Below are 448,212 nucleotides of genomic sequence, written 5' to 3'. Positions count from 1 at the left end.
GGGTTCCGTCATCGGGGGTGACGATGTTTGACTGGAAACGATGGGTTTGGCCGGCGATCCTCTCCACGGTTCTTTTGACCGTCTTGGCGGTTTGGGTCCGGGTTTCCCCGGTCGAAAGCGACCTCGCGGCCAAGGTCGCCCACGCACTCGGCAAGGACCATTGGGCCACGGTCCGCTACAACGCCCGCGATGTCGTTCTTTCCGGCGTCGCGCCGGACGAAGAGGCTCGTGCCGAAACGCTGCGCCAGGTCGCCTCCGCCTATGGCGTGCGAACCGTCGTCGATGAGACCACCCTGGCAGACCTGGCCGATCCGTACCGGTTTTCCGCCACCAAGAACGCCGATGGCATCACCTTGTCCGGGCATTTCCCGCAGCGCGCGGCCCACCTGGCTGTCGTGGATGCCGCGGCGGCGCAGTTTCCCGGCCTGAAGATCACCGATGCGATGACCCTCGCGCGCGGCGCGCCGGAGAGCTACACCGCGCAGGCCGAATTCGCCATGGAGAAACTGGCAGAACTGGCCCACGGCGAGGCCGTGGCGCAAGCCGGCAGCTTTTCGCTGAAGGGGACTGCGGCCGACATCGACGCCTACGAGGCGCTCGTCGGCCTTGGCGCGACGGTGCTGCCCGCCGGCCTGACCGCGGGCGTGATCGCCGTCGAGCCGGCGCCGGTCGAGGGCGATTACGTGCTGTCCGCCATGAAGGATGGCGATGCCGTCTTGCTGGAAGGCTTCGCCCCGACGCCAGCGGCGCGCGATGCCATGGTCGCGACGATGTCCGGGCAGGCGCCGGGCGCGCAGGTCGACAACCGCCTGCGGATTGGCGCCGGGGCGCCGCAGGCCTTTCCGGCCTTTGCCGGACAGGCGCTTCAGGCGCTGGCCCAGCTTCGCCGCGGGCGGATGGTGCTTACCGGCTCAAGCCTGCAGTTCAGCGGCCTCGCAGCCGATGAAGCGACGAAAGCCCGCGCCGAGGCGGCGCTGAAGGCCGCGCCCGACGGCCTCGAGATCGCCTCGTCGGAGATCGTCTTGCCGGAGCCGCCCTGGTCCTGGCAGGCAACGACGGACGGAAACGGTCTCGCGCTCTCCGGCGCCGTGCCGGACGAGGCAGCCGGACAGCGGCTTGCGGCGCGCGCGGCGCGCATGGTCGGGCCGGGCAATGTCCGCGACGCCCAGAAGCCGGGCAAGGGCGCGCCGGACGGCTTCGAAGCTGCGGCCGTCGCGGCCATGCAGGCGCTGGTCCGCATGGCTGCGGGCGAGGTTGCCTTTTCCAGCGGCGCCGTCACGCTGAAAGGGGAAGCCCGGTCCATGACGGAACCGGATGCACTCGCCGCCAGCCTGCGCGCTGCCCTGCCGGAAGGGCTGTCCCTGGCATCGTCCGTCGAGCCGGCTCCCGCGGCGGCGGCCGGACCGCTGCAGGCCGAAGCCTGCCAGCAGGGCTTCGACGCCATCCTCGGCGGCAACCGCATCTATTTCGATACCGGCAGCGCGTCGCTTGACGCCGATTCGCTGGGCATGATCGACCGGCTGGCCGGCGTCGCCATCCGCTGTACCACGTCGGCGATCGAGGTGGCCGGCCATACCGATTCCGACGGGGACGACCAGCAGAACATGGCCTTGTCGGAGGCGCGTGCCGGCGCCGTGGTCGAGGCCCTGGTGCGCGCCGGTGTTCCGGCCTCCCGGATGACGGCGGTCGGATACGGCGAAACGGCGCCCGTCGCGCCCGACGACACGCCGGAAAACAAGGCGCGCAACCGCCGGATCGAGTTCCGGGTCACCGGGCAGCAGGAGGAATGAACCGATGTGGTACCTTGTGTCCGACCTCTGGTTTTTCCTGTTCATCGCCTTGTTTGCAGGCGTGATTACCGGATGGATGACCTGCCGAAAACGCGTGTGAAGGCGAAGAAGGGGAGAAACTGACGGCCATGACGGCATTCATCATCCAGACCGGGCTCCTGCTGCTGATCGCCTTCATCGTCGGCTGCATTCTTGGCAGCCTGCTCAAGCGTGCCTTCGGCACGGCCAACGAAGAGGTGCGGCCGTCGGAGCCCCTCGCCATGGCCACGGCATCCCGCCAGCCGGTCCGCACCGCGCCAGCCGAACCCGTTTCTGCGCCGCCGGCACCTGTTAACACGCTCGCCACGGCTGAAGCAGTGCCGCCTGAAAAGACAGCCGCAGAGCCGGTCATGGCGCCGGCTGCGGCCATCGCTCCTGTCGCGCCGGAAGCGCCTGAGCCGAAACCGGACCGCAAGCGGACAACGGCATCGGCGCCGGCCGCGGCTTCCGCCGGAACCCGGGATGACCTGAAGCGGATCCGCGGCATCGGACGCCAGAACGAGGCGCGGCTGAACGCCGAGGGCATCACGTCCTTCTCCCAGGTCGCCGCCTGGTCTGCTGCAGACCAGCAGGCCTGGGGCGAGCGGCTGGCCTTTCCGGGCCGCATCGAGCGCGAGGACTGGGTCAGCCAGGCCGCCATCCTGGCAAAGGGCGGGGAAACCGGCTTTTCCCGCCGGGTCGACAGGGGCGAGGTGGAAACATCGGGTGGCGGCCAGCCGTCGGCCATCCCGGAAGTAGGAAAGAAGCCGCCGGTCCTCAAGCGCCCGCGCCGCGGCAAGGCCGACGATCTGACGGCCATCTCCGGCATTGGCAAGGCCATCGAGACGAAACTGTTCGATCTCGGCATCTTCCATGTTGACCAGATCGCCGCGTGGAGCGCGGATGAAGCGGCCTGGGTGTCGCAGGCCTTGGGCTTTCCGGGCCGTGCCGCCCGCGAGGACTGGGTCGGGAAGGCCGGCACCCTCGCGGCGGCCGCGTCCGCACGGAAGCCGCGCAAGCGCCCGGCCGTCACCGGGAAGGCGAGGGCACGGAAGAAGGGCGCGTGAGGCAACCGGTCAGCGAGGCGGCCTGTCTCTGGCCGCCCGCGCCTTGCCGCGGTCCACCTGCGCCAGGAACGTGCCGATAATGGCGGGGAGGTCGCCCGTTTCCAGGAATGGCGCATGCCCCTGGCCGGCCACGGTCACCCGTTCCAGGGAGGGCGCATAGCCCGCCATCTCGTCGATCGTGCGCTCCGAAAGCAGCCGTGACAGCTCACCGCGGATCACCATCAGCGGCATTGCCGTCAGCCCGATGAACTGCGGCCAGAGCACGGGCAGCGGCTTGGAGAGATCCAGCCCGGTCAGGGTCTTGAGCAGGTTGGGGTCGTAGTCCGGCACCGGGCGCCCGTTGTCGTCGCGGTAGATGGCCCGCGTGGCGCGTTCGTGGTCGTCGGGTCCGAGCGCGGGAAAGCCGATCTCCATCGTCTGCGCGACGATCGCCTTCGCCTCGTCCCAGCTCGAGGGCTTGGGCGCGCGCTCGAGATAGGTTCGGATCTGCGTCAGGCCTTCGCCCTCGATCACCGGCCCGACATCGTTGAGGATCCCGGCCTTCATGACGCCCGGCCGCATCCCGGCCAGCACATGCATCACCAGTCCGCCACGCGACGTGCCGATGAAGGCGCCATGCTCCACCCCCATGGCGGCCAGGCCGGCGAGCACGTCATCGGCCTCGACCAGGGCGTCATAATGCGTCCAGTCCGGATCGTAGGCCGACTCGCCGCGGCCGCGGAAATCGAACGCGACGACCTGGCGCGGGGTCTTGGGATCGCGCGAAAGCAGCAATGCCAGTGCATGGAAGTCGCGCGCATTGCGCGTCAGTCCCGGCAGGCAGATGGCGGGAAGAGCGCCGGGCATCGCCTCGCCATAGATGCGGGCATGCAGGCGCAACCCGTCTTTCGCGCTGTAGGAGAAGTCGGAAAAGCCGTCTGTGTCAGTCATGCGGGCAAACTTGGACAAAAGGTTCGAATGGTGAGGCCATGAAACCGGCCGGGCGGGTCGCGCTTTTGCTTAGCGCAACAGGCTGGCAAGGTCGACCCGGCTTTGCTGGCGATGGCCGGGTATCATCCGGCCGTCAGGTCCTTCACAACGTCGGCATGGCCGGTCAGGCGCTGCTTGTAGACCTGCAGGTTCTCCATCACGCGCTGCACGTAATTGCGTGTCTCGCCGTAGGGAATGCGCTCGATCCAGTCGACCACGGCGTCGATCGGCTGACCGCGCGGGTCGCCGTAACGTCCGATCCACTCCTGCGCGCGGCGTGGTCCGGCGTTGTAACCGATGAAGGTCAGGACGTAGGAGCCGGAAAACCGGTCCATCTGGCGGGCGAGATAGGCCGAACCCAGCGTCGCGTTGTAGGCCGGATCGCTGGTCAGCCGGTCGCCGGAATAGGCAAGGCCGACCTCGCTTGCCATTTCGCGTGCCGTGCCGGGCATCAGTTGCAGAAGTCCGCGTGCACCCGCATGGGACACGGCACCGGTGTTGAATTCGCTTTCCTGGCGAGCGATGGCGTAGGCGAGCGCCTTGTCGGGCGCCGCAATGGCTGCGTCGGCGGGAATGGCCCCGGTGGGATGCGCGAGACCGCCGACGTCGATGCCCCGGTTCGCCGCGATCTTGCCGACGCGCAGGGCGGTGTAATGATCGCTGCGCGCCTCGGCCATGCCAGCAAGGAGCGCGATTTCCCCGGGGCTGGTCAGGTCGCCGGCCAGGTCCCGGTAGAGCAGGCCGGCGCGCCAGCCGTGGCCGACCTGTTCAAGCCGCCCGATGGCCTGCACGGCAGGCCGGGCGTCGAACCGGGCCCGGTCTTCGTCGCTGGCGGTCGGCGGTTCGATGGGCAACTGGTCCATCCCCAGGCGCGCCGCAGCGAGCTGCCCATAGAAAGTGGTGCCGAAATGCGCGGCCAGCCGATAGTGCGGTTCCGCTTCGCCGGACGCGCCGGCTTCGATCGCTCGGCCAAGCCAGTATTGCGCCCGTGCATTCGAGATCGGCCCGTCGGCAATCTCTGCTATGGTCGCGAAGTGAACGGCCGCCGCCTTGGCATCCTTGAGGAAGGTGAGCGCGATCCAGCCGGCATGGAATTCCGCGTCGGCCACCGTGCCCGGCTTGCCGCCGCGTTGTCCGGCAGCGATCCGGTAGGCCGCGCGATATTTCTTCAGGTCGATGAGTTCACGCGCCAGCGCGCGCCGCTCGACCCACCACTGGTCGAGATCGATCAGTTTGGCGGCATCGGCCGGTGCCTTGGCCATCACCTCGGCCGCTTGCGCAAACTGGCCGGATTTGCGCAGGAAACGTGCCAGTGCATAGCTGTAGCCCGCGCTGCGTTCCGCCTCCGGCACGGCGGCCAGCAGCCGTGCAGCGTCCCGCTGGCCGCGGATGACCGCTGCCCAGGCCTCCTGAAGGGCAGGGCGCCCGCATCGCTCGGCCACGCGTCCGGCCGAGCGAACCCGGTCCTCGTAGAGCATGAATTCCTGGCGGTAGCAGTCGTCGGCCTTGTCGATCAGCGCTCCGAACTCGTTGAGGATCGCCAGTTCATCGGTCGCGTCGAGCTTCGTGTCGCGCCAGAAATCTCCCAGCAGGGCGGTCGCCTTCGCGGTTTCACCGCTGGCCAGCAGTGCGCGCACAAGCAGTGTCACGCCGTCTGTCGTCTCGGGAGCTTGGGCGGAAAACGCGGCAAGGACGGTTGCCGGAGCCGGCGCTTCGCGTGCCAGTGCCCGCTCGTAATGACGGCGAACGGCACCAAGGCCCGGCCATCCCTGCAGGTCCTGCATGGCGGTCTTCAGTTGGATGCTTGACAGGGTCGCGCCGCCGTAAAGGGCCGTCGCCCAGGTGAGAATGCGGCGGTCCAGCGTATCCGCCGGCAGGCTGTCACGGGCCGCGAGCGCGGCATCGACATCGCTCGATGACAGGGCATCGAGGCCGGCACGCAGCGGCGAGACCTCTTCCGGCTGCGCCAGGGTGGCCGGAGGCGTCTCGGGCGTGGCCTTGTCGCGCACCTGCATCGCCGTCGTGACCGCCGCCGACAGCGCCAGCATGCCGGCCAGGGCCGGCAGGAGCACGCGGGTGCTGATCATCTCGGGTCCGCTCCTTCGCGTCAGTCGGGACACCATCGCCGCTCACCGGTCCGGACCGGCTGCCGACGAGGAAAACGCCAGTTTGCCTGCGGCGTGTGAAAACATGGTTAACCATTGGTTGCCCGGGTTTCCGGAAAGGTCACACAACGCCACGAAACCGCTCTTGCCGCACGCGCATGGCAAGACTATGGTGCCGCGCCTGCCGACCCGGCCGGAATTGTCCGGCGGGGGGAGGTTCAACCAAGACTGATTTCCTGGAGTCACCCACCATGTTCAAAGGCTCGTTCCCGGCCCTCGTCACGCCCTTCACTGCCAGTGGCGCCGTGGACGAGAAAGCCTTCGTCGACCTGGTGGAATGGCAGATCGCGGAAGGCTCCAACGGATTGGTGCCCGTCGGCACCACCGGTGAAAGCCCGACGCTGAGCCATGACGAGCACCGCCGCGTGGTCGAGCTCTGTGTCCAGACCGCCGCCGGCCGCGTGCCGGTGATTGCCGGGGCCGGCTCCAACAACACGCGTGAGGCGATCGGCCTCGTCGAGCATGCCGAGGAAGTCGGCGCGTCCGCTGTGCTGGTCGTCACGCCCTATTACAACAAGCCCGGCCAGCAGGGGCTCTACGAGCACTTCGCCGCCGTTGCCCGTGCCACGTCGCTGCCGATCATCATCTACAACATCCCGCCGCGCTCGGTCATCGACATGACGCCGGAAACGATGGGCCGCCTGGCGCATGACTTCAAGAACATCGCCGGCGTGAAGGATGCCACGGGCAAGATCGAACGGGTCACCGAGCAGCGCCTCGCCTGCGGCAAGGACTTCGTCCAGTTGTCCGGCGAGGATGGCACGGCGCTCGGCTTCAATGCCCATGGCGGTGTCGGCTGCATCTCGGTTTCGGCCAATGTCGCACCGCGGCTCTGCGCCGAGTTCCAGGCAGCAACGCTGGCCGGCGAATGGGACAAGGCGCTGGACATGCAGGACCGGCTTATGGCCTTGCACAAGGCCATCTTCACGGAAGCCGGTGTGGCCGGCGCCAAGTACGGCCTCTCGCGGCTTGGCCGCATGGAGAACACCCTGCGCCTGCCCATGATGCCGGTCTCGCAAGCCGGCGCGACGGCCATGGACAAGGCCATGCGCGACCTCGGCCTGTTGAACTGACGGGCTGGCGAACGCATTTAACCGGAATGGCAAAGGTCAAGGCAACAAACGGCAAGGTGATTGCCGAGAACCGCAAGGCACGGTTTTCCTACGCGATCGAGGACACCATCGAGGCCGGTCTCGTGCTGACCGGCACCGAAGTCAAGTCGTTGCGCCTGGGAACCGCCAATATCCAGGAGAGTTATGCCTCCATGGAAAACGGCGAGTTCTGGCTCATCAACTCCTACATCCCGGAATACACCCAGGCCAACCGCTTCAATCATGAGCCGCGGCGCTTGCGCAAGCTGCTCCTGTCGAAGCGGGAGATGGCGCGGCTGGCCAAGGAAACCGACCGCGAAGGCATGACCCTCGTCCCGTTGAAGCTCTATTTCAACGAGCGCGGCCTGGCCAAGCTTCTGCTTGGCATTGCCAAGGGCAAGAAGACCCACGACAAGCGCGAGACCGAGAAGAAACGCGACTGGAATCGCGAAAAGGCGCGTCTGCTCAAGAGCCACGGCTGATCTCTTCACGAGGTGAGGGAACCCGGCGCGCGACGCCGGACCTTCGACCTATGGCGAAGCCGTGTCAAAAGCACTTCCATATCATCATTTATTCATGTATAGAGGTTTCGAGATTTTTCGGAGACCCTGAACATGCTGTCCGGTTTGATGAAGCGCCTCACGTCCGGCGCGTCCGACAACGCCATCGCCCACGATGATTTCCTTGCTGCGTTGAAGGCAAAGACCCACACGCTGGTCGACGTTCGCGAAGTGCGCGAATTCCATTCGGGTGCCATTCCGGGCGCCATCAACGTGCCTCTTTCGGCTTTCGACCCGGCGCGCATCCCTGCCGGCAAGCCGGTCATTCTCTACTGCGCCACCGGCGCCCGCTCCGGCATGGCCTTGCGGGCCCTGCATCAGGCCGGGCGCGAGGACGCCGTGCACTATCGCCCCGGCGTCACGGGATGGCGCCTGCAGGGCGGCAGGCTGGTCTGAACCGATTGACGCGCATCAAGGCGGAACGGGCCTCGGTGCGCATGAATAAGCTGCGGCTGAAGCACGGCGTCGCGGCATCACGGAAGACGTGCAAGCTTTGACGAAGGAGGAAGCGATGGCGCATGTGGTCGTACTCGGAGCCGGCCTTGGCGGCACCATCATGGCCTACGAGATGAAGGATCAGCTCGGGCCGAATGACAAGCTGACGGTGGTCAACAGGGGAGACAAGTACTCCTTCGTGCCTTCCAATCCGTGGGTGGCGGTCGGCTGGCGCAAGCCCGAGGAGATCGAGGTCGATCTCGTCAAGGCCTTTGGCCGGCGTGGCATCGCGCTCGAACCCGGTGGCGCCAAGCGGGTTCATCCGGCCGAGAACCGCATCGAGCTGGAAGATGGCCGCTCGCTGGACTACGACTACCTGATCATTGCCACCGGCCCGGAACTGGCCTTCGACGAGATCGAGGGTTTCGGTCCGCAGAACTTCACCCAGTCGGTCTGCCACGTCGACCATGCCGCTCAGGCGGCCGAGGCCGTGGAGCGGCTGAAGAAGAACCCGCAGCCCGTCGTCGTCGGCGCGGTGCAGGGGGCATCCTGTTTCGGCCCGGCCTACGAGTTCCTGTTCATCCTGGAAACGGCGCTGCGCCGTGCCAAGATCCGTGACAAGGTTCCCATGACCTTCGTCACCTCCGAGCCCTACATCGGCCACCTCGGCCTGGATGGCGTCGGCGACACCAAGGGCCTGCTGGAATCGGCGATGCGCGAAAAGCACATCAAGTGGATCACCAACGCCAAGGTGAAGAAGGTCGAGGACGGCACGATCCACATCGAGGAAGTGGGCGAGGACGGCCAGGTGAAGAAGGAGCAGGCCATGCCCTTCGGCTTCACCATGATGCTGCCGGCCTTCCGCGGCGTCGATGCGGTCAAGGGCATCGAGGGGTTGACCAATCCGCGCGGCTTCATCCTCGTGGACGAACATCAGCAGAACCCGACCTTCAAGAATGTCTTCTCCATCGGCGTCTGCGTCGCCATTCCGCCCATGGGGCCGACCCCGGTTCCCGTCGGCGTACCGAAGACCGGTTTCATGATCGAATCCATGGTCACGGCCACTGCGCACAACATCGGCAACCTCATCAAGGGCGGCAAGCCGGATGCCCGCGGCACGTGGAACGCGGTCTGCCTCGCCGACTTCGGCGACAGTGGCATCGCCTTCGTTGCCCAGCCGCAGCTGCCGCCGCGCAATGTCAACTGGTCGTCGCAGGGCAAGTGGGTCCACGCCGCCAAGATCGGTTTCGAGAAATATTTCCTGCACAAGATCCGGTCCGGGACGTCCGAGCCGTTCTACGAGAAGCTGGCGCTGAAGGCGCTGGGCATCGACAAGCTCAAGGAAGTGCGGATGGACGACTGACGCCGGCAGGGACGTCACCGTCGACCGCAGCAAAGCCGGGCACCATCGTGCCCGGCTTTGTCATGCACGGACGGCCGGATGGTGTGGAGTGAAAAGCGTTTCCGCGGGTTCAGCCGACGAAATCGGCGACATCGCTGAAAACCGCGCGGAACATGCCTTCGGTCAGGCGGCCGGTGTTCGTGTTGTAACGCGAGCAGTGATAGCTGGAGAAGATGGCCGTGCTGCCGATCTGCGTCCGCGCGCCATGGCCGAAGGGATGCGCCGCCACGCGCCCGCCGAGCGCCCTGACGGTGGAATCGTGGGCGATCTTGCCGAGCGTGACGATGGCCTGCAGCTGCTCGAAGCGCCCGATCGTCGCGGTCAGGAACTGTCGGCAGGTGTTGATCTCCGCGCCCACCGGCTTGTTCTCCGGCGGCACGCAGCGCACCGCGTTGGTGATCGCCGCTCCGGTCAGCGTCAGGCTGTCGTCCGGGCGAGCCTCGAAGGTCCCGCGGGCGAAACCGAAATCCTTGAGCGTCGCGTAGAGCAGGTCGCCGGCATAGTCGCCGGTGAACGGCCGCCCGGTCCTGTTGGCGCCGCGCAGGCCCGGCGCCAGGCCGACGATCAGCAGGCGCACATGGGCATCGCCGCGCGGATCGGCAAACGTCCGGACCGGCGCATTGTACCAGCCGGGCTCGCGCTCCCGCCAGCCGGCAATGAAATCGTGCAGGCGCGGGCACAATGCGCAATCCCGCGACGGGTCGGCGCCGCACGCCGGAAGCTGGGTCATGTCAGTAGTCGTCGTCTTCGTAGTCGTCGTCATCCTGGGCGACGGCACGTCGCGGGGCAGGGCGTTCCGAGGGATCGCGCCCGACGTCCGCCTTGAGCGACACCAGGTCCACGAAATGGTCCGCCTGGCGGCGCAGGTCGTCGGAAATCATCGGGGGCTGCGAGGCCATGGTCGAGATGACCGACACCTTGCGGCCCTTGCGCTGCAGCGCATCGACGAGGACGCGGAAATCGCCGTCGCCGGAAAAGATCACGTAGTGGTCGACCGTGTCGGACAGTTCAAGGGCATCGATCGTCAGTTCGATGTCCATGTTGCCCTTGATCTTGCGGCGTCCCGACGAGTCCGTGAATTCCTTGGCCGGCTTTGTGACGACCTTGTAGCCGTTGTAGTCGAGCCAGTCGATCAGCGGGCGGATCGATGAATATTCCTGGTCCTCGACCAGCGCGGTGTAATAATACGCGCGAAGCAGATAGCCTTTTGACTGGAAGTGTGATAACAACTTGCGGTAGTCGATATCGAACCCGAGCGACTTTGACGTCGCGTAGAGATTCGCACCATCGATGAAGAGCGCGATTTTTTCACGGGGATCGAACATATCTGTCACCTCGTTGTGGGAACGCCTGCTCCCGGTGTTCGATCGACCGGGGGCATGCATCGCATTTTCTGTGCACGGGGGGCTTGCGTGCCTTTTGGACCTAGCCGGAGTTCCCGGCCATGCCAAGGAAAATCGCTTTTTTGCCTTATTCTTTCCCGATTTTCCCCCGAAATAGTGTAGTTCAGCGCCCTTGCGTTGCGACCGGCTTTTTTGTAAGGAGCCGCTTTGTCCTTCCCGCATAGACCCGGATTGAAGAGAGAGGCAGTTTATGGCCCGCGTTACCGTTGAAGATTGCATCGACAAGGTTTCCAACCGGTTCGACCTCGTGCTGCTCGCCAGCCATCGCGCCCGCCAGATCTCGCAGGGCGCCGGGATCACCGTCGATCGCGACAACGACAAGAACCCGGTCGTCGCGCTGCGCGAAATTGCCGACGAGATGCTGTCGCCGGGTGACCTGCGCGAGGACCTGATCCATTCGCTGCAGAAGCATGTCGAGGTCGACGAGCCGGAGGCAGAGGCCCCTGCGACGCTCGAAAAGGCCGCCGATTCGCCGGTCGAGACAGAGATGGCCGATACCCCGGACGAACCGGTGACCTTCGACCGCATGTCGGAAGAAGATCTTCTCGCCGGCATTGAAGGCCTCGTCGCCCCGGAGAAAAGCGACGATTTCTGATCGGGCCGGCCGCGCGGCCTTCCGCGCGCCCGCCAATCGGTCTATTGAAGTCATGCGCTGTGCCGAAACCGGTGCGGCGCATGTTTTGTCTGTGAAGTGACGGGGATCCGGTAAGCCCATGATGCGCCAGTACGAGCTTGTGGAACGCGTCCAGCGCTACAAGCCCGAGGTCAATGAAGCCCTGCTCAACAAGGCCTACGTCTACGCCATGCAGAAGCATGGCCACCAGAAGCGTGCATCCGGCGATCCCTATTTTTCCCATCCGCTCGAAGTCGCCGCCATCCTGACGGAGATGAACCTCGATGAATCGACCATCGCGGTGGCGCTGCTGCATGACACGATCGAGGACACGGATGCGACCCGCAAGGAGATCGATGAGCTCTTCGGCGAGAATATCGGCAAGCTGGTCGAAGGGCTGACCAAGCTCAAGAAGCTCGACATGGTGTCGAAGAAGGCAGAGCAGGCGGAAAACCTGCGCAAGCTTCTTCTGGCCATTTCCGACGACGTGCGCGTGCTGCTCGTCAAGCTGGCCGACCGCCTCCACAACATGCGCACGCTCGATCACATGCGCGAGGACAAGCGCCGCCGCATCTCCGAGGAAACGATGGATATCTATGCGCCGCTGGCCGGGCGCATGGGCATGCAGGACATGCGCGAGGAACTGGAGGAACTGTCGTTCCGCCACATCAATCCCGAAGCCTGGCGCATGGTCACCGAGCGGCTCGAAGGCCTGATGAGCCGCAATGCCGGCGTCATCGGAGAGATCGAGCAGCAACTGTCGTCCCTGTTCGAGACCGCGGGCGTCAAGGCCACCGTGAAAAGCCGCCAGAAGAAGCCGTGGTCCATCTTCCGCAAGATGGAATCCAAGGCGCTCTCCTTCGAGCAGCTCTCCGACATCTTCGGCTTCCGCGTCGTCGTCGAGTCGGTGGACGATTGCTACCGTGCGCTCGGCGCCATCCACACCACCTGGTCCATGGTGCCGGGACGGTTCAAGGACTACATCTCGACGCCGAAGAGCAACGACTACCGGTCGATCCACACCACGATCGTCGGTCCGTCGCGCCAGCGCGTGGAACTGCAGATCCGCACCCGCGGCATGAATGCCATCGCCGAATACGGCGTCGCGGCCCACGCCATCTACAAGGACAAGGGCACCGTGGCGCTGACCGATGGCCACGCGATCTCGAAGGATACCAACGCCTATGCATGGCTGAGGCGCACGATCGAGCAGTTGTCGGAAGGCGACAACCCGGAGGAATTCCTCGAGAACACCAAGCTGGAACTCTTCCATGACCAGGTGTTCTGCTTCACGCCGAAGGGGGCGCTGATCGCCCTGCCGCGCGGCGCCACTCCGATCGATTTCGCCTATGCGGTTCATACCGAGGTCGGCGACACCTGCGTCGGTGCCAAGATCAACGGCCGCATCATGCCGCTGATCACCGAGCTCAAGAACGGCGACGAGGTCGAGATCGTCCGGTCCAAGGCGCAGGTGCCGCCCGCTGCCTGGGAATCGGTCGTCGTCACGGGAAAGGCGCGCGCCGCCATCCGCCGCGCCACGCGCGCGGCCATCCGCAAGCAGTATTCCGGCCTTGGCGTGCGCATCCTGGAACGCGCCTTCGAACGTGCCGGCAAGACCTTCTCGCGCGAGGCGCTGAAACCGGTCCTCCACCGTCTCGGCCACAAGGAGATCGACGACGCGCTTGCGGCTGTCGGCCGCGGCGAGACGCCGTCCGGCGATGTCATGCGCGCCGTGTTTCCCGACTACAAGGACGAGCGGGTCACGCCGACCAAGCCGGAAAAGGGATCCGGCTGGTTCAACCTGCGCAACGCGTCGGGCATGGTCTTCCGGATTCCCGGCCAGAAGGATGCCGATGCCAATCCGCGCAACGCCCTGCCGATCCGCGGCGTGCGCGGCGATCTGCCGGTCAACTTCGCGCCCGAAGGCGCAGTGCCGGGCGACCGCATCGTCGGCATCATGACGCCCGGGTCCGGCATCACCATCTATCCCATCCAGTCGCCCGCGCTGACCGCCTTTGACGACCAGCCCGACCGCTGGATCGACATTCGCTGGGACATCGACGAGGCGTCCGGTGAACGCTTTCCCGCCCGCATTTCGGTCAATGCAATCAACGCGCCGGGGTCGCTGGCCGAGATTGCCACGGTCATCGCCGAAGCGGATGCCAACATCCACAAGCTGACCATGGTGGAAACGGCGCCGGACTTCACGGAGATGGTCATCGATCTGGAGGTGTGGGATCTCAAGCACCTGACGCGCCTGATCGCGCGCTTGAACGAGACCGCCAGCGTCGGCCAGGCGAGACGGGTACACGGGTGAGGCGAGCCGCACGGCGGTCGCGGGAAACAGTCTGAAGGAACAGCAGCCATGACCATGACGACCGAAGACGTGCTTGCCATCTTCCGCGAGGCCGGCGCAGTGCTGGAAGGCCATTTCATTCTCACCTCCGGCCTTCGCAGCCCCGTCTTCCTCCAGAAGGCCCGCGTCTTCATGCATGCCGACAAGACCGAGACGCTGTGCAAGGCGCTGGCCGAACGCATTCGCGCCGAGGTCCCCGGCCGCATCGACTACGTCGTCGGCCCGGCGATCGGCGGGCTCATCCCCGCCTACGAGACGTCGCGCCATCTCGGTGTGCCGGCGGTCTGGGTCGAGCGCGAGAACGGCGAATTCCGCCTGCGCCGCTTCGAGATGGAGCAGGGCGCGCGGGTGGTCATCGTCGAGGATATCGTCACGACCGGTCTTTCCATCCGCGAGACCATCGACGCGTTGCGCAAGATCGGCGCCGAGGTGGTGGCAGCGGCCTGCATCATCGACCGCTCCGCGGGCAAGTGCGATGTCGGCGTTCCGCTCGTTGCGCTGGCCGAATATGAAGTGCCGGCCTATCCGGCCGACAGGCTTCCCCCCGAGCTTGCCGCAATTCCGCCCGTAAAGCCGGGTAGCCGGACCCTGTAGTGCTTCCACCGGCCGCCAGCGGCGAAAAGGGGTCGCAGGGCGGCTTTTTCCTTGCCGCTCTTGTTCCTGCCCGCTTATAGACAAGGGGCAGGGGCTGAGCGGGCGGTCAATGCGACAGGCGGGAAGAAAGGCTTAACGGTCGGCACCCTAAGGTCCGGTCGGGATCGGCGAGGATTCGCCAGGGAATGGGATGGAATGCTGTTCAGGCGACGAAAGAAGGCGGATTTTTCCGAACGTCTGCGGACGTTCTTCTGGCCGCGCCGTTCGTTCCTGAGGTCGGCGCAGTATTTCGCCAAGCGCGTGCTGCGCCTGTCGGCGACGCCCCATGCCATTGCCGCCGGCGTGGCCGCAGGCGTCTTCGCCTCCTTCACCCCCTTCATCGGCTTCCATTTCGTCATCGCCGCCGCGCTGGCCTGGCTGATCGCCGGCAACCTCCTGGCATCCGCCCTCGGCACGGCCGTCGGCAACCCGCTGACCTTTCCCTTCATCTGGGCCGCCACCTACAAGCTCGGCCAGGCCATCAGCGATGGCGGGTTCGATAACGTCCACAAGCACATCAACCTGGTGAAGCTGTTCGGCGACCTGGAGTTCTCCCAGCTCTGGCAGCCGGTTCTCAAGCCCATGGTCGTCGGTGCCGTTCCGCTCGGGCTTGCCTTTGCCGCCGGCTTCTACTTCCTGACCCGCTGGGCGGTCGCCACCTTTCGCGAACAGCGCCGCAAGCGCCTGGCCGAGCGTGCCCGCAAGCGCGCCGCGAAGCTGGCCGCGCGCCATGCCAAGGAAAAATCCCCCACGCCGAACAACGCGGCGCTCGGCTGATGATCATCGGCCTGGGATCCGACCTGATCGACATCCGGCGCGTCGAGCGGTCGCTGGAGCGCTTCGGCAGCCGCTTCACCGATCGCATCTTCACCGATGTCGAAAAGGCCAAGTCGGACCGGCGCAAGGAACGCGCTGCCTCCTATGCCAAGCGCTTCGCGGCCAAGGAGGCCTGTTCCAAGGCCCTCGGAACGGGCCTGTCGAACGGCGTGTTCTGGCGCGACATGGGGGTCGTCAACCTGCCTGGCGGCAAGCCGACCATGCACCTCACCAACGGCGCCCTGGCGCGCCTTGAGGCCATGACGCCACCGGGCCACCGGCCGGTCATCCACCTGACGATCACGGACGATTTTCCGCTCGCCCAGGCATTCGTCATCATCGAGGCGCTACCCGAAACCGGGGAGACCTGACCGGGCGCAAGTGACGCAGCCGGCGCGGGGCATTCCCGCCGTTGCGGCCCGAAGCACGAGCGGTTATGAGAGACGCCGAAGCCAAACAGGGAAGTATGAGCGTGGCCGAAAGAACCCAGAAGAAGTCAGGCGGTCTTCTTGAGATCGTCAGCGTAATCGTCCAGGCGCTGATCCTGGCGGTGATCATCCGCTCGCTGCTGTTCCAGCCGTTCTCCATTCCCTCGGGCTCGATGCGTCCGACGTTGCTGGAGGGCGACTACCTCTTCGTCAACAAGTGGTCCTACGGCTATTCGCGTCACTCCTTCCCGTTCTCGCCCGACCTTTTCGAAGGGCGCATCTGGGGCGGACAGCCGGAGCGCGGCGACGTCGTGGTCTTCAAGTTCCCGCCCAATCCGTCGCTGGACTACATCAAGCGGCTGATCGGCCTGCCGGGCGATCACGTGCAGATGAAGGACGGCGTGCTCTACATCAACGGCGAAGCGGTCAAGCGGGAGAAGGTCGGCCAGATCGACAATCCCGACATCACCGAACTCGACCGCCCGGTCGACGTCTACCGCGAGACCCTGCCCAACGGCGTCAGCTACGACACACTCGACATCACGCCCAACGGCGTTTCGGACACGACCCGCGAGTTCATCGTGCCGCCCGGCCATTACTTCATGATGGGCGACAACCGCGACAATTCCAACGACAGCCGTCTCAGCGTCGGCTTCGTACCTTACGAGAACCTCGTCGGCAAGGCGACGGTGATCTTCTTCTCCATGGCTGGCGGTGCCAGCCCGCTGGAGTTCTGGCGTTGGCCGGCGGATCTGCGCACCGGTCGCCTGTTCACCACGATCCATTGATCGCGGGGAGCCTGACTTGAGCCGCGCAAGACGGACCGGTGCGACGCTGGCGGCCGAGATCGGCCGGCTGACGGGGCACGACTTCTCCGATCCGGCGCGGCTGGAACGGGCGGTCACCCATGCCAGTGCGCGCAAGTCCGGCGGTGCCGACTATGAACGCCTCGAGTTCCTCGGCGATCGCGTGCTCGGCCTCGTGGTGGCGGAATTGCTGTTCGGCGAGTTCCCCCATGCCAACGAGGGCGAACTCTCGGTCCGGCTGAACCAGCTTGTCAGCGCTGAAACCTGCGCCGACATCGCCGAGGAAATCGGTCTGCATGATTTCATCATCACCGGCGCCGAGATCAAGTCGCTGGCCGGCCGCAAGCGGCTGAACCTCCGGGCCGACGTGATGGAATCGGTCATCGCGACCATCTACCTCGACGGCGGCCTCGATGCCGCGCGCCCGTTCATCCTGAAACACTGGGCCGGCCGCGCCAGGGCCGCCGGCGCCGGGCGGCGCGATCCCAAGACGGCGCTGCAGGAATGGGCCCACCGCCAGGGCGGCCTCGTTCCGGTCTACGTGGTGGACAGCCGCGAGGGACCGGATCATGATCCCTTGTTTGCCGTATCCGTGACCGTCGGCAAGCGGCCGCCGGAGCAGGGCACGGGACGGTCGAAGCGGGCCGCCGAGCAGGAAGCCGCCACGCGGCTGCTGGTTCGCGAAGGCGAATGGAAGGAGGGCGAATGAGCCCCGAGACGCAACAGCCTGAAGCCGCGGCACCGGACACCCGCTCGGCCTTCGTCGCGCTGATCGGCGCGCCCAATGCCGGCAAGTCCACCTTGCTGAACCGCCTCGTCGGCGCCAAGGTCTCCATCGTCACCCACAAGGTGCAGACCACGCGCGCCCTGATCCGCGGCGTCGCCATCAAGGACCGCAGCCAGCTGGTCTTCGTCGATACGCCCGGCATCTTCAAGCCGCGCCGCCGCCTCGACCGCGCCATGGTGACGACCGCCTGGTCGGGCGCCCGCGATGCTGACATCGTCTGCTTTCTCGTCGATGCCGAACGCGGCCTGAAGGGCGACGCCGCCGTCATCCTTGAAAGCCTGAAGCAGGTGCGCCAGCCCAAGGCGCTGGTTCTCAACAAGATCGACACGGTCAAGCGCGACAGCCTGCTGGCCCTGGCCGCCGCCGCCAACGAATCGGTGGACTTCGACGCCACCTTCATGATCTCCGCGCTCAACGGCTCGGGCTGCGACGACCTGATGGCCTGGCTCGCCGGCAGGGCCGCGCCCGGTCCCTGGTACTACCCGGAAGACCAGATCTCCGACCTGCCCATGCGCCAGCTCGCCGCCGAGATCACGCGCGAGAAGCTTTACCTGCGCCTGCATCAGGAGCTGCCCTATTCGTCCCACGTGGAGACAGAGCGCTGGCAGGAACAGAAGAACGGCTCGGTACGGATCGACCAGGTCATCTACGTCGAGCGCGACAGCCAGAAGAAGATCATCCTTGGCCGCAAGGGCGAGACGATCAAGGCCATCGGCCAGGCGGCCCGCGAGGAACTGGCCGAGATCCTCGAGCAGCCGGTCCACCTGTTCCTGTTCGTCAAGGTGCGCGAGAACTGGGGTGACGACCCGGAACGCTATCGCGAAATGGGCCTCGATTTCCCCGGCTGACACGCGGGCGGGCCGGCAGGGCGCCTTGATCGATGAAAATTAGCACTTTGGTTATGGACTTTGCGGCCTGACCGGAGGATCGTCGCCCGATGGAATGGCGGGACGAAGGCATCATCCTTGGAACGCGCAGGCATGGCGAAACGAGCGTCATCCTGGAGGCGATGACGCTTGGCCACGGCCGCCATCTCGGCCTGGTGCGCGGCGGCCGGTCGCGGACCATGCAGCCGGTTCTCCAGCCCGGCAACCGGGTGGACCTGACCTGGCGCGCGCGCCTCGACGAGCATATGGGCACGTTCCAGGCCGAACCGATGGAGCATCATGCCGCCCGCCTGTTCGGCAGCGCCACCGGTGTCTTCGGCCTGCAGGCCTGTGCCGCACACCTGCGGCTGTTGCCCGAGCGCGACCCGCATCCCCGCCTCTACGAGACGCTCGGCATCCTGCTGGAGCACCTCGACGAGCCGCAGGGGGCGGGCGAACTGTTCATCCGCTTCGAACTGATGGTCCTCGACGAGCTCGGCTTCGGCCTCGATCTCGGCCGCTGCGCGGCCACGGGAGCCACGGAAGGGCTGGCGTGGGTATCGCCGAAGTCGGGCCGGGCGGTCAGCCGCGAGGCGGGCGAACCCTGGGCTGACAAGCTGCTGGCGCTGCCCGGCTTCCTGCTGCGCGGTTCCGGCCAGCGTGCCGATGGCGAGGGGGTCCGAAGGGCGCTCGCCCTGACGGCCTATTTCTTCAACCGCCATGTCTGGGAGCCGCGCGGCATGCGCGAGCCACAGGAACGCGCCGGCCTGGCCCAGGCGCTGCGGCGCCATTTCGAATCCGGGGAGGGGAACGCGGCATGAGCGAGTGGCGTGAACGGCTGGAACAGGCCCGCCGGAGCGGAGAGTTCGGCACCATCCCGATGGCCGACGTCTCGCGGTTTACCGGGCTCGACCTGATGCGACGCATCATCGACGGCACCTATCCGCCGCCCTCCATCGGCGGCGCGCTGAACTTCGCGCTGACCGAAGCAGAAGAGGGGCGGGTCGTTTTCACCGGCTGGCCGACCGAAGCGCATCTGAACCCGATGGGAACGGTGCATGGCGGCTGGGCTGCCACGATCATGGATTCGGCGCTCGCCTGCGCCGTACACACCACCTGTGCGGCCGGCGAGGCATCCACGACGGTCGAGTTCAAGGTCAATCTCGTTCGCCCGGTCCTGCCGGGCATGGGCGAACTGGCCTGCGAGGGAAGGGTGGTCCATCGCGGCCGCAACCTGGCCGTTTCCGAAGCCACGCTGAAAGGACCTGACGGAAGGACGCTCGCCTTCGGCACTGAAACCTGCTCCATCCTGCGCATGCCGGGCTGAGCCTGGTTTCCGATCGAAAGACCACGGGCTTGTATCTCTATCTCGACTTTTCCAACCTGATCGCCGGTCTCGCCGTCATCGGCTTTCTGGCCTGGCTCTTGCGCCGCCACCTGAACGCATTGAAGCAGCGCCTGGCCGATCAGGAAGCGCGGCTCGAGACGGCCGAAAACATCCTCTCCGTGGCGAACCTGCGTCTCAAGGCGCTGGAAGGGCAGACCGGGGCAGCGCAAAAGCCACCCGCGGACGGGGCCGCAACCGCTGCGGCCGAGGCAGCGCCATCATCGACCGAAGCGACGGTGACACCGCCGGCCGACAAGGCTTCCGAGGCGTCTCCGCCCTTGCTTGCGCCCGCAGCTGCCAACAGTCCGGATGACACCGTCGCAGCGGATGCCGGAGACCGCCCTGCCGGCCCGGACCTGCCGCCGCCATTGCCTCCCCGGGCGCCGGTCGACGAACCCGTGCCGGCGGCTGCGCGGGCCGGACCGCAAGCCGAACTGCCCGCACGCTCGCTGGAGGAGACCATTGGCAGCCGCTGGGCCATCTGGGTCGGCGGCCTGGCTTTCGCACTCGGCGGCCTGTTCCTGGTGCGCTATTCGATCGAGGCCGGCCTGTTCGGCCCGCGCATCCGCATGGCGGTCGCGGCGCTGGCCGGCCTGCTTGCCATGGCCGGCGGCGAGATCGTGCGCCGCCGCCAGGACCGTCTTGGCCCGGAAGCGGATCGTCTCGCCCAGACCCCCGCCATTCTCACGGCCGCCGGGGTGCTCATCCTTTTCGGCGTCGCCTACGCGGCGCATGCCGTCTACGGCTGGGTTCCGTCATCCGTCGGCTTCGTCACCATGGGGCTTGTCTCGCTGGTCGCCATCGCGCTGGCCATTCCGCATGGCACCGCCCTGGCCGGTCTCGGTCTCGTCGGCTCGTTCGCCACGCCCTTGCTGGTCGTCGCCACCGAGCCGCGTCCCTATCCCCTGTTCGGCTTTTTCGCGGTCGTTCTCGTCGCCGCAGCCGCCCTGTCCCGGTTGAAGGAGGCCGGTTGGGTTCTGGTTCTCGGCCTCGCCGGCACGGCGTTCTGGCTGGTGCTCGATGCCCGGTTTTCCGCTGCCCCGGTCCCATGGGCCAGCCTGATCGCCCTTGCGGCCATGGTGGGCGCCGTGGCCGCCGTCTGGCTCGCCGCCCGGGATGAACCCGAAAGCCTGGCCGTCGCGATTGCCGGCCGCGTCGGCGTCCCGGTCTTCGCCGCCGCGCTGCTCACCCTTCTGGCCGCGCTCTACGCGCTCGGAAGCATGGGCCTCACCGATGCATCCGTGCGCCATGCAGCCGGGATCACGGCCTTGCTGCTGCTTTTCATGGCGCTCTGGCGTCCTGGCGGCATTCATGGCGCGCCGGCCGGCGCCCTGCTGGTTTCGGGCGTCCTGGCAGGCTGGATGCTCGACCAGGTCGATGCCGTCGGTGTCGTGACCAATGCCCTGGGCGAGGGCGGGGACCGGCTGCTGGCAAGCGGGCCCGCACCGGACGAAACGGCTTACCTCGTCTATGCGTTCGCCCTTGCGGTACCCTTCCTTGCCGCGTGCGTGCTGATGGCCTGGCGCCTGGCGCAGGCGCGCATGACCGCCATGCTCTGGGCATTCTCCGGCGTCCTGCCGTCCCTGGTTGCGCTGGTCCTGGCCGTGGCCAGTTACGCGCGCTGGGACGAGGACTACGCCTACGGACCGGCCGCGCTGGCAATCGCGGCGCTCATCGCGGCCGGGGCCTGGGTTGTCTGGGGCCGGGAAGAGGCCGACCGGCCACTCTATTCCGCCTCCGCCGTTCTTTTTGTCGCGGCATCCCTGCCGCTTGGCCTGGCCGTTCATCTGCTCGCCACGGCGGCCTGGACCGGCATCCTTCTCGCCGCGATCGCCCTGGCTCTGGTGCTCGCATCGGCACGCGACGGCCATCCCGTCTTCGGCTGGATCGCGGCGCTCGGCGCCGCCGTGGTGCTGGTCCGGTTCGCCGTCGATCCGACCGTCGCCGACCCGCAGGCGCTTTCCACGACGCCCGTGCTCAACTGGCTGACGCCCGGCTATTTCCTCCCGGCGATCGCCTTCGCCCTGTCCGCCCGCAGCCTCCGGCGCATGGGCGCGACCACGCCCAGGAACCTCATGGAAGCCTTCGCCCTGACCGCCGCCATGGCCGGGGCCGCCATGCTCATCCGCCACGGCATGAACGATGGTGTCGTCACCTTTGGCGGTCCGGTCACGCTTGGCGAGCAGTCGCTCTATACCCTGCTGGCCTTCGGCGCATCCTTCGCCGTCGTGCGGCTGGACGCCAATGCGCCGAGCCCCGTGCTGCGCTATGGCTCCATGCTGCTCGGTGGCGCCGGGGTGGTGCTCGCCGCGCTGCGCCATCTCGTCTGGCTCAACCCGGTCTGGACCGGCGAGACCGTCGGCACCTGGCCGCTGGTGAACCTGCTGATGCCGGCCTACCTGCTGCCGGGCCTCATGGCGGCAATCGTCGCCTGGCAGGCCATCGGCCGCCGCCCGCTGCCCTATGTGCAACTGATCGCCGGCGTGGCCGGCCTGCTTCTGTTCGCCTGGCTCAATCTCGAGATCCGTCATGTCTGGCAAGGCCCGTCCCTTGCATGGGAGAACCCCACGCGGATCGGCGAGCTTTACACCTACCCGGTTGCCTGGCTGCTCCTGTCCCTGGCCTTCGGCCTGGCGCCGCGGGAGGTCAGGCCTTCGCGAGGACTGGAGTGGGCCTCGCTGGCGCTCGGCGCGGCCGCTGCCGCCTTCGCCTTCACGATCAATCTCTTCGTCGCCAATCCCTATTTCGGCAATGACTGGGTCGGCACCTGGCCGCTGGTCAACTGGCTGGCCTATGGCTTCCTGCTGCCCGGCATCCTGGCCGCGTCAGTCGCGCGCCAGTCGGCCGATCGTCGCCCGGCGCCCTTCGTACAGTCCATGGGCGCCATTTCGGCACTTCTCCTCTTCGCCTGGCTCAACCTGGAAATCCGCCATCTCTGGCAGGGGCCTTACCTCGGCGACTGGAAGGCGACCAGCGACGGCGAGACCTACACCTATTCGGCTGCCTGGCTGGTCGTCGGTCTCGGCCTGCTCGTTGCCGGCCTGCGCCTTGACCGCCAGGTGCTGCGCGCGGCCTCCGGCGTCCTGGTGGTGCTGACCGTCCTGAAGGTCTTCCTCTTCGACATGGCCGAACTGGAGGGCGTGCTGCGCGCGGCGTCCTTCATGGGTCTGGGCGCCTCCCTCATCGGCATCGGCCTGTTCTACCAGCGCGTCCTCGGCCGGATGAAGGCCGTCACTCCGCCGGCTGAAGGGCAGGGCGGCTGACGGGCGCCTCGCTGATCGGCCAGTGCACGACGGCGGCGAAAATGCCGAGCGCCACGCCGAGCCACCAGACGATGTCGTAGGAGCCAGTGGCATCGCGCAGGTAGCCGCCGAGCCAGACGCCCAGGAACGAACCGACCTGGTGCGACAGGAACACGATGCCGCCCAGCATGCCGAGGTGCCGGGTGCCGAAGAAAATCGCGACCAGCGCATTGGTGGGCGGCACGGTGGACAGCCACAAGAGCCCCATCAGGATGGCGAAGACGACGACCATCGTCGGGCTGTGCGGCAGGATCAGGAAGGCGGTCACCAGCGCCGAACGCATCAGGTAGAGGCCGGACAGGAAATGCGGCTTGGAGTGCCGCTGCACGATCATGCCCGAGGCCAGCGACCCGACGATGTTGAACAGGCCGATCAGCGCCATGGCGATCACGGCATAGCGGGCCTCGATGCCGATGTCATTGAGATAGGCCGGAAAATGCGCGGTGATGAACGCCACCTGGAAACCGCAGACGAAGAACCCGGCCACCAGCAGCAGGTAGCTCTTGTGAGCGAAGGCTTCCGCCAGCGCTTCGCGCACCGTCTGCTCGGCTTCCGCCTGGCCGATCGGCGATGTCCGCGCATTGCCCGTCAGCGGAATGGCGAGCACCGGCACCACGAGCATCAGCGCACCCATCCAGATCAGCGCGTCAGACCAGCCGAGCGCCTGGATCATGCCCTGTGACAGCGGCGCGAAGACGAACATGCCGGCCGAACCGGCCGCCGTGCCCATGCCGAACACCAGGCTGCGATGCTCCGCCGGCACGTTGCGGGCGAAGGCTGCCAGCACGATGCCGAAGGACCCCGACGCGATGCCGAGGCCGATCAGCACGCCGCCGCTCAGGTGCAGCAGGGCCGGCGTCGTGGCCACCGACATCAGCACCAGCCCGGCGGCATAGATGATCCCGGACAGGGCCAGGACGCGCCAGGTTCCGAACTTGTCGGCAATCGCACCGAACACCGGCGTCCCCAGGCCCCAGAAGATGTTCTGGATCGCCATCGCGAGACCGAAGGTCGTCCGGTCGAAACCGCGATCCTCCAGCATCGGCAGCAGGAAGAACCCCATGGCCGACCGCGGTCCGAAGGTCAGCAGCGCGATCAAGCAGCCGCTGGCCACCAGCACGTAGGGAAAGGAGCGGGTTGCACCTGTCGGCGCGCTGCGAACGGTCATCGGTCATGGTCTCCGGCTTTGAGCGCCGGAGAATTCCCGATGACGTGGGCAAGGTCAATTGAAAAGCTGTCAGTGTTCGGATCAGCGAAATTGATCCGTCGCACTGGGCTTTATTCCGCCGCGGCCGCCTGCGGTTCGGTCTGGTACAGGTGGACATCGCGTTGCGGGAAGGGAATGGAGAGGCCCGCGGCATCGAACCGTTCCTTCGCCTTGCGCGTCATGTCGCGGCTGGTGGTCCACCAGTCGGCGGTCGCGGTCCAGTAGCGGCAGGTCACCTCCACCGCGCTGTCGCCGAGGTTCGACACGTAGATATAGGGTTCGGGATCCTTCAGCACGCGGGTGTCCCCGGCCATCAGGTCGCGATAGATCTCCATCGCCTTGCCGATGTCGTCGTCGTAGGCAATGCCGATCACCAGGTCGTTACGCCGGGTCGGATTGCGTGAGTAATTCTTCACCGCCTGGCTCCAGAGCTCCGAGTTCGGGGCCAGCAGGAACAGCCCGTCCAGCGTCTTGAACTCGGTGGCAAACAGGCCGATTTCCTGCACCGTTCCGCTCGTGCCTCCGGCTTCGATGAACTCGCCCACCTTGAACGGCCGCAGCACCAGAAGCATGATTCCGGCCGCGACGTTCTGCAGCGTTCCCTGCAGGGCCAGGCCGATGGCGAGGCCGGCAGCGCCAAGCGCGGCGATGATCGAGGCGGTCTGCACGCCGAATTGCGAAAGCACGGTCACGAAGACCAGCGCCAGCACGCCGTAGCGCACGATCTTGGACAGGAATTTCCGCAGCGTTTCGTCGAAGCCGTTCCAGGAGCCCAGCCCGCGATAGGACCAGCGTTCCAGCATGCCGGCAATGACGAAACCGATAATGAGGATCAGCACCGCGCCGATCACCGAGAATGCATACTGCACGACCAGGGCGGAAAGACTGGTCATGGCGCCTTGCACGGCTGCCACCGTGCTGTCGGCTGAAAACTGCATGAATCGCTCCTTGTAGATGCCCGAACATAGTAAATCGGTACGATAACGCGCCGCGTGCCGGACAGTTCCGCGGCTGTCACAATTCAGCCGCAATGCAGGCGCTATCGCGTTTTTGCTGCTTGCGCGGATGAAGGCCGCACGCAGGCGTCCGGCCGCAGCATGCCGGTCCAACAGGCCTTGTACCCCCCAAAGCGTTGTACCCCTTGTGGCATCCATGACAACAGCCCTGCGCCGGGCGACCCTCGCCGATATCGACCAGCTGGTCGCGCTCGAGACCCGTGTGTTCGACGCCGATCGCATATCGAGGCGCTCCTTTCGCCAGTTGATCGAGCGCGACACCGCCGAAACCATCGTTGCCGAAACCGGTGGCCGGATTGACGGCTACGCCATGGTCCTGTTCCGCAAGGGAACGGCGGTCGCGCGGCTCTATTCCATCGCCGTGCTGCCGGAGGCGTCCGGCAGGGGGCTGGGCGCCGAACTGCTCCAGGCCGCCGAGGACGCCGCCTACGAACACGGCCGCATGGTACTGCGCCTGGAGGTGCGTGAGGATAACGCCCACGCCATCGGCCTCTACGAGCGCCGCGGCTACCGCCGCATCGGCCGCTACCTGGATTACTACGCCGACCACACCAATGCGCTGCGCTATGAAAAGCTGCTGCGCGGCGCCAGGGCACATCCGACGCCGGTTCCCTACTACGAGCAGACGGCCGATTTCACCTGCGGCCCCTGCTGCCTGATGATGGCCAAGGCGCATTACCACCAGGGCTTTCAGCCCTCGCCGTTGATGGAGATCCGCCTCTGGCGGGAGGCGACGACCGTCTTCATGCTCTCCGGCCCCGGCGGCTGCGAACCCCACGGCATGGCGGTCACCGCGGCGCTGCACGGGCTGGACCCGGCGGTGATCGTGTCGGAGGAGGGACCGCTCTTCCTGCAGTCGGTCCGGTCGGAAGAAAAGCGCCGGGTGATGGATCTCGCCCAGGCCGATTTCCGCCAGCGCGCGGTGGAGTTGGGCATTCCCGTGTCGGTGCGCGCCTTCACGCTGGATGATATTCGCGCCGCGCTGGCGCAGGGAAAGCTCGTCGCCGTGCTCGTGTCCGGCTTCATGATGTTCGGCAAGAAGGTTCCGCACTGGGTGCTGGCCATCGGCGATGACGGCAGCCATATTTTCGTCCACGACCCATGGGTGGAGGACGAGGCCGGCGAAACGGTTGCCGATGCGGCCAACATCCCCATTCCGCACGCCGTCTTCATGGCCATGGCACAATTCGGCCGGCCGCCGCTGCGCGCCGCCATCATACTGGGAGGAAAACGGGCATGACTTGGGTCATCCTGACCGGCAGGTCGAATGACATCGACCAGGCGCAGACGCCACACAAGGTCATCACCATCCGCGACTACCTCACGCACCCGAACCTGTTTCGCGGTCAGCGCCCGAAGGTGATCAACCTGTCGTCGTCCTACGCCTACCAGAGCCGCGGCTACTATGCCTCGCTGCTGGCATCGTCGCGCGGCCACCGGGTCATCCCGTCGGTTGAGACGATGATCGACCTGTCCGAACCCAAGCTCTACGAGAACGCGCTGCCGGATCTCGAGCAGGCGCTGAACGCATCGCGCAAGGCGTTCGAACCGCTCGAGACGACGAAGATCCGGTTTTTCTTCGGCATCGGTCCGGCCAAGGGCTGGGAACGCTTCGGCCGCCTGCTGTTCGACTGGTTCCGCGCACCCTCCCTGGAAGTCGTGGTCGAGCCGGGTGAGTGGATCCGCATCCGGCGCATCGGCTTCTTCCCGGTCTCGCGTCTCGATACCGGGGAAAAGGCGCGCTTCCTCGCCGCTCTGGAGGCCTACACCGCGCGTGAATGGCGCGACCGGAAATCCCGCACGCCGGCGCGCTATTCCTTCGCCACGCTGATCGATCCGAAGGAGGAACTGCCGCCGTCCTCGGTCTCGACCCTGAAGCACTGGGCGCGCATCGCCGCGCGCATGGGCGTCGAAGTGGAGCCGATCACGAAGAAGGATCTCGCCACGCTCGCCAACTACGACGCGCTTTTCATCCGCGAGACCACGTCCATCTCCAACCATACCTACCGGTTCGCCCGCCGCGCCCAGCAGGAGAACATGCCGGTCATCGACGACCCGCTGTCGATGATCCGCTGCACCAACAAGGTCTACCTGCACGAACTGATGGGCGTGAACGGGGTGCCCGTGCCGCCAACGGTCATCATCGCCGGCACCGGCGATCTTGAAACGGCGGCGGCCGAGCTGGAATTCCCGATGGTGCTGAAGATTCCCGACAGCGCCTTCTCGCGTGGCGTCAAGAAGGTGGCCAACAGCGAGGAACTGAAGACGCTGGCGACCAGGTGGCTGGAGGATTCCGACCTCATCATCGCGCAGAAGTATCTGCCGACGGACTTCGACTGGCGGGTCGGGGTCCTGGGTGGCCAGCCGCTGTTCGTCGTCCAGTACCTGATGGCCAAGAAGCACTGGCAGATCGTCAACCACGAGACCGGCGGGCGCCCGCAGGAAGGCGGCTTCCGGTCCTTCTCCCTGGCGGAAGCCCCGCCCGAGGTCATCGACATCGCCGTGCGCGCGGCCCGTTGCATCGGCGACGGCCTCTACGGTGTCGACCTGAAGGAAACGCCCGACGGCGTCGTCGTCATCGAGGTCAACGACAACCCGAACCTGGAACACGGCGTGGAGGATTCGGCGGAAAAGGAATCCGTCTGGATCAAGCTGACGCAGTGGTTCATCGACCGTCTCGAGCGTCAGGGCCGCTGAGGGGTTCAAGCAATTCCAGCGAAAGTGGGCACCGGTTTCGCGTCCGGGATTGCGTCAGGGAGATTCGATTCCAGCGAAAGTGGGCACCGGTTTCGCGTCCGGGATTGCGTCCGGGAGATTCGATTCCAGCGAAAGTGGGCACCGGTTTCGCGTCCGGGATTGCGTCAGGGAGATTCGATTCCAGCGAAAGTGGGCACCGGTTTCGCGTCCGGGATTGCGTCCGGGAGATTCGATTCCAGCGAAAGTGGGCACCGGTTTCGCGTCCGGGATTGCGTCAGGGAGATTCGATTCCAGCGAAAGTGGGCACCGGTTTCGCGTCCGGAATAGCGGCAGGAAAAACAATTCCAGCGAAAGTGGGCACCGGTTTCGCGTCCGGGATTGCGTCAGGGAAATTCGATTCCAGCGAAAGTGGGCAACGGATTGGCAGCCTTCAGTAGCGGAGAACCAGGATAGGGCAATTCCAGCGGGAGTGGACACCCTTTTCGCCTCCGCGAGTTCCGCGAGTACGGAGGGGCAAGACAGGGCGTCGCAGCGGTTCAATGCCTGGCGGACATGATCCGGCGCATCAGCCTTCTGCCAGGGCGTCCATGTCGAGGGGCAGGACGAACGTCTGGCCCTGGTAGGCCATGTCGCCCAGGCCAATGGCCTCGATGGCGGCAGTCATCCGTCCGTTGCGCTGCAGCAGGCGGTCGGCTGTGCGTACGAGCAGGCGGTTCGGCGTCGCCGTGGTCGAGTTCGCGCGGATGTGGCGGGCGATCGCCATCTCGTCGAGGTCCGGGTTCAGCGCGCAGGCGGTGATGAAGGCGCCGGCCGTGGACCGCGAGATCCCGGCAAAGCAGTGGACGACCAGCGGCCGGGAGCGGTCCCACGTGCGCACGAAGGCAAGCAGGTCCTGCACGTGCTGCTCACCGGGCGGCGTCATGCCATCCATCATCATGTCGATGTCATGCATGGCCAGGAAGAGATGGCGCTCCGCCGGCACCGAGTCGGGCCGCGTGACCGGCGTGCCCTCGTTGATCAGCGTGACGATATGGCTGGCATCGTGCTCGGCGACCGTGTCCTGCAGCCGCGCCAGCGACGTGACGACGATATGCGGCATGGCTGTCCTCCCCTGGATGTCACCGTCTCTCGTTGCGCGCTGCCTCGATCGTCTCGAAACGCGCGATGAATTCCCCTTGTACGACATGGGCGGGCTTCGGGTCGAGTTCGAACTGTGCGGCAAAAAATCCGCGCGGCCGCCCGAAATACTTCACCGCTTCCGTCTCGGAAAAGCCCGCAAGTGCCGTCGCCTCGAAATAGGCCGAAACGATATCGGCGCGCTTGATGGCGGCCTTGAGGGCCTTCGGGATATGCGCAGGCAGGCCGAAGCGAAGGTGGATGGCCGCCTGGAGCCGCTCCTCCACCACCTTGTAGCCGCCGCCCATCACCGCCTTGAACGGCGAGATCATGTCGCCGATCACGTATTCCGGTGCGTCGTGCAGGAGGGCGGCCTGCCTCTGGTCCGGAGTGGCGCCCGGTTTCATGGCGGTGAAGATCTCTTCCACGATGAGGGAATGCTGGGCGACCGAAAAGGCGTGGTCGCCGGCCGTCTGGCCGTTCCAGCGCGCCACGCGCGCCAGGCCGTGCGCGATGTCGGCGATTTCCACGTCCATGGGCGACGGGTCGAGCAGGTCCAGCCTGCGCCCCGACAACATGCGCTGCCACGCCCGTGGCGGCGCGTCCGTCCTGTCAGCCATCCGCTTGCGTATCCTCGTTCGTCGCGGGGAAGCGGTAGGCGACATGGGGCGGCAGTGCAAGCGTGAGCATGGCATCGCCAGCCGTGATCGGCGTTCCGGCGTCCATGGCGGCCTTCACCCGGTCGATCCGTGCCATGGCAAGGCCGGAGCTGCCGTCGACCGAACCGAGCGTGCCCACCGGCTTGCCGCCGGCTTCGATCTCCGTGCCGGAAGCGGGCAGGGGGGCGTCGGCGGAAACGACGAGCAGACGCCGCCGTGCCGTGCCGCGATGCTGCATCCGCGACACCACCTCCTGGCCGACGAAGCAGCCCTTGCGGAAGGATACGCCGCCGTTCTGGTCGAAGCCCGCGTCGTGCGGAAAGGCGTCACCCTCGGCGTAGTCGATGCCGGCTTCCGCGACGCCCTCGGCAATCCGCAGCGCCGTCCATGCGCTCAACGGGTCCTGGCCTTCGGGGCCGCCATAGCGCCGCCAGACCGGGATGCCGGGAAACCGGCTGTCGCGCAGGCCGCCTTCGGGAGATGAATCGTCGTCCCAGGAAACCGTCGCAGCGGCCTCGTCCTGCACGGAAATCTCCACCTTGGCCCGCAGCTTGTAGAGCGTCAGGCGCCGGGCGAGATCGCCCGCCGATGCCGCCAGGCAATCGAGCCGGAACCCGCCGGCGCCATCCCGGGAAATCAGGAAATCGAACAGGATCTTTCCCTGGGGGGTCAGCAGTGCGCCGGGCTTGAGCGTGCCGGCATCCAGCGCCGCGAGCTCCGTCGTGACGAGATTGTTCAGGAAGTGCTCCGCTTCCGCCCCGCCAACCGAGACGAGCGAACGATGGGGAAGGGACACGGCGGGCATGGTCAAACTCCGGCAAGGGACGGACGGCAGGGCAATCGGCAGGCGGGGCGGTGCGCTGCCGTGTCACCATGTATGGAACGCCTGCCGGGCCGGCAAGGCCGCGGGCTCAGTCGCCGGCGACGAAGAACGTCCAGCGGCCCTCCGGCGTGATGCCGACCCGGTAGAAGATGTAGGCGCCGAAATTCTGCATGTCCTCGAAGTCGCCGGCCGTGATCAGCTTGAACAGTTCCACCTTCTGCGGCGGCGTCAGCTTGTCCAGCGGCATGGCGTAGAAATAGGGCCAGACATACATTTCCTGCGCCGTGCCGGCATCGCTGCGCACGAACCCGGCCTCGAGCACTTCTTCCAGGATCGCGAGGATTTCCTCGCCCTGTCCGTCGCCCGAAGCCCCGCGCAGGAACTCGATCGGATCGCCGTCGACGCCACCGAACGACAGCGTCGTCATGCCGTCGCCGGTGCCCAGCAGCGGCCGCAGCTTCTCGACGTCGCCGGTCTTGGCCGCCTCGATGATGAGTTCGCGCATCCGCCGGACCGGCTCGGGCAGGGCGCTGACATCGCGCAGGATTTCCGGCAACGGGATGTCGTTGGCCTGTCCGCCGTCCTTGTCGGGCGTGCCTTCGGCAGGCTGTCCGTCCGGTTGCGGCTCGTTGGAAAGCGTCGGCAGTTCGCTGGGCAGCGGAACCGGCTCGATGACCACCGGCGGCGGCACGGCCTGTTCGCTCTTGCCGCTACCCTCCTGGCTCTGCTCTTCCTTCTTGATTTCGCTCAGGCTCCACGCGGGCGTGGCTGCCCATGCCAGAACGGCGGCGGACAGGACGAGTGACAGGAATCGTGCAGGTCTCGATATCGGCAGCATTCACAGGATCTCCCGCTACCGGGGGAGGTAACGATACAAAACCGCTGGCGTCAATGGCGGCTGAGATTGGGATCGAAAGACCCGTTGAGCGCCTGCTCGCGCATCCGCTCCAGCAGGGCGAGGACCGCCTCTTCGCCGGAGTCGCGGTGCAGTTCTTCCAGCGCGATCACGACGGCGGTTTCGGCGATGATCTCCGGCTCGATCCCGGCCAGGAGACCGGCCGCCCATGCCTCGTCATGGCATTCGGTCGCCGAGATACGCTTCTCCTCGAGGATCATGGCATCGATGTCGTTGGCGGAATGCTGCATGGTGGTGTCCCGGAATGAACCTGGCCGTTTAAGCCTCGGTTAACACTTGTAGCAGGGCCGGCCGCCTTGAAAACCCCGTCCGTGGCGAAAAAGTTAACGGCGCGTGAAAAAACAGGGTTTGGAAAAGGTTTATCCGCCGAATCGCACCACGATTTCGCGGCTGAGCGATTCGCCTTCCTTCATGTAGCGGTCGATGGCCTGCATCGAGGCGTCGGTGCAGGTGGTATGGATCGCCGCGTAGCTGCGGTAGCCGCGGTTGAAGGAGGCGATGTAGCGCTTGCGCCGGTCGCCGTCCGGCGTTTCCACCGCCAGGATGTCTTCCATGCGGTTGCGCCAGGCATTGCCCTTCTCGCCGCACAGGTTGCGCAGGTAATGGAGCGATCCCAGCACCTCCGCCAGCCGGATCATCCTGTCGTCATAGGGGGCGGTCTGCGCGCCGGCCGGCTGGGCGGCGGCGAGAAAAAGCAGGACCAGGAGGGCAGGGCGGGCGCGGTTCATGGCCGGTGTCTTGCACCGGTTTCGTGGCGCTTGCAAGGCGCCGTCGTCATGGCTTGCCCGCGATGGCGCGCGCGACCGCCAGCGTCGAATCGGTCACCGGCAGTTCGTCCATGTCCTTGAGCGACAGCCACTCGGCCGTTTCCGCGTCGTCCCCGGCGACAGGCGCGCCGGCGCCATAGGGGCCGGTGTGCACGTGCAGCCGGTAGGTCACGCCCGCGCCTTCGCTGTCCAGGTCGACGATGCTGTGCACGGTGAGCGGTCCGGCGGTCAGCCCGGTCTCTTCCATCAGTTCGCGCCGCGCCGCGGTCTCCAGCGTTTCCCCGTCCTCCACGCGCCCGCCGGGAAAAGCATAGAAGCCCTTGGCTGGCGCCTGTCCGCGCCGCACCAGCAGGAACCGGCCCTCGTGGTAGAGGGCAACGGAGACGGCCAGGCGGATGGGCAGGTCGGTCATGCCTGTCCTTTAGCCCATGCCGGCCGGGATCGCCACCGCCGCTTGACCCATTGCCCGGCCTGACGCAGGGTCGGTCCATGTGTGGACGATTTGCATTGACGGCCTCGCCGGACGAGGTGGAAGCGGTCTTCGGCCTGGCAGGGCTCGAGGCGTTCCCGCCGCGCTACAACATCGCGCCGACCCAGCCGCTGCTCATCGTCACAGCCGGGCCGGTGCCCGAACCCGGCTCCAACCAGCCGGACCGCGTCGCCATGCTGGCGCGGTGGGGCTTCACCCCGTCCTGGGTGAAGGACCCGCGCGATTTCCCGCTGCTCATCAACGCCCGCTCCGAGACGGCCGCGGAGAAGAATTCCTTCCGCACCGCCATGCGCCACCGCCGCATGCTGGTCCCGGCTTCCGGCTTCTACGAGTGGAAGCGCGACGGCAAGGCCAGGGCCCAGCCTTACTGGGTACGCCCGAAAGGCGGCGGCATCGTCGGTTTCGCCGGCCTCTGGGAAACCTGGGAAGGACAGGAGGGCTCGGCCGTCGATACCGCCTGCATCCTGACCACGCGTGCCAATGCCGCGATCGCGCCGATTCACGACCGGATGCCCGTGGTTATCCGGCCGGAGGATTTTTCCCGCTGGCTCGACTGCCGCAGGCAGGAACCGCGCGACGTCGCCGATCTGTTGCAGCCGGCCGGGCCGGATTTCTTCGAGGCCATCCCCGTCTCCACGAAGGTCAACAAGGTGGCCAACAGCGGACCCGACGTGCAGGAGCCCGTTGACGTGGCGCCCGAACCGGCCGAAAAGCCCGCCGAAGCCGCGAAGCCGGAAAAGAAGGACGGCGGCCAGATGTCCCTGTTCTGACCACCGGAAGCCTTGTCCTTGCCAGTCCTGTTTTCTGCTGCCCTGTCGGGCTTCCTGCTTGCTGCTTCGCTCATCATCGCCATCGGTGCACAGAATGCGTTCATTCTACGCCAGGGCCTGTTGCGTGAGCATGTCTTTTTGCTCTGCCTGCTTTGTTCCATGATCGACGCGCTTCTGATCACCGCCGGCGTTGCGGGGCTGGGCACGTTGATCGCCGGCGCCCCGGCGCTGATCTGGTGGGTCACGCTCGGTGGCGCGGTCTTCCTCTCGGCCTACGCGCTGATCGCCTTTGGCCGCGCGTTTCACCCCGGCGCCCTGCGTGCGGCCCGGGAGTCCGGCGGCAGCCTGAAGCAGGCCGTGCTGACCTGCCTTGCGCTCACGCTCCTCAATCCGCACGTCTACCTCGACACGGTCGTGCTGCTCGGCGCGCTCTCGGCGCGTTATCACGGCACCGCGCGGCTGGCCTACGGGCTGGGCGCGGCCGCCGCGTCCTTCGCCTGGTTCTTCGCCGTCGGCTATGGCGCCAGGCTGCTGCAGCCGGTCTTCGCCCGCCCGTCCGCCTGGCGGGTGCTGGACGTGCTGATCGGTGGCGTCATGGCCATGCTCGCCTTCAATCTCTGCCTCAGGCTCTGACGATAGGCCTACGGGCAGTCGCTGTCGCGAACGAAGCGGGCCTTGACCCAACCGCTCGTCACCCGGTCGCCATCGTAATGGGTGACCGGGCACCAGCGGCTGCCCCAGGGGCGCGACAGCGGGACACAGGTGTCGTCCAGGTGGATGATGCCGTGGGCGCCCGGGCGGAGGCGATCGACGATGCGCGACGAGGCCGACGGCCGCGAGCGCATGTTGAGCGTATCCCAGGAGGCGACATTGACCACGTAGAGGCATCCCGGCCCCGACGTCGCATGGGCGGTCAAGGGCAGGGAAGACAGGGCAAGGGCAAGCAGCAAGCGCTTCATCAGGCACCTCCGATCACGTCGCCCCGCCCGGAAAGGTACCACATGCGGGACGCGGAACAAGCCGGATGGCCCGCCAGGACGTCCCTGCCGGCCTGTCGCGGCCGCTCAGAAGGAGGACTTGCGCGTCCTCGTGCCGGAAATGCGGCCGGCGTAGAGCAGGGCGGCACAGACCGCCCCGGAACCGACCTTGCCATAGCGCGCCGAGAGGCCGGAATCGCCCCAGCGGGCTTTCGAGGCCGGTGCCTTCTTCGCGGTCTTGCGGGTTCTCGTGTGTTTCATGGCGTCACCTTTTTTCGCCTTTCACGATGACCAGTCTATGAACCGGAATGAAACAGCCCGTTAACGGGACGGTTAAGCGAAATTAACGCTTGTCCTGGCCGGCGGGCTTGGACGGGGCGGCCTGGAGCGCGGCGCGAATGGCGGCCGGGCCGATGGCGCCGTAGAAGGCGGTCAGCTGGTCGGCGGGTCGCGGTCGCGGCGCGGGTTCGGTGCTGGTCATGACGTGTCTCCTGCGATGTCATTGGCGATAGCTTCGAACATCTGGTCTTCGATCTGGGCAAATCGGCGGCAAAAGGGCGGCGTTTCGGGGGAGTTTCCGCGCCCGCGTTGCCGCAGGTCTTGCGCTGTTGCCGAAAGGCCACGAGGCCGTCCATTTTCCCGCTTGACCCGGATGGCCGCCTTGGCGATAACCCTCGGCCATGAAAACGGATCTGCGCGCGCGCGCCACTTGCATTTGCGGGATCATTATCAGCTAGCACTGCGCTGGCCGGCCGTTTTCGTCCTCACGACACCCCCTTGAGACAAACGCCCCGGCCATCAGGCGGGACGGCGCATGGCCGTCCGCGAACGGGGAACAGGATCATGGCGGACACCGGCTTTCGCGGCCTTCGCATCACCAACACGCTGACGCGCCTCAAGGAGGACTTCGTCCCGGCCGACCCGGCGAACGTGCGCATGTATGTCTGCGGCCCCACCGTCTACGACTACGCCCACATCGGCAACGCGCGTCCGGCCATCGTCTTCGACGTGCTGTTCCGCCTGCTGCGCCACCTCTATGGTAGCGAACACGTCACCTACGTGCGCAACATCACCGACGTGGACGACAAGATCAACGCCCGCGCCCTGCGCGATTTCGGAACGGAGATCGAGGCGGGCCGGATGACGCTGAACGAGGCGATCCGCCAGGTCACCGAGCGCACCTACCAGCAGTACCACAAGGACGTCGCCGCGCTCGGCTGCCTGCCGCCCACCCGGGAGCCGCGCGCCACCGAGCACATCGCCGGCATGGTCGCCATGATCCAGGACCTGATCGACCGCGGCCACGCCTATGTCGCGGCAGGCCCGGAGGGCCGGGAGGTGCTGTTCGAGACCGGCTCCATGGCCGAATACGGGGAATTGTCGAAGCGCCGGCTGGAAGACCAGCAGGCCGGTGCGCGCATCGACGTGAAGGACCACAAGCGCGCCCCGTCCGATTTCGTGCTGTGGAAGGAATCCTCTGCCACCGAGCCCGGCTGGGAGGGCGCCTTCACCTTCGAGGGCAAGCCGGTTGCCATCCATGGACGCCCGGGCTGGCACATCGAGTGCTCCGTCATGTCGAAGGCCTTCCTCGGCGAAACTTTCGACATCCACGGCGGCGGGCTGGATCTCATCTTCCCGCATCATGAAAACGAGATCGCCCAGTCGCGCTGCGCCCACGGCACGGCCACGATGGCGAAATACTGGATGCACAATGGCTTCCTCCAGGTCGAGGGCCGCAAGATGTCCAAGTCGGAGGGCAATTTCGTCACCATCCACGACCTGCTGGAAACGGAGACCTTCGGCGGCCGCGCGTGGCCGGGCGAAGTGCTGCGCCTTGCCATGCTCATGACCCATTACCGCGAGCCGATCGACTTTTCCGTCCGCCGGCTGGAGGAAGCGGGCAACGTGCTGGCCAAGCTCCAGCGGCGCGTTGGCGAGGCGGACGCCGGCGCCGTGGACGACGTGCTCGACGCCTTGCAGGACGATCTCAACGTGACCGCTGCCCTTGCTGCCATGAATGCCATGGGCGGCAAGCCGCTGGCCGATTCACTGGCCCTTCTCGGCCTGCCCGCCGCGGCGCAGGCCGGCGTCGACGAGGCGGACATCGCCGCCGCTGTGGAAAAGCGCCTCGCCTTCATCCGCGAGAAAAACTGGGCCGAGGCCGACCGCATCCGCGACGACCTGCTGGGGCAGGGCATCCAGCTGAAGGACGGCAAGGACCCGGCCACCGGCGACCGGATCACCACCTGGGAAGTGAAGCGGTGATGGCCGCGCGCCCGAAGTCCCTCTCCGGCGGCTGCCAGTGCGGCGCGGTGCGCTTTCGCGTCACCGGCGATCCCGGCACCGCGTCGGTCTGCCATTGCCGCATGTGCCAGAAGGCCTCCGCCGCGCCCTTCCTCGCGCTGGTCGGCCCCGGCGAGAACCCGGTCGAGTGGACCCGCGGCGCGCCGGCCTGGTTCCGGTCCTCCAGCGCGGCCCGGCGCGGCTTCTGCGCCGCCTGCGGCACTCCGCTCGCCTATGACGCGCCCGACGGGCTGGCCCTGGCCGTGGTCGCCTTCGACGATCCGGACGCCGTGGCGCCGGTCATCGCCTATGGCATCGAGGGCAAGCGGCCTTGGTGTGACGGCGTGCCGGCCCTGCCGCAACGCGACACCATGGACGACATCGGCGCCGCTCCCTTCCTGGAAACGCTTGTCAGCTACCAGCACCCCGATCATGACACGGCTCGCTGGCCCGTGGAGAACGACTGATGGTGACGGAACAACAGAAACAGGCATCGCAGATGCCGAAATGGCTTTTCTACGGACTCATCGCCAAAGGCGTCCTGGTAGTGGTGATCACCGCCGCCGTTCTGTGGTATGCGGGCGTGTTCGGATAAGGGGGCAGGGCACATGACCAGGGAACGCATCCATCTCTTCGACACCACGCTGAGGGACGGCCAGCAGACGCCGGGCGTGGATTTCTCGGTGGAGGACAAGATCGCCATCGCGAAGCTGCTCGACGAGTTCGGCATCGACTACGTGGAAGGCGGCTATCCGGGCGCCAACCCCACCGACACCGCCTTTTTCTCCAGGAAGCGCACCGCCCGTGCGGCGTTCGTCGCCTTCGGCATGACCAAGCGCGCCGGCGTCTCCGCGTCCAACGATCCCGGCCTGACGGCGCTCGTGCAGGCGCAGTCCGATGCCGTCTGCTTCGTGGCCAAGAGCTGGGACTATCACGTGCGCGTGGCGCTGGGCTGCACCAACGAGGAAAACCTCGAGTGCATCGCCGCCTCCGTGGAAGCGACCATTGCCGCCGGCAAGGAGGCCATGGTCGATTGCGAGCACTTCTTCGACGGCTACAAGGCCAACCCCGACTACGCGCTGGCCTGCGCGAAGACCGCCTTCGAGGCCGGCGCACGCTGGATCGTGCTGTGCGACACCAATGGCGGCACCATGCCCGGCGAGGTGCGGTCGATCGTGGAAACGGTGATCGCCGCCGGCGTGCCGGGCGCCCGCCTCGGCATCCATGCCCATGACGACACCGGCCAGGCGGTGGCCAATTCGCTGGCGGCCATCGAGGCCGGCTGCCGCCAGGTGCAGGGCACGCTGAACGGCATCGGCGAGCGCTGCGGCAATGCCAACCTGGTCGCGATCATCCCCACGCTGATGCTGAAGCCCGCCTACGCGGACCGCTTCGAGACCGGCGTCACCGAAGAGGCCCTGACCGGCATCACCCGCCTGTCGCGCAGCTTCGACGAGTTGCTGAACCGCGCGCCGGACCCGCAGCTTCCCTATGTCGGCGCTTCAGCGTTCGCCACCAAGGCGGGCATCCACGCCTCCGCGCTGCTCAAGGAGCCGGAGACCTACGAGCATGTGCCGCCGGACAGCGTCGGCAACACGCGCCGTGTCATGGTGTCCGACCAGGGCGGAAAGTCCAACTTCATCAACGAGTTGAAGCGCCGCGGCATTGCCGTCGCCAAGGACGATCCGCGCCTCGACACGCTGATTTCCATCGTCAAGGAGCGCGAGGCCCAGGGCTATTCCTACGAGGGCGCCGATGCCTCGTTCGAAATGCTGGCGCGGCGCACGCTGGGCGAGGTGCCGCATTTCTTCAAGGTCGACAGCTTCCGCTGCATGGTGGAGCGCCGCTTCGACGCCAACGGCCAGCTCAAGACGGTGTCGGAGGCCATCGTCCGAGTCGAGGTCGATGGCGAGGAAAAGATGTCGGTGGCCGAAGGCCATGGCCCCGTCAACGCGCTGGACATCGCGCTGCGCAAGGATCTCGGCCGCTTCCAGGACGAGATCGGCGATCTCGAACTGGCCGACTACAAGGTGCGCATCCTCAACGGCGGCACCGAGGCGATCACCCGCGTGCTGATCGAATCGACCGATTCGACCGATGCGCGCTGGTGGACGGTCGGCGTCTCGGACAACATCATCGATGCCTCGTTCCAGGCGCTGATGGATTCCATCGTCTACAAGCTGATGAAGAACCGCGAACTTGCCGGCCTGATGGCGGCGGAATAGGCGCGCTCCATCGCCGCCCGGCCCGGAAAAGCCGGCGTGACAGGATGCCAGACATGGGTCGGCAGGCCGCTCAGGGCGGCGCATGCGCCACCGCCAGCGCCAGCCCGTGGCATTCGGCGAGGATGTGATCGACCGGGTGCGCGGCCCGGCCGCGATGGCCCGGAGGACGTCCGGGCCGTAGCGGGCCAGGCGGCAGCGGTCTGACGGTCTTGCCCGGCGCATGTGCCGCCGCGGCCTTCTCCCGCAGTGTCATCGCCCGTTTGAGCCGCCGCGCCTGCGCCGGAAGCGTGTTGAGCGCATGGTGAAGGGCGGCGAGCCGACGCAGAAGCGAACGTCCGTCGGGTTCGTCACCGGCCTGCGCGCCGGCAGCGGCTGCGGGCAGACCCAACACCCCGTTCCAGTCCATGAACAGCACGCGCGGGATGCCGCCCGCCCGCCGTCCTGCGGGGCGTGGCACGAGCTGCCATGGCGGGTCGAACAGGGCAAAGGCCGGGGGCCGGTCGCCGGACCGTGCAGCGAACCGGGAAAAATCCGGCGTCGGCCGCTGCGCTTTTGCTTTCGGTCGCGCCCTCATCCGGGCCGCGACGATGACGATCAGCCGCCGGACGGCGGATTCGGCCGGGCGAAGGATGCGGCGAAAGGCCAGCATGACGGCGCGGCTGGGGAAGGCCGCACCCTCTCCCTTGCGAAGGCCTGTCATGGCCCGCGCGGCGGCGGCGCCGGTCATCGCCCACAGGGCGGCGACGATGGCCAGCAGGGCCGTTCGATTGCGTCGTGTTGCCAATGTCCAGTCCATCCGCCTTCCCGCGAAAGCCATCCGGCATGCTAGGGCAGGGGGATAAGGGCGTGGACAAATGGCGGTCCGGGCGGCACGGGGGTCCGCATCAAGGTCCCTCATGCCAGCCATCAGCTTTTCTCGCTGGTGGCACGGCGCCGGCTGTGCCATGGAGCGGGACGGAGGGCTGAACCATGGCCGAGAATTCAGCGCCGCAGGCGCCGGCGGAAAACCGCGACACGCTGGAAGGCTTCCTGTTCGCGCTGGCCGCCTACCTCATGTGGGGCTTTCTGCCGCTCTACATGAAGGCGCTGGCCCACGTGCCCGCCGCCGAGGTCGTCGCCCATCGTGCGCTCTGGTCGGTGCCGGTCGCCGGCGTGGTCCTGGTGGCGCTGCGGCGCACGGCCGACCTGAAGGCGGCGCTGAAATCCTGGGCCATGATCCGCATGGCCATGCTCACCGCCGGGCTGATCTCCATCAACTGGGGTGTCTATGTCTGGGCCGTGGGCAACGGTCGGACGGTCGAAACGGCGCTCGGCTACTATATCAACCCGCTGTTTTCCGTTCTGCTGGCCGCCACCCTGCTCAAGGAAAGGCTGAGCCGCGCCCAGTGGGTCGCCATCGCCTTTGCCGTCACGGCCGTCGCCATCCTGACCATCGAGAGCGGCGGTCTGCCCTGGGTATCGCTGGCGCTTTGCGTGTCCTGGGGCTTCTACGCGTTTTTCCGCAAGACGCTGCCCATCGGACCCAACCAGGGCTTTCTGCTGGAAGTGCTGATCCTGTCGCCCTTTGCGCTGGCCTATGTCGTCTGGCTGTCGCTGACCGGGGAAAGCCATTTTGGCGGCGACTGGCATGACATGGCGCTGCTGGCCGGCGCCGGCCTCGTCACCGCCGTGCCGCTGATCTCCTATGCCAACGGCGCCAAGCGCCTGCGCCTGTCGACCATCGGCATCATGCAATACATCGCGCCGTCGATGATCTTCATCATCGCGGTCTTCTATTTCCGCGAGCCGTTCGACATGACCCGCCTCGTCGCCTTCGGCTTCATCTGGGCCGCGCTGGTGATCTACAGCTGGTCCATGGCGTCGGATGCGCGCCGCGCGCGCGCGCGCCTGCCGAACGTGGAGCCGGGCCAGAAAACCTGAGCAGAAGCGGGCTTTGCCCGCCGAGGACCCGGCGGCTTCAGCCGCCGTCGGCCCAGCGGGTGCGGTAAAGATCGAAGCGACGGTCGCGCAGGTTGCGCACCGAGCCTTGCGCGCGCGCCCACTGCACGGTCGCCAGGTTGAGATCGGCCACCGTGATCATTTCCACGTTCTCGCTGGCTTCCGCCGCGATGCCGTCGCGCGCGAAGGGAAAGTCGCAGGGCGTGAACACGGCCGACTGGGCATACTGGATGTCGAGGTTGGAGACATTGTCCAGGTTGCCGACCATGCCCGACGTTACCACGTAGCTCTGGTTCTCGATGGCGCGCGCCTGGCAGCAGTAGCGCACCCGCAGGTAGCCGTGCCGCGTGTCGGTGTTGAAGGGCACGAACAGGATGCGCGCGCCCTGGTCGGTCAGCCGCCGCGCGATCTCGGGAAATTCCGAATCGTAGCAGATCATCACCCCGACCGGGCCGCAGTCCGTCTCGATCACGTCCACGCCGTCGCCGCCCTGCACGTTCCATGATTCGCGCTCGTCCGGCGTCGGGTGGATCTTCTCGCGCACGTGCACCGAGCCGTCGCGCAGGAAGACATGGCAGACGTTGCGGATCTCGCCGTCATCGTCGAGCACCGGGTGCGAACCGCCGATGATGTTGATCGCCCGCTGGATGGCCATCCGGCGCATCCGCTCCACCAGCGCCTCCGTGTGCTCCGCCGCCCGGCGGATCGCGGGTTCCGGCGCCAGTTCCTCGGCCTCGACCGAAAGCAGTTGCAGCGAGAAATATTCGGGGAAGACGACGAAATCGGCGCCGTAGTCGGAGGCGACGGTCACGAAATAGTCGACCGCCTTGTAGAACTCCTCCGTGTCCGACAGCGTGCGCGCCAGCATCTGCACCGTGGCCACGCGCACGATTTCGGGGTTGGTACGCGTCACCGGCTGGTTCTCGATGCTCTCGTGCAGGTAGGGATTGCGCCAGACCATGAGCACCGCATGGCCGCCGGACGGCGTGTCGTCGGGATTGTAGTTCCTGAGCGCCATCACCGGCTCGAAGCCGGCGCGCATCTGGAAGCTCATCACCTGGTCGCGGATGTCGCCGGCAATCACCGCGTCGACATAGGCCTGCGGATCGGGGAACTGCCGCCGGCGCCGTGCGAAGCCGGGCAGGCGGCCGCCGAAGGCGATGCCCTTCAGGCCGAGTTCCGTGCACAGCCGCTCGCGTGCCTGGTAGAGGCGCTTGCCGATGCGCAGCCGCCGGTAGTCCGGGTGGACCATCACCTCCATGCCGTAGAGCCAGTCGCCGCCGGCGAAATGCTGGCTGGCATAACCCCCGCCGGTGACCTCCGACCAGCTGTGCTGGCGAAGGATGCGCGATTCGCGCAGGATCAGCGACGCCGCGTAGCCGACGACGACACCCTCGTAGAGTGCGACAAATTGACCATCGGGAAACGCGTTGATGTGGCCGCGGATCATGCCGGGCGTGTAGGAGGTCTCATGCGGGTAGACGCGGCCGCACAGGGCGATGATTCCCTCGATGTCCGCCTTGGTCGCATTGCGGACTTCAAGCGCCGGCCTGCTCGTATCGGTCATGGAAAAAACCCCTCGCCACTTGTGAAAAACCCCGCAGGCCGGAGAATGTTCCCGGCCCCGGTCGCACGGCCCGGCAGAGGGGCGCCTGTCCTACATCCGTTCGATGACGGCCGGTTCGCCCGCGGGCTTCGGCGCCGTCGAAGCCGCCGCCAGGATGGCCGGCACGATCTCCGCCACCTCCGCGATCACCATCGGCTGCACGCGGTTCGCCGTGTGGATGAAGCCCTCGGCCTTCATGTGATCCATCATCTCGATCATCGGGCCCCAGTAACCGCCGATATTGCCGAAAACCATGGGTTTGGTGTGATGTCCGAGCTGCGCCCAGGTCATCATCTCGACGATTTCCTCCACCGTGCCAATGCCGCCGGGCATGGCCACGAAGGCGTCGGAACGCTGGAAAAGCGCATGTTTGCGCTCGTGCATCGTCTCGGTGACGATGAGTTCGTCGAGGTTGTTGCCGGCCGCTTCCGGCGCTTCCTTGCGCATCAGGAACCGCGGGATGATCCCGCTCACCTTGCCGCCGCCGGCGATCGCGCCCTCGGCGACCGCGCCCATGATGCCGCGCGTGCCGCCGCCGTAGACCAGCCGCAGGCCGGCGGCCGCGATGGCCTGGCCAAGCTGAAATCCGGCCTCGCGATAGATTTCCCTGGCTCCGTCGGAGGAACCGCAATAAACGCAAATCGAAGAGATCTTGGTCATGGCCTGTTTTTGTCTGTCACCGCGCGGGTGGTCAAGAGCGGGAGGTGTGCAGCGCACCGTGTTTCTTGAGACATGGCGCGATTGGGTCTAAAAGAACGCGATTGACAAGCTTAAAGGTGATTGGGGCATGATTCCGGTCAAGGTCGCACAGTGGGCAGGTGTGGCGGTGGTGGTCATAGGGACCGCGGCCGTCGCATATGTGTCCGGATACAGCCCGTTCAGCGGGCCAGGGAAGACCGGCGGCGAGGCCGGCGCTCCGGCCGTGCCGTCGGCGGACAGGACGCAACCGGCCGGGAAAGCCGCCACGGATACCGCCACGGATACCGCCCCGGCGACCGGCAGCGACACGGCCGCGCCGGCCGTTGCGTCGAAGACCGGAGAGCCGGCCACGGCGGACGTGGTCGCACCCTCCTTCGGCATTCTGAGGGTCGAGCCGGACGGATCGCTCGTGGTGGCCGGATCGGCCGGCTCGGAAGCCGGCGTGGAACTGATTTCCGGAACGCGCAAGCTGGGCGAGACGAAGGCCGGCCGGGAAGGCGATTTCGCCATTGTTCTCGACCAGCCGCTGAAGCCCGGCGATTACCAGCTCGTGCTGCGCTCCACCGAGCGTGACGGCCGTGCCGCGACGTCGGTCGAAACCGCCGTTGTCGCCGTGCCGGAAACGAAGGACGGCCAGGTACTGGCCCTCGTCGAGCAGCCCGGCAAGCCAAGCCGCCTGATCACCACCCCGTCCGCGCCCGCCGAAGACGGCAAGCCCGCCGAGAAGGCCGCTGGAGACGCGACGCCCGCCGCCGCGGACACGCCGGCGCCCGCCACCGATGAGACCAGGGCGCCTGCCGAGATCGCGACGGCGGACGGGACTGCACCTGCCGCGTCGGCGACGGACGGCAAGGACCAGGCCGCCCCGGCTGCAGGAACCGCCGTGGACGCCAGCGCGGCCGTGGAGCCCGCGACGAAGGCGGCAGAGGCCGATGGCGCCACCATGGCCGCCGCGGACAAGCAGGAACAGGCACCGGCCGCCGGCACGGACGAACCCGCCGCCGCCGAAGGGAAACCGGAGGACAAGCCGGTCGAGACCGCCATGGTCGACCCGAAGGACGCTGCCGCTCCGGCCGCGGCCGGGCCGCAAAAGGCGCCCGCCGAAACCGCTGCCAAGGCGGTCGAAAAGCTCCTTGTGGTCGTCGAGGCGGTCGAGATCGAGGGCCGCAACGTCTTCGTCGCCGGTTTGGCCACGGGCGGCAAGCGCGTGCGGGTCTACGCCAACGACATCCTGCTCGGCGATGCCATCGTCTCCGACGGCGGCCGTTTCCTCGTCGAGGCGACGCGGGACCTGCCCGTCGGCGATTACATCATCCGCGCCGATCTTCTCGACGTGAATAACGCCGATGTCGTTGCGCGCGCCGCGGTGCCGTTCCAGCGCCAGGCGGGCGAATCGGTTGCCGCCGTGGCTCCCGCAGCCGGGCAGGGCGACGTGCCGGCGCAGACGCCCGTCGCGCAATCCGCGCCCGGAACACCCGCGCCCGCGCAGTCCGGCGAGGGCCAGGACCAGGCGCCCGGAACGGCAATGGTTGAGGGCGACAAGCCGGCGTTCGCCGGCGAAGCCCCGGCAACGGCCGTGGACACAGGGACCGCCATGGCCTCCGACGGCGGCGACGCCACCATGCCGCCCGCCGTGTCGGAGGCCGTCGCCACCACTGCGCCCGCCCTGGAGGCGACGCAGGGGTCGGTCATCATCCGCCGCGGCGATACGCTCTGGCAGATCTCGCGGCGCGTCTACGGCCGTGGCGTCCGCTTCTCCACCATCTACCTTGCCAACCAGGAACAGATTTCCGATCCGAACCGCATCTGGCCCGGTCAGGTCTTCCGCGTCCCCGGCGAGACGCCGGAAGGCGAGGCGGCCGACATGAGCACGGTGGAATCGCCGCCCGCGGCCGAGGCGGCGTCCGAACCGGCGCGCCAGATCGACTGACAGCTCCTCTCCTCACGAAGGGAATTTCCGCGACCCCCTTGCGCAAGCCATGATCATCGTTTATCGCCGATGAACGATGAAGAAAGCTGATCGCGCCGCCGTCCTGGATGTTCCCGCCCTCTCGACCGAGGGCGATGACGCCATGGCCCGCCGCCTCGCGGCGCTTGCGCATCCCGCCCGCCTGCGCATCCTGAGGCGTCTGGCCTGCGCCGATGCCTGCTGCTGCAAGGATGTGGTCGCCACCACCGGCCTCGCCCAGTCCACCGTTTCTCAGCATCTCAAGGTGCTGGTGGAGGCGGGCTTCGTGGCCTATGAGCCGGATGCCCAGCGCTCGCGCTATTCGCTCGACCGCCGCGCGCTGGCCATGGTCCGGCAGGATGTCGATCTGCTTCTGGCCGGCTGCAGTGCCGGTTCCACCTGTTCCTGAAAAGGATTGTTTCGTCTTGGCAAAGACCGTTTCCGCCGACTCCGGCTCCACCGTCGATACCATCCGCAACCTGTGGCCCTACATGTGGCCCTCGGGCCGGCCGGACCTGAAGATGCGCGTCGTCTGGGCGGCGCTCTTCCTCGTGGTCGCCAAGCTGGTCCTCATCCTTGTGCCCTATTTCTTCAAGTGGGCGACCGATGCGCTGAACGGCCAGGGCAATGATCTCCCGGCCGCCATGCCGGCCTTCCTGCTGGCGCCGGTGGCGCTGGTGCTCGCCTACAACATCGCCCGTGTCGGCCAGCAGGGCTTCAACCAGTTGCGCGACGCGCTGTTTGCCCGCGTCAGCCAGTATGCCGTGCGCCAGCTCGCCCACCGCACCTTCGTGCACATGCACAAGCTGTCGCTGCGTTTCCATCTGGAGCGGCGCACAGGCGGCCTGTCGCGCATCATCGAGCGCGGCACCAAGGGCATCGAGACGATCGTCCGCTTCACCATCCTGAACACCGCGCCCACCATCATCGAGTTCGGCCTGACAGCGGTCATCTTCGCGGTCACCTACGGCTGGCAGTATGTCGCCATCGTCGCCCTCACGGTGGCGGTCTACACCTGGTTCACGGTCAAGGCCTCCGACTGGCGCATCCAGATCCGCCGCGAGATGAACGATTCCGACACCGACGCCAACACCAAGGCGATCGACTCGCTCCTGAACTACGAGACCGTCAAGTATTTCAACAACGAGGCCATGGAGGCCGAGCGTTTCGACCGCTCCATGGCCCGCTACGAGAAGGCGGCGACGCAGACCTGGACCTCGCTCGGCTGGCTCAACTTCGGCCAGGGCGTTATCTTCGGCATCGGCATGGCCGTGGCCATGGTTCTCTCCGCGATGGAGGTGCAGGCCGGCACCCAGACGCTGGGCGATTTCGTCTTCATCAACGCCATGCTGATCCAGCTCGCCATCCCGCTGAACTTCATCGGCTTCATCTACCGGGAAATCCGCCAGGGCCTGACCGACATCGAGCAGATGTTCGACCTGCTCGACGTCCGGGCCGAGGTAACCGACAAGCCGGGCGCCGTGCCGCTGGCCGTCGATGCGGGGACCATCCGCTTCGACGATGTCCATTTTTCCTATGACAAGGAACGCGACATCCTGAAGGGCATTTCCTTCGAGGTGCCGGCCGGCGAGACCGTGGCCATCGTCGGCCCGTCGGGCGCCGGCAAGTCCACCATTTCGCGCCTCCTGTTCCGCTTCTACGACGTCAAGTCGGGCGCCATCATGATCGATGGCCAGGACGTGCGCGAGGTCACGCAGGAAAGCCTGCGCGCCTCCATCGGCATGGTGCCGCAGGACACGGTGCTCTTCAACGACACCATTGCCTACAACATCCGCTACGGCTGCCCGGACGCCGGCGAGGAAGAGGTGCGCCGGGCCGCCGAACTCGCGCAGATATCGGGCTTCATCGAGAAGCTGCCGGAGGGCTACAAGGCCATGGTCGGCGAACGCGGGCTGAAGCTGTCCGGCGGCGAGAAGCAGCGCGTCGCCATCGCCCGCACCATCCTCAAGGCGCCGCCCATCCTCATCCTCGACGAGGCGACCTCGGCGCTCGATACCCATACCGAGCAGGAAATCCAGTCGGCGCTCGACCTCGTTTCGCGCGGCCGCACCACGCTGGTCATCGCCCACCGCCTGTCGACCGTCATCGGCGCCGATTCCATCATCGTGCTGCGTGACGGCCTGATCGCGGAACAGGGCACCCACCGCGAACTGCTGGCCAGAAAGGGCCTCTACGCCGACATGTGGGACCGCCAGCGCGAGGCGACCGAGGCCGAGGAACGCCTGCGCCGCGCCCGCGAGGAAGACGACATGGGCGTCGTCGTCCGCGTCCGCCCGGCCGAGGTGTGAGGGCAGGGCGGCGTCATTGCCCGCAATGACGACCATGTGCGGCCAGGATGCGGCGCCTTCCTTCTCCCCTCGTGGGAGATGGTGGATCGCAGCGCAGCGCCGAGACGGATGAGGGGCCTTGAGGACGACCGCATATCGTCTCCCTGCTCGGGCGCCTGCGGTCGTCGGATAGCCGCCGCGGCTTGTGATCGCCAAAGGTCACACCCACATTGCCGTTTGCCCCCGCGCGGCCGCATCGTGTATGGGTTGCGGGCAAAGACAAGCTGAAAGACCGAAAGCCCCCATGAGCCTCGCCGACACCATTTCCAGGACCTTCGTTCCCATCCGCCGGGAGGGCTGGCCCTTCATCGCCGGCTTCTTCGTGGTCGCGCTGGTCCTCGGCGCCTTGTGGGAGCCGCTGTTCTGGATCGGCCTGGCGCTGACCTGCTGGTGCGCCTATTTCTTCCGCGACCCCGACCGCGTGGTGCCGCAGGACGACGACCTGGTGATCTCGCCGGCCGACGGCGTGGTCTCGGCGGTCGGCCAGGCGGTGCCGCCGCCGGAACTCGGCCTTGGCGACGCGCCGCGCCTGCGCGTGTCGGTGTTCATGAACGTCTTTTCCGTCCACGTGAACCGCGCGCCGGTGCGCGGCCGCATCACCACCGTGCGCCACAGGCACGGCCAGTTCCTCAATGCCGAACTGGACAAGGCCAGCGAGCTGAACGAGCGCAACGGCCTGGTGATCGACGGCCCCCATGGCGCCATCGCCGCCGTCCAGGTGGCCGGCCTCGTGGCGCGGCGCATTCTCTGCTGGGCAGGCGAGGGTGAGGACATCCGCGCCGGCGAGCGCTTCGGCCTGATCCGCTTCGGCAGCCGCGTCGACGTCTACCTGCCGGAGGGCTATACCCTGCGCGTGGCGCTGGGCCAGACGGCCATTGCCGGCGAATCCGTGCTGGCCGAGTTCAACGCCGCCCGGCCGGCCGCCATGACGCGGACCGATTGACGTGCCCATGGACGCCTTCCCGCCTTTCGACCCCAATGGCGCCCCCGAGGAAGACAACGGCGCCGATGCCCGCGGTCCGCGCCTGCGCGAGATCCCGCTGCGCATGGTCTGGCCGAACCTCATCACCACGCTGGCCATCTGCGCCGGGCTGACCGGCGTCCGCTTCGCCATCGAGGGCGAGTTCCAGAAATCGGTCATGCTGGTTCTGCTGGCCGCCTTCCTCGACGGCATCGACGGGCGCATCGCGCGCATGCTCAAGGCGTCGTCGAAATTCGGCATGCAGATGGATTCGCTGGCCGACATCGTCAATTTCGGCGTCGTGCCGGCCCTCGTCATCTGGCTCTATTTCCTTGGCCTCGCGCCGCAGGTCGGCTGGATCGCCGCGCTGATCTACGCGATCGCCTGCGCATTGCGCCTGGCCCGCTTCAACGTCATGTCGGAAAATCCCGGCCGCGCCAAATGGCAGGGCGAGTATTTCGTCGGCGTGCCCGCCCCGGCGGGCGCGCTTCTCGTGCTGCTGCCGGTCTACCTCGGCCTTGCCGGCTTCGAGCCCGGCAAGGCGTCGGCCTATTTCTTCTCCGCCTACACGGTCTGCATCGCCTTCCTGCTCGTTTCGCGCCTGCCCGTCTGGTCCGGCAAGGCGCTGGGCCTGAAGGTGCCGCGCACCGCCGTCATCCCGATCATCCTTCTCGTGGCGCTGGCCATCATGCTGCTGGCGGCTTTCACCTTCGAGATGCTGATCCTTGTCGCCATCGCCTACCTGGTGGCCCTGCCGGTCTCCGCCATGGCCTATCGCCGGCGCGAGAAGCGCGAACTGGCGGCAGCGCACGACAGGAATGCCACACCGTCCGCGCCCTGATCCGCGGGGCCGGGGCCTCCATCAGGCGCCGTCCTTCGGCTTCTCGTCAAGACCGAGTTTCTCGAGCGCGATGGCGCGCGCGCCGGCATAGTCGGTCTTGCCCGACCCCAGCACGGGTATGTCGCCCACCTTGACGATGTCGTTGGGCACCATCAGGTCGGCGGCCCCGGCATGGCGGCCAAACTCGCGCAGTTTCTCCGCGTCGGCCTGGGTCGCCGTCGTCACCAGCACGATACGCTCGCCCTTGCGCTTGTCCGGCACGGAAACGGCGGCATGGCGCTCCTCCGGCCAGAGCGATTGAACCAGCATTTCCACCGCGCCGAGCGACACCATCTCGCCGGCGATCTTGGCAAACCGCTTGGCGCGCCCCTTCACGGCGACGAAGCCGTCGCGGTCGATGGCCACGATATCGCCGCTGTCGTGCCAGCCGTCGGCGAGCGGCTGCAATTCCCCCGGCCGCTTCGCGGTCAGGTAGCCCTGCATCAGGTTCGGCCCCTTCAGCCACAGCCGTCCGCCGACGGGAATGCCGTCCACCGGTTCCAGCCGCGCCTCGATGCCGGGCAGCAGGCGCCCCACGGTGGAAAGCCGGCCGTGCGTGTGCGAATTGACCGCCACCACGGGCGCGGCTTCGGTCATGCCGAACCCTTCCAGCACCTGCGCGCCGAAGCGCTCGCGCCAGACCCGCTCGGTTTCCGGCTTCACCGCTTCGGCGCCGGCCACGACCATGCGCAGCGAGGCGAAATCGCTGTCGCGGGCCGTGCGTGCATAGCCGTTCAGGAAGGTGTCTGTGCCGAACATGATGGTCGGCTTCACCTTGGCCACGGCCTGCGGGATGAGCTTGTAATGCAGCGGCGAGGGATAGAGGAAGAGATCGACGCCGCCCAGCATGGGCAGGATCGTACCGCCGGTCAGGCCGAAGGAATGGAAGACGGGCAGCACGTTGAACAGCCGGTCGGCGGGCGAGAAGTCGATCCGCGCGGCGATCTGGGCGACGTTGGCGAGGATGTTGCGATGGGACAGCACCACGCCCTTCGGCGTGCCCTCCGAGCCCGAGGTGAACAGGATGACGGCCGGGTCATCGGCCTGCGCCCGGACCGGCGGACGCGCCCAGCACACCGCGCCGAGAAGCTTCTCCGGCCAGGTGATGCTGTCGCGGATGTCTTCGAGCCAGGCGATCTGCGCGCCGGCCGCATGGATCGCCTCGACCACCGCGCCAAGGTCGGCCTTCTCGACGAAGGCTTTCGAACTGATCACCGTGCCGATGCCGGCCGCGCGGATGGCCGAGGCCACGTTGGCCGGACCGGCGGTGTAATTGATCATCGCCGCCGGGCGCCCCGTGCCCTGGATGGCGAAGAAGGCGACGGCCACGCCATTGGCGTTCGGCAGCATGAGGCCGACCGGCTTGCCCGGTTTCGCAAGCCGGATAAAGCGGCGCGCCAGCACGCGCGCGCCGACCATGACGCGCTTGCGGGTGAGCGACCCTGTCAGCGGATCGGAGAGCGCCTGGCCGTTCGGCCCGAACCGCCGCACGGCCGCGACCATGCTGTCATAAAGCGTGGAACTGGTGGCGGCATTGGCCACGAAGCGGGCATCGGCAATGCGGTCGAAAAAGGCATTGGTCGCCGTCGTCGTGCCGAGCGGCCCGCGTGCCATGAGCTGCTCCATGGTCATCGGCGGCAGCGCGTGGATTGCCAGCGGCTGCAGGCGATGGCGGGGCGCCTGCTCCGCGGCGATGAGGGACGAGGGCAGGTGGCGCGCCCCGTCGATAACGACCGGCACCACCGAGGCGCCGGAGCGAAGCGCGATCCGGGCCACCGCCCGGTACAGCCGCAGCGTCTTGCGGTCGGGCTCGATGGCCGGCGGCAGGTAGACCGCCAGGCGTCCATTGCCCTTCAGGTGCCGCACCAGCCGCCGCGACACGAAGACATGCTCGGCCTTGAAGACGATGGTGCGGGCCAGCGCCCGGTAGGGCTCCATCCAGCCGGCCTGCGCGGTATCCTGGTCGAGAATGTGCAGCGTGTCGTCCGGCAGCGTGGCCAGCATGATGGCCGGATCGATGCGTGACTGGTGCAGGACGGCATAGACCACCGGGGCCGGTGCACCCGTCGCCACCGCGAGCCGGCTGTCGTCGAGACGCCAGATCAGCTTGAACGGCATGACCCAGAACGCCTGCGCCAGCGAGCCGGTCCCGCCAAGCCATTGGACGAGAACGGCGATTGCATAGGCAACCACGGCAATGGCTAGGACCATCCCGGCAAGGGCCATGCGCTTCTCCTCCGCTCGCATCGGACAGGGTCATCGGTCCGACCGGTCCTGAACCGGGAGCGTAACGCAGGATCAGCCAAGGTCAATTGGCACGATGGGCTGGCAGCGGTCCGGTCAGTCCGGACGATGGTAGTCCAGGAAGCGGCCCTGCGGTACGTCGAACAGCTTGCCGGTGACCGTCAGGGCCGGGTCGCCGAGAGGAACGATGGCCCGCGCCACGCCGTCGGGCGAGGGCAGCGTATCGGGATCCTCGCCCGGCATTGCCTGCGCGCGCATCGCGGTGCGCGTGGCGCCGGGGTTCACGCTGTTGACCCTGAGCGCCATGTTTTCGGTCTCGTGCGCCCAGGACCGCGCCAGCGCCTCCACGGCCGCCTTGGAGGCGGCATAGGGGCCCCAGAAGGCCCGGCAGCTGTGCGCCGCGCCGGACGACAGGATGATTGCGCGGCCGGCGTCGGAAAGGCGCAGCAGCGGGTCCGTGGAGCGAATCAGCCGCCATGTCGCCGTCACGTTGATTGCCATTACCTTGTCGAACACCCTGGTCTCGACGTGGCCGATGGGCGAAATGCTGCCGAGCACGCCGGCATTGGCCGCCAGGATATCCAGCTTGCCCCAGCGCTCGAAGATCGTGCCGCCGAGCCGGTCGATCGCCGGGTAGTCGGTCACGTCGAGCGGCACCAGCGTTGCCGAGCCGCCGCCCGCCCGGATCTCGTCGTCCAGTTCCTCCAGCCCGCCCTGGGTCCGGGCGACCGCGATGACATGCGCGCCGGCAGCAGCGAAGTGCTTTGCCAGGAAATAGCCGATGCCGCGGGAAGCACCGGTGACGAGGGCCAGCCGGCCGGAAAGGTCGGGAAGATCGGTCATGGAAACGCTTGTCAGTTGTTGGCGGCCAGGACGGAGAGCTGGCGCACGTTGTCGGAGCCTTCGTGGTCGGTCAGGCGCGTGGGATAGTCGGTGGTGAAGCAGGCATCGCAGAACTGCGGCGCCTCGCCGTTGCGTGCTGCTTCCCCGACCGCGCGGTACAGGCCGTCGATGGTCAGGAAGCCGAGCGAATCGACGCGGATGAAGTTGGCCATCTCGGCAATCGACATGCGCGACGCCAGCAGCTTGGCCGTTTCCGGCGTGTCGACGCCGTAGAAACAGGAGGCCCGGGTGGGCGGCGAGGCGATGCGCATGTGCACCTCCTTGGCGCCCGCATCGCGGACCATCTGCACGATCTTCTGGCTCGTGGTGCCGCGCACGATGGAATCGTCGACGAGCACGACGCGCTTGCCCTCGATCATGCTGCGGTTGGGATTGTGCTTCAGCTTGACGCCCATGTGGCGGATCGAATCGGTCGGCTGGATGAAGGTCCGCCCGACGTAGTGGTTGCGGATGATGCCGAGTTCGAACGGCAGGCCCGCTTCCTGGGCATAGCCGATGGCCGCCGGGACGCCGGAATCGGGCACCGGCACCACCAGGTCGGCCTCCACCGGGTTCTCGCGCGCCAGTTCCACGCCGATATGCTTGCGCACGCCATAGACGTTGCGGCCCTCGACCGAGGAATCCGGCCGCGCGAAATAGACATATTCGAAGATGCAGAAGCGCGACGAGGCGGTCTCGAACGGGAAATGGCTCTCGATGCCCTTGTCGGTGACGACGACCATCTCGCCGGGCTTGACGTCGCGCACGTAGCGCGCGCCGATGATATCCAGCGCGCAGGTCTCCGAGGCCAGGATATAGGCGCCGTCGAGGTCGCCGAGCACCAGCGGGCGGATGCCGAGCGGATCCCGGCAGCCGACCATCTTCTTGTTGGAGATGGCCACCAGCGCGAACGCGCCTTCGAGCCGCCGCACGGCATCGATGAACTTGTTGTTGAAACCCTTCTCCTGGCTCATGGCGACGAGGTGGAGAATGGTCTCGGTATCCGAGGTCGAGGTGAAGATGGCACCCTGTTTCTGGAGCTGCCGCTGCACCGTCATGGCATTGGTGATGTTGCCGTTGTGCGCCACGGCGAACCCGCCCTCGGCGAGTTCCGCGAAAAGCGGCTGCACGTTGCGCAGGCCGGCCCCGCCCGTCGTCGAGTAGCGGACATGGCCGATCGCGCGGTGGCCGCGCAGCCGGTCGATGACCGCCTGCTTGGTGAACGTGTCGCCGACCAGGCCGATATGCCGCTCGACATGGAACTGCGAGCCGTCGAAGGAGACGATGCCGGCCGCTTCCTGGCCGCGATGCTGCAGGGCATGCAGGCCGAGCGTCACGATCGCGGCGGCATCCTGCCGGCCGTAGATGCCGAAGACGCCGCATTCGTCGCGAAAGGCATCGGCTTCGTTGTCGAACGGGGCGTCGGAAACCGGGTTGTGATCCGCGTCTGCCATGATCTGCGGCCTTTCTGCCAGTGAAAATACGTCGGAGCCCGCCGGGTCATGCCGCTGGCAGGGCTCTGTCGTGGCTGTGCAACGCCGGCCGGTCAGGTGTTGTCCTGTCCGTCCGCGGGTGCTTCGTCAGTGCCCGATCCGGGCGACAGCCGCTTGAGGATCGAGTTCTCCGGATCGTCCGGCAGCAGCGACTGGATCTTGCCGCCAACGGCTTCCAGCATCGGCCTGGACTTGGCGTTGGCCACCCAGGCCGGCGGGTTGTTGGCGACCAGCCAGTTGAAGAACATCAGGCCGACGGCCACCACGAGAACGCCGCGCGCCGCACCGTAGACGAAGCCCAGCGTCCGGTCGAGCGGACCGACGCGGCTGTCGATGATGAAATCGGCGATCTTCATGGTGATGACCGTGACGATGATCAGCGCGATGAAGAAGACGATCGCTGCCGCGCCGGCCATGGCGATCTTTTCATTGCTGATATAGGGCCGCAGGAAGGGCGTGACGAGCGGAAAGAAGAAATAGGCCGCTGCGCCGGCCGCCACCCACGAGGCGATGGACAGCACCTCGCGGGAAAAACCGCGGACCATCGCCAGGATCGCCGAAACCAGAGTGAACGCGATCAGCACGCCGTCGAGAATGGTGATGGGCATGTGCTTTCAGACCCTTGTGCCAGCGCGACCGCGCCTCAATCCCTTTCACGTCCGTCCGTTGGCCTGCGCATCTCCGGCGATCCGCGCCACCAGTTCGACCAGCGTCTTCGGCTGGAACGCGCTCATCGAGGACGGCATCCCAGCGTCTTCGCCACCGGACGGCATGACGGACTGGCCGAACCCCAGCTTCTCGGCTTCCTTGAGCCTTTGTGCTGCATGGCCAACCGGTCTGACTGCCCCGGACAGACTGATTTCGCCGAAATAGACGCTATTGGCGGGAAGGGCAAGACCGACAAGCGACGAAACCAGTGCCGCGGCCACGGCAAGATCGGCCGCGGGCTCGGAAATCCGGTAGCCGCCGGCAACATTCAGGTAGACGTCGTGCTGCGAGAAGCGCACCCCGCAATGGGCCTCGAGGACGGCGAGCACCATCGACAGGCGCGAGGAGTCCCAGCCGACGACGGCGCGCCGCGGCGTGCCGAGCGGGGAGGGCGCCACCAGGGCCTGAATCTCGACGAGCACCGGGCGCGTGCCCTCGATCCCGGCGAACACCGCCGCCCCGGGGGAACTGGCGGAGCGTTCGCCGAGGAACAGCTCCGACGGGTTGGCCACTTCCGACAGGCCGCGGTCGCCCATGGAGAAGACGCCGATCTCGTCGGTCGCGCCGAACCGGTTCTTCACCGTGCGCAGGATGCGGTGCTGGTGCCCGCCTTCGCCCTCGAAATAGAGCACGCCGTCGACCATGTGCTCGACGACACGCGGGCCCGCGATCTGGCCTTCCTTGGTGACGTGACCGACGAGCACGACCGCCGCGCCGGTGGACTTGGCATAGCGGATCATCGCCTGTGCCGAGGCCCGCACCTGGGTGACGGTGCCGGGCGCCGATTCGGCCAGGTCCGTCCACAGCGTCTGCACCGAATCGAGGATCACGAAATCCGGCCGGGGGCCCTGTTCGAGCGTTGCCAGGATGTCCTCGACATTGGTTTCGGCCGCCAGTTCCACCGCCGAATCCGCCGCGCCGAGGCGCTGCGCCCTCAGGCGCACCTGCGCCACCGCTTCCTCGCCGGAGACATAGATGACGCGGTTGTTCCGCCGTGCCAGCGCGGCTGCCGCCTGCATCAGCAGCGTGGACTTGCCGATCCCCGGGTCGCCGCCGACCAGCAGGGCCGACCCGCGCACGAAGCCGCCGCCGGTCACCCGGTCGAGCTCCGCGATGCCGGTGGCAATGCGCGGCGCATCCTCGATTTCGCCGGAAAGCGTCGTCAGCGCCACCGGCTTGCCCTTGCGCACCGAGCGCAGGGCCTGCGGCCCGCCGCCCACGCCGCCGCCCTGGCTGCCTTCCTCGATCAGCGTGTTCCACTCGCCGCAGCCGTCGCATTTCCCGCCCCAGCGGGGATGCACCGTGCCGCAGGCCGTGCAGACGAACTGTGTCTTGACCCGTGCCATGCGCCGTCCAGATGTTCCACTTATGTTCCATCTGCCAGATCGGCCGTCAGGCGTCAACCGCGACGCGGCGGTCTTCACGGGAAAACGCAGGCCCGGCCCGGCCGTGAAGCCGGACCGGACCTGCCGGCACCGGTCGGGAGGCTAGTTGGAAATGCGGATCACCTCGGGCGCGACGCGCTTGATCTCCTCGGCGATGATTTTCGCCGCCTGCGTGTTGCCTTCGGCAAGGCTGCCGCCATAGGCGTAGTGGTCCCACCTGGTCACGGTGTCCCAGCCGGTGCCGGTGTTCCGGCCGAAGCTGATCAGGATCTTGCGCTTCTGGTTGATGACCGCCGGGTCCATCCACAGGGCCTCGAAGTCAGACCAGGTCCGCGGGGTGGTCGCGGAAACGTCGTTCGAGGCGGAGGTGAGCGGCTGCATGGTCGCATCGGTCCAGAACGCGATGACCGGCACGACGCTGACATAGGCCACGTCGCCGCTGGCTGGCGGTTCCTCGCCAAGCTGCCGGATGGCGGTGCTGGCGGGGATGTTGAAGAACTCCCGGGATTCCGCGGAATCGACCTTGTACCAGTCGGCCCGGATGCCTTCGTTGAGGCATGGCTCGGCAAGTTCAGGCCCGTCGCCGCCGCCTGCCGCCCGCTGCGAACCGAGATAATGGGCCAGCTCGGTGTTCTGGGTGACGCTGTTCAGTCTCGTGCTCGGGTTCGGATTGAGGTCGATGAAATCGGGCCGTGCGAGGAAGGCGGGATAGAACTTGGGGTCGCGCGTGGTCGGCACGAGGTAGTTGGTGTAGTAGTTGTAGTAGAGGCTGGGTCTGTACCACCAGTACTGCACCCGTTGCGTGTCCCATGTATCGCGGTAGAAGATCGGGCGTACGCGGACCTTCACCGTTTCGTCCCCGGGCGGCAGGCCGATGGCATCGCGCAGGTCCGTGTTGAACGTGCCCGCGCTTTTTGTGACGCCGTCCAGGGTGTTCTGCATGGATCCCGTCGCGTCGATGCACATGACGATGTCGATGACGAAGTACCGCTTGTCGGTATCCAGCTTCGTCTTCCCCTCGACCTTGAAGTCGAAACTCGTCTTGTTGAGGATGAGCGCAAAGGTCGCCGGGTTCGAAAAGGAGACCTGGGCCGATGCTGTCTTGGTGGCCGCATCATACGTCAGCGTCAGGTCTTCCTCGTTCAGCGTGAAGTCGGAATTGCCGTACATCACCTGCGAGAAGTTCGCGGAATAGTCCTGAATGAAGGCCGCCTTCAGGAAGGGCATCATGAAGAACACCGGCGTGCGGCCACTCATGGCCTTCGCCTTGGCGGACACGGCCAGCAGCGCGCCATCGAGCGACGCCTGCATCATCCCCTTGATCCGCGACTGGTCGGCGGTTTCAAGCGTGATGGCCACGGACAGCGCCAGGACCGGCATGATCACCGCCGCGGCCGGACCGATGCTTCCCTTCCGGCTTTCACGGAAACGGCGCCACATGCCAACTAAATCAAAAGTACCTAATATAGACACCGATACCCCCATAGATTGCACACGTGGCAATCGATAGCAGCGGCGGTCTAAGAAATGGTCGCGCGGGTTGCTAAAGCTTGTTTCAAACTCTCAGCGTGTGCCGCCGCGGAGGTGACACATCGCCCGAATTCCGTGATCAGCCGCCGACATGCCGGCGGTGGTAGCGCGCGCCGAGACTGGTGAGCAGCTCGTAGCCGATGGTGCCCGCCGCCCGCGCCGCGTCATCCAGCGGGATCGTTCCGCCGAACAGCTCGATCCATTCGGCGCCCGCGATCCCGGCATCGGGAACATCGGTGATGTCGAACAGCGTCAGGTCCATGGTCACCCGCCCGACCACGGGAACGCGGTGACCGGCGAGCGCGCCGTGAAAACCGCCCGCGACGCTGCCGCGCAGCGGCACGCCGGCACCCGATCCGGCGCGGTGATAGCCGTCGGCATAGCCGGCGCCGCAGACCGCCACCAGGCTGTCGCGCTCCAGCGCCTGCGCCGCGCCGTAGGAGACGGGCTCGCCCGCGCGCACGCGGCGCACCTGCAGGATGCGCGCCTCCGCCCTGACGACCGCGCGCATCGGGTTTGCCATGCCGCTGGCCGCTTCGCCGCCATAAAGGGCGATACCCGGCCGGGTCAGCTCGAAATGGTAATCGGAGCCGAGAAAAACGCCGGCCGAGTTGGCCAGGCTTGATTCGATGTCTCCGAAAGCGCTGCGAACCCGTTGAAAGGTGTCCAGTTGCTGCCGGTTGAGCGGATGGTCGCGCTGGTCGGCGCAGGCCAGGTGGCTCATCAGCAGGATGGGCGTGACGAGATGATCGCGCGCATTGCGGTCGGCGAAGGCCAGCGCTTCGGCTTCCGACAGGCCAAGCCGGTTCATGCCCGTGTCGACATGGATGGCGCAGGGCCGGCGGGATCCGCGCGCCTTCCAGTAGCCCGCCCAGAGATCAATCTGGTCCAGCGAATTGAGGATCGGCACCGCGCCGGCCTCGGCCACCACGGCCGCGCTCTCCTCGTCGAAGATCCCCGACAGCACGAACACCTGGGCGCCCGGCAGCACGCGCTTCAGGCGCACCGCCTCTTCGGGCACGGCCACGAAGAAGGTCTCGCATCCGGCCCCGGCCAGCGCTGTGCCGGCCTGCTCCAGCCCCGTGCCATAGGCATCCGCCTTGACGACGGCGGCGGCATTGGCCTGGCCGGACCACTCGGCGAGCAGCCGGTAGTTCCATGCCAGCGCGTCGAGATCGACGGTCAGGCGGGCCGTGGCGATGCGCGGATCGGCGGACGGCAGGCTCACTCGAAGCGCTCCGGCAGCCGGTCCTCCTCGGCCAGGTCGGAGAAGCGCGTGAACTGGCCCTCGAAGGCGAGTTCGACGGTGCCCGTCGGGCCGTGGCGCTGCTTGGCGATGATCATTTCCGCCTTGCCCTTCACGCGCTCGAATTTCTCCAGCCAGGTGGCATGTTCCGCCGTGCCTTCCTCCGGCTCGCGGTTCTGCATGTAGTATTCGTCGCGGTAGACGAAGAGCACCACGTCGGCGTCCTGCTCGATGGAGCCCGATTCGCGCAGGTCCGCCAGCTGCGGGCGCTTGTCGTCGCGCGCTTCCACCTGGCGCGACAGCTGCGACAGCGCAATGATCGGAACGTTGAGTTCCTTGGCCAGCGCCTTCAGCCCCGTGGTGATCTCGGTGATCTCCTGCACGCGGTTCTGACTCGATTTCGACGAGCCCTGCATCAGCTGGACGTAGTCGATCACGATGACGTCGAGCCCCCGCTGGCGCTTCAGCCGCCGCGCCCGCGCCGTCAGCTGGGCGATCGAGATGCCGCCCGTCTGGTCGATGTAGAGCGGCACCCGCTGCAGCATTTCCGAGCAGGCCACCAGCTTCTCGAAATCCGTCTCGGTGATCTCGCCGCGGCGGATCTTGGACGACGAGATTTCCGTCTGTTCGGAGATGATACGCGTGGCGAGCTGCTCGGCCGACATTTCCAGGCTGAAGAAGCCGACCACGCCGCCGCGCTCCGCCTTGACCGACCCGTCGGCCTGTTCGGCCGGTTCGTAGGCCGCCGCCACGTTGAAGGCGATGTTGGTGGCCAGCGACGTCTTGCCCATGGCAGGACGCCCGGCCAGGATGATGAGGTCGGAGGGCTGCAGGCCGCCGAGCCGCCGGTCGATGTCGCGGAAGCCGGTCGAGATGCCCGACAGGTGGCCCTCGCGCTGGTAGGCCGCCCCGGCCATGTCGACGGCCGTCTTGACCGCGTCGGTGAAGCTCTGGAAACCGCCATCGTAGCGCCCGGTCTCGGCCAGTTCGAACAGCCGCCGCTCGGCATCCTCGATCTGCTCCTGCGGCGCCATGTCCACCGGCGCGTCGAAGGCGATGTTGACCATGTCCTCGCCGATGGTGATCAGCGCGCGCCGGGTCGCCAGGTCGTAGATTGCCCGGCCGTAGTCCTCGGCGTTGATGATCGTCACGGCCTCGGCCGCCAGCCGCGCCAGGTAGTGGGCGACGGTCATGTCGCCGACGCGCTCCTCCGCCGGCAGGAAGGTCTTGAGCGTCACCGGGTTGGCGGACTTGCCCATGCGGATCAGTTCGCCGGCGGTCTCGAAGATCTTGCGGTGCAGCGCCTCGTAGAAATGCACCGGCTTGAGGAAGTCGGAGACCCGGTAGAACGCGTCGTTGTTGACCAGGATGGCGCCGAGCAGCGCCTGTTCGGCCTCGATGTTGTTGGGAGCCTCGCGGTAGAGCGCGTTGTCCTTGCTGTCGAGTTTGCGTGCCGCCTCGGCCATTGGTCCTGCCTCGTCTTTCCACCCTGCCAGGGTCCCGGTTTAGACGTCCTGTCAGCCCGCGCAAGCCGCATCCGGCGGCTTTCGCTTCCCGGGCGGCTTACCCACGTTACTCACAGGCTGGGGATAACTATTCGCCCCCCGGCCGCCCCGCCGCCTTGACAGGTCGCGGGGCCGAATCGGGCCGTTCATTATCGGCCATGGCAGGCGAAAGAAAAGCGCCCGGCCGCGGGGACCGGGCGCTTTCGCGGTCTGTCTGCCAGGGGCAGGATCAGGCGTTGTCTTCGCCTTCCTCGGCCGAAGCCTCGCCTTCCTCGTAGCCTTCTTCCTCGTCGCCGGTGAAGAACTCGTCCGGACGGGCGGCGTCGTTGATGTCCTCGCCGTAGATGGCCTCGGCGGAGGTGAGGTCCTCACCGCGGGCCTGGCGCTCGGCCTCGTCGGTCGAACGGGCGACGTTGAGCGTCACCGTGACCTCGACTTCCGGGTGCAGGGCGATGACGACGTCGCTGAGGCCGATCGCCTTGATCGGCTGGTTCAGGTTGACCATGTTGCGGCCGACCGCGAAGCCTTCGCCGGCCAGGATCTCGGCGACGTCGCGCGCGGCGACCGAACCGTAGAGCTGGCCCGTCTCACCGGCGGCGCGAACCACGATGAACGACTTGCCGTCGAGGCCTTCGGCGATCGTGGAGGCTTCCGCCTTGCGTTCGTTGTTGCGGGCTTCCAGCTGGGCGCGCTCGGCCTCGAAACGGGCCTTGTTGGCGGCGTTGGCGCGCAGCGCCTTGCCCTGCGGCAGCAGGAAGTTGCGGGCAAAGCCGTCCTTGACCTTCACGGTGTCGCCCATGTGGCCGAGCTTCGCGATGCGTTCGAGCAGGATGACGTCCATTGGTGTTTCCTTTCGTTGGATCCGGAGTGTTCAGGGAAGGGGTGGTGGACCGCCGGCATCCGAAATGCCTGCCGGGCGGCGCGTGTCGGTCAGCCCTGCCATCGCGAAGATCAGCAGGACGGGAATGAAGAACAGGGCGGCGAGATAGGCCGCGCCCAGCGCGGCGGGCCGCCACGGCTTGCCCATCGAGCGCTCGTGCAGCATGGCGAACCCGGCCATCATGAAGCCGGCCGCCATGGCGCCCGAGACCGCCGAGCCGATATGGCCGAGGCCGCCGCTCGCCAGCGTCAGCAGCATCGCCACCGCGAAGACGGGCAGTGCGGCGCGCGGCATGCGCAGCGCCATCGGCCAGGCGTCATGGGGGCGTTTCAGCTGTCCCGCACGGTTGGCAAGCGCCAGCGCGGTGTAGAGGTTGGCGACCAGCACGCACATCCACACGAAGGGCAGTTGCGCCGGCAGAAGCGCGGTCATCATCGCCGCAAGCTCGCTCATCTGGTCGCTGGTCAGCTGCATCTGCGGATCGGCCTGCTGCATCGCTTCCATCAGGCGGGCAGTCAGCTCGGTTCCGAAAGCATCGCCGTAGCCGTGGATGATGCCGGTGACGATGAACCCGGCGGCAATCGCCAGGCCGGTGTAGAAAAGGATGTCGGCGAGCGGAAACCACACCAGCTTGCCGGCCGGTCCGCCGACTTCCTCGGCCGGGCGGGCGAGGTTGGCCAGTTGCGCCGCCAGAACGGAGGGAACGACGATGATCGCGGCGACGACCGCCGCGCCGATCAGACCGGCCATGGCGCCAACGACGACGACCGTCGTCAGCGCGGCGGCAAGGCCGGAAATGGCGCCGAAGCCGAGCGCGGCCAGCATCAGCGGCAGGGGAGAGAGCATGAACAGGAACGCCATGCCGCCGCTCATCGCTGCCGAGAGCGCCGCGGTTGCAAGGCCGGCCAGGATGCCGGCGCCAATGGCGATGGTCTGTCTGTTCATTCGCTTGCTGTCCTGCTTGTTCAAGCAGTTAGGGGACGCGGTCCCCAACCCGGGTTTGTCGTGGCGTCCGCGTGCCGTTCACGCGGGGCCTTCTGGTCTGGTGCTGCGGGGCCGGCAACCGGGGTCGCCGGCCCTGCGAATGCGGTCTGCTTACTTCACCACGTAGGGCAGCAGGCCCAAGAAGCGGGCGCGCTTGATCGCACGGGCGAGTTCGCGCTGCTTCTTCTGGCTGACGGCCGTGATGCGGGACGGCACGATCTTGCCGCGCTCGGAAATGTAGCGCTGCAGGAGCTTGATGTCCTTGTAGTCGATCTTCGGCGCATTGGCACCGGAGAACGGGCAGGTCTTGCGGCGACGGTGGAACGGACGCCGGGTCGGGATCTGGTTGATGTCGACCATGATCGGTTCTCCTTAGTTGTCGCGGCGCGGGCCGCGGTCGCCACGGTCACCGCGATCGCCACGGTCACCACGATCGCCACGGTCACCACGATCGCCGCGCGGACCGCGATCGCCACGGTCACCACGCGGACCGCGCTCGTCGCGGCGGGTCATCATGGCCGACGGGCCGTCTTCGTGTTCTTCGACGCGCACGGTCATGTAACGCAGCACGTCTTCCGACAGGCGCTGCATGCGCTCGATCTCGTTGATCGCCTCGGCCGGGGCCTCGATGTTGATCAGCGTGTAGTAGGCCTTGCGGTTCTTGTTGATCCGGTAGGCCAGGGACTTCAGTCCCCAGTTCTCGATCCTGCCGAAGGACCCGCCAGCCTGCTCGACGATACCCTTGTACTGTTCGACAAGGGCGTCGACCTGCTGCTGCGAGAGGTCCTGACGGGCAAGGAACACATGTTCGTAAAGAGCCATTTGTCTCTGCCTTTCTTCCGTTTCCGTCTGCCGTCCATGGCGGCTAAGCCTCTGCGACTTTCCGGGAAATCCGCATGTGGCGGAGAAGAAAGGCGCGTGCGTGCGGTCGAGAGCGGAGACGGGAAGGGAGGCCGAAGACCGTTTGGCTTCTGCTTTGCCCCGTCAAAAGGACAAAACCCTCCGTTCAACCCCCGGCCATGACCGGCAGAACGGGGCGCTTATACAGCATTTCGCCCGATGCGCAAGCCCGGCCGCGGACAGCGCCGCGTCAATTGTTTTCCGGATCGGTTTCCGCGTGCCAGGCAAGCCGTGCCGAGGCCACCGTCGCGGCCGTGGCGCCGATGGCGAACAGGCCGCCGATGACGAGCGTCGTGGTCTGCCCGAGATGAAGCAGCCCGCCGACCGCCCAGGCTGAAAGCGCTGCCGCCGCGTAGGCCTCCGTGGCGATGAACAGCGTCATGCCGACCACGCCCATGATGACTGCCGCGTTGACGACGCGGCGTTGCGGGAGAATGCCGGAAAGCGGGAATGCAGCCGTTTCGGGCATGGCTGCCGGCCCTGTGTCACGCATGCGCATGCGTTCATGTCCCCTGCCGCTGCCGGGAATGGAGCGGAGCGGGGCAAGCTCAGCGCCCCGATCGTGGCGGATTTGCGGCTGCCGGAACGCACCGCGGAACGGCCGTCCCGGAGCGCCGTGAACCGGCGCAATCGCAACCCGCCGCTTGACTTTCGCCGCACTCCTGCGCAACGAGGGCACTTGATCGAGCCGCGCAATCAAGAGATCAGGGAGCGACAACATCATGGCGATCGCCTTCATGTTTCCGGGCCAGGGCAGCCAGTCGGTGGGCATGGGCAAGGACCTGGCCGACGCTTTTCCGGAGGCGCGTGCCGTCTTCGACGAGGTCGACGAGGCGCTCGGCGAGAAGCTCTCGTCTGTCATGTGGGACGGGCCGGAAGAGACGCTGACGCTGACGGCCAATGCCCAGCCGGCGCTGATGGCGGTTTCCATGGCCGTCATGCGGGTCATGGAAGCCCGCGGTTTCTCGCTGAAGGACAAGGCGGCCTGCGTCGCCGGCCATTCGTTGGGCGAATATTCCGCGCTCTGTGCCGCCGGCATGTTTACCCTGGCCGATACCGCGCGGCTGCTGCGCATTCGCGGCAATGCCATGCAGGCGGCCGTTCCGGCCGGCGAGGGCGCCATGGCCGCCATCATCGGCCTGGAAGAGCCGGATGTCGCCGCCGTGTGTGACGAGGCGTCCGCCGCCGGCCCGTGCCAGATCGCCAATGACAATGGCGGCGGCCAGATCGTGATCTCCGGCGCCAAGGCCGCGGTCGAGAAGGCCGCCGGACTGGCCTCGGAGAAGGGGGCCAAGCGCGCCATCATGCTGCCGGTCTCCGCGCCGTTCCATTCCGCCATGATGACGCCTGCCGCCGACGCCATGCGCGAGGCGCTGGCCACGGTCGCCAAGGCGGCGCCGGTCGTTCCGGTCATCGCCAATGTCACCGTGTCGCCGCTGACCGATCCCGACGAGATCGCCGCCCGCCTCGTCGAACAGGTCACCGGCCGCGTGCGCTGGCGCGAGACCGTCCAGTGGTTCGCCGCCAACGGCATCGACACCGCCTACGAGATCGGCTCCGGCAAGGTCCTGACCGGCCTGGCGCGCCGCATCGACAAGTCCGTGTCCGGCATCGCCGTCAACACGCCCGCCGACATCGACACCGCGCTCGCCGCGCTGGCGTGATCGCCGCCCGCGACGCCCGCAACCCGAAAGGAAGACATCATGATCGACCTGACCGGCCGCAAGGCCCTCGTGACCGGCGCCACCGGTGGCATCGGCGAATCGATCGCCCGCCAGCTTCATGCCCTCGGCGCCACCGTCGGCCTTCATGGCACGCGTGTGGAGAAGCTGGACAGCCTCGCCGCCGATCTCGGCGACCGGGTCGTCGTGCTGCCGGCCAACCTGTCCGACCGTGATGCCGTCAAGGCGCTGGGCCAGAAGGCCGAGGCCGAGCTGGAAGGCGTCGACATCCTTGTCAACAACGCCGGCATCACCCGCGACGGGCTGTTCGTGCGCATGTCCGATGCCGACTGGGACGCGGTGCTGGAGGTCAACCTGACGGCGGTCTTCCGGCTGACCCGCGAGCTGACGCACCCGATGATGCGCCGCCGCTTCGGCCGCATCGTCAACATCACCTCCGTCGTCGGCGTGACCGGCAATCCCGGCCAGGCCAATTACTGCGCCTCCAAGGCCGGCATGATCGGCTTTTCCAAGTCGCTGGCCCAGGAGATTGCCAGCCGCAACGTCACCGTCAACTGCGTTGCGCCGGGGTTCATCGAATCCGACATGACCGAAAAGCTGAACGACAAGCAGAAGGACGCCATCATGGGCGCCATCCCGATGAAGCGCATGGGCAAGGGCGACGAGATCGCCTCGGCGGTCGCCTGGCTGGCCTCCGACGGCGCCGGCTACGTCACCGGCCAGACGATTCACGTCAATGGCGGCATGGCGATGATCTGAAACCGGCAAATTTGGCGGCAAGGGGGCAGGGCAAGCCCCGAAGAATTGGGTATTTCCCTCTGGTCCGCCATCTTTCAGCTTGATTACCGGCAGGCCTGCCGTTAACGAAGGCGCACCTTTTTTTAAACCAAGTCGAGGGTTCCGACATGAGCGATATCGCAGACCGCGTCAAGAAAATCGTCGTTGAGCATCTGGGCGTTGACGCCGACAAGGTCAACGAAGGCGCGTCCTTCATTGATGACCTGGGCGCTGACAGCCTGGACACCGTTGAGCTGGTCATGGCCTTCGAGGAAGAGTTCGGCGTGGAAATCCCGGACGATGCCGCCGAGACGATCCTGACCGTCGGCGACGCAGTCAAGTACATCGAGAAGGCCTCGGCCTGATCGCCAGTCGGGCGGCCCTTTCCGGCCGCCCCCGTGGCGCCTGTTTCCAGTCCCAGCGCTGAACCATTGGAGGGTCTCGCATGCGGCGAGTCGTTGTCACCGGTATCGGCCTGCTTTCGCCTTTCGGCGTCGGCGCGGAGCATACGTGGAAGCAGGTTCTTGCCGGGAAATCCGCGTGCCGCAAGGTCGATACGTTCCAGACCGACGACCTGGCATGCAAGATCGCCCACGTGATTCCGCGCGGCGATGGCTCCGGCAACACCTTCAATCCCGATGCGGTGCTCGAACCGAAAGAGCAGCGCAAGGTCGGGACCTTCATTCTCTATGGTATCGCGGCGGCGGAAGAGGCGATTGCCGACTCCGGCTGGAAGGCCGCGAGCTATGACGACCAGTGCGCCACCGGCGTCCTGATCGGCTCGGGCATCGGCGGTGTCGATGGCATTTCCGAAAGCACGCTGATCCTCGATGACCGGGGTCCGCGGCGCATTTCGCCCTTCTTCATTCCCGGCAACATCATCAACATGATCTCGGGACAGGTCTCGATCCGCCACGGCTTCAAGGGGCCGAATCACGCGGTCGTCACGGCCTGCTCCACGGGGGCCCACGCCATCGGCGATGCGGCCCGCCTGATCATGCTCGGCGATGCCGACGTCATGGTGGCCGGCGGAGCGGAAGCGCCCGTCACGCGCCTGTCGCTGGCTGGCTTTGCCGCCTGCAAGGCGCTGTCGACCAAGCGCAACGACGATCCCGAACACGCGTCGCGGCCCTATGATGCCGATCGCGATGGCTTCGTCATGGGCGAGGGGGCCGGCGTCGTGGTGCTCGAGGAACTCGAACACGCCAGGGCCCGTGGCGCCAAGATCTACGGCGAAGTGGTTGGCTATGGCCTGACCGGCGACGCCTATCACATCACCGCGCCCTCCGAGGACGGCGACGGCGCCTTCCGTTGCATGCAGGCGGCGCTGAAGCGGGCCGGCATCGCGCCCGCCGACATCGACTACATCAATGCCCACGGCACCTCGACCATGGCCGACGTGATCGAGCTGGCGGCGGTCGAGCGGGTGCTCGGCAATGCCGCGTCGAAGGTTTCGATGTCCTCCACCAAGTCCTCGATCGGCCACCTGCTCGGTGCCGCCGGTGCGGCCGAGGCGATCTTCTCGCTGCTCGCCATCCGCGACAACGTGGCCCCGCCGACGATCAACCTCGACACGCCTTCCGTCGAAACGGCGATCGACCTGGTGCCCAACAAGGCCCGCGAACGCCAGATCGACGTGGCGCTCTCCAATTCCTTCGGCTTTGGCGGCACCAACGCGTCGCTCGTCTTCCGCCGCTATGACGGCTGAGGCGAAATCCGCCATTTTGCCATATTGGCTGCCGAAGACTCCGCATTGCGCGAAACAGACACAGGCATGATGGCTGGAAACCGATGAACGACACGCCACAAAACCGCTTTGGCCGCAATGGCAGTGGCTCCGGCGGGCCGATTGTGCCCAAGTCGCCGAGCCAGGCCTTCCGTCCCGAACAGGGCACGCCGCCGCCGCGCCGGTCGCGCGCGGCACGCAACCAGTTCGTGGTCTTTCTCAACTTTGCCCTGTCCACCGTCATCCTGGTGGTGATCGCCGTGGGCATCGCCCTCTGGTTCGGCCGCCAGGAATTCTTCGCGCCGGGACCGTCGGCTACCGCGACCACTTTCTCGGTCCCCAAGGCCGCCGGGACCAGCCAGATCGCGGCGCTGCTGGCGCGGCGCAACCTGATTTCCGACGAGCGCATCTTCTCGCTCGGCGTCCGCGCCTTCGGCAATGACGGCAAGCTGAAGACCGGCGAATACGAGATCAAGGCCGGCGCCTCCATGAAGGACATCATGGAACTGCTGAAAAGCGGCCGCTCGATCCTCTATTCGCTGACCGTCCCGGAAGGCTGGACCGTCGACCAGGTCATGAAACGCATCGCGGGCAACGAGGTCCTCTCGGGCGACATGCCGGCGGAGATGCCGCCGGAAGGCAGCCTGATCGCCGATACGCAGAAGTTCGAGCGCGGCACGTCGCGCACCGAACTGGTCGATCGCATGCGCAAGGCCCAGGAACAGCTCGTCGAGCGCATCTGGAATCGCCGCGAACCCGACCTTCCGGTCAAGGACATCAACGAATTCGTCACCCTCGCGTCGATCGTCGAGAAGGAAACCGGCGTCGCCGACGAGCGTCCCCGGGTGGCCGCGGTTTTCATCAACCGCCTGCGCAAGGGCATGCGCCTCCAGTCCGACCCGACGATCATCTACGGCCTGTTCGGCGGTGAGGGCAAGCCGGCCGACCGCCCGATCTACCGGTCCGACATCGACAAGCCGACGCCCTACAACACCTATGTCATCGATGGCCTTCCGCCCGGTCCGATCGCCATTCCCGGCCGCGCCGCGCTGGAAGCGGTGGCCAACCCGTCGCAGACCAGCGACCTCTATTTCGTCGCCGACGGAACCGGGGGGCACGTGTTCTCCGAAACGCTGGACGAGCACAACGACAACGTCCGGCGCTGGCGTGAACTGAAGAAGAAAGAGGAAGCCGAGGCGGACAAGGCCGCAACGGAGGCCGTTCAGGGCGGGCAGGAACAGCCGGCCCAGTAAGGCAATGCGGCACGGCAGGCCGCGGGGGCCGGAGCGCAGCGCGGATACCGTGCCGGCGCTGGCGCCCGGGCCGCGAGAGGAAGGCGGGAGGGCCATATGGCATTGCAGAGCATGACGGGGTTCGCCCGGGCCGACGGGGAGACGCCGGCGGCGTCTTTCGCCTGGGAGCTGAAGTCGGTCAACGGCAAGGGTCTCGAAACGAGGCTGCGCCTGCCCGGCGGCATGGAGCGGCTGGAACAGCCGGTCCGCGCGGCCATCCAGCGCCGGTTCACCCGTGGCAACGTCAACGCCAACCTGTCCCTGGCGCGCAGCGGCGGCACGGTCACCCCGGTCGTCAACGAGGTCTTCCTGCACGAGGTCGCCCGCCTGGCGAAGGAGTTGAGCGAGCAGCAGGGCTTCCGCCCCGCCTCCGCCGATGGCCTGCTTGCGCTGCGCGGCGTGCTCGAACCGGCCGAGGTGGCCGAAACGCCGGAAGACCGCCAGGCGCTCGATGATGCCGTGCTGGCCGGCCTCGAGGCTGCGCTCGACGACCTGGCCGCCATGCGCCTGCAGGAGGGCAGGGCGCTGTCCACCTTCCTGCTGCTCCAGATCGACGAGATCGAGGTCCTGACCCTGCGCGCCGAGGCCGATCCCTCGCGCGAGCCGGGCGAGATCGCCCGGCGGCTCGCCCAGCAGGTCGACCTGCTGATGTCGTCCGGCAAGGGCTTCGATGCCGAAAGGCTTCATGCCGAGGCCGCGCTCCTGGCCGCCAAGGCGGATATCCGCGAGGAACTCGACCGGCTGAAGACGCATGTCGAATCGGCCCGGCAACTGGTCCTGTCCGGCGGCCGCGTCGGCCGGAAGCTCGACTTCCTGGCGCAGGAATTCAATCGCGAAGCCAACACGCTGTGTTCGAAGTCGAACGCCGCCACGGTCACGGCCATCGGCCTGCAGATGAAGGTGGCGGTCGATCAGCTGCGCGAGCAGGTCCAGAACATCGAGTAAGGAGATGGCCATGACCCAGTCATTCAATCCCTCTGCCCGTCTCCCGTCCGCCGCCATCAGGCGCCGCGGTCTCATGCTGGTCCTCTCCTCGCCGTCGGGCGCGGGCAAGTCGACGATCGCCCGCAACCTGCTGGAGAACGACAAGCTGCTGGAACTGTCGGTCTCGGTCACGACGCGCTCGCGCCGCCCCTCCGAGATCGATGGCGTTCACTATCACTTTGCCACGCAGCGCGATTTCGAGCGCATGCGGGACACCGATGCGCTGCTCGAATGGGCCGAGGTGCATGGCAATTTCTACGGCACGCCGCGCGAGGCCGCCGAAGGCGCCCTGGCCGACGGCCGCGACATGCTGTTCGACATCGACTGGCAGGGTGCCCAGCAGATGAAGGAAAAGATGCACGCCGATATTGTGTCCATCTTCATCCTGCCGCCGTCGATGGCCGAACTGAAGGCCCGCCTGAAGCGGCGCGCCGAGGACAGCGAGGATGTGATCGCGCGGCGGCTCGCCAATGCCCGCGCGGAGATCGAGCACTGGCGCGAATACGACTACGTCGTGGTCAACGACGATCTCGACCGGGCCTTTGCGGCCGTGCGGTCGATCGTTGCCGCGGAACGGCTGCGCCGCGACCGCCGACCCGGGCTGTTCGACTTCGTCAGCAATCTCCTGGAAGAGCAGCCGGTCTGAGGCCGCTGCCGACCGGCCGCCTTGCGGCTCAGATCAGGTTCGCCAGCCGGACGAAATCGGACACGTCGAGCGTTTCCGCCCGGCGGGTCGCGTCGATGCCCGCCCGTTCCAGCAGGGCTTCCCCGCCCAGCGATTTCAGGCTCTGGCGCAGCATCTTGCGGCGCTGCCCGAAGGCCGCCTGCGTGACCCGCTCCAGCTTGCCGAGCGCGCAGGGTTCCGGTGCCGGACGCGGCACCAGGTGAACGACGGCCGAACTGACCTTCGGCGGCGGCGAGAAGGCCTGCGGCGGAAGCTCGAAGGCGATCTGCGCTTCGGCCCGCCAGCCCGCCAGCACCGCCAGCCGCCCGAATGCGGGCGTTCCGGGGCGGGCCACGATGCGTTGCGCCACTTCCTTCTGGAACATCAGGGTGAGCGACCGGTAGAAGGGCGGCCAAGGCTCGGCTGTCAGCCAACCGGTCAGCAGTTCCGTGCCGATGTTGTAGGGCAGGTTGGCGACGATGCGCACGTCGTCGTGCCCGGCCGCCAGGGCGGCGAAATCGGTTTCCAGCGCATCGCCTGAAACGACGGTCAGCCGGCCGGGATAATGCGCCTCGATCTCGGCCAGCGCCGGCAGGCAGCGCTCGTCGCGTTCGACGGCGATCACGCGGGCCGCGCCGGCATGCAGCAGCGCCCGCGTCAGGCCGCCCGGGCCCGGGCCGACCTCGATCACGGTTGCCCTTTCCAGCGGTCCGGCAATCCGCGCGATCTTGCCGGTGATGTTCAGGTCGAGCAGGAAGTTCTGGCCAAGCGACTTCTTGGCCGCAAGGCCGTGAGCGGCGATGACAGCCCTGAGCGGCGGCAATCCGTCCATGCTGAGGCGCTCGCCGCCGCTGGTCACGCCGACGGTCCCTGCTGCGCTGCCATCTCCGCGGCCATCCGCAGCGCGGCGATGAAACTGTCGGGCCGGGCAAGGCCCTTGCCGGCAATGTCGAAGGCCGTGCCGTGGTCGGGAGAGGTGCGGATGAAGGGCAGGCCGAGCGTCACGTTCACCGCGTCGTCGAAGCCGAGCGCCTTGGCCGGGATCAGTGCCTGGTCATGGTACATGCACACGGCCACATCGTAGTTGGCGCGCGCGCGCTCGTGGAACATCGTGTCGGCGGGCAGGGGTCCGGCGATGTCGAGCCCTTCGGCGCGCAGGCGGTCGAGAACAGGACCGATGACCTCGATTTCCTCGCGCCCCATGCTGCCGCCTTCGCCCGCATGCGGGTTGAGCCCGGCGACGGCGAGGCGCGGACGCGCCAGCCCGAAACGCGACTGCAGGTCCCGCGCGGTGATCCGCAGGGTGTCTTCCAGCAGGTCCGGCGTCAGGGCGGCGGGCACGTCCGACAGCGCAATGTGGATTGTCACCGGCACGCTGCGCAGCTTCGGCCCCGCGAGCATCATCACCGGCCGCACCGGCTGGCCGGTCGCCTGCTCGGCGAGGCTTGCCAGGTATTCCGTGTGGCCGGGAAAGGAAAATCCCGCCTCGTAGAGCGGTTTCTTGGCGATCGGCAGCGTCACCACGCCCGCCGCCTTGCCGGCCGTCGTGTCCTGCACGGCCCGGTCGATCGCACCGACGATCATGGAGGCATGCGCCGGGTCGGGGCAGCCGGCCTGCACCGGTGCCGCGGATCGGATCTCGATGACCGGCAGGGCCGAGGAGAAAGTGGCGGGTGCCTCTTCGGGGCCGCCGATGACCTTGACCGGCAGCGTGAACCCGCACTGGCGCGCCCGCGAACCGAGCGCCGCGCTGTCGCCGATCAGGTAGAAGGCCGGAAGCGCATGGTCCTGCCGGCCGAGCCAGGCCCGCGCCGCGATCTCGAGGCCGATACCCGCCGGGTCGCCACCGGAAACAGCAAGCGGTTTCAAGGTGTTATCGCTTGACGATCCGGGACCTGCCACGCAGTTCCTTCATGTACTTGTCGTTGAGCGCCTTGGCCTGTTCGCCCATGTCGCCCTCGTTGGTGAAGACCATCTGCGCCACGCGGTCATCCGAAACGAGCTTCGCCTTGCAGATGGCGATGAACTCCGCGCCGCGGTCCGTCGTGCGCACTTTCGTCGCCTGGCCTTCCTTGATCGGCTTGATCAGCGGCGCCCAGTCCGGCGGCAGTTCCGGCTCCAGCACGCGGCCGAGATCGCGGATGGTCACATCCAGCAGGCCCTTGGCCTGGTCGTGGGTCTTGTCGCATCCGCTGAAACGGGCGCGCATGTTTTCCGCTTCGCGGACGCGGGAGTTGAGCTTGGCCTTGCGCTCCGCCGAGGGCACTACGAAGATCACCTGCTGGAGGATGTATTCGGTCGCCGTCGGCTTGTCGCCGCCCTGCTTGAGCATGCGCTGCACGACATCCTGTTCGCTCATCTTGGCGTCGTGCTGGAACCGGGCGCGCAGCAGCGACTGCCAGCCCATCTGCACGCGGATGAATTCCTTGAAGTGGGCGGTGGTCACGCCGGAGCGGTTCAGGATGCTGGAGAGCTGCTTCACGCTCAGCTTGTTGCGCTGCGCGAAACTCGCGAAATTCTCGTCGATGGCCGATTTCGGGATGTTGACGTTGAGACGCTGCATTTCCACCGTGCGCAGCGCCTGTTCCACCATCTCGTTCTCGGCCTGCTCCCTGAGGTTGCCCTTGCGCCGCTGCAGCTTCAGGAAGGCCGTACGCCGGGCGATGTCATAACTGGTGACCGGCAGGTTGTTGACCACGTAGCGGATTTCGGACGCCTGCGCCTGCGAGACGACCGGCAGGCCGGCGCCGGGAGTGAAGGCGAGGGCTGTTGCGATCGCGCTGGCCGCCAGGAGGGTCTTCATGCGGAAGGTCATTCTGGCTCCGTTCAATTCGCGTTTGATCATGATCGGCTTCGGGTGCCTATATTATGCGGCAAAAGCATGACGTCAAACGGCCGTCAGTTGCCGTTCAGCGCCTGCGAGGACCCGAAATCCCCGAGCGTCCGGAAGGCGATCCGGAACCCGAACGAGCGGGTCGGCTCGGCCGTCGCAACCGCCGGGTTCTTCGATTCGGTGAAATTCAGGCCGAAGGTGAAGCACTCGTCGTCGTACAGGAAACCGATGCGTTTGCCGGAAACAACATCGTATTGAAGATTGTACGTCAGGCCGCCATAGACCCGCCAGAACTCGGCCAGTTTGACGCTCACGTCGCCCGCCACTTCCTCGCGCCGTCCCGGGAAGGAATAGGTCGGCTGCGGCGCGATGTTCGAGTAGCGAAGCGAGATCGAGCCATAGTTCTTGATGAGCGCGGCACGGGCCTCGAACCGCCGCAGGGCGAAGCTGTCCTTGTCGAAACGGCCCGAGACCGAGGCCGCGAACCCGTCCGGGCTGGCCACGCCGAACGAGCCGACATAGTCCGAGCGCGCCGACTGCAGGCCCGAATCCGCGCCGACGGCGACGAAGTCCGGCTGCGCGTATGGGTTCTCGCCGGCCAGGTGGAAGGACTGACCGAACAGGCCGTTCGCCGTCCAGCCGTTGGCGAAGCTGCCCGAATAGCGCATGCCGAGGTTGGCGCGCGTTCCGCCCTCGATCCGGTCCCAGCCGGCGAACTTGTCGCGCTCGAACAGGTTGGCGGCGTCGAAGACGAGCGCCTGCGAATCCTCGTTGGGAAGGCCGAGCGCCGTCTGGTAGGGCGCGTTCGGCCGCACGAAGATCTGTGCCATTGGCTCGAAGACATGCGTCGCCGAGGTGGTGGAGAACAGGATCGGCCAGCGCAGTTCCATGCCGGCGGTCGCCATGTAGCGGAACCAGGCATTGCGCGTGTTGACCGCGATGCCGTTGTTCACGCCCATGTCGCCGATCGCGTCGCGCGTCGCCTGGTTGTAGTTGGTGAAGATGCCGTCGCCGCGCAGGCCGAGCAGCGGCGTGATGACCAGGCCGTTGTCGGTGATGATGTTGCGCTTCCACTCCAGGTCGGCCGACAGCCGCTGGCTGGTCCCGGCCAGGCCCGGGATGGTGGTGATGCCGCCGACCCCGATATTGCTGATGATCTGGTCTTCGCGCAGGTTGTTGCCGGTATGGGTGACGTCGCGGTAGATGCTCTGGGCATTCATGTCGAGCGACAGCTGCCCGCCGGCCACCGGCTCGTCGAACGTCTTGGAATAGTCGAAGGAGGGCAGGGCCCAGGCCTGGCGCTCGTCGCGCGCGCGGGCGTCACCCTTCAGCGTGTTCTCCTGCACCTGGAAGCGCATGAACCGCAGGTCGAGATAGTTCCGGTCGTTGAGCCCGGTCAGGTAGACTTCCGAACGGTGGACGCCGCCATCGAAACCGCCGATCCCGTAGATGCGCGAGAAGTTCTTGTCGGATTGGTAGAGCAGGTCCCAGCCGAAGATCCAGCGTGAATTGAGCTCGAACTTGCCCTTGGTGCCCACCATGTAGCGGGTCTTGGCGGCCTGGCTGACGAAGTCGCTCTTGAACGCCGTCGGGTTTCTCTGGCTGATCCCGGCCGCCTTGAGGGTGAACTGGCCCGTGTTGAAGCGCTTGCGGAACTCCACTTCCCCCAGGAAGCCCTGGCGGGTGTAGTAGGTCGGCGTCAGCAGCAGGTCGTAGGTCGGGTCGAGCGCGATGTTGAAGGGTGTGCCGACACCCCAGCCGAGCGCCGTGGAATTGCTGATGCGCGGGAACAGGAAGCCGGTCTTCTGCTTCACCGTAGGATCGGCCATGGAATAGGTCGGCAGGTAGGCGATCGGCAGTCCGAGGAACTCGAACCGGGCATCGGTGAAGCGGACGACCTTTTCCTGGCCGTCCCAGACGATCCGCCGTGCCTTGATCTGCCAGACGGGAGCCCGGCCCGGATCCTCCTTGCAGGGCTCGCAGGCCGTGTAGACGCCGTTGTTGAAGGTCGTGACGTTGCCGCCCTCGCGGGTGGCGCTCTCGGCGGCAAACCGCGTGTTGTCGGTCGTCTCGACGCGCAGCGCGTTGACGAAACCGTTGCCGAGGTCGTCGGTGATGTCGATTTCGTCGGCATAGATGCGGTTGCCGTCGCGCTCGATGATCTCGACATTGCCCGACGCCATGACGCGCCGCGTGGCCTGGTTGTAGGTGACCTTCTCGGCGACCACCTTGTAGCCGTCGTAGTCGATCTGGACATTGCCCCTGGCGGTCACCGTGCCATTGTCGTTGTCGTAGATGAGCGTGTCGGCTTCCATCAGCATCTGCGCGTCCGGATTGCTGGACACGGCGCCGAACTGGTCAAGGGTCTGGGCGAATGCAGCCGGTGCGCCACCGGGCAGAAGCGGGGCGGAAAGCGCGAGAAGACTGACTCCGGCAAGCCGGGCAGCAAGCAGCGAGGTCCGACCTATCCCCCGACGTGGCACCACGTTATCCGTCCTCCCGGTGAAGAAGAAAGCTGATCCCGATGAAAGCGGCAATCACGACCGGCGTCCATGCTGCAATGACGGGTGGCACGAATCCGGAGCTTCCAAACGCCTTGACCAAAACCGAAGCGACATAAAGCAGAAAACCGGCCGCTATGCCACCCACGACCATTGCGCCGGATTGTCCGAAGCGGACAAAGCGCAACGACACCGTCGCCGCGATGAGCGTCATCGCCACGAGCAGTGCAGGAAGAGCAATAAGGGAATGGAATTGCATGCGCAACGGGTAGGCCGGATATCCGAAGGCCCTTGAAACTTCAATTTTTTCAGGAAGTGAGAAAAAGGGCACAGAATCCGGTTCGGCAAGTTTTTGCTGCACCAGTTCCGGGCGCAGGTTGGTCGCCACGCGAGCATCCTTGACGGCCTTGGGCTCGACCCCGAGACGGGTTTCCCGGACATTCTGGAGCTCCCAGTAGCCCTCGTGAAGCGTGGCCTTTTCGGCATCCTGGCGGCTGACGATCTCGCCGGCCGTGTCGAGATGGATGAAGACCGGGCTGGAGAGCACCAGTCCGCCCTGCAGCACCGCCTTCGCGCCGATGATGGTTTCGCCCTCGTCGGTCTTCTGGCGCAGCCAGGGCACCTGCGAGGCGATCGACGCGTTGGAACTGTTGGCCCGCCAGTCGGCCTCCATTGCCTGTGCCTTCTCGAAACCGATGGCCGAGAGCGGGTTGAGCACCGCCACCGCCAGCGCGCCGAACAGGAGCGCGCCGAGGCAGGCCGGCGCCAGGAACTGCCAGGCCGAGACGCCGGACGCGCGCGCCACCACCAGCTCGTAGCGGCGGTTCAGCGAGATCAGCGTCGCCATGCCCGAGAACAGGGCGATGAAGGGCACGATCTGCTGCATCAGGAAGGGAATGCGCATGGCCGAGATGAACAGCGCGCCCTGCATGGAATATTTCGGCAGGTTGGACGTCCTCGACGAGAATTCCGTGAAGTCGATCAGGAAGGCCAGCGCGAAGATGCCGACGAAGAACCACGCGGTGATCACCGCGTAGCGGCGCAGGAAATAGCGTCCGAGGGTCCAGCCGGGATGGGGGATCACGTCGTCGCCTCCTGCAGGCCTAGCCAGGCGCGCAGGCGCAGCGGCAGCAGGCCGATCGTCCGGCGGCGCACGGTCTCGGCCAGGGTCTGCAGCTTTTCCTCCTGGTGGGCGGGCAGGCCAAGGGTCCGCGACGTGGCGAAGAGCCAGCCGGACAGGGCGATCGTCGCCAGCGGAACCACGTAGAGCATGTAGCCGAACAGCGGGATCTGGTCGGCCTTGCCGAAGCTGAAATAGCCCATCCAGCGGACGAACAGGACCGTCGCGATGGTCGAGACCATCGGGTGCAGCCGCGCCTCGCGGTGCGACCGGGCATTGCCCGCGATCGCAAGCGCGATGAGCGCAAAGGCCAGCGGATTGAGCCAGGTGGTCAGCCGTGCCTGGATTTCCGCGAAGAACATGCCCGGGACCGACTTGAGATACGGGTCGTCGGGATCCGGGTCGAGGAGGTAGGTCAGCGACCGGTCCTTCGGCCACAGCCGGACCTCGCCCGCCGCCGGCGCGAATTCCGCCAGGTCGAAGACGTAGGAATTGTAGCGGATGATCGAGACCGGCTCGCCGGGCCGGTTGCGATGCACTTCGCCGTCCTTCATCGACAGGAAGTTGGCGCCGTCCTTTTCGCCGAGCACCGCCGTCTTGGCATAGTAGATCAGGTCGACGTCCTTGGTCCGCGAGTCGGCCACGATGACCGAGCCGAGCGTTCCGTCCGGCCGCCGCTCGCCGATCTGCATGAACAGGCCGTCGTCGATGCGGCGGAAGGCGCCTTCCTGCAGCAGCGTGCTGATCAGACCGGCGCGGGCCTCCGAGATCAGTTCGCGCACCGTCTGCCGGGTCACCGGCGCCAGCACGTTGTGGACGAGGAACGTCGCGACGCAGGCCGTCGCCGCCAGCACGATCACCGGTTTGGCGAGCGTCATGCGCGACGCGCCGGCCGCGTTGATCACCACCAGTTCCGAATCGGTGTTCATCGTCGTCAGCGTGTGCGCGACCCCGATCGCCACCGCGATCGGCAGCACTTCCGGCACCACGTTCGGCAGGATCAGCGTCGCCAGTTGCAGGAACGCGAAGGCGGACTGTCCCGAATCGGTCACGAGGTTGATGCGGTTGAGAACCTGGACCGTCCAGGCGATCGCGAGCGTCGACAGCGTTGCCGCGAGGAAAACGACCGTCATCCGGCGCAACAGGTATCGTTCTAGGATCGTCAACGTCATCCTGCGTTCCAAGTTTGACGGCGCATCTGGCCTTCCACGGCCAAAACCTGTCCCCTGCAGCCCCTTCGCCTGACAGCCTTAATGCGCCAAGCTTGGCTAAAAAAGGGCCAACAAACGCGGTTAACGAATTGTTGCACGCGGTTCCAGCCTTGCCAATCGCGCCAAAACGCACAACATCAGGCCCTTGTTTTCCAGATTCCCGAAAAAACCGGAGTAGTCATGTCCGCTCGCCCATCCATCAAGTTCGAAAAAATGTCGGTTCCGGACAAGGGAGCCGTGATCCTGCTCGCCGGCGATGACATGGAGATGTCGGACCCGGCGCTCGCCTGCGATCCTGACGGTGTAGCGGCGCGCGCCGCCGGTGACGCCGAGTTCAAGGGCAAGCTGGCCGCGACGCTGGAGATTCTGGCGCCGTCCGGCCCGGGCTTCTCCCGCCTCGCGCTGGTCGGCATCGGCAAGGCCGACGACCGCAAGGCCGATGCCTGGTCGCGCATCGGCGGGGCCGCCATGGGCGCGGCCGGCAAGGCGAAGGACATCGCGGTGATCGCCGATGCCGCCGACGGCCCGCTCAACGGCGAATCCATCGCTGAACTGGCCATGGGCATGGTCCTGCGCGCCTATGTCTTCGACAAGTACAAGACCAGGGGCGACAAGAAGGACAAGGCGGCCAAGGTCACCATTCACTGCGCCGACCCCGCCGCGGCGAAGAAGGCCTGGAAAGAGGCCGAGGCGCTGGCCGATGGCATGATGCTTGCCCGCGATCTCGTCAACGAACCGGCCAACATTCTCGGGCCGGAGGAATTCGCCGCCAGGGCGAAGGAACTCGAGGCGCTGGGCGTCGAGGTGGAAATCCACACCGAGAAGGAAATGCAGAAGCTCGGCATGGGCGCGCTGCTCGGCGTCGCCCAGGGGTCCGTGCGCCCGCCGCGCCTGGCCGTCATGCAGTGGAAAGGCGGCAAGGCCAAGGACAAGCCGGTCGCCTTCATCGGCAAGGGCGTCGTGTTCGACACCGGCGGCATTTCCATCAAGCCCGCCGCCGGCATGGAAGACATGAAGGGCGACATGGGCGGCGCGGCCGCCGTCACCGGCCTGATGCATGCGCTGGCCGCCCGCAAGGCGAAGGTCAACGCCATCGGCGTCATCGGCCTGGTCGAGAACATGCCCGACGGCAACGCCCAGCGCCCGGGCGACATCGTCACTTCCATGTCGGGCCAGACCATCGAGGTGCTGAACACCGACGCGGAAGGCCGCCTGGTGCTCTGCGACGCGCTGCACTACGTCAATGACCGCTTCAAGCCGGTCTTCATGATCAACCTGGCCACGCTGACCGGCGCCATCATCGTTGCGCTCGGCCACCACCATGCCGGCCTGTTCTCCAACAACGACGAACTGGCCGGACGGCTCCACGGGGCAGGGCAGGACACGGCGGAAAAGGTCTGGCGCATGCCGCTGGCCCCCGAATACGACAAGCTGATCGATTCCAAGAACGCCGACATGAAGAACATTGGCGGCCGCTGGGCCGGTTCCATCACCGCCGCGCAGTTCCTGCAGCGCTTCGTCGGCGAAACGCCCTGGGCGCATCTCGATGTCGCGGGCACGGCGATGGGCTCGCCGTCGAGCGAGATCTCCAAGGGCTGGGCGTCGGGCTTCGGCGTGCGGCTTCTCGACCGGCTGGTCCGCGACCACTACGAGAAGTGACCGGCCTCAGGGATCTTTCGGGACGTCGGGAAAGGCCGCCTGCGGCTTCGACCTGACGTCCCGGATATCCTTCGACAGGTCGTCCACCTGTTCGCTGAGCGTGCGTTCCACCGTCACGGGCTTCTTCGGCTCGAAGCGGGGGACCCGCGTCTTCAGCATGGCATCGGGATCCGGCGCGATGGGCCGGATGGTCGTGCAGGTCACCCCCTGGCTTCCCTGCTGCACGCATTGCGCAAGGGCAGGGGCTGCGGGCAGCATCAGCAGGAGGGTCAGGGCGGCAAACGTTTTCATGCATCCAGATATCGTGTGAAAAAACGGCGCCTGCAAGGCGGCGGCCCGCCGCAGGCCGTTGCAAGCGGGCGCCTGCCGGCCCCATATAGCACCCATGGCCGAGGTTCTCTTCTACCACCTGACCGAATCGACCCTGGAGGAAGCGCTGCCGGCGCTGCTCGAGCGCTCGATCCAGCGCGGCTGGAAGGTCGTCGTCCAGACCGGCACAGAGGAGCGCCGCGACGGCCTCGACCAGCACCTGTGGACCTTCACGGACGAGAGCTTCCTGGCGCACGCCACGGACAGGGCGGAGCACGCGGCGGAAAACCCCGTCGTCCTGACCACGGAAACCGCCAATCCGAACGGCGCGACGATCCGCTTCATCGTCGATGGCGCCACGCCGCCGGACCTGTCGGCCTACGAGCGCGGCGTCTTCATGTTCGACGGTCACGACACCGGCCAGCTCGACCACGCGCGCGCCCAGTGGAAGGCACAGAAGGCAGCCGGCCACGACCTGACCTACTGGCAGCAGACGCCCGAACGGCGCTGGGTGAAAAAGGCATGACCGACGAGACCCCCGACGATTTCCGCGCCCGCCGCGAGGCGATGAAGGCGCGCATCGACCCGCTGGACCGCGATGCTGGCGGCACCGTGTCCGACCGCAAGGCGTTTTTCGACCAGGTCTACGCCATGGCCGACGGCGACGAGGCGGCCGTGCCATGGGCCGACCTGAAGCCGAAGGACAAGCTGACGGAATGGCTGGCTGCCCATCCGGGCGAGGGCCGCAGCGCCATCGACATCGCCTGCGGGCTTGGCGACAATGCCGAGGCGCTGGCTGCCGCCGGCTATGCCACCACGGCCTTCGACCTGTCGCAGAAGGCGGTGGACTGGGCCCGCCGCCGCTTTCCCGCCTCGCCGGTCACCTATTTGACCGCCAATCTCATCGAACCGCCGCAGGGCTGGGCCGGCGCCTTCGATGTGGTCCACGAGTGCTACACCATCCAGTCCGTGCCGCCTGCCATGCACGGCGAATTTTCGCGGGCGGTCGCCGGCCTGGTGAAGCCGGGCGGATGCCTGCTGGTCTACAGCCGCCTGCGCCCGGAAGGCTCGCAGCACCAGGGCCCGCCATGGCCGCTGATGCCCTCCGAGACGGATGTCTTTGCCGCCTTCGGGCTTGAGCCGGAAAGCCGCGAGCGGTTCGAGATCGAACGTCCGGACCGGTCGATCGCGCATGAATTTGCCGTCTGGCGCAAGCCGGCCTGACCGGCGAGGAAAGGCACCGGCCATGATCCGCATCCTGTCCCTGCTTCTGCTGCTTGCCGGCCTCGCCGCCGCCGTCGGCTATCCCTGGGCAGTGGAAAACTTCTCCGGCAACGAACTCGGCACCATCCGCGTCTACGATCGCGACAACGGTTTCAAGGCAGCCCGCGTCATCATCTCGCCGGTCGATGCGCCGGTACGCGTGCTGGTCGACCTGACCGCCATGCCGCAGCGCGTCCTGCCGTCGGATCGCGCCATCCTCGACCTGACCATTGCCGGCGTCGACGGATCGAAGCGCACCGAGCGGCTGGAATTCGCTCCCACCCAGGCCAATCGCGAGGATGCGAGCCTGTCGTCCGACCAGGTCTACCGCGCCTCCGCCGGCATGATCGAGCCGCGCATCACCGGCGAATACACCTTCACCTTCGCGCCGGTGGGCGACCCGACGGTCGAGATGAAGGCGCTCGACCTCGTGCTCCGGGGCAATGCGCTGGCCTGGGACCGCCGCATCCAGCCGGCCGGCTTCATCGCCATGGCGCTCGGCTTCATCGGCTTCGTGCTGACCTTCCGGTCGCGAACGCCGGCGCCCAGGGAGCCCCAGCGCCGCCGCTGGGGGAGGGACTAGCATTTTGCAGGCAGGCGGGAGCCTGCCGCGGCACAAATGCGGAGGAGAAGTCATCTTGCAGGCAGGCGGGAGCCCGCCGCGGCACAAATGAGGAAGAGAAGTCATTTTGCAGGCAGGCGGGAGCCTGCCGCGGCACAAATGCGGAAGAGAAGTCGTTTTGCAGGCAGGCGGGAGCCTGCCGCAGCACAAATGCGGAAGAGAAGTCGTTTTGCAGGCAGGCGGGAGCCTGCCGCGGCACAAATGCGGACGAGAAGTCGTTTTGCAGGCAGGCGGGAGCCTGCCGCGGCACAAATGCGGAGGAGAAGTCATTTTGCAGGCAGGCGGGAGCCTGCCGCGAAGGAACCTGCGGCCGGCCAATCCTGTCGATGCCCGGTCGCGGCCGCCGTCAGAACGGCATCGGGTAGCGCCGGTGGATCGCCGCGATGGCTTCCAGCACGTCCGCGCCGAGGGTCACGTCCTTCGCGCCGATGTTGGTCTTCAACTGCTCCATCGAGGTGGCGCCGATGATGACCGACGTCATGAACGGACGGGTCAGGCACCAGGCGAGCGCCATCTGCGCCGGGTCGAGGCCGCTGTCGCGGGCAAGCCTGACATAGGCTTCCATGGCCGGAACCGCGTGCTCCTGCCAGCGCCCGCCGAGGTTTTCCGTGATCGAGCGGCGTGAGCCGGCCGGCACCGCCCCGTCCAGGTATTTTCCGCTCAGGATGCCGGCCGCCAGCGGCGAATAGGCCAGCAGGCCGACGTCCTCGTGGTGCGAAAGCTCCGCCCAGTCGGTGTCGAACAGCCGGCACATCAGGTTGTATTCGTTCTGCACCGAGGCCACGCGGGCGCCGCCGCTGCGCTCCGCGATCTCCAGCATCTTCGCCACGCCCCAGACCGAATCGTTCGACACGCCGAGTGCCCTGAGCTTGCCTTCCTTCACCATGTCGCCCGCCGTCGCGACGGTTTCCTCCAGGTCGGCCAGCGCCTGCGCCCGGTCCTGCTGCCACGGACTGAAGGTCCAGTTCTGGCGGAAATGGTAGGAGCCGCGATTGGGCCAGTGGATCTGGTAGAGGTCGATGTGGTCGGTGCCGAGGCGTTTCAGGCTCTTCTCGACCGCCTCGCGCAGGGTCTTCGCATTGGCCGGCTCGCCGTCGCGCACCGTCCTGTTGCCCTTGCCGACGATCTTTGTGGCGAGGACGATGTCGTCGCGCCTGCCGCGCGCCTTCAGCCACGAGCCGATGATCTCCTCCGTCCGCCCTGCCGTCTCGGCCCGCAAGGGATTGGTCGGGTACATCTCGGCGGTATCGAAGAAATTGATGCCCTGCTCGACGGCATGGTCCATTTGCGCATGGGCCTCGGCCTCGGTGTTCTGCTCGCCCCAGGTCATGGTGCCGAGACAGATTTCGGAGACGGCGATGCCGGTCCGGCCAAGCGAATTCATTTTCATGGGAAAAGTCCTGGATGGGATTCTGGAGTGGGATCGCAGCCAGACATAATCCATGACGGCGCCATGTCCAGCCTTGAACGGCTCAACCGGCCGGCGGCGTCCCGCGCCATTCGGCGATCGAGCGGGCGATCTCCTCGCGCAGGAACGTGGTGAACGCCCGCAGCTTGGCCGGCGCCGTCCGTCCCTTCGGCGTGATCAGCCAGTAGCCGGCCCCGGTTTCCACCCGTTCCGGGAAGGGCTGAACGATCTGCCCGCGGACGATGGCGTCGCTCGCCAGCGTCTCCCATGCCATGTAGACGCCCTGGCCGGTCATCGCCATGTCGAGGCACAGCGATCCGTCCGAAAGGGCAGGGCCGTCCGGCAGCGTCACGTCGTCCATGCCGTGACAGGCCAGCCACTCCGCCCAGCCGAGCAGGTTGTCGTCCTCGCGGATGACCGGGAACCGCAACAGGTCGGCGCGCGAGCGGACCTGGTCTGCGATGCGCGCGCTGCACACCGGGAAGACCCGTTGCTCCAGCAGTTTCTCCGCATTCACGCCTGGCCACGGGCCGCGCCCGACGCGGATGCACAGGTCGATGTCGGAATGCCCCGGGTCGACCAGGCCGACCTCGGGCTGGATGCGCACCTTGATGCCCGGATGGCGCCGGTAGAAGCGCTTCAGCCGCCACACCAGCCAGCGGCTGGCGAAGATGGGCGCCACCGAAACGACCAGCGTCTGGTCGCGGCCCGGATCGGCCAGCCGCACGGCGGTCGCCAGGTCGTTCATGCCGCGCGTCAGCCATTCCGCCACCTCTTCGCCCACCGGTGTCAGGCTGAGGCCCCGCGCGGACCGCTGGAACAGCGGCCGGCCCAGCATGTCCTCGGTGCGCTGGATCTGCTGGCTTACGGCCCCGGGCGTGACGCCGAGTTCGTCGGCCGCCGCCTTCAGCGAGCCGAGGCGGGCCGTGGCCTCGACCGCCCTGAGGCCGGTCAGGTGAACGCGGTTGAGTTCCCGCACTTTAGAAAACCTGAATCATGGGCAGCACTTGTGGATCGCGTTGGACACGGTCCCAGTCTATGCAACATCCATGAAAAAGGAAATCATCATGATCTGGATCAGGAAACTGCTGGCCGCCGGGCCGGACCCCGTCGATCAAGAAAATCTGTACCGCCGCGACCCGCTGGCCCATCCGGCCTTCCTGCACATGGATGCGCGGGGCCGCGCCGACCTGCCGATCGACCGGCGCCGCATCGCGCCGGAATAGCGGGGTCAGAGATCGTCGAAGCGGCCGCCACGGCCCTTGCCGGCGGAGAACCGCGCCGCCCCGCCCACGCCGTCGCGCGTGAACGTCTCGAGGCTCTTCCATTCATTGGCGAGCGCCGCCGCCGGGTCCTTGCCCCATTGCGTCAGCGCGCTCATTCGGTCGGCCCGCATGGTCGATTGCGGAAAGCGGGCCAGCGTTCCGGCCAGTTCCAGCGCCGCCTGCAGCGCGGCGCCGTCGGGCGCCACGGCGGTGGCGAGGCCCATCGCGAGGCACTCGTCCGCCTTGACCTCGCGACCGGTCAGGATCAGGTCCATCGCGCGGCCCTGGCCGACGATGCGCGGCAGGCGCACCGTACCGCCGTCGATCAGCGGCACGCCCCAGCGCCGGCAGTAGACGCCCATGTAGGCCGAGGCCTCCATCACCCGCAGGTCGCACCAGAGCGCCAGTTCCATGCCGCCGGCCACGGCCGCGCCGGAAATGGCGGCGATGACCGGCTTGGAGAGCAGCAGCCGGGTCGGCCCCATCGGGCCGGGGCGCGGGGAGCTTGCGGGGTTGTCCCAGTCGTCGCCGATGGCATGGCGCGCGAACCAGCCGTCGTCCATGCCGGCCGCGGCGGCTTTCAGGTCGAACCCGGCGCAGAAGGCGCCGGGAACGCCGGTGAGGATCGCCACGCGCTGGCTGCCATCGGCCTCGAAAGCGAGAAAGGCCTCGTAGAGCGCCGTGGCCATGGCCGGGTTGACCGCGTTGCGGGCGTCCGGCCGGTCGATGGTGACGATCGTCACGGCATCGCGTGTTTCGCTGCGGATCGTCATCCCGCCATCGCGTCCTCGTATTCGGCCGACATCTCCAGCCAGCTTTCCTCGGCCTGCGCCAGCCGGGCAGTGAGGTCCGCCCGTTCCTTGCCGAGGTCGCCGGCCTTCTTCGGGTTCTTGTCGTAGAGCGCGGGATCCGCCAGCTCCGTTTCGATGGCCTGGATGCGCTTGCCGAGCTTGTCCATCAGGCTCTCGGCGTCCTTGATCTTTTTCGACAGGGGCTTCAGCAACTCGCGCTTCTGCGCCGCCTCGCGCCGCTGGTCGGCCTTGGAGACCGGGGCAGGGCCGTCATCCTTCGGCTTCTTCGCGTCGGCCGCCGCCCTGGCCGCGCCGGTGATGAACTGGCGGTAGTCGTCGAGGTCGCCGTCGTAGGGGCTGACCCCGCCGTCGTGCACGAGCCACAGCCGGTCGGCGGTGGCCTCGACCAGGTGCCGGTCGTGCGAGATCACGATGACCGCGCCGGGGAAGTCGTTCAGCGCCTCGATCAGCGCCTGGCGGCTGTCGATGTCCAGGTGGTTGGTCGGTTCGTCGAGGATCAGCAGGTTCGGCCCGTCGAACGCGGCAAGCCCCATCAGCAGGCGCGCCTTTTCGCCGCCGGAGAGGTTCCTGGCCGGCGTGTCCATCTTCTCCGTCGCCAGCCCCATCTGCGCCACGCGGGCGCGCACCCGCGCCTCCGGCTCCTTTGGCATCAGCGCGCGCACGTGGTCCACCGCGCTTTCCTCCGGCCGCAGGTCGTCCATCTGGTGCTGGGCGAAGAAGGCCACCTTGAGATTGGGCGACAGCGTCAGCATGCCCGTCTCCGGCTTGAGCCGCCCGGCGATCAGCTTGGCGAAGGTCGACTTGCCGTTGCCGTTGGCGCCGAGCAGGGCGATGCGGTCGTCGGCATCGATGCGCAGCGAAAGCCGCTTCAGCACGGGCTGGCCGGGCACGTAGCCGACCGAGCCGCCCTCCAGCGCGATCGCCGGCGACGCGGCCCGCTTTTCCGGCTCCGGGAACCGGATCGGCGCGACGTGGTCGTTGATGGCGGCGGCGATGGGCGCCATGCGCTCCAGCGCCTTCAGCCGGCTTTGCGCCTGGCGCGCCTTGGAGGCCTTGGCGCGGAAACGCTCGACGAAGCTTTCCATGTGCTTGCGCTTGGCTTCCTGCTTCTCGCGCATCTTTTCCGCCAGCACCGCCTTTTCGGCGCGCTGCCGCTCGAACTGGTCGTAGCCGCCGCGCCAGAAGGTCAGCTTCTGCTGGTCCAGGTGCACGATGGAATTGACCGCCCGGTTGAGCAGGTCGCGGTCGTGGGAAATCAGCAGCACCGTGTGCGGATAGCGCGACAGGTAGCTTTCCAGCCACAGCGTGCCTTCCAGGTCGAGGTAGTTCGTCGGTTCGTCGAGCAGCAGCAGGTCCGGTTCGGCAAACAGCACGGCTGCCAGCGCCACGCGCATCCGCCAGCCGCCCGAAAAGCTCTTCGCCGGGCGCTTCTGCGCTTCCGCGTCGAAGCCCAGGCCCGACAGGATGGAGGCCGCGCGGGCCTCCGCCGAGTGGGCCTGGATGTCCGCCAGCCGCATCTGGATCTCCGCGATGCGGTGCGGATCCGTCGCCGTCTCCGCTTCCGCAAGCAGGGCCATGCGCTCGGTGTCGGCCTTCAGCACGATCTCGATCAGCGGCTCGTCCGTGCCCGGCGCCTCCTGTGCCACCTGGCCGATCTTCATGTTCTTCGGCAGGTGGATCGACCCGGTTTCGGGGGAAAGGTCGCCCGTGATGGCGCGGAACAGCGTCGTCTTGCCCGTGCCGTTGCGCCCGACGAGCCCGGCCTTCGCGCCCTCGGGCAGCGACAGCGTGGCATGGTCGATCAGCAGGCGGCCTGCAATGCGAAGCGAAAGGTCTGAAATCGTCAGCATGGCCCGCTTTTGGCTGAAGCTGCAAGCGGGCGCAAGGGGTCAGGCGAAGCGCCGGCCCTCCGGGGCGCGGTGAAAATAGATCAGGTCCAGTTCCGGCGGCGCCTTGCCGAGAACCGACAGGATCATGTGCGCCTGGCCGCGATGATGCGTCTGGTGATTGAAGAAATGGCTGAGCGCCGGGGCAAGCCGCTGGCTGACCGTGCGCAGGTCCGTCATCGTCGTGTAGGTGAACCGCCCGGCGACGGCCGCATCGTCCAGCCCCTCGGCGAAGGCGAGGATGCGCCGGTCCTCCGCCTCGCGCGCCGCCCGCAGGCTGGCATAGTCCTCGTGCAGGATGGCGTCGAGCGACGGCGGGTTCGTGCCTTCGCCGGTAAACCGCTTCATCCAGACCCGGTCGCCGACCAGGATATGGTTCAGCGTGCCCATCATCGACTTGAAGAAGGCGCCGCAATCGTGGCGCCAGGCCCTGTCGTCCAGTTCGCCCGCCGCATCGTAGAGGCGCCCGTTCGCCCACGCGTTGTAATGGGCGAACATCTGGAAATTTTGCCTGGCATCCACTTTATTTCTCCCCGCGGCCCCGCGATAGTCGCGGCACAATAACACCTCGTGAGGGATAGCAAAGTGACCATTCAGCTTTACGATCTTGTCGGCGCCGACGCCGCCCGCCCGTTCAGCCCCCATTGCTGGAAGACCGCCATGTCGCTGGCCCACAAGGGCCTTGATTTCACCCGCGTGCCGACGCGCTTTCCCGAGGTCCGGCAGATCGAAGGCGGCGCCTCGAAGACCGTCCCCGTGATCAACGACGGCGGCAGGATCGTTTCCGACAGCTTCGCCATCGCCGAGTATCTCGAGGACACCTACCCGGACCGCCCGTCGCTGTTCGGCGGGGAGGGCGGCCGCGCCACGACGCGCTTCGTGGAAAGCTGGACGCAATGGGTCGTCCACCCGCAACTCGTCCGCGTCGCCATCATGGATATCCACGACTGTCTGTCGCCGGAAGACCAGGCCTGGTTCCGCGCCGACCGTGAGGGCAAGTTCGGCAAGCCGCTGGAAGACATCCGCATGACCGGCGAGGAAGCCCAGGCCGCCTTTTCCAAGTCGCTCGATCCGCTGCGCGCCACGCTGAAGAAACAGCCGTTCCTCGGCGGGGAAGGACCGCTCTTCGCCGATTACATCGTATTCGGCGCCTTCCAGTGGGCCCGCGTCGTCTCGGCGCACGAATTCCTGCCGGCCGGCGATCCGGTGGCCGACTGGTTCGCCCGCTGCCTCGACCTTCATGGCGGGCTCGGCGCGAAGGTTCCCGCCTGCGGCTGAATGCGGCGGCGCGCGGCGTCTTTCGTTTTTCATCCAGACGCGCTATAGCGCCCGCGAACCGGCGCTGCGGGCCGTGCCCCGCGGCGCCGCGCCATTTCACGAGAACCAAGGGATCCGAGGACCATCATGGCCATTGAACGCACTTTTTCGATGATCAAGCCCGACGCCACCAAGCGCAACCTGACCGGTGCCATCACCAAGATGCTGGAAGACGCGGGCCTTCGCGTCGTTGCCTCCAAGCGCGTGTGGATGAGCCGCCGCCAGGCCGAGCAGTTCTACGCCGTTCACAAGGAGCGTCCCTTCTTCGGTGAACTGACCGAGTTCATGTCCTCCGGCCCGACCATCGTCCAGGTGCTGGAAGGCGAGAACGCCATCGCGAAGAACCGCGAAGTCATGGGCGCCACCAACCCGGCCGATGCCGCCGAGGGGACCATCCGCAAGGCCTTCGCCCAGTCCATCGGCGAGAACTCCGTGCATGGCTCCGACGCCCCGGAAACGGCGGCCGAGGAAATCGCCTTCTGGTTCGGCGGCAACGAGATCGTCGGCTGAATCAACGGCTGAGCCTGCCACTGCAGGCCATTGAAAGGAATCGGGAAAAAGCCGGGCCGCAAGCCCGGCTTTTTTTCGTCTCGGCTGCGGCCTTCCGCCGCGTTACCAAGTTTTCACTGATTTATGACATGATTGTTTTCAATAACGACCGGCAACAACAGCAACCGGCAGGCAGGCGTGTTCGATTACAGGGATTATACGGCCCGCGAGATCCTCGCTGACGGCATCATCCACGGGGTGGCGATTGCAGCCAGCCTTGCCGCGGGTGGCGCGGTCCTGGCCCTGGCCGCTGTCTATCTCGAGCCCGGCATCCGTCTGGCGCTCAGCGTCTACGCGGTCACGCTGGTGGCCATGTTCTCCTTCTCCATGGCCTACAACATCATTCCGCATCCGTCCCTCAAGCCCTTGCTGCGCCGCTTCGACCAGGCGGCCATCTTCCTCAAGATCGCCGGAACCTACACCCCGCTGACGATTCTCATCGGCTCGGTCTTCTCGCATGCCATGCTGGCCGTCATCTGGAGCGGGGCGCTGGTCGGCGTCGGGCTGAAGATCTTCGGCCGCATGCACCGCGACCGCTACACCATCCCGCTTTACCTGGCCCTCGGCTGGGCCAGCGTGGCGCTGGTCTGGCCGATGATGGAAACCCTGCCGACGGTCGACGCCGTGCTGATCATCACCGGCGGCCTGCTCTACACGGTGGGCCTCGGCTTCCATGTCTGGCATTCGCTGGCCTACCAGAACGTCATCTGGCACAGCTTCGTCCTGGCCGCGGCGGCCTGCCACTTCACGGCGGTCTCGCACGCTTCCTTCACGCTCGGCCTGGCTGCCTGAGTTTTCAAGCACTTCCAGCGAAAGCGGACGCCGGCTACGCGTCCGGAAGTGCCAATGATCACGAGCCTTCCCAGCGCTTCAGCGCCGCGTCGTCCGCGTCCTTGGCCTCCACCCAGTGCCCGGTCGTGCCGTCGGCCAGGTGTTCCTTCTTCCAGAACGGCGCCCGCGTCTTCAGGTAGTCCATCAGGAAGGACGCGGCCTCGAAGGCGGCCTGCCGGTGCGAGGACGCCGCGACGACGAGCACGATCTGCCCGCCGGGCGCGATCGTGCCGAAACGGTGAATGGCGGTCAGCCCCGTCAGCGGCCAGCGCTCGATGGCCTGGCCCGCGATGCGTGTGATCTCGGCTTCCGCCATGCCTGGATAATGTTCCAGTTCCAGCGCGGACAGGCGGCCGGCCTCGTCGCGGCACAGGCCGGTGAAGGTGACGACCGCGCCGACATCGCCGCGGCCCTCCGTCAGCCGGGCGATTTCCGCCTGGACATCGAAATCCTCGCGCTGGATGCGCACCAGCGGCGTCACCGGCGCGGCCATGTCAGCCACCGGTCATCGGCGGGAAGAGGGCGATCTCGAACGGCGTGCCGATCTTCTCCGAGTGATGGACGTGTTCCATGTCGAGAGCCACGCGGATGGCATCGGAATGCTCCAGCGCCGCCTCGTATTCCGGGCCGCGCGTCTTCAGCCAGGCCAGCAGGTCGCGGACCGTCAGCACGCCGTCCGGCAGGCTGACCTCTTCGCTTTCCTTGCCGATGCGCTCGCGAACCCAGGCGAAATAGACAAGTCTCATGGTCGGCTCTCCTCCGCTCGCGCCAGGCTCACTCGCCCATGACGTGCTTCAGCCCGGCGCGGAAATAGTCATAGCCGGTATAAAGCGTCACGAGGGCGGAAATCCACAGCAGCACGAGGCCGGTTTCGGTGGTGTAGGGCAGCACCTTGTCGCCGGCCGGGCCCGCCAGCAGGAAGCCGATGGCGAGCAGCTGGATCGTCGTCTTCCACTTGGCCAGCGTCGTCACCGGCACCGAGACCTTCAGGTCGGCCAGGTATTCGCGCAGGCCGGAAACGAGGATCTCGCGGCACAGGATGATGATCGCCGCCCAAAGCGACCAGCCGGCGATGGTCCGCTCCGTGTCGGCGGCCAGCAGCAGCAGGCAGGTGGCGACGAGCAGCTTGTCGGCGATCGGGTCCAGCATGCGCCCGATGTTGGACGTCTGCTGCCAGGCCCGCGCCAGGTAGCCGTCAAAGAAATCGGTGATCGAGGCGGCCGCGAAAATGCCGAGCGCCACCCAGCGCGCGACGTCGCTCGATTGCAGCCGGCCCTCGGCGAAAAAGCACAGGCCGATCGCCGGAACGGCGAGGATGCGGCCGTAGGTCAGGATATTGGGAAGATTGAACGCGCGCGAGGCCATGCAGAGCAGAATCCAGTCATGAACTGTCACTGTCAAACCAGATGGAGGGCACGCCGGTCAACCGCGTTTGCGACAGCGGGGGCAACCCTCGGCGTCAAATCAGCCTTTTTCGTGAAAATGGTCGTAGATGACCTGCGCCGTCTGCTCTGAAATGCCCTCGACGGTCATCAGGTCTTCCAGTCCGGCGCGCGATACCGCCTTCGCCGTGCCGAAGTGGTGCAGCAGGGCCCTTTTGCGCGCCGGCCCGATCCCGGCGATCTCGTCGAGCGGGTTCTTCACCATCTCCTTCTTGCGCCGTGCCCGGTGCGAGCCGATGGCGAAGCGGTGCGCCTCGTCGCGCAGCCGCTGCACGAAGTAGAGCACCGGGTCGCGCGGCGGCAGCGAGAAGTCGGGCTTGCCCTCCACGTGGAAGCGCTCCCGCCCCGCGTCGCGGTCGGCACCCTTGGCGACGCCGATCGCCGTGACGGCCTGGGCGACGCCCAGCTCGTCGAGAATGGCGCGTACGGCGCTCATCTGGCCCTTGCCGCCGTCGATCAGGATGAGGTCCGGCCAGGCGGGGAAGGGCGTGTCCTCGTCCTCGCTGCCGGCGGTTATCTCCGCCTCGGCGGCGCGGTCGGGAATCCCGTGTTCCTTGACGAGCCGGGAGAACCGCCGGCGCATCACCTCGCGCATCATGCCGAAGTCGTCGCCCGGCGTCAGTTCCTCGTCCTTGATGTTGAACTTGCGGTACTGGTTCTTCACGAAGCCTTCCGGCCCCGCCACGATCATGCCGCCGACGGCGTTCGTGCCCATGATGTGCGAATTGTCGTAGACCTCGATGCGCCGCGGTACGCGCGGCAGGGCAAAGGTCTCGGCCAGTCCCTTGAGCAGGCGCGCCTGCGACGAGGTTTCGGCCAGTCGCCGGCCCAGCGCCTCGCGCGCGTTCTGAGCCGCGTGGTCGACCAGGTCCTTCTTCTCGCCCCGCTGCGGCACGCTCACCTGCACCCGGTGCTCCGCCTTGGCGCTCAGCGCGGCGGCCAGCAGCTCCTGTTCCTCGATGTCGTGCGACAGCAGGACCAGCCGCGGCACCGGCTTGTCGTCGTAGAACTGCGCCAGGAAGGCCCCCAGCACTTCGCCCGCCTCGAGCGCCACGTCGGCCTTCGGGAAATAGGCGCGGTTGCCCCAGTTCTGGCCGGTGCGGAAGAAGAACACCTCCACGCAGGTCTGGCCGCCTTCCTGGTGCACGGCGAAGATGTCGGCCTCCTCGGTGGACTGGGTGTTGATGCCCTGGTGGCTTTGCACGTGCGACAGCGCCGACAGCCGGTCGCGGTAGATGGCGGCGCGCTCGAAATCGAGATCCGCCGATGCGTGCTGCATCGCCTCGGCCAGTTGCGCCTTCACCGCCTGCGACTTGCCCGACAGGAACGCCTTGGCCTCGGCCACCAGCATGGCGTAGTCCGCCTCGCCGATCTCGCCCGTGCACGGTCCCGCGCAACGCTTGATCTGGTACAGCAGGCAGGGCCGCGTGCGGCTGTCGAAAACCGAGTCGGAGCATGTCCGCAGCAGGAAGGCCCGCTGCAGCGCGTTGATCGTCCGCCCCACGGCGCCGGCCGAGGCGAAGGGGCCGAAATAGTCCGCCTCGCGCGAGCGCGCGCCGCGGTGCTTGAAGATTCCGGGCGAGGGGTGGTTGCGCGTCAGCACGATGTAGGGAAACGACTTGTCGTCGCGCATCAGGACGTTGAAGCGAGGCCGCAACCGCTTGATGAGGTTGGCCTCCAGCAGCAGCGCTTCGGTTTCCGTGCGGGTGACGATGAATTCCATCGTCGCGGTCTCGCGGATCATCCGCGTGATGCGGTTGGAATGGCCGCGCCCCTGGGCGTAGTTGGTGACGCGCTTCTTCAGGCTGCGCGCCTTGCCGACGTAGAGCACGTCGCCGCCGGCGTTCATCATGCGATAGACGCCGGGCCGGTTGGGCAGGTGCCTGACGTAGAGCTGGATCGCCTCCGCGCCGGTCGCGCCGGCGAGATCGATCCCCGTATCCGCCCACTCGATCGCCGTCGGCAGCGCCGCGGCCCCGGCCGTCTCGTCGCCGGGCTCGTCGGTGTCGTCGTCGAGGTCGGGATCGAAGCCGGCCATGTCCGGCCCGGCGGGCGATCCGTTGCGTCCGCCCGTCATTCCTCGATTCCCGCCACGTCGGGCGTCTCCCAGGCCAGGTGCTGTCCGCCGTCGAGCGCCACGATCTGGCCGGTGAACGAGGGCGTCTGCCACATCCAGCGCACCGTGGCGCCGAATTCCTCCAGCCCTGGTCCCCGCTGCAGAATCAGCCCTTCCACCTGCCGGTCGAAATCGGCCTGGGTCTGCCGCTCGTTGGGCAGGGTCGGCCCCGGGCCGATGGCATTGACGCGGATGCGCGGCGCCAGCGCCTGCGCCATGGTGCGCGTCGCCGTCCACAGCGCCGATTTCGACAGCGTGTAGGAATAGAAGCGCGGCGTCAGCGAAAGAACCCGCTGGTCGATCATGTTGACGATCAGCCCGCTGGCAGTCGCGGGAAGCTGGCCGGCCATGGCGCGGGCGAGCAGCGACGGCGCCTTCAGGTGAACCGCGAAATGCCGCTCGAACTGCTCCAGGTCGAAATCGGTGACGCAGTCGTCCTCGAAGACCGAGGCGTTGTTGACCAGCAGCGTGACCGGGCCGAGCGCCGCGGCGGCCGCATCGATCAGCCCGGTCGTGGCCGCCGCATCCGCGAGATCGGCGCCCACGGCCTGCGCGGTGCCGCCATCGGCACGGATGGAGGCGACCAGCGCCTCGGCGGCGTCGGGAGACCTGTTGTAGTGAACCGCCACGGCGAAGCCATGCGCCGCCAGGTCGCGCGCGATCGCCGCGCCGATGCGTTTCGCACCGCCCGTGACCAGGGCCGTTCCGTTTTCCTGCCTGTCCTGCGTCATTTCATTTCACGAAGATGGACCATGTATAGGCAGCATAGGCCAGGACCATCGCCGCGCCTATGGCCTTGCCGGCGTGCAGGCGGGCGAAGGCAAGCGTCGCCAGGATGACCGTCGTGCCCGCCATCACCCAGCCGTCGACGGCGATGATTCGCTGCGGCACGTCCACCGGCACGATCATGGCGGTGATGCCCATGATGCAGAGGATGTTGAACAGGTTGGAGCCGACGACATTGCCGATGGCGACCGCCGAGGAGCGGCGCAGCGTCGCCGTCAGCGTGGTCGCCAGCTCCGGCAGCGACGTGCCGACGGCCACGACCGTCAGGCCGATCGCCTCGTCGGAAACGCCGAAGGCGCTGGCGATGTCGCTCGCGCCCATGACCGTGAGCTGCGCGCCGATCGGAAGGCCGATCAGGCCGCCGAGGATCGACAGGCCGATGCGGTACTTGTCATGCGGCGCCTCGCCGATCTCCTCGTGGTAATCTTCCGGTGCCTCGTGGCGCGCGCGTGCCATGTGGATCTGCCAGCCGATGTACGCGATCAGGAAGGCGAACAGGATCGCGCCCTCCAGCCGTCCGACCACGCCGTTCGCCAGCATGAAGAGGAAGACAGCGGTCGCGGCCAGCATCGCCGTCATGTTGCGCCGCAGGCCGGGTTCGGTGGCGGCCAGCGGCGCGATCAGGGCGGGAATGCCCACGACGAGCAGCACGTTGGCGATGTTCGAACCGACGACATTGCCGATGGCAATGCCGGGCGAGCCGCCGAGCGCCGCCTGCGTGGAGATGAACAGTTCCGGCGCCGAGGTGCCGAAGGCGACGACGGTCAGCCCGATGACAAGCGGGGAAATGCCGAGATTCTCAGCCAAGCCGACGGCACCCCGCACGAGATAGTCACCGGCGAACACCAGCAGGATGAGGCCTGCTGCAAGAATGAAAAAGCTGAGAATCATGAAGCATCCGTCGGAAGGGCGTCTTGCCCGGCCTATATAGGCGTCGGGGCTGGGGGCTCCAACCCCGGCCCTCGATTTGTCTGCCTGTGGCCCCGGGGACACATCCTTTTTTTGCCGCATTGCAGACGGGAAATCTCCTTTTTCCCGATGTTGTTCCGTCAAATTCCGGGCCGAGATTGCGGCTGTTCGCGCCGCGGAATTCGAGCGCTTCTTTCCTTGCGTGCAGGAAATTCCGTGGTGGGTGCTGGAACACGGCCGCCAGCGTTGCGTTGTCACGGCGGCAAAGGAGAAAATGAAAATGACCTACACGAATTCCACCGCACGCATTGCCATCCTGGCCGCTGGCCTGTTTATCGGTGCTGCGGCGACTCCCGCGCTCGCGGCCGATGTCATCACCGAAGCCCCGCCCGCGCCGCCGGCCGCTCCCATGGAAGAGCCCCCGGTTGGTTGGGATGGTGCCTACGCCGGTATCACCGGCTCCTTCACCAGTGGCCTTGCCCATCATTCGCAGCCCTTCGCCAACCGTCACGTGATCGACGGTTTCAACGGCGGCGCCTTTGCCGGATACAACTTCCAGCAGGGCAACATGGTCTACGGTCTTGAAGCCGATATCAGCGGCGGCGGCATCGACGGCAACAATGCCGGTCGTGGCCTCGAGACCAGCGTCGATGGCTCGCTGCGTGCCCGCGCCGGTGTTGCGCTCGGCGACCGCACGCTGCTCTACGGCACCGGCGGTCTCGTCGTCGGCAAGCTGCGCGCGGCCGAAGGCGGCGTGCTCGATACCAAGACGGGCATCGGCTGGACGGCCGGCGCCGGCGTCGACGTGAAGCTGACGGACAACATGTTCGCCCGCACCGAGTATCGCTACATCGACTACGGCAGCAAGAACTTCACGACCGGTTCGGGCACCAACAGCGTTGATGTCAACGAGAACCGCTTCATCGTCGGTATCGGCATGAAGTTCTGATCCGGTCGAGAGACACGGATTGAAACAGGCCGGGACGCATGGCGCGTCCCGGCCTTTTTCGTGTCTGGAGAGCCGGGTCCGCTCAGCCCTTCGGCAGCAGGGCGGCGATGTCCGGGTGCTTCTCGTCGAATTTCTTCGCCCAGCGCACCAGCTTGCTGCGGCCCCGTTCCCATTTCCCCTCGAAACGCAGGCTCGCGTAGCCGAGCGCGGCGCGCAGCGCCAGGTGTCCGCCGTTCAGCTTGCCCGTCAGCCGGGGCAGGTTGTCGTTGAAATGGTCCAGCGCCCGCGTCGCCTTGCTCCACTGCTTGTCGAGCCACGGCTGGTGCACCAGGTCCTCCGGCCGGAAGCGGCGCTCGTAGACATGGGCGAGCAGCGCGTCCATCAGCCCGTCGGCCAGTGCTTCGGTCACTTCCGCGTCCGTCCGCTTGGCGGCATTGGTCGGGAAGACGCTGTTGCGCCGCTCGCGGTTGATGAACTGCAGGATGACCGCGCTGTCGTAGACCGCCCGTCCGTCATCGGTCAGCAGCACCGGGATCTTGCCGAGCGGGTTGTTGCCGATCAGCACCTCGGGCTCGGCATTCGTGTCGACGCTGACCGCCTCGAGGTCGTAGCCGGCAAGCGCGGCCGCCATGCGGACCTTGGCGGAATAGGGCGATGCCCCGGAATAGAGCAGTTTCGGCATGCTTGGTCCCTCGTATGGATTGGGTGGCGTTGTTGTCAGTTTCGGCCGCTTTGCTTTTGCGGCATCAGCCGCCGGGGCGCACGGCAGCCGGATCGGTCCACCTGCGGGCAGGCGACGAAATCGAGCGACGTCGAGAGGCAGATCCGCACTTCGCGGATGAACTGGCCGTCGCAATCCACCGCGATCTCGTCGGCATCCAGGCCGCGATTGCTGCGGATGAAGGCGTTCTCCACTTCCTTCGGGCTGGTGCTGCCGCCGCCGAGCCCCGGCGGAACGCGCACCCGCTCGCGGGCCTTGCGGGTGAGGTCGAAATAGCCGCGCTGCGTCAGCCCGCTGCAGGTGCCGTGCTTGCGCCATTCATGGGCGGCCAGGCCGTCGGTCGGGAACAGGTCGCGGACCGAGGAGAGCACGTCGCGCGGCACCCAGTCGGGTTCCGACGAACGGCAATCGGCCGGATATCCCCGCTCTTTCTGCGGCCAGAGGCCGTGCACCACGAAGCCGGCCGGCCCGTTGCGGCCGCATTGGCGCCGGTCGGCCCTGTCTCCCTGCGCCTTGCAGTAGGACGGCGACCAGGACAGCGCCAGGACGTAGAAATCGAAGTCGCCGGCCGCGGCGCCGTCCGCTGACCGGTCGCGGGTCGAGCGAAGGTTCGCGTCCGTTTGCACCGGGTCGACCGACGACGATCCGCTGTCCTCGCAGCCGGCAGCGAGGCCGGCCGCCAGCAGCAGGGCAAGGGTGGAGAGAAGCGGGCGCATGGCCGGTATCAGCGGACCACCCGGCACCAGGCGTTGTAGACCTTCCAGCGGTCGAACCCGGCCACGCAGAACTGGACGCCGTCACCGAAGGCGCCTGCGAACCCCATGCCATCCTCGATCATGTACCAGACCGAGCGGTGCCGCCCGTCCGACAGGTGGGCGCGGGCCTTGCAGTACCGCCGCGAGATCACCGTCGCGTTGCGTTTCGAGGCCTGCACGTGGCGCCGCTGGTGCACCCGGTCGAACGACACGATGTCGACGTCGGGCAGGTGCGGCACGTGGCGCACCTGGTAGGCGAACTTGGCCGAGATCACGTCCAGCACCCGGGCATCGTCGCAGCGGGCATCGTGGCCGACCTGGTCGAAGGCCGCGGCCGGAGCGGCGAATGCGGCGGCAAGCAGTGCCGCGCTGAGGAGCTTCTTGGCCGTCCGGAGCATGAGGTGCCTCTTGAAATGAAGAATCCGCTGGAGTCGCCAATAGTTTGGAATCCTGCGCCGGGCGGGTCAAGCTGCAGTTGCGCAGGACGGCCTTTCCCGTTGCCGCACGCAAGCCGCTCAGGCGGTCTCGCCGGCAAGCACCTCGATCCCGGTCCGCGCGACGCCGTCTTCCGCCATCCGGGCACCGATCACCGGCAGCAGGACCGCCATCTCGCGCTCCAGCGTATAGGGCGGGTTGACGACGATCATGCCGGTGCCGTCCAGCCGCTGGTCGGGCGAGGGCGGGCGGATGGCCAGCGTGATATCGAGGATTTTCGGGATGCCGGTGGCTTTCAGGGCGGCCCGGAAGGCGGCCACCGCCTTGCGGTCCTTGACCGGGTACCACAGCGCAAACGTGCCGCCCGGCCATCGCCGGTGTCCCGTGACCAGCGCGTCGGCAAGCCGGGAAAACTCGCCTTCCTTCTCGAAGGGCGGGTCGATGAGCACCAGGCCGCGCTTTTCTTTGGGCGGCAACTGGGCGCCCGGTGCCAGCCAGCCGTCGAGTTCGATCACCCGCACCTGGTAGTCGCCGGCGAAGCGGGCCCGCAACGCCTCGGCATCGCGCGGGTGCAGTTCGATGGCCGTCAGCCGGTCCTGCTTGCGCAGCAGCGAGCGGACAAGGAGCGGCGAGCCGGGGTAGCGGCGGATCCCGCCGTCCGGGTTCACCGCGCGGACCGCCGCGAGCAGCGGCTCCAGCAGGTCTTTTGCGTCGGCCGGCAGGTCGGCGTCGAGGATGCGCCCGATCCCGCCCTGCCATTCGCCGGTCTTCTGCGCCTCCTCGCTGGCAAGGTCGTAGAGCCCGGTGCCCGCGTGCGTGTCGATGACCCGGAACGCCTTGTCCTTGCCCTTCAGGTATTCGACGATCCGCGCCAGCACCGCGTGCTTGAGCACGTCGGCGAAATTGCCCGCGTGGTAGATGTGACGGTAGTTCATGGCCGCTTCGAACCCGTTCTGGTGATGCATCCATCACCGCTTTTCATGCATCCTCGCCTACACTGCCAGGCCGCTTTCGGCTAGGGTGGCGGCATGAACAAGCACGCCCCCATCCGCATCGGCCATTCGGCCTGCCCGCACGATTGTCCCTCGACCTGCGCCCTCGACGTCGAGATCGGCGCCGACGGCCGCATCGGCCGCGTCCATGGCGCCAAAGATAACAGCTATACCGCCGGCGTCATCTGCGCCAAGGTTGCCCGCTACGCCGAGCGCATTCACCACCCCGACCGCCTGCTGACACCGCTGGTGCGCACCGGTGCCAAGGGCGGCGGCGGCTGGAAGGAGGCAAGCTGGGAGGCCGCGCTCGACCTCGTCGCGGAACGGCTGGCCGAGGTGACGCGGCGCGACGGCTCCGAGGCGGTCTGGCCCTATTTCTATGCCGGGACCATGGGCCTGGTGCAGCGCGACGGCATCCATCGCCTGCGCCACGCGATGAAATGGTCCGGCCAGTTCGATTCCATCTGCACCAATCCCGCCTGGACCGGTTTCGTCGCCGGCACCGGCGCCCTGCGCGGCCCCGACCCGCGGGAAATGGCCAGGTCCGATTGCGTCGTCATCTGGGGCACCAATGCCGTGTCCACCCAGGTCAACGTGATGACCCACGCCGTGAAGGCCCGCAAGGAGCGCGGCGCCAAGATCGTCGTCATCGACGTCTACGACACGCCGACGATGAAGCAGGCCGACATGGGGCTCGTGCTGAAGCCGGGAAGCGATGCGGCGCTCGCCTGCGCCGCCATGCACGTGGCTTTCCGCGATGGCTACGCCGATCGCGATTTCCTCAACGAATTCAGCGACGATCCGGCCGGCCTTGAATCACATCTTGAAAGCCGGACGCCCCAATGGGCTGCCGCCATCACCGGGCTTTCGGTGGACGAGATCGAGGCTTTCGCCCGGCTGGTCGGCACCACGAAACGCAGCTTCTTCCGCCTCGGCTACGGCTTTACCCGTTCACGCAACGGCGCCGTGTCGATGCATGCCGCCGCCTCGCTGGCCACTGTGCTGGGAAGCTGGCGGCACGAGGGCGGCGGCGCCTTCCACTCCAACTCGGATATTTTCCGCCTCGACACCGGAGAGATCCGTGGCACGAAACTGATGGATCCGAAGATCCGCCACCTCGACCAGTCGAAGATCGGCCGTGTGCTGACCGGCGAGGCCGACAGCCTGAACGGCGGACCGCCGGTCACGGCCCTGTTCGTCCAGAACACCAACCCGGCCAACGTGGCGCCCGAGCAGCGCAAGGTGATCGCCGGGTTGAAGCGGGACGATCTTTTCGTCTGCGTGCATGAGCAGTTCATGACAGACACGGCGAAACTCGCCGACGTCGTGCTGCCGGCCACCATGTTCATGGAACATGACGACATCTATCGCGGCGGCGGCAACCAGCACATCGTGCCGGGGCCGAAACTCGTCGACCCGCCGGACGGCCCGCGCTCCAACCATTTCGTCATCAACGAACTGGCCAGGCGCCTGGGCGTCGCCGACCGGCCGGGCTTTGGCCGCACCGAGCGCGAACTGATGACGGCCATGCTGGAAAAGCGCGGCCTCGGCACCTACGAGGACCTGTGTGAGCGGCGCTGGGCGGACATGCAGCCCTCCTTCGAGGAGAGCCACTTCCTGCAGGGCTTTGCCTTTCCCGGCGGCAAGTTCCGCTTCCGGCCGGACTGGACCGGGACCGTCGCTCCGAACAAGCCGCCGAAGTCCGTCGGTCTGCTCGGCCCCCACGACCGCTTGCCGTCGCTGCCGGACTATCTCCCGGTCGTCGAACAGGCCGACGCGGATCATCCCTTCCGCCTGGCCACGTCGCCGGCGCGCCAGTTCCTCAACTCCAGCTTCACCGAGACGCCGGGCTCCAGCCAGCGCGAGGGGCGGCCGGGGCTGATGATCCATCCCGACGACGCGGCCGACCTGGGCGTGGGCGAGGGCGCCCGCGTCGAGATCGGCAATGCGCGCGGCGAGGTGGTGCTCCACGCCGTTCTCTCCGATGGGGTCAGGCGCGGCGTGGTGATCGCCGAGGGCATCTGGCCGAATTCCGCCCATGAGCGCGGCGAGGGCATCAACGTGCTCACCGGTGCGGACTCCGTCGCCCCCTACGGCGGTGCCGCCTTCCACGACACCAAGGTCTGGGTGCGCGGACTCGACACGCAAGCCGGGCCGGAACCCCGGCAATGACGCGGATACTCGTTCCGTCGCGGGGCCTGGAAAGCTGGCAGGCCCTGCTGGCGGATCCCCAACGGCACTGGCGTGAAGGCTATTCCGCGATGGCCGTCGCCCGCTCATGGGAGGCCGCGCGCGGACTGCCCCCGGAAATCGCCGGCCTGTTCGAACCCGGTGTGGAACTGCTGCTGGCCATTCCGGAACACACCGTTCGCCTGCCCGGAGCCGGGCGGGCGAGCCAGTGCGATGTATTTGCCCTGCTGCGCAACGGGAATGAAAGCGTCGCCATGGCGGTCGAGGCCAAGGTCAGCGAACCCTTTGGCCCGACCGTCGGGGAATGGCTGGCGGAAGGCGGATCGAACCGCGCGGAACGCCTGGCCGGTCTCCGAGCCCTGCTGGGAGCGGACGCCGAACCCGATCCATCCCTGCGCTACCAGTTGTTCCACCGTACGGCTGCGGCGGTCATCGAAGCCCGGCGCTTCGCTGCTCCCCATGCCTGCATAGTCGTCCAGTCGTTCTCCGCGAACAACGCGTGGCTGGCGGATTTCCAGGCCTTCGCCCGGTTCCTGGGCCTGTCCCTCGCGCCCGGCGAGGCCGGGACCGTCGTCCTGCCGGACGGCATGAAACTGTCGCTCGCCTGGGTCCGGGGTGCCCCGGCCTATCCCTGAACCGGTTCGGAAACGAACGAGTTTGCGCCTGGCCCCGGGGATGGCCGTCTGTCACGCAGCTACGCGCGCGCCTGGATGACGTTGGAGGCGTGCGGAAACGTCATGGCTCCGCCGTTGAGGCAATCGCCAAGCCCGGCGAGAAACGCCTCGATGGCGCGTTCGACGCGGTCATCCGCCAGGCCGGAAAGCTTGTCGCCGGTATGCATTCCTCCCATCGCGCCGGCAGCGAATGCTCGCGCATCCGGATGGTGGAGGGTCAGCGTGACAGGCTCGATGTCGATGTCCTCAAATCCGGCCTCCTCGAAGAGCGCGCGGATCATCTCGCCGTCCGGCAGGCCGCAAATGGCACGCACGGCCGCACCTGCGCTTGCGCCGACGTGGTTTTCAAGCGCGTTGGCTTGCGCCCGCAGCATGGGATTGTCGTCGAGTCCCCGCTGCACGCAGCAGGCGACACGGCCACCCGGCCTGAGAACCCGATGCAGCTCGCGCAGGGCCATGGGGCGGTCCGGAAAAAACTGTAGCGCCTGCTGGCAGAAGGCCAGGTCGAAGCAATCGCTATCGAAAGGCAGGCTTGCCGCATCCGCCTGGACCCACTCGGCATCAAGGCCGGATTCGCGCGCGAGGCCCCGCGCCACATCCAGCATCTCTGCGCTGTGATCGGCCCCGGTGAGCCGACCGGGAGACGCGACGGACCGGGCAACGAGCCGCGTCACGACACCGGTTCCGCAGGCAAGATCGAGGATATGCTCGCCGGGCAAGGGCCGGGCCCTGCGGATCATTTCATTGGCCCAGGGTTCGAAAATGACGGGAACGAGGACAGACTGGTAGCGATCGGCAAAGGTCGCTGTGTTTCCGCTGGGTGTTTGCATGACTTGCCTCCCCTCAAAGCGAAAATACGGGAGTGGTTGCCCCGGTATGCGACGTCCGATCAGATCATAGCATGTTTGTCCGAAAACCGCCTCGGACGATGTGGAATTCGCCCGTCATGGCCGTAGCTGTCATGGGCTGACGCCCGGCTCCGCCGGCCGCCGGCCGGGCCCTCAGCCCGCCGCGTTTGCCTGGCCACGGAAAATGGCGCGGCCGTTGCCCGCCATGCGCACGTCGCCGCGCGCCACCATCGCCAGCGCTTCCGGGTAGGTGGCATGTTCGGCTTCCAGCACGCGGGCCGCCAGCGTGTCTTCCGTGTCGCCGGTCTTCACCGGCACGGCGGCCTGGGCGATGATCGGCCCCTCGTCCATGTCGGGGGTGACGAAATGCACGGTGCAGCCGTGCACCCGGACACCGGCGTCCAGAGCGCGGTTGTGCGTGTCCAGCCCCTTGAACAGCGGCAGCAGGGCGGGGTGGATATTGATCATCCGTCCCTGCCAGGACCGCACGAACCCCGGCGTCAGCAGCCGCATGTAGCCGGCCAGCGCCACGATCTCGATGCCGGCCTCGCGCAGGGCCGCGTCGATGGCCGCGTCATGGGCCTCGCGGCTGCCATGGTCGCGGTAGGAGATGACCCTGGTCGCGATACCGGCCTTGCGCGCCGTTTCCAGCCCCTTGGCATCGGCCTTGTTGGAGATGACGAGCGCGATCTCCGCGGGGAAGGAAGGATCCATCGCCGCCTGGATCAGCGCCGTCATGTTGGACCCGCGCCCGGAAATGAGCACGGCGGTGCGTTTGCGCGGCTGGGACGTCACAGGTCGAGCGTTCCCGAATAGGTCACCCCGTGTTCGCGCCGCGGCACGATCCGTCCGATGATTTCCACGTGTTCGCCCTCGCGCTGGAGCACGGCGATTGCCTGCGCGGCCTGGTCCGCTTCGACCACGGCCACCATGCCGATGCCGCAGTTGAAGGTGCGCAGCATCTCCCGTTCCGCGACGCCGCCCTGTTCCGCCAGCCAGGAGAAGACGGCCGGAACCTCGAAGGCTTCCAGGTCGATCTCGGCCGCGTAGTGGTCCGGCAGCACGCGCGGGATGTTCTCGGTGAAGCCGCCGCCGGTGATATGCGCCAGCGCCTTGATGGCGCCGACCTCGCGGATCGTCGCCAGCAGCGGCTTGACGTAGATGCGCGTCGGTTCCAGCAGCGCCTCGCCGAGCGTCCTGCCGTCCTCGAAGGGCGCCGGGTCGGACCAGGAAAGGCCGCTCTTCTCGACGATCTTGCGCACCAGCGAATAGCCGTTGGAGTGAACGCCGGAGGAGGCGAGACCGAGGATGACGTCGCCTTCCATGATGTGGCCGGAGGGCAGCAGCGACCCGCGCTCGGCCGCGCCCACGGCGAAACCGGCGAGGTCGTAGTCGCCGCCGGCATACATGCCCGGCATTTCCGCCGTCTCGCCGCCGATCAGCGCGCAGCCCGCCTGCCGGCAGCCCTCGGCAATGCCCGCCACGATGGCCGCGCCCTGGTCGGGGTCGAGCTTGCCGGTGGCGAAATAGTCGAGGAAGAACAGCGGCTCGGCGCCCTGGACAACGAGGTCGTTGACGCACATGGCGACGAGGTCGATGCCCACCGTATCGTGCTTGTCCGCGTCGATGGCGATCTTCAGCTTGGTGCCCACGCCGTCGTTGGCGGCCACCAGGACCGGGTCGGAAAAGCCCGCCGCCTTCAGGTCGAACAGGCCGCCGAACCCGCCGATCTCGCCATCGGCCCCCGGGCGCCGGGTCGACCGCACCATCGGCTTGATCTTGTCCACAAGGCTGTTGCCGGCGTCGATGTCGACACCTGCGTCGGCATAGGAAAGGCCGTTCTTCGTCTCGCTCATGGCGTCTTCCAGGGTTTGTCGGGCATATCGGGTGCTCATGACACGAACAGCGCCCGCCCGCAAGAACGCCGCGATGCCGCCGCACAGCTTTGGCCGCTCCGGCGCGCCGCGCGATTGGGCTTGCCAGCACGGTTGCGCACGCCCAAATAGGAGGTCTGAACGTTCCGCAGGTGCCGATTGACGATACCCAACATCATAACGCTGGTGCGTTTCCTGATGGTGCCGGTCATCATCAACGCCATGCTGGACGGGCAAATGGTCCTTGCCCTGGTCGGCTTCGTCCTGGCCGGCATATCCGATGGCGTCGACGGCTTCATCGCCCGCCAGTTCAACCAGCGCTCGGAGCTTGGCGCCTACCTTGATCCGCTTGCCGACAAGCTGCTGCTCGTCAGCGTCTTCGTCGTCCTCGGCTACCTCGCCGAACTGCCCAACTGGCTCGTCATCGCCATCGTCAGCCGCGACGCCATGATCGTCGGCGCGGTCATGCTGTCGGCGGTCATGGGCAACCCGGTCAAGATGCATCCGCTCTTCGTCTCCAAGGCCAACACCGTTGCCCAGATCGTGCTGGCCGCGGCCGTGCTCGGCGAACTGGCCATCGCCCCGGGGCCGGCGTGGATCCGCGCCGGCCTGATAACGCTGACCGCGGTCTTGACCGGCGCTTCCGCCGCGGCCTATCTGTTCACCTGGCTCAAACACATGGGCGGTTATGGCGCGCGCGAAGACGAAACCTGACATGGACGCCGAGGATGCGGCCGCTGCCCGGGCGGGAGCGGCCCTGCGCCGGCAGGTCGTCTTCTGGCTGGTCTTCGCCGTCGTGTTCCTGGGCTTTCTCTACGTGTTCCGCTCCATCCTGCTGCCTTTCGTGGCGGGCATGGCGCTGGCCTATTTCCTCGATCCGGTGGCCGACCGGCTGGAGCGCATGGGCCTGTCGCGGCTCGCGTCCACCATCGTCATCCTGATCGGCTTCGTCGTCGCCTTCCTGCTGGCGCTGATGATCGTCGTGCCGGTGCTCGCCACACAGCTCGCCGGCTTCATCGAGCGCCTGCCGCAACTGGTTTCCAGCCTGCAGAACCTGCTTGGCAGTTTCGACGCGCAATGGCTCAAACGCGTTCTCGGCACCGACCCGCAGGGCATCCGCGACGGGGTCAACACGCTGCTCACGCAGGGCGCCGGTTTCCTCTCCACCCTGGCCCAGTCGATCTGGAGTTCCGGCAAGGCGCTGGTCGACATCGCCGGCCTGTTCGTCGTCACCCCGGTCGTCGCCTTCTACATGCTGCTCGACTGGGACCACATGGTGGCCCGCGTCGACAGCTGGGTGCCGCGCGACCACGTCGAGGCGGTGCGCGAGATCGCGCGCGACATCAACAATGCCATCGCCGGCTTCATCCGCGGGCAGGGCACGGTCTGCCTGGTGCTCGGCGTCTTCTACGCGATCGGCCTCACCCTGGTAGGCCTCAACTTCGGCCTGCTGATCGGCCTCGTCGCCGGCCTGATCTCCTTCATTCCCTACATTGGCTCTCTGGTCGGCCTGGCCGTCTCGCTCGGCGTGGCCACGGTGCAGTTCTGGCCGGACTGGCTGTGGATTGCCGCCGTGGCGGTCGTCTTCTTTTCCGGCCAGTTCCTCGAAGGCAACATCCTGCAGCCCAAGCTGGTCGGCAACCGGGTCGGCCTGCACCCGGTCTGGCTGATGTTTGCCCTGTTCGCCTTCGGCATGCTGTTCGGCTTCGTCGGCCTGCTGATCGCGGTTCCCGCGGCCGCAGCCGTCGGCGTGCTGGCCCGCTTCGGCCTGAAGTCCTATCTCTCCAGCCCGGTCTACCGCGGCCACGGGCATGCGCCCGCCGATGACGGCGAAGGCCCGGCCACGTGATGTCGCCCCCCGGGACGGAAACGCCGCGGCAATTGCCGCTCGACCTGGCGCAGGAACCCGGCCGCTCGCGCGATGAACTGGTGGTGACGCCGGCCAATGCCCAGGCCGTGGCCCTGGTCGACAACTGGCCGGACTGGCCGTCGCCCGTCGTGGTGCTGGCCGGGCCCGCAGGCGCCGGCAAGAGCCATCTCGCCGCCATCTGGACCGAACTGTCCGGCGCCGCCGCCCTCGATGCCTCTGACCTGGATGCGCCGGCCCGCCGGGCGGCCATCGCGGCCGGCGCCGCGCTGGTCGATGACGCCGACCGGCCCGGGCTGGACGAAACCGGCCTGTTCCATCTCATCAACGAGGTGCGCGCATCCGGCGCCAGGCTTCTGCTGACGGCGCGGCGTTTTCCCGGCGCCTGGTCGGTGACCCTGCCGGACCTGGCCTCGCGCTTGCGCGCGGCGACCACCGTCGAGATCGCCGAGCCGGACGAAATGCTGCTCGCCGGCGTCATCACCAAGCTGTTCGCCGACCGCCAGCTGATGGTCGAGCCGGGCGTCGTCAGCTATCTCGTCCGCCGGATCGAACGCTCGCTCGACGCGGCGGCCACGGTCGTCGAGGCCATCGACCAGGCATCGCTGGAACGCGGCAGCCGCATCACCCGGCGCCTTGCCGGCCAGGTCGTCGAGCAGATGGACCGGCGCCAGGGAAGCCTGGATCTGTAAAGCCCGGTCAGCACGCCGCGGGCATCCGCCAACCTCATGCCGCGATTTGACCTCGCGGTCCGTTTCGGGAAACCTTGGGCAGGAAAAGGCTGGGGAGGGCACGCCATGACAGGCCGGGCAGGGCGACTGGTGCAAAGGGTTTTCGTTGCAGGTCTCCTGGCGTTGGCGCCGGTGGCCTCGGCCTTCGGCAGTGAACGGCTTTGTGCGCGGCCGGAGCTGGAATGGTCTGTCTGGCTGCGGGATGTCGAACAGCGAAACCCGGGCCTGCGCCATCGCGATCTGGCGGGACCGGAGCGCGACGAGGTCCTGCGCGCCTATTCCTGCCTCGAGGCCGGCGGCACGTGCCCGCCGGACACCGTCTGGGTTCTCCATTGCGCCGGAAACGGCAAGGTGCTTCTGGCCTTCGTGAAGGACGGCTGCGTCACCATGGCGGAAGACATGGCCGTCGAGGACTACATGACCCTGATCCAGGGCGGAGATCCCTGTTGAAGTGGTCGCGACCGCGGCTTTCCGGCGGGAATCACCGCCATGGCAGCGGCTCGCGCCACGGTTCCGTGCGCTCGGCCGGTTCGCGGGCGCCAACAATGCGTCATCACCGCCGGGAAAGCGGTTGCGTCCGCGCTGAAGGGCGTGTATCGGCTACCCGCATGTCCGGAGCGTAGCGCAGCCTGGTAGCGCATCTGGTTTGGGATCGCCCTCGCTCATCTCCGTTTTCCTTTCTCTGTCAATACCTTGTCACCTGCCACGCGCGCCGCGGTGGCACTTTCCGTGGCATTCATTGCAGCGAGCAGATCATCGCCGGTCACGTGGGCATAGCGGCCGGTCGTGGCGATGTCCTGGTGGCCGAGCAGATGCTGGACGGCCTTCAGGTTGCCGACTTGGCGCGCCAGTCGGGTGGCCGCCGTGTGCCGGAAGTCGTGGAAGCGGAAGTCCTCGATCCCGGCTTTGACGCAGGTCCGCTTGTGGGTGATCTTCAGACCCTCGCGACTGATCCGCACGCGGGCGCCACGCGGCGCTTTGTCAGCGCGCTTGCTCTCGTAGCTGAACACGGGCCCGGTGAAGTCGCGCAGCGGCCGCAACAGGTCGAGGATGCCATCCGACATCGGGATCCGGCGTGTCCGGTCGCCCTTGCCGGTGACCGTGATCCGTCGACCGGTCCAGTCGACGTCCTGCCAGCGCATGTCCAGGATCTCCTGCATGCGGCAACCGCTGAGCAACGCGAAGCGCATCACCGGGTGATAATCGGGTCTGAGCGCCGCGAAGTAGCGGGCCTCTTCCTCGGTCGTCAGTTCGCGGATCCGCTCCTGCGCTTCCCGGAGCGCGTGCCGGCGCCAGTCGATCGTCTGCGTGCTGGCTCCCCACACATCTCTGGCGCGGCGCACGATGGCGCGCAGCGGCTCGATCACCGACCGGTTGACGGTCGCGTTCGACACGCCGTCGGCGCGGCGCAGCGCCACCAGACGGGCGACGGTGGCATTGTCGATCGCGGTGACCAGCGTCCGTTCGCCGAGCTGACGCTGCAGCCAGCCGAGCCAGCGCCAGGCGTCGTCGTCGTTCTTCAGGAACTGGCCGACCTCCGACCAGTAGAGGGTCGCGGCCGCGGCGAATGTCAGCGGCCGGCCGGCGTCGAACGTCCCGGCCTTGACCCGCTCGCGGATCGCCCGCTCGGCGGCTTGCGCTTCGCGCTTGCCGGTTTCTCCCGTCGGGCCGTGAAATCGATGGCCACGATGGCGGAAGTCGTAACTGTAGACGATTTGCCCTTTGCGGCGGTAGACAGACATCGTTTCTCCTCCACGAAAGCCTGCAGGTCGGCAGGGTCATACCGGCGTATCGTGCGGCCTCCGGCGCCAATGTCAACGAAAGCGATCGGAAGCATGCGCAGGTGCTTGACCGAAACTGCAAGCTCGCGGGCCGCCTGCTCAGGGGTCAGGAGTGGCATGACATTGCCTCCATCGTTCGGACTTCGTATGCGTCGCGTGCCTGCTGTCCCCACTGGTCAGCGGCGGCGTTCATCATTCCGGGGAAGCTCCGGCTGCGAAGGCGGGCACGCTCGGGGCCGGGTGGCATGCGGTGCACCCGGTTCCAGCGCTTCCACTCGTCGGACCCGCGTTCGGGTTCCGGCAGGACGTTCGTCGGTACCAGCGGCGCGAGATCGCGCAGATACCAGCCAGTGGCCTTGTAGGCCGGCTCGCCAAACCAGAACGGTTGCACCATGGCAGGGGCGGGTAGGTCAGCCGGCATCTGGTCGCGGGCAAGGTCGTTCATCTCGGGGTTCTCGATCGCAATGCAATCAATCGGCGCCTGCCAGCACGCGGTGAAAATCGACACGCCAAGCTCGAACTCCTGACGCATGTCGTCCCAGCTGCGACCGGCCGGAAGCTGTTTCGGCGGCGTCCACTTGCCGGGTCCGCTCATCCAGCGGCGGCCGGAACGGCAAAGGCGGGTGCAGGGCGGGTGCATGACCGCCAACAGATTCCAGCCATCCTCCAGGATGCCGTCGCGGATGTCGCAGATGATGTGCTGGTTCGAACGGTCCTCGGCTGGGAGGATATCGCAGGACCACACATCATGACCGCGCGCGGCAAAGGCGCGTCGGGCAATGCCGGACGTCTCGCAGCCGATCAGGATGCGGGCCATGCCGTCATCCTCCGCACGCCATGGCAACAGCCATGAAAATCAGGCCGCAGACAAAAATGGTCGCCACCAGGTTGCCGAAGGTCGGCTGACGAGGGGCGCTGAGCAGGTTGCGGAGCGCGGTCATGCGTTGCCTCCCGCCAACGCGTGAACCAGCAACAGCAGGGCGGCGGACCAGGCAATGACAGCGATCGCCAGCAAGACCGGCCGCGACGTGCCTGCTGTTGCCCTTGCAAGCGCAGCCCGGCGGGTGGCGTTAACGCCTTCGAAGGTGCCAAGCCGCGTCATACCCTGTGCTCCCTCACCGCATAGAGGATGCGCTCGACATCGGCTTCAGACAGTGAAAGGGCAGCGGCGATTTCGGTAGTGTCGAATCGGCGTGTTTGCCAAAGCGCAACCGCTGCGACTGCTTTCACGGTGGGAACCTGTCTTGTCGGCAGCGTTTGGACGGACGCGCTCATGGCCGCAGCTCGCCGACCCGCCGGATCGATGCGCGCCGCGCCATCTCGACAGCACGAGGGCCGAGGCGAGTGACGGCAGCTTCCGGCCAGCCGCGCTGGGCCAGTGTCTCCGCGTTCACGTTTTCACCGGCAAAAGCCATCTCCCGCATGTCGTCAGCGAGACGGCGAACGAGCGCATCACGGCAAGGCGCGCGGACGATGCCTGCGGGTTTCGGTCTTTCCTGGAACTGGATCATTTGCTTCTCCCGGGTTTGGCAGGAGAAGGTAGCGATATACGCTACTTTCTGCAATTAGAAATGTAGCGAAATAAGAAACATATATATGAAGCAGACTCGGATGCTCTTGCGGTCAACTATCGTGGCTTGCTCCAATCGATTGGAGCGGCCCACTCTATCACGGTATCTTCTATGGTGGAAAACAGTGGGTTCAGGCTCTCAAGATTGTGAAACCCAGCCGTCGAGCCCGGGCGAATCCGTTTCACTAATATCTCTCCAGTCGCTAATTTCACGACGGCTCGCCGATTTAGCATCTCATCGGCTGGTAGGTGTCGCGAGTAGAAAATGAGGTCTCCTGGTTCATATGCCGGGAACATTGAGTCGCCAACGACCTCAACCGCTACAGTTGATGGAACTGATTGAGCTGGTGCTTCTACCTGCTCACCGTTGTTGCCATCTTCTGTGGCCTCGACTACCGCCCCAGCTCCAACTCTTCCGACGATTGGGACGACTCGCTCCCTTGGAGCGTCAAATCCTGTAATCGTGGAAATGGCGATCAACTCGTCTCCGGATATTGCACGAGTGCCTTTCAACATCTTGTTCACTGCGGCGCGATCAATAGATCGACCAAGCATTACAGTGAGCAGGCGAGAGAGCTCTGCCTGTTTCACCCCGGACGTTTCCATCACCTGTCGTAGCCATTCTGACAACATGATTGATCGATAGCGGGTCTTTCTAGCTGCGTCTTTTTCTCATTTCGCTACAAATGAGCTTGCCGATGTTTCGAAAATCGCTACATTGTGATGCATGGAACCAGCACGAACCATTATTGAGATGCTCGGAGGGCCGACAAAAGTGGCGCGCATAGCGCGCGTTCACAGAACGCGAGTGTCGAATTGGTGTCGACCGAAGCAGTCCGGGGGCACCGGCGGCTCGATACCGATGAAGCACATCCCAACCCTTTTGATGGCCGCAAAAGAGATGGGCGTAGCTCTTTCGGCTGATGACTTCCTTCCAAATGTTGAGGCAGCCGAATGAAGCCCTTCGACGATAGCGCTGATCGGTTGATACTGGCGGCGCTCGGCAGCGGTGTTTTCCTTGGTGAACCCTCTGGTCGAGTCTTTCGTGTTGTCGACAAGGCTATTCTTGATGGGGGCCGCCGGGTCTCGATTGAACTCGTCGAGGTGGCGCTATGCGAAATTTCCCGCAGTTTCGACATTGTTGTTCCGAATCCCGCATCTGAAGGGGCAAGAGACGCGGTTCCAGCAGCAGTTGCAGCGGACCTGAAAAGGGACCGGGCCGCTGCTGTCGTCGGGGCGGGCGGGGACGGGCCTCATCCAACGTCTCTCGCCCGTCCCGTTCTTTCTGTCGAATATGCATGTGCTCGGCTGCCGCAACCCTTTGTGGTCTTGGCGCGATGGGTCGCTTTGTATGACGGCATAGCCGGGTCTGACGACCTGTCTTTGCACCTTTTGCACGAGCGGGCTGTGAACATTGGCTTACGCCAGCTGGCGCGAGCCTGTGCGGATTTTGCCAAGAGCAAAGGGTGACGCTATGCGGCTGTTCATCGTCTTCGATGCTTTGTTTTCGCTCGGCGGTGCCGCTGCAGCATGTCTCATGATCTGGATGATCATCTCCTCGGTCCGTGCGGCGGGATGGCGTGCGCCACGCGTGATCCTGGAGGCTGGGTTGCTCGTCGTTCTGTTAGCTTATGCGGCAGCGGCCTGTCTGGCGCGGGCCGCCACCTTCCTTGATGCAGCGGTGTCGCTGTGATGTTTCCCTACGTTTCATTCATGACGGCCGGGGCCATGCTGGAGCGCATGGCGGCCGATCGTATTGCGGCGGATGCTGTAGAGGGGCGAGTTCCGTTCCGTCGCAGGTGTGCAAATAGATTCAAGATTCCCTTTCTTTCATCACGAACCGGATCACCGGTAGCCGCCGGTGAATTCCTGGATGCGCTCTCTGACAAGAGCGATGAAAGCACGGGGGAATTCGTAGATGTCCGAAAAGTCTTCGGAGAACTCAGAAATGTCTGATGCGGCCTACGCGGCGGAACGCATCCGCCAGGTGACACCACGCGAACACCGGTCCGTTCAGGACTGGATACGGGTCACGGCGCGACGGCTCGGCTGGGGTGTCACACGAACGAAATCCATTTGGTACGGCGAAGCGCGCAGGATCGATGCGCGCGAGATGCGGGAGCTGGAGCATGCAATCGAGAAATCCGCGCTGCGAGAGGCGAGGAGAGCACGGGACGACCTCGCAGAGCGCGTCGAACGGCTGGAGGCGATTATTGCCGCTTACATGGCGGCTGGCCGTGGCGAAGACAATCGCCGATCGGGCCGGGAGGCTGGCCGACTGGATCGCTCCTGAGATGTACGGGGGTGAGTGATGCGCGGCGAACCGTTCTCCGAAGCCGAGATCGACAGGCTGGCAAGGCTCTGGGCCAGCGGTGAAGGCATTGCCAAGCTGTGCGCGGCCAGTGGCCGGAAGCACGGCACGATTTCCAGGATGATTTCGCGGCGCCGGGACAAGTTCCCAAAGCGCTCTAACTCCGTCACGCCTCGCAAGGAAAAGCCGGCGCATCCAAAGTGGCACGAGCAGGCGACGATCCGCCGTGCTGCCGATCTGTGGGGTGGCGGCGCGACCGCTGCCGAGATCGCCAAGACGCTTGGCCTGTCCCGTCAGGCCGTGACGGCCATCGCCGTTCGCAATCGCGACAAGTTCCCTGCCAGACAGTCGAACGCTGCCGTGATCGCCAAGCGGCGCCGGGATGTCGAGGTGGCAGAGTTCGGTGGCACAGAGGCTGCATCGCACGTTCCGCAAATGCCGGACAACGCGGAGCCGACAGGGTTCCTGGATGCTGTCGATCGGGATCGGTGCCTGTTTTCCTGCGATCCTGTCGGGACCGCGTCCGGCTCGTCGATGCGGGTCTGTGGCGCGCCACGGGCGGGTGACGAGCAGTTCACTCGCTATTGCCGGTTCCATGTGCGGCTGTCGCGAGGCATCGGGACGCTCTCGGAGCGCCGGGCCGACCAGGTGCTGAAGCGCGAGGCCGGCCGGTTCGCGGAGGCGGCTGAATGACTGGGCAACCGCTATCCGCCATGGCCCTTGCATTGGGGCCGCAAACGGCAGCATCCATTCGCGCGGCGGCAAAGAGGCGAGGCGACGATCCGCGCGCACTTGCGGCGGCGCTGCTGACCGTCATCGCCAGCGAACCTGTGCTTCTGGACAATCTCCTCGACGGTGAAGCCGTGGCCGACCTGGCCGAACCGGCTGTCGCCTGGATGGGCTTGTCGCTGACGCCGATGCAGGCGGCCGGGCTTTACGTGATCGCGACGACGAACGACGGCCATCCTGTGCGTATCTCAGGCGCGGCGATTGCGCGACAGGTCGGCGCCGACGTCCATCACGCCAGCGGCGTGTTCACGGCATTGATCCGCGAAGGGCTGATCGAATGCGTCGAGGTTGGCTGCAAGCGCGGCGCGGCTGGGCTTTACCGGCTGACTGATTTTGGCAAGTGGGCGGCGTCTGCGCTGACGGGTGACATCGTGGCGGCCATGGTCGCGGGGAGGGCTGCATGAACGCTGTCACCGGACCGGGGCAGGTCGATGCGTCCGACCTCGTTGCGACGATCGAGCGGGCCCGTGCGCTCTTCGACGACGGCGACCTGATAGCGGCGAAGCTGATCGCCGGGGTCGCATATGACCAGGCGAAGACGGCGGCGCAATATGCCGAGCGGTTTGGAGCTGCTGAAATGCTGGTCCGCAAGGCGCACCAGCTGCAGGGCGATGCACTGCTGATCGAGACCCGCGCGAAGATCCGGCTTGCCGATGAATATGACGCGGCGCAAGCCGATGGGAAGGCATCGAAGGGCCGGCCGAAAAATCTTCCCGAAGGGAAGACTTTTACGGTCGAAGAGGCGGGCCTGACACACAAGGAAATCCACGAGGCGCGCAAGCTTCGGGATGCCGAGCGCAAGACGCCGGGTATCGCCGAACGTGCGATCGCGGCGCGGCTTGCCCAGGGTCTGGAGCCGACGAAGGCGAACCTGCGCGCGGCTGTCGGGACGTCGACGGCGACAGCGCAGGAACGCGGGCATAACCTCTATGAGACGCCACGCGAGGCCGTCCTGACGCTGCTGGCGCTGGAGCGGTTCGACCGGGCTGTTCTTGAACCGGCCTGTGGCCGTGGCGCGATCTCCGGCATCCTGGAGGCGGCAGGCCACGAGGTCGATCTGTGGGATCTGGTCGACCGGTCAACGGCGACAAGGGATGGCGAAGTGCAGCGGGTCTGCGACTTCCTGACCGCTTACCCGCTCGACGGCACGCCGGACCAGATCATCACCAATCCGCCATACGGCGCCGACATGAACGCGTTCATCGCGCGGGCGCTGCGCGTCCACAAGCCGCGCAAGATGGCCCTGCTGTTGAACCTGAACGTGCTGGCCGGGTTCGAGGATCCGGCCCGCAATTTCTACATGGATGAATGGAAGCCGCGGCGGGTCATCGTCTTCCCGCGGCGCCTGCCAATGATGCACCGCGACGGCTGGGACGGTCCGATCGCCAACAGCCGCATGAACACGGCCTGGTTCGTCTGGGAGGCGACGGGCGACGACGAGAAGCCATACGGCGACACGACGACCGTCGATCGCGTCGACTGGAAGGATTTCGAGGACTGGGAGCCGGCCGGAGGATGGCGATGACGCGCGATTACTCTCCGGCCATGCTTCGGTTCTTCCTGCAGGCACGGGCGTTTCTGCGCGCGGACCTTGCCGGTGTTCCGATCCGAAAAGCACGCGGACAGATCGCGGGAGAAACGGCCCGCGTTGCCAGGGTCAAGCGCCGTCAGGTCGAGGCGGCCATGTCGGGCCGGTCTGTGCCTGCAGGCGAACACGCGCGGATCTGGCGCGCGCTCGGCCACGACGTCGCGGAGGACGGAGGGCCGAGCAATGGCTGACTTGGTCGCCGAGGTCGATTTCGTCAAGTTCTCGCGGATGGTGCTGGCGGCGCTTGGCGACACGTCGCTGCGCGATGCCGCGGCCCGCTCCTCCGGTCTGAACGCCGGGATGCTGAGCCGGGCGACCAACGGCAAGCGGCTGTCGGTCTCCTCTTACCTGGCGATCTGCAAGGCGCTCGGAATCGGGCCGTTCGAAGCCTTCTACATGCGGCCAGGCCAACCGGAAAAGCCAGCCGGGAAGGTCGGCGACATTGTCGAGAGATTGAAGCGGAATCAGGCTGTTACAGCGTGTGTTGCCCGTGAAACGGCGGGGGATGCGGGATGAATGAGATGAACGAATGGGTGCGCCTTTTCCTCGAAGCGGAGACGCATCCGGAACGGGCAGGGGTGCTTGTTGCTGCTCCGGTTGCGGTGCTGATGAAATACTGCAGCGCCTTCGGGCATGCCTGCGAGAAAACAGGGTTTTCGCCAGGCGTCGAGTACCTGAACGCCATCCGGACCATGCTGGGACGGCGGCGTCATCGCGGGATGGTGCCTTGCACGGAATACGAGGCAGCGAACACGACCCTCCTGGGGTTTGTCGAGCAGGGGGTGCGTGACGATGGCTGAACTTGCTCTTCGATCGGCGATCGTTCCGATCCGCGATTCCGAGAAGGGACTGGTGCGGATCCGTGGCCATGTCTGCCGGGGGATCGGCGTCACGGAGCACCAGTTGGACGACGAGGTCGCAACGGCCGAGGCGGAACGTCGCTGGCGGCTGGAGGAGTGGGAACAGCGCGGCCCGCGACCGGACCAGGTGATCCGGAGCGGCTTTCGCTTGTCGCATGAAAATTCCGGCCTGCTGATCACGCCGGGCAAGTTGCTCCTGCCGGACATGGCTGCCGTCAAGGCTTGCCTGCGCGCGATCTTCGACCGGGTGCCTGCGGACCTGTTCGAGGGGCCGGCAGAGCACGTGCGGCGTCTTGGTCCGCTTGTCCTGCAGGCGCATCGCTCGGCAGGCGTCTGGCGCGGTAACGCGGCGGCGCTGGATCGCCTTGACGCTTCGATCGACGAGGCGGCATGGCGGGCCGGTCTGGCAAAGCTGAAGGCGGCCAAACCGTGCGAGGCGTGGCGCGAGTATGGCGTGACGGGATGGGGCGACAGCCGCGCGGACCAGGCCGCCACAGATGACCACCTGGAGGCGGCAGAATGAGCCATGCAGCGACCGACTGGGCGATCCAGCAACGCGGCCTGAAGCCGGCCACGAAGCTCGTCCTGTGGCACCTCTGCGACCGATACCATCCGGACCATGGCTGCTTTCCCAGCCAGGACACTCTGGCGCACGATTGCGAGATGTCGCGGTCCTCTTTGAACGAGCAACTGTTGAAGCTGGAAGAGGTGGGACTGATCCGGCGCGAGCAGCGCCGTGACGAACGGACGAACCGCGCCAAGTCGACGATTTACCGCTTCAAGTTCGAGAGCGGTTTTGCTGATGACCCGTGTCCAGAATCCGGACACGGCTCCGTGTCCGGAAATGACCCGGAGCCGTGTCCGGAAAATGCCGAAAGCCGAGTCCAGAATCTGGACACTAACCCTGTAAGGGAACCAGTAATAGAACCAGTAACAGAGAGAGAGGCGCGCGAAAGCGCTGACGAGGACGGGGAAACCGAAAACAGGCGGAAGCTTGAGGCACGGGTCAAGCGCTTGGAGCAGGGCAAGGACGGCAAAGTCTGGCCCGGATCGGTCGGATCCTCGACCGAATGGGCTGTCCGCCAGTTCGCTGCTCTGAGCGAAACCGACAGGCTTGTCGCCGAAGAACGCCGGGACGCCTACCTGGCTGAGTGCAAGCGCCAGAAGTGCCGACCAGTGGCTGTCGGTGTCTACCTCCGGGATCGCAAGTTCGAAGCCGTCGAGGTCGAGGCTAAGCCGGTGACAGGCATGCCGGAGGACTACGCTCCAGCCTTCGGCCCTGTCTGGTCGGCATGGCGGACGGCAGCGCTCGTCGAAGGTGGCAAGGAAAGCTGGATAGCAGCGCTCGATCGCAAGGCACGTGTCCGCAGCGGGCACAAGTTCGGAGATATCTGGTTTGCTCTCAAGCCGACGATGGAACCGGTCACCGAGGGGTCGCCGAAGTGGCAGGCGTGGCAGCGCTTGTTCGAGGCGCGTGGCTGGACGTGGATCCCGCCGCTCGGGAACCAGTCGGTGGCGTATTTCCCGAAGATGGACGGGGCCGATCCTCCGGCCGCTGAGCGGGCACTGGTGGCATTTGTGGCGGAAGTCGAGAAGGCAAAGGCGGAACATGGAGGCGGCGGCGATGGCGAAGAACGGGCGGTGCAGGAGCGTGGACATGCAGGCTCTGACTGAGGAGCAGGAGGCACGACTTGCCGCGACCAGGATCCGCCAGCAGATGGGGATGCTGGCCGAGGTTCGCATGAAACAGGCGGCACGCAAGGATCGTCCTGGGTTCGAGGAGCTGGCGCGCTGGTTCATCGGGCGCGTTCCTTCTGGCAGGGAAGTCGAATCGCGTGACAGCATGAAGGCGGCGAAGATCGAGGCGTGGCTTCCCGTCGAATGCAGACGGACGCCACCGAAGCGGGGTCAGGGGGTCAAGCTTGTGGAAAAGGCATTCTGGCCAGGATACGTTTTCGTTAGGCTGGTTCCTGGTGCTGAGGCGTGGGCAGGTGCCATTCTCGCAGGCGAACTCGTCGGATGGATCAGCCAGGGCGTCGTTCCCACTGCCATCCCGACTGATGAGATCGCGGTTCTGCAACGCTGTGAAAAGTCAGGCGATTTCGAACGCGAGGCAAAGCTTATCGGAATCCCGATGCCAGGTGATACCGTCGAGATCAGTGCTGGATGGCTGGCTGGCTCGCATGGCGTGGTGAAGCGGTTCAACGACGCCAAACAGCAGGTTTCGCTGCTGGTGGACATGCTAGGCGGCAAGGTGTCGGCGACCATCAGCCTTGACGACATCATCGTTAGCAGGTAGCGATTCTGGCCGGGACGACTCAGGCGCGCTGATGCCACGACGTGGAAGTTCACCCTTGAGCCCCGGCCGACACTGGCAAGCCAGCAAGTCGGCCTCTTTGATCCTCCTATGCCATGACGACGAGAGCGATGAAGCTGAAGGCAATGCCTCCTGCACAGCGCATCCTGCCTGCGTCACGCCTTGACCATGTGCCTGGCGATGACAGGGCACGAGAGGCGCGGCGCCGCATCATGTCGCCATGGCGTGCCTGGTATTCGACCGAGCGGTGGCAGCGGCTCAGGGACCTGGTGTTCGCTCGTGATGGCTACGTCTGCCAGCAGACCGGAACGCTGTGCTCTGGAACCGGGAACGACTGGAACGCTCCGGTGGCTGACCACAAGATCCGCCACGATGGTGATCCGGACCTGTTCTGGGATCTCGACAACCTCCAGACCGTGACGAAGCGCTGGCACGACACGACAAAGCAGCGCATCGAGCGCGCGGAGCGCGACGGCAGGGGGGGGTGAAATCTCTGGGGCTGCCTTGCTCCCTGACCCGTTCCCCCCCCATTCAGGGATTTTTTTTCATGATGGCCGGAAAATCGGACGACAACGCATCCGTTCGGGATGGCGTCGACCTGTTCGGCGCACCGATCAGCCAGATCCGGGAGCGGTGGGGTCGACCCTCGTTCCGAAAGGACAAGGAAAACCAGCGCCTTGTGGCGTTGCTTCGTGCGAAGGGCTGGAGCCACAAGCGGATCGCCGGATATATCGGCTGCTCTGAACCGACGCTTCGGAAAAATTTCTTTCGCGAGCTGCAGGCCGGCGCCGACATGATCGAGGCCGACCTGCTCCAGGTGCTCTACACGAAGGCGCGGGCCGGCAACGTCGGCGCGGTCAACAAGCTGCTCGATCACCTCGAGCTGAACCCGGCCTTCGGCGGCGACGATCGCAAGAAGCTGGACGAGGAAGACAAGCCTGAGCGGCTGGGCAAGAAGGCGCTGCTCGAGCGCGAAGCGCAGGAACCGCCGTCTGGCTGGTCCGACACGCTGAACTGACGCGATGGACCTGTCCTGTCCCGACTGGTTCGAAATGCTCAAGCGCGGCGAAGCGCCGATCCCGGCGCTCGACCTGGACGAGGCCGAGGCCGCCAGGGCAATCCGGGTGTTCAACAAGCTGCACCTGCCTGACGTGCCAGGCCAGCCGACGATGGCCGAGGCGGCCGGGGATTGGAACCGCGACTTCGTCGCTGCGATCTTCGGGTCCGTCATCGTTGCTGACAACAAGATCACCGGCCGCACGATCCGGAAGTTCTTCGAGCTGGTGCCGAAGAAAAACGCCAAGACCACGAAGGGCGCGGCCATCATGCTGACCGCGCTCTTGCTCAACAGGCGGCCTCGGGCGGAATTCCTGCTGGTCGGACCGACGCAGGAAACGGCAGACATCTCATTTTCCCAGATCGTCGGCATGATCGAGGCTGACGAAGAGGGCTACCTGCAGAAGCGGTTCGCGGTGAAGGATCACCAGAAAACGATCGTCGATCGGGTCAACAAGGCAAGGCTGAAGATCAAGTCGTTCGACAACAAAGTGATGACCGGATCGAAGCCGGTCGGCGTGCTGATCGACGAGCTGCACGAGCTGGGGAAATTCTCTTACGCCTCGAAAGTCATGGCGCAGATCCGCGGCGGCATCATCGCCAACCCGGAAGGGTTCATCGTCATGATCACGACGCAGTCTGACGAGCCACCGGCCGGCGTGTTCAAGTCCGAGCTCGACTATGCGCGGCAGATTCGCGACGGGGAGGCAGGCGGCGACCTCCTGCCGATCCTCTACGAGTTCCCGATCGAGATGCAGGCCGACGAGGCAAAGCCGTGGCGCGATCCGGAGAACTGGCCGATCGTGCTGCCGAACCTCGGTCGGTCGATCACGATTGACATCCTGAAGAGCGAATTTGCCGAGGCCGACAAGAAGGGCATCGAGGAACTGTCGATCTGGGCCTCGCAGCATCTGAACATCCAGATCGGTGTCGCGCTGAACCGCGGCGGATGGGCTGGCGCCAGGTACTGGCAGGGCGCGGTCGACCCGGAACCGGCGACACTCGAAAGCCTGCTGGAGCGCTGCGAGGTGATCACGGCCGGCATTGACGGCGGCGGCCTCGATGACCTGCTCGGGCTTTGCCTGTGCGGCCGCGACCGGACCACGAAGGACTGGCTGTTCTGGTTCAAGGCATGGGCCCAGCCGATCGTTCTCGACCGGCGCAAGGATATTGCCGACCGGCTGTCGTCGCTGTCCGAGGCTGGCGAACTGACGATCTGCGATTACCCGACGCAGGACGTCGAGGAGATAGCGGATATCATCAACACGGTGCACGAGGCCGGGCTGTTTCCGGAAAAGTATGGCATCGGCCTCGACGCGGTGGGTGTCGCGGCGATCACCGACGCGATCGCGGCGCTGGGCGTCGACCCGGACCTGATGGTGGCGGTTAGCCAGGGCTACAAGCTGAACGGCGCGATCAAGGGGTTCGAGCGCAAGCTTATGGACGGAACCGCCTGGCACGGCGGCCAGCAACTGATGGCCTGGTGTGTCGGCAACGCCAAGACGGAACTGCGCGGCTCCGCGACCCTGATCACCAAACAGGTCAGCGGATCCGCCAAGATCGACCCGCTAATGGCGGGATTTAACGCCTTCCAGCTGATGGCGCGCAACCCGACGTCGACGTCGATCACGATCCCGGAGGATTATTCGATATGCGCCTGATGTCTTTGCCATTCGGCCGGCCGTCCGGAAATCTCGACGCCGGTTCGTCGCGCAACCCGAACGACGACTTCTGGTATTCCCGCCTGTCGTCCGCGACCGCGGCCGGCGTTGCGGTCACCTCTGAAACGACGCTGAAACTGCCGGTCGCCTGGGACTGCCTGAACGTCCTGTCCGATACTGCCGCGGCGCTGCCGTTCCATGCGTTCGAACGCTCGTCCGGTGCCGTTCGCAAGAGGCTTGACGATCATCCTATCCAGGTGCTTTTCCGCGACGATTTCGAGACGCGCAAACAGCAGCTCTGGGATCTTGCGGCAGACGGAAACTGGTTTGCGATCCCGACCGACCTTGAACGCGGCTGGCCGACCCGCCTGGAGTGGATCCCGCCCTCCGAGGTCACCGTCGAGCGCGTCCCGAACGGCATCACGCGCTACAAGATCCACGATCCGGGCGGATCCCAGCGGGTGCTCCTGGAAGGCGAGATATGGCACATCAAGCGGCCGCCTCTGCAATCGCGCGGCCTGATCGGGACGTCGCCAATCTCGGCCGGCGCTGAGGCGATTGCCGCGGCCCTGGCAGTCCAGGATTACGGCGCGCGGTTCTTCGCTAACGACTGCACGCCTCCCTTCGTCATCGAGCATCCGACCCATTTTTCCGATAAGTCGAGCCGTGAAAACTTCCTGTCGGCGCTCAAGCGCTGGTGGGGAGGATCCAAGCGCCATTCTCCCGGCATCCTCGAATATGGAATGAAGCTGTCAAAGGTCGGCGCCTCGAACGAGGAGGCGCAATTCCTGGAGACCAGGAAGGAACTGGCGCTGGAGATCGCGCGGATCTGGCGGATGCCTCCGCACAAGGTCGGCCTGATGGACAAAGCGACGTTCTCCAACATCGAGCAGCAGGCGCTGGAATTCGTGATCGACACGATGCTGCCGTGGCTGACGATGATCGAGCGCTGGTACAAGCGCAACCTGCTCAACGACCGGCTGAACCGGAACGTCCAGGTCGAACACAACGTCGGCGGGCTCCTGCGCGGCGACATCAAGGCGCGTTACGAGGCATATGCCCAGGCGCGGCAGTGGGGCTGGCTGTCGGCAAACGATGTCCGCAGCCTCGAAAACATGAACCCGATTGACGGCGGGGATCTCTACCTGACGCCGATGAACATGCTGCCGGCCGGGACGACGCAGTCACCGGCCTCGGCCGAGATCCTGGGCTCTGACGGTTCCGTCCTGTCCCGTCTCTACGGGTCGCACTGGGCCCGTGCCGAGGCGCGGCCTTCGTTTCAGAACGTCATCAACATCGAGGATTATCGCGATGCCGCATAAGTCACCTCGCGTTGCCGCTGCGCTGATGGCCAGCGCCTGGGCGATTGATCCGGTCAAGGTTCGTCCGTTGCGGGCGCTGGCCATGCGTGCGCTTGCCGGTGAAGAGATCAGCGACCAGGACCGCGTGGCAAACCGCGTCGGCCAGGGCCGGTCGGCATCGCCTGCCAAGCCGCAAGGCTCCGTCGCCATCGTTCCGATCGTCGGGACGATTGTCCACCGCGTCGAGCAGGCCGATGATATTTCCGGGCCAGGTGGCGTGTCTGCGGCGCGGCTGCGCTCGCAGATCCGCCAGCTTGCCAATGACGACAGCGTCGGGTCGATCCTGCTCGACATCGAGAGCCCGGGCGGCTCTGTCGACGGCATCGCAGAACTCGGTCAGGAGATCCGGGCGGCCTCGATGATCAAGCCGGTCGTCGCCTCTGCCAATGCCTATGCAGCCTCGGCCGCCTACTGGATCGCCAGCCAGGCAGGCGAGGTCGTCATCACGCCATCCGGTGAACTGGGATCCATCGGTGTCTATTCGCTGCACGAAGATGACAGCCAGCTCCTGGAAACCATGGGCGTCAAGATCTCCGTGATCCGTGCCGGCGCTCACAAGATCGAGGCGAACCCGTTCGAGCCGCTGAGCAAAGAGGCGCGCAGCGACATGCAGGCGACCGTCGATCGCTACTACGAGGAATTCACCGCGGCCGTCGCCCGTGGCCGTGGCCTGTCCGCATCTACCGTTCGCAAGGAACCATGGGGGCAGGGGCGCATGGTCGGCGCAAAGCGCGCGGTCGAGGTCGGCCTTGCCGACCGGGTCGAGACGATCGAGGAGACGGTTGCCAGGCTTGCCAACGGCAAGGGCGTCATCCGCCAGTCGCGCAACAAGGCCGACATGACCCGGCTGAAACTCGGTTTCGCCTGACATCAACAAACAGGCAATCAATGCACCGACGCGGCCCACTGGGACCGGGCAGCGCCGAAACGTGCCATCGATGCGGTCCCGCAACATGGAGACGAGAGCATATGGATAAGCTCGAACAGCTCCGCCAGAAGCTCGCGGACCTCAAAACCGATGGCCGTAAGCTGGTGAAACTGGCGGAAGACGAAAACCGTGACCTGACGGACGCCGAGGTCGCCAAGGCAGAGGACATCAGCGCCAGGATCGCGGAGACCGACACCGCAATCAAGGCGGAAGAGAAGCGCCGGGAACTGGCCCGCAGCTTCTCTGGCGATATCCAGGGCCAGTCGGCCCGTCCGGCTGCCCAGCCGGTCAACCGTGCCGAGGAAGACATGGGCGGGTTCCGCAACGCGGCAGAGTTTGCCCGTTCGGTGCAGGTTGCCTGCCGTCCCGGTGGTTCGGTCGACAATCGCCTGTCCCAGCTTTATCGGCCCGGTGCAGCGCCGTCCAACTTCCACCAGGAAAGCGGCGGCACGTCCGGCGAGGGATACCTGGTGCCACCGGCCATGCGTCAGTCGATCTGGTCGATCGTCATGGGCCAGGCCGACCTGCTGGCGCTGACCAATCCGGAACCGACCGCAAGCCGGCAGGTCTCACGGGTGATGGACGAGACCACGCCGTGGGGCTCCTCCGGCATCCAGGCAAACTGGCGCGCCGAGGGTTCCCAGATGTCGCCTTCGAAGCTGGCCCTGAAGGGCGGCAACGTCGAACTGCACGAGCTTTATGCGTTCGTGACGGCGACGGAGGAACTGCTCGAAGATGCTCCGCTCCTGCAGAGCCGCATCGAGCAGGGTGCGGCCCGTGCCATCAGCTGGACGGCGTCCGACGCGGTCATGTGGGGTAATGGTGTCGGCAAGCCGCTCGGCTTCATGGAAGCGGCCAGCCTGGTCACGGTCGCCAAGGAAAGCGGCCAGTCGGCCGATACGATCGTGGCGGCCAACGTCCTGAAGATGCTGGCGCGTCTCCTGATGACGCCAGGCGCTCGCCCGATGTGGATCATCAACAGCCAGGCAATCCCGCAGCTCGCGACGATGACCATCGGGAACCAGCCGATGTTCATTCCGCAGGGCGGAATCACCGACCAGCTGCGCGCCACGCTGCTCGGCTATCCGATCCTGTTCACCGAGCACGCCAAGGCGCTCGGCGACCTGGGCGACATCGCGCTGGCCGACATGCAGGGATACGGGGCCTATACCCGCTCGGCGGATCCGGCCTTCGCATCCTCGATGCACCTGTTCTTCGACTACGGCGTCCAGGCGTTCCGCTGGATGTTCCGGGTCGGCGGCGCGCCGTATCTCTCGGCGGCCGTTTCCGGTGCCAAGAGCGGGTCGGATACGAAGTCGCACTTCGTCTCGCTTGCCGCTCGCGCGTAAGCGCCGGCCGCTGACGGGGCCTTGATCCTCCTGCCGGGCGCCAGCGCCCGGCAACCCTTCCTTTCACCTCGGAGACAAACCGATGAATGCAAACCTCATCCCGTCCGATCGCGCGGCAATCGTCGGCGCGATCGATCCCGACGTTACCGCGGCCGGCACGGTCACCACCGGCTGGATCGCTGCCAAGGACTTCCTGACCTTCATGGCCATCATCATGGCAGGAACGCTCGGGACGTCTGCCACGCTCGACGCCAAGATCGAGCAGGCAACCGACAGCTCCGGAACCGGCGCCAAGGATGTGTCCGGCAAGGCGATCACCCAGCTCACCCAGGCCGGGACCGATTCCGACAAACAGGCCATCATCAACCTGCGCGCGGACGAGCTCGACGTCGCCAACGACTTCACCCACTTCCGCCTCTCCCTGACGGTCGCCACCGCGTCGTCGGATGCCGGCGCCATCGTGCTCGGGCTCGACCCGGCCTATGGAACCGCATCGGACAACGACGCGGCTACCGTCGACGAGATCGTGGCCTGATGAACCCGGTCGGGTTCATCGTCAAGGTCCAGCCTTCGCAAGCGGCTCTGTCGCTTGCGGAGGTGAAGGGCTTCCTGCATCACGACTTTGTCGATGATGACGACCAGCTGACCGCCGAGATCGGTTCGGCCCAGGCGAAGATCGAGGCTTACCTGAAGCGGAAGCTGATCACGCAAACCCTGACCCTCGTTTCCGATTGCTTCGGTGCCGTGGCCCTGTTGCCGGCCGGTCCGGTCCAGTCCGTCTCGGAGGTCCGATACAAGGATTCCACCGGCAGTCTTGTCACGCTCTCGTCGAGCCTGTGGCAGGCGTCGACGCAGATCGAGCCGGCGCGGCTGATGCCGGCCTATGGCCAGACGTGGCCGACGCTCGGATCCTACCCGGAGGCCGTCGAGGTCGACGTGGTCGTCGGTTATGGCGACGAGCCTTCCGATGTTCCCGCTGATATTCGCTATGCACTGCGCCTGGCCGTTGCGACGGCCTTCGAGAAGGCGCTGGAAAACGACGAGTCCACTGGCGCCCAGCTTGAAAAGCGGCTGCGCGACATGCTGGCCCACCGGATTCTGCACATCTGATGCCTGGTAAATCCCTGATCGAGCGGATCCGCTTCGAACGTCCTGTCTCGGCCAGCGATGGCCAGGGCGGACGCAAGGATGGCTGGGAGACCGTGATCACCTGCCGCGCGCAATACACCCGACTGCGCGGCAGCGAAATGGTTCTGGCCGATCGCCTCGAAGGGATCCAGGCAACCGTCATCCGGGTTCGCAGCGCTGCGCAAACCCGTGCAGTCACCACGGACTGGCGCATCGTCGACGACCGGACCGGGGAGACGTTCAACATCCGGTCGTCGATCGAGACGGACGACCGGATCTATATCGACTTTGCCGCGGAGAGCGGCGTTGCCACCTAGGAGTTTGAACAATGCCACTATCCGCAGAAATCCTCGTCCGCCTGAAGGCGACACAGACCGGCGCGAACGACTTCGGCGCCGACAGCTTTTCGCCGACCATGGAAAAGCTCTTGCAGTTGACCGATGGAACGACCGCGAATAAGGCGGACATCCTGTGGATAGACCAGCGCACGGTCAGCGCCTCCAGCAATGACGACATCGACCTGGCAGGCGCCCTGTCGGACGCCTTCGGAGCGACCGTGGCCGGTGCGGAGCTGGTGGCGCTGTTTATCATCAACGGCCCGCGGACGGGGGCTGCCAACACCACCGACCTGACGATCGGCGGCGGCTCGGCACCGCTGACCGGGTTCCTGGGCGGCACGTCACCGACCATCGGCCCTCTGAAGCCCGGCGCCTTCCTGATGCTGGCTGCCGGTGACGCGGCGGGCCTCGGTGCGATCACGGCCACCACGGCCGACACGCTCCGGGTCGCCAACGGCTCCGGCGCTTCGGCGACCTACCAGATCGCCGTGGTGGCGCGCACTGCCTGATGGTCCAGGGCCTGAAATCGCTTGAGCGGAAGCTGACGCGCACGATTCCGCATCGCGTCCGCCAGGCGACCAGGGATGCCATGGAAAAGGGGGCGGGCGAGATCGTCGCCATGGCGCGGTCTCTCGTTCCCGTCCTGAAGGAACCGGACAGACGTCGTGTGGCCGGTGCGCTTCGCGACAGCATCGGCTGGACCTGGGGCGATGCGCCGAAGGGTTCGATCACGATCGCGTCGAGCCGACCGATCGGCAACGGGGAACGGATCACGATCTTCGCCGGAACCCGCGACAAGTCCCTCGGGGTGGCTGATGCCTTCTATGCAAGGTGGGTCGAGTTCGGGACGCAGGACATGGCCGCGCATCCGTTCTTCTTTCCATCCTACCGCTTCCTGAAGCGGCGGGTGAAGGGTCGGATAACCCGCGCGATAAAAAAAGCGATCCGCGAGGGTGCGAAATGACAAGCCCGGCAAACGAGGTGCAGGCGCTGATCTTCGAGCGGCTGACGGCTTACCCGGCCGTGACGGCGATCGTCGGCGACCGGGTCTATGACCGCGTGCCGAACGAGCGCAAGTTTCCTTACATCTCGTTTTCGGCCTCTGTCGGAACGCCGGACGATGCGGAGTGCATCGACGGCCTGTCGCATGTCCTGCAGATCGACTGCTGGTCGCGCTACGGCGGCGGCTTCCGCGAGGTGAACCAGATGAATGATGCCGTCTACAGGGCGCTGCACGATTACGAAGGCGTGATCGACGTCAACGCGCTGGTGCAGATGCGGGTTACGCTGGTCCGCTCGGTGCGGGATCCGGACGGCCTGACGTCGCATGGCATCGTCCAGGTGGAAAGCATCGTCGAGGTGAACTGATGGCGTGGGTGATCTTCACCAAACCGTTCGACTACGACTTCCGGCCAGAGCGTGCTGCCTGCCAGCATTTCGACCCGGCCGAGGAACCTGTTGCCGTCCCGGCGCGCGTGGCAACGGCCGCCGTCGAGGATGGGTCGGCGCGGCGGGCGAAGGCTCCGACCGCTTCGGAAAAACGTGCCCTGAAGGGACGTCCGCGGGCCTGACCCGCTTCAACCTGGCCAGTCATGGCCTCCTGGACATGGAGAATGGATAAATGGCGCGCGCAACGACAATGAAATACGAGGAGCTTGTCGTCGAGGTCGAGTTCGACCCGAGCGGCGCTTCGGGAACCTACACCGCCATCTGCGGCATCATGGATGCAACGGTCACGCGGACCTCGAACCTCGATTCGGCCGAGGTTCCGGACTGCGACGACGAGAGCCTGCCGCTGTCCATCGAGAAGGAAGTCCGCAGCCAGGAGGTATCGATTTCCGGCAATGGCCTGTGGGCGCTGCAGAGCCACGAGAACATGATGGATTGGTGGTATGGCGGTTCGACGCTTTCGGTGCGCGTGCGCAATGCCAAGGCGAACACGGACGGCTCGAGCGGTGACACCACGATCGAGACCGGTGACGCGCTCCTTGCCCAGCTGAACAGCGCCAGGACGAAGGGCCAGCGGGTGACGGCCGAGATCGACATCCAGTTCTCCGGCACGCCGACGCGGACGGTCAAGTCCTGATGCCGATGATCTGGGCAGGCGGGGAGCACGAATTCACGCTTCGGCTTGGCGAACTGCGGGCCTTGCAGGCCAGCTGCGATGCCGGGCCTTATTTCGTGCTCCAGCGCCTGTCGTCCGGCCGCTGGCTCGTCGAGGACGTGATCGAACCGATCCGGCTCGGCCTGCTCGGCGCCGGCATGGATCGGGCCGAGGTCAATCGCCTGGTCGAACGCCACGTCGAAGGCAAGCCGCTCTTGCAGTCGGCAATGACGGCGCAGGCCATCCTGACAGCCGCCCTGATCGGCGAAGAGGACGATCCGGTCGGAGACGAGCCGGGGGAGCCCGAAGCGGGGGAGCCGACCAACTTCCCCGCGGAAAATGGAAATGGTCCGGATTCTACGGATCCGGCGCCCTGATGGGCTTCACGCCTCGGCAGGTCGACGAGATGCCTGTCTGGGAGTTCATGGCCTGCCGCGACGGTTACGCTGAAATGCACGGTTTGAAGAACAAGGCGGCTCCAGAGCCGTCCGGCGCGCTGCTTTCGCAGTTGGGGATTGACGATGGCAACTGACATCGAGCGCCTGGTCGTCCGACTCGAGGCGACACAGACGAAGTTCGAAAAACAGATGTCGGCGGCTGCCAGAACAGCAGACCGGCGTGCGCGCCAGATCGAGACGCGGTTCTCGCGGATGAACCGGGAGCTCTCGGCCGGAGCGTCAATGGCCGCTGTAAAACTAGCTGGCGCATTCGGCGGCGCTCTGACACTTCGCGCTGCCCAAGGTCTTATTGATGCTTCGACGCGGGTCAATAATGCGCTGAAGGTGGCGGGCCTCAGCGGCGATCAGCTGACGAAAGTTTATGATAGCCTTTTCGCCAGCGCGCAGAAGAATGCCGCGCCGATCGAGGCTCTGGTGGAGCTCTATTCGCGCGCGTCTCTCGTCCAGAAGGAACTCAACGTCTCCACCGAGGAGCTGCTCGGGTTCACGGACAAGGTGGCCGTGGCGCTGCGCGTGTCCGGTAAGTCGGCTGCAGAATCCAGTGGCGCTCTTTTGCAGCTGTCGCAGGCGCTCGGCAGTGGCATCGTCAGGGCCGAAGAGTTCAATTCGATCCTGGAAGGCGCGCTTCCGATTGCCCAGGCTGCCGCGGCGGGGATCAAGGAAGCCGGTGGATCGGTCGCCAAGCTCCGGTCGCTTGTCGTCGACGGCAAGGTGTCGTCGGAGGCGTTTTTCAAGGCGTTCGAAGCTGGTTCGGTCATCCTCGACCAGAAGGTCGCCAACGCCGAACAGACGATCTCCCAGCGGTTCGTCCGCCTAGCGAATGTGCTGATCGCGACGGCTGGCAAGTTCAACGAGCTGACCAATGCTTCGGCGAACTTTGGTGCTGCGCTGGACTGGCTCACGAACAAGATCGGAGAGTTCCGCCTCCCAGGCTGGATCAGTGATCTTATCGATGCCCTCAGAATAATGGAAAAACTGCTCGGAGATCTCGGAAACGCGTCCTTTTTTGAAAACCTCAACAAGGCGCTTGGCTATACCGACGCGAACGGCAACCTGCTCAGCGGCCAGCTGCAGGATTCGCAGAACGAGGCAGCGCGGCTGGAGCGGGAGGTCCAGACGCTGCAGGCCGCGATCGAGAAGAACACCAAGCTCGGGTTCGACAACTCCGGCGCGATCGCGCGCCTCGACGAGGTATCGCAGCGCCTGGCCCAGGTGCGCGCCGAGATGGAAGGGCTGACCGGGGCCGAGACGGCGAACATCTCGATCATCAGCGATGGCGGCAGCCAGATGGGCGGACCGCCGCGGCGAGGTGGCAAGCGCCATGCGGCGCCTGTCAAACAGATATCGATCAACGATTTCCCGGTCACGTCCTCAAAGAAGGGGCGGGGATCGAAGAGCAAGCGCGAAAACCCTTACCAGCGCGAGGTGATGCAGATCCAGCAGCGGACCGCGGCCATCCAGGCCGAGATGGCTGCCCAGGCTGCGCTGAACCCGCTGGTGGAAGATTACGGCTTCGCGATCGACAAGGCGCGTGCTGCCTTCGACCTGGAAGCGGCAGCCAAGAAGGCCGGGATCCCGCTCACCGACGAGATGAAGGCGAAGATCGAAACGCTGGCGACCGCTTACGCCACGGCGACATCGGAAGCCGAGCGCATGGCCGAGGGTCAGGACAAGCTGCGCAAGTCCGTCGAGGACATGAAGGCGCTTGGCAAGGACATCCTCGGCGGGTTCATCACCGATCTACGCCAGGGCAAGAGTGCGACCGAGGCGCTGAACAATGCGCTCGACAAGCTGGCGAACAAGCTGCTGAACGACGTTCTCGATGCCATCTTCCAGGTCAAGGGGGCCAGTGGCGGGTTCGGCGGAATCCTGGCTGGCCTGCTGGGCGGCGGGTTTTCGCCGACGACCACGGCCGGCTCGTTCTTCTCCAATCCATCCGGCTGGGCCGGTGGCGGCTTCACGGGACCGGGCGGGAAAAACGAACCGGCCGGCGTCGTCCACAAGGGGGAGTTTGTTTTCGACCAGCGGGCGACCCGCAAGGCCGGCGTGAAAAACCTCGAACGCATGCAGGCGTCCCTGCAGCGCGGCTTTGCCTCGGGCGGGTTTACCGGTGGCGCGCGCTCTGGCGGGTCGGCGATGGGCGGAACCGTCGTCAACCTGATCGACCAGCGCCGCAATGCGCCTGCGGTCGAGCAGAAGCGCAGCCAGGGGCCGAACGGAACCGAGATCATCATGCTGACCGTCAAGGACGGGATGGGGTCCGGAAGCTTCGATCCTGAACTGAAGGGGCGATATGGCGCCAAGCCGGTGAAGGTGCGCCGATGACCTCGATCCTGTGGCCATCCTCCCTGCCGTGCGGGTTCGTCAACGGCGGCGGCACGGAAACCAGGCTGGCGCCGAAGCATTCCTTTGAACCGGAGGTCGGGAGCCCGATCACCAGGCGGAAGGGAACGCTCCGGCAGTTCAGCCAGGACGTCGAGATGGTGATGACCAGGCTGCAGCTGGAGACGTTCGAGGCGTTCTACATGAACACGCTGAAAGACGGGACGCTGCCGTTCTACATGACGCATCCGCGGCTCCGGACGCAGGTCAAGTGCCTGATCGTCGGTGATGAGGGCTACGCCATCAACCGGTTCGGCTCAAAGGTTCGCGTGGCCTTCAGCTTGCGGATCACCCGATGACCCGTTCCGTCCCGGCATCGACCAGGCTTGAACTGGAGCGCGAGGCATCCGGCGAAGCGCTCTTGCTGTTCGTCGACATCACGCATCCGGAGCTTGGCAACGAGACCATTCGCCTCGTCTCCGATGGCGTCGATTATGAACTCGACGGCAATCTCTACACGCGCGGCGGGTTCGACCTGCAGCTCCTGACCGACAGCGACCAGCCGCCGTCTGCCAAGTTCACGTTCTCGAACGTGGACCGCTCGGCGACGAACATGCTGGCCGACGTGGATGGCCCGGCCGAGGTCAGGATGCGGGCGATCTCGACGGAATATTTCAACACGCGCGAGGATCCGCGGGTCGTGCTTGACGGCGTGACAGTCGTCGCTGCCTATGACGCGCAGCGCCTCTACCTGACCGACATCACGATGGACGACGTCGCGTGCGCCGGCACGCTGCGCGGTTATGACTATCGACAGGAAAGCTGGCCGTCGAAGATCGCAACGGAAGCGCTATGTCCCGGCCTCTTCGTGATCTGAGCGGCTACGTCGGGCTGCCGTTCAAGGCGGATGGCCTCGACCGGCGCGGCCTGCACTGCTGGGGGCTGGTCCGCCTCGTGCTTAAAGAGCAATGCGGAATCGACCTACCGGCCTATGGCGACGTGTCGGCGGCCGATCTCCTGGCCGTCTCCAGGCGCATGGAAGCCGGGCAGGTGGCAGAGGACTGGCGCCAGGTCTACCAGCCGCGCGCCTTCGACGTGGTGCTGATGCGCGCCCACGGCCGGCCGGCGACAGTTCATTGCGGCATCATGGCCGACCATTCGACCCTCCTGCATGTCGAGGAGGCGACCGACAGCGTCCTGGTGCCGCTGCAGCATCCGATGATCCGGCATCGCCTGGCCGGGTTCTTTCGTCACGGGTCTTTTTCATGAACGCGCAACCGGTTCTCGCAGCATGGCGTCCGCCGTTCGCTTCCGGATCTGTCGAGCAGTTCCGGTTCGACGCATCCGACACGATCGGCGCCATGGTCGATGGCTGCACGGCGTTGAAGCCGTGGGCCTTCCGGCAGAACGGCCGGGTGATGCTTCACGGCCGCGACGGCCGCGCGCACGAGATCGCGCGGGAGCACTGGGACCGCGTCCGCCTGCGCGAAGGGCAGACGATCACGCTGCACGTCAACCTGCAGGGCGGCGGCGGGCAGAACAGTGATAAGTCGGGCCTCGGGACCGCTGTCGCCATCATCGCGTTCGTCGCGGCGACGATTGTCACCGGTGGCGCTGCAGCGCCGCTGCTGGGCTCGTTTTTCGCAGCGGGCCAGCTTGGCGCGCAGCTCCTGGCAACCGGCATCCTGCTCGCAGGCTCGCTTGCGGCGGCAGCGCTGACCGGTCCGCCTGTCCAGTCCGACAAGAACAAGGCCGAGCCGGAAGCCAGCGCCGCATCGGTCGACGGCAACGTCCTGTCCCGCGGTGCCTTCATTCCGCGCGTGATCGGCACGCGGTTGATCTATCCGCCGTTCATGTGCCAGCCGCTCGTCTACCGCGATGGCGACGACGAATGGGTCGAGGCGATCGTGGGGCTGGCCGGTCCGCACCAGCTCGACGACATCCGCTTTGGCGACACGCCGATCGATGGGGCGTCAAATATCCAGTATGAAATCCGCGAGGGCTGGGATGACGACCTGCCGGTCTCTCTGATCACGCGATATGCAAAGGTCGAGACGCCACAGGCCGAGATGCGGGCCCATGATCTCGACGAGAATTCCGAGAGCGGCAAGAAGCTGGCCGACCAGGTCGATCCGTCTGCAAGCCTGCCGCAATGGATCCGCTTCCGCGCGATCGAGTGCGACGAGGTCCGGTTCGAGATGTCGCTGCCGTCCGGCCTGTGGAACCAGGCAAACGCAAACCAGGTGCAGGGCGTGGCGTTGCGCGTCCGGATCCGCGCGCAGGGCGACACGGACTGGATCAACCTGCCGGAACTTCACCTGGCGAACAACAAGCCGAAAGAGGTCCGCCAGACGCTCGTTCTGAAATGGGCCGACGAGGCGTTGCCGCGGCGCAACCCTGCGAAAAAGGCGGGATGGGTCGCGGCCTACAACAGCGTGCCGGCGCCGGATAACGGCCTGACAGACGGCTGGGACGCCGACGCGATGTTCTCCGGCTCGACGGCCGGATCGAGCTCCTACCGCTACGGGTTCGCGGGTGATGGCCTGACCGACGTGCGCCGGGTCAGCCTGTCCCAGTCCGAGGCGATCATCTACCTCGACAGCGGCACGATTGCGCCGGGCCCGGTCGAGATCGAGGTCAAGCGGTCAATGACCTACTCGTTCACGAACGCCGAGATGGCGGATTATCAGTTGGCCGGTGGCGCAACGGTCTATGACCCGTTCGGTTACGTCATCACGTCCGGAGAGGCCGAGGTATTCCGCGCCATCTCAGGTGTCTCAGACCAGCTTTACATCCTGCGCCAGTCGGCCATCCGCAACGATCATCCGATCAACGGCGGGCAACAGGGATCGCGGCTGGCGCTGATCGCGATCCGCGCGAAGAACAGGGCGCTCGGCAAGATCTCGGTGCAGGCGTCCGGCTACGTGCGGGACTGGACCGGGACGGCCTGGAGCAACTGGACGACGACCAGTAACCCGGCGCCGCATTATCGCGACGTGCTGACCGGGCGCGAGAGCGGTGACGCCATGCCGGAGAGCCTGATCGATGACGACAAGCTGGTCGCCTGGCGCACGCAATGCGTTTCCGGTGGCTATACGTGCGACATGGTCTGCGAAGGGGCCGGCGTCTCGGAGGTCATAAACTTCCTTGCCTCATGCGGCTATGCGCGGCCGTGGGCATCTGAAAAGTATGGCGTCATTCGTGACTATGACCGATCGGCCGAGAGCCCGGTCCAGATTTTCGGGCCGCGCAACGCGAACAGCTTGTCGATGTCGAAGGCATTCGCGCGGCTTCCGGATGCCTTCCGGGTCAAGTATCGCAACGCCGATGACGACGATCGCGAGGCCGAGATCATCGTCTACAGGCCGGACAAGGGCCAAGTGGCCGATCCGCGGTTCGAAGAGGTCAATTACGTCGGGATCACGGCTGAGGCTCCTGCGATCGCACGGGCCGAATTTGACCTGAACCAAGCAAAATACCGCTCGGCCTTCTGGTCCTGGAACTCACCGGCGGAGGCATTGGTCTGCCAGCGTGGCGACCTGGTCGGCCTGAACCATTGGGTGATTCAGCGTCAGCAGGCGAGCGCGCGCATTGCCGGGCTGGAGTTCGATGGAACGGATCTTGTCGCCGTCATCCTTGATGCGCCTGTGCAGTGCTGGAACGAGCCCGACTTTACCGAAGTTGCCGACGTGACGCTGGTCGCGGACGTGATCGATGTCGGCCGGCAGACCGGCATCGCCATCCGCCAGTCGGACGGATCGCTAGTGACGAAAGCGCTTGCCGGCTCGTCCGGATCCCGGTCCGTGCTGGAGTTCACGACGGCCTTCACGCCGGACAACGACAGCGACGGGTTCCCGAAGATCCGCGATGGCAACCTCGTGACGATCGGCGACCTCGGCAGCGAATACCGGCGCCTGATCGTCATCGGCATCCAGCCAAAGGACGGCATGGCGTTCTCGATAACGGCGGCAGCCGAAGCGCCGCAGCTCTGGGCAGCATAACCAACAGGTGACATCAGATGACGGCAGACGGGCGCATCAGCTCGTCCGGTTCTGGCAGCAATGGCGGCCCGACTGGGAGCGAACTTTTGACAGACGCGGACGAGGAGGTCGTTTCCCTCAACGACCGATCGGCGACCGCGTTGACGTCTGTCGCCGGCACGGCGAACGCGATCACCGCGAGCTTCACGCCGACCGCGGTAAGCATCGCCACCGGCCGGATGTTCAAGTTCATTGCCGCGGCGACCAATACCGGCGCCGTCACGCTGGCGCTCAACGGCGGGTCTGCTGTCGCGGTGGTCGCCGATGACGGGGATCCGCTCGTCGCTGGGCAGATCGTCTCCGGCCGGCTTTACACCGTGATGTTCGACGGCACGAGCTTTCGCCTTGAAAACACCGGGACCGTCGCGTTCGCACCGAACTACCAGGCGTTCACGGCATCGGGAACCTGGACAAAGCCGACCAATGCGCCGGACGACGCGCTGGTGATGATCGAGATCTGGGGCGGCGGCGGTGGCGGCGGCACGCGGGGCAGCACGAGTTCGCCTGGTGGTGGCGGCGGCGGCGGTTATCTCCGGCTGATGATGCGCGCGGCGTCCCTGTCGGCCACCGAGACGGTCACGGTTGGCGCAGGCGGTGCTGCCGGCAGTTCCGGCTCAGCCTCGTCCTTCGGTAGTCACGGGACGGCCTGGGGCGGCGCGGCTGGTCAGAACACGACTGGCGTCGAGCCAGGTGGTGGTGGCGCCGGCGGATCTCCGATTGGTCTGGGCGAAGCGGGTGGGGCAACGACAACTGGGGTCGGCGGCATTGCGGCCGGCCGGGACGGCGGCGACGGCGGCGATGCCGGATCCTCCTCGGCAGGCAGCCCAGGTTCGACAGGCATTGCGGACGGTGGCGCAGGCGGTGGCGGTGGTGGGCCAAGCGGGTACGCAGGCGGAAACGGTGGCGCGGCGGTTAACGGCGGTGGCGGCGGCGGTGGTTACGGTCCGGCTTCTGGCGGATCGGGCGGTGCCTCGACGCATGGCGGTGCAGGTGGCGATTCCGGAGCGGACGGCACCGCTCCTGCAGGTGGCGGCGGGGCCACTGCTGCAGGCGCGCGTGGCGAGGTTCGGATCATGGTGATCGGGTGACGGGATGATTGAAGCAGATATCACAATCACAAACAATGCGGACTGGTCGATACCGCTGATCTTCACGGACGAAGCGACTGGTGCTTCCTACGATTTCACTGGTGACACTTTTAAGATGCACGTGAGGGCGTCGGCATCCTCCCCGGTGACATCTCTTGCATTGACAACTGCAAATGGTGGTGTGGCTTCGACCGACCTTTCCGCGGGCAAGATCACGCTTGAGATCGGGAAGGGAGACCTCGATCCGGGGAGCTACGTTTATGACCTGATCCGCGTGACGGGTTCGGCCGAGGAATATCTTGTTGGCGGCGCTTTAACGGTCAGCGATGGAGTAACGACATGACATCGCCGTATGAGATCAAGCTGCGAGCCTCGGAAATCTTCCATGTCAAACGGCAACCTGGAACCATTCGTGTTGCAACTGGCGGGTTCGGTTTACGCGGCCTTGCTGGTGCAGACGGCGCCGACTCCGGAATGCTCAAGACGACGGAAACGACTGCGTGGATAGAAGCGCATGGAGTTCCGAAATCCGTGACGCTCGACAACGATGATCGCGTCGAAAAGTTTATCTCGACCGATGGAAAGACATACAGTTACGCACGAAATAGACCGGCATTGATCGGTCTTGGCGATCGTGATTTCGATGTCATCATCTATGGCGGCACTCAATCCGCCATGATGGCGGCGAGAAAGGTCAAGGCTGCGGGTGGCCGGGTTGCCATGATCGATCCGTGGCCGCGCCTCGGTGGCGCGGTTATCTCCGGTGGTCTGATCGTAACGGACTTTCCTTCGCCATCAAGCACTTGGTACATCATGCAGGGCCAGACCCGTCAATTCTATCAGAATATCATCTCTCGCTACGATGACCCTGATGGAACGCGCACTGGCATTGATGCAAGCAGCCAGATGCTCAGAATTTTTGATCCAAGGGCCTACCAGGAGGAATTCAACGACTGGATTGCCGACATTGATCTGGTCGTTTCAAGCAGTCCGATCTTCGCGCCTTCTGATTTGCGGAAAAGCAAAGATGGTAGGATCCAGTCAATAAGGACGGTGGCGGGTTGGCTGAACGCAACGGCATTTCTTGACGCCAGTTACGAGGGCGACTTGATCCGGGCTGCTGAGGCGCCGTTTAGCATCGGTCGGGAGAGCCAGGGCACTTATGGTGAACCATTTGCTGGCTACAAGCCATATGGTGACGGTGCCTATCTTCTGGCCGGTTTCGAGACAACGCCGGATGGCTCGCTTGTCCAGAATGAGGCCCAGATGGTGGCGCTGGGCCTTGACCCTTCGTCAGATGCCGGAGTGGCTGACACGCGCGTCCAGACGCTGTCGGTCCGGCTTGTGATCACCGACGACGCTGGATCCACGCCATTTACGGCACCTGATGGATACGACAAGGCAAATTACTTTGTTGTCGGGGAGGGGCTGGCCCTGGCTGAAGCTGCCAGCGCAGGAGCAGCTGATACCTTGCTTGAGGCGGTAGCAAACCAAGGCACGGTCTACTTGCTTGACGGGGCGGACGCGCGGCAGACCAACAATGGTTCGTCGTTCATAGTTTCGTTTGAACGAGCGCAGGCCGGGACCGATTACGCAAATGGGAACTGGACAGTTCGGCGCAGGATCGTCGAAGAACAAATCGCATGGCAGCGAGGCCTGCTCTACTATCTTGCCAATGACATCACTGATCACTTCCCAAGTATGTCGGCACTCAAAACCAACGCAGCAGCCTTCGGCTATGCGCCGAACCTCTATCTCGACAGTGCCAATGGGCCATCATTCCCAGACTGGGCATATATCAGGGAATGTTTGAGGCTGGATGGCGCCTATGTGTGCCACCAGGCGGACATGTACGAAAGCAGCTCGAGCAACATCCCGACCGGTTTTGAGACTTGGCACTCATCGTCTGGCCGAACAACCACGAAATCAAGCCGCATCGCCAGATGGTCCTATTTCCTCGATGCTCATGCCTGTCGGATTTTTGGTGTAAGTGCAGGCGGCTCACCGGAGACGTTCAACTATTTTTTTGAGGGGCCAACACCTGTTCCGCATGACACAGACGTTTATGACATCCCCTATAGCTCACTTCGAACTGGTCGCGGATCAGGTTTTTCCGAAGGCGGCGAACTGGCTACCCATGTCCCAAATCTCCTCGCCAGCGTCTGTATTTCGTGCAGCCATGTCTTCTGGATGAGCGTCCGGATGGAACCAGCCTGGTCGATGATCGGCGAGGCGGCAGGTTATGCACTGGTGCAGATGATGGATGGTACTTCGTCCGAGGACGTTGACGTCTCTATTCTCCAGGCAGCTCTGAACAAGGAGGGCTTCCGCCTATGAGTGTCGATCTCATCACCGTTGATCAGAATTCAAATGACCTCGCGCGTCCTGGAATTTTACGCGGCGACATTGCTGCCATCGCGGCTGACCCAAACGTATGGGCTTACTGGCCGGCGCGTAGCCAGTTCATCAATAATGGACTGGATTTTGCTTGGAGAGATGCGAAACAGGGTAGCCGCGCCTTTCATCTTCGTCCTTCCGTCTATGGGTATCAGCCATCTGTGCAGACAGATGGAGTGACTGGGATGCCATACTTGCGCTTTGGTCAGGGTAGCAATCCGGGCGCAGCCGGGGGCTCGCTCAGCGACAGCTACAATGGTGCGCTCCAGACCAGAAATGATGCGCTTGTGTTTCCGATGCAGGATCCGACGACGACAGTCGGTATCTTCAGGCCATACGCCATTGTATGCCGCGTTCGCATACCCGCAACGGCCGACGACGGAGGGGATTATCCAGGTGCTGTTGCTGGTTGTGCATGCCGTCATGACGATACGCCTGGTGTGAACCAGAATGACTGGGCAGGAATTCGCGTAGGTTTTGGCGGCTCGTCGCAAAGCTATGTTTCCTATGCTTGGCGCGGAGATGTCGGCTACTGCACACTTGCTGACAACCGGGTCAATGGTGAGTGGCAGACGGTAACTGGGATTTTTGACCCTGATGCCGGTGTTGCGAAGTTGCGGATCACAAGCGGTTCCGGAATAGCAACGGAAGTCGACAGCGACACGATCGTCCAGAAACATGCAACACGGACTGGCCATACCCAGCTAAGGGTCGGTGCCGCAGGTGATCTAGGCGAGGCCATCCACCGCACATTGATCGGCGACATTGGATCGCTGGCAATCATCCATGCGGCATGCGCTTCCGGTTCCGGCCTGACGACGCTTCAGAACATTGAAGACCTGTTCGGCGACGACCTTCTGAACTGATCAATTCATTCGAAAGGACATTCCATGACCGACCGCAATTCTGCGCGGGCGAATGCTGCCGCGCGTGCTGATCCGTTCTTCGTCTACCGTCCACTGCTAGATCTCATCGGCAAATCCGAAGGGACGGACAGGGGCGACGGCTACAACGAAACGCTTGCCTACGGCGCCTTTACCGGCGGGAACGTGAACCTGGTCGGAATGACGCTTTCGCAGGTCGACGCGCTTCAGACGAAGATGCTCAGCCATCCGGACAATAAGTGGAAGTCGTCGGCTGTCGGCCGCTACCAGATCGTCAGGACGACGCTCCGCGCGATCCGCAAGACGCTGGGGCTGGGTGGGAACCTGTTGTTCGATCGAAAGATGCAGGACCGCATGGCCTGCTATCTCCTCGGCGTCCGCGGCGTCGACAAGTGGCTGGCTGGCCGGCTGAGCACTGAAACGCTGCTGGACAACCTGGCGTCGGAGTGGGCCAGCCTGCCGATGCCGAACGGCAAAGGGAAATACGGCGGCCAGCATGCTGCTGTTTCCGTGGCCGAGGTCGCCGCTGCACTTGACCAAGTTCGCAAGCGCCATCTTGGCCAAGCGCCAGCGCGGGAAGTAGTGCCGCCGGAAGTCGAGAAGGAGGTCAAGAAGAAAACCGGGTTCATGGGATGGCTGACGGGCGTCTTTGGCTTCGGCGGAACTGGCGCGGCGGTGATCGGTGGAATGGACTGGCAGACCGTGGCCGTGATCGCCGGAGCCGCTGTCGCGCTTTTGGTGATCATCGTGATTCTACGCAAGCAGATTGCAGGCGCGGTGCGCGAGATCGGCGATGCCGTGGAGGGCGGATAATGAAAAAGGTCAACGTCAATCGCGGCCTCTTGAGCTTTCATTGTCCGGGATGCGGATGGGATCACGATTTGAATATCAGTCCTGAACGCCCTCGTCCGCGTTGGGAATTCAATGGAGACCTTGAGAAGCCAACACTTAAGCCATCGATCAACGCAACGGTGGAATACCCAGCTCATCGCGGCGGACTCCAGCGGTGTCATTCCTTCGTAACGGACGGACGGATCCAGTTCCTGGCTGACTGCACGCACGATCTGGCCGGTTTCACGGTCGATCTTCCCCGCTGGACAAGTGGTTCGGAATGAGCGTCATCGATCTCATCCCGGGCGTCTCGACGCTCAAGCTCGTCGGCGTTGGCATCGGTGCGGCGGCCATTGGCGGCGCGGCCGTCATGGCTTGGGCCGTCTTCAGCTACGGGCCAGACCAATACACTGCCGGCGGACGTGAGAAGGCGGCCGAGCTCGACGCAGCAACCATCAACGCAGCAAAGGATCTCGCCAATGCAGCCGAAGCAAATCGCCTTGCTCGTCGCGTGTGCCTGGACACTGGCGGCGTGTTCGACTTCGCAGCAGGTCAGTGCCAGCGCTGACCGGCAGCGCGACACCGCTCGCCGCATTGTCGGCACTTCGCTGATCGGTGCACGCGGCGCAACCGCGGGCGACCAGGAGAAGATCGACGATACTGCCGCTGGCCTTTGTGGGGCAGGGGTCTGGACGCCCTCCGAGTGCAAGAGGCACGGGAGGCAGTGATGCACAACACGTTGGTCGCCGCGGCCGGGACGGTTGGCGTCTGGCTGATCGATCACCTTCAGCGTATGGGGCATTTGCCGTTCTGGCTGGCCCTGCTGGTTGCCGCGTTCCTGGCCTACAAGTCCGGCCGCGCCGTTCATCGGATCGTTATTCGCGGTGACCCCTGATGAAGCATGAAAATATCTGGCGCTGGACGCGCTTCGTTGTCGGGGTGCTCATGTTCGCGGCGCTCATGGCGATCCACGTCCTCGTGAAGGAGCTCCACATTGTCATCCTTTCCGCGCCATTCGGCCTGATGGGTTTCGACGCGCCGGACCTGCTGCGGCAGTTCACCGGGCAGGGGGGCAAGAAATGAGGCGGCGCTTGACCTACGGCTTCCTGACCTACCTCGCAGCAGCTGCAGCGATGACGGCGGTCGATGCTTGGCATGATTTCGCCGAAAAGCGGGAGCGCGCCCGCCAGGCTACGGCCATGATTTACGCGCCGGTGTCGCAGGTCCGTTGGCAGATTGAAACCGGACGATTGCTGATCGTGGTGGCCGTCTCTCGCAAGCTCGAGCCATGCTCGGTTCCGAGAGGTGCGCCTGTGACGCTCGTCGGCCGATGGTCCGAGGATCGCTCGACGCGGTTCAAGAGCTACCCGGCATTCACGCCGGACGGAGACATGGTGGAGGGAGCACCGCTTGTGTTGCGGGGCGAGGAGTTCTTGGTCGGTCCGTTCGTCATCGAGGACAAGCCGGAAACGCTGCGGAAGATCGAGTCTGTATCAGTGCGCTTCCCTTGCGAGTTTGCCAGCGGAATCACCCGGACGGCGACGATCGGACCGCTTTTGAAGCCTTGAGCCGAATCTGCCGGCGAGTTAGAAAACAAGCATCACGGCATCCATCGCCCCGGAGGCCGTGAAGGGCAGAGAATACCCCATATTCATTCCTCTTGTCCGCGAGCCCGCTGCCGAAAGGTAGCGGGCTTTTGCTGTTGATTTTGCTCTCACGACGCTGGTCATATTTGCGATTCGTACCGCCTTGTGCAAATACACGCTCCTCCACATCGAAAGGGACTGACGGCACAGGAGGGGGAAGCATGAATGATGATTATGCGAAACAGGATCAGGCAATTCTGGAGCGCAAGCCGCTCCCTGCAGAATTGGTCTTTGATCCCTTCAGAGAGCATTTTGTCTCTCAGAACCGTCGGAACGATTTTCTCAAAAGCCTCGAACAGCGCACCGCGGACGACTGGGAATAACTGCTGCGCAGCATCGCTGGCTTGATGGGAATCGATCCAACGGCTATCGAATTTGGCAATCACAGCCGCACCGCCCCCGGTAGGCTGTGACGGACCGGAGCAGCGCACACACAACGCTCCGGACCACCCGAGCCCGCTGCCGTAAGGCGGCGGGCTTTTTTCGTTCTCAGGCTGATTTACGCGAAAAAGCCGCCTACAGCGATGTAGGCGGCCAGCCAATCTCAAATAGAACGGGTTACTTCTCAGGCAAACCGCTTAGGCCTACCGGCCAGCGACTCTCTTGCCTCCCGATGCGTCTGCCTCGTGACGCGCTCGCAGTATGTTCTCTCTGAGGGAGTCATATCCCTTACAAGCGAGGAGTCGCAGTCCTTCGTCTCGCGTGAAACATTCGTGCGGGAAGCCGAAAAGCTCGCAACAATTGCTTGAAAAATCTGAACCATAATGTTCCTCCAAACGCGCGAGTGTGTCGTTTCCAAGGCGAATCTGCTTGTCTGTACCTTCGCGAGAGGCAATCGCGCTCATACCAATAACAGACCCACCTTTACGGTGGATGAACGACCTCAGATCAGCCATGGTTCCGCCCATGGTGATCACGTCATCCACTATGACATATGGGGTAGCACTGTCAATTTGCCCGTAAAAAGATGCTCTATGGGCCAGGCGAAACCAACCACCTTGGCGGTCACGGGAGACCGTTTTATCCTGGAAAACCCGCTCTTCAACAGGCCAGTCGAGTTCATGTCCGATCCAGTTGGCATAAGAAATGGCAAGCGCATTGTTGGTTTCGGCAATGTCAGCCGACGGGGCGATGACGATGGGTGTCTTTCCGCATCTTATTGCTAGGCCTCGAAGCGAATCCACCACCTCTTCTTTGGCGAGATCATCAATGATCCTCATGGCGGAATCCACGTCGCGTTCGCCTTTTGCCGCTTGGTACAGGGGATGATCCCAAAGGCCAGAATAATCTGACCCATCCGGCGATCTCCAAATTCCGTTCACAAATACATCCGGAAAATCTTCCGGCCACGGCATACGTGTCATATAGCGAATCTTCACAACAGCAATCACGCTTCGATATTAGATTCTTACCAATTTGTCATCTTTCGGCTATTTGAGGTTGAATATCGTCCCCGTGGCGACAGCAGCACCCCACAGTCCCTGGCACCGCACTTCGCGCATTTGAGCCGCAGGGCCAGCCGGCGCACCGTCAAGCCCGGCCCGTAGACGCCGGCGAGATCTCCAGCATCAAACCTTCTATTCCCCCGGCACGCGTTGCACCAAGCTATGACATCGATGCGCATGTCGGCCAGCTCGGCCAGCGTGTTCGTCTGTTCCATCCCGGCAGGATAGAGCCGGCCAGGGAGGGGTGGATAAGGATGCATTGCCCCGGTACATTTTCATGCAGTTTGTGGTGAACCTAGATTGGACCTGGCATGGATAATCTGTCTGACGATGGCTTTAAGAATATGATTTCGAAAGATGAATTCGGCCGCCGCGTCTATCGTGCCATGATCGCAAAGGGATGGCGCCAGTCGGAATTGGCTCGACAATCTAGGCTTACAAGAGACTCGATTTCTCAATACGTCCGTGGAAAATCTTTCCCGACGCGTTACAGCCTGGATTGCTTGGCTCGTGCACTTGAAGTCCCAGCACACGAACTGATTCCAGATCCGCAGCTGCCCGCCTCTGCTCAGGCTGATGGCACATTCGAGTATCGGTTGCTGCCGGACACAAACACGGCTTTTGTGAAATTGTCTATGAAACTGCCGGCGGCGTCCGCTTTAAAGATCGCGCAGATTGTCGCTGATGCGAACTGTAGAGAGAAACCGTGATTGTCCACTCCAACAGATCGATATTCAGGTGAGGGGAGCGTCGTCAGGACGCCAATGAAATCAATGGGCCATCCAAGGTCGGTGAGGGCTGTCATCTGTTTGAAATGATTGCCATCTGCCACGCCGGCAGGGGGCATCATGAGCCATCTGAAATGCACACTGCGGTGTTTTGAGTAGTCGATCGCGCTGCGGGATTGAGCTGGGCACACGCAAAAACCTCCGCGCCGAATAGTGATCAGTCTCGGAAACGTGAACAAACGAGAAGCGGTCAGAGAACAAACAGGAATTAATCAGCGCTGACCGGACAGGCTCGGATCTACAGAAGGGGTTTTTGCGGGTGTCCAGCTTGTGCTTTTTTTTTCTCCAGGAAACTTATACCGCCCCGTGTTGCATCCTTGGATAGTCGCTGCTCCGGCACCGTTGTCCGGCGCTGGAGCATATTTTGTCACTGGGTTCGAATCGCCACGCTAGTGGCTCCGACCACCTGCGAGCTAGTGTTGCGAAAATAGATATGCGCACGGTTGGATGCCGGGTTATCGTACACGCTACCGTTGCCTTGGGCCAGGACCACGAAATAGTATGTCTCACCAGCGATTGCTGTGAACGATGTACTTGCCTCGAATGCGGTTTGACAGACGCCGCTGGAGTTCGCGCGACAGATTGAAAGAGTAGCCGGCATGCCGGGATCAGTTCCCCCAATGGCCTGTCCTGTCACGCTGGCCGTTATTGTTTGCGTGGCACCTATGTTGACCGCGGCCACCGAGGCGGCTGCTTGGCCGGATGCGCCGGGGATCGAGATGTAGCCGGTGTTCCCGACCGTTGCTGCGATAGCCACCATGTCTGCAATTGGCGTCGAAGAAGCCGTGTATTGGAAAGTATTCACTCCGTAAATCGTAGAGGCTGGCAATGCGTTCGCACAGTCAAAGACAAGCGGAATGTTGCTCGACGCGGCCGCCGTGGGTGAAAGGGCGAAATAGAAGCCTTGGGATCCACCGGCCGCAATTCCCACAGGTGTATTGGCCTTACCGATAGGAGCATTCGCTGAATCCGTCGTCTGATAGAAAAAACTCGTCCCAGATATGGGCGTAGGCAACCCGATGCTGCAGCTACTAGCCGCGTTTTCAGAGCTGTTGACGATTGTGGCAAATGCGGTAACAGGCGTTCCGCTCTGCGTCGCGCGGGCAGTTGGCAGAACCGCCGCCAAAATAGATGCAGAGCGAAGTGCGCCACTATACCATGTGACGTTAAGGTTAAAGGTCCCAGTGGTGCTGCCATAGCCATCAACTGCAATATAATATGTTCCGGCAGTTAGCGGTCTTTCGATCAAAGACGCAAAATCAGTGCCGCCATCATCATTTATTCCAAGCGCAGCCAAGAAGCCAACAGATGGCCCGGAGAACAAACCTATATAAGTATCAAGTGAAGACCCATTCGTATCGATATGAACAATGCTGGTTTCTTGCAGGGTGAACGAATACCAAACAGTATTATTTGGCGCGCTAAGGCGCGGTTCGTTTGTTTCGCTGGTTGCAGCAACATTCGTCTGGCCAGTCACCGAAAATGGAAAATCGACTATAGGCATCGCACTGAAAAAATTGTCGTTCGATGGCGCAGGAATACAATTTCCGCCGCCAAGTGCATTGCAAGCAGCGAGCACGTCGATCCGCGGTTTGGTTGTACCGGCGGATGTGATTGGTACCCCCGTTGATTTTATTGCATCTTCAATTTCCCATATGGCCTTTGACGGGAAAATCGAGCGCAAGGCTGCGAACGCCCCGGCCACGTGCGGCGCGGCCATAGATGTGCCATTGTATTCTAAATAGCGCGAAGTATCGGTTTCTGATGAGCCATACGCAGAAGACCGTATATTGGATCCTGGAGCGACGACGTCAATCAAATCACCCCAGTTGGAAAAGCTGGACCGGGTGTTTGCTGTGTCGAGCGACGAGGCCACGGAGACGGCAGTCGAAATACATGCCGGTGAGTTGACCGCGTTGTCGAGGCCTTCGTTCCCCGCTGCGACCACTACAGCGGTACCTTCGGAAGCCAGGGTGGTAATAATGGGTTCAAGTAGATCCGTTTGGTCGCATGGCGCCGAATATGCGCCGCTACCTAGATTCAGAGTAATCGCGTCGATATTGTACGTCGAGCGTATAGAAAAGATATGGTCAATGCCCCGGACGATATCGGACCAAAAGGCCAAGACACAGGGATTGGCGGCGGGATCACAAGCGGGTGACGTGGCACCTGTATTGTCGAACTTGCTGAAAACGTTGATAGCAACGATGTTGGCCTCGTAGGCGACTCCATGCAGCGGTTCGCCTGTTTGGCGGTTGGTATTATTTCCGGCAGCTATGCCGGCAACATGGGTACCGTGGCCGCAGCCGGAAGCAAAACTTTCCGAACAGTCACTACCGGAATCCGTGGCTGTGGAAATTTCTACCCCACCAGGACAGCGAGAAGTCGCATTGCTTTCCGCAACGTTTGAATTATAGCACGCCTCGGAAACAACACGCGACGGGGTGATGAACTCATGGCTCTTCTTTACGCCCGTATCGATAATGGCCACTGCGCGCCCAGCGCCTGTGCCGCCGGCGATCCAGACCGTAGGCATGTTGATCTGTGTCGTGCTTTCGTCGAGCGTTGGCTGGAAAGTGATATCCGGGTAAATCCGTGTGACGCGTACATTTGCCGCGACACGGTCGATTTCGTCTGCCGTTAGGTTGATTACAAACAATTGACTGAAATCCATTCGCCTTACGCCATAGGCAATGGAAAGCGGTCCGCTGACTACCGCTTGCGATGATCCAAATGTCTCTAAGAGGACGAGATCCTGTAGGGCATGGTTGCGGGCGATATATTGCCTATCATCTTCCGGCGAGCCGGCACCGGCCGGGGCGCCGATAGAGGAGTTGTCATACTGGATGATGACTCGAAAACGACCACCTGGATTGTTTGTCATCATCCGGGCAAGCTCTGTCGGCTTGGCGATTTTGTCAAAGGTTTGTGCAGCCAGCGGCATGCTGACGCTTTGTTCAGCGATCACAGCGACTTCACTTAGGCAGATAATTGAAACCGCACACGCAAGTGATACAGCTCCATTCAACACAAAATATCTCATGAACAGCCGAACCCATCCCATGCAAAAGCCCTCCGTTATTGCGGAAAGTTGCTGAAGACTGCAGCGATTTGTCAACATTCATTTCTAGTGCGGCTGCCCTGTCATGACCTCTGAATGGCCTCGAGAGCTTCAAATTCCACTTGTAGAATGAACATTGTCTGGCGTCCAATTGCTTGGATACCGCCGCAACCGAATAGCTCCGCGCTACGATTTGAGACACCGCGTCCCTTGTGAGATCGTCGACTCGATACGCTTTGCTCACCGCGGTCTCCTTGCCTAAAAAGTAGAAAGAAGGTGTCTAAGTTGTCTAGGGGCTATGCAAATCGCCAATTTTTATGACAATGGGAAGCATGACATCGCTGCGAGTTGAAGTCGCTTCTAAATCGGTGAGCTGTGGGGATTATATGCATCTGAAATGTTATCAAGATTCGCGCCAGGTCATCTCGGCAAATGAACATTTAGAGTTATGTGATGCTCCGTGCCTTTTGTCGCTCTGCCTTCGTTCCCAGATCGCGTAGGCTTCAATTAGATCGAAGTATTCGCCGTTCAACCGCGGCTTCCCAAATTCAGCGGAACTTCCGTTCATGTCCACAATAGTTGCCATATGCAGAAATTTTGATACTAATATCTCGAAATGAAGAAGCCCTAAAAAAATAGAGAAATATAGGAATAAACCCAATGTCGATAAAGTATCGTGATGATATCGATGGTTTGCGCGCGCTAGCCGTGTCAAGTGTTATTATTTTTCATGTGGATCCATCTTGGTTGCCGGGCGGATTTATTGGTGTTGATATATTTTTTGTGATTTCAGGGTTTCTCATTACAAGAATTATGCTTTCGGAAATGGAGGCGGGGAGGTTTTCTTTTTCTGATTTCTATGCACGTCGCATCCGCCGAATCATCCCTATTTTAAGCGTCGTGATTCTTTTTACTTTGATATTGTTTCAGTTTATTTTCACGCCTAAAGATCTGTATGATCTTGGCTGGAGCGCACTCGCATCACAATTCTTTGTAGCAAATTTTTACTTTGCATTTTTTTCGGATACTTCATATTTTGCTGATAATGCTCATTCAGAGGCGCTAATTCATTTATGGTCGCTTGGTGTCGAAGAGCAATTTTACCTTCTTTGGCCGGTCTGTCTGTTTTTTCTGTATAAGCGCGTTAGTACTACGACCTTAATCGCCTTTGTATTTATGGCAACGGTGGCTTCTTTTGTTGGCGGAGATATGCTCTATGCTGTCGATCCAGACATTGCTTACTACATGCTGCCATCGAGAGTATGTCAATTCGGTTCTGGGATATTAGTAGCAATTGTTGTTTCAAAGGGGCTGTTGAATAAATTAATGAGTTCGCGCGCGGCTGGAAATGGACTGGTTCTATTGGGTATAGCTTTGATCCTCTGGTCATTCTGGTGGCTAACCTCAGCAACTCCGTACCCGGGCTGGAGAGCTGCTCCGCCGACAATCGGCGCGGCATTTATCATTCTTGGTGGCATCAGCAGACCTTTGGCGTCCCGCATTTTCACACTGGTGCCGGTGGTCTATCTGGGCCGTATTTCATATTCTGCATACCTATGGCACTGGCCGATAATTGTGCTATTCCTTTATCTAGAAGGCGCGATGTCACTTTTGGCAAAAACATTGGCCATTGTCATGACGCTCTGCTTGTCGGCAATCAGTTACTCGCTGATCGAGCAGCCATTTAGGCGCCGTCCGTATGGCTATTGGAAATCGCTAACTCGAATGTTCGGTGTCCCTTCAATTGCCGTAATGCTGCTTTGCGCTCCACTATTAATTACAAATGGATTGGGCGTATATGCATTGTCCGCCTCTTTCAAAGAGGCCGTTGACGGACTGTCAATTGGTATGAAGCCCAATTACCAGGCAAATTATGTTTGTCAAAAACCGCTTCTGACAGCCGCTGACCTTGATGATCCGCGTTGTATTACGGGCGACCAAAACGTTGAACCAACTGCAATGCTATGGGGTGACTCAAAAGCCGCGCAGTATGCGGGGCTCATCGGCGAAATTGGAAAGGCAATAGGGATTTCGATCCGAAACTTGGAGCACTCGGCCTGTCCGCCCGTCTTTTCAAACCCTGAACGATTTACCTCGGGACGCTATGCCCGAACATGCAAAGCGTCCGGTACAATAGCTATGCATAAAGTGCTGGAAGCTGAGCGCGTAGTTATCTCAGCATCCTGGCGCTCGTATTTATCTACAGGCGGCGATGCATTTGAAATAGCGCTGCGAGAGACATTAGATACACTTAAGCGGAGCGATATTAAGGTCGCTGTCCTGGGAGATGTGCCCCCGTTATTGAAATATGATCGAGAATGTTATGTCATTAGACTTAAGACGCCCCTCGCAAATTGTTCCGAGAGAGCGCGCGTAGCGGGGCGGCCGGACCGAGTTTACAATGATCGCATTAAAGCAATTGCAGAAAAGGCAGGAGCACTATACATAGATTTCAACGATTTGCTGTGTGATAATCAATATTGCCACGGAGAGCGCGGCGGGCGGCCGCTGTATTATGATGCTGGTCATTTGAGTATCAATGGTTCGGTTCTGGTAGGAAAAGAAGTGGTCGCTAATAAGGATAAGTATGCGAGTTTCCTACAGTGGCTTAAAGATTGACTTGGAGAAGAAATCATCGTCTTTTTTCTTGTCGTCGGCCTCAAACGAGAGCGTTTCCGGTGAATGCTCGGAGCCTCAACCTCGGATTGGTGAAGTTTCGAGTTTCTCGGCGGTCATCACTGTAACGGCTTAGGTGTGTCACTGGGATTATGCAGCGCAACCGGTACTTTGTCTCCGTTCGCCGAAATGGAGCGCTCCCAGATGCAGTCTCGGTGGGACGAGAGGTTCTAGACCATGATCAGCTTGACGGTTTGGTGTAGATACTGATTTCATGAGTGCTTCCGGGACGTTGTTGCCGATCGCGACATCTGACTATTGTTCATTGTGTTCTCTGTGTCACGCCTCCAAATTTTCCGCTGCAATCGCAAGGTTCGTGGATCATTGCATGGTCAAGCATTTTGTGTGCGGCAGTCCGTTGAACAAATTGTTGAAGGTGTTGTCTACGAATCCAAGCTGAGACAATCTTAGCGTGACGTCGCGCCTGGTAGGGCCACGGGTCCATGTCGCGGGAGATGAAGTTTGTGATCCGGTCGACGAGAAATATTTTCGGATTACCGATCTCGCTGCAGATCTGTTCCAGCTTCGCTGACTACACAATAACATCGGTGGGACTTTTGGTGGGACTTTTGTTCTTTGCGGTGGAACTCAGGTACGTTTGTTCCCTTGCGGTTCTCTTTTGGCTCTGGTAAAGACCGCCGCAAGTGATTGATTTTCAAGGCTCGGAGCGTAGCGCAGCCTGGTAGCGCATCTGGTTTGGGACCAGAGGGTCGCAGGTTCGAATCCTGCCGCTCCGACCATCCTTTCCCTGAAATCGGTCGAAAACCCGCCGCGCCGGGCCATGTTGCGGCACAAAGGGTATTTACCGGGCGAACACCTCCCGTATATAGCGTAGGCGGACATGGAAGCGCCGCCGCCCCGGTTGCAGAAGGGCCCGGACTTCCGGCAACGCCAAGATCGAAGAGTGCGGGGACACGACATGAGCGCGCGAATTTACAGCCCGGCCAAGACCGCCATGCAGTCGGGCAAGGGCAAGACCGGCCGCTGGCTGCTGGAATTCGAGCCGGAGGAACCGCGCAAGATCGACCCGCTGATGGGCTACACCACTTCGTCGGACATGAAGAGCCAGATCCGGCTTTTCTTTGACACGAAGGAAGAGGCGGTGGCCTATGCCGAGCGCAATGGCCTGGCCTATTCCGTGCAGGATCCGAAGCAGGCCAAGCGCCGCCAGATTTCCTATTCCGACAACTTCCGCTACGACCGGAAGACGCCCTGGACGCACTGAGCTTGACGCCAAGGCGTCAGCCGGCCCCTTAGCTCAGCTGGATAGAGCACCGGCCTTCTAAGCCGATGGTCGCAGGTTCGAATCCTGCAGGGGTCGCCATTTTTGATATTAATTCAATAAAATCAATGGCTTGAAAGGGTTTTTCCCGATTTGGGTTCAGTTGGAGGATTTTTGCCTCGATCCCTTCCTCTGCCTTGGCCGCCTGCGTAAGCTGGACCTGATCGATTTGATAGCTTGCGCCAGAAACAAGGGGCGATCGTGAGTTTTGGTTTCCTGAATGCCGACGAACCCAGGTTGTTCGAAGCGGATCTCTATATCGCGGCCATGGGCCGGTCCGGCAGCACCTGGCTTGCGAACCTTTTCACGGTTCCGCCGACCCATTGGCTGATGATCGAGCCCTGGTTCGCCAACGGTGTCTTTGCCAGGTTCATCCACGAGAAGGCAGCCGATTTCGGAATATCGGTGGACAAGGAATTCTGGATGATCCCGCGTCCGCAGTTGAACCACGACTCGGTTGTCGAGCGATACCGGAATTTCCTGGCACCCGAACTGGCAAAGCTGAGCAGGTGGGGTGCCAAGGAAGTGCGCGGCGATTTCCATCAGCCGACGATCGATACCATCAATCCGAAGCATATCATCATTCTTGTCCGCAACATGCGGGATGTGGTCCTGAGCTTGCTGGAGAAGTGGCACATGCAGGGACGCCCGGAGGAACGGGGCAAGGACTGGATCGAGGGTTATTGCATTGCCTCGGCCAACAGTCTCCTGGATGTGCACGCGAAATACGCCGTCGCTGGTTCGGACAAGTGCCGTGTCGTGAAATACGAGACCCTGCGTGACAGCTCATCCGGAGAACTCCGGTCTCTGGAAGAGTGGCTCGATTGGCCCATGTCCGGCGACCCGTTTTCCTACCTCGACAAGTTCGGACGCGGGTATGAGATCGAGCGCCATTCCGGCAACGGGGAATACGAGCGGGAAATCGATGAAGGTGAGTACCAGGCATTCGTCGCGCAGGTGGTAGAGAAGACATCCGCTTACCAGCGGACATTCGGATACTAGATCCGGGCGAAGCCTTGCGATGAAGCCTGTCGTTTTGATGCCGGACCGGATACCCCCGAGGCTCAGGTCCCGCATCATCGCCTGGCTGCGTTTCGTCGCGATCTTCTGCCTGGTCTTTGTCCCCGTCTATGTCGGCGGCGGCTGGCTGGCCGCGGCGTCGGGACGCGCGTTCGACCTCGTCCTGCCCGGCGAAACCGCCATCCCGCTCGTTCCCTGGATGGTCTGGCCTTACCTGTCGCTTTACCCGCTGTTCCTGCTGCCGCTCTTCCATCTCGGCCCGCGCGACATGGCGGTGCTGACCCGCCAGTCCGTGGCGGTGCTCGCGGTGGCGGCACTGGCTTTCGTGCTCCTGCCCGGCCGGCTGGCATATGCCGACAATCCTGTCGAAGGCCTGTCCGGCACGGTCATCGCGCTGATCCGCGCCGCCGACACGCCGCACAACACCGTGCCCTCGCTGCACGTGGCCTTTGCCTGGCTGATCCTTCTGGCCTGCCTGTCCCGCGCCGGGCCGCACCTTGCCTGGCTCTACCGCGCCTGGATGGCGCTGATGGCGGTCTCCGCGCTGCTGGTCCACCAGCACCACATTCTCGATATCGTCGCCGGGGGAGGGCTTGCGCTGGCCGCGCGCGGGCTCATGCCGATGCCGGCCGCCGCCGCCGCCGCCCGATGACCCAGCCGCCGGCAAGACCGATCAGCAGGCCGCCGGCCGCTCCGCCCGCACCGGTCCACATCACGCTCTTCTCGATGGCATTGAGCACCGGGTTGTCAAGGAAGTTTGTTCCCATGTGGATGGCCGCGATCTTCCAATCGTTGCCGTCCTTGATCGAGACCGCCGTCCAGCGTCCCTTCATGTCGAAACTGCGCCCGTCCGCCAGCTCGTAGCGCTCCAGCGTTGATCCCTTCGTCAGCGCGAACGTGCCGGTGTAGACGGTCGAATAGTCATCGGCCTCCGCGGAAAAACGGATTTCCTTCATGCGCAGGAAGTCGCGCGTGTAGAGGCCCTCGAAAAAGGATTTCACGTCGTTGAAATCGGTGAACGCATCCTGCGTGATGACGGTCGCCATGAAGGGGTCGTGCAGGATCGCCCGCGCGGTCGCGTAGTCGCGGTTGTTGACCACCGCCACCGCCTTCTCCTTGAGCGCCCGCAAGGCATCGTGGTCGTCGGGCGTACCGGTCGTCTGGGCCATGGCGAATGCCGGCCAGAGGGCCATGAAGGCTGTGATGGTGGCGCGGCGCAGCATTGGCGTAACTCCTCTCAAGGGATATCGGGCGAGGGGGCGGGATGTTCGGGCAGGGGGCGCGGACCGGGACCGGGCGGGGCCTTGCGCGCGCCCCGGAACAGGCCGAGGTAGATCGGCCAGAACGAGGGCGCCGGATCGCCGGCCCGCACCAGGCGCGGCAGGTGGATCCATGGCACGCCGGGCTGGCGGTGATGCGCCAGGTGCAGGTTGTAGTTCAGGAACAGCGCCTGCGTGACCGGCCAGAAGCGCAGGTTCCAGGCGCCCTCGAGCACGTCGCGCGGACTGCCGGCATGGTCGGTATACTGCACCGAGGACCAGTTGATGCCGAAAGCCCAGTAGCAGGCGAGCCAGGAAACAGGGGACAGGTCCAGCAGCCAGAACAGCCCGGCCTGGACGGCCAGCGTGAACACGCCTTCCAGCCAGACGCGGCCGATCGGTGCCCGGCCGATATCGGCAACGAAGGGCTCGAACCCCCACCATCGCGCGGGCCCCTGCCGGAAGGCTTTCGACCGGAACGCCCGGGGCCAGGCGAGGTAGACCAGACCCGCCAGCGGGATGATGACCCAGTAGAATCCGGTCAGCAGGCAATAGATCCAGTAGGTCTTCAGCAGCCAGGACTGGCCGGGAAGGTAGCAGTCGTAGAGTTCCTCGTCGGTGCGATTGCGCCGGTGATGACCCAGATGGCTGATCCGCTGGATCGAGAAGATGGTCGGAAAGAAGGCGGCGAACAGCGGGCCGGCGGCCTCGTTGATGCGGCGATCCGGGTGGAAGCCCCCGTGCACCGCCTCGTGATGCAGCGCGAAGACGGTGTTGTTGGTGAAGGAAAAGCCGATCGCGCATGCGGCCGTGATCCACCACGCCGGCGCATGCGCTGCCAGCCACAACAGCGCCAGGTTGGCCAGGATCGCGGCCGCGGCAATGGCGAGGTTGGCCCGCGCCGGGATCGGGTAGGCCGCGACGCTCATGCCGTCTCCCCGGAAGACCGCGGCCAGACGGCAAAGGGCGCGACACGGCGCCCGGCCGGCAGGAGGGCGCCGCCGCGCAGGCGCGCGCCTGGCCCCAGGCCCGATTCGCCCCCCATGATGGCGTCCGCTTCCACCACGGGCGCGGCCACGACCACCTGCCATCGCCCGGCGTCGTCGCGCAGGGCCATGTGACCGGCGATCCTGGCCTGCGCGCCGAGCAGGGCGCCGCGGCCGACCCGGACGAGGTGGCGGTCGGTGATGACGACGCCGGGGCCGACCAGCGCGAAGGGGCTCACCGATCCGCCCCAGAGCCGGATCCACAGCGGGTAAAGCCCGGGGACCAGCCGCAATGCTTCATCGAGCACCGGCAGGCGGTTGAAGATCATCTGCAATTGCGTCATCGCCCACCAGGCACGGTAACCGCGCTCGCCCATGCCGAACGTGCCCTCCGGCCGGCCGAGCGCGGCGATGACCAGCCGCCCGGCCAGCGGCGGCGAGAGGTAGAGCCAGGCGATGAAACAGCCGGTCCGGCCCACCCGGCTTTCCGCCAGGAGGCCGGCCACGGCCAGCCCGGCCAGGATCAGACCCAGCGGCAGGAAGTTCAGCGCCAGCGAAAAGCCGTCCGGCTTTTCCGGCCTGGCCTCAGCCCGCCCGGCGGTCATAGCCCACCATGGTCTTCGAAAGCCCGTCCAGTTCCGCCGTCGCGTCGAAGACGCCGAAGGTCACCGGCATGATCTGGCGGTTGAACAGGCTCTCCTGGAACGCTCGGTCATGCCTGAGCGCCAGCACGGCGCGGATCATCTCCTCTTCGCGATCCTGCAGTTCCGGCATGTCGCGCACCAGTTGCCGGATCACCTTGATGCCGGACCCGCCGCGCGTCGGCGTCACCACGCCGGTCAGCATGCGGGTGAAGATGGCCGCGTTCAGCCGCCGCCGCGCCGCCGATTGCGATCCGATGCACAGGTCCACCAGCATGCCGTCGATCTGCACGTGGCGGGCCTCGTCCTTCATGTGCTGGATATGCACCTCGCAAAAGCCGGGATCGAGGTCGCCCAGCGTCTCCGTCTGCCGGCTTTTCATCATGTCCTTCGCCAGCGCCATGGAGGATTCCTCGATCGCCATCACGTACCACAGCGAGAAGGCGAGGCGGCTGGCCAGCAGGCCGGCCACGCCGAACAGCGTCCGCGTTGCCAGCGGCAGGACGGAGAACAGGCGGTCCCGGCCTTCCGGGTAGAGATCCGGCCGGCAGGCGCGGTTGAGCGCCGCGAAATTGCGGTAGTGCAGGCCTTCCTCTGCGATCATGGTGCGGATGGCCGTCACCAGGTCGCCGTCCCCCCGCACCGCCGGGTGCCGGGTCAGCGGTTCCAGCAGCCGGTCGACGAGGTCCGCCTCCAGCATCATGATGTATTCGTTGAGCCGGCAGGCGAACAACTGGTTGTAACGCAGCCGGTGTTCGAAATGCAGCGAGGCGTAGACCGGGGTGAAATAGAGCTGCGTGTAGTGCTCCGGCACGAACGGCCGCCGCACGTCCACCGCCGGCGACAGGCTTTCGGGCGTGCGGCGTTCCGGGTCGGCGGCCAGCCGGTTGATCGTTTCGGGTGGAAGCCAGCGTTTCATGGCGCCTTGGCCTCCCTTGAAACGGGAGTCAGTCCGCTGTGGCCGTGGCGCAGGAAGGACGCGGCGACATAGCAGGCCGAGGGCAGGATCGCGGTCGCTGCGACCATGGCCGCTCCGGCCAGAAAGGCCGTGCCCCAGCCGCCGCCGGCCAGCAGCATCGGTTCGGCGAGCTTGAGGCCGGCGCCGTAGATCAGGCCGAACAGGCCGAAGAACCAGATCACGTAGTCGCCGGCGATCGCCCAGGCCGACGCACTTTCGGCCGCCGGCTGGTTGTAGACTTCCAGCACGCCGTGGCGGATGGCGAGCGCGTCGTAGATCCAGTTGACGGCCAGCAGTACCGCGCCGGCTGCAAGCCCCGTCTGCCATGCGGCCGCCGGGTCGGCACCGGCAAGGGGCGAACCGGCCAGCGGCAGCACGATCAGCGCCGTCGCAGAGCCGAAGACGAAACCGTGCTGCGGCCGGAACCGTCCGAGCTTCAGCCGCGCGTTGAAGGCCCACATGCCGAGCACGTTGGTGCCGATGCCCGGCACGAGATAGGCATGGATGACGGGCACGCCCACTGCCAGCGCCGCCAGCGGCGCGTTGCCGCCGTAGTGGCGCCACCACAGCCAGGCCGCCAGCGGGGTGAGCAGGGCCGGACCGAGATACTGGTAGAGCGAGAAGAACCGTCTCATGGTGCCCGATGCCCGAAATGGCCGAACACCATGCCGTGTTTCTTGAACACCTCGCGCCGGAAGACCGGCGTGAACTGCCAGAAGGCCTTCATGCGCCGTAGCGTGCGCATGTTGGTCTTCATGTCGGAAAAGCGCCACAGCATGGAGGGAATGCGGTTGAATTCCTTGCGCGCCTCGTAGCAGGCCTCGGTCAGCGCGTCGGGGCTCATCTGGCGCGGCACGAAGGCCGCGGCATTGAACCGGTATTGCGGGTGCAGCCACCAGTGCCCGTCGTAGAGCAGCCGCCCCTCCCGCTTCAGCCGGTCGTAGAGCGGGGTGTTGGGATAGGGCATCAGGATGTTGAAGGCGGCGAAGGTGAAGCGGTTCTCCAGCGCGAAATCCATCGTCGCGCGCACGCTGTCCAGCGTGTCGTGGTCATAGCCCAGCGTGAAGGCCGCCCAGGTCTGGAAGCCATGGTCCCGCAGCACCCGGATCTGCGTCTCGTAGGTGTCGAACTTGCCGATGTTCGGCGCCTTGCGCGCTTCGCGGATGCTGGCCCGCGTGATCGATTCGAACCCCATGATGTGGCCGAGGCAGCCCGACCGCGCCATCAGGTCCATCAGTTCCCGGTCGCCGGTCACGTCGAGCGAGGCCTGGCTGACCCAGTTGATCCGCATCGGGATCAGCGCGTGGCACAATTCCTTGAGCGCATTTCGGTCCGAGGCGATGTTGTCGTCGACAAAGAAGACCAGCTTGCGCTTCTGACTCTCGATCTCCTGCAGCGTCTCGTCGATGCGGCGGATGAAGTGCTGGCGGTCGAAATAGCGTGTCACCGCGCAGAAATCGCAGACGAAGCGGCAGCCGCGCGTGAACTGCATCAGGCTCACCGGCAGGTAGCCCTTGCCCTCGTAGATGTCGCGCCTGGTCATCACGCCGGTCTGCGGCAGGCCGGGCGGCCCCTGGTAGCGCGGCTTGAGCGCGCCGCGCCGCGCATCCTCGATGACCGTGGCCCAGACCTGCTCGGCGTCGCCGATGAAGATCGAATCGGCATGGGCGGCGCATTCGTCCGGCACGAAGGTCGGCTGGAAGCCGCCAAGGATCACCGGCACGCCGCGCCGGCGGTATTCCGCCGCGATCTCGTAGGAGCGCCGCGCCGTGTAGGTTTCCACCGTGATGGCCACCAGGTCGGTGGCCTCGTGATAGGGGATCGGCTCGCAGCGGTCGTCGTACATCACCACGTCGACGTCGCCCGGCGTCAGTGCCGCCAGGACCCCGAGGTTGAGCGGCTCCATGCGCGCCTCGTCCACGTAGAGGCTGTGTTCGGGCCGCCCGATGGTCGGCTTGATGAGCGTCAGCCTCATGCGGTCGCCTCCTTGCCGCGCGGCCGGGCCGGGCTTGCCGGCGCCTCGGCCAGTCCGCGGGCCTGCTTGCGGGCGATTTCGCGCCGCGAGATGAGATTGGCCAGCAGCATCAGGCCGATGCGCCGGGGATGACGCCAGGACCGCGCCCCGCGCGCCGCCCGCGACAGGACCGAGCGCCAGGCATAGAAGCGCCGCCGCGCCGTCATCGGCCCGTCGCGCAGTTCCGCTGTCGTCATGTTCTTCGGCAGGAAGATCGCATCGCCGTAGGCATAGGCCGGGTCGATCCACCAGTCCGGGCGCAGCAGGCCGCCCTCGGCTTTCAACCGGTCGTACAGCCCGGTCCCGGGCATGGGCGTCAGCGGGTTGAAGTTGGCGATCGCCATGCCGGTGCGCCGGGCGAAATCGGCCGCCTCGCCAAAGGCCTCCGGCCGGTCGTGGTCGTAGCCGAAGACGAAGGTGCCGTAGATCATGATGCCGCGCCGGGTCAGCCGCGCGATCACGTCCTCGTAGGAGCCGGCGACCCTGTTCCAGTTCTTGCGCATCTGCTTCAGGTTGGCCGGGTCGAGCGATTCGAAACCGATCAGCACCAGCGCGCAGCCGGCCGCCGCCATCCGGTCCATCAGGTCGTCGTCGCGTGCCATGTCGATGGTGATCTGGCACGACCACATCCGCTTCAGCGGCGACAGCGCGTCCATCAGTTCCAGGAACCGGTCGCGCCGCCAGTAGAGATTGTCGTCGACGAAGAAGATCATCCGGTGCGCGGGCAGGGCGGCGATCTCGGCGGCGATCTCGCCGGCCGGGCGCATCATCCGTGCCGTGCCGTAGAAGGCATGGATGGAACAGAAATCGCAGGCGAACCGGCAGCCGCGCCCGGCCTGCACCAGTTCGACCGGGGCATAGCGGCGCTGGCCGAAGATCGAGCGGTCGAGCGCGAAGGCGCGATCCGGCGACAGCCCCATGCCGCCATCGTAGCGCGGTTTCAGCCGGCCCGCGGCGGCATCCTGCAGAACCGTCTCCCACACGCCTTCCGCGTCGCCGGTGACCACAGCGTCGGCATGGGCCAGCGCCTCGTCCGGCACCATGGACGGGTGGTGCCCGCCGACCACCACCGGCACGCCGCGCGCCCGGTAATGATCGGCGATCTGCCAGGCCCGCCGGGCCGTGAAGGTTTCCACGGTGATCGCCACGAGGTCGGTCTCCACCGGCACGAAGTCCTCCACCCGCTCGTCGATCATCGTCGTCGCGATTTCCGCCGGCGTGAGAGCCCGCAGGATGGCGAACACCAGCGGCGTCATGGCGTCGCCGGACCGGCCCTGTCCCATGCGCGGACGCACGAAGGTGATGTGGCGGATCGTCATAGCAGCGCCGCCTCCGGCTGCGCCGGCCGTCCGTCGAGGGCGGGGGCGGGCTGGTCCGGCCAGTGAACGGTATGCAGCACCGTGCGATAGGCGATCGCGCGGCGCCTGCGCTTCAGCGCGTCGGCCATCGGGTTGGCCGCAGCCAGCCCGATGAAGCCGCTGTCGAAGCCACGATCCCCGGCCTGGCCGAGCGCCGCGTCCACCAGCGCCAGGAACAGGTCACAATGCCCCTCGGCGACCGCGCAATGGCTGAGCGCCACCTGGTTGAGGCGCGATCCCGCGGGCGGCAGGCCCGGCAGGCCGGTGACCGGGGCCGCCAGGTTCCACAGCGGCCGGAGCATGGAAAGCCCTCGCGGATAGCCGCGAAGCACGGTCTGGCGCCGCGATGACTGGTCCCAGGCGGCGATGCAGCCGGTCAGCCGGGCGCCATCTCCGGCGACCAGGAAATGCTCCGCTTTCAGCCCGTGGTCTGAAAGCGAGGCGAGCGCCGAGGCGCTCCATGCGGGGGCGAACTGGAACCGGGCGTTTTCGCGGTTCAGCAGCGCCGCGATGGCCGGCAGGTCGGCGGCGCTGGCCTGGCGGATGGCCGCGAGCGGGCGTTGCCGCCGGGCGCGCAGGACGAAGGTCACGTAGTCGCCCGCCGGCCTGTAGGCGGGAAGTCCGGCAAGCCCGCGGGTCAGAAGCCGCAGCGCTGCCGTGTTGTCCGCCGCGATCGAGGTCAGCGCGAAGGGCAGGTCACCGGGCTGCTCGCCAAGCCGGCGCACCGCCTCGAAACCGTCGCGGAGGATGCGGACGCGGTGGCGGAAGCCGGGCGCCACCCGCAGCGCGCCGAGATAGGGCAGGGCGGCAGGCGCACCGTTGACGAAGGCGGTCCGGACGCTGCGCTCGCAAAGGCCGACCAGCCGGCCGCTGGCAACCTCCTCGCCGAGCACCATCACGTGATGCGAGGACAGGCCGAAATCGCCGGCCAGCGGGTCCGGCGCCCGTTCCAGCGTCAGTGCGAAACCGCCGCCCATCGGCGTGGCCCCAAGCAGCGCGTTGATCGCCCCGGCGTCGGCCTCGCCGGCCGCCCGCGACCGGTAGCGCGGCGAGGGTGCCGCGCTCAGGCCGCCTGAAGGAACTGGCCCTGCCATGCCGGGTCTCCCAGTGGAAAACGGTCGCGCTTGTCGAGTTCGCTCCTGTGCATGGCGTTGATCGGCAGGAAGGCCCGCAGCATCATCGAATCCGCCCGGTTCACCGGGTCGACGAGGCGCCGGGCGATCGAGGGCCAGGAATAGAAATGCCGCCGCGCGTCCAGGCAGCCGCGCCGGATGTCGTCGGGCGCCGCGCCGTCCGGACGGAACGGCAGGTCGTTGTAGCGATAGGCGGGGTCCAGCCACCAGGCCTCGTGCAGCAGCCGGCCTTCCGTTTCCAGCCGCTTGTAGAGCGGCGTGCCGGGAAACGGCGTCAGGTGGTTGAAGGCGGCGATGTAGAAACGGTGCTCGATGGCGAACTCGGCGGCTTCCAGGAACATCTCCGGCCGGTAGGCGCCGTAGCCGAAGACGAAGGTGCCGTAGACGCGGATGCCATGCCGGCGAAGGTTGGCCAGCGCCACGGAAAATCCGCCCTTCATCGTGTTGAAGGTCTTGCGCATCGAGCGCAGCACGCCGGCGTCCAGGCTCTCGAAGCCGATCAGCACGCCCACGCAGCCGGCCTTCTTAAGCCGCGCCAGGAAGGCCTCGTCATGGGCGGCATTGATGCTCATCTGCGTCACCCAGCGCAGGTTCAGCGGCGCGATGGCGTCGGCCAGTTGCCCGGCGAAGTCCATGTCGGCGGCGAAATTGTCGTCGACGAAGAAGTGGAACCGCGCCGACCGGTCGCTTGGATCGAGGTCGGCGAGAATGTCGCCGATCGGACGGTGGCGGGCCGTGCGCTCGAAAAAGGTCTGGATGGCGCAGAATTCGCAGGGGAAGCGGCAGCCGCGCGACGTTTCCACCAGCCGCACCGGCAGGTAGCGCTTGCCGGTAAACAGCCGCCGGTCATAGCGGATCAGGCCCATGTCGGGCTGGGCGTCGGACCGGTAGAACTTCTGCAGCCGGCCGTGGCGTGCATCGTCGATCACCTGCGGCCAGGTCAGCTCCGCCTCGCCGGTCACCACCGCCTCGGCGTGACAGGCCACCTCGTCGGGTGCCAGCGTGGCATGGAACCCGCCCATGACCACCGCCACCCCGCGGCGGCGGAACTCGCTGGCGATCTGGTAGGCGCGGCGCGCGGTGTAGGTTTCCACCGGGATGGCGACAAGATCGGTCGGCCGGTCGTAATCGATGGCTTCCATCCGGTCGTCGTAGAAGGCGGTCTCCACGTCGCCGGGCGTCACCCCGGCCAGCAGCGCGATCGGCAGGGGCTCCATCTGCCAGGAGCGCATGTAGTTGGTGCCCGGTTTGCGCCCGATGGAGGGATGGACGAAGGTGATCCGCATCATGCCGCCTCCGCCAGGTGCGGCCAGTCGCAGGTGTAATGCGTGTGCAGGTGGTGCGCGTAGAACCGGTAGCCGAGGTTGGCGATCAGCGCGAGCGGCATCTGCGAGCGGGCGCGAAGCACCCGCCGGCCGACCGCTGTCCAGGAATAGACCTGCCGCCACGCCGCCTCGTGGCCGGTCTCCAGTTCCCGCACGCTCATGCCTTTCGGCTGGAACACGGCGTGCTGCCCGTCGTAGAGTTCCCAGTTGCGCGTCAGGATGCGCCCCTCCTGCTCGAAGCGCCGGTAGAGCGGCGTGCCGGGGAAGGGTGTCAGCATGGAGAAACGCGGCAGGTCGATGCCCGTGTCGAGCACGAAATCCGCCGTCTCGCGGAAGGTGGCGGTCGTGTCGTTGTCATTGCCGAAGACGAAACAGCCCTGGATGGAAATCCCGAGCCGGTGAAGGTCGTCGATCAGCGCGGCATAGAGGTCCGGCGTGTTGAACCCCTTGCGAACGGATTTCAGTCCGTCCGGGGAAATGGATTCGAAGCCGATCAGCAGGCCGGTGCAGCCGCTGCGCGCCATCAGGTCCATCAGGTCCGGGTCGCGGCCGATGAGCGAGGTGGCCAGCCCGAACCAGCGCACGTTGAGCGGGATCAGCGCGGTGAAGAGTTCCCGCGCATAGGTCTTGTCGGACACCAGGTTGAGGTCGATGAAGAGGATGCGGCGGCTGCCGACGCGGCGGATGTCCTCCACCACGTGATCCACCGGCTTCTGGAACTGCCTGCGGCCCCAGGCCGCCGGCGAGACGCAGAAGTCGCACCCGTGCGCGCAGGCCCGCGTCGCCTCGAACACTGCCTGCGTCAGGAACTTGCGCCGGTCGAACAGGTCGCGGCGGGCGAAGGGCAGGTTGGCAAGCCGGAAATCGGGCGCCTGGTCGTAGCGCGGTTTCATCCGCCCGGCCGCGAAGTCCCGCAGCAGTTGCGGCCAGGTTTCCTCGGCATAGCCCGTCACGATCGCGTCGGCATGGCCCTGCGCTTCCTCCGGCATCAGCGTGACATGCGGCCCGCCGAGGACCACGGTCAGGCCACGGGCGCGAAGGCGGGCGGAAAGCGCGTAGGCGCGCGGCGCCGACCCGGTGATCACCGTCATGCCAACGATATCGGCATCGAGGTCCTCGGGCACGTCGCCGATGCCCTCGTCGATCATCACGAAGTCGGGATCCAGCTCCGGCGGCACGAGCGCCGCCAGCGTCGTCAGCGTCAGCGGCTGATAGCGCAGCGACTTGCCGAATATCCCGCCCCGGTGCCGGTAGAGCGGACCTTTGGGCGAGACCAGGGCGATTTTCATCGGGCCACCATGCGTGAGGTCATGCGGGATGGTACGGGCACCGGCCGGACCCGGCAAGCGCGCATCCGGCCTCGCGGGCCGCTCGGGCCAAAACAGGTGTGGATTGTCAGGTCGCGGCAGGCCGCAGCAGCGCCGGCTTGATGTCGCCGAGACGCTGGCCCGCGGCGATCCGGTCCGCGGTCTCGCGAGCCCGCGCGCCGCGATCGCTGACGAGCGCGAGCGGGCCGAGCTGGCCCAGCCGGCGGGCATGGGCATATTGCGGATTGGCCAGCAGCCCGGCCTCCACCGATGCCGCAAGCCGGGCATCGGCCGGACCGTCGATGCGCAGGGCATAGTGCGGACGAGGCATGGTCCGGGCAATCAGGACCGCGCCGACCGGCAGCGTGTCCAGCACCTGCGCGACGAAAGCCTCGTCCAGCTTCTCGCCGACCATGTCGCTGACCATGCCGGCACGGCCGATGAAGGCCAGACGTTCCCGCATTCCGGCCTTGGCGACGCAGCGGACCCGGTCGCCGATGTCGTAGCGGTAGAGCCCGCCGGCTGTCGTCAGGAGGACGTCGTAGGCGTCGCCCTCGCGCAATCCCCCGGCAAGGTGCAGGTCGCCTGCGGAATCGCGGAATTCCAGAACCGTGCTGGTGAGCGCCGGCACCGCGCCCGGACCGTCGCCGAAGGGCAGCGTGATGGCGGCTTCCGTCGCCATCAGGCCCTTGGGCTGGATCGTGGCCTGCGGGCACAGGGCGGCAAGCCGGCGCGCGAAGGCCGATGACGCCCCGTCGGCCCAGCACGAGATCACGGCAAGCTTCGGCCACAGCGCCACCGGATCGGCCGTGCTGCCGGAAAGCGCGGCCTCCAGCCGCCGCCGCGCCGGCGGCGAAAGCGCCGCCGCCAGGGGTTCCGCATGGGCCGGGATCGCCTCGATCAGGTCGAGAAGGAAGGTCGGGCTCCATACCGAAACGAAGGAAAGATAAGCAGTTTCTAATAGTTGGCGGAGCGTCTTCAGCCGCCACGTCTCCACGTCCGGGATCAGCCCGGTCTCCGGCGAAACGGCGAGCAGGCTGGCGAACGCCGGGGCGAGATCGGCGCCGAGATAGGCCGCGTCGCTCTCCAGCCCGACCGGGATGCCGCCCGGCGTGCGTTCGGGCACCCGCGTCGCCGGGCTGATCGCGGCATAGATCCGGCCGCCCGTCGCTGCAGGGTGGCGGGCCGCAAGGTCATGCAGCCAGGGCAGGACCGCGGCGCGAAAGCCGGCCAGCGCCGGTTCGGTGTAGGGAACCAGCTTGCCGCCGGAGGCCGTGCCGCCGGTCCGCTCGAAGGCGATGACGGGATCGGACACGAGGCGGTTATCCGCGCCGCCGGCCATGGCGTCGATGTCGGCGCGCAGGTCCTCGTACCCGCAGACCGGCACGGCCTTGCGATAGGCGTCGATGCGGTCGATGCCGGCAAACCCGTGCCGGCGCCCGAACATGCTGCCGGCATTGCGGGCCAGGATTTCCGCAAGCAGCGCCTGCTGGGCTTCTGCCGGAGCGTCGAGCGCTGCGTCAAGGCGCCGGGCAGGGGCCGCGGCGGCGGCGGTCAGGATGGCCCAGCCGCGCATGGCCTCATGCCTTTCAGGAACTGGCGCTGCGTCAGCGGTTTCATGTTGGAGGCGTCCAGCGCGCACAGGCAGACCAGTTCGTCGCCCCGCGCATAGCCCGGATTGCGCGCGATGAAGAAGCGCACATCCGGCCGCGCCAGTTCGCGGGCCGACAGGTGCGCCCATTCCGGCGCCAGGCGGCCGCGCGATTGCGGGTAGGACAGCACCCCGCGCCCGGCGTCATAGGCATCCCCGAACAGGCGCCTTGCCGCCATGTCGCGAATGGCGTCGAGGTCGGGGCAGGCCCGCCCGCGCCAGTCCGGCGTGAAGGCCAGACCGAAGGCATCGAGGTAGCGATAGGTGCGATAGCCCTTGGAAATCAGCAGCCAGTAGAGCGGAACGTCCGGTGCTTCCGCCCGGATCCGTCCCGTTTCGCGCAGCCAGGCGAAGGCGAAGGTCTGCGATCCCCAGTGCGGCCGGTCGATGATCGTGTCGCCTGAAAAGACGATGCGCACCGGCTGCCCCTTCCAGTCCATGGCGTGAACGGCGATCGTCGAGAACCCGGCCAGCCCGCCGGCACCGTCCTCCACCAGGATCACCCGGTCCTTGGCGGCCAGGTCGGCGCAGAACCGCTCGAATGGCGCGTCGTCGTAGTAACGGGCGAACAGCGCGTGCATGGCCCGCCGTTTCTCCTCGTCCAGCGCCCGCACGGGGCATGTCTCGGCCTTCAGCTGCAATCGGGGTCCCTGCCGGTTTGAACGAGTCATGGCACGCCATCGACCTTAGCAGATCGCGGCCGCCGTGCGGGTGTCCAAAAACATCGCCGGCAATGGCTGGACCGGCGCGTCGAGGCCTGTCTTTTCTGTTGCTTTCCGGGTCCCTGCCGTGACATCGGCGGCGGACCGCGCTAGAGGGAGGCCGCTGCTGGCGGACCGGTGCCAGGGCCACGCACGAGAGGCATTTCATGAAAGCCATCGCCGACCGCCTGCACAGGATCACGCTCGGATTGTGCCTGGCGCTGTTCGCGGTCATGTTCGTCGGCCAGATCGTCATCGTTCTTCTGCGCTACGTTATGGGCATCGGCTTCCTGGAGTTGCAGGATGCCGTCATCTATGCCTTTGCCTGCCTTGTCGTGCTGACGATCCCGCTTGCCATGCGCCTCGACCGCCATGTCCGGGTCGATGTGCTGCGCGAATACCAGTCGCCGCGCGCACGCTGGCTCACCGACAAGGCCGGGCATCTCCTGTTCACCCTGCCGGTCTTCGGGCTGATCGCCGTCGATGCCTGGCCGCTGGTCGCCTCGTCCTGGGCCATCCGCGAGGGATCGCTGGAAACCGGCGGCCTGCCGGGGCTCTTCCTGGTCAAGTCGGCCGTGCTGGTCATGTGCGGCCTGGTGCTGATCGTCGCCCTGGCCGACCTGGCCGCGGGGAGGGACGATGACGCAGGTTGAGATCGAGACCGTCTGGGTCGTCATTCTCGGGATTTCGCTGCTCGCCGGCATTCTCTCCGGTCTGCCGGTGATCTTCGTCATCGCCGGCGTGCCGACGGTCATCGGCTTCATCGCCCACGCCTTCGGTCATTTCGACCTGTCCTATTTCCAGGCCGTGCCGCAACGCATCTTCGGCGTCATGGAAAACCGGCTGCTGATCGCCGTGCCGCTCTTCGTCATGATGGGCGTGCTGCTCGAACGTTCGCGCCAGGCCGAGCGCATGCTCGACAACATCAACCGGCTTTTCGGCGGCAGCCGCACGGCGCTGGCGCTCTCCGTGCTCTTCGTCTCCACGCTGATCGCCGCCTCCACCGGCATCATCGGCGCCACCATCGTGGCGCTGGGCACGATCAGCCTGCCGAGCCTGCTGCGCTCGGGCGTCGACGACCGCACCGCCAGCGGCCTCATCTGCGCCAGCGGGACGCTTGGCCAGATCATTCCGCCGTCCATCGTGCTGATCCTGCTCGGCGACCAGGTCTCCAACGCCTATATCGAGGCCCAGCAGATCGTCGGCAACTTCGCCCCCGATTCGGTCACCATCGGCGACCTCTTTGCCGGCGCCCTGCTGCCGGGCCTGCTTCTCGTCGGTCTCTATGCCGCCTATGCCGTGTTCCGCCTGCGCGGGTCGGCGCCGGTCGAGGGCGTCGAGCGGCCGGTGGACCGGGCGGAAATGATGGAAGCGCTGCGCGGCATCCTGCCGAGCCTGCTGCTGATCTTCGCCGTGCTGGGGTCCATCCTGTTCGGCATCGCCACGCCGACCGAGGCCGCCGGCGTTGGCGTCGCCGGCACGATCCTGATTGCCGCCGCCCAGGTCTCGCCGGCCATGGGCCGCACGGCCGCAGCCACCGGCGTGCTCGCCATCGCGCTCGTCGCGGCCAGCATCGCCGGCCTGCTGAAGGTCGATTTCTCCACCGGGCACCTGGCGCTGACCGCCCGCACGATGACCACCGTGAGCCTGCTCGCCATTCTCGGGGCGGCCCTGTTGTGGCACGCGGGAGCGCTGGTTCGCACCCGGGTTCTCGTCCCTGCCGTCACCGAGACCCTGCTGGTCTCGGGCATGATCTTCGGCATCATCATCGCCGCCAGCATCCTGTCGCTGGTCTTCCGCGGCTTCCGTGGCGACGAACTGGTGGCCGACCTGCTCAACAGCGTTCCGGGCGGCCCTTACGGCATGCTGGCGGCCACCATGCTGGTCATCTTCCTGCTCGGTTTCATCCTGGAGTTCGTCGAGATCATCTTCATCGTCGTGCCGATCGTCGGGCCGGTGATCCTGCAGGCCGACATCAGCCCGGTCTGGTTCGCCATCCTGATCGCCCTGAACCTGCAGACGTCCTTCCTCACGCCGCCCTTCGGTTTCGCGCTCTTCTACTTCCGTTCGGTCGCCCCGCCGCATATCCGCACCGTGACGATCTACCGCGCCATAATTCCGTTTGTCATCATACAGTTGATCGCCATACTGTGTCTCGCGCTGGTCCCGGCGCTGGCAACCTGGCTGCCGGATCTGCTTTTCTGATTCATCCCGCCTCGAAGCGGGTCCCTGTTCCAAGAAGGAGGAACCGATGAAACGCCGCGAATTTCTGAAGACCGCCGCGATCGCCGCGCCGGTCGCAACGCTGGCCGCCCCGGCCATCGCCCAGGGCAAGATCGAGTGGAAGATGCCGACCTCGTTCCCGGCCAAGGCGCCGGGCGTCGGCACCAATGCCACGACCTTTGCCAGGCGCGTCGCCGACATGTCGGACGGCCAGCTGACGCTGAAGGTCTTTTCCGGCGGCGAACTGGTGCCGCCCTTCGGCGTCGAGGACGCCGTGCAGCAGGGGACGGCCGAGATCGGCCATTCGACGCCCTATTATGCCGCCTCGAAGAACACCGCGCTGCATTTCTTCTCCGCCGTGCCCTTCGGACTGACGGCGGTGGAGACCACCGCTTGGCTGCGCCACGGCGGCGGCCAGGACCTGTGGAACGAGATCTACGCCGAGCGCGGCCTCGTTCCGCTCTACTGCGGCAATTCCGGTATCCAGGCGGCCGGCTGGTTCAAGAACCCGGTTACAAAGGTCGAGGACCTCTCCGGTCTCAACATGCGCATCGCCGGTCTCGGCGGCGAAGCCATGCGCAAGGTCGGCGTCAATGCCGTGCTCCTGCCGCCGCCGGAAATCTTCTCCGCCTTCCAGTCCGGCGCCATCGACGCGGCTGAATGGGTCGGCCCCATGCTCGACCAGGCCTTCGGTCTCCAGAAGGTGGCCAAGTACTGCTACGTGCCCGCCTTCCACGAGCCGTCCGCCGGCCTCGAGATCGTCGTCAACAAGGAGGCCTGGGACGGTCTGCCCAGGCATCTCCAGGCCATCATCACCAACGCCGCCGATGCTGCCAACACCGAGACGCTCGCCCAGTTCGACTACTTCAACGCGCTGGCCATGAAGCAGCTCGAAGACGGCGGCGTGGAATTCGCCTCCTTCCCGGATGATGTCGTGGCCGCGCTGCGCAAGGCCTCCGACGAGGTCATGACCGAGAATGCCGACGCCAACCCGGCCTTCAAAAAGGTCATGGACAGCTACAACGCCTTCCTCGACCTGGCCCGTCCCTATGGCATGAAGGTCAAGGCGCCGGTCTTCTCCCAGCGCATGTGACCCGTCGGGGCAGGGCACTCACGCACTGACTCGAAATCTTGGAAACCCCGCGCAGGCCCTTGTCCGCGCGGGGTTTTTCATGGGCGCCAAAGCTTCGCGTGCCGGAAGGATGTAAAACGCTCTCCGCGCCCGTGCCGGCATGGCCGGCAAGGCCTTTGCGCGGCTCATCGCCGTCCGTCTGACAAGGACGGGCCGCAGGGCAGCCGGGAAAAGCCCGAGGTCGGAAACGGGACGATCGTGCCGAACGGATCGGGGTCCCGCACATGGACTCCATGCGATGACGCGCAGGCCCCGTCCGGCCCCGTGCCGGCCGCACGAGAAGCCGGCCATGGGTCGCGATCGCGCGAAGCGGGCGAATTGTGGTTCGGCGACAATCTTTTCCGGGTTTATAACCATTGTTGCTCTTGCGTCCGGCACACCGCTGGGCTAACCCTCGCCGCGTTGCAACAACCGTCGCGGCAACACCCGGTCTGCCTCCAGGCGCTCCATCGCGCCCGTGCTTCACGAGAGGCATGATCCACGGATCGCCGCCGGCAAGAAAGCAAGGTCATGAACGATCTCCTGAGCTCATACCTGCCGATCATCATCTTCCTGGGACTCTGTCTTGTCATTGGTCTGGCGCTGATGCTGGCGCCTTTCATCCTGGCCTACAAGAATCCGGATCCGGCGAAGCTTTCGGCCTATGAATGCGGCTTCGATGCCTTTGACGATGCGCGCATGAAGTTCGATGTGCGTTTCTACCTGGTCTCCATCCTTTTCATCATCTTCGATCTCGAGGTGGCCTTTCTCTTCCCCTGGGCCGTATCCTTCGGTGCCATCGGCTGGTTCGGCTTCTGGTCGATGATGGTGTTCCTGGGCATCCTGACCATCGGCTTTGTCTATGAATGGAAAAAGGGAGCGCTGGAATGGGACTGACCGATAGCAAGACCACGCTCATCGCGCCCCAGCCGAAGGGAATCATCGACCCCAATACCGGCAAGCCGATCGGGGCGGACGACGCCTTTTTTGGCGGCATCAACGAGGAACTGTCCGACAAGGGCTTCATCGTCACCTCGACCGATGCCCTGGTGACCTGGGCGCGCACCGGCTCGCTGATGTGGATGACCTTCGGCCTCGCCTGCTGCGCGGTGGAGCTGATGCAGGTCTCCATGCCGCGCTATGACGTCGAGCGCTTCGGTACGGCGCCGCGCGCCAGCCCTCGCCAGTCCGACGTGATGATCGTCGCCGGCACGCTGACCAACAAGATGGCGCCGGCCATGCGCAAGGTCTATGACCAGATGCCCGAGCCGCGCTACGTCATCTCCATGGGCTCCTGCGCCAATGGCGGCGGCTACTACCACTATTCCTATTCGGTGGTTCGCGGGTGCGACCGGGTCGTGCCGGTCGATATCTACGTGCCGGGCTGTCCGCCCACCGCCGAGGCGCTTCTCTACGGCATCCTGTTGCTGCAGAAGAAGATCCGCCGCACAGGTACCATCGAACGCTGAGAGGACGGATCCGGCCATGAACGAAGAGGCTCTGAAGGATCTAGCGGCCTATATCACCGAGAAGCTGGACGGCCAGATCACCGATGCGACCGTCGCCTATGGCGAGCTGACGCTCGAGGCGGAGGCCGGCGACATCGTCAACGTGCTGACCTTCCTGCGCGACGACGTGCAGTGCCAGTTCGTCTCCTTCATCGATGTCTGCGGCGCCGACTATCCGTCGCGTGCCCGCCGCTTCGACGTCGTCTACCACCTCCTGTCGCCGCGCCAGAACATGCGCGTGCGCATCAAGGTGCAGGCCGACGAGGACATGACGGTTCCTTCCATCGCCGGCATCTTCCCGGGCGCGGAGTGGTTCGAGCGCGAGACCTACGACATGTACGGCGTGCTCTTCGCCGGCCATCCGGACCTGCGCCGCATCCTGACCGATTACGGCTTCGAGGGGCATCCGCTGCGCAAGGACTTCCCGCTGACCGGCTATTGGGAAGTGCGCTACGATGACGAGGTCAAGCGCGTGGTCTACGAGCCTGTGGAACTGAAGCAGGAATTCCGCAATTTCGATTTCCTGTCGCCCTGGGAAGGCACCGACTACGTGCTGCCCGGCGACGAGAAGGCGAAGGGGTGAGGGCGGTCAGATGACGGAACACAACGTCCGCAATTTCAACATCAACTTCGGCCCGCAGCATCCGGCGGCCCACGGCGTGCTGCGCCTCGTCCTGGAACTGGACGGCGAGGTGGTTGAGCGCGCCGATCCGCATATCGGCCTGCTGCACCGCGGCACCGAGAAGCTGATGGAGTACAAGACCTATCTCCAGGCCGTGCCCTATCTCGACCGCCTCGACTACGTGGCGCCGATGAACCAGGAGCATGCCTTCGCGCTGGCCGTGGAGCGGCTGGTGGGGGTCGAGATCCCGAAGCGCGGCCAGCTGATCCGCGTGCTCTACGCCGAGATCGGCCGCATCCTCAACCACCTCATGAACGTGACGACGCAGGCGCTCGACGTCGGCGCGCTCACGCCGCCGCTCTGGGGCTTCGAGGAACGCGAGAAGCTGATGGTCTTCTACGAGCGCGCCTCCGGCTCGCGCATGCACGCGGCCTATTTCCGGCCGGGCGGCGTCCACCAGGACATCCCCGACCAGCTTGTCGAGGATATCGGCAAATGGTGCGACCCGTTCATGCAGACGCTGCAGGACCTGCATGGCCTGCTGACCGAGAACCGCATCTTCAAGCAGCGCAACGTCGATATCGGCGTGGTCACGCTTGAGCAGGCCTGGGAGCGCGGCTTCTCCGGCGTCATGGTGCGCGGTTCGGGCGCGGCCTGGGACCTGCGCCGCTCGCAGCCCTACGAGTGCTACGATGAACTCGATTTCGAGATTCCCGTCGGCAAGCACGGCGACTGCTACGACCGCTACCTGATCCGCATGGAGGAAATGGCGCAGTCGGTGAAGATCATGCGCCAGTGCGTCGACCGCCTGCTGGGCGCCGAGCGCAAAGGGCCCGTGTCGGCCACCGACGGCAAGATCGTGCCGCCCAAGCGCGGCGAGATGAAGCGGTCGATGGAAGCGCTCATTCACCACTTCAAGCTCTACACCGAGGGCTACAAGGTTCCCGAGGGCGAGGTCTACGCCGCCGTCGAGGCGCCGAAGGGCGAGTTCGGCGTCTATCTCGTCTCCGATGGCACCAACCGGCCCTATCGCGTGCACCTGCGCGCGCCCGGCTTCGCCCATCTGGCGGCCATGGATTTCATCGGCACCAAGCACCTGCTGAGCGACATCCCCGCCCTGATCGGTTCCTTTGACATCGTGTTTGGAGAGGTGGATCGCTGATGTCTGTCCGTCGTCTCGCCGAGGATCACGTCCAGCCCGATAGCTTCGCCTTCAACAAGGCGATGGCGGTCGAGGTGAAGAAGTGGCTCAAGAAATATCCCAAGGGCCGCGAGCAGTCGGCGGTCATTCCGCTGCTCATGCTGGCGCAGGAGCAGGAAGGCTGGGTTTCCAAGGCCGCCATCGAGCATGTCTCCGGCATGCTCGACATGCCCAAGATCCGCGTTCTGGAAGTGGCGACCTTCTACACCCAGTTCCAGCTCAACCCGGTCGGCACAAGGGCCCACATCCAGGTCTGCGGCACCACGCCCTGCATGTTGCGCGGTTCCGAGGAACTCATCAGCGTCTGCAAGAGCAAGATCCATCCCGAGCCCCTCCACACCAATGCCGACGGCTCGCTGTCGTGGGAAGAGGTGGAATGCCAGGGGGCCTGCGTGAACGCGCCGATGGTCGTGATCTTCAAGGATACCTATGAGGACCTGACGCCGGAACGCCTGGAAGAGATCATCGATGCCTTCGAGGCCGGCAAGGGCGACACGATCGAGCCCGGGCCGCAAAACGGCCGCGTCTATTCCGCCGCCATCACCGGCGCCACGACGCTGACCGACGAGGACGCCATCGTCCGCAAGAAGCGCGTCTCGATCTCCAAGGCCAGGCCAAATGGTGGCGACCCGGAAATCGCGCCCTCCAAGGCGGCGAAGCCGAAGACCGATGCGCCGGAGACCGGCGACGCCGTGAACAGCCCGTCGCCGGCGAAGGCGTCGGCGAAATCCGAAGGCGCCACGTCGGCCGAACCGGCGCCGAAGGCCGCGGCCAGCGGCGCGGCGACGCGCGGTGTGACGGAAGCCAGGGATGCCGCGGGCGGTGGCAAGCGCAAGGCCGGCAAGGCCCGCGCAGCATCGACCGCGGGCGACGCGGAGTCGGACGGCACGGATGTCAATGCCACGGTGAAGCTTGCCCGCTCGGCCAAGTCGGTGACGCCGAAGGCAAAGCCGAAGTCCACGGTCGATGAGGGCAACCCGACGATGGCGCTCGCGGCCACGGCGTCCGGCCGTGCCAGGGGCAAGGCCGCGAAGGCAGACGACGAAAAGCCGTCGCTCGATGACAAGAACCGCCCGGCGGCGATCGCGAAGCCGGCTGCGCCGGACGATCTGAAGATGATCTCGGGCGTCGGTCCGAAGATCGAGGGCATCCTCAACGAACTCGGCATCTTCACCTTCGCCCAGGTCGCCTCCTGGAAGAAGGCCGAACGCGAGTGGGTCGACGGCTACCTGCGCTTCAAGGGACGCATCGACCGCGACGACTGGGTCAGGCAGGCCAAGGCGCTGGCCAAGGGTGGCCGCGACGAATACGTCCGCGTCTTCGGCAAAGAGCCGCGGTAAGGGAGAGATGACATGCTGACCGACAAGGATCGCATCTTTACCAACATCTACGGCCAGTTCGACCGGTCGCTGAAGGGCGCCATGATGCGCGGCCACTGGGATGGTACCGCCGACATCGTCGCCAAGGGCCGCGACTGGATCGTCAACGAGATGAAGGCCTCGGGCCTGCGCGGCCGCGGCGGCGCCGGCTTCCCGACCGGCCTGAAGTGGTCCTTCATGCCCAAGGAAGAAGGCCCGCGCCCGCACTATCTCGTCGTCAATGCCGACGAATCGGAGCCGGGCACCTGCAAGGACCGCGAGATCCTGCGCCATGACCCGCACACGCTGGTCGAGGGCTGCCTGATCGCCGGCTTCGCCATGGGCGCGCATACCGCCTACATCTATGTCCGCGGCGAGTTCATGCGCGAGCGCGAGGCGCTGCAGCGCGCCATCGACGAATGCTACGAAGCCGGCCTTCTCGGCAAGAACAACAAATGCGGATGGGACATGGACGTCTTCGTCCACCACGGCGCCGGCGCCTACATCTGCGGCGAGGAAACCGCGCTGCTGGAAAGCCTGGAAGGCAAGAAGGGCCAGCCGCGCCTGAAGCCGCCGTTCCCGGCCAACGTTGGCCTCTATGGCTGCCCGACCACCGTCAACAACGTGGAATCGATCGCCGTCGCGCCGACCATCCTGCGCCGTGGCGCCGGCTGGTTCTCCTCCTTCGGCCGCGAGAACAACAAGGGCACCAAGCTGTTCTGCGTCTCCGGCCACGTCAACACGCCGGCGACCTTCGAGGAAGCCATGTCGGTTCCCTTCAAGGACCTGATCGACAAGCATTGCGGCGGCATTCGCGGCGGCTGGGACAACCTGCTGGCCGTCATCCCGGGCGGATCGTCGGTCCCGCTGGTTCCGGCCGAGCAGATCATCGATGCGCCGATGGATTTCGACGGCCTGCGCGAACTGCGCTCCGGCCTCGGCACGGCGGCGGTGATCGTCATGGACAAGTCCACCGACATCGTGAAAGCGATCGCGCGCCTGTCCTACTTCTACAAGCACGAGAGCTGCGGCCAGTGCACGCCGTGCCGCGAGGGCACCGGCTGGATGTGGCGCGTCATGGAGCGCCTGGTGCGCGGCGAGGCGCACAAGCGCGAGATCGACATGCTGCTCGACGTCACCAAGCAGGTGGAAGGCCACACGATCTGCGCGCTCGGCGATGCCGCGGCCTGGCCGATCCAGGGCCTGGTGCGCCATTTCCGTCCGGAGATCGAGCGGCGCATCGACGAGTTCTCGCGTAACAGCCACCGTGCCGAGCCGGTGATGGTGGCTGCGGAGTAAAAAAGACGTCGCGCCGGAAAATGGCGCGAAGAGGAAACGTGAGGCGAGGGCCAACAGGGAAAGGATCCGATCCATGACATGTTACCCGATGCCGAGTGAAAACCACGCCGGATGGAATCCGGCCGAGACGATGATGAAGACGATGACCGAAGCCATGCGGACCGGACAGTCCATGTCGCCGATGTCGCCCGCCATGCTCATGGCCGGGCCGGCCTTCGGCCTTGGCCTGGCTGCGCAGGGCTGGGGCACCATGCTCGGTCTGATGCAGGGCGTTGCCGCGTCTGCGGGCCGTCTGCCCTCTGTCGATGCCCCGTTCAAGGCGCCCATGCTGTTCTGGAACGAGGACGACGAGGATTCGCAGGCGTTCGGCATGGCGATGGCCACGCCGATGACCTTCCTTGCTGCGGCGACCAAGACGGTCTATGCCGACATGGAACACACCGCCCGCGATGTCCTCGAGGTTGGCGAGCACGTTGCGTCCGATGTGGCCGGTGAGGCCGGTTCGGTTGCCCGGGCGATGGAGACGGTCGGCGGCGGCGCCTCCGCGGCCCTCTCGGCGGCCGGCGGCGAAGCGCAGTCCTCCGTGGACGAACTGATGCCCGAGGACTTCGCCCAGCCCGACGCCATGGAGAAGCCCGCTCAGCCCGACGATCTCAAGATGATCGCCGGCGTCGGGCCGAAGCTCGAGGAAAAGCTCAACGGCCTGGGGGTCTGGACGTTCGCGCAGATCGCCGCCTGGACGCCCGAGGAAGTGGCCTGGGTCGACGACTACCTGGCGTTCAAGGGCCGCATCGCCCGCGACGGCTGGATCGGTCAGGCCGCGGCGCTGGCGCGTGGCGGCCGCGACGAGTACGTGGAAGTGTTCGGCAAGGAGCCGAAATAGGAACAGGGTCGGCCGGGCGGTTCCGCCGCCCGGTTCACCCGGATCAGGGCGGCCGTCTGGTCGCGAAAACGTGGAATTGAAGATGGCTAAGATCAAGGTTGACGGCAAGGAGATCGAGGTTCCGGACCACTTCACGCTGTTGCAGGCGTGCGAGGAGGCCGGTGCCGAGGTTCCGCGGTTCTGCTTCCATGAGCGACTGTCGATCGCCGGCAATTGCCGCATGTGCCTGGTCGAGGTGAAGGGCGGACCGCCCAAGCCGGCGGCCTCCTGCGCCATGGGCGTGCGCGACCTGCGCCCCGGTCCCAACGGCGAACCGCCGGAAGTCTTCACCACCACGCCGATGGTCAAGAAGGCCCGCGAAGGCGTGATGGAATTCCTGCTGATCAACCATCCGCTGGACTGCCCGATCTGCGACCAGGGCGGCGAATGCGACCTGCAGGACCAGGCCATGGCCTTCGGTGTCGACGCGTCGCGCTACACCGAGAACAAGCGCGCCGTCGAGGACAAGTACATCGGCCCGCTGGTCAAGACGATCATGACGCGCTGCATCCACTGCACGCGCTGCGTCCGCTTCACCACCGAAGTGGCCGGCATTTCCGAGCTCGGCCTGATCGGCCGCGGCGAGGATGCCGAGATCACCACCTACCTCGAGCAGGCCATGACGTCGGAGCTGCAGGGCAACGTCATCGACCTGTGCCCGGTCGGCGCGCTGACCTCGCGCCCCTATGCCTTCCAGGCCCGTCCCTGGGAGCTCACGAAGACGGAATCCATCGACGTGATGGATGCCGTCGGGTCCGCCATCCGCGTGGATACGCGCGGCCGCGAGGTGATGCGCATCATGCCGCGCGTCAACGAGCAGGTGAACGAGGAATGGATTTCCGACAAGTCGCGCTTCGTCTGGGACGGGTTGCGTACCCAGCGCCTCGACCGCCCCTATGTGAAGCGTGACGGCCGCCTCCAGGCCGCGACCTGGGGCGAGGCCTTCGCCGCCATCCGCGACGCCGTTTCCGGGACCACCGGCGACAAGATCGGTGCCGTGGCCGGCGATCTCGCCGCCGTTGAGGAAATGTTCGCGCTCAAGCAGCTCCTGGAATCGCTCGGCTCCACCAGCATCGACTGCCGCCAGGACGGCGCGCCGCACGATCCGTTGCTGGGCCGCGAGACCTACCTCTTCAACCCGACCATCGAGGGCATCGAGGATGCCGATGCCCTGCTGATCGTCGGCGCCAATCCGCGCTTCGAGGCATCGGTGCTCAATGCCCGTATCCGCAAGCGCTGGCGCATGGACAATTTCCCCGTCGCCGTGATCGGCGACATGGGCGACCTGCGCTACGACTACGAGATGCTCGGTGCGGGTACCGACACCCTGAAGGAACTGGCTGACGGCGAGGGCAGGTTCTTCAACGTCCTGAAGAAGGCCAAGCGCCCGATGATCCTCGTCGGGCAGGGTGCGCTTGCCCGTGCCGATGGTGCGGCCGTGCTGGCCCACGCGGCGAAGCTGGCCGTGGCCTGCGGCGCGGTCACCGGCGAGTGGAACGGCTTCGCCATGCTCCACACGGCCGCGTCCCGCGTTGGCGGTCTCGACATCGGTTTCGTGCCGGGCGAGGGCGGCAAGGATCTTGCCGGCATGCTCGGCGGCGCGATGGACGTGCTGTTCCTGCTCGGCGCCGACGAGTTCGACCTGACGCAGGCCGGCGGCGCGTTCACCGTCTACATCGGCACCCATGGCGATGCCGGGGCGCATGCCGCCGACGTCATCCTGCCGGGAGCTGCCTACACGGAAAAGTCCGGCACCTACGTCAACACCGAGGGCCGCGTGCAGATGACGGCCCGCGCCGGCTTCGCGCCGGGCGATGCCAAGGAAGACTGGGCGATCATGCGTGCCCTTTCCGACGTGCTCGGCAAGAAGCTGCCCTACGATTCGCTCAGCCAGTTGCGCAAGGCGCTCTACGAGGCGCACCCGCACCTGGCCGCGCTCGACACCATCGCCGAGACCGGCACCGCCGGAATCGAGGCGCTGGCGAAGAAGGGCGGACGCCTCAACAAGGCGCCGTTCCAGTCGGCGGTTTCCGATTTCTACCTGACCAACCCGGTCGCGCGCGCCTCCGCCGTCATGGCGGAATGTTCCGCGCTTGCCCGCAACGGTTACCAGCAGGCCGCAGAGTAAGGGGACGGCAAGACGATGGAGCTTTTCTTCGACACCTATGTCTGGCCGGCGCTTTTGATCGTCATCCAGTCGCTGGCCCTGCTGGTCATCCTGCTGATCTACGTGGCCTACATCATCTATGCCGACCGCAAGATCTGGGCCGCGGTCCAGGCGCGGCGCGGTCCCAACGTGGTCGGCCCCTGGGGTCTTCTGCAGTCTTTCGCGGACATGCTGAAGTTCATCGTCAAGGAACCGGTGATCCCGTCGGGTGCCAACAAGAGCGTTTTCCTGCTCGCCCCGCTCGTGTCCGCCGTGCTGGCGCTGGCCGCCTGGGCGGTCATCCCCGTCGCCGACGGCTGGGTCGTCGCTTCCATCAACGTGGGCATCCTTTACGTGTTCGCCATTTCCTCGCTCGAGGTCTACGGCGTCATCATGGGTGGCTGGGCGTCGAACTCGAAATATCCCTTCCTCGGCGCGCTGCGCTCGGCGGCGCAGATGGTGTCCTACGAGGTGTCCATCGGCTTCGTGATCGTCACCGTGCTGCTCTGCGTCGGCTCGCTGAACCTGTCCGACATCGTCCTGTCGCAGGGCGACGGCCTCGGCACGCGCCTCGGCCTGCCGAATTCCTTCCTCGACTGGCACTGGCTCGGCCTGTTCCCGATGTTCGTCATCTTCTTCATCTCGGCGCTGGCCGAGACGAACCGTCCGCCCTTCGACCTGGTCGAGGCGGAGTCGGAACTGGTGGCCGGCCACATGGTGGAATATTCCTCCGGCCCGTACATGCTCTTCATGCTGAGCGAATACGTCGCCATCTGCCTCATGTCGGCCCTGGCCACGGTGCTCTTCCTCGGCGGCTGGTTGCCGCCCATCGCGGTCGCACCCTTCACCTGGGTGCCGGGCGTGGTCTGGTTCGTGCTCAAGGCCAGCGCGGTGTTCTTCATGATCTCGCTCGTCAAGGCCTTCGTGCCGCGTTACCGCTACGACCAGCTGATGCGCCTGGGCTGGAAGGTGTTCCTGCCGATCTCGATCTTCATGGTCGTCGCCACGGCCTTCGTGCTCAAGCTGACCGGCTGGAGCGCCTGAGATGATGACCCCGGCCGCCATCGGAGCGCTGATCGGACTGCTGCTCGCCGCCGTTGACTGGCTGCTGCTGCGCAGTCTCGCCGGCCGGGTTGACCTGGACGAAACCAAGACGGCGCTGAAGACGGTCGGGCTGGTGCAATTCGTGGCCCTGCCGCTGATCGGCTGGTTCGTCGCACCCTATGTGATTGGAGAATGACAATGACTGGTCTGGCACAGGCGGCCAAGTCGCTGCTGCTCAAGGAGTTCATCGACGCGACGATCCTGTCGATGCGCTACTTCTTCAAGCCGAAGTTCACCGTCAACTATCCCAACGAGAAGGGGCCGGTGAGCCCGCGCTTCCGGGGCGAGCATGCGCTGCGCCGCTATCCCAACGGCGAGGAGCGCTGCATCGCCTGCAAGCTGTGCGAGGCGATCTGCCCGGCCCAGGCGATCACCATCGAGGCCGGCCCGCGCCGCAATGATGGCACCCGCCGCACCGTGCGCTACGACATCGACATGGTGAAGTGCATCTACTGCGGCTTCTGCCAGGAGGCCTGCCCGGTGGACGCCATCGTCGAGGGGCCGAATTTCGAGTTCGCCACCGAGACGCGCGAGGAACTGTACTACAACAAGGACAAGCTGCTGGCCAACGGCGACCGCTGGGAACGCGAGATCGCCCGCAACATGGCCATCGACGCGCCGTATCGCTGAGGCGGCCGGCGGGGGGAAGCGGGGCACGGCCCCGGAAAAAGTTTTGAACCGGAGCGCCAAGGCGGTTTTGCAACTGCGAAAAACGCTCTAAAGGACAGCGGACGCATGGCCCGGCGGGGACTCGCTACGGGCCTGTCCATCGAAGCGGAACCGTCAGGGAACCGCGACACAGGCAAGGATCGGGGGCAGTCATGCTCACAGGATTGGCGGCGGCGTTTTTCTACCTTTTCGCCCTCATCGCGGTCGCGTCGGCGGTGATGGTCATCGCGGCGCGCAACCCGGTGCATTCCGTTCTCTTTCTCATTCTGACCTTCTTCAACGCGGCCGCGCTCTTCCTGCTGACCGGCGCCGAGTTCCTCGCCATGATCCTCCTCGTGGTCTACGTCGGCGCGGTGGCGGTGCTCTTCCTCTTCGTCGTGATGATGCTCGACGTCGATTTCGCCGAATTGAAGGCAGGCGCGCTGCAGTATGCGCCGATCGGCGCCCTGGTCGGCATCATCCTCGTCGCCGAGCTGGCGGTCGTCCTCGGCGGTTACGCGCTGTCGCCGAACGTGGCGGCCTCGGTCGCCGAACCGATGCGCGATCTCGCCGAACGGCACAACACCGCCCAGCTGGGCGACATTCTTTACACCGACTACGTCTACGCCTTCCAGATCGCCGGCCTCGTCCTGCTGGTCGCCATGATCGGCGCCATCGTCCTGACGCTGCGCCACAAGGAAGGCGTCAAGCGCCAGGTCATTGCCGATCAGGTGGCCCGCGATCATCGCACGGCCATCGAGGTCCGCAAGGTCGAGTCGGGCAAGGGCATCTGAGAGAGGTCACAATCATGGAAATCGGTATCGGCCACTATCTGACCCTGTCAGCCATCCTTTTCACCATCGGCGTGTTCGGCATCTTCCTGAACCGCAAGAACATCATCGTCATCCTGATGTCGGTGGAACTGATCCTTCTCTCGGTGAACCTGAACTTCGTGGCCTTCTCGGCCGCGCTCAACGACCTGGTCGGCCAGGTGTTTGCCCTGTTCGTGCTCACCGTCGCCGCCGCAGAAGCCGCTATCGGCCTTGCAATTCTCGTCGTCTTCTTCCGCAACCGCGGTTCGATCTCGGTCGAAGACGTCAACATGATGAAGGGTTAAGGGAAACGCCGCCATGTATCACGCGATTGTCTTCCTCCCGCTCATCGGCTTCCTGATCGCCGGCCTGTTCGGCCGTTCGATCGGCGCAAAGGCGTCGGAGTACATCACCTCCGGCCTGCTGGTCGTGTCCGCCGTCCTGTCCTGGGTCGCCTTCTTCACCGTGGCGCTCGCCCATGGCGGCGAAGGCCACGGCACGCAGGCGATGATCATCCCGGTCCTCACCTTCATCCAGTCCGGCGACCTGGCCGTCGACTGGGCCCTGCGGATCGACACGCTGACCGCCGTCATGCTGGTCGTCGTCAACACCGTCTCGGCGCTGGTGCACATCTACTCGATCGGCTACATGCACCACGATCCGGACCGGCCGCGCTTCTTCGCCTACCTGTCGCTGTTCACCTTCGCCATGCTGATGCTGGTGACGTCCGACAACCTGGTCCAGATGTTCTTCGGCTGGGAAGGCGTGGGCCTGGCGTCCTACCTGCTCATCGGCTTCTGGTACAAGAAGCCGTCGGCCAATGCCGCCGCCATGAAGGCCTTCATCGTCAACCGCGTCGGCGACTTCGGCTTCGCGCTCGGCATCTTCGGCGTCTTCGTCCTGTTCGGCTCGGTCACCTTCGAGACCATCTTCGCCAATGCCGCCACCTATCTGCCGGCCGAGGGCGGGGAGGGCGGCGGTGCCGTTCTGTCCTTCCTGGGTCACGCGCTGGACCGGCAGGGCGCCATCACGATCGTCTGCCTGCTGCTCTTCATGGGCGCCATGGGCAAGTCGGCGCAGTTCCTGCTGCACACCTGGCTGCCGGACGCCATGGAGGGCCCGACGCCGGTCTCCGCGCTCATCCACGCCGCCACCATGGTCACCGCCGGCGTCTTCATGGTCGCGCGCCTGTCGCCGCTGTTCGAACTGTCGCACACCGCGCTCGTCGTCGTCACGGTGATCGGCTCGATCACCGCCTTTTTCGCCGCCACGGTGGGCCTCGTCCAGAACGACATCAAGCGCGTCATCGCCTATTCGACCTGCTCGCAGCTCGGCTACATGTTCGCCGCGCTCGGCGTCGGCGCCTACGGCGCGGCGATCTTCCACCTCTTCACGCACGCCTTCTTCAAGGCGCTGCTCTTCCTGGGCGCCGGCTCGGTTATCCACGCCGTGTCCGACGAGCAGGACATGCGCCGCATGGGCGGTCTGCGCAAGCTGATCCCGACCACCTACTGGATGATGATCGTCGGCACGATCGCCCTGACCGGTCTCGGCATCCCCGGCACCTTCATCGGCACCGCCGGCTTCTTCTCCAAGGATATCATCATCGAGAGCGTCTTCGCCTCGGGCAGCCCGGTGTCGGCTTTCTCCTTCACCATGCTGGCCGTCGCAGCGCTGTTCACCAGCTTCTATTCCTGGCGCCTGATCTTCATGACCTTCCACGGCAAGCCGCGCGCCACCGCGGATGTCATGCACCACGTGCATGAAAGCCCGCCGGTCATGCTGGTGCCGCTCTTCGTGCTGGCCGCGGGAGCCCTTTTCGCCGGCGTTCTCTTCGAGGGCTACTTCTACGGCCACGAATATCTCGCCTTCTGGAAGGGCGCGCTGTTCACCGGGCCGGAGAACGAACTGCTCAACGAGTTCCACCACGTGCCGCTGCTGGTCAAGCTGTCACCCTTCGTCGCCATGGTGGCGGGCTTCCTGATCGCCTGGTGGTTCTACATCTCCAACCCGGAAATGCCCCGTCAGGTGGCGCAGCGTCATCACGGCCTGTACCAGTTCCTGCTCAACAAGTGGTATTTCGACGAACTCTACGACTTCATCTTCGTCCGCCCGGCCATGTGGCTCGGCCGCTTCCTGTGGAAGAAGGGCGATGGTGCGGTCATTGACGGGCTCGGCCCGGATGGCGTCGCCGCGCGCGTCGTCGATGTCACCAACCGCGTCGTCAAGTTGCAGAGCGGTTACCTTTATCACTATGCCTTCGCGATGCTCATCGGTGTCGCCGCGCTGGTTACCTGGATGATGCTCGGGAGCGCCTTCTGATGTCTGATTGGCCCATCCTTTCGCTGGTCACCTTTCTGCCGCTCGTCGGCGCGTTCCTGATCCTCCTCATCAAGGACGAGGGATACGGCCGCCGCAACATCCGCAATGTGGCGCTGCTGACGACCGTCTTCACCTTCATCTTCTCGCTCTTCATCTGGGCCGGCTTCGACAATTCCTATCGCGGCTTCCAGATGGTCGAGGAAGTGGCCTGGCTGGGCGGCGGCATCTCCTACCGCATGGGCGTCGACGGCATTTCCATGCTCTTCGTCATCCTGACGACCTTCCTGATGCCGCTGTGCATTCTGGCGTCCTGGGAAGCCGTGGAAAAGCGCGTCAAGGAATACATGATCGCCTTCCTGGTGCTCGAGACGCTGATGATCGGCGTCTTCTGCGCCCTCGACCTGGTGCTTTTCTACGTCTTCTTCGAGGCGGGCCTCATCCCGATGTTCATCATCATCGGCGTGTGGGGCGGCAAGCGCCGCGTCTATGCCTCGTTCAAGTTCTTCCTCTACACGCTGCTCGGCTCCGTGCTGATGCTGCTGGCCATCATGGCCATGTACTGGGAAGCCGGCACCACCTCCATTCCCGAACTGCTGGCCTATGATTTCCCGCCGCAGATGCAGACATGGCTGTGGCTGGCCTTCTTCGCCTCCTTCGCGGTGAAGATGCCGATGTGGCCGGTCCACACCTGGCTGCCGGATGCGCACGTCGAGGCGCCGACGGCCGGTTCGGTCATCCTGGCGGGCATCCTGCTGAAGATGGGCGGCTACGGTTTCCTGCGGTTCTCGCTGCCCATGTTCCCGGCCGCTTCCGAGCAGTTCCAGGCGCTGGTCTTCACCCTGTCGGTGGTCGCGATCATCTACACCTCGCTGGTCGCCCTGCGCCAGGAAGACATCAAGAAGCTGATTGCCTATTCCTCCGTCGCCCACATGGGCTATGTGACCATGGGCATCTTCGCGATGAACACCCAGGGCATCCAGGGCTCGATCTTCCAGATGATCAGCCACGGCTTCGTGTCGGGCGCGCTCTTCCTCTGCGTCGGCGTCGTTTATGACCGCATGCACACCCGCGAGATTGCGGCCTATGGCGGCCTCGTCAACAACATGCCGAAATATGCCGTGGTCTTCATGATCTTCACCATGGCCAACGTCGGCCTGCCCGGCACCTCGGGCTTCATCGGCGAGTTCCTCACCCTGCTCGGTGTCTTCCAGGTCAACACCTGGGTCGCGTTCTTCGCCACCTTCGGTGTCATCCTGTCGGCGGCCTACGCGCTCTGGCTCTACCGCCGGGTGATCTTCGGCAAGCTCGACAAGGAAGCGCTGAAGGGGATGCTGGATCTTTCCGTGCGCGAGAAGGTGATCATCTACCCGCTGGTCGCCCTCACCATATTCTTCGGCGTCTATCCGGCCCCGATCTTCGACGTGACCAACGTGTCGGTCAACGCGCTCATCAACGACGTCACCGCTTCGCTCGACCCGGTGGTGACCACGGCCGCGATCGGCCGGTAATCAAGGCGGGAACAGGGACATGATGACGGCAGATCTCGCAACCAGCCTATCGCTCGCCGCACCGGAGCTCATCGTCGCGGTCGGCGCCATCGTCCTGCTGATGCTGGGCGTGTTTTCCGGACCGAAGGCCAGTTCCACCATCACTGGCCTGGCCGTGGCGATCCTGATCGGCGCCCTGGCCTGGATGGTCTTCTTCGTCGACGACGGCAAGGCGTTCAACGGCGCCTTTACCTCCGATCCGTTTGCCCGCCTGATGAAGCTGCTGGCGCTGATCGGTTCCGTTGTCACGCTGGTCATGTCGGTCGGTTTTGCGAAGGCGGAGAAGTTCGACAAGTTCGAATTCCCGGTCCTCGTCATGCTGTCGACGCTCGGCATGATGCTGATGATCTCGGCCGACGACACCCTGTCCCTCTACCTCGGCCTGGAACTGCAATCGCTCGCGCTCTACGTCGTTGCCGCCTTCAACCGCGATTCCGTCCGGTCGACCGAAGCCGGCCTGAAGTATTTCGTCCTCGGCGCGCTGTCGTCCGGCATGCTGCTCTATGGCATCTCGCTGGTCTACGGCTTCACCGGCCATACCGGCTTCGTCGCCATTGCCGACACCATCGCTAACGGCGACCGCAATCTCGGCCTGATCTTCGGCCTCGTCTTCATCCTCGCCGGCCTGGCGTTCAAGATCTCGGCCGTGCCGTTCCACATGTGGACGCCGGACGTCTACGAAGGCGCGCCGACCCCGGTGACGGCCTTCTTTGCGGCCGCGCCCAAGATGGCGGCCATGGCGCTTGTCGTGCGCGTCGTGTCCGAAGCCTTCGCCCCGATGCACAGCGACTGGCAGCAGGTCATCGTCTTCATCTCGATTGCCTCCATGGTGCTGGGTGCCTTCGGCGCCATCGGCCAGCGCAACATCAAGCGCCTGATGGCCTATTCCTCCATCGGCCACATGGGCTATGCGCTCGTCGGCCTGGCGGCCGGCACGCTGGCCGGCGTCCAGGGCGTGGTGATCTACATGATCATCTATCTCGCCATGACGCTCGGCACCTTTGCATTCATCCTCGCCATGCGGCGCAAGGAAGGCAATGTCGAGCAGATCGACGACCTGGCCGGCCTGTCCTCCACCAACCCGGTGATGGCCACCATCCTGACCATCCTGATGTTCTCGCTGGCCGGCATTCCGCCGCTGGCAGGCTTCTGGGCCAAGTGGTCGGTCTTCCTGGCGGCCATGGAAGCCAACCTCTTCGCGCTCGCCGTGATCGGCGTCCTGGCCTCCGTCGTCGGCGCCTATTACTATCTGCGCATCATCAAGATCATGTGGTTCGACGAACCGGCCGGCGGCCTGCAGCCGGTTGCCGGCGAACTCGGCCTGGTGCTCGGCCTCTCCGGCCTCTTCACGCTGCTCTACATCGTCGTCGCCGGGCCCATCGGCGCCGTGGCGCAGACCGCCGCGCGGACCTTCTTCTAGCCGGTGCCGTGTCGGCGTGACGCAGATCCCCAGGTCTGACCTGCCGTCTGGCACCCGCCACCTGGCGCTGGGGGATGTCGGCTCGACCAATGCCGAGGCGCTCGCGCTGGCCCGCACTGGCGAGCGGGGGCCGCTCTGGGTCACAGCGCAGCGTCAGCTTCAGGGCAGGGGGCGCCGCGGACGTGCCTGGATCTCCGAGCCGGGCAACCTCTACGCCTCGCTGCTGCTGTGCGACCCGGCGCCGCTTGACCGCCTTGCCACGCTGCCGCTCGTGGCGGCTCTCGCCGTGTACAAGGCGCTCAGGCCGCTTTTCTCCCGCACGCCCCAGGCGCTCGCCATCAAGTGGCCGAACGACATCCTCGTCGACGGCGCGAAGGTCAACGGCATCCTGCTGGAAAGCGAGACGGTGCCGAACGGCCCCCTGTCCGTCGTCATCGGCTGCGGGATAAACTGCGCCCATCATCCCGTAGGCACGCCCTATCCGGCCACCAGCCTGAAGGCATGCGGCCTGGAGGTCCGGCCCGCGGATCTCTTTCCCGCGCTCGCCAACGCCATGGCCGGGGAACTGGCGCGCTGGGACCGCGGACGCGGGTTTGCCGCCATCCGCGAGGACTGGCTTCTGGCCGCTCGCGGCCGGGGCGAACCGGTGCGGGTCAACCTGGCTGACGGCGTTCTGGAAGGGCGGTTTGCCGATCTTGACGCGGACGGCTATCTTCTGATCGAAACGGCTGACAGGCGGATCGTTCCGGTGTCTGCCGGTGATCTCTTCTTCACATCCTAGCGGGAAGTTCCATTTCAGGACGAAAGCGTAGCATGGCAAAAAACCAGGACAATGAACTCGTGTTCGCGCCTCTCGGCGGTGTTGGCGAGATCGGCATGAACTTCGCGCTCTACGGCTTCGGTCCGGCCGCGAAGCGCGAGTGGATCATCGTTGATTGCGGCGTGACCTTCCCGGGACCGGACCTGCCTGGCGTCGATCTCGTCCTGCCGGACACGACGTTCATCGAGAGCGAGGTCAGGAACCTGCGCGGCATGATCATCACCCATGCCCACGAGGATCACTACGGCGCCATCCTCGACATCTGGCCGAAGCTCGGCTGCCCGGTCTGGATGTCGCCCTTTACCGCCGGCCTGCTGGAGGCCAAGCGCCAGAGCGAGTACCAGCGCATCGACGTTCCGGTGAACATCTTCAGGGCCGGCGACGTTTTCGATGTCGGCCCCTTCCGCATCGAGCCGGTTCCGGTCACCCATTCCATTCCCGAGCCCTATTCGCTGGCCATCACCTCGCCGGCCGGCACGGTGATCCACACCGGCGACTGGAAGTTCGATGCCGAACCGGCCATCGGGCCGCTGACCGACGAGGACCGGCTCGGGCAACTGGGCGATGCCGGCGTGCTCGCCATGATCTGCGATTCCACCAATGCCATGCGCGAAGGCGAAAGCCCGACGGAACGCGAGGTCTGCGAGAGCCTGGAAAAGCTGATCGAGAAGCAGCCGGGCCGCGTTGTCATCACCACCTTTTCCTCCAACGTCGGGCGGATCCGCTCCATTGCGGAAGCTGCGCGTGATGCCGGCCGCCAGGTTCTGGTCATGGGCCGCTCGATGAAACGCGTCATCGACGTGGCGACCGACCTCGGCTACCTCGACGGCCTGCCGGATTTCCTCGCCGAGGAGGATTTCCAGCACATTCCGCGCGACAACGTGGTTATCCTTTGCACCGGCAGCCAGGGGGAACCGCGTGCCGCGCTGTCAAAGCTCGCCCGCGAGGAAATGCGCAACGTGCATCTCGCGGCCGGCGACACGGTCATCTATTCCTCGCGCACGATTCCGGGCAACGAGAAGGCCATTCTGGAAACCAAGAACCGGCTGGTCGAACTGGGCGTGAAGCTGATCGAGGACGACGATGCGCTCGTTCACGTTTCCGGCCACCCGCGGCGCGGCGAACTGCGCAAGATGTACGGGCTGGTGCGCCCGCAGATCGCGGTTCCGGTTCATGGCGAGGCGCAGCACCTGGTGGCCCACGCGTCGCTGGCATCCACGCAGGGCGTGCCGGAAGTGGCCTCCGTGCGCAACGGCGATCTGCTGCGCCTCTGGCCGGGCAATGCCACGATCATCGGCGAGGTTCACCACGGCCGCACCTTCAAGGATGGCCATCTCTACGGCGACGACGAGGCCGTCGGCGTCCGCGACCGGCGCAAGCTTTCCTACGCCGGCCACGTCTGCCTGAACGTCATCCTCGACAACAAGTACGACCTGCTTGCCGATCCCGACATCGAGGCCGTCGGCCTGCCGGAGACCGACGGGCGCGGCGAATACCTGGAGGACATCCTGCTCGAAGCCGCGGCGGGTGCGATCGAGAGCATACCGCGCGGCAAGCGCAAGGATCTCGACCTCGTCGCCGAAAGCGCGCGCAAGGCGATCCGCTCCGAGGCCAATTCGGTCTGGGGCAAGAAGCCGATTGTCACGGTTTTCGTGACACGCGTCTGACGCCCGGCCATCGGTGCCGCTGCGCCGTCAGGCCCACTTTACAGCCGGCGCGGGCGCGCCTATGTCCGTGCCGTGCTTGAGCCTTTCAGCAGGAGATCCCCATGCTCGGACGCCTGAACCATGTCGCCATCGCCGTTCCGGACCTGGCCGCCGCCACCGCGACCTATCGCGATACGCTGGGAGGCCGGGTGAGCGAGGCGCAGGCCTTGCCGGAGCACGGCGTCACGGTCGTCTTCGTCGACCTCGGCAACACCAAGGTCGAGCTTCTGGAACCGCTCGGCGAGGCGTCGCCGATCGCCGCTTTCCTGGCCAAGAACCCGTCCGGCGGCATGCACCATGTCTGCTATGAGGTCGACGACATCCGCGCGGCCCGCGACCACCTGAAAGGGCAGGGCGCCCGCGTGCTGGGTGACGGCGAACCGAAGACCGGCGCCCATGGCAAGCCGGTGCTGTTCCTGCATCCGAAGGACTTTCACGGGACGCTGGTGGAACTCGAACAGGTCTGATTGCCGCGGCAGGTTCGGCCCGCGCCGATTTGCCCCTTTGCCTTTTTCGCGGCTGTGGACCATATGGCAGCCAGCAGGTGCAGTTCGGGCGGGAACGGATACGGGTTTCCCGTCCGGAATTGTGCTTGAAGCGATCGGGCAGTGCGGCGTTTCGCCGAAGGCGGCAAGGCCCTGTGGCAATGGAAGACAACGGTCCCGCGCGGACGAGGCCCATCATACGGAGACGCGCATGCTCACCACCATCATCTCTTATGCCGCGTTGTACTTCGTGCTGTGGTGGCTTTGCCTGTTCATCGTCCTTCCGTTCAGCCTGCGGACACAGGAAGAGGAAGGCGAGGTCACGCTCGGCACGGTCTCCAGTGCGCCGACGGGCCGCCATATGCGGAGAGCGTTCCTGCGCGCCACCCTCCTGACCGCCATCCTGTTCGCGATCTACCTCGGCATCACCAAGGGCCTCGGCTACACGATCGACGACGTTCCACGCATCGTCCCGAACTACGTCTACGGCAACGGCTGAGGAGAGGCCGCCGGACGATGGGTCGCCGGCGGTTGGCGGCCTTGTCCGACGCGTTTGCTTTATGCGGAAGCAGGCTGCGGCGGCGAAGCGCTGCGGGGCCGCCAGGGAGTGATAAATCGCTTGGGACGCCGATGGCGCAAAAAAAAAGCAAGGCCCGAAGCCTTGCTGACGAGTTGCGCGTTGATCCATTATCCGACTGAACGGCGGCTGCGATTACCGCGCCAGGATCACATCCTCCCAAGACTTTGACCGCGAAGTGAGATCCGGCTTGTGGTTTCCGGTCCCTGTTTGTGGAGCAGACCATAGACGCATGCGTGGCGGTTTGTCACGCCCTTTTTGCTGCATTTTCAATCAAATGCATGCTGCGGTGCAACAATATTCGGCGGGTTGCCCTTGGCCATCGGTCGGCTTTCCAATCTGCCATGAAATGGCTATGAAGCGCTGACAGATTCCGCCGGGTCGGTGCAACGCCGATTCCTGCTGTTCGGACCGCAGCCATTCAGGACCTTTCCATGCGTCTCTCCCGTTTCTTCCTGCCAATCCTGAAAGAAAATCCGCGTGAAGCGGAAATCGTGTCGCACCGGCTCATGCTGCGTGCGGGCATGATCCGCCAGCAGTCGGCCGGCATCTTTTCGCTGCTGCCTCTCGGGCTGAAGGTGTTGGGCAAGGTCAACACCATCATTCGCGAGGAGCAGAACCGGGCAGGGGCGGTCGAGATCCTGATGCCGACCATCCAGTCGGCCGACCTGTGGCGCGAAAGCGGCCGCTACGACGACTATGGCAAGGAAATGCTGCGCATCAAGGACCGCCACGAGCGCGACATGCTCTATGGTCCGACGAACGAGGAGATGGTCACCGACATCTTCCGCTCCTACGTCCGCTCCTACAAGGACCTGCCGCTCAATCTCTACCATATCCAGTGGAAGTTCCGTGACGAGGTCCGTCCGCGCTTTGGCGTCATGCGCGGCCGCGAGTTCCTGATGAAGGACGCCTATTCCTTCGACCTGGACTACGAGGGCGCACGGGCGGCCTACAACCGCATGTTCGTGGCCTACCTGCGCACCTTCGAGCGCATGGGCATGAAGGCCATCCCGATGCGCGCCGACACCGGCCCCATCGGCGGCGACCTGAGCCACGAGTTCATCATTCTGGCAGAGACCGGCGAGTCGGAGGTGTTCTGCCATGCCGACTTCATGTCCATGTCGGCGCCCGGCGCCGATGTTGATTTCACCAACGATGCCGAGATCGCCGGCATCGTCGATCAGTGGACCACGCCCTACGCGGCCACCGACGAGATGCACGACGAGGCTGCGTGGGATGCGCTGCCGGAAAGCGCCCGGATGAACGCGCGCGGCATCGAGGTCGGCCACATCTTCCACTTCGGCACGAAATACTCCGAGCCGATGGGCGCGAAGGTCACCGGCCCGGACGGCAAGGAACATCCCGTCTCCATGGGCTCCTACGGCATCGGTCCGACGCGCGTCGTCGCGGCGATCATCGAGGCCAGCCACGACGAGAACGGCATCATCTGGCCGGACGCGGTTGCGCCGTTCAATCTCTCCGTCATCAACATGAAGCCCGGCAACGAGGCCTGCGACGCGGCGAGCGAGAAGCTCTACGGCGAGTTGACCGCTGCCGGGCTCGACGTCCTCTACGACGACACCGATCGCAGCGCGGGCCAGAAATTCGCCACCCACGACCTGATCGGCATTCCCGTCCAGCTGATCGCCGGCCCGCGGGGCGTGGCCGCGGGCGAGGTGGAGGTGAAGAACCGCCGCACCGGTGAACGCGAAATGATGACGATCGACGCGGCCATCGCCCGCTTCGGCGGCGCCGCATGACCACGGACGCGGCCTCCGCAAACGTGACGGCGCCGTCGGGCGCCGGTCCGTTCTCGGCCTTCGAACGCATGGTGGCCCTGCGTTACCTGCGGTCGCGGCGCAAGGAGACAATCGTCTCCGTCATCGCGCTGATCTCCTTCATCGGGATCATGCTGGGCGTCGCCACGCTCATCATCGTCATGGCCGTGATGAACGGGTTTCGAGTCGAGCTCCTCGACCGGATCCTGGGCGTCAACGGCCACGTCATCGTGCAGCCGATCGACAGCCCGATGACCGATTACGAGGCCGTGGCGAAGCGGATCTCGGCAGTTCAGGGCGTTCGCGCCGCGCTGCCGCTGGTCGAGGGCCAGGCCCTGGCGTCCGGCCGCATCGGTGCCGGCACCGGCGCCCTGGTCCGCGGTGTCAGCGATGCCGACATTCCGAAGATCCAGATGCTGTCCGGCAACGTCAAGCAGGGCTCTCTCGACGGGTTCGAGGCCAGCGGCGGTGTCGCGATCGGCGCGCGCATGGCCGACAATCTCGGGCTTGCCCTCGGCGACATGCTGACGCTGGTCTCGCCGGACGGCGACGTCACGCCGATGGGCACCACGCCCCGCGTGAAGGCCTACCCGGTCACGGCGATTTTCGAGATCGGCATGTCGGACTACGATTCCTCCATCGTCTACATGCCGCTGTCCGAGGCCCAGCTCTATTTCAACATGGATGGCCGCGTGCAGTCGGTCGAGGTGTTTCTCGACAACCCGGATGATGTCGATGCCCTCCGGCCCGCGATTGAGACGGCCGCCGCCCGTCCCGTTTTCCTGTCCGACTGGCGCCAGCGCAACCAGGCCTTCTTCTCGGCCCTCCAGGTCGAGCGCAACGTCATGTTCATGATCCTGACGCTGATCGTGCTCGTGGCCGCGCTGAACATCATTTCCGGCCTCATCATGCTGGTGAAGGACAAGGGCCACGACATCGCCATCCTGCGCACCATGGGCGCGACGTCGGGGTCGATCCTGCGCATCTTCCTGATGACCGGCTCGGCCATCGGCCTGACCGGCACCCTGGGCGGCCTGCTGCTGGGCCTCCTGGTCTGCTGGAACATCGAATCCATCCGCGAATTCTTCTCCTGGCTGTCGGGCACCACGATCTTCGACCCGAACCTCTATTTCCTCAGCCAGCTGCCCGCCAAGATCGATGCCGGCGAAACCGTTTCGGTTCTGGTGATGGCCATGGTCCTGTCCTTCATCGCCACCATCATCCCGGCCTGGCGCGCGGCGCGCATCGATCCGGTCGATGCCCTGAGGTACGAGTGATGACGGCGGTCCTTGAACTGAAATCGGTCAGCCGCCACTACGAGCAGGGCGGCAAGCGGCTGGACATCCTGGCCGATTGCGATTTCCAGCTCCGCTCTGGCGAGATGGTGGCGCTGGTCGCCCCGTCCGGCGCAGGCAAATCCACCCTCCTGCACACCGCCGGCCTTCTGGAGCGCCCCGATGGCGGCGATGTCCATGTCAACGGCCGTGCCTGCGGGCGTCTGGGTGATGACCAGCGCACCGCCATCCGCCGCAACGACATTGGCTTCGTCTACCAGTTCCATCACCTTCTGCCGGAGTTCACGGCGCTCGAGAACGTCATGATGCCGCAGATGGTTCATGGTCTTGCGCGCGCCGATGCCGCCGAGCGCAGCCGCCAGCTGCTCGACTACATGAAGGTCGGCCATCGCGTCGATCACCGGCCGTCCGAGCTCTCCGGCGGCGAGCAGCAGCGCGTCGCCATCGCCCGCGCCGTGGCCAATGCACCGCTGGTCCTTCTGGCCGACGAGCCGACCGGCAATCTCGACCCGGTGACGTCCGCCTACGTTTTCGACGCCCTGGAAGCACTGGTGCGCAACTCCGGCCTGGCGACGATGATCGCCACCCACAACCATGACCTCGCCGCGCGCATGGACCGCCGCGTCACGCTGAAGGGCGGCAAGGTCGTACCGCTCTGAGGCCGGCGCCGGCCCGCGCCGCGGCAGGCCCGCATCGGGCGGCCGCTGCCCGATAGCGGCCGGTTCCGGGCTTTCCTAACCCTTCCTTAACCATCCGCTGTGGGAAACGGGAATAAACGTTCCCGTTCCGTTTCGCGTCTTGACGGGAGAACAAAACAGGAATAAAAGAACAAACAACGAACAAGAGGGAGTAAATGCCATGTCTGACCTGATTTATGACGTTGCCTCGCTGGTTTCCGTTTCCATGTTCATCGTCGCGTCCGCCATGTGGATTGGCGCCCTGTAAGGCGTTTGTATCGCGTACCCCGCCCGGCGCGATTCCAGCGAAAGCGGACAACGGTTTGGTGTCCGGAAACGCGGAGAACGCCGAAGGTGGGGAAACTTTTTCCTGCTGACCCGAAACCCGGCTTGTGGCGCTGGACAGGACGGGTCCGGATGCCGACACTGGAGACATTCAGATCGGGATTCGAAAGCAGGGAGAGCTGTCATGGCAGGGCCGGGCGACAGCGGTCGGATGTTCATTCACTTGCGCGTCCATTCGCAATATTCCCTGCTCGAAGGGGCCTTGCCCCTCGGCAAGGTGATCGGCCACGCACTCAAGGACGAGGCGCCGGCCATCGCCATTGCCGACACCAACAATCTCTTCGGCGCCCTGGAGTTTTCCCAGAAGGCGTCGAAGGACGGCATCCAGCCGATCATCGGTTGCCAGCTGGCGGTGGATTTTGCCGACAAGGCCGACGAGACGGGTCGCGGGCAGGGGCGCAAGCCGGAGAACCTGCCGTCGCTTGTCTTCATCGCGGCCAGCGTCGACGGCTATGCCAATCTGGTGCGCCTGGTGTCGCGTGCCTACCTGGCCACCGGCGATGGCGAGCCGGTCCATGTCACGCCGGCCTGGATCGAGGAATTGTCCGAGGGCGTCATCTGCCTGACCGGGGGGCCCGACGGCCCGGTTGGCCGCGAACTGAAGGCCGGTCATGCCGGCCTGGCCGAGGCCAGGCTTCTGGCGCTCAGGCAGTGGTTCGGCGACCGGCTCTACGTCGAATTGCAGCGTTGCGGCCAGTGGGACCGCGCGCTGGAGGCGGCCACGGTTCGCCTTGCCTATGACCACGGGCTGCCGCTGGTGGCCACCAACGAGGCCTTCTTTCCCGCCCGCGAGGATTACGACGCGCACGACGCCCTGATCGCCATCGCCGAGAGCACGGTGATCGCGGTGGACGAGCGCCGCAAGCTGACGCCGGACAACTACCTGCGCAGCCAGGCCGAGATGATCGCGCTGTTCGAGGATCTGCCCGAGGCCATCGACAACACCGTCGAGATTGCCAGGCGCTGCCATGCCTTCGCCCAGACCCGGGCGCCGATCCTGCCGCGCTTCACCGGCGGCGACCTGGCCGATGCCGATGCCGTCGTGGCGGCCGAGGCGGCCGAACTGCGCCGACAGGCGGTCGAAGGCCTGGCCGGGCGCCTGGAAGCGCAGGGCCTGTCCGCCGGCTATACCCGCGAGGACTACGAGAAGCGCCTCGACTACGAACTGGGCATCATCGAGCGGATGAAGTTCCCCGGCTACTTCCTCATCGTGTCTGACTTCATCAAGTGGGCCAAGGCGCACGACATCCCGGTCGGACCGGGCCGCGGTTCCGGCGCCGGCTCGCTGGTCGCCTGGGCGCTGACCATCACCGACATCGACCCGCTGCGCTTCTCCCTGCTCTTCGAGCGCTTCCTCAACCCGGAACGCGTGTCGATGCCCGACTTCGACATCGATTTCTGCCAGGAACGTCGCGACGAGGTCATCCACTACGTCCAGGACAAGTACGGCCGCGACCAGGTTGCCCAGATCATCACCTTCGGGTCGCTTCAGGCCCGCGCCGTGCTGCGCGACGTCGGGCGCGTGCTTCAGATGCCCTATGGCCAGGTGGACCGGCTGACCAAGCTGGTGCCCTCAAACCCGGCCAATCCGGTTCCGCTGGCAAAGGCGGTGGCGGACGAACCGCGCTTCGCCGAGGAGATCGAGAAAGAGCCGATCGTCGGCACGCTGATTGATATCGCCAAGAAGCTGGAAGGTCTCTACCGGCACGCCTCCACCCATGCCGCCGGCATCGTCATCGGCGACCGGCCGCTGTCGGAACTGGTGCCCATGTACCGCGATCCGCGTTCCGACATGCCGGTCACCCAGTTCAACATGAAATGGGTGGAGCAGGCCGGCCTGGTGAAGTTCGACTTCCTCGGCCTGAAGACGCTCACCGTCATCGAGACGGCGGTGAAATTCGTCCGCCGGCGCGGCGTCGATCTCGACATGTCGAAGATCCCGCTCGACGACGCGCCCACCTACGAGATGCTGGCACGCGGCGAGACGGTCGGCATCTTCCAGGTGGAATCGGCGGGCATGCGCAAGGCGCTGATCGGCATGAAGCCCGACTGCATCGAGGACATCATCGCGCTCGTGGCGCTCTATCGCCCGGGTCCGATGGAGAACATCCCCACCTACAACGCGCGCAAGCACGGGCAGGAGGAGATCGCCTCCATCCACCCCAAGATCGACCACCTGGTGAAGGAGACGCAGGGCGTCATCGTCTACCAGGAGCAGGTGATGCAGATCGCGCAGGAGCTCTCCGGCTACTCGCTCGGCGAAGCCGACCTGCTGCGCCGCGCCATGGGCAAGAAGATTCGCGCCGAGATGGACAAGCAGCGCGTCCGTTTCGTCGAGGGCGCCGTCGAGGGCGGCGTGTCGAAGAACCAGGCCGATTTCATCTTTGATCTCCTGGCCAAGTTCGCCGACTACGGCTTCAACAAGTCCCATGCCGCGGCCTATGCGGTCGTGTCCTACCAGACCGCCTGGCTCAAGGCGCATTACCCGGTCGAGTTCCTCGCCGCCTCCATGTCGCTCGACATGAACAACACCGACAAGCTCAACGATTTCCGCCAGGATGCCCTGCGCCTCGGCATCGAGGTCGTGCCGCCGTCGGTGATGACGTCGCACCATCTCTTCGAAGTGGGCGACAACCGAATCTATTATTCGCTGTCCGCCATCAAGGGGGTCGGCGAGGCGGCGGTGCGGCACATCGAGGCGAAGCGCGCCGAAAAGCCCTTTGCCTCGCTGGAGGATTTCTGCGAGCGGATCGATCCGCGCATCGTCGGCAAGCGGGTGCTGGAAAGCCTCATCTCGGCCGGCGCGCTCGATTGCTTCTCCCACCCGCGCGAGAACATGATGGCCGGCCTCGACCGGATGATGGGGCTGGGCGCGCGCGCGGCGGAAAACGCGGCATCCGGCCAGCACGACATGTTCTCCGGCGGCGGTGGCGCCGTGGCCGAAACCCTGCGGCTTCCGGCCGGCGAGCCGTGGAGTTCGGCGGAAAAGCTGCACCGCGAGTTTCAGGCCGTCGGCTTCTATCTGTCGGCCCACCCGCTTGACGAACACGCCGAGACCCTCAAGCGCATGCGCGTGCAGAACTGGGCCGATTTCTCCGCCGCCGTGAAGCGCGGCGCCAGCGCCGGGCGCCTGGCCGGAACCATCGTCTCGAAGCAGGAACGGCGCATCCAGAACGGCGCCTCGCGCATGGGCATCGTCATGCTTACCGACGCGACCGGACAGTACGAGGCGGTGCTCTATTCCGAGGATCTGCTGAAATATCGCGACCTGCTCGAGCCGGGCAATTCCGTGGTCATCACGGTGGCCGCCCGCGACAACCCGGAGGGTGTGCGCGTCCGCATCCAGACGGTGCAACTGCTCGACAACGAGAAGACGGAAGCCTCGCTGAAGGCCCTGCGGATCTTCGTCCGCGACGCGTCGCCCCTGCAGTCGATCGCCTCGCAGCTCGTGTCCGGGCAGGGCGAAGGGCAGGTCAGCCTGATCGTCATCAAGCCCGATGGCGGTGGCGAAGTCGAGGTCGGCCTCCCGGGATCCTTCGATCTGAAGGAACGCCTGCCCAACGCGCTGCGCGCCATTCCGGGTGTCATCGAGGTGGAAATGGTCTGACGAGGGCGGGCGGCGCATGCGCCCGTTTGCCGCGTTGATCCGTTCCGGCCGCACCCCACATCGCGTCGGATCAACGGGAGCCTGTCCATGCGAATTCTGACTGCCCTTCTGGCACTGCTTTTCTCTGCCGTTGCAACCTTCGCCGCCGAGAAGATCACCCCGCGCCAGGCCTATGAGGCCATCGGCAAGGGCAGCCTCGTCCTTGTCGATATCCGCACGCCGGGGGAGTGGGCCGAGACAGGCATCCCCGAACAGGCGACGCCCATCGACATGACGGCCGGCGATTTCGTGCCAAGGCTGAAGGCCCTGCTGGCGGGCAATCCCGGCAAGGCGGTCGGCTTCATCTGTCGCACCGGCAACCGCTCGAACTACCTCGCCGGCGTCCTGGAAAAGGCGGGGCTGACCGGCGTGGTCGACGTGACGGGAGGCGTCGCGGGCAATGCCCGGGTGAGGGGCTGGATGGCCGAGGGCCTGCCGATGAAGACCTGGTGCGAGAACTGCTGACCTTGTGTCAGGCCAAGCGGCAGCGGGTCGCGATACGCTCAGCCACCGCAGCGCCCAGGCCCGTGGACCGGTGTCCACGGTCACCGGAATTCCCCTAATCCTGGTCCCGCTGCGGCTTGCCTCGGCTGCCCTTGCCGAAGGTGTAGCCGGTTTCCACCGCCTTGCCGCCGAATTTTGCCCGCAGGACATCCATGGCGCCCTCCGCCTTGGCCCGCTTCGCGGCACCCGTGTCGACGAGATCGGCGGGATCGGCCCGGTCCGGTGAGCCGAGGTCCGCCACGCCGATGCCGATGAGCCGGAAGCGGGTGCCGTCCACTTCCTTTTTCAGAAGATCGAGACCGGTGGCGAAGATGCGGTCGGCAAGGCGGGTCGGATCCGCCAGCTGCCGGTTGCGCGTCCGCGCCCGGAAATCCGCCGTCTTGAGCTTCAGCACGACGGTACGCCCGGCAAGCGAGCCGGCCTTGAGGCGCGCGGAGACCTTCTCCGAAAGGGCGCGCAACACGGGCGCGAGATCGTCAAGCCGCGACAGGTCCTCGTTGAAGGTCGTCTCGGCGGAAATGCTCTTCATGTCGTGGTGCGGGTCCACCTTGCGGCTGTCGACGCCGCGGGCAAGCGACCACAGCCGCTCGCCCATGGCATGATAGCGTGCCATGAGATCGCCCTTGTCCATGGTCTGCAACTGGCCGATGCGGGTGATCCCGTCGGCCCGCAGCCTTTCCTCCAGCGCCTTGCCGACACCCCAGATCATCCCCACCGGCTTGTCGGCCAGGAACGTCGTGGCCTCTTCCTCGCCGATGACGGAAAAGCCGCGCGGCTTCTGCAGGTCCGAGGCCAGCTTGGCCAGGTACTTGCAGTAGGAGAGGCCGACCGAGACGGTGAGGTTCATCTCGGTTTCGATGGAACGGACGAACCGGCCGAGCACGATGGCCGGCGGGGCTCCGTGCAGCCGTTCCGTTCCGGTCAGGTCGAGAAAGGCCTCGTCGATCGAGACCGGTTCGACGAGCGGCGTCAGAGCGCGCATGCGCTCGCGGATCTCCTTGCCGACACGGGCGTATTTCTCCATGTCGGGCTTGATCACCACCGCGTCCGGGCAGGCCTCCAGCGCCTTGAACATCGGCATGGCCGACTTCACGCCGCGGATGCGCGCGATGTAGCAGGCGGTTGAAACGACTCCTCTTTTGCCGCCGCCGATGATGACAGGGCGGTCGCGGACCTCGGGCCTGTCGCGCTTCTCCACCGAGGCATAGAATGCATCGCAGTCGATATGCGCGATGGCCAGCCGGTAGAGTTCCTTGTGGCGCAGCAGGCGCGGGCTGCCGCAGGCCTCGCAACGCCGTCCCGGACCGCGCTGGAGGCGCAGGCAATCGCGGCAGAAACCGGCTTCCGGATCGTTGACAACCATCATGGCTCATGAGAACGTAAACAGAACAAAGGCAATCATATATCGTTGCCCTGTATCCGGGCAAGCATGGGGAGGGCTTCTCGATGACACTCGATATCCATCCTCTTTGTCCCGATCGCTGGGATGATCTTGCGACACTTTTCGGGCCGCAGGGGGCCTGCTTCGGCTGCTGGTGCACCTATTTCCGGCTTCCGCCGAAAGAGCGAAACGCCATGAATCACGAGCAGAGGCGTGATCACATGTTTCAGCGTGTGAAAAAGGGGCCGGCTCCGGGTCTCCTCGGCTATCTGGACGGCGAACCGGTAGCCTGGATGCAGGTGGGGCCGCGCGCCGACGTCCCGCAGTGGAACAATGCGAATCGTGTCTGCGCGCCGTTGCCCGATGCCCCGGCAGAGGACAGGACAGTCTGGGCCGTCTCCTGCTTCTTCTTCAAGTCGTCAGTCCGCGGACAGGGCTTCTCGCATGCCATGGTTCGTGCGGCGATCGCGCATGCCCGCGCGGGCGGCGCGCGATGTCTTGAGGCCTGTCCGATGGACCGGGCAAAACAGGCGCGGTCGCCCGGGTTGTTCGTCGGGTCCACGGGCGTCTTCCTCAAGGCCGGTTTTATCGAGGTCGCACGCCGAAAGCCGGGCCGTCCACTCCTCCGCCTGGCCCTGTGAAACCGGTTTGCCCCGGCTCAAACTGCCAGTGCCGCCGCCAGCTTCGCCGATGCATCTGCCCAGTCGCGCGTTTCCACGACGCCTGGCGGAAGCGGCGGCAGCAACCGCCGCATGCCTTCGTGCGCCATGAGATGGAACAGGCCGGCGCGCGGAAAATGCTTCTGCACCGATGCGTGGTTGTGGGGAATGTCATCGACGAAGGCGACCGGTGCGGTCCGCTCGCCGGCGAGCAGGGCCACGGCCGGTCCTTTCGCCTTTTCCGTCGTCACCAGCGGAAACGGGATGCCGAGACGGTCGAGCAGGGTCCGCCGGCGTTCGCGGTGTGCGTGCGGCATGGCCGTCAGCATCACGATTTCGGCCAGCCCGGAAAGCCGGTCCAGCGCAGCGCTCACGCCCGCGGCCGGCGTCTGCCAGTCTTCCTGCGCAGCGAAGAAGTCATCCAGCAGGCCGGAGACCGTGTCAGCCGCGGCGGCGGTCCCCGTGGCCGTCTCCACGACATTGCCGTGCAGGCGGAAGCTTTCCGACTGGAAGCCGTAGCCGCGGTGGTCGAGGTAGCGGGTGAAGGGCGCGAGGAACTCCAGCACGACTTCGTCCACGTCAAGCACCAGCAACGGCCGTGTGTCCATCGAGAGCGCCGCGATCTGGCGCACCGTCTCCGGATCGTCGCTCATGTCGATGCCTCGTAGCGGCTGTCGCCGCCCGGCAGCGCCTGCTGCGCCGCGCCGACGGTTTCCGGCCGGATGCCCCGGGCCTCGCAGAATGCCATCAGCGTGGGCTCGTGCGCCAGGATGAAGCCGAGCACGCCGGCCAGGAAACCGGGCTCGGCGGCCGCGGCCCGGATCTGCGACGCCTCGATGCCGGAAATGGCGAGGAAGCGCGGAAGCAGGCGGTCGTCGCCGGCAACGAAACCGAGCGCCGCGATCGCCATGTCCTGGGCTTCTTCCGGTGAAAGCGTTCGTGCCATGATGGTCTGGTTCCCGTTCGTTCCGCTTGGCCAGCCCGCGCGTGTTTCACCGTGCCGGTTTGCCTTTCGTAAATCAAATTGGATTAGGATGAGATGAAGTCACGGACTGAAACCGCTGTTCATCCACAGCGAAAACACGGTCCGAACGGCTGCGGAGCAGGGGAGTGGCATGGCGAAAAAGGTCATGATCGTCGAAGACAACGAGCTGAACATGAAGCTCTTCCGTGACCTCATCGAGGCCAGCGGCTACGAAACGATCCAGACCCGCAACGGTCTGGAAGCGCTGGACCTTGCCCGCGCGGGCCGCCCCGATCTCATCCTCATGGACATCCAGTTGCCCGAGGTCTCGGGCCTCGAAGTCACGAAATGGCTCAAGCAGGACGACGATCTGCACGTCATTCCCGTCATCGCCGTCACCGCATTCGCCATGAAGGGAGACGAGGAACGCATCCGCCAGGGCGGGTGCGAAGCCTACATTTCAAAGCCGATCTCGGTTCCGAAGTTCATCGAGACGATCAAGTCCTATCTCGGGGACGCCTGATGGCGTTCGTCCGTGACCTGCTGGCAACCGGAAAGTCTTCATGACCGCGCGCATCCTCGTCGTTGATGACATTCCCGCCAACGTGCGGCTGCTGGAAGCGCGTCTCCTGGCCGAATATTTCGAGGTCTTCACCGCCGCCAATGGCGAGGAGGCTCTGGCCCTCGTGGAGGCCGAACGGATCGACGTCATCCTGCTCGACATCATGATGCCCGGGATCGACGGCTTCGAGGTCTGCCGCCGTCTCAAGGCCGATCCGCAGACGGCGCAGATTCCGGTCGTCATGGTCACCGCGCTGGACCAGCCGGCCGACCGGGTGAAGGGGCTGCAATGCGGCGCCGACGATTTCCTGACCAAGCCGGTCAACGACCTGCAGCTCATCACCCGCGTCAAGAGCCTCGTCCGGCTGAAGTCGCTGTCAGACGAACTGCGTCTGCGGGCAGCGACCACGCGCGACATCGGCATCGATGAACTGCTCAACAGTCGCATCGCCGCCGAAGACGCGCGCCGGCCCGAGTTCCTGCTCATCGACGAGCGCGCCTCGTCGGCAGCCCGCCTCCAGGCCGTCCTGGGCGACATGGGCAACGTCACCCACGCCAGCGACCCGCAGTCCGGCTTTTTCGACGCGGTCAACAAGCCTTTTGACGTGATCGTCATCTCCACCCTGTTTTCGGATTTCGATCCGCTGCGGCTGTGTTCGCACCTGCGTTCCGTCGATCACACGCGTTTCACGCCGATCATCCTCGTGGCCGAGGCCGACCAGGACGAAATGGTCACGCGGGGCCTCGAGATCGGCATCAACGACTATGTGACGCGGCCCGTCGAGCCGCAGGAATTCAAGGCCCGGCTGAAGACCCAGATCCGCCGCAAGCGCTACAACGACGGTCTTCGCGCGTCGATCACGCAGACGATCGAGATGGCGGTGACCGATCCGCTGACCGGCATGCACAACCGCCGCTACCTGGACACGCACCTGGAGCGCCTGTTCGAACGTGCCCGCAATCGCGGCCGCCCGCTGTCGATCATGATGACGGACCTCGACCGCTTCAAGCTGGTCAACGACACCTATGGCCATGATGCAGGCGATGCCGTGATCCGCGAGTTCGCGCGCCGCATCCGGCGGCATGTGCGCGGCGCCGATCTCGCCTGCCGCTACGGCGGCGAGGAGTTCGCCATCATCATGCCCGATACGCCCGCCGACATCGCCCACAAGGTCGCCGAGCGCCTCCGGTCGCAGATCGAGGCCACCGCCTTCGAGATCGGCAACGGGCGCGAAATCGACGTCACCGTGTCGATCGGCGTCGCCTCGCTCCGGGGCAGCGACGAAGACCCCGCCCAGATCATGAAAAGGGCGGATGAGGCGCTGTACGAGGCCAAGAATACCGGCCGCAACCGCGTGGTTGCCCACGCTTCCTCGGAAGCCGCTTAAACAGTTGAAAAGATGAAGAAACGGCTTGTTCGGGCGGGATCAAGGTCTCCGGCCGGACGATGGCTGGCCTTTTACCTTTAACCATCCTGTGAGTCAGCATTGCCGCAACGTTAAGAAATGGTTGATTTTTCCATAGGATTGCAACATCCTGCCCTCGATTAATCGCGTTACGAGTTGTGGGTAGGTCTGATCCAAAACCGTGGGGCGATATGTTTACCCCATGAAGCTCAGGTCCGCCGCATCTCCTGGGTCCGTGGGGTGGGCCGACCGGGCTGGCGATCAGTGGCCTCCTCGTACCGCTGCCAGATTCCGGTCGGCCCCCATTCTCCTTGAAAATCAAGATGTTGAATGAAGGACTTCGCGTCCTCCGGCGCGAGTTTGCCGGTGCCGCGAGCGCAAACAAAAACGCCGCCTGGCGAGGGCGGCGTTTTTAGGAATGTCTGGCTGGAAACCGGATTACTTGATCTTGGTTTCCTTGAAGTCGACGTGCTTCTTCGCAATCGGGTCGTATTTGCGCTTCGTCATCTTGTCCGTCATCGTGCGGCTGTTCTTCTTCGTGACGTAGAAGAAGCCCGTGTCGGCGGTCGACAGAAGCTTGATCTTGATCGTGGTAGCCTTGGCCATGGTCTTTTCCGTTCTTGCTTGTTCGGGAACACCGCATGCCCAGGGGCACGGGGACCCGGCGCGGCAATCGTTCGTGCGCGACACATACGGATCGGCGCGGGAAAGTCAAGCCCGCAGGCGTGAACTCCGCACGATCAGGCCGGTTTTCGTGGCCGGAAAAGCTGGCGCGCCAGCACCAGCACCACGTAGGCGGCAAAGAAAATGGCCAGCACGTGGGCGAACCCGTCCGGCCCTGCGACTTCCATGCCGGCGCCGATCGCCGCCGGTCCCAGCAGCATGCCCAGCGCGTAGCAGAAGACGAAGGCCGCGTTGGCCGCGACCAGCTGGCGGCCCGTCAGCATGGAGCCCAGATGCGCCAGGCCGACGGTGTAAAGGCCTGCGACCACGCCGCCCCAGACGAACAGCATGCCGGCGGTCAGATACCAGTCGTGGGCAACATGCGGCAGCGCGATCATGCCGGCGAGCCCGATGACCGCGCAGACAAGCAGGATGACCCGGCGGTCGCGGACGCGGTCGCTGAGAAGGCCGAGGGGGATCTGCAGGACCACGTTCCCGAGCCCGATCATGGTCAGCAGAAGGGCGGCACTCGATTCGCCGTAGCCGATGCGCAGCCCGTAGACGGGGAAGAGGGCAAAGCCGCCCGTCTCGACGGCGCCGAACACGAAGACGGCGAAGGTTGCCGTTGGCACCAGCACGATGTAGCGCCAGAAATCGGCCCCCGTGGACAGTCCGCCTTCCTCGGCGAGGTCCGGGGCGTCGCGCGTGGCAAAGAGCACGGGCACGGCGGCCAGCGCGATCAGGCACAGCGTGAAGCCGAATGGCAGGAACCCGCCGGATCCCAGTTGCGCGAAAATCCACGGCCCGGCGGCAAAGCCGAGCGACAGCACCGTGGCATAGAGCCCGAGCACGAAACCGCGCCGCGCCGGTGGTGCGCAATGGTTGATCCAGGATTCCGACAGGATGAACAGCACCGTGATCGCGAAATGCAGGAGCGCGCGCAGGACGAACCAGCCGGAGAACGATTCGACGAAGTAGAAGCCGCTGAACGACAACCCGCCGACCGCGAGCATGGCGAGCACGACCGGGACCATGCCGAAGCGGATGGCGAGAGGTGTCGCGAAGGGCGCGGCCGCCAGCGAGGCGACGCCGGCGACGGCCGTGTTCAGGCCGATCATGCCGGCCGAAAAGCCGCGTGCCTCCAGAACGAAGGAGAGCAGCGGCATGCCAAGACCGATGGCGATGCCGACGACGGAGATCGAGGCCACGGCCGCGATCAGCCCTCGCCACTGCACATCGTCCGGCCCAAGATCATGCGTGAAGTCGGGCTGCATGTGGGTCGTTTCCGCCGTTTCAGGGGCAGGGCCCGGGTCTAGAGAACATCCCGCCGGAACTGGCCGTGGATCATGCGGTAGAAGGGCACCGGTCCACCGGGAGCAAGCTCCGGGTCCGCGTTCAGCCGCTTGCCGAGTTCCTCGAGCACGGTGCGGGTGATGATCGGGATGTCGGCCTTCACGGCGTCGGCGAAATCGAGCCACATCAGCTCTTCCAGTTCCTGCGTCGGGCCGCCTTCCGGCAGTTCCAGCGCGGCACTGTCCCGCCAGACGGCGAAGAAGCGCGTATCGAAGCGGCGCACGCGCCCGGGCGGGGTGATGGCGCGGGCGACGAGACGGAGCCCTTCCAGCGACGGGGCCACGCCATGGGCGCAGAACCCCTGCCAGTCGGCGGCCTTCGTCGTATAATTCTGCCTGTGGCCGATCAGGATCCCGGCTTCCTCGTAGGTTTCGCGCACGGCCGACATGGCGATGGCCCGGGCGCGCGTCGGGGTGAACCGGGCGCGCGTGCTGGCGAAGAGCTTGTCGGCTTCCGGGCTCGGCAGATCGCCGGCAACAGGCACGCGGGCATCGGCCGGGTCGGTCCGGCCGCCCGGGAAGACGAACTTGCCGGGCATGAAGGCGTGCTTGTGATGCCGCTTGCCGAGCAGCACTTTCGGCTTGCTTCCCGAGCGGTCGAGCAGCAGCAGCGTGGCCGCGTCACGCGGACGCAGCGGACCTTTTCCAAGCGCGAAGTCCTTGTTTTCCGCCTTGTCGATCTGCGCGCGTGTCAGTCCGTCCATGTCTGTTCAGTCCTGTTCGGGATGGATGTCGAGCTTGTCGTCTTCGCCACCGAAACCATGCATGTAGAGCGCCCATTGCAGGCCGATGACGGCCCCCTTGACGGGCTGCAGGATGGCGATCGACATCAGCACGGTCAGGGGCACCCAGATCGCCAGGTGCTGCCAGTTGGTCAGCGAATAGATCCGCTCCACGCCCATGAAGGCGCCGACGACGATATGGCCGACGATGAAGATGACGAGGTAGGCGGGCAGGTCGTCGGCCCGGTGGTGGTGGATTTCCTCGCCGCAATGGGCGCACGCATCCACCGTCTTCGTGAAGCCCTTGAAAAGCTTGCCTTCGCCGCAGTTCGGGCAGCGGCAGCGCCAGCCGCGCCACATCGCCTGTCCCAGGTCCCGGGCCGGCCGCCCGGTGTGCGCTTCGCCGCCGAAATGCCGGATGTCATGCGTCATCGTCTTCTTCCCTTGCCACCGGAGCGGCCCTTGGCGACTCCCGGCCGCTTGCGCGACCCTGCCTTGGCCTTGTGAAAGGAACGTGTCATTCCCGGCAGCGGCCGCGCGTCACTGGCCATTTCCATCAGGATGGAGCCAGCCATCGGCGCGATTTCCACCAGTTCGACCTCGACCTTGTCTCCCAGCCGCCAGCCTTCGCCGCTCGAACCGCCGATCACGGCATGCGCAGCCTCGTCGTAATGATAGTACTCTTGCCCCAAAGTCGAGATGGGAATGAAGCCATCGGCGCCGAATTGCGGCAGTTGCACGAAAAGCCCGGCCTTGGTCACGCCGGTGATGCGCCCGTCGAACACCTGGCCGACCTGGTCGGCGAGATGCGAGGCGATCAGCCGGTCGACCGTCTCCCGTTCGGCCGCCATGGCGCGCCGCTCCGTTCCCGAGATCAGTGCCGAGGTGTCATCGAGGCGCGCTTCCTCGTCGGGCGTCAGCCCGTCAGCCCCGAGTTTCAGCGCCCGGATCAGCGCGCGATGCACGATCAGGTCGGCATAGCGGCGGATCGGCGAGGTAAAATGCGCATAGCGCTGCAGGTTGAGGCCGAAATGGCCGATGTTGGCCGGCGAATACACCGCCTGGCTCTGGCTGCGCAGCACCACCTCGTTGACCAGCGCCTCGTTTTCCGTGTCGTCCACGGCCGAGAGGATGGTGTTGAACTGGGCCGGCCGCAACTGCGCGCCGCGCGCCAGCGACAGGCCGACGGTGCGCAGGAATTCGCGCAGCGCTTCCTGTTTGGCCAGCGACGGCATGTCGTGCACGCGGTAAACCAGCGCCTGGCTTTTGGTCTCCAGCGTCTCGGCGGCCGAGACATTGGCCTGGATCATGAATTCCTCGACCAGCTTGTGCGCGTCGAGGCGGTCGGGAACCGTGACGCGGTCCACCGTTCCGTCGTCCTTGAGCAGGATCTTGCGCTCCGGCAGGTCCAGTTCCAGCGGCTCGCGGTTGGCCCGGCCCTTGGAAAGCACGCGGTAGGCGTCCCACAACGGCTTCAGCACCGTGTCCAGGATCGGACCGGTCTTCTCGTCCGGCGCGCCGTCGATGGCGGCCTGGGCCTGGGTGTAGGCGAGCCGGGCCGACGAGCGCATCATGATGCGGTGAAACGAATGGCGCAGCTTCCGGCCCTTTGCCGAAAAGACCATGCGAACCGCCAGTGCCGGCCGGTCCACGTTCTCCTTCAGCGAGCACAGGTCGTTGGAGATGCGTTCCGGCAGCATCGGCACGACCCGGTCGGGGAAGTAGACGGAATTGCCGCGCTTCAGCGCCTCCCGGTCCAGCGCCGATCCGGAGCGCACGTAGGCCGCGACATCGGCGATGGCGACGGTGACGATCTGGCCGCCGGCGTTCTCCGGGTCCGGGTCGGCCTCGGCATGGATGGCGTCGTCGTGATCCTTGGCGTCGGCCGGGTCGATGGTCACCAGGTCGAGATCGCGCCAGTCCTCGCGTCCCGCCATCGTGGCCGGCTCCGCCGCCTCCGCTTCCGCCAGAACTTCGGGCGGGAACACGTGGGGAATTTCATGGGCATGGATGGCGATCATCGAGATCGCCTTTTCGGAGGTCACCGAGCCGATGACGGCCGTCACCTTGCCGCGCCCGAGGCCGTGGCGCGGGCTTCGCCCGGGCTGAACCTCGACGAGGTCGCCGGGCTTCGCGTCGCCGCGGTCTTCGGTCTCGATCACCAGTTCGGCCTGCTTGCGGTCAACCGGTTCGATCCGCAGGCCGCCGTCGGCCGTCTCGCGCAGCACGCCCAGCACCGCGTCGCGCCGCTTGTCGAGCACTTTCATGACGCGCGCCGAATAGGCCGGCCCGTCGTCGCGGTCGGAAGCAAATGTCTTGGCCAGCACCCGGTCGCCGACGCCCGGCTGGCGCCCCGGCGCATTGCGGCTGGTCCGGACCGAAACCACGGGGGCAGGGCTGTCGGCCTCGTCCCATTCCATGGGACGGGCCAGCAGGCCGCCGTCGCTGTCGCGTCCGAAGATGTCCAGAACGGTCACGTGGGGCAGGGAGCCCGGCCGCGACAGCCGCTTGCGCCGTTTCTCGATCAGCCCTTCGTCCTGCAGGTCGCGCAACATCTGCTTCAGTTCGACGCGCGCATCGCCCTTCAGGTTGAACGCCTTGGCGAGTTCCCGCTTGCCGGCCGCATCCGGGTTCTCCGCGATGTAGCGAAGGATCTCTTCGCGGGAGGGCATGTGGTCGTTGCGCGCCGGACGGTCGCCCCGCGATTTGCCGGTGCCGGGAAGCCGGCGCGCCATCAGGCGGACGTCTTCGCGGCGGGCTTGGACCTGGACGCCGTCTTCTTCGTGGTCGTTTTCTTTGCAGCGGTCTTGCGCCCGCCGGCCGCCTTTTTGGCGCCGCTCGACTTGCCCGCCTTTTCGGCGATCAGCGCCAGCGCCTCGTCCATCGTCACCGACTGCGGATCCTTGTCCTTCGGCAGGGTTGCGTTCACCTTGCCCCAGTTCACATAGGGTCCGTAGCGTCCGTCGCGAACGGTCACGGGTCCGCCGTCGGGATGGTCGCCCAGTTCCTTGAGCGCCGCCGGCTTGCCGCGGCCGCGCCCGCCCTTGGCGGCCTTCTCCGCCAGCACGGAGACCGCCCGGTTCAGCCCGATGGAAAACACGTCCTCGATGCTCTCCAGGTTGGCATAGGTGCCGTCGTGCAGAACGAACGGACCGTAGCGGCCGAGACCGGCGGAAATCATCTTGCCGGATTCCGGATGTGCGCCGACGTCGCGCGGCAGGTTGATCAGCGCCAGCGCTTTCTCATGGTCCATGTCGGCCGGCTGCCAGCCCTTCGGCAGGCTGGACCGCTTGGCGTCCTTGCCGTCGCCGCGCTGGACATAGGGGCCGAAGCGGCCCGAGCGCAGGGTGATTTCCTCTCCGGTGTAGGGGTCGTTGCCGAGCACCTTGTTGCCGTCTTCCAGTCCTGCCCCGTCGCCGCCGCCTTCGCCCGTCTCGCCGAGCTGCCGCGTGAAGCCGCACTCCGGATAGTTCGAGCAGCCGACGAAGGCACCGTACTTGCCGAGCTTCAGCGAAAGCTGGCCGGTGCCGCACTTCGGACAGATGCGCGGGTCCGAGCCGTCCTCGCGGGCCGGGAAGGCCAGCGGGGCCAGTTCCTCGTTGAGCGCTTCCAGCACGTCGGAAACGCGCAATTCCTTGGTCTCGTCCACGGCGGCAGTGAAATCGCGCCAGAAATCGCGCAGCACATCGCGCCAGGCGAGCTTGCCGTCGGAGATCTCGTCGAGCTTTTCCTCCAGATCCGCCGTGAAATCGTATTCCACGTAGCGGCGGAAGAAGTTTTCGAGGAAGGCGGTGACAACCCGTCCCTTGGAACCGGGGATGAGCCGGCGCTTGTCGATCGTCACGTAGTCGCGGTCCTGCAGGGTCTGCAGCGTCGCGGCATAGGTGGAAGGGCGGCCGATGCCGAGCTCTTCCATCTTCTTGATCAGCGAGGCTTCCGAATAGCGCGGCGGCGGCTCCGTCGAATGTTCGGTCACGTCAATGGACTCGCGGTTGACCGTCTCGCCGGACCTGATCTCCGGCAGGCGGCCTTCCTCCTCGTCCTGCGAATCCTCGTCGCGGCTTTCGGTGTAGGCCGCCAGGAAGCCGTCGAAGCGGACCACCTGGCCGTTGGCGCGCAGCTCGGCCGTCTTGCCACCGCCCGAAGCGATGATCTCCACGGTCGTGCGCTCCAGTTCGGCGGCATTCATCTGGCTGGCGATCGCCCGCTTCCAGATCATCTCGTAGAGCCGGAACTGGTCATTGTCGAGGAACGAGCGCACCGAGGCCGGCGTCCGCGAGAAGTCCGTCGGCCGGATGGCCTCGTGGGCCTCCTGCGCGTTCTTTGCCTTGGTGGAATAATGGCGCGGCTTCTCCGGCAGGTACTTGGCGCCGAATTCCTTGCCGATGGTCTCGCGTGCCGCCGCGATCGCCTCAGGCGCCATCTGCACGCCGTCGGTACGCATGTAGGTGATGAGACCGGCCGTTTCGCCGCCGATGTCGATGCCCTCGTAGAGCCGCTGTGCGACCTGCATGGTGCGGGTCGCGCCGAAGCCGATGCGCGACGAGGCCGCCTGCTGCAGGGTCGACGTCGTGAAGGGCGGCGCAGGGTTGCGCTTGGCGGGCTTCGCCTCGACCGAGGCCACCTTGAAGGACGAGCCGTCCAGGACCTTGCGGATCGCCTCGGCCTGCTCGGCGCTGGTGATGTCGAGCTTCTGCGCCTTCTGGCCGTCGAAGGTCATCAGGCGTGCGGCAAACGAATCGCCACGCGGCGTCAGGAAGGTGCCGGCAACCAGCCAGTAGGCCTCGCGGACGAAGCGCTCGATTTCCGCCTCGCGGTCGCAGACCAGGCGCAGCGCCACCGATTGCACGCGTCCGGCCGAGCGGGCGCCGGGCAGCTTGCGCCAGAGAACCGGCGACAGCGTGAAACCGACCAGGTAGTCGAGCGCGCGCCGGGCCAGGTAGGCTTCGACCAGCGGCGCGTCGATCTCGCGCGGATTGGCCATCGCTTCCAGCACGGCGTTCTTGGTGATCGCGTTGAACACCACGCGGCGAACCGGCTTGTCCTTGATCGCCTTCTTCTGCTTCAGGACTTCCAGCACGTGCCACGAGATCGCTTCGCCCTCGCGATCCGGGTCGGTTGCCAGGAACAGCGAATCTGCTTCCTTGACCGCCTTGGAGATCTCGGTGAGCCGCTTGGAGGACGCGCCGTCCACCTGCCAGGACATGGAGAAGTCCTCGTCCGGGCGCACCGAACCGTCCTTGGGCGGAAGGTCCCGCACATGGCCGAAGGAAGCCAGAACCTTGTAGTTCTTGCCCAGATACTTGTTGATCGTTTTCGCCTTGGCCGGCGATTCGACAATCACGACGTCCATGAAAATCCCGGAAAACTGCTGTTGGCCGCGTTCGAAGTCCTGCCTTGTGGCAGGTTGGAACTGCGTCGTCAAATGGCTGCGCATTTCGTCGAGGTCAAGCCCGATGGCCGAACAAAGCGTTTGGCACCTGCCTGTCGATGCAACTTTTAGATTAATTCAATCGGGGTTGAAAATATCAAAGGTTGCATTATCATTTCTCTCGCGCCAGGCAGGTGGCGCGGGCGGAAAACAACGCAGCACGGCGGCCTCACGGTCGATCCCGGAAGGATAATGAATGCATGTCTCAGCACCTTCACGACCGGTCCGACACGCTCGACTACGTCCAGGCCATGCTCGGCCAGATGCGGCTGATGGCACAGGCGGAGCGTTGCGACATGCTCGGCTACCTCATCGAGATGGCCTACATCGAATGTTCCGACATCATCCGGGGCAAGCGGCCGCGGCGTCTCGAGGTCGGCGACGACCGGGAGCGGCCGGCCGCCCGGTCTGCATAAAGCAAGTCCAGCGAAAGTGGACACCGGTTTCGCGTCCGGACTTGTGGGAGGGAAAAGCAAGTCCAGCGAAAGTGGACACCGGTTTCGCGTCCGGACTTGTGGGAGGGAAAAGCAAGTCCAGCGAAAGTGGACACCGGTTTCGCGTCCGGACTTGCGGGAGGAAAGAGCAAGTCCAGCGAAAGTGGACACCGGTTTCGCGTCCGGACTTGCGGGAGGAAAGAGCAAGTCCAGCGAAAGTGGACACCGGTTTCGCGTCCGGACTTGCGGGAGGAAAGAGCAAGTCCAGCGAAAGTGGACACTGGTTTCGCACCGGAACAAGGAGAGAGCATCGCGGCGCCTCGACGAGGTTCGGTATGGCTCCGGACGGGGACAGGGTGAGGGTCCGGCGGCGTGTCTTGCGGCCAGCCGGACCATCAAAGGATGATCGAAACCTGGTTGCCGGCATGGCGTTCCAGCCGGCCCGCCAGGTCGAGTTCGAGAAGCACAAGCTGCACCTCGGCGGGTTTCAGCCCGGTGTGGCGGATGACCTCGTCCACGTGGACGGGTGTGGGGCCCAAAGCCTGGATGACGCGGGTTCGCCCGTCGTCTCCAGGTGGCGGCGCCGGCATCAGGTCTTCCTGTTCTTCCAGCGTGTCGGGAGGGGCGAAGAGGTCGCGCTGGCCGCCGGCCATGGGCGCCAGGTGGGCCAGGATGTCCTCGGCGTCGGTCACCAGCACGGCGCCATCCTTGAGCAGCCCGTTCGATCCGCCTGCGCGCGGGTCGAGCGGCGAACCAGGGACGGCGAAGACCACGCGCCCCATCTCGCCGGCCAGTCGGGCGGAGATCAGCGAACCGGAGCGCTTGGCCGCTTCCACGACGACAAGGCCCATGGCAAGGCCGGCGATCAGCCGGTTGCGGCGCGGGAAGTCCTGCGCCCGGGGCTGCCAGTCGAAGGGCATTTCCGACACGACCGCGCCGCCGCTGGCCGCGATGGCCTCCATCAGCGGGATGTTTTCCGGCGGGTAGGGATGCGCGAGGCCCCCGGCGAGAACGGCTACCGTCCCGCCGTCGAGCGCGCCTTCGTGGGCCGCCGTGTCGATCCCGCGCGCCAGGCCCGAGATCACGGCCTGGCCCTTCATCGACAGGTCGCGGGCCAGGACGCGCGCCATCTTGACGCCGGAAAGCGAGGCATTGCGCGCACCGACGATGGCGATGGCGGGAAGCCGGAAGACCGCCGGATCGCCGCGCAGGCTGATCAGCGGCGGTGGCGCTGGCATGGTCTTCATCATGGCCGGGTAGGAGGCTTCGCCAATGGCCGCGAAGGTCACGCCCGCCTTCTGCGCCGCCTCGATCTCCCGTTCGATTTCCGTTTCATGCGGGATGCGCGGCAGCCGCTTGGCGCCGCCTTGCGCGGCCAGGCCGGGCAGGGCCTCCAGCGCGGCGCTGGCCGATCCGTAGCGGTTGATCAGGTCGCGGAACGTGGCCGGCCCGACATTCTCCGTGCGGATCAGCCGCAGCCATTGCAGGCGTTGGCGGTCGCTCAGGCGCAATGGCGAGGCCCGGCTGTCCATCAGCCCTTCGAACCGATTTTCGATTCCGTGCCAGCGAGAAGCCGGGAGATGTTCTGGCGATGCTTGAAGTAGACGATCGCGCTCATGATCGCGAACAGCACGGCCGGCCCGGTCTGGCCGAGCAGCCACAGCGCGACCGGCACGACGACGGCGGCCGTCAGCGCGGCAAGCGAGGAATAGCGGAACAGGAAGGCCATGCCGAGCCAGGTGGCCGCGAAGACCAGCAGGCCCTGCCAGCTTGCCCCGAGCAGGACGCCGAGATAGGTGGCCACGCCCTTGCCGCCCTTGAATTTCAGCCAGACGGGGTAGAGATGGCCGAGGAAGGCGCCGAAGCCGGCCAACAGCCCGAATTCCTGCCCGAACCGCGAGGCCACCAGGACCGGCACCGTGCCCTTGAGCGCGTCGGCCAGCAGCGTCAGCGCGGCGAGCTTCTTGTTGCCGGTGCGCAGCACGTTCGTCGCGCCGATATTGCCCGACCCGATGGAGCGGACGTCGCCAAGGCCGGCCATGCGCGTCAGGATCAGTCCGAACGGGATCGACCCGCTCAGGTAGCCGAGCGCCAGCGCAAGCAGCAGCCCTGCGCCATTTGCCTGGATGTCGAATGGCCCGATCATGTCCGTCCCTTCCGGTGCGGCTTCAGGGGCCGCAGCCTATTCTTGTTTGAAAACCGTCTTTCCTGCAACCATTGTTTGCAGGACCCGTCCCTGCATGCGCGCCCCCTCGAAGCAGGTGTTCTTCGATTTGGAGCGCAGATCCGCCTCGCGCACAAGCCATGGCTCGTCAAGATCGACGATGGCGAGGTCGGCCGCCGCGCCGGGCCGGAGGCTGCCCGCTTCCAGCTTGAAAAGCTTCGCCGGGGCGGTCGACAGCACCTCGATGATTCGCAGCAGCGGCAGGTCGCCGTTGTGGTGGTGACGCAGCATGGCCGCCAGCATCGTTTCCAGGCCGACGGCGCCGATTTCGGCGTCCGCGAAGGGCAGGCGCTTGGTGTCCACGTCCTGCGGGTCGTGGGATGAGACGACCACGTCGATCGTGCCGTCCCGCACCGCCTCGATCATCGACCGCCGGTCGTCTTCGTCGCGCAGTGGCGGCGAGAGCCGGAAGAACGTCCGGTACTCGCCGATGTCGTTCTCGTTGAGCGACAGGTGGTTGACCGAGACCCCGGCCGTGACGTTCACGCCCTCGGTCTTGGCCAGGCGCACGGCGTCGGCCGACAGGCTGGTCGATATCTTGGCCGCATGGTAGGCTCCGCCGGTCAGGCGGGCCAGCATCAGGTCGCGTGCCAGCGGGATCAGCTCGGCCTCGCGCGGAATGCCCGGCAGCCCGAGCCAGGAAGCGAACAGGCCCTCGTTCATGACGCCGGCCGAGGCGAGATCCTTGTCCTGCGTCTCGTGCAGGATGACGGCGCCGAAATCGCGCGCGTAGGTCAGCGCCCGGCGCATCACCAGCGACGAGGCCAGCGTGTGGCGCCCCTCCGTGAAGGCCACCGCGCCGGCTTCGCTGAGCAGGCCGATCTCGGTCATTTCCTTGCCGGCCAGGCCCTTGGTCACGGCCGCGGCGGGATGGACATGGACGCTGGCCGTGTCGCGCGCCGTCCGCAGCACGAATTCCACCAGCGCGACGTCGTCGATCACCGGGTCGGTGTCCGGCATGGTGACGATGGAGGTGATGCCGCCGGCCGCCGCGGCCTGGCTGGCCGAGGCGATCGTCTCGCGGTGTTCGCCGCCCGGTTCGCCGACGAAGACCCGGCCATCGACGAGGCCCGGGATCACCGTCTTGCCAGCGCAATCGATCACGGACGCGCCCTCGGGCACGCCCTGGTTCAGCGCCTCGGGTCCGGCCGCAGCGATACGCCCGTCGCGGATGATGACGGTTCCGGTGGCATCCATCCCGCGTGACGGGTCCACGATCCGGGCGCCGGAAAGAACGGTTGCGCTGGTCATCGGCCCGCCTCCGGGTTCTTGCGCGGATCGAGCAGCGCTTCCAGCACGCCCATGCGCACCGCCACGCCCATTTCCACCTGTTCCTGGATCATGCTCTGCGGCCCGTCGGCGACTTCCGAGGCGATTTCCACGCCCCGGTTCATCGGGCCCGGGTGCATGACGAGCGCGTCGGGCTTCGCCAGTTTCAGCTTGGCCGCGTCAAGGCCGAAATAGCGGAAGTACTCGCGCACCGACGGCACCGAGGCGCCGGCCATGCGCTCGCGCTGCAGCCGCAGCATCATCACGACATCGGCGTCCTTCAGCCCGTCCGCCATCGAGTGGAACGGCGTCACCCCCATCTTTCCGATCCCGGACGGCAGAAGCGTCGAGGGCGCCACGACCCGCACGTGCGCGCCCATGGCGTTGAGCAGGATGATGTTGGAGCGGGCCACGCGGGAATGCAGCACGTCGCCGCAGATCGCCACGGTCAGCCCGCCGATGGTGCCCTTGGCACGGCGGATCGTCAGCGCGTCGAGCAAGGCCTGGGTGGGATGCTCATGCGCGCCGTCGCCGGCATTGACCACCGCGCAGCCGACCTTCTGGGCCAGAAGCGCGACGGCGCCGGCAGATGCGTGCCGCACCACCAGCGCGTCCGGCCGCATGGCGTTCAGCGTCATCGCCGTGTCGATCAGCGTCTCGCCCTTCTTCACCGACGAGGACGCGACCGACATGTTCATCACGTCGGCGCCGAGCCGCTTGCCGGCCAGTTCGAAGGACGATTGCGTCCGGGTCGAAGCCTCGAAGAAGAGGTTGATCTGCGTGCGCCCGCGCAGCACCGACGATTTCTTGTCGGTCTGGCGCGACAGCGCCACCGCCCGCTCGGCGCGGTTCAGCAGCAGGTCGATGTCGAACGGCGTCAGCCCGGCAATGCCGAGCAGGTGCCGGTGCGGATAAACGGGGAAGTCAGGATCGTGGGTCATCTTGAAAGGGTGCTATAGGGCCGCCATCGCCCGGTCGCAAGCGCCGCGTGCCGGTCCGGACCGGTTACCAACGCCTTTTTGCCGGTCCGCGCCCGGCAGCGGGTCGCAATGCTTCCACTTCCTGTCTCAAACAGGTGATTGACCGGGCGCCGCCTTGGCCATGGTGTGGGCAACAGGCTGCAGCAACGGGAAGAGACGACGCGAATGACCATACTCGACTGGCATGCCGGGCGCAGCGACCTTTCCGATATCGCGTTGCTCGACCGGGCGCCGGAAAGCGAAGGCATCGACCTGAAGGCCGTGCGCCTCTACCGGCAGGGCCGGGTGCGCGCCGAGATGGCGCGCCGCGGCATCGATGCCGTCATCCTGTCCGACCCGGTCAACATCCGCTACGCCACCGGCACGCGCAACATGCAGATTTTCAGCCAGCGCAACGGGCCGGCCCGCTACCTGCTGCTGACGGCGGACCGTTCGATCCTGTTTGAGTTCACCGGCTGCGAACACCTCGCTGACGGCTACGAGACCGTGGACGAGGTGCGCCCCGCGCGCACGGCCAGCTTCGTTGCCGCCGGACCGGATATCGCCGCCCGCGAACGCGCCTGGGCCCATGAAATGGCCGGCCTGGTCACGCAGCTCTGCGGACGCGGCGCGACGCTCGGCATGGAGCGCATGAACGCCGGGACGGCCATCGCGCTTGGCGACAGCGGGCTGCGCATCGTCGATGCCCAGGAGCCGGTCGAAATGGCCCGCGCCATCAAGTCCGCCGAGGAGATGAAATGCGTCAACGCCTCGCTGCGCGCCACGGAGATCGCCGTCGGCAAGCTCCGCGAGGCCATCCGCCCCGGTCTTACCGAGACGCAATTGTGGTCCGTGCTGCACAAGTCGGTCATCGAGCAGAACGGCGATTACTGCGAGACCCGGCTTCTCAACGCCGGCCAGCGGACCAACCCGTGGTTTCAGGAAACGGCGCACCATGTCATCGGCGAGAACGAGCTGATCGCGCTCGACACCGACGTCGTCGGCTGCCATGGCTACTATTCCGACTTCTCGCGCACCTTCCATTCCGGCCCGGGCCGGCCCACCGCCGAGCAGCGCGAGCTTTACCGCGTGGCCTACGAGCAGGTGCATCACAACATGGCCATCCTCAAGCCGGGCCTGACCTTTCGCGACTACGCCTACCGTGCCTGGGACATTCCGGAGAAATATCACGCCAACCGCTACTACCTCTCAGCCCACGGCTGTGGCATGACCGGCGAATACCCCTATCTCTATCACCGCGGCGACTTCCCCGATGCCGGCTATGACGGCGTCATCGAGCCCGGCATGACGCTGTGCGTGGAAAGCTATGTCGGCGCGGCCGGCGGAACCCAGGGCGTGAAGCTGGAGCAGCAGGTTCTGGTCACGCAGACCGGCATCGAACTGCTGTCGCGCTTTCCCTTCGAGGAAGACCTGCTGGCCGGCTGACCGTCGGGGCCGCGATCCGGCCCGCGAATTTCTCCCCGCCGCGGCCCGCCACCTGTCGCCCGGCGCGCCCAGTCTGTTTATAAGACGGGGGAAGGATTCGCGCAGTCCGCGGTCCAGCAGGGCAGAAACAGGGAGGCCGGTCGTGGCCACGCATGAGGTGCTGAACCAGACGCCGCCGTTCACGGGGGGCAATGCCTGGCGGTCCGATCCGCTCCTGGTCCAGATCACCGAGTCCTTCCCGGACGAGGTCCGCCGCGACCTCGACCAGCTTGGCCGTTTCGTGCTCACCGGCGAGGCGCAGGAGACCGCGCGCCTGGCCAACGATTACCCGCCGGTGTTGAAGACCCATGACCGCCAGGGCCATCGCGTCGACCAGGTCGACTATCACCCGGCCTACCATGCGCTGATGCGCCGTTCGGTCGGCGCCGGCCTGCACTCGTCGATCTGGGAGAACACGCCGTCTGAAAAGGGCATCCGCCACCAGGCGCGTGCCGCGCGCTTCTACCTCATCGGCCAGCTCGAATCGGGGCACCTGTGCCCGCTGACGATGACGAGCGCCTCGCTGGCGCCGCTGATGGCGAGCCCCAACCTGTTTCGCGAATGGGCGCCGCGCATCACATCGCGCAAGTATGACCACACCGCCAGGCCGCCGGCGGCCAAGGCCGGGCTCACGCTTGGCATGGGCATGACCGAGAAGCAGGGCGGCACCGACGTTCGCGCCAATACCACCCGCGCCGAACCTGCCGGCAAGGATCTCTACCGGCTGACGGGCCACAAGTGGTTCATGTCCGCGCCCATGTCTGATGCCTTCCTGGTGCTGGCCCAGGCGCCGGAGGGGCTGACCTGTTTCCTCGCTCCGCGCGTGCTTGCCGACGGCTCGATGAACGGCTTCCGCTTCCAGCGACTGAAGGACAAGCTCGGCAACCGTTCCAACGGCTCGGCCGAGGTGGAGTTCGAGGGTGCCGTCGCCCAGGCCGTCGGCGCGCCGGGCGAGGGGCTTCGCACCATCATGGACATGGTCACGCTCACCCGTCTCGACTGTGCGCTGGGGTCGTCCGCGCTCATGCGCGCCGCGCTCGCCGAAGCCGTGCACCACGCGCGCCATCGCAAGGTCTTTGGCACCGCGCTGGCCGATCAGCCGCTGATGGCCCGTGTCCTGGCCGACCTGGCGCTGGACGTGGCGGCGGCCGTCGCCCTGTCCATGCGGCTGGCCCGCGCCTTCGACCTTGCGGCGCAGGACGAGCGCGAGGCCGCCTTTGCCCGCGCCATGACCCCCGTCGTCAAGTACTGGGTCTGCAAGATCGCCCCGCCGGTCATCTACGAGGCCATGGAGTGCCTTGGCGGCAACGGCTACGTCGAGGACTGGAACCTGGCCCGCTACTATCGCGAGGCCCCGGTCAATGCGATCTGGGAAGGCTCCGGCAACGTCATGGCGCTGGACGTGCTGCGCGTGCTGAAGCGCGGCCCGGCACTCTTCGAACGGGTGATTTCCGGGCTGGAGGCCGACCTCGGCGCCGCCGGGCGGGGAACGATCGACGTCCTGCGCGCTGCCATGCAGGTGGCGGCCACGGACGAGGGATCGGCCCGCATCCTCACCGAGCAGCTCGCGCTGGCCGCCGCCGCCGCGGAACTGCGGCGCATCGGGGCCGGACGGGTCGCAGATGCCTTCATCGATACCCGCCTCGGCGGCCAGTGGCGCGCCACCTACGGCATGCTCGATGCCCGCCACGACGCGTCCGTCGTCATCGATTCGCTCTATCCCGGCTCCGATTGATCATCCCGCCAGGGATCCGGCGACGGCCAGCACCGCCGGGATCGAAAAGAACGAGACCGCCGTCTGCATGGTCACGGTCGCCGCATAGAGCGGCGCGTCGCCGCCGAGCTGCTTGGCCAGCAGGTAGCCGTTCATCGCCGTCGGCACGCTGCCGCAAAGCGCCAGCCACATCAGGCTTTGTCCCTCGACACCGATCAGCACGCCGGTGCCGACCAGCAGGGCCGGGTAGGCGACCAGCTTGATGGCGACCGGGATCCATAGCGCCGGCCGCGCGCTGAACATGTCGCTCGGCCTGAGACCGGCGCCGATGGCGATGAGGCCCATGCCGAGCGCTGCCCGGGCGACGAGGTCGAGTGTGACGTCCAGCGGCCCGTACAGGCCGCCCGGGATGAAGCGGGCGAGCAGCCCCGCGGTCGCCGACAGGACCAGCGGATTGGTGGCCATGCGCCGGCCGATCGTGCCCCAGTCCGCCGACGAATCGCCGAACCGCGTGACCACCAGCACGCTGACGAGATTGATCGGAATGACGATGGCGGCCATCGACAGGGCCACGACGGCAACACCTTCCGGCGGAAAGAGCTTCTGCGCGATGGCGAGCGCCATGAACCCGTTCCAGCGCAGCGCCGTCTGGTAGACGGTCGAGAATTCGCCGCGATCGATCAGGCCGGACGAGCGGAAGACCGGCCACAGCGCCAGCACGGCGACCATGGCGATGGTCAGCGCGGCGACGAGGGAGAAGATCAGCGGTCCGAGCGCCAGCCGCGAGAAATCGGCCTTCAGGATCGAGGCAAACAGCAGGGCAGGGTAGAGAAACCAGAAGCCGATCTGCTCCAGCCCGGTCCAAGCCTCCTGGTCGATCAACGGAGACCGGCGCAGCAGGTTTCCGGCAATGATGAGCAGGAAGATGGGCAAAAGGCTTTCGAATGTGGCGATCATGATGCCGTTATGTCTGCCTTTGGAAGGGGCGGCAATCGTCTTTTTCCACCGGCTGCCGCCGCGCCGTTAACCTTAACGAATGGTTTCCATTGCGCGTTAACCTTCAGGCGTTCACTGTCGAGGCGATCAAGGGAGCCCCCATGCCGCGCCTGTTCGCCATCGCCACCTGTTTCTTCTGGATGACGTTCTACGTCCTCTCCGCCATGTCGATCCTCGGCGTGGGGCAGGGCGCGATGATGGTGCCTTTCGTTCCGGCGGACGCGGGCCTGGCGCTTGGCCGGTTCGGAACCTTCGGTTTCGCGGTCGCCACCGGCGCCGTCGCGGCCGGCTTCCTCTGGGCCTTTGCCGCGCTGCTTCTGGAAGACGATGCCGAGCGCGACGAATCGGGGACCGTTCTCCAGGTCGCCTATGCCGGCGCCATCCTGCTGGCCGCCAGCAGCCTGCTGGTCTTTGCCGGCATCAGTGCCGGAGCGCTGGTCCAGGCCGCCGTGCTGCAGATCGCGGCCCTGTCGGCCTGCCTCTTTGCCGCCGAAGCCGAGAAGGCGCGCCTCGCGGCGCGGCAGGCCAGGACGGAAAACCAGGTGATCCAGCGTATGGCGCTCGACGCCGCCCACTATTCGGTCCTGCCCCATCTTGGCGGGCGGGGACAGCCAGGGGAGCGGCCATCCTGATGCGCTATATCCTCATCCTCTGGGCCGCCCCGATCGGTCTTTTCGGCGTCTGGTACTTCCTGTCGCTCAACGACATGAACTTCGGCACGATCTTCCTCTCGCGTGCGCTGCATGACGCCGTGTTCGAGCTTTACGGCGAGATGCTCGGCGTTGCGCCGGACAAGATCCCGCTGCTGATTCTGGAGGCCCTGGCCTTCGATTCGCTGTTTATCGCGGCGCTCTATGCCTATCGTCGCCGCAAGCTGATCCGTGCCTGGTGGGTTGACCGCAAGGCCCGCGCCATGCTCGCCGCTGCCGCCGCGTCCATGGCCGAGACGCAGGCCGCCGGGGAACGCCCTGCGGCGACGCTTCACCCGGCCGAGTGATCGCCTGACAAGGCGTGGAGGCGGTCCAGCGCGCCTTGCAGGATGAAGGCCGCCGCCGCCGAATCGATGCGCGTTTCCCGCTTCTTCCGCGACACGTCCATTTCCAGCAATGCCCGTTCCGCCGCCACGGTCGACAGCCGCTCGTCCCAGTAGACGAAAGGCATCTCGGTCAGCTGTTCCATGTTGCGCACGAAGGCCCGCGTCGCCTGGACGCGCGGACCGTTGCTGCCGTCCATGTTGACCGGCAGGCCGATGACGAAGGCCTGCACGGCGTCGCGTTGCGCCGCGGCGAGCAGCTTTTCCGCGTCGATCTTGAATTTCTTGCGCTCGATGACCGGACGCGGGTTGGCGAAGGCGAGCGACCGGTCGGAAACGGCAAGGCCGATGGTCTTGGTACCGAGGTCGAGGCCGGCGACGGTGGCGCCCTGCGGCAGGCTTTCGGCGAGTTCCTCGATGGTCATGACCGTCATCGCACCGGCTCCGCATTGATTTCACATGACGTGGTTCTATTCTCCCGTGAAATCAAAAGCGAGGAGGTTCCCTATGAAACTCACCTGGTACGGCCATTCTGCCTTCCGCGTCGAATTTGGCGACGCGAGGATTCTCCTGGACCCGTTCCTGTCCGGCAACCCGTCCTGGGGCAAGGGATGGGAAGGTCCGGCCGAGGGCGTCACTCATGTTCTGCTGACCCATGGCCATGACGACCACCTGCTCGACGCGGTGGAGATCTGCAAGGCAACGGGCGCGCAGCTTGTCGCCAATTTCGAGATCGCCATGTACCTGGCCGCCAAGGGCGTTGCCCAGGAGAAGCTCAACCCCGGCAACCAGGGCGGCACGGTCGATTGCGGCGGCTTCACCACCACCTTCGTCCATGCCCAGCATTCCTCGTCCACCCAGACCGGCGGCGGCGATAATGTCTATCTCGGCAATCCGCTCGGCCTCGTGCTGCACGCGCCGGGCGAGAAGACGCTCTATCACATGGGCGACACCGACATCTTCTCCGACATGGCGCTGATCAACGAGTTGCATCAGCCCGATATCGGCCTCGTGCCGGTGGGCGACCGCTTCACCATGGGCGGCGCGGTGGCGGCACTGGCCTGCCAGCGCTATTTCAAGTTCTCCACCGTCATTCCCTGCCACTACGGCACCTTCCCGATCATCGAGCCCGATGCCTCGAAGTTCACCGCCGGGATGGACGGCTCGGGCGTGGACGTCCTCATCCCGGCGATCGGCGAGGCCGTCGACCTCTGAGCCGGCGGCTTTGCCGCGCAGCGGCCATTGATTGTTGCGCCGGACCGGCCGTGGCTTTATAGCCGGGGGTGAGACGCCCGGGCGATGTCGTCGCCCGGGCATTATCCTGTTGTTACTCACGCGCCGGAGCATTCGCATGTCCGTCGATCTCGACACCGTCAAGCGCGTCGCGCGCCTGGCCCGTATTGCCGTCACCGAGGAAGACGTCTCGGCCCTGACCGGCAAGCTCAATTCCATTCTCGGCTTCGTGGAACACCTCGACGAGGTCGATGTCTCCGGCGTCGAGCCGATGACGTCGGTAATCCCGATGGAGATGAAGAAGCGCATCGACGAGGTGACCGATGGCGGCAAGGCTGCCGACATCGTCGCCAACGCCCCGGCAACCGAGGACAATTTCTTCCTCGTGCCGAAAGTCGTCGAATAATCCAACTGCTGCGCGGAACCCTCCGATCATGACCGAACTGACCGCACTGACCATTGCCGAAGCCCGCGAGCAGTTGAAGGCAAAGGCCTTCACCGCCGTGGAACTGACCGAAGCATACCTGGCCGCCATCGACCAGGCCAACCCGGTCATCAATGCCTATGTCGCCGTGACCCATGACCGGGCGCGCCAGATGGCCACCGCCTCCGACGCACGCCTGGCGAAGAACGAGGGCGGCGCGCTGGAGGGTATCCCGCTTGGGATCAAGGACCTCTACGCCACCGAGGGCGTGCATACGCAGGCCTGCAGCCACATCCTCGACGGCTTCCGCCCGCGCTACGAATCGACGGTCACCGCGAACCTCTGGGCCGATGGCGCCGTCATGCTCGGCAAGCTGAACATGGACGAATTCGCCATGGGCTCGTCCAACGAGACCAGCTTCTACGGCCCGGTGAAGAATCCCTGGCGGGCAACCGGTTCCAACGCCGATCTGGTGCCGGGCGGCTCGTCGGGCGGTTCGGCGGCTGCCGTCGCTGCCTGGCTTTGCGCCGGTGCGACCGCCTCCGACACCGGCGGCTCCATCCGCCAGCCGGCTGCCTTCACCGGCACCGTTGGCATCAAGCCCACCTATGGCCGCTGCTCGCGCTGGGGCATGGTCGCCTTCGCCTCGTCGCTCGACCAGGCCGGCCCGATCGCCCGCGACGTGCGCGACGCTGCCATCCTGCTCAAGTCGATGGCCTCGGTCGACGCGAAGGACACCACCTCCGTCGACCTGCCGGTGCCGGATTACGAGGCCGCGCTCGGCCGTTCGGTCAGGGGCATGAAGATCGGCATTCCGAAGGAATACCGCGTCGAGGGCATGCCGGAGGAAATCGAAAAGCTCTGGCAGCAGGGCATCGACTGGCTGCGCGAGGCCGGCGCCGAGATCGTCGAGATCACGCTGCCGCATACCAAATACGCCCTGCCGGCCTATTACATCGTGGCGCCGGCCGAGGCCTCCTCGAACCTCGCCCGTTACGACGGCGTCCGCTACGGCCTGCGCGAACAGGGCAAGGATATCGTCGACATGTACGAGAGGACCCGCGCCGCGGGCTTCGGCGACGAGGTCAAGCGCCGCATCATGGTCGGCACCTACGTGCTTTCGGCCGGGTATTACGACGCCTACTATCTCAAGGCGCAGAAGGTCCGCACGCTGATCAAGAAGGATTTCGAGGACGTCTTCGCGGCCGGCGTCGACGCCATCCTGACGCCGGCGACGCCGTCGGCGGCCTTCGGCATCGCGGACCAGGAACTGGCCTCCGACCCGGTCAAGATGTACCTGAACGACGTCTTCACCGTTACCGTCAACATGGCCGGCCTGCCGGGCATCGCCGTGCCGGCCGGTCTCGACGCCAAGGGCCTGCCGCTCGGCCTTCAGCTCATCGGCAAGCCCTTCGACGAGGAAACCCTGTTCGCCACTGCCCACGTGATCGAGCAGGCCGCCGGCCGTTTCTCGCCTGCGAAATGGTGGTGAAAGCCGCGTCCGGCGACGATCTGCGCCGGGCGCTCGACGCGCTGGCGGACGCCGGCCACGGGATGGGGCCGCAATGGCATGCGGCCCACGACATCGCCCAGGCGCACGAGGGCGAAGCCGCTTTCGACTGGCTGCACGCGCTTTGTCACCGCATCGAGGGCGATGCCTGGAATGCCGGCTACTGGTACCGCCGCGCGGACCGTGCGGCCTGGGATGGCCCGTTCGAGGACGAGGCGGACGCACTGCGCGCCTCGGCGCTGTGACCGCCGTCGCTTGCGCCTTTTCTGGCGCCGGCGTTTCCTGCCGGGTGCAAACAGCTGGGGGAAGGCGCATGCACGGGAAAACACTTGCAACGGGCCTGGTGGCCGTGGCGGCCGGCATCCTGCCGGCGCGCGCGGACGGACCGGACTGGCGCGCGATCATGGCCGGCATCGACGGCATCATCGTCTATTGCGATTCCAGCACCAAACAGGCCTATGCCCAGCACATATGCGACGGCATGGCAGCGGTGGTCGAGGCCGGTTTCAAGGAAACCGGCCTGCCGGTCGTCCGCAACGGCCTCGTCCATACCGGCGTAGCGCATGATGGCAAGGTACCGGCGGAAATCGTGACTGCGCCGCTGAAGTCGGCCGAGGGCATCAGCCGGCCGATGCTCATGGCCGTGGTGATCAAGGGCACCGACGACCGCACGCCGGCCATCTACACCCGGGTCCATGTCGCGATCCCGTTTCGCGCGGCCGTCGAGGCAGGGGCTTCCGGCCCTGGCAAGGCCGGCGACCTGATGGTCGCTGAACGGGCGATCGCCGGCAACGGTCCGAAAAAGCAACTGCCGCCCGCCATCGTTGCCGCGCTCGGCAAGCAGCTCGACGCGCTGATGGCAGACATGCGCGAAGGCATTGCGAAGCCCTGAAACGCCGCCCGGGCCGCAAGCGGCCTAGCGCTGCGGCTTCTTCCGTTCGCCCGTCAGCATGTCGCGCTTGGTGCCGAACCCGTCGATGGTCTGGACCCGGAACCCGGCCGCCTGGAGATTGCGCCGCACGAAGCCGGCCGCAGTATAGGTGGCGAACGTGCCGCCGGGCACGGTCTTGTCGTGCACCGCCTGCATCAGCGCCTCGTTCCACATCTCCGGGTTCTTGGCGGGCGAAAATCCGTCGAGATACCAGGCGTTTGCCCGCCCGGGCCAGCCGGCCACCGTTTCGCGCGCATCCCCGATCACGATCATCAGCTGCGTTTGACGGTCGAGCCGGATCGGCCGTTCCTCGCCATGCGGCGGCCAGTCCGACGGCAGCACCGACAGCATGCGTTCCGAAAGCTCCGACAGGTGCGGCCAGCGCTTAAGGGCCCGGGTGATCTGGTCCGGCGACAGCGGATAGGCCTCGAACGAGGTGAACGACAGTTGCGCGGCGAAAGGGCGGGTCGCGCGCCAGCGGCTCCAGGTTTCCAGGAAGTTCAGGCCGGTCCCGAATCCGAGCTCCGCGATCGAGAAATAGGGCGCCGTCGCCCAGGCTTCCGGCAGGCGGTTGCCTTTCAGGAACACGTGCCGCGTTTCGCCCGGGCCATCGGACCGCGAGCAGAACGGGTCATCGAACAGCACGGAAATCGGCTGTCCGTCCGCGTCCCAGGTCAGTGGATGGATTTCATGGCTCTTGCGCCCGAAAGGCGGTTCCGCCAATTGCAATTCCCCGCACAAGCGTTCAAACAACCCGAACCATGCCGGATTCCTTGTCAAAAAGCGATATCCCATCTCGTGCGCCGCTCGTGATCGTCGGCGCCGGGATCGTCGGCCTCTGGTGTGCGCTCAAGGCCGCGCGCAGGGGCCTGCACCCGCTGGTTCTCGATGCCGGCGAGCCGGGGCGCGGCGGCTCGAACGGCCATCTCGGGGCGCTGATGCCGCACCAGCCGGTCAACTGGTCACCGAAGAAACAGGCGCAACTCGATGGCCTGCTGTCGCTGGAACGCGAAATCGCAGAACTGGAAGCGAAAACCGGCCTGTCCTGCGGCTACCGGCGCACCGGCCGGATCGTCCCCTTGACGAGCGCGGCCCAGCGCGACCGCAATGCCCTGTGGGCGGCCGAGGCTGGCCGGGTCTGGCCGCGCGCCGGGGCAGGCGGTCCGGACTGGTCCTGGCGCGTCGTGGACAGGAACCCGGCGCCGGGCTGGATCGGCGATGACGCCGGTCCGTTCGGCTTTTCCGTCGAAACCTTCACCGCCCGTCTTGCGCCGCGCCGCCTTGTCCATGCCGTGCAGAGCGCGCTGGCCGGCAGGGCGGATCTCGCCGCCCGCTGCCCGGCGTCCGGCGTGGAGCAGGACGGGACCGTCTTGCTCGCCAACGGCGGACGCGTGCGGGCCGGCACGGTCATCGTGGCCGCCGGCTGGCAGAGCTTCGGCCTCGTTGCTGGCTTGCCGGATGCGCCCAGTGGGGCGGGCGTGAAGGGCCAGTCGGCTCTCCTGCGCCCGGTCCTGCCCGTCGATCCCGCCCTGCCGGTGCTCTACGACGAGGGCGTCTATGCCATTGCCCATGATGACGGGCTGGTCGCGGTCGGGTCGACGTCGGAGAAGCAATGGAGCGATGCCAGGGAAACCGACGGGCGGCTGGAACAGGTCATCGCCAGGGCACGGAACCTCTCGCCCGCCCTCGTGCACGCCCCGGTCGTGGAACGCTGGGCCGGCATCCGCCCGAAGGGGCCGTCGGCAAGCCCCGTCGTTCAGCGGCTGGGAGCGGGTCCGGTGATCCTGGCGACCGGCGGGTTCAAGATTACCTTTGCCGTTGCCCACGCCATGGCGGACGCTGCATTGGGGCTGGCATGGCCCGGTCCCGCGACGGCCGCAAGGCCCGGTTGACGCCGTGTTACCAGCTTCCGGTGTTTTTCATGCTCTTCCAGGGTTCCTTCGGCTCCAGGGGGCCGTTTTCCTGGATGAGTTCGATGGAAATGCCGTCTGGCGACTTGATGAAGGCCATGTATCCGTCGCGCGGCGGCCGGTTGATGGTCACGCCCTTGTCCATCAGGTCCTGGCAGGTGGCATAGATGTCATCGACCGAGTAGGCGAGATGGCCGAAGTTGCGTCCGCCGGTATAGGTCTCGGTCGAACCCTCTTCGCCCGGCCAGTTGTAGGTCAGCTCGATTTCCGGGGCGCGCGTCTCGCGCGCCGACGTCTCGTCCTTCGGCGCGGCGAGGAAGATCAGGGTGAAACGGCCGGCGTCATTGTCGACCCGGCGGGTCTCGACGAGGCCGAACTTGTTGCAGAAGAAATCGAGCGATTCCTCCACGTTGGTGACGCGGATCATCGTGTGCCGGAAGCGCATGGGCAGGTCTCCTTGCAGTGGGGAAGGTGAGCCCGGGCGGGCTCTTCGGATCGGTGCCCAGCATATGGCGCGATGCCCGCCTTCCTCAAGGGCCATGGGCCGCGCGCAGCTTGCCGGTGGGTAATCCCGGTTATTTGCCGGACGGGGTCTTGCCTTGTCTCCGAGACCCGATGTTATGATTCCACTTAGAATCAGTTTGTATTATTTGTTGAAAGGTGCGGCCAGATGGGGGAAAAGACCTCCGAGACTGACCGGAGTTTGGATGTTGAGACGGGCTCCGTCGGCGATGCGGGGCTGGAAGAAATCGCCGGCACGATCAAGTGGTTCGACGTTGCGAAGGGGTACGGTTTCATCGTGCCCGACCGCGCCATTCTGGGTGATGTTCTCCTTCACGTGACATGCCTTCGCCGGGACGGTTTCCAGACCGCGCTGGAGGGCGCGCGCGTGCTGGTCCTGGTCAAGCCGGGCGAGCGCGGCCTGCAGGCGTTCAAGGTGCTGTCGATGGACAATTCCACGGCGGTCCATCCGCTCGAAGCACCGGCACCGCGCACGCATGTCTCCGTCATCCCGGAAAGCGGGCTGGAACGTGCGCTCGTCAAATGGTTCAACCGCACCAAGGGCTTCGGTTTCCTCACCCGCGGGGAAGGAACGGAAGACATCTTCGTGCACATGGAAACCCTGCGCCGGTTCGGCATTGCCGAACTCAGGCCCGGACAGGTCGTCCTGGTCCGGTTCGGTCGTGGCGACAAGGGGCTCATGGCGGCAGAGATTCATCCCGATCTTGGCACACCCATCATTCCCAACTGATCCCCGCAAACGGGCGAGATCCGGCTGGCTGGCGGTTCTGCTGGCCGCCTTGGCGCTATGCATGCTGGCGCCGTCGGCGCCAGCGCGGGCGGATTCGCCGACCGGTACCGCCGAAGGGCAGGGCCAGGTCCTCGAGGTTCATCCCGTCCCCCTGACGGTCACGACCGAAAAGGGCAGCTTCTCCTTTCACATCGAAGTGGCCGACGAGCCGGGCGAGCGCAGCACCGGCCTGATGTTCCGCACCGCCATGCCGGACGACCACGGCATGCTCTTCGTCTTCCAGGACAACATCCGCGCCGCGTTCTGGATGATGAACACCATCCTTCCGCTCGACATCATCTACATCCGCGAGGATGGCACGGTCGATTCGATCCGCCGCGGCGTGCCGTTCTCGCTCGACGCCCTCCGCTCGAACGGGCTCGTCCGCTACGTGCTTGAACTCAACGCCGGAATGGCCCAAAAGGCCGGTATCCGGCCGGGCGTGAAGGTGGTTCATCCGCTCATCCCGGCCGACTGACACGCCGGATCGGGGTCTGCATGCAGCATTTCAGCCATGACGGGTATGATTTCGCCTTCATCGACGAGGGCGAGGGCGATCCGGTCCTGCTCATTCACGGGTTCGGGTCGTCGCATTCGGTCAACTGGGTCACCCCCGGCTGGGTCCAGACCCTCAACCAGGCCGGCTACCGGGCCATCGCCATCGACAATCGCGGCCACGGCCGGTCGGAAAAGATCTACGATCCCGAAGCCTACACGCCGCAGGCCATGGCCGGGGATGCCGCAGCACTTCTCGATCACCTCGGCATCCCGCGGGCCCATGTCATGGGGTATTCGATGGGCGCACGTATCACCGCCTTCATGGCGCTGCTCTTCCCGGACAAGGTCGCGTCGGTCATCCTCGGCGGTCTCGGATACGGCATGGTCGAGGGAGTCGGCGACTGGGATCCCATCGCCGAGGCGCTGCTTGCAGACGACCCGGACGCCATCACCCATCCGCGCGGCAAGCTGTTCCGCACTTTCGCCGACCAGACGAAGAGCGACCGCAAGGCGCTGGCGGCCTGCATTTCCCGTTCGCGCGACCTGCTGAGCGAGGACGACGTCGCCCGCATCGCCGTTCCGGCACTGGTCGCCGTCGGCACGGTCGATGACATCGCCGGTTCGCCGCAGAAGCTTGCCGCCCTGATGCCGAAGGGCGAGGCCTTTGACATCGAGCGGCGCGATCACATGCTCTCGGTCGGCGACCGCACCTTCAAGAAGCGGGCGCTGCAATTCCTGTCGGAGCATCCGCTTTGAAGCATGCGCGAAAGACGGTTTTCACCGGCGCCGAGGGCAATCGCCTGACCGGCGAGATCTGGGGCAGCGGCGGCCATCCGGTCCTTCTGCTGCACGGTGGCGGGCAGACCCGCCATGCCTGGTCGCGAACGGCCGCCCGCCTTGTCGAGAACGGGATGCACGCCGTCGCCGTCGACTTGCGCGGCCATGGCGACAGCGAGTGGGTTGCCTCCGGCCACTACCGCTTCGCCGACTATGGCCGCGACGCAGAGGCGCTGGTCGAGCAGTTGACCGACATGTTCGGGGAAGCGCCCTCTGGCGTGGGCGCCTCGCTCGGCGGGCTTTCGTTCCTCGCCTCCGAGATCAACATCCGGCCCCGCCTGACCTCCCTGGTGCTGGTCGATATCGTGCCGCGCATGAACCGCTCGGGCGTCTCGCACATCCTTGGCTTCATGCAGGCCCGCCTGGCCGACGGGTTCGGGTCGCTGGAAGAAGCCGCCGACGCCATTGCCTCCTACCTGCCGCACCGCAAGCGGCCGCGTTCGCTGGATGGCCTGCGCAAGAACCTGCGCCTTTGCGACGACGGCCGCTACCGCTGGCACTGGGATCCCGCGTTCTCAACCGGGGAATACAACATCGACCGCGGTGCGGAAGCCCACATGATCGCGCTCGAATCCAACCTCGACCGGCTCGATCTGCCGGTCCTGCTGGTCCGCGGCATGCAGTCGGAGCTCGTCGACGAGGAGACCGCGCGGGCCACCGTCGCCGCCATGCCTCGGGGCGAATATGCCGATGTCGGCGGGGCCGGGCACATGGTCGCCGGCGACCGCAACGATGTCTTCTGCGACGCGATCGTCGATTTCCTCCGCCGCGTCGAGGCCGTCTGACGTTGCCCGCTACCGGCCCTTGAAAACGGGCCTGCGCTTTTCGCGGAAGGCCGCGCGTCCCTCCGCGTAATCCGCACTGTCGAACGTGATCGCCCCGAGTTTCTGTGCCAGCGCGGCGTCGGAATCGGCCTTGCTGGCCGCCGCGTGGATTGCCGCCTTGGACGCGCGAACCGACAGCGGCGCGTTGTCCGCGATCGTTTCGGCCATGGCGGTCGTGCGCGCCTGCAATGCCGGCCGGTCTGCCTCGATCTCCAGCAGGAAGCCGGCCGCCAGCGCCTGCGCGGCGGTGATGCGGGCCGCCGAGAACGTCAGCCATTTCGCCATCTGCGTTCCGGCCGCCGTCACGATGTCGATCATGGCGTCCTGCGGATAGGCCAGGCCAAGCCGCGCTGCCGGAACGGCGAACACCGCGTCCGGCGTGGCTACCCGCAGGTCGCAGGCCGCAGCCAGCCCGAAGCCGCCGCCGAAGCAGATGCCCGAAATCGCCGAGATCACCGGGAAGGGGGCATGGCGAAGCGACGCGAAGGCATCGGAGTTGGCCATCTCGTAGGCACGCGCGGTTTCGGCGTCCCGTCGGACCGCTTCGAACTCGCCGATATCGGCGCCTGCGGAAAAATCGGCGCCGTCGCCGGAAAGGATCATCACGCGCACGCCGTCATCGCCGGCGCAACGGTTGACGTGATCGGCGAGCGCACGCCACATGGCATGCGTGACGGCGTTCTTCCGTTCAGGCCGCCGGATGGTGATCCGGGCGATGCCGTCATGGAATTCCGCGTCCAGTCCATCGGTGATTTCGGCCATGCCATTCCCCGGTTAAATGCTGTTTCACCGGCTTGTGTAAAGAATGCGGTTTGAATGCAAGCCGTTCTGACCTATTTTCCGTGTCTCGAACAACGACGAGGGTACCGTCATGGCCGTCCAGTCCGCCAAGAGCGCCGGCAATCTGAAGCCGGTCGATCCGATCTGGTCTGAAGTGCGTCGCGAAGCCCGGGAGGCTGTCGCCAACGACCCACTGCTGGCAGCCTTCCTGTATTCGACGGTCCTCAACCACGAATCCCTCGAGGATGCCGTCGTTCACCGGGTCGCCGAACGGCTCGACCACCCCGACCTTGGCGCCGATCTCATCCGCCAGACCTTCGGCGTGATGATGCGCGAGGACCAGGCCTTCTCCGAAAGCCTGCGGGTCGATCTCCAGGCGGTCTACGATCGCGATCCGGCCTGCACGCGCTACATCCAGCCGGTGCTCTACTTCAAGGGCTTCCACGCTATCCAGACCCACCGGCTCGCCCACTGGCTCTGGAAGAACGGCCGCGAGGATTTCGCGCTTTACCTGCAGAGCCGCTCGTCGGCCGTCTTCCAGACCGACATCAACCCGGCGACGCGAATCGGCAAGGGCATCTTTCTCGACCACGCGACCGGCCTTGTCGTCGGGGCGACTGCGGTCATCGAAGACGATGTCTCCATCCTGCAGGGCGTGACGCTCGGCGGGACCGGCAAGGAAGACGGCGACCGCCATCCCAAGATCCGCCACGGCGTCCTGATCGGCGCCGGCGCCAAGATTCTCGGCAATATCGAGATCGGTGCGGGGGCCAAGGTCGCGTCCGGCTCCGTGGTGCTCAACCCCGTTCCGCCGTGCAAGACCGTGGCCGGCGTTCCGGCCCGGATCGTCGGCGAAAGCGGTTGCGCGGAACCCTCGCGTGACATGGACCAGCGGATCGCCTTCGAGGATCGCTGATCCGCGGGGAAAGGCGAAGGGCAGGGTTTACACCCGGCCCGCAGCCATGCCAGAAGCCGGGGGCCGGCGAGGGGTGTCCCCGCAAGGCCAAAATCAGTCAATTGCCAGATGGAGCAGGATACCTTGAAACCCGACGAGTTGCGCAAGCTGGATGCCTATTTCAAGAAAACCTTCATGAACCAGGCCCTGCAGATCAAGGCGCGTCCTCGCAAGAGCGATTCCTGCGAGCTTTACCTGGGTGAGGAATTCCTCGGCATCATCGACCGGATCGAGGAAGAGGGCGAAGTCTCCTACAACCTCGCCATGGCCATCCTGGATATCGACCTGGAGTGATGCCCGGGCTCATTTCTCGGTGACGAGCAGCTTGTTGGCAAGCGACACCACGCCCGCGTCCAGCCGGCGCCAGTCGGCCAGCAGGTCGCGGGAGAAGCGGTAGGTCAGCGACAGGTGGTCGCCGACGTGGATGTCGCGCTCGCATGCGGCCATGGATTGCCTGGCCGCTTCCCCAGCCAGGCAGCGCGCCGCGAACGGGGGCTCCCCCTTGCGCGATCCCAGCACCAGCAGTTCATCCAGATAGCCGGTCTTTTCCTTGAAACCGTGCATCGTCAGCCCCCCCGGGCCGGCGATGCCGGGTTCGATGATCAGGTCGCGGTAGATCGGCTCCACGCGCCCGGACATGTCGCGCGACATGATCTGTTCCTGGAAGGTCAGGAAGACGATGTTGTGCCGGCCGCTGGCATTGTTGAAATCGTCGGCATGGACGCGCTTGTAGCCCGTCATGTCCGGCCAGCGGACGTAGAGTTCCAGCTTGTCCTGCGCGCCATCGGCACGCTGCCGCTCGTAGCGGATCATGTTCGACGGAACGTGGAAGACGTTGTTGCCGGTCACGATTTCCCGGATCGTCGTGTCCTCGGTGTTCCCGGCCATGGCGATCATGCCGCTGAAATGACGGCCGGCCAGCAGGATCAGGCCAGCGACCACCGCGAGTCCGGCAAACACCATGAAAACCCGCGTCATGAACCGTGCGTCCAGTTGCTTGACGATGAGATCCTGGTCGGCGGTGACGGACATGGACAAAACTCTGTGCCGGCATGAAACACGGTCCGCTGGCACGCATCTTGCGGCACGCGGAGAATGTCTTAGTCTTCGTGCAACATGGTAAACGGTCCGTAAAGATGAGTAGCGTCCAGTTGATTTTGTTCGCCTATTTGACCGGCCTGACGGTTACGGGCTGTGTCGCGGCCACAGCCGAGGCGCTCGTTTCGCGGCCGGTGACCTTCCTGCCGCCCTTCGTTTCCACCGCGCGCCTCCTGCGTTCCATGGTCTTCACGGCCTTTGCCGGCCCGGCCATGATGCTCAACGACGCCATGGACGCCCGCCGCGACGCGGCGATTTCCCGTTCGGCGCTTGCAGGTGTCTTCGTTGTCGTGAATGTATGGGTCGTCGCCCTGGGCGTGGTCTCGCTGGCACTGCTGTCGGCGGTTTTCGACGGGGCGGCGTGAGGAAGGCGCCCGAATCGGGACCCGGATTGAAACAAGGAGAAAAGCATGCCTGTCTATGCGCTCGACGAGCGGCGCCCGGTGTTCGAGGACGAGGCCAGCGTCTGGATCGCCCCCGATGCCCACGTCATTGCCGATATCCGTCTCGGGCGCGATGTCGGGATCTGGTTCGGCGCGGTCCTGCGCGGCGACAACGAGCCGATCACGCTGGGTGACGGCACCAATGTCCAGGAACACACGGTGATGCACACCGATATCGGCTATCCGCTGACGGTCGGAAAGGGCTGCACGATCGGCCACCGCGCCATGCTGCACGGCTGCACCATCGGCGACAATTCATTGATCGGCATGGGGGCCATCGTCCTCAACGGCGCCCGGATCGGCAACAACTGCCTCGTCGGCGCCGGCGCGCTCGTGACCGAAGGCAAGGAGTTCCCGGACAACAGCCTGATCGTCGGATCGCCGGCCAAGGTCGTGCGCGCGCTCGATGAACAGGCGATCGGCATGCTCCGGATGTCGGCCATGCACTATGTGGAAAAGCAGCGAAAATACGCCGCCGGCCTGAAGGCGCTCTAGGGGCTGCGCCAATCCGCCGCCCAAAAAGGGAGGAGCCGGCCTCGGGGATCGAAGGCCGGCTCCGTTAACCCGGTCAGGGGGACGGGGAGTTGGGGACTTGACCGGGTATCTTTGTCAGCGCCGGATCGAGCCGACGGTGCGCGTCCTGCTGTCGTTGATCGACACCCAGACGCCGGAGTTGCGTGCCGATTGACGCTTGATGAAGCGGTAGTCGGTGTCTTCCCAGGACAGGACGCGCGGTTCCAGGTTGTCGAGGATGAAGTCGCCGAGGTCCGTCGCCAGCGTCAGCACGGCGTGGCCGTCGCCATTGGGCTGGAGCACCACGGTGACCAGCAGCGCCGAGGCGGGAACGCCGGCCTTCATCAGCAGCAACCGCTTTTCCAGCGCGTAGTCCTCGCAATCGCCTTCGCGGGTCGGATAGGACCAGTATTCCTCGCGGCCCCACATCTCCATGTCGGTTCGCGGCTTCACCATGACGTTCACGGTGTCGTTGATGCTGACGACTTCCTTCCACATGGCGCGCGTCAGTTTCAGCCTGTCGCCATCCGAGATCTGGTGGCACTCCGACGGATAGGTCTGGCAGAACTCGTAATGTCCGATTGGCTGCGATGTGACCGGCCCGATGCGCATGGCCGAGTTGGCCTCGGCAACACCGGCGCTCCCGGCGATCAATGTAGTTGCCACAAGAAATCCAGTGATATTCTTTTTCATTGTTTGTCTCCCCGTGTGGAGAGAACATTGGCACAAGCAAATTTATTTGAAGCAAAGTCTGATGTATCGAATTGAGTAAAACAATTTGATCATTGTAGTATAGTTTTACATTAGTTTTATTTGTATTTGATTTGAAATGGATTTGAATTAGAAGAAAATTCGCTGAAACTTCGCTTCAAAAGATGGTCTTATGAGAAAGGCGGCGTTAACCACGCCAGGGGCTCGCCCGCGAGGGCGGCCCGGTTCGAATACAATGCGGGGAGGCCGGTGGCAGCAGGCAGCACCCGCCCGTCAGCCCTCGGTCAAGTCTGCCGCCGCAGCATCGCACATGGAGAAGGGGAACAAACGAAAAGCGCGCCCGGAGGGGCGCGCCTGGTTCGGTCGGATCGGTGATGTCCTGGTCCCGGGCCCGTGGCCTGGAAAGCAGATGGAACCGCCCGCGTGGATCAGAAGGTGTCGGCCAGCGTCCCTTCACGCTGGACGACCGCGAACTCGATGGCGACGCCTTCGTCGAAGTGGCGCACGACCTGTCCGCGCATGGTGCCAAGCGTCACCTGCGTGCCGAGCGCGGGTTTGACCTCCAGCTCGATGGCCGCGCCGGACAGCGACAGGTCGATGATCCGGCATTGGTACTGGCGCCCGTCATCCAGCTTGAGAACGGAAATGGGATTGCGCGGCGCCACGCGTTCGTGGCGGCGGTCTTCCGGCAGGTCCAGTTCGTGCTTGTTGGCAAGCCAGGTGAGCTGGGCCGCAAGCTTGTCCTTCTTGCGCTCCGAAGCAATGATGGTAACCGCAAACCCGTCCTGCAGCGTTCGCGTGATAACGCCTTCGACACGGCCGATGTGGTCGAGGTAGGCGATACATTTCTCGCCCGGTTCGCCGTGGACATCCGTCCGGAACGCAACGCTGCCCGGCGACATGTCGACGACCTGGCAGGGATGTTCCTCGCGGTCCTCCAGCATGAACCGGCCGTAGACCTTGACCTTGACACGCTGAAAGGTTCGCCTCTCGGGCCTGTCCGGCATTGGCTGGGGGGCAGGCATGCTCATGTGCGTCGTGTGCCTCGTCTGCTCGTGACCAGAGTCGATCTGGCCTTAACCATACGGGCAAAGGTGTTAACAAGGCGTAAGCTGGCGTCCGTAACAAATCCTTTTACGCGAAAATTGCATCCGGTACGTCCTTTGCACGAATCCGCACCGGAAGCGGTGCCGGATCCGGTGCCGGTTCGGCGCGTTCAGGTCTCCGTCTGGCCGGACAGCCCGCCTTCCAGAACCATGAGATGGCGCACGCGACGCCCTTTGGGCGCCTCGTCCTGGTACAGCACGTCGACATTTTCGGGCATGAGCGAGGGAACCGCCACTTCGGGGCGGTTTTTCAGGAAGACGGGCTCACGGTCGGGATCGACCACGCGAAGCGCATTCAGCCGGCATTCGGTGATCGGGTCGACGCTGAGCCAGAAGGGCTTGTCGAGTGCCACCGCGGCGCCGAGAGCACGCGCACCGTCGTGTTTGCCTGACAGCGGCAGCAGGACCAGTTCCATCGCGACCAGGCGGCCGCCGCGGCTGCGGGCCTCGAGGCTGAGCACCACGACGCACTGGTCGCGGAAAGCATTGCCGGAAAGCCGGTTGACGATGCGCCGGTCGCGCTCGTGCCAGAGCGAGGCGAAGTCGAATCCCTTCAGTTCGCGGCCGAACAGGGCGCACAACCGCGTCCCGGCCAGGCGGAACACGGCCCGGCCGTTCCCGTCTTCTTCCAGGATGAAGGTGTCGCCGAGCAGCGAGCGGATGTCCGACGGCTCGATTTCGTTGCGCATCGGGGCAGGGCGGCCGTCCCTGAGCCTGTTCCAATATTGGAAAAGATCGATTGTCTTCTGGTCTTTCATGGCTCTTGTCCCGCGATCTGTCAGCACTTGTGTCATCGACGAACAGAATCGGTGTTCCCCGACAGGATTCATGGCTGACGGGGCATGACGCGTGCCAGTGTGGAGATGTTCCCGCAGGCAGTTATCAACGGGGCCGTCGCGTTAAGGTTAACAAAGCCTTTCCGTTGCGCCGATGGCCGGTCTGTGGCATAGCAAGACCAACGACGAAGCAATTGGTATTGCAGCTCTTTCGTTGTTGACAGCCAGTTTCTTACGGGGAGAGCAGGGGCTCGACCAGGCCGTTCGGAGAAATTCCGGGCGGCCTCTTTTTTTAACGAATTGGCCTCTGTAGGGTGGCGCGCCGTACGCGCGGCAAGGCCCTGCCGAACCCGTTTGACGTGCCCGCTCGCGCGGCGATAAAACCACCGGCGTACAGGTGCGGCCGCGCCTCCGTTTCACCACGTTCCCCCGCGAAAGTGTGCCTTCCATGCAGCAGCCGGTGCCAGAAGAAGACAGCCCCGAAACGGAGCCCGACCGCCGTGAGCCGGTCTTCAATATCGCCGGGCCTGCGCTGGCGATGATCCTGGCCTGCATCCTGGTCCAGGTCGTCCGTGACTTCGTGCTGACGCCGGAGCAGGACTACGAACTGGTGTTGCGCACCGCGTTCATTCCCCTGCGCTACACCGGCGGCTACACGCTCGATGCCTTTGCCTTCCTCTCGCCGCTGACCTATTCGCTCCTGCACGGCAGCTGGCTGCATCTCGGCGTCAACATGGTCTGGCTGGCCGCCTTCGGCTCCCCGCTGGCAGCGCGGGTCGGCTGGCTCCGCTTCCTCCTGTTCTGGGCGATCACCGCGCTCGGCGCCGTCGGCCTGCATTTCGCGCTCTACCCCGGCGAGGCCATTCCCCTGGTCGGCGCGTCCGGCGCCATTTCCGGCATGATGGCCGCCGCCGCGCGCTACGGCTTCGCCGTCGGGCACCGCAGCGGCATCCGCGCCTTCGAGGGCCCGATTCTGTCGCTGGGCCAGATGGTGGCGTCGCGCCTCGTCCTGTCCTTCCTCGGCATCTGGTTCATTGCCAACCTGGTCACGGGCATCGCCTCCGAAACCACCAATCCGATCGCCTGGCAGGCGCATATCGGCGGTTTTCTGGCCGGTTTTCTCGTTCTGCCCTGGATCGATCCGCGCCGCCGCCGCTGATCCTTCATTCGCGGCCCTTGCCAAATTGTCGCTGGCATAACACCATGTTGGCATGATGGGTGGGTCATGAAGCATGACTGCAGCGCGAGAGGAGAAGAACCATGACCGTCAAGGCGATTCTCGATGAAAAGGGCAGGGACGTGGAAACGATCTCGGCCACTGAGACCCTCGGCAACGCCGCCAATCTGCTGGCAGACAGGAAGATCGGCGCCGTAGTGGTCGTGTCGGAAGCCGGCAAGATCCAGGGGATCCTGTCGGAGCGGGACATCGTGCGGGCGGTGGCCCGTCGCAAGGGCGACTGCCTCGGTGACGCTGTGTCCACGGTCATGACGGCCAAGGTGAAGACATGCACCGAGGCAAACACGGTCAATGACGTCATGGAGATCATGACCGCCGGCCGCTTTCGACATCTGCCCGTTGCCGAGAACGGCAAGCTGATCGGCATCATTTCCATCGGCGACGTCGTCAAGAAGCGGATCGAGGATGTGGTGCGCGAGGCCGACGAGATCCGCAATTACATCGCCGCGGGGTAAAGCAATTTCAGGGAAAGTTGCAGACTTTCCCGCCCGCGAAATTGCGGCAGGACAATCCCGGTTTCAGGGAAAGTTGCAGACTTTCCCGCCCGCGAAATTGCCGTTGGCCAAGACCAGGTTGGGCGAAAGTGACGCCTGGTTTCGTGTTCGGAATTGTCGGGGGAGTAATGCCAGAAATCGCCGGATCGCCAACGGCATAAAAAAAGTTCCCGGCGCAAGCGCCGGGACAGTGGGAGGGATCCAAAAATTCCGTTGGCGATCAGGCCGTCGCGTCCTCCAGCTTCTTCAGCCGCATCAGCATGTCGTGATTGCGGCAGTAGCCAGGCGCTTCGTCCGGTGTTCCGCTGCCCTTGAGCCACTCTTCGCACGCATCGCCTTCACTGCACGAGAGGCAGCGGTTGGCGGCGCGCCGGTGGACTTCGGCAGCGTGCGGGAGACCGGCCATGCGGTCGTCAAGACCAAGCTTGCAGACCATGCCTTCGAAAAGATCACCATGACGCAGGATCCTGGTAAATATCCCCTTCAGGCTCATGTGACGGTCTCCCATCGCCGTTGACACGATCAATCTGCCAGAATCGCGGGCACCCGCCTTGACCTGGATCAACAGTTGCAAAACCGCGCGGGAGAGCAAAAACCTTGCATGGCCGGACGCTTTGCTCTACCCGGAAGGCAACCTCCGGCGGGTCCATTTCGCCCGCTTCCATCCTCGCTGGACAGCCTGAAACGCCATGACACTCATCGACACCCGTACGCCCGAACCCAAACGTTTGATCCCCGGCGCCACCGGCGACTGGGAAGTGATCATCGGCATGGAGGTGCATGCCCAGGTGGTCAGCCAGTCGAAGCTGTTTTCGGGTGCGTCCACGGCCTTCGGCGGGGCGCCCAATGACCATGTTTCGCTGGTCGACGCCGCCATGCCCGGCATGCTTCCTGTCATCAACGCCGAGTGCGTCCGCCAGGCGGTGCGCACCGGGCTCGGCCTCAAGGCGCAGATCAACCTGAAGTCGGTCTTCGACCGGAAGAACTATTTCTACCCGGACCTGCCGCAGGGCTACCAGATCTCCCAGTTCAAGCAGCCGATCGTGGGCGAGGGGATCGTCACCGTCGCCGTCGGCCCGGACAAGCAGGGCAATTTCGAATCCATCGAGGTCGGCGTCGAGCGCCTGCACCTTGAGCAGGACGCCGGCAAGTCGATGCACGACCAGCATCCGACCATGTCCTACGTTGATCTGAACCGCTCCGGCGTGGCGCTGATGGAAATCGTCTCCAAGCCGGACATGCGCTCCTCCGACGAGGCCAAGGCCTACCTGACGAAGCTGCGCTCCATCCTGCGCTACCTCGGCACCTGCGACGGCAACATGGACGAGGGCTCCATGCGCGCCGATGTCAACGTCTCGGTGCGCCGCCCGGGAGAGCCGTTCGGCACGCGCTGCGAGATCAAGAACGTCAACTCCATCCGCTTCGTCGGCCAGGCCATCGAATACGAGGCCCGTCGCCAGATCGCGATCCTGGAAGACGGCGGCTCGATCGACCAGGAGACACGCCTGTTCGATCCGGGCAAGGGCGAAACCCGCTCCATGCGCTCGAAGGAAGAGGCGCATGACTACCGCTACTTCCCCGATCCGGACCTCCTGCCGCTGGAGTTCACCCAGGCTTTCGTGGATGAACTCGCCGCGGACCTCCCGGAACTCCCCGATGAGAAAAAGGCCCGGTTCATGGCCATGGGCCTGTCGGAATACGACGCGTCCATTCTGGTCTCGGAACGCGCGATCGCCGACTATTTCGAGAAAGTGGCCGATGGCCGCGACGGAAAGGCGGCGGCCAACTGGGTGATCAACGATCTCCTCGGCGCGCTCAACAAGGCCGGCAAGGGCATTGACGAGACCCCGGTCTCGCCGGCCCAGCTCGGCGCCGTGATCGACCTGATCAAGGACGGCACGATTTCCGGCAAGATCGCCAAGGACCTGTTCGAGATCGTCTGGAACGAGGGCGGCGACCCGAAGGCCATCGTCGAGGACCGCGGCATGAAGCAGGTCACCGACACTGGCGCCATCGAGACCGCCGTCGACGAGGTGATCGCTGCCAATCCGGACAAGGTCGAGCAGGTCAAGGCCAAGCCGACCATGGCCGGCTGGTTCGTCGGCCAGGTGATGAAGGCCACCGGCGGCAAGGCCAATCCCCAGGCCGTCCAGGCGCTCGTCAAGGCCAAGCTCGGGATCGAGGAGTGAGCCGCGCCTTCACGGTCCGTCCGACGGAAGCCGGCGACATCGACGCCCTGATGACGCTGGTCAAGGCCAGTTGGGCGCGCACCTACGACCCGATCATCGGCGAGGCGGAGCGCAACCGGATTTCCGGCGCCAAGCACGTGCGCTCGCTGTTCGAATCCGAATATGCGAGCCCGGACGCCTTCGGGTTCGTCGCCAGCGATGCCGAAGGCCGGATCGTCGCCCAGGCTGCGGGCGAATGGCGGCAGGGCGGCGCTGCCTTCATCGACCGCATCCACGTCGAACCGGACTGGAAGGGCTCGGGCGTTGCAATGGCGCTCGTCGAGGCGGTCGCCGCTCTGGCCGACAAGCGCCGCGCGCCGGTGGAACTGACCGTCCTGCGCGGCAATGACCGCGCCATCGCCTTCTATCGCAAGGCGGGCTTCGAGCAGATCGAGGAAGCGCCCGGCCTGGGCACGACACCGGCTGATCTGATGCGAAGGCCGGCAGGCCTTGCCTGATCGTACTTGACGTCTGGCGTGCAAAAGAGCCATCGTGCCCCTGTGTGCGATGCACGCACAGCAGGAAGCAGGTAGCTTGAGGCATTAGCATCCATGTGGATCAGGACCGTCGACCGCGACGATTTGGAGAATATCCGCGATCTCCTCGTAAGAACCTGGCACGCCACCTACGACAGCATCTACGGTGAGGATCGCGTCAACGCGATCAACGAGGACTGGCATTCGCTCAAGGCGCTCCAGAAACGCATGACGAAACCCTATTCGGAATTCGTCATCGCCGATGACGGAACCGAAATCCTTGGTGTTGCCTATGCATCCATGGGCGACGAGCGGGTCGCCTACCTCCATCAGCTCTACGTCAATCCGCACGCGCAGGGACGGGGGGCCGGCAAGGCCCTGCTGATCGAGATGGAAAGCGCTTTTCCGATGGCCGCCAGGATGCGCCTGGAAGTGGAAGAGGCCAATGAAAAGGCCATTTCCTTCTACGAGAACAATGGCTATCGTCAGGTCGACCGGACAGAGAATTGCGGCAGCCGCGATTCCGGCATTCCGGCGCTTATTCTTGAAAAGCAGATAGGCTGATTGTGTGCTCGGCCTTCCTGGTTTTCAGGCGGTAATCCAACGCATGCAGCTATGGGGGTCATGCCATGCGACAGTTCCTCAAGATCGCTATTCCCGTCTTCATTCTCGGCTTCGTGGCGGGAAATGCCTTCTGGTATCTCTTCTCGCCTCTCTGGATCGACCGTGTCGTCTCCGAGGGCTTGCCGCCTGAACTGATGACTTCCCGGGTGGCAAGCGGGCAGTTTCACGATGCTGACGCCGCGCACCGCGGAAAGGGGATGGCGCAGATCCTGCGTACGGCCGGCGGCGCCCACTTGTTGCGCCTGTCGGATTTCGAGGTGACCAACGGCCCGGACCTGGAAATGTGGCTGGTCAAGGAAGCCGATCCGAAAAGCTCGGCGGACGTCAAGGCGAGCCAGTGGGTTTCGCTGGGCGCTCTCAAGGGCAATATCGGGGACCAGAACTATGTCATCCCGGACGATGTGGACGTGTCGGCCTATGGCTCGGCCGTCGTCTGGTGCCGGCAGTTCGGGGTGCTGTTCTCGTCCGCGCCCCTGAGCCCGGCGCAGTGACGGTCGCCGGTCTCGTCATCCGTCCCGCCGTCCGCGCCGACGTACCGGCCATTGTGGCCCTGTTCGCCGGCGACACGCTCGGCGGCCATGGCGATACGACCGATTCGCAAGCGCTGCCAGGCTACCTTGCCGCCTTCGACCGGATCGAGGCCAGTCCGTGCGACAAGCTCTACGTGGCGGAACTCGGCGGCCGGGTCGTGGGAACCTTCCAGACGACGCTGACGACCACGATGACGGGCCGTGGCCGCCCCTTGCTGACCGTCGAGGCGGTGCAGACGGACGCCGCCATGCGGGGCAGGGGGATCGGCGCGGCGATGATGCGCCATGCGGTGGGCGACGGCCGCCGGGCCGGAGCCCGGCTGGTCCAGCTGATGAGCAACAAGGCGCGAGGTGACGCCCACCGGTTCTACGAACGGCTGGGCTTTGCCCGCAGCCACGAGGGCTTCAAGCTGAAACTGTGACCGCGCGGGCGTTTTTGCTGTCTGAACCTGCATTGGCCCCTTGTCTTCCCGCTGCAGGGGCTTCATAACGCGGTGCAATACCGGATGCGCCGGTTGCCGCGCATCCCTCCCGCTCGACGAGGTCCGGCATGCTGAAGTTTCTCACCAACATCTTTACCTGGTGGAATGGCGCCACGCTGAACACCAGGTTCTTCACCTGGCGCAACGGCACCAAGGTGGGCGAGGACCAGTTCGGCAACGTCTACTACGAGGGGACGAAGGATTCCGAGGGCCGCACCCGTCGCTGGGTGATCTACAACGGCTACGCCGAGGCGTCCGCGATCCCGCCCGGCTGGCACGGCTGGATGCATCATCGCGTCGATACCCCGCCGACGAAGGAAAACTATGTCCGTCGCGACTGGGAAAAGGAACATCACGCCAACCTGACGGGAACTCCGGGCGCCTACCGGCCGGATGGCTCCATCCTGACGGCGGCCAGCCGTCCCAAGGTCACCGGCGACTACGACGCCTGGACGCCGGGATCCTGATTTTTCCCGCCAGGCCTGTTCGCGCCACATTTCTTGGTTAACGGCTTCTTGACGGTCGCATGACTACAATGGCGCGCCGTCGAAAACGCTACGTCACAGTCAGGAACCGGTTGCCGGCCATGAAGTTCAGGGTTTCTTCCATTTTCTTCCTGTCGGCCCTGGCCGCCGCCACCTCCGGTGCGACCCTTCCGGCCGGCGCGGCCGGCGAACGCGTGACCAATCCGGTGGCCGAGTTCACCGGTCTCGACAAGATCACCGGCCGCATCATCAATTTCGACGTCTACATTGACGAGACAGTGCAATTCGGGGCCCTGCTGGTCACGCCGCGGGTCTGCTACTCGCGCCCGAATAGCGACGAACCGAAGACCGACAGCTTCGTCGAGGTTGACGAGATGACGCTGGATCGCAAGGTCCGCCGCATCTTCACCGGCTGGATGTTCGCCGAAAGTCCCGGTCTCAACGCTGTGGAGCACGCCGTCTACGACGTCTGGCTGAAGGGCTGCAAGGAACAGTCCGACGTTCCGCCGCCCAAGGACAGCTGAAACGCGGGGCTCCAGGCCCGAAGCCAATGTTTGCGCTGGTAGCGACGGCGCTTTCCACCGCTTGAACCGATCATCTGGCCTGGCGCCAGGGCGACGCGAGCCGGTTCACCTGCCATGCACGTTGTGACGATACGCTCGCCGTGTGACGTGAGGCCGGGGATTTTCGGTGGGTCCTCTATGGTTTGATTGCTGGCCGCGCCCGGCCGGTCCGGTCATGTCCCGATCGGCGCTGGTCATCCCGGTGCCGATGGATCATCATGAATGATCAGATCTGAGGATTGGGAACGTGCCGTCTGTTGCTGTGCGCCTCGCTGAAACCGAACAAGACGTCGAAGCTGTTCGTGCGCTTTGCCGGGCTTTTGTGGATTGGCAACTGAAAGAATTCCCCGGCATGAGGGAAAAAATACTGGCCTATTTCGAGCCGGTCAGCTTTGCGCGCACGCTTGCTGACTTGCCGGAGATTCATGCCCGGCCCAAAGGGGCGATATTGCTTGCAAGCCTTGATGGACGCCCTGTTGGATGCGTGATGTACCTTGAAATGCAGCCGGGCGTTGCCGAGGTAAAACGCCTTTTCGTCGAGGAGAGCGGCCGGGGCCATGGCATCGGGCGAATACTCCTTGCCGGGATGCTCGAGCAGATGCGAACGGATGGCTACAACGAGGCCTGCCTCGACTCTGCCGAGTTCCTCACTCATGCCAAGCAGCTTTACGATCGCATGGGCTTTGTCGACATCGCCCGCGCGCCGGACGATCCAGGACACGCGTATTTCATGAGGTATGCCCTCTAGGCGGATCATGGTGCAATCGTCGGCCTTGCCGCCGCCGCTGTGGGGATGATCCTGAACTGTCATGCAAGATGACGCCGGCGAGGGATAGCCCTGGCCGAGCCGTTGGACGACGGGCATGGGCAATGGGCGCGGCCTGCGGGCAGCGCAAGGCACGCCGTGCCAGCGATGATAGGGTCAGCGTGTGTCGTTCGGGCCTTGATCGGTGGTGCGCTCGCCGGGCACGTTGAAGTCCGCGTCCGCCGAGATCGCTTCCGACAGCATCCTCTCGTAGGCCCGCCGCGGCACGTCGATAGCGCCGAACCGCTTCAGGTGCTCGGTGGTGAACTGCGTGTCCAGCAGCAGGAAACCCTGCTGCTTCAGCCGCTCGACGAGGTGCCAGAGACAGACCTTGGACGCGTCGCGCTCGCGCGCGAACATGCTCTCGCCGAAGAAGGCCGCGCCCAGCGATACGCCGTAGAGCCCGCCGACGAGACGGCCGTCTCGCCAGGCTTCCACGGTGTGGCAGTAGCCACGGCGAAACAGCGTGCCGTAGGCCTCGCGGATCGTCCGGTTGATCCAGGTTGAGGGCCTGTCGCCGGTCGCTTCCGCGCAGCCGTCGATGACGCCTTCGAAATCACTGTCATAGGCGATCTCGAACCGGTGCTGCCGGATGACTTTTTTCAGGCTCTTGGGCACGTGGAACGCGTCGAGAGGGATGACGCCACGCACCTCCGGCCGGACCCAGAACACTTCCTCGTCCTCGGCGTCCTCCGCCATCGGGAAGACACCGGTGGCGTAGGCCCGCAGCAGCAGGTCGGCCGGAATTGCCTGGCCGGGCGCGATCGGCCGGGTCATGCCGTCACGGGCGCACCGGCCGCGCTGTCAGGCCTCGGCTGTCTTGGTCGCCAGATATTTCTCGAGCCAGTGAATGTCATAATCACCATTGGCGATGTCGCGGTTCGACACCAGGTCCTGGAACAGCGGCAGCGTGCTGTTGATCCCGTCCACCACGAACTCGTCGAGCGCGCGGCGCAGGCGCATCATGCATTCCACGCGGTTGCGGCCATGGACGATCAGCTTGCCGATCAGGCTGTCGTAGTAGGGCGGGATCTTGTAGCCCGAGTAGACGCCTGAATCGACGCGCACGCCGAGACCGCCCGGGGTGTGGAAATGGGTGATCACGCCGGGCGAGGGGGTGAAGGTGAGCGGGTCTTCCGCGTTGATGCGGCACTCGATGGCATGGCCGGAGAAGCGGATCTCGTCCTGCGTCACGGAAAGCCCGCCGCCCGAGGCCACGCGGATCTGCTCGTGCACCAGGTCGATGCCGGTGATCGCTTCCGTCACCGGGTGCTCCACCTGCAGGCGGGTGTTCATCTCGATGAAGTAGAATTCGCCGTTCTCGTAGAGGAACTCGATCGTGCCGGCACCGGAATAGCCCAGTTCCGCGATCGCGTTGGCGCAGATCGAGCCGATCCGTTCGCGCGCTTCCTCGTTCAGGGCCGGCGAGTTCGCCTCTTCCCAGACCTTCTGGTGGCGTCGCTGCAGCGAACAGTCACGCTCGCCCAGGTGAACGCCCTTGCCCATCCCGTCGCCGACGACCTGGACCTCGATGTGCCGGGGCTTCTCGAGGTATTTCTCGATGTAGACGGCGTCATCGCCGAACGCCGCACCCGCTTCCGACTGGGCGGTCTGCAGTGCGACCAGCAGGTCCTCTTCCGAGCGCGCCACCTTCATGCCGCGGCCGCCGCCGCCGGCGGATGCCTTGATGATGACCGGATAGCCGATCTCTCCCGCAATGCGCTTGGCGTCGGCTTCCTCGGTCACCGCGCCGTCGGATCCGGGGACCACCGGGATGCCGAGCCGCTTGGCGGTCCTCTTGGCCTCGATCTTGTCGCCCATCACCCGGATGTGCTCGGCCTTCGGTCCGATGAAGGTGATGTTGTGCGCTTCCAGGATGTCGGCGAACTTCGCGTTCTCCGACAGGAACCCGTAGCCCGGGTGGATCGCGTCGGCACCGGTGATCTCGCAGGCCGCGACGATCTGGTGGATGTTGAGATAGGAATCGCGCGATGGCGGCGGGCCGATGCACACGCTTTCGTCGGCGAGGCGCACGTGCATCGCGTCGGCATCCGCCGTGGAATGGACGGCAACGGTCGAAATGCCCAGTTCCTTGGCGGCGCGCAGGACGCGCAGGGCGATTTCGCCGCGATTGGCAATGAGGATCTTGTTGAACATGGCCGCTTACTCGATGACGACGAGCGGCTCGCCGTATTCCACCGGCTGGGAATCCTCCACCAGGATGGCGGTGATCGTGCCGGCGCGCGGCGAGGGAATCTGGTTCATTGTCTTCATGGCTTCCACGATCAGCAGGGTCTGGCCCTGCTTGACCTGCTGGCCGACCTCGATGAAGGCCTTGGCGCCTGGCGCCGGGGCCATGTAGACGGTGCCGACCATGGGGGAGGGCACGGCATTCTTGTTGTCCGCCGCCGGCTTTTCGGCCGCCGCCGGCGCTGCGGCCGGTTGCGCCGCCGGAGCGGCTGCCTGCATCGGCATCGGCGCGTAGGCCTGGGCCGGAGCCGACATGAGCTGGCGCGACACGCGGACCCGCAATTCACCCTGCTCGACCTCGATCTCCGACAGGTTGGTGTCGTTCAGGATCTCTGCGAGATCGCGGATGAGCTTCTGGTCGATGCCGGGATTTTTCGAAGACATGCACATTTGTCCTTGTTGAAACTGTCAGCGGGCGATACCGCGCCGGTGTCCGTCGATCCGCTATCGGTCCGGGACGCCAGGCTGCGCGGACGCCTTTTTGACAAACCGCGCGTCTCTATAAAGCGGATAGGCGCTCGCGAAAAGACCGCAAGCGCCAAGTTTCGTTCTCCACAGGGGATTGGCCGCCGGTCCTGCCCGGAAATGTCAGCACTGGGTGCTGTTGCAGGTCCGCAGGTTTTGCACCTTGGCTTCCAGAACCTCCTGGCCAAGCGCGCCGAAAACGACCTCGTCGCCCACGACATAGGTCGGCGTGCCGGTGATCGAAAGCTTGTTGGCGAGTTCGTAGGTCTTGCGGAACGTCTTGGCGATCTCCGGATCCTTCATCGCCTCGCGCAGCTTGCCCTCGTCGACACCAAGGCCCGTGGCGATCTCGATCGCCTTGGCCTCGTTGGCACGGCCGGACGAGCCGAGCAGCTTCTGGTGGAACTCGGCGTACTTCTCGGGCGCGATCGCGATCAGCGCCTGCGACACGATATGCGCCTTGTGCGAATCCTCGCCGAGGATGGGGAATTCCTTCATCACGAAGCGGATGTCCTTGTCGGCTTCCACCATCGACTGCATGTCCGAGAGCGCCCGCTTGCAGTAGCCGCAGTTGTAGTCGAAGAACTCGACGATGGTGACCGAACCCTTTGGATTGCCGACGAGCCCGTCATGCTTGGAATCGAACAGGTCGGCGCTGGCCGCGCCGATCACGGCGCGCTGCTGGTCGCGCTGTTCGGCCGCCTGCTTCGTCTCCAGCGCCTGCTGCGCTTCCACCAGCACCTCCGGGTTCTTGAGCAGGTACTCGCGCACGATGGTTTCGATCTGCGCCCGGTTGGCGTCGGAAATCGTCATCTCCTCGGCCGTCGCGCTCACCGGCAGGAGCGCCGAAAGCCCGAGGCTGGCAGCGGCGGCCAGGGTGATCATCTTGCGGGAAAGCTTGGTCGCGAACATTCTGTGGTCCTTGTCTGGTGTGGCCGGTCATCCCGGCAAGGGGTGTTATTTCTTCTTGTTGGGATGCGTGTCGATGATGTCCTGCGCCCGTTGCCAGGCCGGCGATCCGCGTTTCAGCTTCTGCTGTGCCCGGGCGGCGAACACGCGGGCGTCCTGCAGGTTGCCGGCGTGGTAATTGCCTTCCGCCGAGGCCAGTTCCGCCTCGCCGATGTCGCCGAGAACGCCGTAAGCCTGCGCCAGGAAACGATAGGCGCCGGCATTGTCCGGATCGGCGGTCAGCCCCTTGCGGATCTGGTCGATCGCCTGGCGCATCGCGTCCTTGCGGCCGGTGGCGATCAGGGCCTGCCCCTGCGCGATCATGAGCAGCGAGGAGCCGCCCGCCAGGCGCGCCGCACGTCCGTAGGCATTGGCGGCTTCCGCCGGCCGGTTGGCCTTCATGAAGGAATCGCCGAGCAGTTCCTGGAAGAAGGCATAGTGCGGCCGCTTCTTCACAAGCGCCTCGGCGCGCTTCACTGCCTCGCGCGGGTTGCCGTTCAGATAGGTGTTGAGCGCCGCGCCGTAATCGCCCGCAATGGCGGTATGCAGCGAGCGGCCGATGCGGGCCACCGCGCCCGGTCCCTCGGTGTAGGCGGCGATCTTCACGCGCGCCAGGTCGTGACGCTCCTGCAGGTCCGCCGGGTCTTCCCGGTTCCAGAACTTGCTCTTTTTCGCCAGGTCTTCCAGCAGCGCGATGCGGTCGCGTGGCATCGGGTGGCTGACCAGGTAGGGGTCCATCCGCGATCCTGTCAGCGCGAGAGCGCTGGCGAACCGTTCGAAGGTCTTGATCATGCCCTTCGCCGACTGCCCGGTCGCATTGAGATATTGCAGGGCGGAGCGGTCGGCGGTGATCTCTTCGCCGCGCTGGTAGGCCAGCAGGCCGCGCTTGGCCGCTTCCCCGGATCCGAGCGCGATGCCGGAACCGGCGCCGGCAAGGCCGCGGCTGTTGGTGGCGGCACCGGCCGCCATGGCGCCGATGCCGAGCAGCGATCCGACGACGGCCAGCGTCTGCGCCCGTTCGAGCTGCTGGCGCAGCCGCTCCTGGTGCCCGCCGGCGATATGGCCCGCCTCGTGGGCGATGACGCCGATGATCTCGTTCGGCGTCTCGGCTGTCATCAGCGCGCCGGTGTTGATGAACAGGCGCCTGCCGGCGACGAAGGCGTTGAAGCTGCGGTCGTTGACGAGAACGATCTCGACGCCCTTCTTCGACAGGCCGGCGGCCTTCAGGATGGGCCGCGCATAGTCACGCACCAGGGACTCGATCTCGGCATCCCGGACGACGGGCACGTTGCCGCGCGCCAGTACGGGTACGACGGCCTGCAGGGACGCTATGGCACCGGCCGCCAGGACGGCCACGCCCTTGCTCATCAGTCTGCGCAGCGGTGCTCTGTTGAAAAGTGCTTTGGTCATGACATCGCCATTGCTACAGGACCGGCCCTCCGCTGAAAACCCGCAAGCAGTTACAATCATGAACTTGTGAACGCCACATCAATCGGGCATTTGTGCGGCCGAACAGGATGGCGCGATGTCGCGCGGCCCCGGATGCGGGCAAGAGGCCAGGTGGGAGTACCGGAGCATGACCCTTCACGTTTCGCGGCGAAGCGCGGTGGAACCCTTTCACGCCATGGATGTCCTGGCCGAGGCCAACCGCATGAAGGCGGCCGGCCAGCCGGTCATCTCCATGGCGGTCGGCCAGCCCGGTGATCCGGCGCCACGGGCCGTGCGCGAGGCGGCGATCCGTGCCCTGGCCGACGGCCGCATCGGCTACACCGACGCCCTCGGGCTGAAGAGCCTGCGCGAGGCGATCGCCGGCCACTACGCGGACCACTACGGTGTAGACGTTTCGCCCTCGCGGATCGCCGTGACGACCGGATCGTCGGCGGCTTTCAACCTGGCCTTCCTGGCCATGTTCGACCCCGGCGACCGCGTTGCGATCACCGCGCCGGGCTATCCCGCCTATCGCAATATCCTCAAGGCGCTCGGGCTGGAGGTCGTCGAGATCCCGCTTGATGCCGACGGCTACCTGAAGGCCGGGCAGGTCGCGGCGGCCCATGCCGCGGCGCCGCTTGCCGGTGTGCTCTTCGCCAGCCCGGCCAATCCCACCGGTGCGGTCATCCCCGACGCGGAACTCGCGGCCATCGCCGACCTGGCCCGCGAACGCTCGATCACGCTGATTTCCGACGAGATCTATCACCGGCTGAACTTCAGCGGTCACGACACCACGGCGCTGGCGCTCGACAACGACATCACGATCATCAATTCCTTCTCGAAATACTACTGCATGACCGGCTGGCGGATCGGCTGGATGGTCCTGCCCGAAGCCCTGGTCCGGCCCATCGAGCGGATCGGGCAGAGCCTCTACATTTCGGCTCCCGAACTGTCGCAGATCGCGGCCGTGGAAGCCTTCAACGCCACGGCGGACCTCGAGCAGGTCAAGGCGCGCTACGGTGAAAGCCGGACCCTGCTGATGGACGCCTTGCCGCGCCTTGGCCTTCCGCTCGCAGCGCCGATGGACGGCGCCTTCTACGCCTATTGCGACGTCAGCCGTTACACCAACGATTCCATGGCCTTTGCCCGCTCGATGCTGTCGGAAGCCCTGGTCGCGGCCACGCCGGGCCTGGACTTCGATCCCGTCGAGGGCAGCCACACGATGCGTTTTTCCTACGCTGGAACCCCGGACGACATGGCCGAGGCGCTCCGAAGGCTGGAGCGCTGGCTGCCCGGCCGGTAGCGCCTGGGCATTCCGGCAACGTGAAAGCAGAACATGAAAAAGCCCGGCCAACGCCGGGCTTTTTCAATAATTTAGTCCATTCAACAAGGCTCAGAAAAAGCCCTTGCGCTGCCACCAGCCACCCTTGCGCGGCTTGGCTTCGCTGCTGTCCGGGGTTGCCGAGGTGACCACCGGTTCCGAGGCAACGGGCGCCGTCCGGGCTGACCGGTCGTTGCCGGCGTCCTCCTCGGAGGCATCCTCGGCCACCGAAGCGTCCGCGGTTTCGGCTTCGGCCGCGCCATCGGCCGGCACCTCGGCTGTCGCCGCCGCGGGAGCTTCCTGCGGTTCGGCTTCGGCAGCCGCAGCCGCCTCTTGCGGTGTGTCGCTCACCGCTTCGGCGGCATCGGCGCTGGCCTCGGTTTCCGGCTCCGGCTTGGCTTCCGGCTCCGGCTTGGCTTCCGGCTCGGCCTTCTTGCGTGTGCGGCGCTTCGGCTTCGGCTTTTCTTCCGCCACCGCCTCGGCTGCTTCGGCACCGTCTGCCACGGCCTCCTCGGTCTTGGCCTTCTTGGCGCGGCTGCGGCGCTTGGGCTTGGCCGGCGCTTCCTCGGCCTTGGCTTCTTCGTCCGCCAGGTCCTTGGCTGCCTGTTCGGCCGCGACCGGCTCGTCGGCTGTCACCGCCGCACCTTCGATCGCCTCGGCTGCCGCGGTATCGGCATCCGAACCGCTTTCCGCAGCCGCTTCGCCAGCAACGGCATCCGGCTCCGGCTCGGAGGTCGCGGCGACCGCGTCGCCTTCGGCTGTCTCGTCGGACGATGCCTGGCCCTCGTCGCCGGTCTTGCGATTGCGGCGGCCGCCACGCTTGCCGCGGCGGCGCTTCTTGCGCTCGCCACCATCGTCCTGCAGTTCGGCGCCTTCGTCCTCGTCGCCTTCGGCTTCCGATTCCGCGTCGCCGGCGTCATCGTCGTCCTCGGCCGATGCATCCGCGGCCTGGCCTTCGCCGTCACGGTCGCGGCCACCCCTGCGCCGCCGGCGCCGGCGCTTCTTCTTCCGGTTGCCGTCGTCGTCGCTCTGGCGTGATTCCTGCGTCTCAGGTGTTTCGGCGGTTTCGTCACCTTCGCTCTCGGCCAGCGCCTCGTCGATGGCGTTTTCCTCGGCAAGATCCGGCGCCATCGTCGGCGTCGTTGCCGTCGGCACGCCCTCGGCGGCCGAGCCGCGGTCGATTTCCACCAGCTTGGTGCCGACCGTGTCGTCGCCTTCGACGGTGATCGTCAGGCCGAAACGGGATTCCAGGTCGAGCAGGTTGGCCCGCTTCTGGTTCAGCACGTAGAGCGCTGTCGAGATCGGCGTGCGAACGGTGATGTTGTTGCGCGAATCCTTGGTCAGGTATTCCTCGATGGCGCGCAGCACGTAGAGCGCGACGGAGGATTCGGAGCGCACGTGGCCGGTACCGCCGCAATGCGGGCAGACCTGCATCGTGCTCTCCAGCACGGACGCACGAATGCGCTGGCGCGACATTTCCAGCAGGCCGAAGGGCGAAATGCGTCCGACCTGGATGCGTGCGCGATCGTTGCGCAGGCAGTCCTTCAGCCGCTTTTCAACCGAACGGTTGTTGCGCTTCTCCTCCATGTCGATGAAGTCGATGACGATCAGCCCGGCCATGTCGCGCAGGCGCAACTGGCGGGCCACTTCCTCGGCCGCTTCCAGGTTGGTCTGCAGCGCCGTGTCCTCGATCGAATGCTCCTTGGTCGACCGGCCGGAGTTGACGTCGATCGCGACCAGGGCCTCGGTCTGGTTGATGATCAGGTAGCCCCCGGACTTGAGCGTCACCTGCGGCTGCAGCATCCGGTCGAGCTGCGCCTCGACGCCGTAGCGCACGTACATCGGCGTGTGGTCGCGGTAGGGCTGGACCACCTTGGCATGGCTCGGCATGAGCATGCGCATGAAGTCCTTGGCCTCGCGGTAGCCCGAATCGCCGGCGACGAGAATCTCGTCGATGTCCTTGTTGTAGAGGTCGCGAACCGATCGCTTGATCAGGCTGCCTTCCTCGTAGACGAGGGCAGGGGCCGTCGACTGGAGCGTCAGGCTGCGCACCTGCTCCCACATCCGCATCAGGTATTCGTAGTCGCGCTTGATCTCGGGCTTGGTCCGGTTGGCACCCGCAGTGCGCAGGATGACGCCCATGCCTTCCGGCACCTCGAGATCCTTGACGATGTCCTTGAGCCGCTTGCGGTCGGTCAGGTTGGTGATCTTGCGCGAAATGCCGCCGCCGCGCGCCGTGTTCGGCATCAGCACCGAGTAGCGGCCGGCCAGCGAGAGATAGGTGGTCAGCGCGGCGCCCTTGTTGCCGCGCTCTTCCTTGACGACCTGCACGAGCAGGATCTGCCGGCGCTTGATGACTTCCTGGATCTTGTAATTGCGCCGCGAGGTGCGCCGCCGCGAGGCGGCCTCGTCGATCGCGTCCTCGGCGCCGACCATCTCGACGCCGGCATCCTCGCCGTCTCCATTGGCATCGTCGTCGCCATCGGCGTCATCGTCCTGGTCCGCGTCGTCGGCCTGCACGTCTTCGGCCCGCGCCTCGTCGCCAGCGCTCTCGTCGTTCGCCGCGTCATCGGGAACGGCAACCTCGTCGCCGAACTGCGGCGCGGAAAGCTCGACGTCTTCCGACACCACGTTGGCATCGGCATTGGCCGCGAGTGCCGCCACCTGGGCCGGATCGTCCTCGGCCGTCTCGCCTTCGTCCTTGTGCACGTCGGAGGCGCGCGCCTTGGCCACCTTGTCGGAGCCGCGTCCGCGCCGGCGCCGGTTCCGGCCGCCGCGGTTGTTGCGTGAGGCCTGCTCCTCGTCGTCGTCCTCGTCCTCGCGCCGGGCCGCCTCTGCCTCGTCGCGCAGCAGCGCCTGGCGGTCGGCGACCGGGATCTGGTAGTAGTCGGGATGGATTTCGGAGAAGGCCAGGAAGCCGTGACGGTTGCCGCCGTATTCGACGAAGGCCGCCTGCAGGGAGGGCTCGACCCGCGTCACGCGCGCCAGGTAGATATTCCCCTTGAGCTGTTTCTTGTCCTGTGATTCGAAATCGAATTCTTCGATACGATTACCGCGGGTGACAACCACCCGCGTTTCCTCCGGGTGGGAGGAGTCGATAAGCATCTTGTTGGCCATGGAAAGTCCCTGGGACAGACGATGTCCAGGCCGGCGATCGCTGCGGATCCGCCGTGCTGGAAGGAGGTCTGCCTGATTTGTTGATTGCCGTCATGTCCAGGGCGGGCGACGCGAGCGATCCCCTCTCCGCGGCTTGATAAGCGCGGAAACGCAGGGGGCTTTGAAATCGTGCGTCTGTTGCCATCACCTTGTCATTTCGGTCCATTACTGTTTGGGCAGCGACGAAAGCCGTGCCCGTCCTTGCTCTTGAAACATCGGCACGGGTTGAGCCGCCCCGGCCGTTTTCCTCACACGAAAGGATGCCCGCCAATCGGGACCCTTGAAGAAATTCTTTGCGGAGCATGACCAGGGGCCTTTGTGCCATGGCGGTCTCGCCAGACAGACCCGGACCGGTTGTCTTGATCTCGGGGCGCTGCCTTTGCGTCGCCATCTTCCCGGACTACTCCAACCCCGCTTTTATGTGTTGATGCGGTCTGTGGCAACCCTTCACATTTCACAGGGTCTTGCCATTGCCGGGGCAAGGCTTGATTAACCATATCGCGTTAGCTTTCCTTAACGAATTCGGACGGCAAGGGACGTCGGGCAGGGCAGGGGTTCATGGAATGGCAATGGCGGACATGATTCGGCGCCTCGCGATGCTGGCGGTCACCGGTGTCCTGCTGCTGGTCTCGGCCGGTGGCATGGCCCTGGCATCCGGCCAGCCGCTCCTCGCCTACGGCTATTCCATGGTCGGCGACAAGGCGCATGTCCGGGTGATGATGAAATTCGACCAGGCCGTGGAGCCACGCTGGTCGCTGATGCGCCAGCCGCACCGCCTGGTGATGGACCTGCCCGAAACGCGGTTCCGTTTCGCCGATGGCGCGACGACCCCGGCGGGCTTCGTCAGCGCGGTGCGCTACGGCGACCTCGGCGAAGGCCGCGCGCGCGTCATCCTGGCCTTCGAAGGGCCGTTCAAGGTCGAGCGTTTCGAGACCACGAACAACGCCGACGATGGAAGCTGGCAGCTGATTGCCGATATTGCCGCCGCCACCCCGGCCGAATTCGATGCCGCGCTTGCCGCGCAGCCTGCGCTGAGCCTGCCCGCACGCTCGACGGCGAAGGAGGACCGGCTGGCGGCGAACCAGGACCATCGCGACCGCAAGTTTACCGTCGTCATCGATCCCGGGCATGGCGGCATCGACGGCGGCGCCCAGGGACTGCATGGAACCCAGGAAAAGACGATCACGCTCGCCTTCGGCCTCGAACTGCGCAAGAAACTGCAGGAAACCGGGCGTTTCAACGTCGTCATGACCCGTGACAGCGACCAGTTCCTGCGTCTCGACGAGCGGGTTCAGATCGGCCGCCAGAGCGAGGCCGACCTCTTCATTTCCATCCACGCCGACACGATACGCTACCACTACATCCGCGGCGCGACCGTCTACACCCTGTCGGAAAAGGCCTCCGACGACATCGCCGCCGATGTCGCCGAGAGCGAGAACCTCTCTGATTCCATCGCCGGCATCGAGTTGCCGGAGGAAAGCACGGAAGTGGCCGACATCCTGATGGACCTGGTGCGCCGGGAGACCCAGACCTTTTCCGTCCGCTTTGCCCGCACGCTGGTCGGCGAACTGTCCGAGCAGGTCGAACTGATCAAGAACCCCCATCGCTACGCCGGCTTCCGCGTGCTGACCGCGCAGGACATGCCCTCGGTGCTGGTCGAGATCGGCTATCTCTCCAACAGCAAGGACGAAAAGCTGATGCGCGACCCGGCCTGGCGCGAGAAGGCCGCGCAGAGCATCGTTTCGGCGGTGACGCTGTTCGCCAAGGCGCGCGGCGGGGAGGGCGGCTGATGGCCCCTTGTCCCGCGATTCGCGCCAGCCGCGCTGTTGCCTTTCTGACGCCCCCGCTGGGAAAAGGTCTTGATTTCCGGTATGCTGCGCTGCAAATGCCGGGCCGCCGTATTTTGCCCACATCCGCAAGGCAAGGGGAACGGACAGGCGACTGGCCGGCTGTTTCGGTCACGAAGCCCGGCCTCTCAGGCCATGAAGCCCGGCCGTTACGGCCATGACGCAAGGATCCCGGAACAAGACATGCTCAGGCTGATTGGATATTTCTTCGGCATTGGTATCGCGATGGCGCTCCTCGTGGCCGCCGGCGTCGCGGTCTATGTCGGAAACCTCGTGAAGGACCTTCCCGATTACGAGGTGCTCGCCAAGTACGAGCCGCCGGTCACCACCCGTGTCCATGCCTCGAACGGCGTGCTGATGGCCGAGTATGCCCGCGAGCGCCGCCTGTTCCTGCCCATCAAGGCCGTTCCCGACCGCGTCAAGGCGGCCTTCCTGTCGGCCGAGGACAAGAACTTCTATTCCCATCCGGGCATCGACATCTACGGTCTCGGCCGCGCGGTGATCACCAACCTGCGCAACATCGGCTCGGGCGCCCGCCCGGTCGGCGCCTCGACGATCACCCAGCAGGTCGCCAAGAACTTCCTGCTTTCGTCCAAGCAGACCTATGACCGCAAGGTCCGCGAGGCGATTCTCGCGCTGCGAATCGAGCAGGCGTTCTCCAAGGACCGCATCCTCGAGCTGTACCTCAACGAGATCTTCTTCGGCTTCGGCGCCTATGGTGTTGCCGGCGCGGCGCTGACCTATTTCGACAAGTCGGTCAACGAGCTGGAGATCCAGGAGGCCGCCTATCTGGCCGCGCTGCCCAAGGGCCCCAACAACTACCATCCGTTCCGTCATACCGAGCGCGCGCTGGAGCGCCGCAACTGGGTGATCGGCCAGATGCGCGAGAACGGCTACATCAGCGCCGAGGAAGCCGCCGAGGCCATCGCCAAGCCGCTTGGCGTCAAGCCGCGCCGCTCCGGCACCTACATGTTCGCCGGCGAGTATTTCACCGAGGAAGTGCGCCGCGAGATCATCGACCGCTACGGCGTCGATGCGCTCTACGAAGGTGGCCTGTCGGTGCGCACGACCATCGACCCGGCGATGCAGGTCATCGCCCGCAAGGCACTTCAGAACGGCCTTGAGAAATACGACATGCTGCGCGGCTATCGTGGTCCGGCCAGCAAGATCGACATTTCCGGTGACTGGGGCGTCGCGCTCTCCAAGGTGGAGGGCCTCTATGACGTGCCCGAATGGCATGTCGCGGTTGTCCTGGCCGCCGGTGACGACGGCCTCGACATCGGCCTGCAGCCCGAGAAGGAAGTGTCGGGCGAGATCGCGCCGGACCGGACCCGCGGCTTCGTTCCGCTCGCCGACATGAAATGGGCCATGCGCCACAAGAAGGACGGCAAGACGCTCAAGGCCAACACGCCGGCCGACGTGCTCCAGCCCGGCGACGTGGTCTTCGTGGAGAAGGACACGGAAAAGGAAGGGGCCTACAAGCTGCGCCAGCCGCCGGAGATCGAGGGCGGCATGGTGGCGATGGATCCCCATACCGGCCGCGTCCTCGCCATGGTCGGCGGCTTCTCCTTTGCCGAATCACAGTTCAACCGAGCCACCCAGGCGATGCGTCAGCCCGGTTCCTCCTTCAAGCCGATCGTCTACGCCGCCGCGCTGGACAACGGCTACACCCCGGCCTCCGTGGTGATGGACGGCCCGATATCGATCAAGTCCGGCAACGACGTGTGGGAGCCGAAAAACTACGGCGGCGGCTTTGCCGGCCCGTCGACCCTGCGCCTCGGCATCGAAAAGTCGCGCAACCTGATGACCGTGCGCCTGGCAAAGGACATGGGCATGAACCTGGTCGCAGAATATGCCGAACGTTTCGGTGTCTACGACCACATGTTGAAATATCTTCCCATGGCTCTGGGATCGGGCGAGACGAGTGTCATGCGCATGGTTTCCGCCTACGCGATCATGGCCAACGGCGGCAAGCAGATCAAGCCGTCGCTCATCGACCGCATCCAGGACCGTTACGGAAAGACCGTCTACAAGCACGATGAGCGCCTGTGCGAGGGCTGCACGGCATCGAGCTGGGTCAACCAGCCGGAGCCGGACCTGATCGACAACCGCGAACAGGTCCTCGACCCGATGACGGCCTACCAGATCACCTCCATGATGGAAGGCGTGGTCCAGCGCGGCACCGCCGTCACCGTGTCCAAGCTCGGCCGCCCGGTGGCCGGCAAGACCGGCACCACCAACGACGAGAAGGATGCCTGGTTCATCGGCTTCACGCCCGACCTGGTCGTCGGGCTCTACATGGGCTTCGACACGCCGCGGCCGATGGGCCATGGCTCGACCGGTGGCGGCCTCGCCGCGCCTGTGTTCCTCGATTTCATGCAGCAGGTGCTCAAGGACAAGCCGGTGGTCGATTTCCCCGTACCGGAAGGCATGAACCTCATCGCCATCGACCGCAAGACCGGCATGCGTGCCAGCGGCGAGGGCCCGGGCGTCATCATGGAAGCCTTCAAGCCCGGCACCGGTCCGGCCGACAGCTATTCGGTCATCGGCATGGAGAACATCGGTATCCAGGAACGTGCGAAGACGATTTCGCCGCAGGCGAGCCGTGCCATTTCCGGCGGTGCCGGCGGCCTCTACTGACGCACCGCGGGACGATCGCGGGAAAGGCGGCCGGCCGGCCGCCTTTTTCCTTTACAGGCGCGATGGTCATTCCTATGGTCCGCGCCGATTTCAACCCGAAAGATCATGGAACGGATAAGACATGCGTGCGGAAACGCAGAACCTCGTCGATGAACTCAAGCAGGCCATAAGCCTGCTGAGGAGGCATCTTTGACTGGGATCAGGCTGTAAAACGTCTGGGATATCTCAATTCCCTCTCCGAGGATCCCGACCTGTGGAACGATCCGCAGGAAGCCCAGAAGCTGATGCGTGAGCGCCAGGGTCTCGAGGACAACATCGAGGCCATCAAGCGGCTGCAGCAATCGCTGGAAGACAATGTCGAACTCATCGCCATGGGCGAGGAGGAGGGCGATACCGACGTCGTGCGCGATGCCGAGGCCTCCCTGCGCGCCATGGAGGAAGAAGTGGCCCAGCGCCGCGTCGAGACGCTGCTCTCCGGCGAGATGGACAGCGCGGATACCTATCTCGAAGTCCACGCCGGGGCAGGCGGCACCGAGAGCCAGGACTGGGCGCAGATGCTCATGCGCATGTACACCCGCTGGGCCGAGCGCAAGGGCTTCAAGGTCGAGGTGCAGGATATCGCCTACGGTGAAGAGGCCGGCATCAAGGGCGCCACGCTGCTCGTCAAGGGACACAACGCCCATGGCTGGCTGAAGACCGAATCGGGTGTTCATCGCCTGGTCCGTATCTCGCCCTACGACAGCAACGCGCGCCGCCACACCTCTTTTTCGTCCATCGGCGTCTATCCGGTCATCGACGACAACATCGAGATCGACATCCAGGACAAGGACATCCGGATCGACACCTACCGCTCGTCCGGCGCCGGCGGCCAGCACGTCAACACGACCGACTCGGCCGTCCGCATCACTCACCTGCCTACCGGCATCGTGGTGACCTCGTCGGAGAAGTCGCAGCACCAGAACCGGGCCAATGCCATGAAGGCCCTGCGCGCGCGGCTCTATGACCTGGAAATGAAGAAGCGCGAGGAAGCGGCCCAGTCGGCCTTCGATTCCAAGACCGATATCGGCTGGGGCCACCAGATCCGCTCCTACGTCCTGCAGCCGTATCAGCTCGTCAAGGACCTGCGCACGGGCGTGGAGAGCACCAGCCCGGACGACGTGCTGAACGGCGATCTCGACGACTTCATGGAAGCGGCCCTGGCCTCCAGGATCGAGGGCAGTGACGGACAGGCGGTCGAGGACATCGCCTGACGGGCCCGCACGGATCCACGGTAAAGCGAAAGGGCGGCCCCGGGCCGCCCTTTTTGCATCTGTCCGCGGAAATCCATCCAGCTCGGCCGGGGACTTGTCAGAGTGCCCCGGAGATCGTCTTCCCGGCGGCCAGGTAGCGCACCGGGTTGAGCGGATGGCCGTCCTTGCGCACCTCGTAGTGCAGGTGAGGGCCGGTGGAACGGCCGGAACTGCCCGATTTGCCGAGGATCGTGCCGCGGCGCACCTTGTCGCCCTTGGACACCAGGATCTTCTTCATGTGGCCGTAGCGGGTGATGTAACCGCCGGAGTGGCGCACCTCGACCATGCGGCCATAGCCTCCGGCCCAGCCGGCCCGGACCACCACGCCATCGCCGGTGCAGCGGATTGGCGTTCCGAGCGGCGCGCGGAAATCGAGGCCGGCATGCAGCGCCTTGGTCCCGAGGATCGGATCGCGGCGGTAGCCGAAACGCGACGACACCTTCTTGCCGGGAACCGGGTTGGCCAGCGGGTAGACCCGCACCTTGGCCTTAAGCTTGTCCAGCCGGTCGAGTGCTCCGTCCAGTTCGTCCACGTGGGCTTCGAAGGCCGTGGCCTTGCTGACGGGCAGCAGCGGACCGCCGACGCCCTCGCGGCCGTAGCCTTCGTCGACGCCTTTCAGCCCGGCCTTGTCCAGCGCGTCGGCGATCGTGTCGCCGGCCTGGTTCGCCTTCGCCGTCAGGTTGCTGACACGCGAGATCTGTTCGCTTTCGATGGCCCTGAGCGACCGGTTGATGTCCACGAACAGCCGGTCGGCCCGGTCCGCGGCGCTCTCGCTGCTCGCGACCGTGGCGGGCTCGAGGATCGATGCCGCCGCCCAGCGGGCCTTGACCCCGTCCGACAGGCTGAGCCGGCCGGTCTTGCCATCCGTCGTTGTCGCCGCCTCGGCCTGTTTCTCACCCGGGCGCTGGGCCGGAGCGGGGACCGAACCGGTCGACAGTCCATCGAGCTTCGCGCGATCGAGCAGGGGGCCGAGCCGGCCGTGGCGCGACGCCAGCGATTCCTGCCGCTGGATCAGTTCCGCCACCTTGTTTTCCATCAGCTGCTGGTCGAGCAATTGCCGGCTGGTGATCCGGTCCACCTGCGTGCGCAACTGGGAAATCCGGTCTTCGTAGCTCTGCTGCAGGCGTGCCTGTTGGGCAATGGCGCCGTTCAGCAGGTCATCGCGGAAGACCAGGTAGGCCGTCGCCACCAGGTAGCCCAGCGAGACGGCGGCGACCAGCGAACCCAGCGTCGCGGCAAGCCAGGGGCGTATGGTGAAATGGCGGACCTCGTTTCCTCGCGCGATGATGACCGTGTGCGGCTCCTTGCGTTTGCCGAAAACGGGATTCTGGCGATTGTCTGTGGTCACGGCTGTCCATCCGTTCTTCACTGCATCCGAAGCGGAGGCATTAAAGCGCCATTAGGGTTAACAAAGCGTTGGCGACTAGCCGGAAGTGGAAGCAAGCGCTTGATAAAACAGGGGTGTCAGCCCCGCTTCGGCGCGTGCCAGGACATTGAAGGGCGGCTTGACGTCGCCGCGGAAATTGGCGCGCACCAGGGCCTGGAACCGGCGTGCCGGATCGTGTCCGTCGCGGGCGCAGAAAAAGCGGAACCATTTGGCCCCGATGCCGACGTGACCTTTCTCGTCGGTGTAGATCACCTGCAGGATGTCGGCGGTTTCCGTGTCGCCGGCCTCGCGCAGTTTCTCCTGCAGGGAAGGCGTGACGTCGAGGCCGCGTGCCTCCAGAACGAGGGGAACGATCGCCAGCCGGGCATGCAGGTCGTTGCGGGTCTGGTGCGCCGCCTGCCAGAGGCCGTCATGGGCAGGCAGGTCGCCGTAGGCTGCACCGAGCGAGGCGAGGCGTGCCCGCAACAGGTCGAAATGCTTGGCTTCCTCGAACGCGACGCGCATCCAGCCGTCGAAAAAGGACCGCGGCACCGGTTCGCTGGTGAACCGTGCCACGATGTCGAGCGCCAGGTCGATGGCATTGAGCTCGATATGCGCGAGCGCGTGCATCAGCGCGATCCGTCCGCGCTGGCTGGTCAGGGACCGCTTCTTCACCAGTTTCGGGGCCACGAGGTCCGGCTTGTCCGGCCGCCCCGGGCGGTCGGGGATGGCCGGGTCCCGCGGGCTGCGCAGGGAAAGGCCGCGCTGCATCCAGCGCTGGTGCACGGCCCGCGTCACCGCCACCTTCTCGTCGAGATCGCTGGCCGCGAGCGCGGCGATGCAGCCGCCGCGCAGGCTTTCCCAAGCTGCCGGCATGGCCGTCAGGCCGACTTCGCAGCCTCGAGCACCTCGTCGGCGTGCCCCGGCACTTTCACCTTGCGCCAGATGCGCAGGATCTTGCCGTCCGGACCGATCAGGAAGGTGGACCGTTCGACGCCCATGTACTTCCGGCCGTACATGCTCTTTTCGACCCAGACGCCATAGGCTTCCAGCGCCGTCTTGTCCTCGTCGGACACCAGGTCGACGGTCAGTTCGTGCTTCACCTTGAACTTGTCGTGTTTCTTCACGCTGTCCGGCGACATGCCGATGACCAGCGTGCCGGCCGCCTCGAAGGCGTCCTTGAGCCGGGTGAAATCGATCGCCTCTGCCGTGCAGCCGCTGGTGTCGTCCTTGGGGTAGAAGAACAGCACCACCTTCTTGCCGCGCAGGTCGGAGAGGGTCATCGTCTTGCCGCCATCCGCCGGCAACTCGAAATCCGGTGCTGCCTGCCCGATGTCGATTTCAGCCATATCCTTGCCCTTCTTGTGTCTTACCAAGCGACAGAACGGTTATAGTATCCTTCAGGGATTCGTCTACGGGGCAATAGGGCATGAACGAGGAAGCGGGGGGTAACCCCGGTCAGCACGCACGTGTTCACTTCCGGCGAAGTGACATGCCACGGCTGGATTCGCTGCCATCGTCCCATGCGCCGTCCGGCCGCGGGCGCCTGCGATTCGTCCGCTGGGCCGTCTCCGGCGTTGCCATCGCCTTCAGCCTTTGCCTGGTGCTCTTCGCTGCAGCCTGGGTTGCCATCAATGCCGGCGTCGGGTCGCAGCGCATATCCAGCGAGGCCGAGGCGGCCATCCGGCAGCTTTACGGCGACCCTGTCACCGTGTCGCTGGGCCGGACGCGTCTGTCCATGGCCAGCGGGCTCAACCTTGCCTTCGAGGTCGGCGACGTCGATATCCGCCGCGTGGCGGACGGCTCGCCGGTATCCTCCGCCCGGTCCATCAAGATCGGCATCGGCACGCTTGCCCTGCTGCATGGCGAGTTCCACGTCACCAGCCTGCGGATCAACGGTGCAAAGGCGCAAGGCGAGGCGATCCAGGCCGATGACCAGCCTGACGAGGATCCTTTCGCGGCGGTCCGTGGAGCGAACGGGCTGATCGATCCCGATCGCGTCCTGGCCTTCGTCTTCGATTCGGCCCGCGATGCCTTCGCCCGCCTTGATACGACCGGGACGCGCCGCATCGCGCTCGTCGACACCTCCATCAGCCTCAACGGCATGCGGATTGCCATCGACAAGGCCGAACTGCATCGCAGGGCAGGGGCCGATTTCACCGCCGACGGTGCCATCACCGTGGCCGGTACCCCCGTCACGTTCACGGCCGAGGGCAGCGAGAGCAGCGACGGCGCGATCAGCCGGCTGAGCGGGAAGCTGGAAACCGGAGCCATCGATCTCGTGCCGGACGGCGGAGGCCCCTCGCTGAGCCTGCCGCGGCTCTCGCTCGACATCGACGGCTCCGAGGAAGCGCGTGGCAAGGGGCAGAAGATGCGCCTGCACCTCGCGGCGCCGGATCTGGTCGCGGCCATCGAGCAGCCGGGCGATCTGAAGGGGAGGTTCGAGGTGACGGCCGACCTGGCCGCCGGCAGCGGCAAGATCGACCTGCCGACGGGCTTCCTGCTGGTCAACCGCACGCGCATTCCGTTTTCCGGCGCCCTGGGGCCGAAACCGGTGGAAACGCCGGGCGAAGAGGCGGCGTGGCGTTACGAGCTGGTCGCCAACGATGTCTTCCTCGCGCCGCTGGACAGCCCCGAACCGGGTTTGCGTGTCGGCGCCCGGATCGCCGGCACGGTGCGGCCCTCGAGCCGCGCCATCGAGGCGCAGTCGCTGGACATCCGTACCGCCGGCGGCGAGGTGCTCGGGTCCGCCACGGTGGTCTTCGACGATGACAAGGCGCCGGCGGTCTTCCTCGCCATCCGCTCCGAGCGCATTCCCGTCTCCCATGCCAAGCAGCTGTGGCCCTGGCTGTCCGCGCCCAACCCGCGCCGCTGGGTCATGGACAATCTCTTCGACGGCATGCTGGAGAACACCGAGCTTGAACTGTCCGCAGGTCCGGGCCGCCTCACCGATGGCATCCCCTTCGACCAGGACGAGATCCATGGCCATTTCGAGGTGTCCGGCACGCGGTTCGACGTGGCCGGCGAGATTCCCCCTGTGCGCGACGCAACCGGTTCGATCGACTTCGCCGGCAACGATGTGACCATCCGGCTCGCCGAAGGCACCGGCTTCATGGACAACGGCCGCATGGTGAAGGGCAGCAATGCCGTCCTCACCTTCAAGGATACCCACATCAATCCGGTGATCGGCCGGCTGAAGATCGACATCGAGGGCAATGCGCCGTCGATCATCGAGCTGGCCTCGCGCGAGCCCATCGAGGCCGGCAAGCGCCTCGGCTTCTCCCCTGACAAGCTGTCGGGCCAGGTGAAGGGCACGGTCGAGGCCGATATTCCGGTCGACAAGGAAACCGACGTCGCGACGCTGGACTGGAAAGTTGATCTCGGCTTCGAGGACCTGTCGATCGACCATGAGTTCGACGGTCAGAAGCTGACCGGGGCGACCGGTACTGCCGTCATCGATCCCAAGGAGGCGCGCATCGAGGCCAGGGGCAAGCTGAACGGGATCGATTCGACGCTGACGCTGGTGGAGCCGCTGGCCGCCGGCGGCGAAACCAGTGTCGATGTGGCGATGGTACTGGACGACAAGGCACGCGCCGGTCTCGCTCCCGGTCTGTCGGGGATGGTCTCCGGTCCCGTCGCGGTCAAGGTGTCCGGTCCGAACGAGCGCCGCGTCATCGAGGCCAGTCTCGACAAGGCGGTCCTGTCCATCCCGTGGATGGGCTGGTCCAAGGGCAAGGGCGTGCCGGCGACGGCCCGGTTCGTGGTGGAGACGAAGGGCAGCCAGACCCGCGTCCGCGACCTCCAGATCGAGGGCAAGACCTTTGCGGTGAAAGGCGACGTGGACCTGTCGGGCGGCGACCTGGTGACGGCCCGCCTCAGCCGCGTGAAACTGAACCGCGACGACGATTTCAGCGTCCGGATCAGCCGCAAGAACAAGGCCCTGCAGATCGCCGTCGAAGGCAGCTCGATGGACGCCCGCGCGCTCGTGGAATCGCTGCGGGAGGATGCCGGCTCGTCGCCGGATGGCGGCGGCGGAACGCCGATCTCCGTCTCCGCGCGGCTGGACCGCGTGATCGGTTTTTCCGACGAGGTCTACAGCAACCTGCGCCTGACCTATTCCGGCAAGGGGGCCGACTCCGCCTCCGCGTCGCTGACGGCCGTGGCAAGGTCCGGGTCGGCCCTCGAGATCCGCCACGACGGCGGGCCGAGCCGGTCGCTGGACATCCGGACCGGCGACGCCGGCGCGATCCTCCGCTTCCTCGATATCTACGACAAGATGGAGGGCGGCCGGCTGGGAGTGACCCTGGAAGGAACCGGCAACGGCCCGCTGTCGGGCCGGGTCGATGCGCGCGATTTCTGGCTCGTCAACGAACCGCGCCTGGCCTCGCTGGTGTCTACGCCGGCGCCGGGCAGCAACGGGCGCAGCCTGTCGGACGCCGTGCGGCGCGACATCGACACGTCCCGCGTCAAGTTCGACCGCGGCTTCGCGGTGATCACCAAGGGCAAGGACGCGCTTTCGATGAAGGGCGGCATCCTGCGCGGTCCGCTCATCGGCACCACGTTCCAGGGCACGCTCTACGATGCCAGGGGGCGCATGTCCGTCACCGGCACGTTCATGCCGGCCTACGGGCTCAACAAGATTTTCGGGGAAATCCCGGTGCTGGGCTATGTCCTGGGCAACGGCCGCGACCGCGGCCTGATCGGGATCACCTACAAGCTGTCCGGCAATGCAAAATCGCCGAAGCTTCAGGTCAACCCGATCTCGGCCATCGCGCCGGGCATCTTCCGCTCGATCTTCGAGTTCAAGTAGGCGCCTCCGCCGTCAGACCGGCCGGATCAGCGCGTGCTTCTTCTTGCCCAGCGAAAGCTTGATGACGCCGTCGGCGTTGACGTCGTCCATCGACAGCGCCGCACGATCGTCCGAAACCGGCCGGTCGTTGACCTTGACCGCACCGCCCTTCACGTGGCGGCGCATTTCGCCGTTCGAAGCCGCCAGTCCCGCTGCCACGAAGGCGGCCAGTACGCCCATGCCGCCGGAAATCTCGCCGGCGGCGATCTCCACCGTCGGCAGGTCGGCGCCCAGTGCACCTTCCTCGAAGGTCTTGCGCGCGGTTTCGGCGGCGTCGTCGGCGGCCTGCCGGCCGTGCAGCAAGGCGGTCACCTCGGTGGCAAGGATCTTCTTCGCCTCGTTGATCTCGGATCCGCCAAGCGCGGCAAGGCGCGCAACCTCGGCAAGCGGCATCGTCGTGTAGAGCTTGAGGAAGCGTTCCACGTCCGCATCCTCGGTGTTGCGCCAGTACTGCCAGAACTCGTAGGGGCTCAGCATGTCGCCGTTGAGCCAGACCGCGCCATTGGCCGTCTTGCCCATCTTGGCGCCCGATGATGTCGTCAGCAGCGGCGAGGTGAGGGCGTAGAGCTGCGGCGTGCCCATCCGGTGGCCGAGGTCGATGCCGTTGACGATATTGCCCCACTGGTCCGAACCGCCCATCTGCAGGCGGCAGCCCTCGCGCTTGTTCAGTTCGACGAAGTCGTAGGCCTGGAGGATCATGTAGTTGAATTCCAGGAAGGACAGCGACTGCTCGCGGTCGAGGCGCAGCTTGACGGAATCGAAGGAAAGCATGCGGTTGACCGAGAAATGCCGGCCGACGTCGCGCAGGAACTCGACGTAGTTGATGCCCATCAGCCAGTCGGCATTGTTGACCATCAGCGCCTTGCCGCTATCGAAATCGAGATATTGCGCGAAGGACTGCTTGATGCCTTCCAGGTTGGCGTCGATGTCCTCGGGCGTCAGCAGCTTGCGCGCCTCGTCCTTGAACGAGGGATCGCCGATCATCGAGGTGCCGCCGCCCATCAGCGCGATCGGCCGGTGGCCGGTCTGCTGCATCCAGTGCAGCATCATGATCTGGATCAGCGAGCCCGCATGGAGGCTCTTCGCCGTCGCGTCGAAGCCGATATAGGCCGTCACCGTTTCCTTGGAAAACAGGTCGTCGAGACCCTGGTCGTCGGAGGTCTGGTGAATGAACCCGCGCTCGCTCAGGGTGCGCAGGAAATCGGACTTGAAGGCGGACATCGGCTTGTTTCCGGATTTAGCTGTGGTGATGGGCCGCGCCGGGTGGCGCGCCGACCCGCGCGGCTTTAACACTATCCCGGCGGGATTCACAAGAACGGGCGGCTTCCATGGCGCTGACGCGTGCAATCGGACTGATGAGCGGCACCTCGATGGACGGCATCGACCTCGCCTGTGTCGAGACGGACGGCGAGGCCGCCGTCGAGATCGGTCCCTCCGCCTTCGTGCCTTATGAAGCTGCCTTCCGCCGCCGTATCGAGGCATCGCTGGGCACCGCGAAGGCGATCCGGCAGCGCGGCGAACGCCCGGGCGACCTCGCCGGCCTGGAGGCGGAGATCACCCGGCGCCACGGCGAGGCGGTGAACGGCTTTCTCGCCGCCCATGGATGGTGTGCTGCGGACATCGGCTGCATCGGCTTTCATGGCCAGACCGTGCTGCATCGCCCGCAGGAGGGACTGACCGTGCAACTGGGCGATGGTGCCGCGCTGGCGAGGGCGACCGGCATCGCGACGGTCTTCGACATGCGCGCCAACGACATGGCCAATGGCGGGCAGGGCGCGCCGCTGGTGCCGGCCTATCACGCGGCGCTGGCGCGTGCCCTGGCGCCGGGCCGGGCCGGCTTCCCGGTCATGGTGGTCAATGTCGGCGGCATTTCGAACGTTACCTGGGTGCCCAGGAAGGGCGCGCCCGTGGCCTTCGATTCCGGGCCCGGCAACACGCTGATCGACCAGTGGGTGCAGGCCGCCGCCGGGATACCCTATGACGACGGTGGCGCCATCGCCTCGGAAGGCGCGGTAATCCGGGCCGCGCTGGCCCGCTACATGGAGGCGCCGTTCTTCGAGCGGGCGGGCGCGAAGTCCCTCGACCGCAACGATTTCACGCTGGACCCTCTCGGCGCGGCGGAACTTGCCGATGGCGCCCGCACGCTGGCGGCCGTCACGGCAGCGGCCATTGCCCATGCGGCACGCAACGTGCCCGAAAGGCCGCGGACCTGGGTGCTGTGCGGCGGTGGACGGAAGAATGCGGTCATCCGCGCGGAACTGGAGGCGCTTGTCGTGCCGGATGGCGAAACCGTGCTGCTGGCCGAGGACCTCGGCTGGAACGGCGATTCCATGGAGGCCGAGGCCTGGGCCTATCTCGCCGTCCGGGCCATGAAGGACCTGCCGCTTACCTGGCCGACGACCACCGGCTGCCGCGAGCCGGTCAGCGGGGGGATCCTGGTCCGCCCGGTTGCCACGTGAAAGAGGCCTGGATGTCGCGCACCTTCCGTGAATAGGCGAACAGGAAGGAAGCGGCCTTTCCATCAGCACCCCGGCCATCGCGCTCACCGACGGATCCTTCCGGCGTGAAGCCGGCTCTTTCGAGCATGGCTTCCAGGCGTGGAACGGTCATCGCCGCGTAAAGCCGTCCGAGATCGTCGACGAGATCCGCCTCGAGAGCCTTGAAACTGCAGAAAAGAACTCCGCCGGGCACCAGCGCCCTGTTGATCCGCTTCATGATGTTGCCCAGCGCATCGCCGGGCACGTGAAGCAGCGAGGCGGATGCCCAGATGCCGTCGTAGGCGGCGGCATCGGCAAGGTCTTCGAACCGCATCACGCGCACCGGGCGTCCCGTACGCTTCTCCGCTTCCCGTGCGAGTCCGGCCGAGCCGTCGATGAGGCTCACGTCGAAGCCGCGCCGGATCATGTCCAGTGCGAGGTGACCTGCGCCACAGCCGAGGTCCAGCACGCGCGCGCCGGGCGCAAGCAGGGCGCAGAACCGGTCAAGGTCCCGCAGCCACGCCGGCCCCGGCCGCGAGAATTCCGCGTATTCGGCGGCATGCGCATCGTAGTAGGCGAGCGTGTCCGGCTTTCGCCCGGGGCTCATCGGCGCGTCAGCGCAGGCGCTTCGGCTTCGGCGCCGACAGTTCGCCGCGCAGGCGCGCTTCCAGGTAGTCCGAGCAGTGCTCGATCAGCTCGTCTTCCCGGTTGGTGAAGAAGTGGTTGGCGCCTTCCATCGTGTTCTGCGTGATGGTGATGCCCTTTTGCTGGTGCAGTTTTTCCACCAGCCCCTGGACATCCTTGGGCGGAGCCACCTTGTCGGCGTCGCCATGGATGATGAGGCCTGAAGACGGGCACGGAGCCAGGAAGGAGAAGTCGTAGATGTTGGGCTGCGGCGCGATCGAGATGAAACCCTCGATTTCCGGCCGGCGCATGAGAAGCTGCATGCCGATCCAGGCGCCGAAGGAATAGCCGGCGATCCAGCAGGATTTGGAATCGGGATGCAGCGACTGCACCCAGTCCAGCGCGGCTGCCGCGTCCGACAGTTCGCCGGCGCCATGGTCGAATTCACCCTGGCTGCGCCCGATGCCGCGGAAATTGAACCGGAGCGTGGTGAAACCGCGCTTCTGGAACATGTAGAACAGGTCGTAGACGATCTTGTTGTTCATCGTGCCGCCGAACTGCGGATGCGGATGCAGCACCATGGCGATCGGGGCGTTCTTTTCCTTGGACGGCTGGTAACGGCCTTCAAGGCGTCCGGCGGGACCTGCGAAAATGACCTCGGGCATGAACGGTCCTTCTTGTCTGGAGGCGGTCCGGGTCGGCGCGAAAGGCGAAGGCATCCGCGGCTTGACGGGGACTGGCGCTCTCCCTAGAAACGCGTTTAGAATGGTTCTAAGAGGTGGCGCGTGCCGCCCCTGGCGGACGGCTTGATAGGACAGTCGGGCCTTCTGTTTCAAGAAAATAACGACGCGGCCGGTGTTTGACGCGTCCTGGGATCGATCCGCGACATGGCCAAGGCGACTGCCTATCTCGACTACAATGCCAGTGCGCCGCTCTTGATGAGCGCGCGCCGGGCGATGGAGTCGGCCATGGATTGCGATGCCAATCCGTCCTCCGTTCATCGCGCCGGCAAGGCGGCCCGCCGCCTGGTCGAGGACGCGCGCCGGCAGGTCGCGGACCTGGTCGGGGCGTCGGCCGAACACGTCGTTTTCACTTCCGGCGCCACCGAGGCCGCGACCACGCTGCTGACGCCGCATTGGCACATGGGCCGGGCGCCGATGACCTGTTCCCACCTCTACGTGCTGGCCAGCGATCATCCCTGCCTCCTGTCCGGCGGCCGCTTCCCCGAAGGCAAGGTCACGCGCCTGCCCGTCACCACCGATGGTCTCGCCGACCTGGACGCCATGCGCCGCGCGCTGGAGGAGCACGACACCGAGACCGGCCTGCCGCTGGTGGCCCTCCATGCCGCCAACAACGAGACCGGCGTGCTGCAGCCGCTGGATGCCATCCGCGCGCTCGTCGTTGACGCGGGCGGGCTTCTCGTGGTCGATGCCGTCCAGGCTGCAGGGCGCGTTTCCATCGATATTGCAAACGGTTACGCCGATTTCGTGATTCTTTCTGCGCACAAGCTCGGCGGCCCGCGCGGCGTCGGGGCCTGTGTCGCCCGTGCCGGCCTCGTCATGCCCGAACCGCTCGTTCGCGGCGGCGGCCAGGAACGCGGCCATCGCGCCGGCACGGAAAACGTCGCCGGCATTGCCGGTTTCGGCGCCGCGGCTGAAGACGCCCGCGCCGGCCTTTCCTCCATGGCGGACGTGGCGGCCCTGCGCGACGGCTTCGAGGCGCAGATCGCTGCCATTCTGCCCGCCGTGGTGATCCACGGGCAGGGCGCGCCGCGTATCGCCAACACGAGCTTCGTGTCGCTGCCCGGGCTGAAGGCCGAGACCGCGCAGATTGCGCTTGACCTGGAAGGGCTGCAGGTGTCGGCCGGCTCCGCCTGTTCGTCGGGCAAGGTCGGACCGAGCCATGTCCTGGAGGCGATGGGCGCGGATGCCGGTCTGGGCGCGTTGCGCGTGTCGATCGGCCGGGCGACCACGCGCGACGAACTGGAGCGCCTGGTCGAAACGCTGAAGGTTCTGCTCGCACGGCGAAAGGCCGCGTGAGCAAAAAAACACGGTCCGAGGGCTGTGAAATGCCGCCTGGCAGGTGGAAAAGCAGGTTTTTACCGCTTTCATTTCTGCACCGGGCGACTAGATAAGGGGGACTGATCCGCTCGCCGGATCAGGCCATATGACGTCGACAACTGCCGGACCTTGAATCCGGCAAGGATGGAGAACGCCAATGCCTGCTGTGCAGGAGACGATTGAGCAGGTCCGCAAGATCGATGTGGACCAGTACAAGTACGGTTTCGAGACGCTGATCGAGATGGACAAGGCCCCGCCCGGGCTGTCCGAGGACATCATCCGTCTCATTTCCCACAAGAAGGACGAGCCGGACTGGATGCTGCAGTGGCGCCTCGATGCGTTCCGCCGCTGGCAGACCATGACCGAGCCCACCTGGGCGCGCGTCCACTATCCCGAGATCGATTTCCAGGCGCTCAGCTACTATGCCGCGCCCAAGGCCCAGTCCGGGCCGAAATCCCTCGACGAGGTCGATCCGGAACTCCTCGCGACCTACGAGAAGCTCGGCATCCCGCTCAAGGAGCAGGAAATCCTGGCCGGCGTGCGCAAGCCCGGCGAGAAGAGCGAACTCGACGAGATCGGCGACAACGTCTATTCCTCCGGCCGCGTCGCCGTGGACGCCGTCTTCGACAGCGTTTCGGTCGTCACCACCTTCAAGAAGGAACTGGCCAAGGCCGGCGTCATCTTCTGCTCGATTTCGGAGGCCATCCGCGAGCATCCGGAACTGGTACAGAAGTACCTCGGCTCTGTCGTCCCGCAGTCCGACAACTTCTACGCCACGCTGAATTCCGCCGTCTTCACCGACGGATCCTTCGTCTACGTGCCGAAGGGCGTGCGCTGCCCGATGGAACTGTCCACCTATTTCCGCATCAACGAGAAGAACACCGGCCAGTTCGAGCGCACGCTGATCATCGCCGACGAGGGCGCCTACGTCTCCTACCTGGAAGGCTGCACGGCGCCGCAGCGCGACGAGAACCAGCTGCACGCCGCCGTGGTCGAACTGGTGGCCCTCGAGGATGCCGAGATCAAGTATTCCACCGTCCAGAACTGGTATCCCGGCGACAAGGACGGCAAGGGTGGCATCTACAACTTCGTCACCAAGCGCGGTGACTGCCGCGGCGCCAATTCCAAGATCTCCTGGACCCAGGTGGAAACCGGCTCCGCGATCACCTGGAAATACCCGTCCTGCATCCTGCGCGGCGACAATTCGCGCGGCGAGTTCTATTCCATCGCCGTGTCGAACGGGCACCAGCAGATCGACAGCGGCACCAAGATGCTGCACCTGGGCAAGAACACGACCAGCCGCATCATCTCCAAGGGCATCTCGGCCGGCAATTCCAACAACACCTACCGTGGCCAGGTGTCGGTGCATCGCAAGGCGGAGAACGCCCGCAACTTCACCCAGTGCGACAGCCTGCTGATCGGCAACGACTGCGGTGCGCACACCGTGCCCTACATCGAGGCCAAGAACGCTTCGGCCAAGCTGGAGCACGAGGCCACCACGTCCAAGATTTCCGAGGATCAGCTCTTCTACGTCATGCAGCGCGGCATTCCGGAAGAGGAAGCCATCGCGCTCATCGTCAACGGCTTCGTCAAGGAAGTCATCCAGGAACTGCCGATGGAATTCGCGGTCGAGGCGCAAAAGCTCATCGGCATCAGCCTCGAAGGGAGCGTGGGATGAGCCGGAAGCTCAGGAAAACGGCCCTTGCCCTTCTGGCGGCCGCGGTCCTTCTGCCGGCGCCTGCGCTGGCCGGCGGCACCGAGTGGCTCGATGGCTACGCCGAGGTGCCGCAGGCCATGTGGCCTGAAGGCCCGTCGGATGACCCGGTGATGCGCCTGGGAAGCCTGCTGCGCGCCGGCTGGGACGAGGAAGGCCGTCCCGCGGTGTCGATGGCGGCAGAGCGCGATGGCAACCGCGTCCTGGTGGAGATCACCAAGACCGGCTACGCCGACGATTCCGTCGATGGCGAGCGCCATCGCGCGATCGAGCAGAACGACGGAAACGGCTGGGATATCACGGCTCTTGGCGTCCAGTACCGCTGCCATCGTGGCGCCCATGCCGGCCAGTGGTCGTCCAGCCTGTGCCCGTGATGGCGCGTGGAGCCGGGGAGAAACGCGATGGCAGATGGAACAGCAATCGCCTGGTATGCCGCGGTTTGCGGCCTGCTTTCGGCCCTTTCGCCGAGTTTCGGCAGCTTCGCGGTGCGCCTTGGACTGGGAGCCGTGGTCGGCGTCATCGCGGCATCGGTCCTGCCGCTCCTCAAGGCGATGATGGGATACTGACGTGATCGCCGCGGCACGAATGCCCGCGACGGGACAAGCCATGATGCGATCGGCCGCCTGAAGGCCCGCACACAGAACAAACGGCGCGGCATCGCCGCGAACCTGAAACAGACAGGCCGCAGGACGGCCGCACGAATTGACGGAACGACGAAATGCTTGAGATCAAGAACCTGCATGCGCGCATCGCCGAGGACGGCACGGAAATCATCAGGGGCCTCGACCTGACGGTAAAGGACGGCGAGGTTGCCGCCATCATGGGGCCGAACGGCTCCGGCAAGTCCACGCTGTCCTATGTCATCGCTGGCCGCGAGGACTACGAGGTGACCGAGGGCGATATTCTCTGGAACGGCGAGAGCGTGCTGGAGATGGACCCGGCCGAACGCGCCGCCGCCGGCGTTTTCCTGGCCTTCCAGTACCCGATGGAAATACCGGGCGTCGCCACCATGGAATTCCTCAAGACCGCGCTCAACGCCCAGCGCAAGGCCCGCGGCGAGGAACCGCTGAAGATCCCGGACCTGATGAAGCGGGTCAAGGAAGCCGCCGGCTCGCTGGAAATGGACATGGCCATGCTCAAGCGCCCGCTCAATGTCGGCTTTTCCGGCGGCGAGAAGAAGCGCGCCGAAATCCTGCAGATGAAGCTGCTGGAACCGAAGCTCTGCGTACTCGACGAGACCGATTCCGGCCTCGACATCGACGCGCTGAAGATCGTCGCCGATGGCGTCAACGCGCTGCGGTCGCCCGAACGCGCCTTCCTGGTCATCACCCACTACCAGCGCCTGCTCGACCACATCGTGCCGGACACCGTTCACGTGCTCTACAAGGGCCGCATCATCAAGTCTGGCGGTCCGGACCTGGCGCTGCACCTGGAAGAGAACGGCTACGCCGACGTGATCGGCGAAGCGGCGTGAGGCGCGGATCATGAACATCCAGACCCCTCCCAAGCCGACGCCGGCTGAACAAGCGCTCATCGACGGCTACGGCGAACGGTTCTCGCGCCTGGCCGGCAACCCGGACGTCGTCCAGGCCCGTGACCTCGCCTTCGACCGGTTCCGCCAGTCCGGCCTGCCGACCCGGCGGGTCGAAGCCTGGCACTACACTGACCTGCGCCGCCTTCTGTCCGACGTTCCGGCCTATAACCAGGAAGCCATGGCCGAGCCGGTTGGCGAACTGCTGGAGCATTCCGCCATCGCCATCGCGGCCAATGGCCAGGCGCTTCAGGCCGATGACAACATCGACGGCGTCACCTGGCGCCCGCTGACGGAACTGCTGGCCGACGGGTCGCTGGCCTCGTCGCTGGCCCCGCGTGATGCAGACGACATGATCGGCGCGCTCAACGCGTCCTTCGTCTCGGGCGGTTGGGCGCTCGACATCGAGGCCGGTGCCGAGATCGACGTGCCGCTGGAAATCCAGAACGTGCATGGCGGCGGCCAGGTCCACACGCGCTTTCCCGTCACCGTTGGCGCGGGCGCGAAGGCCGTGATCGTGGAACGCCAGACGGGGCAGGGCGCTGCATTCGTGACCTCGCTCGCCGACGTCACACTGGACGAGGACGCGACCGTCGACTGGATCGTTCTGCAGGAACAGCCCGACACGGTTTCCTACCTCTCCAGCTTCTCCGCCACGCTCGGCCGGAACGCCCGGCTGCGTCTGTTCGTCATGAATGCCGGCGGCAGGCTGGTGCGCGAGGAAGTGGTGGTCGCGGTCCAGGGCGAAGGTGCCGACTTCCAGTTGCGCACCGTCAACCTGCTGGCCGGCGAGGGCCACACGGACCTGACCATGGTTCTCGACCACACGGTCCCCTCGACCACCTCGACCGAGGTGGTTCGCAACGTCGTGACCGGGAAGGCCAAGGGCGTGTTCCAGGGCCGCATCAACGTGCACCAGGTGGCCCAGAAGACAGACGCCCGCATGGCCTGCAACACGCTGCTCATGTCGGACGACGCGGATTTCTCGGCCAAGCCGGAACTGGAGATCTTCGCCGACGACGTCGCCTGCGGCCACGGCGCCACGGTCGCCGAGATCAACCACGATCACCTGTTCTACCTGATGGCCCGCGGCATTTCCGAGAAGGAAGCCCGGCGCCTGCTGGTCAAGGCGTTCGTCGCAGAAGTGATCGAGGAACTGGACGACGAGGCGCTGGTAGAGGCGCTGGAGGCGAGGCTCGATGGCTGGTTCGCCGACAATGGCTAGGGTCCGCACCCGGATGGCCGTCCTTCGGGAACGTTGCGAAACGGCAACGATGGCCGTTCGCCCGGTCCGCTATGGTCCGGGCCGCGCGGCCGCCGGCCGTGCAATCGCAAACGCAAGACATGCCGGAGCAAGCAATGGCTGAAACGCTGATACGCGGCGCCTATGACGTCGACGCGATACGCCGCGATTTCCCGATCCTGTCGCGCGAGGTTCACGGCAAGCCGCTCGTCTACCTCGACAACGGCGCATCGGCGCAGAAGCCGCAGGCGGTGATCGACGCGGTGACCCATGCCTATTCGCACGAATACGCCAACGTCCACCGTGGCCTGCATTTCCTGTCCAATGCCGCGACGGATGCCTACGAGGCAGCGCGCGAGAAGGCCCGTGCCTTCCTGAATGCCGGGTCGGTGGACGAGATCGTCTTCACCAAGTCGGCCACGGAGTCGATCAACACCGTGGCCTATGGCCATGCGCTCGCCAACCTGGGCGAGGGCGACGAGATCGTGATCTCCATCATGGAGCATCACTCCAACATCGTGCCCTGGCATTTCGTGCGCGAACGCAACGGCGCGAAACTCGTCTGGGCGCCGGTGGACGAGGAAGGCGCCTTCGATATGGAAGGCTTCAAGGCCTGCCTCACCGAGCGCACGAAACTGGTCGCCATCACCCACATGTCGAACGTGCTCGGCACCGTCACGCCGGTCAAGGAGATCTGCCGCATCGCGCACGAACGGGGCATCCCCGTGCTCGTCGATGGCAGCCAGGGGGCGGTGCACCTGCCGGTCGACGTGCAGGACATCGGCTGCGACTGGTATGTCTTCACCGGCCACAAGGTCTACGGGCCTTCGGGCATCGGCGTGCTGTACGGCCGCAAGGACCGGCTGGAAGCCATGCGTCCCTTCATGGGCGGCGGCGAGATGATCGAGGAAGTGACCGAGGACAAGGTCACCTACAACCATCCGCCGCACCGGTTCGAGGCCGGTACGCCGCCGATCGTCCAGGCCATCGGCCTTGGCGCCGCGCTCGACTACATGCAGGCGCTTGGCCGCGAGAACATTGCAGCCCATGAAGCTGCCCTGCGGGACTATGCTCACGAGCGCCTGTCGCGCATCAATTCGCTGCGCATTTTCGGCGAGGCGCCGGACAAGGGGGCGATCGTCTCCTTCGAGATGGAGGGCATCCATGCCCACGACGTCTCGATGGTCATCGACCGGTCCGGCGTGGCGGTGCGTGCGGGCACCCATTGTGCCCAGCCGCTGCTCAAGCGCTTCGGCGTGACCTCCACCTGCCGCGCCTCCTTTGGTCTCTACAACACCTTTGCCGAGGTTGACGCCCTGGCCGAGGCGTTGGAAAAGGCCCGCAACTTCTTTGGATGATTGCCATGACCGATGAAGCCAACAACATCGACACCACCGCCGCCGACGACGGCCTGCATGCCTCCTCGGCCATTCCTGCCGATGAGCTTGCCCGGTTGAGCGACGACATCGTTTCCGCGCTGAAGACGGTCTACGACCCGGAGATCCCGGCCGATATCTACGAGCTTGGCCTGATCTACCGCATCGACATCGAGGACGACCGCTCGGTCATGATCCTGATGACGCTGACGGCGCCGGGATGCCCGGTAGCCGGGGAGATGCCGGGCTGGGTGCAGAACGCGGTCAGCGCCGTGGAAGGCGTGTCCCATGTCGACGTGACCATGACCTTCGACCCGCCCTGGACACCCGACCGGATGTCGGAAGAAGCCCAGGTGGCGGTCGGCTGGTACTGACCCGGTGGCCGGGGCAGCCCTTGCACCGCGCTGCCCCTTGCCCCATCTTCTTCACAGGAATCACCGCCGAAAACCCGTTGCACGGACCTTGAACCCGTGTCGAATGGAGGAAAAATGGCCCGATTTGAAGTCATGTCCCTGACCGATGCCGCCGCCGCGCGCGTTCGCGAGATCGTGGAAGCGCACGAAGGCGTCGAGGGAATCCGCGTAGGCATCAAGAAAGGCGGCTGTGCCGGGATGGAATACACCATCGACCCGGTGAAGGAGCCGAACCCGAAGGACGATCTCGTCGAGAATGCGGGTGCCCGCGTCTGGGTCGATCCCGCCGCCACGCTCTATCTCATCGGAACCGAGATGGATTTCGAGGTCACGACGCTGCGTTCCGGCTTTGTCTTCAACAATCCGAACCAGTCCTCGGCCTGCGGCTGCGGCGAATCGGTGGAACTGAAGCCCGCCGACCTGAAGGCGCTGGCCGAGGCGCGCGGCACCGCCTGACGCTGCGGGAAACCGGCCTTGCATCTGAAAAGCAAAAGGGCCCGCGAGGGCCCTTTTTCGTGATTGCCGCAGTGCCTGCCGTCCGGTGTCAGCGCACCGCGATCTTCATGAAGGCCGGCATGTCGTCGCCGAAGCCGACCGGCGTCGGCTCGTTGTCCTGGTCGTTGTTGCGGCGCCGGCGCGACCGGTCTTCGCCCCGCTTCTCGGCGGCCGGCTTGCGGGTCTCGCGTTTTTCAGGCGCCGCGGGTGCCGGCTGTGCCTCGGCTTCCTCGGCCGCCGTGCTCTCGGCAGACCGCGGGCGCCGCTCGCCGCGTTCGCGTTTCTCGCCGCCCTTGTCCGGGCGGCGGCCGCTGCGGCCGCGTCCACGTGACGTGTCCGGCGCGCTGTCGTCCTCGGTCAGCGTCGAGAGATCGCCGTCCAGCCATTCCAGTTCGCGGCCGATCATCTTCTCGATCGCATCGAGATATTTCCGGTCCGGCTTCGCGACGAGCGAGAACGCCTTGCCGGACCGCCCGGCGCGACCCGTCCGGCCGATGCGGTGGACGTAGTCTTCCGAGTGGATCGGCAGGTTGAAGTTGAAGACATGGCTGACATCGGGGATATCGAGGCCGCGGGCCGCCACGTCGGAGGCCACCAGAAGCTTCAGCTTGCCGTCGCGGAAGCCCTGCAGCATGGCCATGCGGGCGCGCTGGTCCATGTCGCCGTGCAGGGCGCCGGCATCGAAGTCGTGCTTGACCAGCGAGCGGAACAGTTCAGATACGTCGCGCTTGCGGTTGCAGAAGATGATGGCGTTCTTCAGTTCGCCGGTCGCTTCCTCGGCCAGGATGATCTCGCGCAGGCGTGCCCGGCGATCCCAGTCCTTCGAACCGCACTTGACCAGCCGCTGCGTGACCGTCTCGGCCGTCGACGAGGCCTTGGCCACCTCGACGCGAACCGGCGTGTGCAGGAACTGCTCGGTCAGGCGCGTGATCTCCGGCGGCATGGTCGCCGAGAAGAACAGCGTCTGCCGCGTGAACGGGATCAGCTTGCAGATGCGCTCGATGTCGGGAATGAAGCCCATGTCGAGCATGCGGTCCGCCTCGTCGATGACGAGAATCTCGACGCCGTTGAGCAGCAGCTTGCCGCGCTCGAAATGGTCGAGCATGCGTCCGGGCGTGGCGATCAGCACGTCGGCGCCGCGTTCCAGCTTGCGGTCCTGCTCGTCGAAGGACACGCCGCCGATCAGCAGCGCGACGTTCAGGCGGTGGTTCTTGCCGTACTTGACGAAATTCTCTTCCACCTGCGCGGCCAGTTCGCGGGTCGGCTCCAGGATCAGCGTCCGCGGCATGCGGGCCCGGGCGCGTCCCTTTTCCAGCCGCGTCAGCATCGGCAGCACGAAGGAGGCGGTCTTGCCGGTGCCTGTCTGGGCGATGCCGAGAACGTCCTTGCCGGCCAGCGCGTGGGGGATGGCGCCGGCCTGGATCGGTGTCGGCACCGTGTAGCCGGCATCGGTGACAGCGGAAAGGACCTTCGGCGACAGGCCGAGGTCGGCAAATGTCACGTCAGGGGCTTGGTTGTTTTCGTCAGATGACACGTGGTTTGGATCTCTGCTTCAGAGTAGGGCGCGACCGTGCGCCAAGGTTCGCGGATGTCTTATCCGTCGACTCCGCTTCGCCCTACGGGCCATGCACGCGAAAGTCAACCTTTTCCCGCCATTTCGGCCGCTCTATGCGGCAATATGGTCAATATCGGAACTGTTCGGCGAGGATGCGCTCGTCCCACCCGTGCTCCGGGTCGAACAGCAGCGTGGCGCTGACCGAGCGTGACTCCCGGATCGTCACCTTGACCACCGACTTGACTTCCGAGTGGTCCGCCACCGCGTTGACCGGCCGTTTCTTCGGTTCCAGGATGTCGAAGACGACGGTGACGTGGTTGGGCAGCAGCGCGCCGCGCCAACGCCGCGGACGGAACGGGCTGACCGGCGTCAGGGCCAGCAGCGGCGCGTCCAGCGGAATGATCGGGCCGTGGGCCGAGAGGTTGTAGGCAGTCGAACCGGCGGGCGTCGCCACCATCACGCCGTCGCAGATCAGTTCCTCCAGCCGCACCTTGTCGTCTACCGTGATGCGGATCTTCGCGGCCTGGTAGGACTGGCGCAGCAGCGAGACCTCGTTGAGCGCATTGGCATTGTGGACTTCGCCGTCGCTGTCCTCGGCCACCATGCGAAGCGGCCGGATGGTCTCGCCGATGGCCGCCGCGATGCGTTCGCGCAGTCCGGTCTCCCGGTAGTCGTTCATCAGGAAGCCGATCGTACCCCGGTTCATGCCGTAGATGCGCCGGCCGCTGTCCATGGTCGCATGCAGGGTCTGCAGCATGAAGCCGTCGCCCCCGAGCGCCACGATCACGTCGGCCCGTTCCGGGTCTTCCTGCCCGTACAGGGCGGCAAGCCGCTGCGCGGCTTCCTGTGCCTCGGGCGTATCCGCCGCGACGAAGGCAAGGGAGAGCTGGTCGGCCGGCGTGTCGAGCAAGGCGGCATTCCTCAAGGATCATTCGGGAGAAGTGGCCTATCACGGTCGAACGGCAAGGCCAAGGCGCTCCTGCAGGTCATCGTGGTCGGGCCGCCGGCGCAGTGCGCGTGCCCAGGCGCCCGAACAGGAGCCAGAGGCAGAAGGCGCTCTCCATGACAAGGGGAACCACATAGGCCGCCTCGAAGGCTGGAAGGGCAGCCGGTGCGAAGAAGCGCAGCAGGCTTCCCGCCAGGTAGACGGCGCCGGCGGCGGCGATGCCGAGACCCAGCCAGCGCGGGAGAAAGCCGCAACGGACGATGAGCGCGCCGGTCAGGAAACAGTTGATCGCGAAGAACACCAGGCCAAGGTCATAGCCATGCCGGTGCAGGTCGAGAAGCAGCAACGCCCGGGGTGCCGCAGCCTCGTCCGCGCCGGTGCCGCTCGCCAGCAGCCAGGCGCCCTGCAGGAACAGAAGGCCCGCGGCAATGATTGCCGTCTGGATCAGCCGGAACACCAGCGCCGCCAGCGCCAGGCCCGCGGAAACGGGGCGGAAGAGGAGGAAGAGCAGGATCGCCAGCGCCGCGTCCGAGACCGCCATCAGCAGGTCCGCCGCGATGGACAGGCGAAACGATGGCCCGGCGCCGCGGATCGCCGCCACGGTCCCGGACGGATCGTCGAAATCGATCAGCGGTCCGCGGAACACCGCCTCCGCGCTGACACCGGCAAGGATGATCGCCAGGTAGAAAAGGCCGGCCGGGCGCGCGAGCACGGACCGGGAAAGGGCGGATGGGACGTCCGTCATTGTCTGCGCCTCCGGGCACCGGAAAGGAAGGCCGGAAGCCCGGCACGGGTCGTCGATCTTGGCGGCGCCGGCACGCAATGGCAAGGTGAGGGGCGGAATTGAACCTGCCGGAAGGAGAGGGCGGCACCATGACGTCTCGCGATCACGTGCTGGAAATGATCCCCATCGGCCATGTCGTCGGCGGCCGCCTGGAGCCGGAGAAGGATCACTGGGGTGACGTCGAGGCCCGGATCGTGGTGCGCGACGACCTGTTCGGACCGGACGCGCTGGCCGGACTGGATCAGCTTTCGCATGTCGAAATCGTCTTCCACTTCCATCGCCACGCCGATGAACCGGTCGAGCGTGGCGCCCGCCATCCGCGCAATCGCGCCGACTGGCCCGAGGTCGGCATCTTCGCCCAACGTGGCCGCATGCGGGTCAACCGGATCGGCGTCAGCATCTGCGAACTGATCGGCGTGGATGGCATGGCGCTGCGCGTGCGCGGCCTCGATGCCGTCGATGGCACCCCGGTGCTCGACATCAAGCCCTGGTGGACGGGCTACGCGCCGCGGGGCGAGGTCCGCGAGCCGGACTGGGCCCGCGAGATCATGCGGAACTACTGGTAGACCCGGCCCGCGCGTCAGCGCGTCAGGTTCTGCTGAGCGGCAGGGAGACCACGGCCCGCAGCCCCTTTGGCTCGCGGTTCTCGAGCTTCAGCGTGCCGCCGTGGGCCAGCACGATCGACCGCGCGATGGAGAGGCCGAGCCCGGCGCCGCCGGTTTCGCTGCTGCGGCTGTCTTCGCCGCGTACGAAGGGTTCGAACATGCTTTCGAGCCGCTCGGGCGGAATCCCCGGTCCGTCGTCGGCGATGGCGATGATGGCCTGTCCACCGTCGCGTCGTACCGTTATGGCGGCGCTCTTGCCGTACCGGATGGCATTGTCGATCAGGTTCGAAAAGGCGCGACCCAGTGCCACGGGCTTGCCGTTGACGACAGCGCCATCTTCGCCGTTGAAGGATGCGCCGCGGTCTTCTGACAACCGGCGCAGCAGGGCGGCCAGGTCCAGCGGCTGCATGCTTTCCACGTCCTGCGTGCCCTTGGCGTAGGCGATCAGTCCCTCGGCCATCACCGTCATCTCGTCCAGCGTCCGGATGATCGGCGTCGCCTCGTCCTCGTCGAGCATTTCGGCGCGGATCCGCAGGCTGGTGATCGGCGTGCGCAGGTCGTGGCCGACGGCAGCCAGCATGCGCATCCGTTCGGCGTCGAAGCCGGCGATGCGCGCCTGCATGTCGTTGAAGGCGGACGCCGCGGCGCGCATTTCGCGCACGCCCGTTTCCGGCACCCGCACGGAGCGGTCGCCGCGCCCGGCGGCCCGGGCGGCATCGGCCAGGGCGCCCAGCGGCCGCGTGAGGTGGCGCACGAAAAGCAGGCCCACCCCCAGCACCGACACCAGCGACACGAGCAGGATGAGCAGCAGGGCGCCAGGCCGCGCCTCGTCGCGCAGGTGCCGGGGTGCGAACGACATCAGGTTCAGCCAGGCTTGCGCCCCCTGTCTTTCCGAAGCTGTCTTGAGCGCCACCGACACGGCGATCGTGTCGGCGTTGTCGGCGCGCGGTCCGTGCCGCTCCTGCTCGCGGAACCGGAACCAGGAAGACCGGTCGACGACGGCCACCGCGACGGTCCGCCCGGGCAGGGCCTCGGAAATGCGCTGCGCCAGGTCGCGCGAGCGGCTGTTGGAGGCCGTCGTCTCGACCATGGGCCGCTCGGTGATGCGAATGCGCGAGAACCGGTTCGAGGCATCGCGCTCGATGGCGTGCCAGGCGGAGGGATTGACGGCCTCCAGCGCCGGAATGAGCGAGGTGATGCGTTCGATCTCGCGGGCCTCGCGCGCCTGCTCGTCGAGCCGCTGGCGTTGCGACGACAACAGGAACCCCGCCACCATGTTGGCCGCGATGAGCGCGGCGGCCAGCAGGATGGCGAACCGCCAGGTCAGGCTGTCGGGCAGCAGGCGGGCCATGGTGTCAGACCTCCTCGACGTCGGCGGCCAGCATGTAGCCGCCGCCCCATTCCGTCACCAGCAGGCGAGGGGCCTTCGCATCCACCTCGAGCTTGCGCCGCAGCCGGCTGATGGTGTTGTCAACGGCCCGGTCGTAGGCCTTCGCTCCCCGTCCCGCCGTCAGGTCCAGCAGCCGGGCACGGCTCAGCACGGTGCGGGGATGGTCGAGAAAGACGCCGAGCAGCCGGCTTTCGCCCGATGTCAGCTCCACCGCGCGGCCGTCGTCGTGGCGCAGGCCGTGTCCGGCCGGATAATGCACCCACGGTCCGAAACGCCGTTCGCCCGATGCCACCGAGGGCTCCGGGGGCGGCACGCGGCGCAGTACCGCGCGGATGCGCGCCAGCAGTTCGCGCGGGTTGAACGGCTTGACGATATAGTCGTCGGCGCCGAGTTCCAGGCCGACAATCCGGTCCGCCTCGTCGGCCATGGCGGTCAGCAGGATGACCGGCGGTCCGCCGCGCCCCGACAGCCAGCGGCACAGGCTCAGCCCGTCTTCGCCCGGCATCATGATGTCGAGCACGACGAGGCTGATCGCTGCTTCCTCCACCGCCTGGCGTGCCTCGGCGGCGTTCGCGGCCAGCCGTGTCCGCAGGCCCTGCTTGCGCAGGTACTGGCCCAGCGGCTCGCGGATGTCGCGGGCATCGTCAACGATCAGGATCTGCGGCTCGGCAATGGTCGTCACGGGTCTGGCTCCGGTGGTGTCCTGTCCGCCATGTGGTGGGCCGGACGGGCGATGTCCTGCTTTTAGAGCCTATCGGCGGACCGGTCGCACGAAAAGATTGTCGCAATTTGTATCAGGCCTCTTTCCCGCGACAGACGGCGACAAACTCGCCCCTCCGCTGACAAACCTTTTCACCGGCAAGTCCCTAGCTTGGTCTCAAGGGACAACGCACCGGCCATTCGGCCAGACCCTTCTGACACGAGGAAAGGAAATACCATGAACCGTTCCACTCTTCTCTCCGCCGCCCTGATCGCAGCCACCATCACCGGCGTCGGCACCATCGCCACCTATGCCCAGAGCAACGCCCCGCAGGCGGGCCAGGAAGAAATGCAGAAGCCTGGCATGATGCGCACCGGATGGTTCGGTGGCGGCCGTGACAGGGATGGCGAAGACGGCGAACGTGGCTGGGGCCGCCACGGCGGCGAAGGCCGTCACTGGGGCAAGCGCCATGGCGGCCGTCACGGCATGATGGGCGGACCGCGCGGCGAAATGTTCCGCACGATCCTCACCGAGGTCGACGCCGACAAGGACGGCGCGATCACCCAGGCCGAGGTCGATGCCTTCCGCCAGGCCAAGGTGGCCGGCGCGGATGCCAACAGTGACGGCGGCCTGAGCATCGACGAGTTCGACACGGTCTATCGCGAGCTCACCCGGTCCAACATGGTCCGTGCCTTCCAGCGCCTCGACACCGACGGCGACGGCACGATCACCAAGGCGGAAATGGACAACCGCTTCGGCAACATCGTCAAGTTCATGGACCGAAACGACGATGGCAAGCTGAGCAAGGAGGATCGTGGCGGTCGCCGCTGATCCTTGACGGCCGGTCGGACGGGCAGGCGCCGGGGCCTGTCCGTCCGGCCACTTTCCCAAACACGCACCCGCCTCGCGCGGGCCCAGGAGCATCCCATGCAATCCCGTCTATCGCCCTACTGGCTCTGGGCCGTCCTGTCCGTTCTGCCGGCCTCTTGGATCTGGCAGTCCATGACCTCCACCAATCCGAAAATCCTTCACATCCTCGTCCACCCGACCGGCGAGTTTGCCGCGCGTCTTCTGATCGTCACGCTGATGATCACGCCGCTGACCATGCTGTTCAAGGGCACCGGTTTCGCCCGCTGGCTGCGAAAGAACCGACGCTACTTCGGCGTTGCCGCCTTCGGCTATGCCGCGCTCCATGCCGTCTACTACCTTGCCGACAAGGCCGCGCTGGATACCGTCATCGCCGAACTGCCGCGCCTCTACATCTGGACCGGCTGGATCGCTTTCGCCATTTTCATTCCGCTGGCCGTCACCTCGTCGGACTACTTCGTCCGCCTGATGGGGACGCGCTGGAAATCCCTGCAACGCTGGACCTATGCCGCCGCCATCCTCACGCTCGTCCACTGGGCGAGCCTGCACGACTGGGGCAGCCCTGCCGCGGCCATCGTTCACTTCGCGCCGCTCGCCGCGCTGGAAGGCTATCGCGTCTGGTACTGGATGCGCCGCCGGGCCGGGCGGCACGCCCTGGCCTGACCGGGCCGGCTCAGCCGGTGAACACCGCCTTGTACTGGTCGCGCAACAGGTTCTTCTGCACCTTGCCCATCGTGTTGCGCGGCAGTTCATCGGCCAGGAAGATGCGCTTGGGCTGCTTGAAACGGGCAAGCCCGGGCGCAATCGCTTCCATCAGTGCGGCCTCGTCCGGTGCCGCGCCCGCCTTTGGCACGACCACCGCGATCACCCCTTCGCCGAAATCGGGGTGCGGCACGCCGATGACCGCGCTTTCGTTGACGCCGGGTGCCTCGTCCAGCGCCAGCTCGATTTCCTTGGGGTAGATGTTGTAGCCGCCGGAGATGATCAGGTCCTTGGCCCGCCCGACGATCGAGACATAGCCGTCCGCGTCGATTACGCCGAGGTCGCCGGTGATGAAGTACCCGTCGGCGCGGAACTCTTCCGCCGTCTTTTCCGGCATGTTCCAGTAGCCCTTGAAGACGTTGCGGCCCTTGACCTCCAGCACGCCGATCTCGCCCGTCTCCAGCACCTTGCCCGTCTCCGCATCCGCGACGCGCAGGTCCACGCCGGGAAGCGGAAAGCCGACCGTGCCGGCGCGCCGCTCCCCGTCGTAGGGATTGGACGTGTTCATGTTGGTTTCCGTCATCCCGTAGCGTTCCAGGATGCGATGACCGGTGCGGGATTCGAAATCCGCGTGCGTCTCGGCCAGGAGCGGGGCGGACCCGGAGATGAACAGGCGCATGTGCGCCACCGCCTCGCGCGTCAGCCGGGCGTCGCCGAGGAGGCGCGTGTAGAAGGTCGGTACGCCCATCATGCTTGTGGCCCGTGGCATGGCGGCGAACATCAGGTCGAGATCCGGGCCTGGCAGGAAGATCATCGAGCCGCCGGCCAGCAGGATCACGTTCGTCGCCACGAACAGGCCGTGCGTGTGGAAGATCGGCAACGCGTGCAGCAGCACGTCGCTTTCCGTGAAGCGCCAGTAGTCGACGAGCGATTCCGCGTTGGACAGCAGGTTGTCCTGCGTCAGCATCGCGCCCTTGGACCGGCCCGTCGTCCCCGATGTGTAGAGGAAGGCGGCCAGGTCGCCGGCGCTGCGATCCGCAGGCTCGAAACGGTCTGCCTGGTCTGCCGCCAGGTCCGCGAAACTGCCCGTGCCGGCGGCGTCGAGCGTCATCAACCGGGCGCCAGCGTCCCGCGCGACCGGGTCGAGGCTGTCGGACGACGCGGGGTCGCAGACGAGGAGACGGGCCTGCGCGTCGCCGACGAAATAGGCCACCTCGCTCGCCGTGTAGGCCGTGTTGAGCGGCAGGAAGATGGCGCCCGCCATCACGCAGGCCGCGTAGACCGCCAGCGCTTCGGGCGACTTCTTCACCTGCACCGCCACGCGGTCGCCCACGCCGACACCGCAGGCCCTGAGCGCATGGGCGAAGCGCGCGGTTGTCGCCAAGAAGTCGCGATAGGCGATCTCGCGGCCGTCCGGCAGGATCAGGAAGGGCTTGGCGCTGGTTTCGTGAGGCGCGAAGAGGCGGTCATAGAGCAGGTTCGGCATGGATGTTCCGGTTGGCTGAAAGGTCAGGTGTGGCGGATGATCGGGTCGATCGGTGTGCGGGGAAAGGCGACGGCCTCCTCCACCGCGCGGGCGACCTGCAGCAGGCGGGCCTCGCCGCGCGGCGGTCCGATGAGCTGGATGCCGACGGGCATGCCCGAAGCCGTGAACCCGGCCGGCAGCACGATTGCCGGCAGGCCGGTCGTAGTCGCGAGGAAGGAGAAGCGCAGCCAGTCGACATAGTCGGCCACCGGCTCGCCGTCGACCGACGGCGGAAATTCCTCTTCCACCATGCCGGGCTCCAGTCCAGTCACCGGGATGGCAAGCACGTCGTGGCCCTGCAGGAAGATCCGCATGGCCTGGTAGAGCACCGACCGCTGGCGCATTGCGGCATAGATCCGGTCCGTGGTGAGCGACCGCCCGAAATCGGTGTTTTCACGCAGCGTCTGCTTGAAATGCGCCTGTACGTCGGCCGGCAGGAAGGCATTGACCGAACCGTAGTGGATGCCGCGCAGCGTCACGTAGGTCTCGTGGAGGCCGGGCAGATCGGGACAGGCATCCTCGACCACGTGGCCGGCCGCCGCCACCTGGTCCATCGCGCCGCACAGCACCGCGCGGATTTCCCGCTCCACCGGCGCGAAACCGCCCTGGTCGTCGGAGAAGGCGATGCGCACCGTGCCGCCGGCGCGTGCGACCGCCGCCTGGAACGGCTCGCGCGGAGCTTCCAGTGTGGTCGGCATCTCCGGGATGAACCCGGCCATGGCGTCGAGGAAAAGGGCGAGATCACGGACGTCGCGCGCCATCGGCCCGGAAATGCCCTCGATGGCAAAGGCTGTTGCCGCGGGGCCGCCACCGCAGCGCCCGGGCGATGGCCGCAGGCCCACCACGCCGCAATAGCCTGCCGGTGTGCGCAGCGACCCGGCCAGGTCCGAGCCCTGCGCCAGCCAGCATTCGCCCGTCGCCAGCGAAACCGCTGCGCCACCCGACGAGCCGCCGGCATTCTTGCGCGTATCCCACGGATTGCGGGTGAAGCCGAAGACGTCGTTGAACGTGTTGGCCCCGGCGCCGAATTCCGGCGTGTTGGTCTTGCCGATGACCAGTCCGCCGCGCCGCTCGACCATCTCCACCAGCGGATCGTTCTGGTCCGGCACGGAATCCTTCAACGCGACATTGCCATAGGTGGTCCGCACACCGGAAACCATGGTGAGGTCCTTGATGGTGATCGGCAGGCCGGCCAGCCATCCCGGTTCGTCGCCGTTTCTCGCCTCGTCCTCGGCAAGGCGGCCGATGGCGCGGCGCGCGCGCTCCTCGCAGACGGTCACGGTCGCGTTGACTGCCGGCTCCACCTGCGCGATCCGGTCGAGCGCGGCGTCGAGCAGGTCGCCCGGCGCCAGTTCCCGGGTCTTCAGCAGCTTCACGGCTTCCCGCGCGGGCAGTGCGCAGAGGTCTGGGCCGGTATAGTCCGGTTGCGGACGGGTCATCGATGGACCTCCCTGGTTTCAGGCGGGGTCACCACGATCGACGCGCAACGGAACGGGGCCGGAACAGCCGCTGGACCATGATCGGACGCCTCCTCCCTGCGCGCGAACGGGAACCGGCGGTCATCTTGCCCGCCGAGGGTCCTGCAGTGCAAGCAGGCTTTTCCCGGTTGCAGCGCTTGGCGTCCGCCGCAGGTCGGTTCAGGGCCGGCCGGAGGGAACCAGCAGCAGGTCGCCGGACCGGCGCACCGTGGTCCCGGCGGTGCCGGCCAGCGTGTCGGCGACGTCGGTCATCACCGTCCGCGCCATTGCATCGTCAAGCGATTCGCCATCGGGCAGCGTCAGCCCGAAGGGAAGCTGACGGCTGGACTGGCGCGTCAGCGAGGCAGCAAGAAGCGGCTTGGGATCGGCCGTCGCGTCCGCGATGGCGACGTCGGTGTGCCAGAACCGCAGCACCAGGACCATGCCGTCAGCCATGGCGCGGGTGAAGACCGCCACCGGCGGATTGCCGCGGTGGGTGAGGGGCAGGGGCGTGATTGCCGCCGCCGACGCCTTGGCCGGCAGAACGGAATCGACGAGGTTGCCGGCCGGACCGCCGGTTGCCGCGCCCCATCCGCTGGCCGACAGCGCCTTCGCGATCGCGGCCGGCGCGAGATCGGTCTGCAGCGAAAGCGCTTCGCCGTAGTCGCCATCGAGGAGGATGCGCCTCGCCGCCGCCTGGGCCGCGGGATCGGCCAGCCAGGCCGGCTCGGGAACCGGCCGGACGGTCTCGGTGCGGGCGTAGGCGGCGATGGCCGCGGTGAAATCCTTGCGCAGATGCAGGGGATAGGCGATCGCCACGGCGGCGAGGACGGCAAGACCGGCCGTGCGCGACACGCCGGCAAGCGAGCGCCCGTGCAGCAGCAGGCCCATGAGGAACACCATCGATCCGCCGAACAGCAGGCCGGCGGCGACGTCGCTCGGCCAGTGCGCGCGGAGATAGAGCCTGGAAAAGCCGATCAGCCCGATGGTCAGCGCCGCGGCGAGGTAGATGCGGAAACGGGTTCGCAGCGCGAAGCCGTGGGCCAGGATGAGCACCGTGATGCCGATGATCGTGGCCGACAGCGTTGCGTGACCGCTCGGAAAGCTCCAGCTCTCCGCGCCGTCGTAAAGCGCAATGGGACGGCTGCGCTGGATGATCGTCTTGATGGTCGGCACGAAGACCAGGGCGCTGACGAAGGCGACCGTCACGGCACCGGCCAGCCGCCAGCGCCGCTTCCAGGCGATTGCCGCCACCATGGCCACCGCAACCGGGGTCAGCACGCTGGCATCGCCAAGCATCGTCACCGAGATCATCACGCGATCGAAAAGCGGGGTCCGCAGCGTCTGCAGGTAGCCGCTGATGGCCGCATCCGAGCGCACGAAGGCCGGGTCGAACAGCATCTGGGCCGCGACCAGGGCGAAGCCGACGAGGCCGGCCGCGGCCACGGTGCCGAGCAGGAAGGGGACGAGGACGCCGTCGTCGTTGGACACCAGCCGGCGCAGCAGGACGGCACCCGGCACCCGGCTCGTTTCCAGCCGTTTCAGGATGGCGAGCCGCAGCCGGTCGAGGTGCGGCAGCAGCCAGAAGAAGGCGAATTTCGTCGCGTACCAGACAAGCCCGGTAGCGAGCAGCAGGATCAGCAGCAGTTCGAGCAGGCGCGGATTTGCCGTCGCGGTCACGTCGACGGCACGGCCAAGACCCATGCCCGGCAGCAGGTGTGCGGCCGACCAGACAAGCGCGGAGATGACATTGATGGCGGTGAAGCGGACCGGGCTCATGCCCACGATCCCGGCGATGCCGGGGACGACCGCCTTCACGCCCGGAATGAACCGCCCGATGAACACGCTCTTGCCGCCGTGGCGGTGAAAGAACGATTCGCCGCGATCGAGCAGCACGGTGTAGCGGCTGAAGGGCCAGACCTGGCGTACGTGCTCCTTGTAGACATGGCCGATCCAGTAGGAGGCGGCATCGCCGACGACGGCGCCCAGGGTGGCCGCTGCATAGAGGGGCCAGAACGAAAGCTTGCCGAGACCGACGAGCGTTCCGGCCCCGACAAGCACGACCGTCGACGGCACGAAGAGGCCGACGATGAAGAGCGCTTCACCCGCCGAGATCAGGAAGATGATCGCGATGGCGGCCGTGGGATGATCGCCGATGTAGCTGACGATGAGATGGAAGTAATGTGTCAGCACGTGACGTCTCCGGGCACCCGGCGGCTGGCGCCGCCGGATCTGGGTTGGTTTCCGGGCCGGCCGGTTCCCGCGAAGGTGGTGCAGGGTGCGGCCGCCTCCCGCAGGCTGCCAATAGACGGATCGGCCGGGCCGTTGCAAGAAAAAGCCGACCGGACCCGGTCAATACGGAACGTGACGATCAGGCGCTTGCCGGTCTGGTACTGCCTTTCAGGTGCAGCATTGCAAGCCCGGTCAGGAGGAGGGTGGCCCCGCTGGCCACCGTGCGCAGCACGTTCCAGGATTGCCAGCGCGCGGAATAGGCCTGCCACAGGGCGGCGGCTTCCTGCCCGTCCTGCGGAACGGGCATTGCCCCGAGCGTCTCGTTCATCGGCACGTTGATGGTTGCCGTTGGCAAGAAGGCACCGAGCACGTACACCGCCGCGCCCGCCGCGAGGAACAGCGAGGACCGTCTGCGGTCCAGCACGAAGGCCATGAGCGCCGTGACGAGCATGATGACCGGCGTCAGGAAGAAGGCCGGGAAGAACACGGCATTGCGCACCGAGGCGTTCATGGCCTGCATGGCCGCGATCGCGACCTTCGGATCGGCGGCATCGAGCCCCCACATGGTCGAGCAGACCCACGCGTAGAAGAATCCGAAGATGGCGCCGCTGGCGAGCAGCGATCCGAAGGCCGAAAGGGAAAGAAGGCGCCGCATCATGCCGCTCCCCGGACCCGGGACGAAACGCCGTCCCGCTTCCTGCCTTCCAGCCAGGACCGGCCGGCCTGCACGAGGATGGTCACGACCGCAGCCTGCGCGCAGAGGACCGCCGGCCAGATGAGGTGGAACTGGCCATCGAGATATTTCTGGGGGCCAAACGAAACCAGCGCGAGCAGGGTGGCCAGCAGGCTGAGGCGCCGCCCGGCTGTCGATTCGAGGGAGCCAAGCACGATGGCAGCGCCGGCCACGGCGATGACGGCGCCGACGAAGGGCGCGATTCCGAACAGCGGAGTCGCGAACGGCGGGTGAGGGGGCACGGCGGCGAACAGGGCGCCGAGCATGGTGACATGCAGCACGATGAGAACGAGCAACGCGGCGGTAACGGTCCGTTCGTGGTTTGCCATGGTCATCTCCTTTGGCGTAATTGTGATTACGGTTGCTATTTTCCGTAACCATGATTACGGTTTCTGTCAACACGGAACGGGGAAGCCATGCGCGACAAAACCAGGTCACGGCGGCAGGAAGAAATCGAGAAGGCGGCCTACGAGGTGCTGGAGGAAAAGGGCTATTCCGGCACGTCCATGCTGGGCGTGGCGCGCCGTGCCCGGGCATCGAACGAGACGCTCTACAACTGGTATGGCGACAAGCAGGGCCTGTTCAAGGCGCTGGTGATGCGCAATGCCGACGAGGTCCGCTCGCTGCTGGAACTGGAACTGGCCTCCGGGCAGGCGCCTTTGAAGACCCTGGAACGCCTGGGCCCGAAGCTGCTGTCCCTGCTGCTTGGCAACCGGGCCGTTGCGCTCAACCGCGCTGCTGCGGCCGATCCGAGCGGGGAACTGGGCGAAACGATCTCGACGGCCGGTCGCGAGACCGTGATGCCGCTGATCCAACGCGTGCTCGAGGATGCACGCGAGCGCGGTCAGCTTGCCTTCGGGGACCCCGGTGAAACGGCCGCGCTCTTTCTCGACCTGCTGGTCGGCGACCTCCAGATCCGCCGGGTGATTGGTCGCCTTCCCGAACCGTCCGCGGAATACTGCCAGCAGAGGGCCGGGCAGGCGCTGGCGCGCTTTGCCCGGCTCCTGGCCTGATCGGGTTTCCGGGGTCCGGAAGGCCGCAGGCTCAGGCCGCTGGGCGGATCGGCACCGCGAACAGGCCCCAGCGCAGCGAATGGATGCGTGCGCCACGAACCAGCACGATGGCCGCGAGGCCCAGCAGCAGCAGTTCGGCCGCAGGCCCCGTCCACCAGATCCCCCGTTCGCCGGCCATGGCGGCCAGAACGAAGGTCATCGGCACCGCGAACAGGTAGGGCTTGGCCAGTTGCAGGATCGCCGCGCGGCCGGCATCGCCGGTGGCCTGGAAATGCGCCGCGATCATCATCTGCGGACCGACCAGCAGGAACAGCGCGACCATCGCCGGCATGATGCTGGCGACCTTGGCGACGACCTGCGGGTCTGCGACGAAGGCGCGGCCGACGGCGGGCGCGAAGGCGATGAGGACGGCCTCGACACATGCGCAGAACGCCAGCGCCGTCACGACGGCGAAGCCGAGGCTCTTCTCCACCCGCGGCGCCAGGCCGGCACCGTGGTTGTTGCCGGTGATCGCCTGCATCGCCTGCGACAGTCCGAGCAGCGGCAGGAAGGCGAGCGTCATGATGCGCGTGACGATGCCGTAGGCGGCGGCCGAGACGGCATAGTCCGCGCTGGCGGTCATCTGAAGGGCCGCGAGCATGGCCGAGGAGCCCAGCGAAATGCCGATGAAGCCGAGGCTCTGCGGCGCCCCGAGCGCCAGCATGCGCGACCAGTGGCGCCGCGTGACCTGGCGCGCGATCATGCCCGGCGTGAGCGGTGCGCGCCCGCTCGCCCGGTAGGCCATCACGATGACGAGCGCGAGCGCCTGCGCCGCGACCGTGCCATACGCCGATCCCGCGACCCCGAGCTGCAGGACGGCGATCATCAGCCAGTTGAAGCCGATGTTGGCGACCGAGACCAGCAGGCTCATGGCGGCCATGGTTCCGGCCCTGCCTTCGTTGCGCAGTGCATCGGAATTGACCGACAGCACGAACATCAGCGGCGACGACAGCACCAGGATGCGGATGTAGACCGTCGCGTCGGCGGCAAGACCGGCATTGCCGCCGGCCGCCATCAGAACCGCGGCAGGGCCGCAAAGCAGGTAGAGCGCGATGAGCACGCCGCTGACCGCCAGGGCCAGCCAGTGGGCACTGGCATAGACGGTTTGCGCATCCTCCAAGTTCCCCGCGCCGAGCATGCGGGCGAGCAGGCTCGACATGCCGCTGGCCACGACCGTGGCGAAGGCCACGATCATCATGAACAGCGGAAACATCAGCGTGACGGCGGCAAGCGCGCTCTCGCCGACGTAATGGCCGAGGAACAGGGCATCGGTGACGGTCAGGAGCCCGTTCACCGTCATCATGAAGACGATGGGCAGGGCGGTTCGGGCATAGATGGCGGGCATCGGGCCGCCAAGGTAGATGTTTCGGGATGGAACGGACATGGTTCTGCATTCCTCATGTGCGTTCTCGGCTTGTGGGATGGGCCCGCGTTGCCATCCGCGCGAGACGCGGAGTGAATGACAGAGAAACGATCTCGGCAGAACTTGACCATGACGCGAGGCGTCTGCGGGGGCGGGCGTCTGCAGCCGGGACTGCGCATACGGGCCTTGGCGGCCAAAGTCAATGGACACGGGTTGCCCGCCGGCGCCGTGTTTTGAACCGCAAGGCCTGCGCCCTGTACCCCGCCGCGGCGCGAAGGCGGCACGTCAGCGCGGCGTTGCAGTCGAACGAAGCCGCCGCCGCAACACCGCCAGCCCGGCCATCGCGATGGCGGCGAAGCCCGCACCGGCAAGGAAGGTCGCCTCCGGTCCGGCCACGTCCCACAGCCCGCCCGCGACGAGGCTGGCGACCAGGGCGGCAAGCCCGAGCCCGAGGTTGAAGACGCCGAAGGCCGTACCGCGCAATTCCCGCGGTGCGACGTCGGCGACGAAGGCCGACAGGATCCCCTGCGTCAGCCCCATGTGCAGCCCCCAGAGTGTCACGCCGATGCCGACGCCCACCAGATCGCGCGACAGCGCCAGCACGAGATCGGCAACGATGAGAAGCACCAGCCCCCATCCGAGCAGGGCGAAGCGGCCGGCGCGATCCGACAGGATGCCCGCCGGATAGGCCGACAGGGCGTAGGCGATGTTCATCACCACCATGACAACCGGCACGAGCGCGATCGCCAGTCCGGCCGCCTGCGCGCGCAGGATGAGGAAGGCCTCGCTGAAGCGGGCCAGAGAGAACACCAGCGCGATGGCGACGAGCCACCAGTAGGTGGACCCCAGCGACCGCATCTCGTCGCGCCGGAACGGCCAGCGCGACGGGCGCGGCGGTGCGCTCCGCGCCGGCTCGCGGACCGCGATGATCAGCACCGTCACGGCGAGCAGCGCCGGGATCACCGCCACCCAGAAAACGGCGCGGAAATTGTCCGCCGTCCACCACATCAGCACCATGGCCAGCAGCGGCCCCAGGAAGGCGCCCACCGTGTCGAGCGATTGCCGCAGCCCGTAGGCGGCACCGCGCATGTCCGGTGGCGCGATGTCGGCAACGAGCGCGTCGCGCGGGGCGCCGCGAATTCCCTTGCCGACCCGGTCGATGAAGCGCGCTGCGACCAGCCAGTCCAGCGTCATGGCCAGCGGGAACACCGGCTTGGTCAGCGCCGCCAGTCCGTAGCCCAGAACCGCAAGCGGCTTGCGCCGGGCGAACCAGTCGCTGATCGCGCCGGAAAAGACCTTGGTGATGGACGCGGTCGCTTCTGCCACGCCCTCGATCATGCCGACCGCCAGCGTTGACGTGCCGAGCACCGAGACCATGAAGACCGGCAGCAGGGCGTGGATCATCTCCGACGAGACGTCCATCAGCAGCGAGACGAAGCCGAGCGCCCAGATCCCGGCGGGAAGAGCCCGGCTCCTCGGCGGGCGATGATCGGATGCGCTCACGGGCAGGGTCTCCGGCCGGGCAGAAGGACGTCGCACGACCGGTAGGCCAGCGCGCCCGCCATGTCAAAGCCCGATAAAGCGCGCGGCCCGTTCCGGGTGACCGAACGCCCGGCGATTACGCCTGGCGATCGCCTTCCGGCGTTTCCCGCACCACGTGGATGGTCCGCGTCGGATAGGCGAACTGCACGCCGGTATCGCGCGCGAGATCGACGATGTCGCCGGTCAGGGCCGAGCGGGCGGCCACGAGATCCTCGTAGGCGGGCACCCGGAAGAAACAGCGGCACTCGACCTCGATCGCCGACGCCGAGAAATCCTTGAGCCCAACGTAGCAGTCCACGGGATCGATCTGCGGCTGGCGCAGGACGAGGTCGCGCAGCGCCTGGACGAACGTGTCGAGCCGCTCGCGCGGCGTGTCGTAGGTCAGGCTGATCGACAGGTCCACCCGCCGCCGCCGCCGCAGGCCCCAGTTGACGATGATCTGGTCGGAGAGCTGCGAGTTGGGGATGATCATGATCGTGTCGTCCAGCCGCTTCAGCCGTGTCGAGCGCAGGCCGACGGCTTCCACCGTGGCCAGATGGCCATGGGCCTCGATCAGGTCGCCGCGCTTGAAGGGATGGTCGGTCATCAGCAGGATGCCGCCGATCATGTTCGAGACCGTGTCCCGCGACGCGAAGGCCACGGCGATGCCGCCCACGCCCAGTCCGGCCAGGACGCCTTCGTAAGGCAGGTCCGCGGTGTCGGCCAGCAGCATCAGGCCGATCGCCAGGATGATCAGTTTCATGATCCCCACCGCCAGCGAGGTCACGATCTCGTCGGCGTAGCTCGTCGTCGCGAGCGCCCTGCGTTCGAAGATGGCCCCGACGGCGCCCGTGATCAGGTAGGCCATCCACGTCCCGCCGATGATCGCCCCGGCCGACGCGACCTGGTAGAGGAAGCGGAGATCGGTCTCGAGGATGCCGATACGGTCGATCCCGGCCGCCAGTGCCAGGCTGGCGACCGTCAGGCCGACGGCATGGACCAGGCTCGACTGTCCCGCCGTGAGCTGGGTTTCGCCGTTCTGGCGGCCGTGCAACTGCCAGTCGGTGAACCGGCTCGCCACGATGCCGGCGCCAGTGGCGATCAGCGCCAGCAGCACCAGCGCGATCCACTGCCAGTTTTCGAGCAGCAGGGCGCGGTGCAGCAGGGCCGGAGATGCCTCGCGCACGCGCTCGCGCAACACGAAGAAATGCGTCAGCGGCGGCTGTGGCGCCAGCCCCGGCGCGGGCGGCAGGTTCTGCATTGCCACGTAGAGGGATGGCAGGCGGCGCAGCGTCTCCGCGCTGAAGGCCCAGCGGTCGGGCTGGTCATCTGTCGATGGCTGCCGGGCGATGACGATGTTGCCCAGCGGATGCGTGTAGTGGACATAGGGCGTCGTCTGCCGGGGATTGTTGGGGATCTCCTGGTAGAAGACATAGCCGGCACGGTCGATGACCTGCTTCAGGTAGTCGGCAAGCACCGGTCCCTCGGCCGCGTGCAGACGCTTGGGAAGAAACGACAGGTCGAGGGTGGACAGGGCCTCGGCACGGCCGGGGCCGTCCCAGTCGTGAACGCCCGAGATGAAGCGTTGCATGACACCGCGGGGCGAATGCCGCGCCGCTTCCTTGGCGGCCGCGAAGCTTGGCCGCCCGAGCGCGGCCAGGAACCGGTCCCTGACCGCCGTCAGCCGCGTTTCGTCCTCTACCAGGAGCCGCCAGATTCCGTTTTCCTGGCGCACGAAGCGCAGGGTGTAGGACACGTCGGTGCCCTCCGGCGAGATCTGGAACCCGGCCTGGTCGCCGGCGGGCCGCGGCGGCGCATCGTAGAGCCGGAAGGTCGACAGTTCGATGATCTCCAGCAGAAGCGTGCGCCGGCGGTTATGGCCCCGGGTGTCGTCATTCTCGCCTTCGAAGGCCAGGAAGGATTGCGCGAACCGCAGCGCCTCGATCTTGCCGCCCACGAGATACTCGTTGAAGGCCGCGATCAGCGTCTTGAGCGTTTCGCGCGGGTTGTCCGCAGCATCCAGGTGGCGCGGCCTCGCCTGGCCGCCAGCCCTGCGCCCGTTCCAGTATTCCCCGGAATCGAAGCGGCCGGTAAACGTCTGCCCGTCGCCGGACAGGGCAAAGACGAACTGCCCGCTCGCGTCGTCGACGATCCATCTGCCCCGGAGCAGGTCGCCTTCCACCCGTCCTTCGATACGGCCGCCGCCCGGTTCGTAGGTGCCGGTCACCGTGTCGCCGTCCTGTTTCAGCATGACGACGGCGGCGCCTTCGCGCCAGAACGTCTCCCAGGTGCCGGCCCAGTTGCCCGCGTCGGCTGCCCGGGCACTGAATGCCAGGAGAAGCGGGAGAAGGAAACACAGGACGCCACCGGCCACGCGCCCGACGTCAGGGGCAGCAGGGCGTCGCCGCCGACCGTAATTCCCCCGGATGCTCCCTGCCGTGTTCGACGCCATCGCCAAACGCAACCCCCTGACTCCAACAACGATTTCGAAAAAAGCAAAATTCGATGCGAATGGACAGGAAAATCGGCATGGTTTCACCGGTTTCCGGAGGCCTGGCGCGTGTCACGCACCCGGGGCGCAAGGCCAGCGACACCCCGCGGTTAGCCCTGGAAGTGAACCGGCGCGGTTCAAAAAGGTGCCCGGCCTATACTTGTTTTGGCCGCCCATGAATCCGAGTAAAAAGTGTCGAAATAAAAGCAGAATGATGACCGCTGAAATTGTGAGAAATGAATACTTGGCGATTGGTTGCAAGTGTCATATAATAAACTTATTAGTGCATAATCGAAGCGTGCAACCAACGGATTGGAAGTCGGCCATGATCAGAGATATCTTGTTGAAATTGCTTGGTTCACGGGGTCCCGCAGAAGAGATGAATGTCCGTTTGTCTCGCCGTGGTTTCGTGCTTGGCGGGATGGCGGTGGCGGGTGCCGTTTGCGTCCCGTCCGCGTTCGACCGTGCTTATGCGGCCGTGGGTGGCCAGGACGGTGCGGCGAAGAAGCCCGCCGCTGGCGATGACGACGTTCTGCTGGCCCAGCGCCGTGATGGAAGGCGCCGCCGCGATGACGATGAGTTCGAAGGTGACGGCCGTGGCCGGGGCCGCCGCGATTTCGATCTGCAGGACGACGGGGACGACGAGGATTTCGATTTCCGCCGTGATCGTCGCTTCAGGCGTGAGCGTCTGGCGCGCCGCTGCCGCCGGGATCGCCGCTTCCGCCGCGAGAACAGGCGTCTCTGCCGCCGCGTCACGGAGCGCTTCGGCCGTGGTGAATGCGTCCAGATCGGTCCGCTGACCATTTGCGAATAAGGCTCTTCGGAGATGCGCGGCAGATGGTGCCGCGCGGACTCCGGTGGCTGCGGGATCGGAAACCGCCAGGGCCGGCGTCCTGGCGGTTTTCCTGTCAGAGGGCCACGATACCGGCTCGCTTGATCTCCTTGAGAACCACGTTCGTCTGGGCGCTGCGCACCGCCGGCAGCCGGAACAGGAAATCGTCGAGGAACCGGTTGTAGGCATCGATATCCGCACAGGCGACCCGCAGGTGATAGTCGGCCTCGCCCGTGGTCGCGTGGCATTCCTGGATTTCACGCCGCGCGGAAACCGCCTGGATGAAGGCACCGATCTCGTCTGGGTCGTGGCGCGACAGTTGCACATGCACGATCGCGTGGAACGAGAGGCCGACGCGTCTCGGCTGGATAACCGCGCCGTACCGTTCAATGACGCCGGCCTCTTCCAGCGCGCGCACCCGGCGCCAGCAGGCAGACGACGACATGCCGACCTTTTCGGCGAGTTCTGCATTGGTGAGACGGCTATCCTGCTGCAGGAGCATCAGTAGCCGCTTGTCCCGGTTGTCCAGTTCCATGCGGAAGACTGGACCATAGTTTTGGAAAAAATGAAATCCTGTTTCATGACGCGTTGCTTGCAGGCACTTTCTGGCACCGATTTCCGCTCTACTTGTGAGACGGTCTGTCGGAAAACCGAAAGGACCGGCAATCATGCTCCAGCATCGCGACCGGATCGGCGATTATCGCCTTGAAGACCGCTACGAGAAGACGGAGGGCCGCGTCTTTCTGACCGGCACGCAGGCACTCGCAAGGATCATGTTCGACCAGGCGCGCCGGGACCGCGCGGCCGGCCTCGATACGGCCGGCTTCATTTCCGGCTATCGCGGCTCGCCGCTGGGCGGGCTGGACCTGGAACTGTGGCGCAGCCGCAAGCGCCTCGAGCAGGACCGCATCCGGTTCATGCCCGCGGTCAACGAGGACCTCGGCGCCACCGCGGTGCTGGGCGCGCAGCAGGCGTCGCTCGATCCGGCCTGCGAGGTCGAGGGCGTCTTCTCCATGTGGTATGGCAAGGGCCCCGGGGTGGACCGCTCCGGTGATGCCCTGCGCCACGGCAATGCCTACGGGTCGGCGCCGAAGGGCGGCGTTCTCGTCGTCGCCGGCGATGATCATGGTTGTGTCTCGTCCTCTATGCCGCATCAGTCCGACGTCGCCTTCATGACCTGGTTCATGCCCACCCTGAACCCGGCCTCGGTGGCGGAATATCTCGCCTTCGGCGAATACGGCTTCGCCCTGTCGCGCTTTTCCGGCACGTGGGTTGGCTTCAAGGCCATCTCCGAAACCGTGGAGTCGGGCCGCTCGGTCGACCTTCCGGCAGACCGCCGCTTCGTGCTCCCGCCATTCGATTTGCCACCCGGCGGCCTCCACGTGCGCAATGGCGACCTCCCCAGCGTCGAGATCGAGACGCGGATCGGCCACAAGCTGCGGGCCGTCGAGGCCTTCGTCGAGGCCAATCCGATCGATCGTCACGTCTACGAGGTCGCCGACGCGCAGTTCGGCATCGTCACCACGGGCAAGGGTCATCTGGACCTGATGGAGGCTTTGCGCCTTCTCGGGCTTGGCGAGGCGAAGTGCCGACAACTCGGGATCGATATCTACAAGGTCGGCATGGTCTGGCCGTTGGCCCGGCGCGATGCACTCGATTTCGTGCGCGGCAAGCGCGAGGTCCTCGTCGTGGAGGAAAAGCGCGGGATCATCGAGAGCCAGTTCAAGGAGTATTTCTATGACTGGCCGGGCGACAAGCCGGAGAAAATGGTTGGCAAGCACGATGCGGCGGTCACCCGCGACCTCGTGCCCTGGACAGGGGAACTGACCCCGCTGTCCCTGGTGCCCATCGTTGCCGGGCGGCTCGACCGGTTTTTCCCCGGCGAGAACCTGCCTGAGAAGGCGCGCCGGCTTGCCGATCCGTCGCCAATCGTGGTCAACACGCCGGGGGCGACACGGACGCCCTATTTCTGTTCCGGTTGCCCGCACAACACCTCCACCCGCCTGCCGGAAGGCAGCCGCGCGGCGTCGGGCATCGGCTGCCACGTCATGGCGAGCTGGATGGACCGCAGCACCGACGGCTTTGCCCAGATGGGTGGCGAGGGCGTGCCGCTGGCCGTTCGCGGCCTGTTCAACGGCGGCAGGCACATGTTCCAGAACCTGGGCGAGGGGACCTGGTACCACTCCGGCTCGCTGGCCATCCGCCAGGCCGTCGCGGCAAGCGCCAACATCACCTACAAGATCCTCTACAACGACGCCGTCGCCATGACGGGCGGCCAGCCGGTGGACGGCCCGGTCAGCGTCGCCGGCATTGCCCAGACCTGCCGGGCGGAGGGCGTCGAGCGCATCGCCGTCGTCTCCGATGCCATAGGGAAGTTCCGGCACGCGGATTTTCCCGCCGGCACCACGTTTCACGATCGCGCCGATCTCGACCCGCTGCAGCGCGACCTGCGCCAGGTGAAGGGCGTCAGCGTGCTGATCTACGAACAGACCTGCGCCACCGAGAAGCGCCGCCGGCGCAAGCGCGGCACGCTGGAGGATCCGAAACGCTTCGCCTGGATCAATCCGCTCGTCTGCGAGGGTTGCGGCGACTGTTCGGTGGAAAGCAACTGCCTGTCGGTCGAGCCGCGCCAGACCGCCTTCGGGCGCAAGCGGAAGATCAACCTGTCCACCTGCAACAAGGATTTCTCCTGCCTGAACGGTTTCTGCCCGAGTTTCGTGACCGTGGAAGGCGCCGAACGCGCCGTCCGCGAAGACGGCAGGTTAGATGCCCTTGCGATGGCCGCCGGCCTTGCCATGCCCGACAGCGATCCGCTCGCCGATCCCTACGACCTGCTGGTGGCGGGCGTCGGCGGCACCGGGGTCGTCACTGTCGGCCAGCTCATCACCATGGCCGCGCATCTGGAGGGGCTGGGCGCCTCCGTGCTCGATTTCACCGGCTTTGCCCAGAAGTTCGGGACCGTTCTCAGCTATATCCGCCTTTCCGCCGATCCGACCGACCTTCACCAGGTGCGGACCGGGCAGGGGGCCGCGGACGCGGTGATCGCCTGCGACATCGTCGTCGCCTCCGCGCCCAAGGCGTCGCTGCACTACCGGGAAGGCAGCCGGGTCGCGCTCAACACCGCCGAGATGCCGACCGGCGACATCGTCCTGCGCCGCGACGCGGACCTTCGCGTCGGAGCGCGCGAAGCCGCCATTCGCGATGCCGTCGGTGCGGCCAACGTCGCCACGCTGGATGCCAATCGCATCGCCGAGACGCTGCTCGGCGACCAGGTCTTCGCCAACATCATCATGCTGGGCCATGCCTGGCAGGGCGGCCTGGTGCCGGTCGGACTCGCGGCGCTGGACCGGGCCATCGAGCTCAACGGCGTGCAGGTCGACAAGAACCGCCGGGCTTTCTCCATCGGACGGCTGATGGCCGCTGCGCCGGACAGGCTGGCGCCTTTCCTCGGCGAGGAGGAAGATGACACGCCGGACCTGGAGGCGCTGATCCGGGAGCGGTCCGGATTTCTCCGGGGCTACCAGGATGAGGCCTATGCTGCGCGCTATCGCGGCCGCATCGAGGCTTTCCGCGACGCCTTGCCGCCGTCCTTGCGCGAGGAACTGGCCGGAACGGCCGCCCGTGCCCTGTTCAAGCTCATGGCCTACAAGGACGAATACGAGGTCGCGCGGCTCCATACCGGGATGGGCTTCGACGACGAACTGGCCCGGACCTTCACCGGCGACTTCAAGGTCCGCTACCATCTCGCGCCGCCGCTTCTGCCACTCGGCAAGGATGCCCGCGGGCGGCCGCGCAAGCGCGCCTTCGGGCCCTGGATCCGTCCGGCTTTCAGGCTGCTCGCGCGCCTCAGGGGCCTGCGCGGAACCTGGGCCGATCCCTTCGGCTATACCGCCGAGCGCCGCCTCAACAGGAGCCTCGTCGGCTGGTACGGAACCGTGATGGACCGCGTGGCAGAACAGGCGGGCAGGGCCGGGCCTGCCGACCTTCAGGCCATCCTGGCCGCACCGCTCGACATGCGCGGCTTCGGCCCCGTCTGGGAAGCCGCCGTCCGCCGCGAGAAGGCACGCGCGGAGGACCTGCTAGGCAGCATCGCCGGGCATTGATGGCGTCGGGACATGACCGCTCTCCGCCGTCTGCGCCTGCCGGTGCACGAGGCCGAGGTCGGCCAGGATGGCGAACACGGCCGGCGAGACGAACAGCGCCAGCAGCGTCGCGCCGGTCAGGCCGAAGGCGAGACTGGCCACGATCGGGCGGAGCAGTTGCGCCTGCGTTGATTGCTCGAACAGCAGCGGCATCAGCCCGGCAATGGTCGTCAGCGACGTCAGGAAAATGGCGCGGAAGCGGTCGCGAACCGCCCGTGCGCCGGCTTCCCGGATGTCCTCGCCATCCTCGGCATGCGCCTTGATGAACTCGATCAGCAGGATGGAATCGTTGACGACGACGCCGACCAGCGTCGCCAGCCCGACGAGGCTCGGCATCGAAAGCTGCATGCCCAGCGCCATGTGCCCCCAGACGACGCCGATCACCGCCAGCGGGATGGCGGCCAGCACCGCCACCGGCTGCACGAAGCTGCGGAACTGGAAAGCCAGGATCAGGTAGACGCCGACGAGGCCGACGAGCAGGTTGCGGGCGAGCGACGCGCCGGTCTGTGCCGTGTCGCGTTCCTCGCCGACCACCACGACGCGCACGTCCGGCCGCGTTTCGGCGAGGCCGGGCAGGAAATCGGCCTTCATCGCGGCCATCAGCTCGCGCGCATTGGCGACGGCCGGGTTGATCGATCCGGTCACCGAGACCGTTCGCTCGCCGTTGACGCGGTTGATGCCGGCGAACCCGCGCCGCTCGGCGATGTCGGCGACGGCGGACAGGGGAACCAGCGTCCCGTTGGTTCCCGCCACCCGGATGCGCCCGATATCGGTCGCGTCCGAGCGGTCGGGCGCGTTGAGCCGCGCCACGATGTTGACCTTGCCGAGGCTGTCCTGGATCGACAGGCCGGTGTCGCCATGGAAAGCCGCGCGCAACTGCGTCGCCACGCCCTGCGCCGTCACGCCCAGCGCCGTGGCGGCCGCCGGCAGCAGCGTGATGACATACTCGCGCTTGCCGGGCCTCAGGTCGGCCGTGACGTCGCGCACGCCGGCAAAGCCGCGGAAGAACTGCCGCAGCTCCTGCGCCGTCTGTTCGAGATCCTGGAGATCCGGCCCCTGGAGGCGGATGTCGATCGGCTTGCCGCCGACGCCGCGTTCGCGGTCGGTGAAGCGCAGTGCCGCCATGTCGGGCATCGGCCCGGTCAGCTGTTTCCACCGGTCGAGGATGGCGGTCACTTCCGTCGTGCGCGTGCCGGCCGGCAGCAGCGCTGCCGAGACGGTCGCCACGTGCGCGCCGGTTTCGGGAACGTCGGTGTTGGAACCGTAGGAAACCGTGAGCGTACGCACCAGCGCCTGCCCCTCCGGCTGCTTCGGGGTTTCCTCCGCATCGAGCGTTTTCAGCGCATCGACGATCCGCTCGACGCGCGCCTGCGTCAGCGCGAGCGGCGCGCCCGGCGCCAGCAGCAGCCGCGCCTCGACCGTGTCGCTCTCCAGCGTCGGAAAGCTCTGGAACTTGAGGAAGCCGCCGGAAAGGGGCGCGACCGAGAGCAGGATCAGGAACAGGGCGAGACCGAGCGTCAGGTAGCGAAAGCGCAGCGCCAGCCGGGCGAGCGGCACGATTGCCCGGTCGCGCACGGCCTCGAACCCTGCCGTCACCGCCCGGCTGATCCGCCCGGGCGTGGTGTCGCCGCGCAGCGAATGGTGCAGGTGGTGCGGGAGCACGAGGAAGGCCTCGAAAAGGCTGATGATCAGCGTGATGACGAGGACAATGGGCAGGAACTTCAGCACCGCGCCGATGTTGCCCGCCAGGAACCCCAGCGGCCCCACCACCATGGCGGTGGTCAGGAACGAGGCGAAAACCCCCGGCGCCACCTGCTTCGCGCCGTTCACCGCGGCTTCCATCGCGCCTTCGCCGGCCTGGCGCCGCCGGACGATGTTTTCCGAAATCACGATGGAATCGTCCATCAGCAGGCCGATGGCGACCAGCAGCGCGACCATGGTGATCATGTTGATCGTCAGCCCCATCAGCTGCATCACGAAAATGGTCCCGAGGAAGGAGACCGGCAGCCCGAGCGCGACCCAGAAGGAAAAGCGGAATCCAAAGAAGAGCCACATGACCAGCAGCACGAGCAGCAGGCCCTGGACACCATTGGTGCCGATGATCCGCAGCCGTTCGCGGATATTCGAGGTGCTGTCCTGGGCGATCGTCAGGTCGACGCCCCGCGGCAGGCCCGCCTCGGCCTTTGCGAGTTCCGTCTTCAGCGCCGCCATGACGCGCAGCGCATCCTCGCTGGCCGTTTTGGTGACGTTGATGAGTGCAGCTCGCTTGCCGTTGACCAGCGTTGCGATCGACGGATCGGAGAACCGTTCGCGAATGGTCGCGACCTCGCCCAGCAGAACCTCTCCGCCGAGCGCCGAACCGGTCACGGGAACGGTTGCGAACTCGGCCGGCGTCCGCCGTTCGCCGGAAAAGCGGATCAGGGCGTCGCCCCGCTCGCCCTCGATCGTGCCGGCGGGAAGGTCGAGGCTGCTGCGGCCGAGCGCCTTGCCGACGTCGTCGATGGTCAGGCCGTGGCGTTCGAGGTTGCCCGCGTCGATCCCGATGGCGATTTCGCGGTCCGAGAACCCGGCGACCGTGGCCTGGGAGATGCCGCGATTGCGCTTGAAGCCCTCCGCCAGGCGGTCGGCCAGCGCCAGCAGGACCGCCGGATCCTCTGGTCCCGATACGGCGATCGTGGCCACCGCCGATACGCGCTCGACGATCCGGGTCACCGGCGCCTCGGCCTTTTCCGGCAATCCCGTCACCGTTTCGACGGCCGCCTTCACGTCATCGGCGAACCGGCCCATGTCCGCGCCTTCGGTGATCTCGGCGGTCACGACCGCCAGGTTGTCACGGGCAAGGCACTGCAGCTCGTCCAGGTTTTCGACCGCCCGCAGCGGATCTTCCACCACCATGCAGATGCCCCGCTCCACGTCCGCCGTCGACGCGCCGGGATAGGCGATGCGCACCTCCACGACGGAAGCGGGAATGACCGGGAAGGTGTCGCGCTGAAGCAGGGGCAGGGCGACCAGGCCCAGCCCCATCAGCGCGAGCATGAGGATGTTGGCGGCCGTCGGGTGCCGCGCGAAAAGCGCGATCATGGACGCCCCTCCGAACCGCCGGCAATGGCCGCGACATGGGCCTTCACTGCGTCGTCCTCGACCGGCCGGACCGCCATGCCGGGCACGACGATGGCCGGATCGGTGACGACGATGCGGTCACCCGCCGAAAGACCGTCGGAAACGATGGCGATGTCCTCGATGGTAAAGGCCGGTTCGATGTCCTTCGCGGCAAGCGTGTTCTGGGCGGTCACGACAAGGACCTTGCCGTCCTGGATAGCCTGCGCCGGAATGACGAAACTTGTCATTGCCGGCGCCGACAGCTCGACCTCGACGAACATGTTGCGGCGCAGCGGCGGCCGGATCCCCGGTTGCGCCTTGCCCTGGGGATCGTCGATGCGCACGACGATCTGCGCGCTCTGCGTCCGGGCATCCATGGATTCGGCAACCCGTGCCACCTCGGCCTTCCATTCCGCCACGTGGCCCGGCACCGGCAGGCGGACCAACGCGTTGAGCTGCATGGCCGAGCCGCCTTCGCTCATCGACCGGATGATCGGTCCCATCCGGCCGATCGGGAACTGCGCCGCGATTTCGGCGGCCTCCGTTCCGTCGCCGGCCAGCAGCGTGGCGCCGCGCGTGACGACCTGGCCGATCTCTGCGCTCACCGTACCGATACGGAGGTCGTAGGGCGCCTTGATGGTCGTGAAGTCCAGGTTGCGCTCGGCAATGGCGCGCTGCGCGGTCAGGACGCTGCGTTCCGCCTTGTTGAGCGCCAGCTGGTTCTCGATTTCGGTGGTCTTGGCCCGCGCGGAAAGGACGGCGCGCCGGGCCTGGTCCAGCGCCGCCTTGGTCGCCACGCCCTGGTCGCGCAACGCCGTCTGCCGGTCCAGGTCGGCCTGGCTCAGGTCCAGGTCGGAGCGGCTGATGCCGAGGCTGGCATTCAGCGTCTCGTCCTTCACGTCGAGCGCGGCCAGTTGCGCGTCGGTCTGGGCCAGCGACAGCCGCAGGTCCGTGTCATCGATCTTCAGCAGGAGCGTGCCGGCGGGCGCCATGTTGCCATTGGCCAGAAGCGGAGATGTTTCCGTCACTTCGCCGTCGATCCGGGCGATGGCGCGCCATTCGCGGGCCGGCATCACCGTGCCGTAGCCGGTCACGCGCGGAAGCACGGTCTGCGGTTCCAGCGTGATCACCCGGACCGGCGTTGCCGGCTGTTCCTTTTCCTTGCCGGCCGGTGCCTGGGCAAGCGCGCCGGAAAAGACGATGGCCAGGATCCCGAGCCCCGCCGGAACGAGAACCGCGAGAAGGCGCAGAAGGACGGTCGAAAGCTGTTTCATTCGGGCGGTTCCGGTTGGTTTCAGCGCAGAGTACGGGCACCGGGATTTTTTGAGAACGGGGCGCGGCCAGAAAATTCAAGAAAGCGAATATTTCCAACGAAATCAGGCGTGGCGGAAGGCAGGATTTGGGGGTCTTGGGCACACCCGGGGATTGAAGTCAGCTCATGATTCGGCTCGCGAAACGGAAAAAAATCTTTGCATGGAGCAATCTGCGCGAAAGCGCTTCGTCTTTTTGCATTGCAAGTTGAACCGTTGCAAGAACTTGCAATGCGGCGGTGCAAGCCCGTTTGCGACACGCTCACCGGCAATGTATTGCGGGCATGACTATATTATGCGGAATAAAAAAATAAATAACGATCTGATGTTTGGAAATCAAAATTCGTATTGATTGGCCTTCCTTGTATCGATTGAAGCTTTGCAAAGTATAATATAATTTCGCCTGTCGGCCTATTTTGCAATGCAAAATCGATGCCATGGCGGATTCCGGTGCCGTCTTATAGTGCTGGACTGGACGTTTGTTCTCTCGCATGCTTCGATCAGGCCAGCACAAATTCAGGCCATGGAACAGGATATGTCGTGGTTTGGATAGTTTGAGCGTGCGTCATGTGGCTGCATGTGTGGCTGCCAATGGGAACAAAAGGAGGAACCATGTCAAAAGGATCCGATCAGCAACTTATTGACCGTATCGCGCAGGAAGCGCGCCTGGGCCGTGTGTCCCGGCGTGAGTTCATGTCCTGGACGATGGCTGCCGGCTTGACCGCGTCGACGGCGAGCGGGCTCTGGACAACGAAGGCGCATGCCGAGACGCCGAAGCGCGGCGGGACGTTCCGCTGGGGCGTTCACGACGGCAACACGTCCGATACCCACGATCCTGGCACCTATGTTACGCGCCAGATGATTTTCCTTGCGCATCAGTATCGTAGCTATCTGACGATGATCAATCCGGACAACTCGCTCGGACCGGATCTCGCCACCGAGTGGAGCGCCAGCCCGGACGCCACCGAGTGGACCTTCAAGCTGCACGAGAAGGCGACCTTCGGGAAGAGCGGCAACAATGTGAAGGCCAAGGACGTGGTTGCCTCGCTCAACCATCACCGCGGCGAGAAGACGACCTCGGCCGCCAAGGCGCTGCTGACCGACGTGACCGACGTCAAGGCCGACGGCGACTACACCGTCGTCATCTCGCTGGCGCGCGGCATCGCAGATCTGCCCTGGCTGATGACCGACTACCACCTGGCCATCTGCCCGGCCAATGACGACGGCACGATCGACTGGAAGTCCGGCGACGGCTGCGGCCCCTACAAGATCGACAGCGGCCAGTTCGGTGTCAGCTGGGCACTGAGCCGCAACGACGGCTGGCACGGCGAGGGCGCCTATTTCGACAAGGTCGAGATGATCGTCCTCAACGACCCGAACGCCCGCCAGACCGCGCTCGTCACCGGCGACGTCGACTGTATCTCGCTGGTCGAGCTGAAGACGCTCAGCCTGCTGGAGCGCAACCCGAACATCAAGGTCGACAACGTGCCGTCCGGCGCGGCCATCACCATGCCGATGTTCTGCGACACCGCGCCCTTCGACAACGTCGACGTGCGCACCGCGCTCAAGCTGGCCATGGACCGCGACGAGATCGTCGAGAAGATCGCCTTCGGTGCGGCCACCAAGGGCAACGACTTCCACCTGTCGCCGGTCCAGCCGTACTGGCCCGATGACATCCCGCAGCACGAGTACGACCCGGACAAGGCCAAGTCGCTCCTCAAGAAGGCGGGCGCGGAAAACCTCTCCGTCAGCCTTTCGACCGCCGACAGCGTCTTCTCCGGCGCGGTGGACATGTGCGTCCTCTATGCCGAGCAGGCCAAGAAGGCTGGCATCAACATCAAGGTCGTGCGCGAGCCGAACGACGGGTACTACTCCGATGTCTGGCTGAAGAAGCCCTTCACGGCCGTCTCCTGGGGCGCCCGTCCGACGCCGGACGTCATGTTCACGCTGGCCTACAGCAAGGACGCCGCCTGGAACGAGAGCCACTGGAAGAACCCGAAGTTCAACGAGTTGCTTCTCCAGGCCAAGTCCGAGCTCGACGACGCCAAGCGTGCCGAGATGTACCGCGAGATGTGCCTGCTGATGCACGACGATGGCGGGACGATCATCCCGTTCTTCAACAACTTCGTCTATGCACGCCGCTCCAACGTCATGCACGGCGAGAGTGTCGCCGCCAGCTGGGCCTGCGACGGCGCCCGTGCGCCGAGCCGCTGGTGGTTCAATTCCTGATGCTGATCGCGGGGGCCGACAGGCCCCCGCGGATTTGCCGAACAGCCCTGGCCGTGCACCCGGCCGGGGCCTCCCGCAGGTGCCGGCTGGTCTTCATGCCGCCAGCGCTGAAAAATGGGCAGCGTCCAAGCCGCCCGAACAACAAAGGGACACTCGGTCATGGGGGACATCGTTTCATTGGTAACCAAGCGTCTGGCACTTGGCCTGCTGACGCTCTTCGTGGTTTCCATCCTCATATTCTTTGCCGTCGAACTGCTGCCGGGCGATATCGCCGAAGCCGTGCTCGGTCAGAGCGCGACCCCGGAAACGGTCGCGGCGCTGCGCGAGCAGATGGGGCTCAACCAGCCCGCCGTCATTCGCTACCTGCACTGGCTCGCCGGCGCCGTGACGGGTGACTTCGGCACCTCGCTGGTTTCCGGCGAACGGGTCAGCGCGGCCATTGGCCCGCGTTTCCTGAACACGCTCTTCCTGGCCACCTACGCGGCGGTCATCGCGGTTCCCTTCGCCATCATCCTCGGTGTCATCGTCGCCCTGTGGCGCAACACGGCCTTCGACCGTGTCGCCAACGTGCTGACGCTGACCTCCATCTCGTCGCCGGAATTCTTCCTCGGCTACGTCCTCATCCTCTACCTCGCCGTGCGCACGAACGCCTTTCCGGCCATCGCCAGCCTGCAGCCAGGGATGAGTTTCATCGAGATCCTGCACCGGACGTTCCTGCCGGCGCTGACACTGGTTCTCGTGGTCACGGCGCACATGATGCGCATGACACGGGCCGCGATCATCAACCTCCTGTCCTCGCCATACATCGAAATGGCACGCCTCAAGGGGGCGCCGGCCTGGAAGGTCATCACGCACCATGCGCTGCCGAACGCCTGGGCACCGATCATCAACGTCGTGGCGCTGAACCTGGCCTACCTCATAACCGGCGTCGTGCTGGTCGAGGTCGTCTTCGTCTACCCCGGCGTCGGGCAGCTGCTCGTCGATGCGGTCTCCAAGCGTGACTTCCCGGTCGTCCAGGCCTGCTGCCTGATCTTCGCTGCGACCTTCATCCTGTTGAACCTTCTGGCCGATGTCGGGGCGATCCTGACCAATCCGCGCCTCAGGCATCCGAAGTAAGGGGGCAGCCATGAGTGTCTTTGTCGTCGGCTATTACAGCCTCCTCATCGCCGCCTCGTGCCTGGCGGCCTACTACAAGCGCCGCGAGCCGTTCCTGATCATTTTCGGACTGACGCTGATTTCCATCATCGTTGGCATCATTGGCGGGATCGGGGCGCTCAAGGCCATCACCACGGTCGTGGCGCTGCTCGCGCTGGCAGCCGGGATGTCCTACGCGTTCAAGGAATTCCTGGTCACCATCACCCCGGAACGCTGGGCCAAGGAGTTGCGCACCGCGCCGCTGACCGCCAGCTTCGGCATGTTTGTCATCTTCATCTATGCGATCGCCGGCATCTTCGCGCCGGTCATCGCGCCGCACGGCGAAGCCGAGGTCATTGCCTCGTCCTTCGCGCCGCCGGACCAGAACATGCTGCTCGGGGCCGACCAGCTCGGTCGCGACATGTTCAGCCGCATCATCTACGGTGCGCGCAACTCCGTCGGTCTCGCGCTCGTCGCCACAGCCCTGGCCTTCTTCATGGGCGCGCTCGCCGGCCTCCTGGCGGCCACCCGTGGCGGCTGGTTCGACCAGGTGATGGGCCGTGCCGCCGACATTGTCATGTCGGTTCCCTCGCTGATTTTCGCGCTGCTGATGCTGTCGATCTTCGGCACCAACCTGATCGTCATCGTCATCGTCGTCGGCGTGATCTACTCGCCGCGCGTCTTCCGCCTCACCCGGGCGGTTGCCGGCAACGTCGTCGTCATGGACTATATCGAGGCGGCAAAGCTTCGCGGCGAGGGCAACTGGTACCTGATCCGCAAGGAGATCCTGCCGAATTCCACCGCACCGCTGATTGCCGAGTTCGGCCTGGAGTTCTGCTTCGTCTTCCTGCTGATCGCCGGCCTGTCCTTCCTCGGTCTCGGCATCCAGCCACCGACCGCCGACTGGGGCTCCATGGTGCGCGAGAATGCCACCCTGATCTCGTTCGGCGAGATCACGCCGCTCATCCCGGCCGCGGCCATCGCGCTTCTCACCGTCGCGGTGAACTTCGTGGTCGACTGGATGCTCTACCGCTCCTCCGGCTTGAAGGAATGATCCCATGGCAACCAACAAGAAAAAAGACGTCCTTCTCAAGATCCAGGATCTTCGCATCGAGGCCTATGCGGACGAGAAATGGTTCGAGATCGTCCACGGCGTGGACCTCACGCTCCATCGCGGCGAGGTTCTCGGCCTGATCGGCGAGTCCGGCGCCGGCAAGTCCACCATCGGGCTTGCCGCCATGGGCTTTGCCCGCGATGGCTGCCGGATTTCCGGCGGCTCCATCGAGTTCGACGGCATGGAACTGACGACGACGCCGCAATCGGCGCTCCGCGCGCTGCGCGGGTCGCGCATTGCCTACGTTGCACAGTCGGCCGCGGCGTCGTTCAACCCGGCGCACAAGATCATCGACCAGCACACCGAGGCGCCGCTGCACTATCGCATCCAGAAGCGCGTGGAAGCGCAGGAGGATGCGATGGAGCTCTACGAGCGCCTTCGCCTGCCGAACCCGCAGGAGATCGGTTTCCGCTACCCGCACCAGGTGTCGGGCGGCCAGCTCCAGCGTGCCATGACCGCCATGGCCATGGCCTGCCGACCGGACCTGATCATTTTCGACGAGCCGACGACGGCGCTCGACGTCACCACCCAGATCGAGGTGCTGGCGGCGATCCGCGATATCGTCGACCAGTTCAACACGGCCGCCATCTACATCACCCACGACCTGGCGGTCGTCGCCCAGATGGCCGACACGATCAAGGTGCTGCTGAAGGGCGAGGAAGTCGAGGAAGCGCCGACCGCGCAGATGCTGGAAAACCCGAAGGAGGACTACACCAAGAGCCTCTGGGCGGTTCGCAGCTTCCAGCGTGACCAGAAACCGCGCCCGACCGACCCGAATGTCAAGCCGGTCGTCTCGGTCAAGAACGTCGACGCCGCCTATGGCGACACCAAGGTGCTCGACGACGTGTCCTTCGATATTTACGAGGGCATGACGGTCGCGGTCGTGGGCGAATCCGGGTCCGGCAAGTCCACGACGGCACGCTGCATCACCGGCCTTCTGCCACCCCTGAAGGGCGAGATCCTGTTCAAGGGCGAGAAGCTTCCGCCGAGCTACAAGGACCGCTCCAAGGACCAGTTGCGCCAGTGCCAGATGATCTACCAGATGGCGGATACGGCGTTGAACCCCAAGGTGCGGATCAGCGAGATCATCGGCCGGCCGGCCCAGTTCTACATGGGCTTGCAGGGCGGCGAGCTGAAAAGCCGGGTCGACGAGCTTCTCGACCTGATCGAGCTGGAGCCGTCGAAATACTACAACCGCTACCCGACCGAACTGTCGGGCGGCCAGAAGCAGCGCATCGGCATAGCCCGGGCCCTGGCGGCCGAGCCGTCCTTCATCATCTGCGACGAGGTGACCAGCGCGCTCGACCAGCTCGTGGCCGAGGGCATCCTGAAGCTGCTCGACAAGCTCCAGCGGGAACTGAACCTGTCCTACATGTTCATCACGCACGACCTGGCGACCGTCCGTTCGATTGCCGATGAGGTCGTCGTCATGCAGCACGGCAAGGTCGTGGAGCAGGGGCCCAAGGACGTCATGTTCACACCGCCGCACCATCCCTACACCGACCTCCTGTTGTCTTCAGTGCCGGAAATGGATCCGAACTGGCTTTCCACGCTGCTGGAAGAGCGCGGCGTCGACAACATCGGCGAAGCAGCCGAAATCTGACGGCGGGATTGGCAAAAGAGACGGGGGGCGGCGCGCACAGGCGGGCCGCCCTTTTTGCATGGCCGGGCCCCGCAATTCGCTTCTTGCTGGCCGCGAAAACAAGGGCAGGCGCAGCAGCCCGCACCCGTTGGACAACGGCAGATCCGGTGCCACATCCGGAACTGCGTGAAGATTGGGTGCCAGCGCCTTGGGGCGACTCGCGAATCCGCGGATGCGCCAAATCACGTCGGGTCGGGGGAGTGGTCAGCCGAAAGGCTGCCGATATCCGCAGGACGCGGCCGGCGCGGCGACGAATCGCGCGCCAAAATCGTCGTGTCATGACCATGCCATGGCAGGGGAAAGAACCTGTCGGGGAAGGCCATGCCGATCGATTGGCTTTCGTGGACCACGAAAACGCGAACGAACGTCGCTACCCTTTCCCGCAAATGGCGGAAAGTGCCGGGAAGGTCGGATGTGTCTGTTGAATGAACGGCCGATGCCAGCTGGAGCTGCGCCGCGCGGCTACGCAGCGCGCCCCGCTGAACGCATCACGTCATGGACATGCCGGTCAGAACCATCGTGGCGATGATCGCCACGTAAATACCGGCCAGGGCATGCCATGTCGCTGCGCGTGTGCTGATTTCACGGATCCACTGGTCCCGGTTCATGACTGCACCTGTTCGGCTCAAGGAGTTTCGCGCCCGGGTGCTGTTGCATCCGGACGCCGCTTGTTGTCCTCATATGGCATGTCCGATTGTGCATTGCGATACCAAATGCGTCATCGCATGTTCAATTTGTGCCGCCGATAAGACAGAATTGGTGATGATCCTGTTTTCCCGGGCTCAAGGCGATGCTGCGGGGGCCATTTTCGCCACGCGCCGGTGCAGGAATTGCGACCTTAGGCCATCCGGGGTCTTGTTAGTTACAAAAATGACTGTCACATACGCAACCAATGAGACGGCGGCCTGAGCCGCTGCGGACAGCAACGTAGATGAGGGATGAAACGATGGCAAAAGCCTTCGCGTCGCAAGGCGACATGACCGAAAAGAAGATCAGCTTCACCGAGGTGGGCAAGGGGCTCTGGGCCTTCACCGCCGAGGGTGATCCCAATTCCGGCGTCATCATCGGCGACGACAGCGTCATGATCGTCGAGGCGCAGGCCACGCCGCGCCTGGCCAACAAGGTGATCGAGAAGGTGCGGGAAGTCACCGACAAGCCGATCACCCATGTCGTCCTGACCCATTACCACGCCGTGCGCGTGCTCGGCGCCTCCGCCTTCGGGGCGCAGCAGGTCATCATGTCCGACACCGCCCGCGCCATGGTCGTCGAACGCGGCCAGGAGGACTGGGACAGCGAGTTCCAGCGTTTTCCGCGTCTTTTCGAGGGCCACGAGTCGATCCCCGGCCTGACCTGGCCGACCACGACCTTCTCCGATTCCATGACCGTCTACCTCGGCAATCGCCGCGTCGACATCATGCACCTGGGCCGTGCCCACACCGCCGGAGATGCCGTGATCCACGTGCCGGACGAGAACGTCATGTTCACCGGCGACATCGTCGAATATCACTCGGCCTGCTATTGCGGCGACGGTCATTTCGGCGACTGGGGTGACACGCTCGACGCCATCAAGTGGTTCGACGTCGATGCGATCGCGCCGGGGCGCGGCGATGCGCTGGTTGGCAGCGACATGGTCAACGCCGCGATCGAGAAGACCCGCGATTTCGTTGAAAGCACCTACCGTCCGGCGGCCCGCGTGGCTGCGCGCGGCGGGTCGCTGAAGGACGCCTGGGACGCGGTCCGTGCCGAGTGCGATCCGAAGTTCGCCGATTACGCGATCTACGAACACTGCCTGCCGTTCAATGTCGCCCGTGCCTACGACGAGGCGCGCGGCATCGATACGCCGCGCATCTGGACGGCAGAACGCGACATGGAGATGTGGGAGCAGTTGCAGGGGTGATGCCCCTGTTTCCCGTCATCTCGGGCATCGTCGGCCTGGCGGCCATCATCGTTTTCATGTCCGCCATCCGCCATTCCTACGCCGTCGAGGCGCGGTCCGATCCGCGAAAGGCCGGGCGGCGTTTCGGCTACACCAACATCTGGGCCGTGGCCCTGAATATCGGTGTCGCCGGCGATGAGGAAACCCAATCGCTGCGCCGGGCCGTCCTGGTCCGGCTGGGCGCTGTGGCCGCGCTGTTCGCGGTCCTGATCCTTGGCTTGGTTGTGATGCCGGACGCGGCCTGATCCGCCGCCGGCGCGGGAGGAAGAAATGAGCAGGATTTTCGAGACACCGCTTTACCCCTACAAGCGCTCCGCCGACCAGGATGCGCCGGCGCCCGTGCGCCATCCGGTCGTGGTCGTCGGGGCTGGGCCGATCGGGCTCGCCGCCGCCATCGACCTGGCCCAGCACAACGTGCCGGTCGTCGTCCTCGACGAGAACGACAAGGTGTCCTGGGGATCGCGCGCCATCTGCTTCGCCAAGCGCCCGCTGGAAATCCTCGATCGCCTTGGCTGCGGCCAGCCCATGGTGGAGAAGGGCGTGACCTGGAACACCGGCAAGGTGTTTTTCGACGAACGCCAGGTCTACGCCTTCGATCTTCTGCCGGAGGACGGCCACAAGCGTCCCGCCTTCATCAATCTTCAGCAGTACCACTTCGAGAAATACCTCGTTGACCGCGTCTTCGAACTTCAGGCCGAGGGAAAGGCGATCGAGATTCGTGGCGGCTCGAAGGTCGCCGGCGTCGAGACCCGCGACGACGGTGTGCGCCTCACGGTCGAGACGCCGGACGGTCCCTATACCGTGGACGCCGACTGGCTGATCGCCTGCGATGGCGCCGGATCCCCGATCCGCGCCATGATGGGCCTGGATTTCGTCGGCCGCGTCTTCGAGGACAATTTCCTCATCGCCGACGTCATCATGGAGGCGGAATTTCCCACCGAGCGCTGGTTCTGGTTCGACCCGCCGTTCAATCGCGGCCAGTCCGCTCTTCTCCACAAGCAGCCCGACGGTGTCTGGCGCATTGATCTCCAGCTTGGCTGGGACATCGACAAGGAAAAGGAAAAGAAGCCGGAAAACGTCATCCCGCGCCTCAAGGCCATGCTGGGCGAGGACGCGAAGTTCGAACTGGAATGGGTGTCGATCTACACCTTCCAGTGCCGCCGCATGGAGAAGTTCCGCCACGGCCACGTGATCTTCGCCGGTGACGCCGCCCACCAGGTGTCGCCCTTCGGCGCGCGTGGCGCCAATTCCGGCCTGCAGGACACCGACAACCTGGTCTGGAAGCTGAAACTGGTCATGGACGGCATGGCGCCCGAAAGCCTGCTTGACAGCTACGACGTCGAGCGCATTCACGGTGCCGACGAGAACATCCTCAATTCGTCGCGTTCGACCGATTTCATCACGCCGAAATCCGAGATCAGCACCATCTTCCGCAATGCCGTCCTGGACCTCTCCGAGCGGTATGACTTCGCCAGGCCGCTGGTCAATTCCGGCCGCCTGTCGGTGCCCTGCACCTACGACGGGTCGCCGCTGAACGGGCCCGATTGCGACACGATGCCGAAGCGCACCCGGCCCGGAGCGCCGGCGGTGGATGCCCCGCTTGGCGATGGCACCTGGCTGATTGACCGGCTTGGCGATGAGTTCCAGGTCGTGACGATCGACGCCGATGCCCCGGATTCGCTCTGCGAGGCCGGTATTTGCGCCACCCGTCTGCCGCTCTCGGCCAGCGACAGCCCGGCGCTGCGCGATCGCTATCTCGGCGATGCGCCGTCCGCGGTGTATCTCATGCGCCCGGACCAGCATGTCGCTGCCCGCTGGGAAAACTTCGACGAGGCGGCCGTGCGCGCCGCGATCAACACCGCCACCGGCCGCGCCTGAGGGAGACAGCGAGATGAGCGAACTGGTCACCACCGCCAACATTGCCCGCCCGGACGATTTCTATGCCCGGCTGCTGGCAGCGCACGAGGGCCTCACGAAGGCCGAAAGCGACGCGTTCAATGCGCGCCTGATCCTGATCCTGGCCAACCAGGTCGGCGACATGGCCGTGCTCGAGCAGGCGCTCCAGGCCGCAGCGGATTCCGACGGGCCCGCCTGACGCAGACATTGTCCGGACATCGCCGATTGACAGGGAGTTGACCCCATGAACATCCAGACATCACGCAAGTACATCCAGCAGGACCATGCCGGTGCCATCACGCCGGGCTACATGCCGGGTTTTGGCAACGATTTCGAGACCGAGGCGCTGCCGGGCGCCCTTCCGCAGGGCATGAACAGCCCGCAGAAATGCTCCTACGGCCTTTACGCTGAACAGCTTTCCGGCACGGCCTTCACCGCGCCGAGCCACCAGAACGAGCGCACCTGGTGCTACCGCATCCGCCCGTCGGTCAAGCATTCGGCGCGCTACCGCAAGATCGACGTGCCCTACTGGAAGACCGCGCCGCACGTGGCCGATGACGTGATCTCGCTTGGCCAGTATCGCTGGAGCCCGGTGCCGCACGCCGACGAGCCGCTCACCTGGATCACCGGCATGCGCACCATGACCACAGCCGGCGACGTGAACACGCAGGTCGGCATGGCCAGCCACGTCTACCTCGTCACCGAATCGATGGAAGACGACTACTTCTATTCCGCCGATAGCGAACTGCTGGTCGTGCCGCAGGCCGGCCGCCTGCGTTTCTTCACCGAACTGGGCATCATCGACCTGCAACCGCAGGAAATCGCGGTCATTCCGCGCGGTCTTGTCTATCGCGTCGAGGTGCTGGAAGGCCCGGCGCGCGGCTTCGTCTGCGAGAACTACGGCCAGAAATTCGAACTGCCGGGCAGGGGGCCGATCGGTGCCAACTGCTTGGCCAACCCGCGCGACTTCAAGGCGCCGGTTGCAGCCTTCGAGGACCGCGAGGTGCCCTCCACGCTGACGATCAAGTGGTGCGGCCAGTTCCACGTCACCGAGATCGCCCAGTCGCCGCTCGATGTCGTTGCCTGGCACGGCAATTACGCGCCGGTGAAATACGACCTGACGGCCTATTGCCCGGTTGGCGCCATCCTGTTCGATCACCCGGACCCGTCGATCTTCACGGTGCTGACGGCGCCTTCCGGCCAGCCGGGCACGGCCAACATCGATTTCGTGCTCTTCCGCGAGCGCTGGATGGTGGCCGAGAACACGTTCCGCCCGCCCTGGTACCACAAGAACGTGATGTCCGAGATGATGGGCAACATCTACGGCATCTACGACGCCAAGCCCGAGGGCTTCGTTCCGGGCGGCATGAGCCTGCACAACATGATGCTGCCGCACGGGCCGGACAAGCAGGCGTTCGAAGGCGCATCGAACGCCGATCTGAAAGCCGAGAAGCTGGACAACACTATGTCCTTCATGTTCGAAACCCGGTTCCCGCAGCACCTGACGGAGTTCGCCGCCAGGGAGGCGCCGCTGCAGGACAACTACATCGACTGCTGGGCGGACCTCGTGAAGCACTATGACGGAACGCCGCAAGGCAAGTGAACGCACTGGAGACGCAACCATGACCGGACTGAAGCGATCCTGGGTGGAGAGCGCAAACGCGCCCGAGACCGGATTCCCGCTCAACAACCTGCCGTACGGCGTCTTTTCCACGGACGGCGGAAAGCCGCGCTGTGGGGTCGCCATCGGCGACTGCATCCTCGACGTTGCCGCACTGGAAGCGGCCGGCAAGCTGAACTACGAGGGCGCGCTCGAAACCGGCGCCTGGAACGGCATCATGGCCATGGGGCCGGTGACCTGGGAAAAGCTGCGCGCCGACCTGACCGCCATGCTGGCGGAAGGCTCGCGGGCCCGCGCCGACGTGGAGCCGCACCTGGTGCCCATGGCGGATGCCACGATGCACATGCCGTTCACGGTCAGCGAGTACACCGATTTCTATGCTGGCCGGAACCATGCCTTCAACGTCGGCGTCATGTTCCGCGGGCCGGAGAACGCCCTGCCGCCGAACTGGCTGCACATCCCGATCGGCTACAACGGCCGCGCCTCGTCGGTCGTCGTGTCCGGTACGCCGGTCACGCGCCCGAACGGCCAGTTGAAGGCGCCGAACGAGGAGGTGCCGCGCTTCGGCCCGTCCCGCCGCTTCGACCTCGAACTGGAAATGGGCGCCATTGTCGGCCAGCCCTCCAACGGGCCGATTTCCGTGTCGCAGGCCTTCGAGAACATCTTCGGCTATGTCCTTTTGAACGACTGGTCGGCCCGCGATATCCAGGCGTGGGAATACCAGCCGCTGGGCCCGTTCCAGGCCAAGGCGACGGCCACCTCGATCAGCCCATGGATCGTCACCTCCGCCGCGCTGGCACCCTTCCGTGTCTCGACGCCGGAGCGGGAAAAGCCGCTTCTGCCCTATCTCGCGGAGCCGGGTCCGATGCTTTACGACATTGACCTCGAATTCGCGCTGACGCCCGAGGGCGGCGAGGAAACGGTGCTTTCGCGGACCAATTACCGCGAGATGTATTATTCCTCCGCGCAGCAGCTGGCGCATCACACCACGTCCGGCTGCCCGATGCGCGTCGGCGACCTGCTCGGTTCCGGCACGATCTCCGGGCCGGACAAGGAAACGCGCGGATCGCTCCTGGAACTGTCCTGGGGTGGCAAGGAACCGGTCGGGATCAAGGGCGGGACACGCAGTTTCATCGAGGACGGCGACACCGTGACCCTGCGCGGCCATGCCCAGGGCGACGGTTACCGCATCGGCTTCGGCGAATGCGCCGGCACGATCCTGCCCGCGCGCCCCGTCGCCTGACCGGCCGCCGGGCGGCCAGCATGACCCTGGACGGCGGTTCTTCGGAACCGCCGTTTTTTGTTGCGCATGCCGGGATCCGCCTTGATGGTTACAAAAACAACAGTTACGAACGCAACTATAAACCGGAAGGCGCCGGACGCCGCGCTTCCGTTGTTAAACCAGGGAGATTGCCGATGACTGCCGCACCGAAGCTCGACCGCATCCATCACGTGGCCTACCGCTGCAAGGATGCCAAGGAGACAGTGAACTGGTACGTGAACAACCTGAACATGGATTTCGTGCTCGCCATCGCCGAGGACCATGTGCCGTCCACCCATGAGCCCGATCCCTACATGCACGTGTTTCTGGATGCCGGCGGCGGCAACGTGCTGGCCTTCTTCGAACTGCCGACCAAGCCGGACATGGGCCGCGATGAGAACACGCCGGCCTGGGTGCAGCACATCGCCTTCAAGGTGAAGGACCGCGACGCCCTGATCGCCTTCAAGGAACAGCTCGAGAAGAACGGCATCGACGTGCTCGGCGTCACCGACCACTCGATCTTCCATTCCATCTATTTCTTCGACCCGAACGGTCACCGCGTCGAACTGGCCTGCGACGACCCGGAAGAGGAAGCGATGAAGACGAAGCTGGACCAGGTGAAATGGGACATGCTGGAGGAATGGGCGAAGACGAAAAAGGCGCCCAAGCATGCCGACTGGCTGCACGCAAAGGAACTCAGCAACGTCTGAGCGACCGGCGGCTTGCCCGGATAAAGAAAGGGCGCGCCGCGATGGCGCGCCATTTCATTTGCGAGGCTACTGGGGCAGGGCGGTCTGGAACACCGCCTGCGGGGTCGTGATGATGACCCGCGCCGTCGATTCCAGCACGCTGCCGACGCCGACGCCGAGTGACAGCAGGCTGTCGCCGAGCCGGTTGCGGTCAGGCTGGAACTTCTCGCCGCCGCGCAACCGCGCGCCCAGCATGGTGACGAGCTGCGGGTTCTGGGCGAACTTGGTGTGGTTGATGCCGCTGCTGCCGGCCTCGGTCAGGTCGACGACCACCACGCCCAGTTCCGCGATCTCCTTGTCATTGGCATAGGCGCCGAGCCGCGGCTTGTTGCCGGCCAGCACCTGGCTGACCTGCAGCGCCCGGTCGTCGCGCGACAGCAGCACGAAGAACGGCGTCTTCGGCTTGCCGTAGCGCTGCATCTGCGCCTTGAACACGTCGGCGGAAATGTCCGGCGATGCCAGGATCACGTCGCCGAGCCGGCCGCCCAGCGTCGGGTCATTGGCGATTTTCAACTGGCGCAGCGCTTCCATCGTCACCCAGGTTCCCATCGAATGGGCGATGATGTCGATGCGCCGCGGCCGGGCCTTCTCGGCCAGGCGCAGGGTTTCCTCCAGAGCGTCGCGCGCCGCCGTGGCGCTGTCGCGGTCGTAGATGTAGTCCAGCGCACGCCCGCGCGACGCCCAGCTGAACAGGATCGCGGTCCCCTGGAAACCGGTATCGTGAACGATCTGCGTGATCCGGAACAGCGCGTCGGCAAACGTGTTGCGATAGCCGTGCACGAAGACCAGCACGTCGTCCTTGCCGCCGGCGGCGGCCGCCTTTTCGAAGGCATCGGCGCTGCTGACCGGGCGAATCGCCGTCGCCACGAAGTGCTTCGCCGGGTCCGGCAGGCCGCGGCTGACACGTTCGGTTTCGCCGGTCTGGTGATCCGGTGGCACTGAGACCGTGATTTCCGCGAAATTGAGGCCTGGGTGGCGCTCGCCCGAGAAGAGGATGTCTGGGTCGGGGTCCGCTGCCCGGGTGGTCGCGACGAGAATGCGGTGCTGCGTGGCCCCCTGCGGAATGCCCGCCGCCATGGCTTGCGGCGACGTGATTCGCCGCACGGCAACATCGCTCGCGCATCCGGCAAGCGGGATGAGCAAGGCAACGAGGGCCAGCAGGGTCAGGCGCACACGGGCGCTATGGGGCATCATGTCCGGGGTTCTCGCAACGTTGTCGCAACCTATCGCCATCGCCGCTGCAATGCAAAGTGGCAGTCATCACAACTGCGTCAGACGTGGTGCGTGCAGGCGATGGCGTTGCATTCCGGAGACAGCGGCAGCCTGTCAGCGCCGCCAGAAGGCCGGTGTGAACAGGATCAGCACCGCCAGGATCTCCAGCCGGCCGAGCAGCATGCCGATGGCCATGATGTACTTGGCGACGTCTGACAGAGGCGCGAAATTGCCGGTCGGGCCGATCACGCTGCCAAGCCCTGGGCCGACATTGGTGATCGCCGACAGGGCACCGGTCACCGCCGTCTCGAAGTCGAGGCCGGTCGCCGAGAGGAGAACGATCAGGACTCCCCAGATGACGAAGAAGGCGGCGACGAACAGCACGACCGCCCGTTGCGTCTGCTCGTCCACCGGCCGCTGGCCGTATTTGACCGGCAGGATGATCGAGGGATAGACCAGCCGCTTCAGGCCGTTCGAGAACACCTGGAAGAGGATGTAGAAGCGGTAGGCCTTGATGCCGCCGGTGGTCGATCCGGAACAGCCGCCCAGGAACATGGCCACGAAGATGGTCGCCACCGTGTACGGCCCCCAGGCGCCGTAGTCGGTCGAGGCATAGCCCGTCGTCGTGATGATCGACACGAAGTTGAAGGTCGAATGCGTCAGGGCGAAGAAGAAGGGAATGCGGTCGGTGACCGTGATCCAGATGGCATTCGTCACCGAGAACAGGACGATCAGCCCGAGGTAGACGCGGATCTGTGGATCGAGGAAGACATCCCGCCGTCCACGCAGCGCAAACAGGATCAGCACGGCGAAGGGCAGGCCGCCGATGGTCATGAAGATCGTGCCCGTCCAGATCACCCCCGGCGAGGTGTAGAACCCCATGGAGGCATCGTGCGTGGAGAATCCGCCGGTCGCCATGGTCGTCATGGCATGGTTGACCGCATCGAAGAGTTCCATGCCGGCCAACGCGTAGGCGACCGCGCAGACGAGCGTGAGCAGCGCATAGATCGAGATGATCGAGACCGCGTAGGTGGAAAACCGCGCGAACGGCTTGTCGTCGGTATCCGACGATTCGATGCGGAAGAAGGACACGCCGCCGATCTTCAGGAAGGGCAGCAGGAAGACACCGAGCGCGATCACGCCGAGTCCGCCGATCCACTGCAGGATGGACCGCCACAAAAGCAGGCCGGGCGGCATGTCGTCGAGCCCCTTCAGCACCGTCGCTCCCGTCGCGGTGATGGCCGAGACCGTCTCGAACACCGTGTCGGCAAGCCGCAGGTCCAGCGATGACGCAAAGAACGGGAACGCGCCGGCCACCGCCATGGAGAGCCACAGCAGGTTGACGAGCAGGAAGCCGAAGCGCGTGTTGATCGTCGGCGTCGGCGCACGGGTCGCCATCGCGGCGGCGGCCGAGAGGCCGGCCAGGAAGAAGGACGACAGCGCGAACACCTTCCAGTCGGAATTGTTGAAATAGAGATCCACAGCCGCAGGGATCAGCATGGCGACCGACATGTACAGCGCAAAGATGGACGCGACGAAAACTGCCGCTCGGACCGTACCTGCGTTCAAACCGTCTTCCTGCCACTGGGCGGCGCCTTGCTTCGCCGCCGTCCTCGCTCCATAAGGGCGGTCAATGGAAATGCCCGCGACCGCTGGCTGCCTGCATAGCGCAACTGCGGCCTCCGGTCACCGGGCATCGCCGATTCTCAAGCGGTTTTGCCGGTTTTCCGGCCGCCGTCTCCCGAAAGGCGGATTGATATGAGCGGTTTCGTGCAGGAGGTGAGGGCTGCGGCCAAGGCGCTCAGGGCGATGTTCGAGCCGACCCCGCTGCAGCGAAACGACTACCTGTCGCAGAAGTACCATGCCGGGATCTGGCTGAAGCGCGAGGACCTGACGCCCGTGCGCTCCTACAAGCTGCGCGGTGCCTACAACTTCATGCGCAAGTCCGTCGCCCGCGGCGGCGAGCGGATTTTCGTCTGCGCATCCGCCGGCAACCACGCCCAGGGCTTCGCCTACACCTGCCGTCACTTCGGGCGCAAGGGCGTGGTCTTCATGCCGGTCACGACCCCGCAGCAGAAGATCGACAAGACCCGCGCCTTTGGCGGCAGGCATGTCGAGATCCGGCTCGTCGGCGATATCTTCGATGCCTGCTACAAGGCGGCGATCGCCTATGCGGAGGCCGAGGGGGGCGAACTGGTCCCGCCCTTCGACCATCCCGACATCATCGAGGGCCAGGCGACCGTGGCGCTGGAGATCCTCGACCAGTTGCCGGAAGGTGTGGCCGCCGACCTGTGCATCCTGCCTGTCGGTGGCGGCGGGCTGGCTTCCGGCGTCATGCGTTACTGGGGCGAGGGCGGCCATCCGCCGCGTTTCCGCCTGTGCGAACCGGCAGGCGCGCCGAGCCTGAAGAAGAGCCTGGAAACCGGTCGCCGCGTGAAGCTCGATCACGTGGATAATTTCGTCGATGGCGCCGCCGTCGCCGAGATCGGACGCGAGCCGTTCCGCCACCTCAAGGCCTTCCCGGCCGACGACGTCCGCCTGATCCCGGAAAACCGCCTGTGCTCGACCATCCTCGACATGCTGAATGTCGAGGGCATCGTGCTGGAGCCGGCCGGCGCGCTGTCGGTCGATGCGCTGAAAGACATCCCGCCTGCCGATCTGCGCGGAAAGACGGTGATCTGCGTCACCTCGGGCGGCAACTTCGACTTCGAGCGTCTGCCGGACGTCAAGGAGCGCTCGCTGCGCTTCGAGGGACTGAAGAAATACTTCATCTTCCGCTTTCCGCAGCGGCCCGGCGCCCTGCGTGATTTCCTCGAACTGCTCGGACCCGAGGACGATATCGTCCGCTTCGAGTATCTGAAGAAATCGGCGCGGAATTTCGGCACGGTGGTGATCGGCATCGAGACGAAGAACCCGCGCAATTTTCCCCGCCTGACGAAGCGTTTCGACAAGGAGGGGTGGGGCTACCAGGACATCACCGAAAACGAGATTCTCTCGAACCTGATTATCTGACCGGGACGCACGCCATGTTTCAGAAGATCGCCATCGCGATCGGCATTTCCATTGCCGTCTATTTTTCCATTGCCGTTGCGCTGGTGCTCAGCGAGGCTCCGCCGCCCGGTGGCAGCGACACCGAGGAGGGCGGGTCGCTGGATTTCGCGAGCGCGATGACCGCCGACTATTCGGACATGCCGGACGTCACCCTGTTCAAGGCCCGCGACGGGACCGACCTGGCCTACAGGCGCTATGACTCCGTCAATCCGGACGCGCCCTACCTCATTCTCGTCCATGGCTCCGGCTGGAACTCCATGCAATGGCACCCGCTCGCGAAATGGCTGGCCGGCGAGGGGCTGGCGACCGTCATTGCGCCCGACATGCGCGGCCATGGCGTCAACCCGCCGCCGCGTGGCGATGTCGGCTACATCGGTCAGCTTGAAGACGACATGGCGGACCTGATCACCTTGATCAAGCAGCCCGGCGACGCCCACAAGGTGATCCTCGGCGGTCATTCGTCCGGCGGCGGCTTCGTCGTCCGCTTCGCCGGCGGCAAGCATGGCGACCGGGTCGACGGCTACGTGCTGATGGCACCCTTCCTGAAATACGACGCGCCGACCATGCGTCCCAATTCCGGCGGCTGGGCGCGCCCGGCCACGCGCCGCATCATCGGCCTCGTCATGCTCAACAGGATCAACTTTCCGGCCCTCAACCATCTGCCGGTGGTCTCGTTCGACATGCCGAAGGCAGTCCTGGACGGACCCTACGGCAAGCTGGCGACCACCGAGTACACCTACCGCATGAATGTCAGCTTCGCTCCGCGCGACGATTACCAGGCGGACCTCGCGGCCATGACGAAGCCGTTGCTCGTCGTCGCCGGCGACAGGGACGAGGCATTCAAGGCGGACCAGTTCGAACCGGTCATCTCGGCCCGGACGAAATCGGGCACCTATGCCGTGCTGCCCGGCATCACCCACCTCGGCGTCGTCACGGGGGAAGAGGTGCGCCCCGTGCTGAAGGACTGGCTGGCGGCGAATTTCCCGGCGTCAAAGGCGGATTGATCCGGATCGTGGCGGAACAGCGCGGACCATGACAGATTGACCCGATGATTGACGATGTCCTGATCGCCCTTGGCGGCGTCGGCCTTTTCCTGCTCGGAATCCGCATGCTGACCGGCGGATTGCGCGGCCTCGCCGGCGGCATGCTCCGCCGCCTGCTGGCGCGGTTCACGACCAACGCCACCACGGGCGCGGCCACCGGTGCTGTGCTGACCGCCATCATCCAGTCGTCCAGCGCGACGACGGTGACCGCAGTCGGCCTGGTTGGCGCCGGGTTCCTGACGTTTCCGCAGGCGCTCGGCATCGTGCTCGGGGCAAACATCGGGACGACTGCCACGGGCTGGATCATCGCCGCCATCGGTTTCAAGCTCGAGCTTGGCCTCATCGCCATGCCGCTGCTGGTCATCGGCGTGGTCGCTACCATGTTTGCGCCTGGCCGCTGGCGTCAGGCCGGCGAGGCGCTGGCCGGCTTCTCGCTGCTCTTCATCGGCGTCGACACCATGCAGCGCGGCATGGCCGGCTTCGAAGGGCTCTTCACGCTGGACAGCCTGTCCTCCGGCACGATTGCCGGCCGTCTCGAACTGGTGGCGCTTGGCGTGGCCATCACGCTCGTCACGCATTCCTCCTCGGCCGGGGTCGCCACGGCGCTGACGGCCCTCGCGGTCGGCACCATTTCCCTGCCGCAGGCGGCGGCCATGGTGATCGGCATGAATGTCGGCACGACGTTCGATGCCGTGCTGGCAACGCTGGGCGGCTCGGCGGCCGTCCGCCGGACCGGCGTCGCCCACATGGTCTTCAATCTCGGCACGGGGATCCTGGCATTCTTCCTGCTCGACCTCTTCTCGGCGGTCGCTGCCCCCCGTATCCACGGGCCCGGCGACGAGCAGTTCGCACTCGTCGCCTTCCATACCGTTTTCAACGTCCTGGGTGTTCTGCTGGTGCTTCCGTTTGCCGGCGCCTTCGCGCGCTTCATGGAGGCGCTCGTGCCGGATCGCGCGCCCAGCCTGACCGGCATGCTGGACAAGCGCCTCCTGACCGATGCGCCCGCAGCCTGCGACGCGGCCACGGCCTGTGCCCGCGCGGTCTCGGCCGAACTGGAGCACCATGTTCGTGCCGCGTTGACGGGACTGGCGCGGCATCGCGTTCCTGACCAGGACCTGGAGCGCATCCGGCAGGCGCTCGAGACACTGACCGATTTCGTCGCCGGCATTCCGCCGACCCCGTCGCCCTCGCGTGTTCGCGACCGGATTTCCGCCCTGCTGCACGTGCTCGACCACCTGCACCGGCTGCTGCGCCGCTGCGAAAACGACGAGCGCCTGTCCATCCTGCCGCACGACCGCCGGCTGAGGCGGCTGGGCAGGGTGCTCGCGGCCCTGATTTCCGGGACAGGGGACCTCGACGATACGGCGCGCGCCGCCCGCTACGCCCGCATGGAAGCCCTCATCCGCCGCCAGGAGGAAGCCTTCCGCATGGATGTCATCAGCCATGCCTCCCCGGTCCCCGCCACCATGCACGAGATCGCGATGCGGCTGGATGCGATGCGCTGGCTGCACCGCACGGCTGCCCACCTCTCGCGCATCCATTTTCACATGGTCGTGGCGGCGGATGTTCCCGCCCGGCAGGGGGAAGGCGAACCGGCGCCGGCCGCCGTCGCGGGGTAGAACGCCCCTGTTCGGGTATCCGTTCGCCGGTCACTTGCCTTGGCTCCTGTTTTGGTGCCAAAGCTGAGGCGCCTGTGCGGGCGGAGGAGAGACCCCGCGCAGCAGGAGGAGGGGATCACCATGGCCGGCATCGCCGCGCTTGCACTGGCCTATGTGCTGTCGCAATTCTACCGCTCGTTCCTGGCGGTTCTGACACCGGCGCTCGCCGCCGATCTGGGTGCGACCAAGGCCGATCTTTCGGAAGCCTCGGGCGCCTGGTTCATTGCCTTTGCGCTCATGCAGTTCTTCGTCGGCGTTTCGCTCGACCGGTTCGGACCGCGGCTGACGGCCGCGCTCATGCTCGGGCTGGCCGGTGCCGGCGGTGCTTTCCTGTTTGCCCTGGCGACGGCGCCATGGATGGTCACCATCGCCATGATCCTGATCGGCATCGGCTGCGCGCCGGTTCTCATGGCCTCCTACTTCATCTTCGCCCGGGTCTACCCGCCGGCCCGTTTTGCCATGTATGCCTCCTGGATGGTGGCTTTCGGATCGGCGGGCAATGTCATCGGCGCCACGCCGCTGGCTGCCGCGGCCGAAGCCTTCGGATGGCGCCCGGTCATGACCGGACTGGCCGTTGTGACCCTTCTGGTCGCCGGCCTGCTGCTGGTCGTGCTTCGCGATCCGCCGAAGCTCGACCATGGCGCAGGGTCGTCCGGCTTTGGCGGATTCGTTGAACTGCTCCGCCTGCCGGTTCTCTGGCCCATCATCCCGCTGGTGACGATCAACTATGCCGCGACGGCGGGCATTCGTGGCCTGTGGGCCGGGCCCTACCTGGCGGAAGTGCATGGCGCCGACGCGATCGCCATCGGCAATGTCACGCTTGCCATGGCCCTGGCCATGGTTGCCGGCAGTTTCCTCTACGGTCCGCTGGACCGGATCTTCGGGACGCGAAAATGGGTCGCGGTCGGCGGCAACGCGATCACGCTGGCGGCCGTCGCCTGGATGGCGCTTGCCCCCGCGGCCGGGCTCTCCGTTGTCACCGTCGCGCTCATCGTGATCGGCGTCGCCGGCATGGGCTACGGCCTGCTCATGGCCCATACCCGCGCCTTCTTCCCGAATCACCTGACTGGGCGCGGCGTGACGCTGATGAACTTCTTCTCCATCGGCGGTGTCGGGCTGATGCAGTTCCTGACCGGCTGGGTGGTGACCGCAGCCGCCGTGCCGGGCGAGCCGGCAGCCGCCTACGGCGCACTCTGGCAGTTCTACGCGCTCATGCTCGGCGCGGGTCTGGTGATCTACCTGTTCTCACGCGATGCGCGGCCGGAAAAGGGCTGACGGTCAGAGGTCCAGGCTCCGGATCCAGGCAACTGTCTTTTCCGCCAGGCCCTCGGTTCGCTCCGGTGACAGGATATCGCCCGCGATCACGTGCTGGGATGCATTCGGGCTGTCCGCCACCTCCACGACCGCGTGCGGCCCGCCCCATTTCGCCGCCTTTTGCGCCGTCACGGCCTCGTCGACGACCGGGTCGCCTGGCGCATAGAGAAACAGCGCGGGCGTCTTCACCGTTTCCGGGAACACGCCGTCTGCCAGCCGCACCGCCGCTGCCATCGGCATAAGGGCGCGGGTGGGATAGCGCGTCGTCCAGTATTTCGCATGCTCGGCATTCGCCGGCTCGAAACTGCGCTCGGGGCCGACGATCAGGTCGGCAAGCTGCTGCCCCCACGGCTGGTCGAGGAGGAAGGACCCCGCCGCCTTGAGCCGGTAGTTTGGCGAGATCAGCACGAGGGCGTTCATCTCCCGGGCCAGGTCGGGTTGTCCGGCGGCCCAGGTCGCAAGCGAGCCGCCCGTCGACGTCGCGATCACCACGACCTTCTCGCCGATCGCCTTGCCGACGGCCAGCGCCTCGGCCATGTCGTTCAGCCAGTCGTTGACCGTGGCCCGGGCCAGTGCCTCGCCGTTCTGGCCATGTCCGGTCAGCCGGGTGAAGAACAGGTTCGCGCCAAGCTCGCGGGCAACGATGTCGGGCAGCGGACGGGTTTCCTGCAGCGTGGCGGAATAGCCGTGCACGTAGACGATGGCGAGCGGCGTCTTGGCCTTGGAGCGCGGGAAGGCCCAGATGATCTGCTTCTGCGTGCCCTCGGTGATCCCCGTGACATTGGCCTCTTCCCGGGCGACATAGCCCTCGGGGTCGGCGGCAATCGCCGCGCGGTCGATGGTGATCGTCGTGTCGACGGGCGTCCTGGGCCCGACGATGTAAAGGACGGCGGCCACGACCACCAGGAAAACCAGTGTCCACATGATCTTGCGCACCATTGCCTGCCTCCCCTTCGGTGCTGATGCTTAGCGCGACATCCCGGCGTGCACAATCTGCCGCAGCGTCATCCGGCAAATCCGTTTCCGTGCCGATAGCGTATTTCGGGAGTGTCAGAACCTAAACCGCCCATGCCCCAGGCCCGGCTCCCGCTTTCGACCGTGCTCGCCTACGGCCTGCCGGCCATGCCCGCCGCCGCGCTGACATTGCCGCTCTATGTGGTCGTGCCGACCTTCTACAGCGAGACGCTGGGTCTGCCGCTGGCGGCCGTCGGCGCGGTGCTGATCGCCGTGCGCCTGTTCGATGCCCTGAACGACCCGGCTTTCGGCTGGATCGGCGACCGCCTGCAGAGCGGGTTCGGCCGCCGCCGGCTCATGGTCGCCCTGTCGCTCCCGGTCACGGCCTTCGCAGCCTGGAAACTCTTTGCCCCGCCACCCGATGCAGGGCTTGGATATCTTGCCCTCTGGATGGCATTGCTGACCGGGGCATTTTCAGCGCTGCTGCTGGCCTGGTCCGCCTGGGGCGCGGAACTGGCCGGCGACTACCGCGAGCGAAGCCGCATCACCGGCTGGCGCGAATCCTTCACGGTGCTCGGCACGCTGGCGGCCATCGCCATCCCCTTCGTGGTCGCCGGCGCCCAGGATCGCGCCGGTCTCGCTGTCCTGGGCGCCGCCGTTGCCGCGGGCCTGCTGGCATTCGGTGGCGTGGCAGTGCTGGCGGTCCCCGAACCGCGAAACCACTCCGTCACCCGCCTGACGTTGAAGGCAAGCCTGCGGGCCATGGCCGGGAACCGGCCGTTCCTGCGCCTCATCGCGGCCTATTTCGCCAACGGGCTGGCCAATGGCATCCCCGCGACGCTCTTTCTCTATTTCGTCTCGGCGCGACTCGGCGAGCCGGATTTGCGCGGCCCACTGCTGTTTCTCTATTTTCTTTGCGGCCTGGGCGGTGTGCCGGCGGCAACGGCGCTGGCCGCCCGCATCGGCAAGCACCGGGCCTGGTCCCTGGCCATGCTGCTGGCCTGCGTCGTCTTCTCCGCCGTGCCGCTGATCGGGGCGGGGGATGTCGCGGCCTTCGCGGCGGTCTGCGTCCTGACGGGCTTCGTGCTCGGTTTCGACCTCTCGCTGCCGCCGTCCATCCAGGCCGACGTGATCGACGCCGATACGGCGGTTTCCGGCGAGCAGAGGTCCGGGATCTATTTCGCGGCATGGAGCCTTGCCACCAAGCTGTCGCTGGCCGCCGGTGTCGGCATCGCCTTTCCGCTTCTCGCGCTTGCCGGGTTCGATCCGCAGGCTGGCGCCGGCAATGCGCCCGGTGCGATGCTCGCCCTGGCCGTGCTCTATGCCTGGGTGCCGGTCGCCCTGAAACTGGTCGCCATCGCGCTGATGTGGTCATTTCCCTTTGACGAGACGGCGCAACGCGCGGCCCGCACGGCCATCGAGACGCGGCAGGCCTGAGCCCGCTCAGTCGCGCAGCGGCCGCTTGTTCCAGCCCATGGCGCGGCTCATCACCGGGAAATAGAGGCTCCAGGGCAGCAGGTTCACCGCCTTCAGCAACAGCGCGAAGCGGCGCGGGAAGGCGACCTCGAACCCGCCGCTGTCGAGCCCGGAGACGACCCGCTGCGCGGCGTCGTCCGCCGTCATCAGGAACGGCATGGGAAAGCGGTTCTGCTCGGTCAGCGGCGTGTCGACGAAGCCCGGGTTGAAGACCTGCAGCCGGATGTTCATCTTGTCGAAGTCGAATTTCAGCGACTGCGCCAGGTAGTTCACGGCAGCCTTGGACCCCCCGTAGGCCGACGCGAGTGGCAGGCCGCCATAGGACGAAACCGAGCCGACGATGCCGATGTGACCGCCGCCATGCGCGCGCATGGCCCGAGCCGCCGGCAGGAGGCCGTTGAGCACACCGAACAGGTTGATCTCGTAGGTCTTGCGGAAATTGTCCGGATCGGGATTTTCGCCGCGCACCGGCCAGTAATTGCCGGCGACGAAGAGCGCCAGGGCGATCCGCCCATGTGCGTCCTCGAGCGCGGCGGCGAGCGCCTGCATCGACGCTTCATCCGTCACGTCGCATGCCGCTGGCGTGATGGTGCCGGGCAGGGCGGTCGCCTCGGCCTCGAGCGTTGCCAGCTTGTCGGTGCTGCGCGCGGTCGCCACGACGTGCCAGCCCCTGGCCGCCAGTTTCAGGGCCACGTCGCGGCCGATGCCGGTCGAAGCGCCCGTGATCCACGCGATGCCGTCTTCCGGCCGGGCTCGATACAGGGGCATGGCGGGCTCCAGTTGTCATTCGCTCTGCCGGATACTACGCGAAAAGACGCCCGCCGGTTTCCCGGCGGGCGTGCGATGCGTGATGCGATGGACGTTTAGGCCCAGAGTATGTCGGAGAGGCGCTGGCCCAGCGATCCGGTCAGCCGCAGCGGTCCGTCGGTGACCGCCATCCCGATGCAGGGGGTGAACTTTTCGGCCACCGGACGATGATCCACGGTCTCGTCGTTGACCGAGATGTCGCCGCGCCCGTAGTGCCCGGTGTCATCGTTGAACGCGCCATCCAGCACCAGCGACAGTTCCATGCCCTCGTGCGTGTGCTTCGGGATCGCGCGGCCCGGCTTGATCCAGAAGAGTTCGACCTCGCATCCGTCGATCTCGCCAAGTTCGAAATCGCGGAACCCGGGCATCCTGGTCTTCCACGGGATCTCGTCCTCGCTCATGCCGATGAAATCGGCGATGGCGCGGGGGAGGAGCCCCTTGGCCGGGGTGCGGTCCGGCAGCCGGATCTGCGGCGCTGGCGCCTCGAAAATCCGCTCCAGGCAGGCATCCGCCCCGACCAGCATCTTCGGCTCGATCCGGTCCAGCGCATCGCCGGCCAGGGTTTCGAGACTGGCCACCATGCCGCGGTTGGCGGTCGAGAGCTCGAGATGGGCATCCACGAGCACGCGCGCCGGCTCGGGCAGAAGCCCGGCCACGTACCGCGCCAGCAGCGCGTCGATCCGTTCCTGTGTTTCCGTGTTCTTCAATCGTCTGTCCTCTGGCCGCAACGGCACCAGTGCTGCAGCATACATGGTATTTGCATGAGTTACGCCGTCCTGTGCAATCCGGATCACCGGCAAAACACGACCGTGTTTTTCGCCTCCTGCAGTCAAAAACTGCGGGAGACGGCCGGCGGGCGGAAAAACCGCGCTTGCATGCTGCGTCCCGGGTCCATACCCTCGCCACAACATCGAACATACGGGAATATCATGACTGCGTCTGTCCTTGAGTGCATTGGCAACACGCCGCTCATTCGCCTGAAAAAGGCATCGGAAGAAACCGGCTGCGAGATCTATGGCAAGGCCGAGTTCATGAACCCCGGCCAGTCGGTCAAGGACCGGGCCGGGCTGTTCATCATTCGCGACGCCGAGCGCCGCGGCCTGCTGGAACCGGGCGGGATCGTTGTCGAGGGCACGGCAGGAAACACCGGCATCGGCCTGACCGTGGTGGCCAAGGCGCTTGGCTACCGCACCGTCATCGTGATTCCCGAAACCCAGAGCCAGGAAAAGAAGGACGCTCTGCGCGTTCTGGGCGCGGAACTGATCGAGGTTCCGGCGGTACCCTACCGCAATCCGAACAACTACGTGAAGGTTTCCGGCCGCCTGGCCGAACAGCTTGCCGCGTCCAGCCCGCATGGCGCCGTCTGGGCCAACCAGTTCGACAACGTTGCCAACCGCGAGGGGCATGTCGCCACCACCGCCGAGGAGATCTGGGCGCAGACGGGCGGCAAGGTCGACGGCTTCGTTGCCGCCGTGGGAACGGGCGGGACGCTCGCCGGAACGGCCATCGGCCTGAAGGCGAAGAACGCGGACATCAAGATCGCGCTTGCCGATCCGCTCGGCGCCGCGCTCTACAGCTACTACACGACCGGCGAGATGAAGTCGGAAGGCTCCTCGATCACCGAGGGCATCGGCCAGGGCCGGATCACCGCCAACCTCGACGGTTTCACGCCGGATTTCGCCTACCAGGTGCCCGACGCCGAGGCCCTGCCGATCGTCTTCGACCTGGTCCAGCAGGAGGGCCTCTGCCTCGGCGGCTCGTCCGGCATCAACATCGCCGGCGCCATCCGCCTTGCCCGCGAACTCGGCCCCGGCCACACCATCGTGACGGTCCTCTGCGACTATGGCACCCGCTACCAGTCCAAGCTGTTCAACCCGGAATTCCTGCGCTCCAAGGACTTGCCATTCCCGGCCTGGATGGAAGGCACGAGCACCATCGCGGTGCCCTACGAGGACGTCGAGGCATGAGCGCCACAGAATGCCTGTTCCGCGACGACGCCTACCTGTCGACCGCCGAGGGCCGGGTCGTGGCGATCAATGATCGCGGCGGCATCATCCTCGACCGCACCGTCTTCTACGCGACCTCCGGCGGCCAGCCGGGCGACACCGGCCGGTTCGAGCGGGCCGACGGCAGCATGATCGCGGTCGCGGCCACCGTGACCGGCGAGACCAAGGAAGAGATCATCCACGTCCCGGCCAACGACCAGCCGGTGCCGGAGATCGGCGAGACGCTGGTGCTCCATGTGGACTGGGAACGGCGCTACAGGCTGATGCGCATGCACACTGCCTGCCACCTGCTCACCGTCGTCTGTCCCTATCCGATCACCGGCGCATCGGTCGGCGAGGAAGAGAGCCGGGTCGATTTCGACATTCCCGACGCCTCCTTTTCCAAGGAAGAGGTGAGCGAGCGCCTGATGGACCTCGTGAACGGGAAGCATCCCGTCTTCACGCGCCTCATCACCGAGGACGACCTTGCTGCCAATCCGGGCCTTGTGAAGTCGAAGAATGTCCGCCCGCCGTCCGGTTCGGGCACCATTCGCCTGGTCTGCATCGGCGAGGATGGCCAGGTGGACAGCCAGCCCTGCGGCGGCACTCATGTTTCGACCACCGAGGAAGTGGGCGCCATCCACATCGGCAAGATCGAGAAGAAGGGGCGGGAGAACCGCCGCTTCCGGATCCGCTTCGGTGACCTGCCGGGGGCATAGCCATGAAGCTGAACGGCTCCTGTCACTGCGGCGCGGTACGCTATTCCTGCGACAGCACGACGCCGGTTCCCTATCAGCGCTGCTACTGCTCCATATGCCGCAAGACCCAGGGCGGTGGCGGCTATGCCATCAACCTGAAGGGCGATGCCGCGACGCTGGAGGTGACCGGCCGCGACGCCATATCGATCTACCACGCGCGCATAGACAGCGGGGAAAGCCCGGCCGAGCGGCACTTCTGCAGCCGCTGCGGCTCCGGCCTCTGGCTCTACGACCCGCGCTGGCCCGACCTGGTCCATCCCTTTGCGTCCGCCGTCGACACGCCTCTGCCCGCACCTGCCGAAACGACGCACATCATGCTGGAATTCAAGCCGGATTGGGTGGAAGATCCGGGACCGGATGCAACCCGTTGCCATGATGGATACCCCGACGAATCCATCGAGCAATGGCACGTGCGAACAGGAAACAGGACGGATTGAGCGAGATGAGCAGCGACGAGACCCCCGTGATCGTGACCGCCGACTGGCTGGAGGAGCGCCTGGGCAAGCCGGGCCTGTCCATCATCGACGGCTCCTGGTACCTGCCCACGCAGGACCGCGATGCGAAGGCCGAATATGCCGCCGGCCACATCCCGGGTGCCGTCTTCTTCGACCATGACCTCGTGGTCGATCCCGGCAATGCGCTGCCGCACGCCTTGCCGTCGCCGCTGGAATTCGAGCGTCACGCCAGTTCCATGGGAATCACGTCCCATGACACGATCGTCGTCTATGACGGTCCGGGCTTCTTTTCCGCGCCGCGCGTCTGGTGGCTCTTCCGGACCTTCGGCGCGAAAGACGTACACGTGCTGGAAGGCGGACTGGACGGCTGGAAGCGGGAAGGCCGCCCGCTGACGGCGGATCCCACCCATTGCGCCGGCGCCTATTTCAAGCCGGATTTCGACAGGGCGGCGGTCGTCACCCTCGACGAGATGCGCCGGATCGTCGACACGGGCGGCGCCCAGGTCGCCGATGCGCGGCCGAGCGGACGCTTTGCCGGTAGCGAACCCGAGCCGAGGCCGGGCGTCCGCTCCGGCCACATGCCAGGGGCCTTCAACGTGCCGGCGCTGGAACTGTCCCGGGAAGGCAGGCTGCTGCCGCCGGAAGACCTCCAGGCCCGGTTCGAGGCGTCGGGCATCGACCTGGCGAAACCCGTCGTCACCTCTTGTGGTTCCGGCGTGACCGCGGCGGTGCTGATCCTCGCGCTGGAGCAGATCGGCCACCGCGACCATCGTCTCTATGATGGCTCGTGGACCGAATGGGGCGGCCACGACCAGACTCCGGTGGAAACCGGACCCTGAAAGCCATGGCGACGCTGGAGACCCGCGTCACCCATCTGGAAATGAGCGGCCGGCCGCCGCGCGTGCCGATGCCACTGGGGTGTCGTCTTACCCTGATGCGGGCGCCGGACATCCCGCTGGCCTACTATCGCTGGCTCTACGAACAGGTCGGTCGTCCGCATCACTGGAAGATGCGGCGCAACCTGCACGACGCCGACCTTGCCGCGCAGATCCATGCCGAAACCACCGATATTTCGGTGCTCTACTGCGAAGGGGCGCCGGCCGGCTTCTTCGAACTGGACCGGGCACGCCTGCCAGATGCGGTCGAAATCGTCTATTTCGGCCTGCTGCCGGATTTCCAGGGCAGGGGCCTTGCCCGCTTCTTCCTCTCCGAAGCGATCCAGGCCGCCTTCGCCCATGATCCGCGCAGGATCACGCTCCAGACCAACACGCTGGACAGCCCCCGTGCCCTGGTCCTTTACCAGAAGGCCGGCTTTCGCCCCGTGTCCTGGTCGATGGATCGCGTCGAGGCCTGGGAAGCGCCGGACGAGTGAACGGAAATCGGTCCTGCTGAACGGCGCATTCATCGCCAATTCAGCAAGGATTTGTCATTCTCGCGGTAACGGAACTATTGGAAGGAACATCGTCACCATGAACCGTCGCGCGCTTTTCACCATGGCGTCCGGTGCGCTGGCCGCTGCAATGCTGCCGGCCGCCGCCCTTGCACAGCCCCAGTTGTCCGCGCCGACAGCGGACACGATCGAGCGCAAGCTGGAAGCCGCGCCCCAACGCCACATGCGGCCCGAACGGCGCATCACGGTCGAGGAACTGAAGCGCCGGCCCGAGATCCGCCGCGACTATGCGCCCTCGATTGACATCCAGGCGATCAACTTCGCCTTCGGGTCCGCCGAGATCCCGTACCGCGAGTTCGACAAGGTCGAGCAGATCGCCATCGCCATGCGCAACATCCTGCGCCGCCGGGACGAGATCTTCCTGATCGAGGGCCACACCGACGCCGTCGGATCGCGCGCCTCCAACCAGGTTCTCTCGGAACGCCGCGCTCTCTCGCTTGCCCGGGTGCTCAACCGCGAGTTCGGCATTCCGTGGGATGCCATGGAAACGGTCGGCTATGGCGAGGACTATCTGCTGGTGCCGGTGCCCTACGAGGAATGGCGCAACCGCCGGGTGACGCTGCGCCGGATCACCGACGTCATTCGCCGCTGAGACCGGCGGCCGCGAAACGACGAAGGCCCGCCGGAATCCGGCGGGCCTTCTTTCTGTCCGGCCCGGAGCCGATGCAACCGTGTCGATCGGCGCCGACCTGTCGGGGCGGGCGGCCGGACGGGAGGAGCCGTCAGGCGACCTTCAGGGCCTGTGCCGGTTCGGCCATCTCGTAGCCCAGGGCGTCCGCGACGGCCGCGTTGGTGATCCGTCCACGATGCACGTTGAGCCCGTTGCGCAGGTGCGGATTGTCGGTCAGCGCCTTCAACCCCTTGTCGGCCAGTTGCAGGCCATAGTGCAGGGTGGCGTTGTTGAGCGCATGGGCCGACGTGACCGGGACGGCGCCCGGCATGTTGGCGACGCAATAGTGGATGATGCCGTCAACCGCGTAGGTCGGCTCGGCATGGGTCGTGGCCTTGCTCGTCTCGAAGCAGCCGCCCTGGTCGATGGCGACATCCACGAGCACCGCGCCCTGCTTCATGCCGGACAGCATTTCGCGCGACACCAGCTTGGGCGCCGCCGCGCCGGGAATGAGCACCGCGCCGATCACGCAATCGGCGGAGAAGCATTCCTCTTCCAGCGCCTCGACGGTCGAGTAGCGGGTGTGAATGCGCCCGTTGAAGATATCGTCGAGCTGGCGCAGGCGCGGGATCGACCGGTCGATGATGGTCACGTCGGCGCCGAGGCCGACCGCCATCTTCGCGGCATTCAGGCCGACCACGCCGCCACCGATCACGGCGACCTTGCCCGGCAGAACGCCGGGAACGCCGCCGAGCAGCACGCCGCGGCCGCCATCGGCCTTCTGCAGTGCCGTCGCGCCGGCCTGGATGGCCAGACGGCCGGCCACTTCCGACATCGGTGCGAGCAGCGGCAGCCCGCCGCGATCGTCCGTCACCGTTTCATAGGCGACGGCGGTCACGCCGCTTTCGACCAGGCCACGGGTCTGGTCCGGGTCCGGCGCGAGGTGAAGGTAGGTATAGAGGATCTGGCCTTCGCGAAGCTGCACCCATTCCGATGGCTGCGGCTCCTTGACCTTGACGATCATGTCGGCCTTGGCGAACACCTCTTCGGCGGTCTTCACGATGGTCGCGCCAGCCGCGCGATAGGCATGGTCGTCGGCACCGATCCCGGCGCCGGCGCCTGTTTCGACGATCACATCGTGACCGTGGGCGACGTATTCACGAACGGACCCGGGCGTCAGGCCGACGCGGTATTCGTGGTTCTTGATTTCCTTGGGGCAACCGACACGCATGGCGTTCTCCTCGACGGCGAATTCACATGCAACTCATTGTGTTGGAAAAAACGCGGAATGGGCTTGCGTTGTTCCATGGCTCCGCTTGAAAGTTTGGCGGAAATTTGCGCAAATCAGGGAAGTTAAGGCAAGAGGTTTGCGTCCATGAATCTGGACAAGATCGATATCGCCATTTTGACGGCCTTGCAGGCGGAGGGGCGCATCTCCAATGCCGCGCTCGCCGAGCGGGTCGGCCTGTCCCAGTCGGCCTGTTCGCGCCGGCTGGACGCGCTCGAAAAATCCGGCGCCATCCGCGGCTATCACGCCCGCCTGCACAACAAGGTCTTGGGCTTCGGCCTGACGGCCATCGTTCATATTTCCCTGTCGGGACAGTTCGAGAAGACGCTCAACGACTTCGAGGCGGCCATTCGCCGCGTGCCCAACGTGATGGCCTGCTTTCTCGTTGCCGGCGAATATGACTACATCCTGCGGATCGCCGCCCGCGATCTCCAGGATTACGAGCGCATCCATCGCGACTGGCTGACCGCCTTGCCCCATGTCACCAAGATCAACTCCACCTTCGCGCTGCGCGAAGTGGTGGACCGGACCGGCAGCGGCATCGATCCGCACCTGCTCTGAACGGGCCTTGCCGGTGCCTCAGGCGCGGTAGACCACCTGGCGCACGTCGATGTATTCACTGCGGAAACCCGCTTCGCAGTAATACAGGTAGAATTCCCAGAGCCGGCGGAACCGCGTGTCGAAACCGAGCGGCGCAATCCGGTCCCAGGCGCCGTGAAACCGCCGCCGCCACTCCGCCAGAGTGCGGGCATAGTCCTGCGGAAAGATGCGCTCGCGCAGGTAGCTGAGGCCCGCAGCCTTGCCCTGCCGCATCAGTTCTGAGGGAGAGGGCAGCATGCCGCCAGGAAAGACGTACCGCTGGATGAAATCCGGCCGCTTCCGGTAGAGCGGAAAGGCGTCGTCGTTGATGGTGATGATCTGCAAGCCGGCCGTTCCGCCGGGCCGCAGCACCTCCCGGACCTTGTTGAAGAACACCGGCCAGTATTCCTCGCCCACGGCCTCGAACATCTCGATGGAGGCGACCCGGTCGTAACGGCCGGCCTCGTCCCGGTAATCCTGGAAGCGGATCTCCACCTGCTCGGCAAGGCCCGCCTCGTGAATCCGCCGCGCGGCGAAATCGTGCTGCTCCCGGCTGATCGTCAGGGCCGTCACGCGGGCGCCCGCCTTGCCGGCTTGCTCGGCGAACCCGCCCCAGCCGCAGCCGATTTCCAGCACGTGGTCGCCCGGCCTGATGCCGGTGTCCTCGATCAGCGCGTGGTACTTGGCACGCTGGGCGGAGGCGAGGTCATTGGCCCCGGTCGCATAGAGCGCCGAGGAATAGGTCATCGTCTCGTCGAGCCATTCCCGGTAGAAGGCGTTGCCGAGATCGTAATGGGCCGCGATGTTGCGCCGCGAACCGGTGCGGGAATTGCGATTGAACCAGTGTCGCAGGCGCTGCAGCGCCGTCACGATCGCCGAGCCGCCCGCCAGCTTCTCGCTTTCTTCCGTATTGACGATGAAGAGTTCCAGGAAGGTGGTGACGTCCGGGCTGTCCCAGTCGCCGGCCATGTAGCTCTCGGCCACGCCGATGGTTCCGCCGGTGATGGCGCGCATCGGCAGATTCCAGTTGTGCAGCACCACCTGCGCGTCCGGTCCGGCACCATTGCCGCCGACAAGGACGGCACGGCCGTCGGGCATGCGGATCGCCAGCGTGCCGCTGGGCAGGTTGACCAGCGTCTTGAGCACCGCCCTGATCCGCCCTGGCAGGCCACGGGCCGCCGCTGCCACGTCCGCCGGACTGGTCAGCGGGACCGCCCCGTCAAACACATCCTCGACCGTATGCTCGTGACCCATCTGTCTCTCCCTGCCCGTGAAGTCCCCACCCGAACAAAGCTCATGAATTCTAACGCGTCATTCGCCGGCTTCAAGCCCGGGGCGGTCCCGCCACGGGGCGGCCGCGTCGGGTGGCGGCGGGCTGCGATGGAAACGGGCGCCCTTGAGCCACAGCTTCAGCGCCTCCCAATGGATGCCGCCGATGACCTTCAGCGTCATGAAGGGCTGCCGCAACAGGAGCCGGGCGAGCGCCGGCGTCGTCAGCGCCTGCGCTGCGCCGCTGAAGGTCGCCGCGAGTACCGGGCTGCCGTTTTCCGTCTCGTGGATACGGAGCCGGACCGCGCGGCCCGGTGGCAGCACGCGGAAATGGTAGCGCGCGTCCATCGAGATGAAGGGCGAGACGTGAAACAGCTTGTCCCGGCTCTGGCGCAGGCCGGCCGGCGACAGCTCGCCCGGCGCCACCGGGGCGACATAGGTGTGCTGTTCGCCGAACGTGTTGCTGACCGCGTAGATGACGGCCAGCAGTCGGCCGTCGGCCGCGTGGCAGTACCAGGTCGAGATCGGGTTGAACACGTAGCCGAACAGCCGCGGATAGGTCAGCAGGATGATGCGGTCCGCCCGTTCGGTGAGACCGGCCTGCAACAGCAGCGTATCCGCCTGGCTGCGCAGCGTCGGGAAGCCATCGGCGAGATGGTCGCGGGCGTGGAAGGAGATCGGCGCGGCGCGGTCCACGCCGAACAGCGGCGACAGTCGGCCCGCCTCGTCGAGCCGATCGATGTCGAGCGCGACGCAGAAGACCGAGTAGGTGAAGCGGTGGCCGAACGGCTTGAGCCGGTGATGCATGACCTGTCCGGGATAGAGCGTCGCCGCCGCCGCGGGCGGCGGGCCGTTGTCCCCGAGATTGTTGACGCGCGCGCTGGCCATGGCCGGATCCGTCCTCATTCCGCCGCGATGAGCTCTTCGCCCGCCGGCAGTGCCGGTTCGCGCCAGGGGATCACCCCGCCGAGCATTTCGGCAGCCGCCAGGCCGGATTTCAGCCCGTCCTCGTGGAAGCCGTAGCCCGTCCAGGCGCCGGCGAACCAGGTGTCGCGCGCGCCCTGCAGGCCGGTCAGCGCCTTCTGCGCCGCCAGGGCCCCGGCATCGAACTGCGGATGCGCATAGTTGAATTCCCCGAACACCGTGCCGGGCCGCGGCTCGCGCGGCGGGTTGAGCGAGACGAACAGCGGCTTCGACGGATCGATCGCCTGCAGCTTGTTCATCCAGTAGGTGACGGCCACGTCGGCGCTGCCGTCGTCACGGCTGTCGCGCAGGTAGTTCCATGCAGCCCATGCCTGCCGCCGGCGCGGCATCAGGCTCTCGTCCCGGTGCAGCACGACGCGGTTGTCGCGGTAGCGGATGGCCGACAGGATGCCGTCTTCGGCAGGCGAGGGGTCGCCCAGCATGGCCAGCGCCTGGTCGCTGTGGGCGGCGATGACGACGGCGTCGTGCCGCGTGGTGCCCGACCGGGTGGTCACCGACACGCCGTCACGGTCGCGCAGGATGTCGACCACCGCCTCGTTCAGGCGGACGCGGCCGGCCAGCGGCGCCAGCAGCTTGTCGAGGTAGGTGCGCGCGCCGCCCTTGACGGTCCGCCACACCGGGCGTTCGAAATCGATCAGCCGGTGGTTCTCGAAGAAGGTGACGAATGTCTCGGCCGGGAAGTCGAGCATCTGGACGCGCGGCGTCGACCAGATCGCCGCCGCCATGGGGACGAGGTAGTCGTCGATGAAGCGTTGCGAGAAATCGCGCAGCCGCAGGTAATTGCCGATGCTGATGCCGGCCAGCAGCCCGGCGGCCCGGTCTTCGCGGCACTGCCGGTTGAACCGCAGGATCTCGCGCAGCATCCACAGGAAGGGCACCGACACGACGTTGCGCCGCTGGGCGAAGACCTGGGTCAGCGACGAGCCGCACCATTCCAGCCGGCCATTGTCCAGCGAAAGGGCAAAACCCATGTCGCTTTCCACGGTCGCCACGTCGAGGTGGCGGAAAAGGGCGGTCAGATCGGGGTAGTTCAGCTCGTTGTAGACGATGAAGCCCGTGTCCACGCTGATCGGCGTGCCGTCGTAGTCGATGTCGACGGTCGCAGTATGCCCGCCCGCCCTGGCCTCTGACTCGTAGAGCGTCACGTCGGCCGTGTCGCGCAGCGCCCAGGCCGCCGATGCCCCGGAAATCCCGGAACCGATGACCGCGATGCGCTTCCTGCGCGCCGGAACGAAGTCTTTTTCGTGGATGGTCATGCTTCTCCCCGCATGGTCTTGTAGGCTTCTAGCGCGCTGTCCCGTGCCTGCTGGTGGTCGACCAGTGGCTCCGGATAAGTCTTGCCGAGCGTCACCCCGGCCTTGTCGAGAACGGATTTGCTGGCCTGCCATGGCTTGTGGATCCGGTCGGCGGGCATGTCTTTCAGCGCCGGCACGAAGCGGCGCACGTAATTGCCCTCGGTATCGAATTTCTCGCCCTGCAGGATCGGGTTGAAGATGCGGAAATAGGGGGCGGCATCGGCGCCGGACCCCGCCACCCACTGCCAGCTCGCCGCGTTGTTTGCCGGGTCGGCGTCCACCAGCGTATCCCAGAACCATGCCTCGCCATGGTGCCAGTGCACGCGCAGGTGCTTGATGAGGAAGGACGCGGCGGCCATGCGGACCCGGTTGTGCATCCAGCCGGTTTCCCAGAGCTGGCGCATGCCGGCATCGACGATCGGGTAGCCGGTTTCGCCCTTCTGCCATTTTTCCAGCCGGTCGCCGATCGGCCCCCAGGGAAAGGCGTCGAAATCGCTGTTGAAGTTCTTCGTCGCCAGGTCGGGATTGTGGAACAGCAGGTGGTAGCTGAATTCGCGCCAGCCCACTTCCTTCCTGAAATGCTCGATGTCCTTCTCGCGGGCGTCGATGGTTTCGCGGTCGGCAATGGCCTGGAAAATCTGCGCCGGCGAGATCTCGCCATGCGCCAGGTAAGGCGACAGCCGCGACGTGCTCTCGATGTCCGGCCGGTCGCGTTCGTCGCGGTAGCCATCGATGGCGCCGTCGAGGAAGGCCTCGAGCAGCCGGTGCGCCTCGGCTTCGCCCGGTGTCCAGGCCTCGCGCAGACCGCCGGCCCAGTCCGGCCGGGTCGGCAGCAGGCGCCAGTCATCCAGCGCCTCGCTCGTCACCGGCCCGTCGTAGGCGCGCAGGGAACGCGGTGCCGGGGGCGGGGCCTGCAGCGTGAAATCGGCGGAAAAGGCCCGCCAGAACGGCGAATAGACTTTGTAGTAGCCGCCCGACCCGGTCTTGAGCTGCCAAGGCTCGTGCAGCAGCGCACCGGAAAAGCTCTCCGCGTGCAGGTCGCGATCCTTCAGCGCGGCCTTGATGTCCGTATCGGCCTCCATGCCGGCCGGGTCGTAGCGGCGGTTCCAGAGCACCATGTCGGCGCCCGTCTCCTCGATCAGCGATTCCATGATGTCGCGCTGCCGGCCGGACCGCAGAACCAGGTTTGCGCCAAGGCTTTCGAGGGATTTCGACAATGCCGCGATCGAATGATGCAGCCACCAGAGCCAGGCTGCGCCCGGTGCGCGGAACCTCGGGCCGCCCGTTTCGCGCACGAAGACGGGAATGACGGGTTTGCCGCTGCCGGCGGCGGCGGTCAGCGCGGCGTTCCCGGCCACGCGCAGGTCGTGGCGGAAAAGAACGAGGACGGGCTTGGCAGGGTCGGTATCGTGCTTGAACGTCATGAAGTCCGGTTGTGTTGATGAACCGGACGAGGGCCCGGCCGGCATTGACTGTCAGAACCTCGGTACGTGGCGAATCGCATTGTGGTTTCATCGATTTGGAAAAAATTCCGCCCATTCGTGAATTTGCGGCGGCCGGGCGGCTGCGATGGTCGCTGCGGCACCGTGACAACCCGCTCTCGCCTGTCCGGCATGGCGCTGAAACCTTTGCCGCCCAGGCGCATTGGTTTGGCAGCAGAGGAGACATGACATGCTTGCCGAGACGTTTTTCCTGGTCGCCATTTCCTGCACGCCTGACGGGCTGCTTTGCCGCGAGATCAAGCCGTCGGAAGCCGTCTTCGCATCGATGAAGGCCTGCGAGGCAGCGACGGTCGAACTGAAGAAGGCGTCAGGAGCGGAGCATCCCAGCCTCAGGACCGGTTGCGTCTCCGCCAGCGATGCGCGCCAGCGCGGACAGAAATGGGCGGTCACCCGGACCGGCCATCTCGTCGAGGACTTTCGCCGCGCCCCGGCCGCAACCCCCGTTTCCACCTCTGCGGAAGCGGCTGGCCCTGCGGCCATCGACCGGTCCGTGACGGCGTCGATCAGCGAGGCAGCGCAGCCGTCCCCCGCGGCCAGCACGTCACCCGATGAAGACTTGGCAAGACCCGTTCGGGTATCCGGCAACTTCGAGACCGCGGGCGACGGCCGCCGGATCGAGCGTTGGGACACCGTCGAGAACGGTCGCGTCGTGGTGCATATTCGAACCGCCGATTGAAGCCGGCGCCTGACCGGCAGGCGGTTACTTGATGAGTGCGACCGTCGGCCGGAAGTGCGGATGCTCTGCCGTCTGCAGCCATTCGAAAACGATCATTTCCGTTGTCACCGTATCGGCGCCATGGCGTTCCATGCGCCGCAACGCGGCATCCCTGTTGGTCGGGTCACGCGAGCCGGTCGCGTCTCCGGCGACCGCTACCGTCCGCCCGGCGCCGAGCAGGCCAAGTACGGTCTGCTGCACGCAGACATGGGCCTCGCAGCCGGTCACGATGATCGTCGCGTCGGCAGGAAGACGGTCCAGGAAACCCGGCTCGCGGCAGACGTCGAACGACTGTTTGTCCACGACCGGGTCGCCATCGACCGGCACCGCGCTGACGGTGTGACCCAGCCCCTTGGCATTCTGCTCCGTGAACAGGCGCGGGATGCCCAGGATGCGCGCCGCATCGACCAGTCGGCGCGCGTTGCGCAGGACGCCGTCGCTGTCGTGGATGGCCGGCATGAGGCGGGCCTGGAAATCGATGACGAGAAGGAGCGAACGGTTCGGATCAATGGTCGGCATGGACGGATCCCTTCGAAAGCTGGTCGATGCGGTCGTTGACATAGGCTTCCATCCGCGCGGCGGCCGAAGCGCCGAACATGCGGATGCGCCCGGTGTGAAGCAGCAGGAGCAGGCCGGCGGCATGGGCAAAGCAATCGACCATCAGCAGGTTGGCCTGGTCCCCCGTCGCGCCCATCTCGATGGCGGCATCGCCGATTGGCCGCAACGCAGCCGCCAGCGACGCATTCAGCTTGACGTCGCGGTCATGGCCGAGCCCCGCCGGTTTCATGCCGCCCCGCAGCAGGTAGAACCCGAGGTCCAGGTCGCGCGGGTGCTCGGCGTAAAACCGGAAGAAGGCCAGCGCCGAGGCCTTCAGCTTCTGCCGGGGAGCACTGGTTTCGGCGACCGCGGCCTCGACCGCGGCGCCCAGTGAGGCAAGCGAGGCGTGCAGGACCTCCGCGTAGAGATCCTCCTTCGATTCGAAATGGAAGTAGAGGGCTGCCGGCGTGTAGCCCGACCGGACCGCGATCGCCCGGAGGCTGGCGCCGTCCAGCCCCTCTTCGGCAAACACGTCGCGCGCGGCCTCCAGGATCATCGCGCGCTTGCCCTCGCTGACCGCTTCACGCTTCGATTGCCGCCGTGCCGTCATGCTGCCCGGCCCCTCCTTGACAGGAATTGAACACTGTTAAAAAATCTTACACTGTTCGAATGATCTGGCGCAAGGAGCCGATGCCATGATGATGTCCGCAGCCGACTACCGTGAATCGCTCAGGGCCTATTCCCCGCGTGTCTTCGTCAACGGGCAGGCCGTGGAAAGCGTTGCCGACGAGCCGCTGCTGGCCCCGGGCATCGCGGCCGTGGGCGTCACCTACGACTTTGCGCTGGAGGAAAGGCATCGCCCTTTGATGACCGCCCGGCAGGGCTCGTCGGGCAAGACCGTCAATCGCATGCTTCATATCAACGAGACCTCGCAGGACCTGTTGACGAAGCTCGAAGCCGTCCGGCTTGTCTGCAAGGCGTCCGGCTGTGCCCAGCGCTACCTGACCCATGACGCGCTGAACGGCATTTTCCAGGCCACCGCGCGCACCGATGCCAGCCACGGCACCGATTATGCCCAGCGCTTTCTCGCCTACCTGCACGACGTCCAGGACCGCGACCTGACCCTCGGGGTGGCGATGACCGACGCCAAGGGCGACCGTTCGAAACGGCCCGGCATGCAGGCCAATCCGGATGTCTACGTGCACATCAAGGAACGCCGGAAGGACGGCATCGTCATTCGCGGGACCAAGGCGATCGTGACCGGCGCACCCTACATGCACGAGTTCCTCGTCATGCCATGCCGCACGCACACGCCGGAGGACAGCGATTTCGCGGTCTGCTGCGCGGTTCCCTGCGACGCCCCGGGCGTGACCATCATTTCACGCCAGGCAGGCCAGCCGGGGCAGGCGTCGGCGAAGTTTTCCCGCAAGTATGGCCAGGCCGTCGCCATGGTCGTCTTCGATGACGTCTTCGTGCCGCACGACCGGGTCTTCCTGGCTGGCGAAGCCGGGGAGGGCGGGTTCCTGACCACGTCCTACGCGACCCACCATCGCCATTCCTGCATCGGCGCGCGCGCCGGGTTCGGTGATCTGCTGATCGGCGCCGGCGCCCTGATGATCGAGGCCAACGGCCTGGACGCCGACCGGCATGGCCACATCCGCGACGCCATGGTCGAACTCATCACCATCACCGAGAGCTTCTATGCCTGCGGCGTGGCCGCGTCCGTCTACGCGGCGAAGGATCCGGCAGGTTCGGTCATGCCCGACGCGGTCTTTTCCAACATCGGCAAGTTGCTGCTGGCCACCAAGATCTACGACATGCAGCGTGTTGCGCATTATGTCTCCGGCGGCCTGATCGTCGCCTTGCCCGGGCCGGACGAGGATCACAACCCGGAGACGAGGGCCTCGATCGCAGCCGTCATGGGCGGCCGGCCCGACATTCCGGCCGACCAGCGGGCCGAGGTGGCCCGTTTCATCGAGGACCTGACGATCTCCCACGAGGCGGGCTGGTACTCGGTGATTTCACTGCACGGCGGCGGGTCGCCGGAGGCAATGAAGCGCGAGATCTGGCGCAATTATCCCGTCATGGAAAAGGCCGAACTGGTGGAGAACCTGTTGGACCGGGGCCTCCTTGCCGATGGCAGCCGGACCACCAGCCAGCCCGAGCGATGCTGCACGACCGGCTGCACGGTCCCTGAACCGGTCGCGTCCGAACCGGTGGCCGTGAAATAGGCACGGTTGTCGATAGGTCCCGCCGCCAAACGGCCCATGCAAATCGCAGTAGATCGGGAAAGATGTCGATGTGTCGATCCGTGCATAGATATCGCAATGGATGCATATGTCTTGCTTTTACAAGAATTCATGGGCAGATTCTGATGGGCGAATCGCCCGTGTGATCGGATTCCGGCATGCAGAAGAATGAACACAGCCCATCCCATTCGGCTCCGGACCGGCGCAAGGCCCTTTGGAATGCCCTGGCGGAGATCGATGGCGCCGAAGATCTTGGCGGGGCATGCCAGGCGCTGGCCCGGTTCTCGAAGAGCGCGGGTGCGCAGCTTCTTCTCGTCAAGATCGCCGATCTCGTCCGTCCCGACAAATCCGTCCGCCCGTGGTCCGATTTCACCGACGACGTGCGCGTCCAGGGGCAGCTCCTGCAAACGGTTGGCGGCTGCGTTTTCCACCGTGAATCGCTGGCCCGGATGCGCCCCTACCTGTTCAGCGAGATCTTGCGGAAGGATTATGCCTCGCTGACCGAGCGCCGGTTCTTCGTCGAGGTCGAGAAGCTGGGCTACGCCGATATCTTCGCGATTCCGGTCGTCGTCGGCCGCGGCATGGCACTTGTTCTCATCGGCTTGGAGAACAGGATGAGCGCCGGCGAAGGGCAGGGGATGGTCGACGCCTTCACCCACCTGATCGCGTCCGTCCTGTCGAAGTTCCCCGAAGTCGGCAAACTGTTCCGCGAGCGCCGCCTGACCGAAATGGAAGCCAACATCGTCCTCCTGCGTGCCCGCGGTCAATCGCCCGCGTCGATCAAGGACGAGACCGGCCTGTCCGAACTCGGCCAGGGCATGCTGATCGAGCGCGCCTGCGGCAAGCTCGGTGCCAGGAACCATTTCGAACTGGTGCGCCTGGCCACGCTGGCCGGCGAACTCGATGCGAAGCGGTTCGAGACCGAAGGTTCCGAAGCATCATCATGACGAGCAGGATGTGTGAGGCCATATGGCGCTACCAGAAGATCAGTCTGGCGCTAAGGCAGGAGTTTGCCGGCGAGCAGAATGAATCCGTCATTCGCACGCTCGACCGAGAGCTCAGCAGCGCGCATGAGCGCATCGAGACGCTGCAGCCCGCCGATGACGCCGAGAGCTATGTCCAGATCCGATTTTTCCTGGAAACCGCGGGGCAGTTGCTGGGGCCGTCAGCCGAGCTGGACATCGCGGCGCGCCTGATCAACGAGCGCCTGATGGCGACCTCCCTCGAGCGGTTGAGCGAGCGGGTATCGCTGATCGACAGCGAATTCCGCTACGTGAAGACCTCTTTCGGAAACCGGGAATTCTACCAGGTGACCGACGAGGGGATCATCGGCCGTCACGTCGCCGAGGTCATCGGCCAGCAGCGCTTCGAAGGCCGCGCCCGGCATTTCTTCGAACGGGCCTTTTCGGGCCAGTCGAGCGAGTATTTTCACCTGCTCGAACAGCCGGAGGGAACCCGGATCATGCGCTGCGCCATGGAACCGCTGCGTAGCGAGGGGGCCGGAGCCGTGGTTACCATGCAGGACGTGACCGACGCGGCCTTCGATATCGCGCGCATGCCTATGGTCGGCCTCGCGACGCCGGCCCGGTCTTGACGGTTTCTCGCCGGAACCGGATTTGTCGACCCGTTCCTGTCGTTCCTGAGGCCGAGCCTCGCGCTTTCCGTGCGCCTATCCGGTCTTGATTTGCAGGGAAATAAGGAAACAATCGTTCGTGGGCCGTGCTTCCGGCAGTGCAGGGGATTTGCAACCGATGACTGATGCGTTCAATCCAGGTGACTATTGGGAGGCGCGCCATGCCGAATTGCAGGGCGACCATCGCAACGTGGGCAATCGCGGACTGACGTCGGAGCAGAACCTGAACCTGATCGCGTCCAAGGCCGCGCTCGTTTGCCATCGATTGGGCGCCCTGGGACTGAAGGCGGGGGCAAGCGTTCTGGATGCAGGATGCGGTTCCGGCACATTCACGTCAATGCTCGCCCCGATTGGATTCCAGCTTTTCGGCTGCGATATCTCGCCGACCGCAATCGACGCGGCAAGAGAGCTTGGCATTGGAGAATTCAACGTTTCCAGCCTCGCGAAGGTCGGCTTCGACAGAACATTCGACGCGGTGCTATGTCTCGATGTACTTTTCCACGTGGTCGACGACGCCCAATGGCACGCATCCGTCACCGGGCTTTATCACGCGACACGGCCTGGCGGATATTTCTTCGTGGTTGAGCATTTTCCGAAGCCGGGCTCGAAGCAGGCGACCCATTGCCGTTGGCGTTCGCTCGATGACTACGAGGGAGCCCTGAAAGGCGCCAACTGGATCGAGGTGTTGGGGTACCAGTACCCGCAACAACGGGTGCCGAAGACGCTGATGATCGTGCAGCGTCCGGAAGGGGCGTAAAGCGACACCCACCTGAAAGAGGCGGCAAGGGTGCTACCCGCCCGTTCCGGGAAAGGGAACTCACGTACTCCCGCCGAGATAGCGCTCCATGTGCTGCAGCCCGCGGCGCATGTGCTCGTCGATTTCCTGCAGCATCCGGTCGAGGTTGTCTCCGAGCGCCAGCGCCAGGTAGCGTTCATGGGCATCGTGGATGGGCGCCGTCCGGCCGTGTGCCCTCTGGTGGATGGCGAGATAGAACTGCATCCGGCCGGCGATCCGCTTCCAGCTTTCCAGCAGCAGGTGATGCCCGCACGCTTCGTAGACCAGCGAATGGAAGCGGATTTCCGCTTCGCTCGAAGCGACATGGTCCTTGAGGCCGAGCGTGTCGAGAAGGCGCTTGTGGCGCGCCTCGAGGTCACGTGAGAAGGCCTCGTCGCGCCGGTCCCAGATCTCCCGGAATGCCAGCGTTTCCAGCGCGGTCCGCAGCGAGTAGATTTCCCGGACGTCCTTGGACGTCAGCTTGAGGACGTGGCTCCCCTTGTAGGGAACGGTCACGATCAGGCCTTCCGAGGCAAGCTGCCCCATGGCTTCGCGCAGCGGTCCGCGGCTGATCCCGAACCGCGCCGCCAGGTCCATTTCCGTGATCTGGCTGCCGGCCTCGATATCGCCGCAGATGATGCTGTGGCGCAGCCGTCCGGCAACCTGGTTGCCGAAGGTCTCGCGCCGGATGGGCGTGTCGGGCGTCCGTGTGCTTTCTGCGGTCTTGCTCATCGGTTCCTGTCGCCGTCCGTCGCGGCCCTATCGCATGACCCATTGCTGGTAGATTTCGCTCACCTCGGCCGTCACCGGTCCTGGCTGGCCCGTCCCGATGGTGCGCCCGTCGATCCGCACCACCGGCGAGGCGCCGCCAAGCGTGCCGGTAACGAAGGACTCGTCCGCCGCATACGCCTCGGCGAGGGTGAAGTCCTTTTCAAGCGCGATGCCGCCGCTCGCTCGCCAGCTGTCGATCACGGCCTTCTGGGTCAGGCCCTTGAAGGAATAGCTGCCGGTCGAGGTCCACAGTTCGCGCCCGCGCACGATGAAGAAATTGGTCGAATTGCAGCTCGCGACGAAGCCGCGCGGATCGAGCATCAACGCCTCGTCCGCGCCCGCGTTGATGGCCTGGATCAGCGCCTGGATCAGGTTGAGGCGGCTGTGCGAATTGAGCCGGAGATCGAAGACGTCCGGCCCGCTGGTGCGGAACGTGGAGGTGAAGAGGGAAAGCCCCTTCGCCTTGGATTCCGGCCTTGGCGTCTTGTACTCCGCCACGATAACCAGCGTCGCCTGGCCGATCACGAACCGCGGGTCCTGGTTGGGCGTGCTTTTCATGCCGCGCGACACCATCAGGCGGATGTGGACGCCGTCCTCCATCCCGTTGGCATCCAGCGTCTGCCGGAGCGCGGCCCTGATCTCGTCGCGGCTGCGCCCGATGGTGAGCGCGATCGATCCCGCGCCCTCGAAAAGCCGGTCGAGGTGGGCCTCGAGCTGGATGAGCCGGCCCTGTTTCAGGCGCAGGCCTTCCCAGACGCCGTCACCCAGGACGAAGCCGCTGTCGAAGATCGAAACGACCGCCTTGTTGCGCGCGACGAGGTCGCCGTTGACGTAGACGAGGACGTTCTCGTTGCGGGGGTCGGTGACGTAGCCTTGGGCGCTCTGGTTATTGTTCATGGGGTATCGTCTTTGTCAGAATTGAAACCGCTTGTGCTCGGCGAGAAACTGCTGCGTCAGCGGTCGTTTCGGGTGTTTGAGAACCTCTTCGGCCGTTCCCGTCTCGTAAATGCCGTTCTCGCCGAGAAACACGACACGCGTCGAGACATGGTAGGCAAAGCCGATTTCATGCGTCACGAGAAGCATGGTGCGGCCTTCGTTGGCCAGTTGCTCGATGACGCCCAGCACTTCGCCCACCAGCGCCGGGTCCAGCGCCGAAGTCGGCTCGTCGAACAGCAGGATGTCGGGGTCCATGGCCAGTGCCCGGGCGATCGCCACCCGCTGCTTCTGGCCGCCGGAGAGGCGCGAGGGATAGGTGTCGGCCTTGTCTTCGAGCCCGACGCGCCTGAGTTCGGTGAGCGCGCGTTGCCGCGCTTCGCCTGCCGGCATGCCGCGCACCGTGGTGAGCCCCTCGGCGACATTGCCCGCCGTCGTCATGTGGGGAAACAGGTTGAAGTGCTGGAAGACCATGCCGACTCGCTGGCGCAGGTCGCGAAGCTGCCGCTCGGGATAGCGCGCGCGTCCGCTGCGCGAAGGCTCGCCGACGGTCGCTCCCTGGATCTCCATCTGCCCCGCGTCGGGGATCTCCAGCAGGTTGATGCAGCGCAGGAGCGTGCTCTTGCCGGACCCCGAGGCGCCGAGGATGGAAATCCGGTCGCCGGGATAGACGTCGAGATCAACGCCGGAGAAGACCGTGTTGCCGTCGAACGACTTGCCGAGGCCGCTGAGCCGCAGGATGGGACCGGCCATGTCAGTCGCTCCGCGCAAGGTGGCGTTCGACCGCGTAGGTCAGGCGCACGATCGGGTAGAGAATGATGAGGAAGATGGCGGCGACCACCGTGTAGACCTCCAGCGGGTTGAAATTGAGGGAGGCGACGAGCTTGCCCTGTTGCAGCAGTTCGACATAGGCGACCACCGAGGCCAGGGTCGACATCTTGAAGATCTCCACGCCCCGGTTGGTCAGCGCCGGGATGATCCTGCGGATCGCCTGCGGCAGGATGATCCGGCGAAGCGCCTGCAGACCGGACATGCCGATCGCCTTGGCTGCCTCCCACTGGCCCGGTTCGATGGACTGGATGCCGCCACGATAGATTTCCGCCGAGTAGGCGGCGGAGTTCAATGAAATGCCGAGGATGGCCGCCATGAAGGGGCTGATCTCGATCGGCGCCAGGATCGGCAGCGCGTAGTAGAACCAGAGGATCTGGACGAGCACCGGCGTGTTGCGGAAGAACTCAACGAAGAGCGTCGACAGCCAGCGCACCGGCCGGTTCTGCGACCGCCGGCCGAGCGCGATGACGAGGCCGAGGCTCATCCCCAGCACCAGGCAGACCACGAACAGCTTCAGGGTGCCGGCGACGCCGATGGCGAGCGCCCACCAGTTCACGAAGACGTCGTGGAAGTTCCAGTTGTAGGTCATGTCGTGAACTCACCCGTCCGCGCGAACCGCCGTTCCAGGCGTGCCGCGAGGAAACTGACGAAGGAGATCGTGACGAAATACATCAGGGCCACGACGGTGAAGACCTCCAGAGGCCGGAATGTCTTCTGTGCCAGTTCGTTGGCCTGGAACAGCAGGTCGGCGTAGGAAACCGTGGCGACCAGCGTCGTGGTCTTCATCAGTTCGATCGAGCGCTCCATCATCGACGGGAACATGCGCTTGACCGCTTGCGGCAGGACGATGCGCCGCATGCATTGGCTGTGGCTCATGCCGATTGCCTTGGCCGCTTCCCACTGGCCCTTCTCGATGGAAACGATCCCGGCGCGGAAGATCTCGGCGAAGAAGGCGCCGCTCTGGATCGTGAAGGTCAGCGCGGCGGCGAGGAAAGGCGTCATCTCCACCGCCAGCACGATGGGCAGGCCGAAATAGAACCAGAACAGCTGGACGAGCGGCGGTGTCGTCCGGAAGACCTCGATGACGACGCCGGCCGGCATGCTCAGCCAGCGCCTGTGGGACAGTCTCGCCAGTGCCAGCAGAAGCCCGACGACCAGGCCGCCCGAAAGCGCCGTTGCCGTCAGGATCAGCGTGTTGCGAAAGCCGGCCAGGAGAAAGCCGCCTTGCGCCAGCACCGGCGAGAAATCCCACTCGTACATCGGATGGCCGGCTCCTCAGAGCAGTTCCTTGATGATCGGCGGCGCCGCCTTGGGGTCGAGGCCGAAACCGGTCAGGAATTCCTCGTACCAGGCCTGGATCTTGCCCGACTGGTAATAGTCCTTGAGCTGCCCGTCGACGAAGGCGACGAACTCGGCGTCGCCCTTGCGGACGGCGGCGCTGGTGGGGTTCGACTTGACGGGCGAGGGGACGACGATCTTGCCGCTGCCGAGCTTCTGGCGCGCGGCGATCAGCGGCGGGTGGAACAGGCAGACCGCATCGACCCGTCCGGACTGGAAGGCCGCGATCGCCTCGGTATTGCCGGGGAAGCGCTGGATGTCGGCCTTGGAGACATTCTCCGTGAGGAACTTGTCCATGCTGGTGGCCTGCGGCACCGAAATCCTGATCTCCGGCTTGTTGAGGTCTTCCCAGGCGGAAACGCTGAGGTCGTCCTTCGCCAGCACGGCGAGCGAATAATAGAGCAGCGGCGACTCCGGGAAGTCGGCGGCCTTCTTGCGCTCCTCGGTCGCGTCGAGCACGAACATGATGTCGATCTTGTTGCTCTGCAGCGCTGCCACGGCCGTGCCCCAGGTCACTTCGACCGGCTCGAACTTGACGCCGAGGGCTTCCGCCATCGCCTTGCCGGCGGAAACGCCGACGCCGGACGTCCATTCGCCGGTCGCCGGATCCTTCGAATACCACGGCGGCGCCTGGGTCACGCCGACGCGCAGCGAGCCGCGTTCCTTCACGGCCTCCAGGGTTCCGGCGGCAAGGGCCGGCATGACGCTCGAGACGAGGGCGCTGGTCAGGGTGATCCCTGCGAGCATTGTAAAGCTTCTGCGGTTGATGGTCATTTCATGCTCCTTTGACGGTTGGAACCGGCCGATGGCGCTGGACATCGAATTAGGAACGCCAAGATTGTCGATTGTCAACAATCAATCTTTCGTCACGGAAAGGGACACGCGCGGACGGCGCCGGGAAGGCGCAGCGAAGGGCAGGCCGGTGCTCGCGGCGTCTCGTCAGGGCGAAGGGCAGGCGCCCCGGGAGACCCGCCATGGCATCCGTCTGACCTGGCGTTGGTCCGAAGCACGCAGGTGCCGGGTCGCGAAGTCCAGCAGGCGCGCGACATTATGCCGAACTGAAAGCCGCCGTTTCGCGCTACAATGCCCGCCGAGGCACCGCAGCGTATCGACGGATCCAGGGCGATCGGATCCGGAGCCAAGTGCCAAGGCCAGTCTTTCCGGGAACATGACCCATGTCGAAGACACGAACGCAGAAACCCGCCGAAACGCGAGCGCTGGTTCCGGTGAAGCCGGCGGCCTTGCCGGCCGCCGTTCCGCCGGCCCGTAAGACACCGCCGCCGGACGACCATCCGCACCAGAATCTGGATCGGGCATTCCGCGCGGCCGTCGCGCTCATGACCGGTGGCATCGCGCCCCATGCCTTTCTTGGAGCCCTGAACGACTGGACCCTGCATCTTGGTGGGTCGCCGGGGCGGCAACTGGAACTCGCCGAGCGGGCGCAGAGGGATTTCTTCAAGCTGATCGCCCAGGCAACGGATGCCGCGGCGGAAGGCGCTCCGGCCTTCAAGCCGAAACCCTATGACCATCGCTTTCACCATCCAGGATGGCAGAAGGCGCCATTCAATATCATGCAGCAGGGTTTCCTCGCCGTCGAGGACTGGTGGGACTTTGCCACTGATCACCTGCGCGGCTTGCGCCCGGAGGACGCGGACCGGACCCGCTTCATGGCGCGCCAGATGCTCGATGTCCTGTCGCCGTCGAACTTTCCCGCGCTCAATCCCGAGATCATCGAGGAGACCGTCAAGACCGGCGGCCGCAACCTGCAATCCGGCGCCGAGCACTTCCTCCACGACATCATGAACATCCTCACCCGTGTTCACGAACCCGTGCCCGAGGGCTATCGCCTTGGCGAGGACCTGGCCTGTACGCCGGGCGAGGTCGTCTTTCGCAACGACCTTTTCGAACTGATCCAGTACCGGCCGCAAACGGAACAGGTGCAGGCCGAGCCCGTCCTGATCGTCCCGGCCTGGATCATGAAGTACTATATCCTCGATCTGTCGCCCCACAATTCGATGGTGAAACACCTCGTCGGGCAAGGCTTCACGGTTTTCATGATCTCCTGGTGCAATCCGCGCGCCGACCAGGCCGATCTCTCGCTCGAAGACTATCGCGAGAAGGGCGTGATGGCGGCCTTGGATGCCGTGAACGCGATCGTTCCCGGCGTGCCGGTGCACGCCGTCGGCTATTGCCTGGGCGGAACCATCCTCGCGATCGCGGCCGCGACCATGGCCCGCGACAAGGACAAACGCCTGGCGTCGATCACGCTGATGGCCGCCCAGGTCGATTTCGCAGAGGCGGGCGAACTGCTGCTGTTCGTCGACGAGAGCCAGGTGTCCTTCCTCGAGGACATGATGTGGGAACGGGGATACCTCGACCGGCCCCAGATGGCCCGCACCTTCTCCACCATCCGTGCCGAGGACCTGATCTATTCCCGGGCCGTCCGGCGCTATTTCCTCGGCCAGGAGGATGTCCCCACCGACATGGGTGTCTGGGTCAAGGACACGACCCGGATGCCGGCCCGGATGCATTCGCAATACCTGCGCGGCCTGTTCCTGGAGAACCGGCTGACGGCGGGCCGGTTCGCGGTCAATGGGCGGGTCATCGCGCTCAAGGACATTTCCGCGCCCATGTTCGTCGTGGCAACGGAGTCCGACCACATCGCGCCGTGGAAGTCCGTCTACAAGGTCCAACTGTTCACCGACAATGATCTCACCTTCGTGCTCACCAGCGGCGGGCACAACAGCGGCATCGTCAACGAACCGGCGAAGGCGCGCGGCCACCACCGCATCGCGCAACGGCCGGCCGGTGGCCACTATGCCGGTCCGGATGCCTGGTTGGCCGCCAACGCGCCACGTCCGGGGTCCTGGTGGCCGGAATGGATGGGATGGCTTGCAGGTGTAAGCAGCGGCATGGCGCCGGCGCCGCGGATCGGCGCGCCGGAAAAGGGCCTGGCGCCCCTGATGGCCGCGCCCGGCAGCTACGTTCACCAGGACTAGCCAGCGCGCGCCCGCGCGAACGTCACGGATCATCCGCGCGTTCCGCCGGCAATCGCGCAGCCACGACGGCGGGTGCCGCAAGGATCGATGCAGAGAGCATTCCGGGCCGGGAAGGCGGATGCCGGGCAACGCGCTTCGATCCGGCATTCCCGCGATACATTCGAATAATTATGTATATACATTCTTGAATATGTTGCTATCCTGCTTGCGAGGAGGACAGCATCATGACCGCAAATCCCAGACCTTTCTGGTCACCCCTGAGTGCAGGCATCGCCTTGGGCCTCGCACTTCTCCTGACATTCGTGATCACCGGCAACGGACTTGGCGCGTCGGGTTTCGTCACCCGCCTCGCGGCCCAGGTGTCGGCATGGATCGCGCCGACGGCCACCGCCCAGAACGCCTATTTCGGACCCTTCATCCAGGCCGGCGCCCCCTTGGCCTCGTGGATCACCTGGGAAGTGATCGGCGTCGTGATCGGCGCTTTCCTGGGAAGCCGAAGCGCCGGGCGCATCAGCGTCAAGGTCGAGCGCGGCCGTGAGGTCACGCGCACCCAGCGGTTCGCCTATGCCTTCGGCGGCGGCCTGCTCGTCGGCTTCGGCAGCCGCCTGGCCCGCGGCTGCACCAGCGGCCTCGGCCTGTCCGGCGGCGCGACGCTGGCGGTTGCCGGTTTCGTGTTCCTGATCGGCTTTTTCGCGGCGGGCTTTCTCGTCTCGATGATGTTCCGGAGGATTTGGCAATGACAATTCCCTTCTATGACTACGGCATTCCCGGCGGCCTGCTGACCGGCCTGCTGTTCGGCTTCGCGCTGGAAGCGGCCGGGTTCGGGAGCCCGCGCAAGCTGACCGGACAGTTCACCCTCAAGGACTTTTCGGTCTTCAAGGTGATGTTCACGGCCGTGCTGGTCGCCGCCATCGGCCTCTATCTCTTGCGCCTTGCCGGCCTGATGACCGCGCAGTCGGTCTTCGTTCCGACCCTCTATTTCTGGGCGATCCTCGCCGGCGGCCTGCTGATCGGCGCCGGTTTCGCCGTGGGTGGCTACTGCCCGGGAACGTCCCTCGTGGGCCTGGCCTCCGGCCGGATCGACGCGCTTGTCTTCGTGGCCGGCATGGTCGCCGGCGTCATCGTCTTTGCCCAGTTGTTCGGCCCCTTGACCGACTTCTATTTCGCCGCGCAGGGCCCTGAAGGCCAGCGGCTGACCGATCTGCTGGGAATGCCGGAATGGCTGATCCTGGCGGTTCTCGTCGTCGTCGCAGCCGGCGGTTTCGCTCTTGGTTCGCGGCTCGAGAAAGCGCGCGGCGGCCCCTTCACGGCGGAGGAGGTCTGCGCACCCGAAGAGCCCGATGGCCGCGCCGGCTACGCGTCGCAACCAGCAGAATGAAATTCCAATGAAGCAGCGAGGAGTAATGCTCATGAAGCAGAAGTCGAAGAAAAGCCTGTTGAAGGCGGTCATGGTCCCGGTAGCGGCGCTCGCGGTGGGCGCGGCGCTCGGCGGCCAGGCCAGCGCGCAGGGCAAGAACCCGTGTGCGCCTGCCGTCGCCCGGCCGGCCAATCCCTGTGCCCCGGCGCAGGCCAAGCCGGCCAACCCCTGCGCGCCCGCGGCGGCGGCAAAGACGGCCGATGCGCCTGCGGCAGCCATGCCGAAGGGGCCCTATGACACGACGACCAAGTACCAGCAGGCGGTTTACGGCAACGAGATGCCGAACATCGTCAAGAACTACCTGCGGGCCACGCCCTACATCGGGACCGGCGGCCTGATTGACCCGTCGAGCCTGGGGCTGTTGAAGACGCTGGGCTTCAAGACCATCGTCAACCTGAACACGGCGGACGAAGGGGCCAACGAGGAGGCCGTGCTCGCCAAGGCGGCCGGCCTGGCCTACATCAACATGGCCGTGCCCACCAAGGCGCCGACCGCCGAGCAGATCGCCCAATTTGCAGCGATCGTGGAGAACCCGGAGAACTACCCCGTTCTCGTCCATTGCGAATCGGCCAATCGCGTCGGCGCCACCTGGGCTCTCTACCGCGCATCCAAGGGCGTGCCGGCGGAAGTCGCCGTCGAGGAAGGCCGCGCCGTCGGCCTGAAGACCAGCCGTGAGGCGGCTGTCCGCGAACAGCTCGGCCTGCAGCCGCTCTAAGGCGCGCACATGCATGAACGTCGGGGAGGCCGGCCTGCCATGGCCGGCCTTCCGTTCTCTTGCTGGGCCGGCGCTCCAGCCGGCGGGAGGAAAAGTCCATGCCCGGAACTGCCGTTCACAAGCGGGACGAAGCTGCCTTGCCGTTTCGCGTCCTGCCTGAACCGGACCTGTCGGACCTGCCGGTCGAGCAGCTCGAACGCATGCACGAGGCCGCAGCGACAGTCCTGCAGTGCAGCAACGACCTGGCGGAGGCGGGAAAGAGCATCGTTGGCGAGGTTCTCCGCGGGCAGGGCGATTTCCTGACGTGGAAACGCTATCCCGACGGCGACGTGTTCGACGAGCCGAACCACAGCCAGTACTTTTACCACGCCCACGAACCGGGCGAGATGATCGACGGCGAGAACGGGCACTTCCACCTGTTCATGCGCCCCTTTGCCATCGCGCCGGAACTGCGGCCGGTCCCCTTGCCGGGCGGGTCGGACGGCAAGGATCCCGCGGATCGCTTCGTCCATATCGGGGCGATCAGCGTTGACGCCTTCAGCCGGCCGCTGCGGTTGTTCACGACCAATGTCTGGGTGACCAGCGAAACCCTGTTTGCCGCGCAGGATATCATCCCGCTTCTCGACCGGTTCGCCATCGAAGTCGCGCATCCCGATCCGCTGGTCAACCGGTGGATCACGGCCATGGTCGCCTTCTACCGGCCGCAGTTCGAAGGCTTGTTGCGCCTCCGCGATGAGGTGTTGGCCGAGTGGGCGGCGCGCCGGCCGCTGGGCGAGGTGATCGAGGACCGTCGCTTGCAGAACGCCAGCGAAATCGGCGTCGACATTGCGCGCCAGATCGGGCGCATCGAATCGCTCCTGGGCATCTGATGCCGGTCTGAATGGGGTGCGCCGGCCGTATTCGTCGGCGAAGATTCGTCGTGCCGTGCAGTCGTCAAGCAACGCCGTGCATGCCGGGCACAGCGAGTCTGCAAGGATGTCGGGCTTTTGAAAAAGTTGGCTCCCCGGGCCGGATTCGAACCAGCGACCAACCGGTTAACAGCCGGTTGCTCTACCACTGAGCTACCGGGGAAGGCCTGCTCGCGTCGAGTGCGGTGCCTATAGCAAACCGAATTCGGTTTTGCCAAGGCGGAAAATCAAAAAAAACATGCGGCCGCGTTTTGCGATGTTCCCATTGGTGCCTAAATCCGGGTGATAGGCTGCAATCGGCCAGGAAAGGACCATGCGGATCGATGGACGGCAAGAACGAACCGAACGGGAGCGACAGCGCGGAGCCGCAGCGAAAGCGTCCGCGAATGGACCTCTTCGGGCGCAGCTATCACCTGCCGCATTCGCCGGCGCTTCGCCGGTCGCTGGGCGTTTCCCTGGTCGGCCTCGGTTTCCTGGGTTTTCTCCCCGTTCTCGGCTTCTGGATGATCCCGCTCGGTCTCCTCGTCCTGAGCCATGATTCGCCGCGTATCCGCCGCATGCGGCGGCAGGCCGCGGTGAAATGGGCGAGGCGCGGCGAACGGAAGCGGCCGACCCCGCCGCGCTGAGATCCGGCGCGCGGCCCCCAGTCCCGACTGTCGGTCATTTGCAACAGGGGCCGGCCAATCGCGTCAAATCCGCCGGTCCCTGTGCATTGGGTCGATTTCCCTCTTGCGAGCGACGGCGCGACGGTCTATTCGAACCGCAGCCGGGCTCATGAAAATGGCCCGTCTAAAGCGCGGTTGCGCCCTGCGGGGCGTTGCTGACGGTGGCCTCGTGGCGGAGTGGTTACGCAGAGGACTGCAAATCCTTGCACCCCGGTTCGATTCCGGGCGAGGCCTCCAACGCGCTTTGCTTTCTCCGGCCGGTTTTCCGGCCGCTGTTTTGAGGCCGGGTTCCGGTCGGGCAGGTCCTGTCGGCGCGGCGCAGCGCTTACCCGCAAATGCGTGGGGACGGTGGATATCGGCCCGGGCGACCCGGTAATCGCAAGCAGACGGGCTGATGACATGACTTCGGATTTCTCGCTCCTTCGGCGCCACATGGTTGACAGCCAGCTGCGCACGACCAGCGTCACGGCACTGGACGTGCTCGAGGCGTTTCTCACGGTGCCGCGCGAGGCCTTCGTTCCCTTGCGCAAGCGCGCGGTCGCCTACATTGACGAGGATATCGCGGTGGCCCAGGGGCGCTTCCTCATGGAGCCGTCGCCCTTTGCGCGGCTCGTCCAGCTGGCCGCCGTGAAGCCGGAAGACGTCGTGCTCGATGTCGGCTGCGCCACCGGCTATTCCGCCGCGATCCTGTCGCGCCTGGCTTCCTCGGTCATCGCGGTCGAGTCGGACGCCGATCTCGCGGCCCAGGCCACCGAGTCGCTCGTCGATCTCGGTTATGACAACGTCGTCGTGCTGAACCAGGCGCTGGAACGCGGCTGCCCGGAAGAGGCGCCCTACGACGTCATCGTCATCGAGGGCGCGGTGGACGAAGTGCCGCAGGCGTTGACGGCGCAATTGCGCGACGGCGGACGCCTTGTTGCCGTCGAAGGCGTCGGAAATGCCGGAATTGCCAAGATTTTCGTCAAGGATGGCGATGTCGTCTCGGCGCGGCGCGCCTTCAATTGCAGCATTCGTCCGCTGCCCGGTTTCGAGGCCGAGGCGCAATTTCAGTTTTGACATTGCGGTGCAAATGCGCTTGCCTTGCGGGGCTTGGGCGCACCGTCACCCGGTGGGGGCCGGGACTGGGGATTCGAAGAAGCACTGTCCATTGACTGAAAGGTGAAGTTGTGACGCGTTTGTCCGGCACATTGAAGGCAGTCCTGACTGTCCTGCCTCTCGTCGCAATGCCTGTGTCATCGGCATTCGCGGAAAGCATCATCGGTGCCTTGCAGAAGGCCTATTCCAACAATTCGCAGCTCAACTCGGATCGCGCCGGCGTGCGCATCCAGGACGAGGGCGTGGCCATCGCCAAGTCGGGCTACCGCCCGGTCGTCAACGCGGTCGGCTCCATCGACTACAGTTCGACCGGACTCAGCACTGGCGGCAGTACGGGAACCCGCCTGTCGACCGGCACGTTCGGGATCACGATCTCGCAGACGCTTTTCGACGGCTTCCAGACACGCAACTCGGTGAACGCCGCCGATGCCCGCGTGCTGGCGGCGCGGGAGAACCTGCGCAATTCCGGCCAGAACGTCTTCTTCGATGCAGCGTCCGCCTACATGGACGTGATCCGCGACCGCCAGATCGCCGTCCTGCGCCAGCGCAACCTCGAATTCCTGCAGGAGCAGGTGCGTGCGGCCCGGTCGCGCTTCGACGTGGGCGAGGGCACCCGCACCGACGTCGCCCAGGCCGAGGCACGGCGCTCCGGCGCCCTGGCGCAGCTCTCTGCGGCCAAGGCGGCGGCCAGCGCCAGCGAGGCGACCTACCGCCAGATCATCGGCGAGGATCCGGGCAAGCTGTCGCCGGCCCAGCCGCTGGACCGGCTGCTCCCCGCCTCGCTCGATTCGGTCCTGGTCCGTGCCGAGACCAACCATCCCGCGATCCAGGCGAACAAGTACCTGGCGGATGCCGCTGCCTACGTCGTCAAGGCCAATGAGGGCGCCTTCCTGCCGCAGGTCTCCGCCGATGCGAGCTACGGCAACAACTATCGGCACAGCATCACTGGCGGCACGCACAGCTACCAGACCTACGATTCCGGCAGCATCGGCCTCACGGTTCGCGTGCCGATCTACCAGGGCGGCCGCGCGTCGGCCAGCGTTCGCCAGTCGAAGGAACAGCTCGGCCAGGCGCAGATCAACATCGACGTGGTCCGCGACCTCATCCGCCGCAATGCCACCGCCGCCTGGCACCAGTACATGGCCGCGAAGACGGCCATGGTCGCCAACCGTGACCTCGTCAACGCCGCTCGTCTCGCCCTCAACGGCGTCATCGAGGAACGCAATGTCGGTCAGCGCACCACGCTGGACGTGCTGAACGCGCAGAACGATGTCATCACCGCGCAGCTCACCCTGCTGCAGGCGGAACGCGATCTCGTCGTCGCCAGCTATGCCATCCTGTCGTCGACCGGCGACCTGAGCGTGCGCAAGCTCAATCTCCGCGTGGCCGAGTACAAGCCCGAGGAGCATTACGAGGCCGTCAAGGACAAGTGGTACGGTCTGCGCACGCCGGATGGCCGCTGAGCCGCCGGCCGGACCCGATACCCGGTAAAAGCCGCCGCGAGGCGGCTTTTTCGTTTGTCCCGCCGGCCTTGCGTCGCCGGATCGAAAACCTGTTGGCAATTCGAACCGTCGCCGCGGCAGGGATTCTCATTCGCCGGTCCGTGGTCTAGGCTTGACCATGATTCGAAGCCGGATCGGCATCCGGCGGGGCAATGTATCCAGGACAAGGCGGCACATGGCCATGGCACAGGCAGGCAGCGCGCAACGGGAACCCTCGATGGAGGAAATTCTCGCATCCATCCGCAAGATCATCGAGGAAACGGAACATCCGCGCGATGAGCCAGCGGCTGCGCCGGCGGCGAAGGCCGAGGCACCGGCACCGGCACCGGCGGCAAAGCCGGAAGCTGCGGCGCCGGAACCGCTGGTCCGGGTCGAGGCTCCGGAGCCGGCGGCCGTGACGGCCAGGCCCGAACCCCAGGCCGCCGCTGAAGACAGGATGGAGACAACCGACGTGCCGCGTGAGCCTGACATCAAGGCGTTTCGCGACGCCATCGCCGATATCGAGACCAGGGCGGATGTGCCCACCGCCGCGCCGGATGCCAAGCCGGAGGCGAAGCCCGCACATCGCGCCGAGGACCTTTCGGTCGGGCTGACGCTCGCCGAGGTTCAGCGCCGCCTGGCCCGCGAGGCGGAAGCCGAGGCCGGCAAGCCCGTCGGCATGGCGGCGGAATTGGAGGCGGAACTGGAGGCGGCGCCGTTCGCGGACGACCAGCCGGAACCGGCGGAGCAGGCGCCCGAGGCGGAGGCGGAAGCTTCGCCTGCCGTGGCGCAGGACGAGGCGGTCGAGCCTGCACCGGACATGGCAGATGCACATACAGCGAACGATGGAATGCACCAGATGCGCCCAGCCCTCATGTCGCCCGAGGTCGGGCGCCAGGTCGCCGGAACCTTCGGCGAACTGAAAGAGGCCTTCCTGGCCTCGCGCCAGAAAAGCTTCGATGAAATGGCGCAGGAAATGCTGCGTCCCATGCTGCAGGACTGGCTCGACAACAACCTCCCTGTCCTGGTCGAGAAACTCGTCCGCGAGGAAATCGAGCGCATCGCGCGCGGCTGACGCTTTTCCTCTGCCGTGATACCGGGTTGGCGCTGCGGCCATGGCTGCGGCGCGCCCCGCTCCGGGCGGCAGGCAGGAGTCCCGTTCCGCACGGGCCGGTCATCCGGATTGAAAGACGTCGACCGTGGGGGCATAGTTCCTGTCCGTGACCAACGGAGGAAAAGCCATGCGCCTGATGTCCGTTCCATTCGTCCTTGCCGCCTTGACCTTTGCCGCACCCGCGTCGGCCATGAGCCTCAGTTTTTCCTGGGGACCGACGGCCAAGTGCTTTGACAGCAAGTCGCCGCCGATGACGCTCTCCGGGGTGCCCAAGGGCACCGTGAAGCTGCGCTTTCGCATGGTCGATCTCAACAAGCCGGATTATCCGCATGGCGGGGGAACGGTCCGCTGGTCCTCCGGCGCGCGCGGATCGCTGCCCTATGGCGCCTTCCGGTACAAGGGACCCTGTCCGCCGAGCCCGCATGTCTACCGCTTCACCGTCGAGGCCCTCGATGGCTCCGGCAAGGCCCTTGCAAAAGCGCAGGCCAAGCGCCGCTTCCCGTGATGGATTCGGCCCATACGGGTCCGTGCGACACCGCTGCGGTTGACTTGGCGCGGGCGTTCGGATTTACCACCCGTCACGTTCCTACAAAGTTCCGGCGGTTTATCCATGCTTGACAAGACCTATGACGCGGCGGCCATCGAGCCCCGGATCGCGACGAAATGGGATGACGCGGACGCTTTCCGCGCCGGTGCGGGGGCCAAGCCCGGCGCCGAGAGTTTCTGCATCGTTATCCCGCCGCCCAACGTCACCGGCTCGCTGCACATGGGCCATGCGCTCAACAACACGCTGCAGGATATCCTGGTGCGCTTCGAACGCATGCGCGGCAAGGACGTGCTCTGGCAGCCGGGCATGGACCATGCCGGCATCGCCACCCAGATGGTGGTCGAGCGCCAGCTCGCCGATCGCCAGGAGCCGCACCGCCGCGACATGGGCCGAGAAGCCTTCGTCGATCGCGTCTGGCAGTGGAAGAACGAATCCGGCGGCATGATCTTCAACCAGCTGAAGCGCCTGGGAGCCTCCTGCGACTGGGGCCGCGAACGCTTCACCATGGACGACGGCCTGTCCCGCGCGGTTCTCGAAGTGTTTGTGACGCTTTACAAGCAAGAGCTGATTTACAAGGACAAGCGCCTTGTGAACTGGGATCCGAAACTTCTGACCGCCATTTCGGACCTGGAAGTCGAGCAGGTTGAAACGCAGGGTCACCTCTGGCACTTCCGCTATCCGCTCGCCGACGGCGCAACCTACGAGCATCCTTACAATCTCGACGACGAGGGGAACCGCACCGCGTGGAAACCGTCGGATGGCGATCCGGCCGGTTACGAGACCCGCGACTACCTCGTCGTGGCGACGACGCGCCCGGAGACCATGCTGGGCGACACCGGCGTCGCGGTCCATCCGGACGACCCGCGCTACAAGGACCTTGTCGGCAAGCACGTGGTGCTGCCGCTGGTTGGCCGGCGCATCCCGATCGTGGCCGACGAGTACCCGGATCCGGAGGCCGGGACCGGCGCGGTGAAGATGACGCCCGCGCACGACTTCAACGACTTCGAGGTCGGCAAGCGCCATCACCTGCCAGCCATCAACATCATGACGGTCGATGGCCGCCTGACGCTGAAGGAGAACGATGATTTCCTTCACGGGCTGAAGCACGAAGGCAAGCTTCTGCAAACGCTGGAGGATCTCGACGGCCTCGACCGCTTCGAGGCGCGCCGGCTGGTCGTCGCCAAGATGGAGGAACTGGGCCTGCTGGACGCGATCGAGCCGCACACGCACATGGTTCCCCATGGCGATCGTGGCGGCGTGCCGATCGAGCCCTACCTGACCGACCAGTGGTACGTGAATGCCGCCGAACTGGCCAAGCCGGCCATCGCCTCGGTGCGCGAGGGCCGTACCAACTTCGTGCCGAAGAACTGGGAAAAGACCTACTTCGAGTGGATGGAAAACATCCAGCCCTGGTGCATTTCGCGCCAGCTCTGGTGGGGCCACCAGATCCCGGCCTGGTACGGGCCGGACGGACAGGTCTTCGTCGAGAAGGACGAGGAAACCGCGCTCGAGGCGGCCATCCAGCACTACATCTCCCACGAAGGGCCCTGGAAGGCCTGGGTCGAGGAAAAGCTGGAGAACTTCAAGCCGGGCGAGATCCTCGAACGCGACGAGGATGTGCTCGACACCTGGTTCTCCTCCGCCCTGTGGCCGTTCTCCACGCTCGGCTGGCCGGACAAGACGCCTGAACTGAAGAAGTACTACCAGACCGACGTGCTGGTGACCGGCTTCGACATCATTTTCTTCTGGGTCGCCCGGATGATGATGATGGGTCTTCACTTCATGCACGAGGAGCCGTTCCACACGGTCTACGTTCACGCGCTCGTCCGCGACAAGAACGGCGCCAAGATGTCCAAGTCCAAGGGCAACGTCATCGACCCGCTCGAACTCATCGACGAGTATGGCGCCGACGCCCTGCGGTTCACCCTCGCCATCATGGCGGCGCAGGGCAGGGACGTGAAGCTGGACCCGGCCCGCATCGCCGGCTACCGCAATTTCGGCACCAAGCTGTGGAACGCCACCCGCTTCGCCGAGATGAACGGTGTCCGTCGCGACCCCGGTTTCGCTCCGGAAACGGCGGCCGACCCGGTCAATCGCTGGATCCTCTCCGAACTCACCCGCACGGCGACTGCCGTGACCGAGGCAATCGGCGCCTACAAGTTCAACGAGGCGGCCGGCGCGGCCTATCGTTTCGTCTGGAACCAGGTCTGCGACTGGTACCTGGAACTGCTGAAGCCGGTCTTCAACGGCGACGACGAGGAGGCCAAGGCCGAGGCCCGCGCCTGCGCGGCCCACGTGCTGGACGAGACCTACAAGCTGCTGCATCCCTTCATGCCCTTCATCACCGAGGAGCTTTGGGATCACACGGCCGACCGCGACACGATGCTGTGCCACGCCGACTGGGCGGCGCCGTCCTTCGAGGACGCCGAGGCGGCCGCCGACATCAACTGGCTGATCGATCTCGTCTCCGGCATCCGCTCCGTGCGTGCCGAGATGAACGTGCCGGCCGGCGCCATGGCGCCGCTGGTGGTCACCGGCGCCAACGAGGTGACCGTGGCGCGCCTGAACCACCACGACGCCGCCATCAGGCGGCTGGCGCGGATTGACAGCATCGCCACGGCGGCCGAGGCGCCGAAGGGATCGGCGCAGATCGTCGTGGGCGAGGCGACCGTCTGCCTGCCGCTCGGCGACCTGATCGACCTGAAAGCGGAAGCGGCCCGCCTGGAAAAGGCGCATGCCAAGGCCGCGGCCGAGGCCGAGAAGATCGGCCGGAAACTGGCCAACGAGAAGTTCGTCGCCAATGCCAAGCCCGAGGTCGTTGAGGCCGAGCGCGAGAAGCTGGCCGAGGCCGAAGATGCTGCCGCGCGCCTGTTGACCGCGCTCCAGCGGGTTCGCGAAGCCGGCTGATCCCGGCGGGGCCGCCGCATGGGCGGTGCCTGGCGAACAATATGAAAAAGGCCGGGCGTTGCGCGCCCGGCCTTTTCTTTCCCCGGCGTTGGCCTGCGTCAGTTCGCTGCCGGTGCCGCGTCGGACGAGGTGTCCGTGCCATTAGCCTTGCGCTGGTCGGGATGCATCGTCTTGCCGAGAATATGGTCGTCGTGCCCGATGACATGGTGCGTGGACCCGACGATCAGCGGATCCGGTGCGTGCACGACATGGCGGTCCTTGTTCGGATAGGGCAGGCTGTAGAGGAAGTGGCGCATGCAGTTCAGCCGCGCCCGCTTCTTGCAGTTCGACTTGATGATCGTCCACGGCGCATCGGCGGTGTCCGTGTAGAAGAACATCGCCTCCTTCGCCTCGGTGTAATCGTCCCACTTGTCGAGTGACGCCTTGTCCACCGGCGAAAGCTTCCACTGCTTCAGCGGGTCGGTCTCGCGGGCCTTGAACCGCCGGTACTGCTCGTCCTGCGTGACGGAGAACCAGTACTTGTAGAGCAGGATGCCCGACCGGGTGAGCATTTTCTCCACCTCCGGCGCCTCGCGCATGAATTCCAGGTATTCCGTCGGCGTGCAAAAGCCCATGACACGCTCGACCCCGGCGCGGTTGTACCAGGAGCGGTCGAACAGCACCATTTCGCCATTGGCCGGCAGATGCTGGATGTAGCGCTGGAAGAACCATTGCGTCTTTTCCCGCTCGGTCGGCTTTGACAGCGCCACCACGGTGGCCGCGCGCGGATTGAGATGCTCCATGAAACGCTTGATCGTGCCGCCCTTGCCGGCCGCGTCGCGCCCCTCGAACAGCATCACCACCTTCTGCCCGGTTTCCTCGATCCAGCGCTGCGCCTTCAGCAGTTCCACCTGCAGCGCGGCCTTTTCCTTTTCGTAGGCCATGCGCTTCATCTTCGACTTGTAGGGATAGACCCCTTGCTCGAAAAGCTTCGCGATGGCCTGCGGATCGTGGCGCATCTGCGTCAGGTGGTGGTCGGATCCGGCCTTGGCTTTTCCGTCCGGAACTGCGCCCGCATCCATCGCGCCCGCCACCTCCGAAATGATCGCACCTTCGACGCCCGTCGTGGTTCCTTCTGCCGTCTCGGCAGAAATCTTGTCTCCGCTCATCCACTGCCCTCCGTAAGTTGCTTGAATACAAGTCATGGTAGTTCAGCCGGCTGTCTTTGTCCTTGATGCGTGTCAAACCGCGGGCCGAAGTTTTTGCCCCAACCTTGTAATCCGGCGGCAGGGCGGCCACATAACGGCCTTGTCCCGCGATGCGCGCGTGGCAGCGATCAGGGAGTGTTGGCGAATGCATGGAGCGGACTGGCTCTGGCCGGGCTTTCTCGGATTCGTGCTCGCCATCCTGATGTTCGACCTGCTCGTGGTTCATCGCCGCGCCGAAGCCCTGACCATTCGCAATGCCCTGGCAACCTGGGCTGTCTACGTGTCGCTGGCGCTGGTGTTCGCGCTCGGATTGTTCGTCTTTGCCGGCGCGGAGGAAGGGGCCGAGTTCATGACCGGCTACCTGGTCGAACAGGCGCTGTCGATGGACAACATCTTCGTCATCGCCATGATCTTCGCCCACTTCAAGGTGCCGCCGGAGGCCCAGCACCGGGTGCTTTTCTACGGAATTCTCGGCGCGATCGTCATGCGCCTCTCGCTCATCGTGCCCGGCGTTCACCTGGTCCAGCAGTTCCACGTCATCGGCTATGCGCTCGGCGGGGTTCTCGTCTGGTCCGGCTGGAAGATGCTGCGCCACGACGATGCCGGGGTCGATCCGGGTGAGACACGGGTGGTCCGCTTCCTCATGCGCTCCGGGCGCTGCGCCGAGGGCTATCGCGGCAACCGGTTCCTCGTCCGCGAGAACAGGCGCTGGTGGATGACGCCGCTGTTCGTCGTGCTCGCGGCGGTCGAGGTGACCGACCTCGTCTTCGCCGTCGATTCCATCCCCGCGGTCCTGGCCATCTCCGACGACCCGTTCATCGTTTTCTCGTCCAACGTCTTCGCCATCATGGGCCTGCGCGTGCTGTACTTCGTGCTTGCCGGCATGATGCGCGAATTCGAATACCTTCAGACCGGGCTTTCGCTCGTTCTCGTCTTCATCGGCCTGAAGATGCTGTTGGCCGGCTTCTTCGAGATCCCGTCCGTTGTCGCCCTCGGCGTGACGGCACTGCTGATCGGCGGGTCGGTGCTGGCCTCGATGGTTGCACGCGCGGAGAATCCGCGCCCGCCGGGCCGGTACTGACCCGGAGATTCCCGTTCATGTTGCCCATTCGCAACAGATCATAAACGCCCCATCGTGTACAAGCTGATAGGGACACTGACTGCCCAAGTCCCGCCACAAAACGGGAGCACCCCCGATGCAGTCAGATGAACGGCCCGCGTGGAACGGGCCATCGAGGCAGGCGACGGCGATGGGCTGGCGCTGCCGGAAACAGCAGGGCCAGAACGTGCAGAGCACAGTACCGTACCGGAGCAGACAGGTGTCGAGCGCATTTCTGGCGCTCGGTTTCATCCTTCTTCTGCCAGTCTCGCAAGCCGCGGCCTTCGACCCGGGCAAGGGCCAGACCAGCGACGACCCCTGGGCAGCGTTCCGCCTCGGCTTCGATGCCTACCGCAGCGGCGACAAGAAGGAGGCCGTCGAGGCCTACCGCTACGCCGCCGACAAGGGCCATGCCGGCGCCCAGTGGAAGCTCGCGCGCATGTATGCCGACGGTGACGGCGTCAACCGCAACGAATACGAGGCCTTCAAGATCTTCCGCAAGATCGTTCGTCTCGGCGCCGAGCCCGGCAGTCCGAACGAGAGCTACGTGTCGGACGCGCTGGTGGCGCTCGCCGGTTATGTCCGGCGCGGCATCCCCAAGTCGCCGGTCCATTCCGATCCGCGTCTGGCGCGGGATCTCTACCTCCAGGCCGCCTCCATGTTCGGCAATCCCGAAGCCCAGTTCGAAATGGGCCAGATGCTGCTGGAGGGCGACGGGGGCCGGGCCAACCGCAAGCAGGCCGCACGCTGGTTCAGCCTGTCGGCCCGCAAGGGTCACTACAAGGCGGAGGCCATGCTCGGCGACCTTCTTGTCCAGGACGGCAAGATGGTTCGCGGCCTTGCCATGCTGACCGCCGCGCTCGAACGCGCCCAGCCTGGCGACCGCGACTGGATCCGCGCCCGCCAGGAAGAAGCCTTCGGCCTTGCCGCCGAAAGCGATCGCAGGACGGCCATGGTCCTCGCGGACCAGTATCTCAGCGAAGGCTACAAATAAGGCGCCGGGAACAGGACCGGTCGGCGGGCCTCTGTCCCGGCATCAGCTGCCCGGGTGAACCGCTGCCTTGCCCGTCCAGCGGGCCGGCTCGCACAGGGCGCCGCGGTCGGACGCCCCGGTCGCTGGCATGGACATGGCCGCCACTTTTCGGGCGGGGAGTTGCCCCGGCAACAGGATCCTGGCCTGCGGGCAGTCGCCGATCCGCTTCCACGAGGTGTTGTTCAGCACGAGAACGCAGCGCGCCTGGAAGCTCTTGCCGTTGGTGTGGATGCAGGCCTCCTGGTTCAGGCTGTATTCCGCGCCATTGGCGCGGCACTTGCACCCGTCACGGGCCAATGCACCGCCAGGCACAATCATTGCCATCGCAAGGGCTGGTACAAGCAATCTCCACATTTTTTCAGGATATCACGAAACAGTGCTGCCTGCGAGGCACGTCAGGAGCCAGCGCCCGCTTGCCCTGAAACACTCGTCAAGGACCGGACTGGCCGGTCCCGCAAGTCGGACTGGCTGTCGCCTCAGACGGCGAGATTGATGACCGCCGGCACGTGATCGGACGGCTTTTCCCAACTGCGGACATGCTTCTCCACGTCGGCTGACTGCAAGCGGCCTGCCGCTTCCGGCGACAGCATGAGGTGGTCGATCCGGATGCCGTTGTTCTTCTGCCATGCGCCGCCCTGGTAGTCCCAGAAGGTATAGACGCCGTCGGCATCGCTGACCGCGCGGATGGCGTCGGTGAAACCGAGGTTCTCCAGTCGCCGGAAGGCCTGGCGGCTTTCCGGGCGGAACAGCGCGTCCCCCTCCCAGGCCTTGGGGTCGTGGCAGTCCCCGGGTTCGGGAATCACGTTGTAGTCGCCGGCGAGCACGTAGGGTTCCTCCAGTGCCAGCCGGGCGAGGGCATGGGCTTCCAGCCGCTCCATCCAGGAAAGCTTGTAGGGGAATTTCTCGCTGTCCACGGGGTTGCCGTTCGGCAGGTAGAGCGACGCGACACGCACCACGCCGCTATCCGTCGACCACACGCCTTCGATGAAACGGGCCTGCTCGTCGCTGTCGTCGCCGGGCAGGCCACGGGTCACCTCGTCGGGCGACGTCCGGGACAGGAGCGCCACGCCGTTGAATCCCTTTTGCCCATGGGTTTCAACATGATAGCCGAGCGATTCGATCTCCAGCCGCGGGAAATTCTCGTCAACGGACTTGATCTCCTGCAGGCAGGCGATGTCCGGCGCGCTGTCCTTCAGCCAGGTGAGCAGGTTGTCGATGCGCGCCTTGACGCCATTGATGTTCCAGGTGGCGATTTTCATGTCGGACTACGCAAAGCAAGTGTTTCAAGAAAAAATGGATGGTTCCTTTTGCCGCTCTGCATGATCCTGCAGTTGGATTGCGGCCGGTGGGGACCGGCTGCACTTAACAACAACGGAGGGGTCAACACAATGAGTGAAGCTGCCGCGTCCGCGGACATGAAGCAATTGCTTCGGGATCCGGATTATACGCCACCCGTCATCCATGCCGTGCCGCTGGGTATTCAGCACGTGCTGGCCATGTTCGCTTCCAACGTCACGCCGGCAATCATCGTCGCGGGTGCCGCCGGCTTCGGTTTCGGGTCCAATTCTCCCGACTTTCCGAACCTGATCTACATGATCCAGATGTCGATGCTCTTCGCAGGCATCGCGACGCTGTTCCAGACCATCGGCATGGGACCGGTCGGGGCCCGCCTTCCGATCGTGCAGGGAACGAGCTTCGCTTTTCTTCCCATCATGATTCCGGCTGTGGCTGGGCAGGGTGTGGCCGGGCTGGGCGGTCTGATGACCGGTGTCCTGATCGGCGGCATGTTCCACTTCTGCCTCGGGTTCATCATCGGCCGCATCCGGTTTGCGTTGCCGCCGCTCGTGACCGGCCTGATCGTGCTGATGATCGGACTGGCTCTTGTGCGGGTCGGGATTCAGTATGCCGCCGGCGGTGTTCCGCTGATCGGCAAGCCGGCCTATGGCACGATGGCCTATTGGGGCCCGGCGCTCGTGGTGGTCGTGGTGACCCTGGCCATCAAGTTCTTTACCAGGGGTTTCCTCTCCATCGCCGCCGTTCTTCTCGGCCTGATCGCCGGTTACGTCGTGGCGCTGCTGATGGGCCAGGTCAGCTTCGAGAATGTCGGCCGCGCCGCCGCCTTCGCGCTGCCTGAACCTTTCAAGTGGGGCTTCGAGTTCAACTCCGCCATCATCATCGGCATGTGCTTCATGGCAATCGTTTCAGCCATCGAGACCGTGGGCGACACGTCCGGCATCTGCAAGGGCGGCGCGAATCGTGAGGCAACGGACAAGGAGATCTCCGGGGCGACCTTCGCTGACGGTCTCGGTACCGCGGTCGCCGGCATTTTCGGTGGGCTGCCGAACACGTCCTTCTCGCAGAACGTCGGCCTGATCTCCATCACCGGCGTGATGAGCCGTCATGTCGTGACCTACGGCGCGATCTTCCTGATCATCTGCGGCCTCGTACCCAAGGTCGGAGCAATCGTGTCCACCGTGCCGATCCATGTGCTCGGCGGCGGCGTCATCGTGATGTTCGGCATGGTCGCGGCGGCCGGCATCAACATGCTGTCCGAAGTGACCTGGAACCGGCGCAACATGGTGATCTTCGCCGTGGCATTGTCCGTCGGTCTTGGCCTTCAGTTGGAACCCGGAGCCCTGCAGCATCTCCCCAAGACTCTTCAGATCCTGCTGACATCGGGTCTTCTGCCTTCGGCCCTCATCGCCGTCGTGCTGAACCTGCTGCTGCCCGAGGAACTGGACTGACAGAAGGCTCCTTTCAGAGCCTGTGATAAAAAAAAAGTCCGCGGCAGGTCACCTGCCGCGGCCTTTTCCATGCAATGGGTATCGTCAGATCGAGAAGCTGGTACCGCAGCCGCAGCTCGCCACCGCGTTCGGATTGTCGATCCGGAAGGCCTGGCCCATCAGTTCATCGACGAAGTCCACGGTCGAGCCGCCCATGTAGACAAGCGACAACTCGTCGATGAGAACCTTCGCGCCGGCCTTCTCGAAGACCACGTCGTCGTCGTTCTGCATGTCGGTCAGGTCGATCAGGTAGGAAAAGCCGGAACATCCGCCGCCTTCCACCGCGATCCGCAACCCGATCTTTCCCGGTTCCTTTTCCAGGACCTTCCGGATACGGCGTGCCGCCGCGTCCGTAACGTCCACGCCCTTCATGGTGCTTGCCGCGTCGTGACCCATCGTGTCGAACCTTGCAATTGCTTTGTCATCATAGGTAAGAAGCCGGTGCGGAGCCGTCAACCGCGGCAGTCAGGCGGCTTCGCTCAACGAGCGGCACAACTGACGGGACAACCATGAGCCTCGGCGACATCGGATACGGCTACCGGCCGCGCGCATCCTATGCCTGCGACCCCGCCCGGACGCGTGGACGGCTGATTCCGGAGCCGGAGAGCCCGACGCGCACGCCCTTCCAGCGCGACCGCGACCGGATCATCCATTCCAATGCCTTCCGCCGGCTGAAGCACAAGACGCAGGTCTTCGTCGCCCACGAGGGCGACCACTTCCGCACGCGCCTGACCCACACGATCGAGGTGTCGCAGATCGCCCGTGCGATCGCCCGGTCGCTGATGGTCGACGAGGATCTCGCGGAGGCCGTGGCCCTTGTCCACGATTTCGGCCACACGCCCTTCGGCCACACGGGCGAGGATGCGCTGGACGAAAAAATGGCAGGCTACGGCGGCTTTGATCACAATGCCCAGTCGCTGCGCATCGTCACGCGGCTGGAACGGCGCTACGCGGCGTTCGACGGGCTGAACCTCACCTGGGAATCGCTGGAAGGTCTGGTCAAGCACAACGGTCCGCTCACCGATGCCGAGGGAAACGGCATCAAGGGCCCGGTCCCGCACGACATCCTGGATTTCGACGCGGACTTCCCGCTGGGCCTGGCGCAACATGCCTCCCTGGAAGCGCAGGCGGCAGCCATCGCCGACGACATCGCCTACAACACCCACGATATCGACGATGGCACCCGGGCCGGCCTTTTCACGCTAGAAGACCTCGAGGCCGAGGTGCCTTTCGTGGCCACTACGCTGGAGACGGTTCGCAAGGCCTGGCCCGGCCTGGACCGGGTTCGCACCGGTCACGAGTTCATGCGACGCCAGATCACCGCCATGGTGGAAGACGTGATCGTGACAGCGCAGGAGCGGCTGCAGCAGGTCTCGCCGGCCGGGCCGGACGACGTGCGCAATGCCGGCATGACGATCGCCGGTTTTTCCGACGCCATGCGCGAGACCGACCGCCAGCTCAAGCGCTTCCTCTTCGCGCGCATGTACCGCCATCCCGACGTCGTCCGTTGGCGCCGGGATGCCGACCGGGTGGTGCGTGAACTGTTCGACGCCTACATGGCCGATCCGGCCGCCATGACCGGGCACTGGGCCGCCGAGACGCCGGCCGACGAGACCGGCCGCGCGCGCCATGTCGCCGACTTCCTGTCCGGGATGACCGATACCTACGCGTTGAAGGAATATGAACGGCTGTTTGACCGCAAGGTGGAGATGGGGTAGGGCGAAGCCCGGTTTCCATGGGCCGCCTGGCCCGGCCTGTCATCCGTACGGACTGTATCCATGAACATCTTCGCCGAGTTCACTGCGCGAATTCTCGCCATTGTCGAAAACCTGGGACTGGAGACGAAGGAGGGCGCACGGCCCGACCTGTCGCGCATCGCGGTGGAGCCGCCGCGCGACGCCTCCCACGGCGACCTGGCGTGCAACGTTGCCATGGTCCTGGCCAAGCAGGTTGGCCGCAACCCGCGCGACCTGGCCCAGGCCATTGCCGATGCGCTGGCCGCCGACGGCGATGTCGCCAGCGCCGAGGTCGCCGGCCCCGGCTTCATCAACCTGCGCCTTTCCGATGCCTTCTGGCAGAACCTGCTGAAGGGAATGCTTGCCGCCGGTCCGGCGTTCGGCCGCTCGTCGGTGGGGCAGGGCCACAAGGTCAACGTCGAGTACGTGTCGGCCAATCCGACGGGCCCCATGCACGTCGGTCACTGCCGCGGCGCAGTGGTCGGCGATGCCCTGGCCAATCTGCTGGCCTTCGCCGGCTTCGACGTCACCAAGGAATATTACATCAACGATGCCGGCGTGCAGATCGACGTGCTCGGCCGGTCGGTGCTGCTGCGCTACCGCGAGGCCCTGGGCGAGGACATCGGCGAGATTCCCGCCGGTCTCTATCCCGGCGACTACCTGAAGCCCGTCGGCGAGGCGCTGAAGGCCGAGCATGGCGATGCCCTGCTGTCGATGTCGGCGGACGACGCGCTGGCCATCGCCAAGGACAAGTCCGTTGCCATGATGATGGACGTCATCCGCGGAGATCTCGCGGCGCTGAACGTCACCCACGAGGTCTTCTTCTCCGAGCGCCAGCTTCACGCCGAAAATGCGCAGCTGATCCGCTCGGCGATCAACGACCTGACCATGAAGGGCCATGTCTATCGCGGCAAGCTGCCGCCCCCCAAGGGGCAGAAGCCCGAGGACTGGGAAGACCGTGAGCAAACGCTGTTCCGCTCCACCGATGTCGGCGATGACATCGACCGCCCGCTGATGAAATCGGACGGCGCCTACACCTATTTCGCCGCCGACGTCGCCTACATGCTCGACAAGTACCGCCGCGGCTTCGAGAAGCTCATCTTTGTGCTCGGTGCCGACCATGGCGGCTACGTCAAGCGCATGGAGGCGCTGGCGCGTGCCATTTCCGGCGGCGAGATCGAGCTGACGATCGTGCTGACGCAACTGGTCAAGCTCTATCGCGACGGCGAGCCCGTGCGCATGTCCAAGCGGGCCGGCGAGTTCGTGACCCTGCGCGACGTGGTCGACGAGGTCGGCCGCGATCCCGTGCGTTTCATGATGCTCTACCGCAAGGCGGATGCGCCGCTCGACTTCGATTTCGCCAAGGTCACCGAGCAGTCCAAGGACAACCCGGTCTTCTACGTGCAATATGCCTCGGCCCGTTGCCATTCGGTCTTCCGCCAGGCCGCCGAGCAGTTCGGCGACACGATTGCCCGCCGGGAAGGGCTGGAGGACGGTGCCGCCCAGCTGACCGACGAAGGCGAGATCGCGCTCATCCGCAAGCTGGCCGAATGGCCGCGCCTGGTGGAAGCGGCCGCTGCCGCGCTGGAACCGCATCGCGTCGCCTTCTACCTCTATGAACTAGCCAGCGCCCTGCATGCCCACTGGAACAGGGGGACGGACAACCCCGGCTTACGCTTTATTAAGGTTAACGATCCAGAATTGACACGCGCCAGGCTAGGGCTGGTGCAGGCAGTGCTGGACGTTCTTCAGGCTGGACTTGGTCTGGTCGGTGCCGATGCACCGGAGGAAATGCGCTAATTTAGGTTTAGACTGCCTGTCACCTTTTGCCCACAATGGGCTGGTAACGCCGATAATTTGGCGCTCGGCGGCGCCCGGTTGGTAAGGTGTACGGGACAAGACATGGCAAACACCAAATCCGCGAAGCTGGATCTCGATCTCGGTCTGTCGCCAGACGATCCGCTATCGAAGCTCGCCAATATCTTCGACGTTTCGGACAATCCATGGCCGGCTGAGCAGGCGGACATGCCGTCAATCGACATGGAGCAGGAACTGCTGCCCATGACGTCTGAAGGGCAGGCGGAGCAGCCCGGACCGGTCGAGCAGGCGGGATCGTCATGGATCGGTTGGTCCCTGCCGGGTTCGCAGACCGAGGCCGAGCCGGCGCCGGTGACCGGCCTGGACGCGGGCCAGGATCAGACTGCCGCGTTCGAACCGGCCGCGGAAGCCGAACAGCCGCAGGCGGCCGCCGACGAACTCCTCACGGATTTCGAATTCGATGTGCCCGCCGAAACCGTCGAGACCGCGCCTGCGGTGCAGCAGCAGGCCGAACCGGCCGTCGGCGCCGATGACGACGAACCGGTCGCTGCGCTCGACGATATTTTTTCCGACCTCGACTGGTCGCGGGAAGCTGCTGCCGTGGAGGCGCCCGCCGAGCCGGTGAGCGCCTGGGACGCCGTTCCGGACCATGACGAGCCCGCCGGAAGCGCCGTCGAGGCCGAGGCTGCCTACGAGCCGGAGCTGCCGCAGCCGGAAACTGTGGCTCCGTTCGAACCGGCGGAGACCGTCGAACCGGAAGCCGTGGCGACAGCCGACGGCGACGCCGGGCCGGTGGAAGACAGCGCGCCTGCGGCCGTGGATATGCCCTTCGTTTTCGAGCCCGCTGGTGAGACGGTCACAGAGCCGGATCCCGCCGAGGCCATGGCGGAAGACCAGCAGTGGAGCGAGTCCACGGTCGCACCCGTGGACGACAGCGCTTCCTGGCCATCCGGTGCCGGCGAATGGAATGATGCCGCCGATGCCGAGCCCGAACAGCCCGGCGAGGCGGCGCCCGCCTTCCAGGAACAGCCCGGGTTCGCTACGTACCAGAAAGCCGGCTGGCAGCCGGAAGAGACAGTCGCCGACCATGAGGCCGAGACGGGTTTCGATGAGGAAGCCGCGGTAGAACATCCGGATATTGTCGAGCCGGTTGCGAGCGCGCCGGAGGCGGCAGATGCTGGAATGTCCTTTGCCGACAACAGCTTCGAGGATGAACTTGAAGCGCTTCTGGCCGGTGGGCCGGCCGAAGTGCAGCCTCAGCCGCCGGTGGACGCGGCAGAGCCGGCATACGACCGGATTGACGACACTCCTGCGCACGAGGAGCACGGTGCCGCGCCGTCGGCCCGCGAAGAAATGCAACCCCGGTTCGCCTACAGCAATTTCCGCGAAATCCGTCCGCAGGCCGTTGAGCCCCAGCCGGAGAGGGCGCCCGTCGAGGACGAGCCTGTCGCCCGTGCATGGAGCCAGGAGCCTTCCCCTGAGGATGCGCCGGCAACGGCGGCGGACCACGCCGGGTCGATCGATCTCGACGACGGCCAGGCACCCGCCGATGGGTACGGCATGCCGGACATCGCGTTCGACGAGGTGGCATTCACGCAACCCGCCGAGGCTCTGCCGGACGCTTTCGCGCAGGCGGATGTGACCGAGGAACCGGCTGCGGAGACCGCCGACACCGGCGATTTCCTCGATCTCGACGTGGAGAGCGCCTTTGAACAGGCGCTGTTTGCGGCTTCCAAGGAAAGCGGCGCGGACCAAGTGCCGGAAATCCCGGCGTCCATCGAGGAAGCCCCGCTGCGGTCCTTCTCCGAAACCGGACCGGAAGAGGAACTGCCGGAATTCGATGAATCCGCCTTTCTGGACCAGAGTTTCGTCGACGAGGACTTCGGCCTTGCCGACCAGTCCATGACGCCGGTTGAAGAGCCGTCGATGGCAAACCAGTCGACCGAGGTCGAGTTCGATCTCGATCCGGCCCTCATCGCGGGCCTGGAAGCTGCCGCCCTTGATGATGGCGGCCATGCGGAAACGGACACCGGGGCGATGGCCCCGGACACTACGCCCGGGCAGCCGTCTCGGGGCGGCGGGGCCATGGCGGCCGCGGCAGCGGCCGGTGCGGTCGGCGGTTTCGTCTCGCGGTTCGGGTTCGGACGCAAGGACAAGGCGCCGGAGCCGGCCGCAGACATGCCGGAAATCAACACTGTGGACGTGCCCGAGGCCGGTATCGTTGTCGCCGACGATCTCGATCTGCCGGAGATGGATTTCGGCGGGGACGATACCATGCAGGCGGCCGACGCCGGCCTGAACGATCTCCTCGGTGATGATTTCCAGACGGAAGTCGCGACCCAGGCCGCGCCGGCCGATCAGAGCATCGACTTCGAGAGCTATTTTGAACGTGAATTGCAGGACGCCGGCATTTCCTTTGACCGTCCGGCCCCCGGCCAGCCATCCGCACAGGGCGCGCCCCAGGCCCCCCGGCAGGTGCCAAGCGATTCCTATGCCATGACCGACGCCTACGCCGAGGAAACAAGCCTTGGCGCCGGAGCCCCGGCCTATGACGAGGAACTCGAGCGCGACCTCGCGTTCGACCAGCTGGGCAACTTCGGCGAAGACGAGCAGGAGGCGCCGCGGTCTAAGCGCGGCCTTCTGATCGCCGGGATCGTCGCCGGGATCGCGCTCATCGGCGGCATCGGCGCCTTCGCGCTCTCGGGTGGTGGCGGCAGCGGGCCGGCCCGCGAGATCGTTCGCGCCGATCCCGAGCCGGTCAAGGTGAAGCCGGAAAACCCCGGCGGGACCAAGGTGCCGAACCAGGAACGCGTGGTCTACGAGGAAGTGGCCGGCAAGCCCGTCGATGGCGCGCCGCAGCAGGAAACGCTCGTCAGCAAGTCCGAGACGCCCATGGACGTGAAGAGCAAGCCGGTGCGCGTCGTTGCGCCCGGACCCGGCCAGGATGCCGCGTCCGTCGAGACCGCCGCTCCCGCGCCGGCCGCCACGGGCAAGGCGGAGGATCGCATCAGCCCGGCCGAGACCGCCGAGGAGCCGGGTCCGTCCAAGGAACTGGCCGCCGTGGCGCCGCGCCGCGTTCGCACATACGTCGTCAAGCCGGACGGAACGCTGGTGGCCAAGGAAGCACCGGAAGCGGCGCCCGCACAGGCCGAGACGCCTGCTGCGGCCGAACCGGCACCGGCGGCTGAAACCGCGCCGCAGACGGGCGAAGCAGGCAGTAACGCCGGCGTGGCGGCTTCCGTCCCGGTTCCCGCACCGCGTCCCGAGATCATCGAGACCGCGGTCGAGGAAGCGCCCCGGGCCAGCGCGCCGGAGCGCACCGCCGCAGCCGCGGACAACGGCTTGACCGCGCGCCAGGTGCGCACGACGACGATCCATCGCGACCAGGCGGCCCCGCCGGTCGTTCCGAACCGTCCGGCCGATCAGCCGGTCAACATCGTCGGTACCACCCGCCGAGATGGCCAGCAGCAGGCCAATGCGGAGCCGGCGGCGCCGGCAGCAACCGCCACGGCCAATCCGGCGGCGTGGGTGCAGATCGCGTCGCAGCCCTCGCGCGAGCAGGCCCAGACGTCCTACCGCAACCTCTCGCAGCGCTACTCGGGCATCATCGGCGGACGCGGGGTCAACATCGTGCCGGCCGACATTCCGGGACGGGGGACCTTCTACCGCGTCAACATTCCCGCGGGCAGCTTCACGGAAGCCGCCAATCTCTGCCGCCAGATCAAGGCCGCCGGCGGCGATTGCCTGGCCAAGCGCTAGGCGGGGAAAACGGGTGAACAATCGGAAGAGGGGCCGCCCGCGCGGCCCCTTTGCTTGTGGGGAACCCTTGCGCCGGAAGGCTTCCGCCGTGTCATTGACATTGATTCGTGCCAGAATCAGGCCATGAGCGAATCAAAGGCGATGATTGTCGGCATGGCCGGCCTGGAACTGACGGCGGAAGAACAGCGCTTCTTTCGCGGCGAGCAGCCATGGGGATATATCCTCTTTGCACGCAATGTGGCCAGCGCGGCGCAGCTCCTCGAGCTGACCGGGGCGCTGCGCGACATTGCCGGTCGTGACGTGCCAGTTTTCATCGACCAGGAGGGCGGCCGGGTCCAGCGCATAAGGCCGCCGCTCGCACCCGATTATCCGCCCGGCGCCGCGCTCGGCGCGCTCTATGCAGCCGACCGGGATGCCGGCCTGCGGGCCGCGTGGGTGATGTCGCGGCTCCACGCCTTTGATCTGAAGCGCTTCGGCATCAATGCCGACTGCCTGCCCGTGCTGGACGTGCCGGTGGAGGGTGCGCATGACGTCATCGGCAACCGGGCCTATGGCAAGGACCCCGTGACGGTGGCCGAGATGGGACGCGCGGCGGCAGACGGGCTTCGCGCCGGCGGCGTCATGCCCGTCATCAAGCACATTCCCGGGCACGGCCGCGCCTTTGCCGACAGCCATTTGGAACTGCCCGTCGTCGATGTCCCGGCAGATGCGCTTCGCGCCCACGATTTCCCGCCCTTCAAGGCGCTGGCTGATATCCCGATGGCGATGACCGCCCATGTTGTCTATTCCGCGCTGGACCCCGCCAATCCGGCAACGACGTCTGCCCGGGTGATCGCCGATATCATTCGCGGGGAGATGGCTTATGACGGCCTGCTGATGAGCGATGACGTGTCGATGAAGGCCCTTGCCGGCTCCTTCGGGGACAAGACCCGCGCCATCTTCGAGGCCGGCTGCGACGTCGTGCTTCACTGCAACGGACTGATGGAGGAAATGCGCGCGGTCGCCGCGGCGACGCCGCTGCTGGCGGGCAGGTCGCTCGCGCGGGCCGGCCTGGCCACGGCGGACCTGGGACGCGATGACGGGGCAGGCGAGGCGGCTTTGCGGGCCGAGTTCGCCACCTGGTTCGCGGCCGTTGCATGAGGACCCGGTCGCGATGAAGGCCAGCACGCGGGAAAAACAGCCGGCAACGCCGATGGACCAGCTCTGGAGCGAACGCGAGGAGCGTCCGGCCGGTCCCGAACTGGTGATCGACGTCGACGGCTTCGAGGGCCCGCTCGATCTGCTGCTGCACCTGGCGCGAAACCAGAAGGTGGACCTGGCGAAGATCTCCGTCCTGGCCCTGGCCGAGCAATATCTCGACTTCATCGCCAAGGCCCGTGCGTTGAAGCTGGAACTGGCCGCCGACTACCTGGTCATGGCGGCCTGGCTGGCGTTCCTGAAATCGAAACTGCTCATTCCCAAGCCGCCGCGCGGCGACGAGCAGTCCGGCGAGGAAATGGCGGCCATGCTTCAGTTCCGCCTCAAGCGCCTAGAGGCCATGCGCGATGCGGCCGCGCGCCTGATCAACCGCAATCGCCTTGGCCGCGACGTCTTTTCGCGCGGCTGTCCGGAAGTGGTCATCGTTGATCGCAAGAGCGAGTTTTCCGCCTCGCTCTACGACCTGCTGACAGCCTACGCGGCCCAGCGCCAGCGTCAGGCCATTTCCCGGGTGCAGATCGCCCGGCGCGCGGTCTGGTCGCTCAAGGACGCCCGTGCCGTGCTGGAGCGCCTGGTCGGCACCGTCGGCGAATGGACGGCGCTGGACGCCTTCCTGATCGATTTCTTGACGACACCGGAGGAACGGACGACCGCCATCGCCAGCACCTTCGTGGCCAGCCTGGAAATGGTGCGCGAGGGGGCCCTGGAGATCCGCCAGGAAAAGGCCTTCGCGCCGATCTACCTGAAACCGCGCACGGCACCGCGCCGGCCCGCAACCGCACCGGCCGCCCATGGCTGACGGGGACCGGGTGCCGATCGCGGACAATGATGCCTTGGCGCATGAGACAGGGGCCGATGCATCGGCGCCGCTCGACGAGCGCGCCATGGCCGAGGTCTCGCGCATGGCCGAGGCGCTCGTCTTTGCCTCCGCCCAGCCCGTGACCGAGAAACTGCTGGCCGAGCGCCTGCCGCAGGGCACGCCGGTTCGCGCCGTGATGGAAAAACTGCGCGCCGATTATGCCGCGCGGGGCGTCAACCTTGTCCGCGTCGAGGATGCCTGGGCGTTCCGCACCGCCGATGACCTGTCCTTCCTGATGAGCCGCGAGGCCGTCGACCAGAAGAAGCTTTCCCGCGCGGCGCTGGAGGTGCTGGCCATCATCGCCTATCACCAGCCGGTCACCCGCGCCGAGATGGAAGAGATCCGCGGCGTCGAAACCTCCAAGGGGACGCTGGATACGCTGATGGAAACCGGCTGGGTACGGCTTCGCGGGCGCCGGCGCACGCCGGGCCGTCCGGTGACCTATGGCACGACCCCCTCCTTCCTCGATCATTTCGGGCTGGAGGAACTGCGCGACCTGCCGGGAATGGACGAGTTGAAGGGGGCCGGCCTTCTGTCCTCGCGCATGCCGTCCAACTTCTCCATGCCGACGCCGCTGTCTTCCCCGGACGAACTGACTGAGGACGAGGATCCCCTGACCGACATCGATCTGGAGGAACTTGGATTGTTGACACCGCGGCCAGAGGATGATTGACCCCATTGGCCGCTGCGGCTGAACAGCGGTTCGAACGGGTGACGGGTTTTCATGGCATCGGTGCAGAAGACGATCGGGCGCGTACCGGCAGGCGTATCCTTCGCCGCCGAACTGGCGTTCGAGTCCATCCACCATGCCTATGGCGGCAAGCCGACCCTTCAGGGCCTCTCGCTGGTGGCCGAGGCCGGCAAGGTCACCTGCCTGCTCGGTCCCTCCGGGTCGGGCAAGACGACGCTGCTGCGGATCGCCGCCGGCATCGAGGCGCAGTCGGCCGGCACCATAAGGCTCAATGGCCGTGAAATTGCCGGTCCCGACGTGTTTCTGCCGCCGGAGGACCGCTCCATCGGCCTCGTCTTCCAGGATTTCGCGCTCTTTCCGCACCTGACGATCTTGCGCAACGTGATGTTCGGGCTGACCGCGCTATCGCTCGCCGAGGCCCGCTCGGAGGCGATGATTGCCCTGTCGCGCGTAGGCCTCCAGCATTATGCCGATGCCTATCCCCATGTCCTCTCGGGCGGTGAGCAGCAGCGGGTGGCCCTGGCCCGCGCCATCGCGCCGCGCCCCGCCGTGCTGCTGATGGACGAACCGTTCTCCGGTCTCGATTCGCGCCTGAAGGATTCCATCCGGTCCGAAACCCTGTCGATCCTGCGGCAAAGCCGCACAACCGCCATTGTTGTGACCCACGATGCGGAAGAGGCGATGCGCATGGGCGACCGGATAGCTCTTCTGAAGGACGGGAAGCTGGTCCAGGCAGGATCCGGTGACGATCTGTATCACAAGCCGGTCAACCTGTTTGCTGCCGGGTTCTTTTCCGAGTTGAACCTCTTCGACGCGACGGTTGCAGGCGCCGGTGTCGAGACGCCACTCGGCCGCTTTTCCGCCGGGAACCTGCCGGAGGGCGCGAAGGCCACGGTCGCCATCCGTCTCGCCGGGATCGAGGTGGACGAGGCCGGGGCGGTCGAGGCGCGGGTTCTGTCGCGGCGATTTCTGGGAATTGCGGAAATGGTTGATTTGGCGGTACCCGGCGCGGAAATGCCTGTTCGCGCGCGCTTCCGGCACGGGTCGCTGGAGCCCGGCCGGCGCGACATTCGCGTCTCCGTGAGAAAAAGCGACATACTTGTATTTGAAACCGGCGGCGAAACCGCTTAAGTCACATCTGAGAACGCACACACGAGGTTTGTTATGGGTAGCTTTTCAATCTGGCACTGGATCATCGTTCTGGTGGTCGTGCTTCTGCTCTTCGGCCGTGGCAAGATCCCCGAGCTGATGGGCGATGTCGCAAAGGGCATCAAGAGCTTCAAGAAGGGAATGGCGGACGACGAGACGTCCGACCAGTCCAAGACCGTCGAGCACCGCAAGGAAGAAGTGGTCTCCGACAGCAAGGAAAAGTCCGCCAACTCCTGATCCCGGGCACCGGGACGGAGGAACGCGCCGCGCCTTCCCGGGTGCGGCGCCGTGGCGTGTCTGACGAGGCTCGACTGTAATGCTTGATGTTGGCTGGCCTGAACTGCTGGTAATCGCGATCGTGCTGATCGTGGTCGTCGGCCCCAAGGATTTGCCGAAAATGCTTCGCACCTTCGGGCGGACGACGTCGAAGCTGCGGGCGATGGCGGGCGATTTCAGACGCCAGTTCGACGACGCCCTGCGCGAAGCCGAACTCGACGATCTCAAGTCGCTGGCCGATACCGCGCGGTCGATGAACCCGACCAACGAGATCCGCAAGTCTCTCAATCCGCTCAACAAGATCGGTGACGAGATCAAGGGCAGCCTTGACGATGCCACCAAGCCGCGTTCGAACGAACCGGTCAAGGGAACGGCCAAGGCCGAGCCGTCCACCCATCCGGCCGAGCCCGCCAAGACCGGCGCGACGGCCGTTCCGGGCGAGGGCACGCTGGAAACCACCCCGTCCGCCAAGACCGAGGGCGACGGCGAGAAGACAGGAAAAGGCGCGTGAGCAAGCAGGACGAAGTGGATATCGAGGCCTCGTCGGCGCCGCTGATCGAGCACCTCATCGAACTCCGTCAGCGCCTGATGTGGGCGGTGGGCGGCTTTTTCATCGCCTTCCTGTTCTGCTTCTTCTGGGCCAAGGACCTGTTCAATTTCCTCGTCCTGCCGTTCAAGTGGGCGGTCATCTGGGCCGGGATGGACCACCGCAAGGTGGCGCTGATCTACACCGCGCCGCAGGAATTCTTCTTCACCCAGATCAAGATCGCCATGTTCGGCGGCCTGATCCTCGCCTTTCCCGTGATCGCCGCGCAGGTCTACAAGTTCATCGCGCCGGGGCTGTACCGCAACGAGCGCAAGGCATTCCTGCCGTTCCTGGTGGCTTCTCCGCTGCTGTTCCTGCTCGGCGCGACGCTGGTCTACACCTTCTTCATGCCGATGGTGATGTGGTTCTTCCTGGCCATGGAACAGACGGGCGGGGAAGGGCAGGTCGACATTTCGCTCCTGCCGAAGGTGTCCGAGTATCTCGGACTGATCATGACGCTGATCTTCGCCTTCGGCCTCGTCTTCCAGCTTCCCGTGGTGACCACGCTGCTGGCGCGGGCTGGCCTGGCGACCTCCGACGGTCTTCGCGAGAAGCGCAAGTACGCCATCGTCTTTGCCTTCATCACGGCCGCCATTCTGACGCCCCCCGATCCGGTCAGCCAGATCGGTCTTGCGCTGCCGACCATCCTTCTCTACGAGATTTCCATCTACACCGCGCGTCTGGTGGAGCGCGAGCGCGCAGAACGCGAGCAGGACGACGAGGACGAGGACGAGACACCCGATCCCGAACCGCAACCGCCGGAAGGCGGATCGTCTTCCGATGAGGCGGATCTCGAGGAGCAGGGTCGCGGCTCCATGCCGTGACCGTCCGGGCGGGCTTGTCCCGCCCCGGTGGTCCTGTCGTGCCCGGTTCTCGCCTCTGTCGCGCGACTCGCGTATGAAGCGCGCTGCAATGACAAGTCCGGAACGTTCCCATGCTCGATATCAAGTGGATCCGCGAAAATCCTGAAGCACTGGATCAGGCGCTGGCGCGTCGCGGCGCCGAGCCGCAGGCCGCGGCCCTGATCGCCCTCGACGAAGACCGTCGCGCCCACATTTCCCGCCTGCAGGCCTTGCAGGAACGACGCAATGCCGCGTCCAGGGAAATCGGCAAGGCCATGGGCCAGAAGGACCTCGAGACCGCGGAGAAGCTCAAGGCCGAGGTCGCCGCCATCAAAGCCGAGCTCCAGTCCGGCGAAACCGTCGAGCGTGAGCTCAACGCCCGTTTCAACGATGCGCTCGCGCGCCTGCCCAACGTCCCGCTCGACGACGTCCCTGATGGCGCCGACGAGAGCGGCAACGTCGAGGTCCGCAAGGTCGGCCGCCGTCCCGAATTCGCCTTCCAGCCGAAGGAGCATTTCGAGCTCGGCGAGGCCTTGGGCCTGATGGATTTCGAGGCCGCCGCCAAGCTCTCCGGCGCCCGCTTCACCGTGCTGAAGGGCGCGCTCGCCCGCCTGGAACGCGCGCTTGGCCAGTTCATGCTCGATGTCCAGACTTCCGAGCACGGCTATATGGAGGTCAATCCGCCGCTGCTGGTCAGGGACGAGACCTTTTTCGGAACCGGGCAATTGCCGAAGTTCGAGGAGGATCTGTTCTTCACCCCGCACGGCAATGCCCGCCTGGGCCTGATCCCGACGGCCGAGGTGCCGCTGACGAATCTCGTTGCCGGCGACATCCTCGAGGCCGAGAGGCTGCCCTTCCGCTTTACCGCGCTGACGCCCTGCTTCCGGTCCGAGGCCGGGTCTGCGGGCCGCGACACCCGCGGCATGTTGCGCCAGCACCAGTTCAACAAGGTCGAGATGGTTTCGATCACCGACGCCGACACGTCGATCGACGAGCATGAACGCATGACCGGTTGCGCCGAGGACATCCTGAAGCGCCTCGACCTGCCGTTCCGCACCGTCGTGCTGTGCACCGGCGACATGGGCTTTGGCGCCCGGAAGACCTATGACATCGAGGTCTGGTTGCCGGGCCAGGACGCTTACCGCGAGATCTCGTCCTGTTCCGTCTGCGGCGATTTCCAGGCACGGCGCATGAATGCGCGCTACCGCGCCGCCGGCGAGAAGCAGACCCGGTTCGTCCACACCCTCAACGGCTCGGGCATCGCGGTCGGCCGCGCCCTGATCGCCGTCATGGAAAACTACCAGAACGAGGACGGCTCGATTACCGTGCCGGACGCGCTGCGTCCCTACATGGGCGGGCTGGAGACCATTACCCGCGGCTGAGCCGGCCGCGGGCCAACACGAAGGAGAAGGCATGCGCATCCTGCTGACCAACGACGATGGCATTCACGACGAGGGGATTGCCGTTCTGGAGCGGATCGCGCGGCAATTGTCCGACGACGTCTGGGTCGTGGCGCCCGAGACCGACCAGTCCGGCCTGGCCCACTCGCTGACGCTGTCGCACCCCTTGCGCCTGCGCAAGCTCGATGACCGCCACTTCGCCGTGCGCGGCACACCGACCGACTGCGTCATCATGGCCGTGCGCCACATCATGCCGGAACCGCCGGATCTCGTGCTGTCGGGCGTCAACTCCGGCACCAACATCGCCGACGACGTCACCTATTCGGGCACGGTCGCCGGCGCCATGGAGGGCACGCTGGTCGGCATCCGCTCCATCGCCCTGAGCCAGGGCTACAATTTTTCCGACGAGGGCCGCGTCGTTCCCTACGAGGTCGCCGAGACCCACGCCGTGGACGTCCTCAAGCGCTGCCTTTCCGCCGAACTGCCCGAGGGCGTGCTGCTCAACGTGAACTTCCCCAATTGCCGGCCGGACGAGGTGGTCGGGGTCAAGGTCACCGGCCAGGGCCGCATCGTGCACGGGGTCGGCATCGAGGAGCGCCGCGACGGGCGCAACTTCCCCTATTTCTGGATCCGCTTCGGCCGCAAGCAGTTCGATGCCGTCGAAGGCACCGACATCGCGGCGCTGCGCGACAATCACATCTCGGTCACGCCGCTCAAGCTCGACCTGACCGCGCGCGAAGCCCAGGAAGCCCTGCGGAGAGCCTTCTGATGCAATCGTCTGCCCGCGGGTCGGAGGCGGAAGCTTTCGCGGCATTCGTTCTGCGGATGCGCGCCGCCGGCATTGATGACAACCGCCTGTTCGCGGCATTCGAGGCGACCCCCCGGCGCATCTTCATCCCCTCCGAGCACCAGCAGGCGGCCTTCGGCGCACGCTCATGCCCGATCGGCTGTGGCGAGAGCGTCGAGGGCCTCGACCTCCAGGGCCGCGTCCTCGCCTCGCTCGATCTCCAGCCCGGCCAGAGGGTGCTGGAGATCGGCACCGGGTCAGGCTTCACCGCCGCGGTGATGAGCCGGATCGCGTCCCGCGTCACCACGGTCGAGCGGTTCCGCACACTGGCCGCCGAGGCCGCCGAGCGCTACCGGACGCTCGGTCTCCTCAACGTGCTGCAGCGGCATGGCGATGCCGAGAAGGCGATCGACGGCGAGGGGCCTTTCGACCGCATCGTCGTGTGGCCGGCCTTCGATGCCATGCCGCGCGGATACGTCGACCTGCTGTCGTCCGGCGGCATCATGATTGCCCCGATCGGACCGGCCGACGACCGCCAGGTTCTTGCCCGCCTGACCAAGGTCGGCAGCCGCTTCGAACGCAGCGATATCGGCATCGTCCGCTTCCAGCCGATCGTCCGCGGTATCGCCGCCACCCTCTGAAACGCTTGCGCTGCCACGAAAACAGGCAGACGTCCGCCCCCGCTTAACCCGACAGTAACATTAACGCGCTTTAATCATGGCGTGCGAGTTATCGAGTTATGGCGGGTTCAGATCATGCAAGGCAGCACAATCAAGGCATATGCACGGGTCCTTTCACGGGGCGCAGCCCTCGTGATCGTCGGCGGGCTTGCGGCTGGCTGCAGTTCGGATGCCTCGCGCTTCGCCGACGGGCTCTACACCTCGGCCGTGCCTGTGGGCGCCCGGCAGCAGCCGGCAGCGTCGCAGCCCTATCCGGGTGACCTCGACAAGACCGCGACAGGGTCCGTCGCGAGCGATCCCGCCCGGCTCATTCCCGGCGGACGGGTGGTGCCGAACGCCACGGTCGGCAATGCGCCGGTTTACCGGCAGTCACCGACGAGCGCCTATCCGGCGCAGCCGCAGGCGGCCTACCGCGCGGCGCAGCCTTACCCGGGCGATGCGCGGGTCGCGTCGGCGCCCTCGGCAGCCCGCCAGGCCGTGCGGCCGCCCGTCGAACAGCCCGCTGTCCAGCGCCAGGCGCTCGCCGCACCCGCGCCGGCCGTCGATCGCCGCGCAACCGGTTCGACGAGCAAGGTTGGCGCCCCGGTCAATGTGACGCCGGTTGAACCCCGCGCGGCAGCGGCACCGCAACCGCTCCCGGTTTCGAAGCCGGCGCCGGCATCTGCCTCCGAGCCGGCCGGCAACGGCTGGACCGCGTCGGGCGGCACCCGCGTCACCCTTCGGGAAGGCGAAACGATCTACAATCTCTCCAAGCGGTTCGGCGTGCCGGCCAAGGAGATCCTGCGGGTCAACGGTATTTCCAACCCGCGCGACGTGGCGTCCGGTCAGTCGATCGTCATTCCGACCTACGTCTATTCGTCGAATGCGCCGACCTCGGCACCCGATGCCAATCCGCAGACGATCGCCGCGAAATCCTCGCGCGGGACGAAGTTCGACGTCCCGTCCGACCGCGTGCCGGTTCCAAGCGACGCCCCGCGCCAGCAGGTCGCCATGGTGCGCGAAGAGCCGAAGCCGCGTCCGCAGCGCCAGCAGGTGGAAGCGGCGACCAGCCCGGCGCCGAGGAAGGTGGCGGCCGAAGCGCCGTCTGCCGACGGGCGCTATACCGTCGTCGCCGGCGATTCGCTCTATGCCATCGCCCGCCGCCACGGTGTCACGGTCGCGGCGCTCAAATCGGCCAACGGGCTGAGCAACGGCAATCTCCGGATCGGCCAGAAACTGGCCATCCCGGCCGGCGGTGAGCCTGTTCAGACGGCCAGCACGGCCAAGCCGAATGTCGATCCCATCATCACCGGCGGGGCAGGGCCGTCGGCAAAGTCCGGCAAGGAACTGCCGACCTACACGCCGCCGAAGCACAAGGACGAGGCGGTGATCCGCCAGGCCGAGAAAGTGGCGGCCGTTGCGCCGGAAACCACCGGCATCGGCAAGCTCCGCTGGCCCGTGCGCGGCCGGGTCATCTCGGCCTTCGGCGCCAACTCAGGCGGCAAGGCCAATGACGGCATCGACATCGCCGTGCCGGCCGGCACCCCGGTCAAGGCGGCCGAGAACGGCGTCGTGATCTACTCCGGCAGCGGCCTGAAGGAATTCGGCAACACCGTCCTCGTGCGTCATGACGATGGCCTGGTGTCGGTCTATGGACACAACAGCGAACTGCTGGTCTCCCGCGGCGACAAGGTCCGCCGTGGCCAGGAGATCGCGCGGGCCGGCAATTCCGGTTCCGCCGGCCAGCCGAAACTGCATTTCGAGATCCGCAAGAATTCCAACCCCGTCAACCCGGTCAAGTACCTGGAGTAACCGGCGCCACGCCACCGGAATGCCCGGTCCGGCGAGGCGGGCCGGCTTTCACATCGCGAAACGGCAACAGAACAGCGAAATGGAGCGCACAGGCGGCCGTCCCGGTCCCGGTCGCTTCAGGCGGACGGGCTGGCCTCCAGCAGCAATCCGCGCATGGCAGTGCCCCGCCGGCCCCCGGCGGGGTATTGTCGTTCATGGGCCCGGATCTACGAAAGCCGCTGGCCGAGGCGCCCCGCCAGGTCCTGGATGAACTGCCAGGCGACGCGGCCCGACCGCCCGCCGCGCGTGACCGCCCATTCGAGCGCTTCGGCGCGCAGCGTGTCGTCGTCCACCGCGAGGCCGAAATGGGCCGCGTAGCCGTTGATCATCTCCAGGTAATCGTCCTGCGAGCACTTGTGGAAACCGAGCCACAGCCCGAAGCGGTCCGACAGCGAGACCTTTTCCTCCACGGCTTCGCCGGGATTGATGGCCGTCGAACGCTCGTTGTCGATCATGTCGCGCGGCAGCAGGTGGCGCCGGTTGGAGGTGGCATAGAAGATGATGTTGTCCGGCCGGCCTTCGACGCCGCCTTCCAGCGCGGCTTTCAGCGACTTGTAGGACGTGTCGTCGTGGTCGAAGGACAGGTCGTCGCAGAACAGGATGAAGCGGGCATCGGCCGCCTTGAGCAGCGACATCAGGCGCGGCAGAGTGTCGATGTCCTCGCGGTGGATTTCCACCAGCTTGAGCGCTGTCCGGTCGCCGGCCCCCGGGGAGAGGGCCGTCGCCGCGTGGGCGGCCTTGACCAGCGACGACTTGCCCATGCCCCTGGCGCCCCACAGCAGCACGTTGTTGGCCGGCAGGCCGTCGGCGAAGCGCTCGGTGTTGGCGACGAGGATGTCGCGCACGCGGTCGACACCCTTGATCAGCGAAATGTCGATCCGGTTGACGCGCGCGACCGGCTGCAGGGTCGCGGTTTCCGCCTCCCAGACGAAGCAGTCCGCGGCGTCGAAATCGGGAGCCGGCACAGGGCGCGGTTTCAGGCTTTCCACGGCGTCGGCAAGCCGGTCGAGGCGGGCGGCGATCTCGTCGAGTGAAATGCGGTTCATGGGTCCTCCTGCGTGCACAAGTGGACTAGCACGCTCCATTGGCATGGAAAAGCGCTTGTCGTCGTGCTCCCACAGTTGCAAAGGTGCCCTGAACCACTATATTCCGCGCCAGTTTGACACGCGGGATTCGACCCGCTTTCCCTCGTTTCTTGCAGGAGTTCGCAGATGTTCGTCACCCCGGCATTCGCCCAGTCCGCCGCGCCCGCCGGTGGCGCTGACATATTCATGAGCATCCTGCCGTTCATACTCATCTTCGTTATCATGTACTTCCTCATCATCCGGCCGCAGCGCCAGCAGATGAAGAAGCGCGACCAGATGCTTGCGGCGGTTCGTCGCGGTGACACGGTCATCACCAGCGGCGGCATCATCGGCAAGGTGACCAAGGCCGACGAGACGGAACTGGATGTCGAGATCGCCCAGGGCGTGAAGGTCCGGATCCTGCGCGCCATGATCGCCGACGTCCGCGTCAAGGGCGAACCGGTCGCCAACCAGAACCAGAAAGCCTGATACGCTTCGCCCCGGCGCACTGTGCCGGGGCGATTGCCGTTGGCCGGAAACGGACTGATCCATGCTCTATTTTTCGCGTTGGAAAACGATTCTCATCTGGCTGTCGGTGATTGCCGGCCTGCTGTTCGCGGCCCCCAACCTGGTCTCCCAGTCCACGCTCGACGCGCTGCCGGACTGGCTGCCCAAGCAGAAGATGACCCTGGGTCTCGATCTGCAGGGCGGATCGCACATCCTGCTGAAGATCGACCGCAACGACATCGTCAAGGACCGCCTGGCGGCAACCCGCGACGAGGTGCGCAAGCTGCTGCGCGACGAGAGCATCGGCTACACCGGGCTGACCGGCTCGGGCAAGACGGTCCAGGTGCGCATCCGTGACGCCAAGCAGGTCACGCTGGCCAAGGAAACCCTGAATTCCCTGCTGCAGCCTGTCTCGACCGGCCTTTTCGGCGGCGGCTCCGTGCAGGAAGTGACCATGGAAGAGCCCGAACCGGGCCTCCTCCGCTTCACCCTGACCGATGCCGGCCTCGACTACCGCACCTCGGCGGCGCTGTCGCAGTCGATCGAGGTCGTCAGCCGCCGCGTCAACGAGCTCGGCACGACCGAGCCGGTGATCCAGCGCCAGGGAAATGACCGCATTCTCGTGCAGGTCCCGGGCCTCGACGATCCCCAGCGCCTGAAGGACATTCTCGGCCAGACCGCCAAGCTGACGTTCCAGATGGTGGACCAGTCCGTGCCCGTACAGGAGGCCATCCAGGGCCGTCCGCCGGCCGGCACGACGGTCATGTATTCCAACGACGATCCGCCGGTGCCTTACCTGATCGAGGACCGGGTCATCGTTTCCGGCGAGAACCTCGTCGATGCGCAGCCGACCTTCGACCAGCGCACCTCCGAGCCGGTCGTTTCCTTCCGTTTCGACACCAAGGGTGCCCAGCGCTTCGGCCAGGCGACGCAGCAGAACGTCGGGCGGCTCTTCGCCATCATCCTCGACGGCCATGTCATCTCCGCGCCGGTGATCCGCGAACCCATCCTCGGCGGTTCGGGACAGATTTCCGGGTCCTTTACCGCGCAGTCGGCCAATGACCTGGCGGTGCTCCTGCGTGCCGGCGCGCTGCCGGCCACGCTGACCATCATCGAGGAAAGGACCGTCGGTCCGGGCCTTGGCGCCGACTCCGTCGCCGCCGGCCAGATCGCGGCCATGATCGGGTCCGTCCTCGTGCTCGTCTTCATGGTGCTCGCCTACGGCCTGCTCGGCGTGATCGCCGACATCGCGCTGATTGCCAACGTCGCCATGATCGTCGCGCTGCTGTCGGTGCTCGGCGCCACGCTGACGCTGCCCGGCATCGCCGGCATCGTGCTGACCGTCGGCATGGCGGTCGACTCCAACGTGCTGATCTACGAGCGCATCCGCGAGGAGCGCCGCAACGGCCGGTCCGTCATCCAGGCCATCGACGCGGGCTTTTCCCGCGCCCTGGCGACGATCGTGGATGCCAACGTGACCACGCTCATCGCGGCCGTCATCCTGTTCTACCTCGGGACCGGCCCGGTCCGTGGCTTCGCCGTCACCCTGGCCATCGGTATCCTGACGACGGTCTTCACCGCCTTCACCTTCACCCGCTGGCTGGTCGCCGAATACGTCCGCCGGCGCCGGCCGAAGGAGCTGCCCGGCGCGATCCTGCACCTCATTCCGGCGCAGACGAAGATCCCCTTCATGTGGCTGCGCCGCATGACCTTCACCCTGTCGGCCCTGGCGGCCATCGGGTCGCTCGCCCTGTTCATGACCGTCAACATGAACTACGGCATCGACTTCAAGGGCGGCTCGCTCATCGAGATCAAGGCCAAGCACGATGTCGCCGATGTGGCCGATATCCGCGGGCGGCTGAGCGAACTCAATCTGGGCGACGTCCAGGTGCAGGAATTCGGCGATCCCTCCGAGGTGCTGATCCGCGTCGAGGCGCAGGGCGGCGGCGAGAACGCCGAGCAGAGTGTCATTTCCAAGGTACGAAGCGAACTGGAGGCGGACTACGATTTCCGCCGCGTCGAGGTCGTCGGGCCGACGGTGTCCGGCGAGCTGGCACGGGCGGGAACCATCGGCGTCCTGGCGTCGCTGGCCGCGATCCTGTTCTACATCTGGATCCGTTTCGAATGGCAGTTTGCCGTCGGCGCCATCCTCGCCACGATGCACGACGTGATCATGACCATCGGTTTCTTCGTCATCACCGGCATCGAGTTCAACCTGTCGTCCATTGCGGCCATCCTGACCATCGTCGGCTATTCGCTGAACGACACGGTGGTCGTCTACGACCGTGTCCGCGAGAACCTCAGGCGATACCGCAAGATGCCCTTGCCGCAATTGCTCGACATGAGCATGAACGACACGCTGTCGCGAACGGTGATGACATCGCTTACCACGCTGCTTGCGCTGCTGGCGCTCTACTACTTCGGTGGCGAGGTCATCCAGTCGTTCACGGCCGCCATGATCTTCGGCGTCGTCGTCGGCACCTATTCCTCCATCTTCATCGCTGCGCCGCTGCTGATCCTGTTCAGCCTGCGCTCCAGCAAGGCGGCGAAGGGCCGGGAAGAGGAAGGCGACAGCACCGACGTGGAACCCGCCAAGGGATAGGCCAATGGGATCCGGCATCCAGATGCGCCAGGCCCATTTCCCGGGCCGTGCCGCCATCGAGGCCTATGGCAACGGCGGCTTCCGCTTTGCCGACATGTCGCATCGCGGTTCGCTGATGTGCCTGCCGTCGGGCATCTATGGCTGGGAGCCGGGCGATCCGCTCGACCCGACGGCCGACGATCTCGCCCGCGTCTTCGATGAGGCCGGCGAGATCGAGATTCTGCTGGCCGGCATGGGCCCCGATCTCAAGCGCATGCGGCCCGACGTCGCCGCGCGGTTGCGCGAGGCAAACATCATCGCCGACGCCATGAGCACCGGCGCGGCGGTCCGCACCTACAATGTGCTGGTCGCCGAGGACCGCGCCGTCGCGGCGTTTTTCATCGCTGTCTGATGCCGGACGCCGCGCCCCCGATGGACGCCGGCGCCATGCTCGCGTCCCTTCGCTCCGGGGATCCGGACCGCTACCTGTCGGTCCTCTACGCGCCGGCCGACCGGCGCGACGCGCTCACCGCCCTTTATGCCTTCAACATGGAGGTCGCGCGCATTCGCGACGCCATCCGCGAGCCGCTGGCCGGCGAAATCCGGCTGCAATGGTGGCGTGACGCGCTGGCAACGCCCGCCGCCGGCGCCGACGCCGGGCACCCGGTGGCCGCCGCCTTTGCCCGCGTGATCGACGACTTCGACCTGCCGCGGGCCTCGCTCGAGGCCTATTTCGAGGCCCGCCTGTTCGATCTCTACGACGATCCGATGCCGTCGCTGAACGATCTCGAGGGCTATTGCGGCGAGACCGCCGGCGCGATCCTCCAGATGGCCGCGACCATTCTGGACCGCCCGGCCGTCGATGGAACCGGAACGCCGGCCGGCCACGCTGCCTGCGCCCAGGCCATGACCGGGCAGATCCGCCTGATGCCGCTGCACCGGGCGCGCGGCCAGTGCTACGTGCCGGCCGAACTGCTGGCCGCCTGCGGCCTCGACCGCGAGGCTTACCTCGGCGACCCGGATCCGAAGCGGGCCGGCGCACTGGTCGCCGCGCTCGCTGCCAAGGTGCGCGAACATCTGCGGATGTGGCAGGAGACATCCGGGCAGGTCGCGCCGTCGTTGCGGCCGGCCTATCTCGTCATGGCGCCGGTGCCGTCCTACCTCGCGGTCATCGAGAGGACGGGAGCCGACTGCCTGGAACGCACGCCGGAGATTTCCGCGATTCGCCGCTACTGGCGCTTCCTTCGCGCTGCAATGGGCTGATCCCGGTCAAAAAGAATGCCGGCCTGCCGCTGCGTCACGAATTGACCCGGTGCTGTCGGCTCGGCACACTCCGCCCGATCCGTGGACCGCGGCAGGGAGGACAACGCCATGAACACGATCGTGCTGGTCGCGATGATCGTGATCGGGCTCAGCCTCGTGCTCCTGGCACTGAAACTGTCCGGGTCCGGCAAGCCGCGCTCTCTTTCGGGGCCGGGGGAAGCCCTGGAATTTCTGCGCGGCGATTACCCCGAGGTCGGCGACGGGCCGGTGGTGATGGCTGCTGACGGATCCTCGGCCGTCCTGCTGCTGCCCGGTGGGCTGGTCGGGATCGTGCGCGTCATGGGGCGCCACGTCGCCACCCGCCTGGTCGATCGCTCAGGGATCGCATCGGTTTCGCGAACCGGCCCGGCGGTGGTAAGTATGGCCTTCGCGGAATTCGGCTGGAGCGCCATGACCGTCCGCTTCGCCGACGAGGAAACCGCGGACCGCCTGGTCGCACACCTGGGCGGAAACGGCAAAGGGAGGAGATGACCATGGAAAACTATGCCTTTCCCAAGGTCACGGAACTGGCAATTCCCTTTTTCATTGCCGCCATCCTCCTGGAACTGTTCCTCGTTTCCACGCGTCGCGCGAAGGGCAGCTTCAATACCGCCGACACCATGACGAGCCTGGCGATGGGCGTCGGCAATGTCGTTGCCGGCCTGCTGCTCGGTTTCATCTCCTTCACGATCCTGATGTGGGTCTGGCAGTATCGCTTCTTCGACCAGGGCCTGGTCTGGTGGGCCTTCGTGGTGGCCTTCATCGTCGATGACCTGCGCTACTACTGGTATCACCGCATCGCGCATCGGGTCCGCTGGGTCTGGGCGGAACACGTCAATCACCACTCCAGCCAGCACTACAACCTCTCCACCGCGCTCCGCCAGAGCTGGACCGGCCAGTTCACCGGCATGGTCATCCTGCAGACGCCGCTCGTCCTGCTCGGCTTTCATCCCGCGCTCATCGCCTTCGTCTACGGTTTCAACCTTCTCTGGCAGTTCTGGATCCACACGGAGACGATCGGCAAGATGTGGCGGCCGATCGAGCTCGTCTTCAACACGCCGTCGCATCATCGGGTGCATCACGCGACGAACCCGCGCTATCTCGATTCGAACTATGCCGGCACCCTGATCATCTGGGATCGCCTGTTCGGCACTTTCGTCGAGGAAGTGCCGGAAGACCCGCCGCGCTACGGCATCGTCAAGAACCTGGCGACCTGGAACCCGGTCAAGGTGGCCTTCCATGAATGGGTCGCCATGGCGCGCGATGCCCTGTTCACGCGCGGCCTCACGCTGCGCCAGCGGCTCGGCTACCTGTTCATGCCGCCCGGCTGGAGCCACGACGGCTCGCGACAGGGGTCCGCCGAGATCAAGGCCGATTACGTCCGCCGCAACCCTGCCGAGGCGGGCAAGCCCGGTCTGCCGGGCCTGGATGGCAGACCGGTTGGGAGCTAGAGCAATTCCAGCGAAAGTGGGAACCGGTTTCGCGTCCGGAATTGCGGCTGGGGAAAACCAATTCCAGCGAAAGTCGGAACCGGTTTCGCGGCCTTCAATTGCGGCTGGGGAAAACCAATTCCAGCGAAAGTGGGAACCGGTTTCGCGGCCTTCAATTGCGGCTGGGGAAAACCAATTCCAGCGAAAGTGGGAACGGGTTTCGCGGCCTTCAATTGCGGCCGGGGAAAACCAATTCCGGCGAAAGTGGGAACCGGTTTCGCGGCCTTCGATTGTATGAAGAAACGGGACAGCGCATTCGGCCGTTCAATGAAACGCGCCCGCATGCCGGCTCGCCGGCGGTGCTTGGCAGCACTCGCTAAGGAATGCTGCTAAATCCCTGTAATCATTGTTTAATTTGTTGAGTTCACGCTTGACCGATGCGCTATTGCATGGCGCAATCGCGCTGTCAACAACAGCCATGGAGAGACCCATGAAGGTCAGCGACGCATTTCGGAAACAGCTGGAAGGTTATGGCCTCACGACGGCCCAGATTGCCTATCGCATGCCGGACCATCGCTCGCTTCTGCAGGAATATATCTGGCAGGACTATGACCTGTTTCCCGATTTCCCGGTGCTGAAGAAATTCCTGGCCTTCTGGGAGGAAAAGATCGAGGGGCCGCTTCACTCGGTCACCGTGGCCCATGCCCGTCTCATCCGGCCCGCCGAACTGCGCGCCGTCGACCACGAGTTCCGGCTGCACTGAACCGGCCGGAGGCGCGCCGCGTCAGGCCGGTTTGCCGAGATCCTTGAACAGGGCCTGGCGCTTTTCTCCGCGCGCCTTGATCGCCTCCATCAGGTCTTCGGCGCGCAACATGCCGCCGTTCCAGGTGGCGATGTAGTCCAGTCCGTCGGCCACGGAATGATCGCGCGCATAGGCGAGGTTGCGCTTGATGCCGGCCATGGCGAGCGGCGACCGGGCCGCCATGGCCTGCGCCATGTCCCGCGCCACGGAAACAACGCTGTCGCGGTCCGCCGCGACCTGCGAGACCAGGCCCATGGCGCGGGCTTCCGCCGCATCGAAGCGGCGCCCGGTCAACGCGAGCTCCGCCGCCAGCGCCGGCGCAATGAGTTTCGGCAGGCGCTGCAGGGTGCCGACGTCGGCCGCCATGCCGATGTTGATTTCCTCGATGGCGAAAAAGGCATCCGCCGATGCGAGCCGGATGTCGCAGGCCGTGATCATGTCGATCGCGCCGCCGATGCAGGCGCCGTGGATGGCGGCAATGACGGGGAAGGGCGCCCGTTCGATGGCGGTGAAACTGTCCTGCAGCTTCAGGATCAGCCCGCGCAACGCATGGGCGGCCCGTCCGGGCTCGCTCTGCAGCAGGGCGGCGATGGAGTTGAACGTCGCGAGATCCATGCCGCCCGAGAAATGCCGGCCTTCGCCGGTGAGGATGGCCGCGCGGACGCTGCCGTCGGCGGCAAGGTCGTCCATGATCCTTGGCAGGTCCTCCCAGAAGTCGGGCGACATGGCATTGGCCACGTCGGGCCGGTTCATGGCGATCTCCGCCACCGGGCCGTCGCGCCTTACGGTGAAGAATGTGCCGACCGATTCGCTCATGATGCTCTCCTTGCCCAAACCGGCTGGAGTTTTGGCCATGGCGTCCGCGCTGTAAAGCGCCCCGTCAGCCTTCCGGATCCGGGATACTCATCCCGTCCGGCGCCGGTTCGATGTCCTGAACGATCGTGTTCTGCGGGCTCACGGTCCGGATCCGCCAGGGAAAGCCGGTCTCGGCGTCAATCCAGTACTCGACGTGGAGCGGTGTCCCGCTCATTTCAAGAACGTAGTCGAGGCTGAACCGGTGCACGGGCTTGCCGTCCAGTTCCGCCTCGTAATCGCAAGCGATGTTCGTCGCCGCTTCCGCCTGCAGCCGCAAGGTCTCCATAGCCTTGTCCTGGTCTTCCTTGGAGGTCTCGCTGAGCAGCTTCCAGGTCTCGCCCTTGTCCGCCGTGGTGTAGAACTTGCCGCCGATCCAGAGCGACATGGGCGTTCCCGCTTCGTCCATCACGAGACCGCGGTTGTCCGGCGTGCTCAGCGTCTTGCTGCGCATGGTGATCTCGCCCATGGTCGTTTCCACGTGCTGCAGCATGGGCACGGGATGGCGGACGTCGAGCATCGCGGAGCGGGCGTCCGAAGCGCAGTCGCGGGCCTCGGATGAGGTTGCGAAGAACGCGGCGGCGCCGGCCAGGGCGATCAGGGGCAGAAACCGGGACATGACGGGATTTCCTCCAAGGTCTGAACAGCATGGACCCGGAGAATGGCACGGCTGCGGGGCGGCGGCATACCCCGGATGGCGTATTACTCTGCCGCCGCGGCCTCGCCGGGAATGCCCAGCCACAGGCGCAGGTCGTCGATGGCCCGCGCCGTCAGCGCCCGCTTCTTGGCCAGCGCCTTTTCCTTGCCGCGCAGGCGCTTGACGCCCTCCGGCTTCCGGATGGCACCGGGCTCGAGCGGCGGGAAGAGGCCGAAGTTGATGTTCATCGGCTGGAACGACCGCCGGCCGGGCTCTTCGTCGGAAACGATGTGGCCGCCGGTGATGTGGCCGAGCAGGGCGCCGAAGGCGGTTGTCGGCGGCGGTGGTGCCAGGGTCGTGCCAAGCCTGGCAGCCGCCGCGAACCGGCCGGCCAGCAGGCCCATTGCCGCCGACTCCACGTAGCCCTCGCAGCCCGTCACCTGGCCGGCGAAGCGCAGCCCGGGGCGCGAGCGCAATTGCAGCGTCCCGTCGAGAAGAACGGGGGAATTGATGTAGGTGTTGCGGTGCAATCCGCCGAGACGGGCGAACTGTGCCTCTTCCAGGCCCGGGATCATGCGGAAGATGCGCACCTGTTCCGCATACTTCAGCTTCGTCTGGAAGCCGACCATGTTGTAGAGCGTGCCAAGCGCGTTGTCCTGGCGCAATTGCACCACGGCATAGGCCTTTTCGTCCGGCTTGTGCTGGTTGGTCAGCCCCATCGGCTTCATCGGGCCGTGCCGGAGCGTTTCGCGGCCGCGCTCCGCCATCACCTCGATGGGCAGGCAGCCGTCGAAATAGGGCACGCCCTCCCATTCCCGGAACTCCGTCTTCTCGCCGGCCAGAAGCGCGTCGACGAAGGCGTTGTACTGCGCCTCGTCCATCGGGCAGTTGATGTAGTCCTTGCCGGTGCCGCCGGGGCCGACCTTGTCATAGCGCGACTGGAACCACGCCACGTCGAGATCGACGGTCTCGAAGTGCACGATGGGCGCAATCGCGTCGAAAAAGGACAGCGAGCTCTCGCCGGTTGCCTCGGCGATGGCCGCTGCCAGGTCCGGCGCCGTCAGCGGTCCCGTGGCGATGATCGTCTGGTCCCAGTCCGCCGGGGGCAGGCCGCCGATCTCCTCGCGCACGATGGTCACCAGCGGATGCGATTCGAGCTTCGCCGTCACCGCCTGCGCGAACCCGTCGCGATCGACGGCAAGTGCCGATCCGGCCGGCACCTGGTTGGCGTCGCCGCAGGCCATGACAAGCGAATCCGCCAGCCGCATCTCGGCGTGCAGCAGGCCCACCGCATTGGCCTGCGCATCGTCGGAGCGGAACGAGTTGGAACAGACGAGTTCTGCCAGATGGTCCGTCTTGTGCGCATCGGTTCCGCGCACGCCGCGCATCTCGTGCAGGATGACCGGCACGCCGGCATTGGCTGCCTGCCAGGCCGCTTCCGAGCCGGCAAGTCCGCCTCCGATGATGTGAATGGGCTTCATGGCCTTCTCCCTCGCTCGAGTGGGGCCGCAGATAGGGCTTTTCGCGCCGCCGATCAATCCGTCGGTTCGCGGATGTGGACGACTTCGAACCATTCGCAGCGCGGGCATTGTCATATTCGCCGTGGTCGCAATAATGGGACCGATGATTCACCTGCGCACGCTCCCCGTCCTTCTCCTGCTGCCGCTTGCCGGCGCCTGCACGTCTGTCTCGTCGCGGTATTCAGCGACGCTCGGCACCGTTTCGGCTTCGCACATGACGGTCTGCCACGGCTACAACTGCCATTTCAGAACACCGCTCGCCCTTTCCCCGGACAACATGAACGCCATCGCGCAGATCATGGCCGAGGGAACAGGCGGTGCAGCGGCGGAGCGCGAGGCGCTGCGCAAGGCGATCGGCTATTTCGAGGACCGCGCCGGCGACGTTATCGGCGTGCGCGACCGGGCGCAATCACTGCTGAACGAAGGCGGCACCATCGGCCAGATGGACTGCATCGATGAATCGACCAACACGCGCAGCTTCATGCTGCTGCTGCAGAAGCAGGGCCTGCTGAAATACCATGCCGTGCAGGGCAACGTCTCGCGCGGCTTCTTCCTCGACGCCCGATATCCCCATTCGACGGCCGTCCTGAAGGAAAAGGGCAGCGGCCGCCTGTGGGCCGTCGACAGCTGGTACGAGCCGATGGGCGGAAAACCCGATGTGCTGCCGCTCTCCAAGTGGCAGGCGCGCGGCGTTGCAGGCAAGCGCTGAACGCGGCGTCCGGTTTCAGGTTGACAGGGAAAGACCGTGGAGGATCGTGCGCGCGGAACGCTGCCGCGACGTCATGTCTGCCGGTGTGCAGGAAATTCTCCCGAACGGGCATGAAAAAACACCCGCCGGGGGAGGAGGTCCGGCGGGTGTCTTTTGGTCAGGTTCGCGATTGGGAGGAGGATATCACGAACCCTGTTTCGACAGGACTGGGAGGAGGATGCCCTGCCGAAATTCCTGTATTCGGTCTTAGCGAGCCTGGCGGGCGATGAACGGAATGTCGGCGCGGGCAATGCCCAGGTCGTTCAGTTCGCGGGTGGAGAGCCGGCTCAGCTCGTTGATCGTCTCGCGCTCACGGCGCCAGTTGCGGTAATTGCGGATCAGGTTCATTTCTCTAACCTTCGTCTTTCGGTGTCTCGTCTGGTCTGTCCGACCGTTGAGTTGAAGATAGGCGCGCCCGGCCGGAATGTGGAGTGCCAAATGTGCAAGGCAGCCATGCATATTGTGCATTGCACACAAGTTAACAGATTGAAAACGCTGCGTAATGATTAGGAAATTCGCAAATGCAGCATGAAAACGCCAGGCAGTCGCACCGAAGTGCCCTAATCGATTGAACTGTTTCGCTGTCGGTGGCCGTCCGGTGGCGCACGGCGTAGCTGTCTTGGGCTCGCCGGGGCTGCCGGAAGGGCTCTCGTCATGCATCTGCGCGGTCTCGCGCCCGGGGAGGCGGCAACGGCGGGCCGCAAGCCTCGAAAAAACCCTGTTTTGACGCCATTTTCCCTTTGAACCCGGTGGGTGCGGTGATATAGAACGCGCGCTTCGGACTGGTGGAGACGCCGGTGGGGGCGGGTGTGGTGAAATTGGTAGACACGCCAGATTTAGGTTCTGGTGCCGCAAGGCGTGGGGGTTCAAGTCCCTCCACCCGCACCAGGCAGGCCACCCGGCTTGAGGACAGATGAGAGGCGCCCCGGGATGCGGAAGGGTTTCCCGGAACGTCGACACAAAGAACAAAAGGTTTTGTGATGCAGGTTACCGAAACGCTCAATGAAGGGCTCAAGCGCGAGATCAAGGTCGTCGTGCCGGCCGCCGACATGGAAGCGCGTCTCGCGGAGCGTCTCGAGGATGCCCGCTCGAAGGTGCGCATCAACGGTTTCCGTCCGGGCAAGGTCCCGACGGCCCATCTGCGCAAGATGTACGGCAAGTCGATCATGGCCGAGATCGTCAACGAGATCCTGTCGGACTCCTCGCGGTCCGTTCTGCAGGAGCGCGGCGAGAAGGCCGCCATGCAGCCGGAAGTCGAGATGACCGAGGACGAGTCCGAGGCCGGTGAGATCCTCGACGGCAAGGCCGATTTCGAGTTCAAGCTCAGCTACGAGATCATCCCGCCGATCGAGGTCCAGGACGCGTCCGGCATCGCGGTGACCCGCCAGGTCGTCGATATTTCCGACGAGGAAGTCGACGAGCAGGTCCGCCAGATCGCCGAGTCGGCACGCGAGTACGAGACCAAGAAGGGCAAGGCCGCCGATGGCGACCGCGTCACCATCGATTACGTCGGCAAGCTCGACGGCGAGCCGTTTGACGGCGGGTCCGACACCGATGCCAACCTGGTGCTCGGCTCGGGCCGCTTCATCCCGGGTTTCGAGGAGCAGCTCGTCGGCGCCAAGGCCGGTGACGAGAAGACCATTACCGTGACCTTCCCCGAGGACTACCAGGCCGCCAACCTGGCCGGCAAGGAGACCACCTTCGACATCACCGTCAAGGAAGTGGCCGCCCCGGGCGAACTGGAAATCAACGACGACCTCGCCCAGAAGCTGGGCCTGGAAAACGCCGACAAGCTGCGCGAGATCGTCCGCCAGCAGATCGAGAGCCAGTACGGCCAGGCCACCCGCCAGAAGGTGAAGCGCCAGCTGCTCGATGCGCTTGACGAGGCCTACAAGTTCGAGGCGCCGTCGCGCCTGGTCGATGCCGAGTTCCGCAACATCTGGGGAACGGTCGAGGCCGACCTCCAGCGCGCCGGCAAGACCTTTGCCGACGAGGACACGACTGAGGAAGAGGCCCGCGAGGAATACCAGCGCCTGGCCGAGCGCCGCGTCCGCCTGGGCCTGGTTCTGTCGCAGATCGGCGAGGAAGCCGGCGTCCAGGTGGCCGAGGAAGAGGTGCAGCGCGCCATCTACGAGCAGGTCCGCCAGTATCCCGGCCAGGAACAGCAGGTCATCGACTACTTCCGCCAGAACCCGGAAGCGGTGAACGCCATTCGCGCCCCGCTGTTCGAGGAAAAGGTCGTCGACCACCTCCTGACGCAGGTCAACGTCACCGACGAGACCGTGTCCAAGGAAGTGCTTCTGGCTGACGACGAGGACGAGGCCGCCGAGGCCAAGCCGGCCAAGAAGAAGGCCCCGGCCAAGAAAAAGGCCGCCGCCAAGAAGAAGGCGGACGAAGCCGACGCCGAGTAAGGCGAACGTCCCGTTCCAGGAAACCGAAAGGCCGCCGGTGTCGCACCGGCGGCCTTTTTCATGCGCCTGTCAGCCGTTTAGTGGCGCCAGCTTGAATCCGTGCGGTCCAGCACGGTCTTCAGGTAGTCGAAATGCGCGTCGGCCATGCCGTCGAACGCCTTCCAGCTTTCTGCCGTCCGGGCGGCGATCTCCTCGCTCATGACATTGAGCGGCTGGCCGCTGGCATAGGCCGTCAGCAGCGTCTCCGCGGCCCGCTCGAAGAAGTAGAGCAGTTCGAAGGCCATGGGCACGCTGTCGGCGGCGACGGTCACACCGTGATTGCCCATCATCATCACCTGGTGATTGCCGAAGGCGCGGGCGAGGCGCATGCCTTCCTCCGCATCGTCGGCCATGCCGCCGAACGCGAGATCGACGGCGGTGATGCCATGGAACCGCGCCGTGTTCTGGTCGACCGGTTTCATCTCCGGGTCCTTCAGGCAGGCAAGGGCGGTCGCGTGCTTCGGGTGGCAATGCAGCAGCACGCGCGCCGAGGGAACGGCCCGGTGGGTCGAGCCATGCACCGTCCAGGCGGTGACGTCCGGCGCATCGTCGCGTGTCATCGTCTCGGTGTCGTCGGCGTTGAGAAGCTGCAGGTCGCTGGCCCGGATCGCGCCGAAGTGGCGCCATTTCGGGTTCATCAGGAAGCTCTTGCCATCGCGCGAGACCGCCGCGCTGAAATGATTGCCGACCGATTCGTGCCAGTTGAAATGCACCGCCAGCCGGAACGCCGCCGCCAGGTCGATCCGGGTCTGGTGCAGGTATTCCTCGTCGATGACGTCAGGACCGCTTCCGCTCATCCGAACCGCCCTTTCGAAACCAGGCTGCGGTAGGTCGAGCGCATTTCCTCGCGGTCGCTGTAGGTGCCGCGCAGGTAGCGCGCGCCGCTTTCGGCGACATAGGCCGCGCGGCCATGGACGATGCGGTGATTGTCGAAGACGATGCATTCGCCGGCATTGAGGCGGAAGCGCATGACGTATTTCTCGCCCTGCAGCCACCGGCCGAAGCGGCAGAAGGCCGGGTAGTAGGCGTCGAGATCGGCTTGCGGCAGGTCGAACACGTCGGCCATGTGCTGGCTGATCGTCAGGCCCGAAACGGCGCCGTGCTTGTCGAGTTCGATGACCCGCTGCCGCGACCGCATGTCGTAATCGTCATGCTCGCAGTAGAACGGGATTTCGGTTTCGCTGAGCAGCCGGAAGTCCTCCGGGTAGGCATCGCGGAAATCGTTGGCCGCGGCCACGCCGTCGAGGAACAGGCTGTCGCCGCCGGCCACGCTGTTGGCCCGGCAATGCAGGAACTGGACGCCGGGAGCCATCTCCTCGGCCGGCGTATCGGTGTGCAGTTCCAGGGCCTTGGCGGTATAAGCCAGGTTGGTCGGCTTGATGTGGGTACGCACGTCGAAATAGTCGCCGAAGAACGTCGGGCGCACCTGTCCGATCAGGCGCACCGTTTCGGTCAGGCCCTCGTCGCTGTCCGGCATGTCGGTCACCAGCGCGACGCCGTCGACGAGCAGAGCCTCGATCCATGCCGCGACGAGGGCCTTGTCCGCCTTCAGGTCCGGCTGCCGGAAACGGGCCATCCTGGCATAGTGGTCGCTGTACCAGGCTTTGCGCGGCAGGTCTGCCGGGTCCGCGCGCCGTTCGCCGCGGCCATAGGGCGCAAGCCAGTCCAGCGCATAGGTGGAGGCGTGGTTTTCGCCGGCCCAGGCAATGTGCAGTGCGCCATCGGCGACATAAGCTTGGGATGGTCGCGGCGGTGCCTGCAGGTGAAAGATGTCGAACACCCGCTCGCGGGTTGCCCGGTCAAACGAGCTCGGGCAGTTGTCGCGTAGCCAATGGTAGTTGAAATAGGCCCGAACGCCGTCCGAAAGCGGGATTTCAAGCCCGTTTTCGAGCAGGCGAAGGTCGTCTGTCACCAATGCATCCATATGGTCCCCCATTCGATTGTCCGCCGGCATCCGGTTGGCCGGCTGTTTCGAAGCGGATCCAATCAAAATTCCTTGCCATGGTGAATTCCGGAAAGAATTATGGAGACATAAGCCGGGGTTATGTCATGTCCGAACGCCTTCCGCCGCTCAAGCTTCTCGCCGCCTTCGACGCCGTGTCGCGCGGGCGCGGCTTTCGCGCGGCCGCCGAGGAACTGAACGTCACCCAGCCCGCGATCAGCCAGTCGATCCGCAAGCTCGAGGACCATCTTGGCGCAGCGCTGTTCGACCGGGCGACGCGGCCCTTGGCGCTGACGGCGGCCGGCATCGCCCTGCAGGCCGCCTGCGACGAGGCCTTCGGACGTCTGCGCGAGGCGGCGGCCGAGATCCGCGAACTCGGCAAGGGCGGCGGCGCGGTCACCGTCGCCTGTTCCGTCGGTGTCGCCACCTACTGGCTGATGCCGCGTCTGGCGGGGTTTTACGAACGGCAGCCGGGCATCGCCGTCAACGTGCTGACGACGCCGCAGGGGGCCCCGCCATTGCGCCGCGGCATGGACATGGCCATTCGCTATGGCCGCGGCGACTGGGGCGGCGGGGAGGGCGAAAAGCTGTTCGACGAGACCGTCCGCCCGGTCTGCCATCCCGACCTGGCCGGCCGCATCGCGGCAGGACGGCAGGCCTTCGAGGCGGTCACGCTGCTGCACGTGGAAGCGGAGGACGACAGCTGGTTGACATGGTCGGGATACCAGAAGCGCGCCGGCCTGCCCGCCCTGCGCAATCCGGGCCGGCATTTCACCAATTACGTCCAGTCGACCCAGGCCGCGCTCCAGGCCCAGGGCGTGATGCTGGGCTGGAAATCGATCACCGGCGACCTGGAAAACGAAGGGCGGCTGGTTGCACTGGCAATGCCGCAGGTCGATCCCGGCAGGGGCTTCTACCTCGTGCAGGCGCCGTCGTCCCGCGACAAGCCTGCCGTCGGCCTGCTTGCCGGCCACCTAGCGGACAACACCGCCTAGGGCGGTCTGCCCGGGCGTGGGCAGGCGCGCCGCAGGCTTCGGGTTGATCGCGATCATCCTGTACCTGGATTTGAATGGCTGGTTCGTCGCCATCAACGGAATCACCAACCCGGAGCAGGGCGGCGCACTGCGCCTGACCCTTTTTGTCCTGGTCGGCTTGAGTTCGGTCCTTGCCCTCTGGCTGCGGGCGAAGGCCGGCCGCGACTGAACGGATGGAACAGGGACGCGGCAAAGGCGGGCGCGGCTTAGAACAGTTGCAGCGCCTTCATGCTGGCATGACCGTCCTTGCCGATGATGATGTGATCGTGCACCGTGATGCCAAGCGGCGCGGCGCTCTGGGCGATCGTGCGGGTCATGTCGATATCGGCCCGCGATGGCGTCGGGTCTCCCGACGGGTGGTTATGGACCAGGATGATGGCCGTGGCCGCCAGTTCCAGCGCCCGGTGGATGACCTCGCGCGTGTAGACCGGCGTGTGATCGACCGTGCCCGTCTGCTGCACCTCGTCGGCGATCAGCACGTTCTTCTTGTCGAGAAACAGGATGCGGAACTGCTCGCGCGTCTCGTGCGCCATGGCCGCGTTGCAATAGTCGATGACCGTGGACCACGACGCCATGACCTGCTTTTTCCGGATTTCGGACTTCAGCGACCGACGCCTGATGGCCGCAACGAGCTTGAGTTCCGTCGCCACGGTCGCGCCCACGCCGCTGACCTCCTGCAATAGCGGAACCGGCGCGCCAAGCACCCCGCCGATCGACCCGAAGCGGGCGATCAGCGCCTTGGCGACGGGCTTGGTGTCGCGGCGCGGAATCAGCCGGTAGAGCAGCAGTTCCAGCAGTTCGTAATCGGCAAGGGCGTCGTCGCCGGCCTCGGCGAATTTCTGGCGCAGCCGGTCGCGGTGGCCGTGCCAGTGCGGCTTGGGGTCCGCGGGTGTGTCCTTGCGGGGAAACGAGGGGGGAATCGCGGCGGATTCGGCAAACATGCCGCGCTCGTCGGGTTCGTCGGCCATCGGTGTCACTGTGCCCGGATGCCGTCACGAGGGAAACGCGAACCGGCCCAAGCCCCACACCTTCAAGGCTAGCGCAAGGCAGGGTCCGGCGAAAGGGAGACGGCAGCCGCCGACGGCGAATTCCCCCGAATTGAGGGCGCGTGCGCCGGCCGATCAGGCGGCAGGCAGGCCGGGCCGGTCGAGCCCGGCGGGCGACAGCGTGAAGATCTCGCAGCCATCGGCGGTCACGCCCACCGTGTGCTCGTACTGCGCCGAAAGCGACCGGTCACGGGTGACCGCGGTCCAGCCGTCGGAGAGAACCTTCACGTGCGGCCGGCCGAGATTGATCATCGGCTCGACGGTGAAGATCATGCCTTCGCGCATTTCCACGCCGTCGGACGGCGTGCCGTAATGGAGGATGTTCGGCGCGTCGTGGAACAGCCGGCCGACACCGTGGCCGCAGAAATCGCGGACCACCGAGCAGCGCTCGGCTTCCGCATAGGCCTGGATGGCGGCGCCGATGATGCCGGTCTTGGCGCCGGGCCGGATGGCCGCGATGCCCCGCATCATCGATTCGTAGGTCACCTCCATCAGCCGTTCGGCCGCGCGTTTCACCTGTCCGACCGGGTACATGCGGCTGGAATCGCCGTGCCAGCCATCGAGGATGTAGGTGACGTCGATGTTGACGATGTCGCCGTCCCGGAGCGGCTTGTCGTTGGGAATGCCGTGGCAGACGACGTGATTGATGGAGGTGCAGCACGACTTGGTGTAGCCGCGGTAATTCAGCGTCGCGGGTATGGCCCCGTGGTCGGCGCCGAATTCGTAGACGAAGCGATCGATTTCCTCGGTCTGGACACCGGGCTTGACCATGTCCGCCAGTTCATCGAGGCAGCGCGCGGTCAGTTGGCAGGCCTTGCGCATGCCTTCGAAATCCTCGGCCCCGTAAAGCCGGATCTGGCCGGTGTTTTTCAGCGGAGCCGTTGCCGCATCGACATAGGTGACCATCGTTCGTTTCCTCGCGCCGGCATCACAGGTCGCGCGTCCGCGCTGCCATTGTTCGTGTGATGCCTGTCAAATGGCATCATTCGCCGGGCCATTCAAGCCATGCGCGGCCGGGCCGCGTCATTCCGCCATTCGCGCGGGCTCGATCGCAAGCAGCCCGGTCGCCGTGATGTCCGTTTCCGTCAGGTCGCAGCCGAGCGCATAGGCCTCGACGCCCGCGGCGCTCGCGGCTTCGAAGGCGGCTGCGTAGGCCGGGTCGAGATCGCCGCAGAGGCGAAAGCGGCTGCAGTCGCCACGCTGGATGAGATAGACCATCACGGCCTTGTGCCCCTCCGCCACCATGGCCGCAAGTTGGCCCAGGTGCTTCGTGCCGCGCGCCGTCACCGTGTCGGGGAACTCGGCGAGGCCGGGTACGCGCATCAGGTGGACGTTCTTCACCTCGACATAGGCGAGGCCGCGGTCCGGATCCTCCAGCAGGATGTCGATGCGCGAATTCGCGCCGTAGCGCTGTTCCCGCTTCAGCGTCTGCCAGCCGGCGAGATCCGGCAGGAGGCCGGAGAGGATCGCCTCCTCGACCAGCCGGTTCGGCAGGCCGGTATTGATGCCGACCATGGCGCCGTCCGCCTCCACCATCTCCAGCGTGTGCGCGTATTTCCGTTTCGGATTGTCGGAGCGCGACAGCCAGACCCGCATGCCGGGATCGCTCAGCCCCATCATTGACCCGGTATTGGGAACCGAGACGGTGGTCACATCACCATTGTCGAGCGTGACGTCGGCGAGAAACCGCTTGTAGCGGCGGATCAGCGTGGCGGGGATCAGGGGGCTTGGAAATCTCATGCCCGCTGCTTGCCTGATCCGCGCGGACCGTTCAAGCAGGGAGAAGGCATGTGCCGGGGGAAATCCCGGTTTTCCTGCCGTTCAACGAATGATCTGGCAGCGGAAGACCTGGAGACGTCCGGAAACTGGCGGGCTTGTTCGCCGCCGGGCTATTCGTCCTCGGTCCGGCTCTCATTGGGATCGGCGCGCGGTTGCTCCTCGGTGATCGGCTTGGACGGATTGGGCTTTTTCGGCTTCCGGGTCTCGTCGTCTTCGCCAGGGGCAGGCTGTTCGGCGGTAATGGGCTTGGATGTATTGGTCATGAGGTCTCCTGTGGGCATCACTCGCAACCTTTCGGCAGAGCGCCGGACCGCCACGATCAGGAAAGCCCTGAACCGGGCCCGGACGCACTGCGCTGCTATGACTGTCTCGTCCAATCATCTCCGTGCTGTTTTGTTCCCGCCCGCTGGCATGGACACGTCAACCGCCATCCATGTGTCGCGGCCTCACGAGAAGCCGCGTCTTCCGGCCATACTGGAATTTCGGTGAGACTTTGGAATACGCCTGCTTCCCGAAGGCTCGTCTTTGATCTTGAATGACGGGGACAGGAGCGCCGGCCTGGATCGAGGACGCTGCCGCATGAGAACCTTGCGACGGACCGCGGCCGAAAGGGACTCGCGCTCCGAGCGAGAACGACACGTGAGCTGTCAGATCGACGGCGGTGAAAGGACAGGGAAAAGGTATGGCCACGATCGCAAGAATTGATCTGCGGATGATCGACCTCACGCCGAAAGTGAAGAGAACCGACGCTATCCAGTCGTTCGTGAGCCAGGAAACGCCGATCGTCACGATCACGGACAGCGATGGGGCTGTTGGAACGGGCTACAGCTACACGATCGGCACGGGCGGGCCGTCCGTCATGGCCCTGCTGGAAAAGACGCTTGCGCCCGCGCTGATCGGCCGGGATCCGGACTGTATTGACGGCATCTGGAAAGATCTTCTCTTTTCGACCCATGCCACCGCGGTAGGGGCCATCACGTCGCTGGCGATCGCGGCAATAGATATCGCGCTGTGGGATCTGCGGTGCCGCAAGCATGGTCTGCCCCTCTGGAAAGCCGCCGGCGGCACACGCAACCGCATTCCCCTCTATTCGACGGAAGGCGGCTGGCTGCACCTGGAAACCCCGGCTCTGGTCGACGATGCGCTTGCCATGAAAGAGGCCGGGTTCAAGGGGTCCAAGATCAAGATTGGCCGCCCTCATCTGAGCGAGGACGCTGCCCGGCTCTCGGCCGTCCGCGCAGCCGCCGGGGATGAATACGAAATCCTGACGGACGGCAATCAGGGCTTTACCCTGTCGGAGGCCATTCGCCGCGCGGGAATGCTCCAAGAGGTGGGCGTCGGCTGGTTCGAGGAACCCTTGCCGGCGGATGACATCGCGGCGCATGTCGAGTTGTCGCGCCGCACGTCGGTACCGATCGCCGTCGGCGAAAGCATGTATTCCCTGAGCCAATTCAAGGATTATCTCCAGGCCGGTGCCGCCAGTATCGTCCAGGTGGATGTCGCGCGGATCGGGGGCATCACCCCCTGGCTCAAGACGGCCCATCTCGCGGAAGCGTTCAACGTCATGGTCTGTCCGCATTTCCTGATGGAATTGCACCTGCCGCTTGTCTGCGCCGTGCCGAATGCGCGCTGGCTGGAATACATACCCCAGTTGGACAGCGTGACATCGCAACAAATGCGCATGGAGGATGGATTCGGGATTCCTTCGGACGACCCGGGACTCGGAATTGCATGGGATTGGGATGCAATCCGGGCGCAGGAACTGTTCAGGTCGACTGTCACATCCCGATGACAGCAACCGGTCAGCCAGTTTCCCTGGCCCGGTGGAACGCTTCGTGGCGGGGCAGGGGGCGCCGTTCATCCCGCAAGCTTCGAACGGCATGAACGCAGCGCGCGAGGCGATGACATCCGGTCACCGTGGGCGGCGCTTGGCGCATGGCGTTGTCTCTCACCTTTCGCCGCGCCGGGAACAAGTGGGCGCAAGAACGGGTTGTGGTTCAAAGCCGACCAACCCGCCAGACAAAAGTGAGGCCCACCATGCCGAAGATCAACGACACCCGTATTCTCATCATGGCAACCGATGGCTTCGAGCAATCCGAACTGCTCGTGCCGCTGGAGCAATTGAAGAAGCTGGGAGCGGATGTCCACGTCGCGACACCCGGTGGAGCCACGATCAAGGGCTGGAACGATCACGACTGGGGACAGTCCGTGGAAGCGGACCTTTCGCTGGAGAATGCACAGGTCGAGGATTACGACGCGCTGGTGATCCCTGGCGGCCAGATGAATCCGGATATCCTTCGCACCGACGAAAAGGCGGTGTCACTGGTCCAGGAGTTCTGCAAGGCAGGCAAGACCATTGGCGCGATCTGTCATGGCCCGTGGCTGCTGGTCGAGGCCGGTATCGTCGACGGCCGCCGTGTGACGTCCTATCATTCCATCGCGACGGACCTGAAGAATGCAGGGGCCAAATGGCAGGACGAGGAGGTTGTCGCCGACAACGCCATCGTGACCAGCCGGTCGCCCGGCGACCTTCCCGCCTTTGTTGACAAGGTTGTCGAGGAGATCGAGGAAGACCGCCACCGGCGCGCTGCCTGACAGAGACCCCATGAAGGTGACCATCCGGCTGAATGCCGGTGGTCGCGCGGCAAGGGTGGCCGACAAGCGCGATGTCGCGCCGGCTCGACAAGTCGGTTTCCAGCTCTGATGGCTCACGGAAGGGAACGAGGTGGCGGCAAAGGGTGGTTCAAGACTGGTCATTTACGCCGCGCTGACCGGCAATGCGCTGATTGCCGCGACGAAATTCGCCGCCGCCCTTTACACCGGCAGTTCGGCGATGCTCAGCGAAGGGGTTCACTCCGTCGTCGATACGGGCAACCAGCTCCTGATGCTCCATGGGCTGCGCAAGGCCGAAAGGCCGCCGGACGAGGCGCATCCGCTCGGCTACGGCAGGGAAGTCTACTTCTGGAGCTTCATTGTTGCACTCCTGGTGTTTGCCGTTGGCGCCGGCGTGTCGCTTTACCAGGGCATCGAGCACATCCGTCACCCGGTTCCGGCGCAGAACATCACGGTCAACTATGTCGTGATCGGTCTTTCGATGATCTTCGAAGGCGTGGCCTGGGTCTTTGCACTGCGGCACTTCCAGCGCGAGAAGGGGCGGCTCGGTTACCTGGCCGCGGTTCGGCGCAGCAAGGACCCGACGGTCTTCACAGTGCTCTTCGAGGATAGCGCAGCACTTCTGGGTCTGCTGGTGGCCTTCGTCGCCATATCGGCAGCGCACTATTTCGACATGCCGGTTCTCGACGGGATCGGGTCGCTCGGCATCGGTCTGATCCTGGCGGTCACGGCCATGTTTCTTGCCATCGAATGCAAGGGCCTCTTGCTGGGTGAACCGGCGCTGCCCGCCGTTCGCGACCGCATCAGGAAAACGGCAGAAGCGGACCGCGACGTGATTGCCGTTGTCGATGTCCTGACGGTTCAACTGGGTCCGCATGATGTGGTGGCGGCCATCGACGTCGCGTTCCGTGACGACATGACCACGCCCGATATCGAAACCTGCGTGAAGCGCATCGAGACTGCCATCCGCGGCAATGCGGAAGAGGTCTCCTCCGTCTTTATCCGGCCGAGATCGCCTTGACGGAATTCCGTTCCGGGTCGCGCTGATTATCAGGGGCGCCGTTCGTTGACGATGCGGCTCCTGGCCTCGCTGCGCCCTCAAGGACGGGTGATCTTCATGATCGATTGTTGGAGCAAATCATGGGAACCCGTGTCCCAGGAGGTGCGGGCGGCTGTTACGGGAAGCCGAAAATGTCGCCCATGTTCTCGATGATTGCCACCAGCAGCACGACGCCCGCGAACAGCAGCGCCAGCCACCAGAAGTACTGGAAGACGATCGCGGCGACCCCGAGGCTGGTTCCGTAGACCGGGTATCGCCAGTTTTCCCGCAGAATGCCGGAGATGACCGAAAGCACGACCGCGACCACGCCGAGGATGGGTGCCGCGATCGCGACATGGTTCCACAAGGAAGGCGCCACTGCTTCGGGCGCCGGGTTGGGCAGTCCGAAGAAGGAACGCCACGCCGAGCGCCTGATCTCGCCCGCGATCTCGCCAATCTGGGAGGCGACGGAGGGCTTCGGTTCAAATGCCGGCCCCGCGATCTGGGCGAACACCAGGACCAGTGCGATCGCGCCGGTCACAACGGCCCAGAAGCCCCATTGCCGGAGAAATCGCGACGAACCGTCTGGAGTATTCCTGCTTTTTGCCGTCATGCGCAAAGAACTCCGATGAAAGTCCCGATTTGAACAGCGATGTCTTTAGCTTTTCATAACGCGATGGGTGATGAGGCCGGCCCCGCGCGCATGAGCATTGCCGGCAATCGCCGGCGTCCGCCGGGCGCGCAACGGGCGCCAGGTCAAACGGGAACAGGCGAGCCGCATCCTGGCAGGTCAGGGTCGCGCCTCGGCGTGCGCCAATCGGTCCCTTGTCGGGCATGCTGCTTGTGCATGAGGTGCCGCCGCATGCAGCATGCGTACGCGATCCCGCCGGGATATCAATGTTTTGGATGATCTGGAGAGTTTGGTCTTGGTACGCCCTACGGGACTCGAACCCGTGTTTCCGCCGTGAAAGGGCGGCGTCCTAGACCGCTAGACGAAGGGCGCGTTCAAGACGAGACGGCGTATAGATAGATTCCCGCTGTCGGGCAACCCCTGCCGGCTCGCTTTGTGAAAAAAAATTGGCAGGGACGCCGCCATCGCGGTCGCGGGCCGCAGACGGGCCTCGGCGATCAGTGCCGAAACGACGGTTTGAAAGCGTTTTTTCAGCCGCTTTGTGCCGTTTGTTCAACCGGTGTGTGAACAAGGACGAAGCCCGGAGAAGGCCGGCGCATCGGTAGACGCGGATCGCCCGCCGGCCGGCCGGACGGCTACTTGCGACGGCGCGAGGACCGGCGGCAGCGCCAGTTCCAGTCGCGCTCGGGGCCGATGTCGATATGCACGGAATTGGTATGGCAATAGGTGCCCACGCCACCCCGTCCGGGCATCGAGCGCAGGTATTTGGCCAGCACCCATTTCGAAATGCCGGGCACCTGGATGTCCGCAGCCGCGCAATACATGTGCAGCGAGTTCTTGGCGCCGCGCGCGCGCCGGTTGCGCTTCGCGCTGCGGTAGCCGGACGTCACGATCAGCTTTTCGCCGTAATGGCTTTCGATGGTCTTGAGGACGCGGACCAGCTGCGGCTTGAGGCAGGCCACGTCGACGTTCTCCGTCTGCAGCTTGAGCCCGTTGGGCGCCAGCCGCGCCAGCCCGGTTACCGAGGCGACGCGAACGGGCGCATCGTCCGCCTCGTTCAGGTCGACGTCGCTGTCGTCGTAGCCGCCCGACTTGCGCTTGATCTCGAACAGCGATTCCGCGCGCACGCCGGGCAGGGCGGTCAGGCTGCCGGTGGCGCCCGGCGGCAGGTTGCTTTCCAGAGAAGCGGTACGGATGGTCTTGCGCGCGGTGGCGCGCACCTGCGGTGCCGCCGCCGGGGTCCGGATCTGGTTCCCGCGCGGCAGGTTTGCCGTCGGACGCGGCGGCTGGGTGGAAAACAACGAGGAGAGGAACCCGCGCTTTTCGATCTGCGGCGCGGCAGAAGCCATCTGCACCGGGGCCGCTTCTGCCTGCGTGTCGCCGCTGCCGGTCGCCTCGGCGGTGCTGTCGGCCGGCAGGCGCGGAGCGGGACTCGGAACCGGACCCGCGGCCTGAGCGACACGCGCGGAGGCAATGGCGCTCTCTGCCGACTGGACGTCGCCGCTGTTTTCCGGCGTCGCCGCAGCCAGCGCCGCGGCCTCTGGCTGCGCTTGAGCCGGCACGCCGGCCTGCCCGTTGTTGCCATCGGCCGCTGCCGCGGCATTGTCCGCTGTCTGGGGGGCGAAGGCGTTGCTGCCGGAGGCGTCGTTTACCGGCTCGTAGGCCGCTGCATCACCCTGGCTGACGCCATCGCCTGTCGTGACGCCCTGCGAGGCCACGTCGGCCAGGGCCAGTTCCATGGGAGGGACGGGGGTCGAGGTACAGCCCGCGAGGCCGACAGAGAGAGCCGCGACGGCTGCATAGGCTGCCAACGCGCTCCATCGGGGCAATCGCGCCTGTTTCAACAAGTATCCCCCTTGGCGGCCGTCCAGGTCCGGCCGGCAGAATGCCGCTCCGGAAAAAGAAAATCACAGCGCCAGCCGAATCGCATCCCCTGGCGCCGAACTGTGACTATAGCACGGCGGTTAATCGTCAATTGAGGCAACAAAATGGACAATCGGTGGCAGGGGCTTTGCGGCATGGCGACGCATGTTGTCACACCCGTGCAAGCACGTATTCGCCGGGCGCAGGGCAGATCGGCTTGAGCTTCTTGCCGCCCACCTTGCGGGCCTTCACGCGCTTGCGCGTGTCGAGCCCCTCGATCCATGCCTGCCAGTGAACCCACCACGATCCGGGCGTTTCCTTCGCGGCCGCCACCCAGTCCTCGAAGTTTCCTTCCGGCTTGCCGCCGCTCCAGAACTGGTACTTCACCTTGTCCGGCGGGTTGATGACGCCGGCGATGTGGCCGGACCCGGCCATCACGTATTGCACGTCGCCGCCGAAATAGCGGCATCCGTGGAACACCGACTTGGCCGGCGCGATGTGGTCTTCCTTGGCGGCCAGGTTGTAGACGGGAATCTTGACGTCCTCGAGATGGACCGGGGCGCCGCCCAGCATCAGCTTGCCCTTGGAGAAATTGTTCTCCAGGTAGCAGTTGCGCAGGTAGTAGGAGTGGTTTGCCGCCGTCATGCGCGTGGAATCGGAATTCCAGTAGAGCAGGTCGAAGGCCATCGGCGTCTTGCCGCGCATGTAGTTGTTGACGGCGTAGTTCCAGATCAGCTCGCGCGACCTGAGCATGTTGAAGGCCGTGGCCATCTTGCCGCCGTCGAGATAGCCCTTGGCCTCCATCTGGCGCTCCACGCCCTTCACCTGGTCCTCGTCGACGAACACGGCGAGGTCGCCCGCATAGGTGAAGTCGACCTGCGTGGTGAAGAAGGTCGCCGAGCGGATGCGCGTTTCGCCGTCCCGCGCGAACATGGCGAGCGCTGCGGCCAGCAGCGTGCCGCCGACGCAGTAGCCGATCGCGTTGACTTCGCGTTCGCCGGTCGCCTGCTCGATGGTGTCGAGGCCGAGCACGATGCCTTCCTGGATGTAGGCTTCCCACGTCTTCTTGCGGTGCCGCTCGTCCGGGTTGACCCAGGAGACGACGAAGACCGTGTGGCCCTGTTCCGTCAGCCAGCGGATGAAGGATTTTTCCTTGTTCAGGTCGAGGATGTAGAACTTGTTGATCCACGGCGGCACGATCAGCAGCGGGCGCTTGAGCACCGTCTCCGTCGCCGGTTCGTACTGGATGATCTCCGCCGTCTCCGACCGCGCGACCACCTGGCCGGGCGTGTTCGCCATGTTCTCGCCGACCTTGAACGGGCTGGCGTCCACCTGGCGGATCTTCAGGTCGCCTTTTCCCGCCTCGATGTCCTCGGCCAGCATCTCCATGCCGCGCACGATGTTTTCGCCGTTGGAGGCGATCATCTCGCGGTAGAGTTCCGGGTTGGTCAGCAGGAAATTCGACGGCGAGATCGCGTTGGAAATCTGGTCGACGTAGAATTCCGCCTTGTGGCGCGTCTTCGGGTCCAGCCCGTCCGCCTCGGTCACGAGATCATGCGCCCAGCGGCTGGTCACAAGGTAGGTCTGCTTCAGGAAGTCGAAAAAGGCGTTATTGTCCCACTCGGGATCGGAGAACCGCTTGTCGCCCCGGTCCGGCTTGACGACGTTTTCCTCGGTGTCCCCGGTCGCGCGGCGAACCGAGTTGGTCCACACCGTCATGTAGTTGGAAAACAGGCGGGTTTGGGCGTCGAGCGCCCGTGCCGGGTCTGCCAGCCAGTATTCGCCGACCTTGGAAAAGGTCTTCACCATGTCGGCCATCGGCTCGGCGACCGGGTCGACCTTGCCTTCCTCGCGCGGCGCGATCCAGTTCGACGCGGCCTTGCCGGCCGCCTCGATGGCGCGGGCCATGTTGCGGGCAAAGGCCTCCGGATCCTTGACGATGTAGGACCCGAGCTGATCGGCGGACGGGCCAGACCCTTTGTTGTCCTTGTCGTCCTTCGACATTGTCTTTATTCCTCCCGGAGTGCGCGATGGCGGCTTTTTGTTGACACAATAGGCTGTAAACAAAACGTCATTCAAGATCGACAATGGTCGGTCGATGATGCGGATGCTTGGCGAGTTCCCTGTCGGCCCGCGATGAACGGGGTGAATCGATGAGGCTTTTCTTGCCGCAAGGTGTCAGGAAGATGACGCTGGGACATGCCGCGCTGGTCACGGCGGGAATGCTGGCCGCCGGCTGCACCACCGCCAGCCTCGAGGATGCTGCACCGCGGTCGCTGATGCCCGCGCCGTCCGTGGCAGGCGCGCCGGCGCCCGTGTCGCGGCCGGCCGGTGCCCAGGCGGATACGCAGGCCGCCGCCGTGCAGGGCGAGCGCCCGCCGCCGGTGCCGCCCGCCATGACCGATGCCCGCAACACCGGCCAGTTTCCCAACATCAACGTCGTCCCGGAGGGCCAGACGTCGCAGATTTCGGCACGCGAACGGGCGGCAACGGTCTGGGAATTGCGGCAGGCACGCAAGGTGCAGGACTGGAACAGGTCCAAGACCGAGGTCCTGTCCGACGAGGAATTGCGCCGCCTCGGCAAGACGCATGCGCAAGAGACATTGAAGCAGATTGAAAACGAGTGACGCTATCGACCCGGCGGGGGCGAGGGTGTATAGCGTGCCGCTGGAGAGAGCCGGCAAATGACGGCTTCGAGCAAGTGATGGTCACGACGATGGAAGAATTTCACAAGGTCCGCAGGCTTCCACCCTATGTGTTCGAGCAGGTCAACCGGCTGAAGGCCAGTGCCCGGGCCGCCGGGGCCGATATCATCGACCTTGGCATGGGCAACCCGGACCTTCCCACGCCGAAGTCCATCGTCGACAAGCTGGTCGATGTCGTGCGCGATCCGCGCACCCATCGCTATTCCTCCTCGCGCGGCATTCCCGGCCTGCGCAAGGCACAGGCGAACTACTATGCCCGCCGCTTCGGTGTGAAGCTCAATCCCGACACCCAGGTCGTCGCCACGCTCGGATCCAAGGAGGGCTTTGCCAACATGGCCCAGGCCATCACGGCGCCCGGCGACGTCATCCTGTGCCCCAACCCGACCTATCCGATCCACGCCTTCGGCTTCATCATGTCCGGCGGCGTCATCCGCGCTCTGCCCGTCGAGCCGAACGACGCCTTCATGGCGGCGCTCGATCGCGGCGTCCGCCACTCGATCCCCAAGCCGCTGGCGCTCATTCTCAACTATCCGTCCAACCCGACGGCCCACGTCGCCTCGCTCGATTTCTATCGCGAGGTCGTCGATTACGCCCGCAAGAACGACATCATCCTGCTGTCGGACCTGGCCTATTCGGAAATCTACTTCGACGACAACCCGCCACCCTCGCTGCTGGAAGTGCCGGGCGCCATGGACATCGCCGTCGAGTTCACCTCCATGTCGAAGACCTTCTCCATGCCCGGCTGGCGCATGGGCTTCGCCGTCGGAAACGAACGCCTGATCGCGGCGCTTGCCCGCGTGAAGTCCTACCTCGACTACGGCGCCTTCACGCCGATCCAGGTCGCGGCCACCGCCGCGCTCAACGGCGACGGTTCCGAGATCGAGGAAGTGCGCCAGATCTACAAGGCGCGCCGCGACGTGATGGTCGATTCCTTTGCCCGCGCCGGCTGGGACGTGCCGCCGCCGCCGGCCACCATGTTCGCCTGGGCGCCGATTCCCGAGCCGTTCAAGGCCATGGGATCGCTGGAATTCTCCAAGCTGCTGGTGGAAAAGGCCCATGTCGCGGTGGCGCCGGGCATCGGTTTCGGCGAACATGGCGACGATCACGTGCGCCTTGCCCTGGTGGAAAACGAGCACCGGATCCGCCAGGCCGCGCGCAACATCAAGAAGTTCCTGTCCACGGCCGCGCCGACGGACAAGGACAACGTCGTGTCCCTGTCGGCACGCCGCTGACGGCACGGCATCCGGGCCGGCGTCCTGCCGGCCCTGCGGAACAGCAATCGAAGAGGGACGGGGGACGTCGCCACCATGACTGAGGCGCTGCGCGTAGGAATTGCCGGTTTGGGAACGGTGGGAGCGTCGGTCGTGCGCATTCTTGCCGAACATGCAGCCGTGCTCACCCGGCAGTGCGGCCGGACCATCGAGGTGGCCGCCGTCAGCGCGCGCGACCGCAGCCGGGACCGTGGCATCGACATCTCCGGAATGTCCTGGTTCGACGACCCGGTGGAACTGGCCCGTTCCAACGGCATCGATGTCTTCGTGGAACTGATCGGCGGCGATGCCGGCGCGCCCTACGAGGCCGTCAAGGCGGCGCTGAATGCCGGCCGCCACGTCGTCACCGCCAACAAGGCGCTTCTGGCCAGGCATGGCGTCGAACTGGCCGCCATCGCCGAGGAGAAGGGCGTTCTGCTCAATTTCGAGGCCGCCGTCGCCGGTGGCATCCCGGTCATCAAGACCATGCGCGAGGCCCTGGCGGGCAACACCATCGAGCGCGTCTTCGGCATTATGAACGGCACCTGCAACTACATCCTGACGCGCATGGAGGAAGAGGAAATCCCCTTCGCCGACGTGCTGGCGGATGCGCAGCGCCTGGGCTATGCCGAGGCCGATCCGACCTTCGACATCGAGGGCAACGACACGGCCCACAAGCTGGCCATCCTGACCTCGATCGCTTTCGGCACGCAGATCGCCGCCGACGACATCTACCTGGAAGGCATCTCCAACATCTCGCTGGCCGACATCCACGCCGCCGGCGAACTCGGCTACCGCATCAAGCTCCTCGGCGTGGCGCAGAAAACCGACAGCGGCATCGAGCAGCGCGTTCATCCGACAATGGTGCCGAAAAGCTCGGTCATCGCCCAGGTGCACGGCGTGACCAACGCGGTGGCCATCGAGACCGACCTTCTGGGCGAACTGCTGCTGTCGGGTCCCGGCGCCGGTGGCAATGCCACGGCCTCGGCGGTCATCGGCGACATCGCCGACATCGCCAAGAGCCAGCCCGGTTTCCAGCACGGCCCGGCACTCGGCTGGCCGGCGAAGGACCTCAAGCCCTACGAGCGGGCGCGGATGCGCAGCCACGAGGGCGGCTATTTCATCCGCCTGACCGTACACGACCGCACCGGCGTCTTCGCCGGCATCGCCCGCCGCATGGCCGACAACGCCATTTCCCTGGAATCGATCGTCCAGCGGTCCGACCCGGCGGAAGACGGCGGAACCGGGGCCAAGACGGTCATTCTCGTCACCCACGAGACCACGGAAGCGGCCGTCCGCAAGGCCGTGGAGGGAATCACCGAGGATGGTCATCTCACCGATCGTCCGCAGGTCATTCGCATCGAACGGGCCGACTGAGCCTGCACGCGGGGTCTTTCGGCAAGTCGTTGACTTTCAATCGGTTTGAATTTTACCGAACCGTGAGAAAGGCCGCGGCGGCCCTTGCGGCCCGCCCGCCGCTCTGACAAAAGATCGCTCGGATGGACCTGCCGCCAGGCAGGTTCGAGGTCTCGATCAGTCTTTCCAGTCAGGATGTGCCATGGCCAAGAACGCGTCTTCCGGTCTCGACCGTATACTTACCCTCGAACTGGTGCGCGTCACCGAGGCGGCGGCCGTTGCGGCGGCGCGCCTGCGTGGTCGCGGCGACGAGAAGGCGGCCGACCAGGTCGCCGTCGACGCCATGCGCAACGAGCTCAACCGCCTGCCGATCGCCGGCACGGTCGTCATCGGCGAGGGCGAGCGCGACGAGGCGCCGATGCTCTACATCGGCGAGGAGGTCGGCATGGGCGGCTCCGAGGTCGACATTGCGCTCGACCCGCTGGAAGGCACCACCATCTGCGCCAAGAACCTGCCCAACTCGCTGGCCGTCATCGCCATCGCCGAAAAGGGCAGCCTGCTCTATGCGCCTGATGTCTACATGGACAAGATCGCCATCGGACCCGGCTACCCGAAGGGCACGGTCAGCCTCGAGGCCAGCGCCCGCGACAACATCCACGCGCTGGCCAAGGCCAAGGGCGTGCCGGTCAACGAGATCACCGCCTGCATCCTCGACCGCCCGCGTCACGCCCGCCTGATCGAGGACGTGCGCGAGACTGGTGCCTCCATCCGCCTGATCGGTGACGGCGACGTGGCCGGCGTCATCCATACGACCGATCCCGACGAGACCGGTATCGACATCTACCTCGGCATCGGCGGTGCGCCGGAAGGCGTGCTGGCCGCAGCGGCCCTGCGCTGCATCGGCGGCCAGATGGAAGGCCGGCTGCAGCTCAACTCGGAGGAAAAGATCGCCCGCGCCAAGACCATGGGCATCGAGGATCCGAACAAGATTTACACCATGGAGGAAATGGCCCGCGGCGATGTCCTCTTCGCGGCCACCGGCGTGACCGACGGCAATATGCTCTCGGGCGTGAAATTCGCCCGCGACTACATCGGCACCCACACCATCGTCATGCGTTCCTCCTCGCAGACCGTGCGCGAGATCAAGGCCAAGCACCAGGACCAGTCCAAGTTCTGAGCCCCGGACGCACCGCATCGATCCGGCGATCCCGGCTGCTCCGCCTGCGGGGCGGCCGTTCTCTTTTGCCTTGTCTTTGCCGGATTGCCGGTCGAGCCTTGCGGCCATGGACGTGCGAATGGGCGGCAAGGTGAAGGACATGACGGACGCGGCGCCGAAGCCACCGGATATCAGGCACCGGATCATGGCCGGCTTCATCGGCAATGTCGTGGAATGGTACGATTTCGCGCTCTACGGATACCTGGCCGGCGTCATCGCGCCGGTATTCTTCCCGGCCGGGAACCCCACCGCAGCCCTGATCGCCACCTATGGCATCTTCGCCGCCGGCTTCATCATGCGCCCGCTTGGAGCGGCCGCATTCGGCTGGTTCGGCGACCGCTACGGCCGGGCGCGCACCATGCAGATCTCCGTCGTCATGATGGCCCTGCCGACGCTGCTGCTCGGCCTGCTGCCGTCCTATCAGACCGCGGGGCTGGCAGCACCGGTCCTGCTTGTCCTCGTCCGCCTCGTCCAGGGTCTGTCGGTCGGCGGCGAGTTCTCGTCCTCGGTCACCTATCTCGTCGAAACCGCGCCCGAGGGAAGGCGCGGCGTCACCGGGAGCTGGGCCAATATCGGCTCGATGTCGGGATCGCTGCTCGGCGTCGGCGCGGCGGCGCTCGTCACCAGCCTGTTCAGCGCCGCGGACCTGCATGACTGGGCCTGGCGGCTGCCGTTCCTCGGCGGCGCCATCCTCGGCACGACGGCCATATGGCTGCGGCGAAACCTTCATGAATCGAAGCGCTTCCGGGAGCATCACGCGTGCCGCGAGGAAACCTCGCCGCTGCTCCAGGCCTTCACGACCAACCGGCGCGAGACGCTGTTGGCGCTGGCCTTCGCCGCCAGCTACGGCACCAGCTATTACATCGCGTTCGTCTATCTGCCGGAATGGCTCTCGGCGCAGCATCTCATGGCGCGTGGCGACGCGTTGACGATCAACACGCTGATGACCTTTCTCGTCATCCCGGCCATGCCGCTGGCCGCCATCGTGGGAGACCGGGTCCTGCCGCGCCGGACCTGGATCGCGATCGCGCTGGCCGCCCTCGGCCTGGCAGCCTGGCCGCTGCAGGCCTGGATGCTCGCGTCGTCAGGCTCGCTTGCCTCGGTGATCGTCGCCCATGCGCTGACCTTCCTGCTGCTCGCGGTCCCGCTCGGGTCGGGCCCGGCGCTGTTTGCCGAGCTCTTTCCCGAATCCGATCGCCTGTCCGGCTATTCGGTCGCCTTCAATATCGGGCTCGGCATCTTCGGCGGCCTGACGCCGATGATCGCCACCAGCCTGATCGCCTTGACAGGCAATCCGCTGGCGCCGGCCTTCTACATGGTGGCTGCGGCGGCGCTGGCCGTGGTGGCTCTGGTCCTGATGCCGGACCGCAGCCGGGAGCCCCTGCGCTGAACGGCGCCCCGCTGGAGCCGCGCTTGCCATCGCGCCGGTGCGGCGGGCATTCTCCGGCGCGAACCGAATCACGAGCGGACACGCGGCCATGGACAAGACCTATTTCCTGAATGTCCGGCAGTCGGCCTCCGGCATGGCCTGGCGGTCCCGCCTGGGGCCGGCGGAGGAGAATGTCGCGCTCGCCATGGCCCAGACCCACGGCATCGACGATCTCGTCGCCCGCGTCATGGCAGGTCGGGGTGTGTTGCTGCAGGATGCTGAACGGTTCCTGCAGCCGACCATCCGCGACCTCATGCCCGATCCGTCCAGCCTGACCGCCATGGACGCCGCCGCCGAGCGCATTGCCGCCGCGATCGTCAACGGCGAACGCGTGGCGATCTTCGGCGACTACGACGTCGACGGCGCCGTTTCCTCGGCGCTGATGAGCCGCTATCTCAACCATTTCGGCGTTCCCCACGAGATCTACATCCCCGACCGGATCTTCGAGGGTTACGGGCCCAATCCCGCCGCCATGCGCGACCTGCGCGGCCGCGGCGCCGGCCTGATCGTCACCGTCGACTGCGGCTCCAACAGCGCCGAGGCCATCGCCGCCGCCGTCGGGGCGGGCGCCGATGTCGTCGTGCTCGATCACCACCAGATGCTGGCTGAGCCGCCAGCCGGCGCGACCGCCGTGGTCAATCCCAACCGCGACGACGATCTGTCCGGACAAGGGCACCTGTGTGCCGCGGGCGTCGTCTTCCTGGCACTGGTGCGCGTGTCGAGCCTGATCCGCGCGCGCAGGGGCAAGCCGCCGCCGGACCTTCTCGGCATGCTCGATCTCGTCGCCATGGCCACGGTTTGCGATGTCGTGCCGCTGAAAGGCGTCAACCGCGCCTTCGTGACCAAGGGTGTCCAGGTGGCCCGCAGCCTTCACACGCCCGGCATGGCGGCGCTGGCCGCCGTTGCGCGCATCGGCGAACCCATCGCCCCCTGGCATTTCGGTTTCGCCCTCGGACCGCGGATCAATGCCGGTGGACGGATTGGCGACGCCGCCCTCGGCAGCCGCCTGCTGGCGAGCGACGATCCAGGCGAAACGCGCGAGATCGCCGGCCGTCTGGATGCGCTGAACCAGGAACGCCAGGCCATGGAGCAGGCCATGCTGGCCGATGCCCGCGCCCAGGCCGAGGCGGAAATGCTGCACGGCGCCGGTCCGGCCGTGCTCGTCACCGAAAGCACCGACTGGCACCCGGGAATCGCCGGGCTGATCGCCTCGCGCCTGAAGGACTTTGCCCGCCGTCCCGCCTTCGCCATCGCCTTCGACGTGAACGGCCGGGGCACGGGGTCGGGCCGGTCGATCCCCGGCTTCGATCTCGGCCGCCTCGTCGGCGAGGCTGTCAGGGAGGGTCTGCTGGTCAAGGGCGGCGGCCATGCCATGGCGGCCGGCATCACGGTCGAGCGGGCGCGCCTTGGCGATCTGCGGGCATTTTTCGAGGAACGTTCACGGGCAGCGGTCGACCAGCTCGTCGCCACCCAGTCGCTCAAGATCGACGCCGCGCTGACGGCTGACGGCGCCACGGTAAAGCTGATGGACCTGCTCGAACAGGCCGGGCCTTACGGTGCTGGCCATGCTCAGCCCGTTTTTGCCATGCCGCGCCACACGGTCACGGCGGTCCAGCCGGTGGGCAATGCCGGCGCGCATTTGCGCGTCTCGCTGCAGTCGCAGACCGGCCGGCGCATCGATGCCATGGCCTTTCGTGCCGCCGACACGGACCTGGGACGCTTCCTGGCGGCGAGCCGCGGCCGGATGATCCACACGGCCGGGACGCTCGGCCTCAATCACTGGAACGGGCAGGTGCGGGTGCAGTACCGGCTGCTGGATGCGGCGGAGATCGGGTGACGATCAGACGCTGACGGACTGGAGCCGCTTGATGTCGGCCATACGGTGCATCGTTTCGGCATAGCCCAGCTCGATGGCTTCGGCGGCGCGGTGAAATTCCGTCAGGCCGACCTGCGAGAGCGCCGGGAAAAGCGACAGGTCCGGCGGATCGCCCGCCAGGCGGGCCCGCGAGATGCGGTCCTGGATGATGTTGAAGGCTTCCACCATGACGCCGGTGATGCCGAGCCGTGCCGGTTTCTCGTTGGCCGGCGGTGTTTCCGCCGCCTCGGCGTCGTCGTTGTCCGCGGCCGTTGCCGCGTGCTTCACCACCGCAGCACGGCCGAACAGGTCGTAGTGCAGGTTCACGGCGATCACCAGCCGCTGCTCGTAGGCCCGGCAGACCGACACCGGCACCGGGTTGACCAGCGCCCCGTCGACCAGCGTGCGTCCATTGCTGACGACGGGTTCGAAGACGCCGGGCAGCGCGTAGGACGCGCGCATGGCGGTGATCAGCGAGCCGCTGTGCAGCCAGATCTCGTGGCCGGTCATGATCTCGGTCGCCACGCAGACAAAGGGGGCCGGCAGATCCTTGAAGGTCAGGCCTTCCATGTGTTCGCGCATCCGTGCGTCCAGCCGCATGCCGCCAAGCAGGCCGTTGCCGCCGAAGTTCAGGTCGAGCAGGCCCAGCAGCCGGCGCCGCGTCAGGCTGCGCGCGAATTCTTCCAGTTCGTCCAGCTTTCCGGCAAGGTAGCAGCCGCCGACCAGTGCGCCGATCGAGGTTCCGGCAATCATGCCCACCGGCACCTCCGCCTCATCGAGCGCGCGCAGAACGCCGATATGGGCCCAGCCGCGGGCAGCGCCGCCGCCGAGGGCAAGCGCGATTCCCTTCTTCCGTGAAGCGGGGGCAGGGGCTGGCGGATCCTGGGTCAGGACCGGGGGCGGCGCCCCTGTGTGCGCGGCAGGCTTTTCCTTGTGGGACATGGCCCAGAGCTGCATGCCAGCCTCCTATCGATATTTCCAGTATCGCTGATTTTATTCAACGACTGGTAAATTCGGAATCAAATCGGCCGGTTTTTCGGCAACTGCCGCGTTACTGGTCTTTTCCGTAGACGGTTTCGGCGTCAAATCGCCGCGGTGTGCCGTCGTCGGCGAGATGCGGCCCGCCGTCCGCGAGCGATGCGATGCGGTAGAAGCAGGACCGCTTGCCTGTGTGGCAGGTCGCATCGTGTCCGCCAACGCGAACCTTCAGCCAGACCGCGTCCTGGTCGCAGTCGGTGCGCATCTCGACCACCTCCTGCATGTTTCCGGAGGTCTCGCCCTTCTTCCACAAGGCCTTGCGCGACCGCGACCAGTAATGCGCCAGCCCGGTTTCGAGTGTCAGCGCCAGGGCTTCGGCGTTCATGAAGGCGACCATCAGCAGTTCGCCGTCGTCCGCATCCGTCACGACGGCGGTGACGAGCCCGTTGGCATCGAAGCGCGGCGTGAAATCCGCGCCGGTCTCGAGGACATGCTTGTCGGAAGAGGGGGCCTTGAAGGCGGTATCGGTCATGGCCGGTCCCGTGTCGCGGCGGCTCGGAACCGGCTGGCGCCTCAGCGGCGGCCCATGTCCCGTGCCAGGGTGAAGAAGCGCACCTGCTCTTCCGGGTTGTCGCGGAAGGCGCCGGTGAAGGTGGAGGTCGTGGTGGTCGACCCCTGCTGGCGGATGCCGCGCATGGCCATGCACATGTGCTCGGCCTCGATCAGCACCGCGACGCCGCGCGGATTTAGCACGTCCTGGATGGTGGCGGCAATCTGCGCCGTCATCGCTTCCTGGGTCTGCAGGCGGCGGGCGAAGATGTGTACCACGCGCGCGATCTTCGACAGGCCGAGCACCTTGCCGTCCGGCAGGTAGCCGACATGGGCGCGGCCGATGATCGGCACCATGTGATGTTCGCAATGGGAATGGAACTGGATGTCGCGCACGATGACCATGTCGTCATAGCCCGCCACTTCCTCGAAGGTGCGGCCCAGTTCCTCGGCGGCGTTGGCGCCGTAGCCGGAGAACATCTCCTCGTACGCCTTGACCACGCGGGCGGGCGTGTCGAGGAGGCCCTCGCGATCCGGGTTGTCGCCGACCCAGCGCAACAGGGTGCGCACGGCGGCTTCCGCTTCTTCGCGGCTCGGCCGGTCTTCCATTGTGTCTGTCTTGATGGTGTCGGTCAGGGAAGAAATGTTGGTAACGATGGCATCCATGACGAGGCGTCTCCCGTAGTTCCTCTCAAGATACGGAGGAACGAGTTGAACGGACCACTGCCTGCAACGGTTTTCCGGAATTTTCCGAAACCTGCCGACCTGCGGCGTTTCCTGCCGGCCTTGGGTGATGCTGTTCCTTCGCACAGCTTGCCGCGCGGCCTGACCAGACCTTATATAGTCTGCGAGTGACGAAATCAAAGATGCGTTCCGCGGCATTTGTCTTGCCGAACGCGTCAAGAAGGACGAAGCGGTCATGATCGACGACGTCTACAATGCCAAGATCCTCGGGTTTGCCGGCAACATCCCGCGCATGCCGCGCCTGGCCGACCCCGACGCCACGGCGACGGCCCATTCCAAGCTCTGCGGATCGACCGTGACGGTCGATCTCAAGGTGAACGACGGTGTGGTGACCGGTTTCGCGCACGACGTGAAGGCCTGTGCGCTTGGCCAGGCCTCGTCGTCCATCATGGCGCAGAACATCGTCGGTGCCACGGCGGACGAACTGCGCCAGGTCCGCGAGACCATGCGCAGGATGCTCAAGGAGAACGGTCCGCCGCCGGAAGGCCGCTTCGCCGACCTGAAATACATGGAGCCCGTGCGCGATTACAAGGCACGTCATGCCTCCACCATGCTGACCTTCGATGCCGTGGTCGACTGCCTCGACCAGATCGACCGGAAGGCGGCTGCCGCCTGACCATGACCACTATCGGCCACCGCGGACGAAACTGGGCCGGCGCGTGGCCGAAGACGCCCGGCCGCCTGTTCGGCACCGGGTTCATCCGGCTCTACCAGCTCACGCTGTCCGGCTTCATCGGCAATTCCTGCCGCCACATGCCGACCTGTTCCGAATACGGATACGAGGCCATTGCCCGCCATGGCCTGTGGAACGGCGGCTGGCTGACGCTGTTCCGCGTCGGGCGCTGCGGTCCCGGCGGCACCTGCGGTATTGACAACGTGCCCGAGGTGCTGGCGCCCGATCAGCACTGGTGGACGCCGTGGCGCTTCTGGCGCAATGGCCGCCACCGCCACGATCACGGCCACTGAGACGGCGCATCACGCGGTGCGGGGTATGCGCAGCACCTGGCCGGGAACGATCAGGTCCGGGTTGGAGATGATGTGCTGGTTGGCCTGGTGGATGACGGTGTATTGCGACGCGTCGCCCTCGAAATAGTCCCTGGCGATCGACGACAGCGTTTCTCCGCTGGCCACGGTGTGCTGCCAGTAGCCGGCATAGCCGTCGAGGATCATCGGGCCGTAGAGCACGGGAACGACGACTGTCGGCGGGGTCCCGCCATCGCCGCCGCCGGAATCGTCCGTCACGGTGACGAACAGGCGGTTGAGCATGAAGGCCGGGCCGGGCGGAATGGTGACCGACCCCTGGAAGGGCCGGATAGATGTCGCGCCGGCGGCTGCGGTGCCGGTGTACTCGGCATGGCCTTCCGACACCCGGATCGTCAGGTGGCCCTCGAAGGCGACGGCATTGCCGGCGATCAGGATGGTGGACCCGACGAGGTCCCATGGCCGGGGCTGCAGGATTTCGATGTTCATGACATGGCTCCTGTTCGCTCCCCGCCGGCAAACCTTAGGCCGGACGAATTGTCGCTGTCAGTGACCGATATCATTGCCCCGCTCTTTACGGGGCGGACCCGGATGGCTAGATAGGCCGCGAATCCGGCCCGCGCATCAGGGCCGAAAACCCACCCGCGACCGTAGGCGGGACTGGACAACAGGAGACAGACCCATGGCCGATGCCGTATCCCTGACATTTCCCGATGGTTCCCGGCGCGACTATCCCGCCGGCGCGACCGGCCGCGATGTCGCCGAGAGCATCTCGAAATCGCTGGCCAAGAAGGCCGTCGCGATTGCGCTCGACGGCGAGTTGCGCGATCTCGCCGATCCCGTGGACGCCGGCGAAATCGAGATCGTGACGCGCGATGATCCGCGCGCGCTGGAGCTCATCCGCCACGATGCCGCCCACGTCATGGCCGAGGCCGTGCAGGAACTGTGGCCGGGAACCCAGGTGACCATCGGCCCGGTGATCGAGAACGGCTTCTACTACGATTTTGCCCGCAACGAGCCCTTCACGCCCGACGATCTGCCGAAGATCGAGAAGAAGATGAAGGAGATCATCGCGCGCAACCGGCCGTTCACCAAGCAGGTCTGGTCGCGCAACAAGGCAAAGGACGTGTTTGCCGGCAAGGGCGAGAACTTCAAGGTGGAACTGGTCGACGCCATTCCGGAAGACCAGGACGTCAAGATCTACCACCAGGGCGACTGGTTCGATCTCTGCCGTGGCCCGCACATGGTCTCCACCGGCCAGGTCGGCACGGCGTTCAAGCTGATGAAGGTCGCCGGCGCCTACTGGCGCGGCGATTCCAACAACCCGATGCTGACCCGCATCTACGGCACCGCCTGGGCCGACCAGCAGCAGCTGGAAGACTACATCCACATGCTGGAGGAGGCAGAGAAGCGCGACCACCGCAAGCTCGGACGCGAGATGGACCTGTTCCATTTCCAGGACGAGGGCCCCGGCGTCGTCTTCTGGCACGCCAAGGGCTGGCGCATGTTCCAGAGCCTCGTCTCCTACATGCGCCGCCGCCTGAACGAGCAGGGCTACGACGAGGTCAACGCGCCGCAGATCCTCGACAAGAGCCTGTGGGAGACCTCCGGCCACTGGGGCTGGTACCAGGAGAACATGTTCGCGGTGAAATCCGCCCATGCCTTCACCAACCCCGATGACGAGGAGGCCGACCACCGCGTCTTCGCCATCAAGCCGATGAACTGCCCCGGCCACGTTCAGATCTTCAAGCACGGCCTGAAGTCCTACAAGGAACTGCCGATCAAGTTGGCGGAATTCGGCAACGTACACCGCTACGAACCGTCCGGCGCGCTGCACGGGCTGATGCGCGTGCGCGGCTTCACACAGGACGATGCCCACATCTTCTGCACCGAGGAGCAGCTCGCCTCCGAATGCATGCGCATCAACGATCTGATCCTGTCGACCTATGCCGACTTCGGCTTCGACGAGATCACGGTGCTGCTGTCCACGCGGCCGGAAAAGCGCGTCGGCTCCGACGAGAACTGGGATCACGCCGAGGAGGTGATGACCGCGGTCCTCAAGCAGATCGAGGACAAGTCCGGCGGCCGCATCAGGACCGGCATCAACCCGGGCGAGGGTGCCTTCTACGGGCCGAAGTTCGAATATGTCCTGAAGGATGCCATCGGCCGCGAATGGCAGTGCGGCACCACCCAGGTCGACTTCAACCTGCCGGAGCGCTTCGGTGCCTTCTACATCGACGACCGGTCGGAGAAGCGCCAGCCGGTCATGATCCACCGCGCCATCTGCGGGTCCATGGAGCGTTTCCTCGGCATCCTGCTGGAAAACTACGCCGGCCACATGCCGCTGTGGTTCGCCCCGACGCAGGTCGTGGTCGCGACGATCACCTCCGACGCCGACGACTACGCGCGCGATGTGGCCGCGCGGCTGAAGGAGGCCGGCCTCGTGGTGGAGGCGGACCTGCGCAACGAGAAGATCAACTACAAGGTCCGCGAGCACAGCCTCGCCAAGGTCCCGGTGATCCTCGTCTGCGGCAAGCGCGAGGCGGAGGAAGGCACGGTCAACCTGCGCCGGCTCGGCTCGCGCGACCAGGAGTCGATGACGGTGGAGCAGGCCATGCACCGCCTGCTGGAAGAGGCGACCCCGCCCGACCAGCGCCGCAGGCAGCAGGCACGGGTCGCCAGCATCAACTGACACCCACCCTTGCAATCGGGAAGAAGCCGGTCCGCTACTTGCGGGCCGGCTTTTTTCTTGTCCGCTGCGCCTGGCCGGTCCAGCGCGATACAGGTGATGCAGCCCGGTGACAGGCGTCACACATCGCCACGCGGGCGGGCAATTTCATGCAAGCATTGCGCGATTCGATCTTGTGGTTCGACCCGGATTCTTCTAGATTCGCACCATGCCTGAAAACCCGACGTGCGTGCCTGCGCCGTCCCCATTGCCGAGTTCGCCATGACGCCGTTCCGTACCATTCTTGCCATTCTGGCCGCGCTGATCCTGCTCGGGATTTCGCCCGCCAGCGCCGAAACCGACCTGCGCGCGTTCAAGCGTGACATCAAGCCGTCCGCCAGCCTGAACAAGACGCCCCAGTCCGCGCTGAGGACCGGCAAGAAGGCGAAATCGCTGAAATCCAGGAAGGCAGCCGCGAAGAAGACCGCGATTTCCCGCAAGATCGCCGCTGTGACGACGAAAAAGGCGAAGGTTTCGCCCGATTCGAAATACGAGGCGAAGTTCGCGCCGCAGACCGTGCTCTTCGCCGGCTACAAGCCGGGCACCATCGTCATCAAGTCGGCCACCAAGGAACTGTTCTACGTCGAGAGCCCGTTCCGTGCCACGCGCTACCGCGTGGCTGTCGGCAAGGAAGGTCTCGGCTTCACCGGGCGTGCCACCGTGGGCGACAAGCAGGAATGGCCCCGCTGGATTCCCACCGCCGACATGATCAAGCGGTCGCCGGAAAAATACGGGAAATACAAGGACGGCATGGATGGCGGGCCGGACAATCCGCTGGGCGCCCGCGCCATCTACCTCTACCAGGGCAAGAACGACACCCATATCCGCATCCACGGCACAACGGCGCCGCAGTCGATCGGTACGGCCTCGTCGAACGGTTGCTTCCGGATGATCAATGCCCATGTCATCGAACTGTTCGAGAAGGTGAAGATGGGTGCCGAAGTCGTCGTGCTCTGACGCGCTTTTAAGCCAATCCTTGAAAGGCCGGCCGCTGCGCCGGCCTTTTTGTTTGCCCGGCAGGCCGACAAGACAGGTGGAAAATTTCAGGATCGGGAATTTTTTGACTGGCGGAATCGGCTCCATCGCGATAACCCTCCAATCCCATGGCGCGATATGTTTTTATCACTGGCGGCGTGGTTTCCTCCCTCGGCAAAGGCATCGCTGCGGCAGCGCTGGGCGCACTGCTTCAGGCGCGTGGCTACCGTGTGCGGATCAGGAAACTCGACCCCTATCTCAACGTTGATCCGGGCACGATGTCGCCCTATCAGCATGGCGAAGTCTTTGTGACCGACGACGGGGCGGAAACCGACCTCGATCTCGGCCACTACGAGCGGTTTACCGGCCGGTCTGCGAACCAGCAGGACAACATCACCACCGGCCGCATCTACAAGAACATCATCGACAAGGAACGGCGCGGCGACTACCTCGGCGCCACCGTCCAGGTCATCCCGCACGTGACGAACGAGATCAAGGATTTCGTCATCGAGGGCAACGACGACTACGATTTCGTCCTGTGCGAGATCGGCGGCACGGTCGGCGACATCGAGGCGATGCCCTTCCTGGAAGCGATCCGCCAGCTCGGCAACGACCTGCCGCGCGGCCAGGCGATCTACATCCACCTGACGCTCATGCCCTATATCCCGGCGGCGGGCGAACTGAAGACCAAGCCGACGCAGCATTCCGTCAAGGAACTGCGCTCCATCGGCATCGCGCCGGACATCCTGCTGGTGCGTGCCGACCGGCCGGTCCCGTCGGAAGAGCGCCGCAAGCTGTCGCTGTTCTGCAACGTGCGGGAAAGCGCCGTCATCCAGGCGCTCGACGTCGCCAACATCTACGATGTACCGATTGCCTATCACGCCGAGGGTCTCGACGGCGAAGTGCTGTCCGCCTTCGGCATCGACCCTGCGCCCAAGCCGCGCATGGAGCGCTGGCAGGAGGTCTCCGACCGGATTCACAACCCGGAAGGCGAGGTGACCATTGCCGTCGTCGGCAAGTACACCGGCCTCAAGGACGCCTACAAGTCGCTCATCGAGGCGCTGGCGCACGGCGGCATGGCCAACCGTGTCCGCGTCAAGCTGGAGTGGATCGAAGCGGAAATCTTCGAGAAGGAAGATCCCGCGCCCTGGCTGGAAAAGGTCCACGGCATCCTCGTTCCCGGCGGCTTCGGCGAGCGCGGTGCGGAAGGCAAGATCCTCGCGGCCAAGTTCGCGCGCGAGCGCAAGGTGCCCTATTTCGGCATCTGTTTCGGCATGCAGATGGCCTGCATCGAGGCCGCCCGGTCGCTCGCGGGCATCGGCAAGGCGTCGTCCACCGAGTTCGGCCCCACCAACGAGCCGGTCGTCGGCCTAATGACCGAATGGCTGAAGGGCAACATGCTGGAAAAGCGCAAGTCCTCCGGCGATCTTGGCGGAACCATGCGTCTCGGCGCCTATCCGGCGAAGCTGAAGGAAGGCACGCGGATCGCCGGCATCTACGGCTCCACCGCCATTTCCGAACGTCACCGCCACCGCTACGAGGTCAACGTCGACTACATGGAGCGGCTGGAATCCTGCGGGCTGGTCTTCTCGGGCCTATCGCCGGACGGCGTTCTGCCGGAAACGGTCGAATATGCCGACCATCCCTGGTTCATCGGCGTGCAGTACCACCCCGAACTCAAGTCACGGCCCTTCGAGCCCCATCCGCTCTTCGCCAGCTTCATCACCGCGGCGGTGGAACAAAGCCGCCTCGTGTAGCAGCCGTCACGCGACACTGTCACGAAGCGGTGTTACCATTCGCCCGGTTTGAACAGGGGGAATCGGTATGGACCTGATCGGCATTGGCATTCTCGTCGTGCTCGCGCTCTATGCGGTCATGACCTACAACGGCCTCGTCAAGGCGCGCCAGATGGTGCGCGAGGCTTGGTCCGGCATTGACGTGCAGCTCAAGCGCCGCGCCGACCTGATCCCCAACATCGTCAACACGGTGAAGGGCTACGCCGCGCATGAGCAGGAAACGCTGCAGCGCGTGACCGAGATGCGCACCAGGGCGCAGTCGGTCCCGGCCGATGACGTCGCGGGAAGGGCGGCCGCCGAAGGCATGCTGTCGCAGGCCCTCGGTCGCCTGATGGCCGTGGCCGAGGCCTATCCCGACCTCAAGGCGAACGAGAATTTCCGCGATCTCCAGGGCACGCTCGACAAGATCGAGGGCGAGTTGCAGATGGCGCGCCGTTACTACAACGGCGCGGCCCGCGACCTGAACGTCCGCGTGGAAAGCTTTCCCTCCAACCTCGTCGCCAGCACGTTCAAGTTCGGCATGGCTGATTATTTCGAGATCGAGAACGCGTCCGATCGCGCCGTGCCGGAGGTCAGCTTCGACAAATGAGAGGGGCATCTCCGATGGCTGGCGCCGTGCGGTCCGTCGCGCTTCTCCTCCTCCTGGCCGCCGCATGGGCCAATGCCGCGCCGGCCAGTGCCGAGGAATTCATCTCCCAGTTCCGCTCGGCCGTGACGATCGGCCAGGATGGAACACTCGCCGTGCGCGAAGATATCCGCGTCCACGCCGAGGGGCGGCAGATCCGCCGCGGCATCTACCGTGATTTTCCCTTGCAGTTCGAGGGGCCCGATGGCCGCCTGCACCAGGTCGGTTTCACCGTCACCTCGGTCAAGCGTGGCGGCCGGCCGGAGCCCTATCATATCGAGCGCAACCGCAAGATCGCGCGCGTCTACATCGGCGATGCCAATGTCTTCCTCGATCCCGGCTTCTATGAATACGAGATCGCCTATACCACGGACCGCCAGATCCGCTTCTTCGACGACCACGACGAACTGCTCTGGAACGTCACCGGCAACGGCTGGGACTTCGACATCCAGGACGTGCGGGCCACCGTCACCCTGCCGCCGGGCGGGAAGATCGACGATACCGTATCCTACACCGGCGCTTATGGCTCGACCGCGAACAATGCCCTGGCCCAGGTGTCCGCCGACCGGAATACGGTCGAGTTCCGGTCCACGCGGCCCCTGCGTCCGCGCGAAGGCATGACGGTCGGGGTCGGGTTCGCCAAGGAGCTGGTGCCGCAACCGACCCAGGTTGACGAACTGGGCTACTGGGTGCGCGAGAACCGGGATCTCGTGGTGCTCGGCAGCGGGCTGATGCTGGTGCTGGCCTATTACCTTTTCGGCTGGTGGCGCGTCGGCCGCGACCTTCCCGCCGGCGTCATCGTGCCGCGCTGGGATGCGCCGGAAGGCATTTCGCCGGCGCTGACCAGCTACATCGACCGCAAGGGGCTGGCCGGGGGTGGATGGGGCGCCATCGCCGCCGGCATCCTCAACCTCGCCGTCAAGGGGCACGTCCGCCTCGAGGATGTCGGCGACAAGACGACCATCGTGCTGGAGGATGGCAAACCGCCGCCGCTTTCCCTCCCGGTGGGCGAGGCGGCACTGCTGAAGAGCGTGCGCGGCGGCGGTGGCCGTCTCAGGCTGGCGAAGGCCGACGGTCCGCGGGTCAAGACCATGCAGAGTTCGTTTTCCGCCGCCATGGAGCGCGAGCACCGCAACGCCTTCTACATCCGCAACCTCGGTTGGGTCGTCGGTGGCATCGCGCTGTCGGTCGTCGTGCTTGGCGTCACCATTTTGCTCGGCAATCTCGCCGAGGAGGAAATCGCGCTCGTGGCGTTCCTCGGCATTGCCTCGGTCATCGCCACGGTTGTCATTGCCAACGTGGCGCGCGATTTCAGTTCCGGCCTGGCAGGCAAGATCAAGGCCGTCTGGACCTCCGGTCTCGTCCTGGTGATGCTGTTCTCCTTTGGCGGTGGCCTGGTCTCCTCCATCGTCGAGGACCGGTTGCCCTTGCTGGCGGGCGGCCTGCTGGCGCTGGCGGTCCTCAACGGGCTCTTCTACGTGCTGATGGGCGCGCCGACACCGCTCGGGCGCCGCATGATGGACGGCATCGAGGGACTGAAGACCTATATCCGGCTTGCCGAATCGGACCGCATGAACCTCAAGGGCGCGCCGGCCATGTCGCCCGAGCACTACGAGACCCTCTTGCCCTATGCCGTGGCCCTGCGGCTCGAAAAACCGTGGACGCAGGCTTTCCAGACCTGGCTGGTGACGGCCGCCGCGGCGGGAACGGCTGCCGCCGTGGGCTACTACGGGCCGCGCTGGTATTCCGGCCATTCGTTCAACGCCGATGATTTCGGCAGGTCGATCGGCCATGTCACCGCGGGGCTCGAATCGAGCCTGGCGGCGTCCATCCCGGCGCCGAAATCCTCCTCGTCGGGATTTTCCGGCGGTAGCGGCGGGTTTTCCGGCGGCGGTGGCGGCGGCGGGGGAGGAGGCGGCTGGTAGCCGTCTTGAAGGCCGCCCGCCGGCAGGATATGACTCCGGCAACGGCCGTTTCCGGGGCAGGGGCGGTGCAATTCCAACGGGGACCGGTGGGGATACCCTTGCAAGCATCATTCAAGTTCGCCCGGCGCCTGCCCGCACTGCTGACATTGCTGGCCATGGTGGTCCTGTCGGCCTGCCAGGGCGTCGATGTCGTCGAGTTCGCGCCGCTTTCAGGCAAGTATTCAGCCCTGGTCGTCAACGCCGATACCGGCAACGAGGTCTTTGCCGAGGCCGCGGACACGCCGCGTTTCCCGGCGTCGCTCACCAAGATGATGACGCTTTACCTCCTGTTCGAGGCGATCGAGAGCGGCAGGGTTTCGCGGGACGGAACGATTCCGGTTTCCGCCCATGCCGCCCGCCAGCCGCCCTCGAAGCTCGGGCTGAAGGCGGGCGACGACCTGCCGGTCGATACCGCCATCCGCGCCCTGGCCATCAAGTCGGCCAATGACGTCGCCGCGGCCGTGGGCGAAGCGCTGGCCGGCTCGGAAAGCGCCTTCGCGACCGTCATGACGGCGAAGGCCCAGGCGCTCGGCATGAGCCGGACGCGGTTTCGCAATGCCTCCGGCCTGCCCGACAACGCGCAGGTCACCACGGCCCGCGACATGGCCCGCCTCGGCATCCTGCTGCGCAAGCGGTTTCCGCAATACTTCGGCTACTTCGACATGACGCAGTTCAGCTACAACGGCCGGACGATCCGTGGCCACAACCGGCTCCTGGGTGATCCCGGCGTCGACGGCATCAAGACCGGCTACATCCGCGCCTCGGGCTTCAACATCGTCACCTCGGTCACCCGTCGCGGCAAGCGTTTCATCGTCGTCGTCATGGGCGGCGACAGCGGCCGCGAGCGGGATACCCGTGTACGCCAGCTGATTGCCGCCTACGCGAAGTGACGGCGCGGGATCGGTGGCCTCGATGGCCGGGGCCGGGCGTGGGTCAAAGCCCCGCATGCCTTGGATTTTGTCGGTTATTGCGGGTTTTTTGTATTGACCCCCCGGCGGCCTCTCAATATGGTCCGGCCACTTTCCGGGGGCCGGTTCGGCCAGCCGTGGGGAGCGCGTAGCTCAGCTGGTAGAGCAACTGACTTTTAATCAGTAGGTCCAGGGTTCGAACCCCTGCGCGCTCACCAAGAAAACCAGACCGTCCAGCGCTTTCGACCTGCTTCCATTGGTGAGGCAGGGCGGTCCGGATTGGTGCCGACTACTGCGGTGCCCTGGCCGTGAATCCCGGATCCCGTCCCTGTTTGGAGAGACAAGGGTCGCCAGCGAAGCAGCACGCAGATGTTTCACCCTGTGAAATTTTTACCCGTCAAGAATTGAACGCCCCATGAGCGCTAACCTAGCCTGTTGTTCGGAGGCGCCACCGCGTTCGACGGATGGCCGAAGGGTATTGGGCGCGGCCTGACCGCGCCACCCGGCACAGAGGAGGAGCCCGGCGATGGCCGAACTTTCGCAAAAGGACATCGACGACATTCTGCGCCTGATCGATGGGTCGAACTTCAACGAGCTGAAGCTCGAGATGGGCGACCTCAAGCTGGAAATCCGTCGTGGCGCGGTACCGGCCCATGGCGCTCCTGCGGAACCGGCCGATGCCCTTGCCGCCGGTGCGCCGGCGGTCGCGCCGGCCCGCAAGGCGCCGGAGGCGGTTGCCGCCCCCGTGACGGCATCCGGTGGCGGATCGGAAATCCCCGCGCCGCTGCTTGGCACCTTCTACCGTGCGCCGAAGCCGGGCGCCGATCCGTTCATCAGGGTCGGCGACCGGGTCACCGCCGATACGGTGATCGGCATCATCGAGGTCATGAAGCTGATGAACTCGGTCACCGCCGGCGTTGCCGGCACGGTCACCGAGATCGTCGCCCAGGATGGCCAGCTCGTCGAACACGGCCAGGCGCTGATCCGCGTTCAGGCGGCCTGATCCGGCGGAGCGCGGCATGGCCACGATCAAGCGTATCTTCATCGCAAACCGGGGCGAGATCGCCGTTCGCGTGATCCGGACCTGCCGCGCCCTCGGTATCGAGACCGTGCTTGGCGTTTCGGAGGCCGACCGGGCCTCGCTGGGTGCGAATCTGGCCGACCGTGCTGTCTGCCTGGGACCCGCACCGTCGGCGCAAAGCTACCTGCGGGTCGGCACCGTGGTCGAGGCGGCGAAGGCCACTGGCTGCGATGCCATCCATCCGGGCTACGGTTTTCTGTCCGAAAACCGGGCGCTGGCCCAGGCCTGCGCCGACCATGATCTGATCTTCATCGGTCCCGATGTCGCCAACCTGGACGCGGTCGGCGACAAGCTGACGGCGCGAACGCATGCCGAGCAGGCCGGGGTGCCCCTGGTGCCGGGCGGATCGGCGGAAACGGTCGAGGAAGCGCTCGTCATCGCCGACCTCGTCGGCTATCCCATGCTGATCAAGGCGGTGGCCGGCGGTGGCGGCAAGGGCATGAAGCGGGTCGACCGCGCCGAAGACCTGCCGGCCATGCTGGACATGGCCATTGCCGAGGCGACATCCGCCTTTGGCGACGGCCGCGTCTACCTGGAGCGATACGTCACGGTCGGCCGCCACGTCGAGGTCCAGATCATATCGGACGGGCAAACCGTGTTGCACGCCGGGGAGCGCGACTGCTCGGTCCAGCGGCGCTACCAGAAGGTTGTCGAGGAAGCGCCGGCGCCGAACCTGCCGGAAAGGCTTCGCAACGACCTTCTGGCCGCCGCCGTCGCCTTCGCCCGCCATATCCGGTACCGCTCGCTCGGCACGGTCGAGTTTCTTGTCGATGTCGAACGCGGGGAGTTCTATTTCCTCGAGATGAATGCCCGCATCCAGGTGGAACACCCGGTCACCGAGGCTGTAACGGGACTCGACCTCGTTGCGCTGCAGATCGCCATTGCCGAGGGCAGGGCGCTCGACCTCGCCCAGGACGATATCGTGATCTCCGGTCACGCCATCGAGTGCCGGCTCAATGCCGAGGACCCGGACAATGGCTTCATGCCGAGTCCCGGCCGTGTGAGCGAGGCGTGGTTCCCCTTCCTGCCCGGCCTTCGGGTGGATACGCATATCGAAACCGGCGCGATGATCCCGCCGTTCTACGATTCCATGGTTGCCAAGCTGATCACGCACGGCAACAGCCGTTCCGGCGCCATCGCCGCCATGCGCACGGCGCTCGCCGTCTGCCGGATCGACGGTATCACCACCAACAGGGATCTGCATGCCGCGATCATGGCGAACACCCAGTTCGTCGACGGCGGCGTCGACACTGCCTTCCTGCCGGCATTCCTGAACCGCTTCCACAAGGAGAAGGCCGCATGAGCCGGGTCTCACTCATCGATACCACCGTGCGTGACGGCAACCAGTCGAACTGGGGAGCAACCGGCCTGGATACCGGGATGATGCTGCAGATCGCCCCGGTGATGGAGCGGATCGGCTTCGAGGCGATCGACTTCACCACGTCGACGCACATGGCGGTCGCCGTCCGGTTCAAGAAGGAGGACCCCTGGGAACGCCTCAGGCTGTTCCGCGAGGCGACGCCGGAGACGCCGCTGAGCTTCCTGACCACCGGCATGCGGTTCATCTCCTGGGAAGTGGCGAGCGAGGAACTGATGGAGTTCGCCTTTCGCCTCCTGGTCAAGAACGGCATTCGCCGGTTCGCGGTCATGGACCCTATGAACAACACGCCCGCCATGCTGAACATGGCCGATATCACGCGCAAGGCCGGCGGCGAGCAGATCGTGGCGGCGCTGACCTTCACCCTGTCGCCGTTGCACGACGATGCCCACTGGGTGCAGAAGACGCGCGAACTTTGCGCGACGGGCAGGTTCGACAAGCTCTACGTCAAGGATCCGGGCGGGCTGATTTCGCCGGACCGGGCGGCAACGTTGTTCCCGGCGCTCTTGACGGCGGCCGGTCCGGTGCCCCTCGAGTTCCACTCGCACACGACAATCGGGCTGGCGTCCTTTTCCTACCTCGCCGCGGCCGATGCCGGCGTGCCCTGCCTCCATACCTCCTCGTCCTCCGCGGCCAATGGAACGGGCCAGCCGGCCATGGCGCCGACCATCGCCAACCTGCGCGACCTCGGCCATACCGTGGATGTCGATGACGAGGCCGTGCGCGAAATGGATGCCTATTTCACGGCGCTGGCCGGCGCGGAGGGGCTGTCGCATCGCGGCCCGGGCGATTACGACCGCGGCTACTTCCGCCACCAGATCCCGGGCGGCGTGATGGGAACCTTGACGCGGCAATTGCGTGAAACCGGACGCGGGCACTTGCTGCCGCAAGTGCTTGAAGAGGTCGTCCGGGTGCGCGCCGAATTCGGCTATCCGATCATGGTCACGCCGTTCAGCCAGCTGGTGGCCACGCAGGCGATGCTCAACGTTACCGGCAAGGAGCGCTACGAGACGGTGCCCGACGAGGTGACGCGATATGTCCTCGGGCGCTTCGGCACCCCTGCCATGCCGATGGACAAGGACGTCGAAGACCGGATCCGCTCGTCCAAGAGGGCGCGGGCACTGGAGAGCGAGGCGAAGATGGCCTCCCTGGACGAGTTGCGCGCCCGGATCGGCAGAGGCTATAGCGACGAGGAATTCCTCCTGCGCGCCGTCATGCCGGCCGACCAGGTCGATGCCATGGTCGCGGCAGGGCCAGCACGTCGCGGGTATCACCCGGGAACACGGCCTGTGATGAATCTCATTCGCGAACTGGCCGCGCGAAAGGACATTTCCTCGGTGAAGATTGCCAAACCCGGTCTCAAACTCGAACTGAACGGCTGATGATGATGCACACGCACCCGATCCGCGCCGCGGTCTTCGATATCGACGGCACGCTGGCCATGATGGACAAGGAAAAGGGCACCTACGAAGCCCTGCCGGGTGCGGTCGCCGCCCTGGATGCCTGCAAGGCCATGGGACGGCCGGCGGTCGCCTACACGAACGGCACGTTTTTCCCGCCGGCGCATTATTACCCGCTGCTGGCCGACGCGGGCCTTGTCCTCGACGCGGGTCATATCCTGACACCGGCCGCTGTCGCCGCCCACGAACTGAAAAGCCGTGGCTTTGGCCGTGTGATGGTGATGGGAGCGGAAGGCACGCGCGTGCCGATCAGCGATGCCGGTATCGAGGTCGTCCTGCCGCAGGAGGATGCGGCCGGTGTGGAGGCGATCATGCTCGGCTGGTGCCGGGAATTCACCAACAAGGATGTCGAGGCGATCTGCTCCCTCATCTGGGACAAGAACGTGCCTGTCTTCGCTGCCTCCGTCGCGCCGTTCTTTGCCTCCTCCAAGGGCCGCATGCTGGGCATTTCCGGTGCTGTCGCGGCCATGATCGAATACACCACCGGCGCCAGGGCGACCGTCTTTGGCAAGCCGTCCACGAATGGTCTCGCGATGATCACCGACCTGACCGGCGTGGCGCCGCAGGAAATGGTGGTCGTCGGTGACGATCCGGGTCTCGAGATCCGGATGGCGCGCGAAGCCGGCGCGCTCGCCGTCGGCGTGACCACGGGCCTGAACGACACCGCGGCCTTCAACGCGGTGGCCGAATCCCATCGTGCCCAGGTGGTGCTGCCGGGCCTGGAAGGATTCGCCGATCAGGAGTGGTTCCGGTGACCGCGCCGCGGGTCGTCAAGGAAGGCGAGATCCTCTGGGAGGCATCGGCGCAACGCCGCGAGGCGGCCGAGATCACCGCCTTCATGACCTGGCTTAAGGGCCGCGGTCACGCCTTCGATACCTACATGGACCTCTGGAAATGGTCTGTCGAGGACATCGCCGGCTTCTGGCAGGCGGTCTGGGACTGGTTCGAGATCATACACGACGGCGGGATCGAATCCGTCGTGACGGACGATCCGATGCCGCGCACCCGATGGTTTACGGGCACGCGGCTGAACTATGCCGAGCACGTGCTGCGCCACGAGGGCGAGGCGGCCGATGGCGAGATCATGATCGACCATTCGAGCGAGCTGCGCGAACCGGCTTCGATGACCTGGGCCGAGGTCGGCGCCGCTGTCCGCAAGCTGGCGACCCGTTTCCGCGCGATGGGCCTGGAACCGGGTGATCGCGTGGTCGCCTACATGCCGAACCTGCCGGAAACCGTGATCGCCATGCTGGCTGCAACCGCCATCGGCGCGACGTGGTCCTCGGCCGCCCCGGAGTTCGGTGCCCAGACGGTTATCGACCGTTTCAGCCAGATCGAGCCGAAGCTGGTGCTGGCGGTCAATGGCTACCGCTACGGCGGCAAGGACTATGACCGGACCGGCGACCTTGAAAAGATCCTTTCCCGCCTGCCAACGGCGGAAACCCTTGTCGTTCTCGACTATCTGCCGGGCGCCGGGCGTCCCGCCTTTGCCAGTACCACGCTTGGATGGGACGACATGATGGACGGCCCGGAGGTTGCGCGCGATGCGTTCGAGTTCACGCGCGTGGCGTCCGATCATCCGCTCTGGGTCCTTTTCTCGTCGGGCACCACGGGCCTGCCGAAGCCGATCGTGCAGGGTCATCACGGCATCGTCGTCGAGCACTGCAAGTCTGCCGCCTTCCATCTCGATGTGCCCCGCGGCGGCGCCTATTTCTGCTATTCCACGACCGGCTGGATGGTCTGGAACACCCTGATGATCGGTCCGCTGATGCGAGGCCGCGCGGTGCTCTACGATGGCCACCCGACCTGGCCCGATGCAGGCGCGCTGTGGCGCATCATGGAACGGTCGCGCGTCACCAGTTTCGGCGTCTCGCCGACCTTCATGCAGATCGTGCGGGCGCAAGGCGTCCGGCCGAGGGAGGATTTCGACATCACGTCGTTGAAATCGATGTTCCTGACCGGCTCGCCGTCCACGCCCGAGATACTGGCCTGGATCCAGGATGCCGTCGGCGCCGATCTCTATGCGACCTCGCAATCCGGCGGCACGGAGGTCTGCTCCGGCCTGCTGGCCGGATCGGTGCTCTTGCCGGCCCGGGCCGGCGAGATCCAGTGCCCGGCGCTGGGCTGCGACGCCGCCGCCTTCGACGAGGACGGCCGGCCGGTCGTCGGCGAAGTCGGCGAACTCGTCGTGCGCAAGCCCATGCCGTCGATGCCGCTGTTCTTCTGGGGCGACGAGGACTTTGCCCGCTACACCGACAGTTATTTCGACGTCTATCCCGGCATTTGGCGCCATGGCGACCGGGTGCGGTTCACCGAAACCGGCGGCTCCTACGTGCTCGGACGGTCGGATGCCACGCTGAACCGGTTCGGCGTGCGGATCGGTTCGGCGGAAATCTACCGCACCATCGAGACCTTCCCGGAGATCGCCGAAAGCCTGATCGTCTGCATCGAGGAGGAAGGCGGCGGCTACTACATGCCGCTCTTCCTCCAGATGGCACCCGGCAAGGCGTTCTCCGGCGACCTGCAGAAGGAGATCGTGCGCCGCTTGCGTAGCGAGCGCAGTCCACGCCACGTTCCGGACGAGATCGTCGTCGCTCCGGAAATCCCGATGACGCTCACGGGCAAGAAGATGGAAGTGCCTGTGCGCAAGCTCTTGCTCGGTGAACGGCTGCACAAGGTCGCGAGCAAGGATGCGACGCGCAATCCTGCCGCCCTCGACTGGTTCGCCGATTTCGCCTCGGCACGCCGCAACAGGGGATGACACCATCCATGCAAGCTGCGAGCATTTTCAGCGTCGAGAACCGGGTGGCTTTCGTTACCGGCGCCGGGGCCGGACTGGGGCGCGAAATGGCGCTCGTCCTTGCGGCCAATGGTGCACGGCTTGCCTGTTTCGACATGGATGCGGCCGCGCTTGCCGAAACGGTGTCGATGATCGGCGCAGAGACCCTAACGTTTGCCGGCGACGTGCGTGACGCCGACGCCCTGGCCGATGCGATTGCCCGGACCGTCGCGAGACATGGCAGGCTGGATATCGCGGTCGCCAATGCCGGCGTGTCGGATCGCCCGGGCGCGGTGCTGCACGAGACCGATCCGGCCGACTGGCAGACGGTCATCGACATCAACCTGAACGGCGTCTTCAACACCTGCCGTCCCGCGCTGGCGCAGATGAGCGCCCAACGGTCCGGCAAGCTGATCACCGTCGCCTCGATGTGGGGGCTCGCCGGACCGGCGGGCCTCTTCCCGCGTCCGGCCTACAGTGCCAGCAAGGGCGCGGTCGTGAACCTGACCCGCGAACTGGCCCTCGAATACGCCGCGCACAACATCCAGGTGAATGCCATCTGCCCGGGGTTCTTCCGAACGGCCGGGCGACCGCGCGACGAGGACACGGCACGGCGGTTCGCCGCCTATACGCCCATGGGCAGGATTGCCGGCGCCGGCGAGATCATGGGGACGACCCTTTACCTCGCCTCGTCGGCTTCGGATTTCGTCACCGGGACGACCCTTGTGATCGATGGCGGCGTGTTGGCCCGCTAGGGCAGTTCCAGCAAAGCCGGACACCGGCTTCGGGTCCGGACCAGCTTGAAAAACGACGAATGAGAGCATTGGGTTGATTCAGCGACGAGCGGAAATGCGCAAGTCGCGAGCACCGCGCCTGCTATTGTCCGGTGGCCACTTCGAACACGGCGCCTTCCAGGTCGGGCGTCACGATGACCTGGCATGGCAGCCGGCTGTTGTCGCGCGGTTCGTTCGCCATGAACTCGATCGTGTCCAGTTCGTCCTGCCGCGGTTCGGCCAGCGCGCCTTCGGCCGCCTCGATCACGTAGCAGTGGCAGGTGGCGCACATGGCGGAACCGCCGCATTCGGCGATGATCCCGGCGACACCGGCATCGCGGGCCGCGTACATGAGGGGCTCGCCGGTCTTCGCTTCGACGTCGTGGCGGTTGCCGTCGGCTTCAATGAAAGTGACCTTGACCATGCGCTGTCCTGTTCGTGCTGTCCCGGGCGGGTAATTCCGGGTAATGATCTGAAAATGCTAGATGAACTGCTTTCCGCCGTCGATGATGAGGGTCTGCCCGGTGACGAAGGCGGACAGGTTCGAGGCGAGGTAGAGAACGCCGCCCGTGATATCCTCCACCTCGGCGTTGCGCTTCAGGGCGGCCCGGTCGACGCCGTATGACTTGGCATCGGCCATGTGCCCGTAGCTCGCCTCCGTGAGGGTGAACCCAGGCGCAATGATGTTGGCGCGGATGTTGTCGCCGCCAAGTTCCTTGGCCATCACGCGCGTCATCGCGATGACGGCGCCTTTCGATGCGACGTAGTGCATCCATTGCGGCGATCCGCTGAAGACGGTGGCCGAGGCGATATTGACGATGGATCCGCCGCCGGCCGCCTTCATCAGCGGCGCGATGGCGCGGGTTGCCTGCCAGACGCCCTTGATGTTGACCGCCATGACCCGGTCCCAGACATCCTCGTCGATGTCCATGAACGGGCGGCGTT

At 65.7% G+C, this 448,212-nt stretch carries 442 protein-coding genes and 7 tRNA genes (1 of these 449 only partly in view); 278 read left to right on the top strand and 171 right to left on the bottom strand.

What is annotated here, in order from left to right; translation table 11 throughout:
- Window positions 1-23: 23 nt before the first annotated feature.
- Both CSC94_RS06570 and CSC94_RS06565 read left to right on the top strand, forming a co-directional pair.
- A complete protein-coding gene (locus tag CSC94_RS06570; RefSeq protein ID WP_133122836.1) occupies window positions 24-1,790 on the top strand; it encodes an OmpA family protein in 1,767 nt (588 codons plus the stop codon).
- A gap of 128 nt (window positions 1,791-1,918) precedes the next feature.
- Window positions 1,919-2,875 (top strand): helix-hairpin-helix domain-containing protein, encoded by a 957-nt coding sequence (locus tag CSC94_RS06565; protein ID WP_099305036.1) that lies wholly within the window; start codon window positions 1,919-1,921, stop codon window positions 2,873-2,875.
- A gap of 9 nt (window positions 2,876-2,884) precedes the next feature.
- Here the strand turns inward: CSC94_RS06565 and CSC94_RS06560 are convergent, their stop codons facing one another.
- Both CSC94_RS06560 and CSC94_RS06555 read right to left on the bottom strand, forming a co-directional pair.
- Window positions 2,885-3,805: an alpha/beta fold hydrolase gene (locus CSC94_RS06560; RefSeq protein WP_099305290.1), complete on the bottom strand. Its 921-nt coding sequence runs from the start codon at window positions 3,803-3,805 to the stop codon at window positions 2,885-2,887.
- Window positions 3,806-3,927: 122 nt separating this feature from the next.
- Window positions 3,928-5,931: a lytic transglycosylase domain-containing protein gene (locus CSC94_RS06555; protein WP_099305034.1), complete on the bottom strand. Its 2,004-nt coding sequence runs from the start codon at window positions 5,929-5,931 to the stop codon at window positions 3,928-3,930.
- A gap of 269 nt (window positions 5,932-6,200) precedes the next feature.
- On the opposite strand from CSC94_RS06555, the gene dapA reads away from it, so the two are divergent.
- From dapA to CSC94_RS06535, 4 genes are all read left to right on the top strand, one after another.
- Window positions 6,201-7,082 carry a 4-hydroxy-tetrahydrodipicolinate synthase gene (dapA, locus tag CSC94_RS06550; protein WP_099305032.1) on the top strand — a complete coding sequence of 294 codons (882 nt, stop codon included), beginning with the start codon at window positions 6,201-6,203 and terminating at the stop codon, window positions 7,080-7,082.
- Window positions 7,083-7,108: 26 nt separating this feature from the next.
- Window positions 7,109-7,582: an SsrA-binding protein SmpB gene (smpB, locus tag CSC94_RS06545; protein WP_099305030.1), complete on the top strand. Its 474-nt coding sequence runs from the start codon at window positions 7,109-7,111 to the stop codon at window positions 7,580-7,582.
- Between the two features lie 132 nt (window positions 7,583-7,714).
- A complete protein-coding gene (locus CSC94_RS06540; protein WP_099305027.1) occupies window positions 7,715-8,056 on the top strand; it encodes a rhodanese-like domain-containing protein in 342 nt (113 codons plus the stop codon).
- Between the two features lie 115 nt (window positions 8,057-8,171).
- Entirely contained in the window at window positions 8,172-9,458 is a 1,287-nt protein-coding gene (locus CSC94_RS06535) for an NAD(P)/FAD-dependent oxidoreductase (RefSeq protein WP_099305288.1), read from the top strand.
- Window positions 9,459-9,567: 109 nt separating this feature from the next.
- Here CSC94_RS06535 and CSC94_RS06530 read toward each other — a convergent pair whose 3' ends face one another.
- A complete protein-coding gene (locus CSC94_RS06530) occupies window positions 9,568-10,227 on the bottom strand; it encodes a uracil-DNA glycosylase (RefSeq protein WP_099305025.1) in 660 nt (219 codons plus the stop codon).
- A 1-nt stretch (window position 10,228) separates the two neighbouring features.
- The gene (locus CSC94_RS06525) at window positions 10,229-10,822 is read right to left on the bottom strand and encodes a LabA-like NYN domain-containing protein (RefSeq protein WP_099305023.1); all 594 of its coding nucleotides are present in this window, start codon (window positions 10,820-10,822) and stop codon (window positions 10,229-10,231) included.
- 268 nt (window positions 10,823-11,090) lie between these two features.
- Between CSC94_RS06525 and rpoZ the strand changes: the two genes are divergently transcribed.
- From rpoZ to CSC94_RS06470, 11 genes are all read left to right on the top strand, one after another.
- Window positions 11,091-11,495 (top strand): DNA-directed RNA polymerase subunit omega, encoded by a 405-nt coding sequence (rpoZ, locus tag CSC94_RS06520; RefSeq protein WP_099305021.1) that lies wholly within the window; start codon window positions 11,091-11,093, stop codon window positions 11,493-11,495.
- A 118-nt stretch (window positions 11,496-11,613) separates the two neighbouring features.
- Window positions 11,614-13,830: a RelA/SpoT family protein gene (locus tag CSC94_RS06515; RefSeq protein ID WP_099305019.1), complete on the top strand. Its 2,217-nt coding sequence runs from the start codon at window positions 11,614-11,616 to the stop codon at window positions 13,828-13,830.
- A gap of 54 nt (window positions 13,831-13,884) precedes the next feature.
- Window positions 13,885-14,463, top strand: coding sequence for an orotate phosphoribosyltransferase (gene pyrE / locus CSC94_RS06510; protein ID WP_099305286.1), 579 nt, complete (start codon window positions 13,885-13,887; stop codon window positions 14,461-14,463).
- 195 nt (window positions 14,464-14,658) lie between these two features.
- Window positions 14,659-15,279 (top strand): DUF2062 domain-containing protein, encoded by a 621-nt coding sequence (locus tag CSC94_RS06505; RefSeq protein WP_099305017.1) that lies wholly within the window; start codon window positions 14,659-14,661, stop codon window positions 15,277-15,279.
- Complete coding sequence (acpS, locus tag CSC94_RS06500) at window positions 15,279-15,689, top strand: holo-ACP synthase (RefSeq protein ID WP_099305015.1); 411 nt, start codon at window positions 15,279-15,281, stop codon at window positions 15,687-15,689. Before CSC94_RS06505 ends, acpS begins: the two co-directional genes overlap by 1 nt.
- Window positions 15,690-15,784: 95 nt before the next feature.
- Window positions 15,785-16,534 carry a signal peptidase I gene (lepB, locus tag CSC94_RS06495; protein ID WP_099305013.1) on the top strand — a complete coding sequence of 250 codons (750 nt, stop codon included), beginning with the start codon at window positions 15,785-15,787 and terminating at the stop codon, window positions 16,532-16,534.
- A 16-nt stretch (window positions 16,535-16,550) separates the two neighbouring features.
- Entirely contained in the window at window positions 16,551-17,261 is a 711-nt protein-coding gene (gene rnc, locus CSC94_RS06490) for a ribonuclease III (RefSeq protein ID WP_099305011.1), read from the top strand.
- Window positions 17,258-18,187: a GTPase Era gene (gene era / locus CSC94_RS06485; protein WP_099305009.1), complete on the top strand. Its 930-nt coding sequence runs from the start codon at window positions 17,258-17,260 to the stop codon at window positions 18,185-18,187. The genes rnc and era overlap by 4 nt, the downstream gene beginning before the upstream one ends.
- An 89-nt stretch (window positions 18,188-18,276) precedes the next feature.
- Window positions 18,277-19,026, top strand: a complete 750-nt coding sequence (recO, locus tag CSC94_RS06480) for a DNA repair protein RecO (RefSeq protein WP_099305007.1) — start codon at window positions 18,277-18,279, stop codon at window positions 19,024-19,026.
- On the top strand, window positions 19,023-19,532 hold the full coding sequence (locus CSC94_RS06475) for a PaaI family thioesterase (protein ID WP_099305005.1): 510 nt from the start codon (window positions 19,023-19,025) through the stop codon (window positions 19,530-19,532). Before recO ends, CSC94_RS06475 begins: the two co-directional genes overlap by 4 nt.
- 29 nt (window positions 19,533-19,561) lie before the next feature.
- On the top strand, window positions 19,562-22,855 hold the full coding sequence (locus CSC94_RS06470) for a DUF2339 domain-containing protein (protein ID WP_165784345.1): 3,294 nt from the start codon (window positions 19,562-19,564) through the stop codon (window positions 22,853-22,855).
- On the opposite strand, the gene CSC94_RS06465 is transcribed toward CSC94_RS06470, so the two are convergent.
- Both CSC94_RS06465 and CSC94_RS06460 read right to left on the bottom strand, forming a co-directional pair.
- Window positions 22,824-24,062, bottom strand: coding sequence for an MFS transporter (locus CSC94_RS06465; RefSeq protein WP_099305001.1), 1,239 nt, complete (start codon window positions 24,060-24,062; stop codon window positions 22,824-22,826). The genes CSC94_RS06470 and CSC94_RS06465 overlap by 32 nt on opposite strands.
- 110 nt (window positions 24,063-24,172) lie before the next feature.
- Complete coding sequence (locus CSC94_RS06460) at window positions 24,173-25,039, bottom strand: mechanosensitive ion channel family protein (RefSeq protein ID WP_099304999.1); 867 nt, start codon at window positions 25,037-25,039, stop codon at window positions 24,173-24,175.
- 214 nt (window positions 25,040-25,253) lie between these two features.
- Here CSC94_RS06460 and CSC94_RS06455 point away from each other — a divergent pair, with 214 nt between their 5' ends.
- Window positions 25,254-26,357, top strand: coding sequence for a GNAT family N-acetyltransferase/peptidase C39 family protein (locus tag CSC94_RS06455; RefSeq protein ID WP_099304997.1), 1,104 nt, complete (start codon window positions 25,254-25,256; stop codon window positions 26,355-26,357).
- Entirely contained in the window at window positions 26,354-27,814 is a 1,461-nt protein-coding gene (locus CSC94_RS06450; protein ID WP_099304995.1) for a RimK family protein, read from the top strand. Before CSC94_RS06455 ends, CSC94_RS06450 begins: the two co-directional genes overlap by 4 nt.
- A 565-nt stretch (window positions 27,815-28,379) precedes the next feature.
- Here CSC94_RS06450 and CSC94_RS06445 read toward each other — a convergent pair.
- The 7 genes from CSC94_RS06445 to CSC94_RS06415 all read right to left on the bottom strand — a co-directional run bounded on the left by CSC94_RS06445 (window position 28,380) and on the right by CSC94_RS06415 (window position 32,507).
- Window positions 28,380-28,913, bottom strand: a complete 534-nt coding sequence (locus CSC94_RS06445; protein ID WP_099304993.1) for a tyrosine phosphatase family protein — start codon at window positions 28,911-28,913, stop codon at window positions 28,380-28,382.
- Window positions 28,914-28,932: 19 nt separating this feature from the next.
- Entirely contained in the window at window positions 28,933-29,550 is a 618-nt protein-coding gene (locus tag CSC94_RS06440) for an HD domain-containing protein (protein WP_099304991.1), read from the bottom strand.
- Complete coding sequence (gene ygfZ / locus CSC94_RS06435) at window positions 29,543-30,394, bottom strand: CAF17-like 4Fe-4S cluster assembly/insertion protein YgfZ (RefSeq protein WP_099304989.1); 852 nt, start codon at window positions 30,392-30,394, stop codon at window positions 29,543-29,545. Before ygfZ ends, CSC94_RS06440 begins: the two co-directional genes overlap by 8 nt.
- A gap of 106 nt (window positions 30,395-30,500) precedes the next feature.
- Window positions 30,501-31,250, bottom strand: coding sequence for a hypothetical protein (locus CSC94_RS06430; protein WP_099304987.1), 750 nt, complete (start codon window positions 31,248-31,250; stop codon window positions 30,501-30,503).
- Between the two features lie 50 nt (window positions 31,251-31,300).
- The gene (locus CSC94_RS06425) at window positions 31,301-31,558 is read right to left on the bottom strand and encodes a hypothetical protein (protein ID WP_099304985.1); all 258 of its coding nucleotides are present in this window, start codon (window positions 31,556-31,558) and stop codon (window positions 31,301-31,303) included.
- Between the two features lie 129 nt (window positions 31,559-31,687).
- The gene (locus tag CSC94_RS06420) at window positions 31,688-32,056 is read right to left on the bottom strand and encodes a TIGR02301 family protein (protein ID WP_099304983.1); all 369 of its coding nucleotides are present in this window, start codon (window positions 32,054-32,056) and stop codon (window positions 31,688-31,690) included.
- 46 nt (window positions 32,057-32,102) lie between these two features.
- Entirely contained in the window at window positions 32,103-32,507 is a 405-nt protein-coding gene (locus tag CSC94_RS06415) for an NUDIX hydrolase (RefSeq protein ID WP_099304981.1), read from the bottom strand.
- A 77-nt stretch (window positions 32,508-32,584) separates the two neighbouring features.
- Between CSC94_RS06415 and CSC94_RS06410 the strand changes: the two genes are divergently transcribed.
- On the top strand, window positions 32,585-33,355 hold the full coding sequence (locus CSC94_RS06410; protein ID WP_099304979.1) for an SOS response-associated peptidase: 771 nt from the start codon (window positions 32,585-32,587) through the stop codon (window positions 33,353-33,355).
- A gap of 27 nt (window positions 33,356-33,382) precedes the next feature.
- Window positions 33,383-33,988: a LysE/ArgO family amino acid transporter gene (locus CSC94_RS06405; RefSeq protein WP_099305284.1), complete on the top strand. Its 606-nt coding sequence runs from the start codon at window positions 33,383-33,385 to the stop codon at window positions 33,986-33,988.
- An 8-nt stretch (window positions 33,989-33,996) separates the two neighbouring features.
- On the opposite strand, the gene CSC94_RS06400 is transcribed toward CSC94_RS06405, so the two are convergent.
- The 3 genes from CSC94_RS06400 to CSC94_RS24555 all read right to left on the bottom strand — a co-directional run bounded on the left by CSC94_RS06400 (window position 33,997) and on the right by CSC94_RS24555 (window position 34,813).
- The gene (locus CSC94_RS06400; protein WP_099304977.1) at window positions 33,997-34,314 is read right to left on the bottom strand and encodes an SH3 domain-containing protein; all 318 of its coding nucleotides are present in this window, start codon (window positions 34,312-34,314) and stop codon (window positions 33,997-33,999) included.
- Window positions 34,315-34,419: 105 nt separating this feature from the next.
- Window positions 34,420-34,593 (bottom strand): hypothetical protein, encoded by a 174-nt coding sequence (locus tag CSC94_RS24560; protein WP_165784344.1) that lies wholly within the window; start codon window positions 34,591-34,593, stop codon window positions 34,420-34,422.
- An 82-nt stretch (window positions 34,594-34,675) separates the two neighbouring features.
- Entirely contained in the window at window positions 34,676-34,813 is a 138-nt protein-coding gene (locus CSC94_RS24555; RefSeq protein ID WP_165784343.1) for a hypothetical protein, read from the bottom strand.
- A gap of 362 nt (window positions 34,814-35,175) precedes the next feature.
- Here CSC94_RS24555 and cysS point away from each other — a divergent pair, with 362 nt between their 5' ends.
- Genes cysS through cimA form a run of 4 tightly spaced genes read left to right on the top strand, consistent with a single transcriptional unit; the run spans window position 35,176 to window position 38,840 of the window.
- Window positions 35,176-36,597, top strand: a complete 1,422-nt coding sequence (gene cysS / locus CSC94_RS06395; RefSeq protein WP_099304975.1) for a cysteine--tRNA ligase — start codon at window positions 35,176-35,178, stop codon at window positions 36,595-36,597.
- Window positions 36,597-37,082, top strand: a complete 486-nt coding sequence (locus CSC94_RS06390; protein ID WP_099304973.1) for a GFA family protein — start codon at window positions 36,597-36,599, stop codon at window positions 37,080-37,082. The genes cysS and CSC94_RS06390 overlap by 1 nt, the downstream gene beginning before the upstream one ends.
- Complete coding sequence (locus tag CSC94_RS25145; RefSeq protein ID WP_280949977.1) at window positions 37,082-37,210, top strand: hypothetical protein; 129 nt, start codon at window positions 37,082-37,084, stop codon at window positions 37,208-37,210. The genes CSC94_RS06390 and CSC94_RS25145 overlap by 1 nt, the downstream gene beginning before the upstream one ends.
- A 13-nt stretch (window positions 37,211-37,223) precedes the next feature.
- Complete coding sequence (gene cimA / locus CSC94_RS06385) at window positions 37,224-38,840, top strand: citramalate synthase (RefSeq protein WP_099304971.1); 1,617 nt, start codon at window positions 37,224-37,226, stop codon at window positions 38,838-38,840.
- Between the two features lie 70 nt (window positions 38,841-38,910).
- Here the strand turns inward: cimA and CSC94_RS06380 are convergent, their stop codons facing one another.
- Window positions 38,911-39,636, bottom strand: a complete 726-nt coding sequence (locus tag CSC94_RS06380; RefSeq protein ID WP_099304969.1) for a hypothetical protein — start codon at window positions 39,634-39,636, stop codon at window positions 38,911-38,913.
- 173 nt (window positions 39,637-39,809) lie between these two features.
- Here CSC94_RS06380 and rarD point away from each other — a divergent pair, with 173 nt between their 5' ends.
- Window positions 39,810-40,760, top strand: a complete 951-nt coding sequence (gene rarD / locus CSC94_RS06375) for an EamA family transporter RarD (protein ID WP_099304967.1) — start codon at window positions 39,810-39,812, stop codon at window positions 40,758-40,760.
- Between the two features lie 37 nt (window positions 40,761-40,797).
- Here rarD and CSC94_RS06370 read toward each other — a convergent pair whose 3' ends face one another.
- Window positions 40,798-42,345, bottom strand: coding sequence for a bifunctional GNAT family N-acetyltransferase/carbon-nitrogen hydrolase family protein (locus CSC94_RS06370; RefSeq protein WP_099304965.1), 1,548 nt, complete (start codon window positions 42,343-42,345; stop codon window positions 40,798-40,800).
- 90 nt (window positions 42,346-42,435) lie between these two features.
- Window positions 42,436-43,044, bottom strand: a complete 609-nt coding sequence (locus CSC94_RS06365; protein ID WP_099304963.1) for an LOG family protein — start codon at window positions 43,042-43,044, stop codon at window positions 42,436-42,438.
- Window positions 43,045-43,171: 127 nt separating this feature from the next.
- Here CSC94_RS06365 and CSC94_RS06360 point away from each other — a divergent pair, with 127 nt between their 5' ends.
- From CSC94_RS06360 to pssA, 5 genes are all read left to right on the top strand, one after another.
- Complete coding sequence (locus tag CSC94_RS06360) at window positions 43,172-45,013, top strand: LysM peptidoglycan-binding domain-containing protein (protein WP_099304961.1); 1,842 nt, start codon at window positions 43,172-43,174, stop codon at window positions 45,011-45,013.
- A gap of 76 nt (window positions 45,014-45,089) precedes the next feature.
- Window positions 45,090-45,440 (top strand): ArsR/SmtB family transcription factor, encoded by a 351-nt coding sequence (locus tag CSC94_RS06355; protein WP_245408275.1) that lies wholly within the window; start codon window positions 45,090-45,092, stop codon window positions 45,438-45,440.
- A 16-nt stretch (window positions 45,441-45,456) separates the two neighbouring features.
- On the top strand, window positions 45,457-47,340 hold the full coding sequence (locus tag CSC94_RS06350; protein WP_245408274.1) for an ABCB family ABC transporter ATP-binding protein/permease: 1,884 nt from the start codon (window positions 45,457-45,459) through the stop codon (window positions 47,338-47,340).
- A gap of 241 nt (window positions 47,341-47,581) precedes the next feature.
- Window positions 47,582-48,322, top strand: coding sequence for a phosphatidylserine decarboxylase (locus CSC94_RS06345; protein ID WP_099304957.1), 741 nt, complete (start codon window positions 47,582-47,584; stop codon window positions 48,320-48,322).
- Window positions 48,323-48,329: 7 nt separating this feature from the next.
- Window positions 48,330-49,181, top strand: coding sequence for a CDP-diacylglycerol--serine O-phosphatidyltransferase (gene pssA / locus CSC94_RS06340; RefSeq protein ID WP_099304955.1), 852 nt, complete (start codon window positions 48,330-48,332; stop codon window positions 49,179-49,181).
- Between the two features lie 21 nt (window positions 49,182-49,202).
- Here the strand turns inward: pssA and CSC94_RS06335 are convergent, their stop codons facing one another.
- The 13 genes from CSC94_RS06335 to CSC94_RS06275 all read right to left on the bottom strand — a co-directional run bounded on the left by CSC94_RS06335 (window position 49,203) and on the right by CSC94_RS06275 (window position 63,476).
- Window positions 49,203-51,446, bottom strand: a complete 2,244-nt coding sequence (locus CSC94_RS06335) for an AMP-binding protein (protein WP_099304953.1) — start codon at window positions 51,444-51,446, stop codon at window positions 49,203-49,205.
- A gap of 114 nt (window positions 51,447-51,560) precedes the next feature.
- Window positions 51,561-52,307 (bottom strand): SDR family NAD(P)-dependent oxidoreductase, encoded by a 747-nt coding sequence (locus CSC94_RS06330; protein ID WP_099304951.1) that lies wholly within the window; start codon window positions 52,305-52,307, stop codon window positions 51,561-51,563.
- Window positions 52,308-52,318: 11 nt separating this feature from the next.
- Window positions 52,319-53,800: an amidophosphoribosyltransferase gene (gene purF, locus CSC94_RS06325; protein ID WP_099304949.1), complete on the bottom strand. Its 1,482-nt coding sequence runs from the start codon at window positions 53,798-53,800 to the stop codon at window positions 52,319-52,321.
- Between the two features lie 92 nt (window positions 53,801-53,892).
- On the bottom strand, window positions 53,893-54,447 hold the full coding sequence (locus CSC94_RS06320; RefSeq protein WP_099304947.1) for a CvpA family protein: 555 nt from the start codon (window positions 54,445-54,447) through the stop codon (window positions 53,893-53,895).
- Window positions 54,448-54,492: 45 nt separating this feature from the next.
- Complete coding sequence (radA, locus tag CSC94_RS06315) at window positions 54,493-55,893, bottom strand: DNA repair protein RadA (protein ID WP_099304945.1); 1,401 nt, start codon at window positions 55,891-55,893, stop codon at window positions 54,493-54,495.
- Window positions 55,894-56,034: 141 nt separating this feature from the next.
- On the bottom strand, window positions 56,035-57,372 hold the full coding sequence (locus CSC94_RS06310) for a hypothetical protein (protein WP_099304943.1): 1,338 nt from the start codon (window positions 57,370-57,372) through the stop codon (window positions 56,035-56,037).
- 169 nt (window positions 57,373-57,541) lie between these two features.
- The gene (gene alr / locus CSC94_RS06305; protein ID WP_245408272.1) at window positions 57,542-58,690 is read right to left on the bottom strand and encodes an alanine racemase; all 1,149 of its coding nucleotides are present in this window, start codon (window positions 58,688-58,690) and stop codon (window positions 57,542-57,544) included.
- Window positions 58,687-60,174 (bottom strand): replicative DNA helicase, encoded by a 1,488-nt coding sequence (locus CSC94_RS06300; RefSeq protein ID WP_099304941.1) that lies wholly within the window; start codon window positions 60,172-60,174, stop codon window positions 58,687-58,689. Before CSC94_RS06300 ends, alr begins: the two co-directional genes overlap by 4 nt.
- A 268-nt stretch (window positions 60,175-60,442) precedes the next feature.
- The gene (gene rplI, locus CSC94_RS06295; protein WP_099304939.1) at window positions 60,443-61,054 is read right to left on the bottom strand and encodes a 50S ribosomal protein L9; all 612 of its coding nucleotides are present in this window, start codon (window positions 61,052-61,054) and stop codon (window positions 60,443-60,445) included.
- 30 nt (window positions 61,055-61,084) lie between these two features.
- Window positions 61,085-62,038 carry a DUF2232 domain-containing protein gene (locus CSC94_RS06290; protein ID WP_099304937.1) on the bottom strand — a complete coding sequence of 318 codons (954 nt, stop codon included), beginning with the start codon at window positions 62,036-62,038 and terminating at the stop codon, window positions 61,085-61,087.
- Between the two features lie 150 nt (window positions 62,039-62,188).
- The gene (gene rpsR / locus CSC94_RS06285; protein WP_009450256.1) at window positions 62,189-62,437 is read right to left on the bottom strand and encodes a 30S ribosomal protein S18; all 249 of its coding nucleotides are present in this window, start codon (window positions 62,435-62,437) and stop codon (window positions 62,189-62,191) included.
- Between the two features lie 12 nt (window positions 62,438-62,449).
- Window positions 62,450-62,899: a 30S ribosomal protein S6 gene (rpsF, locus tag CSC94_RS06280; protein WP_099304935.1), complete on the bottom strand. Its 450-nt coding sequence runs from the start codon at window positions 62,897-62,899 to the stop codon at window positions 62,450-62,452.
- A gap of 268 nt (window positions 62,900-63,167) precedes the next feature.
- Window positions 63,168-63,476 carry a hypothetical protein gene (locus CSC94_RS06275; protein ID WP_099304933.1) on the bottom strand — a complete coding sequence of 103 codons (309 nt, stop codon included), beginning with the start codon at window positions 63,474-63,476 and terminating at the stop codon, window positions 63,168-63,170.
- Between the two features lie 223 nt (window positions 63,477-63,699).
- On the opposite strand from CSC94_RS06275, the gene fabD reads away from it, so the two are divergent.
- From fabD to gmk, 7 genes are all read left to right on the top strand, one after another.
- Window positions 63,700-64,641 carry an ACP S-malonyltransferase gene (gene fabD / locus CSC94_RS06270; RefSeq protein WP_099304931.1) on the top strand — a complete coding sequence of 314 codons (942 nt, stop codon included), beginning with the start codon at window positions 63,700-63,702 and terminating at the stop codon, window positions 64,639-64,641.
- 39 nt (window positions 64,642-64,680) lie between these two features.
- Window positions 64,681-65,418 carry a 3-oxoacyl-[acyl-carrier-protein] reductase gene (fabG, locus tag CSC94_RS06265; RefSeq protein ID WP_099304930.1) on the top strand — a complete coding sequence of 246 codons (738 nt, stop codon included), beginning with the start codon at window positions 64,681-64,683 and terminating at the stop codon, window positions 65,416-65,418.
- 146 nt (window positions 65,419-65,564) lie between these two features.
- Window positions 65,565-65,801: an acyl carrier protein gene (locus CSC94_RS06260; protein WP_099304929.1), complete on the top strand. Its 237-nt coding sequence runs from the start codon at window positions 65,565-65,567 to the stop codon at window positions 65,799-65,801.
- Window positions 65,802-65,881: 80 nt separating this feature from the next.
- On the top strand, window positions 65,882-67,144 hold the full coding sequence (gene fabF / locus CSC94_RS06255; RefSeq protein WP_099304927.1) for a beta-ketoacyl-ACP synthase II: 1,263 nt from the start codon (window positions 65,882-65,884) through the stop codon (window positions 67,142-67,144).
- A gap of 83 nt (window positions 67,145-67,227) precedes the next feature.
- Window positions 67,228-68,415: an endolytic transglycosylase MltG gene (gene mltG, locus CSC94_RS06250; protein ID WP_099304925.1), complete on the top strand. Its 1,188-nt coding sequence runs from the start codon at window positions 67,228-67,230 to the stop codon at window positions 68,413-68,415.
- Window positions 68,416-68,511: 96 nt separating this feature from the next.
- The gene (locus CSC94_RS06245) at window positions 68,512-69,399 is read left to right on the top strand and encodes a YicC/YloC family endoribonuclease (protein WP_099304923.1); all 888 of its coding nucleotides are present in this window, start codon (window positions 68,512-68,514) and stop codon (window positions 69,397-69,399) included.
- Between the two features lie 10 nt (window positions 69,400-69,409).
- A complete protein-coding gene (gene gmk / locus CSC94_RS06240) occupies window positions 69,410-70,084 on the top strand; it encodes a guanylate kinase (protein ID WP_099304921.1) in 675 nt (224 codons plus the stop codon).
- Window positions 70,085-70,112: 28 nt separating this feature from the next.
- On the opposite strand, the gene rsmA is transcribed toward gmk, so the two are convergent.
- From rsmA to lptF, 6 genes are all read right to left on the bottom strand, one after another.
- Window positions 70,113-70,934: a 16S rRNA (adenine(1518)-N(6)/adenine(1519)-N(6))-dimethyltransferase RsmA gene (gene rsmA, locus CSC94_RS06235; RefSeq protein WP_099305278.1), complete on the bottom strand. Its 822-nt coding sequence runs from the start codon at window positions 70,932-70,934 to the stop codon at window positions 70,113-70,115.
- Between the two features lie 23 nt (window positions 70,935-70,957).
- Window positions 70,958-71,971: a 4-hydroxythreonine-4-phosphate dehydrogenase PdxA gene (gene pdxA, locus CSC94_RS06230; protein WP_245408271.1), complete on the bottom strand. Its 1,014-nt coding sequence runs from the start codon at window positions 71,969-71,971 to the stop codon at window positions 70,958-70,960.
- Window positions 71,972-71,975: 4 nt separating this feature from the next.
- Window positions 71,976-72,905, bottom strand: coding sequence for a SurA N-terminal domain-containing protein (locus CSC94_RS06225; RefSeq protein ID WP_245408270.1), 930 nt, complete (start codon window positions 72,903-72,905; stop codon window positions 71,976-71,978).
- Window positions 72,906-73,000: 95 nt separating this feature from the next.
- Window positions 73,001-75,418, bottom strand: a complete 2,418-nt coding sequence (locus CSC94_RS06220) for an LPS-assembly protein LptD (protein ID WP_245408269.1) — start codon at window positions 75,416-75,418, stop codon at window positions 73,001-73,003.
- Between the two features lie 4 nt (window positions 75,419-75,422).
- The gene (gene lptG / locus CSC94_RS06215; RefSeq protein WP_099305274.1) at window positions 75,423-76,517 is read right to left on the bottom strand and encodes an LPS export ABC transporter permease LptG; all 1,095 of its coding nucleotides are present in this window, start codon (window positions 76,515-76,517) and stop codon (window positions 75,423-75,425) included.
- Window positions 76,517-77,728: an LPS export ABC transporter permease LptF gene (lptF, locus tag CSC94_RS06210; RefSeq protein WP_099304915.1), complete on the bottom strand. Its 1,212-nt coding sequence runs from the start codon at window positions 77,726-77,728 to the stop codon at window positions 76,517-76,519. Before lptF ends, lptG begins: the two co-directional genes overlap by 1 nt.
- Window positions 77,729-77,947: 219 nt before the next feature.
- On the opposite strand from lptF, the gene CSC94_RS06205 reads away from it, so the two are divergent.
- Window positions 77,948-79,426 carry a leucyl aminopeptidase gene (locus CSC94_RS06205; protein WP_099304913.1) on the top strand — a complete coding sequence of 493 codons (1,479 nt, stop codon included), beginning with the start codon at window positions 77,948-77,950 and terminating at the stop codon, window positions 79,424-79,426.
- A gap of 6 nt (window positions 79,427-79,432) precedes the next feature.
- On the opposite strand, the gene CSC94_RS06200 is transcribed toward CSC94_RS06205, so the two are convergent.
- Window positions 79,433-79,717: a hypothetical protein gene (locus CSC94_RS06200; protein WP_099304911.1), complete on the bottom strand. Its 285-nt coding sequence runs from the start codon at window positions 79,715-79,717 to the stop codon at window positions 79,433-79,435.
- 94 nt (window positions 79,718-79,811) lie between these two features.
- Here CSC94_RS06200 and CSC94_RS06195 point away from each other — a divergent pair, with 94 nt between their 5' ends.
- Genes CSC94_RS06195 through CSC94_RS06185 form a run of 3 tightly spaced genes read left to right on the top strand, consistent with a single transcriptional unit; the run spans window position 79,812 to window position 81,581 of the window.
- A complete protein-coding gene (locus CSC94_RS06195; protein WP_099304909.1) occupies window positions 79,812-80,261 on the top strand; it encodes a DNA polymerase III subunit chi in 450 nt (149 codons plus the stop codon).
- Window positions 80,258-80,959: a class I SAM-dependent methyltransferase gene (locus CSC94_RS06190; RefSeq protein WP_099304907.1), complete on the top strand. Its 702-nt coding sequence runs from the start codon at window positions 80,258-80,260 to the stop codon at window positions 80,957-80,959. The genes CSC94_RS06195 and CSC94_RS06190 overlap by 4 nt, the downstream gene beginning before the upstream one ends.
- Before the next feature lie 22 nt (window positions 80,960-80,981).
- The gene (locus CSC94_RS06185; RefSeq protein ID WP_099304905.1) at window positions 80,982-81,581 is read left to right on the top strand and encodes a hypothetical protein; all 600 of its coding nucleotides are present in this window, start codon (window positions 80,982-80,984) and stop codon (window positions 81,579-81,581) included.
- Window positions 81,582-81,966: 385 nt separating this feature from the next.
- On the opposite strand, the gene CSC94_RS06180 is transcribed toward CSC94_RS06185, so the two are convergent.
- On the bottom strand, window positions 81,967-83,010 hold the full coding sequence (locus tag CSC94_RS06180) for an aldo/keto reductase (protein ID WP_099304903.1): 1,044 nt from the start codon (window positions 83,008-83,010) through the stop codon (window positions 81,967-81,969).
- Window positions 83,011-83,092: 82 nt separating this feature from the next.
- Complete coding sequence (locus CSC94_RS06175) at window positions 83,093-84,007, bottom strand: LysR substrate-binding domain-containing protein (RefSeq protein WP_099304901.1); 915 nt, start codon at window positions 84,005-84,007, stop codon at window positions 83,093-83,095.
- Between the two features lie 88 nt (window positions 84,008-84,095).
- Here CSC94_RS06175 and CSC94_RS24550 point away from each other — a divergent pair, with 88 nt between their 5' ends.
- Window positions 84,096-84,254, top strand: coding sequence for a hypothetical protein (locus CSC94_RS24550; protein WP_165784310.1), 159 nt, complete (start codon window positions 84,096-84,098; stop codon window positions 84,252-84,254).
- 5 nt (window positions 84,255-84,259) lie between these two features.
- Here CSC94_RS24550 and CSC94_RS06170 read toward each other — a convergent pair whose 3' ends face one another.
- From CSC94_RS06170 to CSC94_RS06160, 3 genes are read right to left on the bottom strand one after another with little or no spacing between them, the layout of a single operon-like run.
- Window positions 84,260-85,066 carry a crotonase/enoyl-CoA hydratase family protein gene (locus tag CSC94_RS06170; RefSeq protein ID WP_099304899.1) on the bottom strand — a complete coding sequence of 269 codons (807 nt, stop codon included), beginning with the start codon at window positions 85,064-85,066 and terminating at the stop codon, window positions 84,260-84,262.
- A complete protein-coding gene (locus tag CSC94_RS06165) occupies window positions 85,063-86,955 on the bottom strand; it encodes an ABC-F family ATP-binding cassette domain-containing protein (protein WP_099304897.1) in 1,893 nt (630 codons plus the stop codon). The genes CSC94_RS06170 and CSC94_RS06165 overlap by 4 nt, the downstream gene beginning before the upstream one ends.
- A gap of 39 nt (window positions 86,956-86,994) precedes the next feature.
- Window positions 86,995-87,489: a DinB family protein gene (locus CSC94_RS06160; protein ID WP_099304895.1), complete on the bottom strand. Its 495-nt coding sequence runs from the start codon at window positions 87,487-87,489 to the stop codon at window positions 86,995-86,997.
- 87 nt (window positions 87,490-87,576) lie between these two features.
- On the opposite strand from CSC94_RS06160, the gene CSC94_RS06155 reads away from it, so the two are divergent.
- From CSC94_RS06155 to trhA, 3 genes are all read left to right on the top strand, one after another.
- Window positions 87,577-88,269: a glutathione S-transferase family protein gene (locus CSC94_RS06155; protein WP_099304893.1), complete on the top strand. Its 693-nt coding sequence runs from the start codon at window positions 87,577-87,579 to the stop codon at window positions 88,267-88,269.
- 126 nt (window positions 88,270-88,395) lie between these two features.
- Window positions 88,396-88,818, top strand: coding sequence for a nucleoside-diphosphate kinase (ndk, locus tag CSC94_RS06150; protein ID WP_099304891.1), 423 nt, complete (start codon window positions 88,396-88,398; stop codon window positions 88,816-88,818).
- Window positions 88,819-88,995: 177 nt separating this feature from the next.
- Window positions 88,996-89,649 carry a PAQR family membrane homeostasis protein TrhA gene (trhA, locus tag CSC94_RS06145; protein ID WP_165784342.1) on the top strand — a complete coding sequence of 218 codons (654 nt, stop codon included), beginning with the start codon at window positions 88,996-88,998 and terminating at the stop codon, window positions 89,647-89,649.
- A 58-nt stretch (window positions 89,650-89,707) separates the two neighbouring features.
- Here the strand turns inward: trhA and CSC94_RS06140 are convergent, their stop codons facing one another.
- The 6 genes from CSC94_RS06140 to CSC94_RS06115 form a co-directional block, all read right to left on the bottom strand.
- A complete protein-coding gene (locus tag CSC94_RS06140; protein WP_099304887.1) occupies window positions 89,708-90,181 on the bottom strand; it encodes a molybdenum cofactor biosynthesis protein MoaE in 474 nt (157 codons plus the stop codon).
- Between the two features lies 1 nt (window position 90,182).
- A complete protein-coding gene (gene moaD / locus CSC94_RS06135; RefSeq protein ID WP_099304885.1) occupies window positions 90,183-90,434 on the bottom strand; it encodes a molybdopterin converting factor subunit 1 in 252 nt (83 codons plus the stop codon).
- Between the two features lie 28 nt (window positions 90,435-90,462).
- Window positions 90,463-91,053 (bottom strand): CDP-diacylglycerol--glycerol-3-phosphate 3-phosphatidyltransferase, encoded by a 591-nt coding sequence (pgsA, locus tag CSC94_RS06130; RefSeq protein WP_099304883.1) that lies wholly within the window; start codon window positions 91,051-91,053, stop codon window positions 90,463-90,465.
- 99 nt (window positions 91,054-91,152) lie between these two features.
- The gene (uvrC, locus tag CSC94_RS06125; protein ID WP_099304881.1) at window positions 91,153-93,207 is read right to left on the bottom strand and encodes an excinuclease ABC subunit UvrC; all 2,055 of its coding nucleotides are present in this window, start codon (window positions 93,205-93,207) and stop codon (window positions 91,153-91,155) included.
- The gene (locus CSC94_RS06120) at window positions 93,204-93,977 is read right to left on the bottom strand and encodes an SDR family oxidoreductase (RefSeq protein WP_099304879.1); all 774 of its coding nucleotides are present in this window, start codon (window positions 93,975-93,977) and stop codon (window positions 93,204-93,206) included. Before CSC94_RS06120 ends, uvrC begins: the two co-directional genes overlap by 4 nt.
- A 1-nt stretch (window position 93,978) precedes the next feature.
- The gene (locus CSC94_RS06115) at window positions 93,979-94,923 is read right to left on the bottom strand and encodes a calcium/sodium antiporter (RefSeq protein ID WP_099304877.1); all 945 of its coding nucleotides are present in this window, start codon (window positions 94,921-94,923) and stop codon (window positions 93,979-93,981) included.
- Window positions 94,924-95,221: 298 nt separating this feature from the next.
- On the opposite strand from CSC94_RS06115, the gene CSC94_RS06110 reads away from it, so the two are divergent.
- A complete protein-coding gene (locus CSC94_RS06110) occupies window positions 95,222-95,890 on the top strand; it encodes an outer membrane protein (RefSeq protein WP_165784341.1) in 669 nt (222 codons plus the stop codon).
- 82 nt (window positions 95,891-95,972) lie between these two features.
- Here the strand turns inward: CSC94_RS06110 and CSC94_RS06105 are convergent, their stop codons facing one another.
- The 4 genes from CSC94_RS06105 to CSC94_RS06090 all read right to left on the bottom strand — a co-directional run bounded on the left by CSC94_RS06105 (window position 95,973) and on the right by CSC94_RS06090 (window position 98,736).
- Window positions 95,973-96,572, bottom strand: a complete 600-nt coding sequence (locus CSC94_RS06105) for a glutathione S-transferase family protein (RefSeq protein WP_099304873.1) — start codon at window positions 96,570-96,572, stop codon at window positions 95,973-95,975.
- 35 nt (window positions 96,573-96,607) lie between these two features.
- Window positions 96,608-97,327, bottom strand: a complete 720-nt coding sequence (locus tag CSC94_RS06100) for a ribonuclease T2 family protein (RefSeq protein ID WP_099304871.1) — start codon at window positions 97,325-97,327, stop codon at window positions 96,608-96,610.
- An 8-nt stretch (window positions 97,328-97,335) separates the two neighbouring features.
- Window positions 97,336-97,764 (bottom strand): hypothetical protein, encoded by a 429-nt coding sequence (locus CSC94_RS06095; RefSeq protein ID WP_099304869.1) that lies wholly within the window; start codon window positions 97,762-97,764, stop codon window positions 97,336-97,338.
- Window positions 97,765-97,881: 117 nt separating this feature from the next.
- Window positions 97,882-98,736, bottom strand: a complete 855-nt coding sequence (locus CSC94_RS06090; protein WP_099305272.1) for a 23S rRNA (adenine(2030)-N(6))-methyltransferase RlmJ — start codon at window positions 98,734-98,736, stop codon at window positions 97,882-97,884.
- A 93-nt stretch (window positions 98,737-98,829) separates the two neighbouring features.
- Here CSC94_RS06090 and CSC94_RS06085 point away from each other — a divergent pair, with 93 nt between their 5' ends.
- Together CSC94_RS06085 and CSC94_RS06080 are read left to right on the top strand one after the other, a co-directional pair.
- Entirely contained in the window at window positions 98,830-100,965 is a 2,136-nt protein-coding gene (locus tag CSC94_RS06085; RefSeq protein ID WP_099304867.1) for a molybdopterin-containing oxidoreductase family protein, read from the top strand.
- A complete protein-coding gene (locus tag CSC94_RS06080) occupies window positions 100,962-101,618 on the top strand; it encodes a DUF6946 family protein (RefSeq protein ID WP_099304865.1) in 657 nt (218 codons plus the stop codon). The genes CSC94_RS06085 and CSC94_RS06080 overlap by 4 nt, the downstream gene beginning before the upstream one ends.
- A 59-nt stretch (window positions 101,619-101,677) precedes the next feature.
- Here CSC94_RS06080 and CSC94_RS06075 read toward each other — a convergent pair whose 3' ends face one another.
- From CSC94_RS06075 to purM, 3 genes are all read right to left on the bottom strand, one after another.
- Window positions 101,678-102,487, bottom strand: coding sequence for a class I SAM-dependent methyltransferase (locus CSC94_RS06075; protein WP_099304863.1), 810 nt, complete (start codon window positions 102,485-102,487; stop codon window positions 101,678-101,680).
- Between the two features lie 171 nt (window positions 102,488-102,658).
- A complete protein-coding gene (gene purN / locus CSC94_RS06070; RefSeq protein WP_099304861.1) occupies window positions 102,659-103,300 on the bottom strand; it encodes a phosphoribosylglycinamide formyltransferase in 642 nt (213 codons plus the stop codon).
- Complete coding sequence (gene purM / locus CSC94_RS06065) at window positions 103,297-104,361, bottom strand: phosphoribosylformylglycinamidine cyclo-ligase (protein WP_099304859.1); 1,065 nt, start codon at window positions 104,359-104,361, stop codon at window positions 103,297-103,299. The genes purN and purM overlap by 4 nt, the downstream gene beginning before the upstream one ends.
- 177 nt (window positions 104,362-104,538) lie before the next feature.
- Here purM and CSC94_RS06060 point away from each other — a divergent pair, with 177 nt between their 5' ends.
- The 4 genes from CSC94_RS06060 to CSC94_RS06045 all read left to right on the top strand — a co-directional run bounded on the left by CSC94_RS06060 (window position 104,539) and on the right by CSC94_RS06045 (window position 107,427).
- A complete protein-coding gene (locus tag CSC94_RS06060; RefSeq protein WP_099304857.1) occupies window positions 104,539-105,093 on the top strand; it encodes a CDP-alcohol phosphatidyltransferase family protein in 555 nt (184 codons plus the stop codon).
- Window positions 105,068-106,228 carry an AI-2E family transporter gene (locus tag CSC94_RS06055; RefSeq protein ID WP_099304855.1) on the top strand — a complete coding sequence of 387 codons (1,161 nt, stop codon included), beginning with the start codon at window positions 105,068-105,070 and terminating at the stop codon, window positions 106,226-106,228. The genes CSC94_RS06060 and CSC94_RS06055 overlap by 26 nt, the downstream gene beginning before the upstream one ends.
- Entirely contained in the window at window positions 106,228-106,938 is a 711-nt protein-coding gene (hdaA, locus tag CSC94_RS06050; RefSeq protein WP_099304853.1) for a DnaA regulatory inactivator HdaA, read from the top strand. Before CSC94_RS06055 ends, hdaA begins: the two co-directional genes overlap by 1 nt.
- A 105-nt stretch (window positions 106,939-107,043) precedes the next feature.
- On the top strand, window positions 107,044-107,427 hold the full coding sequence (locus tag CSC94_RS06045; RefSeq protein WP_133122835.1) for a hypothetical protein: 384 nt from the start codon (window positions 107,044-107,046) through the stop codon (window positions 107,425-107,427).
- A gap of 212 nt (window positions 107,428-107,639) precedes the next feature.
- Here the strand turns inward: CSC94_RS06045 and CSC94_RS06040 are convergent, their stop codons facing one another.
- The 4 genes from CSC94_RS06040 to CSC94_RS24990 form a co-directional block, all read right to left on the bottom strand.
- Window positions 107,640-108,719, bottom strand: coding sequence for a tyrosine-type recombinase/integrase (locus tag CSC94_RS06040; protein ID WP_099304850.1), 1,080 nt, complete (start codon window positions 108,717-108,719; stop codon window positions 107,640-107,642).
- Between the two features lie 145 nt (window positions 108,720-108,864).
- Entirely contained in the window at window positions 108,865-109,575 is a 711-nt protein-coding gene (locus tag CSC94_RS06035) for a hypothetical protein (RefSeq protein WP_099304848.1), read from the bottom strand.
- A gap of 454 nt (window positions 109,576-110,029) precedes the next feature.
- Window positions 110,030-110,269, bottom strand: a complete 240-nt coding sequence (locus CSC94_RS06030) for a hypothetical protein (RefSeq protein ID WP_099304846.1) — start codon at window positions 110,267-110,269, stop codon at window positions 110,030-110,032.
- Between the two features lie 116 nt (window positions 110,270-110,385).
- Entirely contained in the window at window positions 110,386-110,844 is a 459-nt protein-coding gene (locus CSC94_RS24990) for a S24 family peptidase (protein ID WP_245408289.1), read from the bottom strand.
- 438 nt (window positions 110,845-111,282) lie between these two features.
- On the opposite strand from CSC94_RS24990, the gene CSC94_RS24165 reads away from it, so the two are divergent.
- From CSC94_RS24165 to CSC94_RS24530, 44 genes are all read left to right on the top strand, one after another.
- Window positions 111,283-111,798, top strand: coding sequence for a hypothetical protein (locus tag CSC94_RS24165; protein WP_133122834.1), 516 nt, complete (start codon window positions 111,283-111,285; stop codon window positions 111,796-111,798).
- A 4-nt stretch (window positions 111,799-111,802) separates the two neighbouring features.
- Window positions 111,803-112,021, top strand: coding sequence for a hypothetical protein (locus CSC94_RS06020; RefSeq protein ID WP_099304842.1), 219 nt, complete (start codon window positions 111,803-111,805; stop codon window positions 112,019-112,021).
- A 225-nt stretch (window positions 112,022-112,246) separates the two neighbouring features.
- Complete coding sequence (locus CSC94_RS06015; RefSeq protein WP_133122833.1) at window positions 112,247-112,621, top strand: hypothetical protein; 375 nt, start codon at window positions 112,247-112,249, stop codon at window positions 112,619-112,621.
- 18 nt (window positions 112,622-112,639) lie between these two features.
- On the top strand, window positions 112,640-113,332 hold the full coding sequence (locus CSC94_RS06010; RefSeq protein WP_099304838.1) for a hypothetical protein: 693 nt from the start codon (window positions 112,640-112,642) through the stop codon (window positions 113,330-113,332).
- Entirely contained in the window at window positions 113,329-113,832 is a 504-nt protein-coding gene (locus CSC94_RS06005) for a hypothetical protein (protein ID WP_133122832.1), read from the top strand. Before CSC94_RS06010 ends, CSC94_RS06005 begins: the two co-directional genes overlap by 4 nt.
- Entirely contained in the window at window positions 113,829-114,953 is a 1,125-nt protein-coding gene (locus CSC94_RS06000) for a TRM11 family methyltransferase (RefSeq protein ID WP_099304834.1), read from the top strand. The genes CSC94_RS06005 and CSC94_RS06000 overlap by 4 nt, the downstream gene beginning before the upstream one ends.
- Complete coding sequence (locus CSC94_RS05995) at window positions 114,950-115,207, top strand: hypothetical protein (protein ID WP_133122831.1); 258 nt, start codon at window positions 114,950-114,952, stop codon at window positions 115,205-115,207. Before CSC94_RS06000 ends, CSC94_RS05995 begins: the two co-directional genes overlap by 4 nt.
- Entirely contained in the window at window positions 115,200-115,532 is a 333-nt protein-coding gene (locus CSC94_RS05990; protein ID WP_133122830.1) for a hypothetical protein, read from the top strand. The genes CSC94_RS05995 and CSC94_RS05990 overlap by 8 nt, the downstream gene beginning before the upstream one ends.
- On the top strand, window positions 115,529-115,816 hold the full coding sequence (locus CSC94_RS05985) for a hypothetical protein (RefSeq protein ID WP_099304828.1): 288 nt from the start codon (window positions 115,529-115,531) through the stop codon (window positions 115,814-115,816). Before CSC94_RS05990 ends, CSC94_RS05985 begins: the two co-directional genes overlap by 4 nt.
- Window positions 115,809-116,399 carry a hypothetical protein gene (locus CSC94_RS05980; protein WP_099304826.1) on the top strand — a complete coding sequence of 197 codons (591 nt, stop codon included), beginning with the start codon at window positions 115,809-115,811 and terminating at the stop codon, window positions 116,397-116,399. The genes CSC94_RS05985 and CSC94_RS05980 overlap by 8 nt, the downstream gene beginning before the upstream one ends.
- The gene (locus tag CSC94_RS05975) at window positions 116,396-117,550 is read left to right on the top strand and encodes a helix-turn-helix domain-containing protein (protein WP_099304824.1); all 1,155 of its coding nucleotides are present in this window, start codon (window positions 116,396-116,398) and stop codon (window positions 117,548-117,550) included. Before CSC94_RS05980 ends, CSC94_RS05975 begins: the two co-directional genes overlap by 4 nt.
- Entirely contained in the window at window positions 117,534-118,175 is a 642-nt protein-coding gene (gene nusG / locus CSC94_RS05970; protein ID WP_165784340.1) for a transcription termination/antitermination protein NusG, read from the top strand. The genes CSC94_RS05975 and nusG overlap by 17 nt, the downstream gene beginning before the upstream one ends.
- A 143-nt stretch (window positions 118,176-118,318) precedes the next feature.
- Complete coding sequence (locus CSC94_RS05965) at window positions 118,319-118,681, top strand: HNH endonuclease (RefSeq protein WP_245408267.1); 363 nt, start codon at window positions 118,319-118,321, stop codon at window positions 118,679-118,681.
- A 59-nt stretch (window positions 118,682-118,740) separates the two neighbouring features.
- Complete coding sequence (locus CSC94_RS05960) at window positions 118,741-119,211, top strand: helix-turn-helix domain-containing protein (RefSeq protein ID WP_099304818.1); 471 nt, start codon at window positions 118,741-118,743, stop codon at window positions 119,209-119,211.
- A 4-nt stretch (window positions 119,212-119,215) separates the two neighbouring features.
- The gene (locus CSC94_RS05955) at window positions 119,216-120,910 is read left to right on the top strand and encodes a terminase large subunit (protein ID WP_099304816.1); all 1,695 of its coding nucleotides are present in this window, start codon (window positions 119,216-119,218) and stop codon (window positions 120,908-120,910) included.
- The gene (locus CSC94_RS05950; RefSeq protein ID WP_099304814.1) at window positions 120,901-122,232 is read left to right on the top strand and encodes a phage portal protein; all 1,332 of its coding nucleotides are present in this window, start codon (window positions 120,901-120,903) and stop codon (window positions 122,230-122,232) included. The genes CSC94_RS05955 and CSC94_RS05950 overlap by 10 nt, the downstream gene beginning before the upstream one ends.
- Entirely contained in the window at window positions 122,222-123,139 is a 918-nt protein-coding gene (locus CSC94_RS05945) for a S49 family peptidase (RefSeq protein WP_099304812.1), read from the top strand. The genes CSC94_RS05950 and CSC94_RS05945 overlap by 11 nt, the downstream gene beginning before the upstream one ends.
- 101 nt (window positions 123,140-123,240) lie before the next feature.
- Complete coding sequence (locus CSC94_RS05940) at window positions 123,241-124,548, top strand: phage major capsid protein (protein ID WP_099304810.1); 1,308 nt, start codon at window positions 123,241-123,243, stop codon at window positions 124,546-124,548.
- An 82-nt stretch (window positions 124,549-124,630) separates the two neighbouring features.
- On the top strand, window positions 124,631-125,083 hold the full coding sequence (locus CSC94_RS05935) for a hypothetical protein (RefSeq protein ID WP_099304808.1): 453 nt from the start codon (window positions 124,631-124,633) through the stop codon (window positions 125,081-125,083).
- Window positions 125,083-125,658: a head-tail connector protein gene (locus tag CSC94_RS05930; RefSeq protein WP_099304806.1), complete on the top strand. Its 576-nt coding sequence runs from the start codon at window positions 125,083-125,085 to the stop codon at window positions 125,656-125,658. The genes CSC94_RS05935 and CSC94_RS05930 overlap by 1 nt, the downstream gene beginning before the upstream one ends.
- The gene (locus tag CSC94_RS05925; RefSeq protein WP_099304804.1) at window positions 125,658-125,993 is read left to right on the top strand and encodes a head-tail adaptor protein; all 336 of its coding nucleotides are present in this window, start codon (window positions 125,658-125,660) and stop codon (window positions 125,991-125,993) included. The genes CSC94_RS05930 and CSC94_RS05925 overlap by 1 nt, the downstream gene beginning before the upstream one ends.
- Before the next feature lie 11 nt (window positions 125,994-126,004).
- Entirely contained in the window at window positions 126,005-126,523 is a 519-nt protein-coding gene (locus CSC94_RS05920; RefSeq protein ID WP_099304802.1) for a hypothetical protein, read from the top strand.
- Window positions 126,523-126,978, top strand: coding sequence for an HK97-gp10 family putative phage morphogenesis protein (locus tag CSC94_RS05915; protein ID WP_099304800.1), 456 nt, complete (start codon window positions 126,523-126,525; stop codon window positions 126,976-126,978). Before CSC94_RS05920 ends, CSC94_RS05915 begins: the two co-directional genes overlap by 1 nt.
- Window positions 126,975-127,382 carry a DUF3168 domain-containing protein gene (locus tag CSC94_RS05910; protein WP_099304798.1) on the top strand — a complete coding sequence of 136 codons (408 nt, stop codon included), beginning with the start codon at window positions 126,975-126,977 and terminating at the stop codon, window positions 127,380-127,382. The genes CSC94_RS05915 and CSC94_RS05910 overlap by 4 nt, the downstream gene beginning before the upstream one ends.
- A complete protein-coding gene (locus CSC94_RS05905; protein ID WP_099304796.1) occupies window positions 127,382-127,585 on the top strand; it encodes a hypothetical protein in 204 nt (67 codons plus the stop codon). The genes CSC94_RS05910 and CSC94_RS05905 overlap by 1 nt, the downstream gene beginning before the upstream one ends.
- Window positions 127,586-127,635: 50 nt before the next feature.
- Complete coding sequence (locus CSC94_RS05900; protein WP_099304794.1) at window positions 127,636-128,100, top strand: phage tail tube protein; 465 nt, start codon at window positions 127,636-127,638, stop codon at window positions 128,098-128,100.
- Window positions 128,100-128,495, top strand: coding sequence for a gene transfer agent family protein (locus tag CSC94_RS05895; protein WP_099304792.1), 396 nt, complete (start codon window positions 128,100-128,102; stop codon window positions 128,493-128,495). The genes CSC94_RS05900 and CSC94_RS05895 overlap by 1 nt, the downstream gene beginning before the upstream one ends.
- Window positions 128,495-128,650: a hypothetical protein gene (locus CSC94_RS24545; protein WP_165784339.1), complete on the top strand. Its 156-nt coding sequence runs from the start codon at window positions 128,495-128,497 to the stop codon at window positions 128,648-128,650. Before CSC94_RS05895 ends, CSC94_RS24545 begins: the two co-directional genes overlap by 1 nt.
- The gene (locus CSC94_RS05890; RefSeq protein ID WP_099304790.1) at window positions 128,640-130,901 is read left to right on the top strand and encodes a tape measure protein; all 2,262 of its coding nucleotides are present in this window, start codon (window positions 128,640-128,642) and stop codon (window positions 130,899-130,901) included. Before CSC94_RS24545 ends, CSC94_RS05890 begins: the two co-directional genes overlap by 11 nt.
- On the top strand, window positions 130,898-131,257 hold the full coding sequence (locus CSC94_RS05885) for a hypothetical protein (protein WP_099304788.1): 360 nt from the start codon (window positions 130,898-130,900) through the stop codon (window positions 131,255-131,257). The genes CSC94_RS05890 and CSC94_RS05885 overlap by 4 nt, the downstream gene beginning before the upstream one ends.
- The gene (locus CSC94_RS05880) at window positions 131,254-131,775 is read left to right on the top strand and encodes a DUF1833 family protein (RefSeq protein WP_099304786.1); all 522 of its coding nucleotides are present in this window, start codon (window positions 131,254-131,256) and stop codon (window positions 131,773-131,775) included. Before CSC94_RS05885 ends, CSC94_RS05880 begins: the two co-directional genes overlap by 4 nt.
- Complete coding sequence (locus tag CSC94_RS05875; RefSeq protein ID WP_099304784.1) at window positions 131,751-132,167, top strand: NlpC/P60 family protein; 417 nt, start codon at window positions 131,751-131,753, stop codon at window positions 132,165-132,167. The genes CSC94_RS05880 and CSC94_RS05875 overlap by 25 nt, the downstream gene beginning before the upstream one ends.
- Window positions 132,164-134,899 carry a phage tail protein gene (locus CSC94_RS05870; RefSeq protein WP_099304782.1) on the top strand — a complete coding sequence of 912 codons (2,736 nt, stop codon included), beginning with the start codon at window positions 132,164-132,166 and terminating at the stop codon, window positions 134,897-134,899. Before CSC94_RS05875 ends, CSC94_RS05870 begins: the two co-directional genes overlap by 4 nt.
- A gap of 86 nt (window positions 134,900-134,985) precedes the next feature.
- Window positions 134,986-136,026, top strand: a complete 1,041-nt coding sequence (locus CSC94_RS24540) for a hypothetical protein (RefSeq protein WP_165784338.1) — start codon at window positions 134,986-134,988, stop codon at window positions 136,024-136,026.
- Window positions 136,027-136,030: 4 nt separating this feature from the next.
- The gene (locus tag CSC94_RS05855) at window positions 136,031-136,369 is read left to right on the top strand and encodes a hypothetical protein (RefSeq protein WP_099304778.1); all 339 of its coding nucleotides are present in this window, start codon (window positions 136,031-136,033) and stop codon (window positions 136,367-136,369) included.
- Window positions 136,366-138,363, top strand: coding sequence for an FAD-dependent oxidoreductase (locus CSC94_RS05850; protein ID WP_099304776.1), 1,998 nt, complete (start codon window positions 136,366-136,368; stop codon window positions 138,361-138,363). The genes CSC94_RS05855 and CSC94_RS05850 overlap by 4 nt, the downstream gene beginning before the upstream one ends.
- Window positions 138,360-139,289 (top strand): hypothetical protein, encoded by a 930-nt coding sequence (locus tag CSC94_RS24160; protein WP_133122828.1) that lies wholly within the window; start codon window positions 138,360-138,362, stop codon window positions 139,287-139,289. The genes CSC94_RS05850 and CSC94_RS24160 overlap by 4 nt, the downstream gene beginning before the upstream one ends.
- Window positions 139,290-139,313: 24 nt before the next feature.
- Window positions 139,314-140,120 carry a lysozyme family protein gene (locus CSC94_RS05845; protein WP_099304774.1) on the top strand — a complete coding sequence of 269 codons (807 nt, stop codon included), beginning with the start codon at window positions 139,314-139,316 and terminating at the stop codon, window positions 140,118-140,120.
- Window positions 140,120-140,422: a ubiquitination-like system serine protease family protein gene (locus CSC94_RS05840; RefSeq protein ID WP_099304772.1), complete on the top strand. Its 303-nt coding sequence runs from the start codon at window positions 140,120-140,122 to the stop codon at window positions 140,420-140,422. Before CSC94_RS05845 ends, CSC94_RS05840 begins: the two co-directional genes overlap by 1 nt.
- The gene (locus CSC94_RS24155; protein ID WP_133122827.1) at window positions 140,419-140,706 is read left to right on the top strand and encodes a hypothetical protein; all 288 of its coding nucleotides are present in this window, start codon (window positions 140,419-140,421) and stop codon (window positions 140,704-140,706) included. Before CSC94_RS05840 ends, CSC94_RS24155 begins: the two co-directional genes overlap by 4 nt.
- A 159-nt stretch (window positions 140,707-140,865) precedes the next feature.
- Complete coding sequence (locus tag CSC94_RS24535) at window positions 140,866-141,033, top strand: hypothetical protein (protein ID WP_165784337.1); 168 nt, start codon at window positions 140,866-140,868, stop codon at window positions 141,031-141,033.
- Entirely contained in the window at window positions 141,033-141,221 is a 189-nt protein-coding gene (locus CSC94_RS05830; RefSeq protein WP_099304770.1) for a hypothetical protein, read from the top strand. The genes CSC94_RS24535 and CSC94_RS05830 overlap by 1 nt, the downstream gene beginning before the upstream one ends.
- An 8-nt stretch (window positions 141,222-141,229) precedes the next feature.
- Window positions 141,230-141,706, top strand: coding sequence for a hypothetical protein (locus tag CSC94_RS05825; RefSeq protein ID WP_133122826.1), 477 nt, complete (start codon window positions 141,230-141,232; stop codon window positions 141,704-141,706).
- 239 nt (window positions 141,707-141,945) lie between these two features.
- Entirely contained in the window at window positions 141,946-142,107 is a 162-nt protein-coding gene (locus CSC94_RS24530; RefSeq protein ID WP_165784336.1) for a hypothetical protein, read from the top strand.
- Window positions 142,108-142,368: 261 nt separating this feature from the next.
- Here the strand turns inward: CSC94_RS24530 and CSC94_RS24150 are convergent, their stop codons facing one another.
- A complete protein-coding gene (locus tag CSC94_RS24150) occupies window positions 142,369-143,148 on the bottom strand; it encodes a type I phosphoribosyltransferase (RefSeq protein ID WP_133122825.1) in 780 nt (259 codons plus the stop codon).
- A 392-nt stretch (window positions 143,149-143,540) separates the two neighbouring features.
- Here CSC94_RS24150 and CSC94_RS05820 point away from each other — a divergent pair, with 392 nt between their 5' ends.
- Window positions 143,541-143,939, top strand: a complete 399-nt coding sequence (locus CSC94_RS05820; protein ID WP_099304768.1) for a helix-turn-helix domain-containing protein — start codon at window positions 143,541-143,543, stop codon at window positions 143,937-143,939.
- A 445-nt stretch (window positions 143,940-144,384) separates the two neighbouring features.
- Here the strand turns inward: CSC94_RS05820 and CSC94_RS05815 are convergent, their stop codons facing one another.
- Entirely contained in the window at window positions 144,385-147,081 is a 2,697-nt protein-coding gene (locus CSC94_RS05815) for a S8 family serine peptidase (RefSeq protein ID WP_165784335.1), read from the bottom strand.
- A gap of 657 nt (window positions 147,082-147,738) precedes the next feature.
- Between CSC94_RS05815 and CSC94_RS05810 the strand changes: the two genes are divergently transcribed.
- The 6 genes from CSC94_RS05810 (at window position 147,739) to CSC94_RS05780 (ending at window position 152,708) form a co-directional block, all read left to right on the top strand.
- Entirely contained in the window at window positions 147,739-149,697 is a 1,959-nt protein-coding gene (locus CSC94_RS05810; RefSeq protein ID WP_099304766.1) for an acyltransferase family protein, read from the top strand.
- Window positions 149,698-150,417: 720 nt separating this feature from the next.
- Window positions 150,418-150,494 (top strand) — tRNA-Pro (locus CSC94_RS05800).
- A 179-nt stretch (window positions 150,495-150,673) separates the two neighbouring features.
- Window positions 150,674-150,979, top strand: a complete 306-nt coding sequence (locus tag CSC94_RS05795) for an ETC complex I subunit (RefSeq protein WP_099304762.1) — start codon at window positions 150,674-150,676, stop codon at window positions 150,977-150,979.
- A gap of 22 nt (window positions 150,980-151,001) precedes the next feature.
- A tRNA-Arg gene (locus CSC94_RS05790) sits at window positions 151,002-151,078 on the top strand.
- Between the two features lie 159 nt (window positions 151,079-151,237).
- Complete coding sequence (locus CSC94_RS05785) at window positions 151,238-152,038, top strand: sulfotransferase (RefSeq protein ID WP_133122824.1); 801 nt, start codon at window positions 151,238-151,240, stop codon at window positions 152,036-152,038.
- Between the two features lie 19 nt (window positions 152,039-152,057).
- Window positions 152,058-152,708: a phosphatase PAP2 family protein gene (locus CSC94_RS05780; protein WP_099304758.1), complete on the top strand. Its 651-nt coding sequence runs from the start codon at window positions 152,058-152,060 to the stop codon at window positions 152,706-152,708.
- Here the strand turns inward: CSC94_RS05780 and CSC94_RS05775 are convergent.
- From CSC94_RS05775 to CSC94_RS24515, 12 genes are all read right to left on the bottom strand, one after another.
- A complete protein-coding gene (locus CSC94_RS05775) occupies window positions 152,671-153,279 on the bottom strand; it encodes a Cif family virulence factor (RefSeq protein WP_099304756.1) in 609 nt (202 codons plus the stop codon). The two genes, CSC94_RS05780 and CSC94_RS05775, sit on opposite strands and share 38 nt — an antisense overlap.
- Before the next feature lie 14 nt (window positions 153,280-153,293).
- Window positions 153,294-154,244 (bottom strand): fatty acid desaturase family protein, encoded by a 951-nt coding sequence (locus tag CSC94_RS05770; RefSeq protein ID WP_165784334.1) that lies wholly within the window; start codon window positions 154,242-154,244, stop codon window positions 153,294-153,296.
- On the bottom strand, window positions 154,241-154,906 hold the full coding sequence (locus tag CSC94_RS24525) for a hypothetical protein (RefSeq protein WP_165784333.1): 666 nt from the start codon (window positions 154,904-154,906) through the stop codon (window positions 154,241-154,243). Before CSC94_RS24525 ends, CSC94_RS05770 begins: the two co-directional genes overlap by 4 nt.
- Window positions 154,887-155,861: a diiron oxygenase gene (locus CSC94_RS05765; RefSeq protein ID WP_165784332.1), complete on the bottom strand. Its 975-nt coding sequence runs from the start codon at window positions 155,859-155,861 to the stop codon at window positions 154,887-154,889. Before CSC94_RS05765 ends, CSC94_RS24525 begins: the two co-directional genes overlap by 20 nt.
- The gene (locus CSC94_RS24520) at window positions 155,858-156,535 is read right to left on the bottom strand and encodes a hypothetical protein (RefSeq protein WP_165784331.1); all 678 of its coding nucleotides are present in this window, start codon (window positions 156,533-156,535) and stop codon (window positions 155,858-155,860) included. Before CSC94_RS24520 ends, CSC94_RS05765 begins: the two co-directional genes overlap by 4 nt.
- Window positions 156,532-157,875 (bottom strand): B12-binding domain-containing radical SAM protein, encoded by a 1,344-nt coding sequence (locus CSC94_RS05760; RefSeq protein WP_099304750.1) that lies wholly within the window; start codon window positions 157,873-157,875, stop codon window positions 156,532-156,534. The genes CSC94_RS24520 and CSC94_RS05760 overlap by 4 nt, the downstream gene beginning before the upstream one ends.
- Window positions 157,872-159,233, bottom strand: a complete 1,362-nt coding sequence (locus CSC94_RS05755) for a B12-binding domain-containing radical SAM protein (protein WP_205853237.1) — start codon at window positions 159,231-159,233, stop codon at window positions 157,872-157,874. Before CSC94_RS05755 ends, CSC94_RS05760 begins: the two co-directional genes overlap by 4 nt.
- Window positions 159,230-160,366 carry a hypothetical protein gene (locus CSC94_RS05750; RefSeq protein ID WP_099304748.1) on the bottom strand — a complete coding sequence of 379 codons (1,137 nt, stop codon included), beginning with the start codon at window positions 160,364-160,366 and terminating at the stop codon, window positions 159,230-159,232. The genes CSC94_RS05755 and CSC94_RS05750 overlap by 4 nt, the downstream gene beginning before the upstream one ends.
- Window positions 160,336-161,694: a B12-binding domain-containing radical SAM protein gene (locus tag CSC94_RS05745; RefSeq protein ID WP_205853236.1), complete on the bottom strand. Its 1,359-nt coding sequence runs from the start codon at window positions 161,692-161,694 to the stop codon at window positions 160,336-160,338. Before CSC94_RS05745 ends, CSC94_RS05750 begins: the two co-directional genes overlap by 31 nt.
- A complete protein-coding gene (locus CSC94_RS05740; protein WP_099305266.1) occupies window positions 161,691-163,019 on the bottom strand; it encodes a B12-binding domain-containing radical SAM protein in 1,329 nt (442 codons plus the stop codon). The genes CSC94_RS05745 and CSC94_RS05740 overlap by 4 nt, the downstream gene beginning before the upstream one ends.
- Window positions 163,020-163,125: 106 nt before the next feature.
- Entirely contained in the window at window positions 163,126-164,613 is a 1,488-nt protein-coding gene (locus CSC94_RS05735) for a GH3 family acyl-acid amido synthetase (protein WP_165784330.1), read from the bottom strand.
- Window positions 164,592-165,329, bottom strand: a complete 738-nt coding sequence (locus CSC94_RS24515) for a hypothetical protein (protein WP_165784329.1) — start codon at window positions 165,327-165,329, stop codon at window positions 164,592-164,594. The genes CSC94_RS05735 and CSC94_RS24515 overlap by 22 nt, the downstream gene beginning before the upstream one ends.
- Window positions 165,330-165,556: 227 nt before the next feature.
- On the opposite strand from CSC94_RS24515, the gene CSC94_RS05730 reads away from it, so the two are divergent.
- The 28 genes from CSC94_RS05730 to CSC94_RS05595 all read left to right on the top strand — a co-directional run bounded on the left by CSC94_RS05730 (window position 165,557) and on the right by CSC94_RS05595 (window position 197,429).
- Window positions 165,557-166,042, top strand: a complete 486-nt coding sequence (locus CSC94_RS05730; RefSeq protein ID WP_205853235.1) for a TRAP transporter small permease subunit — start codon at window positions 165,557-165,559, stop codon at window positions 166,040-166,042.
- Entirely contained in the window at window positions 166,029-167,594 is a 1,566-nt protein-coding gene (locus CSC94_RS05725; protein WP_099304744.1) for a TRAP transporter large permease, read from the top strand. Before CSC94_RS05730 ends, CSC94_RS05725 begins: the two co-directional genes overlap by 14 nt.
- 46 nt (window positions 167,595-167,640) lie before the next feature.
- Window positions 167,641-168,705 carry a TRAP transporter substrate-binding protein gene (locus CSC94_RS05720; protein ID WP_099304742.1) on the top strand — a complete coding sequence of 355 codons (1,065 nt, stop codon included), beginning with the start codon at window positions 167,641-167,643 and terminating at the stop codon, window positions 168,703-168,705.
- A 549-nt stretch (window positions 168,706-169,254) separates the two neighbouring features.
- Complete coding sequence (locus CSC94_RS05715) at window positions 169,255-169,620, top strand: NADH-quinone oxidoreductase subunit A (protein WP_099304740.1); 366 nt, start codon at window positions 169,255-169,257, stop codon at window positions 169,618-169,620.
- Complete coding sequence (locus CSC94_RS05710; RefSeq protein ID WP_099304738.1) at window positions 169,611-170,192, top strand: NuoB/complex I 20 kDa subunit family protein; 582 nt, start codon at window positions 169,611-169,613, stop codon at window positions 170,190-170,192. Before CSC94_RS05715 ends, CSC94_RS05710 begins: the two co-directional genes overlap by 10 nt.
- A gap of 16 nt (window positions 170,193-170,208) precedes the next feature.
- Window positions 170,209-170,814 (top strand): NADH-quinone oxidoreductase subunit C, encoded by a 606-nt coding sequence (locus CSC94_RS05705; protein ID WP_099304736.1) that lies wholly within the window; start codon window positions 170,209-170,211, stop codon window positions 170,812-170,814.
- Window positions 170,815-170,824: 10 nt separating this feature from the next.
- Window positions 170,825-172,015, top strand: coding sequence for an NADH-quinone oxidoreductase subunit D (locus CSC94_RS05700; RefSeq protein ID WP_099304734.1), 1,191 nt, complete (start codon window positions 170,825-170,827; stop codon window positions 172,013-172,015).
- Window positions 172,015-173,394 (top strand): NADH-quinone oxidoreductase subunit NuoE, encoded by a 1,380-nt coding sequence (gene nuoE, locus CSC94_RS05695; protein WP_099304732.1) that lies wholly within the window; start codon window positions 172,015-172,017, stop codon window positions 173,392-173,394. Before CSC94_RS05700 ends, nuoE begins: the two co-directional genes overlap by 1 nt.
- A gap of 12 nt (window positions 173,395-173,406) precedes the next feature.
- Window positions 173,407-174,711: an NADH-quinone oxidoreductase subunit NuoF gene (gene nuoF / locus CSC94_RS05690; protein WP_099304730.1), complete on the top strand. Its 1,305-nt coding sequence runs from the start codon at window positions 173,407-173,409 to the stop codon at window positions 174,709-174,711.
- Window positions 174,712-174,799: 88 nt separating this feature from the next.
- A complete protein-coding gene (locus CSC94_RS24840) occupies window positions 174,800-175,594 on the top strand; it encodes an NADH-quinone oxidoreductase subunit E (RefSeq protein ID WP_205853234.1) in 795 nt (264 codons plus the stop codon).
- Between the two features lie 82 nt (window positions 175,595-175,676).
- Window positions 175,677-177,761 carry an NADH-quinone oxidoreductase subunit NuoG gene (nuoG, locus tag CSC94_RS05680; RefSeq protein ID WP_099305262.1) on the top strand — a complete coding sequence of 695 codons (2,085 nt, stop codon included), beginning with the start codon at window positions 175,677-175,679 and terminating at the stop codon, window positions 177,759-177,761.
- Between the two features lie 15 nt (window positions 177,762-177,776).
- Window positions 177,777-178,823: an NADH-quinone oxidoreductase subunit NuoH gene (gene nuoH / locus CSC94_RS05675; RefSeq protein ID WP_099304728.1), complete on the top strand. Its 1,047-nt coding sequence runs from the start codon at window positions 177,777-177,779 to the stop codon at window positions 178,821-178,823.
- Window position 178,824: 1 nt separating this feature from the next.
- Window positions 178,825-179,019 (top strand): hypothetical protein, encoded by a 195-nt coding sequence (locus CSC94_RS05670; protein WP_245408266.1) that lies wholly within the window; start codon window positions 178,825-178,827, stop codon window positions 179,017-179,019.
- Window positions 179,020-179,021: 2 nt separating this feature from the next.
- Window positions 179,022-179,513 (top strand): NADH-quinone oxidoreductase subunit NuoI, encoded by a 492-nt coding sequence (nuoI, locus tag CSC94_RS05665; protein WP_099304726.1) that lies wholly within the window; start codon window positions 179,022-179,024, stop codon window positions 179,511-179,513.
- Window positions 179,514-179,704: 191 nt separating this feature from the next.
- The gene (locus CSC94_RS05660; RefSeq protein WP_099304724.1) at window positions 179,705-180,325 is read left to right on the top strand and encodes an NADH-quinone oxidoreductase subunit J; all 621 of its coding nucleotides are present in this window, start codon (window positions 179,705-179,707) and stop codon (window positions 180,323-180,325) included.
- A gap of 14 nt (window positions 180,326-180,339) precedes the next feature.
- Window positions 180,340-180,648, top strand: coding sequence for an NADH-quinone oxidoreductase subunit NuoK (gene nuoK / locus CSC94_RS05655; RefSeq protein WP_099304721.1), 309 nt, complete (start codon window positions 180,340-180,342; stop codon window positions 180,646-180,648).
- A gap of 13 nt (window positions 180,649-180,661) precedes the next feature.
- Window positions 180,662-182,665 (top strand): NADH-quinone oxidoreductase subunit L, encoded by a 2,004-nt coding sequence (gene nuoL, locus CSC94_RS05650; protein ID WP_099304717.1) that lies wholly within the window; start codon window positions 180,662-180,664, stop codon window positions 182,663-182,665.
- Window positions 182,665-184,173: an NADH-quinone oxidoreductase subunit M gene (locus CSC94_RS05645; RefSeq protein ID WP_099304712.1), complete on the top strand. Its 1,509-nt coding sequence runs from the start codon at window positions 182,665-182,667 to the stop codon at window positions 184,171-184,173. The genes nuoL and CSC94_RS05645 overlap by 1 nt, the downstream gene beginning before the upstream one ends.
- Window positions 184,174-184,195: 22 nt before the next feature.
- The gene (nuoN, locus tag CSC94_RS05640) at window positions 184,196-185,632 is read left to right on the top strand and encodes an NADH-quinone oxidoreductase subunit NuoN (protein WP_099305258.1); all 1,437 of its coding nucleotides are present in this window, start codon (window positions 184,196-184,198) and stop codon (window positions 185,630-185,632) included.
- A gap of 16 nt (window positions 185,633-185,648) precedes the next feature.
- A complete protein-coding gene (locus CSC94_RS05635; RefSeq protein ID WP_099304698.1) occupies window positions 185,649-186,413 on the top strand; it encodes a biotin--[acetyl-CoA-carboxylase] ligase in 765 nt (254 codons plus the stop codon).
- 32 nt (window positions 186,414-186,445) lie between these two features.
- Complete coding sequence (locus CSC94_RS05630) at window positions 186,446-188,119, top strand: ribonuclease J (RefSeq protein ID WP_099304696.1); 1,674 nt, start codon at window positions 186,446-186,448, stop codon at window positions 188,117-188,119.
- 101 nt (window positions 188,120-188,220) lie between these two features.
- A complete protein-coding gene (mce, locus tag CSC94_RS05625; RefSeq protein ID WP_099304694.1) occupies window positions 188,221-188,625 on the top strand; it encodes a methylmalonyl-CoA epimerase in 405 nt (134 codons plus the stop codon).
- Window positions 188,626-188,854: 229 nt separating this feature from the next.
- Entirely contained in the window at window positions 188,855-189,142 is a 288-nt protein-coding gene (locus CSC94_RS05620) for a DUF1467 family protein (protein ID WP_099304692.1), read from the top strand.
- Window positions 189,143-189,654: 512 nt separating this feature from the next.
- Entirely contained in the window at window positions 189,655-190,983 is a 1,329-nt protein-coding gene (gene proS, locus CSC94_RS05615) for a proline--tRNA ligase (RefSeq protein WP_099304690.1), read from the top strand.
- Window positions 190,980-192,278 carry a lipoprotein-releasing ABC transporter permease subunit gene (locus CSC94_RS05610; RefSeq protein WP_099304688.1) on the top strand — a complete coding sequence of 433 codons (1,299 nt, stop codon included), beginning with the start codon at window positions 190,980-190,982 and terminating at the stop codon, window positions 192,276-192,278. Before proS ends, CSC94_RS05610 begins: the two co-directional genes overlap by 4 nt.
- Complete coding sequence (locus CSC94_RS05605) at window positions 192,278-192,955, top strand: ABC transporter ATP-binding protein (protein WP_165784328.1); 678 nt, start codon at window positions 192,278-192,280, stop codon at window positions 192,953-192,955. The genes CSC94_RS05610 and CSC94_RS05605 overlap by 1 nt, the downstream gene beginning before the upstream one ends.
- A 487-nt stretch (window positions 192,956-193,442) precedes the next feature.
- A complete protein-coding gene (dnaE, locus tag CSC94_RS05600; RefSeq protein ID WP_099304681.1) occupies window positions 193,443-196,925 on the top strand; it encodes a DNA polymerase III subunit alpha in 3,483 nt (1,160 codons plus the stop codon).
- An 87-nt stretch (window positions 196,926-197,012) separates the two neighbouring features.
- Window positions 197,013-197,429, top strand: coding sequence for a rhodanese-like domain-containing protein (locus CSC94_RS05595; RefSeq protein ID WP_099304675.1), 417 nt, complete (start codon window positions 197,013-197,015; stop codon window positions 197,427-197,429).
- Window positions 197,430-197,523: 94 nt separating this feature from the next.
- On the opposite strand, the gene CSC94_RS05590 is transcribed toward CSC94_RS05595, so the two are convergent.
- On the bottom strand, window positions 197,524-198,834 hold the full coding sequence (locus tag CSC94_RS05590; RefSeq protein WP_099304671.1) for a DNA polymerase IV: 1,311 nt from the start codon (window positions 198,832-198,834) through the stop codon (window positions 197,524-197,526).
- Window positions 198,835-198,914: 80 nt separating this feature from the next.
- On the opposite strand from CSC94_RS05590, the gene CSC94_RS05585 reads away from it, so the two are divergent.
- Complete coding sequence (locus CSC94_RS05585; RefSeq protein ID WP_099304667.1) at window positions 198,915-199,490, top strand: GNAT family N-acetyltransferase; 576 nt, start codon at window positions 198,915-198,917, stop codon at window positions 199,488-199,490.
- A 17-nt stretch (window positions 199,491-199,507) separates the two neighbouring features.
- Here CSC94_RS05585 and CSC94_RS05580 read toward each other — a convergent pair whose 3' ends face one another.
- Both CSC94_RS05580 and CSC94_RS05575 read right to left on the bottom strand, forming a co-directional pair.
- A complete protein-coding gene (locus tag CSC94_RS05580) occupies window positions 199,508-200,161 on the bottom strand; it encodes a hypothetical protein (RefSeq protein WP_099304663.1) in 654 nt (217 codons plus the stop codon).
- Window positions 200,158-200,454 (bottom strand): DUF3572 domain-containing protein, encoded by a 297-nt coding sequence (locus tag CSC94_RS05575; RefSeq protein ID WP_099304660.1) that lies wholly within the window; start codon window positions 200,452-200,454, stop codon window positions 200,158-200,160. Before CSC94_RS05575 ends, CSC94_RS05580 begins: the two co-directional genes overlap by 4 nt.
- A gap of 169 nt (window positions 200,455-200,623) precedes the next feature.
- Here CSC94_RS05575 and CSC94_RS05570 point away from each other — a divergent pair, with 169 nt between their 5' ends.
- Window positions 200,624-200,995 (top strand): response regulator, encoded by a 372-nt coding sequence (locus CSC94_RS05570; protein ID WP_099304655.1) that lies wholly within the window; start codon window positions 200,624-200,626, stop codon window positions 200,993-200,995.
- 40 nt (window positions 200,996-201,035) lie between these two features.
- Window positions 201,036-202,421, top strand: coding sequence for a PleD family two-component system response regulator (locus CSC94_RS05565; protein ID WP_099304651.1), 1,386 nt, complete (start codon window positions 201,036-201,038; stop codon window positions 202,419-202,421).
- Between the two features lie 456 nt (window positions 202,422-202,877).
- Here CSC94_RS05565 and rpmG read toward each other — a convergent pair whose 3' ends face one another.
- The 6 genes from rpmG to topA form a co-directional block, all read right to left on the bottom strand.
- Complete coding sequence (gene rpmG / locus CSC94_RS05560; RefSeq protein ID WP_099304647.1) at window positions 202,878-203,045, bottom strand: 50S ribosomal protein L33; 168 nt, start codon at window positions 203,043-203,045, stop codon at window positions 202,878-202,880.
- Window positions 203,046-203,179: 134 nt separating this feature from the next.
- The gene (locus CSC94_RS05555; protein WP_205853243.1) at window positions 203,180-204,337 is read right to left on the bottom strand and encodes an MFS transporter; all 1,158 of its coding nucleotides are present in this window, start codon (window positions 204,335-204,337) and stop codon (window positions 203,180-203,182) included.
- 77 nt (window positions 204,338-204,414) lie between these two features.
- A complete protein-coding gene (locus CSC94_RS05550; protein ID WP_099304636.1) occupies window positions 204,415-205,158 on the bottom strand; it encodes an NUDIX hydrolase in 744 nt (247 codons plus the stop codon).
- 6 nt (window positions 205,159-205,164) lie between these two features.
- Window positions 205,165-205,608, bottom strand: a complete 444-nt coding sequence (locus tag CSC94_RS05545; RefSeq protein ID WP_099304634.1) for a DUF983 domain-containing protein — start codon at window positions 205,606-205,608, stop codon at window positions 205,165-205,167.
- Entirely contained in the window at window positions 205,605-207,911 is a 2,307-nt protein-coding gene (gene rnr / locus CSC94_RS05540; RefSeq protein WP_099304632.1) for a ribonuclease R, read from the bottom strand. The genes CSC94_RS05545 and rnr overlap by 4 nt, the downstream gene beginning before the upstream one ends.
- A complete protein-coding gene (gene topA / locus CSC94_RS05535; protein WP_099305256.1) occupies window positions 207,911-210,529 on the bottom strand; it encodes a type I DNA topoisomerase in 2,619 nt (872 codons plus the stop codon). The genes rnr and topA overlap by 1 nt, the downstream gene beginning before the upstream one ends.
- 278 nt (window positions 210,530-210,807) lie before the next feature.
- Between topA and CSC94_RS05530 the strand changes: the two genes are divergently transcribed.
- Entirely contained in the window at window positions 210,808-211,023 is a 216-nt protein-coding gene (locus CSC94_RS05530; protein ID WP_099304630.1) for a hypothetical protein, read from the top strand.
- A gap of 413 nt (window positions 211,024-211,436) precedes the next feature.
- Here the strand turns inward: CSC94_RS05530 and dprA are convergent, their stop codons facing one another.
- Genes dprA through CSC94_RS05510 form a run of 4 tightly spaced genes read right to left on the bottom strand, consistent with a single transcriptional unit; the run spans window position 211,437 to window position 215,475 of the window.
- Window positions 211,437-212,573 (bottom strand): DNA-processing protein DprA, encoded by a 1,137-nt coding sequence (gene dprA / locus CSC94_RS05525; protein WP_099304628.1) that lies wholly within the window; start codon window positions 212,571-212,573, stop codon window positions 211,437-211,439.
- Window positions 212,573-213,187 carry a glycerol-3-phosphate 1-O-acyltransferase PlsY gene (gene plsY / locus CSC94_RS05520; RefSeq protein WP_099304626.1) on the bottom strand — a complete coding sequence of 205 codons (615 nt, stop codon included), beginning with the start codon at window positions 213,185-213,187 and terminating at the stop codon, window positions 212,573-212,575. The genes dprA and plsY overlap by 1 nt, the downstream gene beginning before the upstream one ends.
- 36 nt (window positions 213,188-213,223) lie before the next feature.
- On the bottom strand, window positions 213,224-214,516 hold the full coding sequence (locus CSC94_RS05515; RefSeq protein WP_099304624.1) for a dihydroorotase: 1,293 nt from the start codon (window positions 214,514-214,516) through the stop codon (window positions 213,224-213,226).
- Complete coding sequence (locus CSC94_RS05510) at window positions 214,513-215,475, bottom strand: aspartate carbamoyltransferase catalytic subunit (protein ID WP_099304622.1); 963 nt, start codon at window positions 215,473-215,475, stop codon at window positions 214,513-214,515. Before CSC94_RS05510 ends, CSC94_RS05515 begins: the two co-directional genes overlap by 4 nt.
- Before the next feature lie 204 nt (window positions 215,476-215,679).
- Between CSC94_RS05510 and CSC94_RS05505 the strand changes: the two genes are divergently transcribed.
- A complete protein-coding gene (locus CSC94_RS05505; RefSeq protein WP_099304620.1) occupies window positions 215,680-216,939 on the top strand; it encodes a M24 family metallopeptidase in 1,260 nt (419 codons plus the stop codon).
- A 142-nt stretch (window positions 216,940-217,081) separates the two neighbouring features.
- Window positions 217,082-218,713 (top strand): acyl-CoA dehydrogenase family protein, encoded by a 1,632-nt coding sequence (locus CSC94_RS05500; protein WP_099304618.1) that lies wholly within the window; start codon window positions 217,082-217,084, stop codon window positions 218,711-218,713.
- On the opposite strand, the gene CSC94_RS05495 is transcribed toward CSC94_RS05500, so the two are convergent.
- Entirely contained in the window at window positions 218,714-219,649 is a 936-nt protein-coding gene (locus tag CSC94_RS05495; RefSeq protein ID WP_099304616.1) for an AEC family transporter, read from the bottom strand.
- A gap of 140 nt (window positions 219,650-219,789) precedes the next feature.
- Here CSC94_RS05495 and CSC94_RS05490 point away from each other — a divergent pair, with 140 nt between their 5' ends.
- Together CSC94_RS05490 and CSC94_RS05485 are read left to right on the top strand one after the other, a co-directional pair.
- Window positions 219,790-220,320, top strand: coding sequence for a hypothetical protein (locus CSC94_RS05490; RefSeq protein WP_099304613.1), 531 nt, complete (start codon window positions 219,790-219,792; stop codon window positions 220,318-220,320).
- Window positions 220,320-220,685, top strand: a complete 366-nt coding sequence (locus CSC94_RS05485) for a DUF6105 family protein (protein ID WP_099304608.1) — start codon at window positions 220,320-220,322, stop codon at window positions 220,683-220,685. Before CSC94_RS05490 ends, CSC94_RS05485 begins: the two co-directional genes overlap by 1 nt.
- On the opposite strand, the gene ruvX is transcribed toward CSC94_RS05485, so the two are convergent.
- The gene (gene ruvX / locus CSC94_RS05480; protein WP_099304605.1) at window positions 220,670-221,155 is read right to left on the bottom strand and encodes a Holliday junction resolvase RuvX; all 486 of its coding nucleotides are present in this window, start codon (window positions 221,153-221,155) and stop codon (window positions 220,670-220,672) included. The two genes, CSC94_RS05485 and ruvX, sit on opposite strands and share 16 nt — an antisense overlap.
- A gap of 73 nt (window positions 221,156-221,228) precedes the next feature.
- On the opposite strand from ruvX, the gene CSC94_RS05475 reads away from it, so the two are divergent.
- The 5 genes from CSC94_RS05475 (at window position 221,229) to CSC94_RS05455 (ending at window position 224,780) form a co-directional block, all read left to right on the top strand.
- Window positions 221,229-221,936, top strand: a complete 708-nt coding sequence (locus CSC94_RS05475; RefSeq protein WP_099304602.1) for a metal-dependent hydrolase — start codon at window positions 221,229-221,231, stop codon at window positions 221,934-221,936.
- A 136-nt stretch (window positions 221,937-222,072) separates the two neighbouring features.
- Window positions 222,073-222,360, top strand: coding sequence for an Asp-tRNA(Asn)/Glu-tRNA(Gln) amidotransferase subunit GatC (gene gatC, locus CSC94_RS05470; protein WP_099304597.1), 288 nt, complete (start codon window positions 222,073-222,075; stop codon window positions 222,358-222,360).
- A gap of 28 nt (window positions 222,361-222,388) precedes the next feature.
- Complete coding sequence (gene gatA / locus CSC94_RS05465; protein ID WP_099304594.1) at window positions 222,389-223,870, top strand: Asp-tRNA(Asn)/Glu-tRNA(Gln) amidotransferase subunit GatA; 1,482 nt, start codon at window positions 222,389-222,391, stop codon at window positions 223,868-223,870.
- Window positions 223,867-224,133: a hypothetical protein gene (locus CSC94_RS05460; protein ID WP_425356504.1), complete on the top strand. Its 267-nt coding sequence runs from the start codon at window positions 223,867-223,869 to the stop codon at window positions 224,131-224,133. Before gatA ends, CSC94_RS05460 begins: the two co-directional genes overlap by 4 nt.
- A gap of 68 nt (window positions 224,134-224,201) precedes the next feature.
- Window positions 224,202-224,780, top strand: coding sequence for a hypothetical protein (locus CSC94_RS05455; protein WP_099304589.1), 579 nt, complete (start codon window positions 224,202-224,204; stop codon window positions 224,778-224,780).
- 24 nt (window positions 224,781-224,804) lie between these two features.
- Here the strand turns inward: CSC94_RS05455 and mnmC2 are convergent, their stop codons facing one another.
- Complete coding sequence (gene mnmC2, locus CSC94_RS05450) at window positions 224,805-225,542, bottom strand: tRNA (5-methylaminomethyl-2-thiouridine)(34)-methyltransferase MnmC2 (RefSeq protein WP_245408265.1); 738 nt, start codon at window positions 225,540-225,542, stop codon at window positions 224,805-224,807.
- 86 nt (window positions 225,543-225,628) lie between these two features.
- Here mnmC2 and CSC94_RS05445 point away from each other — a divergent pair, with 86 nt between their 5' ends.
- Window positions 225,629-226,711: an NAD(P)/FAD-dependent oxidoreductase gene (locus tag CSC94_RS05445; protein WP_165784327.1), complete on the top strand. Its 1,083-nt coding sequence runs from the start codon at window positions 225,629-225,631 to the stop codon at window positions 226,709-226,711.
- A gap of 7 nt (window positions 226,712-226,718) precedes the next feature.
- On the opposite strand, the gene CSC94_RS05440 is transcribed toward CSC94_RS05445, so the two are convergent.
- On the bottom strand, window positions 226,719-227,174 hold the full coding sequence (locus CSC94_RS05440; RefSeq protein WP_099304582.1) for a VOC family protein: 456 nt from the start codon (window positions 227,172-227,174) through the stop codon (window positions 226,719-226,721).
- Between the two features lie 225 nt (window positions 227,175-227,399).
- Here CSC94_RS05440 and CSC94_RS05435 point away from each other — a divergent pair, with 225 nt between their 5' ends.
- The 4 genes from CSC94_RS05435 (at window position 227,400) to CSC94_RS05420 (ending at window position 230,140) form a co-directional block, all read left to right on the top strand.
- A complete protein-coding gene (locus CSC94_RS05435) occupies window positions 227,400-227,981 on the top strand; it encodes a cold-shock protein (protein ID WP_099304578.1) in 582 nt (193 codons plus the stop codon).
- Window positions 227,982-228,042: 61 nt separating this feature from the next.
- Window positions 228,043-228,498 (top strand): DUF192 domain-containing protein, encoded by a 456-nt coding sequence (locus CSC94_RS05430; RefSeq protein ID WP_099304573.1) that lies wholly within the window; start codon window positions 228,043-228,045, stop codon window positions 228,496-228,498.
- Between the two features lie 20 nt (window positions 228,499-228,518).
- Window positions 228,519-229,274, top strand: a complete 756-nt coding sequence (locus tag CSC94_RS05425) for an alpha/beta fold hydrolase (protein WP_099304568.1) — start codon at window positions 228,519-228,521, stop codon at window positions 229,272-229,274.
- Entirely contained in the window at window positions 229,271-230,140 is an 870-nt protein-coding gene (locus tag CSC94_RS05420) for an alpha/beta fold hydrolase (protein WP_099304566.1), read from the top strand. The genes CSC94_RS05425 and CSC94_RS05420 overlap by 4 nt, the downstream gene beginning before the upstream one ends.
- Window positions 230,141-230,149: 9 nt before the next feature.
- On the opposite strand, the gene CSC94_RS05415 is transcribed toward CSC94_RS05420, so the two are convergent.
- Window positions 230,150-230,941: an enoyl-CoA hydratase-related protein gene (locus tag CSC94_RS05415; RefSeq protein ID WP_099304564.1), complete on the bottom strand. Its 792-nt coding sequence runs from the start codon at window positions 230,939-230,941 to the stop codon at window positions 230,150-230,152.
- 109 nt (window positions 230,942-231,050) lie between these two features.
- Between CSC94_RS05415 and cysE the strand changes: the two genes are divergently transcribed.
- Both cysE and CSC94_RS05405 read left to right on the top strand, forming a co-directional pair.
- Window positions 231,051-231,875, top strand: a complete 825-nt coding sequence (cysE, locus tag CSC94_RS05410; RefSeq protein WP_099304562.1) for a serine O-acetyltransferase — start codon at window positions 231,051-231,053, stop codon at window positions 231,873-231,875.
- Between the two features lie 123 nt (window positions 231,876-231,998).
- On the top strand, window positions 231,999-232,208 hold the full coding sequence (locus CSC94_RS05405) for a DUF3126 family protein (protein ID WP_099305252.1): 210 nt from the start codon (window positions 231,999-232,001) through the stop codon (window positions 232,206-232,208).
- A 9-nt stretch (window positions 232,209-232,217) separates the two neighbouring features.
- Here CSC94_RS05405 and CSC94_RS05400 read toward each other — a convergent pair whose 3' ends face one another.
- Window positions 232,218-232,946 carry a hypothetical protein gene (locus tag CSC94_RS05400; protein ID WP_099304560.1) on the bottom strand — a complete coding sequence of 243 codons (729 nt, stop codon included), beginning with the start codon at window positions 232,944-232,946 and terminating at the stop codon, window positions 232,218-232,220.
- Between the two features lie 104 nt (window positions 232,947-233,050).
- On the opposite strand from CSC94_RS05400, the gene CSC94_RS05395 reads away from it, so the two are divergent.
- Both CSC94_RS05395 and CSC94_RS05390 read left to right on the top strand, forming a co-directional pair.
- Window positions 233,051-233,377 (top strand): DUF6949 family protein, encoded by a 327-nt coding sequence (locus CSC94_RS05395; RefSeq protein ID WP_133122823.1) that lies wholly within the window; start codon window positions 233,051-233,053, stop codon window positions 233,375-233,377.
- A 45-nt stretch (window positions 233,378-233,422) separates the two neighbouring features.
- On the top strand, window positions 233,423-233,950 hold the full coding sequence (locus CSC94_RS05390) for a gamma carbonic anhydrase family protein (protein ID WP_099304555.1): 528 nt from the start codon (window positions 233,423-233,425) through the stop codon (window positions 233,948-233,950).
- A 114-nt stretch (window positions 233,951-234,064) separates the two neighbouring features.
- On the opposite strand, the gene CSC94_RS05385 is transcribed toward CSC94_RS05390, so the two are convergent.
- The 3 genes from CSC94_RS05385 to CSC94_RS05375 form a co-directional block, all read right to left on the bottom strand.
- Window positions 234,065-234,661, bottom strand: coding sequence for a transglutaminase-like cysteine peptidase (locus CSC94_RS05385; RefSeq protein ID WP_099304553.1), 597 nt, complete (start codon window positions 234,659-234,661; stop codon window positions 234,065-234,067).
- 446 nt (window positions 234,662-235,107) lie between these two features.
- On the bottom strand, window positions 235,108-235,710 hold the full coding sequence (locus tag CSC94_RS05380; RefSeq protein ID WP_099304551.1) for a PilZ domain-containing protein: 603 nt from the start codon (window positions 235,708-235,710) through the stop codon (window positions 235,108-235,110).
- Between the two features lie 185 nt (window positions 235,711-235,895).
- A complete protein-coding gene (locus tag CSC94_RS05375; RefSeq protein WP_099304549.1) occupies window positions 235,896-236,543 on the bottom strand; it encodes a PAS domain-containing protein in 648 nt (215 codons plus the stop codon).
- A 466-nt stretch (window positions 236,544-237,009) separates the two neighbouring features.
- Here CSC94_RS05375 and CSC94_RS05370 point away from each other — a divergent pair, with 466 nt between their 5' ends.
- Entirely contained in the window at window positions 237,010-237,720 is a 711-nt protein-coding gene (locus tag CSC94_RS05370) for a rhomboid family intramembrane serine protease (RefSeq protein ID WP_099304547.1), read from the top strand.
- Window positions 237,721-237,821: 101 nt separating this feature from the next.
- Window positions 237,822-238,253 (top strand): CBS domain-containing protein, encoded by a 432-nt coding sequence (locus CSC94_RS05365; protein ID WP_099304545.1) that lies wholly within the window; start codon window positions 237,822-237,824, stop codon window positions 238,251-238,253.
- A 259-nt stretch (window positions 238,254-238,512) separates the two neighbouring features.
- Here CSC94_RS05365 and CSC94_RS05360 read toward each other — a convergent pair whose 3' ends face one another.
- Entirely contained in the window at window positions 238,513-238,785 is a 273-nt protein-coding gene (locus tag CSC94_RS05360) for a DUF6455 family protein (RefSeq protein ID WP_099304543.1), read from the bottom strand.
- A 196-nt stretch (window positions 238,786-238,981) separates the two neighbouring features.
- Between CSC94_RS05360 and gatB the strand changes: the two genes are divergently transcribed.
- The 8 genes from gatB (at window position 238,982) to CSC94_RS05320 (ending at window position 244,428) form a co-directional block, all read left to right on the top strand.
- Window positions 238,982-240,481 carry an Asp-tRNA(Asn)/Glu-tRNA(Gln) amidotransferase subunit GatB gene (gatB, locus tag CSC94_RS05355; RefSeq protein ID WP_099304541.1) on the top strand — a complete coding sequence of 500 codons (1,500 nt, stop codon included), beginning with the start codon at window positions 238,982-238,984 and terminating at the stop codon, window positions 240,479-240,481.
- Window positions 240,478-240,978 (top strand): GNAT family N-acetyltransferase, encoded by a 501-nt coding sequence (locus CSC94_RS05350; RefSeq protein ID WP_099304539.1) that lies wholly within the window; start codon window positions 240,478-240,480, stop codon window positions 240,976-240,978. The genes gatB and CSC94_RS05350 overlap by 4 nt, the downstream gene beginning before the upstream one ends.
- Before the next feature lie 93 nt (window positions 240,979-241,071).
- Window positions 241,072-241,560 carry a GNAT family N-acetyltransferase gene (locus tag CSC94_RS05345; RefSeq protein ID WP_099304537.1) on the top strand — a complete coding sequence of 163 codons (489 nt, stop codon included), beginning with the start codon at window positions 241,072-241,074 and terminating at the stop codon, window positions 241,558-241,560.
- Window positions 241,561-241,625: 65 nt separating this feature from the next.
- The gene (locus tag CSC94_RS05340; protein ID WP_099304535.1) at window positions 241,626-242,111 is read left to right on the top strand and encodes a DM13 domain-containing protein; all 486 of its coding nucleotides are present in this window, start codon (window positions 241,626-241,628) and stop codon (window positions 242,109-242,111) included.
- A complete protein-coding gene (locus tag CSC94_RS05335; RefSeq protein WP_099304533.1) occupies window positions 242,108-242,572 on the top strand; it encodes a GNAT family N-acetyltransferase in 465 nt (154 codons plus the stop codon). Before CSC94_RS05340 ends, CSC94_RS05335 begins: the two co-directional genes overlap by 4 nt.
- A gap of 128 nt (window positions 242,573-242,700) precedes the next feature.
- Window positions 242,701-243,099 (top strand): NADH:ubiquinone oxidoreductase subunit NDUFA12, encoded by a 399-nt coding sequence (locus tag CSC94_RS05330; protein WP_099304531.1) that lies wholly within the window; start codon window positions 242,701-242,703, stop codon window positions 243,097-243,099.
- Window positions 243,100-243,218: 119 nt separating this feature from the next.
- A complete protein-coding gene (locus CSC94_RS05325; protein WP_099304529.1) occupies window positions 243,219-243,641 on the top strand; it encodes a DUF2155 domain-containing protein in 423 nt (140 codons plus the stop codon).
- A 286-nt stretch (window positions 243,642-243,927) separates the two neighbouring features.
- The gene (locus tag CSC94_RS05320) at window positions 243,928-244,428 is read left to right on the top strand and encodes a GNAT family N-acetyltransferase (protein WP_165784326.1); all 501 of its coding nucleotides are present in this window, start codon (window positions 243,928-243,930) and stop codon (window positions 244,426-244,428) included.
- A 174-nt stretch (window positions 244,429-244,602) separates the two neighbouring features.
- On the opposite strand, the gene aat is transcribed toward CSC94_RS05320, so the two are convergent.
- The 5 genes from aat to CSC94_RS05295 all read right to left on the bottom strand — a co-directional run bounded on the left by aat (window position 244,603) and on the right by CSC94_RS05295 (window position 249,558).
- Entirely contained in the window at window positions 244,603-245,262 is a 660-nt protein-coding gene (gene aat / locus CSC94_RS05315; RefSeq protein ID WP_099304525.1) for a leucyl/phenylalanyl-tRNA--protein transferase, read from the bottom strand.
- A 27-nt stretch (window positions 245,263-245,289) separates the two neighbouring features.
- Window positions 245,290-246,642: an acetyl-CoA carboxylase biotin carboxylase subunit gene (gene accC, locus CSC94_RS05310; RefSeq protein WP_099304523.1), complete on the bottom strand. Its 1,353-nt coding sequence runs from the start codon at window positions 246,640-246,642 to the stop codon at window positions 245,290-245,292.
- A gap of 6 nt (window positions 246,643-246,648) precedes the next feature.
- Window positions 246,649-247,119, bottom strand: a complete 471-nt coding sequence (accB, locus tag CSC94_RS05305) for an acetyl-CoA carboxylase biotin carboxyl carrier protein (protein ID WP_099304522.1) — start codon at window positions 247,117-247,119, stop codon at window positions 246,649-246,651.
- Between the two features lie 204 nt (window positions 247,120-247,323).
- On the bottom strand, window positions 247,324-248,112 hold the full coding sequence (locus CSC94_RS05300) for a DsbA family protein (RefSeq protein WP_099304520.1): 789 nt from the start codon (window positions 248,110-248,112) through the stop codon (window positions 247,324-247,326).
- A 45-nt stretch (window positions 248,113-248,157) separates the two neighbouring features.
- Window positions 248,158-249,558, bottom strand: coding sequence for a M48 family metalloprotease (locus tag CSC94_RS05295; RefSeq protein WP_245408264.1), 1,401 nt, complete (start codon window positions 249,556-249,558; stop codon window positions 248,158-248,160).
- Window positions 249,559-249,724: 166 nt separating this feature from the next.
- On the opposite strand from CSC94_RS05295, the gene CSC94_RS05290 reads away from it, so the two are divergent.
- Window positions 249,725-250,879: a pyridoxal phosphate-dependent aminotransferase gene (locus tag CSC94_RS05290; protein ID WP_099304518.1), complete on the top strand. Its 1,155-nt coding sequence runs from the start codon at window positions 249,725-249,727 to the stop codon at window positions 250,877-250,879.
- 90 nt (window positions 250,880-250,969) lie between these two features.
- Here CSC94_RS05290 and CSC94_RS05285 read toward each other — a convergent pair whose 3' ends face one another.
- On the bottom strand, window positions 250,970-254,014 hold the full coding sequence (locus CSC94_RS05285) for an Rne/Rng family ribonuclease (RefSeq protein ID WP_099304516.1): 3,045 nt from the start codon (window positions 254,012-254,014) through the stop codon (window positions 250,970-250,972).
- Window positions 254,015-254,622: 608 nt separating this feature from the next.
- On the opposite strand from CSC94_RS05285, the gene CSC94_RS05280 reads away from it, so the two are divergent.
- The 3 genes from CSC94_RS05280 to prfB all read left to right on the top strand — a co-directional run bounded on the left by CSC94_RS05280 (window position 254,623) and on the right by prfB (window position 259,790).
- On the top strand, window positions 254,623-255,843 hold the full coding sequence (locus CSC94_RS05280) for an N-acetylmuramoyl-L-alanine amidase (protein ID WP_245408263.1): 1,221 nt from the start codon (window positions 254,623-254,625) through the stop codon (window positions 255,841-255,843).
- A gap of 240 nt (window positions 255,844-256,083) precedes the next feature.
- On the top strand, window positions 256,084-258,540 hold the full coding sequence (locus CSC94_RS05275; protein ID WP_099304512.1) for a penicillin-binding protein 1A: 2,457 nt from the start codon (window positions 256,084-256,086) through the stop codon (window positions 258,538-258,540).
- Window positions 258,541-258,661: 121 nt separating this feature from the next.
- Window positions 258,662-259,790, top strand: a protein-coding gene (prfB, locus tag CSC94_RS05270; RefSeq protein ID WP_099304510.1) for a peptide chain release factor 2 whose coding sequence is annotated in 2 segments (ribosomal slippage) — window positions 258,662-258,730 and window positions 258,732-259,790 — 1,128 coding nt in all. Because the reading frame shifts where the segments join, the coding sequence is not laid out codon by codon here.
- Window positions 259,791-259,887: 97 nt separating this feature from the next.
- Here prfB and CSC94_RS05265 read toward each other — a convergent pair.
- The 3 genes from CSC94_RS05265 to CSC94_RS05255 form a co-directional block, all read right to left on the bottom strand.
- Complete coding sequence (locus tag CSC94_RS05265; protein ID WP_099304508.1) at window positions 259,888-261,177, bottom strand: M23 family metallopeptidase; 1,290 nt, start codon at window positions 261,175-261,177, stop codon at window positions 259,888-259,890.
- 75 nt (window positions 261,178-261,252) lie between these two features.
- Window positions 261,253-262,071 (bottom strand): ferritin-like domain-containing protein, encoded by an 819-nt coding sequence (locus CSC94_RS05260; RefSeq protein WP_099304506.1) that lies wholly within the window; start codon window positions 262,069-262,071, stop codon window positions 261,253-261,255.
- Between the two features lie 5 nt (window positions 262,072-262,076).
- Window positions 262,077-262,544 carry a peroxiredoxin gene (locus tag CSC94_RS05255; protein WP_099304504.1) on the bottom strand — a complete coding sequence of 156 codons (468 nt, stop codon included), beginning with the start codon at window positions 262,542-262,544 and terminating at the stop codon, window positions 262,077-262,079.
- A gap of 143 nt (window positions 262,545-262,687) precedes the next feature.
- Here CSC94_RS05255 and CSC94_RS05250 point away from each other — a divergent pair, with 143 nt between their 5' ends.
- Complete coding sequence (locus CSC94_RS05250) at window positions 262,688-266,005, top strand: DUF3971 domain-containing protein (RefSeq protein ID WP_165784324.1); 3,318 nt, start codon at window positions 262,688-262,690, stop codon at window positions 266,003-266,005.
- Window positions 266,006-266,017: 12 nt separating this feature from the next.
- Here the strand turns inward: CSC94_RS05250 and tyrS are convergent, their stop codons facing one another.
- Window positions 266,018-267,265: a tyrosine--tRNA ligase gene (tyrS, locus tag CSC94_RS05245; protein ID WP_099304500.1), complete on the bottom strand. Its 1,248-nt coding sequence runs from the start codon at window positions 267,263-267,265 to the stop codon at window positions 266,018-266,020.
- A gap of 107 nt (window positions 267,266-267,372) precedes the next feature.
- On the opposite strand from tyrS, the gene CSC94_RS05240 reads away from it, so the two are divergent.
- A complete protein-coding gene (locus CSC94_RS05240; protein WP_099304498.1) occupies window positions 267,373-268,503 on the top strand; it encodes an anhydro-N-acetylmuramic acid kinase in 1,131 nt (376 codons plus the stop codon).
- Here the strand turns inward: CSC94_RS05240 and CSC94_RS05235 are convergent.
- Complete coding sequence (locus CSC94_RS05235; protein WP_099304496.1) at window positions 268,466-269,128, bottom strand: class I SAM-dependent methyltransferase; 663 nt, start codon at window positions 269,126-269,128, stop codon at window positions 268,466-268,468. The genes CSC94_RS05240 and CSC94_RS05235 overlap by 38 nt on opposite strands.
- Before the next feature lie 7 nt (window positions 269,129-269,135).
- Window positions 269,136-269,810: an alpha/beta hydrolase gene (locus CSC94_RS05230; protein ID WP_099305248.1), complete on the bottom strand. Its 675-nt coding sequence runs from the start codon at window positions 269,808-269,810 to the stop codon at window positions 269,136-269,138.
- A gap of 222 nt (window positions 269,811-270,032) precedes the next feature.
- Here CSC94_RS05230 and CSC94_RS05225 point away from each other — a divergent pair, with 222 nt between their 5' ends.
- From CSC94_RS05225 to sufA, 9 genes are all read left to right on the top strand, one after another.
- Window positions 270,033-271,184, top strand: a complete 1,152-nt coding sequence (locus CSC94_RS05225) for a cysteine desulfurase family protein (protein ID WP_099304494.1) — start codon at window positions 270,033-270,035, stop codon at window positions 271,182-271,184.
- A 178-nt stretch (window positions 271,185-271,362) separates the two neighbouring features.
- The gene (gene sufB, locus CSC94_RS05220) at window positions 271,363-272,883 is read left to right on the top strand and encodes a Fe-S cluster assembly protein SufB (protein WP_099304492.1); all 1,521 of its coding nucleotides are present in this window, start codon (window positions 271,363-271,365) and stop codon (window positions 272,881-272,883) included.
- On the top strand, window positions 272,880-273,293 hold the full coding sequence (locus CSC94_RS05215; RefSeq protein WP_099304490.1) for a hypothetical protein: 414 nt from the start codon (window positions 272,880-272,882) through the stop codon (window positions 273,291-273,293). Before sufB ends, CSC94_RS05215 begins: the two co-directional genes overlap by 4 nt.
- A gap of 27 nt (window positions 273,294-273,320) precedes the next feature.
- The gene (locus tag CSC94_RS24510) at window positions 273,321-273,485 is read left to right on the top strand and encodes a hypothetical protein (protein ID WP_165784323.1); all 165 of its coding nucleotides are present in this window, start codon (window positions 273,321-273,323) and stop codon (window positions 273,483-273,485) included.
- A 152-nt stretch (window positions 273,486-273,637) separates the two neighbouring features.
- Window positions 273,638-274,393: a Fe-S cluster assembly ATPase SufC gene (gene sufC, locus CSC94_RS05210; RefSeq protein ID WP_099304488.1), complete on the top strand. Its 756-nt coding sequence runs from the start codon at window positions 273,638-273,640 to the stop codon at window positions 274,391-274,393.
- Window positions 274,394-274,403: 10 nt separating this feature from the next.
- A complete protein-coding gene (gene sufD / locus CSC94_RS05205) occupies window positions 274,404-275,675 on the top strand; it encodes a Fe-S cluster assembly protein SufD (RefSeq protein ID WP_099304486.1) in 1,272 nt (423 codons plus the stop codon).
- Between the two features lie 134 nt (window positions 275,676-275,809).
- Entirely contained in the window at window positions 275,810-277,051 is a 1,242-nt protein-coding gene (locus tag CSC94_RS05200) for a cysteine desulfurase (RefSeq protein ID WP_099304484.1), read from the top strand.
- A gap of 5 nt (window positions 277,052-277,056) precedes the next feature.
- Window positions 277,057-277,443 (top strand): SUF system Fe-S cluster assembly protein, encoded by a 387-nt coding sequence (locus CSC94_RS05195; RefSeq protein ID WP_099305246.1) that lies wholly within the window; start codon window positions 277,057-277,059, stop codon window positions 277,441-277,443.
- Between the two features lie 114 nt (window positions 277,444-277,557).
- Complete coding sequence (gene sufA / locus CSC94_RS05190) at window positions 277,558-277,938, top strand: Fe-S cluster assembly scaffold SufA (protein ID WP_099304482.1); 381 nt, start codon at window positions 277,558-277,560, stop codon at window positions 277,936-277,938.
- Window positions 277,939-278,026: 88 nt separating this feature from the next.
- On the opposite strand, the gene CSC94_RS05185 is transcribed toward sufA, so the two are convergent.
- The 3 genes from CSC94_RS05185 to CSC94_RS05175 all read right to left on the bottom strand — a co-directional run bounded on the left by CSC94_RS05185 (window position 278,027) and on the right by CSC94_RS05175 (window position 281,223).
- On the bottom strand, window positions 278,027-279,478 hold the full coding sequence (locus CSC94_RS05185; RefSeq protein ID WP_099304480.1) for a DEAD/DEAH box helicase: 1,452 nt from the start codon (window positions 279,476-279,478) through the stop codon (window positions 278,027-278,029).
- A 181-nt stretch (window positions 279,479-279,659) separates the two neighbouring features.
- The gene (locus tag CSC94_RS05180) at window positions 279,660-280,442 is read right to left on the bottom strand and encodes an NAD kinase (RefSeq protein ID WP_099304478.1); all 783 of its coding nucleotides are present in this window, start codon (window positions 280,440-280,442) and stop codon (window positions 279,660-279,662) included.
- Between the two features lie 76 nt (window positions 280,443-280,518).
- The gene (locus tag CSC94_RS05175; protein WP_099304476.1) at window positions 280,519-281,223 is read right to left on the bottom strand and encodes a DUF4386 domain-containing protein; all 705 of its coding nucleotides are present in this window, start codon (window positions 281,221-281,223) and stop codon (window positions 280,519-280,521) included.
- Between the two features lie 128 nt (window positions 281,224-281,351).
- Here CSC94_RS05175 and CSC94_RS05170 point away from each other — a divergent pair, with 128 nt between their 5' ends.
- The gene (locus CSC94_RS05170) at window positions 281,352-281,828 is read left to right on the top strand and encodes an SAM-dependent methyltransferase (RefSeq protein ID WP_099305244.1); all 477 of its coding nucleotides are present in this window, start codon (window positions 281,352-281,354) and stop codon (window positions 281,826-281,828) included.
- A gap of 22 nt (window positions 281,829-281,850) precedes the next feature.
- Here the strand turns inward: CSC94_RS05170 and CSC94_RS05165 are convergent, their stop codons facing one another.
- Both CSC94_RS05165 and CSC94_RS05160 read right to left on the bottom strand, forming a co-directional pair.
- Window positions 281,851-283,218, bottom strand: a complete 1,368-nt coding sequence (locus CSC94_RS05165) for an ATP-binding protein (protein ID WP_099304474.1) — start codon at window positions 283,216-283,218, stop codon at window positions 281,851-281,853.
- Between the two features lie 4 nt (window positions 283,219-283,222).
- Window positions 283,223-283,930, bottom strand: coding sequence for a response regulator (locus CSC94_RS05160; RefSeq protein ID WP_165784354.1), 708 nt, complete (start codon window positions 283,928-283,930; stop codon window positions 283,223-283,225).
- A gap of 264 nt (window positions 283,931-284,194) precedes the next feature.
- Here CSC94_RS05160 and CSC94_RS05155 point away from each other — a divergent pair, with 264 nt between their 5' ends.
- Both CSC94_RS05155 and CSC94_RS05150 read left to right on the top strand, forming a co-directional pair.
- Window positions 284,195-284,788 carry an EF-hand domain-containing protein gene (locus CSC94_RS05155; protein WP_099304470.1) on the top strand — a complete coding sequence of 198 codons (594 nt, stop codon included), beginning with the start codon at window positions 284,195-284,197 and terminating at the stop codon, window positions 284,786-284,788.
- A 96-nt stretch (window positions 284,789-284,884) separates the two neighbouring features.
- Window positions 284,885-285,487, top strand: coding sequence for a protein-methionine-sulfoxide reductase heme-binding subunit MsrQ (locus tag CSC94_RS05150; protein ID WP_099304468.1), 603 nt, complete (start codon window positions 284,885-284,887; stop codon window positions 285,485-285,487).
- A gap of 10 nt (window positions 285,488-285,497) precedes the next feature.
- On the opposite strand, the gene CSC94_RS05145 is transcribed toward CSC94_RS05150, so the two are convergent.
- The 5 genes from CSC94_RS05145 to CSC94_RS05125 form a co-directional block, all read right to left on the bottom strand.
- The gene (locus CSC94_RS05145; protein ID WP_099304466.1) at window positions 285,498-287,012 is read right to left on the bottom strand and encodes a malonate--CoA ligase; all 1,515 of its coding nucleotides are present in this window, start codon (window positions 287,010-287,012) and stop codon (window positions 285,498-285,500) included.
- Between the two features lie 23 nt (window positions 287,013-287,035).
- Complete coding sequence (locus CSC94_RS05140; RefSeq protein ID WP_099304464.1) at window positions 287,036-288,490, bottom strand: amidase; 1,455 nt, start codon at window positions 288,488-288,490, stop codon at window positions 287,036-287,038.
- A 198-nt stretch (window positions 288,491-288,688) separates the two neighbouring features.
- On the bottom strand, window positions 288,689-290,701 hold the full coding sequence (locus CSC94_RS05135; protein ID WP_165784322.1) for a bifunctional DedA family/phosphatase PAP2 family protein: 2,013 nt from the start codon (window positions 290,699-290,701) through the stop codon (window positions 288,689-288,691).
- Between the two features lie 178 nt (window positions 290,702-290,879).
- Entirely contained in the window at window positions 290,880-291,398 is a 519-nt protein-coding gene (locus tag CSC94_RS05130; RefSeq protein WP_099304460.1) for an anthrone oxygenase family protein, read from the bottom strand.
- Entirely contained in the window at window positions 291,395-291,802 is a 408-nt protein-coding gene (locus CSC94_RS05125; RefSeq protein WP_099305242.1) for a hypothetical protein, read from the bottom strand. The genes CSC94_RS05130 and CSC94_RS05125 overlap by 4 nt, the downstream gene beginning before the upstream one ends.
- Before the next feature lie 87 nt (window positions 291,803-291,889).
- On the opposite strand from CSC94_RS05125, the gene CSC94_RS05120 reads away from it, so the two are divergent.
- On the top strand, window positions 291,890-292,486 hold the full coding sequence (locus CSC94_RS05120) for a TetR/AcrR family transcriptional regulator (protein ID WP_099304458.1): 597 nt from the start codon (window positions 291,890-291,892) through the stop codon (window positions 292,484-292,486).
- A 31-nt stretch (window positions 292,487-292,517) separates the two neighbouring features.
- Here the strand turns inward: CSC94_RS05120 and CSC94_RS05115 are convergent, their stop codons facing one another.
- The 3 genes from CSC94_RS05115 to CSC94_RS05105 all read right to left on the bottom strand — a co-directional run bounded on the left by CSC94_RS05115 (window position 292,518) and on the right by CSC94_RS05105 (window position 297,783).
- Entirely contained in the window at window positions 292,518-293,909 is a 1,392-nt protein-coding gene (locus CSC94_RS05115) for an MATE family efflux transporter (RefSeq protein ID WP_099304456.1), read from the bottom strand.
- A gap of 264 nt (window positions 293,910-294,173) precedes the next feature.
- Window positions 294,174-295,391, bottom strand: a complete 1,218-nt coding sequence (locus CSC94_RS05110; protein WP_245408262.1) for an MFS transporter — start codon at window positions 295,389-295,391, stop codon at window positions 294,174-294,176.
- A gap of 115 nt (window positions 295,392-295,506) precedes the next feature.
- Window positions 295,507-297,783 (bottom strand): mechanosensitive ion channel family protein, encoded by a 2,277-nt coding sequence (locus tag CSC94_RS05105; protein WP_114647847.1) that lies wholly within the window; start codon window positions 297,781-297,783, stop codon window positions 295,507-295,509.
- A gap of 442 nt (window positions 297,784-298,225) precedes the next feature.
- On the opposite strand from CSC94_RS05105, the gene CSC94_RS05100 reads away from it, so the two are divergent.
- Complete coding sequence (locus CSC94_RS05100; protein WP_133122822.1) at window positions 298,226-298,714, top strand: hypothetical protein; 489 nt, start codon at window positions 298,226-298,228, stop codon at window positions 298,712-298,714.
- Between the two features lie 94 nt (window positions 298,715-298,808).
- Here CSC94_RS05100 and CSC94_RS05095 read toward each other — a convergent pair whose 3' ends face one another.
- Window positions 298,809-299,267, bottom strand: a complete 459-nt coding sequence (locus CSC94_RS05095; protein ID WP_099304450.1) for an Lrp/AsnC family transcriptional regulator — start codon at window positions 299,265-299,267, stop codon at window positions 298,809-298,811.
- A 133-nt stretch (window positions 299,268-299,400) separates the two neighbouring features.
- Here CSC94_RS05095 and CSC94_RS05090 point away from each other — a divergent pair, with 133 nt between their 5' ends.
- Window positions 299,401-302,835, top strand: a complete 3,435-nt coding sequence (locus CSC94_RS05090; RefSeq protein WP_099304448.1) for an indolepyruvate ferredoxin oxidoreductase family protein — start codon at window positions 299,401-299,403, stop codon at window positions 302,833-302,835.
- On the opposite strand, the gene CSC94_RS05085 is transcribed toward CSC94_RS05090, so the two are convergent.
- Together CSC94_RS05085 and CSC94_RS05080 are read right to left on the bottom strand one after the other, a co-directional pair.
- Window positions 302,812-305,955 carry an efflux RND transporter permease subunit gene (locus CSC94_RS05085; protein ID WP_099304446.1) on the bottom strand — a complete coding sequence of 1,048 codons (3,144 nt, stop codon included), beginning with the start codon at window positions 305,953-305,955 and terminating at the stop codon, window positions 302,812-302,814. The genes CSC94_RS05090 and CSC94_RS05085 overlap by 24 nt on opposite strands.
- Entirely contained in the window at window positions 305,952-307,247 is a 1,296-nt protein-coding gene (locus CSC94_RS05080; protein ID WP_099304444.1) for an efflux RND transporter periplasmic adaptor subunit, read from the bottom strand. The genes CSC94_RS05085 and CSC94_RS05080 overlap by 4 nt, the downstream gene beginning before the upstream one ends.
- Window positions 307,248-307,895: 648 nt before the next feature.
- On the opposite strand from CSC94_RS05080, the gene CSC94_RS05075 reads away from it, so the two are divergent.
- From CSC94_RS05075 to CSC94_RS05025, 11 genes are all read left to right on the top strand, one after another.
- A complete protein-coding gene (locus tag CSC94_RS05075) occupies window positions 307,896-309,512 on the top strand; it encodes an ABC transporter substrate-binding protein (RefSeq protein ID WP_099304442.1) in 1,617 nt (538 codons plus the stop codon).
- 159 nt (window positions 309,513-309,671) lie between these two features.
- Window positions 309,672-310,628: an ABC transporter permease gene (locus CSC94_RS05070; protein ID WP_099304440.1), complete on the top strand. Its 957-nt coding sequence runs from the start codon at window positions 309,672-309,674 to the stop codon at window positions 310,626-310,628.
- Between the two features lie 10 nt (window positions 310,629-310,638).
- On the top strand, window positions 310,639-311,700 hold the full coding sequence (locus tag CSC94_RS05065) for an ABC transporter permease (RefSeq protein ID WP_099304438.1): 1,062 nt from the start codon (window positions 310,639-310,641) through the stop codon (window positions 311,698-311,700).
- Window positions 311,701-311,704: 4 nt separating this feature from the next.
- A complete protein-coding gene (locus CSC94_RS05060) occupies window positions 311,705-313,363 on the top strand; it encodes an ABC transporter ATP-binding protein (protein WP_099304436.1) in 1,659 nt (552 codons plus the stop codon).
- A 985-nt stretch (window positions 313,364-314,348) separates the two neighbouring features.
- Window positions 314,349-315,299, top strand: coding sequence for an MBL fold metallo-hydrolase (locus CSC94_RS05055; RefSeq protein WP_099305238.1), 951 nt, complete (start codon window positions 314,349-314,351; stop codon window positions 315,297-315,299).
- A complete protein-coding gene (locus tag CSC94_RS05050) occupies window positions 315,299-315,583 on the top strand; it encodes a hypothetical protein (protein WP_099304434.1) in 285 nt (94 codons plus the stop codon). Before CSC94_RS05055 ends, CSC94_RS05050 begins: the two co-directional genes overlap by 1 nt.
- Before the next feature lie 25 nt (window positions 315,584-315,608).
- Window positions 315,609-317,216, top strand: coding sequence for an FAD-dependent oxidoreductase (locus tag CSC94_RS05045; RefSeq protein WP_099304432.1), 1,608 nt, complete (start codon window positions 315,609-315,611; stop codon window positions 317,214-317,216).
- Between the two features lie 13 nt (window positions 317,217-317,229).
- Window positions 317,230-317,433 carry a DUF2783 domain-containing protein gene (locus tag CSC94_RS05040; RefSeq protein ID WP_099304430.1) on the top strand — a complete coding sequence of 68 codons (204 nt, stop codon included), beginning with the start codon at window positions 317,230-317,232 and terminating at the stop codon, window positions 317,431-317,433.
- A 45-nt stretch (window positions 317,434-317,478) separates the two neighbouring features.
- Entirely contained in the window at window positions 317,479-318,837 is a 1,359-nt protein-coding gene (hmgA, locus tag CSC94_RS05035; protein ID WP_099304428.1) for a homogentisate 1,2-dioxygenase, read from the top strand.
- Window positions 318,838-318,856: 19 nt separating this feature from the next.
- Complete coding sequence (fahA, locus tag CSC94_RS05030; protein ID WP_099304426.1) at window positions 318,857-320,098, top strand: fumarylacetoacetase; 1,242 nt, start codon at window positions 318,857-318,859, stop codon at window positions 320,096-320,098.
- Window positions 320,099-320,271: 173 nt separating this feature from the next.
- On the top strand, window positions 320,272-320,826 hold the full coding sequence (locus CSC94_RS05025) for a VOC family protein (RefSeq protein ID WP_099304424.1): 555 nt from the start codon (window positions 320,272-320,274) through the stop codon (window positions 320,824-320,826).
- Between the two features lie 66 nt (window positions 320,827-320,892).
- Here the strand turns inward: CSC94_RS05025 and CSC94_RS05020 are convergent, their stop codons facing one another.
- Complete coding sequence (locus CSC94_RS05020; RefSeq protein WP_245408261.1) at window positions 320,893-322,059, bottom strand: alpha/beta hydrolase; 1,167 nt, start codon at window positions 322,057-322,059, stop codon at window positions 320,893-320,895.
- 132 nt (window positions 322,060-322,191) lie between these two features.
- Window positions 322,192-323,646: a TrkH family potassium uptake protein gene (locus tag CSC94_RS05015; RefSeq protein WP_245408260.1), complete on the bottom strand. Its 1,455-nt coding sequence runs from the start codon at window positions 323,644-323,646 to the stop codon at window positions 322,192-322,194.
- 189 nt (window positions 323,647-323,835) lie between these two features.
- Between CSC94_RS05015 and ilvA the strand changes: the two genes are divergently transcribed.
- From ilvA to CSC94_RS04995, 4 genes are all read left to right on the top strand, one after another.
- Window positions 323,836-325,089 carry a threonine ammonia-lyase IlvA gene (gene ilvA, locus CSC94_RS05010; RefSeq protein WP_099304421.1) on the top strand — a complete coding sequence of 418 codons (1,254 nt, stop codon included), beginning with the start codon at window positions 323,836-323,838 and terminating at the stop codon, window positions 325,087-325,089.
- 14 nt (window positions 325,090-325,103) lie between these two features.
- The gene (locus tag CSC94_RS05005) at window positions 325,104-326,132 is read left to right on the top strand and encodes an alpha/beta hydrolase (protein ID WP_099304419.1); all 1,029 of its coding nucleotides are present in this window, start codon (window positions 325,104-325,106) and stop codon (window positions 326,130-326,132) included.
- A gap of 44 nt (window positions 326,133-326,176) precedes the next feature.
- Complete coding sequence (locus tag CSC94_RS05000; RefSeq protein WP_099304417.1) at window positions 326,177-327,790, top strand: Na/Pi cotransporter family protein; 1,614 nt, start codon at window positions 326,177-326,179, stop codon at window positions 327,788-327,790.
- A 120-nt stretch (window positions 327,791-327,910) separates the two neighbouring features.
- Window positions 327,911-329,104: an MFS transporter gene (locus CSC94_RS04995; protein ID WP_099304415.1), complete on the top strand. Its 1,194-nt coding sequence runs from the start codon at window positions 327,911-327,913 to the stop codon at window positions 329,102-329,104.
- A 3-nt stretch (window positions 329,105-329,107) separates the two neighbouring features.
- Here CSC94_RS04995 and CSC94_RS04990 read toward each other — a convergent pair whose 3' ends face one another.
- Complete coding sequence (locus CSC94_RS04990) at window positions 329,108-330,082, bottom strand: alpha/beta hydrolase (protein ID WP_099304413.1); 975 nt, start codon at window positions 330,080-330,082, stop codon at window positions 329,108-329,110.
- A gap of 129 nt (window positions 330,083-330,211) precedes the next feature.
- Here CSC94_RS04990 and CSC94_RS04985 point away from each other — a divergent pair, with 129 nt between their 5' ends.
- A complete protein-coding gene (locus CSC94_RS04985) occupies window positions 330,212-331,534 on the top strand; it encodes an MFS transporter (RefSeq protein WP_099304411.1) in 1,323 nt (440 codons plus the stop codon).
- A 6-nt stretch (window positions 331,535-331,540) separates the two neighbouring features.
- Here the strand turns inward: CSC94_RS04985 and CSC94_RS04980 are convergent, their stop codons facing one another.
- Window positions 331,541-332,341 (bottom strand): SDR family NAD(P)-dependent oxidoreductase, encoded by an 801-nt coding sequence (locus tag CSC94_RS04980; RefSeq protein WP_099304409.1) that lies wholly within the window; start codon window positions 332,339-332,341, stop codon window positions 331,541-331,543.
- 95 nt (window positions 332,342-332,436) lie between these two features.
- A complete protein-coding gene (locus CSC94_RS04975) occupies window positions 332,437-333,087 on the bottom strand; it encodes a ChrR family anti-sigma-E factor (RefSeq protein WP_245408259.1) in 651 nt (216 codons plus the stop codon).
- A gap of 222 nt (window positions 333,088-333,309) precedes the next feature.
- Between CSC94_RS04975 and CSC94_RS04970 the strand changes: the two genes are divergently transcribed.
- The 6 genes from CSC94_RS04970 (at window position 333,310) to CSC94_RS04945 (ending at window position 337,620) form a co-directional block, all read left to right on the top strand.
- On the top strand, window positions 333,310-334,347 hold the full coding sequence (locus CSC94_RS04970) for a cysteine synthase A (RefSeq protein ID WP_099304405.1): 1,038 nt from the start codon (window positions 333,310-333,312) through the stop codon (window positions 334,345-334,347).
- On the top strand, window positions 334,344-335,084 hold the full coding sequence (locus CSC94_RS04965) for an alanyl-tRNA editing protein (protein WP_099304403.1): 741 nt from the start codon (window positions 334,344-334,346) through the stop codon (window positions 335,082-335,084). Before CSC94_RS04970 ends, CSC94_RS04965 begins: the two co-directional genes overlap by 4 nt.
- A gap of 2 nt (window positions 335,085-335,086) precedes the next feature.
- Window positions 335,087-335,560, top strand: coding sequence for a GFA family protein (locus tag CSC94_RS04960; RefSeq protein ID WP_099304401.1), 474 nt, complete (start codon window positions 335,087-335,089; stop codon window positions 335,558-335,560).
- A gap of 5 nt (window positions 335,561-335,565) precedes the next feature.
- Window positions 335,566-336,417: a 3-mercaptopyruvate sulfurtransferase gene (gene sseA, locus CSC94_RS04955; RefSeq protein ID WP_099304399.1), complete on the top strand. Its 852-nt coding sequence runs from the start codon at window positions 335,566-335,568 to the stop codon at window positions 336,415-336,417.
- Window positions 336,418-336,422: 5 nt separating this feature from the next.
- Window positions 336,423-336,950, top strand: a complete 528-nt coding sequence (locus CSC94_RS04950; RefSeq protein WP_099304397.1) for a GNAT family N-acetyltransferase — start codon at window positions 336,423-336,425, stop codon at window positions 336,948-336,950.
- 97 nt (window positions 336,951-337,047) lie between these two features.
- The gene (locus CSC94_RS04945) at window positions 337,048-337,620 is read left to right on the top strand and encodes an OmpA family protein (protein WP_099304395.1); all 573 of its coding nucleotides are present in this window, start codon (window positions 337,048-337,050) and stop codon (window positions 337,618-337,620) included.
- Window positions 337,621-337,750: 130 nt separating this feature from the next.
- Here the strand turns inward: CSC94_RS04945 and ald are convergent, their stop codons facing one another.
- A complete protein-coding gene (ald, locus tag CSC94_RS04940; RefSeq protein WP_099304393.1) occupies window positions 337,751-338,869 on the bottom strand; it encodes an alanine dehydrogenase in 1,119 nt (372 codons plus the stop codon).
- 144 nt (window positions 338,870-339,013) lie between these two features.
- Between ald and CSC94_RS04935 the strand changes: the two genes are divergently transcribed.
- Window positions 339,014-339,487, top strand: coding sequence for an Lrp/AsnC family transcriptional regulator (locus CSC94_RS04935; protein WP_099304391.1), 474 nt, complete (start codon window positions 339,014-339,016; stop codon window positions 339,485-339,487).
- An 18-nt stretch (window positions 339,488-339,505) separates the two neighbouring features.
- Here CSC94_RS04935 and CSC94_RS04930 read toward each other — a convergent pair whose 3' ends face one another.
- Genes CSC94_RS04930 through CSC94_RS04915 form a run of 4 tightly spaced genes read right to left on the bottom strand, consistent with a single transcriptional unit; the run spans window position 339,506 to window position 344,477 of the window.
- A complete protein-coding gene (locus tag CSC94_RS04930) occupies window positions 339,506-340,759 on the bottom strand; it encodes an SAM-dependent methyltransferase (protein ID WP_099304389.1) in 1,254 nt (417 codons plus the stop codon).
- A gap of 57 nt (window positions 340,760-340,816) precedes the next feature.
- Window positions 340,817-341,662: a DUF1365 domain-containing protein gene (locus tag CSC94_RS04925; protein ID WP_099305232.1), complete on the bottom strand. Its 846-nt coding sequence runs from the start codon at window positions 341,660-341,662 to the stop codon at window positions 340,817-340,819.
- Window positions 341,663-341,676: 14 nt separating this feature from the next.
- The gene (locus CSC94_RS04920; protein ID WP_099304387.1) at window positions 341,677-343,014 is read right to left on the bottom strand and encodes an NAD(P)/FAD-dependent oxidoreductase; all 1,338 of its coding nucleotides are present in this window, start codon (window positions 343,012-343,014) and stop codon (window positions 341,677-341,679) included.
- Complete coding sequence (locus tag CSC94_RS04915) at window positions 343,011-344,477, bottom strand: cryptochrome/photolyase family protein (protein WP_099304385.1); 1,467 nt, start codon at window positions 344,475-344,477, stop codon at window positions 343,011-343,013. Before CSC94_RS04915 ends, CSC94_RS04920 begins: the two co-directional genes overlap by 4 nt.
- Before the next feature lie 247 nt (window positions 344,478-344,724).
- Here CSC94_RS04915 and CSC94_RS04910 point away from each other — a divergent pair, with 247 nt between their 5' ends.
- The gene (locus CSC94_RS04910) at window positions 344,725-345,231 is read left to right on the top strand and encodes a hypothetical protein (protein WP_099304383.1); all 507 of its coding nucleotides are present in this window, start codon (window positions 344,725-344,727) and stop codon (window positions 345,229-345,231) included.
- A 24-nt stretch (window positions 345,232-345,255) separates the two neighbouring features.
- Here the strand turns inward: CSC94_RS04910 and CSC94_RS04905 are convergent, their stop codons facing one another.
- Window positions 345,256-345,789, bottom strand: a complete 534-nt coding sequence (locus tag CSC94_RS04905) for an isochorismatase family protein (protein WP_099304381.1) — start codon at window positions 345,787-345,789, stop codon at window positions 345,256-345,258.
- On the bottom strand, window positions 345,776-346,417 hold the full coding sequence (locus tag CSC94_RS04900) for a TetR/AcrR family transcriptional regulator (RefSeq protein WP_099304379.1): 642 nt from the start codon (window positions 346,415-346,417) through the stop codon (window positions 345,776-345,778). The genes CSC94_RS04905 and CSC94_RS04900 overlap by 14 nt, the downstream gene beginning before the upstream one ends.
- 85 nt (window positions 346,418-346,502) lie before the next feature.
- Here CSC94_RS04900 and CSC94_RS04895 point away from each other — a divergent pair, with 85 nt between their 5' ends.
- The 4 genes from CSC94_RS04895 (at window position 346,503) to CSC94_RS04880 (ending at window position 350,446) form a co-directional block, all read left to right on the top strand.
- Window positions 346,503-348,038 carry a 4-hydroxyphenylacetate 3-hydroxylase family protein gene (locus CSC94_RS04895; protein ID WP_099304377.1) on the top strand — a complete coding sequence of 512 codons (1,536 nt, stop codon included), beginning with the start codon at window positions 346,503-346,505 and terminating at the stop codon, window positions 348,036-348,038.
- A gap of 176 nt (window positions 348,039-348,214) precedes the next feature.
- Window positions 348,215-349,003: a helix-turn-helix transcriptional regulator gene (locus tag CSC94_RS04890; RefSeq protein WP_099304375.1), complete on the top strand. Its 789-nt coding sequence runs from the start codon at window positions 348,215-348,217 to the stop codon at window positions 349,001-349,003.
- Between the two features lie 8 nt (window positions 349,004-349,011).
- Complete coding sequence (locus CSC94_RS04885; protein ID WP_165784321.1) at window positions 349,012-349,650, top strand: PAS domain-containing protein; 639 nt, start codon at window positions 349,012-349,014, stop codon at window positions 349,648-349,650.
- Window positions 349,651-349,807: 157 nt separating this feature from the next.
- Window positions 349,808-350,446: a class I SAM-dependent methyltransferase gene (locus CSC94_RS04880; RefSeq protein WP_099304371.1), complete on the top strand. Its 639-nt coding sequence runs from the start codon at window positions 349,808-349,810 to the stop codon at window positions 350,444-350,446.
- Window positions 350,447-350,506: 60 nt separating this feature from the next.
- Here the strand turns inward: CSC94_RS04880 and CSC94_RS04875 are convergent, their stop codons facing one another.
- The 6 genes from CSC94_RS04875 to CSC94_RS04850 are packed head-to-tail and all read right to left on the bottom strand — an operon-like array spanning window position 350,507 to window position 355,084.
- Window positions 350,507-351,196, bottom strand: coding sequence for a GntR family transcriptional regulator (locus CSC94_RS04875; RefSeq protein ID WP_099304369.1), 690 nt, complete (start codon window positions 351,194-351,196; stop codon window positions 350,507-350,509).
- A gap of 27 nt (window positions 351,197-351,223) precedes the next feature.
- Entirely contained in the window at window positions 351,224-352,132 is a 909-nt protein-coding gene (locus CSC94_RS04870) for an aminotransferase class IV (protein ID WP_099304367.1), read from the bottom strand.
- Between the two features lie 15 nt (window positions 352,133-352,147).
- Window positions 352,148-352,921, bottom strand: a complete 774-nt coding sequence (locus tag CSC94_RS04865; protein WP_099304365.1) for an amino acid ABC transporter ATP-binding protein — start codon at window positions 352,919-352,921, stop codon at window positions 352,148-352,150.
- 1 nt (window position 352,922) lies between these two features.
- Window positions 352,923-353,588 (bottom strand): amino acid ABC transporter permease, encoded by a 666-nt coding sequence (locus tag CSC94_RS04860; RefSeq protein WP_099304363.1) that lies wholly within the window; start codon window positions 353,586-353,588, stop codon window positions 352,923-352,925.
- Window positions 353,585-354,259 carry an amino acid ABC transporter permease gene (locus tag CSC94_RS04855; RefSeq protein ID WP_099304361.1) on the bottom strand — a complete coding sequence of 225 codons (675 nt, stop codon included), beginning with the start codon at window positions 354,257-354,259 and terminating at the stop codon, window positions 353,585-353,587. Before CSC94_RS04855 ends, CSC94_RS04860 begins: the two co-directional genes overlap by 4 nt.
- A 15-nt stretch (window positions 354,260-354,274) precedes the next feature.
- A complete protein-coding gene (locus tag CSC94_RS04850; RefSeq protein WP_205853233.1) occupies window positions 354,275-355,084 on the bottom strand; it encodes a transporter substrate-binding domain-containing protein in 810 nt (269 codons plus the stop codon).
- Window positions 355,085-355,512: 428 nt separating this feature from the next.
- Between CSC94_RS04850 and CSC94_RS04845 the strand changes: the two genes are divergently transcribed.
- From CSC94_RS04845 to CSC94_RS04825, 5 genes are all read left to right on the top strand, one after another.
- Window positions 355,513-357,336 carry a PHA/PHB synthase family protein gene (locus CSC94_RS04845; protein ID WP_099304359.1) on the top strand — a complete coding sequence of 608 codons (1,824 nt, stop codon included), beginning with the start codon at window positions 355,513-355,515 and terminating at the stop codon, window positions 357,334-357,336.
- 224 nt (window positions 357,337-357,560) lie between these two features.
- On the top strand, window positions 357,561-358,076 hold the full coding sequence (locus CSC94_RS04840; protein ID WP_099304357.1) for a YeeE/YedE thiosulfate transporter family protein: 516 nt from the start codon (window positions 357,561-357,563) through the stop codon (window positions 358,074-358,076).
- A complete protein-coding gene (locus CSC94_RS04835; RefSeq protein ID WP_099304355.1) occupies window positions 358,073-358,714 on the top strand; it encodes a DUF6691 family protein in 642 nt (213 codons plus the stop codon). Before CSC94_RS04840 ends, CSC94_RS04835 begins: the two co-directional genes overlap by 4 nt.
- Window positions 358,715-358,745: 31 nt before the next feature.
- Complete coding sequence (locus CSC94_RS04830; protein WP_133122821.1) at window positions 358,746-359,468, top strand: protein tyrosine phosphatase family protein; 723 nt, start codon at window positions 358,746-358,748, stop codon at window positions 359,466-359,468.
- Between the two features lie 98 nt (window positions 359,469-359,566).
- A complete protein-coding gene (locus CSC94_RS04825) occupies window positions 359,567-360,337 on the top strand; it encodes a DUF6969 family protein (RefSeq protein WP_099304351.1) in 771 nt (256 codons plus the stop codon).
- 127 nt (window positions 360,338-360,464) lie between these two features.
- On the opposite strand, the gene CSC94_RS04820 is transcribed toward CSC94_RS04825, so the two are convergent.
- Window positions 360,465-360,539: transfer RNA gene (locus CSC94_RS04820), tRNA-Asn, on the bottom strand.
- Window positions 360,540-360,762: 223 nt separating this feature from the next.
- On the opposite strand from CSC94_RS04820, the gene CSC94_RS04815 reads away from it, so the two are divergent.
- From CSC94_RS04815 to CSC94_RS04785, 7 genes are all read left to right on the top strand, one after another.
- Window positions 360,763-361,002 (top strand): hypothetical protein, encoded by a 240-nt coding sequence (locus CSC94_RS04815; protein ID WP_245408284.1) that lies wholly within the window; start codon window positions 360,763-360,765, stop codon window positions 361,000-361,002.
- Between the two features lie 202 nt (window positions 361,003-361,204).
- Window positions 361,205-361,278, top strand: a tRNA-Cys gene (locus CSC94_RS04810).
- Between the two features lie 162 nt (window positions 361,279-361,440).
- Window positions 361,441-362,097 (top strand): protein-L-isoaspartate O-methyltransferase family protein, encoded by a 657-nt coding sequence (locus CSC94_RS04805; RefSeq protein WP_099304347.1) that lies wholly within the window; start codon window positions 361,441-361,443, stop codon window positions 362,095-362,097.
- A gap of 167 nt (window positions 362,098-362,264) precedes the next feature.
- Window positions 362,265-363,599 (top strand): TolC family outer membrane protein, encoded by a 1,335-nt coding sequence (locus tag CSC94_RS04800; protein WP_099304345.1) that lies wholly within the window; start codon window positions 362,265-362,267, stop codon window positions 363,597-363,599.
- A gap of 214 nt (window positions 363,600-363,813) precedes the next feature.
- Entirely contained in the window at window positions 363,814-364,692 is an 879-nt protein-coding gene (locus tag CSC94_RS04795) for a PopZ family protein (RefSeq protein WP_245408258.1), read from the top strand.
- A 166-nt stretch (window positions 364,693-364,858) separates the two neighbouring features.
- Window positions 364,859-365,236: a phospholipid-binding protein gene (locus CSC94_RS04790; protein ID WP_099304343.1), complete on the top strand. Its 378-nt coding sequence runs from the start codon at window positions 364,859-364,861 to the stop codon at window positions 365,234-365,236.
- 105 nt (window positions 365,237-365,341) lie between these two features.
- Window positions 365,342-368,185 carry a valine--tRNA ligase gene (locus CSC94_RS04785; protein WP_099304341.1) on the top strand — a complete coding sequence of 948 codons (2,844 nt, stop codon included), beginning with the start codon at window positions 365,342-365,344 and terminating at the stop codon, window positions 368,183-368,185.
- Window positions 368,186-368,283: 98 nt separating this feature from the next.
- On the opposite strand, the gene ppk2 is transcribed toward CSC94_RS04785, so the two are convergent.
- Window positions 368,284-369,246, bottom strand: coding sequence for a polyphosphate kinase 2 (gene ppk2 / locus CSC94_RS04780; RefSeq protein WP_099305226.1), 963 nt, complete (start codon window positions 369,244-369,246; stop codon window positions 368,284-368,286).
- A 271-nt stretch (window positions 369,247-369,517) separates the two neighbouring features.
- On the opposite strand from ppk2, the gene CSC94_RS04775 reads away from it, so the two are divergent.
- Window positions 369,518-370,453, top strand: coding sequence for a TerC family protein (locus CSC94_RS04775; RefSeq protein ID WP_099304339.1), 936 nt, complete (start codon window positions 369,518-369,520; stop codon window positions 370,451-370,453).
- A gap of 253 nt (window positions 370,454-370,706) precedes the next feature.
- Window positions 370,707-371,465: a tetratricopeptide repeat protein gene (locus CSC94_RS04770; protein ID WP_425356506.1), complete on the top strand. Its 759-nt coding sequence runs from the start codon at window positions 370,707-370,709 to the stop codon at window positions 371,463-371,465.
- Between the two features lie 42 nt (window positions 371,466-371,507).
- Here the strand turns inward: CSC94_RS04770 and CSC94_RS04765 are convergent, their stop codons facing one another.
- Together CSC94_RS04765 and xth are read right to left on the bottom strand one after the other, a co-directional pair.
- Window positions 371,508-371,828, bottom strand: coding sequence for a hypothetical protein (locus CSC94_RS04765; RefSeq protein WP_099304335.1), 321 nt, complete (start codon window positions 371,826-371,828; stop codon window positions 371,508-371,510).
- Window positions 371,829-371,980: 152 nt separating this feature from the next.
- Window positions 371,981-372,763 carry an exodeoxyribonuclease III gene (gene xth, locus CSC94_RS04760; protein ID WP_099304333.1) on the bottom strand — a complete coding sequence of 261 codons (783 nt, stop codon included), beginning with the start codon at window positions 372,761-372,763 and terminating at the stop codon, window positions 371,981-371,983.
- Between the two features lie 129 nt (window positions 372,764-372,892).
- Here xth and CSC94_RS04755 point away from each other — a divergent pair, with 129 nt between their 5' ends.
- Entirely contained in the window at window positions 372,893-374,248 is a 1,356-nt protein-coding gene (locus CSC94_RS04755; RefSeq protein ID WP_205853232.1) for a uracil-xanthine permease family protein, read from the top strand.
- Between the two features lie 84 nt (window positions 374,249-374,332).
- Here CSC94_RS04755 and CSC94_RS04750 read toward each other — a convergent pair whose 3' ends face one another.
- Window positions 374,333-374,659 carry a HesB/IscA family protein gene (locus CSC94_RS04750; RefSeq protein ID WP_205853240.1) on the bottom strand — a complete coding sequence of 109 codons (327 nt, stop codon included), beginning with the start codon at window positions 374,657-374,659 and terminating at the stop codon, window positions 374,333-374,335.
- Window positions 374,660-374,796: 137 nt separating this feature from the next.
- Here CSC94_RS04750 and CSC94_RS04745 point away from each other — a divergent pair, with 137 nt between their 5' ends.
- The 14 genes from CSC94_RS04745 to CSC94_RS04680 all read left to right on the top strand — a co-directional run bounded on the left by CSC94_RS04745 (window position 374,797) and on the right by CSC94_RS04680 (window position 391,858).
- On the top strand, window positions 374,797-376,005 hold the full coding sequence (locus tag CSC94_RS04745; protein WP_099304329.1) for a deoxyguanosinetriphosphate triphosphohydrolase: 1,209 nt from the start codon (window positions 374,797-374,799) through the stop codon (window positions 376,003-376,005).
- 60 nt (window positions 376,006-376,065) lie between these two features.
- Entirely contained in the window at window positions 376,066-377,823 is a 1,758-nt protein-coding gene (gene argS, locus CSC94_RS04740) for an arginine--tRNA ligase (protein WP_099304327.1), read from the top strand.
- 102 nt (window positions 377,824-377,925) lie between these two features.
- Window positions 377,926-381,600 (top strand): SPOR domain-containing protein, encoded by a 3,675-nt coding sequence (locus CSC94_RS04735; protein WP_099304325.1) that lies wholly within the window; start codon window positions 377,926-377,928, stop codon window positions 381,598-381,600.
- 123 nt (window positions 381,601-381,723) lie between these two features.
- Complete coding sequence (gene nagZ / locus CSC94_RS04730; RefSeq protein ID WP_099305222.1) at window positions 381,724-382,740, top strand: beta-N-acetylhexosaminidase; 1,017 nt, start codon at window positions 381,724-381,726, stop codon at window positions 382,738-382,740.
- Window positions 382,741-382,792: 52 nt separating this feature from the next.
- The gene (locus tag CSC94_RS04725) at window positions 382,793-383,596 is read left to right on the top strand and encodes a segregation and condensation protein A (protein WP_099305220.1); all 804 of its coding nucleotides are present in this window, start codon (window positions 382,793-382,795) and stop codon (window positions 383,594-383,596) included.
- Window positions 383,589-384,329 carry an SMC-Scp complex subunit ScpB gene (gene scpB, locus CSC94_RS04720; protein WP_099304323.1) on the top strand — a complete coding sequence of 247 codons (741 nt, stop codon included), beginning with the start codon at window positions 383,589-383,591 and terminating at the stop codon, window positions 384,327-384,329. The genes CSC94_RS04725 and scpB overlap by 8 nt, the downstream gene beginning before the upstream one ends.
- Window positions 384,330-384,380: 51 nt before the next feature.
- On the top strand, window positions 384,381-385,478 hold the full coding sequence (locus tag CSC94_RS04715; protein ID WP_099304321.1) for an ABC transporter ATP-binding protein: 1,098 nt from the start codon (window positions 384,381-384,383) through the stop codon (window positions 385,476-385,478).
- Window positions 385,479-385,511: 33 nt separating this feature from the next.
- A complete protein-coding gene (locus CSC94_RS04710) occupies window positions 385,512-385,733 on the top strand; it encodes a twin-arginine translocase TatA/TatE family subunit (protein WP_099304319.1) in 222 nt (73 codons plus the stop codon).
- Window positions 385,734-385,812: 79 nt separating this feature from the next.
- Window positions 385,813-386,283, top strand: coding sequence for a Sec-independent protein translocase protein TatB (tatB, locus tag CSC94_RS04705; protein WP_099304317.1), 471 nt, complete (start codon window positions 385,813-385,815; stop codon window positions 386,281-386,283).
- Entirely contained in the window at window positions 386,280-387,182 is a 903-nt protein-coding gene (gene tatC / locus CSC94_RS04700) for a twin-arginine translocase subunit TatC (RefSeq protein ID WP_099304315.1), read from the top strand. Before tatB ends, tatC begins: the two co-directional genes overlap by 4 nt.
- A gap of 110 nt (window positions 387,183-387,292) precedes the next feature.
- A complete protein-coding gene (gene serS / locus CSC94_RS04695) occupies window positions 387,293-388,582 on the top strand; it encodes a serine--tRNA ligase (RefSeq protein ID WP_099304313.1) in 1,290 nt (429 codons plus the stop codon).
- A 31-nt stretch (window positions 388,583-388,613) separates the two neighbouring features.
- Window positions 388,614-389,369 (top strand): 5'/3'-nucleotidase SurE, encoded by a 756-nt coding sequence (gene surE / locus CSC94_RS04690; protein ID WP_099304311.1) that lies wholly within the window; start codon window positions 388,614-388,616, stop codon window positions 389,367-389,369.
- Window positions 389,369-390,028, top strand: coding sequence for a protein-L-isoaspartate(D-aspartate) O-methyltransferase (locus CSC94_RS04685; RefSeq protein ID WP_099304309.1), 660 nt, complete (start codon window positions 389,369-389,371; stop codon window positions 390,026-390,028). Before surE ends, CSC94_RS04685 begins: the two co-directional genes overlap by 1 nt.
- Before the next feature lie 114 nt (window positions 390,029-390,142).
- Complete coding sequence (locus tag CSC94_RS04680) at window positions 390,143-391,858, top strand: peptidoglycan DD-metalloendopeptidase family protein (protein ID WP_099304307.1); 1,716 nt, start codon at window positions 390,143-390,145, stop codon at window positions 391,856-391,858.
- 206 nt (window positions 391,859-392,064) lie between these two features.
- Here CSC94_RS04680 and CSC94_RS04675 read toward each other — a convergent pair whose 3' ends face one another.
- The gene (locus CSC94_RS04675; protein WP_099304305.1) at window positions 392,065-392,943 is read right to left on the bottom strand and encodes an ATP-binding protein; all 879 of its coding nucleotides are present in this window, start codon (window positions 392,941-392,943) and stop codon (window positions 392,065-392,067) included.
- A gap of 165 nt (window positions 392,944-393,108) precedes the next feature.
- Between CSC94_RS04675 and yajC the strand changes: the two genes are divergently transcribed.
- From yajC to CSC94_RS04645, 6 genes are all read left to right on the top strand, one after another.
- Window positions 393,109-393,450 (top strand): preprotein translocase subunit YajC, encoded by a 342-nt coding sequence (gene yajC, locus CSC94_RS04670; protein WP_099304303.1) that lies wholly within the window; start codon window positions 393,109-393,111, stop codon window positions 393,448-393,450.
- A 61-nt stretch (window positions 393,451-393,511) separates the two neighbouring features.
- On the top strand, window positions 393,512-396,070 hold the full coding sequence (secDF, locus tag CSC94_RS04665) for a protein translocase subunit SecDF (RefSeq protein ID WP_099304301.1): 2,559 nt from the start codon (window positions 393,512-393,514) through the stop codon (window positions 396,068-396,070).
- A gap of 4 nt (window positions 396,071-396,074) precedes the next feature.
- A complete protein-coding gene (locus tag CSC94_RS04660) occupies window positions 396,075-396,461 on the top strand; it encodes an Mth938-like domain-containing protein (RefSeq protein ID WP_099304299.1) in 387 nt (128 codons plus the stop codon).
- Between the two features lie 35 nt (window positions 396,462-396,496).
- Window positions 396,497-397,312, top strand: a complete 816-nt coding sequence (locus CSC94_RS04655) for a phytoene/squalene synthase family protein (RefSeq protein ID WP_245408257.1) — start codon at window positions 396,497-396,499, stop codon at window positions 397,310-397,312.
- A gap of 108 nt (window positions 397,313-397,420) precedes the next feature.
- Complete coding sequence (locus CSC94_RS04650; RefSeq protein ID WP_099304297.1) at window positions 397,421-397,843, top strand: hypothetical protein; 423 nt, start codon at window positions 397,421-397,423, stop codon at window positions 397,841-397,843.
- Between the two features lie 2 nt (window positions 397,844-397,845).
- Window positions 397,846-398,802, top strand: coding sequence for a sterol desaturase family protein (locus tag CSC94_RS04645; protein ID WP_099304295.1), 957 nt, complete (start codon window positions 397,846-397,848; stop codon window positions 398,800-398,802).
- Here the strand turns inward: CSC94_RS04645 and CSC94_RS24145 are convergent.
- Window positions 398,799-399,125: a hypothetical protein gene (locus CSC94_RS24145; RefSeq protein WP_133122820.1), complete on the bottom strand. Its 327-nt coding sequence runs from the start codon at window positions 399,123-399,125 to the stop codon at window positions 398,799-398,801. The genes CSC94_RS04645 and CSC94_RS24145 overlap by 4 nt on opposite strands.
- Window positions 399,126-399,271: 146 nt before the next feature.
- Here CSC94_RS24145 and CSC94_RS04640 point away from each other — a divergent pair, with 146 nt between their 5' ends.
- The gene (locus CSC94_RS04640) at window positions 399,272-399,544 is read left to right on the top strand and encodes an usg protein (protein WP_425356503.1); all 273 of its coding nucleotides are present in this window, start codon (window positions 399,272-399,274) and stop codon (window positions 399,542-399,544) included.
- A 21-nt stretch (window positions 399,545-399,565) separates the two neighbouring features.
- Here CSC94_RS04640 and CSC94_RS04635 read toward each other — a convergent pair whose 3' ends face one another.
- From CSC94_RS04635 to trmFO, 3 genes are all read right to left on the bottom strand, one after another.
- Window positions 399,566-400,399, bottom strand: a complete 834-nt coding sequence (locus tag CSC94_RS04635; RefSeq protein ID WP_099304291.1) for a crotonase/enoyl-CoA hydratase family protein — start codon at window positions 400,397-400,399, stop codon at window positions 399,566-399,568.
- Between the two features lie 64 nt (window positions 400,400-400,463).
- On the bottom strand, window positions 400,464-401,054 hold the full coding sequence (locus tag CSC94_RS04630) for a hypothetical protein (RefSeq protein ID WP_099304289.1): 591 nt from the start codon (window positions 401,052-401,054) through the stop codon (window positions 400,464-400,466).
- Window positions 401,055-401,137: 83 nt separating this feature from the next.
- Window positions 401,138-402,553, bottom strand: coding sequence for a methylenetetrahydrofolate--tRNA-(uracil(54)-C(5))-methyltransferase (FADH(2)-oxidizing) TrmFO (gene trmFO / locus CSC94_RS04625; RefSeq protein WP_099304288.1), 1,416 nt, complete (start codon window positions 402,551-402,553; stop codon window positions 401,138-401,140).
- 133 nt (window positions 402,554-402,686) lie between these two features.
- Between trmFO and CSC94_RS04620 the strand changes: the two genes are divergently transcribed.
- Entirely contained in the window at window positions 402,687-403,301 is a 615-nt protein-coding gene (locus CSC94_RS04620; RefSeq protein WP_133122819.1) for a hypothetical protein, read from the top strand.
- Between the two features lie 246 nt (window positions 403,302-403,547).
- On the opposite strand, the gene CSC94_RS04615 is transcribed toward CSC94_RS04620, so the two are convergent.
- Entirely contained in the window at window positions 403,548-403,688 is a 141-nt protein-coding gene (locus tag CSC94_RS04615) for a DUF1127 domain-containing protein (protein ID WP_099304286.1), read from the bottom strand.
- Window positions 403,689-404,143: 455 nt separating this feature from the next.
- Between CSC94_RS04615 and CSC94_RS04610 the strand changes: the two genes are divergently transcribed.
- Together CSC94_RS04610 and tig are read left to right on the top strand one after the other, a co-directional pair.
- A tRNA-Leu gene (locus tag CSC94_RS04610) sits at window positions 404,144-404,228 on the top strand.
- 92 nt (window positions 404,229-404,320) lie between these two features.
- Complete coding sequence (gene tig / locus CSC94_RS04605) at window positions 404,321-405,751, top strand: trigger factor (protein WP_099304284.1); 1,431 nt, start codon at window positions 404,321-404,323, stop codon at window positions 405,749-405,751.
- A 77-nt stretch (window positions 405,752-405,828) separates the two neighbouring features.
- On the opposite strand, the gene CSC94_RS04600 is transcribed toward tig, so the two are convergent.
- Window positions 405,829-406,587, bottom strand: a complete 759-nt coding sequence (locus tag CSC94_RS04600) for a class II aldolase/adducin family protein (RefSeq protein ID WP_099304282.1) — start codon at window positions 406,585-406,587, stop codon at window positions 405,829-405,831.
- Window positions 406,584-407,702: a TauD/TfdA family dioxygenase gene (locus CSC94_RS04595; protein WP_245408256.1), complete on the bottom strand. Its 1,119-nt coding sequence runs from the start codon at window positions 407,700-407,702 to the stop codon at window positions 406,584-406,586. The genes CSC94_RS04600 and CSC94_RS04595 overlap by 4 nt, the downstream gene beginning before the upstream one ends.
- 137 nt (window positions 407,703-407,839) lie before the next feature.
- Between CSC94_RS04595 and CSC94_RS04590 the strand changes: the two genes are divergently transcribed.
- Window positions 407,840-408,727: a LysR substrate-binding domain-containing protein gene (locus CSC94_RS04590; RefSeq protein WP_165784319.1), complete on the top strand. Its 888-nt coding sequence runs from the start codon at window positions 407,840-407,842 to the stop codon at window positions 408,725-408,727.
- A gap of 43 nt (window positions 408,728-408,770) precedes the next feature.
- Window positions 408,771-408,935: a hypothetical protein gene (locus CSC94_RS24505; protein WP_165784318.1), complete on the top strand. Its 165-nt coding sequence runs from the start codon at window positions 408,771-408,773 to the stop codon at window positions 408,933-408,935.
- A gap of 37 nt (window positions 408,936-408,972) precedes the next feature.
- Here CSC94_RS24505 and radC read toward each other — a convergent pair whose 3' ends face one another.
- From radC to CSC94_RS24500, 4 genes are all read right to left on the bottom strand, one after another.
- A complete protein-coding gene (gene radC / locus CSC94_RS04580; protein ID WP_099304278.1) occupies window positions 408,973-409,734 on the bottom strand; it encodes a RadC family protein in 762 nt (253 codons plus the stop codon).
- A 153-nt stretch (window positions 409,735-409,887) separates the two neighbouring features.
- Window positions 409,888-410,718, bottom strand: a complete 831-nt coding sequence (gene map, locus CSC94_RS04575) for a type I methionyl aminopeptidase (RefSeq protein ID WP_099304276.1) — start codon at window positions 410,716-410,718, stop codon at window positions 409,888-409,890.
- A gap of 117 nt (window positions 410,719-410,835) precedes the next feature.
- Complete coding sequence (gene sfsA / locus CSC94_RS04570; protein WP_099304274.1) at window positions 410,836-411,552, bottom strand: DNA/RNA nuclease SfsA; 717 nt, start codon at window positions 411,550-411,552, stop codon at window positions 410,836-410,838.
- Window positions 411,553-411,701: 149 nt separating this feature from the next.
- The gene (locus CSC94_RS24500; RefSeq protein ID WP_165784317.1) at window positions 411,702-411,854 is read right to left on the bottom strand and encodes a hypothetical protein; all 153 of its coding nucleotides are present in this window, start codon (window positions 411,852-411,854) and stop codon (window positions 411,702-411,704) included.
- A gap of 419 nt (window positions 411,855-412,273) precedes the next feature.
- Here CSC94_RS24500 and CSC94_RS04565 point away from each other — a divergent pair, with 419 nt between their 5' ends.
- The 3 genes from CSC94_RS04565 (at window position 412,274) to CSC94_RS04555 (ending at window position 415,225) form a co-directional block, all read left to right on the top strand.
- Window positions 412,274-413,383 carry a mandelate racemase/muconate lactonizing enzyme family protein gene (locus tag CSC94_RS04565; RefSeq protein ID WP_099304272.1) on the top strand — a complete coding sequence of 370 codons (1,110 nt, stop codon included), beginning with the start codon at window positions 412,274-412,276 and terminating at the stop codon, window positions 413,381-413,383.
- 245 nt (window positions 413,384-413,628) lie between these two features.
- A complete protein-coding gene (locus CSC94_RS04560; RefSeq protein ID WP_099304270.1) occupies window positions 413,629-414,186 on the top strand; it encodes a type 1 glutamine amidotransferase domain-containing protein in 558 nt (185 codons plus the stop codon).
- Window positions 414,187-414,316: 130 nt separating this feature from the next.
- Window positions 414,317-415,225 carry a cation diffusion facilitator family transporter gene (locus CSC94_RS04555; protein WP_099304268.1) on the top strand — a complete coding sequence of 303 codons (909 nt, stop codon included), beginning with the start codon at window positions 414,317-414,319 and terminating at the stop codon, window positions 415,223-415,225.
- Between the two features lie 154 nt (window positions 415,226-415,379).
- On the opposite strand, the gene CSC94_RS04550 is transcribed toward CSC94_RS04555, so the two are convergent.
- The 4 genes from CSC94_RS04550 to phaC all read right to left on the bottom strand — a co-directional run bounded on the left by CSC94_RS04550 (window position 415,380) and on the right by phaC (window position 419,741).
- Window positions 415,380-415,856 (bottom strand): hypothetical protein, encoded by a 477-nt coding sequence (locus tag CSC94_RS04550; RefSeq protein ID WP_133122817.1) that lies wholly within the window; start codon window positions 415,854-415,856, stop codon window positions 415,380-415,382.
- Between the two features lie 314 nt (window positions 415,857-416,170).
- Window positions 416,171-416,246, bottom strand: a tRNA-Glu gene (locus CSC94_RS04545).
- Between the two features lie 263 nt (window positions 416,247-416,509).
- Entirely contained in the window at window positions 416,510-417,685 is a 1,176-nt protein-coding gene (locus CSC94_RS04540) for a D-Ala-D-Ala carboxypeptidase family metallohydrolase (protein ID WP_245408255.1), read from the bottom strand.
- A gap of 223 nt (window positions 417,686-417,908) precedes the next feature.
- Window positions 417,909-419,741 carry a class I poly(R)-hydroxyalkanoic acid synthase gene (gene phaC / locus CSC94_RS04535; protein ID WP_099304262.1) on the bottom strand — a complete coding sequence of 611 codons (1,833 nt, stop codon included), beginning with the start codon at window positions 419,739-419,741 and terminating at the stop codon, window positions 417,909-417,911.
- Window positions 419,742-419,923: 182 nt separating this feature from the next.
- On the opposite strand from phaC, the gene CSC94_RS04530 reads away from it, so the two are divergent.
- The 6 genes from CSC94_RS04530 to recJ all read left to right on the top strand — a co-directional run bounded on the left by CSC94_RS04530 (window position 419,924) and on the right by recJ (window position 427,530).
- Window positions 419,924-420,364 carry a hypothetical protein gene (locus tag CSC94_RS04530; RefSeq protein ID WP_099304260.1) on the top strand — a complete coding sequence of 147 codons (441 nt, stop codon included), beginning with the start codon at window positions 419,924-419,926 and terminating at the stop codon, window positions 420,362-420,364.
- 89 nt (window positions 420,365-420,453) lie between these two features.
- The gene (locus CSC94_RS04525) at window positions 420,454-421,674 is read left to right on the top strand and encodes an LL-diaminopimelate aminotransferase (protein ID WP_099305212.1); all 1,221 of its coding nucleotides are present in this window, start codon (window positions 420,454-420,456) and stop codon (window positions 421,672-421,674) included.
- A gap of 75 nt (window positions 421,675-421,749) precedes the next feature.
- Entirely contained in the window at window positions 421,750-423,069 is a 1,320-nt protein-coding gene (locus tag CSC94_RS04520; protein WP_099304258.1) for a homoserine dehydrogenase, read from the top strand.
- 181 nt (window positions 423,070-423,250) lie between these two features.
- Window positions 423,251-424,225, top strand: a complete 975-nt coding sequence (gene glpX / locus CSC94_RS04515; protein ID WP_099304256.1) for a class II fructose-bisphosphatase — start codon at window positions 423,251-423,253, stop codon at window positions 424,223-424,225.
- A gap of 118 nt (window positions 424,226-424,343) precedes the next feature.
- Window positions 424,344-425,654, top strand: coding sequence for an MFS transporter (locus CSC94_RS04510; protein WP_205853231.1), 1,311 nt, complete (start codon window positions 424,344-424,346; stop codon window positions 425,652-425,654).
- A gap of 88 nt (window positions 425,655-425,742) precedes the next feature.
- A complete protein-coding gene (gene recJ / locus CSC94_RS04505) occupies window positions 425,743-427,530 on the top strand; it encodes a single-stranded-DNA-specific exonuclease RecJ (protein WP_099304254.1) in 1,788 nt (595 codons plus the stop codon).
- A 3-nt stretch (window positions 427,531-427,533) separates the two neighbouring features.
- Here recJ and CSC94_RS04500 read toward each other — a convergent pair whose 3' ends face one another.
- From CSC94_RS04500 to folE, 3 genes are all read right to left on the bottom strand, one after another.
- The gene (locus tag CSC94_RS04500; protein ID WP_099304252.1) at window positions 427,534-428,505 is read right to left on the bottom strand and encodes a patatin-like phospholipase family protein; all 972 of its coding nucleotides are present in this window, start codon (window positions 428,503-428,505) and stop codon (window positions 427,534-427,536) included.
- Between the two features lie 94 nt (window positions 428,506-428,599).
- Window positions 428,600-429,058, bottom strand: a complete 459-nt coding sequence (gene hisI, locus CSC94_RS04495) for a phosphoribosyl-AMP cyclohydrolase (protein ID WP_099304250.1) — start codon at window positions 429,056-429,058, stop codon at window positions 428,600-428,602.
- 41 nt (window positions 429,059-429,099) lie between these two features.
- Window positions 429,100-429,684, bottom strand: coding sequence for a GTP cyclohydrolase I FolE (gene folE / locus CSC94_RS04490; RefSeq protein WP_425356505.1), 585 nt, complete (start codon window positions 429,682-429,684; stop codon window positions 429,100-429,102).
- A 310-nt stretch (window positions 429,685-429,994) separates the two neighbouring features.
- On the opposite strand from folE, the gene CSC94_RS04485 reads away from it, so the two are divergent.
- Entirely contained in the window at window positions 429,995-430,435 is a 441-nt protein-coding gene (locus tag CSC94_RS04485) for an iron-sulfur cluster assembly scaffold protein (protein WP_099304246.1), read from the top strand.
- Window positions 430,436-430,437: 2 nt separating this feature from the next.
- A complete protein-coding gene (yidD, locus tag CSC94_RS04480) occupies window positions 430,438-430,785 on the top strand; it encodes a membrane protein insertion efficiency factor YidD (RefSeq protein ID WP_099304244.1) in 348 nt (115 codons plus the stop codon).
- Between the two features lie 9 nt (window positions 430,786-430,794).
- Here the strand turns inward: yidD and CSC94_RS04475 are convergent, their stop codons facing one another.
- Window positions 430,795-431,289 (bottom strand): LysM peptidoglycan-binding domain-containing protein, encoded by a 495-nt coding sequence (locus CSC94_RS04475; RefSeq protein ID WP_099304242.1) that lies wholly within the window; start codon window positions 431,287-431,289, stop codon window positions 430,795-430,797.
- A gap of 193 nt (window positions 431,290-431,482) precedes the next feature.
- On the opposite strand from CSC94_RS04475, the gene thrS reads away from it, so the two are divergent.
- The 13 genes from thrS to CSC94_RS04410 all read left to right on the top strand — a co-directional run bounded on the left by thrS (window position 431,483) and on the right by CSC94_RS04410 (window position 447,249).
- Window positions 431,483-433,492 (top strand): threonine--tRNA ligase, encoded by a 2,010-nt coding sequence (thrS, locus tag CSC94_RS04470; protein ID WP_099304240.1) that lies wholly within the window; start codon window positions 431,483-431,485, stop codon window positions 433,490-433,492.
- A gap of 258 nt (window positions 433,493-433,750) precedes the next feature.
- On the top strand, window positions 433,751-434,485 hold the full coding sequence (locus CSC94_RS04465; RefSeq protein WP_099305208.1) for a L,D-transpeptidase: 735 nt from the start codon (window positions 433,751-433,753) through the stop codon (window positions 434,483-434,485).
- A 146-nt stretch (window positions 434,486-434,631) separates the two neighbouring features.
- The gene (locus tag CSC94_RS04460; RefSeq protein ID WP_099304238.1) at window positions 434,632-436,260 is read left to right on the top strand and encodes a CTP synthase; all 1,629 of its coding nucleotides are present in this window, start codon (window positions 434,632-434,634) and stop codon (window positions 436,258-436,260) included.
- 67 nt (window positions 436,261-436,327) lie between these two features.
- A complete protein-coding gene (locus CSC94_RS04455) occupies window positions 436,328-436,888 on the top strand; it encodes a LemA family protein (protein ID WP_099304236.1) in 561 nt (186 codons plus the stop codon).
- Window positions 436,889-436,902: 14 nt separating this feature from the next.
- A complete protein-coding gene (locus tag CSC94_RS04450) occupies window positions 436,903-438,849 on the top strand; it encodes a DUF2207 domain-containing protein (RefSeq protein WP_165784316.1) in 1,947 nt (648 codons plus the stop codon).
- Window positions 438,850-438,947: 98 nt separating this feature from the next.
- Window positions 438,948-439,778 (top strand): D-alanyl-D-alanine carboxypeptidase family protein, encoded by an 831-nt coding sequence (locus tag CSC94_RS04445; protein ID WP_425356502.1) that lies wholly within the window; start codon window positions 438,948-438,950, stop codon window positions 439,776-439,778.
- A 160-nt stretch (window positions 439,779-439,938) separates the two neighbouring features.
- Window positions 439,939-440,014, top strand: a tRNA-Lys gene (locus tag CSC94_RS04440).
- Window positions 440,015-440,322: 308 nt separating this feature from the next.
- On the top strand, window positions 440,323-440,799 hold the full coding sequence (accB, locus tag CSC94_RS04435; protein WP_099304232.1) for an acetyl-CoA carboxylase biotin carboxyl carrier protein: 477 nt from the start codon (window positions 440,323-440,325) through the stop codon (window positions 440,797-440,799).
- Between the two features lie 16 nt (window positions 440,800-440,815).
- On the top strand, window positions 440,816-442,180 hold the full coding sequence (locus CSC94_RS04430; protein ID WP_099304230.1) for an acetyl-CoA carboxylase biotin carboxylase subunit: 1,365 nt from the start codon (window positions 440,816-440,818) through the stop codon (window positions 442,178-442,180).
- Window positions 442,177-443,637: a biotin carboxyl carrier protein gene (locus CSC94_RS04425; protein ID WP_099304228.1), complete on the top strand. Its 1,461-nt coding sequence runs from the start codon at window positions 442,177-442,179 to the stop codon at window positions 443,635-443,637. Before CSC94_RS04430 ends, CSC94_RS04425 begins: the two co-directional genes overlap by 4 nt.
- Window positions 443,637-444,470 (top strand): HAD-IIA family hydrolase, encoded by an 834-nt coding sequence (locus tag CSC94_RS04420; protein WP_099304226.1) that lies wholly within the window; start codon window positions 443,637-443,639, stop codon window positions 444,468-444,470. Before CSC94_RS04425 ends, CSC94_RS04420 begins: the two co-directional genes overlap by 1 nt.
- Entirely contained in the window at window positions 444,467-446,476 is a 2,010-nt protein-coding gene (locus tag CSC94_RS04415) for an acetoacetate--CoA ligase (protein WP_099305204.1), read from the top strand. The genes CSC94_RS04420 and CSC94_RS04415 overlap by 4 nt, the downstream gene beginning before the upstream one ends.
- An 8-nt stretch (window positions 446,477-446,484) precedes the next feature.
- On the top strand, window positions 446,485-447,249 hold the full coding sequence (locus tag CSC94_RS04410) for an SDR family NAD(P)-dependent oxidoreductase (protein ID WP_165784315.1): 765 nt from the start codon (window positions 446,485-446,487) through the stop codon (window positions 447,247-447,249).
- 121 nt (window positions 447,250-447,370) lie between these two features.
- On the opposite strand, the gene CSC94_RS04405 is transcribed toward CSC94_RS04410, so the two are convergent.
- Together CSC94_RS04405 and CSC94_RS04400 are read right to left on the bottom strand one after the other, a co-directional pair.
- Window positions 447,371-447,691 carry a 2Fe-2S iron-sulfur cluster-binding protein gene (locus CSC94_RS04405; RefSeq protein WP_099304222.1) on the bottom strand — a complete coding sequence of 107 codons (321 nt, stop codon included), beginning with the start codon at window positions 447,689-447,691 and terminating at the stop codon, window positions 447,371-447,373.
- Between the two features lie 57 nt (window positions 447,692-447,748).
- A protein-coding gene (locus CSC94_RS04400) for an SDR family NAD(P)-dependent oxidoreductase (RefSeq protein WP_099304220.1) crosses the window boundary here: on the bottom strand, window positions 447,749-448,212 show its 3' portion. The gene runs 301 nt beyond the window's last position; only the last 464 of its 765 coding nucleotides appear in the window; its start codon lies beyond the right edge, outside the window — the gene reads right to left on this strand; the stop codon is at window positions 447,749-447,751.

It is taken from the genome of Zhengella mangrovi (genome assembly GCF_002727065.1).
In the GTDB taxonomy this organism is placed as follows: domain Bacteria; phylum Pseudomonadota; class Alphaproteobacteria; order Rhizobiales; family Rhizobiaceae; genus Zhengella; species Zhengella mangrovi.
The sequence above is the reverse complement of the archived record's forward strand: the minus strand, read 5'-3'. Positions and strand labels throughout refer to the sequence as shown.

Excerpts from the sequence above, each read along its gene's own strand:
- CSC94_RS06290 (WP_099304937.1), bottom strand. The coding sequence starts at position 62,038 with ATGAACAGACAGACCATCGCCATTGGCGCCGGCATCCTGGCCGGCCTT.
- CSC94_RS05255 (WP_099304504.1), bottom strand. The coding sequence starts at position 262,544 with ATGGCTGAAATCGACATCGGGCAGGCAGCACCGGATTTCGAGTTGCCG.
- CSC94_RS04430 (WP_099304230.1), top strand. The coding sequence starts at position 440,816 with ATGGCCACGATCAAGCGTATCTTCATCGCAAACCGGGGCGAGATCGCC.
- CSC94_RS24555 (WP_165784343.1), bottom strand. The coding sequence starts at position 34,813 with ATGACCAGCACCGAACCCGCGCCGCGACCGCGACCCGCCGACCAGCTG.
- CSC94_RS04965 (WP_099304403.1), top strand. The coding sequence starts at position 334,344 with ATGAGCGCCACAGAATGCCTGTTCCGCGACGACGCCTACCTGTCGACC.
- CSC94_RS05870 (WP_099304782.1), top strand. The coding sequence starts at position 132,164 with ATGAACGCGCAACCGGTTCTCGCAGCATGGCGTCCGCCGTTCGCTTCC.
- gatA (WP_099304594.1), top strand. The coding sequence starts at position 222,389 with ATGACCGAACTGACCGCACTGACCATTGCCGAAGCCCGCGAGCAGTTG.
- CSC94_RS04855 (WP_099304361.1), bottom strand. The coding sequence starts at position 354,259 with ATGTACGAGTGGGATTTCTCGCCGGTGCTGGCGCAAGGCGGCTTTCTC.
- CSC94_RS04660 (WP_099304299.1), top strand. The coding sequence starts at position 396,075 with ATGGGATCCGGCATCCAGATGCGCCAGGCCCATTTCCCGGGCCGTGCC.
- CSC94_RS06475 (WP_099305005.1), top strand. The coding sequence starts at position 19,023 with ATGAGCGAGTGGCGTGAACGGCTGGAACAGGCCCGCCGGAGCGGAGAG.
- CSC94_RS05365 (WP_099304545.1), top strand. The coding sequence starts at position 237,822 with ATGACCGTCAAGGCGATTCTCGATGAAAAGGGCAGGGACGTGGAAACG.
- rarD (WP_099304967.1), top strand. The coding sequence starts at position 39,810 with ATGGCCGAGAATTCAGCGCCGCAGGCGCCGGCGGAAAACCGCGACACG.
- CSC94_RS06300 (WP_099304941.1), bottom strand. The coding sequence starts at position 60,174 with ATGGCCGAGGCGGCACGCAAACTCGACAGCAAGGACAACGCGCTCTAC.
- cysE (WP_099304562.1), top strand. The coding sequence starts at position 231,051 with ATGGCCGTCCAGTCCGCCAAGAGCGCCGGCAATCTGAAGCCGGTCGAT.
- proS (WP_099304690.1), top strand. The coding sequence starts at position 189,655 with ATGCGTCTCTCCCGTTTCTTCCTGCCAATCCTGAAAGAAAATCCGCGT.
- CSC94_RS04630 (WP_099304289.1), bottom strand. The coding sequence starts at position 401,054 with ATGTCCCGGTTTCTGCCCCTGATCGCCCTGGCCGGCGCCGCCGCGTTC.
- scpB (WP_099304323.1), top strand. The coding sequence starts at position 383,589 with ATGGCTGACGGGGACCGGGTGCCGATCGCGGACAATGATGCCTTGGCG.
- CSC94_RS04900 (WP_099304379.1), bottom strand. The coding sequence starts at position 346,417 with ATGACGGCACGGCGGCAATCGAAGCGTGAAGCGGTCAGCGAGGGCAAG.
- CSC94_RS05565 (WP_099304651.1), top strand. The coding sequence starts at position 201,036 with ATGACCGCGCGCATCCTCGTCGTTGATGACATTCCCGCCAACGTGCGG.
- CSC94_RS06140 (WP_099304887.1), bottom strand. The coding sequence starts at position 90,181 with ATGGCCGCGCCGGTGACGCCGCTGGTGCGCATCCAGCGCGAGGATTTC.
- CSC94_RS04645 (WP_099304295.1), top strand. The coding sequence starts at position 397,846 with ATGGAAAACTATGCCTTTCCCAAGGTCACGGAACTGGCAATTCCCTTT.
- CSC94_RS05920 (WP_099304802.1), top strand. The coding sequence starts at position 126,005 with ATGCCACTATCCGCAGAAATCCTCGTCCGCCTGAAGGCGACACAGACC.
- fahA (WP_099304426.1), top strand. The coding sequence starts at position 318,857 with ATGACCGGACTGAAGCGATCCTGGGTGGAGAGCGCAAACGCGCCCGAG.
- CSC94_RS04615 (WP_099304286.1), bottom strand. The coding sequence starts at position 403,688 with ATGAACCTGATCCGCAATTACCGCAACTGGCGCCGTGAGCGCGAGACG.
- yajC (WP_099304303.1), top strand. The coding sequence starts at position 393,109 with ATGTTCGTCACCCCGGCATTCGCCCAGTCCGCCGCGCCCGCCGGTGGC.
- CSC94_RS06185 (WP_099304905.1), top strand. The coding sequence starts at position 80,982 with ATGATCCGCATCCTGTCCCTGCTTCTGCTGCTTGCCGGCCTCGCCGCC.
- CSC94_RS05415 (WP_099304564.1), bottom strand. The coding sequence starts at position 230,941 with ATGGCCGAAATCACCGATGGACTGGACGCGGAATTCCATGACGGCATC.
- moaD (WP_099304885.1), bottom strand. The coding sequence starts at position 90,434 with ATGAGACTTGTCTATTTCGCCTGGGTTCGCGAGCGCATCGGCAAGGAA.
- CSC94_RS04640 (WP_425356503.1), top strand. The coding sequence starts at position 399,272 with ATGAAGGTCAGCGACGCATTTCGGAAACAGCTGGAAGGTTATGGCCTC.
- CSC94_RS06440 (WP_099304991.1), bottom strand. The coding sequence starts at position 29,550 with ATGGCTGACAGGACGGACGCGCCGCCACGGGCGTGGCAGCGCATGTTG.
- CSC94_RS05895 (WP_099304792.1), top strand. The coding sequence starts at position 128,100 with ATGCCGATGATCTGGGCAGGCGGGGAGCACGAATTCACGCTTCGGCTT.
- CSC94_RS05430 (WP_099304573.1), top strand. The coding sequence starts at position 228,043 with ATGCTGGCGCCGTCGGCGCCAGCGCGGGCGGATTCGCCGACCGGTACC.
- CSC94_RS05730 (WP_205853235.1), top strand. The coding sequence starts at position 165,557 with ATGAAAGCCATCGCCGACCGCCTGCACAGGATCACGCTCGGATTGTGC.
- CSC94_RS04795 (WP_245408258.1), top strand. The coding sequence starts at position 363,814 with ATGGCCATGGCACAGGCAGGCAGCGCGCAACGGGAACCCTCGATGGAG.
- dprA (WP_099304628.1), bottom strand. The coding sequence starts at position 212,573 with ATGGACAGCCGGGCCTCGCCATTGCGCCTGAGCGACCGCCAACGCCTG.
- sfsA (WP_099304274.1), bottom strand. The coding sequence starts at position 411,552 with ATGAGATTTCCAAGCCCCCTGATCCCCGCCACGCTGATCCGCCGCTAC.
- CSC94_RS06205 (WP_099304913.1), top strand. The coding sequence starts at position 77,948 with ATGTCCGCTCGCCCATCCATCAAGTTCGAAAAAATGTCGGTTCCGGAC.
- CSC94_RS04910 (WP_099304383.1), top strand. The coding sequence starts at position 344,725 with ATGCTTGCCGAGACGTTTTTCCTGGTCGCCATTTCCTGCACGCCTGAC.
- CSC94_RS05045 (WP_099304432.1), top strand. The coding sequence starts at position 315,609 with ATGAGCAGGATTTTCGAGACACCGCTTTACCCCTACAAGCGCTCCGCC.
- CSC94_RS04620 (WP_133122819.1), top strand. The coding sequence starts at position 402,687 with ATGGGACCGATGATTCACCTGCGCACGCTCCCCGTCCTTCTCCTGCTG.
- CSC94_RS06085 (WP_099304867.1), top strand. The coding sequence starts at position 98,830 with ATGAACAAGCACGCCCCCATCCGCATCGGCCATTCGGCCTGCCCGCAC.
- CSC94_RS04455 (WP_099304236.1), top strand. The coding sequence starts at position 436,328 with ATGGACCTGATCGGCATTGGCATTCTCGTCGTGCTCGCGCTCTATGCG.
- CSC94_RS04865 (WP_099304365.1), bottom strand. The coding sequence starts at position 352,921 with ATGGCCGGTCCCATCCTGCGGCTCAGCGGCCTCGGCAAGTCGTTCGAC.
- CSC94_RS04905 (WP_099304381.1), bottom strand. The coding sequence starts at position 345,789 with ATGCCGACCATTGATCCGAACCGTTCGCTCCTTCTCGTCATCGATTTC.
- CSC94_RS05980 (WP_099304826.1), top strand. The coding sequence starts at position 115,809 with ATGGCTGAACTTGCTCTTCGATCGGCGATCGTTCCGATCCGCGATTCC.
- CSC94_RS04840 (WP_099304357.1), top strand. The coding sequence starts at position 357,561 with ATGACCGCAAATCCCAGACCTTTCTGGTCACCCCTGAGTGCAGGCATC.
- CSC94_RS24500 (WP_165784317.1), bottom strand. The coding sequence starts at position 411,854 with ATGACCAATACATCCAAGCCCATTACCGCCGAACAGCCTGCCCCTGGC.
- map (WP_099304276.1), bottom strand. The coding sequence starts at position 410,718 with ATGGTCACCTATGTCGATGCGGCAACGGCTCCGCTGAAAAACACCGGC.
- CSC94_RS05910 (WP_099304798.1), top strand. The coding sequence starts at position 126,975 with ATGACAAGCCCGGCAAACGAGGTGCAGGCGCTGATCTTCGAGCGGCTG.
- CSC94_RS06345 (WP_099304957.1), top strand. The coding sequence starts at position 47,582 with ATGGGTTGCGGGCAAAGACAAGCTGAAAGACCGAAAGCCCCCATGAGC.
- CSC94_RS05975 (WP_099304824.1), top strand. The coding sequence starts at position 116,396 with ATGAGCCATGCAGCGACCGACTGGGCGATCCAGCAACGCGGCCTGAAG.
- CSC94_RS05930 (WP_099304806.1), top strand. The coding sequence starts at position 125,083 with ATGAACCCGGTCGGGTTCATCGTCAAGGTCCAGCCTTCGCAAGCGGCT.
- CSC94_RS04650 (WP_099304297.1), top strand. The coding sequence starts at position 397,421 with ATGAACACGATCGTGCTGGTCGCGATGATCGTGATCGGGCTCAGCCTC.
- CSC94_RS06320 (WP_099304947.1), bottom strand. The coding sequence starts at position 54,447 with ATGCCCATCACCATTCTCGACGGCGTGCTGATCGCGTTCACTCTGGTT.
- CSC94_RS05890 (WP_099304790.1), top strand. The coding sequence starts at position 128,640 with ATGGCAACTGACATCGAGCGCCTGGTCGTCCGACTCGAGGCGACACAG.
- CSC94_RS05140 (WP_099304464.1), bottom strand. The coding sequence starts at position 288,490 with ATGACCCGTCCGCAACCGGACTATACCGGCCCAGACCTCTGCGCACTG.
- CSC94_RS05990 (WP_133122830.1), top strand. The coding sequence starts at position 115,200 with ATGGCTGACTTGGTCGCCGAGGTCGATTTCGTCAAGTTCTCGCGGATG.
- gatB (WP_099304541.1), top strand. The coding sequence starts at position 238,982 with ATGACACTCATCGACACCCGTACGCCCGAACCCAAACGTTTGATCCCC.
- CSC94_RS05900 (WP_099304794.1), top strand. The coding sequence starts at position 127,636 with ATGGCGCGCGCAACGACAATGAAATACGAGGAGCTTGTCGTCGAGGTC.
- CSC94_RS05735 (WP_165784330.1), bottom strand. The coding sequence starts at position 164,613 with ATGCGCGGCTGGGCCATCCTGACCGCCGCCGCCGCGGCCCCTGCCCGG.
- CSC94_RS05725 (WP_099304744.1), top strand. The coding sequence starts at position 166,029 with ATGACGCAGGTTGAGATCGAGACCGTCTGGGTCGTCATTCTCGGGATT.
- CSC94_RS05545 (WP_099304634.1), bottom strand. The coding sequence starts at position 205,608 with ATGACGCATGACATCCGGCATTTCGGCGGCGAAGCGCACACCGGGCGG.
- CSC94_RS04895 (WP_099304377.1), top strand. The coding sequence starts at position 346,503 with ATGATGATGTCCGCAGCCGACTACCGTGAATCGCTCAGGGCCTATTCC.
- CSC94_RS04775 (WP_099304339.1), top strand. The coding sequence starts at position 369,518 with ATGCATGGAGCGGACTGGCTCTGGCCGGGCTTTCTCGGATTCGTGCTC.
- CSC94_RS05515 (WP_099304624.1), bottom strand. The coding sequence starts at position 214,516 with ATGACCAGCGCAACCGTTCTTTCCGGCGCCCGGATCGTGGACCCGTCA.
- CSC94_RS05050 (WP_099304434.1), top strand. The coding sequence starts at position 315,299 with ATGCCCCTGTTTCCCGTCATCTCGGGCATCGTCGGCCTGGCGGCCATC.
- CSC94_RS05455 (WP_099304589.1), top strand. The coding sequence starts at position 224,202 with ATGCACGGGAAAACACTTGCAACGGGCCTGGTGGCCGTGGCGGCCGGC.
- CSC94_RS05945 (WP_099304812.1), top strand. The coding sequence starts at position 122,222 with ATGCCGCATAAGTCACCTCGCGTTGCCGCTGCGCTGATGGCCAGCGCC.
- CSC94_RS06275 (WP_099304933.1), bottom strand. The coding sequence starts at position 63,476 with ATGCGCATGCGTGACACAGGGCCGGCAGCCATGCCCGAAACGGCTGCA.
- CSC94_RS05705 (WP_099304736.1), top strand. The coding sequence starts at position 170,209 with ATGAACGAAGAGGCTCTGAAGGATCTAGCGGCCTATATCACCGAGAAG.
- nuoK (WP_099304721.1), top strand. The coding sequence starts at position 180,340 with ATGGAAATCGGTATCGGCCACTATCTGACCCTGTCAGCCATCCTTTTC.
- sseA (WP_099304399.1), top strand. The coding sequence starts at position 335,566 with ATGAGCAGCGACGAGACCCCCGTGATCGTGACCGCCGACTGGCTGGAG.
- CSC94_RS04930 (WP_099304389.1), bottom strand. The coding sequence starts at position 340,759 with ATGGGTCACGAGCATACGGTCGAGGATGTGTTTGACGGGGCGGTCCCG.
- CSC94_RS05955 (WP_099304816.1), top strand. The coding sequence starts at position 119,216 with ATGGACCTGTCCTGTCCCGACTGGTTCGAAATGCTCAAGCGCGGCGAA.
- CSC94_RS04790 (WP_099304343.1), top strand. The coding sequence starts at position 364,859 with ATGCGCCTGATGTCCGTTCCATTCGTCCTTGCCGCCTTGACCTTTGCC.
- CSC94_RS06115 (WP_099304877.1), bottom strand. The coding sequence starts at position 94,923 with ATGATTCTCAGCTTTTTCATTCTTGCAGCAGGCCTCATCCTGCTGGTG.
- nusG (WP_165784340.1), top strand. The coding sequence starts at position 117,534 with ATGCAGGCTCTGACTGAGGAGCAGGAGGCACGACTTGCCGCGACCAGG.
- rplI (WP_099304939.1), bottom strand. The coding sequence starts at position 61,054 with ATGGACGTCATCCTGCTCGAACGCATCGCGAAGCTCGGCCACATGGGC.
- CSC94_RS06225 (WP_245408270.1), bottom strand. The coding sequence starts at position 72,905 with ATGAAGACCCTCCTGGCGGCCAGCGCGATCGCAACAGCCCTCGCCTTC.
- CSC94_RS05290 (WP_099304518.1), top strand. The coding sequence starts at position 249,725 with ATGACCCTTCACGTTTCGCGGCGAAGCGCGGTGGAACCCTTTCACGCC.
- CSC94_RS05235 (WP_099304496.1), bottom strand. The coding sequence starts at position 269,128 with ATGAGCCCCGGGCGAAAGCCGGACACGCTCGCCTACTACGATGCGCAT.
- CSC94_RS04920 (WP_099304387.1), bottom strand. The coding sequence starts at position 343,014 with ATGACCATCCACGAAAAAGACTTCGTTCCGGCGCGCAGGAAGCGCATC.
- nuoG (WP_099305262.1), top strand. The coding sequence starts at position 175,677 with ATGGCTAAGATCAAGGTTGACGGCAAGGAGATCGAGGTTCCGGACCAC.
- CSC94_RS04560 (WP_099304270.1), top strand. The coding sequence starts at position 413,629 with ATGCCGAAGATCAACGACACCCGTATTCTCATCATGGCAACCGATGGC.
- CSC94_RS04460 (WP_099304238.1), top strand. The coding sequence starts at position 434,632 with ATGGCGCGATATGTTTTTATCACTGGCGGCGTGGTTTCCTCCCTCGGC.
- CSC94_RS04410 (WP_165784315.1), top strand. The coding sequence starts at position 446,485 with ATGCAAGCTGCGAGCATTTTCAGCGTCGAGAACCGGGTGGCTTTCGTT.
- tyrS (WP_099304500.1), bottom strand. The coding sequence starts at position 267,265 with ATGTCCGCCTTCAAGTCCGATTTCCTGCGCACCCTGAGCGAGCGCGGG.
- CSC94_RS06450 (WP_099304995.1), top strand. The coding sequence starts at position 26,354 with ATGACTTGGGTCATCCTGACCGGCAGGTCGAATGACATCGACCAGGCG.
- CSC94_RS05390 (WP_099304555.1), top strand. The coding sequence starts at position 233,423 with ATGCCTGTCTATGCGCTCGACGAGCGGCGCCCGGTGTTCGAGGACGAG.
- CSC94_RS04405 (WP_099304222.1), bottom strand. The coding sequence starts at position 447,691 with ATGGTCAAGGTCACTTTCATTGAAGCCGACGGCAACCGCCACGACGTC.
- CSC94_RS04450 (WP_165784316.1), top strand. The coding sequence starts at position 436,903 with ATGGCTGGCGCCGTGCGGTCCGTCGCGCTTCTCCTCCTCCTGGCCGCC.
- CSC94_RS06165 (WP_099304897.1), bottom strand. The coding sequence starts at position 86,955 with ATGCTGACGATTTCAGACCTTTCGCTTCGCATTGCAGGCCGCCTGCTG.
- CSC94_RS05780 (WP_099304758.1), top strand. The coding sequence starts at position 152,058 with ATGAAGCCTGTCGTTTTGATGCCGGACCGGATACCCCCGAGGCTCAGG.
- CSC94_RS05885 (WP_099304788.1), top strand. The coding sequence starts at position 130,898 with ATGACCTCGATCCTGTGGCCATCCTCCCTGCCGTGCGGGTTCGTCAAC.
- argS (WP_099304327.1), top strand. The coding sequence starts at position 376,066 with ATGAACATCTTCGCCGAGTTCACTGCGCGAATTCTCGCCATTGTCGAA.
- CSC94_RS06010 (WP_099304838.1), top strand. The coding sequence starts at position 112,640 with ATGCGCGGCGAACCGTTCTCCGAAGCCGAGATCGACAGGCTGGCAAGG.
- CSC94_RS05475 (WP_099304602.1), top strand. The coding sequence starts at position 221,229 with ATGAAACTCACCTGGTACGGCCATTCTGCCTTCCGCGTCGAATTTGGC.
- CSC94_RS06530 (WP_099305025.1), bottom strand. The coding sequence starts at position 10,227 with ATGACCCAGCTTCCGGCGTGCGGCGCCGACCCGTCGCGGGATTGCGCA.
- CSC94_RS05905 (WP_099304796.1), top strand. The coding sequence starts at position 127,382 with ATGGCGTGGGTGATCTTCACCAAACCGTTCGACTACGACTTCCGGCCA.
- nuoH (WP_099304728.1), top strand. The coding sequence starts at position 177,777 with ATGGAGCTTTTCTTCGACACCTATGTCTGGCCGGCGCTTTTGATCGTC.
- CSC94_RS05490 (WP_099304613.1), top strand. The coding sequence starts at position 219,790 with ATGCCGCGCCTGTTCGCCATCGCCACCTGTTTCTTCTGGATGACGTTC.
- CSC94_RS06245 (WP_099304923.1), top strand. The coding sequence starts at position 68,512 with ATGGCATTGCAGAGCATGACGGGGTTCGCCCGGGCCGACGGGGAGACG.
- rpmG (WP_099304647.1), bottom strand. The coding sequence starts at position 203,045 with ATGGCCAAGGCTACCACGATCAAGATCAAGCTTCTGTCGACCGCCGAC.
- CSC94_RS05820 (WP_099304768.1), top strand. The coding sequence starts at position 143,541 with ATGGATAATCTGTCTGACGATGGCTTTAAGAATATGATTTCGAAAGAT.
- CSC94_RS05610 (WP_099304688.1), top strand. The coding sequence starts at position 190,980 with ATGACCACGGACGCGGCCTCCGCAAACGTGACGGCGCCGTCGGGCGCC.
- CSC94_RS06535 (WP_099305288.1), top strand. The coding sequence starts at position 8,172 with ATGGCGCATGTGGTCGTACTCGGAGCCGGCCTTGGCGGCACCATCATG.
- CSC94_RS05175 (WP_099304476.1), bottom strand. The coding sequence starts at position 281,223 with ATGACGGACGTCCCATCCGCCCTTTCCCGGTCCGTGCTCGCGCGCCCG.
- CSC94_RS06020 (WP_099304842.1), top strand. The coding sequence starts at position 111,803 with ATGCGGCTGTTCATCGTCTTCGATGCTTTGTTTTCGCTCGGCGGTGCC.
- CSC94_RS05380 (WP_099304551.1), bottom strand. The coding sequence starts at position 235,710 with ATGAGCATGCCTGCCCCCCAGCCAATGCCGGACAGGCCCGAGAGGCGA.
- CSC94_RS05325 (WP_099304529.1), top strand. The coding sequence starts at position 243,219 with ATGAAGTTCAGGGTTTCTTCCATTTTCTTCCTGTCGGCCCTGGCCGCC.
- hmgA (WP_099304428.1), top strand. The coding sequence starts at position 317,479 with ATGAACATCCAGACATCACGCAAGTACATCCAGCAGGACCATGCCGGT.
- CSC94_RS06560 (WP_099305290.1), bottom strand. The coding sequence starts at position 3,805 with ATGACTGACACAGACGGCTTTTCCGACTTCTCCTACAGCGCGAAAGAC.
- CSC94_RS04880 (WP_099304371.1), top strand. The coding sequence starts at position 349,808 with ATGACTGATGCGTTCAATCCAGGTGACTATTGGGAGGCGCGCCATGCC.
- CSC94_RS06335 (WP_099304953.1), bottom strand. The coding sequence starts at position 51,446 with ATGGCCCTTGCCGGGATGGTCCTAGCCATTGCCGTGGTTGCCTATGCA.
- nagZ (WP_099305222.1), top strand. The coding sequence starts at position 381,724 with ATGAGCGAATCAAAGGCGATGATTGTCGGCATGGCCGGCCTGGAACTG.
- CSC94_RS06410 (WP_099304979.1), top strand. The coding sequence starts at position 32,585 with ATGTGTGGACGATTTGCATTGACGGCCTCGCCGGACGAGGTGGAAGCG.
- xth (WP_099304333.1), bottom strand. The coding sequence starts at position 372,763 with ATGAAAATCGCCACCTGGAACATCAATGGCGTCAAGGCGCGCATCGAC.
- CSC94_RS05840 (WP_099304772.1), top strand. The coding sequence starts at position 140,120 with ATGAAAAAGGTCAACGTCAATCGCGGCCTCTTGAGCTTTCATTGTCCG.
- CSC94_RS04725 (WP_099305220.1), top strand. The coding sequence starts at position 382,793 with ATGGACCAGCTCTGGAGCGAACGCGAGGAGCGTCCGGCCGGTCCCGAA.
- fabD (WP_099304931.1), top strand. The coding sequence starts at position 63,700 with ATGGCGATCGCCTTCATGTTTCCGGGCCAGGGCAGCCAGTCGGTGGGC.
- recJ (WP_099304254.1), top strand. The coding sequence starts at position 425,743 with ATGGACAAGACCTATTTCCTGAATGTCCGGCAGTCGGCCTCCGGCATG.
- CSC94_RS05670 (WP_245408266.1), top strand. The coding sequence starts at position 178,825 with ATGATGACCCCGGCCGCCATCGGAGCGCTGATCGGACTGCTGCTCGCC.
- yidD (WP_099304244.1), top strand. The coding sequence starts at position 430,438 with ATGACCACTATCGGCCACCGCGGACGAAACTGGGCCGGCGCGTGGCCG.
- CSC94_RS05740 (WP_099305266.1), bottom strand. The coding sequence starts at position 163,019 with ATGAAAATCGCCCTGGTCTCGCCCAAAGGTCCGCTCTACCGGCACCGG.
- CSC94_RS05965 (WP_245408267.1), top strand. The coding sequence starts at position 118,319 with ATGCCTCCTGCACAGCGCATCCTGCCTGCGTCACGCCTTGACCATGTG.
- CSC94_RS04485 (WP_099304246.1), top strand. The coding sequence starts at position 429,995 with ATGATCGACGACGTCTACAATGCCAAGATCCTCGGGTTTGCCGGCAAC.
- rpsF (WP_099304935.1), bottom strand. The coding sequence starts at position 62,899 with ATGGCTCTTTACGAACATGTGTTCCTTGCCCGTCAGGACCTCTCGCAG.
- CSC94_RS06420 (WP_099304983.1), bottom strand. The coding sequence starts at position 32,056 with ATGAACCGCGCCCGCCCTGCCCTCCTGGTCCTGCTTTTTCTCGCCGCC.
- CSC94_RS06445 (WP_099304993.1), bottom strand. The coding sequence starts at position 28,913 with ATGCCGCATATCGTCGTCACGTCGCTGGCGCGGCTGCAGGACACGGTC.
- CSC94_RS04750 (WP_205853240.1), bottom strand. The coding sequence starts at position 374,659 with ATGAAGGGCGTGGACGTTACGGACGCGGCGGCACGCCGTATCCGGAAG.
- CSC94_RS05150 (WP_099304468.1), top strand. The coding sequence starts at position 284,885 with ATGCAATCCCGTCTATCGCCCTACTGGCTCTGGGCCGTCCTGTCCGTT.
- CSC94_RS24520 (WP_165784331.1), bottom strand. The coding sequence starts at position 156,535 with ATGAGACGGTTCTTCTCGCTCTACCAGTATCTCGGTCCGGCCCTGCTC.
- CSC94_RS24545 (WP_165784339.1), top strand. The coding sequence starts at position 128,495 with ATGGGCTTCACGCCTCGGCAGGTCGACGAGATGCCTGTCTGGGAGTTC.
- CSC94_RS04425 (WP_099304228.1), top strand. The coding sequence starts at position 442,177 with ATGAGCCGGGTCTCACTCATCGATACCACCGTGCGTGACGGCAACCAG.
- tig (WP_099304284.1), top strand. The coding sequence starts at position 404,321 with ATGCAGGTTACCGAAACGCTCAATGAAGGGCTCAAGCGCGAGATCAAG.
- CSC94_RS06180 (WP_099304903.1), bottom strand. The coding sequence starts at position 83,010 with ATGAAAATGAATTCGCTTGGCCGGACCGGCATCGCCGTCTCCGAAATC.
- CSC94_RS05120 (WP_099304458.1), top strand. The coding sequence starts at position 291,890 with ATGCGCGACAAAACCAGGTCACGGCGGCAGGAAGAAATCGAGAAGGCG.
- CSC94_RS04985 (WP_099304411.1), top strand. The coding sequence starts at position 330,212 with ATGCCCCAGGCCCGGCTCCCGCTTTCGACCGTGCTCGCCTACGGCCTG.
- ald (WP_099304393.1), bottom strand. The coding sequence starts at position 338,869 with ATGCGTGTCGGTTGCCCCAAGGAAATCAAGAACCACGAATACCGCGTC.
- topA (WP_099305256.1), bottom strand. The coding sequence starts at position 210,529 with ATGGACGTCGTGATTGTCGAATCGCCGGCCAAGGCGAAAACGATCAAC.
- CSC94_RS05660 (WP_099304724.1), top strand. The coding sequence starts at position 179,705 with ATGCTCACAGGATTGGCGGCGGCGTTTTTCTACCTTTTCGCCCTCATC.
- recO (WP_099305007.1), top strand. The coding sequence starts at position 18,277 with ATGGAATGGCGGGACGAAGGCATCATCCTTGGAACGCGCAGGCATGGC.
- CSC94_RS05880 (WP_099304786.1), top strand. The coding sequence starts at position 131,254 with ATGACCCGTTCCGTCCCGGCATCGACCAGGCTTGAACTGGAGCGCGAG.
- CSC94_RS04850 (WP_205853233.1), bottom strand. The coding sequence starts at position 355,084 with ATGCTCGCAGGGATCACCCTGACCAGCGCCCTCGTCTCGAGCGTCATG.
- CSC94_RS04600 (WP_099304282.1), bottom strand. The coding sequence starts at position 406,587 with ATGAGCGGAAGCGGTCCTGACGTCATCGACGAGGAATACCTGCACCAG.
- rsmA (WP_099305278.1), bottom strand. The coding sequence starts at position 70,934 with ATGGACGGATTGCCGCCGCTCAGGGCTGTCATCGCCGCTCACGGCCTT.
- CSC94_RS05125 (WP_099305242.1), bottom strand. The coding sequence starts at position 291,802 with ATGGCAAACCACGAACGGACCGTTACCGCCGCGTTGCTCGTTCTCATC.
- CSC94_RS04970 (WP_099304405.1), top strand. The coding sequence starts at position 333,310 with ATGACTGCGTCTGTCCTTGAGTGCATTGGCAACACGCCGCTCATTCGC.
- CSC94_RS06400 (WP_099304977.1), bottom strand. The coding sequence starts at position 34,314 with ATGAAGCGCTTGCTGCTTGCCCTTGCCCTGTCTTCCCTGCCCTTGACC.
- hdaA (WP_099304853.1), top strand. The coding sequence starts at position 106,228 with ATGTCGCCCCCCGGGACGGAAACGCCGCGGCAATTGCCGCTCGACCTG.
- pssA (WP_099304955.1), top strand. The coding sequence starts at position 48,330 with ATGGACGCCTTCCCGCCTTTCGACCCCAATGGCGCCCCCGAGGAAGAC.
- CSC94_RS05170 (WP_099305244.1), top strand. The coding sequence starts at position 281,352 with ATGACGTCTCGCGATCACGTGCTGGAAATGATCCCCATCGGCCATGTC.
- CSC94_RS04960 (WP_099304401.1), top strand. The coding sequence starts at position 335,087 with ATGAAGCTGAACGGCTCCTGTCACTGCGGCGCGGTACGCTATTCCTGC.
- CSC94_RS05925 (WP_099304804.1), top strand. The coding sequence starts at position 125,658 with ATGCCTGGTAAATCCCTGATCGAGCGGATCCGCTTCGAACGTCCTGTC.
- CSC94_RS06555 (WP_099305034.1), bottom strand. The coding sequence starts at position 5,931 with ATGATCAGCACCCGCGTGCTCCTGCCGGCCCTGGCCGGCATGCTGGCG.
- CSC94_RS06110 (WP_165784341.1), top strand. The coding sequence starts at position 95,222 with ATGACCTACACGAATTCCACCGCACGCATTGCCATCCTGGCCGCTGGC.
- ruvX (WP_099304605.1), bottom strand. The coding sequence starts at position 221,155 with ATGACGGTCATGACCATCGAGGAACTCGCCGAAAGCCTGCCGCAGGGC.
- CSC94_RS05395 (WP_133122823.1), top strand. The coding sequence starts at position 233,051 with ATGAGTAGCGTCCAGTTGATTTTGTTCGCCTATTTGACCGGCCTGACG.
- nuoL (WP_099304717.1), top strand. The coding sequence starts at position 180,662 with ATGTATCACGCGATTGTCTTCCTCCCGCTCATCGGCTTCCTGATCGCC.
- CSC94_RS04510 (WP_205853231.1), top strand. The coding sequence starts at position 424,344 with ATGGGCGGCAAGGTGAAGGACATGACGGACGCGGCGCCGAAGCCACCG.
- CSC94_RS06170 (WP_099304899.1), bottom strand. The coding sequence starts at position 85,066 with ATGACGATCCGCAGCGAAACACGCGATGCCGTGACGATCGTCACCATC.
- CSC94_RS05850 (WP_099304776.1), top strand. The coding sequence starts at position 136,366 with ATGACATCGCCGTATGAGATCAAGCTGCGAGCCTCGGAAATCTTCCAT.
- CSC94_RS04755 (WP_205853232.1), top strand. The coding sequence starts at position 372,893 with ATGAGTGAAGCTGCCGCGTCCGCGGACATGAAGCAATTGCTTCGGGAT.
- CSC94_RS06120 (WP_099304879.1), bottom strand. The coding sequence starts at position 93,977 with ATGACGCAGGACAGGCAGGAAAACGGAACGGCCCTGGTCACGGGCGGT.
- smpB (WP_099305030.1), top strand. The coding sequence starts at position 7,109 with ATGGCAAAGGTCAAGGCAACAAACGGCAAGGTGATTGCCGAGAACCGC.
- CSC94_RS05760 (WP_099304750.1), bottom strand. The coding sequence starts at position 157,875 with ATGAGGCTGACGCTCATCAAGCCGACCATCGGGCGGCCCGAACACAGC.
- CSC94_RS04530 (WP_099304260.1), top strand. The coding sequence starts at position 419,924 with ATGACGCTGGGACATGCCGCGCTGGTCACGGCGGGAATGCTGGCCGCC.
- CSC94_RS04745 (WP_099304329.1), top strand. The coding sequence starts at position 374,797 with ATGAGCCTCGGCGACATCGGATACGGCTACCGGCCGCGCGCATCCTAT.
- ygfZ (WP_099304989.1), bottom strand. The coding sequence starts at position 30,394 with ATGCCCGCCGTGTCCCTTCCCCATCGTTCGCTCGTCTCGGTTGGCGGG.
- nuoI (WP_099304726.1), top strand. The coding sequence starts at position 179,022 with ATGACTGGTCTGGCACAGGCGGCCAAGTCGCTGCTGCTCAAGGAGTTC.
- cimA (WP_099304971.1), top strand. The coding sequence starts at position 37,224 with ATGACCAGGGAACGCATCCATCTCTTCGACACCACGCTGAGGGACGGC.
- purM (WP_099304859.1), bottom strand. The coding sequence starts at position 104,361 with ATGAGCGAGACGAAGAACGGCCTTTCCTATGCCGACGCAGGTGTCGAC.
- CSC94_RS04800 (WP_099304345.1), top strand. The coding sequence starts at position 362,265 with ATGCCTGTGTCATCGGCATTCGCGGAAAGCATCATCGGTGCCTTGCAG.
- CSC94_RS06000 (WP_099304834.1), top strand. The coding sequence starts at position 113,829 with ATGAACGCTGTCACCGGACCGGGGCAGGTCGATGCGTCCGACCTCGTT.
- CSC94_RS05165 (WP_099304474.1), bottom strand. The coding sequence starts at position 283,218 with ATGGCCCGCCTGCTGCCCGACAGCCTGACCTGGCGGTTCGCCATCCTG.
- CSC94_RS06380 (WP_099304969.1), bottom strand. The coding sequence starts at position 39,636 with ATGGACTGGACATTGGCAACACGACGCAATCGAACGGCCCTGCTGGCC.
- CSC94_RS04685 (WP_099304309.1), top strand. The coding sequence starts at position 389,369 with ATGCAATCGTCTGCCCGCGGGTCGGAGGCGGAAGCTTTCGCGGCATTC.
- serS (WP_099304313.1), top strand. The coding sequence starts at position 387,293 with ATGCTCGATATCAAGTGGATCCGCGAAAATCCTGAAGCACTGGATCAG.
- CSC94_RS24530 (WP_165784336.1), top strand. The coding sequence starts at position 141,946 with ATGAATGATGATTATGCGAAACAGGATCAGGCAATTCTGGAGCGCAAG.
- cysS (WP_099304975.1), top strand. The coding sequence starts at position 35,176 with ATGGCGGACACCGGCTTTCGCGGCCTTCGCATCACCAACACGCTGACG.
- CSC94_RS05580 (WP_099304663.1), bottom strand. The coding sequence starts at position 200,161 with ATGAGCGACGATCCGGAGACGGTGCGCCAGATCGCGGCGCTCTCGATG.
- accC (WP_099304523.1), bottom strand. The coding sequence starts at position 246,642 with ATGTTCAACAAGATCCTCATTGCCAATCGCGGCGAAATCGCCCTGCGC.
- gmk (WP_099304921.1), top strand. The coding sequence starts at position 69,410 with ATGACCCAGTCATTCAATCCCTCTGCCCGTCTCCCGTCCGCCGCCATC.
- CSC94_RS04520 (WP_099304258.1), top strand. The coding sequence starts at position 421,750 with ATGACTGAGGCGCTGCGCGTAGGAATTGCCGGTTTGGGAACGGTGGGA.
- sufB (WP_099304492.1), top strand. The coding sequence starts at position 271,363 with ATGCCTGCTGTGCAGGAGACGATTGAGCAGGTCCGCAAGATCGATGTG.
- CSC94_RS05115 (WP_099304456.1), bottom strand. The coding sequence starts at position 293,909 with ATGTCCGTTCCATCCCGAAACATCTACCTTGGCGGCCCGATGCCCGCC.
- CSC94_RS05795 (WP_099304762.1), top strand. The coding sequence starts at position 150,674 with ATGAGCGCGCGAATTTACAGCCCGGCCAAGACCGCCATGCAGTCGGGC.
- CSC94_RS05495 (WP_099304616.1), bottom strand. The coding sequence starts at position 219,649 with ATGATCGCCACATTCGAAAGCCTTTTGCCCATCTTCCTGCTCATCATT.
- CSC94_RS05250 (WP_165784324.1), top strand. The coding sequence starts at position 262,688 with ATGCCACGGCTGGATTCGCTGCCATCGTCCCATGCGCCGTCCGGCCGC.
- CSC94_RS05815 (WP_165784335.1), bottom strand. The coding sequence starts at position 147,081 with ATGGGATGGGTTCGGCTGTTCATGAGATATTTTGTGTTGAATGGAGCT.
- ilvA (WP_099304421.1), top strand. The coding sequence starts at position 323,836 with ATGAGCGGTTTCGTGCAGGAGGTGAGGGCTGCGGCCAAGGCGCTCAGG.
- CSC94_RS06525 (WP_099305023.1), bottom strand. The coding sequence starts at position 10,822 with ATGTTCGATCCCCGTGAAAAAATCGCGCTCTTCATCGATGGTGCGAAT.
- CSC94_RS05095 (WP_099304450.1), bottom strand. The coding sequence starts at position 299,267 with ATGGAACTGGACAACCGGGACAAGCGGCTACTGATGCTCCTGCAGCAG.
- CSC94_RS05575 (WP_099304660.1), bottom strand. The coding sequence starts at position 200,454 with ATGGCACGAACGCTTTCACCGGAAGAAGCCCAGGACATGGCGATCGCG.
- CSC94_RS05070 (WP_099304440.1), top strand. The coding sequence starts at position 309,672 with ATGGGGGACATCGTTTCATTGGTAACCAAGCGTCTGGCACTTGGCCTG.
- CSC94_RS24510 (WP_165784323.1), top strand. The coding sequence starts at position 273,321 with ATGGCAGATGGAACAGCAATCGCCTGGTATGCCGCGGTTTGCGGCCTG.
- CSC94_RS05195 (WP_099305246.1), top strand. The coding sequence starts at position 277,057 with ATGACCGATGAAGCCAACAACATCGACACCACCGCCGCCGACGACGGC.
- CSC94_RS05765 (WP_165784332.1), bottom strand. The coding sequence starts at position 155,861 with ATGAAACGCTGGCTTCCACCCGAAACGATCAACCGGCTGGCCGCCGAC.
- CSC94_RS24525 (WP_165784333.1), bottom strand. The coding sequence starts at position 154,906 with ATGACCGCCGGGCGGGCTGAGGCCAGGCCGGAAAAGCCGGACGGCTTT.
- dapA (WP_099305032.1), top strand. The coding sequence starts at position 6,201 with ATGTTCAAAGGCTCGTTCCCGGCCCTCGTCACGCCCTTCACTGCCAGT.
- dnaE (WP_099304681.1), top strand. The coding sequence starts at position 193,443 with ATGGCAGGGCCGGGCGACAGCGGTCGGATGTTCATTCACTTGCGCGTC.
- CSC94_RS04945 (WP_099304395.1), top strand. The coding sequence starts at position 337,048 with ATGAACCGTCGCGCGCTTTTCACCATGGCGTCCGGTGCGCTGGCCGCT.
- CSC94_RS04860 (WP_099304363.1), bottom strand. The coding sequence starts at position 353,588 with ATGACCTACAACTGGAACTTCCACGACGTCTTCGTGAACTGGTGGGCG.
- CSC94_RS24550 (WP_165784310.1), top strand. The coding sequence starts at position 84,096 with ATGATCTGGATCAGGAAACTGCTGGCCGCCGGGCCGGACCCCGTCGAT.
- CSC94_RS05710 (WP_099304738.1), top strand. The coding sequence starts at position 169,611 with ATGGGACTGACCGATAGCAAGACCACGCTCATCGCGCCCCAGCCGAAG.
- CSC94_RS05775 (WP_099304756.1), bottom strand. The coding sequence starts at position 153,279 with ATGCTGCGCCGCGCCACCATCACAGCCTTCATGGCCCTCTGGCCGGCA.
- CSC94_RS05425 (WP_099304568.1), top strand. The coding sequence starts at position 228,519 with ATGCAGCATTTCAGCCATGACGGGTATGATTTCGCCTTCATCGACGAG.
- CSC94_RS05940 (WP_099304810.1), top strand. The coding sequence starts at position 123,241 with ATGGATAAGCTCGAACAGCTCCGCCAGAAGCTCGCGGACCTCAAAACC.
- CSC94_RS06515 (WP_099305019.1), top strand. The coding sequence starts at position 11,614 with ATGATGCGCCAGTACGAGCTTGTGGAACGCGTCCAGCGCTACAAGCCC.
- glpX (WP_099304256.1), top strand. The coding sequence starts at position 423,251 with ATGGCCAAGAACGCGTCTTCCGGTCTCGACCGTATACTTACCCTCGAA.
- CSC94_RS06090 (WP_099305272.1), bottom strand. The coding sequence starts at position 98,736 with ATGAACTACCGTCACATCTACCACGCGGGCAATTTCGCCGACGTGCTC.
- CSC94_RS04785 (WP_099304341.1), top strand. The coding sequence starts at position 365,342 with ATGCTTGACAAGACCTATGACGCGGCGGCCATCGAGCCCCGGATCGCG.
- sufD (WP_099304486.1), top strand. The coding sequence starts at position 274,404 with ATGAACATCCAGACCCCTCCCAAGCCGACGCCGGCTGAACAAGCGCTC.
- lepB (WP_099305013.1), top strand. The coding sequence starts at position 15,785 with ATGAGCGTGGCCGAAAGAACCCAGAAGAAGTCAGGCGGTCTTCTTGAG.
- CSC94_RS06095 (WP_099304869.1), bottom strand. The coding sequence starts at position 97,764 with ATGCTCCGGACGGCCAAGAAGCTCCTCAGCGCGGCACTGCTTGCCGCC.
- era (WP_099305009.1), top strand. The coding sequence starts at position 17,258 with ATGAGCCCCGAGACGCAACAGCCTGAAGCCGCGGCACCGGACACCCGC.
- CSC94_RS04935 (WP_099304391.1), top strand. The coding sequence starts at position 339,014 with ATGAATCTGGACAAGATCGATATCGCCATTTTGACGGCCTTGCAGGCG.
- tatB (WP_099304317.1), top strand. The coding sequence starts at position 385,813 with ATGCTTGATGTTGGCTGGCCTGAACTGCTGGTAATCGCGATCGTGCTG.
- mce (WP_099304694.1), top strand. The coding sequence starts at position 188,221 with ATGCTCGGACGCCTGAACCATGTCGCCATCGCCGTTCCGGACCTGGCC.
- CSC94_RS05810 (WP_099304766.1), top strand. The coding sequence starts at position 147,739 with ATGTCGATAAAGTATCGTGATGATATCGATGGTTTGCGCGCGCTAGCC.
- CSC94_RS05230 (WP_099305248.1), bottom strand. The coding sequence starts at position 269,810 with ATGCCCGAGGTCATTTTCGCAGGTCCCGCCGGACGCCTTGAAGGCCGT.
- uvrC (WP_099304881.1), bottom strand. The coding sequence starts at position 93,207 with ATGACGGGCGGACGCAACGGATCGCCCGCCGGGCCGGACATGGCCGGC.
- surE (WP_099304311.1), top strand. The coding sequence starts at position 388,614 with ATGCGCATCCTGCTGACCAACGACGATGGCATTCACGACGAGGGGATT.
- CSC94_RS06425 (WP_099304985.1), bottom strand. The coding sequence starts at position 31,558 with ATGCAGCATTCCGCCAACGACATCGATGCCATGATCCTCGAGGAGAAG.
- CSC94_RS06455 (WP_099304997.1), top strand. The coding sequence starts at position 25,254 with ATGACAACAGCCCTGCGCCGGGCGACCCTCGCCGATATCGACCAGCTG.
- CSC94_RS06190 (WP_099304907.1), top strand. The coding sequence starts at position 80,258 with ATGACCGACGAGACCCCCGACGATTTCCGCGCCCGCCGCGAGGCGATG.
- hisI (WP_099304250.1), bottom strand. The coding sequence starts at position 429,058 with ATGACCGATACCGCCTTCAAGGCCCCCTCTTCCGACAAGCATGTCCTC.
- CSC94_RS05770 (WP_165784334.1), bottom strand. The coding sequence starts at position 154,244 with ATGAGCGTCGCGGCCTACCCGATCCCGGCGCGGGCCAACCTCGCCATT.
- CSC94_RS05595 (WP_099304675.1), top strand. The coding sequence starts at position 197,013 with ATGCGAATTCTGACTGCCCTTCTGGCACTGCTTTTCTCTGCCGTTGCA.
- CSC94_RS05360 (WP_099304543.1), bottom strand. The coding sequence starts at position 238,785 with ATGAGCCTGAAGGGGATATTTACCAGGATCCTGCGTCATGGTGATCTT.
- CSC94_RS24160 (WP_133122828.1), top strand. The coding sequence starts at position 138,360 with ATGAGTGTCGATCTCATCACCGTTGATCAGAATTCAAATGACCTCGCG.
- CSC94_RS06370 (WP_099304965.1), bottom strand. The coding sequence starts at position 42,345 with ATGACCGATACGAGCAGGCCGGCGCTTGAAGTCCGCAATGCGACCAAG.
- CSC94_RS04635 (WP_099304291.1), bottom strand. The coding sequence starts at position 400,399 with ATGAGCGAATCGGTCGGCACATTCTTCACCGTAAGGCGCGACGGCCCG.
- CSC94_RS05830 (WP_099304770.1), top strand. The coding sequence starts at position 141,033 with ATGAAGCATGAAAATATCTGGCGCTGGACGCGCTTCGTTGTCGGGGTG.
- CSC94_RS06055 (WP_099304855.1), top strand. The coding sequence starts at position 105,068 with ATGGCGCGCGCGAAGACGAAACCTGACATGGACGCCGAGGATGCGGCC.
- pgsA (WP_099304883.1), bottom strand. The coding sequence starts at position 91,053 with ATGGCCTCGCGCGCGTTCAATCTTCCCAATATCCTGACCTACGGCCGC.
- CSC94_RS05875 (WP_099304784.1), top strand. The coding sequence starts at position 131,751 with ATGTCCCGGCCTCTTCGTGATCTGAGCGGCTACGTCGGGCTGCCGTTC.
- CSC94_RS05400 (WP_099304560.1), bottom strand. The coding sequence starts at position 232,946 with ATGTCCGTCACCGCCGACCAGGATCTCATCGTCAAGCAACTGGACGCA.
- CSC94_RS06460 (WP_099304999.1), bottom strand. The coding sequence starts at position 25,039 with ATGCAGTTTTCAGCCGACAGCACGGTGGCAGCCGTGCAAGGCGCCATG.
- CSC94_RS06465 (WP_099305001.1), bottom strand. The coding sequence starts at position 24,062 with ATGACCGTTCGCAGCGCGCCGACAGGTGCAACCCGCTCCTTTCCCTAC.
- CSC94_RS06540 (WP_099305027.1), top strand. The coding sequence starts at position 7,715 with ATGCTGTCCGGTTTGATGAAGCGCCTCACGTCCGGCGCGTCCGACAAC.
- CSC94_RS04980 (WP_099304409.1), bottom strand. The coding sequence starts at position 332,341 with ATGCCCCTGTATCGAGCCCGGCCGGAAGACGGCATCGCGTGGATCACG.
- CSC94_RS04925 (WP_099305232.1), bottom strand. The coding sequence starts at position 341,662 with ATGGCCAGCGCGCGCGTCAACAATCTCGGGGACAACGGCCCGCCGCCC.
- gatC (WP_099304597.1), top strand. The coding sequence starts at position 222,073 with ATGTCCGTCGATCTCGACACCGTCAAGCGCGTCGCGCGCCTGGCCCGT.
- thrS (WP_099304240.1), top strand. The coding sequence starts at position 431,483 with ATGGCCGATGCCGTATCCCTGACATTTCCCGATGGTTCCCGGCGCGAC.
- radA (WP_099304945.1), bottom strand. The coding sequence starts at position 55,893 with ATGGCACGGGTCAAGACACAGTTCGTCTGCACGGCCTGCGGCACGGTG.
- CSC94_RS05645 (WP_099304712.1), top strand. The coding sequence starts at position 182,665 with ATGTCTGATTGGCCCATCCTTTCGCTGGTCACCTTTCTGCCGCTCGTC.
- CSC94_RS05340 (WP_099304535.1), top strand. The coding sequence starts at position 241,626 with ATGCGACAGTTCCTCAAGATCGCTATTCCCGTCTTCATTCTCGGCTTC.
- CSC94_RS06045 (WP_133122835.1), top strand. The coding sequence starts at position 107,044 with ATGACAGGCCGGGCAGGGCGACTGGTGCAAAGGGTTTTCGTTGCAGGT.
- CSC94_RS05550 (WP_099304636.1), bottom strand. The coding sequence starts at position 205,158 with ATGGACGGACTGACACGCGCGCAGATCGACAAGGCGGAAAACAAGGAC.
- CSC94_RS05080 (WP_099304444.1), bottom strand. The coding sequence starts at position 307,247 with ATGAAACAGCTTTCGACCGTCCTTCTGCGCCTTCTCGCGGTTCTCGTT.
- CSC94_RS05510 (WP_099304622.1), bottom strand. The coding sequence starts at position 215,475 with ATGACCCACGATCCTGACTTCCCCGTTTATCCGCACCGGCACCTGCTC.
- CSC94_RS06005 (WP_133122832.1), top strand. The coding sequence starts at position 113,329 with ATGACTGGGCAACCGCTATCCGCCATGGCCCTTGCATTGGGGCCGCAA.
- secDF (WP_099304301.1), top strand. The coding sequence starts at position 393,512 with ATGCTCTATTTTTCGCGTTGGAAAACGATTCTCATCTGGCTGTCGGTG.
- CSC94_RS04890 (WP_099304375.1), top strand. The coding sequence starts at position 348,215 with ATGCAGAAGAATGAACACAGCCCATCCCATTCGGCTCCGGACCGGCGC.
- CSC94_RS05060 (WP_099304436.1), top strand. The coding sequence starts at position 311,705 with ATGGCAACCAACAAGAAAAAAGACGTCCTTCTCAAGATCCAGGATCTT.
- CSC94_RS04765 (WP_099304335.1), bottom strand. The coding sequence starts at position 371,828 with ATGGCAATGATTGTGCCTGGCGGTGCATTGGCCCGTGACGGGTGCAAG.
- CSC94_RS05585 (WP_099304667.1), top strand. The coding sequence starts at position 198,915 with ATGACACTCGATATCCATCCTCTTTGTCCCGATCGCTGGGATGATCTT.
- CSC94_RS06105 (WP_099304873.1), bottom strand. The coding sequence starts at position 96,572 with ATGCCGAAACTGCTCTATTCCGGGGCATCGCCCTATTCCGCCAAGGTC.
- rnr (WP_099304632.1), bottom strand. The coding sequence starts at position 207,911 with ATGGCGCGCCGGCTTCCCGGCACCGGCAAATCGCGGGGCGACCGTCCG.
- CSC94_RS05130 (WP_099304460.1), bottom strand. The coding sequence starts at position 291,398 with ATGATGCGGCGCCTTCTTTCCCTTTCGGCCTTCGGATCGCTGCTCGCC.
- CSC94_RS04815 (WP_245408284.1), top strand. The coding sequence starts at position 360,763 with ATGGACCTCTTCGGGCGCAGCTATCACCTGCCGCATTCGCCGGCGCTT.
- CSC94_RS05345 (WP_099304537.1), top strand. The coding sequence starts at position 241,072 with ATGTGGATCAGGACCGTCGACCGCGACGATTTGGAGAATATCCGCGAT.
- nuoF (WP_099304730.1), top strand. The coding sequence starts at position 173,407 with ATGCTGACCGACAAGGATCGCATCTTTACCAACATCTACGGCCAGTTC.
- CSC94_RS05215 (WP_099304490.1), top strand. The coding sequence starts at position 272,880 with ATGAGCCGGAAGCTCAGGAAAACGGCCCTTGCCCTTCTGGCGGCCGCG.
- nuoE (WP_099304732.1), top strand. The coding sequence starts at position 172,015 with ATGTCTGTCCGTCGTCTCGCCGAGGATCACGTCCAGCCCGATAGCTTC.
- rpoZ (WP_099305021.1), top strand. The coding sequence starts at position 11,091 with ATGGCCCGCGTTACCGTTGAAGATTGCATCGACAAGGTTTCCAACCGG.
- CSC94_RS06355 (WP_245408275.1), top strand. The coding sequence starts at position 45,090 with ATGAAGAAAGCTGATCGCGCCGCCGTCCTGGATGTTCCCGCCCTCTCG.
- CSC94_RS06390 (WP_099304973.1), top strand. The coding sequence starts at position 36,597 with ATGGCCGCGCGCCCGAAGTCCCTCTCCGGCGGCTGCCAGTGCGGCGCG.
- CSC94_RS06330 (WP_099304951.1), bottom strand. The coding sequence starts at position 52,307 with ATGACCGATCTTCCCGACCTTTCCGGCCGGCTGGCCCTCGTCACCGGT.
- CSC94_RS05225 (WP_099304494.1), top strand. The coding sequence starts at position 270,033 with ATGGCCAAGGCGACTGCCTATCTCGACTACAATGCCAGTGCGCCGCTC.
- CSC94_RS05720 (WP_099304742.1), top strand. The coding sequence starts at position 167,641 with ATGAAACGCCGCGAATTTCTGAAGACCGCCGCGATCGCCGCGCCGGTC.
- CSC94_RS04915 (WP_099304385.1), bottom strand. The coding sequence starts at position 344,477 with ATGACGTTCAAGCACGATACCGACCCTGCCAAGCCCGTCCTCGTTCTT.
- CSC94_RS05145 (WP_099304466.1), bottom strand. The coding sequence starts at position 287,012 with ATGCCGAACCTGCTCTATGACCGCCTCTTCGCGCCTCACGAAACCAGC.
- CSC94_RS05275 (WP_099304512.1), top strand. The coding sequence starts at position 256,084 with ATGCTCAGGCTGATTGGATATTTCTTCGGCATTGGTATCGCGATGGCG.
- CSC94_RS06040 (WP_099304850.1), bottom strand. The coding sequence starts at position 108,719 with ATGTCTGTCTACCGCCGCAAAGGGCAAATCGTCTACAGTTACGACTTC.
- CSC94_RS05005 (WP_099304419.1), top strand. The coding sequence starts at position 325,104 with ATGTTTCAGAAGATCGCCATCGCGATCGGCATTTCCATTGCCGTCTAT.
- CSC94_RS24840 (WP_205853234.1), top strand. The coding sequence starts at position 174,800 with ATGCCGAGTGAAAACCACGCCGGATGGAATCCGGCCGAGACGATGATG.
- accB (WP_099304232.1), top strand. The coding sequence starts at position 440,323 with ATGGCCGAACTTTCGCAAAAGGACATCGACGACATTCTGCGCCTGATC.
- CSC94_RS05435 (WP_099304578.1), top strand. The coding sequence starts at position 227,400 with ATGGGGGAAAAGACCTCCGAGACTGACCGGAGTTTGGATGTTGAGACG.
- accB (WP_099304522.1), bottom strand. The coding sequence starts at position 247,119 with ATGTCTTCGAAAAATCCCGGCATCGACCAGAAGCTCATCCGCGATCTC.
- CSC94_RS04950 (WP_099304397.1), top strand. The coding sequence starts at position 336,423 with ATGGCGACGCTGGAGACCCGCGTCACCCATCTGGAAATGAGCGGCCGG.
- CSC94_RS05950 (WP_099304814.1), top strand. The coding sequence starts at position 120,901 with ATGCGCCTGATGTCTTTGCCATTCGGCCGGCCGTCCGGAAATCTCGAC.
- CSC94_RS05440 (WP_099304582.1), bottom strand. The coding sequence starts at position 227,174 with ATGCGCTTCCGGCACACGATGATCCGCGTCACCAACGTGGAGGAATCG.
- CSC94_RS04420 (WP_099304226.1), top strand. The coding sequence starts at position 443,637 with ATGATGATGCACACGCACCCGATCCGCGCCGCGGTCTTCGATATCGAC.
- CSC94_RS05590 (WP_099304671.1), bottom strand. The coding sequence starts at position 198,834 with ATGATGGTTGTCAACGATCCGGAAGCCGGTTTCTGCCGCGATTGCCTG.
- CSC94_RS06365 (WP_099304963.1), bottom strand. The coding sequence starts at position 43,044 with ATGACCAAGATCTCTTCGATTTGCGTTTATTGCGGTTCCTCCGACGGA.
- CSC94_RS05620 (WP_099304692.1), top strand. The coding sequence starts at position 188,855 with ATGCTCACCACCATCATCTCTTATGCCGCGTTGTACTTCGTGCTGTGG.
- CSC94_RS05530 (WP_099304630.1), top strand. The coding sequence starts at position 210,808 with ATGTCTCAGCACCTTCACGACCGGTCCGACACGCTCGACTACGTCCAG.
- CSC94_RS05755 (WP_205853237.1), bottom strand. The coding sequence starts at position 159,233 with ATGACGATCCGCCACATCACCTTCGTGCGTCCGCGCATGGGACAGGGC.
- ppk2 (WP_099305226.1), bottom strand. The coding sequence starts at position 369,246 with ATGGATGCGGGCGCAGTTCCGGACGGAAAAGCCAAGGCCGGATCCGAC.
- CSC94_RS05280 (WP_245408263.1), top strand. The coding sequence starts at position 254,623 with ATGGCGGACATGATTCGGCGCCTCGCGATGCTGGCGGTCACCGGTGTC.
- CSC94_RS05915 (WP_099304800.1), top strand. The coding sequence starts at position 126,523 with ATGGTCCAGGGCCTGAAATCGCTTGAGCGGAAGCTGACGCGCACGATT.
- CSC94_RS05715 (WP_099304740.1), top strand. The coding sequence starts at position 169,255 with ATGAACGATCTCCTGAGCTCATACCTGCCGATCATCATCTTCCTGGGA.
- CSC94_RS04715 (WP_099304321.1), top strand. The coding sequence starts at position 384,381 with ATGGCATCGGTGCAGAAGACGATCGGGCGCGTACCGGCAGGCGTATCC.
- CSC94_RS06360 (WP_099304961.1), top strand. The coding sequence starts at position 43,172 with ATGATTCCGGTCAAGGTCGCACAGTGGGCAGGTGTGGCGGTGGTGGTC.
- CSC94_RS05285 (WP_099304516.1), bottom strand. The coding sequence starts at position 254,014 with ATGGCCAACAAGATGCTTATCGACTCCTCCCACCCGGAGGAAACGCGG.
- CSC94_RS04990 (WP_099304413.1), bottom strand. The coding sequence starts at position 330,082 with ATGGTGCGCAAGATCATGTGGACACTGGTTTTCCTGGTGGTCGTGGCC.
- CSC94_RS05090 (WP_099304448.1), top strand. The coding sequence starts at position 299,401 with ATGCTCCAGCATCGCGACCGGATCGGCGATTATCGCCTTGAAGACCGC.
- mltG (WP_099304925.1), top strand. The coding sequence starts at position 67,228 with ATGAACGACACGCCACAAAACCGCTTTGGCCGCAATGGCAGTGGCTCC.
- CSC94_RS05370 (WP_099304547.1), top strand. The coding sequence starts at position 237,010 with ATGCAGCAGCCGGTGCCAGAAGAAGACAGCCCCGAAACGGAGCCCGAC.
- folE (WP_425356505.1), bottom strand. The coding sequence starts at position 429,684 with ATGGAAGACCGGCCGAGCCGCGAAGAAGCGGAAGCCGCCGTGCGCACC.
- purF (WP_099304949.1), bottom strand. The coding sequence starts at position 53,800 with ATGGCAGACGCGGATCACAACCCGGTTTCCGACGCCCCGTTCGACAAC.
- acpS (WP_099305015.1), top strand. The coding sequence starts at position 15,279 with ATGATCATCGGCCTGGGATCCGACCTGATCGACATCCGGCGCGTCGAG.
- CSC94_RS05960 (WP_099304818.1), top strand. The coding sequence starts at position 118,741 with ATGATGGCCGGAAAATCGGACGACAACGCATCCGTTCGGGATGGCGTC.
- CSC94_RS04875 (WP_099304369.1), bottom strand. The coding sequence starts at position 351,196 with ATGAGCAAGACCGCAGAAAGCACACGGACGCCCGACACGCCCATCCGG.
- CSC94_RS25145 (WP_280949977.1), top strand. The coding sequence starts at position 37,082 with ATGGTGACGGAACAACAGAAACAGGCATCGCAGATGCCGAAATGGCTT.
- CSC94_RS05700 (WP_099304734.1), top strand. The coding sequence starts at position 170,825 with ATGACGGAACACAACGTCCGCAATTTCAACATCAACTTCGGCCCGCAG.
- CSC94_RS04870 (WP_099304367.1), bottom strand. The coding sequence starts at position 352,132 with ATGAACAATAACCAGAGCGCCCAAGGCTACGTCACCGACCCCCGCAAC.
- CSC94_RS04525 (WP_099305212.1), top strand. The coding sequence starts at position 420,454 with ATGGAAGAATTTCACAAGGTCCGCAGGCTTCCACCCTATGTGTTCGAG.
- CSC94_RS05295 (WP_245408264.1), bottom strand. The coding sequence starts at position 249,558 with ATGACCAAAGCACTTTTCAACAGAGCACCGCTGCGCAGACTGATGAGC.
- CSC94_RS06015 (WP_133122833.1), top strand. The coding sequence starts at position 112,247 with ATGTCCGAAAAGTCTTCGGAGAACTCAGAAATGTCTGATGCGGCCTAC.
- CSC94_RS06035 (WP_099304848.1), bottom strand. The coding sequence starts at position 109,575 with ATGGCCCGCATCCTGATCGGCTGCGAGACGTCCGGCATTGCCCGACGC.
- pyrE (WP_099305286.1), top strand. The coding sequence starts at position 13,885 with ATGACGACCGAAGACGTGCTTGCCATCTTCCGCGAGGCCGGCGCAGTG.
- CSC94_RS05040 (WP_099304430.1), top strand. The coding sequence starts at position 317,230 with ATGAGCGAACTGGTCACCACCGCCAACATTGCCCGCCCGGACGATTTC.
- CSC94_RS05085 (WP_099304446.1), bottom strand. The coding sequence starts at position 305,955 with ATGATCGCGCTTTTCGCGCGGCACCCGACGGCCGCCAACATCCTCATG.
- sufA (WP_099304482.1), top strand. The coding sequence starts at position 277,558 with ATGGCCCGATTTGAAGTCATGTCCCTGACCGATGCCGCCGCCGCGCGC.
- CSC94_RS04710 (WP_099304319.1), top strand. The coding sequence starts at position 385,512 with ATGGGTAGCTTTTCAATCTGGCACTGGATCATCGTTCTGGTGGTCGTG.
- CSC94_RS04805 (WP_099304347.1), top strand. The coding sequence starts at position 361,441 with ATGACTTCGGATTTCTCGCTCCTTCGGCGCCACATGGTTGACAGCCAG.
- CSC94_RS06505 (WP_099305017.1), top strand. The coding sequence starts at position 14,659 with ATGCTGTTCAGGCGACGAAAGAAGGCGGATTTTTCCGAACGTCTGCGG.
- CSC94_RS06030 (WP_099304846.1), bottom strand. The coding sequence starts at position 110,269 with ATGATCCAGTTCCAGGAAAGACCGAAACCCGCAGGCATCGTCCGCGCG.
- CSC94_RS04735 (WP_099304325.1), top strand. The coding sequence starts at position 377,926 with ATGGCAAACACCAAATCCGCGAAGCTGGATCTCGATCTCGGTCTGTCG.
- CSC94_RS04885 (WP_165784321.1), top strand. The coding sequence starts at position 349,012 with ATGTGTGAGGCCATATGGCGCTACCAGAAGATCAGTCTGGCGCTAAGG.
- CSC94_RS05750 (WP_099304748.1), bottom strand. The coding sequence starts at position 160,366 with ATGGCAGGGCCAGTTCCTTCAGGCGGCCTGAGCGCGGCACCCTCGCCG.
- CSC94_RS05330 (WP_099304531.1), top strand. The coding sequence starts at position 242,701 with ATGCTGAAGTTTCTCACCAACATCTTTACCTGGTGGAATGGCGCCACG.
- radC (WP_099304278.1), bottom strand. The coding sequence starts at position 409,734 with ATGGCCGACGAACCCGACGAGCGCGGCATGTTTGCCGAATCCGCCGCG.
- CSC94_RS05485 (WP_099304608.1), top strand. The coding sequence starts at position 220,320 with ATGCGCTATATCCTCATCCTCTGGGCCGCCCCGATCGGTCTTTTCGGC.
- CSC94_RS05385 (WP_099304553.1), bottom strand. The coding sequence starts at position 234,661 with ATGAAAAAGAATATCACTGGATTTCTTGTGGCAACTACATTGATCGCC.
- nuoN (WP_099305258.1), top strand. The coding sequence starts at position 184,196 with ATGACGGCAGATCTCGCAACCAGCCTATCGCTCGCCGCACCGGAGCTC.
- CSC94_RS05855 (WP_099304778.1), top strand. The coding sequence starts at position 136,031 with ATGATTGAAGCAGATATCACAATCACAAACAATGCGGACTGGTCGATA.
- CSC94_RS05240 (WP_099304498.1), top strand. The coding sequence starts at position 267,373 with ATGGCGCTGACGCGTGCAATCGGACTGATGAGCGGCACCTCGATGGAC.
- CSC94_RS24145 (WP_133122820.1), bottom strand. The coding sequence starts at position 399,125 with ATGCGGGCGCGTTTCATTGAACGGCCGAATGCGCTGTCCCGTTTCTTC.
- CSC94_RS24150 (WP_133122825.1), bottom strand. The coding sequence starts at position 143,148 with ATGACACGTATGCCGTGGCCGGAAGATTTTCCGGATGTATTTGTGAAC.
- CSC94_RS06075 (WP_099304863.1), bottom strand. The coding sequence starts at position 102,487 with ATGCAAACACCCAGCGGAAACACAGCGACCTTTGCCGATCGCTACCAG.
- CSC94_RS05745 (WP_205853236.1), bottom strand. The coding sequence starts at position 161,694 with ATGATGCGGATCACCTTCGTCCATCCCTCCATCGGGCGCAAACCGGGC.
- phaC (WP_099304262.1), bottom strand. The coding sequence starts at position 419,741 with ATGTCGAAGGACGACAAGGACAACAAAGGGTCTGGCCCGTCCGCCGAT.
- CSC94_RS05055 (WP_099305238.1), top strand. The coding sequence starts at position 314,349 with ATGGCAAAAGCCTTCGCGTCGCAAGGCGACATGACCGAAAAGAAGATC.
- CSC94_RS24990 (WP_245408289.1), bottom strand. The coding sequence starts at position 110,844 with ATGTTGAAAGGCACTCGTGCAATATCCGGAGACGAGTTGATCGCCATT.
- CSC94_RS05995 (WP_133122831.1), top strand. The coding sequence starts at position 114,950 with ATGACGCGCGATTACTCTCCGGCCATGCTTCGGTTCTTCCTGCAGGCA.
- aat (WP_099304525.1), bottom strand. The coding sequence starts at position 245,262 with ATGACCCGGCCGATCGCGCCCGGCCAGGCAATTCCGGCCGACCTGCTG.
- CSC94_RS05630 (WP_099304696.1), top strand. The coding sequence starts at position 186,446 with ATGGCAAAAAACCAGGACAATGAACTCGTGTTCGCGCCTCTCGGCGGT.
- CSC94_RS05100 (WP_133122822.1), top strand. The coding sequence starts at position 298,226 with ATGATCAGAGATATCTTGTTGAAATTGCTTGGTTCACGGGGTCCCGCA.
- CSC94_RS04995 (WP_099304415.1), top strand. The coding sequence starts at position 327,911 with ATGGCCGGCATCGCCGCGCTTGCACTGGCCTATGTGCTGTCGCAATTC.
- CSC94_RS05505 (WP_099304620.1), top strand. The coding sequence starts at position 215,680 with ATGACCATACTCGACTGGCATGCCGGGCGCAGCGACCTTTCCGATATC.
- CSC94_RS06570 (WP_133122836.1), top strand. The coding sequence starts at position 24 with ATGTTTGACTGGAAACGATGGGTTTGGCCGGCGATCCTCTCCACGGTT.
- CSC94_RS06565 (WP_099305036.1), top strand. The coding sequence starts at position 1,919 with ATGACGGCATTCATCATCCAGACCGGGCTCCTGCTGCTGATCGCCTTC.
- CSC94_RS05605 (WP_165784328.1), top strand. The coding sequence starts at position 192,278 with ATGACGGCGGTCCTTGAACTGAAATCGGTCAGCCGCCACTACGAGCAG.
- CSC94_RS05155 (WP_099304470.1), top strand. The coding sequence starts at position 284,195 with ATGAACCGTTCCACTCTTCTCTCCGCCGCCCTGATCGCAGCCACCATC.
- sufC (WP_099304488.1), top strand. The coding sequence starts at position 273,638 with ATGCTTGAGATCAAGAACCTGCATGCGCGCATCGCCGAGGACGGCACG.
- CSC94_RS06415 (WP_099304981.1), bottom strand. The coding sequence starts at position 32,507 with ATGACCGACCTGCCCATCCGCCTGGCCGTCTCCGTTGCCCTCTACCAC.
- CSC94_RS04475 (WP_099304242.1), bottom strand. The coding sequence starts at position 431,289 with ATGAACATCGAAATCCTGCAGCCCCGGCCATGGGACCTCGTCGGGTCC.
- CSC94_RS05025 (WP_099304424.1), top strand. The coding sequence starts at position 320,272 with ATGACTGCCGCACCGAAGCTCGACCGCATCCATCACGTGGCCTACCGC.
- CSC94_RS05065 (WP_099304438.1), top strand. The coding sequence starts at position 310,639 with ATGAGTGTCTTTGTCGTCGGCTATTACAGCCTCCTCATCGCCGCCTCG.
- CSC94_RS04830 (WP_133122821.1), top strand. The coding sequence starts at position 358,746 with ATGAAGCAGAAGTCGAAGAAAAGCCTGTTGAAGGCGGTCATGGTCCCG.
- CSC94_RS06160 (WP_099304895.1), bottom strand. The coding sequence starts at position 87,489 with ATGTTCGCCCATTACAACGCGTGGGCGAACGGGCGCCTCTACGATGCG.
- CSC94_RS06310 (WP_099304943.1), bottom strand. The coding sequence starts at position 57,372 with ATGTGGCGCCGTTTCCGTGAAAGCCGGAAGGGAAGCATCGGTCCGGCC.
- CSC94_RS04675 (WP_099304305.1), bottom strand. The coding sequence starts at position 392,943 with ATGAACCGCATTTCACTCGACGAGATCGCCGCCCGCCTCGACCGGCTT.
- CSC94_RS04845 (WP_099304359.1), top strand. The coding sequence starts at position 355,513 with ATGTCGAAGACACGAACGCAGAAACCCGCCGAAACGCGAGCGCTGGTT.
- CSC94_RS05075 (WP_099304442.1), top strand. The coding sequence starts at position 307,896 with ATGTCAAAAGGATCCGATCAGCAACTTATTGACCGTATCGCGCAGGAA.
- CSC94_RS04465 (WP_099305208.1), top strand. The coding sequence starts at position 433,751 with ATGACGCCGTTCCGTACCATTCTTGCCATTCTGGCCGCGCTGATCCTG.
- CSC94_RS06200 (WP_099304911.1), bottom strand. The coding sequence starts at position 79,717 with ATGAAAACGTTTGCCGCCCTGACCCTCCTGCTGATGCTGCCCGCAGCC.
- CSC94_RS06430 (WP_099304987.1), bottom strand. The coding sequence starts at position 31,250 with ATGCTGCCGATATCGAGACCTGCACGATTCCTGTCACTCGTCCTGTCC.
- CSC94_RS05300 (WP_099304520.1), bottom strand. The coding sequence starts at position 248,112 with ATGTTCGCGACCAAGCTTTCCCGCAAGATGATCACCCTGGCCGCCGCT.
- fabG (WP_099304930.1), top strand. The coding sequence starts at position 64,681 with ATGATCGACCTGACCGGCCGCAAGGCCCTCGTGACCGGCGCCACCGGT.
- CSC94_RS24165 (WP_133122834.1), top strand. The coding sequence starts at position 111,283 with ATGAAGCCCTTCGACGATAGCGCTGATCGGTTGATACTGGCGGCGCTC.
- CSC94_RS24535 (WP_165784337.1), top strand. The coding sequence starts at position 140,866 with ATGCACAACACGTTGGTCGCCGCGGCCGGGACGGTTGGCGTCTGGCTG.
- ndk (WP_099304891.1), top strand. The coding sequence starts at position 88,396 with ATGGCCATTGAACGCACTTTTTCGATGATCAAGCCCGACGCCACCAAG.
- CSC94_RS04500 (WP_099304252.1), bottom strand. The coding sequence starts at position 428,505 with ATGCAGCTCTGGGCCATGTCCCACAAGGAAAAGCCTGCCGCGCACACA.
- trmFO (WP_099304288.1), bottom strand. The coding sequence starts at position 402,553 with ATGAAGCCCATTCACATCATCGGAGGCGGACTTGCCGGCTCGGAAGCG.
- CSC94_RS05375 (WP_099304549.1), bottom strand. The coding sequence starts at position 236,543 with ATGAAAGACCAGAAGACAATCGATCTTTTCCAATATTGGAACAGGCTC.
- CSC94_RS06260 (WP_099304929.1), top strand. The coding sequence starts at position 65,565 with ATGAGCGATATCGCAGACCGCGTCAAGAAAATCGTCGTTGAGCATCTG.
- CSC94_RS05000 (WP_099304417.1), top strand. The coding sequence starts at position 326,177 with ATGATTGACGATGTCCTGATCGCCCTTGGCGGCGTCGGCCTTTTCCTG.
- CSC94_RS06080 (WP_099304865.1), top strand. The coding sequence starts at position 100,962 with ATGACGCGGATACTCGTTCCGTCGCGGGGCCTGGAAAGCTGGCAGGCC.
- CSC94_RS04680 (WP_099304307.1), top strand. The coding sequence starts at position 390,143 with ATGCAAGGCAGCACAATCAAGGCATATGCACGGGTCCTTTCACGGGGC.
- CSC94_RS04565 (WP_099304272.1), top strand. The coding sequence starts at position 412,274 with ATGGCCACGATCGCAAGAATTGATCTGCGGATGATCGACCTCACGCCG.
- CSC94_RS05985 (WP_099304828.1), top strand. The coding sequence starts at position 115,529 with ATGAATGAGATGAACGAATGGGTGCGCCTTTTCCTCGAAGCGGAGACG.
- CSC94_RS06195 (WP_099304909.1), top strand. The coding sequence starts at position 79,812 with ATGGCCGAGGTTCTCTTCTACCACCTGACCGAATCGACCCTGGAGGAA.
- CSC94_RS04835 (WP_099304355.1), top strand. The coding sequence starts at position 358,073 with ATGACAATTCCCTTCTATGACTACGGCATTCCCGGCGGCCTGCTGACC.
- CSC94_RS24560 (WP_165784344.1), bottom strand. The coding sequence starts at position 34,593 with ATGAAACACACGAGAACCCGCAAGACCGCGAAGAAGGCACCGGCCTCG.
- CSC94_RS05020 (WP_245408261.1), bottom strand. The coding sequence starts at position 322,059 with ATGATGCCCCATAGCGCCCGTGTGCGCCTGACCCTGCTGGCCCTCGTT.
- CSC94_RS04655 (WP_245408257.1), top strand. The coding sequence starts at position 396,497 with ATGCTCGCGTCCCTTCGCTCCGGGGATCCGGACCGCTACCTGTCGGTC.
- CSC94_RS04825 (WP_099304351.1), top strand. The coding sequence starts at position 359,567 with ATGCCCGGAACTGCCGTTCACAAGCGGGACGAAGCTGCCTTGCCGTTT.
- fabF (WP_099304927.1), top strand. The coding sequence starts at position 65,882 with ATGCGGCGAGTCGTTGTCACCGGTATCGGCCTGCTTTCGCCTTTCGGC.
- plsY (WP_099304626.1), bottom strand. The coding sequence starts at position 213,187 with ATGATCGGGCCATTCGACATCCAGGCAAATGGCGCAGGGCTGCTGCTT.
- CSC94_RS05200 (WP_099304484.1), top strand. The coding sequence starts at position 275,810 with ATGGCTGAAACGCTGATACGCGGCGCCTATGACGTCGACGCGATACGC.
- lptF (WP_099304915.1), bottom strand. The coding sequence starts at position 77,728 with ATGACGTTGACGATCCTAGAACGATACCTGTTGCGCCGGATGACGGTC.
- CSC94_RS05260 (WP_099304506.1), bottom strand. The coding sequence starts at position 262,071 with ATGCCGGCAGCTTGGGAAAGCCTGCGCGGCGGCTGCATCGCCGCGCTC.
- CSC94_RS24155 (WP_133122827.1), top strand. The coding sequence starts at position 140,419 with ATGAGCGTCATCGATCTCATCCCGGGCGTCTCGACGCTCAAGCTCGTC.
- CSC94_RS05570 (WP_099304655.1), top strand. The coding sequence starts at position 200,624 with ATGGCGAAAAAGGTCATGATCGTCGAAGACAACGAGCTGAACATGAAG.
- rpsR (WP_009450256.1), bottom strand. The coding sequence starts at position 62,437 with ATGGTCGACATCAACCAGATCCCGACCCGGCGTCCGTTCCACCGTCGC.
- CSC94_RS04550 (WP_133122817.1), bottom strand. The coding sequence starts at position 415,856 with ATGACGGCAAAAAGCAGGAATACTCCAGACGGTTCGTCGCGATTTCTC.
- CSC94_RS05935 (WP_099304808.1), top strand. The coding sequence starts at position 124,631 with ATGAATGCAAACCTCATCCCGTCCGATCGCGCGGCAATCGTCGGCGCG.
- CSC94_RS04590 (WP_165784319.1), top strand. The coding sequence starts at position 407,840 with ATGTCCGAACGCCTTCCGCCGCTCAAGCTTCTCGCCGCCTTCGACGCC.
- CSC94_RS05845 (WP_099304774.1), top strand. The coding sequence starts at position 139,314 with ATGACCGACCGCAATTCTGCGCGGGCGAATGCTGCCGCGCGTGCTGAT.
- CSC94_RS06100 (WP_099304871.1), bottom strand. The coding sequence starts at position 97,327 with ATGCGCCCGCTTCTCTCCACCCTTGCCCTGCTGCTGGCGGCCGGCCTC.